Annotated in this window: 447 protein-coding genes, 2 tRNA genes, 1 other RNA gene, 1 pseudogene and 1 riboswitch (2 of these 452 running past the window's edge); of the genes and pseudogenes, 277 read left to right on the top strand and 174 right to left on the bottom strand. The window is 71.0% G+C overall.

Features of this window, described 5'->3' with window-relative positions; translation table 11 throughout:
- Positions 1-732, bottom strand: partial view of a sensor histidine kinase gene (locus tag FCL41_RS02075; RefSeq protein ID WP_137064194.1) — the start only. It extends 924 nt beyond the left edge of the window; only the first 732 of its 1656 coding nucleotides appear in the window; it begins with the start codon at positions 730-732; its stop codon lies beyond the left edge, outside the window.
- A gap of 151 nt (positions 733-883) precedes the next feature.
- On the opposite strand from FCL41_RS02075, the gene metX reads away from it, so the two are divergent.
- The 5 genes from metX to FCL41_RS02100 all read left to right on the top strand — a co-directional run bounded on the left by metX (position 884) and on the right by FCL41_RS02100 (position 5850).
- Positions 884-1996: a homoserine O-acetyltransferase MetX gene (gene metX, locus FCL41_RS02080; RefSeq protein ID WP_137064193.1), complete on the top strand. Its 1113-nt coding sequence runs from the start codon at positions 884-886 to the stop codon at positions 1994-1996.
- A gap of 170 nt (positions 1997-2166) precedes the next feature.
- Positions 2167-3594 carry a glycerophosphodiester phosphodiesterase gene (locus FCL41_RS02085; protein WP_137064192.1) on the top strand — a complete coding sequence of 476 codons (1428 nt, stop codon included), beginning with the start codon at positions 2167-2169 and terminating at the stop codon, positions 3592-3594.
- A 175-nt stretch (positions 3595-3769) separates the two neighbouring features.
- The gene (locus FCL41_RS02090; protein ID WP_137064191.1) at positions 3770-4054 is read left to right on the top strand and encodes a hypothetical protein; all 285 of its coding nucleotides are present in this window, start codon (positions 3770-3772) and stop codon (positions 4052-4054) included.
- Positions 4051-5349: an alpha/beta hydrolase gene (locus FCL41_RS02095; protein WP_137064190.1), complete on the top strand. Its 1299-nt coding sequence runs from the start codon at positions 4051-4053 to the stop codon at positions 5347-5349. Before FCL41_RS02090 ends, FCL41_RS02095 begins: the two co-directional genes overlap by 4 nt.
- A 57-nt stretch (positions 5350-5406) precedes the next feature.
- Positions 5407-5850 carry a VanZ family protein gene (locus tag FCL41_RS02100; RefSeq protein WP_170970122.1) on the top strand — a complete coding sequence of 148 codons (444 nt, stop codon included), beginning with the start codon at positions 5407-5409 and terminating at the stop codon, positions 5848-5850.
- Here FCL41_RS02100 and FCL41_RS02105 read toward each other — a convergent pair whose 3' ends face one another.
- Entirely contained in the window at positions 5851-6378 is a 528-nt protein-coding gene (locus FCL41_RS02105; RefSeq protein ID WP_137064188.1) for a hypothetical protein, read from the bottom strand. It abuts the gene before it with no gap.
- Positions 6379-6845: 467 nt separating this feature from the next.
- Here FCL41_RS02105 and FCL41_RS02110 point away from each other — a divergent pair, with 467 nt between their 5' ends.
- From FCL41_RS02110 to FCL41_RS02155, 10 genes are read left to right on the top strand one after another with little or no spacing between them, the layout of a single operon-like run.
- A complete protein-coding gene (locus FCL41_RS02110; protein ID WP_137064187.1) occupies positions 6846-7997 on the top strand; it encodes a polysaccharide biosynthesis protein in 1152 nt (383 codons plus the stop codon).
- A 2-nt stretch (positions 7998-7999) separates the two neighbouring features.
- On the top strand, positions 8000-9151 hold the full coding sequence (locus tag FCL41_RS02115; RefSeq protein ID WP_137064186.1) for a DegT/DnrJ/EryC1/StrS family aminotransferase: 1152 nt from the start codon (positions 8000-8002) through the stop codon (positions 9149-9151).
- A complete protein-coding gene (locus FCL41_RS02120; RefSeq protein ID WP_137064185.1) occupies positions 9151-9741 on the top strand; it encodes a sugar transferase in 591 nt (196 codons plus the stop codon). The genes FCL41_RS02115 and FCL41_RS02120 overlap by 1 nt, the downstream gene beginning before the upstream one ends.
- 2 nt (positions 9742-9743) lie before the next feature.
- Entirely contained in the window at positions 9744-10976 is a 1233-nt protein-coding gene (locus FCL41_RS02125; protein WP_137064184.1) for a glycosyltransferase family 4 protein, read from the top strand.
- A gap of 49 nt (positions 10977-11025) precedes the next feature.
- Positions 11026-11595: a GNAT family N-acetyltransferase gene (locus tag FCL41_RS02130; RefSeq protein ID WP_217496786.1), complete on the top strand. Its 570-nt coding sequence runs from the start codon at positions 11026-11028 to the stop codon at positions 11593-11595.
- Positions 11585-12718, top strand: a complete 1134-nt coding sequence (locus FCL41_RS02135) for a polysaccharide biosynthesis C-terminal domain-containing protein (RefSeq protein WP_137064183.1) — start codon at positions 11585-11587, stop codon at positions 12716-12718. The genes FCL41_RS02130 and FCL41_RS02135 overlap by 11 nt, the downstream gene beginning before the upstream one ends.
- Entirely contained in the window at positions 12715-13839 is a 1125-nt protein-coding gene (wecB, locus tag FCL41_RS02140; RefSeq protein ID WP_137064182.1) for a non-hydrolyzing UDP-N-acetylglucosamine 2-epimerase, read from the top strand. The genes FCL41_RS02135 and wecB overlap by 4 nt, the downstream gene beginning before the upstream one ends.
- Positions 13815-15152, top strand: a complete 1338-nt coding sequence (locus FCL41_RS02145) for a lipopolysaccharide biosynthesis protein (protein WP_137064181.1) — start codon at positions 13815-13817, stop codon at positions 15150-15152. The genes wecB and FCL41_RS02145 overlap by 25 nt, the downstream gene beginning before the upstream one ends.
- A complete protein-coding gene (locus FCL41_RS02150; RefSeq protein ID WP_137064180.1) occupies positions 15145-16413 on the top strand; it encodes a glycosyltransferase family protein in 1269 nt (422 codons plus the stop codon). Before FCL41_RS02145 ends, FCL41_RS02150 begins: the two co-directional genes overlap by 8 nt.
- Positions 16410-17627, top strand: a complete 1218-nt coding sequence (locus FCL41_RS02155) for a glycosyltransferase (RefSeq protein WP_137064179.1) — start codon at positions 16410-16412, stop codon at positions 17625-17627. Before FCL41_RS02150 ends, FCL41_RS02155 begins: the two co-directional genes overlap by 4 nt.
- On the opposite strand, the gene FCL41_RS16920 is transcribed toward FCL41_RS02155, so the two are convergent.
- Positions 17621-18802, bottom strand: a complete 1182-nt coding sequence (locus FCL41_RS16920) for an O-antigen ligase family protein (RefSeq protein ID WP_170970121.1) — start codon at positions 18800-18802, stop codon at positions 17621-17623. The genes FCL41_RS02155 and FCL41_RS16920 overlap by 7 nt on opposite strands.
- A 127-nt stretch (positions 18803-18929) precedes the next feature.
- Positions 18930-19175, bottom strand: coding sequence for an elongation factor 1-alpha C-terminal domain-related protein (locus FCL41_RS02165; protein ID WP_239021730.1), 246 nt, complete (start codon positions 19173-19175; stop codon positions 18930-18932).
- A 105-nt stretch (positions 19176-19280) separates the two neighbouring features.
- Here FCL41_RS02165 and FCL41_RS02170 point away from each other — a divergent pair, with 105 nt between their 5' ends.
- Positions 19281-20279, top strand: coding sequence for a GmrSD restriction endonuclease domain-containing protein (locus FCL41_RS02170; protein WP_137064177.1), 999 nt, complete (start codon positions 19281-19283; stop codon positions 20277-20279).
- 63 nt (positions 20280-20342) lie between these two features.
- On the opposite strand, the gene FCL41_RS02175 is transcribed toward FCL41_RS02170, so the two are convergent.
- From FCL41_RS02175 to cysC, 4 genes are all read right to left on the bottom strand, one after another.
- A complete protein-coding gene (locus FCL41_RS02175; RefSeq protein WP_420846584.1) occupies positions 20343-21623 on the bottom strand; it encodes a sulfate adenylyltransferase subunit 1 in 1281 nt (426 codons plus the stop codon).
- 41 nt (positions 21624-21664) lie between these two features.
- Entirely contained in the window at positions 21665-22579 is a 915-nt protein-coding gene (gene cysD / locus FCL41_RS02180; protein ID WP_137064175.1) for a sulfate adenylyltransferase subunit CysD, read from the bottom strand.
- An 88-nt stretch (positions 22580-22667) separates the two neighbouring features.
- Entirely contained in the window at positions 22668-23753 is a 1086-nt protein-coding gene (locus FCL41_RS02185; RefSeq protein WP_170970120.1) for a sulfite exporter TauE/SafE family protein, read from the bottom strand.
- A 6-nt stretch (positions 23754-23759) separates the two neighbouring features.
- Positions 23760-25637 carry an adenylyl-sulfate kinase gene (gene cysC / locus FCL41_RS02190; protein WP_239021731.1) on the bottom strand — a complete coding sequence of 626 codons (1878 nt, stop codon included), beginning with the start codon at positions 25635-25637 and terminating at the stop codon, positions 23760-23762.
- A 172-nt stretch (positions 25638-25809) separates the two neighbouring features.
- Between cysC and FCL41_RS02195 the strand changes: the two genes are divergently transcribed.
- The 6 genes from FCL41_RS02195 (at position 25810) to FCL41_RS02220 (ending at position 31542) form a co-directional block, all read left to right on the top strand.
- Positions 25810-26346, top strand: a complete 537-nt coding sequence (locus FCL41_RS02195; RefSeq protein ID WP_137064173.1) for a helix-turn-helix domain-containing protein — start codon at positions 25810-25812, stop codon at positions 26344-26346.
- A 61-nt stretch (positions 26347-26407) separates the two neighbouring features.
- Positions 26408-27412 carry a hypothetical protein gene (locus FCL41_RS02200; RefSeq protein ID WP_137064172.1) on the top strand — a complete coding sequence of 335 codons (1005 nt, stop codon included), beginning with the start codon at positions 26408-26410 and terminating at the stop codon, positions 27410-27412.
- A gap of 95 nt (positions 27413-27507) precedes the next feature.
- Positions 27508-27792 (top strand): DUF2516 family protein, encoded by a 285-nt coding sequence (locus tag FCL41_RS02205; protein ID WP_137064171.1) that lies wholly within the window; start codon positions 27508-27510, stop codon positions 27790-27792.
- A gap of 190 nt (positions 27793-27982) precedes the next feature.
- Positions 27983-29740, top strand: a complete 1758-nt coding sequence (locus FCL41_RS02210; protein ID WP_239021732.1) for a nucleoside-diphosphate sugar epimerase/dehydratase — start codon at positions 27983-27985, stop codon at positions 29738-29740.
- A gap of 164 nt (positions 29741-29904) precedes the next feature.
- A complete protein-coding gene (locus FCL41_RS02215; RefSeq protein ID WP_137064169.1) occupies positions 29905-30276 on the top strand; it encodes a phosphomannose isomerase type II C-terminal cupin domain in 372 nt (123 codons plus the stop codon).
- A 114-nt stretch (positions 30277-30390) separates the two neighbouring features.
- On the top strand, positions 30391-31542 hold the full coding sequence (locus FCL41_RS02220) for a glycosyltransferase family 4 protein (protein ID WP_137064168.1): 1152 nt from the start codon (positions 30391-30393) through the stop codon (positions 31540-31542).
- Positions 31543-31554: 12 nt separating this feature from the next.
- Here FCL41_RS02220 and FCL41_RS02225 read toward each other — a convergent pair whose 3' ends face one another.
- From FCL41_RS02225 to FCL41_RS02240, 4 genes are all read right to left on the bottom strand, one after another.
- Positions 31555-32952, bottom strand: coding sequence for a sugar nucleotide-binding protein (locus FCL41_RS02225; RefSeq protein ID WP_137064167.1), 1398 nt, complete (start codon positions 32950-32952; stop codon positions 31555-31557).
- A 7-nt stretch (positions 32953-32959) separates the two neighbouring features.
- Positions 32960-33973 (bottom strand): dTDP-glucose 4,6-dehydratase, encoded by a 1014-nt coding sequence (gene rfbB, locus FCL41_RS02230; RefSeq protein WP_137064166.1) that lies wholly within the window; start codon positions 33971-33973, stop codon positions 32960-32962.
- Positions 33974-34045: 72 nt separating this feature from the next.
- Complete coding sequence (locus tag FCL41_RS02235) at positions 34046-34849, bottom strand: hypothetical protein (RefSeq protein WP_137064165.1); 804 nt, start codon at positions 34847-34849, stop codon at positions 34046-34048.
- 159 nt (positions 34850-35008) lie between these two features.
- Positions 35009-36880 (bottom strand): DUF4012 domain-containing protein, encoded by a 1872-nt coding sequence (locus tag FCL41_RS02240; protein WP_170970119.1) that lies wholly within the window; start codon positions 36878-36880, stop codon positions 35009-35011.
- A 73-nt stretch (positions 36881-36953) separates the two neighbouring features.
- Between FCL41_RS02240 and rfbA the strand changes: the two genes are divergently transcribed.
- Genes rfbA through FCL41_RS02255 form a run of 3 tightly spaced genes read left to right on the top strand, consistent with a single transcriptional unit; the run spans position 36954 to position 39034 of the window.
- Positions 36954-37820, top strand: coding sequence for a glucose-1-phosphate thymidylyltransferase RfbA (rfbA, locus tag FCL41_RS02245; RefSeq protein ID WP_137064163.1), 867 nt, complete (start codon positions 36954-36956; stop codon positions 37818-37820).
- A gap of 30 nt (positions 37821-37850) precedes the next feature.
- The gene (locus FCL41_RS02250) at positions 37851-38423 is read left to right on the top strand and encodes an RNA polymerase sigma factor (protein WP_137064162.1); all 573 of its coding nucleotides are present in this window, start codon (positions 37851-37853) and stop codon (positions 38421-38423) included.
- The gene (locus FCL41_RS02255) at positions 38420-39034 is read left to right on the top strand and encodes a hypothetical protein (RefSeq protein ID WP_137064161.1); all 615 of its coding nucleotides are present in this window, start codon (positions 38420-38422) and stop codon (positions 39032-39034) included. Before FCL41_RS02250 ends, FCL41_RS02255 begins: the two co-directional genes overlap by 4 nt.
- Positions 39035-39064: 30 nt before the next feature.
- Here the strand turns inward: FCL41_RS02255 and FCL41_RS02260 are convergent, their stop codons facing one another.
- Positions 39065-40024 carry a GDP-mannose 4,6-dehydratase gene (locus tag FCL41_RS02260; protein ID WP_170970118.1) on the bottom strand — a complete coding sequence of 320 codons (960 nt, stop codon included), beginning with the start codon at positions 40022-40024 and terminating at the stop codon, positions 39065-39067.
- Positions 40021-41025: a GDP-mannose 4,6-dehydratase gene (gene gmd / locus FCL41_RS02265; protein WP_137064160.1), complete on the bottom strand. Its 1005-nt coding sequence runs from the start codon at positions 41023-41025 to the stop codon at positions 40021-40023. Before gmd ends, FCL41_RS02260 begins: the two co-directional genes overlap by 4 nt.
- A 55-nt stretch (positions 41026-41080) precedes the next feature.
- Between gmd and galE the strand changes: the two genes are divergently transcribed.
- The 4 genes from galE to FCL41_RS02285 all read left to right on the top strand — a co-directional run bounded on the left by galE (position 41081) and on the right by FCL41_RS02285 (position 44866).
- A complete protein-coding gene (galE, locus tag FCL41_RS02270; RefSeq protein WP_137064159.1) occupies positions 41081-42103 on the top strand; it encodes a UDP-glucose 4-epimerase GalE in 1023 nt (340 codons plus the stop codon).
- A gap of 192 nt (positions 42104-42295) precedes the next feature.
- A complete protein-coding gene (locus FCL41_RS02275) occupies positions 42296-43156 on the top strand; it encodes a hypothetical protein (RefSeq protein WP_137064158.1) in 861 nt (286 codons plus the stop codon).
- A 292-nt stretch (positions 43157-43448) separates the two neighbouring features.
- The gene (locus FCL41_RS02280; protein ID WP_137064157.1) at positions 43449-44051 is read left to right on the top strand and encodes a hypothetical protein; all 603 of its coding nucleotides are present in this window, start codon (positions 43449-43451) and stop codon (positions 44049-44051) included.
- A gap of 44 nt (positions 44052-44095) precedes the next feature.
- Complete coding sequence (locus tag FCL41_RS02285; RefSeq protein ID WP_137064156.1) at positions 44096-44866, top strand: enoyl-CoA hydratase-related protein; 771 nt, start codon at positions 44096-44098, stop codon at positions 44864-44866.
- Between the two features lie 46 nt (positions 44867-44912).
- Here the strand turns inward: FCL41_RS02285 and FCL41_RS02290 are convergent, their stop codons facing one another.
- Complete coding sequence (locus tag FCL41_RS02290; protein ID WP_137064155.1) at positions 44913-45350, bottom strand: universal stress protein; 438 nt, start codon at positions 45348-45350, stop codon at positions 44913-44915.
- Positions 45351-45555: 205 nt separating this feature from the next.
- On the opposite strand from FCL41_RS02290, the gene FCL41_RS02295 reads away from it, so the two are divergent.
- The 5 genes from FCL41_RS02295 to FCL41_RS02315 all read left to right on the top strand — a co-directional run bounded on the left by FCL41_RS02295 (position 45556) and on the right by FCL41_RS02315 (position 50886).
- Positions 45556-46038, top strand: a complete 483-nt coding sequence (locus FCL41_RS02295; protein WP_170970117.1) for a pyridoxamine 5'-phosphate oxidase family protein — start codon at positions 45556-45558, stop codon at positions 46036-46038.
- Positions 46039-46180: 142 nt separating this feature from the next.
- The gene (locus FCL41_RS02300; RefSeq protein WP_137064153.1) at positions 46181-47215 is read left to right on the top strand and encodes an ABC transporter substrate-binding protein; all 1035 of its coding nucleotides are present in this window, start codon (positions 46181-46183) and stop codon (positions 47213-47215) included.
- Between the two features lie 90 nt (positions 47216-47305).
- The gene (locus FCL41_RS02305; protein WP_212723029.1) at positions 47306-48484 is read left to right on the top strand and encodes an ABC transporter ATP-binding protein; all 1179 of its coding nucleotides are present in this window, start codon (positions 47306-47308) and stop codon (positions 48482-48484) included.
- Between the two features lie 13 nt (positions 48485-48497).
- On the top strand, positions 48498-50249 hold the full coding sequence (locus FCL41_RS02310) for an ABC transporter permease (RefSeq protein WP_137064152.1): 1752 nt from the start codon (positions 48498-48500) through the stop codon (positions 50247-50249).
- A gap of 82 nt (positions 50250-50331) precedes the next feature.
- On the top strand, positions 50332-50886 hold the full coding sequence (locus FCL41_RS02315) for a nuclear transport factor 2 family protein (protein WP_137064151.1): 555 nt from the start codon (positions 50332-50334) through the stop codon (positions 50884-50886).
- A gap of 6 nt (positions 50887-50892) precedes the next feature.
- Here the strand turns inward: FCL41_RS02315 and FCL41_RS02320 are convergent, their stop codons facing one another.
- From FCL41_RS02320 to FCL41_RS02330, 3 genes are all read right to left on the bottom strand, one after another.
- Positions 50893-51600 (bottom strand): GntR family transcriptional regulator, encoded by a 708-nt coding sequence (locus FCL41_RS02320; RefSeq protein ID WP_137064150.1) that lies wholly within the window; start codon positions 51598-51600, stop codon positions 50893-50895.
- 115 nt (positions 51601-51715) lie between these two features.
- The gene (locus tag FCL41_RS02325) at positions 51716-52657 is read right to left on the bottom strand and encodes a MaoC/PaaZ C-terminal domain-containing protein (protein WP_137064149.1); all 942 of its coding nucleotides are present in this window, start codon (positions 52655-52657) and stop codon (positions 51716-51718) included.
- Between the two features lie 10 nt (positions 52658-52667).
- Entirely contained in the window at positions 52668-53855 is a 1188-nt protein-coding gene (locus FCL41_RS02330; protein ID WP_137064148.1) for a CaiB/BaiF CoA transferase family protein, read from the bottom strand.
- A gap of 109 nt (positions 53856-53964) precedes the next feature.
- On the opposite strand from FCL41_RS02330, the gene FCL41_RS02335 reads away from it, so the two are divergent.
- The 9 genes from FCL41_RS02335 (at position 53965) to FCL41_RS02375 (ending at position 64157) form a co-directional block, all read left to right on the top strand.
- Entirely contained in the window at positions 53965-55272 is a 1308-nt protein-coding gene (locus tag FCL41_RS02335) for an MFS transporter (protein ID WP_137064147.1), read from the top strand.
- 63 nt (positions 55273-55335) lie between these two features.
- Entirely contained in the window at positions 55336-56223 is an 888-nt protein-coding gene (locus FCL41_RS02340) for an HpcH/HpaI aldolase/citrate lyase family protein (protein ID WP_137064146.1), read from the top strand.
- Positions 56224-56293: 70 nt separating this feature from the next.
- Entirely contained in the window at positions 56294-56788 is a 495-nt protein-coding gene (locus FCL41_RS02345) for a MaoC family dehydratase (RefSeq protein ID WP_137064145.1), read from the top strand.
- A 52-nt stretch (positions 56789-56840) separates the two neighbouring features.
- On the top strand, positions 56841-58793 hold the full coding sequence (locus FCL41_RS02350) for an AMP-binding protein (RefSeq protein WP_137064144.1): 1953 nt from the start codon (positions 56841-56843) through the stop codon (positions 58791-58793).
- Complete coding sequence (locus FCL41_RS02355) at positions 58790-59944, top strand: acyl-CoA dehydrogenase family protein (protein ID WP_137064143.1); 1155 nt, start codon at positions 58790-58792, stop codon at positions 59942-59944. The genes FCL41_RS02350 and FCL41_RS02355 overlap by 4 nt, the downstream gene beginning before the upstream one ends.
- A 10-nt stretch (positions 59945-59954) precedes the next feature.
- Positions 59955-60719, top strand: coding sequence for a 3-oxoacyl-ACP reductase FabG (fabG, locus tag FCL41_RS02360; protein WP_137064142.1), 765 nt, complete (start codon positions 59955-59957; stop codon positions 60717-60719).
- A 105-nt stretch (positions 60720-60824) separates the two neighbouring features.
- On the top strand, positions 60825-62036 hold the full coding sequence (locus FCL41_RS02365; RefSeq protein ID WP_137064141.1) for an acetyl-CoA C-acetyltransferase: 1212 nt from the start codon (positions 60825-60827) through the stop codon (positions 62034-62036).
- Positions 62037-62115: 79 nt separating this feature from the next.
- The gene (locus FCL41_RS02370) at positions 62116-63243 is read left to right on the top strand and encodes a CaiB/BaiF CoA transferase family protein (RefSeq protein WP_137064140.1); all 1128 of its coding nucleotides are present in this window, start codon (positions 62116-62118) and stop codon (positions 63241-63243) included.
- 35 nt (positions 63244-63278) lie between these two features.
- On the top strand, positions 63279-64157 hold the full coding sequence (locus FCL41_RS02375; RefSeq protein WP_212723028.1) for a TIGR03620 family F420-dependent LLM class oxidoreductase: 879 nt from the start codon (positions 63279-63281) through the stop codon (positions 64155-64157).
- 30 nt (positions 64158-64187) lie between these two features.
- Here FCL41_RS02375 and FCL41_RS02380 read toward each other — a convergent pair whose 3' ends face one another.
- Together FCL41_RS02380 and FCL41_RS02385 are read right to left on the bottom strand one after the other, a co-directional pair.
- A complete protein-coding gene (locus FCL41_RS02380; protein WP_170970116.1) occupies positions 64188-65420 on the bottom strand; it encodes an MFS transporter in 1233 nt (410 codons plus the stop codon).
- Positions 65417-66307 carry an acyl-CoA thioesterase gene (locus tag FCL41_RS02385; protein WP_137064138.1) on the bottom strand — a complete coding sequence of 297 codons (891 nt, stop codon included), beginning with the start codon at positions 66305-66307 and terminating at the stop codon, positions 65417-65419. Before FCL41_RS02385 ends, FCL41_RS02380 begins: the two co-directional genes overlap by 4 nt.
- A gap of 190 nt (positions 66308-66497) precedes the next feature.
- Here FCL41_RS02385 and FCL41_RS02390 point away from each other — a divergent pair, with 190 nt between their 5' ends.
- From FCL41_RS02390 to FCL41_RS02420, 7 genes are read left to right on the top strand one after another with little or no spacing between them, the layout of a single operon-like run.
- Positions 66498-67535, top strand: coding sequence for an extracellular solute-binding protein (locus FCL41_RS02390; RefSeq protein WP_170970115.1), 1038 nt, complete (start codon positions 66498-66500; stop codon positions 67533-67535).
- Positions 67532-68968: an MmgE/PrpD family protein gene (locus tag FCL41_RS02395; RefSeq protein WP_170970114.1), complete on the top strand. Its 1437-nt coding sequence runs from the start codon at positions 67532-67534 to the stop codon at positions 68966-68968. The genes FCL41_RS02390 and FCL41_RS02395 overlap by 4 nt, the downstream gene beginning before the upstream one ends.
- Entirely contained in the window at positions 68965-69786 is an 822-nt protein-coding gene (locus tag FCL41_RS02400) for an SDR family NAD(P)-dependent oxidoreductase (protein WP_137064135.1), read from the top strand. The genes FCL41_RS02395 and FCL41_RS02400 overlap by 4 nt, the downstream gene beginning before the upstream one ends.
- Positions 69787-69829: 43 nt before the next feature.
- Positions 69830-71254 carry an MmgE/PrpD family protein gene (locus FCL41_RS02405; RefSeq protein ID WP_137064134.1) on the top strand — a complete coding sequence of 475 codons (1425 nt, stop codon included), beginning with the start codon at positions 69830-69832 and terminating at the stop codon, positions 71252-71254.
- Entirely contained in the window at positions 71251-71826 is a 576-nt protein-coding gene (locus tag FCL41_RS02410) for a nuclear transport factor 2 family protein (protein ID WP_212723027.1), read from the top strand. Before FCL41_RS02405 ends, FCL41_RS02410 begins: the two co-directional genes overlap by 4 nt.
- Complete coding sequence (locus FCL41_RS02415) at positions 71823-72608, top strand: SDR family NAD(P)-dependent oxidoreductase (RefSeq protein WP_137064133.1); 786 nt, start codon at positions 71823-71825, stop codon at positions 72606-72608. The genes FCL41_RS02410 and FCL41_RS02415 overlap by 4 nt, the downstream gene beginning before the upstream one ends.
- Positions 72609-72643: 35 nt before the next feature.
- Complete coding sequence (locus tag FCL41_RS02420) at positions 72644-74071, top strand: MmgE/PrpD family protein (protein WP_137064132.1); 1428 nt, start codon at positions 72644-72646, stop codon at positions 74069-74071.
- 35 nt (positions 74072-74106) lie between these two features.
- On the opposite strand, the gene FCL41_RS02425 is transcribed toward FCL41_RS02420, so the two are convergent.
- The 4 genes from FCL41_RS02425 to FCL41_RS17215 all read right to left on the bottom strand — a co-directional run bounded on the left by FCL41_RS02425 (position 74107) and on the right by FCL41_RS17215 (position 77183).
- Complete coding sequence (locus tag FCL41_RS02425; protein WP_170970113.1) at positions 74107-74931, bottom strand: SDR family NAD(P)-dependent oxidoreductase; 825 nt, start codon at positions 74929-74931, stop codon at positions 74107-74109.
- 14 nt (positions 74932-74945) lie between these two features.
- On the bottom strand, positions 74946-75632 hold the full coding sequence (locus FCL41_RS02430; RefSeq protein WP_170970112.1) for an SDR family NAD(P)-dependent oxidoreductase: 687 nt from the start codon (positions 75630-75632) through the stop codon (positions 74946-74948).
- Complete coding sequence (locus FCL41_RS02435) at positions 75629-76687, bottom strand: ABC transporter substrate-binding protein (protein ID WP_137064129.1); 1059 nt, start codon at positions 76685-76687, stop codon at positions 75629-75631. Before FCL41_RS02435 ends, FCL41_RS02430 begins: the two co-directional genes overlap by 4 nt.
- A gap of 151 nt (positions 76688-76838) precedes the next feature.
- The gene (locus tag FCL41_RS17215; RefSeq protein WP_217496787.1) at positions 76839-77183 is read right to left on the bottom strand and encodes a hotdog family protein; all 345 of its coding nucleotides are present in this window, start codon (positions 77181-77183) and stop codon (positions 76839-76841) included.
- A gap of 157 nt (positions 77184-77340) precedes the next feature.
- On the opposite strand from FCL41_RS17215, the gene FCL41_RS17220 reads away from it, so the two are divergent.
- Positions 77341-77802: a hypothetical protein gene (locus FCL41_RS17220; RefSeq protein WP_217496788.1), complete on the top strand. Its 462-nt coding sequence runs from the start codon at positions 77341-77343 to the stop codon at positions 77800-77802.
- Positions 77803-77831: 29 nt separating this feature from the next.
- Here FCL41_RS17220 and FCL41_RS02445 read toward each other — a convergent pair whose 3' ends face one another.
- Complete coding sequence (locus tag FCL41_RS02445; protein WP_137064127.1) at positions 77832-79070, bottom strand: CoA transferase; 1239 nt, start codon at positions 79068-79070, stop codon at positions 77832-77834.
- Between the two features lie 114 nt (positions 79071-79184).
- On the opposite strand from FCL41_RS02445, the gene FCL41_RS02450 reads away from it, so the two are divergent.
- Together FCL41_RS02450 and FCL41_RS02455 are read left to right on the top strand one after the other, a co-directional pair.
- Entirely contained in the window at positions 79185-79988 is an 804-nt protein-coding gene (locus FCL41_RS02450) for an enoyl-CoA hydratase/isomerase family protein (protein ID WP_212723026.1), read from the top strand.
- A complete protein-coding gene (locus FCL41_RS02455) occupies positions 79985-81391 on the top strand; it encodes an acetate--CoA ligase family protein (protein WP_137064125.1) in 1407 nt (468 codons plus the stop codon). Before FCL41_RS02450 ends, FCL41_RS02455 begins: the two co-directional genes overlap by 4 nt.
- Positions 81392-81471: 80 nt before the next feature.
- Here FCL41_RS02455 and FCL41_RS02460 read toward each other — a convergent pair whose 3' ends face one another.
- The 4 genes from FCL41_RS02460 to FCL41_RS02475 form a co-directional block, all read right to left on the bottom strand.
- On the bottom strand, positions 81472-81963 hold the full coding sequence (locus tag FCL41_RS02460) for a thioesterase family protein (protein WP_137064124.1): 492 nt from the start codon (positions 81961-81963) through the stop codon (positions 81472-81474).
- A 17-nt stretch (positions 81964-81980) separates the two neighbouring features.
- Positions 81981-82892: an LLM class flavin-dependent oxidoreductase gene (locus FCL41_RS02465; protein ID WP_170970111.1), complete on the bottom strand. Its 912-nt coding sequence runs from the start codon at positions 82890-82892 to the stop codon at positions 81981-81983.
- Positions 82893-83050: 158 nt separating this feature from the next.
- Positions 83051-83395 (bottom strand): DUF202 domain-containing protein, encoded by a 345-nt coding sequence (locus FCL41_RS02470; protein WP_137064122.1) that lies wholly within the window; start codon positions 83393-83395, stop codon positions 83051-83053.
- Positions 83386-83748 (bottom strand): YidH family protein, encoded by a 363-nt coding sequence (locus FCL41_RS02475; protein WP_137064121.1) that lies wholly within the window; start codon positions 83746-83748, stop codon positions 83386-83388. Before FCL41_RS02475 ends, FCL41_RS02470 begins: the two co-directional genes overlap by 10 nt.
- A gap of 75 nt (positions 83749-83823) precedes the next feature.
- Between FCL41_RS02475 and FCL41_RS02480 the strand changes: the two genes are divergently transcribed.
- The 4 genes from FCL41_RS02480 to FCL41_RS02495 are packed head-to-tail and all read left to right on the top strand — an operon-like array spanning position 83824 to position 86883.
- On the top strand, positions 83824-84744 hold the full coding sequence (locus FCL41_RS02480) for a glucosyl-3-phosphoglycerate synthase (RefSeq protein WP_137064120.1): 921 nt from the start codon (positions 83824-83826) through the stop codon (positions 84742-84744).
- A gap of 41 nt (positions 84745-84785) precedes the next feature.
- A complete protein-coding gene (folP, locus tag FCL41_RS02485) occupies positions 84786-85649 on the top strand; it encodes a dihydropteroate synthase (RefSeq protein ID WP_239021733.1) in 864 nt (287 codons plus the stop codon).
- The gene (locus FCL41_RS02490; RefSeq protein WP_239021734.1) at positions 85646-86194 is read left to right on the top strand and encodes a class III extradiol ring-cleavage dioxygenase family protein; all 549 of its coding nucleotides are present in this window, start codon (positions 85646-85648) and stop codon (positions 86192-86194) included. Before folP ends, FCL41_RS02490 begins: the two co-directional genes overlap by 4 nt.
- On the top strand, positions 86176-86883 hold the full coding sequence (locus FCL41_RS02495) for a dihydrofolate reductase family protein (protein ID WP_137064119.1): 708 nt from the start codon (positions 86176-86178) through the stop codon (positions 86881-86883). The genes FCL41_RS02490 and FCL41_RS02495 overlap by 19 nt, the downstream gene beginning before the upstream one ends.
- A 24-nt stretch (positions 86884-86907) precedes the next feature.
- On the opposite strand, the gene FCL41_RS16925 is transcribed toward FCL41_RS02495, so the two are convergent.
- A complete protein-coding gene (locus tag FCL41_RS16925; RefSeq protein WP_212723025.1) occupies positions 86908-88824 on the bottom strand; it encodes a hypothetical protein in 1917 nt (638 codons plus the stop codon).
- Between the two features lie 246 nt (positions 88825-89070).
- Between FCL41_RS16925 and FCL41_RS02510 the strand changes: the two genes are divergently transcribed.
- The 4 genes from FCL41_RS02510 to FCL41_RS02525 all read left to right on the top strand — a co-directional run bounded on the left by FCL41_RS02510 (position 89071) and on the right by FCL41_RS02525 (position 93043).
- Positions 89071-90060, top strand: a complete 990-nt coding sequence (locus tag FCL41_RS02510; protein WP_212723024.1) for a putative F420-0 ABC transporter substrate-binding protein — start codon at positions 89071-89073, stop codon at positions 90058-90060.
- Positions 90061-90064: 4 nt separating this feature from the next.
- Complete coding sequence (locus FCL41_RS02515; RefSeq protein WP_137064117.1) at positions 90065-91141, top strand: putative F420-0 ABC transporter permease subunit; 1077 nt, start codon at positions 90065-90067, stop codon at positions 91139-91141.
- The gene (locus tag FCL41_RS02520; RefSeq protein ID WP_137064116.1) at positions 91138-91968 is read left to right on the top strand and encodes an ABC transporter ATP-binding protein; all 831 of its coding nucleotides are present in this window, start codon (positions 91138-91140) and stop codon (positions 91966-91968) included. Before FCL41_RS02515 ends, FCL41_RS02520 begins: the two co-directional genes overlap by 4 nt.
- A gap of 85 nt (positions 91969-92053) precedes the next feature.
- On the top strand, positions 92054-93043 hold the full coding sequence (locus tag FCL41_RS02525; RefSeq protein ID WP_137064115.1) for a TIGR03557 family F420-dependent LLM class oxidoreductase: 990 nt from the start codon (positions 92054-92056) through the stop codon (positions 93041-93043).
- A gap of 17 nt (positions 93044-93060) precedes the next feature.
- On the opposite strand, the gene icmF is transcribed toward FCL41_RS02525, so the two are convergent.
- Together icmF and FCL41_RS02535 are read right to left on the bottom strand one after the other, a co-directional pair.
- The gene (icmF, locus tag FCL41_RS02530; protein WP_137064114.1) at positions 93061-96324 is read right to left on the bottom strand and encodes a fused isobutyryl-CoA mutase/GTPase IcmF; all 3264 of its coding nucleotides are present in this window, start codon (positions 96322-96324) and stop codon (positions 93061-93063) included.
- 81 nt (positions 96325-96405) lie between these two features.
- The gene (locus FCL41_RS02535) at positions 96406-96951 is read right to left on the bottom strand and encodes a MarR family winged helix-turn-helix transcriptional regulator (protein ID WP_137064113.1); all 546 of its coding nucleotides are present in this window, start codon (positions 96949-96951) and stop codon (positions 96406-96408) included.
- A gap of 19 nt (positions 96952-96970) precedes the next feature.
- Here FCL41_RS02535 and FCL41_RS02540 point away from each other — a divergent pair, with 19 nt between their 5' ends.
- Complete coding sequence (locus FCL41_RS02540; protein WP_239021735.1) at positions 96971-97684, top strand: rhomboid family intramembrane serine protease; 714 nt, start codon at positions 96971-96973, stop codon at positions 97682-97684.
- 6 nt (positions 97685-97690) lie between these two features.
- Here the strand turns inward: FCL41_RS02540 and FCL41_RS02545 are convergent, their stop codons facing one another.
- Positions 97691-98362, bottom strand: coding sequence for a TetR/AcrR family transcriptional regulator (locus tag FCL41_RS02545; RefSeq protein ID WP_137064112.1), 672 nt, complete (start codon positions 98360-98362; stop codon positions 97691-97693).
- 151 nt (positions 98363-98513) lie between these two features.
- Between FCL41_RS02545 and FCL41_RS02550 the strand changes: the two genes are divergently transcribed.
- The 4 genes from FCL41_RS02550 to FCL41_RS02565 all read left to right on the top strand — a co-directional run bounded on the left by FCL41_RS02550 (position 98514) and on the right by FCL41_RS02565 (position 102657).
- On the top strand, positions 98514-99359 hold the full coding sequence (locus FCL41_RS02550) for a 3-hydroxybutyryl-CoA dehydrogenase (RefSeq protein ID WP_137064111.1): 846 nt from the start codon (positions 98514-98516) through the stop codon (positions 99357-99359).
- A gap of 67 nt (positions 99360-99426) precedes the next feature.
- Positions 99427-100116, top strand: a complete 690-nt coding sequence (locus FCL41_RS02555; protein WP_239021736.1) for a nitroreductase — start codon at positions 99427-99429, stop codon at positions 100114-100116.
- Between the two features lie 118 nt (positions 100117-100234).
- Positions 100235-101413 carry a thiolase family protein gene (locus FCL41_RS02560; protein WP_137064109.1) on the top strand — a complete coding sequence of 393 codons (1179 nt, stop codon included), beginning with the start codon at positions 100235-100237 and terminating at the stop codon, positions 101411-101413.
- Between the two features lie 128 nt (positions 101414-101541).
- Positions 101542-102657 (top strand): winged helix DNA-binding domain-containing protein, encoded by a 1116-nt coding sequence (locus FCL41_RS02565; protein WP_137064108.1) that lies wholly within the window; start codon positions 101542-101544, stop codon positions 102655-102657.
- Between the two features lie 13 nt (positions 102658-102670).
- On the opposite strand, the gene FCL41_RS17225 is transcribed toward FCL41_RS02565, so the two are convergent.
- A complete protein-coding gene (locus FCL41_RS17225) occupies positions 102671-103288 on the bottom strand; it encodes a TetR/AcrR family transcriptional regulator (protein WP_212723023.1) in 618 nt (205 codons plus the stop codon).
- A gap of 283 nt (positions 103289-103571) precedes the next feature.
- Between FCL41_RS17225 and FCL41_RS16930 the strand changes: the two genes are divergently transcribed.
- A complete protein-coding gene (locus FCL41_RS16930; RefSeq protein ID WP_175422337.1) occupies positions 103572-105596 on the top strand; it encodes a collagen binding domain-containing protein in 2025 nt (674 codons plus the stop codon).
- 51 nt (positions 105597-105647) lie between these two features.
- On the opposite strand, the gene FCL41_RS02580 is transcribed toward FCL41_RS16930, so the two are convergent.
- The 4 genes from FCL41_RS02580 to FCL41_RS02595 are packed head-to-tail and all read right to left on the bottom strand — an operon-like array spanning position 105648 to position 109190.
- A complete protein-coding gene (locus tag FCL41_RS02580) occupies positions 105648-106337 on the bottom strand; it encodes an ABC transporter ATP-binding protein (RefSeq protein WP_137064107.1) in 690 nt (229 codons plus the stop codon).
- Positions 106337-107242 carry an ATP-binding cassette domain-containing protein gene (locus FCL41_RS02585; protein ID WP_239021737.1) on the bottom strand — a complete coding sequence of 302 codons (906 nt, stop codon included), beginning with the start codon at positions 107240-107242 and terminating at the stop codon, positions 106337-106339. The genes FCL41_RS02580 and FCL41_RS02585 overlap by 1 nt, the downstream gene beginning before the upstream one ends.
- Positions 107239-108105: an ABC transporter permease gene (locus FCL41_RS02590; RefSeq protein WP_137064106.1), complete on the bottom strand. Its 867-nt coding sequence runs from the start codon at positions 108103-108105 to the stop codon at positions 107239-107241. Before FCL41_RS02590 ends, FCL41_RS02585 begins: the two co-directional genes overlap by 4 nt.
- Positions 108102-109190, bottom strand: a complete 1089-nt coding sequence (locus FCL41_RS02595; protein ID WP_239021738.1) for an ABC transporter permease — start codon at positions 109188-109190, stop codon at positions 108102-108104. Before FCL41_RS02595 ends, FCL41_RS02590 begins: the two co-directional genes overlap by 4 nt.
- 984 nt (positions 109191-110174) lie before the next feature.
- Here FCL41_RS02595 and FCL41_RS02600 point away from each other — a divergent pair.
- On the top strand, positions 110175-111074 hold the full coding sequence (locus FCL41_RS02600) for a MerR family transcriptional regulator (RefSeq protein ID WP_170970110.1): 900 nt from the start codon (positions 110175-110177) through the stop codon (positions 111072-111074).
- Positions 111075-111142: 68 nt separating this feature from the next.
- Here the strand turns inward: FCL41_RS02600 and FCL41_RS02605 are convergent, their stop codons facing one another.
- Together FCL41_RS02605 and FCL41_RS02610 are read right to left on the bottom strand one after the other, a co-directional pair.
- Positions 111143-111901, bottom strand: a complete 759-nt coding sequence (locus tag FCL41_RS02605) for an SDR family NAD(P)-dependent oxidoreductase (RefSeq protein WP_137064104.1) — start codon at positions 111899-111901, stop codon at positions 111143-111145.
- A 101-nt stretch (positions 111902-112002) separates the two neighbouring features.
- On the bottom strand, positions 112003-113175 hold the full coding sequence (locus FCL41_RS02610; RefSeq protein WP_137064103.1) for an acyl-CoA dehydrogenase family protein: 1173 nt from the start codon (positions 113173-113175) through the stop codon (positions 112003-112005).
- A 254-nt stretch (positions 113176-113429) separates the two neighbouring features.
- Between FCL41_RS02610 and npdG the strand changes: the two genes are divergently transcribed.
- From npdG to FCL41_RS02635, 5 genes are all read left to right on the top strand, one after another.
- Positions 113430-114095 (top strand): NADPH-dependent F420 reductase, encoded by a 666-nt coding sequence (gene npdG / locus FCL41_RS02615; RefSeq protein ID WP_137064102.1) that lies wholly within the window; start codon positions 113430-113432, stop codon positions 114093-114095.
- A 254-nt stretch (positions 114096-114349) separates the two neighbouring features.
- Positions 114350-115000 carry a hypothetical protein gene (locus FCL41_RS02620; protein ID WP_137064101.1) on the top strand — a complete coding sequence of 217 codons (651 nt, stop codon included), beginning with the start codon at positions 114350-114352 and terminating at the stop codon, positions 114998-115000.
- A 40-nt stretch (positions 115001-115040) separates the two neighbouring features.
- Positions 115041-115385 (top strand): DUF2200 domain-containing protein, encoded by a 345-nt coding sequence (locus tag FCL41_RS02625; protein ID WP_137064100.1) that lies wholly within the window; start codon positions 115041-115043, stop codon positions 115383-115385.
- Positions 115386-115429: 44 nt separating this feature from the next.
- Positions 115430-116176 carry an SDR family NAD(P)-dependent oxidoreductase gene (locus tag FCL41_RS02630; protein WP_137064099.1) on the top strand — a complete coding sequence of 249 codons (747 nt, stop codon included), beginning with the start codon at positions 115430-115432 and terminating at the stop codon, positions 116174-116176.
- A gap of 103 nt (positions 116177-116279) precedes the next feature.
- Complete coding sequence (locus FCL41_RS02635; protein ID WP_137064098.1) at positions 116280-116657, top strand: hypothetical protein; 378 nt, start codon at positions 116280-116282, stop codon at positions 116655-116657.
- Positions 116658-116679: 22 nt separating this feature from the next.
- On the opposite strand, the gene FCL41_RS02640 is transcribed toward FCL41_RS02635, so the two are convergent.
- Together FCL41_RS02640 and FCL41_RS02645 are read right to left on the bottom strand one after the other, a co-directional pair.
- On the bottom strand, positions 116680-117258 hold the full coding sequence (locus tag FCL41_RS02640) for a mycothiol transferase (RefSeq protein ID WP_137064097.1): 579 nt from the start codon (positions 117256-117258) through the stop codon (positions 116680-116682).
- A gap of 55 nt (positions 117259-117313) precedes the next feature.
- On the bottom strand, positions 117314-117598 hold the full coding sequence (locus FCL41_RS02645) for a hypothetical protein (RefSeq protein ID WP_137064096.1): 285 nt from the start codon (positions 117596-117598) through the stop codon (positions 117314-117316).
- Between the two features lie 98 nt (positions 117599-117696).
- Here FCL41_RS02645 and FCL41_RS02650 point away from each other — a divergent pair, with 98 nt between their 5' ends.
- From FCL41_RS02650 to FCL41_RS02660, 3 genes are all read left to right on the top strand, one after another.
- Complete coding sequence (locus tag FCL41_RS02650; protein ID WP_137064095.1) at positions 117697-119919, top strand: carbon starvation CstA family protein; 2223 nt, start codon at positions 117697-117699, stop codon at positions 119917-119919.
- A gap of 35 nt (positions 119920-119954) precedes the next feature.
- Positions 119955-120143, top strand: a complete 189-nt coding sequence (locus tag FCL41_RS02655; protein WP_137064094.1) for a CstA-like transporter-associated (seleno)protein — start codon at positions 119955-119957, stop codon at positions 120141-120143.
- Positions 120144-120208: 65 nt separating this feature from the next.
- A complete protein-coding gene (locus tag FCL41_RS02660) occupies positions 120209-120613 on the top strand; it encodes a VOC family protein (protein WP_137064093.1) in 405 nt (134 codons plus the stop codon).
- A gap of 16 nt (positions 120614-120629) precedes the next feature.
- Here the strand turns inward: FCL41_RS02660 and FCL41_RS02665 are convergent, their stop codons facing one another.
- Entirely contained in the window at positions 120630-121232 is a 603-nt protein-coding gene (locus FCL41_RS02665) for a TetR/AcrR family transcriptional regulator (RefSeq protein ID WP_137064092.1), read from the bottom strand.
- Positions 121233-121335: 103 nt separating this feature from the next.
- Here FCL41_RS02665 and FCL41_RS02670 point away from each other — a divergent pair, with 103 nt between their 5' ends.
- The 7 genes from FCL41_RS02670 (at position 121336) to FCL41_RS02700 (ending at position 126571) form a co-directional block, all read left to right on the top strand.
- Positions 121336-121887: an NAD(P)H-dependent oxidoreductase gene (locus FCL41_RS02670; RefSeq protein ID WP_137064091.1), complete on the top strand. Its 552-nt coding sequence runs from the start codon at positions 121336-121338 to the stop codon at positions 121885-121887.
- Positions 121888-122007: 120 nt separating this feature from the next.
- The gene (locus tag FCL41_RS02675; RefSeq protein ID WP_137064090.1) at positions 122008-123066 is read left to right on the top strand and encodes a hypothetical protein; all 1059 of its coding nucleotides are present in this window, start codon (positions 122008-122010) and stop codon (positions 123064-123066) included.
- A 115-nt stretch (positions 123067-123181) separates the two neighbouring features.
- The gene (locus tag FCL41_RS02680) at positions 123182-123802 is read left to right on the top strand and encodes a class I SAM-dependent methyltransferase (RefSeq protein ID WP_137064089.1); all 621 of its coding nucleotides are present in this window, start codon (positions 123182-123184) and stop codon (positions 123800-123802) included.
- A gap of 52 nt (positions 123803-123854) precedes the next feature.
- Complete coding sequence (locus FCL41_RS02685; protein ID WP_137064088.1) at positions 123855-124142, top strand: DUF1905 domain-containing protein; 288 nt, start codon at positions 123855-123857, stop codon at positions 124140-124142.
- An 81-nt stretch (positions 124143-124223) separates the two neighbouring features.
- Positions 124224-124700, top strand: a complete 477-nt coding sequence (locus tag FCL41_RS02690) for a hypothetical protein (RefSeq protein WP_137064087.1) — start codon at positions 124224-124226, stop codon at positions 124698-124700.
- Between the two features lie 211 nt (positions 124701-124911).
- Entirely contained in the window at positions 124912-125205 is a 294-nt protein-coding gene (locus tag FCL41_RS02695) for a hypothetical protein (RefSeq protein WP_137064086.1), read from the top strand.
- Between the two features lie 73 nt (positions 125206-125278).
- Positions 125279-126571: an HNH endonuclease signature motif containing protein gene (locus FCL41_RS02700; RefSeq protein ID WP_138868046.1), complete on the top strand. Its 1293-nt coding sequence runs from the start codon at positions 125279-125281 to the stop codon at positions 126569-126571.
- Positions 126572-126617: 46 nt separating this feature from the next.
- Here FCL41_RS02700 and FCL41_RS02705 read toward each other — a convergent pair whose 3' ends face one another.
- Both FCL41_RS02705 and FCL41_RS02710 read right to left on the bottom strand, forming a co-directional pair.
- Positions 126618-127067 carry a hemerythrin domain-containing protein gene (locus tag FCL41_RS02705; RefSeq protein WP_212723226.1) on the bottom strand — a complete coding sequence of 150 codons (450 nt, stop codon included), beginning with the start codon at positions 127065-127067 and terminating at the stop codon, positions 126618-126620.
- Positions 127068-127275: 208 nt separating this feature from the next.
- On the bottom strand, positions 127276-127524 hold the full coding sequence (locus tag FCL41_RS02710; protein ID WP_137067490.1) for a DUF4287 domain-containing protein: 249 nt from the start codon (positions 127522-127524) through the stop codon (positions 127276-127278).
- A 146-nt stretch (positions 127525-127670) separates the two neighbouring features.
- Here FCL41_RS02710 and FCL41_RS02715 point away from each other — a divergent pair, with 146 nt between their 5' ends.
- The gene (locus FCL41_RS02715; RefSeq protein WP_137067489.1) at positions 127671-128015 is read left to right on the top strand and encodes a hypothetical protein; all 345 of its coding nucleotides are present in this window, start codon (positions 127671-127673) and stop codon (positions 128013-128015) included.
- Between the two features lie 71 nt (positions 128016-128086).
- Here the strand turns inward: FCL41_RS02715 and typA are convergent, their stop codons facing one another.
- Entirely contained in the window at positions 128087-129979 is a 1893-nt protein-coding gene (typA, locus tag FCL41_RS02720; protein ID WP_137067488.1) for a translational GTPase TypA, read from the bottom strand.
- Positions 129980-130167: 188 nt separating this feature from the next.
- Between typA and FCL41_RS02725 the strand changes: the two genes are divergently transcribed.
- Positions 130168-130680, top strand: a complete 513-nt coding sequence (locus FCL41_RS02725) for a ferritin (protein ID WP_137067487.1) — start codon at positions 130168-130170, stop codon at positions 130678-130680.
- Positions 130681-130683: 3 nt separating this feature from the next.
- Positions 130684-131631, top strand: a complete 948-nt coding sequence (locus FCL41_RS02730; RefSeq protein ID WP_217496789.1) for an MBL fold metallo-hydrolase — start codon at positions 130684-130686, stop codon at positions 131629-131631.
- A 21-nt stretch (positions 131632-131652) separates the two neighbouring features.
- On the opposite strand, the gene FCL41_RS02735 is transcribed toward FCL41_RS02730, so the two are convergent.
- From FCL41_RS02735 to FCL41_RS02750, 4 genes are all read right to left on the bottom strand, one after another.
- The gene (locus FCL41_RS02735) at positions 131653-132342 is read right to left on the bottom strand and encodes an aspartate/glutamate racemase family protein (protein WP_137067485.1); all 690 of its coding nucleotides are present in this window, start codon (positions 132340-132342) and stop codon (positions 131653-131655) included.
- A gap of 126 nt (positions 132343-132468) precedes the next feature.
- The gene (locus tag FCL41_RS02740; RefSeq protein WP_239021740.1) at positions 132469-132762 is read right to left on the bottom strand and encodes a winged helix-turn-helix domain-containing protein; all 294 of its coding nucleotides are present in this window, start codon (positions 132760-132762) and stop codon (positions 132469-132471) included.
- Entirely contained in the window at positions 132759-133229 is a 471-nt protein-coding gene (locus FCL41_RS02745) for a hypothetical protein (RefSeq protein WP_137067483.1), read from the bottom strand. The genes FCL41_RS02740 and FCL41_RS02745 overlap by 4 nt, the downstream gene beginning before the upstream one ends.
- 104 nt (positions 133230-133333) lie before the next feature.
- Positions 133334-134131, bottom strand: a complete 798-nt coding sequence (locus FCL41_RS02750) for an SDR family oxidoreductase (RefSeq protein ID WP_137067482.1) — start codon at positions 134129-134131, stop codon at positions 133334-133336.
- 40 nt (positions 134132-134171) lie between these two features.
- Between FCL41_RS02750 and FCL41_RS02755 the strand changes: the two genes are divergently transcribed.
- The 4 genes from FCL41_RS02755 to FCL41_RS02770 all read left to right on the top strand — a co-directional run bounded on the left by FCL41_RS02755 (position 134172) and on the right by FCL41_RS02770 (position 137520).
- Positions 134172-135125 carry a ribonuclease HI family protein gene (locus tag FCL41_RS02755; protein WP_137067481.1) on the top strand — a complete coding sequence of 318 codons (954 nt, stop codon included), beginning with the start codon at positions 134172-134174 and terminating at the stop codon, positions 135123-135125.
- Positions 135126-135254: 129 nt separating this feature from the next.
- On the top strand, positions 135255-135635 hold the full coding sequence (locus tag FCL41_RS02760; RefSeq protein WP_137067480.1) for a hypothetical protein: 381 nt from the start codon (positions 135255-135257) through the stop codon (positions 135633-135635).
- A gap of 110 nt (positions 135636-135745) precedes the next feature.
- Complete coding sequence (mshA, locus tag FCL41_RS02765; RefSeq protein ID WP_137067479.1) at positions 135746-136984, top strand: D-inositol-3-phosphate glycosyltransferase; 1239 nt, start codon at positions 135746-135748, stop codon at positions 136982-136984.
- On the top strand, positions 136981-137520 hold the full coding sequence (locus FCL41_RS02770) for a type III secretion system chaperone family protein (protein WP_137067478.1): 540 nt from the start codon (positions 136981-136983) through the stop codon (positions 137518-137520). Before mshA ends, FCL41_RS02770 begins: the two co-directional genes overlap by 4 nt.
- 27 nt (positions 137521-137547) lie before the next feature.
- Here the strand turns inward: FCL41_RS02770 and FCL41_RS02775 are convergent, their stop codons facing one another.
- The 3 genes from FCL41_RS02775 to FCL41_RS02785 form a co-directional block, all read right to left on the bottom strand.
- Positions 137548-138459 (bottom strand): DMT family transporter, encoded by a 912-nt coding sequence (locus FCL41_RS02775; protein WP_137067477.1) that lies wholly within the window; start codon positions 138457-138459, stop codon positions 137548-137550.
- Between the two features lie 65 nt (positions 138460-138524).
- A complete protein-coding gene (locus FCL41_RS02780) occupies positions 138525-139202 on the bottom strand; it encodes a response regulator transcription factor (RefSeq protein ID WP_137067476.1) in 678 nt (225 codons plus the stop codon).
- On the bottom strand, positions 139199-140386 hold the full coding sequence (locus tag FCL41_RS02785) for a sensor histidine kinase (RefSeq protein ID WP_137067475.1): 1188 nt from the start codon (positions 140384-140386) through the stop codon (positions 139199-139201). The genes FCL41_RS02780 and FCL41_RS02785 overlap by 4 nt, the downstream gene beginning before the upstream one ends.
- Positions 140387-140507: 121 nt before the next feature.
- On the opposite strand from FCL41_RS02785, the gene phoU reads away from it, so the two are divergent.
- Positions 140508-141158 (top strand): phosphate signaling complex protein PhoU, encoded by a 651-nt coding sequence (phoU, locus tag FCL41_RS02790; protein WP_137067474.1) that lies wholly within the window; start codon positions 140508-140510, stop codon positions 141156-141158.
- Between the two features lie 75 nt (positions 141159-141233).
- Here phoU and FCL41_RS02795 read toward each other — a convergent pair whose 3' ends face one another.
- Together FCL41_RS02795 and FCL41_RS02800 are read right to left on the bottom strand one after the other, a co-directional pair.
- The gene (locus FCL41_RS02795; RefSeq protein WP_137067473.1) at positions 141234-141977 is read right to left on the bottom strand and encodes a phosphoglyceromutase; all 744 of its coding nucleotides are present in this window, start codon (positions 141975-141977) and stop codon (positions 141234-141236) included.
- Positions 141977-142507, bottom strand: a complete 531-nt coding sequence (locus FCL41_RS02800) for a hypothetical protein (RefSeq protein WP_137067472.1) — start codon at positions 142505-142507, stop codon at positions 141977-141979. The genes FCL41_RS02795 and FCL41_RS02800 overlap by 1 nt, the downstream gene beginning before the upstream one ends.
- Before the next feature lie 369 nt (positions 142508-142876).
- Here FCL41_RS02800 and FCL41_RS02805 point away from each other — a divergent pair, with 369 nt between their 5' ends.
- Both FCL41_RS02805 and FCL41_RS02810 read left to right on the top strand, forming a co-directional pair.
- Positions 142877-143362 carry a CarD family transcriptional regulator gene (locus FCL41_RS02805; RefSeq protein ID WP_137067471.1) on the top strand — a complete coding sequence of 162 codons (486 nt, stop codon included), beginning with the start codon at positions 142877-142879 and terminating at the stop codon, positions 143360-143362.
- Between the two features lie 124 nt (positions 143363-143486).
- Positions 143487-144077, top strand: coding sequence for a 2-C-methyl-D-erythritol 4-phosphate cytidylyltransferase (locus FCL41_RS02810; RefSeq protein WP_137067470.1), 591 nt, complete (start codon positions 143487-143489; stop codon positions 144075-144077).
- A 43-nt stretch (positions 144078-144120) separates the two neighbouring features.
- On the opposite strand, the gene FCL41_RS02815 is transcribed toward FCL41_RS02810, so the two are convergent.
- On the bottom strand, positions 144121-144888 hold the full coding sequence (locus FCL41_RS02815) for an IspD/TarI family cytidylyltransferase (RefSeq protein WP_239021741.1): 768 nt from the start codon (positions 144886-144888) through the stop codon (positions 144121-144123).
- 115 nt (positions 144889-145003) lie between these two features.
- Between FCL41_RS02815 and nirD the strand changes: the two genes are divergently transcribed.
- Entirely contained in the window at positions 145004-145441 is a 438-nt protein-coding gene (gene nirD, locus FCL41_RS02820; protein WP_137067469.1) for a nitrite reductase small subunit NirD, read from the top strand.
- Here the strand turns inward: nirD and ispF are convergent.
- The gene (gene ispF / locus FCL41_RS02825) at positions 145362-145799 is read right to left on the bottom strand and encodes a 2-C-methyl-D-erythritol 2,4-cyclodiphosphate synthase (protein WP_239021900.1); all 438 of its coding nucleotides are present in this window, start codon (positions 145797-145799) and stop codon (positions 145362-145364) included. The two genes, nirD and ispF, sit on opposite strands and share 80 nt — an antisense overlap.
- A 122-nt stretch (positions 145800-145921) precedes the next feature.
- Between ispF and FCL41_RS02830 the strand changes: the two genes are divergently transcribed.
- From FCL41_RS02830 to FCL41_RS02840, 3 genes are all read left to right on the top strand, one after another.
- Complete coding sequence (locus FCL41_RS02830) at positions 145922-147490, top strand: molybdopterin-dependent oxidoreductase (RefSeq protein ID WP_137067467.1); 1569 nt, start codon at positions 145922-145924, stop codon at positions 147488-147490.
- A gap of 204 nt (positions 147491-147694) precedes the next feature.
- Positions 147695-150394 (top strand): glycoside hydrolase family 3 C-terminal domain-containing protein, encoded by a 2700-nt coding sequence (locus FCL41_RS02835; protein WP_137067466.1) that lies wholly within the window; start codon positions 147695-147697, stop codon positions 150392-150394.
- A 24-nt stretch (positions 150395-150418) separates the two neighbouring features.
- The gene (locus FCL41_RS02840; protein WP_137067465.1) at positions 150419-151888 is read left to right on the top strand and encodes a right-handed parallel beta-helix repeat-containing protein; all 1470 of its coding nucleotides are present in this window, start codon (positions 150419-150421) and stop codon (positions 151886-151888) included.
- Between the two features lie 19 nt (positions 151889-151907).
- On the opposite strand, the gene FCL41_RS02845 is transcribed toward FCL41_RS02840, so the two are convergent.
- On the bottom strand, positions 151908-153149 hold the full coding sequence (locus FCL41_RS02845) for a peptidase C39 family protein (RefSeq protein ID WP_137067464.1): 1242 nt from the start codon (positions 153147-153149) through the stop codon (positions 151908-151910).
- Positions 153150-153264: 115 nt separating this feature from the next.
- Here FCL41_RS02845 and cysS point away from each other — a divergent pair, with 115 nt between their 5' ends.
- The 4 genes from cysS to FCL41_RS02865 all read left to right on the top strand — a co-directional run bounded on the left by cysS (position 153265) and on the right by FCL41_RS02865 (position 158504).
- Positions 153265-154692, top strand: coding sequence for a cysteine--tRNA ligase (gene cysS, locus FCL41_RS02850; protein WP_137067463.1), 1428 nt, complete (start codon positions 153265-153267; stop codon positions 154690-154692).
- 33 nt (positions 154693-154725) lie between these two features.
- Complete coding sequence (rlmB, locus tag FCL41_RS02855; RefSeq protein WP_137067462.1) at positions 154726-155682, top strand: 23S rRNA (guanosine(2251)-2'-O)-methyltransferase RlmB; 957 nt, start codon at positions 154726-154728, stop codon at positions 155680-155682.
- Positions 155683-155687: 5 nt separating this feature from the next.
- Positions 155688-157220: a metallophosphoesterase gene (locus FCL41_RS02860; protein ID WP_239021742.1), complete on the top strand. Its 1533-nt coding sequence runs from the start codon at positions 155688-155690 to the stop codon at positions 157218-157220.
- A gap of 132 nt (positions 157221-157352) precedes the next feature.
- On the top strand, positions 157353-158504 hold the full coding sequence (locus FCL41_RS02865; protein ID WP_137067461.1) for a calcium-binding protein: 1152 nt from the start codon (positions 157353-157355) through the stop codon (positions 158502-158504).
- Here FCL41_RS02865 and FCL41_RS02870 read toward each other — a convergent pair.
- On the bottom strand, positions 158498-159073 hold the full coding sequence (locus FCL41_RS02870) for a mismatch-specific DNA-glycosylase (protein WP_137067460.1): 576 nt from the start codon (positions 159071-159073) through the stop codon (positions 158498-158500). The genes FCL41_RS02865 and FCL41_RS02870 overlap by 7 nt on opposite strands.
- 57 nt (positions 159074-159130) lie before the next feature.
- Here FCL41_RS02870 and FCL41_RS02875 point away from each other — a divergent pair, with 57 nt between their 5' ends.
- Together FCL41_RS02875 and FCL41_RS02880 are read left to right on the top strand one after the other, a co-directional pair.
- Positions 159131-159646 carry a hypothetical protein gene (locus FCL41_RS02875; RefSeq protein WP_137067459.1) on the top strand — a complete coding sequence of 172 codons (516 nt, stop codon included), beginning with the start codon at positions 159131-159133 and terminating at the stop codon, positions 159644-159646.
- Between the two features lie 10 nt (positions 159647-159656).
- Positions 159657-160823, top strand: a complete 1167-nt coding sequence (locus FCL41_RS02880; protein WP_137067458.1) for a site-specific DNA-methyltransferase — start codon at positions 159657-159659, stop codon at positions 160821-160823.
- Positions 160824-160836: 13 nt separating this feature from the next.
- Here the strand turns inward: FCL41_RS02880 and FCL41_RS02885 are convergent, their stop codons facing one another.
- On the bottom strand, positions 160837-161970 hold the full coding sequence (locus FCL41_RS02885) for a glutamate--cysteine ligase (protein WP_137067457.1): 1134 nt from the start codon (positions 161968-161970) through the stop codon (positions 160837-160839).
- Positions 161971-162057: 87 nt separating this feature from the next.
- On the opposite strand from FCL41_RS02885, the gene FCL41_RS02890 reads away from it, so the two are divergent.
- Positions 162058-163440: a threonine/serine exporter family protein gene (locus tag FCL41_RS02890; protein WP_239021743.1), complete on the top strand. Its 1383-nt coding sequence runs from the start codon at positions 162058-162060 to the stop codon at positions 163438-163440.
- 53 nt (positions 163441-163493) lie between these two features.
- Here FCL41_RS02890 and FCL41_RS02895 read toward each other — a convergent pair whose 3' ends face one another.
- Entirely contained in the window at positions 163494-164321 is an 828-nt protein-coding gene (locus FCL41_RS02895) for an SDR family NAD(P)-dependent oxidoreductase (protein ID WP_137067455.1), read from the bottom strand.
- A gap of 107 nt (positions 164322-164428) precedes the next feature.
- Between FCL41_RS02895 and FCL41_RS02900 the strand changes: the two genes are divergently transcribed.
- Together FCL41_RS02900 and hrpA are read left to right on the top strand one after the other, a co-directional pair.
- A complete protein-coding gene (locus FCL41_RS02900; protein WP_137067454.1) occupies positions 164429-164899 on the top strand; it encodes a pyridoxamine 5'-phosphate oxidase family protein in 471 nt (156 codons plus the stop codon).
- Between the two features lie 53 nt (positions 164900-164952).
- On the top strand, positions 164953-168834 hold the full coding sequence (gene hrpA / locus FCL41_RS02905; protein ID WP_137067453.1) for an ATP-dependent RNA helicase HrpA: 3882 nt from the start codon (positions 164953-164955) through the stop codon (positions 168832-168834).
- Positions 168835-168853: 19 nt separating this feature from the next.
- On the opposite strand, the gene FCL41_RS02910 is transcribed toward hrpA, so the two are convergent.
- Both FCL41_RS02910 and FCL41_RS02915 read right to left on the bottom strand, forming a co-directional pair.
- On the bottom strand, positions 168854-169360 hold the full coding sequence (locus tag FCL41_RS02910) for a hypothetical protein (RefSeq protein WP_137067452.1): 507 nt from the start codon (positions 169358-169360) through the stop codon (positions 168854-168856).
- Between the two features lie 43 nt (positions 169361-169403).
- A complete protein-coding gene (locus FCL41_RS02915) occupies positions 169404-170702 on the bottom strand; it encodes an HNH endonuclease signature motif containing protein (RefSeq protein ID WP_137067451.1) in 1299 nt (432 codons plus the stop codon).
- A gap of 148 nt (positions 170703-170850) precedes the next feature.
- Here FCL41_RS02915 and FCL41_RS02920 point away from each other — a divergent pair, with 148 nt between their 5' ends.
- The 3 genes from FCL41_RS02920 to FCL41_RS02930 all read left to right on the top strand — a co-directional run bounded on the left by FCL41_RS02920 (position 170851) and on the right by FCL41_RS02930 (position 173626).
- Positions 170851-171459 carry a hypothetical protein gene (locus tag FCL41_RS02920; RefSeq protein ID WP_137067450.1) on the top strand — a complete coding sequence of 203 codons (609 nt, stop codon included), beginning with the start codon at positions 170851-170853 and terminating at the stop codon, positions 171457-171459.
- A 201-nt stretch (positions 171460-171660) separates the two neighbouring features.
- Positions 171661-172140 carry a type II toxin-antitoxin system PemK/MazF family toxin gene (locus FCL41_RS02925; protein WP_239021744.1) on the top strand — a complete coding sequence of 160 codons (480 nt, stop codon included), beginning with the start codon at positions 171661-171663 and terminating at the stop codon, positions 172138-172140.
- A 112-nt stretch (positions 172141-172252) separates the two neighbouring features.
- Positions 172253-173626 (top strand): ABC transporter substrate-binding protein, encoded by a 1374-nt coding sequence (locus FCL41_RS02930; RefSeq protein WP_137067449.1) that lies wholly within the window; start codon positions 172253-172255, stop codon positions 173624-173626.
- A gap of 37 nt (positions 173627-173663) precedes the next feature.
- Here the strand turns inward: FCL41_RS02930 and FCL41_RS02935 are convergent, their stop codons facing one another.
- A complete protein-coding gene (locus FCL41_RS02935; RefSeq protein ID WP_137067448.1) occupies positions 173664-175010 on the bottom strand; it encodes an HRDC domain-containing protein in 1347 nt (448 codons plus the stop codon).
- Positions 175007-175633: a DUF3000 domain-containing protein gene (locus tag FCL41_RS02940; RefSeq protein ID WP_137067447.1), complete on the bottom strand. Its 627-nt coding sequence runs from the start codon at positions 175631-175633 to the stop codon at positions 175007-175009. The genes FCL41_RS02935 and FCL41_RS02940 overlap by 4 nt, the downstream gene beginning before the upstream one ends.
- Positions 175634-175702: 69 nt before the next feature.
- On the opposite strand from FCL41_RS02940, the gene hemE reads away from it, so the two are divergent.
- Positions 175703-176743 carry a uroporphyrinogen decarboxylase gene (gene hemE, locus FCL41_RS02945; protein WP_137067446.1) on the top strand — a complete coding sequence of 347 codons (1041 nt, stop codon included), beginning with the start codon at positions 175703-175705 and terminating at the stop codon, positions 176741-176743.
- On the opposite strand, the gene FCL41_RS02950 is transcribed toward hemE, so the two are convergent.
- The gene (locus tag FCL41_RS02950; RefSeq protein ID WP_137067445.1) at positions 176728-177672 is read right to left on the bottom strand and encodes a LysR family transcriptional regulator; all 945 of its coding nucleotides are present in this window, start codon (positions 177670-177672) and stop codon (positions 176728-176730) included. The genes hemE and FCL41_RS02950 overlap by 16 nt on opposite strands.
- Positions 177673-177887: 215 nt before the next feature.
- On the opposite strand from FCL41_RS02950, the gene sfnG reads away from it, so the two are divergent.
- The 8 genes from sfnG to FCL41_RS02990 all read left to right on the top strand — a co-directional run bounded on the left by sfnG (position 177888) and on the right by FCL41_RS02990 (position 185252).
- The gene (sfnG, locus tag FCL41_RS02955) at positions 177888-178994 is read left to right on the top strand and encodes a dimethylsulfone monooxygenase SfnG (protein ID WP_137067444.1); all 1107 of its coding nucleotides are present in this window, start codon (positions 177888-177890) and stop codon (positions 178992-178994) included.
- Entirely contained in the window at positions 178991-180205 is a 1215-nt protein-coding gene (locus tag FCL41_RS02960) for an SfnB family sulfur acquisition oxidoreductase (protein WP_239021745.1), read from the top strand. Before sfnG ends, FCL41_RS02960 begins: the two co-directional genes overlap by 4 nt.
- 19 nt (positions 180206-180224) lie before the next feature.
- Positions 180225-181382, top strand: a complete 1158-nt coding sequence (locus tag FCL41_RS02965; protein ID WP_137067443.1) for an LLM class flavin-dependent oxidoreductase — start codon at positions 180225-180227, stop codon at positions 181380-181382.
- Positions 181383-181487: 105 nt separating this feature from the next.
- Positions 181488-182012 carry an NADPH-dependent FMN reductase gene (locus tag FCL41_RS02970; protein WP_137067442.1) on the top strand — a complete coding sequence of 175 codons (525 nt, stop codon included), beginning with the start codon at positions 181488-181490 and terminating at the stop codon, positions 182010-182012.
- 62 nt (positions 182013-182074) lie between these two features.
- Positions 182075-182629, top strand: coding sequence for a flavin reductase family protein (locus tag FCL41_RS02975; RefSeq protein WP_137067441.1), 555 nt, complete (start codon positions 182075-182077; stop codon positions 182627-182629).
- 50 nt (positions 182630-182679) lie between these two features.
- Positions 182680-184056, top strand: a complete 1377-nt coding sequence (hemG, locus tag FCL41_RS02980) for a protoporphyrinogen oxidase (protein ID WP_137067440.1) — start codon at positions 182680-182682, stop codon at positions 184054-184056.
- Positions 184057-184098: 42 nt separating this feature from the next.
- The gene (gene hemQ, locus FCL41_RS02985) at positions 184099-184812 is read left to right on the top strand and encodes a hydrogen peroxide-dependent heme synthase (protein WP_137067439.1); all 714 of its coding nucleotides are present in this window, start codon (positions 184099-184101) and stop codon (positions 184810-184812) included.
- A complete protein-coding gene (locus FCL41_RS02990) occupies positions 184812-185252 on the top strand; it encodes an SRPBCC family protein (protein WP_137067438.1) in 441 nt (146 codons plus the stop codon). Before hemQ ends, FCL41_RS02990 begins: the two co-directional genes overlap by 1 nt.
- Here the strand turns inward: FCL41_RS02990 and msrB are convergent.
- A complete protein-coding gene (gene msrB, locus FCL41_RS02995) occupies positions 185230-185628 on the bottom strand; it encodes a peptide-methionine (R)-S-oxide reductase MsrB (RefSeq protein ID WP_137067437.1) in 399 nt (132 codons plus the stop codon). The genes FCL41_RS02990 and msrB overlap by 23 nt on opposite strands.
- 88 nt (positions 185629-185716) lie before the next feature.
- Between msrB and FCL41_RS03000 the strand changes: the two genes are divergently transcribed.
- The 5 genes from FCL41_RS03000 (at position 185717) to FCL41_RS03020 (ending at position 190041) form a co-directional block, all read left to right on the top strand.
- Positions 185717-186796, top strand: coding sequence for a DNA polymerase domain-containing protein (locus FCL41_RS03000; RefSeq protein ID WP_137067436.1), 1080 nt, complete (start codon positions 185717-185719; stop codon positions 186794-186796).
- A 109-nt stretch (positions 186797-186905) separates the two neighbouring features.
- The gene (locus FCL41_RS03005) at positions 186906-187460 is read left to right on the top strand and encodes a hypothetical protein (RefSeq protein WP_137067435.1); all 555 of its coding nucleotides are present in this window, start codon (positions 186906-186908) and stop codon (positions 187458-187460) included.
- 148 nt (positions 187461-187608) lie between these two features.
- Entirely contained in the window at positions 187609-188040 is a 432-nt protein-coding gene (locus tag FCL41_RS03010; protein WP_137067434.1) for an FAD synthase family protein, read from the top strand.
- Positions 188037-189695 (top strand): class I SAM-dependent methyltransferase, encoded by a 1659-nt coding sequence (locus FCL41_RS03015; RefSeq protein ID WP_137067433.1) that lies wholly within the window; start codon positions 188037-188039, stop codon positions 189693-189695. The genes FCL41_RS03010 and FCL41_RS03015 overlap by 4 nt, the downstream gene beginning before the upstream one ends.
- Before the next feature lie 79 nt (positions 189696-189774).
- Positions 189775-190041 (top strand): DUF6752 domain-containing protein, encoded by a 267-nt coding sequence (locus FCL41_RS03020; protein WP_137067432.1) that lies wholly within the window; start codon positions 189775-189777, stop codon positions 190039-190041.
- A gap of 56 nt (positions 190042-190097) precedes the next feature.
- Here the strand turns inward: FCL41_RS03020 and FCL41_RS03025 are convergent, their stop codons facing one another.
- The 3 genes from FCL41_RS03025 to FCL41_RS03035 are packed head-to-tail and all read right to left on the bottom strand — an operon-like array spanning position 190098 to position 194556.
- Positions 190098-192869, bottom strand: a complete 2772-nt coding sequence (locus FCL41_RS03025) for a stealth conserved region 3 domain-containing protein (protein ID WP_137067431.1) — start codon at positions 192867-192869, stop codon at positions 190098-190100.
- A 4-nt stretch (positions 192870-192873) separates the two neighbouring features.
- Entirely contained in the window at positions 192874-193425 is a 552-nt protein-coding gene (locus tag FCL41_RS03030) for a hypothetical protein (RefSeq protein WP_137067430.1), read from the bottom strand.
- A 12-nt stretch (positions 193426-193437) separates the two neighbouring features.
- Positions 193438-194556 (bottom strand): ATP-dependent DNA ligase, encoded by a 1119-nt coding sequence (locus FCL41_RS03035; protein ID WP_137067429.1) that lies wholly within the window; start codon positions 194554-194556, stop codon positions 193438-193440.
- A 189-nt stretch (positions 194557-194745) separates the two neighbouring features.
- On the opposite strand from FCL41_RS03035, the gene FCL41_RS03040 reads away from it, so the two are divergent.
- Both FCL41_RS03040 and FCL41_RS03045 read left to right on the top strand, forming a co-directional pair.
- The gene (locus tag FCL41_RS03040) at positions 194746-195861 is read left to right on the top strand and encodes a sulfotransferase family protein (protein WP_137067428.1); all 1116 of its coding nucleotides are present in this window, start codon (positions 194746-194748) and stop codon (positions 195859-195861) included.
- Positions 195862-195890: 29 nt separating this feature from the next.
- A tRNA-Gln gene (locus FCL41_RS03045) sits at positions 195891-195969 on the top strand.
- A gap of 83 nt (positions 195970-196052) precedes the next feature.
- Here FCL41_RS03045 and FCL41_RS03050 read toward each other — a convergent pair.
- Positions 196053-197144: an ABC transporter ATP-binding protein gene (locus FCL41_RS03050; RefSeq protein WP_137067427.1), complete on the bottom strand. Its 1092-nt coding sequence runs from the start codon at positions 197142-197144 to the stop codon at positions 196053-196055.
- 242 nt (positions 197145-197386) lie between these two features.
- Between FCL41_RS03050 and FCL41_RS03055 the strand changes: the two genes are divergently transcribed.
- From FCL41_RS03055 to FCL41_RS03085, 7 genes are all read left to right on the top strand, one after another.
- Positions 197387-198655, top strand: coding sequence for an ABC transporter substrate-binding protein (locus FCL41_RS03055; RefSeq protein WP_239021746.1), 1269 nt, complete (start codon positions 197387-197389; stop codon positions 198653-198655).
- 10 nt (positions 198656-198665) lie between these two features.
- Positions 198666-199676, top strand: a complete 1011-nt coding sequence (locus tag FCL41_RS03060; RefSeq protein WP_137067426.1) for a carbohydrate ABC transporter permease — start codon at positions 198666-198668, stop codon at positions 199674-199676.
- A complete protein-coding gene (locus FCL41_RS03065) occupies positions 199673-200491 on the top strand; it encodes a carbohydrate ABC transporter permease (RefSeq protein WP_137067425.1) in 819 nt (272 codons plus the stop codon). Before FCL41_RS03060 ends, FCL41_RS03065 begins: the two co-directional genes overlap by 4 nt.
- Positions 200488-201963, top strand: coding sequence for a glycoside hydrolase family 1 protein (locus tag FCL41_RS03070; RefSeq protein WP_137067424.1), 1476 nt, complete (start codon positions 200488-200490; stop codon positions 201961-201963). The genes FCL41_RS03065 and FCL41_RS03070 overlap by 4 nt, the downstream gene beginning before the upstream one ends.
- Positions 201964-202021: 58 nt before the next feature.
- Positions 202022-203059: a LacI family DNA-binding transcriptional regulator gene (locus FCL41_RS03075; RefSeq protein WP_212723224.1), complete on the top strand. Its 1038-nt coding sequence runs from the start codon at positions 202022-202024 to the stop codon at positions 203057-203059.
- Positions 203060-203128: 69 nt separating this feature from the next.
- Positions 203129-204592: a bifunctional UDP-N-acetylglucosamine diphosphorylase/glucosamine-1-phosphate N-acetyltransferase GlmU gene (glmU, locus tag FCL41_RS03080; protein WP_137067423.1), complete on the top strand. Its 1464-nt coding sequence runs from the start codon at positions 203129-203131 to the stop codon at positions 204590-204592.
- Positions 204593-204734: 142 nt separating this feature from the next.
- Complete coding sequence (locus tag FCL41_RS03085; RefSeq protein ID WP_275403753.1) at positions 204735-205715, top strand: ribose-phosphate diphosphokinase; 981 nt, start codon at positions 204735-204737, stop codon at positions 205713-205715.
- Between the two features lie 67 nt (positions 205716-205782).
- On the opposite strand, the gene FCL41_RS03090 is transcribed toward FCL41_RS03085, so the two are convergent.
- Positions 205783-206367, bottom strand: a complete 585-nt coding sequence (locus tag FCL41_RS03090) for a TetR/AcrR family transcriptional regulator (RefSeq protein ID WP_137067422.1) — start codon at positions 206365-206367, stop codon at positions 205783-205785.
- 4 nt (positions 206368-206371) lie between these two features.
- Positions 206372-208471, bottom strand: a complete 2100-nt coding sequence (locus FCL41_RS03095) for a neutral/alkaline ceramidase (RefSeq protein WP_212723223.1) — start codon at positions 208469-208471, stop codon at positions 206372-206374.
- Between the two features lie 333 nt (positions 208472-208804).
- Here FCL41_RS03095 and FCL41_RS03100 point away from each other — a divergent pair, with 333 nt between their 5' ends.
- The 3 genes from FCL41_RS03100 (at position 208805) to FCL41_RS17350 (ending at position 211744) form a co-directional block, all read left to right on the top strand.
- Complete coding sequence (locus FCL41_RS03100) at positions 208805-209431, top strand: 50S ribosomal protein L25/general stress protein Ctc (protein ID WP_137067420.1); 627 nt, start codon at positions 208805-208807, stop codon at positions 209429-209431.
- A gap of 133 nt (positions 209432-209564) precedes the next feature.
- Positions 209565-210155 (top strand): aminoacyl-tRNA hydrolase, encoded by a 591-nt coding sequence (pth, locus tag FCL41_RS03105; protein WP_137067419.1) that lies wholly within the window; start codon positions 209565-209567, stop codon positions 210153-210155.
- 302 nt (positions 210156-210457) lie between these two features.
- Positions 210458-211744, top strand: a complete 1287-nt coding sequence (locus FCL41_RS17350) for a sugar transferase (RefSeq protein ID WP_137067418.1) — start codon at positions 210458-210460, stop codon at positions 211742-211744.
- 101 nt (positions 211745-211845) lie between these two features.
- On the opposite strand, the gene FCL41_RS03115 is transcribed toward FCL41_RS17350, so the two are convergent.
- Entirely contained in the window at positions 211846-212775 is a 930-nt protein-coding gene (locus FCL41_RS03115) for a glycosyltransferase family 2 protein (RefSeq protein ID WP_137067417.1), read from the bottom strand.
- Positions 212776-212947: 172 nt separating this feature from the next.
- On the opposite strand from FCL41_RS03115, the gene FCL41_RS03120 reads away from it, so the two are divergent.
- Positions 212948-214558 carry a hypothetical protein gene (locus tag FCL41_RS03120; protein ID WP_137067416.1) on the top strand — a complete coding sequence of 537 codons (1611 nt, stop codon included), beginning with the start codon at positions 212948-212950 and terminating at the stop codon, positions 214556-214558.
- Here the strand turns inward: FCL41_RS03120 and FCL41_RS03125 are convergent.
- Complete coding sequence (locus FCL41_RS03125) at positions 214511-215155, bottom strand: hypothetical protein (RefSeq protein WP_137067415.1); 645 nt, start codon at positions 215153-215155, stop codon at positions 214511-214513. The genes FCL41_RS03120 and FCL41_RS03125 overlap by 48 nt on opposite strands.
- A 446-nt stretch (positions 215156-215601) precedes the next feature.
- On the opposite strand from FCL41_RS03125, the gene FCL41_RS17605 reads away from it, so the two are divergent.
- From FCL41_RS17605 to FCL41_RS03140, 3 genes are read left to right on the top strand one after another with little or no spacing between them, the layout of a single operon-like run.
- A complete protein-coding gene (locus tag FCL41_RS17605) occupies positions 215602-219564 on the top strand; it encodes a PKD domain-containing protein (protein ID WP_138868047.1) in 3963 nt (1320 codons plus the stop codon).
- Positions 219565-219619: 55 nt separating this feature from the next.
- A complete protein-coding gene (locus FCL41_RS03135; RefSeq protein WP_137067413.1) occupies positions 219620-220267 on the top strand; it encodes an acyltransferase in 648 nt (215 codons plus the stop codon).
- A complete protein-coding gene (locus tag FCL41_RS03140; protein WP_170970364.1) occupies positions 220260-221000 on the top strand; it encodes a class I SAM-dependent methyltransferase in 741 nt (246 codons plus the stop codon). The genes FCL41_RS03135 and FCL41_RS03140 overlap by 8 nt, the downstream gene beginning before the upstream one ends.
- Before the next feature lie 17 nt (positions 221001-221017).
- Here FCL41_RS03140 and FCL41_RS03145 read toward each other — a convergent pair whose 3' ends face one another.
- Positions 221018-222559, bottom strand: a complete 1542-nt coding sequence (locus tag FCL41_RS03145) for an oligosaccharide flippase family protein (RefSeq protein ID WP_338088684.1) — start codon at positions 222557-222559, stop codon at positions 221018-221020.
- A gap of 76 nt (positions 222560-222635) precedes the next feature.
- On the opposite strand from FCL41_RS03145, the gene FCL41_RS03150 reads away from it, so the two are divergent.
- Positions 222636-223973: an O-antigen ligase family protein gene (locus FCL41_RS03150; RefSeq protein ID WP_137067410.1), complete on the top strand. Its 1338-nt coding sequence runs from the start codon at positions 222636-222638 to the stop codon at positions 223971-223973.
- Here FCL41_RS03150 and FCL41_RS03155 read toward each other — a convergent pair.
- The 3 genes from FCL41_RS03155 to FCL41_RS03165 form a co-directional block, all read right to left on the bottom strand.
- A complete protein-coding gene (locus tag FCL41_RS03155; RefSeq protein ID WP_137067409.1) occupies positions 223904-224806 on the bottom strand; it encodes a sulfotransferase domain-containing protein in 903 nt (300 codons plus the stop codon). The two genes, FCL41_RS03150 and FCL41_RS03155, sit on opposite strands and share 70 nt — an antisense overlap.
- A gap of 9 nt (positions 224807-224815) precedes the next feature.
- Entirely contained in the window at positions 224816-226096 is a 1281-nt protein-coding gene (locus tag FCL41_RS03160; RefSeq protein WP_137067408.1) for a hypothetical protein, read from the bottom strand.
- 108 nt (positions 226097-226204) lie between these two features.
- Positions 226205-227836: a glycoside hydrolase family 16 protein gene (locus FCL41_RS03165; RefSeq protein WP_137067407.1), complete on the bottom strand. Its 1632-nt coding sequence runs from the start codon at positions 227834-227836 to the stop codon at positions 226205-226207.
- Between the two features lie 446 nt (positions 227837-228282).
- On the opposite strand from FCL41_RS03165, the gene FCL41_RS03170 reads away from it, so the two are divergent.
- Entirely contained in the window at positions 228283-229068 is a 786-nt protein-coding gene (locus tag FCL41_RS03170) for a 3'(2'),5'-bisphosphate nucleotidase CysQ (RefSeq protein WP_239021747.1), read from the top strand.
- Between the two features lie 191 nt (positions 229069-229259).
- Here the strand turns inward: FCL41_RS03170 and FCL41_RS03175 are convergent, their stop codons facing one another.
- A complete protein-coding gene (locus FCL41_RS03175) occupies positions 229260-229925 on the bottom strand; it encodes a hypothetical protein (RefSeq protein ID WP_137067405.1) in 666 nt (221 codons plus the stop codon).
- Between the two features lie 235 nt (positions 229926-230160).
- Between FCL41_RS03175 and mfd the strand changes: the two genes are divergently transcribed.
- The 12 genes from mfd (at position 230161) to FCL41_RS03235 (ending at position 241830) form a co-directional block, all read left to right on the top strand.
- Positions 230161-233754, top strand: coding sequence for a transcription-repair coupling factor (gene mfd / locus FCL41_RS03180; RefSeq protein WP_212723222.1), 3594 nt, complete (start codon positions 230161-230163; stop codon positions 233752-233754).
- A gap of 11 nt (positions 233755-233765) precedes the next feature.
- Positions 233766-234491 carry a hypothetical protein gene (locus FCL41_RS03185; protein ID WP_137067404.1) on the top strand — a complete coding sequence of 242 codons (726 nt, stop codon included), beginning with the start codon at positions 233766-233768 and terminating at the stop codon, positions 234489-234491.
- A gap of 18 nt (positions 234492-234509) precedes the next feature.
- On the top strand, positions 234510-235163 hold the full coding sequence (locus FCL41_RS03190) for a MazG nucleotide pyrophosphohydrolase domain-containing protein (RefSeq protein ID WP_212723221.1): 654 nt from the start codon (positions 234510-234512) through the stop codon (positions 235161-235163).
- Between the two features lie 168 nt (positions 235164-235331).
- Positions 235332-236609 carry a phosphopyruvate hydratase gene (gene eno / locus FCL41_RS03195; protein WP_137067403.1) on the top strand — a complete coding sequence of 426 codons (1278 nt, stop codon included), beginning with the start codon at positions 235332-235334 and terminating at the stop codon, positions 236607-236609.
- A 105-nt stretch (positions 236610-236714) separates the two neighbouring features.
- A complete protein-coding gene (locus tag FCL41_RS03200) occupies positions 236715-237278 on the top strand; it encodes an FtsB family cell division protein (protein ID WP_239021748.1) in 564 nt (187 codons plus the stop codon).
- Positions 237275-237802: a DUF501 domain-containing protein gene (locus FCL41_RS03205; RefSeq protein ID WP_137067401.1), complete on the top strand. Its 528-nt coding sequence runs from the start codon at positions 237275-237277 to the stop codon at positions 237800-237802. Before FCL41_RS03200 ends, FCL41_RS03205 begins: the two co-directional genes overlap by 4 nt.
- On the top strand, positions 237799-238734 hold the full coding sequence (locus tag FCL41_RS03210; RefSeq protein ID WP_138868048.1) for a Ppx/GppA phosphatase family protein: 936 nt from the start codon (positions 237799-237801) through the stop codon (positions 238732-238734). The genes FCL41_RS03205 and FCL41_RS03210 overlap by 4 nt, the downstream gene beginning before the upstream one ends.
- Before the next feature lie 74 nt (positions 238735-238808).
- Entirely contained in the window at positions 238809-239645 is an 837-nt protein-coding gene (locus FCL41_RS03215) for a uracil-DNA glycosylase (RefSeq protein ID WP_137067399.1), read from the top strand.
- Between the two features lie 65 nt (positions 239646-239710).
- Positions 239711-240634 (top strand): EamA family transporter, encoded by a 924-nt coding sequence (locus tag FCL41_RS03220; protein WP_137067398.1) that lies wholly within the window; start codon positions 239711-239713, stop codon positions 240632-240634.
- Positions 240635-240644: 10 nt separating this feature from the next.
- A complete protein-coding gene (locus FCL41_RS03225) occupies positions 240645-241175 on the top strand; it encodes a glycine cleavage system transcriptional repressor (RefSeq protein WP_137067397.1) in 531 nt (176 codons plus the stop codon).
- Positions 241172-241735: a peptide deformylase gene (gene def / locus FCL41_RS03230; protein WP_137067396.1), complete on the top strand. Its 564-nt coding sequence runs from the start codon at positions 241172-241174 to the stop codon at positions 241733-241735. Before FCL41_RS03225 ends, def begins: the two co-directional genes overlap by 4 nt.
- Before the next feature lie 21 nt (positions 241736-241756).
- Positions 241757-241830 (top strand) — tRNA-Leu (locus FCL41_RS03235).
- A 17-nt stretch (positions 241831-241847) separates the two neighbouring features.
- On the opposite strand, the gene FCL41_RS03240 is transcribed toward FCL41_RS03235, so the two are convergent.
- On the bottom strand, positions 241848-242822 hold the full coding sequence (locus FCL41_RS03240) for a zinc-binding dehydrogenase (RefSeq protein ID WP_137067395.1): 975 nt from the start codon (positions 242820-242822) through the stop codon (positions 241848-241850).
- Between the two features lie 84 nt (positions 242823-242906).
- On the opposite strand from FCL41_RS03240, the gene FCL41_RS03245 reads away from it, so the two are divergent.
- Entirely contained in the window at positions 242907-244376 is a 1470-nt protein-coding gene (locus tag FCL41_RS03245) for a hypothetical protein (RefSeq protein WP_137067394.1), read from the top strand.
- A gap of 132 nt (positions 244377-244508) precedes the next feature.
- Positions 244509-245363, top strand: a complete 855-nt coding sequence (locus FCL41_RS03250) for a Bax inhibitor-1/YccA family protein (RefSeq protein ID WP_137067393.1) — start codon at positions 244509-244511, stop codon at positions 245361-245363.
- Positions 245364-245454: 91 nt separating this feature from the next.
- On the opposite strand, the gene FCL41_RS03255 is transcribed toward FCL41_RS03250, so the two are convergent.
- The gene (locus FCL41_RS03255; protein WP_137067392.1) at positions 245455-246462 is read right to left on the bottom strand and encodes an SGNH/GDSL hydrolase family protein; all 1008 of its coding nucleotides are present in this window, start codon (positions 246460-246462) and stop codon (positions 245455-245457) included.
- Positions 246463-246518: 56 nt separating this feature from the next.
- Between FCL41_RS03255 and FCL41_RS03260 the strand changes: the two genes are divergently transcribed.
- From FCL41_RS03260 to FCL41_RS03270, 3 genes are read left to right on the top strand one after another with little or no spacing between them, the layout of a single operon-like run.
- Entirely contained in the window at positions 246519-247943 is a 1425-nt protein-coding gene (locus FCL41_RS03260; protein ID WP_137067391.1) for a cystathionine beta-synthase, read from the top strand.
- Positions 247944-247959: 16 nt separating this feature from the next.
- Positions 247960-248739: a sulfite exporter TauE/SafE family protein gene (locus FCL41_RS03265; protein WP_137067390.1), complete on the top strand. Its 780-nt coding sequence runs from the start codon at positions 247960-247962 to the stop codon at positions 248737-248739.
- The gene (locus tag FCL41_RS03270) at positions 248739-249380 is read left to right on the top strand and encodes a YigZ family protein (protein WP_137067389.1); all 642 of its coding nucleotides are present in this window, start codon (positions 248739-248741) and stop codon (positions 249378-249380) included. The genes FCL41_RS03265 and FCL41_RS03270 overlap by 1 nt, the downstream gene beginning before the upstream one ends.
- On the opposite strand, the gene FCL41_RS03275 is transcribed toward FCL41_RS03270, so the two are convergent.
- Positions 249370-249798 carry a YchJ family protein gene (locus tag FCL41_RS03275; RefSeq protein WP_239021749.1) on the bottom strand — a complete coding sequence of 143 codons (429 nt, stop codon included), beginning with the start codon at positions 249796-249798 and terminating at the stop codon, positions 249370-249372. The genes FCL41_RS03270 and FCL41_RS03275 overlap by 11 nt on opposite strands.
- A gap of 74 nt (positions 249799-249872) precedes the next feature.
- Here FCL41_RS03275 and FCL41_RS03280 point away from each other — a divergent pair, with 74 nt between their 5' ends.
- The 4 genes from FCL41_RS03280 (at position 249873) to FCL41_RS03295 (ending at position 255255) form a co-directional block, all read left to right on the top strand.
- Positions 249873-251273, top strand: coding sequence for a magnesium chelatase ATPase subunit I (locus FCL41_RS03280; RefSeq protein ID WP_239021750.1), 1401 nt, complete (start codon positions 249873-249875; stop codon positions 251271-251273).
- 12 nt (positions 251274-251285) lie between these two features.
- On the top strand, positions 251286-251756 hold the full coding sequence (locus tag FCL41_RS03285; protein ID WP_137067388.1) for a GNAT family N-acetyltransferase: 471 nt from the start codon (positions 251286-251288) through the stop codon (positions 251754-251756).
- Positions 251753-253777, top strand: coding sequence for a vWA domain-containing protein (locus FCL41_RS03290; protein ID WP_137067387.1), 2025 nt, complete (start codon positions 251753-251755; stop codon positions 253775-253777). The genes FCL41_RS03285 and FCL41_RS03290 overlap by 4 nt, the downstream gene beginning before the upstream one ends.
- Before the next feature lie 83 nt (positions 253778-253860).
- Entirely contained in the window at positions 253861-255255 is a 1395-nt protein-coding gene (locus FCL41_RS03295; RefSeq protein WP_175422338.1) for a carboxypeptidase-like regulatory domain-containing protein, read from the top strand.
- Here FCL41_RS03295 and FCL41_RS03300 read toward each other — a convergent pair.
- From FCL41_RS03300 to msrA, 3 genes are all read right to left on the bottom strand, one after another.
- Complete coding sequence (locus FCL41_RS03300; protein WP_137067385.1) at positions 255227-255676, bottom strand: hypothetical protein; 450 nt, start codon at positions 255674-255676, stop codon at positions 255227-255229. The two genes, FCL41_RS03295 and FCL41_RS03300, sit on opposite strands and share 29 nt — an antisense overlap.
- Positions 255677-255874: 198 nt before the next feature.
- Positions 255875-256186: a hypothetical protein gene (locus tag FCL41_RS03305; RefSeq protein WP_137067384.1), complete on the bottom strand. Its 312-nt coding sequence runs from the start codon at positions 256184-256186 to the stop codon at positions 255875-255877.
- Between the two features lie 88 nt (positions 256187-256274).
- The gene (gene msrA, locus FCL41_RS03310; RefSeq protein ID WP_137067383.1) at positions 256275-256919 is read right to left on the bottom strand and encodes a peptide-methionine (S)-S-oxide reductase MsrA; all 645 of its coding nucleotides are present in this window, start codon (positions 256917-256919) and stop codon (positions 256275-256277) included.
- An 89-nt stretch (positions 256920-257008) separates the two neighbouring features.
- Between msrA and FCL41_RS03315 the strand changes: the two genes are divergently transcribed.
- Genes FCL41_RS03315 through ilvA form a run of 3 tightly spaced genes read left to right on the top strand, consistent with a single transcriptional unit; the run spans position 257009 to position 260786 of the window.
- A complete protein-coding gene (locus tag FCL41_RS03315) occupies positions 257009-258169 on the top strand; it encodes a cystathionine gamma-synthase (protein WP_137067382.1) in 1161 nt (386 codons plus the stop codon).
- A gap of 29 nt (positions 258170-258198) precedes the next feature.
- Complete coding sequence (locus tag FCL41_RS03320; protein ID WP_239021751.1) at positions 258199-259575, top strand: AI-2E family transporter; 1377 nt, start codon at positions 258199-258201, stop codon at positions 259573-259575.
- Entirely contained in the window at positions 259572-260786 is a 1215-nt protein-coding gene (ilvA, locus tag FCL41_RS03325) for a threonine ammonia-lyase (RefSeq protein WP_137067381.1), read from the top strand. The genes FCL41_RS03320 and ilvA overlap by 4 nt, the downstream gene beginning before the upstream one ends.
- Before the next feature lie 77 nt (positions 260787-260863).
- On the opposite strand, the gene greA is transcribed toward ilvA, so the two are convergent.
- Together greA and FCL41_RS03335 are read right to left on the bottom strand one after the other, a co-directional pair.
- Positions 260864-261355, bottom strand: a complete 492-nt coding sequence (gene greA, locus FCL41_RS03330) for a transcription elongation factor GreA (RefSeq protein ID WP_137067380.1) — start codon at positions 261353-261355, stop codon at positions 260864-260866.
- Between the two features lie 144 nt (positions 261356-261499).
- Complete coding sequence (locus FCL41_RS03335) at positions 261500-261895, bottom strand: DUF4307 domain-containing protein (protein WP_170970363.1); 396 nt, start codon at positions 261893-261895, stop codon at positions 261500-261502.
- A gap of 57 nt (positions 261896-261952) precedes the next feature.
- On the opposite strand from FCL41_RS03335, the gene mca reads away from it, so the two are divergent.
- The 3 genes from mca to FCL41_RS03350 are packed head-to-tail and all read left to right on the top strand — an operon-like array spanning position 261953 to position 263489.
- A complete protein-coding gene (mca, locus tag FCL41_RS03340; protein WP_137067378.1) occupies positions 261953-262837 on the top strand; it encodes a mycothiol conjugate amidase Mca in 885 nt (294 codons plus the stop codon).
- 12 nt (positions 262838-262849) lie between these two features.
- Complete coding sequence (locus FCL41_RS03345; protein WP_137067377.1) at positions 262850-263173, top strand: hypothetical protein; 324 nt, start codon at positions 262850-262852, stop codon at positions 263171-263173.
- Positions 263174-263219: 46 nt separating this feature from the next.
- On the top strand, positions 263220-263489 hold the full coding sequence (locus FCL41_RS03350; RefSeq protein ID WP_239021752.1) for a GlsB/YeaQ/YmgE family stress response membrane protein: 270 nt from the start codon (positions 263220-263222) through the stop codon (positions 263487-263489).
- A gap of 475 nt (positions 263490-263964) precedes the next feature.
- Here the strand turns inward: FCL41_RS03350 and trhA are convergent, their stop codons facing one another.
- Positions 263965-264690, bottom strand: a complete 726-nt coding sequence (gene trhA, locus FCL41_RS03355; RefSeq protein WP_170970362.1) for a PAQR family membrane homeostasis protein TrhA — start codon at positions 264688-264690, stop codon at positions 263965-263967.
- 94 nt (positions 264691-264784) lie between these two features.
- Here trhA and FCL41_RS03360 point away from each other — a divergent pair, with 94 nt between their 5' ends.
- Positions 264785-265561: an isoprenyl transferase gene (locus FCL41_RS03360; RefSeq protein ID WP_137067376.1), complete on the top strand. Its 777-nt coding sequence runs from the start codon at positions 264785-264787 to the stop codon at positions 265559-265561.
- Positions 265562-265839: 278 nt separating this feature from the next.
- The gene (locus tag FCL41_RS03365; RefSeq protein WP_137067375.1) at positions 265840-267189 is read left to right on the top strand and encodes a PhoH family protein; all 1350 of its coding nucleotides are present in this window, start codon (positions 265840-265842) and stop codon (positions 267187-267189) included.
- A gap of 86 nt (positions 267190-267275) precedes the next feature.
- Here FCL41_RS03365 and FCL41_RS03370 read toward each other — a convergent pair whose 3' ends face one another.
- The gene (locus tag FCL41_RS03370) at positions 267276-267695 is read right to left on the bottom strand and encodes a universal stress protein (protein ID WP_137067374.1); all 420 of its coding nucleotides are present in this window, start codon (positions 267693-267695) and stop codon (positions 267276-267278) included.
- Between the two features lie 272 nt (positions 267696-267967).
- Between FCL41_RS03370 and FCL41_RS16935 the strand changes: the two genes are divergently transcribed.
- The gene (locus FCL41_RS16935; protein WP_175422339.1) at positions 267968-268615 is read left to right on the top strand and encodes an aggregation-promoting factor C-terminal-like domain-containing protein; all 648 of its coding nucleotides are present in this window, start codon (positions 267968-267970) and stop codon (positions 268613-268615) included.
- An 82-nt stretch (positions 268616-268697) separates the two neighbouring features.
- Here FCL41_RS16935 and FCL41_RS03380 read toward each other — a convergent pair whose 3' ends face one another.
- Complete coding sequence (locus tag FCL41_RS03380; RefSeq protein ID WP_137067373.1) at positions 268698-271223, bottom strand: MMPL family transporter; 2526 nt, start codon at positions 271221-271223, stop codon at positions 268698-268700.
- Between the two features lie 92 nt (positions 271224-271315).
- Between FCL41_RS03380 and FCL41_RS03385 the strand changes: the two genes are divergently transcribed.
- A complete protein-coding gene (locus tag FCL41_RS03385) occupies positions 271316-271909 on the top strand; it encodes a TetR/AcrR family transcriptional regulator (protein ID WP_137067372.1) in 594 nt (197 codons plus the stop codon).
- A 6-nt stretch (positions 271910-271915) separates the two neighbouring features.
- On the opposite strand, the gene FCL41_RS03390 is transcribed toward FCL41_RS03385, so the two are convergent.
- From FCL41_RS03390 to FCL41_RS03400, 3 genes are all read right to left on the bottom strand, one after another.
- Positions 271916-273349: an acyl-CoA synthetase gene (locus FCL41_RS03390; RefSeq protein WP_137067371.1), complete on the bottom strand. Its 1434-nt coding sequence runs from the start codon at positions 273347-273349 to the stop codon at positions 271916-271918.
- A 48-nt stretch (positions 273350-273397) separates the two neighbouring features.
- Positions 273398-274789, bottom strand: coding sequence for a class II fumarate hydratase (locus FCL41_RS03395; RefSeq protein ID WP_137067370.1), 1392 nt, complete (start codon positions 274787-274789; stop codon positions 273398-273400).
- A gap of 104 nt (positions 274790-274893) precedes the next feature.
- Entirely contained in the window at positions 274894-275307 is a 414-nt protein-coding gene (locus tag FCL41_RS03400; RefSeq protein ID WP_137067369.1) for a hypothetical protein, read from the bottom strand.
- Positions 275308-275462: 155 nt separating this feature from the next.
- Here FCL41_RS03400 and FCL41_RS03405 point away from each other — a divergent pair, with 155 nt between their 5' ends.
- From FCL41_RS03405 to FCL41_RS03415, 3 genes are all read left to right on the top strand, one after another.
- Complete coding sequence (locus tag FCL41_RS03405) at positions 275463-275999, top strand: NADPH-dependent FMN reductase (protein WP_137067368.1); 537 nt, start codon at positions 275463-275465, stop codon at positions 275997-275999.
- Between the two features lie 101 nt (positions 276000-276100).
- On the top strand, positions 276101-276640 hold the full coding sequence (locus FCL41_RS03410) for a type 1 glutamine amidotransferase domain-containing protein (RefSeq protein ID WP_137067367.1): 540 nt from the start codon (positions 276101-276103) through the stop codon (positions 276638-276640).
- A 2-nt stretch (positions 276641-276642) separates the two neighbouring features.
- Complete coding sequence (locus FCL41_RS03415; protein ID WP_137067502.1) at positions 276643-277467, top strand: alpha/beta fold hydrolase; 825 nt, start codon at positions 276643-276645, stop codon at positions 277465-277467.
- 54 nt (positions 277468-277521) lie between these two features.
- Here FCL41_RS03415 and FCL41_RS03420 read toward each other — a convergent pair whose 3' ends face one another.
- From FCL41_RS03420 to FCL41_RS03430, 3 genes are all read right to left on the bottom strand, one after another.
- Positions 277522-278856 (bottom strand): HNH endonuclease signature motif containing protein, encoded by a 1335-nt coding sequence (locus FCL41_RS03420; protein ID WP_137067366.1) that lies wholly within the window; start codon positions 278854-278856, stop codon positions 277522-277524.
- A gap of 63 nt (positions 278857-278919) precedes the next feature.
- Complete coding sequence (locus FCL41_RS03425) at positions 278920-279603, bottom strand: GNAT family N-acetyltransferase (protein WP_137067365.1); 684 nt, start codon at positions 279601-279603, stop codon at positions 278920-278922.
- Between the two features lie 36 nt (positions 279604-279639).
- Positions 279640-281343, bottom strand: coding sequence for a fumarate hydratase (locus FCL41_RS03430; protein ID WP_239021753.1), 1704 nt, complete (start codon positions 281341-281343; stop codon positions 279640-279642).
- Positions 281344-281446: 103 nt separating this feature from the next.
- Positions 281447-281556: riboswitch (TPP riboswitch) on the top strand.
- A 41-nt stretch (positions 281557-281597) separates the two neighbouring features.
- Between FCL41_RS03430 and FCL41_RS03435 the strand changes: the two genes are divergently transcribed.
- Genes FCL41_RS03435 through FCL41_RS03465 form a run of 7 tightly spaced genes read left to right on the top strand, consistent with a single transcriptional unit; the run spans position 281598 to position 286671 of the window.
- A complete protein-coding gene (locus tag FCL41_RS03435) occupies positions 281598-282200 on the top strand; it encodes a thiamine phosphate synthase (protein WP_212723218.1) in 603 nt (200 codons plus the stop codon).
- 14 nt (positions 282201-282214) lie between these two features.
- The gene (gene thiO, locus FCL41_RS03440) at positions 282215-283267 is read left to right on the top strand and encodes a glycine oxidase ThiO (RefSeq protein WP_170970361.1); all 1053 of its coding nucleotides are present in this window, start codon (positions 282215-282217) and stop codon (positions 283265-283267) included.
- Positions 283264-283458, top strand: a complete 195-nt coding sequence (thiS, locus tag FCL41_RS03445) for a sulfur carrier protein ThiS (protein WP_137067362.1) — start codon at positions 283264-283266, stop codon at positions 283456-283458. The genes thiO and thiS overlap by 4 nt, the downstream gene beginning before the upstream one ends.
- Positions 283455-284228, top strand: a complete 774-nt coding sequence (locus tag FCL41_RS03450) for a thiazole synthase (RefSeq protein WP_137067360.1) — start codon at positions 283455-283457, stop codon at positions 284226-284228. The genes thiS and FCL41_RS03450 overlap by 4 nt, the downstream gene beginning before the upstream one ends.
- Entirely contained in the window at positions 284225-284830 is a 606-nt protein-coding gene (locus FCL41_RS03455) for a thiamine phosphate synthase (RefSeq protein ID WP_137067358.1), read from the top strand. Before FCL41_RS03450 ends, FCL41_RS03455 begins: the two co-directional genes overlap by 4 nt.
- On the top strand, positions 284827-285666 hold the full coding sequence (gene thiD, locus FCL41_RS03460) for a bifunctional hydroxymethylpyrimidine kinase/phosphomethylpyrimidine kinase (protein ID WP_137067356.1): 840 nt from the start codon (positions 284827-284829) through the stop codon (positions 285664-285666). Before FCL41_RS03455 ends, thiD begins: the two co-directional genes overlap by 4 nt.
- Before the next feature lie 9 nt (positions 285667-285675).
- On the top strand, positions 285676-286671 hold the full coding sequence (locus FCL41_RS03465; RefSeq protein ID WP_137067355.1) for an aldo/keto reductase: 996 nt from the start codon (positions 285676-285678) through the stop codon (positions 286669-286671).
- Between the two features lie 28 nt (positions 286672-286699).
- Here FCL41_RS03465 and FCL41_RS03470 read toward each other — a convergent pair whose 3' ends face one another.
- A complete protein-coding gene (locus FCL41_RS03470; RefSeq protein ID WP_137067353.1) occupies positions 286700-287122 on the bottom strand; it encodes a PLD nuclease N-terminal domain-containing protein in 423 nt (140 codons plus the stop codon).
- A 123-nt stretch (positions 287123-287245) separates the two neighbouring features.
- On the opposite strand from FCL41_RS03470, the gene FCL41_RS03475 reads away from it, so the two are divergent.
- Positions 287246-287905 (top strand): DUF1707 SHOCT-like domain-containing protein, encoded by a 660-nt coding sequence (locus tag FCL41_RS03475; RefSeq protein ID WP_137067351.1) that lies wholly within the window; start codon positions 287246-287248, stop codon positions 287903-287905.
- A gap of 64 nt (positions 287906-287969) precedes the next feature.
- Here the strand turns inward: FCL41_RS03475 and FCL41_RS03480 are convergent, their stop codons facing one another.
- The 5 genes from FCL41_RS03480 to glpX all read right to left on the bottom strand — a co-directional run bounded on the left by FCL41_RS03480 (position 287970) and on the right by glpX (position 293957).
- Complete coding sequence (locus FCL41_RS03480) at positions 287970-289283, bottom strand: ABC transporter ATP-binding protein (protein WP_137067349.1); 1314 nt, start codon at positions 289281-289283, stop codon at positions 287970-287972.
- Between the two features lie 4 nt (positions 289284-289287).
- Entirely contained in the window at positions 289288-290127 is an 840-nt protein-coding gene (locus tag FCL41_RS03485; RefSeq protein WP_137067347.1) for a carbohydrate ABC transporter permease, read from the bottom strand.
- 1 nt (position 290128) lies between these two features.
- Positions 290129-291046, bottom strand: a complete 918-nt coding sequence (locus FCL41_RS03490; RefSeq protein WP_239021754.1) for a carbohydrate ABC transporter permease — start codon at positions 291044-291046, stop codon at positions 290129-290131.
- On the bottom strand, positions 291043-292311 hold the full coding sequence (locus FCL41_RS03495; protein ID WP_170970360.1) for an extracellular solute-binding protein: 1269 nt from the start codon (positions 292309-292311) through the stop codon (positions 291043-291045). Before FCL41_RS03495 ends, FCL41_RS03490 begins: the two co-directional genes overlap by 4 nt.
- Positions 292312-292934: 623 nt before the next feature.
- Complete coding sequence (glpX, locus tag FCL41_RS03500; protein WP_212723217.1) at positions 292935-293957, bottom strand: class II fructose-bisphosphatase; 1023 nt, start codon at positions 293955-293957, stop codon at positions 292935-292937.
- Positions 293958-294092: 135 nt separating this feature from the next.
- Between glpX and FCL41_RS03505 the strand changes: the two genes are divergently transcribed.
- Positions 294093-294692, top strand: coding sequence for a DUF4245 domain-containing protein (locus FCL41_RS03505; RefSeq protein ID WP_170970359.1), 600 nt, complete (start codon positions 294093-294095; stop codon positions 294690-294692).
- Positions 294693-294726: 34 nt separating this feature from the next.
- Here the strand turns inward: FCL41_RS03505 and FCL41_RS03510 are convergent, their stop codons facing one another.
- Both FCL41_RS03510 and xseA read right to left on the bottom strand, forming a co-directional pair.
- Complete coding sequence (locus tag FCL41_RS03510) at positions 294727-294957, bottom strand: exodeoxyribonuclease VII small subunit (RefSeq protein ID WP_137067339.1); 231 nt, start codon at positions 294955-294957, stop codon at positions 294727-294729.
- Positions 294950-296212, bottom strand: a complete 1263-nt coding sequence (gene xseA, locus FCL41_RS03515; RefSeq protein ID WP_137067337.1) for an exodeoxyribonuclease VII large subunit — start codon at positions 296210-296212, stop codon at positions 294950-294952. The genes FCL41_RS03510 and xseA overlap by 8 nt, the downstream gene beginning before the upstream one ends.
- Before the next feature lie 62 nt (positions 296213-296274).
- On the opposite strand from xseA, the gene FCL41_RS03520 reads away from it, so the two are divergent.
- The 3 genes from FCL41_RS03520 to FCL41_RS03530 are packed head-to-tail and all read left to right on the top strand — an operon-like array spanning position 296275 to position 298792.
- Positions 296275-297135: a putative protein N(5)-glutamine methyltransferase gene (locus FCL41_RS03520; protein ID WP_170970358.1), complete on the top strand. Its 861-nt coding sequence runs from the start codon at positions 296275-296277 to the stop codon at positions 297133-297135.
- Positions 297132-298172: a 4-hydroxy-3-methylbut-2-enyl diphosphate reductase gene (locus FCL41_RS03525; RefSeq protein ID WP_137067335.1), complete on the top strand. Its 1041-nt coding sequence runs from the start codon at positions 297132-297134 to the stop codon at positions 298170-298172. The genes FCL41_RS03520 and FCL41_RS03525 overlap by 4 nt, the downstream gene beginning before the upstream one ends.
- Positions 298172-298792, top strand: coding sequence for an L-threonylcarbamoyladenylate synthase (locus FCL41_RS03530; RefSeq protein WP_137067333.1), 621 nt, complete (start codon positions 298172-298174; stop codon positions 298790-298792). The genes FCL41_RS03525 and FCL41_RS03530 overlap by 1 nt, the downstream gene beginning before the upstream one ends.
- A 3-nt stretch (positions 298793-298795) precedes the next feature.
- Here FCL41_RS03530 and FCL41_RS03535 read toward each other — a convergent pair whose 3' ends face one another.
- From FCL41_RS03535 to FCL41_RS03545, 3 genes are read right to left on the bottom strand one after another with little or no spacing between them, the layout of a single operon-like run.
- Entirely contained in the window at positions 298796-299206 is a 411-nt protein-coding gene (locus FCL41_RS03535) for a DUF6542 domain-containing protein (protein WP_137067331.1), read from the bottom strand.
- Positions 299207-299226: 20 nt separating this feature from the next.
- A complete protein-coding gene (locus FCL41_RS03540) occupies positions 299227-300441 on the bottom strand; it encodes a DNA recombination protein RmuC (RefSeq protein WP_137067329.1) in 1215 nt (404 codons plus the stop codon).
- Between the two features lie 45 nt (positions 300442-300486).
- Positions 300487-301278 carry an exodeoxyribonuclease III gene (locus FCL41_RS03545; protein ID WP_137067327.1) on the bottom strand — a complete coding sequence of 264 codons (792 nt, stop codon included), beginning with the start codon at positions 301276-301278 and terminating at the stop codon, positions 300487-300489.
- 131 nt (positions 301279-301409) lie between these two features.
- Between FCL41_RS03545 and FCL41_RS03550 the strand changes: the two genes are divergently transcribed.
- Entirely contained in the window at positions 301410-302270 is an 861-nt protein-coding gene (locus tag FCL41_RS03550) for a hypothetical protein (RefSeq protein WP_137067326.1), read from the top strand.
- On the opposite strand, the gene FCL41_RS03555 is transcribed toward FCL41_RS03550, so the two are convergent.
- Together FCL41_RS03555 and FCL41_RS03560 are read right to left on the bottom strand one after the other, a co-directional pair.
- Positions 302260-303852, bottom strand: coding sequence for a PH domain-containing protein (locus FCL41_RS03555; RefSeq protein ID WP_137067324.1), 1593 nt, complete (start codon positions 303850-303852; stop codon positions 302260-302262). The genes FCL41_RS03550 and FCL41_RS03555 overlap by 11 nt on opposite strands.
- Positions 303853-303908: 56 nt before the next feature.
- Positions 303909-304445: a PH domain-containing protein gene (locus FCL41_RS03560; RefSeq protein WP_239021755.1), complete on the bottom strand. Its 537-nt coding sequence runs from the start codon at positions 304443-304445 to the stop codon at positions 303909-303911.
- A gap of 190 nt (positions 304446-304635) precedes the next feature.
- On the opposite strand from FCL41_RS03560, the gene FCL41_RS03565 reads away from it, so the two are divergent.
- Positions 304636-305517 (top strand): M57 family metalloprotease, encoded by an 882-nt coding sequence (locus FCL41_RS03565; protein WP_137067322.1) that lies wholly within the window; start codon positions 304636-304638, stop codon positions 305515-305517.
- Between the two features lie 83 nt (positions 305518-305600).
- Entirely contained in the window at positions 305601-306674 is a 1074-nt protein-coding gene (gene ychF / locus FCL41_RS03570) for a redox-regulated ATPase YchF (RefSeq protein ID WP_137067320.1), read from the top strand.
- Between the two features lie 708 nt (positions 306675-307382).
- Here the strand turns inward: ychF and FCL41_RS03580 are convergent.
- Positions 307383-307751 carry a cupin domain-containing protein gene (locus FCL41_RS03580; RefSeq protein ID WP_137067318.1) on the bottom strand — a complete coding sequence of 123 codons (369 nt, stop codon included), beginning with the start codon at positions 307749-307751 and terminating at the stop codon, positions 307383-307385.
- A gap of 490 nt (positions 307752-308241) precedes the next feature.
- On the opposite strand from FCL41_RS03580, the gene FCL41_RS03585 reads away from it, so the two are divergent.
- From FCL41_RS03585 to FCL41_RS03600, 6 genes and pseudogenes are all read left to right on the top strand, one after another.
- Positions 308242-309684 carry an ApeA N-terminal domain 1-containing protein gene (locus FCL41_RS03585; protein ID WP_239021845.1) on the top strand — a complete coding sequence of 481 codons (1443 nt, stop codon included), beginning with the start codon at positions 308242-308244 and terminating at the stop codon, positions 309682-309684.
- A pseudogene (locus FCL41_RS17750) lies at positions 309641-309856 on the top strand (YqeB family protein); the annotation flags it as partial. The gene FCL41_RS03585 and the pseudogene FCL41_RS17750, both read left to right, overlap by 44 nt.
- Positions 309831-310013 (top strand): YqeB family protein, encoded by a 183-nt coding sequence (locus tag FCL41_RS17755; RefSeq protein ID WP_420846562.1) that lies wholly within the window; start codon positions 309831-309833, stop codon positions 310011-310013. The pseudogene FCL41_RS17750 and the gene FCL41_RS17755, both read left to right, overlap by 26 nt.
- Before the next feature lie 219 nt (positions 310014-310232).
- Positions 310233-310586 carry a DUF1801 domain-containing protein gene (locus tag FCL41_RS03590; RefSeq protein WP_137067315.1) on the top strand — a complete coding sequence of 118 codons (354 nt, stop codon included), beginning with the start codon at positions 310233-310235 and terminating at the stop codon, positions 310584-310586.
- A 145-nt stretch (positions 310587-310731) separates the two neighbouring features.
- A complete protein-coding gene (locus tag FCL41_RS03595) occupies positions 310732-311259 on the top strand; it encodes a SigE family RNA polymerase sigma factor (RefSeq protein ID WP_137067314.1) in 528 nt (175 codons plus the stop codon).
- On the top strand, positions 311256-312110 hold the full coding sequence (locus tag FCL41_RS03600) for a hypothetical protein (protein ID WP_137067313.1): 855 nt from the start codon (positions 311256-311258) through the stop codon (positions 312108-312110). Before FCL41_RS03595 ends, FCL41_RS03600 begins: the two co-directional genes overlap by 4 nt.
- Here FCL41_RS03600 and FCL41_RS03605 read toward each other — a convergent pair.
- Positions 312091-312873 carry an alpha/beta fold hydrolase gene (locus tag FCL41_RS03605; RefSeq protein WP_137067312.1) on the bottom strand — a complete coding sequence of 261 codons (783 nt, stop codon included), beginning with the start codon at positions 312871-312873 and terminating at the stop codon, positions 312091-312093. The two genes, FCL41_RS03600 and FCL41_RS03605, sit on opposite strands and share 20 nt — an antisense overlap.
- An 83-nt stretch (positions 312874-312956) precedes the next feature.
- On the opposite strand from FCL41_RS03605, the gene FCL41_RS03610 reads away from it, so the two are divergent.
- The 3 genes from FCL41_RS03610 to FCL41_RS03620 all read left to right on the top strand — a co-directional run bounded on the left by FCL41_RS03610 (position 312957) and on the right by FCL41_RS03620 (position 315424).
- Positions 312957-313511 carry a GNAT family N-acetyltransferase gene (locus tag FCL41_RS03610; RefSeq protein WP_239021846.1) on the top strand — a complete coding sequence of 185 codons (555 nt, stop codon included), beginning with the start codon at positions 312957-312959 and terminating at the stop codon, positions 313509-313511.
- 65 nt (positions 313512-313576) lie between these two features.
- The gene (locus FCL41_RS03615; protein WP_137067310.1) at positions 313577-314596 is read left to right on the top strand and encodes a zinc-dependent alcohol dehydrogenase family protein; all 1020 of its coding nucleotides are present in this window, start codon (positions 313577-313579) and stop codon (positions 314594-314596) included.
- Positions 314597-314638: 42 nt separating this feature from the next.
- Positions 314639-315424: an MBL fold metallo-hydrolase gene (locus tag FCL41_RS03620; protein ID WP_137067309.1), complete on the top strand. Its 786-nt coding sequence runs from the start codon at positions 314639-314641 to the stop codon at positions 315422-315424.
- Between the two features lie 21 nt (positions 315425-315445).
- Here the strand turns inward: FCL41_RS03620 and FCL41_RS03625 are convergent, their stop codons facing one another.
- Positions 315446-317509, bottom strand: a complete 2064-nt coding sequence (locus FCL41_RS03625; RefSeq protein ID WP_170970356.1) for a phage holin family protein — start codon at positions 317507-317509, stop codon at positions 315446-315448.
- 180 nt (positions 317510-317689) lie between these two features.
- Here FCL41_RS03625 and FCL41_RS03630 point away from each other — a divergent pair, with 180 nt between their 5' ends.
- Positions 317690-318232, top strand: coding sequence for a TOPRIM nucleotidyl transferase/hydrolase domain-containing protein (locus FCL41_RS03630; RefSeq protein WP_137067307.1), 543 nt, complete (start codon positions 317690-317692; stop codon positions 318230-318232).
- A gap of 14 nt (positions 318233-318246) precedes the next feature.
- Here the strand turns inward: FCL41_RS03630 and FCL41_RS03635 are convergent, their stop codons facing one another.
- Genes FCL41_RS03635 through arsM form a run of 3 tightly spaced genes read right to left on the bottom strand, consistent with a single transcriptional unit; the run spans position 318247 to position 320605 of the window.
- On the bottom strand, positions 318247-318720 hold the full coding sequence (locus FCL41_RS03635; protein ID WP_137067306.1) for an arsenate-mycothiol transferase ArsC: 474 nt from the start codon (positions 318718-318720) through the stop codon (positions 318247-318249).
- Positions 318717-319796: an ACR3 family arsenite efflux transporter gene (gene arsB, locus FCL41_RS03640; protein WP_137067305.1), complete on the bottom strand. Its 1080-nt coding sequence runs from the start codon at positions 319794-319796 to the stop codon at positions 318717-318719. Before arsB ends, FCL41_RS03635 begins: the two co-directional genes overlap by 4 nt.
- The gene (arsM, locus tag FCL41_RS03645) at positions 319793-320605 is read right to left on the bottom strand and encodes an arsenite methyltransferase (protein ID WP_137067304.1); all 813 of its coding nucleotides are present in this window, start codon (positions 320603-320605) and stop codon (positions 319793-319795) included. Before arsM ends, arsB begins: the two co-directional genes overlap by 4 nt.
- Before the next feature lie 88 nt (positions 320606-320693).
- Between arsM and FCL41_RS03650 the strand changes: the two genes are divergently transcribed.
- Positions 320694-321038: an ArsR/SmtB family transcription factor gene (locus tag FCL41_RS03650; RefSeq protein WP_137067303.1), complete on the top strand. Its 345-nt coding sequence runs from the start codon at positions 320694-320696 to the stop codon at positions 321036-321038.
- Positions 321039-321071: 33 nt separating this feature from the next.
- On the opposite strand, the gene FCL41_RS03655 is transcribed toward FCL41_RS03650, so the two are convergent.
- Genes FCL41_RS03655 through FCL41_RS03670 form a run of 4 tightly spaced genes read right to left on the bottom strand, consistent with a single transcriptional unit; the run spans position 321072 to position 324611 of the window.
- Entirely contained in the window at positions 321072-322814 is a 1743-nt protein-coding gene (locus tag FCL41_RS03655; protein ID WP_239021756.1) for a phytoene desaturase family protein, read from the bottom strand.
- 58 nt (positions 322815-322872) lie between these two features.
- A complete protein-coding gene (locus FCL41_RS03660; protein WP_137067302.1) occupies positions 322873-323508 on the bottom strand; it encodes a TetR/AcrR family transcriptional regulator in 636 nt (211 codons plus the stop codon).
- Complete coding sequence (locus FCL41_RS03665) at positions 323498-324073, bottom strand: 1-acyl-sn-glycerol-3-phosphate acyltransferase (RefSeq protein ID WP_137067301.1); 576 nt, start codon at positions 324071-324073, stop codon at positions 323498-323500. The genes FCL41_RS03660 and FCL41_RS03665 overlap by 11 nt, the downstream gene beginning before the upstream one ends.
- Positions 324074-324104: 31 nt before the next feature.
- A complete protein-coding gene (locus FCL41_RS03670; RefSeq protein ID WP_212723216.1) occupies positions 324105-324611 on the bottom strand; it encodes a flavin reductase family protein in 507 nt (168 codons plus the stop codon).
- A gap of 58 nt (positions 324612-324669) precedes the next feature.
- On the opposite strand from FCL41_RS03670, the gene FCL41_RS03675 reads away from it, so the two are divergent.
- Positions 324670-325251: a GNAT family N-acetyltransferase gene (locus FCL41_RS03675; RefSeq protein WP_137067299.1), complete on the top strand. Its 582-nt coding sequence runs from the start codon at positions 324670-324672 to the stop codon at positions 325249-325251.
- Between the two features lie 16 nt (positions 325252-325267).
- Here the strand turns inward: FCL41_RS03675 and FCL41_RS03680 are convergent, their stop codons facing one another.
- A complete protein-coding gene (locus tag FCL41_RS03680) occupies positions 325268-325729 on the bottom strand; it encodes a hypothetical protein (RefSeq protein ID WP_137067298.1) in 462 nt (153 codons plus the stop codon).
- A 40-nt stretch (positions 325730-325769) separates the two neighbouring features.
- Positions 325770-326822 carry an FUSC family protein gene (locus FCL41_RS03685; protein WP_137067297.1) on the bottom strand — a complete coding sequence of 351 codons (1053 nt, stop codon included), beginning with the start codon at positions 326820-326822 and terminating at the stop codon, positions 325770-325772.
- Between the two features lie 69 nt (positions 326823-326891).
- Here FCL41_RS03685 and FCL41_RS03690 point away from each other — a divergent pair, with 69 nt between their 5' ends.
- Together FCL41_RS03690 and FCL41_RS03695 are read left to right on the top strand one after the other, a co-directional pair.
- Positions 326892-327746 (top strand): hypothetical protein, encoded by an 855-nt coding sequence (locus FCL41_RS03690; RefSeq protein WP_137067296.1) that lies wholly within the window; start codon positions 326892-326894, stop codon positions 327744-327746.
- A gap of 108 nt (positions 327747-327854) precedes the next feature.
- On the top strand, positions 327855-329123 hold the full coding sequence (locus FCL41_RS03695; RefSeq protein WP_137067295.1) for an arginine deiminase: 1269 nt from the start codon (positions 327855-327857) through the stop codon (positions 329121-329123).
- A gap of 170 nt (positions 329124-329293) precedes the next feature.
- Here the strand turns inward: FCL41_RS03695 and FCL41_RS03700 are convergent, their stop codons facing one another.
- The 4 genes from FCL41_RS03700 to FCL41_RS03715 all read right to left on the bottom strand — a co-directional run bounded on the left by FCL41_RS03700 (position 329294) and on the right by FCL41_RS03715 (position 334539).
- Positions 329294-331429 (bottom strand): DEAD/DEAH box helicase, encoded by a 2136-nt coding sequence (locus tag FCL41_RS03700; protein WP_137067294.1) that lies wholly within the window; start codon positions 331427-331429, stop codon positions 329294-329296.
- A gap of 346 nt (positions 331430-331775) precedes the next feature.
- The gene (locus FCL41_RS03705) at positions 331776-332768 is read right to left on the bottom strand and encodes a nucleotidyltransferase family protein (protein WP_137067293.1); all 993 of its coding nucleotides are present in this window, start codon (positions 332766-332768) and stop codon (positions 331776-331778) included.
- A complete protein-coding gene (locus FCL41_RS03710) occupies positions 332768-333040 on the bottom strand; it encodes a PqqD family protein (RefSeq protein WP_137067292.1) in 273 nt (90 codons plus the stop codon). The genes FCL41_RS03705 and FCL41_RS03710 overlap by 1 nt, the downstream gene beginning before the upstream one ends.
- 8 nt (positions 333041-333048) lie before the next feature.
- On the bottom strand, positions 333049-334539 hold the full coding sequence (locus FCL41_RS03715; RefSeq protein ID WP_170970355.1) for a tyrosine-protein kinase domain-containing protein: 1491 nt from the start codon (positions 334537-334539) through the stop codon (positions 333049-333051).
- A 101-nt stretch (positions 334540-334640) separates the two neighbouring features.
- On the opposite strand from FCL41_RS03715, the gene FCL41_RS03720 reads away from it, so the two are divergent.
- Together FCL41_RS03720 and FCL41_RS03725 are read left to right on the top strand one after the other, a co-directional pair.
- Positions 334641-335543: a P-loop NTPase and SpoVK domain-containing protein gene (locus tag FCL41_RS03720; RefSeq protein ID WP_137067290.1), complete on the top strand. Its 903-nt coding sequence runs from the start codon at positions 334641-334643 to the stop codon at positions 335541-335543.
- Positions 335540-335827, top strand: coding sequence for a hypothetical protein (locus tag FCL41_RS03725; RefSeq protein ID WP_137067289.1), 288 nt, complete (start codon positions 335540-335542; stop codon positions 335825-335827). Before FCL41_RS03720 ends, FCL41_RS03725 begins: the two co-directional genes overlap by 4 nt.
- 15 nt (positions 335828-335842) lie before the next feature.
- Here the strand turns inward: FCL41_RS03725 and FCL41_RS03730 are convergent, their stop codons facing one another.
- A complete protein-coding gene (locus tag FCL41_RS03730) occupies positions 335843-336943 on the bottom strand; it encodes a hypothetical protein (RefSeq protein WP_137067288.1) in 1101 nt (366 codons plus the stop codon).
- A gap of 77 nt (positions 336944-337020) precedes the next feature.
- Between FCL41_RS03730 and FCL41_RS03735 the strand changes: the two genes are divergently transcribed.
- Genes FCL41_RS03735 through FCL41_RS03750 form a run of 4 tightly spaced genes read left to right on the top strand, consistent with a single transcriptional unit; the run spans position 337021 to position 340390 of the window.
- Positions 337021-337341 carry a hypothetical protein gene (locus FCL41_RS03735; protein WP_239021757.1) on the top strand — a complete coding sequence of 107 codons (321 nt, stop codon included), beginning with the start codon at positions 337021-337023 and terminating at the stop codon, positions 337339-337341.
- Complete coding sequence (mshB, locus tag FCL41_RS03740; protein WP_137067286.1) at positions 337338-338261, top strand: N-acetyl-1-D-myo-inositol-2-amino-2-deoxy-alpha-D-glucopyranoside deacetylase; 924 nt, start codon at positions 337338-337340, stop codon at positions 338259-338261. The genes FCL41_RS03735 and mshB overlap by 4 nt, the downstream gene beginning before the upstream one ends.
- Positions 338262-338266: 5 nt before the next feature.
- Entirely contained in the window at positions 338267-338599 is a 333-nt protein-coding gene (locus tag FCL41_RS03745) for a hypothetical protein (protein WP_137067285.1), read from the top strand.
- Between the two features lie 36 nt (positions 338600-338635).
- The gene (locus FCL41_RS03750; RefSeq protein WP_137067284.1) at positions 338636-340390 is read left to right on the top strand and encodes a VanW family protein; all 1755 of its coding nucleotides are present in this window, start codon (positions 338636-338638) and stop codon (positions 340388-340390) included.
- 34 nt (positions 340391-340424) lie between these two features.
- Here the strand turns inward: FCL41_RS03750 and FCL41_RS03755 are convergent, their stop codons facing one another.
- Positions 340425-341411, bottom strand: coding sequence for a GNAT family N-acetyltransferase (locus FCL41_RS03755; RefSeq protein WP_137067283.1), 987 nt, complete (start codon positions 341409-341411; stop codon positions 340425-340427).
- A gap of 57 nt (positions 341412-341468) precedes the next feature.
- Here FCL41_RS03755 and fdxA point away from each other — a divergent pair, with 57 nt between their 5' ends.
- Complete coding sequence (gene fdxA, locus FCL41_RS03760) at positions 341469-341792, top strand: ferredoxin (protein WP_137067282.1); 324 nt, start codon at positions 341469-341471, stop codon at positions 341790-341792.
- A 5-nt stretch (positions 341793-341797) separates the two neighbouring features.
- Positions 341798-342928 (top strand): succinyldiaminopimelate transaminase, encoded by a 1131-nt coding sequence (gene dapC, locus FCL41_RS03765; RefSeq protein WP_239021758.1) that lies wholly within the window; start codon positions 341798-341800, stop codon positions 342926-342928.
- 49 nt (positions 342929-342977) lie between these two features.
- Here dapC and FCL41_RS03770 read toward each other — a convergent pair whose 3' ends face one another.
- From FCL41_RS03770 to dapD, 6 genes are all read right to left on the bottom strand, one after another.
- Positions 342978-343787 carry an iron ABC transporter ATP-binding protein gene (locus FCL41_RS03770; RefSeq protein WP_212723215.1) on the bottom strand — a complete coding sequence of 270 codons (810 nt, stop codon included), beginning with the start codon at positions 343785-343787 and terminating at the stop codon, positions 342978-342980.
- Positions 343784-344809 carry an iron chelate uptake ABC transporter family permease subunit gene (locus tag FCL41_RS03775; protein WP_137067281.1) on the bottom strand — a complete coding sequence of 342 codons (1026 nt, stop codon included), beginning with the start codon at positions 344807-344809 and terminating at the stop codon, positions 343784-343786. Before FCL41_RS03775 ends, FCL41_RS03770 begins: the two co-directional genes overlap by 4 nt.
- On the bottom strand, positions 344799-345770 hold the full coding sequence (locus FCL41_RS03780) for an ABC transporter permease (RefSeq protein WP_137067280.1): 972 nt from the start codon (positions 345768-345770) through the stop codon (positions 344799-344801). Before FCL41_RS03780 ends, FCL41_RS03775 begins: the two co-directional genes overlap by 11 nt.
- Before the next feature lie 2 nt (positions 345771-345772).
- Entirely contained in the window at positions 345773-346732 is a 960-nt protein-coding gene (locus tag FCL41_RS03785) for a siderophore ABC transporter substrate-binding protein (protein ID WP_212723214.1), read from the bottom strand.
- A gap of 107 nt (positions 346733-346839) precedes the next feature.
- Entirely contained in the window at positions 346840-347814 is a 975-nt protein-coding gene (locus FCL41_RS03790) for a VldE C-terminal domain-containing protein (RefSeq protein WP_137067279.1), read from the bottom strand.
- Between the two features lie 3 nt (positions 347815-347817).
- On the bottom strand, positions 347818-348756 hold the full coding sequence (dapD, locus tag FCL41_RS03795; protein ID WP_137067278.1) for a 2,3,4,5-tetrahydropyridine-2,6-dicarboxylate N-succinyltransferase: 939 nt from the start codon (positions 348754-348756) through the stop codon (positions 347818-347820).
- A 37-nt stretch (positions 348757-348793) separates the two neighbouring features.
- On the opposite strand from dapD, the gene FCL41_RS03800 reads away from it, so the two are divergent.
- The 3 genes from FCL41_RS03800 to FCL41_RS03810 all read left to right on the top strand — a co-directional run bounded on the left by FCL41_RS03800 (position 348794) and on the right by FCL41_RS03810 (position 351013).
- A complete protein-coding gene (locus FCL41_RS03800; protein ID WP_137067277.1) occupies positions 348794-349189 on the top strand; it encodes a hypothetical protein in 396 nt (131 codons plus the stop codon).
- Positions 349186-349638 carry a hypothetical protein gene (locus FCL41_RS03805; RefSeq protein WP_239021759.1) on the top strand — a complete coding sequence of 151 codons (453 nt, stop codon included), beginning with the start codon at positions 349186-349188 and terminating at the stop codon, positions 349636-349638. Before FCL41_RS03800 ends, FCL41_RS03805 begins: the two co-directional genes overlap by 4 nt.
- A 79-nt stretch (positions 349639-349717) precedes the next feature.
- On the top strand, positions 349718-351013 hold the full coding sequence (locus tag FCL41_RS03810) for an HNH endonuclease signature motif containing protein (RefSeq protein WP_138868049.1): 1296 nt from the start codon (positions 349718-349720) through the stop codon (positions 351011-351013).
- 23 nt (positions 351014-351036) lie between these two features.
- Here FCL41_RS03810 and FCL41_RS03815 read toward each other — a convergent pair whose 3' ends face one another.
- Entirely contained in the window at positions 351037-351570 is a 534-nt protein-coding gene (locus tag FCL41_RS03815) for a DinB family protein (RefSeq protein ID WP_212723149.1), read from the bottom strand.
- Between the two features lie 81 nt (positions 351571-351651).
- Positions 351652-352188 carry a DinB family protein gene (locus FCL41_RS03820; protein WP_137066090.1) on the bottom strand — a complete coding sequence of 179 codons (537 nt, stop codon included), beginning with the start codon at positions 352186-352188 and terminating at the stop codon, positions 351652-351654.
- A gap of 329 nt (positions 352189-352517) precedes the next feature.
- On the opposite strand from FCL41_RS03820, the gene ileS reads away from it, so the two are divergent.
- From ileS to FCL41_RS03840, 4 genes are read left to right on the top strand one after another with little or no spacing between them, the layout of a single operon-like run.
- Positions 352518-355838 carry an isoleucine--tRNA ligase gene (ileS, locus tag FCL41_RS03825; protein ID WP_137066091.1) on the top strand — a complete coding sequence of 1107 codons (3321 nt, stop codon included), beginning with the start codon at positions 352518-352520 and terminating at the stop codon, positions 355836-355838.
- A gap of 3 nt (positions 355839-355841) precedes the next feature.
- Entirely contained in the window at positions 355842-357185 is a 1344-nt protein-coding gene (locus FCL41_RS03830; RefSeq protein WP_137066092.1) for a hypothetical protein, read from the top strand.
- Complete coding sequence (locus FCL41_RS03835) at positions 357182-357901, top strand: hypothetical protein (RefSeq protein WP_137066093.1); 720 nt, start codon at positions 357182-357184, stop codon at positions 357899-357901. The genes FCL41_RS03830 and FCL41_RS03835 overlap by 4 nt, the downstream gene beginning before the upstream one ends.
- A complete protein-coding gene (locus FCL41_RS03840) occupies positions 357898-359172 on the top strand; it encodes a hypothetical protein (protein ID WP_137066094.1) in 1275 nt (424 codons plus the stop codon). Before FCL41_RS03835 ends, FCL41_RS03840 begins: the two co-directional genes overlap by 4 nt.
- On the opposite strand, the gene FCL41_RS03845 is transcribed toward FCL41_RS03840, so the two are convergent.
- On the bottom strand, positions 359139-359366 hold the full coding sequence (locus FCL41_RS03845) for a hypothetical protein (protein ID WP_170970267.1): 228 nt from the start codon (positions 359364-359366) through the stop codon (positions 359139-359141). The two genes, FCL41_RS03840 and FCL41_RS03845, sit on opposite strands and share 34 nt — an antisense overlap.
- A 96-nt stretch (positions 359367-359462) precedes the next feature.
- Between FCL41_RS03845 and dapE the strand changes: the two genes are divergently transcribed.
- The 4 genes from dapE (at position 359463) to FCL41_RS03870 (ending at position 362171) form a co-directional block, all read left to right on the top strand.
- On the top strand, positions 359463-360545 hold the full coding sequence (gene dapE / locus FCL41_RS03855) for a succinyl-diaminopimelate desuccinylase (RefSeq protein ID WP_137066096.1): 1083 nt from the start codon (positions 359463-359465) through the stop codon (positions 360543-360545).
- Entirely contained in the window at positions 360542-361303 is a 762-nt protein-coding gene (locus FCL41_RS03860; RefSeq protein ID WP_137066097.1) for an LOG family protein, read from the top strand. Before dapE ends, FCL41_RS03860 begins: the two co-directional genes overlap by 4 nt.
- A gap of 31 nt (positions 361304-361334) precedes the next feature.
- Positions 361335-361661 carry a DivIVA domain-containing protein gene (locus tag FCL41_RS03865; protein ID WP_137066098.1) on the top strand — a complete coding sequence of 109 codons (327 nt, stop codon included), beginning with the start codon at positions 361335-361337 and terminating at the stop codon, positions 361659-361661.
- An 87-nt stretch (positions 361662-361748) separates the two neighbouring features.
- Positions 361749-362171, top strand: a complete 423-nt coding sequence (locus tag FCL41_RS03870; RefSeq protein WP_137066099.1) for a hypothetical protein — start codon at positions 361749-361751, stop codon at positions 362169-362171.
- 20 nt (positions 362172-362191) lie between these two features.
- On the opposite strand, the gene FCL41_RS03875 is transcribed toward FCL41_RS03870, so the two are convergent.
- Entirely contained in the window at positions 362192-362971 is a 780-nt protein-coding gene (locus FCL41_RS03875; RefSeq protein WP_137066100.1) for a PaaX family transcriptional regulator, read from the bottom strand.
- A 157-nt stretch (positions 362972-363128) separates the two neighbouring features.
- Here FCL41_RS03875 and FCL41_RS03880 point away from each other — a divergent pair, with 157 nt between their 5' ends.
- The 3 genes from FCL41_RS03880 to FCL41_RS03890 are packed head-to-tail and all read left to right on the top strand — an operon-like array spanning position 363129 to position 365211.
- A complete protein-coding gene (locus FCL41_RS03880; protein ID WP_121138412.1) occupies positions 363129-363296 on the top strand; it encodes a DUF3117 domain-containing protein in 168 nt (55 codons plus the stop codon).
- A 2-nt stretch (positions 363297-363298) separates the two neighbouring features.
- On the top strand, positions 363299-364876 hold the full coding sequence (locus tag FCL41_RS03885; RefSeq protein ID WP_239021760.1) for a leucyl aminopeptidase: 1578 nt from the start codon (positions 363299-363301) through the stop codon (positions 364874-364876).
- A complete protein-coding gene (locus FCL41_RS03890; RefSeq protein WP_137066101.1) occupies positions 364873-365211 on the top strand; it encodes a hypothetical protein in 339 nt (112 codons plus the stop codon). The genes FCL41_RS03885 and FCL41_RS03890 overlap by 4 nt, the downstream gene beginning before the upstream one ends.
- A 49-nt stretch (positions 365212-365260) precedes the next feature.
- On the opposite strand, the gene FCL41_RS03895 is transcribed toward FCL41_RS03890, so the two are convergent.
- Positions 365261-365809: an O-methyltransferase gene (locus FCL41_RS03895; protein WP_425325791.1), complete on the bottom strand. Its 549-nt coding sequence runs from the start codon at positions 365807-365809 to the stop codon at positions 365261-365263.
- A 426-nt stretch (positions 365810-366235) separates the two neighbouring features.
- On the opposite strand from FCL41_RS03895, the gene sigE reads away from it, so the two are divergent.
- From sigE to FCL41_RS03910, 3 genes are read left to right on the top strand one after another with little or no spacing between them, the layout of a single operon-like run.
- Positions 366236-366826 (top strand): RNA polymerase sigma factor SigE, encoded by a 591-nt coding sequence (gene sigE / locus FCL41_RS03900; RefSeq protein ID WP_239021761.1) that lies wholly within the window; start codon positions 366236-366238, stop codon positions 366824-366826.
- The gene (locus tag FCL41_RS03905; protein WP_137066104.1) at positions 366823-367377 is read left to right on the top strand and encodes a zf-HC2 domain-containing protein; all 555 of its coding nucleotides are present in this window, start codon (positions 366823-366825) and stop codon (positions 367375-367377) included. Before sigE ends, FCL41_RS03905 begins: the two co-directional genes overlap by 4 nt.
- A complete protein-coding gene (locus FCL41_RS03910) occupies positions 367374-368813 on the top strand; it encodes a S1C family serine protease (RefSeq protein ID WP_137066105.1) in 1440 nt (479 codons plus the stop codon). Before FCL41_RS03905 ends, FCL41_RS03910 begins: the two co-directional genes overlap by 4 nt.
- A 27-nt stretch (positions 368814-368840) precedes the next feature.
- On the opposite strand, the gene FCL41_RS03915 is transcribed toward FCL41_RS03910, so the two are convergent.
- Positions 368841-369089 (bottom strand): helix-turn-helix domain-containing protein, encoded by a 249-nt coding sequence (locus tag FCL41_RS03915; RefSeq protein WP_137066106.1) that lies wholly within the window; start codon positions 369087-369089, stop codon positions 368841-368843.
- Between the two features lie 99 nt (positions 369090-369188).
- On the opposite strand from FCL41_RS03915, the gene FCL41_RS03920 reads away from it, so the two are divergent.
- Positions 369189-369839, top strand: a complete 651-nt coding sequence (locus tag FCL41_RS03920; RefSeq protein ID WP_137066107.1) for a hypothetical protein — start codon at positions 369189-369191, stop codon at positions 369837-369839.
- Position 369840: 1 nt separating this feature from the next.
- Complete coding sequence (locus tag FCL41_RS03925) at positions 369841-371115, top strand: CpaE/TadZ family protein (RefSeq protein ID WP_137066108.1); 1275 nt, start codon at positions 369841-369843, stop codon at positions 371113-371115.
- Here the strand turns inward: FCL41_RS03925 and FCL41_RS03930 are convergent.
- Positions 371078-372400 (bottom strand): hypothetical protein, encoded by a 1323-nt coding sequence (locus tag FCL41_RS03930; protein WP_137066109.1) that lies wholly within the window; start codon positions 372398-372400, stop codon positions 371078-371080. The genes FCL41_RS03925 and FCL41_RS03930 overlap by 38 nt on opposite strands.
- A 1-nt stretch (position 372401) precedes the next feature.
- Entirely contained in the window at positions 372402-372812 is a 411-nt protein-coding gene (locus tag FCL41_RS16940; protein ID WP_175422340.1) for a hypothetical protein, read from the bottom strand.
- Between the two features lie 58 nt (positions 372813-372870).
- Between FCL41_RS16940 and FCL41_RS03940 the strand changes: the two genes are divergently transcribed.
- Complete coding sequence (locus tag FCL41_RS03940; protein ID WP_239021762.1) at positions 372871-374415, top strand: WS/DGAT/MGAT family O-acyltransferase; 1545 nt, start codon at positions 372871-372873, stop codon at positions 374413-374415.
- On the top strand, positions 374412-374777 hold the full coding sequence (locus FCL41_RS03945) for a DUF6912 family protein (RefSeq protein ID WP_137066110.1): 366 nt from the start codon (positions 374412-374414) through the stop codon (positions 374775-374777). Before FCL41_RS03940 ends, FCL41_RS03945 begins: the two co-directional genes overlap by 4 nt.
- A 9-nt stretch (positions 374778-374786) precedes the next feature.
- Here FCL41_RS03945 and FCL41_RS03950 read toward each other — a convergent pair whose 3' ends face one another.
- Positions 374787-375269 carry a DUF2505 domain-containing protein gene (locus FCL41_RS03950; protein WP_137066111.1) on the bottom strand — a complete coding sequence of 161 codons (483 nt, stop codon included), beginning with the start codon at positions 375267-375269 and terminating at the stop codon, positions 374787-374789.
- A gap of 69 nt (positions 375270-375338) precedes the next feature.
- Here FCL41_RS03950 and FCL41_RS03955 point away from each other — a divergent pair, with 69 nt between their 5' ends.
- Positions 375339-380183 carry an NAD-glutamate dehydrogenase gene (locus tag FCL41_RS03955; protein ID WP_239021763.1) on the top strand — a complete coding sequence of 1615 codons (4845 nt, stop codon included), beginning with the start codon at positions 375339-375341 and terminating at the stop codon, positions 380181-380183.
- A 67-nt stretch (positions 380184-380250) separates the two neighbouring features.
- Here the strand turns inward: FCL41_RS03955 and ku are convergent, their stop codons facing one another.
- Complete coding sequence (ku, locus tag FCL41_RS03960; RefSeq protein WP_137066113.1) at positions 380251-381246, bottom strand: non-homologous end joining protein Ku; 996 nt, start codon at positions 381244-381246, stop codon at positions 380251-380253.
- A 97-nt stretch (positions 381247-381343) separates the two neighbouring features.
- On the opposite strand from ku, the gene ligD (FCL41_RS03965) reads away from it, so the two are divergent.
- Both ligD (FCL41_RS03965) and ligD (FCL41_RS03970) read left to right on the top strand, forming a co-directional pair.
- The gene (gene ligD / locus FCL41_RS03965) at positions 381344-382285 is read left to right on the top strand and encodes a non-homologous end-joining DNA ligase (protein ID WP_137066114.1); all 942 of its coding nucleotides are present in this window, start codon (positions 381344-381346) and stop codon (positions 382283-382285) included.
- A complete protein-coding gene (gene ligD / locus FCL41_RS03970) occupies positions 382278-383219 on the top strand; it encodes a non-homologous end-joining DNA ligase (protein WP_137066115.1) in 942 nt (313 codons plus the stop codon). The genes ligD (FCL41_RS03965) and ligD (FCL41_RS03970) overlap by 8 nt, the downstream gene beginning before the upstream one ends.
- Here the strand turns inward: ligD (FCL41_RS03970) and FCL41_RS03975 are convergent.
- Genes FCL41_RS03975 through FCL41_RS03985 form a run of 3 tightly spaced genes read right to left on the bottom strand, consistent with a single transcriptional unit; the run spans position 383158 to position 384976 of the window.
- Positions 383158-383799: a glycosyltransferase gene (locus FCL41_RS03975; RefSeq protein ID WP_137066116.1), complete on the bottom strand. Its 642-nt coding sequence runs from the start codon at positions 383797-383799 to the stop codon at positions 383158-383160. The two genes, ligD (FCL41_RS03970) and FCL41_RS03975, sit on opposite strands and share 62 nt — an antisense overlap.
- A gap of 2 nt (positions 383800-383801) precedes the next feature.
- On the bottom strand, positions 383802-384302 hold the full coding sequence (locus FCL41_RS03980; protein ID WP_239021764.1) for a glycosyltransferase family protein: 501 nt from the start codon (positions 384300-384302) through the stop codon (positions 383802-383804).
- 20 nt (positions 384303-384322) lie between these two features.
- Entirely contained in the window at positions 384323-384976 is a 654-nt protein-coding gene (locus FCL41_RS03985; protein WP_239021765.1) for a response regulator, read from the bottom strand.
- A 459-nt stretch (positions 384977-385435) separates the two neighbouring features.
- Here FCL41_RS03985 and FCL41_RS03990 point away from each other — a divergent pair, with 459 nt between their 5' ends.
- The 8 genes from FCL41_RS03990 to FCL41_RS04025 all read left to right on the top strand — a co-directional run bounded on the left by FCL41_RS03990 (position 385436) and on the right by FCL41_RS04025 (position 390925).
- Positions 385436-386110 (top strand): response regulator transcription factor, encoded by a 675-nt coding sequence (locus FCL41_RS03990; protein ID WP_137066118.1) that lies wholly within the window; start codon positions 385436-385438, stop codon positions 386108-386110.
- A gap of 138 nt (positions 386111-386248) precedes the next feature.
- Positions 386249-387526 carry a TadA family conjugal transfer-associated ATPase gene (locus tag FCL41_RS03995; RefSeq protein ID WP_137066119.1) on the top strand — a complete coding sequence of 426 codons (1278 nt, stop codon included), beginning with the start codon at positions 386249-386251 and terminating at the stop codon, positions 387524-387526.
- The gene (locus FCL41_RS04000; protein ID WP_137066120.1) at positions 387526-388377 is read left to right on the top strand and encodes a type II secretion system F family protein; all 852 of its coding nucleotides are present in this window, start codon (positions 387526-387528) and stop codon (positions 388375-388377) included. The genes FCL41_RS03995 and FCL41_RS04000 overlap by 1 nt, the downstream gene beginning before the upstream one ends.
- Positions 388374-389342, top strand: coding sequence for a type II secretion system F family protein (locus FCL41_RS04005; RefSeq protein WP_137066121.1), 969 nt, complete (start codon positions 388374-388376; stop codon positions 389340-389342). The genes FCL41_RS04000 and FCL41_RS04005 overlap by 4 nt, the downstream gene beginning before the upstream one ends.
- 63 nt (positions 389343-389405) lie before the next feature.
- Entirely contained in the window at positions 389406-389627 is a 222-nt protein-coding gene (locus FCL41_RS04010) for a hypothetical protein (RefSeq protein WP_137066122.1), read from the top strand.
- Position 389628: 1 nt separating this feature from the next.
- Positions 389629-390036, top strand: coding sequence for a TadE/TadG family type IV pilus assembly protein (locus FCL41_RS04015; protein WP_239021766.1), 408 nt, complete (start codon positions 389629-389631; stop codon positions 390034-390036).
- Complete coding sequence (locus FCL41_RS04020) at positions 390033-390473, top strand: hypothetical protein (protein WP_137066123.1); 441 nt, start codon at positions 390033-390035, stop codon at positions 390471-390473. The genes FCL41_RS04015 and FCL41_RS04020 overlap by 4 nt, the downstream gene beginning before the upstream one ends.
- Entirely contained in the window at positions 390470-390925 is a 456-nt protein-coding gene (locus FCL41_RS04025; protein ID WP_239021767.1) for a pilus assembly protein TadG-related protein, read from the top strand. The genes FCL41_RS04020 and FCL41_RS04025 overlap by 4 nt, the downstream gene beginning before the upstream one ends.
- Positions 390926-390941: 16 nt before the next feature.
- Here the strand turns inward: FCL41_RS04025 and FCL41_RS04030 are convergent, their stop codons facing one another.
- From FCL41_RS04030 to FCL41_RS16945, 4 genes are all read right to left on the bottom strand, one after another.
- Entirely contained in the window at positions 390942-391889 is a 948-nt protein-coding gene (locus FCL41_RS04030; protein WP_137066124.1) for a hypothetical protein, read from the bottom strand.
- Positions 391886-392422 (bottom strand): RNA polymerase sigma factor, encoded by a 537-nt coding sequence (locus FCL41_RS04035; RefSeq protein WP_137066125.1) that lies wholly within the window; start codon positions 392420-392422, stop codon positions 391886-391888. The genes FCL41_RS04030 and FCL41_RS04035 overlap by 4 nt, the downstream gene beginning before the upstream one ends.
- Positions 392423-392586: 164 nt before the next feature.
- The gene (locus FCL41_RS04040; protein WP_137066126.1) at positions 392587-393009 is read right to left on the bottom strand and encodes a hypothetical protein; all 423 of its coding nucleotides are present in this window, start codon (positions 393007-393009) and stop codon (positions 392587-392589) included.
- Positions 393010-393069: 60 nt separating this feature from the next.
- Positions 393070-393216 (bottom strand): hypothetical protein, encoded by a 147-nt coding sequence (locus tag FCL41_RS16945; RefSeq protein ID WP_170970269.1) that lies wholly within the window; start codon positions 393214-393216, stop codon positions 393070-393072.
- A gap of 123 nt (positions 393217-393339) precedes the next feature.
- Here FCL41_RS16945 and FCL41_RS16950 point away from each other — a divergent pair, with 123 nt between their 5' ends.
- From FCL41_RS16950 to FCL41_RS04070, 6 genes are all read left to right on the top strand, one after another.
- Complete coding sequence (locus FCL41_RS16950) at positions 393340-393564, top strand: hypothetical protein (RefSeq protein ID WP_170970270.1); 225 nt, start codon at positions 393340-393342, stop codon at positions 393562-393564.
- A gap of 29 nt (positions 393565-393593) precedes the next feature.
- A complete protein-coding gene (locus FCL41_RS04050) occupies positions 393594-394364 on the top strand; it encodes a hemerythrin domain-containing protein (RefSeq protein WP_137066127.1) in 771 nt (256 codons plus the stop codon).
- The gene (locus FCL41_RS04055) at positions 394361-395155 is read left to right on the top strand and encodes an MBL fold metallo-hydrolase (RefSeq protein WP_137066128.1); all 795 of its coding nucleotides are present in this window, start codon (positions 394361-394363) and stop codon (positions 395153-395155) included. Before FCL41_RS04050 ends, FCL41_RS04055 begins: the two co-directional genes overlap by 4 nt.
- Before the next feature lie 112 nt (positions 395156-395267).
- Positions 395268-396404, top strand: coding sequence for a zinc-dependent alcohol dehydrogenase (locus FCL41_RS04060; protein ID WP_239021849.1), 1137 nt, complete (start codon positions 395268-395270; stop codon positions 396402-396404).
- Between the two features lie 9 nt (positions 396405-396413).
- Positions 396414-396884 (top strand): hypothetical protein, encoded by a 471-nt coding sequence (locus FCL41_RS04065; RefSeq protein WP_137066130.1) that lies wholly within the window; start codon positions 396414-396416, stop codon positions 396882-396884.
- Positions 396871-397338: an SRPBCC family protein gene (locus tag FCL41_RS04070; protein WP_137066131.1), complete on the top strand. Its 468-nt coding sequence runs from the start codon at positions 396871-396873 to the stop codon at positions 397336-397338. Before FCL41_RS04065 ends, FCL41_RS04070 begins: the two co-directional genes overlap by 14 nt.
- A 41-nt stretch (positions 397339-397379) precedes the next feature.
- Here FCL41_RS04070 and FCL41_RS04075 read toward each other — a convergent pair whose 3' ends face one another.
- Positions 397380-398975 carry a phytoene desaturase family protein gene (locus tag FCL41_RS04075; protein ID WP_137066132.1) on the bottom strand — a complete coding sequence of 532 codons (1596 nt, stop codon included), beginning with the start codon at positions 398973-398975 and terminating at the stop codon, positions 397380-397382.
- A gap of 48 nt (positions 398976-399023) precedes the next feature.
- Positions 399024-399314 carry a DUF4235 domain-containing protein gene (locus tag FCL41_RS04080; protein WP_137066133.1) on the bottom strand — a complete coding sequence of 97 codons (291 nt, stop codon included), beginning with the start codon at positions 399312-399314 and terminating at the stop codon, positions 399024-399026.
- Between the two features lie 190 nt (positions 399315-399504).
- Here FCL41_RS04080 and FCL41_RS04085 point away from each other — a divergent pair, with 190 nt between their 5' ends.
- A complete protein-coding gene (locus tag FCL41_RS04085) occupies positions 399505-401370 on the top strand; it encodes a hypothetical protein (RefSeq protein WP_137066134.1) in 1866 nt (621 codons plus the stop codon).
- Positions 401371-401459: 89 nt separating this feature from the next.
- Here FCL41_RS04085 and fahA read toward each other — a convergent pair whose 3' ends face one another.
- The 10 genes from fahA to FCL41_RS04135 form a co-directional block, all read right to left on the bottom strand.
- A complete protein-coding gene (fahA, locus tag FCL41_RS04090; RefSeq protein ID WP_137066135.1) occupies positions 401460-402647 on the bottom strand; it encodes a fumarylacetoacetase in 1188 nt (395 codons plus the stop codon).
- Complete coding sequence (locus FCL41_RS04095) at positions 402644-403558, bottom strand: hypothetical protein (protein WP_212723152.1); 915 nt, start codon at positions 403556-403558, stop codon at positions 402644-402646. The genes fahA and FCL41_RS04095 overlap by 4 nt, the downstream gene beginning before the upstream one ends.
- Positions 403555-404763, bottom strand: coding sequence for a homogentisate 1,2-dioxygenase (locus FCL41_RS04100; protein ID WP_137066136.1), 1209 nt, complete (start codon positions 404761-404763; stop codon positions 403555-403557). The genes FCL41_RS04095 and FCL41_RS04100 overlap by 4 nt, the downstream gene beginning before the upstream one ends.
- Before the next feature lie 32 nt (positions 404764-404795).
- Positions 404796-406754, bottom strand: coding sequence for an FAD-dependent monooxygenase (locus tag FCL41_RS04105; protein ID WP_137066137.1), 1959 nt, complete (start codon positions 406752-406754; stop codon positions 404796-404798).
- 1 nt (position 406755) lies between these two features.
- Entirely contained in the window at positions 406756-408144 is a 1389-nt protein-coding gene (locus FCL41_RS04110) for an MFS transporter (protein WP_137066138.1), read from the bottom strand.
- A 94-nt stretch (positions 408145-408238) separates the two neighbouring features.
- Entirely contained in the window at positions 408239-409189 is a 951-nt protein-coding gene (locus tag FCL41_RS04115; protein ID WP_137066139.1) for a LysR substrate-binding domain-containing protein, read from the bottom strand.
- A gap of 31 nt (positions 409190-409220) precedes the next feature.
- Positions 409221-410024 (bottom strand): ABC transporter ATP-binding protein, encoded by an 804-nt coding sequence (locus FCL41_RS04120; protein WP_137066140.1) that lies wholly within the window; start codon positions 410022-410024, stop codon positions 409221-409223.
- On the bottom strand, positions 410017-411108 hold the full coding sequence (locus tag FCL41_RS04125) for a taurine ABC transporter substrate-binding protein (protein ID WP_137066141.1): 1092 nt from the start codon (positions 411106-411108) through the stop codon (positions 410017-410019). The genes FCL41_RS04120 and FCL41_RS04125 overlap by 8 nt, the downstream gene beginning before the upstream one ends.
- Positions 411109-411142: 34 nt before the next feature.
- Entirely contained in the window at positions 411143-412042 is a 900-nt protein-coding gene (locus FCL41_RS04130) for an ABC transporter permease (RefSeq protein WP_137066142.1), read from the bottom strand.
- Positions 412043-412188: 146 nt separating this feature from the next.
- On the bottom strand, positions 412189-413454 hold the full coding sequence (locus tag FCL41_RS04135; RefSeq protein ID WP_137066143.1) for a CaiB/BaiF CoA transferase family protein: 1266 nt from the start codon (positions 413452-413454) through the stop codon (positions 412189-412191).
- A gap of 93 nt (positions 413455-413547) precedes the next feature.
- On the opposite strand from FCL41_RS04135, the gene FCL41_RS04140 reads away from it, so the two are divergent.
- Both FCL41_RS04140 and prfB read left to right on the top strand, forming a co-directional pair.
- Positions 413548-414009 (top strand): CAP domain-containing protein, encoded by a 462-nt coding sequence (locus FCL41_RS04140; RefSeq protein ID WP_137066144.1) that lies wholly within the window; start codon positions 413548-413550, stop codon positions 414007-414009.
- 72 nt (positions 414010-414081) lie between these two features.
- Positions 414082-415200, top strand: a complete 1119-nt coding sequence (gene prfB / locus FCL41_RS04145; RefSeq protein ID WP_137066145.1) for a peptide chain release factor 2 — start codon at positions 414082-414084, stop codon at positions 415198-415200.
- Between the two features lie 103 nt (positions 415201-415303).
- Here the strand turns inward: prfB and FCL41_RS04150 are convergent, their stop codons facing one another.
- On the bottom strand, positions 415304-418282 hold the full coding sequence (locus tag FCL41_RS04150) for a zinc-dependent metalloprotease family protein (protein ID WP_137066146.1): 2979 nt from the start codon (positions 418280-418282) through the stop codon (positions 415304-415306).
- A 136-nt stretch (positions 418283-418418) separates the two neighbouring features.
- Here FCL41_RS04150 and ftsE point away from each other — a divergent pair, with 136 nt between their 5' ends.
- The 9 genes from ftsE (at position 418419) to FCL41_RS04195 (ending at position 425014) form a co-directional block, all read left to right on the top strand.
- Positions 418419-419108, top strand: a complete 690-nt coding sequence (ftsE, locus tag FCL41_RS04155) for a cell division ATP-binding protein FtsE (protein ID WP_137066839.1) — start codon at positions 418419-418421, stop codon at positions 419106-419108.
- Between the two features lie 76 nt (positions 419109-419184).
- Positions 419185-420096: a permease-like cell division protein FtsX gene (ftsX, locus tag FCL41_RS04160; RefSeq protein WP_137066147.1), complete on the top strand. Its 912-nt coding sequence runs from the start codon at positions 419185-419187 to the stop codon at positions 420094-420096.
- 56 nt (positions 420097-420152) lie between these two features.
- Positions 420153-421442: a peptidoglycan DD-metalloendopeptidase family protein gene (locus FCL41_RS04165; RefSeq protein WP_137066148.1), complete on the top strand. Its 1290-nt coding sequence runs from the start codon at positions 420153-420155 to the stop codon at positions 421440-421442.
- Positions 421443-421496: 54 nt separating this feature from the next.
- A complete protein-coding gene (gene smpB, locus FCL41_RS04170; RefSeq protein WP_137066149.1) occupies positions 421497-421976 on the top strand; it encodes an SsrA-binding protein SmpB in 480 nt (159 codons plus the stop codon).
- Positions 421977-421979: 3 nt separating this feature from the next.
- On the top strand, positions 421980-422900 hold the full coding sequence (locus FCL41_RS04175) for an amidohydrolase family protein (protein ID WP_239021768.1): 921 nt from the start codon (positions 421980-421982) through the stop codon (positions 422898-422900).
- Positions 422901-422973: 73 nt separating this feature from the next.
- The gene (locus FCL41_RS04180; RefSeq protein ID WP_170970271.1) at positions 422974-423468 is read left to right on the top strand and encodes a thioesterase family protein; all 495 of its coding nucleotides are present in this window, start codon (positions 422974-422976) and stop codon (positions 423466-423468) included.
- A gap of 124 nt (positions 423469-423592) precedes the next feature.
- Positions 423593-423963: a transfer-messenger RNA gene (gene ssrA / locus FCL41_RS04185) on the top strand.
- A gap of 388 nt (positions 423964-424351) precedes the next feature.
- The gene (locus tag FCL41_RS04190) at positions 424352-424675 is read left to right on the top strand and encodes a hypothetical protein (RefSeq protein ID WP_137066151.1); all 324 of its coding nucleotides are present in this window, start codon (positions 424352-424354) and stop codon (positions 424673-424675) included.
- 111 nt (positions 424676-424786) lie between these two features.
- Positions 424787-425014, top strand: coding sequence for a hypothetical protein (locus tag FCL41_RS04195; protein WP_137066152.1), 228 nt, complete (start codon positions 424787-424789; stop codon positions 425012-425014).
- Positions 425015-425099: 85 nt separating this feature from the next.
- Here the strand turns inward: FCL41_RS04195 and FCL41_RS04200 are convergent, their stop codons facing one another.
- A complete protein-coding gene (locus FCL41_RS04200) occupies positions 425100-425987 on the bottom strand; it encodes a mechanosensitive ion channel family protein (RefSeq protein ID WP_239021769.1) in 888 nt (295 codons plus the stop codon).
- 120 nt (positions 425988-426107) lie between these two features.
- Between FCL41_RS04200 and FCL41_RS04205 the strand changes: the two genes are divergently transcribed.
- The 3 genes from FCL41_RS04205 (at position 426108) to FCL41_RS04215 (ending at position 428124) form a co-directional block, all read left to right on the top strand.
- Positions 426108-426524 (top strand): organic hydroperoxide resistance protein, encoded by a 417-nt coding sequence (locus FCL41_RS04205; protein WP_137066153.1) that lies wholly within the window; start codon positions 426108-426110, stop codon positions 426522-426524.
- A gap of 35 nt (positions 426525-426559) precedes the next feature.
- The gene (locus FCL41_RS04210) at positions 426560-427594 is read left to right on the top strand and encodes a YihY/virulence factor BrkB family protein (protein ID WP_137066154.1); all 1035 of its coding nucleotides are present in this window, start codon (positions 426560-426562) and stop codon (positions 427592-427594) included.
- Between the two features lie 143 nt (positions 427595-427737).
- A complete protein-coding gene (locus FCL41_RS04215) occupies positions 427738-428124 on the top strand; it encodes a hypothetical protein (protein WP_137066155.1) in 387 nt (128 codons plus the stop codon).
- Between the two features lie 105 nt (positions 428125-428229).
- Here the strand turns inward: FCL41_RS04215 and FCL41_RS04220 are convergent, their stop codons facing one another.
- The gene (locus FCL41_RS04220; protein ID WP_137066156.1) at positions 428230-431307 is read right to left on the bottom strand and encodes an efflux RND transporter permease subunit; all 3078 of its coding nucleotides are present in this window, start codon (positions 431305-431307) and stop codon (positions 428230-428232) included.
- Between the two features lie 140 nt (positions 431308-431447).
- Here FCL41_RS04220 and FCL41_RS04225 point away from each other — a divergent pair, with 140 nt between their 5' ends.
- The 3 genes from FCL41_RS04225 to FCL41_RS04235 all read left to right on the top strand — a co-directional run bounded on the left by FCL41_RS04225 (position 431448) and on the right by FCL41_RS04235 (position 434932).
- Entirely contained in the window at positions 431448-432863 is a 1416-nt protein-coding gene (locus tag FCL41_RS04225) for a M15 family metallopeptidase (protein ID WP_137066157.1), read from the top strand.
- 150 nt (positions 432864-433013) lie between these two features.
- Positions 433014-433772 (top strand): SDR family NAD(P)-dependent oxidoreductase, encoded by a 759-nt coding sequence (locus tag FCL41_RS04230; protein ID WP_137066158.1) that lies wholly within the window; start codon positions 433014-433016, stop codon positions 433770-433772.
- Positions 433773-433939: 167 nt separating this feature from the next.
- Complete coding sequence (locus tag FCL41_RS04235) at positions 433940-434932, top strand: DUF3048 domain-containing protein (RefSeq protein WP_170970272.1); 993 nt, start codon at positions 433940-433942, stop codon at positions 434930-434932.
- A gap of 84 nt (positions 434933-435016) precedes the next feature.
- Here the strand turns inward: FCL41_RS04235 and FCL41_RS04240 are convergent, their stop codons facing one another.
- Positions 435017-435685: a TetR/AcrR family transcriptional regulator gene (locus FCL41_RS04240; RefSeq protein ID WP_137066159.1), complete on the bottom strand. Its 669-nt coding sequence runs from the start codon at positions 435683-435685 to the stop codon at positions 435017-435019.
- A 162-nt stretch (positions 435686-435847) separates the two neighbouring features.
- On the opposite strand from FCL41_RS04240, the gene FCL41_RS04245 reads away from it, so the two are divergent.
- The 6 genes from FCL41_RS04245 to FCL41_RS04270 all read left to right on the top strand — a co-directional run bounded on the left by FCL41_RS04245 (position 435848) and on the right by FCL41_RS04270 (position 440480).
- Positions 435848-436366 carry a hypothetical protein gene (locus FCL41_RS04245; protein ID WP_137066160.1) on the top strand — a complete coding sequence of 173 codons (519 nt, stop codon included), beginning with the start codon at positions 435848-435850 and terminating at the stop codon, positions 436364-436366.
- Between the two features lie 202 nt (positions 436367-436568).
- A complete protein-coding gene (locus tag FCL41_RS04250) occupies positions 436569-437156 on the top strand; it encodes a YqgE/AlgH family protein (RefSeq protein ID WP_137066161.1) in 588 nt (195 codons plus the stop codon).
- Between the two features lie 51 nt (positions 437157-437207).
- Complete coding sequence (locus FCL41_RS04255) at positions 437208-437498, top strand: DUF3039 domain-containing protein (protein ID WP_137066162.1); 291 nt, start codon at positions 437208-437210, stop codon at positions 437496-437498.
- A 23-nt stretch (positions 437499-437521) separates the two neighbouring features.
- Positions 437522-439306 carry a DEAD/DEAH box helicase gene (locus tag FCL41_RS04260; protein WP_275403755.1) on the top strand — a complete coding sequence of 595 codons (1785 nt, stop codon included), beginning with the start codon at positions 437522-437524 and terminating at the stop codon, positions 439304-439306.
- A 38-nt stretch (positions 439307-439344) separates the two neighbouring features.
- On the top strand, positions 439345-439785 hold the full coding sequence (locus tag FCL41_RS04265) for a PaaI family thioesterase (protein ID WP_137066164.1): 441 nt from the start codon (positions 439345-439347) through the stop codon (positions 439783-439785).
- Between the two features lie 53 nt (positions 439786-439838).
- The gene (locus tag FCL41_RS04270) at positions 439839-440480 is read left to right on the top strand and encodes an IclR family transcriptional regulator (RefSeq protein ID WP_137066165.1); all 642 of its coding nucleotides are present in this window, start codon (positions 439839-439841) and stop codon (positions 440478-440480) included.
- A 43-nt stretch (positions 440481-440523) separates the two neighbouring features.
- Here the strand turns inward: FCL41_RS04270 and FCL41_RS04275 are convergent, their stop codons facing one another.
- The gene (locus FCL41_RS04275) at positions 440524-440988 is read right to left on the bottom strand and encodes an Lrp/AsnC family transcriptional regulator (protein ID WP_137066166.1); all 465 of its coding nucleotides are present in this window, start codon (positions 440986-440988) and stop codon (positions 440524-440526) included.
- Between the two features lie 82 nt (positions 440989-441070).
- Here FCL41_RS04275 and hppD point away from each other — a divergent pair, with 82 nt between their 5' ends.
- On the top strand, positions 441071-442303 hold the full coding sequence (hppD, locus tag FCL41_RS04280) for a 4-hydroxyphenylpyruvate dioxygenase (protein ID WP_239021770.1): 1233 nt from the start codon (positions 441071-441073) through the stop codon (positions 442301-442303).
- 45 nt (positions 442304-442348) lie between these two features.
- On the top strand, positions 442349-442885 hold the full coding sequence (locus FCL41_RS04285; RefSeq protein WP_239021771.1) for a DUF1697 domain-containing protein: 537 nt from the start codon (positions 442349-442351) through the stop codon (positions 442883-442885).
- A gap of 10 nt (positions 442886-442895) precedes the next feature.
- Here FCL41_RS04285 and FCL41_RS04290 read toward each other — a convergent pair whose 3' ends face one another.
- Positions 442896-443495: a LysE/ArgO family amino acid transporter gene (locus FCL41_RS04290; RefSeq protein WP_137066168.1), complete on the bottom strand. Its 600-nt coding sequence runs from the start codon at positions 443493-443495 to the stop codon at positions 442896-442898.
- Between the two features lie 72 nt (positions 443496-443567).
- Between FCL41_RS04290 and FCL41_RS04295 the strand changes: the two genes are divergently transcribed.
- Positions 443568-444488, top strand: a complete 921-nt coding sequence (locus FCL41_RS04295; RefSeq protein ID WP_239021772.1) for a LysR family transcriptional regulator ArgP — start codon at positions 443568-443570, stop codon at positions 444486-444488.
- 33 nt (positions 444489-444521) lie between these two features.
- Here FCL41_RS04295 and FCL41_RS04300 read toward each other — a convergent pair whose 3' ends face one another.
- The 5 genes from FCL41_RS04300 to FCL41_RS04320 all read right to left on the bottom strand — a co-directional run.
- A complete protein-coding gene (locus FCL41_RS04300) occupies positions 444522-445286 on the bottom strand; it encodes an amino acid ABC transporter ATP-binding protein (RefSeq protein ID WP_137066169.1) in 765 nt (254 codons plus the stop codon).
- 5 nt (positions 445287-445291) lie between these two features.
- A complete protein-coding gene (locus FCL41_RS04305) occupies positions 445292-446098 on the bottom strand; it encodes an amino acid ABC transporter permease (protein WP_239021773.1) in 807 nt (268 codons plus the stop codon).
- A 38-nt stretch (positions 446099-446136) separates the two neighbouring features.
- Positions 446137-446925 (bottom strand): ABC transporter substrate-binding protein, encoded by a 789-nt coding sequence (locus FCL41_RS04310; RefSeq protein WP_137066170.1) that lies wholly within the window; start codon positions 446923-446925, stop codon positions 446137-446139.
- A 73-nt stretch (positions 446926-446998) separates the two neighbouring features.
- Entirely contained in the window at positions 446999-447778 is a 780-nt protein-coding gene (locus tag FCL41_RS04315; RefSeq protein WP_239021774.1) for an enoyl-CoA hydratase, read from the bottom strand.
- On the bottom strand, positions 447762-448006 hold the 3' portion of the coding sequence (locus FCL41_RS04320) for an isochorismatase family protein (protein WP_275403778.1). Its footprint extends 340 nt past the window's final position; the window shows 245 of its 585 coding nt (coding positions 341-585); its start codon lies beyond the right edge, outside the window; it ends in the stop codon at positions 447762-447764. Before FCL41_RS04320 ends, FCL41_RS04315 begins: the two co-directional genes overlap by 17 nt.

Below are 448006 nucleotides of genomic sequence, written 5' to 3' on the forward strand. Positions count from 1 at the left end.
CGGCTCGGCCGTGCCGTCGCTCCGGATCCCGGCCCGGGCGGCCAGAGCGCGGGCGTCGGGGTTGTCCCAGATCTGCTCGCCGGCGTCGTCGTAGGCGACGATCGTGACCTGCACGGTGTCGAGCAGGGTCTTCATGAGCAGGAGCTGGTCCTCGGAGGCCTCCAGCGTGGCGCGGAGCCGGTCTGCCTGCTCGGTGAGCCGTTGCTCGCGCCTCTCGCGTTCGAGGGCGAGCTGGAGTCCGCCGAAGAGCAGGCCGAGGCCCAGGAGCACCAGGGGCACGTACTGCACCCACAGGGGTTCGCCCTGGCCCGGGACGACGCCGCCTGAGTAGAGCATCTGCAGGACCGCGAGCAGGCCGACGAAGGCGAGGAGCGCGCCCGTGGTGCCGAACTCGAAGGCGAGCCACAGCAGCGGCAGCGTCACCACCAGGGCGGCCGTCGGCGCCACCGGCACGATCTCGGTGCCCATCCACAGCAGGGCCGCCAACGACAGGACCGGGAGGAGGGGCCGCCACCGCTGCGACAGGCGTCCGGTGTGCACCAGCCACTTGACGCTCGCCACGGCCGTCAGGACCACCAGGCCGAGCGCGGTCGGCCACCCCTCGGCGTCCGGGCCGTCGACGACCAGGATGCTGGCGGTGACCAGGACCGAGACGACCAAGGTGGAGACCGGCCACACCATGCTGGTGGGTCGGTCGGCGTGTCGACGGGGGACCTGGGACGGGCCGCTCACCGTGGTTCGCAGGGTCAGCACCTCCTGGCAAGCGTCATTCCGGGCCACCAGTGTGTCGTGCGCCACCTCGGTGTTCAACGGTCTGCCGCCACCTGTCCACGCCCGCCCCCTCGCGGGCAGTGCGCTGGGGCGGGCGTGGGATCATGGAGCGGTGACTGGCCCCCTTGACTACGTCGAGACGCAGCGGGTCGTCCTCTTCTCCGAGGGCGATCCGTTGCGTCTGCGTGGCGGCGGTCGCCTCGACCACGTCGAGGTGGCGTACGAGACCTACGGCGAGCTGTCGCCCGAGCGCGACAACGTCGTCTTCGTCTGCCACGCGCTGACGGGCCACGCGCACGCCGCCGGGCTGCACCTTGGAGCCAAGAAGCGCGGTTGGTGGGACAACATCATCGGTCCGGGCAAGCCGCTCGACACCGACCGGTTCTTCGTCGTCGCGCCCAACATCCTGGGCGGCTGCTCGGGCACCACCGGGCCGCTGTCGCTCAACCCGGCGACCGGCGAGCCCTACTACCTCGACTTCCCGATGCTGCACATGAGCGACCTCGTCGCGGTGCACCGCAAGCTCATGCGCCACCTCGGCGTGGAGCGTGTGTACGCCGGTGTCGGCGGCTCGCTGGGCGGCATGCAGATCCTGCAGTGGGCCATCGACGCCCCCGACGAGATCGAGAAGGCCGTGCTCGTCGCGGCCTCGTCGCGGCTGAGCACCGAGAACATCGCCTTCTCCTCGGTCGCCCGCACGGCGATCATGAGCGACCCCGAGTTCCACGGCGGTCGCTACGTCGAGCACGACACAGTCCCGCGGCTGGGGCAGAAGGTCGCCCGCATGATGGCCCACATCACCTACGTCTCCGACCAGTCGCTCGACACGAAGTTCGGCCACCGTCGCGACACCGTCGGTGACGAGATGAGGATGGAGCCCGACTTCGCCGTCGAGCACTACCTCCAGCACCAGGGCGACGTCTTCCTCGACCGGTTCGACGCGCTCAGCTACCTCTACCTGACGCGACTGCTCGACTACTTCGACCCGTTCGCCGACCCGTGGACGGCCGAGCGCCTGGCTGCCGCGCGTACGCAGTTCCAGGTGACGTCGTTCGACTCCGACTGGCGCTTCGACACCCGCCAGTCGCTGCGCATGGTCGAGCAGCTGGAGGCCTGTGGGGCGAAGGTCGACTTCGCCGAGATCGCCTCACCCTTCGGCCACGACTCGTTCCTGCTGCAGCCGCCCGGCTACCACGAGCGGGTCGCAGCCTTCCTCAAGGACTGATCCAGCCCGAGGGGACGGCAACGTCGCCTGGTGCATTCGCGTCCGGGGAGGCCCGGCAGTTGGCACAATCGCGCCTGTTGCGTCCCCCGATCCTGGAGTGTGTTGTGTCGTCTCGTCGTGCATCCCGTCGTGTGGTGGGTGCTGGTCTGGCCCTCGGTCTCCTGGCCCCTGTGGCTGCTCTCTCCCCGACGCACGCGGCGGAGGCGTCCTCCGCGCGCGCGAGCAAGCCGTTGACCGCGTCGGTCGCTGCAGCGGTCGCCGGCGAGCGCGTCACGTTCACGGCGAAGCGGCCGACCGCCAAGAAGTTCCGCACGCTGAAGGCCAAGCAGCAGCGCAAGGCGACCATCGTCCTGCAGCGCCGTGACGGCACGGCGTGGCGTGCGGTCGGGCGTACGAAGCTCGGCGCGAAGAAGAAGGTGTCCTTCACCTCCGCCGTGCCGACCAAGGCCAAGGGCAGCGTGCGCTACCGCGTCCGCGCGGTGGTGGGGAAGAAGACGTACGCCGCCGGCTCCCTCAACCTCAGGGTCGTCACCCAGCAGCTCCCGGCGCGTCCGGGCAGCGTCGACGCCGACGTCGCCACGACGTACGCCGGCACGCTGACGCCGGTGCGCGCCGGGCGTCAGGTCACCGTCGAGCGCCACGTCGACGGCGCATGGACGACGGTCGCGACGACGTCGGCGAAGAAGGCTGACGTCGCCCTGGCCGTGGCGGCCGCTCGTTACCCGGCGTGGTACCGCGTGCGGGCCGCTGCGTTCAACGGCATCCCCACGGTCGTCACGGCTCCGGTCCGCACCGGCCTGAGCCGCACTCCCCTCGAGATCGCGCACCGCGCGGGCGCGGCCCTCGGCCCCGAGCAGACGCTCGGCGCCATGGAGGCGGCGTTGACTGCCGGTGCGACCGCGATGGAGATCGACGTCCAGCTGACGAAGGACGGCGTGCCCGTCATCGTGCACGACCAGACGTTCGAGCGTACGACCAACGTCGCGACCGTCTTCCCCGGTCGCCAGGGCGAGCCCGTCGGCGCCTTCACCTGGGCAGAGGTGCAGCAGCTCGACGCGGGCAGCTGGGCCGGCGCGCAGTGGGTCGGCGAGGGCATCCCGAGCCTCGACGAGTGGTTGACCGCGATGGATGGTCGGGCCCACCTGGTGCTCGAGGTGAAGTTCCACCCGCTCAACACCGGGACGCCCGAGGAGGTGGAGGCGATGCGTGCCCTGCTCGACCGCGAGCTCGCCGACGGCAAGCTGGGCGCACTCAAGGCTGCCGGCAAGCTGACGGTGTCGTCGTTCAACCACGCCTTCCTCAAGCCGTTCGCCCAGGCGCACACCGACGTGCCGGTGGGGGCCCTGACGGTCTTCCCGCCGAGCGCCACGCAGCTGGCGGAGTGGGCGACCTGGGCCGAGCAGATCCACGGGCAGTACCTGCTGACCACGTGGGACATCACTGCCGCAGCGCGGGCCGCCGGTCTGACCACGAGCGTGTGGACGCTCGCCACGGCCAGCGACTACCGCACCGCGCTCGCGTCGGGGGCCGAGGGCCTGATCACCGACAAGCCCGGTCTGCTCGCTGACGTGCTGAACCCGCCGGCGCCCACGAGCTGACAGCCGCCAGCGGCACCACGCACGTTCGACGACGCTCCCTCGGCCCATGGCCGGGGGAGCGTCGTCATGCCGGGAGAAGTCCTCACCCCTTGCCGGGGGCGTGGGGCTGGGGAAACGCGGACCGTCGCGAGGTGGCGGTTCGGCAGGCTCGTGTCCACGTCGGAGGGAGCAGGCAGTGGGCGATGGGGAGCGGTTCGAGCTGTGGGAGCGGGCGATGGTCGACGTCGCGGCTCAGTGGGACCACCTGGCGCGGGTGCTGGGGGAGTCGCGGCGTGAGGCGGACGCTTGGCCGGAACCGTTGTCGGGGCTGGGCGCGGAGGTCGGTGACGACCTGGCCGCGTGGGAGGGCGCGGCGACTCGCTGGGCCAGCGGCATGCGCGGGCTGGTCGACGACGTGGCAGGGGTGGAGGCTGACGTCGTGGCCGACCTGGCGCGTCTGGCTCGCAGGGTGTGGCCGTGACCGAGCTGAGCGCTGCGACGTTGACTCACCGACTCTCCGACGCCGGACGGGAGCTGGGGGCCGCGGCGGTCCGGTTCGAGGAGTTCGCGCAGGAGGCTGAGCAACGCTGGGCACCGGGAGTGTGGCGCGGAGCGGCCCGGGAGGCGTACGCGGCCCAGGTCGCTGCGGCGTCGGCCGCCACGCGACGGGCTGCCCAACGATGGCGACGGGTTGCCGCCGACCTGCTGACGCTGGCGCAGTGGCTGGCGTCGGGGGACGTCGACGTCGAGGAGGCGCTGGCGTGGGTCGCGGCTCTGACCACTGGAGGGTCTTTGTCGACAAAGCGCCAGGAGTTGGACGTGGTCGCGGATCGCGACGTGGCGCACCGGGTGGCGGTCGAGCTCGACGTGGCGGCGGGCCGGACCCGGCACCGCGACGCGCGGCTGGACCCCGACGAGGAGAGCGTGTGGCGCAACGCCCGGGCGGTCGACCGGATGCTCCACCGCACGCCGGGGGCGACGTTGTGGACCTACGACCCCGAGGTCTTCGACGGCGACGGCGCGGTCGTCGTGGGCGTGGGCGACGTGCGGGGAGCCGACCACCAGGTGGTGCTGGCGCCGGGCGTGGGCACGGACGTGAGCGACGTGGGCGCCCAGGTGCGGCGGGTGGAGGCGGTCGTCGACGCAGCGCAGGAGCACGGGGAGACGGCCGGGTGGTTCTGGTTGGGCTACGACGCGCCGGATGCGGTGGCGGACCCGGCGGCCCGCACCGAGGTGCGTGCCGAGCGGGGAGGTGAGTCCTTCGCGCGGGACGTGGCGAGCCTGCGCGACGCCTCCCCCGGCGCGCGGTGGACGGCGCTCGGCCACAGCTACGGGGCGACGACGGTGTCGTACGCCGGCACGCGTGGCGACCTCGACGTCGATGCGCTGGTGCTGGTGGGAGCACCCGGGGCGGGGGAGGCGGAGAGGGTGGGCGACCTGGGGGTGGGGGAGGTCTACGTGGGGCGTGACAGCCGCGACCTCGTGGCCACCCTCGGTGACGAGGGCTGGGTCGGCAAGGGCGGCGTCGGCCTGGGCGTCGACCCGGCGTCGGAGGAGTTCGGTGCGATCCGCTTCCGCGCGGAGCGTCCCGACCGCGGATGGGCCCCGGGAGTGGGCGAGGCTCACTCGGGCTACTTCACGCCGGGCCACGAGGCGCTCGACAGCATCGGTGCGGTGGTGGCCGGCCGCCCCGACCTCGTGCAGGTGGCCGAACGCGCTACCGACCCCTGGTGGAGGCGACCCCGCGATCCGGAGTGGAGTCGTGACGTGGAGTGAGGGGGGCGGGCGCAGCGGTCGTCGTACGCCTTGGGCGGAACAGGCACAATCGACCCGGTGCAGACCTCCCTGACCACGTACGCGCGCATCGCGCTCGCCGTCTACGTCCTCGCGCTGGCCGTGGTCCTCTTCCAGCCGACGCCGGAGATCGCCTCCGGCACGGTGCTGGGCGTCGACGACCTGCTGGTGCGCTTCGGCTTCCCGGAGGCGTGGGTCGCGCCAGGACGCGTGGAGTTCGTGCTCAACGCCTTGATGTTCGCGCCCGTGCCCTTCCTGGGCGCCTGGGTCTTCCCGGGGCTCCGGTGGACCGACTGGGTGGCCTACACCTTCCTGGCCTCGTCGGCGGTTGAGCTGACGCAGGGGGTCCTGCTCAGTGCCCGCAGCGCGCAGTTCGTCGACATCGTGGCCAACACCCTCGGTGGGGTCATCGGTGCGGGAGTGATCGCGATCGTCGTCGCACTGTTGCCCGGCGCCGCCTGGCTGCCGCGCCAGCGGACTTGATCAGCTGACGAACTTCGGCGCCGCAGAGGCCGAGACCTGCTTCATGTTGCTCGCGCTGGCCGTGACCGTGATGGGAGGCAGGGCCGACGGCAGGGTGCCCAGCAGGTCCGTGTCGAAGGAGACGTGCGCGGTGGCCTCCCCAGCGAGCTGGGTGGTGGCGGTGAACGTGTACGTGTAGACCCCGCCGGTGACCCCGGCCAAGGGGGTCGTCCAGCCTGCTGCGCCTCCGTTGATCACGAGCGGGGTCGGGGCGGCCGTCGAGTAGGCGCTGGGCAGCCCGACGACGATCTGCAGCCCTGAGGTGGCGAAGCCGTTGGGATTCATGACGGCGAGGGTGCCGTGGAAGTGCTTCGTCGTCCCGACCGTGGTGATCTCGGCGGTGGGGACGGTGGAGTACGTCAGGGCCCGCGTCGCGGAGGCGGCGTACGCCGGTGCCGCGGCCGCGACGGCGATGGTCGGCACGCTCCACGCCGAGGCGGCTAGAAGGGTGCGACGGGTGGGTCGCGCGACGGTGGTGCGTTGGTGCATGGACCTGTCCTCCGGGGTGAGGCCACGATGGCCGGATGTGCTGGTGCGTGCCCGAGATGACCCTTCTAGGACAGCAAGAGCGGGAGGTGGTCGTGCGGGAGATCCAGAAGGCAGAGGGCTTGGGGGCCGAAGATCCCCAATTAGGGGTACACGGTGAACCGCAAAATGTGGTGCCGCTCACGGGTGCGCGAGAGGTCGTCTAGACCGCACGCGTTGACACGGCGGCGCCGGGGTATTCCTGCCGGCAACTGTCGTCCTGGTGTGGGTTACTGGTCGCCCCAGTGAGCAGGATCACTCCACTTCCCCGGAGGTCTCGATGAATCAAGTGAACGACGCCTGGCAGCCCCTGCCCATCGACGTTGCGGAGTGGATGGGCCTCGGTGATCCCTTCGGGAGGCAGGGCCATATGACGCACGTGCCGAGCGCGCGAGGGTGGCGTGCTCGGCTTCGAGCCGTTCCTCAGATGAATGAGTTCAGCCAGCTGGACTGGACCAGTCCCTCGGGAGGAGGAAAGTAGGACGCGGCCGGATGTGCCCCGGCGCGGGCACCTAGACTGCCCCCGGCATCTGCCGTCAAGGGGAAGAGCAGGAACCGTGCACTCACTTACCGCTGCGAACGACGCGACCGTCCTGGTGACGGGAGGGACCGGGTCATTCGGGTCGACGATGATCCGACAGCTCCTCACCTCTGACGTCCGGGAGATCCGCGTCTTCAGCCGTGACGAGCTGAAGCAGGACGACATGCGTCGCCACCTCAGCGACCCGCGTGTCCGCTTCTACATCGGTGACGTCCGTGACTACGGCAGCGTCGACCGTGCCACCCGCGGCGTCGACTTCGTCTTCCACGCGGCCGCCCTCAAGCAGGTGCCGAGCTGCGAGTTCTTCCCGCTCGAGGCGGTCAAGACCAACATCCTCGGCTCCTCCAACGTGATCGAGGCGAGCAACGCCAACGGCGTACGCTCCCTCGTCTGCCTGGGCACCGACAAGGCCGCCTATCCCGTCAACGCGATGGGCATGAGCAAGGCCATGATGGAGAAGGTCGCCCAGGCCTTCGCGCGCAACAACCCCACGGCGGTGACCACGGTCTCGACCGTGCGCTACGGCAACGTGATGGCGTCGCGTGGATCGGTCATCCCGCTCTTCGTCGAGCAGTTGAAGGCGGGCAAGCCGCTCACCCTCACCGACCCCGACATGACGCGCTTCCTGATGTCGCTCGACGAGGCGGTCCAGCTGGTCGACCACGCCTTCGAGCACGCCCAGCCGGGCGACCTCTTCATCCGCAAGGCGCCGGCCTCCACGGTCGAGGTGCTGGCCCGCGCCGTCGGCAAGGCCATGGGCGTCGAGCCCAAGCTCGAGGTCATCGGCACTCGCCACGGCGAGAAGCTGTACGAGACGCTGGCGACCCGTGAGGAGCTCGCCCGCTCGGAGGACCAGGGCGACTACTTCCGCGTCTCGGTCGACGCCCGTGACCTCAACTACGGCCAGTTCTTCGACGAGGGTGACGAGCAGGAGTCCACGATGGACGACTACCACTCGCACAACACCGAGCGACTGGACGTGGACCAGGTGGTCGACGTACTCATGGCACTCCCGGCGTTCCGGACCCTGATCGGCGTCTGAGCGTGAATGATGCCCCGTTGCCCTTCGCGCTACCCGACGTCGGCGAGGACGAGGTTCAGGCCGTAGCGACGGCCATCCGGTCGGGCTGGCTCTCCTCGGGACCCGAGGTGAAGGGCTTCGAAGGGGACTTCGCGCAGCTGTGCGGCGAGGGTGTCCACGCCATCTCGGTCAACTCCGCCACTGCCGGGCTCCACCTGGCGCTGGAGGCCACCGGCATCCGCCCGGGTGACGAGGTCCTGGTGCCGACCTGGACCTTCACCGCGACCGCTGAGGTCGTGCGCTACCTGGGCGCCGAGCCGATCCTGGTGGACGTCGACCCGCAGACCCTCAACATCGACCTCGAGGCGGCCGAGGCTCTCGTCACCCCGCGCACCAGGGCGATCATGCCGGTTCACTTCGCGGGACTCCCGGTCTCACCGAGCGCTCTGCGTGACTTCGCCGGACGGCACGCACTCAAGGTGGTGGAGGACGCGGCCCACGCGCTGCCTGCAGCAGCCGAGGGTGAGCTGGTCGGCAGCGGCGTCTCCGACGCGACGGTCTTCAGCTTCTACGCGACCAAGACCATCACCACCGGTGAAGGTGGCATGGTCGTGACGCGCTCGGCCGAGCTCGCGGAGCGGGTCCGCATCATGCGCCTGCACGGGATCAGCCGCGACGCCTTCGACCGCTACCGCTCGACCAAGCCGTCCTGGCAGTACGACGTGGTCGCGCCCGGCTACAAGTACAACCTGACCGACCCTGCGGCCGCGATGGGCCGCGTCCAGCTGCCGCGAGCGCGACAGATGCGTGACCGACGTGCGGAGATCGCGCGGACGTACGACGAGGCCTTCGGCGGGCTGGACCTGCAGCTCCCCGCGCCCGGCGACGAGGACACGCTCCACGCCTGGCACCTCTACGTCCTGCGCCTCCCCGCGGGTCAGGACCGCAACCTCTTCATCGAGGATCTCGCTGCTCGCGGCATCGGCACCAGCGTCCACTTCATCCCGCTGCACCTGCAGCCGTACTGGCGAGACCGCGCAGGGCTCCGCCCTGAGCAGTACCCGGTCGCCAGCGGGGAGTTCGAGCGGGTCGTGTCGTTGCCCGCCTTCTCGAGCATGACCGACGAGCAGGTCGAACGGGTGATCACGGCAGTGAAGGGCAACCGGGGGCAGTGATGGCCAAGCGAGCGGTGGACGTGTTCGCTGCCGGGCTGGGGGTTGCGGTCACCAGTCCTCTCATGCTCCTTGCTGCCGTCGCGGTGAAGCTGACCTCCCCGGGGCCGGTGATCTTTCGCCAGACCCGGGTGGGCCGCGGCGGTGACACGTTCGAGATCCTGAAGTTCCGGACCATGCGTGCCGGTGCTCCCGGGGCCCAGGTCACGGCCGGTCACGATCCGCGGATCACGCAGGTGGGTGCGTGGCTGCGCTCGACGAAGGTTGACGAGCTTCCACAGCTGATCAACGTGCTGCGAGGCGACATGAGCCTGGTGGGCCCGCGCCCCGAAGTCCCTCGCTACGTGGCCGAGTGGCCCGTTGAGCAGCGGCACCAGATCCTCTCGGTGCGGCCGGGTATCACTGATCCGGCCTCCATCGAGTTCCGTCGAGAGGCCGAGGAGCTGGCGGGCGTGGACGACCCCGAGGCCCACTACGTGAGCGTCATCCTGCCGCGCAAGGTCGAGCTCTACTGCGACTACGTCGCCACCCAGAGCTTCGTCGGTGACCTCAAGATCCTGTTGCGCACGCTGCGCACGGTGGCTGGTGACTGACGATGAAGATCGGACTGCTCACGCAGTGGTACGGGCCTGAGCCCGGGCCGGCCGCGCTCCCCGAGAGCCTTGCCGTCGAGCTGGCCGCGCGTGGTCACGAGGTCCAGGTGGTCACGGGCTTTCCGAACTACCCGGTGGGCAAGGTCTTCGACGGCTACCAACAGTCGCGGCGCCTGGACGAGGAGCGCCACGGCGTCCAGGTACGTCGAGTGGCCCTGTATCCGAGCCACGACGACTCCGTCGTGCAACGGGGGCTCAACTACGGCAGCTTCGCCGCCTCGGCACTGGTGTCAGGGATGGATGCTCTCAGGGACGTCGACGCCCTGTGGGTCAACTACTCGCCGGTGACGATCAGCCTGCCGATGTTCGCCCTCCAGCGACGGACCAAGGTCCCGACCGTGGTCCACGTGCTCGACCTGTGGCCCGACACCGTCACCGCCAGCGGCCTGGGCGGTGGGCTGGGGTCCGCCCTCGAGAAGCCCCTGCACTCGCTCTGCAACCGCATGTACGCCTCCGCCCACCGAGTGGCGTACATCTCGCCGGGCGTCGGCGAGATTCTGGCCCAGCGTGGTGTCTCCCGCGACAAGCTGGCCTACGCGCCCATGTGGGCCGACGAATCGATCCACCAGCGCGCCTGCTCGCCCGACCAGCGGGGCCACGGACTCGGTCAGGACACGATCGCTTTGGTGTACGCCGGCACGCTCGGTGGTGCCCAGGACCTCGACACCTTGGTGCGTGCCTGCGGCCGGGTCACGGACCTCGACCTCCGCTGCCTCATCGCAGGCTCGGGGACGGAGGAGGAACGCCTCAGGCGTCTGGCCGACGAGGTGGGGGCATCCAACGTCTCGTTCCTCGGCCGGATCGGCATGGAGGAGATGAAGGACCTGAACGCCGACTCCGACGTCCACTACGTCGGCCTGAACGACCACCCTCTGGCCCACATCACGATGCCCAGCAAGATCCAGGCCATCCTGGCGGCGGGTCGCCCGATCGTCGGCGCCCTGGGCGGTGACGCGGCGGCAGCGGTCCGTGACTCGGGGGGACGAACGGTGACTTCTGGCGACGTCGACGGGCTCGTGACCGAGCTGCGCGCGATGGTGGCTGACGGACGCCAGGAACTGGTCCGTCTCCAGCAGGAGGCGCACGCCTACTACGAGCAGACCTTCAGTTTCGCTGGTGGAGTTGATCGAGTGGAAGCACTTCTGACGGCGGCGGCAGGGAGCAGGCGTGGCTGAGTCGATGATCCGGAGGCTCGAGGCCGGGGACGTGCCAGCGTGCGCGTCCTTGCACCAGCGTGCGTTTCCCTCGTTCTTCCTGAGCCAGCTCGGGCCCCGCTTCCTGCGGGAGTTCTACCGAGGGTTCCTGGGCGATCCCGAGGCAGTGGCGCTCGTGGCGGAGGACGGATCGGGAGGCATCGCTGGGGTCGTCGTCGGCACCCACGCGCCCGCGGGGTTCTTCTCGCGGCTGCTCAAGCGCAGGTTCGTCGGCTTCGCGCTGGCGTCGCTGCTCGCCGTCGTCCGTCGTCCGTCGAGCTTGCCGAGGTTGCTGCGAGCCGTGTCGTACCGCGGCCAGGTGCCGATCGAGGTCCGCGGAGCCCTGCTGAGCTCGATCTGCGTCGACCCCGACGGCCAGGGCTCCGGATTTGGCACCCAGCTCATCCGGGCGTTCGAGCGTGAGGTCGACCGGCAGTCGGGGCACGCCTACCTCGTGACGGACCGCTCCGACAACGAGGCGGCCAACGCGTTCTACCAGCGCAACGGCTGGACCTTGGCGGGCGCCTACACCACGGCTGAGGGCCGGGCCATGAACTGCTACACCTACACGACATCGGAGGACTCGACCCATGACCGCTGATTCGAAGCGGATCGCGATCACCGGAGGCTTCGGCTTCCTCGGCTGGCACACCGCCTGCCGGTTGCGAGCCCTGCACCAGGTCGAGCCGGTCCGGCTCGGGCGCGAGGACTTCGCCGATCCGGCGCTCCTGGCCGCCAAGCTGGCCGACGTCGACGCGGTGATCCACATCGCCGGCGTCAACCGTGCCGACTCCGACGCGGCCGTGGAGCAGGGCAACATCGACCTGGCCACGACCCTGTCGGCGGCTCTGCGCGAGATCGCTCGGCCGGTCGACGTGGTCTTCGCCAACTCGATCCAGGCCCAGCTCGACAACCCTTACGGCCGCGGCAAGGCTGAGGCCGCCCGGATCGTGAAGGAGGCCGCGGTCGAGCTCGGTGGCCACTTCGCCGACCTTCTGCTGCCGAACCTGTTCGGAGAGCACGGACGCCCTGGCTACAACTCCTTCGTGGCGACCTTCGCCCACGAGGTCGCCGCTGGGCGTACGCCCTCGGTCACCGGCGACCGCGAGATCGAGCTCCTGCACGCCCAGGACGCTGCGGCCGCTCTCATCGAGGCGCTGGGCAGCGACGTCTGCGAGGTGGTGCCGGCCGAGGCGATCGCGATCAGCGAGGTGCTGCGGTTCTTCCTCGAGACCCACGAGCTCTACGCGACCCGTGGTGAGGTGCCCGACATCTCGACGCCGATGCGTCGCAACCTCTTCAACACCTACCGCGCGGCGGCTTTCCCCGACATGTGGCCGGTCTCGCCGCAGGTGCACGGAGACAACCGTGGCGACCTGTACGAGACCGTCCGCGCCCACGGCGGCACGGGCATGGCGTTCATGTCGACGACCCTGCCGGGCCAGAAGCGCGGCGAGCACTACCACCTGCACAAGGTGGAGCGCTTCTTCGTGGTGAAGGGCGAGGCGGAGATCGAGCTGCGTCGCCTGCTGCACGACGACGTGGTGTCCTTCCGCCTCAGCGGCGACAAGCCGTCGTTCGTCGACATGCCCGCTCTGTGGGTGCACAACATCCGTAACGTGGGGGACTCCGAGTTGATCACCATGTTCTGGGCGGACCAGCTGCTCGACATGGACAACCCGGACCAGTTCCCCGAGACGATTGCCCAGGAGGCAACCGCATGAAGGTCATGACCGTGGTCGGGACCCGTCCCGAGATCATCCGCCTGGCGGCTGTGATCAAGCGACTCGACAACACTCCGGGGATCGAGCACGTCCTCGTCCACACCGGGCAGAACTACGACTACTCACTCAACCAGGTCTTCTTCGACGACCTGGGTCTGCGCGCCCCCGACCACTACATGGGGGTCGACACCTCCAGCCTCGGTGCGGTCCTCGGCGGTGTGCTGATCGGCACCGAGAAGGTGCTCGTGGAGGAGAAGCCGGACGCGATGCTCGTGCTCGGGGACACCAACTCCTGCGTGGCCACGGTGATGGGCAAGCGCATGCGCATCCCCACGTACCACATGGAGGCCGGCAACCGGTGCTTCGACGAGAACGTGCCGGAGGAGACCAACCGGCGCCTCGTCGACCACGTGGCCGACTTCAACCTGGCCTACACCGAGCACGCGCGCCGCAACCTGCTGAACGAGGGCCTGCACCCGCGTCGCATCCTGGTGACCGGCTCGCCGATGCGTGAGGTGCTGGAGGAGTTCCGCGACCAGATCTACGCCTCCGACATCCTCGACCGCCTCGAACTCACCGCGGGCGACTACTTCCTGGTGAGCGCTCACCGTGAGGAGAACGTCGACCTCCCGGAGCGTCTGCAGCAGCTGCTCGAGTGCCTCGTCGCGGTGCACGAGAAGTACGGCAAGCGCGTCGTCGTCTCCACCCACCCGCGCACGCGCAAGCGCCTCGAGGCCCTCAACAGCGGTCTTGACCTTTCCGGCATCGACTTCCTGGAGCCCTTCGGCTTCCACGACTACAACAAGCTGCAGATCGAGGCCGCCTGCGTGCTGTCCGACTCGGGCACCATCTCGGAGGAGTCCTCGATCCTGGGCTTCCCGGCGATCACCCTGCGCGACTCGATCGAGCGTCCCGAGGCCCTCGACTCCGGCTCGATCATCATGACCGGTCTGAACGTGGACGACGTCGTGCGCGGAGTCGGCATCGCCATCGCCGACGGTCCCGTCACTTCGTCGCACCCGGCCGGGTACGAGATCAACGACACCAGCAACCGCGTCGTCCGCTTCATCTCGTCGACGGCTGGAAGGCACCACCAGTGGGCCGGCATTCGAGCCGACTGAACTCGGAGCAGAGCGCCCGCAACCGATTGCTGAAGGCGGGCCTGGTCGCTTCATTGGTCAACGGGGCCACGGCGCTCGCCGTGCCGCTGCTCTCCTTGCCCATCCTGCTGGACGTGATGGGCAAGGAGGCCTACGGCCTGTGGGTGACCGTCACCACGGTGACGGCCATCGTGGCCGTGTTCGACCTCGGTGTCGGGAATGCGGCGCTGACCCAACTCGCCTCGACGTCGGATGCCAAGGAGCGTCTGCGCATCATCAAGGCAATGTACGCACTGGCCGCCTGCATCGCCCTGGTGATGCTGGTCGGCTGGGCGTTCGTGTCCCTGACAATCGACGTCACCGCCGCGCTGGGCGCCGACGAGGTCCCCAGAGCAGGCACCTTCACGCACATCGCAATGCTCTCCGCAATCTGCGCGATGCCAGCGAGCCTGATCTACAAGGTCCAGGTAGGACTTGGGCATCAGGTTTCCTCGTACCTGACGCAAGCCGGGGCGATCGGGCTCTTCCTGGTCGTCCTCCTGGTCCTGCACTTCAGCGGCGCAGGAAGCGTCGAGGTCGCAGTCGCAGTGGTGTGGGTGCCAGTGGGTGTCGCGTTGGTCTACACGCTGTTGACCCTCGACCTCCGGGCGCTCGGCAGCGCAAACCTTGCGGGGGGGCCGGGGGACGGCCGTCGCTCGCCCGTCCGGCGGCACCTGCGCATGGGACTTCCCATCTTCGCGGTCACCCTGCTCATGCTTGCCGCGACGAGTTTTGATCCGATGCTCGTCGGGACCACGCTCGGCTACGACCAGGTCCCTGACTACTCCGTCCCGTTCAGAGTGTTCTCAGCCATCAGTGCGATTGCCGTGATGCTCTCGGGACCGCTCTGGGCACTCAATGCTTCCGCCCTGGCCCGTGGCGACGTGGCCTGGGTCAGGCAGAAGGCGCGCGCCGTCTCCGTGGGGGTGGGGCTGGTCGTGGCGGTGATGGCTGGGGTGTGCGTCGCCATCGGCGAACCGCTGATCCGCGTGTGGCTGGCCGGTGGCGTGGACTACGACCCGCGCGTGTGGGCCCTGCTGGCGTTCACCGTCACGCTCCAAGCAGCGGGCGGTCCGTGGTTCATGGTGCAGAACTCTGTCGCCAGGATGCGGGTCCAGCTGTTCGCCTACGGCGCGCTCTGCCTGCTCATTCCGGCCAAGTACCTGGCCCTCCAGCAGTGGGGGATCATGGGTCTCGTGTCCCTTGGCCTCCTCGCCCAGCTCTGTCTGCTCACCCCCGCCGCCCTGTGGGGGGCCAAGCGGGTGCTCCGCGAACGGGAGAATCACCATGTCTGACCTGCCCCGCCTCCTCCACGTCGGTTACAGGCCCATCGGCAATCCCGACAACACTGGGCTCACGTTGGCCAGCATGTTCGAGTCCTGGCCGGACTCCCACCTGCTCCAGGTCTTTTCGAAGGACGCTTCCGGGCCGTCCGTTCGGCGCGGCGGATACGAGCTGCCTTCCACGACCTACCCGCTGGAGCACTGGGGGCGGAGGGTTCTCGGGGCTGACGTGAGGGGAGTCGCCGACGGGATGAACAGCTCGGTGGCGCGGACCGGGCGGGTGCCTCTGAAGACCCGCATCAAGTTGGTGGCGATGGTGCTCAACGACATCGCCCCCGTGGTCCTGCCGAAGGACCTCGACGACGTGGTCGCCGAGTACCGTCCCGAAGTGCTGCACTCGCTCCTCGGGTCGGTGCGGGAGATGAGCGTGGCGCTGGCCATCGCGAAGCGGTACGACCTACCGATCCTTCCGCACTACATGGATGACTGGCCGGTGAACCTGCACCAGGCCTCGCCGTTCCGCGGGATCGCCCGCCGCCGGGTCGAGCGGACTCACCGAGCCATCCTCGAGCGTTCACCTGTGGGTCTCGGCATCGGTTTCAAGATGGCCGAGGAGTTCACCTCGCGGTACGGACGTCCCTTCACGCCGGTCGGCAACTCCGTCCCCGCCGACGACCTGCTGGGCGCGACCGGCAGCGTGGCCCACGAGCGTGGAGTGATGCGCTACGTCGGTGGTCTGCACCTGGGCAGGGACCGCGTGGTCAGCGTGGTGGCCGAGGAGTTGGCGCGCCACGAGAACACGGCCGGTTGGTCCATCGAGATCTTCAGGCCGGGACACTCAGCCGCCGCGGCGGCGACCCTCGCCGCCCGGCACGGCAACGTCATCGACCGCGGGGAGGTCGAGGCGGCCAAGGTCGCTGACGTGCTCCAGACGGCGAGCTGTCTGCTGTTCATCGAGAGCGAGGACGAGGGGGTCGTCCCCTTCACCCGCTACTCCGTGTCCACGAAGGTCCCCGAGTACGTGGCGAGTCGTCGGCCGGTGGTGTGTGTGGGTCCGGTGGAGCAAGGAAGCATCGAGGCGTTCGCGCGCTCGACGCGTTCCGTTGCCCTGCAGCTCCGGCAGCCTGACTGGGAGGGCTTGGTCCGGTTCCTGGGCACAGTCGACGATCCGATGCCCCCCGATGTCGGACCCCGGGTCCTGGAGGAGTTCTCCCGCGAAGCGACCCACCGGCGCTTGGCCGCAGCGGCGCGAGCAGCGAGGGACGCGCGGTGAAGGTCCTGCATCTTGGCTTCGTCACGCCGGACGCGTTGTTCGAGCAGGTGCTGCGCAACGACCGCCGCATGCCGGTCCAGACGCAGCGGTTCGGCTGGAACTTCCTGGGCGCCCTCACCGCGGCCGGGATGGAGGTGGACGCCGTGACGGTGGTGCCGGCCTCGGACTTTCCGCTCAACCGGCAGCTCGTCTTCCGGCGGCAGCCGTTCGACCAGAACGGGGTCAGTGGCGCCGCAGTCGGCTTCGTCAACGTCCTGGGAGTCAAGCACTGGAGCCGACACCGGGTGATGCTCGGGGAGGTGATGCGCCGCTATCGCGATCCGGAGGTCACCCGACCTGACGTCGTGGTGGTGCACGGCGTCAACTCCGCTCTGCTTGCACTGACGAACCGGGTGGCCACTCACTTCGGCATCCCGAGCGTCGTGCTCATGACCGATCCGCCGCACGGAGTCGGTGCCCGTGACGAGCAGCCCCGGTCGGCGCTGCGTCGCGTGGACTTCCGGCGCGTGATGAACCAGCTCGATCGCTTTTCCGCGGGAATCTGCCTGACGGAGCAGCTCGGGTCTGCCTTCCTTCCTGGGAGGCCGGTCCTGGTGATGGAGGGCATCGCTGACGTCGCCGAGACGGACGCAGATGCTGCGTCCCCGGTGGGGGCATCCCCCGTGGTGCTCTATGCCGGTGGCGTCGAGGAGGCGTACGGACTCGGCGCCCTGCTGGAGGCTGTCGAGCGCTCCCAGGGCGAGTGGACGCTGGAGGTGTGCGGACGCGGGAGCTACCTCGACCAGGTGCTGAGGGCCGCTGAACGCTCTCCGCGAGTCGTGTACAGGGGAGTCCTCGGACAGGCTGAGCTGCACGAGGCCTACCGCGCGGCGGCGATCCTCGTGAACCCGCGTCCCGACAGGGGATTCACACGCTTCTCCTTCCCGTCGAAGGTCCTCGAGTACATGACGCACGGAGGCACAGTGGCCAGCACCCGGTTGCCGGGAATCCCCGAGGAGTACTGGGACCACCTCCACCCACTGCCGGTGGACGGTGAGGGCATGGCCGTGGCTCTCGATCGCCTGGCGGAGAGCGACTTCTCCGCAGAGGTAGTGGCAGCGAGGCGCGCTGAGCTCAGGGACTTCTTGCGCCGCGGGAAGTCCCTGCCGGCGCAAGGTGACCGGATTGCGGAGTTCTTCACGTCCTTGACCGCGACGCCGTCAAGGACTCAGTAGCGGCGACGACGAACGCTGGAGACGCGTTCGTCAGCGGTCGGTACGTGCTCTTCCTCCTGCCTCTCCGAGGGGAATGCGCGTCCTCCGGGCCCAAGCGTGGTCATGAAGCCGACCACCGCCCACAGCGTGGGGGAAGGGTGCCAGTAGCCGCTCAGGAGGATGACGGTCAGGAGGAGCGTCCCGGCAACCATGGAGAGACGGATCCGGCTGCTGTTCCCCTGGAGCGCGCGGAGCGAAAGGACGATGAGTGCGGTCCAGATGCTGACGCCGATCAGGCCGAGATCCACGGTGATGTCGAGGAGCGCGTTGTGGAACGAGATCCCGTTGTTGATGTCCAGCGAGGCTCCGGGGCCCTTGCCGAAGATGGGCGATTCCCGGATGCTGGCCAGCGCGCGTGGCCACATCTCGAGGCGCCCGTTCAAGGTGCCGTCCTCACGGTCCGAGACGGCGAGTCGACCCTGGATCAGTCGCTCCAACAATCCTGCGGAGAGTCCCACGCTGGCCAGCAACACAAGGGCAGCGAACAGCCGCAGGCGCAGTTTGGTGGCCTTGCCCCCGAAGAGGCGCACGAGCGGGATGAGTGCCGCCATGCCGACGGTGGCGATGAGGCCGCCACGCGTGCCGGGGGGGAGCACACCGAAGTAGAAGAGCGCAGCGCCCATGGCGAACGTCACGCACTTGACGAACTTGCCCCGGGACTGGTCATCGATCACGACGGCGAGCAGGACGAAGCAGGCGGAGGCGACGGAGTAGGCGACGTGGTTGGAGTTGAGTCCCTCGAAGGTGTAACGAAGCGTGTCAGACGCGAGCTCAAGTTGGCTGATGGGACGGTCCCCCACCTGAGGCACGAGGTTGAGGGCCATGTACGCGCAGCCGAGCACCAGACCGCCGCCCACCACGTTCGCCGATCGACGTGAGTCGACGGAGAGGCGGATCGCGGTGAAGATGAGCGCACCTGCGACCAGGTCCCGGAACAGGTCTCCCGAGGCGTCCGTGGGCTCGGTGAAGAAGCTGCCCACCAACAACCAGGTGATGAATGCTGCTGCCAGGCCGTCGAGTCGATCCAGCTTCTTGCCTTGCGCCAGCTGGAACAGGATGACCGCGACCGCGACGAACGCGCCGGTTCGCGAGGCGTGGCCGGGGGCGAACGCAGCCAAGGCGAAGACGGCGCTCATGATCCAAGCCGTCACCGAAACGCGGTCTCGCACCGTTCCTGAACTGGTCTCCATGGTGTCCTTGCAGTCGTATGGGCCTCACCTACCCGACAGAGGCCGAGCCGTAGGCGTGCTCGCGCGGGTGAGCCTAGCCCGCGCCCTTGATCATCCCCGCGCCGACGGTCACGCCGGTCGCCTCGTCGATCGAGATGAAGGAACCGGTGGGGCGGTTCTTCGAGTACTCGTCGACCAGCAGTGGCACGGTGGTGCGCAGCTGGATGCACCCGATCGCCTTGAGGCCGAGCTCCTTGGTCTCCTGGTCGCGGTGGGGGGTCTTGATGTTCAGACGATGCTGGGGGAAGGCTGCCGGCTTCGGCGAACCGTGGGTGCCCACGGCGTACGAAACCTAGGATCGTGAGCAGAGCTCGGGCTCTGACCTCGTTCGCCCCCTGCTGCTCAGCAGAGGAGGAGCGGCCCGCCGCCGTCACTGGAGACCCGAATGAAATCACCGTTGCGCGCCGTCGCTGCGCTCACGCTGCTCCTGACCTTCGGCGGCTGCGACCTCGATGAGTCGGCCCCTGTGGCTGAGGTGGAGGTCGCAGACCCTGGCGTGACCCAGCCCGAGTCGGACGAACCGGAGCCGGCCGACACCGAGGCTGTCGGCCCCACGCCCACCGCGGCGGCACTCGGGGACGCCGCGACTGTCCTCGCCGCGCTGCCGGTCAAGGGGCGTGCCCCCATGACCGGCTATGACCGAGCCATGTTCGGCCAGGCGTGGATGGACGCCGACCGCAACGGATGCGACACCCGCAACGACATGCTGGCCGCCCACCTCACCGAGATCCGCCTCGAGTCCAACGGGTGCGTGGTCACCTCCGGCGTGCTCGCCGACTCCTACACCGCGACCGTCGTCGACTTCGTGAAGGGCCACGGCGCCCTCGTCGACATCGACCACATCGTCTCCCTGGGCAACTCGTGGGCCACCGGGGCGAGCTTCTGGTCGATGCAGCAACGCGCAGCGCTCGCCAACGACCCGCTCAACCTCCTGCCCGTCGACGCGTCCGCCAACCGACAGAAGGGCGACGGTGACGCCGCCACCTGGCTGCCGCCCAGCAAGTCCTACCGGTGCGAGTACGTCGCCCGCCAGGTCACCGTCAAGCAGAAGTACGGCCTGTGGGTCACCCCGCCCGAGGCCGCCGCGATGCAGCGCATCCTCGTCGCCTGCCCCGGCGAACCCCTCGCCGAGGACCTCGCACAGCTGCCCACCGCCACCGACCAGCGTGTCCCCGAGCCGACCCCGACACGCACACCCGCCCCGGCGCCCGCGCCCGAGCCCGCGCCCGCGCCCGCGCCCGCGCCCGCGCCTGAGGCTCCGGCCCCCGTCTACTTCGCCAACTGCACCGCAGCCCGTGCTGCGGGCGCCGCCCCCGTCCGCGTCGGTGACCCCGGCTACGGGCGACACCTCGACCGCGACGGTGACGGGGTCGGCTGCGAGTGAGACACAGACAAGGCCCCGGCGACCGTGACGGTCCCCGGGGCCTCGCTGCGCAGCGTACGAGCCTCAGCCAGCGCTGTTGATCATGCCGGCGCCGACTGTCACGCCGGTCGCCTCGTCGATCAGGATGAAGGAGCCGGTGGTGCGGTTCTTCGAGTACTCGTCGACCAGCAGCGGCACCGTGGTGCGCAGCTGGATGCGGCCGATCTCGTTGAGACCGAGCTCCTTGGTCTCCTGGTCGCGGTGCAGGGTGTTGATGTCCAGGCGGTACTGGATGTCCTTCACCAGGGCGCGACCGTTGCGGGTGGTGTGCTTGATGGCGAGCTTCTGGCGCGGACGCAGCGGCTCGTTGGTCATCCAGCAGACCATCGCGTCGATGTCCTGGCTCGGCGTCGGGGCGTTGTTGACGCGGGCGATCATGTCGCCACGGCTCACGTCGACGTCGTCCTCGAGGCGCACGGTGACCGACATGGGCGGGAAGGCCTGGTCGACCTCCTTGTCGAAGAGGTCGATGCCGGCGATCCTCGAGGTCATGCCGCTGGGCAGCACGATGACCTCGTCGCCCTTCTTCAGCACGCCACCGGCGACCTGGCCCGCGTAGCCGCGGTAGTCGTGGAACTCGTCCGACTTCGGCCGTACGACGTACTGCACGGGGAAGCGGACGTCGACCAGGTCGCGGTCGCTCGCGACGTGCACGTGCTCGAGGTGGTGCATGAGGGTCGGGCCCTCGTACCACGGAGTGTTCTCCGAGCGGTTGACGACGTTGTCGCCCTGGAGCGCCGAGATCGGGATGACCTCGAGGTCAGGGATGTTGAGCTTCGTCGCGAACTGGGTGAACTCGGCGTGGATCTTGTTGTAGATCTCCTCGTCCCAGTCGACCAGGTCCATCTTGTTGATCGCCAGCACCAGGTGGGGCACCCGCAGCAGGCTCAGCAGCACGGCGTGACGGCGCGACTGCTCGGTGAGGCCGTTGCGGGCGTCGACCAGCACCAGGCCCAGGTCGGCGGTCGAGGCGCCGGTCACCATGTTGCGCGTGTACTGGATGTGGCCGGGGGTGTCGGCGATGATGAACTTGCGCTGCGGGGTCGCGAAGTAGCGGTAGGCCACGTCGATCGTGATGCCCTGCTCGCGCTCCGAGCGCAGACCGTCGGTCAGCAGCGAGAGGTCGACGTAGTCGTCGCCGCGCGCCTCGGAGGTGTTCTCGATCGCCTCGAGCTGGTCGGCGAAGATCGACTTGGAGTCGAAGAGCAGGCGACCGATGAGGGTCGACTTGCCGTCGTCGACCGAGCCGGCGGTCGCGAACCGCAGGAGGTCCATCTGAGGCTTCTCAGTGGCGATCACCGGCATGTCGTCGGCGGTGATCTCGGGGCTGGTCTCAGCGGTGGCCATCAGAAGTAGCCTTCCTTCTTGCGGTCTTCCATGGCTGCTTCGGAGAAGCGGTCGTCACCGCGGGTCGCTCCGCGCTCGGTCAGTCGGGCGACCGAGATCTCCTCGATGATCTCGTCGAGGGTGCTGGCCGTCGACTCCACGCAACCGGTGAGCGTGATGTCGCCACAGGTGCGGAAGCGGACCGTACGCTCGGTCACGACCTCGCCCTCACGCAGCGGGTTGAGCGGGGTCTCGCTCATCAGCATGCCGTCGCGCTCGAAGACGCGGCGCTGGTGGGCGAAGTAGATCTGGGGGATCTCGATCTCCTCGCGGCGGATGTAGTCCCAGATGTCCAGCTCGGTCCAGTTGGAGATCGGGAAGATGCGCATGTGCTCGCCGGCGTGCAGGCGGCCGTTGTAGAGGCTCCACAGCTCGGGGCGCTGCATTTTCGGGTCCCACTGGCCGAACTCGTCGCGGTGGGAGTAGACGCGCTCCTTGGCGCGGGCCTTCTCCTCGTCGCGACGGCCACCACCGAAGGCGGCGGTGAAGCCGTTCTCCTCGATGGCGTTGAGCAGCGTCGGGGTCTGCAGGCGGTTGCGCGAGGTCTTGCCGTCGTCGACGACGATGCCGCGGGCGATCGCGTCGTCGATGGAGGCCACCACGAGCTTGACGCCGAGGCGCTGGACCCAGCGGTCGCGGGTCTCGCCCACCTCGTCGAAGTCGAGCCCGTTGTCGATCTGGAGGATCGGGAAGGGGATCTTGGCAGGGTAGAAGGCCTTCTCCGCCAGGCGGAGCATGACGATGGAGTCCTTGCCACCGGAGAACATCAGGACCGGCTTCTCGAACTCGGCGGCGACCTCACGGAAAATGTGGATCGACTCCGCCTCGAGCTGGTCCAGCTGACTCAGCTGGTAGTCGGCGTGCGTCTGGGTCATGGTGATTCTTCGGGACCTCTCCTTGGGACAGCAGCGGCCATCGTAGCCTTGCTGCTGGATCGAGCTGAAACGCGTCTTGGCGCGGCGGCTACGTGTGGTTGCGCGCGTCACTTCCGCCGTCGGGCTGACCGTCGTGGGACCGGGGGACGTGGCCAGCGCCGCGACCCTCCAGCACCTCGGGGTGGAAGTCGGGGACGTCCAGCTCCTCCACGGTCGGTGTGCCGAACATCGGCAGGCCCACCGTGCGGCGGACCACACCCCACACCAGCGGCACCACGACGACCATCGCGAGGCCGACGTAGGCGACCAGCATCGGGTTGGTCTCGTCGGCTCCGGCGCCCAGCGGGCCCCAGCCGGCCTTGTCGAGCAGCGCGACGCCGGACATGGTCAGCACCACCACGATGGCGCGTCGGATGAACGACTGACGGATGCGCGGAGCCAGCTTGGCGCCGAGGATCGTGCCCGGCACCGAGCCCAGGATCAACGGGATCGTGATGCCGAAGTCGAGGCCGTGGATCGCGATGTTGGAGATGGCCGCGGCGAGCACGAGCGGGACGGCCTGCACCAGGTCGGTGCCGACCAGCTTCACGGCGCTGAGCCCGGGGTAGAGCATCAGCAGGCAGATCATGATGACCGACCCCGAGCCGACGCTGGTGATGCCCACGAGCAGGCCGCCGGCGACACCCACGAGGAACGTGGGCAGCGGGCGGATGACTGGGTTGTCGTCGCTCACGAAGGTGCCACGACGCACCCGCAGCAGGTTGAGGTAGAGACGCCCGGCGTAGGTCGCGGCTGCGAGGAGCAGCGCGAAGCCGATGCAGAGCTTGAGGGTCTTGTCGAGGTGCTCGGGCGACTCGGTGAACCAGGAGACCAGGTAGGGCCCGAGCAGCGCCGTGGGCACCGAGCCCAGGATCAGCCACTTGGCCAGCTGCATGTTGGGGGAGCCCTCGCGCTTGTGCACGATGGCGCCGCCCGTCTTGTAGACCGCGGCGGCGGTGAGGTCGGCGGTGACCACCGTGGCGGTGTCACCGACGCCCAGGAAGATCAGGGCAGGCGTCATGAGGGCGCCGCCACCCATGCCGGTGAGGCCGACGACGACGCCGACCACGAAGCCGGCGATCATCACGGAGAAGAACGACCAGGTGAGCCAGTCGAGCAGGGTGAGAGCTTCCATCGGTCCTCAGTCCCGGGTCAGCGGCGGCAGGCCCGCCTGGAGAAGGGTGGTGATGCGTGCGGCCGCGACCTGCGCCCGCTCGCGTCCGCGCCGGTAGGGGTCGGAGATGTCGTGCTCCGGCGTGCTCGGCACACGGTACTGCCCGGCCCACTCGATGAGGTGGCGCCCGCCGAGGTCGCTGCCCTGGACCGTCTCGGTCCACTGGGCCAGCGTGAAGATCTTGCGGAACGCCTGCGGGTGACGCTCCGTGAGGAAGTCGGCGTGGCTGGTCTCCGCGGTGAGGACCAGGTCGGCGGCCTCGATCACCTCCGCGGTCACCGGGTGGCTGGCGAAGCGCCGGTTCTGGACGTCCTCGGGGAGGAACTCCGCGATGACGGGGTCCATGGAGCGCCCCTGCTTGGCCTCCGTGCCGGTCGAGGCGAACTCCAACGCGTTGCCCACGATCGACTGCGCGGTCATCTCCATGAAGGGGGAGCGGCAGACGTTGGCGGTGCACACGAAGAGGACGGTGAGCCGTCCGGCGCCGCGGGAGCCGCCCCGGTGGGAGGCGGCACGCTGCGGGCGCGCGAGGGCCGACGGCGCCTCGGTGGCGACGGGTGCCGTCGCGGCCGGGGCAGCGGGGGTCGAGGGTGCGGCGGCCATCCTGACGGGCTCGACGCGCGAGGGGTTGTCCGACGTACGCACGTCGAGGAGGCCGCTCTCGGCGAGCGCCTGCACGACGTCGTCGAGCGCGTCCTCGATGGAGCGGCCCGTGGTGTCGACGACGACGCTGGCGTCGGTGGGGGCCTCGTAGGGCGAGGAGATGCCGGTGAACTCGGGGATCTCGCCGCGCCGTGCCTTGGCGTAGAGGCCCTTGCGGTCACGGCGCTCGCACTCCTCGACCGGCGTGGCCACGTGGACGAGGAAGAAGGCCCCGCCCGCGGACTCGACCATCTCGCGCACCTCGGCACGGGTCTGGGCGAAGGGGGCGATCGGGCTGCAGACCGCGAGGCCGCCGTGGCGGGCGATCTCGGCCGCGACCCAGCCGATGCGACGGATGTTGGTCTCGCGGTCGGCCTTGCTGAAGGTGAGGCCGGCGGAGAGGTTGCGGCGCACGACGTCGCCGTCGAGGGAGGTGACGGTGCGCCTGCCCTGCTCCAGGACGCGGTCCATGAGGGCGCGGGCGAGGGTGGACTTGCCGCTGCCCGAGAGTCCGGTGAAGAAGAGCACGAGCCCCTGGTCGGCCGGGGCAGGGCGGTCCTGGCGGACCACCTCGGCGACCTCAGCGGGGAAGTCGGTCAGGGTGGGCTCCACCGCGCGGGGCGGGAGCGGCCAGACCGGGTCGCCGTTGGCGTACGTCGTCACGACCCGCTCGCGCAGCCGTGCGTCGGCGGCCGCGTCGCCGTGGGCGGCGAGGGGCACCGCGACCACGACGGCGTCGGGCAGCACCTTCGCCGCCGCGACCGTGGCGCGCACCAGCGCGACGGGGGAGAGGCGCGGGGTGCCGACGCCGGTGAGGGCCAGCAGGACGACCGCGCCGCGGTGGCGCAGGCGGTTGAGCTCGTCGGTGGTCAGGGCGTCGTCGACCGGGATCCAGCTGCGGCCCGGGTAGGAGGAGCGCGCCTGGGCGGGAGTCAGGTGCAGGCGGCGGAAGGGGCCGTACTGCGCGTGGCTCAGGGAGGTCAGGGAGCCGTCGGCCTCCACGCGTGCCAGGGGCAGCCCCTCCGGGTCGACCAGCTCCACCGCGCGGCCACGCAGCTCCTCGGGGAGGTCGAGGGTGACGAGCGCATCAGGGTCGCGCGGGTCGTCGAAACGGGTACGCGGCGCCAGTGCGCCACTCAGCAGGAGCTCGAGGTCGTCGAGCTCCCGCGGCGAGGGGCAGTGCTGCGGAAGAGTTGGGGACACGGGCGCCATCATCGCAAGGTCGAGCAACTTGGTGGAGCAAGACCTCGGGGTTGGACACGTCGGAAGGTGTTTGGACACACCGGGAGGCGGTGTGGACACACCGGGGAGGCGGGTGAGGCGGCTCACTCGCAGGGTGCTTGCAATTGTTAGCAAGAGTTAGCAGGATGAAGGCATGAGCCCCAAGCGCCCCGTCGCGGACAAGCCGGAGAAGACCTCCGTGCTGGGCAAGACCGCCAAGACGGCCAAGGCTGGGGTCGCCGCGGGCAAGGCCGGAGTCGCGGTCGGAGCCGTGGCCGGTGCGCAGGTCGGTGCCGGAGTGGGCAAGGTCGGTGACTTCCTCCGGGAGCAACGCCTCGCCTCTCGCCTCTCGCTCCGTCAGGTCGCCGACCTGGCCGGCGTCTCCAACCCCTACCTCAGCCAGATCGAGCGCGGGTTGCGCAAGCCGTCGGCGGAGGTGCTCCAGCAGCTCGCCAAGGCCCTGCGCATCTCCGCGGAGCAGCTCTACGTGCAGGCCGGCCTGATCACCCCTGACAGCCCGGCCGCCACCCGGACCAGCGTCGAGGCCGCCGTCCTCGCCGACCACCGACTCACTCCCAGCCAGCGCACGACGCTGCTGGAGATCCACGCCTCGTTCGTCGCCCTCAACGGCACCGGCGAAGAGACGGACCCCGAGCAGGGGCCCGAGTCCGAGGCCACCACCGGCGACTGATCGCCACCCACTCGTACGACCCGCTGGAGGGGCGGGAAGTCACCCAAGGAGAGGAACCATCATGGCCACCACGACCAAGATCGACGTCAAGGCCGTCCGCGACGAGGCAGGCCGCGTGTTCTACGCCGGCGTGGGCGTCAACGACCTGGCTGTCGCCACCGTGCTCGACACCGTCAACGACGTGACCAAGAAGGCCTCCCAGCGCCTCGGCGGCGTCCAGAGTGACCTCGAGAACCGTGTCGAGGCAGCGAGGAAGATCGACCTCGCTCCCAAGGCGCTCTACGCCCAGGCCAAGGGACTCGTCGGCCAGGGGATCGGCACCGTCACGAGCCAGTACGAGGAGCTCGCCAAGCGCGGCGAGGACGTCGTCGGCCGCATCCGCCTGCAGGACCGGGTCGCCGGCGCGACCAGCCGGGTCACCGCGGCCACCGGGTCCGTGACCGGTCGGGTGGAGAAGGTCTCCGAGATCGTCACCGGGCGCGTCGATCGCGTCTCCGACACCGTCTCCGACGCCGTCGAGATGCTCGCCGAGTCGGTCAACGAGACCGTCGCCCCCGTGCGCAAGATCGTCAGCCGCAAGGCCAGCGAGATGCAGGAGACCCTCGAGCTCGTCGCGGACGACCTGGCGACCAACGTCTCCGAGGGCGCCGACGAGGTGGCGGCCGCCGTCGCGAACCCGCCGAAGCCCGAGAAGGTCAAGAAGCCTGCGGAGAAGAAGGCCCCGGTGGCGAAGAAGGCGCCCGTCGCCAAGCCGGCCAAGGCTGCCAAGCCCGCCAAGGCCGCCAAGGCCGCCAAGCCTGCTCCGGCCGCCAAGGCGACTCCTGCCAAGGCCGCTCCGGCCAAGCCTGCCTCGGCTACCAAGGCCGCTCCGGCCAAGCCTGCCTCGGCTACCAAGGCCGCCCCGGTCAAGCCGGCTCCCGCGAAGGCCACCCCGGTCACCCCGACCGCCGCCCCCGCTCCGGCGGCCAAGGCCTCAGGTGCGGCTGCCAAGAAGGCTCCTGCGAAGAAGGCCCCGGCGGCGAAGAAGGCCCCGGCCACGCCTTCCGCCCCGAAGTCCGACTCCTGAGTCACCCCCGCACCACCCGCGAAGCCCCCGGCGCGCCGCCGGGGGCTTCGTGCGTCTGCGTACGGTGGCCGCTGGTCGGTCAGTAGGCTGGCGGCGTGGACATCTTCAGCCTCCAGAGCAACGTGCTCTTCGTCGGCTTCCTCATCGTGCTCTGCCTGAAGGGCTTCGCCTTCGTCGCCGCGATGACCTTCCCGGCTCCCGCCTACGAGGCGGCCTCCAAGTTCACCAAGGTGGGATGGGGTCTGATCCTCGGCCTCGGGCTCGCCGCGCAGCTGATCCTGTGGAGCCCCATCGGCATCATCAACATCCTCTTCCTGGTCGCCGCCTGCGTCTTCCTGGTCGACGTACGCCCGGCGTTGCGCAGCATCACTCGCCGCTGAGCGGCTCGCCCGTTCTGGACCGGTCCAGAACGGGATCGTGTCCAAAACTTTTGGACCCTCTCCACCTTCTCCTCCAACCGTGAGAGGATGCTCCGCGTGCCGGGCTGCCCCACGCGGCCCCTGACCGTTGGGGAGTGAGACTCCAGTGACTGACTGGATGTCGAGATTGCAGCGTCACCGAACGCTGGTGGTGACGACGTTCGACGTGATCGTCTGGGTCGCCTCGTTCCTGGTCTGGACCGTCGTCCGCCTGGAGGGCGAGGTCACCGACGGATACTTCGGCGCCGCGCTGATGCTGGGTGTGACCGCTGCCGCCCTGCACCTCATCCTCGGCTCCCCCGTGAGGCTGCACCAGGGGCGCTCCAAGCTGGCCAGCCTGGAGGAGGCCATCCGGCTCACGCTCGTCACCGTGAGCGTGGCCGCCCTGGTCTTCGTGGCCAACTTCAGCGGGCTGTGGGTCCCGCGCTCGATCCCTGCCGGGGCCGGCCTGCTCACCGTCATCGTCTGCCTCTTCGGGCGGGCGGCGTGGCGCCGGGTGAAGGAGATGCAGCGCGAGCGCGAGCAGCGCGAAGGCACCACCCGCGTCCTGCTCATCGGTGCCGGAGAGTCGGCCTACGACCTCGTCGTCTCGATGCTGCGTGACCCTGCCAAGGTCTGGCGGCCGGTCGGCATGCTCGACGACGACCCGGCCAAGCGCCACTACCGCGTGCGCGGCGTGCAGGTGCTCGGCACAACGGATCAGATCGCCGAGATCGCCGCCGCGACCGAGGTCGACACCATCGTGATCGCCATCCCCAGCGCGGATGCCGAGACGATCGCTCGCTTCAACCTCGCCGGCGTCGAGGCCGGGCTCAAGGTCAAGGTGCTCCCGGCGCCGACCGAGAACCTCGGCGAGCACGTCGGCATCCGCGACCTGCGCGACATCGACCTGCACGACGTCCTGGGGCGCAACCAGCTCGACACCGACATCGAGTCGATCGCCGACTACATTGCCGGCAAGCGCGTCCTGGTCACCGGAGCCGGTGGCTCGATCGGCTCCGAGCTCTGCCGCCAGATCCACCGCTTCAAGCCGGCCGACCTGATGATGCTCGACCGGGACGAGTCCGCGCTGCACTCGGTGCAGCTGTCGATCCACGGACGGGCGCTGCTCGACTCCGACGACGTGATCCTCAACGACATCCGCGACATCGACGCCCTGCGCGAGATCTTCCACGACCGGCGTCCCGAGGTGGTCTTCCACGCGGCCGCGTTGAAGCACCTGCCGATGCTGGAGCAGTTCCCCGCCGAGGCGGTGAAGACCAACGTGCTCGGCACCCGCAACGTGCTGCAGGTTTCCCGCGAGGTCGGCGTCGAGCGCTTCGTCAACATCTCCACGGACAAGGCTGCCAACCCGGCCAGCGTGCTGGGCTACTCCAAGCGCGTGGCTGAGATGATCACCGCCGAGGTGGCCCAGCGGGCCCTCGCCGAGGGCGGCGGCGCCTACCTCTCGGTGCGCTTCGGCAACGTCCTCGGCAGCCGCGGCAGCGTGCTCACCGCGTTTGCCTCCCAGATCGCCGCCGGCGGTCCGGTGACGGTGACCGACCCCGAGGTGACCCGCTACTTCATGACGATCGTCGAGGCCTGCCAGCTCGTCGTCCAGGCGGCCGCGATCGGCGAGCCGGGCGAGGCGCTCGTGCTCGACATGGGAGAGCCGATCAAGATCCTCGACGTCGCCAAGCAGCTCATCGACCAGTCCGGCCGGCCGATCCGCATCGAGTTCACCGGGCTGCGTGAGGGCGAGAAGATGCACGAGGAGCTCTTCGGTGACGACGAGCCCACCGACCAGCGCCCCCGCCACCAGGCCGTCTCGCACGTGCCGGTGCCCGGGGTCGACGACGCGGTGATCGACTCCCTCCCGCTGACGGGCCCGCGCCGCAAGATCATCGACGAGCTCGCCTCGCTCTGCTGACCAGCTCCGCTGACCCACGCGGCTGGCTCGGCTGCCCTGAGCGGACCGAGTGCCCTCTCCCGTCGTCGTGCCCGATAGGGCAGGATGCATCTCACTGACGGGCCGGTAACAGAGAGTTACGCTGTGGGAGTCCGCCTTCGGGGGCGCAGGTAGAGGGAGCAGAAATGGCACTGGAGTCCGAGCAGCGACCGTGGGGTTCCTGGCATGTCATCGACGACGGCAAGGGCTACAAGGTCAAGCGCATCCACGTCGACCCGGGCCAGCGCCTCTCCTACCAGACACACGCCCACCGCTCCGAGCACTGGGTCGTCATCTTCGGCATGGCCACCTGCGTCGTCGACGGCGAGACGATCGTGGTCGGGCCCGGCCAGTCCGTCGATGTGAGCGTCGGCGCGGCCCACCGGATCTCCAACATGCACTCCGAAGAGCTCGTGATCATCGAGGTGCAGCACGGCGCCTACACCGGTGAGGACGACATCTGCCGGCTCGAGGACGACTACGGGCGCGAGGAGGAGGCGGCGCACGCCGCTCACTGAGTCGCCGCCGCTCGCAGCGAGGCTGACCAGAGGACGAGACCCCCTGCCGCCTTCGCGCCCCGGCGCAGCGTGGTGGGGCAGACTGCTTCCTTGATCCGGGGGAAGGGGAGTGACATGCGAGTCGAACGGGTGCTGGTCCTCGTCGCGCACTTCCCACCCGCCTTTCTCGGTGGTGGCCCGATCCGCACGCTCGACGCCTTCGTGCGAGCTGCACCCGGGGACGTGTCGGTCGACGTCCTGACCAGCGACCGGGACCTCCACCAGTCCGTGCAGCTGAGGGTCGCGAGCGACCAGTGGATCGAGAGCGAGCACGGCCGGATCAAGTACGCGAGCGTGGGCAGCCTGTCCGGCTTCCTGCGCACCCTGCTGGGCACCAGCAGGCCGCGCCCCGACGTCGTCTATGTCAACAGCTTCTTCCACCCCCTCTTCTCGATCCTGCCGTGGCTGCTGCTGCGGCTCGGGTGCTGGCGCGGAGCGACGTTCCTCCTCGCCCCGCGCGGCGAGTTCGGCCATGAGGCGCTGGCGATCAAGACCACCAAGAAGATGGCGGTCATCCGGCTCTTCAAGCTCCTGCGCCTGCCCCGGCGGGTGGTGTGGCACGCCTCCACCGAGGCCGAGGCGGTCAGCATCCGCCGCGTGATGGGCGAGGACGCTCGCATCGTCGTGCGCCGCGACGACACCGACCTGCCCGACACCGCCCGCGCGGTCGTGGCCCGCGAGCCGGGTCCGTTCCGGCTCGTGCACCTCGGGCGGCTCGTCCCGATCAAGGGCCTCGACGTCCTGCTCGTGGCGCTGCGGGAGGTGAACTCGCCGGTGGTCCTGGACGTCTACGGTCCCTTCGAGGACCCCGGCCACGTGGACCTCTGTCGCAGCCTCGCCACGCGTCTCCCGCCCCACGTCCGGGTCAACGTCGCCGGACCGGTGCGGCCCGAGGAGGTCGAGGGGGTGCTGGCCGCCGCCGACCTGATGGCGATGCCGACCCGGCAGGAGAGCTTCGGGCACGTGATCGCCGAGGCGCTGTCGGCCTCCTGCCCGGTGATGATCCCCGACACCACGCCGTGGACCGACGTCCTGCGCGCCGGTGGTGGCGTCGTGGTGGAGGATCGCGAGCCCACGACGTGGACCCGCGCCCTCGACGACTACCTGGCTGCTGGCCCGGACGCCTGGACCGAACGACGGCAGCTCGCGGGAGCGGCCTACGACAAGTGGGTCGTGGAGTCCGCCGACGCCCACGTGGTCGAGAAGCTGCGGGCTCTGACCCGCTGATCAGGCCGCTGATCAGGCCAGGTGGCGGCGCAGCGCCGTCGCCGCGTCCTCACTGACGAAACCGGTCTCCGCCAGCCGCGACAGGTCCAGCACGCTGCGCGCAGGGCGCGGGGCGACGTCGGTCCGGTCACCGACGTACGCCTCGGTGGTGGTGGGCGAGACGCGCTCGGGGTCGGCGCCGACGAGCGAGAAGACGTCGCGGGCGACCTCGTGCCAGGACTGCACAGGGCCGCTGTTGGTGACGTTGTAGGGGCCCCACGGCGCCCCGCTCTCCAGCAGGTGGCGGGTGGCACGAGTCAGCTCGCCGGTGAAGGTGAGCCGGCCGAGCTGGTCGTCGACCACACTCGGGTCGACCCCCTGCTCGGCGAGCCGGCGCATGGTGGCGACGAAGTTGCTGCCCTCACCGATGACCCACGACGTACGGATGACGTAGTGGTGCGGCGCCGCGGCGACGGCCAGGTCACCGGCTGCCTTGGACTGGCCGTACACGCCCAGCGGGGAGAGCGGGGACTCCTCGGTGTAGCCGTAGGTCGGGGACTCAAGGCCGTCGAAGACGTAGTCGGTCGAGAAGTGCACGAGGGTGAAGCCGTGCTCGCGAGCGAGCGCTGCGAGCCGGGCAGGCGCCGCGGCGTTCGTTGCCCAGGCGGCCCTGCGGCCCTCCGGCGTCTCGGCCGCGTCGACCGCCGTGAAGGCGGCCGCGTTGAGGACCACGTCGTGGGCCCGCCAGTCCCACGACTCGACGGCGTCCTCGTCGGTGAGGTCGAGCTCTTCACGCGTCACCACGTGGGCGTCGTCGAACTCCGCCGCCAGGGCCCGCCCCAGCTGGCCGCCACCGCCGATCACCAGCGGACGCTGTCGCGGGATGGCGGTCGTGGGGTCGAGGCGCGGGTTGTGGCGGTCCTTCTCGGAGATCTCCGACTCGGCCAGGGGGATCGGCCAGACGATCGCCACCGTCGGGTCGTCGAGGGCCAACGCCGGGTAGGTCAGCCCCTCACGCCAGTGCTGGTTGACCAGGTAGGTGTAGGCGGTCCCGTCGACCAGGGTCTGGTAGGAGTTGCCGACGCCCCGCGGCACGAAGACAGCCACGCTGGGGTCCATCTCGAGGGTGAAGGTCGCACCGAACGACGCACCGGCGCGCATGTCGACCCACGCCGCGAAGATCCGGCCGGTGGCCAGCGAGATGAACTTGTCCCACGGCTCGGTGTGGATGCCCCGCGTGACCCCGCGGTCGGTGTTGAAGGAGACGTTGTTCTGCACCGGGCCGAAGTCGGGCAGCCCGGCGGCGAGCATCTTCTCGCGCTGCCAGTTCTCCTTGAAGAAGCCGCGGGCGTCGGCGCGCAGGTCGAGCCGGACGACGAGGAGGCCCGGGATCGGCGTGGTCTCGACGCGGGGGAGCGCTCCGTTGCTCATCGGGCAGTCAGTGTCCCTTCACGGCGTACGCCGCCTCGGTCACGGCCTTGGCCGGTCGCCACCACGCCTCGTTGGCGCGGTACCAGTCCACGGTACGTGCCAGACCCTCGGCGAAGTCGGCGTAGCGCGGGGACCAGCCCAGCTCGGTGCGCAGCTTGGTGGAGTCGATCGCGTAGCGCAGGTCGTGGCCGGCGCGGTCGGTGACGTGGACGAAGTCGTCGGCGGGGCGGCCGAAGGCCTCCAGCAGCATGCGCACCACCGTGAGGTTGTCGTGCTCGCCGTCGGCGCCGATCAGGTAGGTCTCCCCGATCCGGCCGGCGGTGAGGATCCGCCAGACTGCGGCGGAGTGGTCGTCGGCGTGGATCCAGTCGCGGACGTTGGCGCCGCTGCCGTACAGGCGCGGCTGACGGCCGTCGATCAGCTCGGTGACCTGGCGCGGGATGAACTTCTCCACGTGCTGCCACGGGCCGTAGTTGTTGGAGCAGTTGGAGAGCGTCGCCTGCACGCCGAAGCTGCGCACCCACGCGCGTACGAGGTGGTCCGAGGCAGCCTTCGAGGCCGAGTAGGGGCTCGAGGGGTTGTACGCCGTCGACTCGGTGAAGCGCTCGGGGTCGTCCAGGCTGGGGTCGACCAGGGGGAGGTCGCCGTAGACCTCGTCGGTCGAGACGTGGTGGAAGCGGGTGTCGTGGCGACGTACGGCCTCGAGCAGCGTGAACGTGCCGACGATGTTGGTCTGCACGAAGGGGCTCGGGTCGTGCAACGAGTTGTCGTTGTGGGACTCCGCGGCGAAGTGGACGACCGCGTCGTGCCCGGCGACCAGCGGGTCGACCGTCGCCGCGTCGGTGATGTCTCCCACGACCAGCGTCACCCGGTCGCTCGGCAGCGCGTCGATCGCCTCCCGGCTGGAGGCGTAGGTGAGCTTGTCGAGGACCGTCACCGCCACGTCGGTCTCGCGCACGAGGTGGTGCACGAAGTTGGATCCGATGAAGCCGGCGCCGCCGGTGACAAGAACTCGCTCCATGAGGTCGGAGTCTAGGGCGAGGTGGCCGGGCCCGGATCCGCGGTCACGCTCCGTCCCACTGGCGGCGTCGTCCTACCGCTGGAGGCGGGACAGGAGCGGGATGAGCGCAGCGTTCTCCCGGTCCATGAGGGTGACGGCGTCGCCGGCCGACTCCGCTGTCCAGTCGCCGTACTGACTGCTGCCGTAGAGGACGTCGTCGACGACCGCGAACTGGTACAGCACGCCGAACGGGTCCGACTCCCCGCTCGCGGTGTACGCGAAGGTGAACGTCCCGGCTCCGGCGCGGGCGTTCGCCTTGTCGATCGACTCGAAGACCTCCGCGGTGAAGGCGACCTTGTCGGTGTACGAGTCGTTGAAGACGGCGCAGCTCGCGACCGCGTCACGCAGTGCTCGGAGGGTTGCCTGCGCGGCGTCGGCGCTCTCGTAGCCCAGGATCTGACGGGTGCGACTGACCTCGCCGAGGCCTCCGACGCGAGTGCTCAGCTGGTCCTGGAACCCGGACCTGTACAGCACCCCCCAACGGCAGTGGCCCTCCGGCATCTGGATGCCGGCGCCGCGGAGACTGGGGCCGTCGATGAAGGCCTGGCCGTAGGTCTTCGCCCACCCCCGGTCGAGCGGGAACAGCCCGAACGGGATCGGGTCAGCGGCCCCGGACGGCTCCGTCGAGGGCGGCTCCTCGACCGTCGAGGACGGCTCCGCGACCGGCGAGGACGGCTCCGCGACCGGCGTGGGCTCACCGACGGGCTGCGTGTCCCGCGTGCTGGCGGCCGAGGTGGGGGCGGCGTCCTCCTCGTCCCACGCCTGCATCCCCAGCGGGATCGTGATCGCGGCGATCACACCCAGTGCGGCGAGGAGCAGGAGCAGCTTGCGAGTCATGGTGGTACTCGTTCCCTCGGCGGCACGGCGGCACGGCGTCGCGCGCCAGCATGACATGCTCCGTCAGGTCACCGCGTCCTTGAGCGGCCGTCCGGCGCGCCGCGCGACCTCCCGAGCGGCGAACCCGTAGAGCCGCGTCGCCGCGAGGTCACTGGCTGGTCACTGGCTGGCGCGCAACGTCCATGACGAGACGCCCGACAGGGGCGCCAGCTTGCGGCGGGCGGTGCCCTTGACGGACTCCCAGCCCTCGGGGAGGTCGGTGGCCGTGAAGCCGGGTGGCCACCGCACGGTGACCTTGACGTTCTCCGGGCGCACGGTCGGGTGCGGGTCGACGTCGAGGCGGTAGGTCAGCGTCCCGTTCTTGAGCACCGCCGCGTTCGGCACCTCGTACGTCAGTCGCAGCCCTGCCGCCGTCCCCGCGGTGAGCCTCACGTCCTGGGTCACGAACGGACGACCGAAGTAGTCGTCGTCGCTGACCTCGACCGCCTCGACTCCCGCCGGGGTGGAGCTGATGGCCTCCACCAGCTCGGCCTCCTTGGGGAGCAAGGCGGCGAGGCGGACCTCGAGCGTCGGGTCGGTGTAGGCGTGCATCTCGCCCGGCATCGAGGCGGGCCCGAGGTTGTCGAGCGTGACCTCCAGTGTGACGCGCGCCGAGCCGTCGCCGCGGAGCTTCACGTCGGAAGTGAGCGTCTTCTGCTGGAAGTAGTCGGCCTTCGAACCGACGAGGTTCTGGGTGAAGACGCCGACGTAGTCGCCGTCGGTGTCGGAGAGGTCGCCGTCGAAGCCCAGCCGCGCCATCGCCTCCTGGGCATCGTCGTCGCGCAGGTAGAGGGCCAGGTGGCGGCCCTTCGCGGAGTCGTTGAGGGCGAGCATCGTGCCGACGAAGTCGACGCCCGAAAAGATCCGGTCCATGAACGCCGGGATCAGCGCCTTGTTGAGCCGCTTGCGCTTCCGCTGCTCTTCAAGGCTGAAGCGGGCGTAGTCGCCGGAGGTGAGCTGGACGAGGTTGGCGGAGGTGACGGTGCCGACCTCCTCCACCTCGAGCGGACCCGTCACGTCGAGCAGGCGCGCCAGCGCCTGGACGTCGAGTGCGATCACGCCGTCGGGCTCCATGCGCGTCAGGATCTCCCATGCGCGCAGGGTCTCCTCGCCCGCCACCGGCCACGACGGGGCGATGTTGGCGTGGGTGATGCGGCGGGCGCCGTCGGTGGCGAAGGTGTTGCCCTCGACCGGCTCCCAGTGGAACTGCTTGAAGAGCGGGGGCGCGGTCACGACGTCGCGGACCCGGCCGCGGACCAGCGTCCCGGAGTCGAGGTCGACGTGGGAGAAGGTGAGCATCGATCCGCCGGAGAACTTCATCTCGGCCGGGTTCATCAGCGCGACCACGTAGGTGCGCTTGCCGTCCTTGCCGAGCATGTCGGGCATCTGGCCGAGCAGCGGCTCGATCCGGTTGAAGCCAGCCACCGCCGGATCGACCTTGCGCAGCGCGGAGTCACGGGCCTCGGCGGTGGTCGCACCGACGAGGGAGTTGGTGCCGTCGACCTCGTGGAGGTGGTCCTGCGCCGAACGCAGGCGGTCGCCGATCTGCTCCATGCTGACCACGGCCCGTTCGAGGACCTCGAGATCGACGCTGCCGCGGTCGAGCAGCTTCGAGTCCTCACCCGAGACCTCAGGGTAGAGCTCCTCCGCCACCTCCAGCGCCGACGTCATGTCGTCCATCGCGCTGGCCAGGTGGCGTACGTCGCGCACTCCGGAGCCGACGCCCGGCATGAGGCCCCAGAACCAGCCGCTGGGGCCGTTGGTCACCGCGGTGACATCGTCGACGTGGGCACGCGCCTTCGCCAGGTGCTTCCAGCCCTGGTCGGGTTGGCTCTCCCCCAGGGCGGTGACTGACTTGGTCAGCTCGTCCTGGGCAGCGCTCGCGTCTGCGGGCACTCCACGCAGGGGAAGCGCCAGGAGGCCGAGGACGACGAGCAGGAACCCGAGCACCCCCAGCGAGAACATCAGCCAGTGGCGTCGTACGTAACTCACCGCGCCAATGGTGCCAGAGTGACGGGGGCACTTGTGCAACGTTGGCAAAGGTCGACCCCCTAGGGTTGCGCCCATGCGTGGGATCGTCCTGGCCGGAGGCACCGGAAGTCGACTGCACCCGATCACCCTCGGGGTCAGCAAGCAGCTGCTCCCGGTCTACGACAAGCCGATGATCTACTACCCGCTCTCGACGCTCATGCTGGCCGGAGTGCGAGAGGTTCTCGTCATCACCACGCCCCACGACGCCGAGGCCTTCCAGCGTCTGCTCGGCGACGGGTCGCAGTTCGGCATCGAGATCACCTTCGCCGTGCAGCCCAGCCCCGACGGGCTCGCGCAGGCCTTCGTGATCGGCGCCGACCACGTCGGCGACGACTCGGTCGCGCTCGTGCTGGGCGACAACATCTTCTACGGCACCGGGCTCGGCACCCAGCTGCGCCGCTTCGACGGCATCGACGGAGCGGCGGTCTTCGGCTACCAGGTCGCCGACCCGACGGCGTACGGCGTCGTGGAGTTCGACGCCGACGGCCGGGCGATCTCGCTCGAGGAGAAGCCCACCCACCCGCGCAGCCCGTACGCCGTGCCCGGCCTCTACTTCTACGGCAACGACGTGGTCTCGTACGCCCGCGAGCTCAGCCCGAGCGCGCGCGGCGAGCTGGAGATCACCGACCTCAACCGCCGCTACCTCGAGGAGGGCCGCCTGCAGGTCGAGGTGCTGCCGCGCGGCACCGCCTGGCTCGACACCGGCACCTTCGACTCGCTCAACGACGCCAGCAACTTCGTGCGCACCATCGAGGGCCGCCAGGGCTTCAAGATCGGGGCGCCCGAGGAGGTCGCCTGGCGGATGGGCTTCATCGACGACGCCGGGTTGGCGAAGCGCGCCGAACCGCTGCGCAAGTCCGGCTACGGTGACTACCTCCTGGGACTTCTGGGCGAGGCGTAACGCAACACCTGCCTGCGGCGAAGTAGGGGCATGGAGACAAACACCGCGCCGACACGGATCGGCACCGACCCGCAGGCCTTCGAGGTGTTCTACCGAGAACACCTGGCGTACGTCAGCCGCTACGTCGCCCTGCGGACCACCGACCCGCACACGGCAGCCGACCTGACCGCAGAGATCTTCTCCCGCGTCATCGTGGCCGCGAGTGGCTACCGGCGCAGCAGCGGACCCCCGCGGGCCTGGCTCACCGGGATCGCCCGCAACGTGATCAGCGACCACGCGCGGTCGGCGGCGCGGGAGAGCGCAGCGTACGGCCGGCTGCAGGGCAGACGCCTGCTCGACGAGGACGCCACCGAGCGCCTCGTCGAGCGGATCAGCGACCACGCCCGCGGCCGTGAGCTCCTGGCCCGGGTGGCCTCACTGCCCGAGGGACAGCGCGCCCTGGTCGAGCTGGTCGCCGTCGACGAGCTGCCGCTCACCGAGGCCGCGAAGGTCCTCGGGATCAGCGCGGGCAACGCCCGCATCCGCTGGCACCGCGCCCGCCGCGCCCTGCGCGACGCCGTGCCTGCCCCCATCCCTGCTCCCGCCCTGGAGGCGACGTCATGACCACCGAGACCCGACGCGACAACCAGCCCCTCGACTCCTTCGAGTCCTCCCTGCTCACCGAGCTCCAGGCCCAGGTGGCGCTCAACGAGGCCGCCGCACCGGCGCGCAAGCGTCGCGGACGTACGGTCCTCGGCGTCAGCCTCGGCGGGTTGGTCGCCGCCGGCGTCACCGCGTTGGGGGTCTCCTCGCTCACGGCCAGCCCTGCCTGGTCGGTGAGCGAGAGCAACGGCGAGCTGACGGTGAAGGTCAACCGCCTCGACGGGGCGGAGAACCTGGAGCGGGAGCTCGCCAAGCACGGGGTGAAGGCTGACATCCACTTCCTCCAGCCCGGGATGAAGTGCCAGGACGACCGCTACACCGAGGACACGTCGGCGAAGGGACGGCAGCTCTCGATCGGAGGAGAGGAGTTCCAGGTGAAGCTCGACTCAGGCGTCGTGGGCAAGGGTCAGACCTTCGTGCTCTGGGCCTCCGTGCAGCAGTACGAGAACGGTGCCCGCTCCTCGGTCGACTTCGGGGTCGCCGACGGTCCGGTGGCGCCGTGCAACCCCAGCTCCGACAGCCACTGGGACGAGCCGATCGATCCCGACATGGGGGCGCCGGTCGCCGACTGAGTCGTCAGCCTGAGTCGTCAGCCTGAGTCGTCAGCCCAGGTCGGCGGCCACCATCGCCGCCACCACCTGCTCGAACGTGCGCGTCGGTGCCCATCCCAGGGCCCGGCGCGCACGGCTGGCGTCACCCACCAGCTCGGTCGCGTCGGCCGGGCGGAAGAAGTCGGGGTCGACGCGGACGTACTGCTCCCAGTCGTCGACGCCGGCGGCGGTGAAGGCCGCGGCCACGAAGTCGCGCACCGAGTGGCTCACGCCGGTGGCGATCACGTAGTCGCCGGGAGCCTCCGCTCGGCCGGCGCGCACCATCGCGTCGGCGTAGTCGGGCGCCCAGCCCCAGTCGCGGCGGGCGTCCAGGTTGCCCAGGGCCAGGTCGTCGGCCTCGCCGCGAGCGATCGCGGCCGCGGCCATGGTGATCTTGCGGGTCACGAAGGTGGCCGGACGCCGCGGCGACTCGTGGTTGTAGAGGATGAGGCTGCTCGCGTGCAGCCCGCGGGCGCGGGCCTCGGCGACTGCGCGGTGGGCCGTCGCCTTGGCCACGCCGTAGGGGTTGGTCGGCGCGAGCAGCGTCGACTCGTCCTGCGGGCTGACCGTGGGGGAGCCGAAGAGCTCGGCGCTGGAGGCCTGCACGAACCGGACCTCGTGACCGTTGTCGGCCATCTCCTCGACCGTCTCGAGCAGGGCCATCGCCGCCTCGGCGTTGACCGCGTAGGAGAGCTCGGGCTCCGACCAGCTCTGGGCCACCGAGCTCATCGCCGCCAGGTTGACCACCAGGTCGGGGCCGAGGTCGTTGAGCAGGGCGCGGGTCGACTCGGGGTCGGTGACGTCGCCGACGTGCAGCGTCGCGCCCTCGGGGACGTACGTGGTGGCGTCGTCGCGGCGTACGAGGCCGTGGACCTCGACGCCGTCGGCGAGCAGCTGCTCGGCCAGGTAGGAGCCGTCCTGCCCGGCGACCCCGGTGATGAGCGCCCGGCCACCCGAGGCTGACGCGCTCACTTCCAGCCGGCCTTCAGCGCGTCGAGGTCGGCGTCGACCATCATCCGCACCAACGTCTCGAAGTCGACCTTCGGCTCCCAGCCGAGCACCTGCTTGGCCTTGGATGCGTCGCCGACCAGGGTGTCGACCTCGGCGGGACGCAGGAACTTCGGGTCCTGGCGGACGTACTTCTCCCAGTCGCTGACGCCGACCTGGTCGAAGGCGATCGTCACCAGGTCGCGGATCGAGTGGCTCACGCCGGTGGCGATCACGTAGTCGTCGGGCTCGTCCTGCTGGAGCATCAACCACATCGCCTCGACGTAGTCGCCGGCGTAGCCCCAGTCGCGGCGCGCGTCGAGGTTGCCGAGCACCAGCTCGTCGGCCAGGCCGAGGTGGATCTTGGCGACCGTCTTGGCGACCTTGCGGGTCACGAACTCCTCGCCCCGGCGCGGAGACTCGTGGTTGAAGAGGATGCCGGAGCTCGCGTGCATCCCGTAGGACTCGCGGTAGTTGATGGTCATGTAGTGGCCGAAGACCTTGCTCACCCCGTAGGGGCTGCGCGGCCACAGCAGCGTCGACTCGCGCTGCGGGGTCTCCTGCACCTTGCCGAACATCTCCGAGCTCGACGCCTGGTAGAAGCGCACCCCGCCCAGGTCGTCACCGGCGTACAGGCGCAACGCCTCGAGCATCGTCAGCACGCCCTTGGCGGTCACGTCGGACGTGAGCGCGGCGTTCTCCCAGGAGTACGCGACGAACGAGATCGCGCCCAGGTTGTAGACCTCGTCGGGCTGCGAGACCGACAGTGCCCGCATCAGGCTCGACATGTCGGTCAGGTCGCCGTTGTGCAGGCGTACGTCGGGCACCAGCTCCTCGACCAGCTCGCGGCGCGGGTTGTTCTGTCCGCGGATGATGCCGTGCACCTCGTAGCCCTTGGACAGCAGCAGCTCGGCCAGGTAGAGGCCGTCCTGGCCGGTGATCCCGGTGATGAGGGCACGGGGCGGGGTGGAGGACGAGCGAGGCATGGGCGCAAGTGTGGCAGGCGACGAGGGGTGGTCGACGACAAGTAGGGTCGGGCGCATGAAGATCCTGGTCACCGGCGGTGCCGGCTACATCGGCTCCCACACCGTGCTCACGCTCCTCGAGCAGGGCCACGAGGTCGAGGTCGTCGACAACTTCGACAACTCCTCGCCCGAGTCGATCCGCCGCGTCGAGCAGCTGACCGGACGGTCGGTCGTGCTCCACGAGATGGACCTGCGCGAGGAGGAGCGGCTCACCGCGCTCTTCGCCGAGGGCGGCTACGACGCGGTGATCCACTTCGCCGGGCTGAAGGCCGTGGGGGAGTCGGTCGAGAAGCCGACCCTCTACTACGGGACCAACCTCGAGTCGACGCTGTCGCTGCTGCGGGCGATGACCGCCAGCGCCACCCGCACGATCGTCTTCTCCTCCTCGGCCACCGTCTACGGCGACCAGGCGCCGGTGCCCAACGTGGAGACGTACGAGCCGTTGGTCGCCACCAACCCGTACGGCCAGACCAAGGTGATGATCGAGCGGATCCTGACCGACCTCGCCGCCTCCGACGACGCGTGGCGCGTCGGCCTGCTGCGCTACTACAACCCCGTCGGCGCGCACCCGTCCGGCCAGATCGGCGAGGACCCGCAGGGCATCCCCAACAACCTCACCCCCTTCATCTCGCAGGTGGCCGTGGGTCTGCGTGAGCACCTCACCGTCTACGGCGACGACTACGACACCCCCGACGGCACCGGCCACCGCGACTACATCCACGTGATGGACCTGGCCGAGGGCCACGTCGCCGCGCTCGACCACCTGGCCGCGACGCCCGGCATCGGGGCGCGGGCCTGGAACCTCGGCACCGGCACGTCGAGCTCCGTGCTCGAGGTGGTGGCCGCGTTCGAGCGCGCCAGCGGCGTGGAGATCAAGCGCGTCGTCGGTCCGCGCCGCGGGGGAGACCTCACCTACTCCTACTCGGACCCGTCGCGTGCGGAGTCCGAGCTCGGCTGGAGAGCCACGCGGACCCTCGACGAGATGATGGCCGACCTGTGGCGGTGGCAGTCGCAGAACCCGCGGGGGTACCGCGGCTGATGGTGGTGGTGGGCTCCGCTCCGGGAGGAAACTCCTTCGGGGGCGTGAGTTCCTCGACAGCGAAGGAGATTCCCCGGTTCTGGCGAGGCACCCACGCTGGGAAACCGCCGGCAACGCCCCAGCTGCCTTCCGGGCCGAGGAGGCTGTGCACGACGGCGTACGTGGTTCGTCTGGAACCGCCACGCTGCGGCCATGGACGTGGTCGAGGCATTGCGGCAGCTCGGAGGCGTTGTCGTGTACGAGGAGCTGGCCGGCGTGTGCACGGAATGGCAGATCAGACGGGCTGTCACCGACGGCCGGATCGTCCGACTGCGCCGGAACCGGTACGCCTTGGTGGACACCGATGTCCACGTCGCGGCAGCAGTTGCCGCGGGAGGGGTCGTGTCGCATCTCAGTGCGGCGACCACTTGGAACTGGAAGTTGAAGCACGAGCCGGCCAGGCCTTGGGTGACGCTGCCCCGGAGCCGTCGTCGGCCGGTCGCCAACCTCGAGATTCGGTGGGCAGACATACCGGATGCCGACATCACACGTCATGTCACTCGACCAGCAAGGACGGTCGTCGACTGCGCGAAAGCGTTGCCGTTCGACGAAGCACTCGCCGTCGCTGACTCCGCGCTGCGCAGCGGGGTGGTGGACCGCCGTCAGTTGGTGGCTGCACTGAGACGCAGTAGCCGGAACCGTCGTTCGAAAGCGTCGGAGGTCATCGAGGCTGCCGATCCGCGGGCGGCCAACCCCTTCGAGTCGGTCGTGCGCGCGCTCGCCCGGGACGTGCCCGGGCTCCGCGTGGTCCCACAGGTGCAGATCCAGCGAGTGGGTCGGGTCGACCTGTGTGACGAAGAGCTGGGCATCGTGATCGAAGCGGAGTCGCATGAGTTCCACAGCAGCCCGGCTGGGCTGCGCAAGGACGTGAACCGCTACACCGAGTGTGCGCGCCAGGGGTTGGTGGTCGTCCGGTTCGTGTGGGGCCAGGCCATGAACCGCCCCGAGGAGGTGCGCGACGCCTTGAATGACGTGGTCATCAGGCGGCGCCGCGAGCTCGGGCTTGCCGCGTAACCCCCCCGGCTCACGACTCGGAAGGCGGTTGCCGGCGTCGCCTCCGCTTCTTGAGCGTGGCTGCGTCTCTCCCCCGGAGGAGTTTCCTGCGGAGACGTGGAGGGCGGAGGGGGAGAACCGGAGCCAGCGGTGCCAGCGGTGCCGAAGGAGTTTCCTGCGGAAGCGCGAGCTACGACCGCGCCTAGCCCTACCCAGAATGCGGTAGTCCAGCATCCGACCGGCATTGAGAGCCGGATCACACATCCCTACTGTGTGGTAACCGCAGCCCTCGAGCCCCATGACTGGACCCGCCATGACCCGTGCAGACGACTCCGCAAGACCTTTCACTCCCAGCCGTCGCGGCGTCCTGCGCACCGCGGCCTGGAGTGCCCCTGCGATCACCCTCGCCGCCGCCACGCCCGCCTTCGCAGGCTCGGGCAACGGCTCCGGGCAGGTCGCCTTCACGTCGTCGCTCTTCTGGCGCCCGGAAGGGGCGGAGATTCCTTCTGGGCAGGAGCTCTACTGGGGGCTCATTCCCGCCGGGTCGGTCCTCTGGGTCACGCAGCTCACCAACTCGGGGACGACGGCGGTGCCGAACGTCCAGCTCAACCTCGCGGTGCCGGCGGACGCCACGACCAACAAGGAGTTCACGGTCCTCGACGTCAGCCCCAAGGTCGCGGTGACGCCGGCCGTCTTCGCCACGACCCAGCGTCCGGCCAGTGGCCAGGCCATCGTCACCCTCCCGCAGCTGCCGGCCGGCGCACCGCACGTCGTCACCACGGCGATCAGGCCGCCCGACTCGGTCCGCAAGGGCTCGGCGACCTCGTGGTCGCTCACCATCACGCCTCCAGGCGCAGCCTCGACTGTCTCCGTGCCGATCACGACCTACGCGCAGTTCCTGGCTTCCGCCACGTGACGCCCCGTCGTCGGCGCAGGCACCGGAAGTTCTAGGCTGACGCTGTGAGCGACTCCGAACTTCTCGTGACCAGCGCCGACGGCGTCGTCACCGTCGTCTTCAACCGTCCGCAGCGCCACAACGCCTTCACCAAGGCGATGTACGCCGAGATGCGCGCCCTCTTCGAGGACCTCGCCACGCGCCCCGACGTACGCGTCGTGGTGCTGCGGGGCGCCGGCGGGCGCGCCTTCGCCGCGGGCAACGACATCGGTGACTTCCTCGACGAGGACGACGCCTCGGCGTACGAGGAGTGGATCGGTGAGATGCTCGCCGCGCTCTTCGACCTGCCCCAGGTCACCATCGCCGCGATCGACGGCGTCTGCGTCGGCGGCGGCCTCGCGGTGGCCACCCACTGCGACATCCGCATCGCCACGCCGGAGTCGCGCTTCGGCTATCCGATCGCCAAGACGCTGGGCAACGCGCTCTCCGCGCCGGTGCTCTACCGCTGCGCCGCCGCCTTCGGCGAGGGCGTGACGCGCACGATGCTGCTGACCGGGCGCCTCGTCGACGCCGAGCGGGCCTACGACGTCGGCGCCCTCACCGAGGTCACCGAGGATCTCAACGCCTCCATCGACGCACTCGTCGGTGAGATCACCTTCGCGTCGGCGACGACCCAGCGGGCCTCCAAGCGCCAGCTCAACGCGCAGGTGCGCGCCAACGAGGTGCAGCCCGACTTCGATCGCCCGATGCTGGGAGACGTCTACTCCGGACCCGACTTCAAGGAGGGCGTGCGCGCCTTCCTGGCGAAGGAGAAGCCGTCGTTCGGACGCGGCTGACTCCTTGGCACGTCGGCACCCACCTCCCGGCGGGCGTCGCTGTGACTCAGCGCTGGTGCGTGTAGGCCACGTAGACGTCGCACGTCGCGTGCGCGGCCACGTCGCGCGCCACGCTGCCCAGCAGGCGACCGGGCCCCTGGACCCGACGGTTGCCCACCACGATCAGGTCGGCGTCGAGCCGTTCGGCTGCCTTGACCAAGGCCTCGCCGGGCTTTCCCTCGGAGGGGGCGGAGGTGATGGTGATCGCGGGGAAGTCGCGGCGCAGCTCCGAGACGGTGCTGTCCGCGGTGCGCTCGGCATCCTTCACGGTGGTGAAGACGATCTCCTCCTCCCCGCTGGAGAAGGTGTCCGCCTTGTACTTCCCGTATGCCGACAGGACGTGGAGACGTCCTCCGTAGGCCTGCGTCAGCTCGGCGGCGGTGCGGGCAGCTGCTGCGGCGGTCTCGCTGCCGTCGACCCCGGTGATCACGATCTTCTGGCTCATGGAACTCTCCTTCGTCAAGGCGTGATCCTACCTGCGAAACGGGACAACTCTCCATCACATATCAAGCACGATGTGGTTGGCATCCAGCACGAAACTGACGGTGTTCCGATTTCTCGGTGACGTGGACCACATGAACCCCTTGCGCCGGGAACGAACTTCCGCACATAATGCACGAAACGTGATGCATGACGCGGAGGTGCGAGAAGTGATCGACCTGGGTGAGACCACCATGACGGCGGAGGAGATCGACGCCTACCTGAGGCAGGAGGGCCGCTTCGCAGCCGTCGGCACCGTCCGCAAGGACGGGTCGCCCTTCGTCGTCCCCCTCGGCTACTACTACGACGGCGACCACCTCTACCTCTCCAGCACCCCTGACCGGGGACTGGTGAAACGACTGCGTCGCGATCCTCGCGTCTCGGTCAGCATCTTCGACCACGAGGCGATCCACGGCTACGTGCTGGTCAACGCCGTGGCCGAGGAGATCGAGGACCCCGACGACCACTACAGCCTCGCGATGCACCACCGCTACCCGAAGCCCGGGGTCGACGGCCCCGAGCACGACCGGATCTGGCTCTCCGAGGGTCGCGTGGTCTTCAGGATCCCCACCGCCGACGCCTTCGGCATGGACCAGCGCAAGGCCACCTCGGTCCACGCCCTCGCCATGCCGGACAAGCCTCCGAGCGCCTGACCTCTCGCGCGCACCTCGGCGCCGGCCCGAGCCCAGAGCCACGCCCAGTCCAGGCGCACCCAGCACGCCCCTCAGCAGCAAGCCCGCAGCAACACCACCAGCCCGGACCCCCAGTCCTCCCTTGCACACCCCTAGGAGCACCATGAAGAACCATCGCCTGAAGGCCGGACTCAGCGCCCTCGCGCTGCTTGCCATGACCGGCCTGGCCGCCTGCGGCGGCAGCGAGGACGCGGCCACCCTCGTCGACGGCCCCTGGGAGGACGTGGTCGCGGCCGCCGAGGACGAGGGACGCGTGAACCTCTACAGCGTCGCCCCGCCCATCCAGAACGACGCCCTGGTCGAGGCCTTCAAGAAGGCCCACCCCGGCATCGAGGTCTCGGTGACCCGAGGTGCCGGTGAGCTGCCCGGTCGCGTCGAGCAGGAGATCCGCTCGAAGAGCGACGGTGCCGACGTCTTCATCTACACCGACCCCGACCTGTTCGGCGACCTCTCCGACGACCTGCTCGAGGTCGACGGCCCGCACGTCGACGGCTGGGCCGACGACTTCTGGGCCGTCGAGGACAAGGCGATCATCCCGACCAAGTACCCGTGGACGATGTTCGTCTGGAACACCAAGACCTTCCCGCAGGGCTTCAAGACCTGGGACGACCTGCTCAAGCCGGAGGTGAAGGGCAAGCTCGCGACCCGCAGCGACCTCACCACCTCGATGGCGGCCACGTACGACTTCATGGAGAAGGAGCTGGGCGAGGAGTTCATGTCCGACCTGGGCGACCAGCGTCCGAAGTTCTACACCTCCGCCGTCCCGATGGGGCAGGCCGTCGCCAGTGGCGAAGCCGGCGTCACCATGATCTCCACCCCCTCGATCGTGGCTGACCTGAAGGCGCAGAAGGCGCCCGTCGAGTTCGGCTTTCCCGAGCCCGGCTTCTCGATCATGTGGGGCGCCGCCGCGCTGGAGACCTCCAAGCGCCCCAACGCCGCACGTGTCTTCCTCGACTTCGTGATGTCGGAGGAGGGCCAGGAGGCCATCAACGGCGACGGCTTCGGCGCCTCCGGCCGCGAGGACGTCAAGGGCGCGCTCGACCTGAGCGAGGGCTGGACCTTCTTCGACTCCGCGCCCTACACGCCCGAGGTCATGAACGATTCCCAGGCCAAGTTCGACAAGTACTTCCGGGACTGACGTCCCCACCCCCGATCCGCGGCCCCGTCCCCTCGCGCACCAAGAACCGCGCGTGCGTCGGGCGCCGCTCCTACAGCCAGGAGGCCCCCCGTGAGTCAAGTGATGGACCGAGACGCCAACCCGGCGCAGCAGGCGCCGGCCGGCAACGGCCCCGCCCAGGTGAAGATCAGCAACCTCAACAAGACGTTCCACCGCGGCAAGGAGGCGGTGCACGTCCTGCGCGACATCAGCCTGGAGATCGCCCAGGGCGAGCTGCTCGTCCTGCTCGGTCCGAGTGGTTGTGGCAAGACCACGCTCCTGCGCTGCCTCGTCGGCCTGGAGAAGCCCGGTCAGGGACGCGTCGAGCTCGGTGACACCACCGTCGTCGACGCCGACGCCCGCGTCTTCGTGCAGCCCAACAAGCGTGACGTGGCCATGGTCTTCCAGAACTACGCGCTCTGGCCGCACATGAAGGTGGCCGCCAACGTGGCCTACCCGCTCAAGGCGCGCAAGATGAAGGACGAGCTCAAGAACGGTCGCGTCCACGAGGTCCTCCAGGTGGTCCAGTGCGACCACCTCGCCGACCGTTATCCGCCGGAGCTCAGCGGTGGGCAGCAGCAGCGCATCTCCCTGGCCCGCGCCCTGGCGCCGCGTCCGGCGCTGCTCCTGCTCGACGAGCCCTTGTCGAACCTCGACGCCCTGCTCCGCATCGAGCTCCGCGCCCAGCTGCGCCTGCTCCACCGCGAGCTCGGCTTCACCGGCGTCTACGTCACCCACGACCAGGAGGAGGCGCTCGCCCTGGGCACCCGGGTCGCGGTCATGAAGGAGGGGCAGTTCGAGCAGATCGGCCCGCCGGCCGAGGTCTACAGCTTCCCCGCAACCGAGTACGTCGCGGACTTCCTCGGCGCTCGCAACCGCCTCGAGCTGCACACCGAGGGCGACGGCCGCGCGACCGTGGCCGGCGTGCCGCTCGAGGGCTTCGTACGCCCCGGCCTGGGTGGACGGTTCGCCCTGCGACTGCGTGACGCCGACCCCGTCCTGCGGGTTGCGGGCACCCCCGGCGACGAGGACCGGCACTGGATCACCGGTGCCGAGCTCATCGAGGTCCTCCCGGCCGGCGACCACGCCGAGCACGTCGTGCGCCTGGGTGACCAGACGCTCTTCGTGGACGTGCCGGCCACCCGAGGCGTCTTCGAGCCGGGGGCGAAGGTCGACATCGGCCTCGCCACCGACAGCGTCCTCTGCTACGACGCCGACGGTCGCCTGGTGCGCGACTGGGCCGCGATCTGACGTAGGAGCGACCATGACCAAGACACTCGACAAGCCCGTGGCCGAGGCCACGCGCCCGGAGCCGACCCCGTCGGCCCGCACCCGGCGTCGCCTCATCCCCGGTGGGGAGGGCCACCAGCTCCTGTGGGTGCTGCTGGCCGTCGCCGTCGGAGTGGCCGTTCTGCTGCCGATCATCCCGCTCCAGATCCGTGCCTGGGAGAACGACGCCGACGGCATGCGCCGGCTCACCGACTTCCACGGCATCGGGGAGGTCTTCCGCACCACGCTGATGCTCGGTGTCGGAGGCCTCGTCGTCGGCCTCACGATGGGCACGATCCTCGCCCTGTGCGCCTACTCGATGACGCCGGGGCTGCGCCGCTGGCTCGAGTTCACCCCGGTGCTGCCGATGATCATCCCGTCGGTGGCCCACGTGGTGGGCTTCGTCTTCCTCTTCTCCCCGGAGAACGGCTACGTCAACTCGTTCCTGCGGTGGACGCCCTTCTTCGGCGGCGACAGCGGCCCGATCAACGTCTACACGCTGCCGTGGATCATCTTCTACACCGGCACCCACCTGGCGGCGTTCGTCTACATGTTCGTCTACACCGGCCTGCGCAACCTGGGCTCCGACTACGGCCTCGCAGCCCGGGTCAACGGCGCCGGCGGTGCTCGCGCCCTCTTCACGATCACCCTGCCGCTGCTGCGTCCGAGCTTCGTCTACGCCGGCGTCGTCGTGCTGCTGCTCTCCCTGGGCCAGTTCACCGGTCCGCTCATCCTGGGGCGGCGTGAGGGCGTCGACGTCATCACCACCGAGATGTACGAGCTCTCCGCGGAGTACCCGGTCGACTACGCCCTCGCCTCGGCGCTGGGCACCCCGCTGATCATCCTGGCGATCGTGCTGGTCATCGCCCAGAAGAAGATGCTCGGCAACCAGGCCCGTTTCGTGGGCCAGGGCACCGCGACCGTCGACAACCGCATGCTCAGCCCCGTGGTGAGCGGCATCAGCGCGGCCATCGTGGGGGCGTACGTCTTCGTCGCCGCGATCCTGCCGCTGCTGGCCATCGGCTTCGTCGCCTTCTCGCCCTACTGGAGCGGCTCGCTCGACTTCAGCGCGATGACGTCGGTCAACCTCTCCGCGGTCATCGAGGACGAGCAGGTGCGCCAGTCGATCGTGACGACGCTGGTCGTCTCGGTGCTGGGTGTGCTGCTGGTGCTGCCCGTGGGCATGCTCATCTCGCTGGGCATCTACAACCGCGACAAGCTGTGGAGGCCGCTGCCCACGGTCCTCGACGTGCTGGCCAACCTGCCGCTCACCGTCCCGGCCGCCCTGCTCGGCTTCGGCTTCCTCTTCGCCTTCTCGAGCGACTGGATCGGGATCTACGGCACGCAGTTCAGCCTGATCCTCGCCTACATGACGATCATGATCCCCTACTCCGTGCGCTACCAGCTCTCGACGCTGGTCTCGCTCGGGAAGCAGACGATGGAGGCCTCGCAGGTGAGCGGCGCGCACCCGGTGCGGACGTTCTTCCAGATCATCCTCCCGCTCTCGCGCACCGGCATCGCCACCTCGGCGGCGGTCATGTTCGTCCTGCTGACGCACGAGTTCGGCGTCTCGCTGCTGCTGCGGGCGCCCGACGTGAGCGTGATGTCGGTCGTGCTCTACGACCAGTACAACGGCGGCTCCTACCCCAAGGTCGCCGTGATCGCCCTGCTGATGACGGTGCTGACCGCCATCGGCGTGATCGTGGCGATGATCTTCGGTGGCCGCAAGGCGCTGGAGAAGTTCTGACCCACCGAGGTCACCCGACCGACGAGGCCGTGTCCCCAGCCCGGGGCGCGGCCTCGTCGCCCTTTCCCGCAGGAGGACGTGCATGGACGTGACACCCGACCGGTGGCAGAGCTTGCTCGACCGCCAGGCCATCTGGGACGCCCTGATGCGCTACACCCGCGGGGTGGACCGGCTTGACGCCGAGCTGATCCGCTCCGCCTTCTGGCCGGACGCCCACGACTCGCACGGCCAGATGGACGGCGACGTCGAGCAGTTCATCGAGACCTGGATGCCCACCCAGGCGCGCCGCGAGGCGTGCCAGCACGCGGTGCACAACCACCACGTCGAGCTCGACGGCACGGGCGAGCACCGTGGTGCGCACGCGGAGACGTACTTCCAGGTCGCGATCCGCAACGCGGGCAGCGACACCCTCGAGCTGGTGGGCGGGCGCTACCTCGACCACTGGACGCACCGGGCGGGGGAGTGGCGGATCCAGACGCGGCTGGTCGTGCTCGACTGGCAGTGCGTCACCGACGCCAGCCGGATGGACCGGCGGCTGTCGATGTCGCACCGGGGTTCGCGGGACGCCCAGGACCCGTCGTACGAACGCCCGGTGCGGCCGCGGAGGCCGCCCCGGGCGTCTGGGCCGAAGGACTGAGTCGGCTCAGGAGGCGTCGGAGTCGGCGTCGTCCCAGACGCCGCGCTCCGTCAGGGTGGCGATCAGCTGGTCGCCACCCTTGAGGATGTGCTTCTCCATCAACGAGCGGGCCTTGCGGGAGTCGCCGGCACGCAGCGCCTCGAGCAGCAGCGGGTGGTCGTCCTGGGTCTCGCCGACCTGACCCTCGATGTTGGCGTAGAAGCGGTTGGGCAGGTGGCGCACGACCGAGCCGAGCAGCAGGGCCAGACGGTGGGAGTCGGCGGCGAGGTTGATCTCGCGGTGGAACTGGTGGCCGAGATCCGCGATCGCCTCGGCGTCGCGGTCGTCGACCGCCTTGGTGTAGAGCTCGTTGATCTCCTCCAGGCGTGTGAGCGTCTCGGGCGAGATGCGCTTGGCGGCCCGGGCGGCGAGCTCGCCGCCGAGCTGGGCCTGGGCCCAGAAGAGGTCGCGCACGTCCTCCTGGCTGAAGGGGGCGACCACGAAGCCGCGGCGCGGAGCGAGCTTGACGAAGCCCTGGCTGCGCAGCGAGAGCAGGCCCTCGCGCACGGGGGTGTTGCTGACGCCCACGGCCTCGGAGATGGGTTCGATGCGGAGGAACTCGCCGGGCTTGACCTGGCCGGAGATGATGAGCTCGCGGACGTAGGCGGCGACCTCCTCGGGGAGCTGCTGCCGCTTGGGCGATCGGGCGGACGCCCCGCCGATGCTGCGAGCCATGATCTGCCTCCTTCACGAAGATATCTGATGCATTTTATGATTGCTGATGATCCAGACTGCCGTACTGCTCCGGGTTTCGCCAGCACTATCCGCTGGCTTGTCCCCATGATCTGGCTCACGGACCAGGTCGGTCGACCTGCGCCGCGCCGAGGAAGACCGCGGTGCCGTCCCCCCGGCGGGTCTCGACGGTGAGGTCGACCCAGGGAGACACCTCGTCGTCGAGGCGCGCGAGGCCCACCGTGCAGTCGAGCCGGTCGTCGACCAGCACGGGGGCGGCGAAGCGTCCCCCGAAGCGTCGGACGCGGTGGTGCCCGACCAGCGCGGTCAGGTGGGACGCCGTCAGGCCCATCGTGAGCATCCCGTGCGCGAGCACCCGAGGGTGCCCCGCGCGGAGGGCGACGGTGTCGTCGACGTGGACCAGGTTGACGTCGCCGGTGACGCCGGCGTAGCGCGCCACGTCGGCACGGGTGAGCACCGGGGTCAGGCACGCGGTGTGGGCGTCACCGACGCCCCACCCCCACAGGTCGCGGGCGCCGGGGCGGAGGGCCGGGTGCTCGCGCTGCTCGGTGGGCGGCGGTGTGGCGGGCTCGTGTCGCGGGGGAGCGGGGCTGGCGGCGGGCGGGCCGGCGGCGGGCGGGCCGCGGCGTACGCCGACCTTCCGGCTGCGCACGAGCACCTCCCCGTGGTCGTCGACGAAGTCGGTGACGAGCTCTGCGAACTCCAGCGCCCCGGAGCGACCCTCGCGGTGCCACGTCCGTCCGGCCTCGGTGCGCACGCTCAGGGTCGTGCCCATCGGCACGGGCCGCAGGAGCTCGAAGTGCTGCTCGGCGTGGAGCTGCCCGGTCGAGCCGCCCACCGGCGTCGGCGCCCCGCCGGGCCAGGCACGCAGCTCGTCGGCGTCGTCGAAGTGCTCGGCCATGGCCCGGGTCCAGGTGAGGGGGAGCGTCGCGGCCTGGCCCGGGGCGGTCGCCAGGGCGTCGCGGGCAGCGGCCTCGTCGCCCACGGCCCGGGCCAGCAGGTGGACCAGTCCAGGCTCGACGGGCAACCGCGACGGCACGATCCCGCCCTCAGGCGTGGACGGGATCGCGGGGAAGGGCCAGGACTCCCCGGTCGACGAGGTCGCGCACCCGGTCGGCGGGGTAGACCTCGCAGGCCACGTCGACGGAGTGCTCGCCCACCCGCGGCGCCTCGGGGTGGCGGTGCGGCCGCTCGGAGTCGAAGCGCCACGGCACGCGGGTGAGCGCCAGCCCGTCCTGCTCCGGCTCGTACAGGCCGAGCGCCTCGACCTGCGGGTGGCGTCGGAAACCGTCGACGTCGAGCACGGGGGCGAAGGGCACGTCGTGCGCGATCAGCAGCTGCTCCCACTCGGCGGCGGGGCGCCGGGCGAACTCGGCCTCGAGGATCGGCTCGAGCTCGAAGTAGTGGGTCTCACGGTCGGCGAACCGGGCGAACCGCCGGTCCTCGAGCAGGGCCGGACGTCCGAGCGCGGCGACCAGCGACTCCCAGAACTTCTGCGAGGAGCTGAGGTGCAGCACGATGAACTCGCCGCTGCTGGTGCGCAGGCAGAAGTTCTGTGCCTGTGGGTGACGGCTCTGACGCGTGGGCGCCCGGCCGGAGTCGAAGAACTGCGTCATCGCGTCGATGGTCAACGTCGACACGGCCTCGCTGATGGAGGTCTCCACGTGCCGGCCGCCGCCGTGGTGGGCACGGCCCACCAGGGCGGCCAGGATCCCGGTGGCGGTGGAGAGGCCGGTGATGAGGTCGGCCAGGCAGGTGCCGGTGAGTCGGGCGTCGCCGGCGTTGCTCAGCGTGGAGACCAGGCCCCCGAACGCCTGGCCGATCATGTCGTACGCCGGACGTGCGGCCATATCGCCGCTGCTCCCGAAGCCGGTCACCGAGGTGTAGACGAGGTCGGGACGCAGAGCGGTCAGGTCAGCGCGGCCCAGCCCGAGGGCGTCCATCTTGCCGGGGCGCAGGTTCTCCAGGACCACGTCGGCGGTCGGCACCAGGGCCTTGACCAGCGCGATGCCCTCGGCGGTCTTGAGGTCCACGGCGACGCTGCGCTTGCCGGAGTTGTACTGCCGGAAGTAGAAGCTGTCGGCGTCGGCACCGCGACGGAAGTCGTCGCCCCCGCCCGGCCGCTCGATCTTGATCACGTCGGCGCCCAGCGAGCACAGGAAGGACGTGGCGTAGGGGCCGGAGATGTATCCGCCGAACTCAAGGACCCGGATCCCGGCGAGGGGCTTGTGCTGCATGTCGACCTCTTCCGTGTGAGCGTTGTCACGCATTGTATATCTCGCATTTCCCCTTGGGAACCCTAGGGGAGACAGATCGAGCATCAAGAATAATGCGTGATATATCAAGATGGTGACCTCTGCCAAGGACGACTCCACCGCTGTCCGTGACGACCGTGCCGGCCCGCGCAACACGTGGCGGCTGGTGACGGACCCCCAGTTCGGAGGCGTCTTCTGGGGCAAGTTCTTCTCGTTCGCCGGGGTCACCGTCCACACGTTGGTGATCAGCGTGCTGGCCTACCAGGCCACCGGATCGACCACTGCGGTGGCGGTGGCCAACACCGCTCTCTACGCGCCGCAGTTCCTGCTGGGGCCGTGGAGCGGTGCGGTCTCGGACCGGGGGTGGGCCGTCGTCCAGATCGTCGTCGGCCGCGCGACGTGCGGCGGCGGGGTCGCGGCGCTGGCCCTGTGGCTGGCCTTTGCGGAGCAGTCGGAGGGGTGGGCCGAGGTCGGCGTCATCTCCGTGACCGCCTTCGTGGCGGGCGTGGGTCTGGCGATCGGCTCGGCGGCGATGAACTCGCTCGTGCCGCAGCTGGTCACCCGCGACGAGATGCCGCTGGCGATGACCCTCAACACCGCGCCGCTCACCGTCGCCCGGGTCGCCGGGCCGGTGCTCGGCGCCTGGGTGCTGGCCGCCTTCGGCCCGGTCGCGGCCCTCTGGGTCGCGGCAGGGGGCCACTTCGTCTTCGCCGCCGCCGTCGCCCTGGCGCGCCCTGACGCGGGGCCCAAGCTGCCGCGTACGCCCCAGGGGTCGGTGCGGGTCGCGTGGCGGTACGTCCGGCGCGAGGACCGGGTGCTCCTGCGGTTGCTGGGTGGCGTGGCCCTCGTGGGCTTCGCCTCCGAGCCGGCCTTCGTGCTCGCGCCCTCCTACGCCGACGAGCTGGGTGGCGGCACCGTGGAGGTGGGCCTGCTGAGCGCCAGCTTCGGCCTCGGCGCCGCTCTCGGCATGGTGCTGGGCGGCCTGGCTGCGGGGCGCGTCGCGCAGTCCCGCGCCTCGGCGGCGGGCCTGGTGCTGCTTGCCGTGGCCGCCGCAGGCTGTGCTGCAGCACCCGGGTTCGCGGCGGCCCACGTCGCCTTCGCCGTCTGCGGCGTCGGCTTCACGGTCGCCATGGGTGCGCTCAGCACCCTCGTGCAGCTGCGGGTGCCGCCACAGCTGCGCGGCCGCGTGATGGCGCTGTGGATCCTCGGCCTGGTGGGGGTGCGCCCCTTCGTCTCCGGCCTGGTGGGCGTCGTGGCCGACGCGTGGTCGCCGCGCGTCGCCTTCGCGGTGGTGGCGGTGCTCGCGGCCTTCGGTCCGGTGTGGCTGCGCCCGAGCCGCTTGGAGGCTCGGGCGGGGGAGGGCCCCGCCGCGGACAAGCCTCCAAAAAATAATGCATGATGCATGGACTCACGTAGTCCGCATAATATATTGTGCGTAGTCAGTCATCAGGAGGTAGACAGCATGAAGCCAGTACGTTCACTCCTCTTCGTCCCGGGCCACCGCGGCACGTGGGTGGAGAAGGCCATCGCCAAGGGTGTCGACGGCGTGATCCTCGACCTGGAGGACGCAGTCCCGGCCGATCTCAAGGAGGAGGCCCGCGCGGAGGTCGCTCGCTCCATCACCCGCCTCAAGGAGAACGGCGCGGAGATCTCGGTCTACGTCCGCCTCAACCCGCTGGACACCGGTCTGACCGGCGACGACATCGAGGCCGTGGCCATCCCCGGTCTCACCGGCTTCTCGCTGCCGAAGCTCATGGGCCGCGACGACATCGTCAAGTACGACGCCCTCGTCACCCACTTCGAGGCGAAGAACGGCGTCGAGCCCGGCTCCATCGAGTTCATCGCCAACCTCGAGACCGCGGAGTCCTACGCGGCGTGCGAGGAGATCGCCGTGGCCTCGCCGCGCATCGCCACTCTCTTCGCCGGCACCGCCCGCGACGCCGACGTCTCCCGCTCGCTCGGCTTCACCTTCACCCCCGGCGGCCAGGAGACCCTCTTCCTGCGCAGCAAGGCCGTGCTCGCCTGCCGCGCCGCCGGTCTGGACTTCCCGCTGGTGGGCGTGTGGCAGGACCTCGAGGACACCGAGGGCGCCGCGAACTTCTCCCGGATGAACCGCGAGCTCGGCTTCCGCGGCCAGGTGCTCATCCACCCCTCGCACATCGAGGTCGCCAACGAGGTCTTCAGCCCGTCGAAGTTCGAGGTCGACTTCTACACCGACATGATCGCCGCCTTCGACGAGGCGGTCGCCGGTGGCGCCGCCGCCGTCGTCTTCGAGGGCATGCACATCGACTACGCCCACATCAAGACCGCGCGCGAGGTGCTCGCGTACGCGAAGAACTTCCAGAACTGACCTCGCAGCCCCCGCACCACCCCAGGACTGACACCGCGCACCCCAGGCGCGACCGACGAAAGGACACCCCATGCCCGGTCTGTACTACGAAGAGCTCGAGCCCGGCCTGGTCATCGAGCACCAGACCCGCCGCACCGTCACCGAGGCCGACAACATGACGTTCTGCGCCATGACCCTCAACCTCGCGCCGCTGCACATCGACGCCGAGTACGCCAAGGACTCGATCTACGGCCAGCAGATCGTCAACAGCCTCTACACCCTCGGCCTGGTCACCGGCATCTCGATGCAGGACACCACCCAGGGCACCACGATGGGCAACCTCGGCTTCTCCGACGTGCAGTTCCCCAAGCCGCTCTTCCACGGCGACACCGTGCGCGTGCGCACCGAGATCGTCGACCGCCGCGAGTCCAAGAGCCGCCCCAACGCCGGCATCGTCACCTTCCGCCACTACGGCATCAAGCAGAACGGCGACATCGTCTGCGACTGCACCCGCGCGGGCTTCATGTTCAAGAAGTCCTCGCTCGAGGAGACCGCCGAGCCGGCCGCCGTGCCGACCAACGGCTGACCTGCCCGACCCCCAGCCCACCACCACACAGATCGAGCGAGAGGAGCACCCGATGCGAGGCCCCGGCCTGTTCGCCGCCCCTGACGCACCCGCCTGGGTGCCGGGCCCCGAGCACCTCGACCGCAGCCGCCTGCTCCGGGCGGCACGACGGTGGGGCCACGACGACGTCGCGTCGCTGCACGCCGCCTCCGTCGACGACCCCGAGTGGTTCTGGCGGGCGGTCGTCGAGGACCTGCGGATCGACTTCCGTGAGCCCTTCGACACCGTCGTGGACGCCAGCGCGGGACATCCCCTGCCGCGCTGGTTCACCGGAGGACGGCTCAACGCTGCCGACCTCTGCGTCCACCGCCACGCCACCGACCCGGCCGTGGCCGACAAGCCGGCCGTGGTCTTCGAGGGCGACGGGGGTGAGCAGCGCCGGCTGACCTACCGCGAGCTGGACGGCGAGGTGCGTCGCTTCGCGGCCAACCTGGCGGCCCGAGGCGTACGCCGTGGCGACCGCGTGGTGCTCTTCCTCCCGGTCGTGCCCGAGGCGGTGGTGGCCTTCCTGGCCTGCGCCGCCCTGGGAGCAGTCTCCGTGCCGGCCTTCACCGGCTACGGTCCCGAGGCGCTGGCCACCCGCCTGCGTGAGTCGGGAGCCACGGTCCTCGTCACCGCCGACGGCACCACCCGTCGCGGCAGGCCGGTGCCTCTCAAGGCCACCGCCGACGAAGCACTGGCCGACGTGGACACCGTGACCCTCTGCGTCGTCGTCGCCCACTCCGGCGGCGACGTGCCCATGGTCGAGGGCCGCGACCTCTACTGGCACGACCTCGACCCGACCCCCACGCCGGTCGAGACCGTGGCGGTGGAGAGCAACGACCCGCTCACCATCATCTACACCTCCGGCACCACCGGCGCCCCGAAGGGGATCGTCCACTCCCACGCCGGCTTCTCGGTGAAGGCGGCCGTCGACTTCGCCTACGGCTTCGACCTCGACGCCGACGACACGATCGCCTGGATCGCCGACATGGGCTGGATGCTCGGGCCGCTGCTCATCATGGGCGGCCTGCAGCTCGGCGCCACGATCGTGCTCGTCGAGGGGCTGCCGCACCACCCCACCCCGCAGCGCCTGTGGCGGATCGCCGAGACCCACGGCGTGACCTTCCAGGGCATCGCGCCCACCGCGGCGCGACTGCTCATGAACGAAGGCGCGGAGCCGGAGCACGACATCTCCGCCATCCGCTCCTTCGCCTCCACGGGAGAGGCGTGGGACGCCCCGACCTGGCAGTGGCTCTTCGAGCGGGTCGGCGGGACCACTCGCCCGATCGTCAACTACTCCGGCGGCACCGAGACGGGCGGCGGCATCCTGGTCAGCTATCCGTTCCTGCCCGCCGCGGCCGCCGGCTTCAACGGCCCGCTGCCCGGGATGGACGTCGCGGTGCTCGACCAGCAGGGTCGCTCGGTCGTCGGCGAGGTCGGCGAGCTCTCGGTGCTCAACACCTGGCCGGGCATGACCCACGCCTTCTGGGGTGACACCGAGCGCTACCTCGAGACCTACTGGCAGCGGTTCCCCGACACCTGGGTCCACGGCGACCTGGCCGAGGTGCAGGCCGACGGGACCTGGCGCCTGCACGGTCGCTCCGACGACACGATCAAGGTCTCCGGCCGTCGGGTCGGACCCTCCGAGATCGAGGCGGCACTGCTGCGCGACCCGCGCGTGCTCGAGGCCGCGGTGATCGGGGTGCCCGACGAGATGCGCGGCCAGCGCGTCGTCGCCTTCGCCGTCGTACGCCCCGAGGCCGACCTCGACGACGTACGGGCCTCGGCGGTGCACCACGTCGGCAAGTCGTTCGCGCCGACGCTGCACGTCGTACGCAGCCTGCCCAAGACCAAGAACGGAAAGATCATGCGCCGCGCCATCAGGGCCCGGCACCTCGGCGAACCCGCCGGGGACCTCTCGTCACTCGAACCGACGACCCCCCTCGAAGACATCCCCACCCAGCAGGAAGCAGGAGCCCGATGACCGACGCAGCAGACCTGGATCTGATCCGCAAGCACACCCGTGAGATCGCCAGCAAGTTCGACCTCGAGTACTGGCGCCAGAAGGACAAGGACCACGAGTACCCGTGGGAGTTCGTCAAGGCGTTCGCGGACGGCGGCTGGCTCGGCGCGATGATCCCCGAGGAGTACGGCGGCATCGGCCTGGGCCTGCGCGAGTCGGCGGTGATGCTCCACGAGATCGGCTACGCCGGCGGCACCGGTGGGGCCTCGGCCATCCACTTCTACATCTTCCCGCCCGGCCCGGTGATCCGGCACGGCTCCGAGGAGATGAAGAAGAAGTACCTGCCCCAGATCGCCAAGGGCGAGCTGCTGATGGCCTTCGGCGTCACCGAGCCCGATGCCGGCGTCGACACCTCGCGCATCACGACCAAGGCCGAGCGCGTCGGCGACAAGTGGGTCGTCAACGGCAAGAAGGTGTGGATCACCAACGCGCAGAACGCGCACCGCATCCTCCTCCTGGCGCGCACCTCCCCGCGCGACCCGGAGAAGCCGTTCGCCGGCATGACCCTCTTCTTCACCGACCTCGACCGTGAGCGCATCACGGTGCGCGAGATCGAGAAGCTCGGGCGCTCCTGCATCGACTCCAACGAGCTCTTCATCGACAACCTGGAGATCTCCGACGAGGACGTCGTCGGCGAGGTCGGCAAGGGCTTCTACTACCTGCTCGACGGTCTCAACCCCGAGCGCATCTGCGTCGCCATGGAGCAGATCGGCCTCGGCCGCAAGGCCCTCGACATCGCCGTCCAGTACGCCAAGGACCGCGTCATCTTCGACCGCCCGATCGGTCAGAACCAGGCCGTCGCCCACCCGCTGGCCGACTCCTGGATCCGCTTGCAGGCCGCCGAGCAGATCGCGATGAAGGCCGCCGAGCTCTTCGACCTCGAGGAGGACTGCGGCGCCGAGGCCAACTCCGCCAAGTTCCTGGGCGCCGAGGCCGGCTTCGAGGCCTGCGACCGCGCCATGCAGACCCTCGGTGGCTACTCGTACGCGAAGGAGTACCACGTGGAGCGTCTGTGGCGTGAGTCCCGCCTGCTCAAGATCGCCCCGATCTCCCAGGCGATGGTGCTGAACTACGTGAGCGACAAGATCCTCGGCCTCCCGAAGTCGTACTGAGGTCGCGACGATGAGTGCAGCAGAGCAGACGTCCCGGCTCCTCGACGGCAAGGTCGCGATCGTGACCGGAGCCGCCCAGGGGATCGGGCTGGCGATCGCCGACACCTTCCTGACGCACGGCGCCAGCGTCGTGGTGGTCGACGTCGACCAGGCGAAGATCGACGTCGTGACCGCGGAGCGCCGCGCAGCCGGTCTCCCGGTCGCCGGAGTCCGCTGCGACGTCACCAACGAGGTCGAGCAGGAGAAGCTGGTCCAGCAGACCCTGTCCACGTTCGGTCGGATCGACATCCTGGTCAACAACGCCGGCATCACCCGCGACAAGTACATGGCCAAGATGAGCGTGGCCGACTTCGAGTCCGTGCTCGACGTGAGCCTGAAGGGTGCCTGGCTCGGCACCCGTGCGGTCTCGGGGGTCTTCCGCGAGCAGAAGTCGGGCGCCGTCATCAACATGTCGTCGCTGTCGGGCAAGATCGGCAACCCCGGCCAGACCAACTACAGCGCCGCCAAGGCCGGCCTGATCGGCCTGACCAAGGCCTCGGCCAAGGAGCTCGGCCCCTCCGGGGTGCGGGTCAACGCGGTGCAGCCCGGACTGGTGCGCACCGAGATGACCTTGTCGATGAAGCCCGAGATCTTCGCCTCCAAGGAGGCCGAGGTGCCCATGGGGCGCGCCGGTGAACCCGACGAGGTCGCCACGGCGGTCCTCTTCCTGGCCTCCGACCTGGCGTCGTACGTCAACGGCGCCGTCCTCGAGGTCACCGGCGGACGAGGCATCTGAGCCGTGGTGCCGGCGCGGACGAGGAACGTCCGCGCCGGGCACCAGTCCCACTCCCAGCCCTCTGCGTCCTGGACGCGGCAACGAGAAGCACAAGAAGGTAGTGACATGCGTGAGGCAGTGATCTGCGAACCCGTGCGGACGCCCGTGGGCAAGTACGGCGGCGTCTTCAAGGACGTACCGGCCGCCGAGCTCGGCGCCGGCGTGCTGACCGGGCTCGTCGAGCGGACCGGTCTCGACCCCGAGAAGGTCGACGACGTCATCTTCGGCCAGTGCTACCCCAACGGCGAGGCGCCGGCCATCGGCCGCGTCGCCGCCCTGGACGCCGGCTTCCCGATCACCGTGCCGGGCCTCCAGATCGACCGTCGCTGCGGTTCGGCGCTGCAGGCCGTGCTCGACGCAGCGATGCGCGTGCAGACCGGGGCCTGCGACACCGTCATCGCCGGTGGGGCCGAGTCGATGAGTCAGGCCGAGCACTACACCCTGGGCGGCCGCTTCGGCTACCGCGGCGACTCCACGCCGACGTGGGACCGGATCGCCCGCGGCCGGATCACCTCCGGTGGCAAGCACTACCCGGTCGAGGGCGGCATGCTCGAGACCGCGGAGAACCTGCGTCGCGAGTACGGGATCACCCGCGAGGCGCAGGACCTCCTCGCCTTCACCTCCCACCAGCGTGCCGTCGCCGCCCAGCGGGACGGGCGCTTCGCGGAGGAGATCGTGCCGGTCACCGTGCGGGGTCGTCGCGGCGAGAACGTCGTCGACACCGACGAGCACCCGCGCCCCGACGTGACGCTGGAGTCGCTGGCGGCGCTCCGGCCCGTACGTCTGAAGCTCGACCCCGAGTCGACAGTCACCGCCGGCAACGCCAGCGGCCAGAACGACGGTGCTGCTGCCTGCATCGTCACCACGGTGGAGAACGCCGAGAAGCTGGGCCTGCGCCCGCTCGCCCGCATCGTCACGTGGGCCGCGGCCGGGGTCGAGCCCCACCGCATGGGCATCGGCCCGGTGCCCTCGACCGAGAAGGCGCTGGCCCGCACCGGCCTGACCCTGGCCGACATGGACCTCATCGAGCTCAACGAGGCCTTCGCCGCCCAGGCTCTGGCCTGCACGACCGCCCTGGGCCTGGGCGAGGCCGACCTCGAACGCGTCAACGTCAACGGATCCGGCATCTCGCTGGGCCACCCCGTCGGCGCGACCGGCGTCCGCATCCTCACCACGATGCTGCGCGAGCTCGACCGCCGCGAGGGCCGCTACGCCCTCGAGACCATGTGCATCGGCGGCGGACAGGGCCTCACCGCCGTGTTCGAGCGCCTGGCCTGACCGCCACCGAGACCAGCCACCACCACCGCGGCCGGCCGGCAACACCGGCCACCGACAGCAGGGGAACGAGGAGACGTCGATGGGACCGTTGCGTGACGTGCGGGTCGTGGTGCTGGCCGGGATGGGCCCGGTGCCCTTCGCCAGCATGCTGCTGGCCGACCTGGGGGCGGACGTCGTCCGGGTCACCCGCCCGCCGAGGCGCAGCGCCCGGCTGCTCGCCCAGGCTGCTGCGCTCGGTGCGGAGCACGACCTGGTCAACCGCGGCGTACGCTCCGTGGCCGTCGACCTCAAGTCGCCCGAGGGCATCGCGTCGGTGCTCGACCTGGCGTCGCGTGCGGACGTCTTCGTCGAGGGCTTCCGCCCCGGCGTCGTCGAACGGCTGGGGCTCGGTCCCGACGCCCTGCAGGAGCGCAACCCCGCCCTCGTCGTGGCCCGGCTGACCGGCTATGGCCAGGACGGTCCGCTGGCCCGGGCCGCCGGGCACGACATCAACTACGTGGCGCAGAGCGGCGCGCTGCACGCCCTGGGGAGGCCGGGCCAGGCGCCCATGCCCCCGATCAACCTCCTCGGCGACTACGCCGGGGGCGGTGCGATGGCGGCGCTGGGCGTCGTCTCCGCCGTGCTGGCCGCCCGGAGCACCGGGCGCGGCGACGTCGTCGACGCCTCCATGCTCGACGGTGTCGCGACGCTCACGACCAAGATCCAGGGGCTGCGCGCCGCCGGACTGCACAGTGACGAGCCAGGCACCAACTACCTCGACGGCGACGCCCCCTTCTACGGGACGTACGCCTGTGCCGACGGCCGGTTCCTCGCCGTCGGGGCACTGGAGGCCGACTTCTACGCGGAGTTCGTGCAGCGCCTCGGCGTCGACCTCACCGACTGGCCCGCCCAGGACGACACGAGCCAGTGGCCCCGTCTGCGCGAGCTGATCGGCGCCGCCGTCGCGCGCAGGACGTTGGCCGAGTGGACCGAGGTCTACGAGGGCACCGACGCCTGCGTCACCCCGGTGCTGACCTTCGACGAGGCCGCCTCCCATCCCCACAACGCGGCCCGCCAGCTCTACACCGAGGTCGACGGCGCCCTGCACCCCGCGCCGGCGCCGCGCTTCGCCGTGCACGGCACACGACCCCCCTCGACCCCGTCGGCCCAGCCTGAGCCGGACGTGGCCACCGTGCTGGAGCTGTGGCCGGAGCGGTTCGTCACGTGACCCCGGCCGTGCCGCCCCACACCATGGGACTGGCCATGCGACTGGGCCGTGTCGGCCTCTGGACCAACCAGCTCAACGGACTCGGCGCCGCCGAGCAGCGCGACGTGCTCCAGGAGGTGGAGGGACTCGGCTTCGGCACCCTGTGGAGCGGCGAGTCCGCGACCGGACGTGAGGCCTTCACCCACTCGGCGCTGGCGCTCGCCGCCACCGAGAGGCTGGTCGTCGCCACCGGTGTCGCCTCCATCTGGGCGCGTGACGCCTCGGCGACCGCGTCGGCGCAACGGGTGCTGGCCGAGACCTTCCCGGGCCGCTTCCTGCTCGGCCTCGGTGTCAGCCACGGTGCCCTGGTCGGGGCGCGAGGGCACACGTACGACAAGCCCCTCACCGCGATGCGCGAGCACCTCCGGGCGATGGACGCACACCCCACCGGCGACCTGCCGCCGCTCACGGTGCCCGCACCACGGGTCCTGGGCGCGCTGGGGCCGGCGATGCTGGAGCTGGCCCGCGACCTGGCCGACGGGGCGCACCCCTTCCTGGTGCCGCCCGAGCACACCGCCCTCGCTCGTGACCTGCTCGGTCCCGGCAAGTTGCTGGCACCGCACCAGGCCGTGGTGCTGCACGACGAGGTCGAGGTCGCGCGGGCGATTGCCCGCACCGACCTGAAGGGGCGGCTCCGACTGCCGAACTACCGCCGCAGCCTGGCCCGGTTCGGGTTCACCGAGGGCGACTTCGGTGGTGGTGGGAGCGACGCCCTCGTCGAGCGGATGTACGTCTGTGGTGACGAGGCTGCGGTGGCGGCCCGCGTCGCCGAGCACCTCGAGGCAGGCGCCGACCATGTCGCCCTGCACCTGCTCGACGGCCAGCGCGCCGTGCCGCCACTGGCAGGGTGGCGTCGCCTCGCCGCGCTGGTCTGACTCGGGGCCGACCCGGGAGAGCGGCTGTCGTCAGGCCGTTTCCCTGCGCAGGCTGGCGCGCAGCCCGACGACGATGATGAAGGCGGCCCCCACGGCGGTCGCGGCCGCCGCGAGCCACGCGGTGCGGAAGTCGAAGAGCTCGACCAGGAAGCCGAACCCGAGGGGCCCCAGGAGGGCGCCGACGTAGGTGCCGAGCTGGACGTACGACGTGGCGCGGGCGAGCTGGCGCGGGTGCAGGGTCAGGGTTGCCTGCTGCAGGAGCCCGGGCCAGGCCCAGCCGATCCCGAAGGTGAGCAGGGTGGCTGCGGCCAGGACGCCCGTGCCGCTGCCGAGGCCGAGCCCGACCATGCCCACCGCGCAGATCAGCAGCATGGTGGCGGCCGAGTGGAGCTGGAACGAGGGGCTGGGGATCCGGTCCGCGACCAGGCCGGTGCTGATCCGCGCGGCGACGCCGATCCACGCGCTGACGCCCAGCAGCAGCGCTGCCGACCCCGGGGTGGCGCCCCCCGCGATCAGGCCCTCCACGAGGAAGGGGGAGAGGGTTGCGCACGCAGTCGCGGCGAGCAGGCCTCCCAGGGAGAGGACGCGCAGGGCGGCGATTCCCGTCCGCAGGTCCTGCCGGGTGCCGCTGGGCGGTGGCAACGGGCCGGTACGCGCGACCAGCGCCGAGGCGGCGAGCACCAGCAGGCAGACGCCGGCGCCGACGGCGGCCACACCCCGCCACTCGACGTCGGAGTGGGCGACCACCCAGGCGCCGCACGCGGTGAGCGCTGCCGAGGCCGGGACCGCCGAGACGCGCAGGCCGAAGGCCAGGCCCCGGCGGTGCGGTGGAACGGTCAGCGCGATCAGCATGTTGGCCGCCGGGGTCGCCAGTCCGTTCGCGATGCCGCCCGTGGCCACCATCGCCACGAGTGACACCTTGGTGCCGAGGACGGCCGGCAGCGCCAGTGCGACGCCGCCGAGCACGAGCCCCCACCGGACCGTGGTGGTCGGGCTGAGCCGCCCGGCCAGAGGCATCGCCGCCTGGGTGAAGAGCGATGAGAGCAGGTAGAAGAGCGCGACGAGGGCCCCGATCTCGCCCGCGCGCAGGCCGAAGTCGCCCTGGATGTCGAAGGCCAGTGCTCCGGGCACCAGGACGGACAGGGACAGGGCTGTGGCGACGGCGGCGGGGAAGAGGAGCACCCCCGCGCCGCGCAGCCGTCCGCCTCCGCTGGGGGCAGCCGGTGGTGCGTCCACCTCTGGCGCGGTGCGGGAGTCGGTCACGAAGCGTCGGCCTCGTCGCCGAGCAGACGCTTCCTGAGGTCGCCGCGCGGACGGATCAGCCCTTCCTGGGCGTACGACGCGACGTGGCGCCCGTCCTGGAAGACCTCGGCGCGGCTGAACCCACGTGCCCCTCCCGCCCAGGGTGAGGTCTGGTCGACCAGGAACCACTCGTCGGCGCGTACGTCCTCGTGCAGCCAGACGGTGTGGTTGAGCGTGGCTCGGGGGAGCTCGGGGGCGCCGACCAGGATGCCGTGCGGGACCAGCGAGGCGTTGACCAGAGTCAGGTCGCTCAGGTAGGTGAGCACCTGGTGGTGCAGGACCGGGTCGTCGGGCAGGGTCCGGCGCACCTTCATCCACACCTGCTGGCGGCCGGGGCCCGTGGGATCGGGGGAGTCCAGCAGCGCGTCGACGTAGCGGACGTCCACCCCTGGCCACTCGCGGCGCCACGGTGCGTCATCGAGCTCGCTGTGGTCCCGGATCACGTCGGCCAGCGAGGGCAGGTCGTCCGGCGGTGGCGCGGGCGGGGCAGCAGGTGAGTGGGCAAGGCCGGGCTCCGGCACCTGGAAGGAGGCGGTGGCGCGCAGCAGCTCGCGGCTGTCCTGCGACGCCACGACCGAACGCACGCTGAACGACCGTCCGTCGCGGAGCTTCTCCACGTCGTAGTGCAGGGCGTCGACGTGGTTGCCGGGGTGGAAGAACGTGCCCTGCACGGCGTGCGCCCGACGGTCGAGGTCGACGGTCCGGGTCATCGCCACCAGGGCCTGGGCCAGCAGCTGCCCCCCGTAGACCTTGTCGAGCATGGAGGCAGGTGGTTGTCCTCCCACGAGGTGGCCCGGCCACGGGCAGTCGAGGTCGAGCAGGGCGAGCAACTCGTCATGGTCCGGCACGAAATCTCCTCTTTGCGCGCTTCATATATCCAGCACCATACGTCTTCAATGCGTTCATGGCATGAGTGGAGGGCGGCCCGTCCCGGCTCCGGGGCGTCTTGAACGGACGCATCGAGCCCCTTGTTCAACATCACATTTAATGTATGATCCACGAAATGTTATGACGTAGATCACCCCTTGGAGGCCCCCCGTGAAGATCCCTCGCAGCGCCCGCAAGCCCCTCGTCGCCGCCCTCTCCGGAGTGCTCCTGGCCGCTTCGCTGTCGGCGTGCGGAGGAGGCGACCCCAAGGCTGAGCTCGTCGACGGCGACTGGGACGAGATCGTCGCCGCCGCCGAGGAGGAGGGCCGCGTGGTCTTCTACAACGGCAGCACCCAGCAGCAGGGCGACCGCCTGGTCAAGGCGTTCAACAAGGCCTACCCCGACATCAAGGTCACTGCGGAGCGTGGCGGCGCCGACATCATCGCCCGCGTCGAGGCCCAGATCTCCTCCGACACCACGGGGGCCGACGTCTTCCTCCTGGGCGACGAGGAGTGGTGGGTCGGCCACGACGAGGACGTGCTGCCCGTCGAGGGCCCCGGCACGGAGGATCTCGAGGGCGATGCGTGGATGGTGGAGGACAAGGTTGCCTCCGTCTTCGGCGCCCCCTACTCGGTCTTCGTGTGGAACACCGACACCTTCTCCGAGGGCTTCGACTCCTACGACGACTTCCTCGACCCGCGGACCAAGGGCAAGGTCGGCTTCCGCGGCGACGCCAGCAAGTCGGCCGCCGGCTTCCTCGACTTCATGGAGTCGGAGGTTGACCCCGACTGGCTGCGCAAGTTCGGCCAGCTCGAGCCGAAGCTCTACCCCTCCGTGGTGCCCGCCACCGAGGCAGTCGCCGCCGGTGAGGTCGGGGCCACTCCCACCGCCCAGCTGCCCCACGTGCTCGGGCTGATCGACGCCGGAGCCCCGCTGGACTACTTCGTGCCCGAGAAGGGCTACGCCTTCGACTACGGGATCGGCGCGCTGGCCAACGCCGGAAACCCCAACGCCGCCGTCGTCTTCGCCGACTTCGCCTCCTCGCCCGAGGGCCAGGCGGCGCTGGCCGGTGACGACTACGCGATCTCCTCCCGCCCCGACACCAAGGGCGCCATCAACGGCGAGGGCTGGACCATGCTCGAGGCCACCAAGTTCACCCCCGACGTGATCGCGAAGTGGAACCGCACGATCGACGAGCAGCTGAAGTGACCTCGGCGCCGGTGCTCGGGGCCCTGGCGGCGTTCGCCGCCGGGGCTCCCCCCGTGGCCGTCCCCGTCTCCGTGCGGGAGGAGGCGGCCCGGGTCGTGCTCGACTCGATCGGATGCGCCCTCGCCGCCGTCGAGACCCCCGCAGGGCGCATCGCCCGCAGCTACGCCGACGTGCTGGCCGGGCCGGTCCGCGACACCACCGTCATCGGTGTCGGACGCAGCTCGCTGCACGGGGCGGCGTACGCCAACTGCGAGCTGGTCGCCGCGCTCGACATGGCGCCGATCAACCAGCCGGGCCACGTCGCGCCGTACGTCGTCGCGACGGCTCTGGCTGTCGCCGAGAGGGGGGACCGCGCCCTGGCCGAGACCGTCGACGCGGTCGCCGTCGGCCTCGAGGTCGCCCAGAGGTTCGCCAGCGCGATGGACACCAACCGCGCCGTGGTCGACGACCGGCCCGTGCTCTCACCCGTCATGGGCTTCGCCAGCTCGATCTTCGCCGCCGCTGCCGCCGGGACCCGGCTGCGCGACGCCGACCAGACGCTCACCGCCGACGTGCTGGGCATCGCCGCCGCCACCTCGCCCGTCAACTCGCTGCGCTCCTGGCAGCTGCACACCCACAGCACCTCGGTGAAGTACGGGCTGGGCGGGGGACTGGTGCAGGCGGCCCTGCACGCCGTCCTCGCCGCCGAGCTCGGCCACCGCGGCGACCGGATGATCCTCGACGACGCCACCCACGGCTACCCGGCCTTCATCGGCACCCGCCGCTGGGAGCCGGAGCAGATCACCCGCGGCCTCGGGCAGCAGTGGACCTTCCCGGCCGGCACCCACCTCAAGCCCTACCCGCACTGCCGGGTCACCCACGGCGTCTTCGACGCCCTGGCCGCCCTCGTCGAGAGGGAGGACCTGACGCCCGGCGAGATCGAGTCGATCACTGCCCACGGCGAGGCGTGGGCGACCGGGGTGCCGACCTACATGAACGACGAGATCCGACTGCCGGTCGACGCCCAGTTCAGCTTCCGCCACGGCATCTCCGTCGTCGCCCACCGCGTGCCGCCGGGCAAGGCCTGGCAGGACCCCGCAGTCGTGCACGACCCCTCGGTGACCGCCCTGATGGAGCGCATCGAGTGGCGCGCCCACGAGGGGTGGGCCGACGCCTACGCCGCGCACCCCTCCGCGCGCCCGGCGCGCGTCGAGGTGGTGGCACGTGGCACCACCTTCGTGGAGGAGCGCGACTTCCCGCGCGGCAGCCCCTCGCCCGACCCGGCGACCACCTTCACCACCGACGAGGTGGTCGCGAAGTTCCGCCACAACGCCGCCGGGGTGGTGACCGCCGACTCCGTCGACCGGGTCGTCACCGCCCTGACCGGCCGGCTCTCCACCGTCACCGTGCGTGACCTGATGGCCGACCTCGACCCCACCGGGAGGACCTCGTGACCCGTCCAGCAGACCAGCCCACCGGTCGCGTCCACGGCAAGGTCGCCGTGGTCGTGGGCGCCGGCCAGACCCCGGGCGCCGCGCTCGGCAACGGTCGCGCCACCGCCCTGCTCCTCGCTCGCGAGGGTGCTCGGGTGGTGGCGGTCGACGCCCACGAGGCCAGTGCGCAGGAGACGGCCGACCTCGTCGCGGCCGAGGGAGGCGAAGCCATCGCGGTGAAGGCCGACGTCACCGACGAGGGCCAGGTGCAGGCAGCGATCATGGCCGCCGTCGAGCAGTGGGGCCGGCTCGACGTCCTGCACAACAACGTGGGGGTGAGCTTCGCCGTCGGCGACGCCCCCACGACCGAGATCACCCCGGAGGCGTTCAGCCGGGTCCTCGACATCAACCTGCGCGGCATGGTCCTGGCCTCCAAGCACGCACTGCCGCTGATGCAGGCGCAGGGCGAGGGCGTCATCACCAACGTCTCCTCGGTCGCCGCCGTCGCCCCCCACCCGACCGTCGCCTACAAGACCTCCAAGGCGGGCGTCCTCGCCCTCACCGACCACCTCGCCCACACCCACGGCCCCGACGGGGTCCGGGTCAACGCCCTGCTGCCCGGGCTCATCGACACCCCGATGGGCGTCGAGCGCAAGGTCGGCGGGTGCACCACCCGTGACGACGTCGTGGAGGAGCGGCGGCGTCGGTCGCCGCTGCAACGCACCGGCACCGCGTGGGACGTCGCCCACGCCGCCCTCTTCCTCGCCAGCGACGAGGCGCGCTTCATCACCGGCGCCCACCTCACCGTCGACGGCGGCCTCCGTCTGGCGGCCGGCTGAGACCCGGCCCCGGACCATCCACCGAGCAACGAAGGAGCACATGATGAGCAGGACCCTGGTCGAGCAGCTGGCCGACTTCGCCGCCTCGACGACCGTGGAGACGTTGCCGGCGGAGGTGGTGGAGGACTCCAAGCGCGTCCTCCTCGACTCCCTGGGCTGCGCGGTCGTCGGTCTCGAGGTGCCCAAGGGCAGCATCGGCGTGGAGATGGGCCGCGTCATGGGCGGTCCGACGGGGGAGGCCACGGTCTTCGGCACCGCGCACCGCACCAGCCCCTACGGCGCCGCCTTCGCGAACGCGGAGACGATCAACGCCCTGGACTTCGACACCGTCCTGCCGCCCGGCCACGTCGCGCCGTACGTCCTTCCGGGCGTCCTCGCGGTGGCCGAGGCCGACGGGGCCACCGGTCGCTCGCTGACCGCGGCGATCGCGGTCTCCCACGAGATCTCCTACCGCTTCGGCCGCTCGATGGACTACCTGCGCACGCCGGCGGGCGAGAAGATGGAGATCCCCGCCGTGCTGGGGTTCACCGCCACCGTCTTCGGGGCTGCCGCCGCCGTCGCGATGGTGCAGGGCCAGGGCGCGGAGGGGCTCGCCGACACCCTCGGCATCGCCGGTGCCGTGACCCCGGTGAACTCCTACCGGACGTGGATGGAGAACGTTCCGAACTCGACGATCAAGTACTCGATGCCCGGACCCGTCACCCAGGCCGGCCTCAACGCCGCGTACGCCGCCCAGCTCGGCCACACCGGCGACCGGATGATGCTCGACGACGCGGAGTTCGGCTACGCCCGCTTCATCGGCACGAAGCGCTGGGAGCCCGCGCACCTGGTCGACGGGCTGGGCGAGGTCTGGGGCTTCCCGGGAGCGCACAGCTACAAGCCCTACCCACACTGCCGCGTGGGCCACACGCCCCTCGACGCGCTGCGCGACCTGGTGCGTGAGCATGACCTGGCCCCGCACGAGATCGACGCCATCCGCTGCTGGGGCGAGGCCTGGGTGGAGCGTCCGGTGTGGCTGCTCAATGACGTCCAGCACCCGCACGAGGCGCAGTTCAGCATCGCCCACGGCCTGGCCGTCGGCGCCCACATGATCGAGCCCGGTCCCGCGTGGCAGAGCCCCGAGACGCTGCGGGACCCGTCGGTGCTGGCGCTCATGGAGAAGGTCACCTTCGCGCCGCACCCCGACTACGTCGACGCTCTCACCAGCAACCCCTCGAGCCGACCCACCCGGATCGAGGTCGACGCCCGCGGGGAGACCTTCTCCGCCGACCGCACCGTGCCCAAGGGCAGCCCCTCCGACGACCCGCAGGTGCGCATGACCACCGAGGAGGTCATCGAGAAGTTCCGCACCAACTGCGCCGGGCGTCTCGCCCCGGCCTCCGTCGATGCGTTGGTCGAGGGAATCATGCACCTCGAGGAGGTCGACGACGTCCGTGGCCTGCTGCGTCACGGGGGGACGTCGGCGTGAGCGACGTGCTCACCCCTGACGTGGTGGCACGGGTGCAGGAGCTGCTCGACAAGGAGGAGATCCGGCAGGTGATGTACGCCTACGCGCGCGGCACCGACCGGTGCCAGGCCGACCTCGTTCGCGACGCCTACCACCCGGACGCCTGGGACGACCACGGCAACTTCTCCGGAGGACGCGAGCACGTGGTCGAGACCATCATGTCGCGTGGAGCGACGGCGCCGGTCTCCATGCACCACCTCGGCAACGTCCTGATCGAGCTGCTCGGCGACACCGCCCACGTCGAGACCTACTTCGTGGCGCACCAGGTCCTGGAGCGGGACGGACGCAGCTTCACCCGCATGCGGGCGGGCCGCTACCTCGACCTCTTCGAGCGCCGGGACGGGCGCTGGCGCATCGCCCACCGCCGCGTCGTCGACGACTGGAGCAGGCTCGACGAAGTGGTGGCCACCGCCCCGAGCGTCACCGACGACTGCGCCAGGAGCACGCGCGGCACCGACGACCCGTCGTTCGCCCTGAGCGACTTCACCCACGTCTTCCGCCCCACCACCCCCCACCCCCAGGAGTCACCGTGAACCACCCCGCACAGTCCCTCTTCGACGTCTCGGGCAAGGTCGTCGTCGTCACCGGAGGCAGCCGTGGCATCGGCCGCGGCATCGCCGAGGGCTTCGTCCGCGCCGGCGCCAAGGTCTACATCTGCTCGCGCAAGGCCGAGGAGTGCGAGAAGACCGCCGCCGAGCTCTCCGCCTTCGGGGAGTGCCACGGCTTCGCGGCCAACCTCGGCAACGTCGAGGGCGCCCGCGCGTTCGCCGCCACGCTGGCCGAGCGCGAGTCGCAGGTCGACGTACTGGTCAACAACGCCGGCAACATCTGGGTCGAGACCCTCGCCGACTACCCCGAGTCGGGCTGGGACAAGGTCTACGACCTCAACGTGAAGGGCGTCTTCTTCCTGGTGCAGGCGATGATGCCGCTCCTCGAGGCCTCCGCGACCCACGAGGACCCGGCGCGGATCATCACCATCGGGTCGATCGACGCCTTCCACGTGCCCGAGCACGAGACCTACGCCTACTCCTCCTCGAAGGCGGCGGTGCACATGCTCACCCGGCACCTGGCGCTCAAGCTGGCCGACAAGCACATGACCGCCAACGTCATCGCGCCCGGCCGCTACCGCAGCCAGATGCTGGAGAACGCGATCGAGCTCGAGGGTGCCGACGAGATGCTCGCTCCCATCCCGCTCAAGCGGTTCGCCGAGGGGCCGGACCTCGCCGGCGCGGCGATCTACCTCGCCTCACGGGCCGGGTCGTTCGTGACCGGGGCGATGCTGCCGGTCGACGGCGGCCACGCCACCACCCTCTGACCCTCTGCCCCGACACGCAGCCCAGGAGCCGCCCTGTGTCCACGCACATCCAGAAGTTCGCGGAGTTCGCCCACCGCAGTGCGTCGGCGCAGCTGCCCGACGAGGTGGTGGAGGAGTCGAAGCGGATCATCCTCGACACCGTCGGGTGTGCCCTCGCGGCGACGGACAACCCGGCTGGCGTGGCGGGCGTCGAGTACGCGCGCGTGCTCGGCGGCGAACGCGACGAGGCGAGCATCATCGGTGTGCCCATGCGTACGTCCGTGCACGGCGCGGCCTTCGCCAACGCGGAGCTGATGAACGCGTTGGACTTCGACCCCGTCTCCCTGCCCGGTCACGTAGCGCCGTACGTGGTCCCGGTGGCGCTGGCGTTGGGCGAGACGCACCGGTCGTCCGGGGCCATGGCGGTCAACGCGGTGGCCGTGTGCCACGAGATGTCCCACCGGTTGGCCGGGGCGATGGACCGCAACCGCGACGTCAAGGACGGGCGTGCGCAGACCGCGGAGGTGCTCGGCTACGCCAGCACCGTCTTCGGCATCACCGCGACGGCGGCCATGATGAAGGAGATGTCGTCCGAGCGCATCGCCGACGCCCTCGGCATCGCCGGTGCCACCTCGCCGGTCAACGGGCACCGCGCCTGGCTGATGCACGCGCCCAGCACCACCATCAAGAACAGCCTGATGCCGGGGGGCGTGGCGATGACCGCGATGACCGCGGCCTGGATGGCGGAGCTGGGGCACCGGGGTGACCCGTTGCTCCTGGACGACGCCGAGTTCGGCTATCCGCGGTTCATCGGCACCAGCCGCTGGGAGCCCTCGGAGCTGACGACGGGCCTGGGCGCGCAGTGGCGCTTCCGGGCGGGGTCGCAGTTCAAGCCCTACCCGCACTGCCGGGTGCCGCACGCCCTCTTCGACGCCCTCATCGAGGTGGTGCGTGACAACGGGCTCGCACCTGAGGAGATCGAGTCGATCACGGCGTGGGGAGAGGAGTGGGCCGGGCAGTTCCCGACCTTCATGGCCGATCACATGGATCGCACCTTCGACGCACAGTTCACGTTCGTCCACGGACTCGCGATCGCGGCACACCTCGTCCCGCCGGGCCGCCAGTGGCACGACCCCGCGGTGGTGGAGAGCCGCTCCGTCCTGGAGCTCAAGGACCGCATCGTCTGGAAGAACCACCCCGGGTGGGCCGAGGCGGTCTCGAAGGACCCGTCGGCGCGTCCGTCCCGGGTGGAGGTGGTGGCGCGCGGCACGACGTTCGTGGGTGAGCGCACGCATGCCCGGGGCAGCACGTCGGCGGACCCGGCCACGCAGCTGACGACGGAGGAGCTGGTCACCAAGTTCCGCCACAACGCCGCGGGCGTGATCAGCGACCACGCCACCGACGCGGTGGTGGAGGCCCTGCTCCACCTGGAGGAGGTCGACGACCTGCGACCGGTGATGGACCTGCTCCGTCCCACCGACTGACCCGGGAGCTCTCGCGTCCCGGGGCAGCTCTTGGGTCAGGTCTGGGGGCGAGTCACCGTGTATCCCGAGTAGAGCGCGTGCGCGCCGCCGTCGACCTCGGCGACCAGGCCGGAGACGTACGCCGCGTCGTCGGAGTTGAGGAAGAGCGCCATCGCCGCCTGCTCCTCGGGGAGCCCGGAGCGTCGCAGCGGGACGACCGCCTCACGCGCCGCCCAGTACTCGGGGTTGGTGCGCTTCAGCTTCTGGCTCATGCCCGTCTCGGTGAGCCCGGGACAGATGGCGTTGACCCGTACGCCGAGTGGTCCCCACTCGACCGCGAGGGCGCGGGTGATGCCCACGACGGCGTGCTTGGAGGCGACGTAACCAAGTCGTCCCGGCAGGCCGTGGGTGCCCGCGACCGAGGCGGTGTTGAGGATCGCCCCACCGCCCTGGTCGACCATGACCCGGCCTGCGGCGACGGCGAGCCGCCGCACGGCGTCGACGTTGATCGCCATGACCCGGCTCCACTCCTCCTCGCCGATCTCCAGGGCCGGGGTGGCCGACCCGACGCCGGCATGGTTGAAGAGTGCGTCGAGGCGACCGTGCCCGGCGGCGGTCGCGGCCTCGACCAGGGTCGCGGCCGTCTCGGGGACCGCCACGTCGGCGACGACGCCGGTGAGTCGTTCGGCGCTGCCGACCCGGGTGGCCCACTCGCCCAACGCGGCCAGGGCGTCGGGCGCCACGTCGTTGGCCACGACGGTGGCGCCCTCGGTGAGCAGTCCCTCGGTGATGGCCCGGCCGATGCCGGAGCCGGCGCCGGTCACGACGGCGACCTTGCCGGCGTACCGGCCGGTGGGTCGGGGGCTCTCGTGCTGGGTCACAGGTGTCCTCGTCATCAGTTGAGCAGGAAGCCGCCGTCGACGGGGAGCAGCACCCCGGTGACGTAGTCGGCGGCGTCGGACAGGAGGTAGGAGATGGCTTCGGTGATGTCGGCGGGCTCTCCGAGCCGGCGGCGGGGGATCCGCTTGACCAGTGCCTCCTCCTGGCCCTCGTCGATCCGGTCCTGGATCATCGGTGTCCGGATCGCGCCGGGGGCGACCGCGTTGACCCGGATGCCGTGCCGTGCCAGCTCGAGCGCAGCAGCCCGGGTGAGCATCGCGACGCCTGCCTTGGAGGCGCAGTAGTGGGGCTGCCCGGCGACCGGGGTCTCGGAGTTGACCGAGGCGACGTGGACGATGCTGCCGCCGCGACCCGCCTCGACCAGCGCGCGGCCCACGGCCTGGGTGCCCAGGAAGGCGCCGGTGAGGTTGACCGCGACGGTGCGGTCCCACTGCTCGGGCGTCAGGTCCAGCAGCCGGGCGCGCTCGCGGATGCCCGCAGCGTTGACCAGGCCGTCGAAGGGCCCGTGCTCGGCGACCACCTGCGTCCAGGCACCTGCCTCGGTGACGTCGAGCTCCACGACCCCGTCGCCGGGGCGACGGTCGCTGCGGACGACCTCCCAGCCACGCTCAGCCAGCGTCGCGGCTGCGTGGGCGCCGATCCCGGAGGCGGCGCCGGTGACCAGGACGCGACGGGCACTCACTTGAAGTACCCGTCGAACTTGCGGTTCCACTCGGCCAGGACCTCGGGGCGGGTGAACTTCTCGGTGTCGAGCATCGCGTAGTCCTCCAAGTCGAGCGCTCCGTCGACGCCGTCGCGGCCTGCGCCGCCCTGGCCGTCACCGTTGTAGGCGGCCTGGCCCTCCTCCGACATCACGAAGTCGATGAAGACCCGTCCCGCGTGGGGGCGCTTCGCCTCGCTGAAGGCGGCGGCGCCGTGGGTGTAGGCGAAGCCGGGCTCGGCGAAGGTGAAGTCGATGGGAGCACCGTTGGACTGCAGCTCGGCAATGGTGGCGGGCACGCCCAGGTTGGCGACGCCGATCTCACCCGAGCCCACGGCCTGCATCAGCGGCACGCCGGAGGGGTAGAACTTCGGGTCCTGGTCGGCGATCCCCTCGAGGTAGTCGGTGCCGAGCTCGGTCTCGAGGTGCTCCAGGTAGCCGGCCACCGACGGGGAGACCTCGGAGCGGGTGCCCAGCTTGCCCTTGACCGACGGGTCGAGCAGGTCGTCGTACGTCGTGAAGCCGTCGGGGAACTTGTCGGTGTTCCACACGATCATGCTCCACGGCAGGGCGGTGACCTGGATGGCCTTGTCGGGCACGGCCCACCAGTCCTCCTTCCAGCCCTCGACGCTCGGTCCCTCGACGGGAGTGAGGTCGTCGGCGTGCTCGACGAACCAGTTGGGGTCGCTGTACATCAGCACGTCGGCGCCGTCGGAGCCGCTGTTGAGCTGCGCCGAGACCCGCTCGGGCAGCTCGGTGGCGCCCCGGGTGATCGAGAGCTTGATGCCGGGGTACTTCTCCTTGAACGCCTCGGTCAGGCGCTTGTTCTGCTGCTCCGAGGCTGCGTTGTAGACGTTCACACGGCCTTCCTCGTACGCCGCCTCCACGACGGCGTCCCACTCGGCGTCGCCGGTGGTCGGCGGCTTCGCGTCGGATGCGTCGTCCCCGCCGCAGGCGGCGGTCGTGACGAGGGCGAGCGCTGTCGTCGCCAGGGCCAGGCGACGGACGAGCGGGTGGGTCCGGGAGAGCGGGGACATGATGTGCCTTCCTGCAACGAACGAGTATCGTGCACGATATGTGATGGACGGCACATTGGGAAGGCATGCGGTCACCAATTTTCGGGGTGACGCAGGACGGGCCCCGGCATGCGCCGGGGCCCGTCGGGGGTTGCGTGGGACGTGCTGCGCGTCAGCGCAGGACGACGACCGGACGCCAGTCGAGGACGTCGCGGTCCTCGTCGCGACCGCGGGCCTTGACCAGCACGCGCAGGTCGGCGACGCGGAGGCCGGAGACCTCGCGTACGCCCTCCACCTGGATCCGCGAGACCAGGGTGTCGCCCTCGCGCACCGGCCCGGTGTGGTCGCAGCCGTGCCAGCCGGCCACCGTCAGCAGCTGCGGCAGGGTGCGGGTCACCTGCGCCAGGGCCAGCCCGATCGTGTGGCCGCCGTAGACCAGCCGTCCGGCGGGCTGGCTGTACTCGTCGTGGTGCACGTGCGCCAGGTTGAGGCTCAGTCGCACCCAGCTCGGGGGCACTGGTGACCACGTCGCCGGCGCGCAGGTCCCACAGCGCCCCGGGGACGACGTCGGGGCCGGTCGGCGGGCGGAAGCGGTCGAGGTCCCACTCAGCGGCAAGGCTGGCGACGAACGGGTCGGTGGCCGGGGGAGTGCCGATCGAGGAGAGGTCGTCGGCGTGGCCGGTCTGCGCGTCCGGTGCGCTGAGCGGCAGCATCGCGCAGCGCCAGAAGTCGAGGACCAGGCGCTCCTCCTGGTCGTGCGTGGTGATGCGCAGCGCCGCCAGGCCGGTCGGGCGGCTGGAGTTCTGCTTGAGGCCCACGACTTCGGTGCGGGTGCGCAGGGTGTCGCCGATGGACGGCAGCCGGTGGAAGGCCAGCCCGCGGTAGAAGAGGTTGGCCACCACGCGTCGCGTGACCGCGGTCGACTGGCCGATGGCCAGGTCGGTGACGAATCCCGGGTCGGCCACGGGGCGCCCGGCCACCGCCAGCGCCATGTGCTCGTCGAGGCCGAGCTGCAAGCGGCTGCCGACGATCGACTGGTGCACGGCGGCGCGGCCGCCGGTCAGGGTGATCGAGGGTGCGTCGAAGAGGTCTCCGACGGCGAGGTCGTCGAAGTACGGGCCTTCCACGAGGTGTGACATGGGGGTCCTTCCGGGAGAGGGGGAGGTCAGGAGCCGGCGACGAGGCCGCGGTCGTGGAGCCGGCCGAGCTCGGCGTCGGAGAGGCCGAGCAGCTCCGAGAGGACCTGGTCGGTGTCCTGGCCGAAGCGCGGGGCCGGCCGGGGGTCGGTCCATGCGTCGTCGAGGCGCAGCGGCAGGCGGGCCGAGGTCATGGTGCCGATGCCCGGCTGCTCGACGTCGGTCACCACGCTGCGCTCGGGGTCCGCGGCCAGCAGCGCCACTGTCTCGGTCATCGGGCGGTAGCGGCTCCACAGCACGTGGGCGTCGTCCAGCTCCTGGGTGACCTGGTCGACGGTGCGGGCGGCGAACCACGGGCGCATCACGGCCGCGATCGTCTCGCGCATCCGGAAGCGGTCGGTCTCCAGGGACAGGTCGACCTCGGCGGCCTCCTCCAGTGCGGTGAAGACGCGCTCGGTGCCGGTCACGCTGACCAGGTTGCGCCACTGGCGCACCGTCAGCGCCACCACCATCACGCGGTGGCCGTCGCAGGTGGCGAAGTCGGTGCCGAAGGCCCCGAAGAGGTGGTTGCCGTGACGCGGCCGGTCACCCTGCTCGACCGCCTCGGCCAGCCATCCCATCGACGCGACCCCGGCGAGGGCGACGTCGGCGAGGGCGAGGGAGACGTACGTCCCCTCCCCGGTGCGGTCACGCTTGCGCAGCGCTGCGAGGAGGCCGGTGACCGCCGTCATGCCGGTGAGCAGGTCCCACGCGGGCACCACGTGGTTGACGGGGTCGGCCGACCCGGCCGGTCCGGTCATCTGGGGCACGCCGATCTCGGCGTTGACGGTGTAGTCCACCGCGGGCCGACCGTCGTTGTAGCCCTGGATGTGCACCTGGATGGCGTCGGCGCGGCGTGCGGTGAGGGCTTCGTGGGTGAGCCAGGGGCGACCCACCAGGTTGTCCACGACGAGTCCGCCGTCGGGGCCGGGGAGGGTGGCCAGTGCCATCACGATCTCGCGGCCCTCCTCGGAGCGCAGGTCGACGGCGACCGAGCGCTTGCCGCGGTTGAGCGACGACCAGAAGAGGCTCTGACCGGTGCGTTCGGAGAGGGGCCAGCGGTTGATGTCGGCGGGTCCGCCGAGGGGGTCGACCTTGACCACGTCGGCACCGAGCATCCCGAGGGTGAGGCAGCCGGAGGGGCCCGCCACGAAGCTGGAGCACTCGAGCACGCGGAGCCCGGAGAGCGGTCGGTCCTGTCGCGCGGAGGGGCTGGTGAGGTGCGTCATACTCAGATATAATACACAATGCTTGATATGTGGAACTCGCCTGCGAGCCACGGACCCCGTCAGTTCCACCCCCCAGACCCTGCTGAGCCCAGCGCCGACGAAAGGACAGACCTCGTGATCGAGAAGTACCAGGAGCAGTTCTCGCGACTGAAGTTCGAGAGCAACCAGCCCGGAGTCCTCGAGGTCATCTTCAGTGGCCCGAACCTCAACGCGGTCGACGAGGCGACGCACTCCGAGATCCCCGCCGTCTGGCCGGTGATCGACTCCGATCCGGAGGTGCGAGCGGTGATCGTGCGTGGTGAGGGCAAGGCGTTCTCGGCCGGCGGTGACTTCGGGCTGATCGACAAGCAGATCGAGGACTACGAGTTCCGGATGCGGATCATGCGCGAGTCCAAGGAGCTCTTCTACAACCTGGTCAACTGCTCGAAGCCGATCATCTCCGCGATCCACGGGCCGGCGGTGGGCGCCGGTCTGGTGGTCGCCCTGATGGCCGACATCTCGATCGCGGCCCACGACGCGCGGATCATCGACGGCCACACCCGCCTCGGCGTCGCCGCCGGTGACCACGCCGTCGTGTGGGCGCTCTTCTGTGGCATCCCGAAGGCCAAGTACCTGCTGCTGACCTGCAAGGAGATCTCCGGCCAGGCCGCCGAGCAGGCGGGTCTGGTGTCGCTGTCGGTGCCGAAGGAGGAGCTCCTCGACACCGCCCGTGAGGTGGCGGGCGGTCTGGCCGAGGGCGCCCAGGAGGCGATCCGGTGGACGAAGTACTCGCTCAACGAGTGGTACCGCCAGAACAGCGCGATCTTCGACGTGGGCCTGGGCCTGGAGTTCATGGGCTTCGGTGGCCCGGACGTGGTCGAGGGTGTGGCCTCGCACCGTGAGCGCCGCAAGCCGGTCTTCACCGGGGTGCCCCAGTGAGCGCAGCGGCGGCGGAGCGCGCCGACGTGCGCAGCGTTGCCGACCTCTACCTCGAGCCGCGCAGCATCGTCGTGCTCGGCGCCTCCTCCGACCCGGCCAAGCTCTCGGGCCGCCCGCTCGACTACCTGAAGAGGTTCGGCTACGCCGGCGACCTGTACGCGGTGAACCCCCGCCGAGACACCGTGCAGGGAGTGCCTGCCTACCCGTCCGTGGCCGACGTGCCCGGACCGGTCGACCTGGCCGTCGTCGTGGTGCCCGCCGACAAGGTCCCCGACGCCATCGAGGAGTGCGCGGCAGCGGGGGTACGCGCCGCCACGATCTTCGCCTCCGGCTTCTCCGAGGCCCCCGACGGCGTGGGCGTCGAGGCCCAGGAGCGCATCGCCAGGGCTGTCGCGAGCAGCGACATCCGGGTGCTCGGGCCCAACTGCCTGGGCTCGTTCTCCCTGCCGCAGAAGGCGTTCGCGACCTTCTCGACGGCCTTCGACGTGCCCGGTGAGATCCCGGACTCGCCGATCGCGCTCGTCTCCCAGAGCGGCGCCGTGGGCACCTTCACCTACAGCACCATGACCTCCCTGGGCCTGGGGGTGCGCCACTTCGTCAACACCGGCAACGAGGTCGACGTCTCTGTCGTCGAGGTGCTCGACGCGCTGGTCGACCGCGACGACGTCGACCTGCTGCTGGGCCACCTCGAAGGATTCGCCGACCCGATCGCCCTCGACCGACTCTGTGCCCGGGCGCGGGCGGCCGGCAAGCCGCTCGTGCTGCTCAAGGCGGGACGTACGTCGGCGGGCGACCGCGCCATCGGCGCGCACACCGGCAGCACCGGCGGCGACGACGCCAAGTTCAACGCGATCCTCGAGGCGCACGGGGCGCTGCGGGCCCGCAGCATGGAGGAGATGGCCGACCTGGCCCAGCTGCTGGTCACCGGCCGTCGCGCCGGCGGTCCGCGGCTCAGCATCGTCACCCAGAGTGGCGGTGCCGGCGCCCTGACCACCGACGTCGCGGTCGACCTGGGTCTGGTCGTCGAGCCGATGGCCGACGCTTCGCGGGCCGAGGTGGCGGCGCTGCTGCCCTTCTTCGCCTCCACGGCCAACCCGCTGGACCTCACCGGCGCCTTGATCAACGACCCGTCGATCCTGGACCGGACGCTCGAGATCACGCTGGCCAGCGACGAGACCGACGTGCTGCTGGTCGTGCTGGGCAACTCGGACGCCGCGGCCAAGGAGCTGGTGGAGATCTGCGTGAAGCACCATGACGCGACCACGAAGCCCTTCGTCGTCGCCTGGACCGGCGGCACCGGCCAGGCGCGCGCGGACCTGCTCGCCGCGGGGGTGCCGACCTACGCCGAGCCCGTGCGCGCCACGGAGGCGGTGGCCCGGTTGGTCGCGCTCAGTCGCGACTGAGCCGCGACTGAGCCGCGTCGACGTCGGAGGGCGCCGGCCCAGCACCTGCTGGTCCGGCGCCCTCCTGCTCGCTCGGGGTGTCAGCGACGCAGTGACAGGCGGGGCTCCAGGGTCCAGCCCAGCGCCTCGCCCTCGGCGATGCGCGCGTCGATCGCTTGCGTCAGGTCGTCAGGCATCGGCGTCGAGCGCCGCGTCTCCTGGTCGACGTGCACCGTGACCACCTCCAGGACCGTCGCCAGCCGCCCCTTGGTCTCGTCGACGAGGAACGCGGCGCCGTGGACCGTCTTCGCGGTGCGGTCGAGGAAGCGGACCCGCACGGAGAACTCGTCGCCGAGGCGGAGCTCCCCCAGGTAGCGGATGTTGTGCTCGGCGGCGAACGTCCCCATCCGCCGCTCGGTCACGTAGGCCTCGTCGACACCCACCTCGGCGAGCGCGCTGCGTACGGCCCTGATCTGGGCGGTGATGAAGTGGGCTGCGTTCATGTGCCCGTTGAGGTCGAGGTCATCGGCGGTGACCGTGCGGGCGCCGTACGCCGGCAGGGCGCACAGCTGGTCGAAGCGGGGGAGGGCCATGGGTGTCGTCCTCGCCGTCACAGCCAGCTGCGCGCGGCGACCCGGTCGAGGGTCTCCTTCGCGTCCGTCAGGCTCCTGGTCTCGTACGGCATCTCCAGGACCGCCTCGTGGAAGCCGAGCTCGCCGTAGGCGGCGAGGCTGTCCTTGTCGATCGCACCGTTGGCCGGGTCCGGACCCGACCCGGGCTTCACCACGAGCCTCAGCTCGGAGAAGTCGCGCTCGGCCTCGTCGCAGGCGGCCCGCAGTCGGACGAGGTGCCGCTCCAGGTCCTCGACGCTCTGCTTGGCGGGCAACCAGCCGTCGCAGTCACGGGCGACGATCTTGAGGGCGAGGGGGCTGAAGCCACCCCAGAGGAACTCGACGGGCGCAGGCGCGGTGGGGAGCATGGAGAAGGTCAGGTCGACGTCCTCGTCGTCGGCGCCGCGCACGGTGTAGTCGTACGAGCCCCTGCTCAACAGCTCCTTGATCTGGGCGATGTCGCGACGTGCGCGGGTGCCGCGCTTCTCGAAGGTGGCCCCCACCGCGTCGTACTCCTCGCGCAACCACCCGGTGCCCACCCCCAGCGAGAAGGGGCGACGGGTCAACCACGACATCGAGGCGAGCTGCTTGGCGACGAGGGTGGGGTTGCGCAGGGTGAGGATCAGGATGCTCGTGCCGAAGCGCGCCTCGGGCAGCTGGGCGGCGAGCCAGGTGAGGTGGATGAAGGGGTCGGTCCACGGGGTGTCGGAACGGAACCCCGCCTTGCCGTCGCCGGTGTGGGGGTAGGGAGAGCTGGTGGTCTCCGGCAGCACGACGTGGTCACCGACCCAGAAGGAGCTGTAGCCCAGGTCGAGGGCGTGCCGGCAGAGATCCACCTGGTCCTGCGGAGTGAGGTCCTCGGTGGGGAGGGGGAGGCGGACGCCGACGGGGACGGGGGAAGGCGTGCTCACGAAAACTCCTACAGTCGCGGATGATGTTTCGTGCACGATATGTGAGCGCGGAGCCCGCGAGCCAGTGGTGAACCACCCGTCGGACTGCCCCTTCGGGCAGGGGGCAGTCCAGATCCTCCGGGGAGTGGCACGGTCGGTCCCACCCGCATTCCCCCTCGTCACTGCAGCATGTGGTGCACCTCGACGGCCGCGACGAGCGCGACCGAGGCGGCCAGGACGAAGACCGGCCCGCCGGGGGTCGTCTCGATCCCTTCCCGGTCCTCGTCGTAGCGCCGCCACCCCTCGCCCAGCACCCACGCCGCCACCAGCATGATCAGGCCCAGCGGCAGCAGGGCGTAGACGCCGGCGGTCGACCAGCTGTGCCGTGCACTCGCCGCTCCCACGGCGACCAGGGCCATCGTGGTGCGCTGCCAGCCCATCAGGTCTCGGTTCTCCGAGCCTCCGGGGTCGAGGGGGTCGGGCACGCCGGGCGAGCGCTCTCCCGGCGACTCGCTCACAGCCACGCCACGACCATCAGCGCGGCGATCCCGCCGATGGCCAGCATGAAGACCATCCCGAAGCCGAGGCTCGGGATGGAGCGGTTGAGGCGCATGGCTCGTTCGGTGGCACCCCAGCGCACCCAGGAGACGACGGCGCAGAGCAGGCCGAGGGTCACGAGCCCGACCGCGACCGCGGTCTGCGTGACGCGGGGGATCGACAGGTCGACGACGTCGAGCGCGATCCCGGCGGCGAGGAACGACAGCGCGGTGCGGACCCAGCTGAGGAAGGTCCGCTCGTTGCCGAGGCTCGACTGGTAGGGCGGGTCCTGCCCGTCGCGGTAGACCCAGCCGGGCCAGGGGGTGCGTTTGGTTGCCATGACCCAGTGTGCCCACACCGGTGCCGTCTGTCGCCACCCTCGCAGGGGGCCGTCAGGCCCCGTAGGCTGACCGGCGTGAGCGAGCCGGGCGTCGTCGAGGGGTGGGACGCACGGACGTACGCCTGGCGCGACTGGTCGCTCGACGACCTGCGGGCCGCGAAGGGGCGTACGACGGTCAGCCTGGTGGTGCCGGCCCGCAACGAGGAGGCCACCGTCGGAGCCGTGGTCGCCCGGTGCCGCGAGGTGCTGCTGGAGACGGCGGACCTGGTCGACGAGATCGTGGTCATCGACTCCGACTCCACCGACGGCACCTACGCGGTCGCGGCCGACGCGGGCGCCACCGTGCACCGGGCCGCCGAGATCCGCCCCGACCTGGGCAGCCACCGCGGCAAGGGCGAGGCGATGTGGAAGTCGCAGTTCGTCACGCGCGGCGACCTGACCGTCTTCATGGACGCCGACCTGCTCGACTGGGACACGCACTTCGTGCCCGGCCTGCTCGGCCCGTTGCTCACCGACCCGCAGGTGCAGCTGGTCAAGGGGTTCTACGAGCGCCCCGGTGCCGAGGGGCCGTACGAGGGCGGCCGCGTCACCGAGCTGGTCGCGCGCCCGCTGGTCGCCCTGCTCTTCCCGCCGTTGGCGGGCCTCGTCCAGCCGCTGGCGGGGGAGTGGGCCGTGCGCCGCGAGCACTTCGCACGGCTCTCGGTGCCCACCGGGTACGCGGTGGAGCTCGCCGCCCTCGTCGACACCTGGCGTACGCGTGGGGTCGACGCGATCGCGCAGGTCGACCTCGGTCGCCGCAGCCACAGCCACCAGCCGCTGCTCGACCTCGGTGCGATGGCCACCCAGATCCTCACGGCGGCCTGGGCGCGCTCGACGCACAGCCACCACGCCGACGCGGTGGCCCTGACGCAGTTCCTCCCCGGTGCCGACGGGGTCGCTGCCCACGTGGTCGAGGTGCCCGTGGTCGAGCGACCTCCCGCCGCGGGCTGTCCGTAGGGCGCTGCGAGGCCGTGGACACCCTCCCCTAGGGTCAGGGTGTGAGCCTGAGACTGCGTGATCACGTCTTCGCCGACGACCAGCCGCTGATGATGGCGATCGTCAACCGCACACCGGACTCGTTCTACGACAAGGGTGCGACGTGGGCCGAGGACGCCGCCTTCGACCGGGTCGCGCTGGTCGTGGAGCAGGGCGCCGAGATCGTCGACATCGGCGGCATCAAGGCCGCCCCCGGTGAGGAGATCGGCGTCGCCGAGGAGAAGGCCCGGGTCGTCGACTTCGTCGCCCGGGTGCGGGAGACCCACCCCGGCCTGGTCATCTCCGTCGACACCTGGCGCGCCGAGGTGGCCGACGCCGTCTGCGCTGCTGGCGCCGACGTCATCAACGACGCCTGGGGCGGGGCAGACCCCGAGCTGGTCGACGTGGCTGCGAAGCACGGTGCCGCGATCATCTGCACCCACACCGGCGGCGTACGGGTGCGGACCCGACCGCACCGCATCGAGTACGAGGACGTGGTCGCCTCCGCCGTCGCCGACACCACGGCGTACGCCGAGCGCGCGCTCGCCGCGGGGGTCGACCGCGAGTCGATCGTCATCGACCCCGCCCACGACTTCGGCAAGAACACCTTCCACTCCCTGGAGGTCACCCGGCGCCTGGGCGAGATGGTCGACACCGGCTGGCCCGTGCTGGTCTCGCTCAGCAACAAGGACTTCGTCGGTGAGACGCTCGACAAGCCGGTCGGCGAGCGGCTGACCGGGACCCTGGCGGCCACCAGCGTCTGCGCGCTGGCCGGCGCGCGGATCTACCGGGTGCACGAAGTGGTCGCCACCCGTGAGACGGTGGACATGGTGTGGAGCATCGCCGGACGCAGGCGTCCGGCACGAGCGATCCGGGGGCTGGCATGAGCGTCGAGATGATGCGTGAGGTCGGGCTCGAGGCGATGCCCGGCACGGGCCGCCGCATCGTGGTCGTGCCGCCGGTGCCCGCGCTCCTCGAGGAGTACGCCTCCCTCGAGGATCCCGTGGCCGACCTGCGCAGTGCCTGCACGGCCGCCGTCGCGTGGCTCGACCGCCGGGTGCGGATCGTCGCGGCCGACGACCTGGGGCGACGGGTGGGTGAGTCACTGACCCACCGGCCCTCCGACGACGACGCGGTCGACCTGCTGGTGCTGGCCAACGGCACGGCCTGTCGCTCCGAGAAGGCCCCCGGCCACCTCGACCCTCGAGCTGCCGACTTCGACGCCCACCTGGGCGAGCTGTTGGCGACCGGTGACGTGGCTGGGCTGGCCCACGTCGACAACGACCTGGCGGAGTCACTGCTCACGTCGGGCCTGGAAGTGTTCCGCACCCTGGAGGCCGAGGCCATCGAGGTGCAGAGCGTCGAGATCGACCATGCCGAGGACCCCTTCGGCGTCATGTACTGGGTGGTGAGGTGGCAGTGCGCGTCCTGATGAGCAACAACGTCGCGGCAGGTCCCGACGAGATCGACGACCAGGCGCTGGCTCGCGCCTACGACGCGCCGACCGCCGCCGACGGCCTGTGGGTGCGCGTCAACATGGTCTCCAGCGTCGACGGCTCGGCGCAGGGAGAGGACGGCGTCACCGCCACCATCAACAACGCCCCCGACAAGCGGGTCTTCCATGCCCTGCGTTCGTACGCCGACGTGGTCGTCGTGGGGGCCGGCACCGCCCGCGCCGAGAACTACGGTCCGGCCGGCAAGCCGTTGGTCGTGGTCTCGCGCAAGGGCGAGATCAACGAACGACTGCTGGAGGCGCCGCGGGGTGAGGTCATCCTCGCCACCGTCGGGCACGCCCCTGGCCTTCCGGCCGCCCGTGAGGCGCTGGGCGACGAGAACGTGATGATCCTCGGCAGCTATGCGATGGACTTCGGCGCGCTGCGACGAGAGCTTGGCGCGCGCGGGTGGACCCACGTCCTCGGTGAGGGTGGTCCACACGTGCTGCACGACCTGCTCACCGTCGGGGTCGTGGACGAGCTCTGCCTCACGATCGTGCCCCGCATCGTCGGTGGCGACCACCTCCGCATCGTCCAGGGGCACCAGCCGCTCGACGTCGCCCTCGACCCCGTGCTGCTCCTCGAGGAGGAAGGCACCCTGATCGGGCGCTGGCTCGTCAAGGGCTGAGCGGCCCGCGGGCCAGAAGGAGATTCAGTCGACGGCGACGAGGCTGCTGCCGAGCACCCGCGGCGTGGTGGCGGCCGGGAAGTCGACGATCGTGGTCAGCCGGTGGGGCGACGGCGCCATCACGACGTGGCGCATCACGACGAGGTGGCCGCCGGCGACCTCCACCAGGCGTACGCGCGGGACGTCCACGGGGGACACCACCCAGATCGCCGAGGACGAGACGCCGGAGTCGAGCAGTCGGGTGCGGGCGCGCGTCGTGCGGCGGTCCAGGTCGAGGCCGGCGGTCGCGCCACTCGACCAGTACGTGCTGACCTGGTCGGCGTACTCCTCGGCACGCTCCTGCAGGATCGTGTTGGCCGGGATGGCGCGCTCGACGGTCTCCGGGAGGTCGCCACGCAACCGGACCTTGGCCTCGCCACGCCACTGAGCGCTGAAGCTGGCGCGGCTCATCACCCGGACGCGGTTGGGTGCCTCGGTGCCGACCAGCGTCCACATCGGATAGGCGGCGAACTCCGGGGCGTACGCATGCGTCGCGGTGGGCATGACGGCGCGCGCCTCGTTCAGGGTCATGCCCGTGCGGGTGCCGGTGACGTCACCCTCGGTCCGGGGGGCGGGACCTGGCACAGCGCAGGAGGTGAGCGTGAGCAGCACCATGACGACGACGATCTTGCGCAGACCCCACGACCGTTCGGGCGTGGAGCGGGTCACCAGCCTCGCCACCCTGACGGGCCTGGAGGCGGAGGACGGCTCCGGCGCGGCCGTCGGCTCTGACACGGGGGCCGGGGCTGGAACTGGTTCGGGGGCAGGCACCGGTTCGGGTGCGGGCACGGGCTCGGGCTCGGGCACGGGCTGCGGGGCCGGGACCGGCTCGGGGGCGGGCACGGGCTCGGGTTCGGGCACGGGCTCGGGTTCGGGCACGGGCGCGGGGGCTGGAACAGGCTCGGGTCGGTGGATCGGCGTGGGCTCGGGGACGGGCTCCGCGTGCTGCAGGAGCTTGAGGCGCGCTTGCATCGGCATCGGCATGGCTCCCTCGCGCAGTGCCGTGACCGGGGCGCTCACGGGAGCGGACATCGAGGGCGCGGACAGCGAGGGACCGGACAGCGAGGGACCGGACAGCGAGGGACCGGCCGGGAGCGAGCTGGCCAGCAGGGGAGCGGGCGCGAGGTGAACGGACCGGAGGGAAGTGGCCTGCACGGTGTCGGGCGGTGGGTCGGCCACGACGCGCTCCGGGACGATCCGGAGCGGTGGGCGCGTCGTACGCGGTTCGCCGGGATGTCTCGGCAGGCCGGAAGCACCGGGGGAGTCGCGGACGTCGGCCTCGTCGGCCTCGGGGTCACGCTTCCCGCCTCGACGTTGCGCGAGCCTGCCCCACCCCCACGACGCCAGGATCAGCAGCACGCCGACGACGGCGACCGCGACCTGCGTGACGAAGGCGCCGCCGACGTGGGCGCCGATCGCGACCGTCACCCGGGCGTCGCCGCGCTGCGGCACGGCGACGACGTCGATCGGGCGACCGTCGAGCTCGACGACCAGCTCGGCGTCCTCCTCGCCGCTGGTCTGCTGCTCCCAGCCGACGAGGGTGGCCGGACGCAGGGTCTTGCGGGTCGCCCGTGGTCCGTTGGTGACGACACCACCGACGTTGCCGATCGCCAGCCGGGTGACCTCGAAGTAGCGCTTGCCGCGGAGCAGGCTCTCGGTGTCGACCCGGTGGCTGCTGCCGAGGAAGACGCCGCCCTCCGCGCTGGCCCGCACGAGCAGGTCGATGTTGACGAACTGGGTGATCTCAGGATGGGTCCGCACTGCCACGCCGGCGGCGCGCTCGGGGACCACCTTCTCGCCGATCATGATCGTGTCGTCCGGGCCCACGTACACCGCGGCCGCGGAGCCGAAGGCGACGAAGAGCAGTCCGACGCAGACCAGGAGCACGCGCAGGCCACCCACAGGTCCCTCCCTACTTCGACAGTGGCGACCCGAGTCGCCCCCGGCAACGTAGCCGATTCCGGCCACCGCGGCAGCCATATCCGACGGGGCACCAGACCGAGGGGCGGTTCGGTCTGTAGGATCCTCGACGCGTGGTCCCTCGGCCGTCATGGCCGAGTGCATCGATCCCGGACTGGGGCGAAGGACCTTCTGCGGCGACTGGCCGTGGATGTCTTGCCCTGCCCCCGTCCACCCTCTGGAGGATCCGTGCCCCGCCCCCGTTCCGGGCTCCTTGCCCTTCTCCTGACCAGCGCCCTGCTCGCCGGTTGCTCGTCCGACCCCGCGACCGACCCCGTCGCGGCCACGGACGACGACTTCCCGGTCACCGTCAGCAACTGTGGCGTCGACGTCACCGTTGCCTCGCCACCCCAGCGCATCGTCACCATCAAGTCCACGACGACCGAGCTGGTCCTGGCCCTCGGCCTCGGCGACCGTCTGGTCGGCACCGCCTTCCTCGACGGACCGATCCGCGAGGACCTCGCCGACGCCGAGACCGTGGCCGGGCTGGAGCGGATCTCCGACGAGGCGCCGAGCCAGGAGGCCGTCCTCGAGCGGGAGCCCGACCTGGTCTTCGCCGGGTGGGAGTCCAACCTCGCTGCCGACACCGCCGGCGAGCGCGACACCCTCGCCAAGCTGGGCGTGGCCTCGTACGTTGCCCCCTCGGCCTGCCAGAGCGCCGAGGCGCCCGAGCAGATGACCTACGACCTGCTCTTCGACGACTTCACCGAAGCCGGTCGTCTGCTCGGCGCCAGCGAGGCCGCCGAGGACCTGGTCGAGCGCCAGCGGGCTGCCCTCGAGGAGGTGGGCCGCGTCCCCCGCGGTACCACGGCGGTGTGGTGGTCCTCGGGCGTCGACACCCCCTTCGTGGGTGGCGGCACCGGTGCGCCGCAGATGGTGATGGAGCGGGTCGGCCTCACCAACGTCGCCGGCGACGTCGACAAGACGTGGACCTCGCTGGGCTGGGAGGCGATCGTCGACGCCGACCCCGACGTCATCGTCCTGGTGGACGCGGCCTGGAACACCGCCGCCCAGAAGATCGAGGACCTGGAGTCCAACCCGGCCACCGCGGCGATGACGGCGGTCAGGGAGAAGCGCTACCTGACGATCCCGTTCCCGGCCGCCGAGGCCGGGATCCGTTCCGTCGGCGCGGCCGCCGACCTCGTCGCCCAGGCAGGCGACCTGGGTCTGGTGGAGTGACCTGATGCCCCTGCTGAGCCCCGCTCCCTCACGGGCGTCATCCCCTCCGGTCGTCCGCAGGACCGACCACGATGACGCCCGCTTCTGGGTGCTGTGGGTGCCGCTGCTGCTGGGGGCGCTGCTCGCCTCGGTCGCGGTGGCGGTGACCATCGGCGCCGCCGACCTCACGGTCGCCGAGGTGTGGCAGGTCGTCGGGGCCAAGGTCGGGCTCGTCGACTCCGACGTCAGCCTGATCCGCACCGGCATCGTGTGGGAGCTGCGCCTGCCGCGGGTGCTCACCGCCGCTGCGGTCGGCGGGGGCCTGGCCCTGGCCGGCGCGGTCATGCAGGCGCTGACCCGCAACCCGCTCGCCGACCCCTACCTGCTGGGCCTCTCCTCGGGCGCCTCGACCGGCGCGGTGCTGGTCCTGCTGCTCGGGGTCGCCGCTGCGCTGCCGGTCGCGGCCTTCGCAGGCGCCCTGGCCGCGCTGGTGGTGACCCTGCTGCTCGCCCGCAGCCTCGGCGAGATCACCCCGAGCCGCACCGTGCTGGCCGGACTGGCGGTCTCGTCGTTCGCCGGTGCCCTCACCTCCCTGCTGATCTTCTGGAACGCGCGCGGAGACTCCTTCCGCCAGGTCCTCAACTGGATCCTCGGCTCGCTCGCCGGCGCCGACTGGGGTGCGGTCGCGCTGACCTGGACCGTGCTCGTGGTCGTCGGCCTCCCGCTGGCCCGGCACGGTCGCGTCCTGGACGCCTTCGCCTTCGGCGACACCGCGGCCGCCGCGCTCGGGGTCGACGTCGGGCGTACGCGCTGGGTGCTGCTGGTCGCCACCGCCCTGCTCACCGGCGCGATGGTGGCGGTGAGTGGCTCGATCGGCTTCGTCGGCCTGGTCCTCCCCAACGCCGTGCGCCTGGTCGTCGGCTTCGACCACCGCCGGCTGCTGCCGCTCTCGGTGCTCTGCGGCGCGATCTTCATGGTCTGGGTCGACACCGCCGCCCGCACGCTCTTCGACCCGCGCGAGATCCCGGTCGGCATCATCACCGTGCTTGTCGGGGCTCCCGTCTTCGTGCTGGTCCTGCTGCGCCACCGGGGCCGGGCATGAGCCGCGAGCTCAGCGTCTCCGGGCTCTCGCGCCGCGTCGGTGACGCGGTGCTGCTCGACGACGCCGCCTTCACCGTGCCGGCCGGCCAGGTCGTGGCGCTCGTCGGACCCAACGGTGCCGGCAAGTCGAGCCTGCTGCGCGCCATGACCGGGGTCGCTGACCGCGGGGCCGCCACCGGGTCGGTCGTGCTCGCCGGGGTCGACCTGCTGGGGCTGAAGCGCCGCGAACGCGCCCGGCGGATGGCGCTGGTCGAGCAGGAGCTGCGCGCCGAGTTCAGCCTGACCGTGCGCCAGGTCGTCGGCCTGGGACGGATCCCGCACGAGTCCGGCTGGGCCGTCGCCTCGGCCGACCCCGGGCTGGTCGACGCGGCCATGGCGCGTGCCGGCGTGGCCGACTGGGGCGACCGCCTGCTCTCCAGCCTCTCGGGCGGTGAGCAGCAACGCGTCCAGCTGGCGCGGGCCCTGGCCCAGGAGCCGGAGCTGCTGCTGCTCGACGAGCCGACCAACCACCTCGACGTGCGCGCCCAGATGGACACCCTCGGCCTGTTGCGCGAGGTGGCCGCGACGGGGGTGAGCGTCGTCGCTGCGCTGCACGACCTCAACCTCGCCGCTGCCTACTGCGACCACGTCGTGGTGCTGGCCGGCGGCCGGGTGCGCGCGGTGGGCGACGTACGTCGGGTGCTGACCGCCGAGCTGGTCGAGGAGACGTACGGCGTCGGGGCCGACGTGATGACGCACCCCCGGACCGGTCGCCCCCTGATCGCCTTCTCGCCCTCGGGCGCCACCACGCCCCGGGCGCAGGGGAGTCAGGCCAGCTCGCCCGCGTGAGGTCGGAGGGCTGAGCCGGAACTGCCGTCCTGACGGCCGGTCGCGTCGCCCTAGACTCCCCACACACAGCAACGAGGAGGTCGTCGTGGGTCGCGTGGGTTACGTGGTGCCGGTCGACGCGGTGACTCCGCGCGACGCCGTCAACCTTGCCCGGATGGCCGAGCAGGCCGGCTTCTCCGGCGTGATGGCTTCCGACATCTTCCAGCCGTGGCTGCCGAGCCTGGGGCAGGCCCCGAACGTCTGGCCGCTGCTCGGTGCGTTGGCCGAGCACGTCACGGGTGACTTCGGCGCCGGCATGGTGGCCGCCGGCGGGCGCCAGCACCCCGCTGCGATCGCCCAGGCTGCCGCCACGCTGGGCTCCCTGCACCCCGGGCGCCACTGGCTCTCGTTGGCTGGGGGTGAGGCGCTGCACGAGCACGTGACCGGTGGCTACTGGCCGGAGGCGCCCGAGCGGATCGCCCGGCTCTTCGAGGCGGTTGACCTGATCAAGCGGCTCTTCGCCGGGTCGCTCGCGGGGCGCGACGTCCGCTACGAGGGCGAGCGGTTCCAGCTGGAGTCGGCCCGCCTGTGGACCATGCCCGAGCGGGCTCCTGCCGTGCTGGTCGCCACCTCCGGCCCGGTCACCGCGCGCCGTGCCGGACGCCAGGCCGACGGCCTGCTGGCCGTCGCCGTGCAGCCCGCGCAGGCCGCGCAGGTGCTCGAGCGGTTCCGCGAGGGTGCCCGCGAGGTCGGCAAGGACGCCTCCACCATGCCGGCCTGGCTCCACCTCAACGTGAGCTGGGCGGCCACCGACGCCGAGGCTGCGGCTGGCGTCGTCGAGCGCTACCCGATGGCGGCCATGCGCTTCGCCCGCGGTGACCTGCGCTCCCCGCACGTGGTCGAGCAGATCGCCCGGCTCGTCCGCCCCGAGGACTTCCCGGGCCGGCTCCCCGTGAGCGCCGACCCGGCCGTCCACCTCGCCGAGATCAAGGCCTACCTCGACCTCGGCTTCGACCGGGTCTTCGTGCACCACGTCGGCGTCAACCAGGTGGCGTTCCTGGAGACGTTCGGGCGCGACGTGCTGCCCTACGTCTGAGCCGCAGCGTCTGAGCCTCACACGCCGCGCCGGTACTCCCCGCCCACCTCGAAGAACGCCTGGGTGACCTGACCCAGCGTGCAGACCCTGGCCGCGTCCATCAGCACGGCGAAGACGTTCCCGTCGCCGGTGGCCGCCTCCTTCAGCCGTGCCAGGGCAGCCTCGGACTCCTCGGCGTGGGCCTCGCGGAAGCGGCGTACGCGGTCCAGCTGCGACTCCTTCTCGGTCTCGGTCGCGCGCGCCAGCTCGACCGGGCCCGGCCCGCCACCGCCGTCGGGCGGCAGGAAGGTGTTGACCCCGACGAGCGGCAGCGACCCGTCGTGCTTGCGGTGCTCGTAGAGCATCGACTCGTCCTGGATCCGACCCCGCTGGTAGCCGGTCTCCATCGCGCCGAGCACCCCGCCGCGCTCGCTGATCGCGTCGAACTCGGCGAGCACCGCCGCCTCGACGAGGTCGGTGAGCTCCTCGACGACGTACGAGCCCTGGAGCGGGTTCTCGTTCATCGCCAGCCCCCACTCGCGGTTGATGACGAGCTGGATGGCCATCGCCCGGCGCACCGACTCCGTGCTCGGCGTCGTCACCGCCTCGTCGTAGGCGTTGGTGTGCAGGCTGTTGGCGTTGTCGTAGACGGCCGTCAGCGCCTGCAACGTCGTGCGGATGTCGTTGAAGGCCATCTCCTGGGCGTGCAGCGAGCGTCCGGACGTCTGCACGTGGTACTTCAGCTTCTGGCTGCGCTCGCTCGCGCCGTACTTCTCCTTCATCGCGATCGCCCAGATGCGCCGGGCGACCCGACCGAGCACCGTGTACTCGGGGTCCATGCCGGAGGAGAAGAAGAACGACAGGTTCGGGGCGAAGTCGTCGATCGCCATGCCCCGCGCGAGGTAGGCCTCGACGTAGGTGAACCCGTTGGCGAGGGTGAACGCGAGCTGGCTGATGGGGTTCGCCCCGGCCTCGGCGATGTGGTAGCCGGAGATCGAGACCGAGTAGAAGTTGCGCACCTCGTGCTCGATGAACCACTCCTGGATGTCGGCCATCATCCGCAGGCTGAACTCGGTCGAGAAGAGGCAGGTGTTCTGACCCTGGTCCTCCTTGAGGATGTCGGCCTGGACCGTCCCGCGGACCTGTGCGAGGGCGTACGCCGCCAGCTCCGACCGCTCGGCGGCGTCGGGCGCGCGCCCCTCGCGCTCGCGGAACCGCTCCACCTGCTGGTCGATCGCGGTGTTGAGGAAGAAGGCGAGCATCGTCGGCGCCGGCCCGTTGATGGTCATCGAGACCGAGGTCGTGGGGTCGACCAGGTCGAAGCCGTCGTAGAGCGCCTTCATGTCCTCCAGCGTCGCGACCGAGACGCCCGAGGTGCCGACCTTGCCGTAGACGTCGGGGCGCGGATCGGGGTCGCGGCCGTAGAGCGTGACCGAGTCGAACGCCGTGGAGAGCCGGGTGGCCTCGCCGTCACCGGCGAGCAGCTTGAAGCGCCGGTTGGTCCGGAAGGGGTCGCCCTCGCCGGCGAACATCCGGGTCGGGTCCTCGCCCTCGCGCTTGAACTCGAAGACGCCGGCCGTGAAGGGGTGGTGCCCCGGCAGGTTCTCCCGGCGCCAGTAGCGGACCAGGTCGCCGTGGTCGGTCGTACGCGGCAGGCTGACCCGCCGCACCGCACTGCCCGAGAGCGACTCGCGCACCAGCCGGGTGCGGATCTCGCGGTCGCGCACCCGCACCACGCGCTCGTCGCCGGAGTAGGAGGCGACCACGTCCGGCCACTCCTCGATCTGGTGGCGCAGCGCAGTCGGGAGGGCCTCACGGGCGGCCGCGGCGAGGTCGGCGACCTCCTTCTGCGCGGGGCCGTCGAGCTCGGCGGCCACCGCCTCGAGCCGCTGCGCACGACGCGCTGCCTCGGCGAGCGTCTCGGTCTCGGCGTGGTGGGCGCGTACGGTCTGCGCGACCTCGGCCAGGTGGCGCACCCGGTCACCCGGCACGACCTGCCGCAGCCGCGACGAGTGGCGTACGTCGACCCGCGGCAGCGCGCCCTCGCGCAGGTCGAGCCCGTGCCCGGCGAGCAGGGGGCGCAGGTGCTGGTGGAGCGCCGTCACGCCGTCGTCGTCGAACGTGGCGGCGCTGGTGCCGAAGACCGGCATCTCTTCGGGAGGGACGCCGAAGGCCTCGCGGTTGCGCACGAGCTGGCGGGCCACGTCGCGCAGCGCGTCGGCGGCCCCGCGGCGCTCGAACTTGTTGATGGCGACGACGTCGGCGAAGTCGAGCATGTCGATCTTCTCGAGCTGGGAGGCGGCGCCGAACTCGGGCGTCATCACGTAGAGCGAGGTGTCGACGAAGGGCACGATCGCCGCGTCGCCCTGCCCGATGCCCGGGGTCTCGACGATCACCAGGTCGGCCCCTGACGCCTTGAGCACCGTGATCACGTCGGCCAGGTGCTCGGGCACCTCGTGGGAGCCGCGGGTGGCCAGCGAGCGGAAGAAGACCCGCCGTTGACCGTCGACCGCCGGCCCGAGGGCGTTGCACCGGATCCGGTCGCCCAACAGCGCCCCACCCCCGCGGCGGCGCGTGGGGTCGACCGCAACCACGGCGATCCGTAGCCGGTCGCCCTGGTCGCGGCGGAAGCGGCGTACGAGCTCGTCGGTGAGGCTCGACTTGCCCGAGCCGCCGGTGCCGGTGATCCCCAGGACGGGGACCCGGCGCGTGTCGGCCGCCTCCCGCAGGGACGCCAGGTCGGCGGCGGGGAGCTGGCCGGTCTCGGCGCCGGTGAGGGCCCGCGCCACGGCGGCGCGGTCGCCGGCGAGCACCTGCGTGACCTCGGCCGGGGCGAGGGCCCACGGGTCGACGTCGCAGTCGGCGACGACGGTGTTGACCATGCCGACCAGCCCGAGGCGCTGGCCGTCGGCGGGGGAGAAGATGCGTACGCCGCGTTCGGCGAGCAGGGCGATCTCCTCGGGCACGATCACCCCACCACCCCCGCCGACCACCTTCACGTGGCCAGCGCCGGCGGCGCGCAGCTGCTCGACGAGGTAGTTGAAGTACTCGACGTGACCGCCCTGGTAGGAGGAGACGGCGACTCCTTGGGCGTCCTCCTCGAGGGCGGCGGCCACGACCTCGTCGACGGAGCGGTTGTGGCCGAGGTGGACGACCTCGCAGCCCTGGGCCTGGAAGATCCGCCGCATGATGTTGATCGAGGCGTCGTGACCGTCGAAGAGGCTGGACGAGGTGACGAGTCGCACCGGGTGCTGCGGCACGTGCAGCCCGAGGGCCGGGGCGGTCGGGGTGGGGCTGGCCATGGGTGCTCCGAGAAGTGTGGATGTCCTAGTAAGTGAATAGTAGGACGTCCAAGCAATTTGCGGAAGGGGTGCCGCCCCGCGCTACTGGGTCGCGGAGGGTGCCACGTCGTCACCGGCAGCGCGGCGCAACGCCCCGAGGAGCGCGGTCAGCTGCGCGGTCTCCTCGGGGCTGATCCCGGGGGAGGCGAAGACCTCGGCGTTGAGTCGCTGCGTGGCCTGCTCGATCACCTCGCGCCCCGTCTCGGTGATCGAGGCGAGCACCACGCGTCCGTCGTGGGCGCCGCGCTCGCGGGTGGCGTACCCCTGCTTGACCAGGCGCGCGACCGCGCTGGTGACGCTGGTCGGGTGCACCTGGAGCAGGGACCCCAACCGCGTCATCGGCATCGCACCGTCGCGGGTGAAGGAGAGCAGGCGCAGCACCTCGTAGCGCGCGAAGCTCAGGTCGAGCGGACGGAGCACCGTGTCGATCCGTTCCATCACGAGCTGGTGCGCCCGGACCAGTGAGGTGACCAGCTCCATCCCGTCGGCGGCCTCGGCCCAGCCGTGAGCCTCCCACTGGCGGCGAGCCTCGGTGATCGGGTCGCGGCGGTTCGTTGGGCGAGGGTCGCTGGACCGTGCGGCGGGCATGGGGGAAGGGTAGCGATCGGTGCGGCGTCCCGAGCTGCCGCTGGCGCGGGCTGGCTCGCGCGCTCCCGGCGAGTCGTACGCGGCGGGCGCGAGGTGGGCCCGCCCCCGTACGGTGGGGAGCGTGAGCGGCTACTACGACCTCGAGCCCCGCCGCCGTGAGCGCCCGCGCTGGCAGGTGGCAGCGCTCTGCAGCGGCGGCTTCGTCGGGGTGCTGTGGCTGCTCGAGTTCCTCGACCACCTGATGGCCAACCGGCTCGACGCCTCCGGCATCCAGCCCGGCAGCACGGATGGGCTGATGGGCGTCCTCTTCGCGCCCCTGCTCCACGGGGGCTACGGCCATCTGATGGCGAACACCGGGCCACTGCTGGTGCTGGGTTTCCTGGTGGCGTTGGCCGGCATCTCGAAGTGGATCGCCGTCACGGTCACGGTCTGGCTCGTCGGTGGGGTCGGCACCTGGCTGACCGGCGGCCTCGGCACCCTGCACATCGGAGCCTCCGGGCTCGTCTTCGGCTGGCTGGTCTACCTGGTCGTGCGCGGCTTCGTGAGCCGCAACCCGTGGCAGATCGCGCTGGGCGTGGTGATCTTCCTCGTCTACGGATCGATCCTGTGGGGCGTCATCCCGGGCACGCCGGGCGTCTCCTGGCAGGGCCACCTCTTCGGCGCCCTCGGCGGCGCGCTGGCCGCCGTGGCGCTCGATCGCCCGCCGCGACGACGGGCGTTCGAGGTCTACTGAGCCTCGTCAACCGGCGACGCGGCGCAACGACGTGAGGAGCTCCTCCAGGGTCGCGATGCTTCGGCGCGCCGACTCGACCAGGGCGCGGTCGACGGTCGCCGCTCCGCCCGGCGCGGCCGTGGCATCGCTCCCCGCCCGTAGCGGTTCGGTCGCCCGGGCCAGGGCCCGGGCGAACTCCGCCGTCGGTGTCTCGGTGTCGCCGCGCAGCCACCGTCGCAGCACGACGTTGTGGGCCGTGATCACCGCGTTGGCCACCAGTTCCGCCTCGAGCTCGGCGTCCGGTCCCTCGCCCAGCTCGGCGCTGATCGCGGCCAGGAAGGAGCGCTGGTAGGCCCGGTGGCCGGCGGTCTCGCGGCTGCGGATCGCGGGCACGTTGCCCGAGAGCCGGTAGCGCACCCGCGCCCGCTCGCCCTCGGCCAGGTAGTGGTCGAGGACCACGCGTGCCGCCTCGGTGACGCGTACGTCGAGGGGGTCAGTCTCGGCGAGCCGCTCCTCGACCTGCCCCAAGAGGCCCGAGTGGTCGGGGAGGACCGCGTCCTCCTTCGCGCGGAAGTGGCGGAAGAACGTCGTACGCCCGACTCCCGCGCGCTCGACGACGTCGTCGACGGTGGTCTCCTCGAATCCCTGCTCGTCGAAGAGCGAGAAGGCGGCGTCGACGATGCGGGCGCGGGTGGACATGGCGGTAGGACCGTCCTTGGGTCGAGGCGTGGCGGGGCTGTGGGCGGAGCTGTGGCTCGGGGCCCAGCGTAGGGGGCCGAGATTTCAGTTACCGGCCGGTACTGAGTACCGTTTCCCACGGTACTCAGTTCCAACGTCGGAAGGCAAGCGCATGCAGAAGGTCGGAGTCGTCGGTGGCGGCTTGATGGGGTCGGGCATCGCCGAGGTCAGCGCACGCGCAGGTCTCGACGTGATCGTGGTCGAGTCGAGCGCCGCTGCAGCGGAAGCCGCGAAGGGCCGCATGACGAAGTCCCTCGAGCGCGCCGAGAGCAAGGGCAAGATCGACTCGGCCGCCGACGTGCTCGCCAAGGTGCGCTTCGAGACCGACCTCGCCGTCATGGCCGACCGTGAGCTCGTGATCGAGGCGATCATCGAGGACGAGGAGATCAAGACCCAGCTCTTCCGTGACCTCGACAAGATCGTCGAGAGCCCCGACGCGATCCTCGCCTCCAACACCTCCTCGATCCCGATCATGAAGCTGGGCGTCGTCACCTCGCGCCCCGAGAAGGTCATCGGGATCCACTTCTTCAACCCGGTGCCCGTGCTCAAGCTCGTCGAGCTCGTGCCGTCGATCGTCACCGACCCGGACGTCACCGAGCAGGCCCGCGCCTTCGTCGAGGGCCAGCTCGGCAAGCAGGCCATCGACTGCCAGGACCGCGCCGGCTTCGTCGTCAACTCGCTCCTCATCCCGTTCGTCCTCTCGGCGATCCGGATGTTCGAGTCGGGCTTCGCCTCCGCCGAGGACATCGACCGCGGCATGGTGCTGGGTGCCGCCCACCCGCAGGGCCCGCTCGCCCTGGCCGACCTGATCGGTCTGGACACCACGAAGGCCGTCGCGGAGTCGCTGTACGCCGAGTTCAAGGAGCCCCTCTACTCGGCTCCGCCGCTGCTCAACCGCATGGTCGACGCCGGCCTGCTCGGCCGCAAGACCGGCCGCGGGTTCTACACGTACAACTGATCCACCGGCCCTCGGAACGGGGCCACGGTGGGGAGGCGGGTGTGGGGGCATGGTCCAGACTGGGGCCGTGCCCCCCACTGCTTCCACCACGCTCACCGACCTGCTCGCCCACCGTCACAGCGCCCGCGCCTTCACCGACCGTGAGGTCCCGCGGGAGGTCATCGACGACGTGCTCGCCAAGGCCCAGCGCTCGCCGTCGTGGTGCAACACCCAGCCGTGGCAGGTGCACGTGCTCTCCGGCGGGGCCCGGGACCGCTTCTCGAAGGCGCTCGTGGAGTCGGCGCTGGGGCAGGGGCAGGACGGGGAGCAGGGCTACGACCTGGGCACGCCCACCTACACCGGCGTGCACGCCGAGCGTCGCCGCGAGTCCGGCTACGCGCTCTACGCCGCGCTCGGGATCGAGCGCAGCGACCGCGAGGCGCGGTTCCTGCAGTCCGCCAAGAACCTGGACTTCTTCGGCGCCCCCCACGTCCTGGTGCTGACCACCGACGCCGAGCTGGGGACGTACGGCGCCGTCGACGCCGGCGGCTGGCTCACCGTCCTGATGTTGCTGCTCGCTGAGGCCGGCGTCGGGTCGATCGCCCAGGGGGCCATCGCGATGTACTCCGACGTGGTGCGTGACTTCCTCGACCTCGGGGAGGACCGCCGCGTCGTCTGCGCGGTCTCCTTCGGCTATGAGGACGCCGAGGACCCCGTCAACGCCTTCCGCACCTCGCGCGCGCCGATGGGTGAGGTCGTGCACCACCTCACCGACTGAGCGCCGGGCCACGCGTGCTGGCCGGGGGTGTGACTGGACCCACCCGTGACACCTCTCCTCCTGCGTGGCGCCTCGCTGTAACGTCACTGTGCTGTCCGCCGACCCCAAGGAGCCCTGCATGTCCACCGACCGCATCGTCGTCGTCGACGGAGCCCGTACGCCGACCGGCAGCTTCGGCGGCGTCTTCAAGGACGTCCCCGGCTTCGAACTCGGTGCCGCCGCCACGGTCGAGGCACTGCGGCGCTCCGGAGTGGAGGGCTCCGACATCTCGGAGGTCGTCACCGGCTGCATCGGTCAGGTCGGCCCTGACGCCTACAACGCGCGGCGGGTCGCCATCGCCGCCGGACTGCCCGAGAGCGTGCCTGCCTTCACCGTCAACCGCCTCTGCGGCTCCGGCCTCCAGGCGATCTGGTCGGCCGCGCAGCAGATGCGCTGGAACGACCTCGACTTCACCGTGGCGGGCGGCAACGAGTCGATGTCGCGGATGCCGTTCTACGACTTCGGTGCCCGCAACGGCTACCGGCTGGGTGACCGTGGGCTCCAGGACGGCACCGTCCTGATGCTCACGGACCCGTTCAGCGGCATCCACATGGGCGTCACCGCCGAGAACGTCGCGGACAAGTACGGCGTCTCGCGCGCCGAGCAGGACGAGTTCGCCGCCGAGTCGCAGCGTCGCGCCGCCTCCGTCGAGGCGAAGGCTGCCTTCGCCGACGAGATCGTGCCCGTCGAGGTGAAGGGCCGCAAGCCGTTCACCGTCGAGGTCGACGAGCACCCCAAGCCCCAGACGACGGTCGAGACGCTCGCCGGCCTGCGCCCGGCCTTCCGCAAGGACGGCTCGGTCACCGCGGGCAACGCCTCGGGCATCAACGACGGCGCGGCCGCCGTCGTCCTGGCGCGTGAGTCGGCCGCCGCCGAGCGCGGACTGACGCCGCTGGTCGCCCTCGAGGCCGTCACCACCTTCGCGATGGACCCGGCGCTGATGGGCTACGCCCCCTGCGGTGCGATCAGTCAGCTGCTGGAGAAGGCCGGTCTCAAGGCGTCCGACGTCGACACGGTCGAGCTCAACGAGGCGTTCGCCTCGCAGGCCGTGGCGGTACGCCGCGACATGGGCTTCACGCCGGAGCAGGTCAACCCCTACGGCGGGGCCATCGCGCTGGGCCACCCGGTCGGCGCGACCGGTGCGATCCTCACCGTCCGCCTCGCCAAGGACATGGTGCGCCGTGACCTGGAGACGGGCATCGTGACCATGTGCATCGGTGGCGGCCAGGCGCTGGCGGCGCTCTTCCGCCGGGTCTGATTCCGCCCGGGCGACCGGCGCGCTGCACCGTCCGCACCCCAACAACGCGGCCCCTTCGAGTCACCTGGTGACCCCAAGGGGCCGCGTTGTGGTCGTCCTCGGCCCCCGTCCGTCGCCATACTGACCCCATGCCCGACCCCACGCTCGGACGCCTGCGCCTGGTCGCGCAGGGTCTGGTGACGCGCCCGTACGCCCGTCCCGTCGACGCCGTTGCCGCCTCGGTCGCGATGCAGGGACAGGACCTGCCCGGCGTGCTCGCCTCGGCCGCGCTGCGTACGACCTCGGGCCGGGTCGCGGACGTCGTCGCCGACCTCGACGCCGGCCGGCTCGTGCGCGGCTATCCCATGCGCGGCACCGTCTTCCTCCAGTCGGCGGACGACGTCACCTGGACGACCGAGCTCTGCGCCGCCCCCTCGTTGCGGGCGGCCGCCGCCCGCCGCCGCCAGCTGGAGCTGACCGACGCCGACCTCGACCGGGCCCGCGAGGTGTCGCTGGCCTTCCTCGCCGACGGCCCCCGTTCGCGGGCGGACCTCTTCGCGCGCTGGGACGCCGCCGGGCTCTCGCCGACCGGTGGTCGCGGCTACCACGCCCTCTTCGTGCTGCTGGGGGAGGTGACGCTGGTCTACGGCCCCTGGAACGGGACCGACCAAGACGTGGCGATCGCCCGGGAATGGCTGCCCGCCGGCGGGACCCTGGAGGCGCGCTTCAACTCCGACCGGGTGGCCGCCACCGCCGAGATGCTGCGCCGCTACCTGACCAGCCACGGCCCGGCGACGATCCGGGACTTCGCGTGGTGGACCAAGCTGGGACTCAAGGAGATCCGGGCCGCCCTGCCGTTGGTCGAGACCGACCTGGAGAGCGACGCTGCGAGCGATGCTGCGAGCGACGTCGCGAGTGCCACCGGTGAGCCGCGCTACTGGCGACCCGGACTGCTGGAGGAGGCCGCCGCGCTGGGACGTACGACCGCGGCCCCGCTGCTGCTGCCGGGCTTCGACGAGTGGGTCCTCGGCTATGCCGACCGTCTCTTCGCGATGACCGACGACGAGCACGCCGCGCTGGTGCCGGGCAACAACGGCGTCTTCAAGAAGTCGGTGGTCCGCAATGGACGGGTCGTCGGGACGTGGACCCGCAGCGGCCGGGCCGGTCAGCGCCGGCTCGAGCTGACGGAGTTCGCGCCCCACTCGCCACGCCAGCGGGCAACGTTGGAGCGGCTCTTCGCCGGCTATCCCTGGGTGAGCGCCTGACGGCGCTCGGTGGTCAGCTGCGCGCGGTCGCGACCGCCGCCATCTGGCGGCGGACGACGACGAACGTCTCCGGCTCGATGGTGACCTCGCCGTCGACCTCGCGGGCGTGCCGCTGGACCTCGTCGCCGAGGGCGATCGAGAGGCCGACGGTGAGGCGAGCCTCCGCGGCCCGGTCCGCCTCCGCCAGCTTGGCGTCCTCCGGGTGGGCCTCGAGCCACTTCTCGATCACCCTGACCAGCCCTTCGCGGCTCTCGTGGCTCGCCCAGGAGACGGCACTGGTCGTCCCCGGCTCCCGCAGGAAGAGCGCCAGCCGGCGCTGCGTGACGGTGTCCTCCGTCTGGCCGCGCACCGACTCCATGACGACCAGGGACGCACCCAGTACGAGGTCGTCGGAGTGCTCACCGAGGATCCGCCCGGTCAGGTCGGGGTCGTAGTCGAGCGGCGAGCCGAAGATCGCCTCCTCGAGCGAGGCGAAGTAGTTGAAGAACGTGCTGCGGGAGACCATCGCCTGCTCGCAGATCCGATCGACCGTGACGGCGCGGACACCCTCCTCGTAGGCGATGTCGACCGCCGCGCGCTCCATGGCGCGCCGCGACGCGCGCATCTTGCGCTCCCGGAGCCCTTCCGACATCTCTTCCCTTTCGCGAGATCGACCCTTGACCCTAGCAGCGGCCCCCTGGGTGACGCTGCCGTTGGGGCCGATTGCACGCCTGCGCACAGGAGCTCGTGGCCGCCGCCTCCTGGCCGCGGCGTGTGCTCGGCCTGGCGCCGTGCATGCACGACGCTTCGGCGCGCGCGATCGAGGAGAAACATCGGCGTTCCGCCCCCGACTGCTCTTCAACTCGGTAGAATATTAGATTGAAACCAAGGTTCGATCTAATTCATCCCAATGGATGGCCCCCGAAAGGCCCCGCATGCCCAGAGTGCTCGCCCGTTCATCCTTGGCGTCCCGCCACCCACTGCCCCGGGCTCGTGCCGCGTTCCCGCGCCGTCGGGCCCGCCTTGCCCTCCTCTCGGCAGCGGCGCTGGTCCTGGCAGCGGTGCCGCTGGCCGTCAACGCCGCCCCGGCCACGCAGCGCGTGGAGTTCGAGGTGAGCATCGGCGACGGCATCGATGCCGCCGCGCCGCTCGCCGGCGTCGAGGTGACCGTGCGCAAGACCTGGGAAGAGGAGCAGCCCGCCCTGGCGCGAGGCCTCACCGGTGCTGACGGCACCGTCACGCTGGAGGTGGCCGGGGAGCCCGCGGTGTACGTCGCCGACGCGGAGTGGCTCGGTGCCGCGGGAGACCTCGACCCCACGTGGGCGCGCGCGGAGTTCTTCTCCGAGCGCGACGGCGACCCCGTCGAGATCATGCTCTGGGGAAGCCACGGCTCGGTCTCGGGGACGATCGATGCCACCGTTGACGGCCAGGCCGGGCCCGACCTGGGTGGCGCGAACCTCGAGGTCACCAGCGGGGGAGTGACGGTGCAGCAGGTCGCCCTTGCCGCGGACGGGTCGTTCACCAGCACGGCGCTCCCGACGAGCTCTGAGGCGGACTACGGCGTGACCCTCGTGGCACCGGACGGCTACGAGCTCGCCGCCGAGCAGCCCGAGGCCAACGACGCCTTCGCCCTGCCGCAGAGCGACGGGGGACCCGCCTCGGTGGTCATCGACCGCCGCTTCGCCCTGGTGCCGACGCCGACGCCGACGCCGACGCCGACGCCGACTCCGACTCCGACCCCTACGCCGACCCCCACGTCGACGCCGACCCCCACGTCCACGCCGACCCCCACGTCCACGCCGACCCCGACGTCCACGCCGACCCCGACGTCCACGCCGACCCCTACACGTACGCCGACCCCGACGCCGACCCCGACGCCGACCCCGACGTCCACGCCGACCCCTACACGTACGCCGACCCCGACGTCCACGCCGACCCCCACGCCGACCCCGACGTCGACGCCGACCCCCACGACGCCGAGCGCTACCGCGTCCTCGACGCCCAGCGCCGGCGGCTATGTCTACATCCAGATGGGGACCGGCCGGATCCGTGTCGGTTCCGTGCTCACCGACACGGAGGATCCTGACGTCGCAGAGGTGATCGACGCCATCCTTCGGACCATGGCGGCCGTCCGGGGTGAGAACCAGGCACTTATCAACAAGTTGGGGCAGGTGATCGGCCTCGCCCAGCAACCCGTCGGTGGCGACGACCTCGGCGCGGGTGACGCGTCCGCGCCGATCGTCGGCGGACTTCCGGGTGTCTCCGTCGACTCGACCGCGATGGTGGGCTTCGACCTGGCCGCGCTCACCGAGGCCCTCCTGGCGGCCCTGGGCGACGACGACGACGTGACCCCCGAGCAGCGGGAGCGCCTGAAGAAGGCGATCGGGGCCGTGCAGCGGGGGAACCGGGCGCTCGAAGAGCTCCAGTCGGGCGGCAGCCAGACGGACCGCGGCCAGGGGTCCGATGACGCGCGGGAGCGTCGTGCGGACCTCGAGGCCGCCCAGGAGCGACTGCGAGAGGCCGCCCAGGAGCGACAGCGAGAGGCCGCCGAGCGTTTCCGGCGTGCCATGGAGGACAACCCGTCCGTGAGGGACGGGGCGATGGAGGACCTGCTGCGGCAGGCGCGCCAGTCGGGCAGCGTCAACGCCGTCATGCACTCCACCCCTGTGGCGCTCGGCAGCGTGGAGGTCGAGGACGGTGTCGTGAAGGGGGAGCTGGACCTGACCGGCGTCCCGGAGGGGGAGCACCGGTTGATCCTCGACTTCGCCGACGCCGGGGTGACCGTCGTCCACGACGTCACCGTCGAGTCCCCGGACGCGCCCGCGGCCGCCGACGCCTCTTCCGGGGCGGACGAGGACGGGGTCGGCAACCCCGCCCTGCTCGTCGTGATCGGGCTGCTGGTGCTCGGCGTCGCGGTCGGCGTGGGGGTCGTCGTGCTGCGGCGTGCGCGGGTCGCCTGAGCGGCAGCGCTCAGCAGGGCGTCTTTGAGCAGGGCGTCTTTGAGCAGGGCGTCATACGGTCGGTGCCTTCTGCGGCGCCGACCGTATGACGTCGCCGAGGGTCGCGAAGTCGAGCACCTCGTCGGCCACCTGCTCGAGCAGGGCCCGGTCGTGGGAGACGGCCAGCACCCCCAGCCCGGTCTCGGCGACCTCGTGGTCGAGGCGGTGCCACAGCACCGTCTGGGTGATGGCGTCCAGGCTGGCGGAGATCTCGTCGGCGACCAGGTACTTCGGCCCGGTCAGCAGGGCGCGCGCCAGGTTGACCCGCTGCAGCTCACCGCCGGAGACCTCGTGGGGGTAGCGGTCGAGCCAGGTGGGGGAGACCAGCCCGTGGTGGGCGTCCCACTCCGCCTCGACCCGGGCGCTCACCTGCGCCGCTGCTTCCCGACGGCTGCCGGGCAGCGCCTCGGCGAGCACGTCGCGGATCCGCCACCGCGGGTTCATCGCCCGCTCCGGGTGCTGCAGCACCAGCTGGACGGGACTCGGGCCGGCGTACGACGCCAACGGACGCCCGTCGACGGTCACCGTGCCGGAGGCCGGCGTACGCAACCCCGCGGCGACCGCGGCGAGCGTCGACTTGCCGGATCCGCTGGGCCCCTGCAGCCCGAGGACCCGTCCGGGGCGGAGCTGCAACGAGTGTCCGTGGAGCACCCACGGGGAGCGCCGCGAGTAGCGGTACGACAGGTCGTCGGCGACGAGCATCAGGCACCCACCGCGTCGAACGAACCGCCGGACCCGGCAAGCATCCCCGCGCCCACCCGCGTGTGGTCGTCGGGCATCCGGAACCCGTTGGCGGGCAGGGCCAGCCACAGCGCGCGGGTGTAGGGGTGGGCGAGCAGCTGTCCCGACCCGCTGAAGGCGGAGGCCGGGGCCTCGTCGAGGGTCCGGCCGCGGTCGACGACGACGACGCGGTCGGCCACGACCAGCGCCGCGGAGATCTCGTGGGTGATCAGCAGGACGCCGCGGCCGTCGTCGGCCATGCCGCGCAGCCGCTGGAGCACCGCCGTGACGCTCTCCGGCGCGAGGCCGGGCGTCGGCTCGTCGGCGATCACCAGGGCCGGGTCGCCCATGAGGGCGATGGCGGTCAGCACCCGGCGACCCATGCCGCCGGAGAGCTGGTGGGGGTGCAGGCGCAGCACGGAGGCGTCGAGCCCTTGGCGGGCCAGCGCGTCGGTGGCGACCTGTCGGGTGGCTGGGCGCGGGACCCCGGCCAGGCGGGCCGCCCGCCGCAGCTGTGCGCCGACGCTGGCGGTCGGGTCGAGGTGGGAGAGTGCCTGCGGCAGCAGGGCGACCTCTCGCCCGGCCAGGCGACAGCGCGCCGCGACGTCGACGTCCTCGCCCCGCCAGGCGATGCGGCCCTGCTCCGTGGCGTTGGGCGGCAGGAGCCCCAGGACGGCGTGGCCCAGCAGGCTCTTGCCCGCGCCCGAGGCGCCGACGAGGGCGACGACCTCACCGGCGCGGACGTCCAACGACATGTCCACGACGGCCTGCACCTCGCGTCGGCGCAGGCCCCGTTCGTACTGGGTGAAGGAGACCGCCAGGTGGCTGACCTCGAGGAGGGGCGCCGGGTCCGGAGCGGTGACGGTGGCGGGGCGGGGTCTGGTCACAGCTGGGCACTCCTCGGGTCGACGAGCAGGCGGAGGTCCTCACCGATCCGGTCGATCAGCTTGACGATGACCAGGAGGGCGAGGCCGGGCAGCGCCGCGAGCCACCAGTGGCCGGCGGAGAGGGAACGCATCGAGTCCGACAGCAGGATCCCGATGGCGGGCTGGCCGGGGTCGATGCCCAGACCCAGGAACGACAGCGCCGCCTCGTGCAGGATCGCGTGGGGAAACATCAGCACGACGCCCACCGAGAAGTGGGGGACCAGGTGCGGAGCCAGGTGGTGGCGTGCCACGTGGGTGCGGCTGTGTCCGAGGGACCGGGAGAGGGCCACGTAGTCGGCCCCGGTGGTCTCGCGCGCCTTCGACACCAGGACGCGCGTCAGGCGCGGCCAGTGCGTCAGGCCGACGGCCAGGATCACCGCCTGGGTCCCGCCGCCGAGCGCGAAGGCGAGCAGGATCAGCAGCACCAGGTGGGGCAGGGCGAGGAAGAGGTCGACGAGCCAGTTGACGGCGGCGGAGGCCCACCGGCCACCGACGGTCGCGACGAGCGCCAGGACGAGCGCGATCGCTCCGGACATCAGGGCGGCGACGGTGCCGACGACGAGGCTCAGGCGCAGGCCGACGAGCGTGCGCCGGAAGAGGTCGCGGCCATAGGCGTCGGTGCCGAACAGGTGGTCGAGCGACGGCGGTTGGTGGCGCTGCGCGAGGTCGGTCACCGCTGCCGGGCCGGTCGCGAGCGTGCCTGCGACGGCGACCGCGACGACGACGAGCAGGGCGAGCGCCAGGCTCACGGTCGTACGCGTGCGGCGGTCGCGCCAGCGCGGGCCGGCGGTCGCGAGGGGCGGGGCATGCGTGGTGGTGCTCACCTGACCCCCTCCCTCGCGTGCGGGGCGACGGCGCGGTGCGTCAGGTCGCCGAGGGAGTTGCCGAGGAAGACCAGCAGCGCGGTGAAGAGGGCGACGCCCATGAGAAGGGGGACGTCCTGACGCAGGGCGGCGGTCGTGGTGGCCTGCCCCAGCCCGGGATAGGTGAAGACCTGCTCGGCCAGCACCGCCCCGCCGATCAGCTCGCCGATCGAGGCGAACTGCAGCATGAGCGCGGGGCCGGCAGCGTTGCGTGCCACCCGGTGCAGCACCAGCCCCGTCCCCTTCTCCCCCTGTGAGCGGGCGAAGGTGACGTGGTCGCTGGACAGGACCTCGATGGTCGACTGGCGGGTGTGGAGCATGACTGGCGAGATGCCGATGACGCTGAGCGTCAGCGCCGGGAGCGCGAGGTGGTGCAGGCGCTCGAGCAGGGTGACCTCACCGGGCAGTGAGCCGATGGGGGCAGCGCAGCAGACCGGGGCCCACTGCAGCTGGACGGCGAAGACGTAGAGCAGCAGGAGGCCGATCCAGAAGGTCGGTGCGGAGGCAAGGGTGTAGGCCCACCAGGAGAGCACGCGGTCGAGCGGTCGGCCGTGGTGGACACCGGCGACGAGGCCCATGACGAAGCCGAGGACCCCGGAGAAGACCCAGGCCAGCGCCAGGAGCGCGAGGCTGGCGACGAAACGGTCGGCGATGACGTCGACCACCGGCTCACCGAAGACGACCGACGTGCCGAGGTCGCCCTGCACGACCTGGCCGGCCCAGGCGCCGAGCCGTTGCAACGGCGGGTCGTCCAGCCCCCATCGCTCGGCGATCTGGTCGCGCTGCTCGGCGCTGATGACCGCGGTGTCGGCGCCGACGTAGGCCTCGATCGGGTCGACCGGCGAGGCGGTCATCAGGACGAAGGTGCCCACTGCGACGGCCACCAGCAGGCTGACCAGACGGAAGAACCGTCCCGCCAGGGTGCCGAGGAGTCGGTGTCGGCCCGACCGCGACGCGTCCGTCGGCCCCGGCCCGGCGACGGGATCGGTCCCGAGGGGCTGGTCCGGGTGCGTGTCGACGGCGTCGGTCCTTGGGAGCAGGCTCACGAATCCCACCGCCGGACGGGCGGTCGTGACGCCCGGGGCGTACGGCGGTGGGACATGGGACTCCTTGTTGCCAACGATTGGCAATAAGAGTACGACCCGTGTGCCGCAGACGTGCGATGGGGAGGAGATATTGCTACATCACGCACCGAAAACCCTGTTCCGGAACCGCGCCGGGGACCCGTGCGCCGATCACCCAAGGGCGACGCTGACCTGAAGGGAGGGAGGGATGGCCAGCGTCGCCCGCTCAAGGGGTGAGCCGGAGGCGCACTCCTCGAGTGTGCCCCGCTGGCTGGTCCCGGGTCAGGGGTCGAAAGCCCCTGATTCGCAGCTTTCCTTCGCGACTCTTCCCTGTCGTCGTGCCGGCGCGGGGGTCGCGGCGAGCGTGCTCGCGTGGCCGCCCCGAGCGGCCCCTGCGGCCCCCCGCGTCGGCGCGGCAGCACGTGGCTGCCGCCTCCGCCGCCGTCGCGGCGAAGCTGAAGGCGTCGTTCGGCGCCGTGAGTCCCGAGGAGCCCCGCCCGACGCCGCCGCAGACCTGGGGGTGCGGCACGGCGGCGTCGGACGAAGCATCCTCGGGCTCCCCTGTGGCCCGAGGGCTGGTGGCTGTGGGGGCAGCACCTGGCTCGCGGTCGATGGGCGGAAGGGGTTCATGGTCCGGCCCCCCCGGCAGCGATGGCTGCCGACGGGGTCGGGGGTTCAGTGGCCTGCCGATCAACTTCTTCGAACGTACAGTCTTTGTCAAAGGTATGTCAAAGGTTATGTACAGTGTTTTTGTGGCCCCTCCCCACGGGGACGGGGCACGTCATGGGCGGACTGCAAGACTCACCGCAGCCTCATGGCTCGAACGATGTGCTCCGGGGCTGGAGGTGGGTCAGAATTGGGACCGTTCCGCGGCCCTTGGACGGGTCGGGACGGGCACGACGAGCAGGACCACAGGCACGACGAGCAGGGAGGGCTGCGCGCGGCGACCGGCTGGGCAGGCAACGCATGTACACGATCAAGCACGCCTCCGAGATGCTCGGGGTCAATGTCGCCACGCTGCGCGCGTGGGAGCGGCGCTACGGCATCGGCGCGCCCCACCGCACCGACGCCGGCTACCGCTTGTACGACGACGAGGCGTTGCGGGCGCTCAGCACCATGAACGCCTTCGTCCAGGAGGGGATGGCGCCGCGCCAGGCCGCCGAGGAGACGCGGCGTCGTCTGGCGGGCGAGGCGCCGGCCGACGGGTCGCTGGCTCCCGGCGTCAGCGAGGCAGGGCGCCTCAGTGGCACCGCCGAGGAGGCGACCGAACGACTGCTGGTCGCCGCCGAGCGGCTCGACGTCGCTGCGGTCTCCCGGCTCCTCGACGAGCGGTTCGCGATGGCTGGCCCCGAGGCCGTTGTGGACGACTGGCTGCTGCCCGCCATGCGCGCGCTCGGCCTGGCCTGGGCGTCGGGACGGGTGACCGTGGCTGGTGAGCACATGGTCGCGCACGCCGTCGTGCGGAAGCTGTCGGCAGCGTACGAGGCCGCTGGGGCGGAGGGCTCCGGGCCGCGCATCGTGGTGGGCCTGCCGCCGAAGAACCGTCATGAGATCGGCCTGCTCGGCTTCGCCGTGGCGGCGCGTCGGGCCGGCCTCGCCACCACCTACGTGGGCGCCGATCTTCCCGTCGCGGACTGGCTCGCCGCCGTCGAGGCACGCAGCCCGGTTGCGGTCGTGCTGGCCGCCAGCATGACCCGTGACCTCGGGCACCTCGGTGCCGTGGTCGACGCGCTGGGTGCGGCCCACCCCGACCTCCTCGTCGCCGTCGGCGGGGCGCTCCAGGACCGTGCGCCGGAGTCGTGCCTGCGGCTGGGCCACCGCGTCGGCGACGCCGCCCGCGAGCTCGCCGGCCGTCTCTCCGGCTAGTTCCGTGGGTGACCGGTCGTCGCGCCCCGCTGGGTCAGCAAGGGCGCGACGTAGGCGTCAACCCAGCGTCAGCGCGGCGACATGCGCAGGGCGCCGTCCATCCGCACGACCTCACCGTTGAGGTAGTCGTGGTCGATCAGCGACAGCGCGAGCTGGGCGTACTCCTCGGGGCGCCCGAGGCGCTGGGGGAAGGGGACCCCCGCGGCCAGCGACGCGCGGAACTCCTCCGAGACGGTGGCCAGCATCGGGGTCTCGATGATGCCGGGCGCGATCGTCAGGACGCGGATGCCGTACTGCGCGAGGTCGCGGGCGGCGGGGAGGTTGAGGCCGACGATGCCGCCCTTGGAGGCGGAGTAGGCGGCTTGGCCGACCTGCCCGTCGTAGGCGGCGATCGAGGCGGTGTTGATGATGACGCCGCGCTGGCCGTGCTCGAGCGCCTCGGTGGCGGCGACCTTCTCCGCAGCCAGGGTCATCACGTTGAAGGAGCCGATGAGGTTGACCTGCACGATCTTGGCGAAGAGCGCCAGGTCGTGGGGGCCCTTGCGGCTGAGGATGCGCGCCGACGGGCCGATGCCCGCGCAGTTGACGACCGTACGCAGCGGCACTCCCGCGCCGGCGGCGGCGTCGACCGCGCCCTGGACCTGCTCGGGGTCGGTCACGTCGACGCCGACGTAGGAGACGCCCTCGACGACCGGGGCGTTCTCGATCGCGGCCGGGAGGTCGAACGCGAAGACCGTCGCGCCTCGCTCGGCGAGGGCGGCGGCGGTCGCGGCGCCGAGGCCGGAGGCTCCGCCGGTGACGATCGCGGCGGTGTCATGGACCTGCATGGTGGTTCCTTCTTCTGTCGGGCTGCCGGGAGTTCCCCGGCGCGAGCTGCCGGGGTGTGCCGGCGTGAACGGTGTGGCTTGGGAGGCGTACGTCGTGGGGCTCAGGCCCCCGGGCCGGTGATCGCGCCGCCCGGCGAGCGGTCGAGGGAGCGGCTGATCACCATGCGCTGGATCTGGTTGGTGCCCTCGAAGATCTGCATGACCTTGGCCTCGCGCATGTAGCGCTCGACGGGGAAGTCCCGGGTGTAGCCGGCGCCGCCGAAGACCTGCACGGCGTCGGTGGTCACCTTCATCGCGCTGTCGGTGGCGGTCATCTTGGCGATGCTCGCCTCGCGGCTGAAGTCGAGGCCGGCGTCCTTGAGGCGTGCCGCGTGCAACGTCATGGCCCGGGCCGTCTGGACCGCGGCCTCCATGTCGGCCAGCACGAAGGCGAGGCCCTGGTGGTCGATGATCCGCTGGCCGAAGGTCTCGCGCTCCTGGGCGTAGGCGACCGCCTGGTCGAGGGCTCCCTGGGCGAGGCCCGTGGCCACCGCCGCGATCCCGAGGCGACCTGAGTCGAGGCCCGCCAGCGCGATGCGCAGGCCCTCGCCCTCGGCGCCGAGCCGGCGCTCGACGGGCACGCGTACGTCGGTGAGGACCATGGTGGCCGTGGTCGAGCCGGTCAGCCCCATCTTCTTCTCGGGGTGGTCGGCGCGCAGGCCGGGGGCGTCGGCTGGCACCAGGAAGCAGGAGATGTCGTTGCGCCCGTCGCCGGTGCGGGCCATCACCTTGTAGAAGTCGGCCTCGCCGCCGTGCGTGGTCCACGCCTTCGCCCCGTTGAGGACGTACTCGTCGCCCTCGCGCCGGGCGGTGGTCCGCATCGCGGCGGGGTCGGAGCCGGCGTGCGCCTCGGAGAGGCAGTAGGCGCCGAGCAGCTCGCCGCCCAGCATGTCGGGCAGCCAGCGCTGCTTCTGCTCGTCGGTGCCGAAGGTGGCCAGTCCGAAGCAGGACAGCGCGTGCACGCTGACGCCCACGCCGACCGACGACCAGACGGAGCCGATCTCCTCCAGCACCTGGAGGTAGACCTCGTACGGCTGCCCGCCGCCGCCGAGCTCCTCGGGGTAGGGCAGTCCGAGCACCCCCATGGCGCCGAGGGTGCGGAAGATGTCGCGCGGGAAGGTCTCGGTGGCCTCCGCCTGCGCGGAGCGGGGGAGCAGCTCCTGGGTCGCGACCTGGCGTACGAGCGCGAGCAGGTCGCGGGCCTCCTCGGTGGGAAGGATCCGGCGTGCGGGCATGGCGTCTCCTGGGCGTGGTGTGTCAGTCAGGCGCCGACCGACCGGGCCACTGTAACGACAGCCCTCAGCGGGTCTGCGGCCTCCCACGAGGCCCGGGGGAGGGGGTCCCCGTCGTACGCCTGTCCCGAGCCGGTGCGAGCGTGGAATGCTGGGGCGCAGCTCCGTGTACCCTTTTGTCAGACGTTTTGTCCGGCGGGGAGCTCCGCGGGGCACCTACCCGTCGGACCTCCCGACGCGAGCGACAGGAGACACCCGTGAGCGACCTGACCGGCAAGACCATCGCCGTCCTCGGAGGCACCGGACCGCAGGGGCGTGGCCTCGCCCGGCGTTTCGCCACGGCCGGACTGAGCGTGGTCATCGGCTCGCGTGGGGCGGAGAAGGCCGAGCAGGTCGCCGCCGAGCTGGCGCAGGCCACCGGTGGCGCGGTCACGGGTGCCGCCAACGCCGACGCCGCAGCGGCGGGCGACGTCGTGCTGGTCGTCGTGCCGTGGGACGGCCACAAGGAGCTGCTCACCGACCTCAAGCCCGCCCTGGCCGGCAAGATCGTCGTCGACTGCGTCAACCCGCTGGGCTTCGACAAGCAGGGCCCCTTCGCGCTGCAGGTCGAGGAGGGCTCGGCGACGCAGCAGGCTGCCGCGATCCTCACCGACTCCACCGTGGTCGGCGCGTTCCACAACGTCAGTGCCGTCCTGCTGGAGGACCCCGAGGTCGAGACGATCGAGTGCGACGTCCTGGTGCTGGGTGACGAGCGCGAGGCCACCGACCTGGTGCAGGCGCTCGCCGACTCCATCCCCGGCATGCGGGGCGTCTACGGCGGCCGCCGTCGCAACGCCCACCAGGTCGAGGCCTTCACGGCCAACCTCATCGCGATGAACCGTCGCTACAAGGCCCACGCCGGCCTGCGGATCACCGACATCTGAGGAGTGAGCCGGAGGTACGCGGAGCGAAGCGAGGCGTGCCGGAGGCGAGCCCCGCAAGATGTCGGCTTGGGCAGAGACATCTGAGGAGTGAGCCGGAGGTACGCGGAGCGAAGCGAGGCGTGCCGGAGGCGAGCCCCGCAAGATGTCGGCTTGGGCAGAGACATCTGAGGCGAGCCCCGCAGGAGGTCGGTCAACGGGCACTGACATCTGAGGAACTCTCGCCCCGAGCGCCGCTGGCCACTAGGTTGGCGCTCGTGCGCAACGAATGGTTGGCAGTCTCGGCAGCGGCCCTGGTCATCGGCGCCACCGCGCTCTTCTTCGGAAGCCACCTGGCGCCGCGTCCCACCGGCGACGGACACATCATGCGACTGGTCCACGAGGACCCGTACGCGTGGACGACCTCTGCCGTCGTGCTGATGGTGGCCAGCATGGGGTTCCTCTTCGGCATCTCCAGCCTGACCTCCCTGATCCGTGGCCGCGGCGTCGTGCTCGGTCTGGTGGGGGTCTTCACGATCGCGTTCGCCGCCGTCGTGCTGGCCGGGTTCGCGATGCAGCTGGTGCTGATGCGTGGCCTGAGCGTGGAGGGCGGCGTGACCGGCGAGCAGATGGCGGCCGCGATGCGCGACCCGCTGCAGCAGGGGATGCTGAAGGTCGGCTTCGGGGCCTTCTACGTCGGTGAGATTGCGCTCGCCTGGGCCTTCGTGCGGTCCGGTACCACGCCCCGCTGGGTTCCCGCCCTCTTCCTCCTGCACGTCCTCGCGGTGGTCGTCGCCGTCGTCGGAAAGGTGGGCTTCCTCGAGGACCTGCCGTCGATCCTCATGGTCGCGGCCTTCGTGGGAGCGGCGATCTGCGCCAACCGGGACGACGTCTCGGTGCAGCGCTCCCCGCGTACGCCGGTGGGCTGACGCCCTGCGTCCGTCGTCGCCGTCCGCTAACGTCGGCGCCATGGGGCACCGCATCTTCACCACGGCCTTCTCCTCCGTCTACCCGCACTACGTGACGAAGGTCGAGAGGAAGGGCCGCACGGTCGCCGAGCTGCACGAGGTGATCGAGTGGCTGACCGGATTCGACGACGCCGCGCTGGCCGAGCACCTGGCTACCGGGACCACGTTCGAGCAGTTCTTCGCGGCCGCTGACCTCAACCCTCACGCCGAGCTCATCACCGGCAGCATCTGCGGGGTGAAGATCACCGAGATCGAGGACCCGTTGATGAAGCGGATCCGGTTCCTCGACAAGCTGGTCGACGAGCTGGCCCAGGGCCGACCGATGGATAAGGTGCTCCGGGGCTGAGACCCCGTGCGCGGCTGCCCGACCGGTCTGCTGCACTTCTCCCCATGGATCTGGGACTTCTGGGCGCCGGCGCGCTCGTGACCGGCGGCAACCGCGGCATCGGCCGGGCGACGGCAGCCGCCCTCACGCAGGAGGGCGCGCACGTGGTGCTCCTCGGCCGTGACGAGGCTTCGCTGGCGCAGGCCGTCGAGGAGACGGGGGCCGTGGGCCACGTCGTCGCCGACACCACCGACGACGCGACGGTGCGGGCTGCCGTGGCCGCTGCGGTGCAGAGGCTGGGCCGTCTCGACGTGGTCGTCAACTGCGCCGCCCCCCGGGCGGTGTCCGGTGCACCGACAGGCCTGGAGGAGCTGGACGAGGCCGACGTGCTCACCCACGTCGACACCAAGGTGCTCGGCTACCTCCGGGTGGTCCGCGCCGCCGCCCCCCACCTACGCGAGCGTGGGGGACAGGTCGTCAACATCTCCGGCACCAACGCGCGCGTCACCGGCAACGTGGGCGGCTCGATCCGCAACATCGGCGTCGTCGCGCTGACGAAGAATCTGGCCGACGAGCTCGGGCCCGACGGCGTGAGCGTCGTCTGCGTGCACCCGGGCCTGACCGTCACCGAGCGCAACGCCGGCGACGCCGCGTACGCGGAGCAGGCCGCCGCCTCGAACGCCCTGGGCGTGGCGCAGACCGCGGCCGACGTGGCGGCCCTGGTCACCTTCCTGGCCTCCCCGCTGGGTCGCGTGGCCAACGGCGCGGTGGTGACGGCCGACGGCGGCCGGCCAGGACACATCTGGGCCTGACTTCTGCTGTCCGGCTTCTGAGTGACCCGACTTCCGCGATTCTGCCCACGAGCGAGGACGCTCCGGCGTAGCGTCGTGAGTACCACTCGACACAGGAGTCACCATGCGTTACCTCGACCTGCCGGAGCCGACGCGACTGTCGCTGCTGCGCGGATTCGTGGAGCGTTCGTGGCACGCCCCCGGCCTCACTGCTGAGGAGTCGGCGATGATCCACGCGCGCATCTCCGAGCCGCAGGCCTACGAGGACGGTCTCCGTCTTCGTGCGGTGGTCGACGCGATCAACAGCGCCGTCGACTTCGACGCGCTCAACGCGGCCGAGCGCGCCTACGACGACGTGGCCACCGAGCTCAACCAGCGGTACGGCGACGGCGTCGTGGCGCTGAGCACCGGCGCCGAGGAGCTCGGCATCCGGGGCTTCCGGGGCCAGGGCTTCGAGACCCGCTCCAGCGTGCTCGTCGGCGAGGAGCTCGTCGCGAGCTGAGGCAGCAGCCCTCTCAGCCCTCTCAGGCCCCGGCGCCCACGGGGCGCCAGTCGTCGGGCGGGTCCTCGCCCACGCGACCGTCCACCGCCTCGCGCAGCAGGTCGGCGTGGCCGGTGTGGCGTCCGTACTCCTCGACCAGGTCACAGACCAGGCGCCGCAGGCTCGCATGCTGGCCGCTTTCGTTCTCCTCGGCCGTCAGCTGGTCGAGGCCGCCGTCGTCGATCGCGGCACGCAGCCGGGTGCGCGACGCAGTGACGGACTCGTCGTAGAGCGCGTACAGCTCCGCGGGGGAGTCTTCCCCGGCAGACCTCAGGTCCCAGTCGGGGGTGGACTCCCAGTCGGCCGTGTTCCACGGTGGGCCCGGATCGCCGCGGAACGCCTTCCACGTGAACTGGATGGCCTCCACCGCGGCGAGGTGCTTCAGCAGGCCGCCGAGCGTGAGGCTCGAGGCGCCGACCGTGGCGGAGAGTCCCGCTGCGTCGAGCCCGTCGGCCTTCCACCGGAAAGTCCATCTGAGCCGGTCCAGCATGCCGAGCAGGTGCTCCACCTCGCTGCCGGCCAGCGGTGGCTCCCAGGGCGGGGTCGGTGAGTCGGGACTCATGTTTCTCACGGTAGGCCGGGCGCGCGGGGTCGCACCAGTGCCAGTTCTCGGTAGCTCAGGCGTTGTCGAGCGACGTCGGGACCCGGTCCCGCAGCCAGGTGGTCGTGCCCGGCGCCAGGCCCTTGAGCTTCGGCCGCTCGAGCACGGGCGAGACGATGAGCGCCGCGTCCTCGTCCTCCAACGACCACTTCAGGCCGTGGTAGACCCGCGACAGCGACTCCGTGCTCTCGACCAGGATCAGGCCCGGCCCGGCGGCACGGAGCTCCGTCCACGGTCCCTCGAGCCCCGCGACGTCGGCCTCGGGGGGCGGGTCGGACGTCCAAGCGAGGAAGACGGTCATGCCGACATCTTGCCGGGAAGACCCTTGCGGGGCCGCACCTCCCGGTCGAAGATCGGGGGACCGCCCGCCTGCCCGCGGGGTCTCTCGGAGGAGGACGCATGTCGCACCACGTCACCACCTCACCGCCACCCACTCCGGAACGTCGTCGGGCCTCGCCGGTCTCGATCGCGGTCTGGGTGGCGGTTGCCCTCGTCGGCGCCGTCTGCTGGACCGTGCTGGCACTCCAGCGCGGCGAGGAGGTCTCCGCGCTGTGGATCCTCTTCGCGGCCCTGGCGTCGTACGCCATCGCGTACCGCTTCTACGCCCGCTGGATCGCGCGGCGCGTGCTGGAGGTCGACGCGACCCGCGCGACCCCGGCCGAACGCCTGGAGAACGGCCGCGACTTCGACGTCACCGACCGCCGGGTGCTCTTCGGCCACCACTTCGCCGCGATCGCCGGCGCCGGTCCGCTGGTGGGCCCCGTGCTCGCCGCGCAGATGGGCTACCTGCCCGGCACGATCTGGATCATCGTCGGCGTCATCTTCGCCGGGGCCGTGCAGGACATGGTGGTGCTCTTCTTCTCCATGCGCCGCGACGGCAAGAGCCTGGGTCAGATGGTGCGCGAGGAGATCGGCGTCGTCGGCGGCATCGCCGCCCTGATCGCCGTCTTCGCGATCATGATCATCATCCTGGCGGTGCTGGCCCTCGTCGTGGTCAACGCGTTGGCCGAGTCGCCGTGGGGTGTCTTCTCGATCGGGCTCACCATCCCGATCGCCCTCTTCATGGGCTTCTACCTGCGGGTGCTGCGGCCGGGCCGGGTCATGGAGGTCACCGCGATCGGCGTGGTGCTGCTGCTGCTCGCGATCATCGGCGGTGGCTACGTCGACGACTGGGGCTGGGCCGACGCGCTGACCCTCTCGAAGGAGCAGCTGACGCTCGGCCTGGTGATCTACGGGTTCATCGCCTCGATCCTTCCGGTCTGGATGCTGCTCACCCCGCGCGACTACCTGTCGACCTTCATGAAGGTGGGGGTGATCGTGCTGCTCGCGGTGGGCCTCGTGCTCGCCGCGCCGACCCTGCAGAACGAGGCGGTCAGCTCCTTCGCGATCGACGGCGACGGCCCGGTCTTCGCGGGCAAGCTCTTCCCGTTCGTCTTCATCACGATCGCCTGCGGGGCACTGTCCGGCTTCCACGCCCTGATCTCGTCGGGCACGACGCCGAAGATGGTCGCCAAGGAGCCCCAGGTGGTGATGATCGGCTACGGAGGCATGCTCATGGAGTCGTTCGTCGCCATCTCCGCGCTGATCGCGGCCAGCGTCATCGACCCCGGCCTCTACTTCGCGATCAACTCGCCCGCCGGGGCCACCGGCCTCGACGCTGGCACCGCCTCGGAGTTCGTCGCGAGCCTGGGCTTCACCATCAGCCCGGCTGACCTGCAGGCGGCCGCCGCATCGGTGGAGGAGGGGACGCTGATCTCGCGCACCGGTGGCGCACCGACCCTGGCCTTCGGCATGTCCCAGGTCTTCACCGAGGCGTTCGGGGGCGGCCTGGCGGCGTTCTGGTACCACTTCGCGATCATGTTCGAGGCGCTCTTCATCCTCACCGCCGTCGACGCCGGCACCCGCGTGGGCCGCTTCATGCTGCAGGACACGATCGGCAACGTCTGGCCGAAGTACGGCGACCTCGCCTGGCTCCCGGCCTCGTGGTCGGCGAGCGCGGTGGTGGTCGGCCTCTGGGGCTACATGCTCTACGTCGGGGTGACCGACCCGCTGGGCGGCATCAACCAGCTCTTCCCGCTCTTCGGCATCGCCAACCAGCTGCTCGCGGCCATCGCGCTGACGCTCTGCGTGACCCTGCTGATCAAGCACGGCAAGGCGAAGTACGCGTGGGTGCCGGGTGTCGGACTGGTTTGGGACCTCATCGTCACGATGACGGCGAGCTGGCAGAAGGTCTTCTCCGACAACCCGGCGATCGGCTACTTCGCCCAGCGCAGCCGTTACGCCGACGCCCAAGAGGCCGGTGACCTGCTCGCCCCCGCGACCGACCAGGGGCAGATGGACCAGATCATCTTCAACTCCACCCTCAACGGAACCCTCCAGGCGCTGTTCGCGATCCTCGTGGTCATCGTCGTGCTCAACGCCCTGTGGATCTGGGTCAAGGGGGTACGGGCCGGTGGCCTGCCCACCACGGAGGTACCGAAGGTCGAGTCGCGGATCGTGGCTCCGGCGGACTTCTTCGCGACCGCGGAGGAGAAGGCGGAGCTGGCCCGCTGGCAGGCCGAGCAGCGGGAGCTGCGCGACGCCGACCGGGGCGCGAAGAGCGGGAGCGGGGCCGAGCGGTGAGTGGGGGCGAGGGCGGGGGCGGGCAGCGTACTCCTGTGCTCGACCGCGTACGCCGCACCGGGCGCGGGCTGTGGTGGTACCTGCGCCAGGCCACGGGGGAGGCGAAGTGGGACGACTACCTCGCCCGGTGCCGGGCCGAGGGTCGAGAACCGATGTCACGCCGGGAGTTCGAGCGGCACCGCGACCAGCACCGGGAGGAGTCCGCGCGCCACAGCTGTTGCTGACGTCGCAGCGTGGGACCACCGACGTAGGGGTTTCGTGCCGGCAGGCCGAGCCCTAGCGTGCAGGCATGACCTCCTACGTCTCGCACACCTCGTTCGACTGTGCCAACGCCTACGCTCTCTCGCAGTGGTGGCAGCAGATGCTCGGCTACGTCGACGACAGGGAGGATCCCAGCGCCCCGGGTGACGAGGAGTGCTCGATCCACGACCCCGAGACCGGGCACACCCTCTGGTTCCTGGAGGTCCCTGAGTCCAAGCAGGTCAAGAACCGTCTCCACCTCGACCTGCGCCCGCGCGAGCGCACCCAGGACGCCGAGGTGGAGTGGGCGCTGGGCATCGGGGCGACGCAGGTGGCCGACCTGCGCGGGGAGTACGGCCCCGGCACGGGATGGGTCGTGCTGGCCGACCCGGAGGGCAACGAGTTCTGCATCCTGCGCAGTGAGCACGAGGTGCGCGAGGTCGAGGGCGAGTGACGCTGCCCCGCGCGGCTCAGTCGCGCACGATGCGCCGGACGAGGTCGATCCAGCCGGCCTTGATCCGCTCGACGGTGAAGCCGTCGCGGCGGGTCTGCTGCTCGAGCACGTGCACCTCGAAGGGGGCCATCAGCGCGGTCGCGAGCAGCGGGAGGTCGCCGCGCACGCCCAGCTGTTCCAGCAGGTGCCGCAGATGGCTGACGGCGAAGACGTACGGCGGCTGCGAGCGTCCGCTGGGGCCGCCGGTCGCGTGACGGATCAGGTCGAGGTTGGCCAGCGTCGTCTCGAGCCGTGAGGGGCCGAAGGCGAGCAGCCGCTCCATCGGGTCGGCGTCGGGGCCCAACGGGGGTGGGCCGAAGAGGATCGCCGCCTGCCACGCCGACTCGGAGTGGTCGAGGAGTGCGGCCATCAGGCCCTGACGTGAGTCGAAGCGACGAAAGACCGTGCCCTTGCCGACGCCGGCCTCCGCGGCGACCGCGTCCATGGTGACCGCGTCGATGCCGTCGCGGGCGATGAGCCGCTGCGCCGCCTCGAGGATCGCCACCCGGTTGCGGGCCGCGTCGCTGCGCTCGACCGGGCGTCCGCCGAGGATCGGCAGCAGGGGGCGGTCGTCGGTCACGCGGCCACTCTACGGAGAAGTGGCCGCGGCACTGCGGGGAATACAACCGGACTGCGGTCCGTTTATCCCTCGACCGCTCCACCCGATCTGAGGAGAAACCCCCATGTCCACCTCCCGTGTCGCCGTACTCGTCGGCAGCCTTCGCGCCGACTCCCTCAACCGCAAGCTCGCCCAGAAGCTGCAGGACCAGGCGCCGGAGGGCGTCACCGTCGAGATCGTCGAGGGGCTGGAGTCCCTGCCGTTCTACAACGAGGACATCGACGGCGACTCCGTCCCCGAGGCCGCCGCTCACGTACGTCGTCAGGTCGAGGCCGCCGACCGCGTCCTCGCCGTGACGCCCGAGTACAACGGCACGATGCCTGCCGTGCTCAACAACGCCATCGACTGGCTCTCGCGTCCCTACGGCCAGGGCGCCCTGGTCGCCAAGCCCTTCGCCGTCGTCGGCACCACCCCCACGCCCTTCGGTGGCCAGTGGGCCCACGCCGACACCGCGCGCTCCGCCGGCATCGCCGGGGCAGTCGTCCTCGAGGACGCCACCGTGTCGCAGACCGGCATCGACGTCGACGTGCTGGGCGACCCCGAGGTCTTCGGTCGCCTCGAGGCCGCGCTGGTGAAGCTGGTCGAGCACGAGGTCGCTCCCTCGCCGGTGGCCTGAGCCACGACGTCGCGGGGGCCTGCTCCCAGACCCACTGGATCGCCCTCCCTCGCCGGGTCGCGCGGGAGGGCGACCTCGGGCCTGGGGGACATGTGGGCAGACGTTGCTAGCCTGCTGGAGATGCCCCATTCCGGATCCGACGACCCTGCCCTGCCCCACGACCGAGCCGCCGCCTCCTCGGGCGAACCCACCTACTGGGACCGGCTTGCCGCTGAGCTCCAGCGCCTGCGGCAGTCAGTCGGAAGCCCGTCGTACGCCGAGATCGCCCAGCGCATCACTCAGCGCCGGGTCGAGGCCGGGGTGCGGCTCGAGGCTGCGCGAGTGGCCCGGACGACCGTCTACGACGCCTTCCGGACGGGCCGCAAGCGGATGGACCTGGGCCTGCACCGCGAGATCGCGGCGGCGTTGGGCGCGACCACCGACGAGGTGGAGGAGTGGATGCGGCGAGCCCGTCATCCCCACACGCAGGACGAGGCCTCCGGACACTCCTCGAGCCAGACGTCGTCCGAGCCCCAGGTGCGAGAGCGGCGCGCTGAGCCCGAGCAGCGTGAGGAGAGCGAGGAGCGTGAGGAGAGCGAGGAGCTCGCCCCGACGACGGTGCTCCTGGTGATGATCGGTTGCGTGCTGCTCAACACGTTGGGCCGCGACCTCGTCACCATCCTCCACCTCCCGCTCTACCTCGACATGGTGGGCACGGCGGTCGCGGCCTTCACGCTGGGCGTGTGGCGGGGAGTGGCCGTCGCCGTGATCAGCAACCTGATCGGGGTCGCCGCCACTGGGCCGTCCTCGGTCGCCTTCGCGGCCGTCAACGCAGCCGGGGCGGTGGTGTGGGGCCTCGGAGCGCGGCGCCTGGCGATGGCCCGCACCCTGCCTCGGTTCCTGGGGCTCAACCTGCTCACGGCGCTGGCGTGCTCACTCGTCGCAGTGCCGATCCTGCTGGTGCGTTTCGCCGGGTCGGTCAGCCACGGGCAGGACGTGCTGACCGAGCGGTTGGTGACGCTGACCGATCAGTTCGCCTTCTCGGTCAGCGCCGCCAACCTCCTGACGTCGACGGGCGACAAGCTGCTCAGCGGCTTCATCGCTCTCGTCATCGTCTCGGCGCTGCCCCGCCCCCTACGGCGGGGCAGCGGTCTGGTGCTGGCCGACCCAGGCTCCACGTCCCCGGCGCGCGGAGCCTGACCCACCCAGGGCCTCGACCCAGACACACCAAGTCAAGGCGAGTTCGACGACCTTTTTTGCCCGTCCGGAGCACTCCGGACATTTCCCGGACACGGCCGGGGGTGAGGATGGGGTCATGAACGACAACTCCCGCCCGCGTCCACGCTGGTTCACCGAGACCAAGGACGGCCACTCGCAGTGGTACGTCGACCGTTTCCGCACGCTGGCCGCCGAGGGCGCCGACCTGCTGGGTGAGGCACGCTTCGTCGACGCGCTGGTCGAGCGCGGGTCGCGGATCCTCGACGCGGGGTGTGGGGCGGGTCGGATGGCCGGTGCGCTGGACGCGATGGGCCACACCGTCTGGGGACTCGACGCTGACCCGGTGCTCATCGAGGCCGCCGAGGCCGACCACCCCGGACCGACCTACGGGGTCGTCGACCTGAGCGAGCTGACCCTGGACGACGTGGGCGGCGAGCCGGTCGACCTGGTCGTCTGCGCTGGCAACGTCATGGTCTTCGTCGCTCCCGGCACGGAGCGTCAGGTGCTCGAGAACCTGTGCGCGGTCGTACGCCCCGGCGGACGCGTGGTCATCGGCTTCCGTCGCGACGAGGCCTACCCGTATCTGCAGTACGACGCCGACCTCGCCGCCCTGGCCGACGCCGGGGTGGCGCGAGTCGAACACCGCTTCGCGACGTGGCACATGGACCCGTTCACCGACGAGTCGGACTTCGCGGTGACCGTGCTGCGGGTCTCCTGAGCCCTCGTTCTCAACCCTCGACCGGGGCTCCGGGGCGTGCGAGTCTGGCGCGATGGACTTCGGTTTCGAGGGTGAGCTGGTGGAGTGGCGCGGACCGGCGCCCTACTACTTCGTCGACATCCCCGCGGAGCTGAGCGACGACATCAAGGCGGCCGCGAGCGGCGTGGAGTACTGGGGCCAGATTCCGGTCATGGCGCAGATCGACGACACGGAGTTCACCACCGCGCTCTTCCCGCGGGAGGGCCGCTACCTGCTGCCGGTCAAGGACGCCGTACGCACGCCCCTCGGCCTCGTCGTGGGCGAGGTGCTCGCGGTGGAGATGTCCGTGGGGCGGCGCTGAGGTTGAGGCAGTCCTCCTCGGGCTCGCGGGATGAGTAGGTGTGCGGATGCCCAGCGCACGGCGATCGCGCAGACTGACGCCGTGACCCACGACATCGCCGCCCCCACGCCCGCCTCTGACACGACTCCCTCCTCCCTCCGCCCGAGGTCCCGCGGCCTCCGGTCCGTGGCGCTCGCCGCAGGGGTTCTCGCCCTGGTCGCCGCCGCGGCCTGGTTCGCCTGGCTGGGCTGGGACCGGGAGTACTACGTGGTCGACGGGGAACAGCAGGGTCCCTACCGCGCGTGGCAGGTCGTCGGATGCGGCCTCACCATCGTCGTCGCCTCCGTCCTCGCTCAGTGGTGGACCCGCAGCGGCTGGGCGATCCCCTTGCTGGCCGCCGCCGCGACCGTCGGCTTCGCGATCCCCTGGGGCGTGGACGCGGCGATGACCGACGACAGCGGACTCTTCGTGGTCGGCCTGATCTTCCTCGTGGTGGGTGCGGGCGCCGGACTGACGGTGCTGCTGGCCGTGACGTACGCCGTCCAGCGCGCCACGGGTTCTCTCGCGCGTCGCAGCTGAGGGCAGATCCGGGAGTCCGGCCCCGGGAGTACGCCCGCGAACCGCTCAGGAGGGCGGAGAGTTCTCGGTTCCTCTGCGGGGTCCTGGCGCGCCGCCTAGCGTGAGCGGGGTGTCGGGGGATTCCATGCAGCTGTTGACGTGTCCACTCTGTCGCGGCGACGTCCGCGTCGGCTCCTCGGGGTGCCTCACCTGCAGCCTCACCATGGCTGACGTGGCTCGCCACCAGAGGCTCGCTGGGAGACGTTCCTTCGCGCGCTCGGCCGGGATGCGCCTGACGGGCCTGCTGCTGTACTCGGCCGCGGTGTTCTGGACCTGGTGGCAGCTGCGCGACGCGATGGTCTTCGTGGTTCCCGCTGCGGTGGGCGGCGGGTTGCTCCACGTGTGGCGAGGTCGTCCGTGGCTGGGGCTCGTCGTCTTCTGGCTCATGGTCGTGCTTCTGCCCATCCTGGTCGTGCCGGCCCTGGGTACAGGTTTCTGGGCGGACTTCCGTCAGGGCTGGGAGTGACGTCCCTACTTCTGGCGATGCTGGTCGAACACCTGTTCGAATAGGTTGGTCTCATCCACTCGGGAGGTGACCCATGCAGACCAGCCAGCACTCGTTGACCACACTGGTGGGTCTGCTGCGCGAGCAGGTGAAGTCGGTGGCCGACCTCAATCCGGTCTTCATGCCGACCGTCGACAAGGTCGACGTGCTGGGTGAGCTGGTGGCGCTGGAGTCGCAGGTGGCTGCGCTTCGGCTGCGCGTGATGGCCTCGGCTGGCGACGTGGCGGTGGAGTCCGGTGATCGCTCTGTGGCTGCGTGGCTCTCGCGGACGCAGCGCCTGCGCCGCAGTGACTGCGTCGCCGACGGCCGTCTTGCCGAGGCGCTGGACCGAGACCTGCCGGTGCTGTCGACGGCGCTGCGTGAGGCACGGGTCAACCTGGCCCAGGCGCGCGTGATTGCTGCCGCGGTGGGGGAGCTGCCTGACCGCGTCGGGGCCGAGGTGATCGCGAAGGCTGAGGCCGAGCTCGTACGTCTGGCTGCCGACCACGACCCCAAGGACCTGACGGTGCTGGGCCGGCGAATCCTGCAGATCGTCGACCCGGAACGGTTCGAGGACGAAGAGCGTCGACGCCTCCAGGGCGCGGAGCGGCAGGCGGCCCTGCGGCAGCGCTTGCGTTTGCGGGCGGTCGGTGACGGGCTCACCCGGATCTCCGGAGTGCTCCCGGACGCGGTGGCGGCGCGGTTGGCGACCTACCTGCACGCGTTCACCAACCCGCGGCTGGCCGAAGGCGCGGTCCGTGGCTCGGCCGACGACGCGGGAACGGCCGAGGGTGAGGAGCGTGGGTTCGGGCAGGCGGTGAACCGCCCGCGGCGCCTGGCCGAAGCGTTCGGTCAGCTCCTGGAGACCCTCGACCCGAAGCGACTGCCGATCCACGGTGGCGACGCGACGAACGTGACCGTCACGATCTCCCTGGACGCGCTGCGCGACGGTCTTGGAGTCGCGACGCTGGACAACGGCGTGCCCGGTGACGGGTTCGAGGCGATCACGGCTGCCCACGCGCGGCGTCTGGCGTGCAACGCCCGGATCATCCCAGCCGTCCTGGGCTCCGACTCCGAGGTGCTCGACCTGGGGCGTGCCTCCCGGCTCTTCACCAAGGCCCAGCGCCGAGCGCTGCTCCTGCGCGACAGGACCTGTCGGGCGGAAGGGTGCGACATCCCCGGGACCTGGTCTGAGGCCCACCACCTCAGGCCATGGCAGGGTGGCGGCGAAACGGATCTCCACAACGCGGTGCTGCTCTGCAGCCACCATCACCACCGCGTGCATGATCCCGGCTACGACCACCGGCGACTGGCCAGCGGCGACCTACGGTTCCACCGCAGGTCTTAGGGGCAGCGCCGATCCACTGTCGGGTTGGTCCCTCCCCAGCTGCCGCTCAGAGGGGTCCGTACGCCTCACTCACCTCTGCCTCGAGCTCCAACGTCTCCAGCACGGTGAGCAGCTGGCGCTCCTCGTAGCGGAAGTGTGACTCCATGATGGCCGCCAACCCTTCGAGGTGTTGGTGCAGGGCCGCCGGCCCTTCAGCCCTGTCGACCGCCGTCTGGAGCCCGCTGAGCAGGTGGTTGATCATCGAGTGGTCCTGCTCGAGGTGGCGCACGGTCTCGACCAGCTCAGGGTGCTGCGCCATGATCGCGGGGAAGAGGGTGCGGTCCTCGCCCTCGTGGTGCCCCGACAGCGCCGCGCAGAACCCGCGGCAGAAGAGCAGCAGGTCACGGGTGGCGACCGTGACGCTGCCACCGCTGTGGGCACCGTCAGCGACGGCGTCCGCCACGGCGTCGCGCGTCACTTCCAAGGCTTGTCGCAAGCGGTCGTGGACCTGCCTCATCTCGCGGCTCCAGGCCACGAAACGGGACCCGTCCTGCCGCAACTCCCCCTCAGCCACGTGAGGACGAAGGGAACGATCGACGCATCGTCGTGCTCCTTCGGTTCGGCGCCTCCATGCCTGACACGGACTGTCACCGGCACGCGACGCTGCCAGGAGCCTAGCGGCACCGGGTTGCTGCCAGGAGCCTAGCGGCGCCGGGTTGAGAAGTTCAGCCGGTGAGCTTGGCCTTCACGTAGGCCACGATCGCGTTGGCGTGACCGTGCCCCAGGCCGTGGTCGTCCTTCAACCAGGTCACGACCTCCATGTGGGGGTGGTGGTCGAGGCGGTCGGCGGCCAGGTCGAGCCACGCCTGCACCGGGCGTCCGTAGGCCTTCTCGATGCTCGGGAAGTACGACGCGGGCCCCTTCGGCTTCTCGCCGTCGGCGATGACGGGGGCCAGCACGCGGTGTTCGGTCATGCCATCACCGTAACGACACCTGGGCGTGGTCGGGAGCCCGAAGGCCTGTGGAAGACGAGCACGGACGAGGCCCTGATTCCCCTAGCGTCGCTGTCACGGAGACCCCGGCTCGGGACGAGGTCCGGGGCGAGAGACGAGGGAGACCGATGATGCGTCGGATCATGCGTGGGACGGCAGCGGCAGCACTGGTGGCAGTGCTGGGAACGACGGCGGTCGGTTGCTCCAGCGGCAAGCCGTCGAAGGGGGAGTTCCGCGACGCCATGGTGACCAACGCCAAGTCGGCGGGTTTCCTCACCGAGAACGGTGGCGACGAGCTCGATTGCATGGCGGACGAGTCCTACGACGACCTGTCGGACGAGATGCTGCGAGCCACGGTGGAGGAGGACTCCGACCACGAGCCGTCGGAGGCTGACAGGAAGGTCATCGCAGACGCCTCCAAGCTCTGCGCCGACCGGGCGATGGGCGCCGACGCGGAGCCTCTGGCGCCCTGACTCACCCCTGACGTACGACGAGGGCCCGCCCCCGCGAGTGCGGTGACGGGCCCTCGTACGAGGCAGGCAGATCAGCTCTTGGCGGCCTTGCGGGCGCGCGACGCGGTCTTGGCGCGCTCGCCGGCGTTCAGGACGACCTTGCGGATGCGGACGTGGTCGGGGGTGACCTCGACGCACTCGTCCTCGCGGCAGAACTCGAGCGACTGCTCCAGCGAGAGCTTCTTCGCCGGGATCAGCTTCTCGAAGTTGTCGCTCGTGGCCGAGCGGATGTTCGTCTGCTGCTTCTCCTTGGTGATGTTGACGTCCATGTCGTCGGCACGCGAGTTCTCGCCGACGATCATGCCCTCGTACACCTCGGTGGTGGGCTCCAGGAACATCGTGCCGCGCTCCTGCAGCGAGGTCATCGCGTACGCAGTGGCCGCACCCGCGCGGTCAGCGACCAGCGAGCCCGAGTTGCGCGAGCGGATCTCGCCAGCCCACGGGCCGTACTCCTCGAAGACGTGGGCAGCCATGCCGGTGCCGCGCGTGATGGTCATGAACTCGGTGCGGAAGCCGATCAGGCCACGGGCCGGGACGACGAACTCCATGCGGATCCAGCCGGTGCCGTGGTTGGTCATGCCCTCCATGCGGCCCTTGCGGTTGGCGAGGAGCTCGGTGATCGCGCCGAGGTACTCCTCGGGGGCGTCGATCGTGAGGCGCTCGATCGGCTCGTGGAGCTTGCCGTTGATCTCCTTGGTGACCACCTGCGGCTTGCCGACGGTGAGCTCGTAGCCCTCGCGGCGCATCTGCTCGACCAGGATGGCCAGCGCGAGCTCGCCTCGGCCCTGGACCTCCCAGGCGTCGGGACGCTCGGTCGGGAGGACGCGCAGCGACACGTTGCCGACGAGCTCGGCGTCGAGGCGGTCCTTGACCAGGCGCGCGGTCACCTTGGTGCCCTTGGTCTTGCCGGCCAGCGGGGAGGTGTTGGTGCCGATGGTCATCGAGATCGCGGGCTCGTCGACGGTGATCAGCGGCAGGGCCACCGGGTTCTCCGCGTCGGCCAGCGTCTCGCCGATCATGATGTCCGGGATGCCCGCGATGGCGACGATGTCGCCGGGGCCCGCCGTGGTGCCGGGGACGCGGTCGAGGCCCTCGGTCACCAGCAGCTCGGTGATCTTGACGTTCTTGACGGTGCCGTCGCTCTTCATCCAGGCCACGGTCTGACCCTTGTTGAGGGTGCCCTGGTGGATGCGCATGAGCGCGAGGCGGCCGAGGAACGGCGAGGAGTCCAGGTTGGTGACGTGGGCCTGGAGCGGGGCGCCCTCGGTGTAGGTCGGCGCCGGGATCGTCTCGAGGATCGTCTTGAACAGCGGCTCGAGGCTGTCGCCCTCGGGAAGGGTCGCGTTCTCGGGCTTCTCGAGCGAGGCGATGCCGGCCTTGCCGGAGGCGTACACGACGGGGAAGTCGAGCGCCTCGGAGGAGTGGCTGTCGTCGAGGAGGTCCATGAAGAGCTCGTACGTCTCGTCGACGACCTCGTCGATGCGGGCGTCGCCGCGGTCGACCTTGTTGACCACCAGGACGACCGGCATGTCGGCGTTGAGCGCCTTGCGCAGCACGAAGCGGGTCTGGGGGAGGGGGCCTTCGGAGGCGTCCACCAGCAGGACGATGCCGTCGACCATCGACAGGCCGCGCTCGACCTCGCCACCGAAGTCGGCGTGGCCGGGGGTGTCGATGATGTTGATCGTCATGCCCTCAGGCGCGCTGGGCCCGTGGTAGCGGACGGCCGTGTTCTTCGCGAGGATGGTGATGCCCTTCTCGCGCTCCAGGTCGCCGGAGTCCATGACGCGCTCGGCCACGTTCTCGGCCTCCCGCTCCGTGAAGGCGCCGGCCTGGCGGAGCATGGCATCGACGAGCGTGGTCTTGCCGTGGTCGACGTGGGCGACGATGGCGACGTTGCGCAGGTCGTTCCTGCGGAGGTCAGTCATGAGGTCGTGAGATCACTTCCGTTGTGGAGGGGTCCGGGCCAGCACCCCGTCGGGGCCGCCGGCGTCGGCGCACCACTCAGGCAGACCTGGGGCACACGTCCGGACGCGTAACCGTCATAGTCTACGGCCTACTGAGGCAAGGTTTTCCTTCCGTGCGCGTGTGCTACGTCTCGCCTAGGCTTTGCGGCATGAAGCTGACCCAGACTCTCGAAGACGCATTCAACGCCCAGATCACCCTGGAGTTCCACGCGTCGCTGGTCTACCGCCAGCTCGCCATCGAGATGGAGCTGCACGACCTTCCCGGCATGGCCGGCTGGCTGCGGGCCCAGGCGGACGAGGAGATCGTGCACGCCAACAAGTTCATCGACCACGTCGCCGCCCGCGACAACCACCCGAGCATCGGCTCGCTCGGCGCCCCGCAGGTGGACGCTGCGTCCGTGCGCGAGCTCTTCGAGGCCGCGCTGGCCCACGAGCAGAAGGTCTCGGAGTCGATCCGCGGGCTCTACCGCCTGGCCGAGTCGGAGGGCGACCTCGACAGCCGACCCCTGCTCAACTGGTTCATCGAGGAGCAGGTCGAGGAGGAGGCCACCGTCCGCGAGATCATCGGGCGCCTCCAGATGATCAACGACGACGGCCCCGGCCTCCTGCGCCTCGACGCCGAGCTGGCTTCCCGTCAGTCCGGCGGCACCGAGGCGGTCTGAGGCGTGCGGGCCAGGCTCGGCCGGCCGGACCTGGCCCGGTGGGCCCACCTGGCCGACGTCCCGGTCGCCGAGTCTGACTCGCCCCTGCGGGTGGCCTGGCTGGGGGTCAGCACGATCCACGTCGCCGACGGACGGTCGGCGCTGCTCACCGACGGGTTCTTCACCCGCCCGAGCCTGCTGAAGGTCGGCCTCGGCAGCTTCGCCCCCGACCCGGCCCGGATCGACGAGGCCCTGCTGCTCGCCGACATCGACCGCCTCGACGCGGTGCTGCCGGTGCACACCCACTACGACCACGTCATGGACTCCGCGACGGTCGCGATGCGTACGGGGGCTGTCGTCGTCGGCGGCTCCTCCGCCGCCCAGGTCGCCCGCGGCCACGGTGTGCCCGAGTCGCGCATCGTCGCCGCGACGCCGGGCGAGCCGCTGCGGCTGGGCGCCTTCGAGGTGACCCTCGTCGAGGGCAGCCACTGCCCACCGGACCGCTATCCCGGACGGATCGAGGCGCCCGTGCCACGACGGGCGGGCGTACGCGCGTACCGCTGCGGCGAGGCCTGGTCGACGCTCGTGCGGCACCTCCCGAGCGGGCGTCGGATGCTCATCCAGGGCAGCGCCGGCTGCGTGCCCGGGGCGCTGGAGGGCCACCGCGCGGAGGTGGCCTATCTGGGCGTGGGGCAGCTCGGCATCCAGGACGAGGCATACACCCAGACCTACTGGGACGAGACCGTCGGGCGCGTCGGCGCGAAGCGCGTGGTCGTCGTGCACCACGACGACTTCTTCTCACCGCTCACGGCGCCGATGCGGGCGCTGCCGTACGCCGGTGACGACCTCGGCGTTGACGATGGAGCGCCTCGGTCGCTACGCCGAGCGCGACGGCGTACGCCTCTCGTTCCCCACGCTGTGGCAGCGCAGCGACCCCTGGGCCTGATTCCTGGGCCTGATCCCTGGACCTGAGCTGCGGCAGTCAGGTGGCCGTCAGGCGAGCGCGCGGTCGAGCGCGGCCTTGACGTGCAGGGACGTCGAGGCGAAGACCGGGATCTCCACGTCGGACTGCTTGACCAGCAGCTCGAGCTCGGTGCACCCGAGGATCACGCCACCGACCCCGGCGTCCCACAGGGACTCGATGATCGCGATGACCTCGCGGCGCGAGGCGTCGTTGACCTTCCCGTGGACCAGCTCGTCGTAGATGATCCGGTCGAGGACGTCCTGCTGCTCCTCGGTGGGCACCCGGACGACCAGGCCGTGGGAGGCGATGCGGTCGGTGAAGAAGGTGCGCGAGGTCGAGAACTTCGTGCCGATCAGGCCGACCGACTCGAGTCGGTGCGCCTTGGCGGCCTCGGCGACCACGTCGGCCAGGTGCAGCACCGGCACGGAGACCGATGCCTGGACCTGCTCGGCGACCCGGTGGAAGGCGGTGGTGCACATGACGATGAACTCGGCGCCCGCACGCTCGACCGCCTGCGCGGCGCGGGAGAGGATGGCGGCCACACCGTCCCAGTCCTCGGCCTGCTGCAGCGCGGTGACCTCGGCGAAGTCGACCGACGCCATCACGCTCTTGGCCGAGGCCAACCCGCCGACACGCTCGGTGACGCCCTCGTTGAGCAGCTGGTAGTAGACGGAGCTGGATTCCCAGCTCATGCCGCCGATGAGTCCGATGATCTGCACGGCGACAGTCTGACAGGCGACGTCACGTCGTGGGGCGCTGGCCCCGGCGAGTCTCACCGCGAGCCGGGGCCCCGTCTCCCGGCCCCGTCTCCCGGCCCCGGCTCCCGGCCCCGTCTCCCGGCCGAGTCAGGTGCCGATCATCGCGCGCAGCGCCGCGACGTGTCCGCGATAGGCCTGGCGGCCGCTCCTCGTGAACGCGACCCACGTGCGTGTGCGGCGCTCGACCAGACCCTTGGAGACCTTGACGTAACCGGCGTCCTCCAAGGCCTTGACCTGCTTGCTCAGGACGGAGTCGGAGACCCCGAGGCTGTCGCGCAGCAGCGCGAACTCGGCCTGGTCGACCGTGTCGAGCGCGGCGCAGATCTGCAGTCGGTGCGGGGCGTGGACGAGGGCGTCGAACCGTGCCTCGGGTGCACTCACGACGTCTCCTCCGCCGGCTCCTCCGGGGTCAGGCTGCGGACCCATGCGGCGTCCCAGCGCGGCCCGACGACCGGCACGACCAGGAGGATCACGAGGGCGCCGACGACGCTGACGACGAGACTCTGGGTGAGCAGGGCCGCTGCCAGTGCGGCGACCATGACGCCGATGATCAGCCAGGCCATCCATGCGCCCTTCTCGCGCAGCGTGGCCATGGTCCAGGTGCCCGTGTGCCGGGAGTAGGACCGGACGGCCCAGGCCAGGGGGAGGATCGCGACGAGGGTCATGAAGAACCTGGTGCGACTGTCCAGGGGCTGCGCGAGGCAGAGGATCGCCGCTGCTGCGGCGACCTTCGTGTAGTAGTGCGGCGGGCTCCCGACCCGCGCCGCAACCTGGTGACGGGTGGTGCCGATCGCCTCGAGGGCGCGGGCAGCCTCGGCTGCGTCGACGTCGTGACGCTTCTCGTCCATGGATGTCTCCTCTGAGGGGTCCGCAGGTGCGGACGACTTTCCGTTGCGGAAAGTACACCACAGACTTTCCTGAATGGAAAGCGATTTCCGTTCAGGAAACTCCGTCAGTCCTGGGTGACGCGGTGCACCTTGTGGTTGGCGGCCTGGGCGCGCGGGCGCACGACGAGCTCGTCGATGTTGACGTGGGCCGGGAGGGAGGCGATCCACCGCACCGTCTCGGCGATGTCCTCGGCGACCAACGGGTCGGGGACGCCCTCGTAGACCGCGTCGGCCGCGGACTGGTCGCCGCCGTAGCGAACCAGCGAGAACTCGGGCGTGTGCACCATCCCGGGGGCGACCTCGGAGATGCGGACCGGCTCACCGCACAGCTCCAGACGCAGGGTCTGGGTCACCGCCTTGGCGCCGTGCTTGGCGGCGATGTAGCCCGCACCGTTCTCGTACACCACGCGACCGGCCACCGAGCCGATCGTCACGAGGAGTGCGTCGCCGCTGGCGCGCAACGCCGGGAGCAGCGCCTGGGTGACGCGCAGCAGGCCCACGACGTTGACGTCGAACATCTGCTGCCACTGCTCGGGGTCGGCCGACTCGACGGGGTCGTTGCCGAAGGCGCCACCGGCGTTGTTGACCAGCACGTGCACCACCGGGCCGCAGGCCTCGGCGAGCGCGGCGACGGAGTCGGCGTCGGTGACGTCGCACGTCACGGCCGTGCCTCCGATCTCGGCGGCGACCTGCGTGATCCGCTCCGCCCGGCGTGCGGCACACACCACGTGGAAGCCGTCACCGGCGAGGGCCCGGGCGGTCGCGGCGCCGATGCCGCTGCCGGCCCCGGTCACGACGGCGACGCGCTGACCGGACTCGACGACGCTGGACGGGACCGAGGTGGGGACGTTCGCAGGGGTCATGCGCGGCATTCTCCCACCAGCGATGGCAGGATCGACGCCCGTGACGATCATTGCGGCAGCAGACGGCTCAGCACTCGGCAACCCCGGACCGGCGGGGTGGGCGTGGTACGTCGACCCCACCCACTGGGCGTCGGGCGGCTGGCCCCACGGCACCAACAACATGGGCGAGCTGATGGCGGTGCTCGACCTGCTCCAGCAGACCGCCCACCTGGACGAGCCCCTGCACGTGATCTGCGACAGCAACTACGTCATCAACTCGATCACCAAGTGGATGGCCGGGTGGAAGCGCAAGGGCTGGAAGAAGGGTGACGGCAAGCCCGTCATGAACGTCGACCTGATGAAGGCGCTCGACGCCGCCATGCAGGGGCGCGAGGTCACCTTCGAGTGGGTCAAGGGCCACTCCGGCCACCCGCTCAACGAGGAGGCCGACGCCCTGGCCAACGCGGCGGCCGTGGCCCACAAGGAGGGGCGCACCCCCGAGGCCGGCCCCGGCTACCCCGATGCCGCCACTGACCACCCGGACGCCTCCGTCGGCCAGGTGGAGATCGAGGAGGACCTGTTCTCCCTGGCCGGGGAGGTCGTCGAGACCGTGACCGGCAGCTCGGGCCTCGCGGGTGGCGCGCCGGAGGACGCCGACCCGGACTCGGACGCAGGCGTCGACGCGGTCGAGGAGGTGCTGGCGTACGAACGTGCCCTGCTCTCCGACGAGGTCCGCAACGACCCGGTGAGCCTCGCGGCCCACCTGCACGCCGACTGGAGCCTGGTTGGCGACTCCGGGCGGGTCTGGAGCCGTCAGGACTGGCTCGAGCGTGTCTCGGCCGCCGGTCCGGTCGAGATGGAGGTGCTGCGGGCCGAGCAGGTGGACGACCACACCGTCCTGCTCGTGTGGCGCGGCCACGACGCCTCGGGGAGCGCCGTCCACAGCACCTGGTGGGTGCGCCCGGGCCGTCGGTGGGTGCAACGTTTCCACCACGTGTCGCACACCTCTGGTTAGAGTGAGTGACCCCCTCACGACCGAGACGTGGGGGAGACCGACGCGGCACGGCCCGCGCGGGGGCGGAGGGGCCCCCACGCGATGGTGCTCCCGCGGCCGTGCGCCGGTGCACGAGTGGAGGGAAGGACCATGACAGTTCGGCAGTTGGGTGGGGCGCTGGGCGCCCTGGGTGGTCTGGTGTGGATCCTGCGCTGGGTGGTCTCGCCCGGTGACGGGGCGGCAGACCTCATGAGATGGGCCGGGCTCGCGCTCGTGCTCCTGGGCCTCGTCTGCATCGGACTGACCCTGGTCAAGGGGTCGGCCCTGTGGCTCGACGCGATCGTCGGCTTCGCCGCACCCGCGCTCTTCTGGGCGGTCTACGAGGTGCTGCGTGGCGAGCTGGGCAACGCCTTCATCCTGCACGGCGTGCTGGGTGTGGTCTGCCTGCTCGTGGGCGCCCTGACCTGGGTGCGTGGGCGGCTGGTCTACGACGAGTACGAGGACGACCACGAGGACGAGGTGCACGTCTGACGCCTCGCGCGCGACTCCTTCGGTGCGCTGGGGAAGAATGGGAGGCCGGCCCCGGTTGATCCCGGTGAACCCCTGACCGGACGGAAGGACGTGGCGTGCACCGTGTCGCGATGATCAGCCTGCACACCTCGCCCCTGGACCAACCCGGGACCGGGGACGCCGGCGGGATGAACGTCTACGTCATCGAGCTCGCCCGCCGCCTCGCCCGCCAGGGCGTCGCGGTCGACATCTTCACCCGCGCCACCTCCTCGCGCCTGCCGGCCGTCGTCGAGGCAGGCGACGGGATCCTGGTGCGCCACGTCGCCGCCGGTCCCTTCGAGGGCCTCGACAAGCACGAGCTGCCGGGCCAGCTCTGCACCTTTGCCCGCGAGGTGCTGCGCGCCGAGGTGCTGCACCCCGTTGGCCACTACGACGTCGTCCACTCCCACTACTGGCTCTCGGGACAGGTCGGGGCGCTGGCACGCGACCGCTGGAACGTGCCGCTGGTCCACTCCATGCACACCATGGCGAAGGTCAAGAACGCCGCGCTCGCGCTCGGTGACAACCCCGAGCCGGCAGCCCGCGTGATCGGCGAGGAGCAGGTGGTCCAGGCGGCCGACCGGCTGATCGCCAACACCGCGCTCGAGGCCGACCAGCTCGTCAGCCTCTACGGCGCCGAGCCCGACCGCATCGACGTCGTGCCGCCGGGCGTCGACCTCCGCGTCTTCAGCCGCCGCGACCAGGCCGGCGTACGCCGTGAGCTCGGCCTCCCCGAGGACGCGGCGGTGCTGCTCTTCGCCGGACGTATCCAGCCGCTCAAGGCCCCGGACGTGCTGCTGCGCGCCGTGGCCGTGCTCCTCGAGCGTGACCCCTCGCTGCGGTCGCGGATCGTGGTGCCGGTGGTCGGCGGGCCGTCGGGCAGCGGACGCGACCACCCCGAGTCTCTCGCGGTCCTGGCCAGCGCGCTGGGCCTCGACGACGTCGTGCGGTTCGTCCCCCCGGTCAACCAGGTCGAGCTCGCCCGCTGGTACTCCGCAGCGACGCTCGTGGCGGTGCCCTCCCACAACGAGTCCTTCGGGCTGGTCGCGGTGGAGGCGCAGGCCTGCGGCACTCCTGTCGTGGCGGCTGCCGTCGGTGGCCTCACGACGGTCGTGCGTGACGGTGTGAGCGGCCTGCTGGTCGACACCCACGAGCCGGGTGACTGGGCCGAGGCCCTGCGTCGGATCGTCGTCGACGACTCGCTGCGTGCCCGCCTCGCCGCTGGTGCGGTCGAGCAGGCGTCGAGGTTTGCGTGGGAGCGGACCGCGGAACTCACCCTGCAGTCCTACGAGCGGGCCCGCTCGACGATGCGTATGGAGGTTTCCCTGTGACGGACGAGCTCGACGCCCCCCGGGCGGACCTCGACGAGGCTGCCGCGCAGGTCGTGCGTGAGCACCTGGCCGCCTCCGGCATCGACTACGACGAGGAGAAGCCCGGCGTCTTCTCCTTCGCCCTGCCGGGGGAACGCAAGCTGCAGACGCCCGTGCGCCTGGACGTCGGACCGCACGCGCTGGGTGTGCACGCCTTCGTGTGCCGCAACCCCGACGAGAACCACGCCCGGGTCTACCGCTGGCTGCTGGAGCGCAACCTGCGGATGTACGCCGTGGCGTTCGCCGTCGACGCCGACGGCGACATCTACCTCGACGCCCGGCTGCCGTTGTCGTCGGTGACCTCCGACGACCTCGACCGGTTGCTCGGCTCCGTCCTGACCTACGCCGACGAGTCCTTCAACCCGTTGCTCGAGCTCGGCTTCGCCACGTCGATCCGCAAGGAGTGGGAGTGGCGCCGGGCGAACAACCAGCCCACGGCCAACCTGGAGGCGTTCCGAGGGTGGCTGGAGTCGGGGGAGACGCCCCAGCCCCAGTGACTGCGTAGCCTTCAGTAGCGCAGTGACTCAGCGCGTCGCTGCGTCGGGCTCGGGCTCGAGTTGTGCGGCAGCCCGCGGCGTACGCCGTGCCAGCAGCACCCCGGCGATGCAGAGCGCGCCGCCGACGAAGGTCAGCGCCGCGGGGACCTCGTCGAGGAGCAACCACGCCATCAGCGCGGTCAGGAACGGCACCAGGAAGGTCGACTGGGAGAAGGGTCCGGCGTCGGCGTGCGAGAGCGCGTAGGCCCAGCAGACGAAGGCGACCGCGGAGGGGAAGATCCCCAGGTAGACGATCCAGCCCCACGTGTCAGCCGACGCGGAGCCCAGTTCGCGGACCGTCGGCACCAGCCACGGGAGGCAGACCGCCCACCCGACCAGGGCGTACCAGAACGTCAGCTGGAGCGCCCTCAACCCCGAGAGCAGCCGCTTCTGGGTGAGCACGCCGATCGCGAACGAGAGTGCGGCCACCACGGCCAGGAGCACCCCGACCACGTCGCCCTCGGGCGTGCTCGAGGAGGCGTACGCGATCAGCACGACACCACCGAAGCCGGTGGCCATCCCGAGCAGCAGCCAGCCCGTGAGGCGCTCGCCCAGCAGGATGGTCGCCAGCAGCCCCACGATGATCGGCCCGACCTGCACCACCAGTGCGGAGGTGGCGGCGTCGATCCGTCCCCCGGCCTCGTTGAGCGCGAGGTTGTAGAGCCCGAACCAGGTCGCGCCGCCCAGCGCCACGAGCGGCCACTCGGCGCGGGTGGGCAGGCGTCCGGGCCGCCCGCGCAGCAGCACGAGCAGGGTCAGCAGCATGACCGTGAGCCGGGCGAGTGCCAGCGGACCCGGCGAGATCGTCCCGCCCAGGTGGCGGATGCCGACGAAGGCGCTGGCCCACAGCAGCAGGGTGGTGACGGCGGCGGCGAGCGGGAGCCAGGGGCGGGAGTCCACCCGAGCAGGTTAGGCGCACCCGACCGGCCGGCCAACCGGATTTGTCGCCCCGGTGCCTGGCTGCCTCAGAGGTCGAGCTTGTAGCCCAGCCCTCGTACGGTGACGAGGTACTGCGGCTGGCCCGGGTCGGGCTCGAGCTTGGCGCGCAGCCGCTTCACGTGCACGTCGAGGGTCTTGGTGTCGCCGACGTAGTCGGAGCCCCAGACCCGGTCGATCAGCTGGCCGCGGGTCAGCACCCGGCCGGGGTTGCGCAGGAACATCTCGAGGAGCTCGAACTCCTTGAGCGGGAACCTCTGCGCCTCGCCGTTGATGGTCACCACGTGGCGCTCGACGTCCATCCGGACCGGACCGGCCTCCAGGGTGTCCGGCACCACCTCGGGCTCCTGCCCGCGGCGCAGCACGGCCCGGATGCGGGCGACCAGCTCGCGAGGCGAGTAGGGCTTGGTGACGTAGTCGTCCGCGCCAAGCTCGAGCCCGACCACCTTGTCGACCTCGTCGTCCTTGGCGCTCACCATGATCACCGGGACGCTCGAGGTGGCCCGGATCTGTCGGCACACCTCCGTGCCCGGCACGCCCGGCAGCATCAGGTCGAGCAGCACGATGTCGGCCCCGTTGCGGGCGAACTCGGCCAGGGCCTCGGTGCCGGTGGCCGCGATCGCCACCTCATAACCCTCCTTGCGGAGCATGTAGGCCAGGGCGTCGCTGTAGCTCTCTTCGTCCTCGACGACGAGTACGCGCGTCATGCGATCGTGCCTTCCTGCTGGTCCCCGGTGGCCCGGGTGTCTTGGGTGGTGGTGAGGTGGCTGGTCTGCGGAGTGTGGCGCGGAAGCACCAGCGTGAACGTGGATCCCTGCCCCGGGACCGACCAGACCCGTACGTCCCCGCCGTGCGTGGCGGCGACGTGCTTGACGATGGAGAGGCCCAGGCCGGTGCCGCCGGTCGAACGGTGACGCGCCGGGTCGACCCGGTAGAACCGCTCGAAGATGCGCTCGATCTCGTCGCTGGGGATGCCGATGCCCTGGTCGACCACCGAGATCTCGACGGTGCGCTCCAGGCCCTTGGTCTCCACCACGACGGAGGTGTTCTCGCCCGAGTAGGCCACCGCGTTGGAGACGAGGTTGGTGACGGCTGCCGAGACCAGGCGCGGGTCGCCGCTCACCGAGAGGCCGGTGTCACCGCGTACGACCACGGAGATGCTGCGGCGGCTGGCGTCGAGGGCCGAGGTGTCGACCGCCTCGGCCACGACCTGGTCGATGCGCACCTCGCTGCGGGAGTCGACGAGGTCGACGGCCTGGAGGCGGGAGAGCTCGATGACCTGCTGGACGAGCTCGGTGAGCCGGTCGGACTCGATGCGCATGCGGCTGGCGAAGCGACGCACGGCCTCGGGGTCCTCGGCAGCGTCCTCGACCGCCTCCGCCAGGATCTTGATCGCACCGACGGGTGTCTTGAGCTCGTGGCTGACGTTGGCGACGAAGTCGCGGCGCACCGCCTCGACGCGCCACTCGCGCGTGCGGTCCTCCAGCAGGGCGAGGACGAGGCGTGAGCCCAGCGGCGCCACGCGGGCGTTGACCATGATCGGCGGCGCGAGCTCGCGCTCCAGCGTCATCTCGCTCTCGCGGATCTGGCCGTCACGGCGCACCTGGCGGACGAGCTCGGCGAGCTCGGCGATGACCAGCTCGTTGCCGCGGACCAGGCCCAGGGCGTACGCCGGCGCGGAGGCCTTGAGCACCTTGTCGTGCTCGTCGACCACGACGCCGGAGCTGCGCAGGGTGGAGAGGACCGTCGCCACCCCGGCCGGCAGGACCGGCGTCTCCACCTCGGGAGGGCGGCGCTGGAGCCGGTCGCTGACGTGCCACGCCATGACGCCGACTGCGCCGACGACGACGCCGGTGAGCGCAGCCAGCGATGCCTGCAGGGTGGGGTCCACACTCGTGATCGTACGTGGCCCCTCAGGGGGCCGCGGGACGAGGAGACGCAGGTCAGACAGTGTTCACCGGGCGTTCATCCCAGATTGCCGGGAGGTCATCTGGGATGGCTAGCCTGCCGACATGCGCAAGGCATTCCACGACGAGCTCGAGACCGTCTACTCCGACCTCTCCGCCATCTGCGGCCAGGTCAAGGTGTCGGTCGAACGAGCCACCCAGGCCCTCCTGACCGGCGACGCCGCCCTCGCCGAGCAGGTCATCTCCGCCGACGCCGAGATCGACCACCAACGCGAGCTGGTGGAGGAACACGCCTTCGCCCTGCTCTCCCTCCAGGCGCCGGTGGCCGGCGACCTGCGGATGGTGGTCGCGGCGCTGAGGATGGTCAGCGAGCTGGAGCGGATGGGGGACCTGTCGGTCCACGTCGCCAAGATCGCGCGGCTGCGGGTGCCGGAGGTGGCCGTCCCGGTCGACGTACGCCCGACGGTCGCCCGGATGGCACAGATCGCCGAGTACATGGTCGACAAGGTCGTCCGCATCATCGCCGACCGCGACTCCGCTGGCCCCGAGGAGCTGCACGCGCAGGAGGAGGAGATGGACCGGCTGCGCCGCTCGCTCTTCACCGCCATGCTCGGGGACGACTGGCCCCACGGCGTCGAGGCGGCCGTGGACCTCGCGCTGCTCGGCCGCTACTACGAGCGGATCGCCGACCACGCGCTCTCCGTCGCCAACCGCATCGTCTTCGTCGTCACCGGTGAGGCTGCCGTCGCCCACTGAGGCCGCCTGCGCCGGAAAAGACCCGGGGGCCGTACGCACGTGCGTACGGCCCCCGGGTCGTCGAGCTGCGTGGGGTCAGCGACCCTGGTTCGCAACGGCGGCGGCAGCGGCTGCCGCGGCCTCGGGGTCGAGGTACTCGCCACCGCGGACGAGGGGCTTGAGGTCCTCGTCGAGGCGGTAGACCAGCGGCATCCCGGTGGGGATGTTGAGGCCGGCGATGTCGTCGTCGCTGATGCCGTCGAGGTGCTTGACGATGGCGCGCAGCGAGTTGCCGTGGGCCGCGATGAGCACGGTCCTGCCCGACTTCAGGTCGGGCACGATCTCGCCGTCGTAGTAGGGCAGGAGGCGCGCGATGACGTCCTTGAGGCACTCGGTGCGGGGGAGCTCGTCGCCGAGGTCGGCGTAGCGGGGGTCACCGACCTGGGAGAACTCGTCGTCGTCGGCCAGCGGCGGCGGCGGGACGTCGAAGGAGCGACGCCACGTCATGAACTGCTCCTCGCCGAACTCGGCCAGGGTCTGCTTCTTGTCCTTGCCCTGGAGGGCGCCGTAGTGGCGCTCGTTGAGGCGCCAGCTGCGCTTCACCGGGATCCAGTGGCGGTCGCACGCGTCGAGGGCGATCGCGGCCGTGTTGATGGCGCGACGCTGCAGCGAGGTGTGCACGATGTCGGGAAGGAGGTCGGCCTCCTTGAGCAGCTCGCCGCCGCGCACGGCCTCGGCGCGACCCTTCTCGGTGAGGGCCACGTCGACCCAGCCGGTGAAGAGGTTCTTGGCGTTCCACTCGCTCTCGCCGTGGCGGAGCAGGACAAGTGTGTAGGACATCAGTGACCGCCCTCGTGCTCCTGGTCGTTGCCCGTCTTGCAGCGCTCGTCGCCGTTCGGGAGGCCGTTGATCCGGGCGTAGGGACCGCAGTTGTCCACGACCGGCACCTCGAGGGCGGAGGACTCGCCGTTGGAGAACTCCACGGTGACCTCCACGAAGTCGCCCGCCTCCAAGCCACCGCTCACGCGGATGGGGGTGGCGCCGTCGGCCAGGTTGTAGAAGCCCAGCGGCTGCAGCTCGATCTCCTTGAACTCGGCGACCTCGAGGTCGTCGCTGGCGGAGGCGCCGGTGACGGAGAGGCTCTCGTCCTTGGAGTTGTTGGAGAACGACGCGACGAAGACGCCGCGGTCGGGACCGGCGGCGACGACCACGCCCCCGAGCACGTCGATCGTGGCCTCGCGGTTGTTGGCTCCGACCCCCGGCGTGTAGTCGCGGTCGGTGGCGAGGTCGAAGCCACACGAGGAGAGCACGGGCGCGAGGACGAGTGCGATGGAGGCGAGCGCAGTCGTACGGCGAGAGGGCTTCTGCATGGCCCACAGCGTAGCGAATGGGCGGCCCGTCGCGCCTCCCGGGCCAGTTTGCCGTGCATCGCGCCCTGCGCTGCCTGCCCCGTCCGCGCGACGGGGCCCGTGGGTTTGTGAAGGACCCTGCATGGGTATTCACCACTGGGCGGACTGCGTCACCCCTCGTGTCACTCGGTGTGACAGGTGAGGTGGCACCAGCAGTGACTCGGTGGCCGCGACGACACCCTGCGGCGCTGCCGGCGAGGCGTCAGGGCACATTCCCATACCTCTGTCAAGAGGAGATTTGGGAGCCAATGTGCCCCTGACCTGCGAAAACGTCATTTCCCGGAGTGATGTGACGTGTTACACTTCGGGCCGGAAAGGGGAACTGAATACATGACTTACACCGTCGGCGAAACGGTCGTCTACCCGAACCATGGGGCTGCAGTCATCGAGGACATCGAGGTGCGGACGATCAAGGGGGAAGACCGGCAGTACCTCGTCCTGAGGATCGTGGCGCAGCAGGACCTGGTGGTCCGTGTCCCGTCCAACAACCTCGACCTCGTCGGCGTGCGCGACGTCGTCGACCAGGCGGGCCTGGACCGTGTCTTCGACATCCTGCGGGCCTCCCAGGTGGAGGAGCCCACGAACTGGTCGCGTCGCTACAAGGCCAACTTGGAGAAGCTGCACAGCGGCGACGTCATGAAGTGCTCCGAGGTCGTGCGTGACCTCTGGCGCCGTGAGCGTGACCGCGGGCTCTCGGCCGGCGAGAAGCGGATGCTGGCGAAGGCTCGCCAGATCCTGGTCTCCGAGCTGGCGCTGGCCGAGAAGACCAACGAGGACAAGGCCGAGGCCATCCTCGAAGAGGTGCTCGCCTCCTGACCCGTTCGACCTGCGTCAGTGCGATCGTCGAGGCCTCCGCGGACCACGCGGGGGCCTCGACGGCGCTCGAGGGTCACCCACGGGTGCAGGGCGCTACGAGAGGCAGGCATACGGTGGAGCCGCGATGAACGAGAACTCCCAGGACCAGAACTTCCACGCGCCCGTCGACCTCGAGGACCTGCAGCCCTTGGGCCTGCTCCTCGACGAGGAGCGTGGGTCCCTGCCGTACGCACTCATCCACGGCGAGGCCCTCGTGGCCTGTGCCGCCTGGGCGTTGGGCGAGTCGGGGGTGCAGCCGGTGGACACCGGCACCACCTGGGAGGAGATCGCCCTGAGCGGCGAGCCGGTCGTGCTCCACGACCCGCTCTGCCCGATGACCCCGGCCGACTTCATCGCCGCCTGCGTCCTGCGCGCGGCGACCGAGGACGTCGTCGTGGTGGCGGTCCGTCCGGTCACCGACACGGTCAAGACCGTCTCCGACGGCGCGGTGGGGGAGACCGTCGACCGCGAGGACCTGCGCGCGCTGGCCTCCCCGGTGGTCCTGCCCGCCTCCGTCGTCGCCGCGTTGCCGGACCTGCCCAGCGTCCACTTCGACCAGCTCGTCCCGGCCCTGCGCGAGCACTTCACGGTCGAGCTCGTCCCGGCGCCCGTGCAGGCCCGCCGGGTGGCGAACCTCGACGACGTCGCGCTGCTGGAAGCCCTGACCCAGCGCTGATCCTGTTGGCGCAGCGCTGATCCTGTTGACCCAGCGCTGACGATCAGCGAGAGTGCCGCAGCAGGTGGTCGGCGAGGGCGACGTCCTCGGGGAAGGTGACCTTGAGGTTGCGCGCCGTCGACGGCACCGCCGCGATGCGTACGTCCTCGGCCCACCGCTCCACGCAGCTCGCCGTGTCGGTGCCCTCGAAGCCCTCGCGGTCGGCGCGGTCGTAGGCCGTCAGGAGCAGTCCGGCCCGGAACGCCTGCGGCGTCTGCACCCCGGCCAGGTCGGCCGGTGCGGGGCGGGCGTCGGCTGTGACCAGCCCGGTCGCCGGCGCCACCGGGATCGCCCCGCCGTGCTCGGCGGCGGCCGTGATGGTGGCTGAGAAGAGCTCGCGGCTCGCGAGCGGTCGGGCGCCGTCGTGGATGGCGACGACCTCGATCTCGCCGGCGGCGACCCAGGGGGTGAGCGTCCGCAGCGCGGCGTGCTCGGAGGCGTGACGGGTGGCGCCGCCGGTGACCAGGGCGACCTCGGGAGTGCCCGACTCCGCCGGGTCGGGGGGCAGGTGCGGCACCAGGGCGTCGGTCACCAGCGACTCCTCGCCCGGGCGCGCGACGACGACCACGCGGCGTACGCCCGGGGTCGCCAGGGCGGTGCGCACCGAGTGCGCCAGGACCGGAGCGTCGACGAGAGGCAGCAGCACCTTGTTGACCGGCGCACCGTCGACCGTCGCGCCGACCCGTGAGCCGGAGCCCGCGGCCAGGATGACGACGGCGCTGGCCACGACGGTGCTGGGCACGGGCGAGTCGGCTGTGACAGGGCTGCTCATGGCGGCAAGGCTAACCGCGGGGAGGGCGCCGCTCGGTTTTCACTCCTGAAACATGAGTGGACACTGCCTGCAACGTCTCCTGCCTAGTCTCGGCCGTCCTGACGGAAGGGGACGGATGACCGACGAGACCTGGCGGGCGGTGTGCGACGTCGAGGCCATCGAGATCGATCGCGGGGTGGCTGCCCTGGTGCACGGGCAGGCGATCGCCATCTTCCGCACGGCGATGGACGCCGTCTACGCAATCGCCAACCAGGACCCGTTCTCCAAGGCCTCCGTGCTGGCGCGGGGCATCCTGGGACGCCGCGGCGGACTCGACTTCATCGCCTCCCCGGTGAGCCGTCACTCGTTCGACCTGGCGACCGGGCAGTGTCGTGAGGACCCCTCCATCCAGGTCGCCGTCTACGACGTGCGCGTGGTGGAAGGAGTCGTCGAGGTGGGGGCGCGCCGGGAGCGCGTGCCCGCCGAGCGCCCGGTCAGGCGCTCTCGCCGGAAGCCGCCGGCCCCACGACCAGAGCTGTCGCGATGGCCGCCACGCCCTCGCCGCGGCCCGTGAGCCCCAGGCCGTCGGTGGTGGTGGCGGTGACCGTGACCGGGGCTCCGGCGGCGGCGCTGAGGGCGGCGGCCGCCTCCTCGCGACGCGGCCCCAGCCGCGGCCTGTTGCCGATCACCTGAACGGCCACGTTGCCGATCTCGAAGCCGGCCGCCCGCAGCCTGCGCGCGGTCTCGGCGAGGAGCGCGCTGCCGGCGGCGCCGGCCCACTCGGGGGCCGAGGTGCCGAAGTTGCTGCCCAGGTCGCCGAGCCCGGCGGCTGAGAAGAGCGCGTCGCACGCAGCGTGGGCGGCGACGTCGGCGTCGGAGTGACCCTCGAGCCCCATCGTCTCCTCGGGCCAGTGCAGTCCGGCCAGGTGCATCGGCTCACCCTCCACCAGCCGGTGCACGTCGGTGCCGATCCCGACGCGCGGAAGGAGGGGCGGGAGGGCGGCGGCGTGGTGGTGGGTCACGGCACGATCATGCCTGAGGAAGAATCACCCCCATGACCTCGACGCGAAGCTGGGCACTGGCCGGTGTGGTCACCGGTGCCACGGGCGTGGCAGCGAGCCAGATGGTCGCCTCCCTCCTCTCCGCGCGGGAGTCGCCGCTGGTCGCGGTGGCCGAGGGAGTCGTCCGGGCCACGCCCGGTCCGCTGGCCTCCCAGGCGATCGACGTGCTGGGCTCGGCGGCCAAGCCGTTGCTGGTCGGCGTCATCGTCGTCGCTCTGCTCGTGCTCTTCGCGTTGGCGGGGTGGCTGTGGCCGCGCCGCACCTGGGCCTCGGTGCTGGTGTGGCTGGGGCTGGGGGCGACCGGGATGGTGGCCGTCGCGCTGCGCAACGGCACGGCTGCCGCCGAGGTCCTGCCGATCGTCGTCGGGGTGACGGTCTGGCTGGTCGCGCTCCAGGTCTTCGCGGTCGTGCTCGGGCGGGACTCCGCCGTCGCGGCAGGCCCGTCAGACCCCTCAGAACCCTCAGTCGCGTCAGCCGGCCCGGCGGCCGGTCGTCGCGGATTTCTCGCCACCGTCGCCGCCGTCGGGCTGCTGGGTGCGTGCTCCGGGGTCACCGCCCAGCTCCTGGAGCGTCGCAAGGCTGCGGTGCTCGACCGCCGGCGGCTGCTGCGCATCCCGGGGGTGACGCAGCGTACGACCCCGGCGCGGGCGCGCATCGGGGTCCCGGGCGTCACGCCGTGGCGCACCGCCAACGATGACTTCTACCGGATCCACACGGCTCTCGCCGTGCCGGCGATCGACCCGGCCGAGTGGCGCCTGCGGATCCACGGCATGGTCGAGCGGGAGATCGAGCTGAGCTTCGACCAGCTCATCGCCCGCAACATCCAGGAGTCGTGGGTGACGCTCAACTGCGTCTCCAACGAGGTGGGCGGGTCGCTGATCGGCAACGCCTGGTGGAGCGGCGTGATGACCCGAGACCTGCTCCGTGAGGCAGGACCGCTGCCCGGGGCGGACGCGGTGCTGCAGACCTCCGACGACGGCTGGACCTGCTCGACCCCGTTGGAGGCGATGACCGACGACCGGGGAGCGATGATCGCGGTCGCCATGAACGGCGAGCCGTTGCCCCTGGAGCACGGCTTCCCCGCCCGCACCCTGGTGCCGGGGCTCTACGGCTACACGTCGGCCTGCAAGTGGGTGGTCGACCTCGAGGTGACCCGCTTCTCCGACGTGGAGGCCTACTGGACGGCCCGGGGGTGGGCCGAGCAGGCGCCCGTACGCCTGGCCTCACGCATCGACGTACCGCGCCCGGGTGCCGAGGTCGCGTCGGGGCGGGTCACCGTGGCCGGCGTCGCCTGGCACCAGACCATCGGGATCGCCGAGGTCCAGGTCTCGGTCGACGGGGGTGCCTGGACGCCCGGGCGGATCGCCTCGCCCAGCACGGACAGCACGTGGGTGCAGTGGGCCGCCGACGTCAAGGTCGACGCCGGGGACCACGTCGTCCGCGTGCGAGCGGTCGACCGGGCCGGTGAGGTGCAGACCGGGGTCGAGCGTGACCCGCTGCCCAACGGGGCGTCGGGCTGGCACGAGGTCAGCTTCACCGCCGTCGACGAGGACCCGATCTGACCTCGGGTGTCGCCTCGCCCTCGGGGGCCTTGTCGACCCCGCTTTTGACCGTCCACGACCCTGCTTGCCCGAATTTTTATGGGTTCGCCTGTGGTGTGGCGCGCTGCGCCCCAGTGGCCGTCCGGTCCGCCGCGGCCGCCTTGATGAGGCCTTTCGAAAGGCGCATGCTGGGTGATCCACATCACACAAGGATCGGGCCTACTCATGAAGAGGACAATCGTCAGTGCGCTCACCGCACTCGCCTTGACGGCCACGACGCTCGGGGTGGCCGTCAGCACGCAGCAGGCTGCCGCAGCGCAGGAAGACCTGCCGTGGATGAACACCGAGCTCCCAGCGGCACAGCGGACCGAGCTCCTGCTGGACGCGATGACCCTGAACCAGAAGCTCGAACAGATCTTCAACCGCCCCGTCTACAACGAGGATCTCGACGACGGGGACCAGGACAACGGCGTCGGTTGTGACTTCACCCTGATCGGCCGCCACATCGAGGGAATTCCCGCGCTGAAGATCCCCGACTTCCGGATGGCCAACGGCGGGACCGGCATCCGGGGTGGCGACTGCCTGCCGGAGCCGACCGCGACCGCGCTGCCCGCCCAGATCTCCTCGGCGGCGACGTTCGACCGCAGCATGAACCTGCGCTGGGGTCAGGTGCTCGACGTCGAGCTCAAGGCGTGGGCGCACCAGGTGCTCTGGGGACCGGTCATGAACTTGATCCGCACGCCCTACGGCGGGCGCAACAACGAGTTCTTCAGCGAGGACCCGTACCTGACGGGCGCCCTCGGGTCGCAGATCATCCGCGGCATCCAGCAGCGCCGCGTGAGCCAGGCGACGGCCAAGCACTTCGTCGCCAACGACAGCGAGTTCCAGTTCGAGCGGTGGACCGCGGCCATCCGGGTCCCCTCACGGGCGATGAACGAGCTCTACCTGCTGCCATTCGAGATGGCCGTCAAGGACGCCGACGTCTCGTCGGTGATGTGCGCCTACGGGCAGGTGAACTTCACCTACAACTGCGAGAGCAAGGCTCTGCTGCGCAAGACGCTGCGTGAGAAGTGGGGCTTCGACGGCTACGTCTTCTCCGACCGGCGCGCTGCACAGAGCACGGTGCCCTCGATCCTCGCCGGCACCGACGTCGAGGTCGACGAGGCGCCGGAGTGGTACGCGCCCGACCTCGTCAAGGCCGCGATCAGGAACGGCGAGATCACCGAGGCCGACATCGACGACATGCTGCGCGAGCGCTACACCAAGATGTTCGAGTTCGGCGACTTCGACGACCCGGACACGGAGTTCACCTGGGACCAGCTCGAGGACGAGATGGTCCAGGGCGGCACCCATGCCCAGGTCGCCAAGAATGCGGCGGCGGACAGTCTCGTGCTGCTGCGCAACAACCGCAGGATCCTGCCGCTCAACGCCGGGGCGATCGACTCGGTGGCGCTGATCGGCGCCCAGTGGTTCGCCGGCGAGGCGACCCTGCCGCCCCGCAGCGGTGACCGGAACAACAACGTGTCAGTCAACGCGCCGTTCGAGGTCACTCCGAAGCAGGGCCTCGAGAACGTCCTGCGACAGCTCGGGTCCGACGCCACCGTCACCTACAACAACGGCAGCAACATCAACAGCGCCGTCGCGCTGGCCCGAAGGTCCGACGTGACCATCATGATGCTCGGCGACGTCGCACGAGAGACGTGGGACAAGAACAGCAACTGGCAGGACGAGAACCCCAGCGGCAACGCCTCCGGCGCCGCGAACGAGGTTCCTGACCTGGATCTGCCCACGGTGAGGGGAACCAACCAGCAGGAGCTGGCCCCGGCCATCCTCGACGCCGTCCCGAACACGGTCACGGTGATGAAGACCCAGGGACAGGTGAACATGCCGTGGATCGACAAGGTCGACACCATGGTGGAGGCGTGGTACCCCGGCGAGGAGGACGGCAACGTCGTGGCCGAGGCGCTGTTCGGCGTCAACAACTTCTCCGGCAAGCTGCCGGTGACCTGGGGGAAGACCGACCGGGAGGCCGCGTACGCGAGCCAGGAGCAGTACCCGGGGTACAAGGAGGACACCGGGTCGCCCGGTGGCATCGGGCGCGACCCCATCCCGGGGGAGCCGCAGCGGGTCGTCCGCTACACCGAGGGGCTGAAGATGGGCTACCGCTGGTACCAGGCGACCGGCACCGAGCCACTCTTCCCGTTCGGCTACGGGCAGTCGTACACGACCTTCGGCTACAGCAACCTCGCGGTGGCCCCGGTCCGCAAGAACCAGCGGGACACCGGTCTGCGGGTCAGCTACACCGTGACCAACACCGGCAAGGTCGCCGGCAAGGAGGCCTCGCAGGTCTACCTGAGGCTGCCCCGTGAGGCCCGCGAGAACTTCAACCGCCTGGTCGGGTTCGAGAAGGTCAACCTCGCGCCCGGCGAGAGCAAGCGCGTCTCGGTGGTGCTGGACGCCAACGCCTCCAACCACCCGCTCTCGTACTTCGTGCCTGAGGACCCTGACGACCTCAGGAAGTGGGCGGACGGAGAGTGGACGACGCCGAAGGGCAACTTCGGGGTCTACGTCGGCGGATCCTCCGAGAGCCTCCCACTGCGACAGACGGTGGCGGTGGACATCGGCAAGGTGACCAAGACGAAGTCGCGGATCCTGAAGCCGACCGTGCGCCCGCGGCCGGTCACCACGAAGAGCCGGGCCCGCATCAGCTTCCGGGTCCTCTCGGGCGGGAAGGCAGCCAACGGCAAGGTCCTGATCAGGGATCGCGGCGCCGTGGTCGGACGCGCCACCCTCAACAGCAAGGGCCGTGCGACCGTGCGGATCAAGCGGCTCACGGCCGGCACCCACCGGCTCCGCCTCGTCTACACCGGTACGGCGCTCAAGGAGCGCGCCACCAGGACCCTGGTGATCAGGGTGCGGAGGTAGCCCTCGTCGAGGTCTAGCCTCGACATGGCAGTCCTGAGACGGTGCGGGATCGTCGTCTGGCTGCTGGCGGTCACGCTGACCGCCTGCACCGGCGACGATCCTGCGGCCCCGGGGTCCACTCCCGAGGAGACGGCCATCGGTCGTCGGGCCGTGCCCCCCGCCGGGCTGGTCGACGCCGACGGGAGACGTGTCGAGGTCCCTGTGCCGACCGGTCCGACCGGGAGGACCTTCGACGTCATGAACCTCGGTGCCGATCCGGAGCCTGGCACCGGGGATGACGCTCCCGCCATCCGGGAGGCGTTGGCCACGGCGGAGGCGGGGGACGAGGTGGTCCTCCCTGCGGGGGTCTACGACCTGAGATCGGCCGACCCCGACGACGAGAGCGCGAATCTGCTGCTCGCCGACGGCGTGCTCCTGCGCGGCGCGGGCAGCGGTGCCACGGTGCTCCGCTCGTCGTTCGACGGGGAGGACGACAGTGCAGTGGTGCGTGGGGAAGGCGTCGAGGGCGCCTCGGTCCGCGGCCTCACCGTCACCTCGGAGTACGAGGGCCGCCTCGGCACCGATCCGGACGAGAAGGGGCCCGGCGGAGGGCCGATGTACGGGGTCCAGATCGGTGAGGATGACGGGGAGGGCAGTCGGCGGGTGCTCGTCGATGACGTGTCCGTGGAGCTGTTCCAGCGCCACGGCATCACGGTGAAGGCCAGCCGGGAGGTCACCGTGACCGGCTGTCGCGTCGCCGACGCCACCACCGTCGGTCCCGGCGGGTCGGGCTACGGCATCGTGGTCGAGGGCAAGTCCGATCAGCGCGATCCCGACGCCGGAAACGACTCGCGGCACAACGTGGTCGTGGACAACCACCTCGACGGCACGCACCTGCGCCACGGCGTCCTGCTGCAGTTCCCCACCCACAACAACCTGATCGCCGACAACGTCGTCGAGGGCGGCGTCCGGGACGCCATTGACCTCCACGGCGAGGGCGAGTACCTCAACGAGATCAGGGGCAACACGGTCACCGGGGTCGATGCCGCCGCCGTTGCGCTGGGCAACCCGGGGGGAGAGAAGAACGAGCACGACGCGAGCGGTGAAGGGAACTGGATCCATGACAACCGACTGGTCGGCAACGACCAGGGCGTGCTCGTCATCCTCGGCACCCCCGACACCGTCATCGAGGACAACGAGGTCGTCGGGCGCTCCGGCTCGGCCGTGGGCATCGAGCTGCGCAATGCGCCCGGCACGGTCGTGGGTGACAACACGATCTCGGGCGCCACCGAGGGCTTCTGGGGCATTCTCGTGGCCGAGGACGACGGCTCGGAGGGGCGCGGCGCCGGCGTCGCCAGCGACGTGCTCATCGCAGGCAACCTGGTGACCGGGCGTGCGAACGGCATCACCGTCGAGGCAGGCACCGGCATCACGGTGGAGGACAACACCGTTGAGGTGCAGGGGGTGCCGTGGCGAGTCTCCGAAGGGGCCGAGGTCGACGGCGTCCCACCGTGACCCGCGCCGACCCCCAGCCTCAGTCCTGCAGCACGTAGGTGAGGCCACCTGACTTCGTCAGCCAGGCCTTCTCGAACTGCGCACGGTCGTAGGTCCGGCGTACGCCTGCGTTGGTGCTCGCGGCCGGGTCGTTGACCACCACGTCGCCCTTGGCGGTGAAGCCGACCAGGACCATCAGGTGGCCCGCCGTCGAGGAGATGGGGGCGCCGCGCAGGCCACCCTTGGCGAACGCGACCGAGACGATGAGGGGCGTGCCGGCCTTGATGTGCGACTCCGCCGCGCGCAGGTCGGCGAGGCGGGTGACGAAGGTGCGGCGCAGGTGGCTGCCGGCGTGGGCGGTGTTGAAGGCCCAGTTGCCGGTGCCGCGGTAGCCGTGGTCGTAGGTCTGTCGTGCGGTCCAGTCGACGATGCCGTCGGCGTGGCCGCTCCCCTTGAAGGCGTGGCCGGCGGCCGGGTTGGCCTGGTAGTACTCCAGCACCATCGCGGTGGAGGTGGGGGAGCACCACGCCTCGCCGCCGTTGCCCCACTCGGGGTGGTGGCCGCGGTGGGTCATCTGCGAGTAGCGCGGCACGTCCAGCACGGTGCCGGCGACCTTGCCCGGCACCGACGTGGAGGTGCGGGCGACGACCTTGCTGGTCATGGCGCCGACCCGGGTGACCTGCGGGCGGGCCGGGGCGCCCTTGCGCCGCATCAGCACGACCTTCACCTGCCACCCGGTGGCACCGGCGCTGGAGGTGGTCCTCACGGTGTCGACGGACACCCGGGCGAGGTCGTCGGGCTGCGCGCCGAGGCTGGTGCGCTTGAAGAAGGTGTTGTCCTTGGTCCAGCGGGCCACGGTGTCCCAGCTGCCGGTGGTGGTGCGGGAACCGGCCCTCGTGCGCAGGCGCACCTGCACCTCGACGAGGCTGCGACCGGGCGTCCTGGCCTGCCACGACGGGATGAGCTCGGTGAAGGCGAACTTCTCGTCCACCCACGGCGAGGTCCAGGTGCCGACGTCGTACGTCTTGCCGGCGACCGTGCGTCGAGCCTTGGGGTGGCGCAGGCGCACGGCGTCGCCGGAGATCACCGCACCCGAGCGGCTGCCCTTCGCGAAGTCGGACGCCAGGTCGAAGGAGGTGTGACGCACCTGGGTGGTCGCGTTCTTCTTCGCCGCCGCCGTCGCGCTCGGGCCGGTGGCGCTGGAGATGGCCAACGTGGCGCCGAGGGCGCAGGCCAGCAACGCGGCAAGGGACTTCCGGGGGGTTCGCAGCAGAGGACGCACCTCACGACCATAAGTCACAGGCGCCACAGGAGTCACACGATTGCGGGGCGGGCCACGGTCGTACGCCTGCGCGACGATGCGTGCAGCGGCCCGGGGCCCCTCTAGACTCGCGTGCGTGAGCCTGCGCATCTACGACACCGCGACCCGAGAGGTCCGTGACTTCGTCCCCCTCGTCGAGGGCAAGGTCGGTCTGTACGTCTGTGGCCTCACCGTCCAGAGCGAGCCCCACGTGGGCCACGTGCGCTCCGGGGTGAACTTCGACGTCCTGCAGCGCTGGCTGCGCGTGCTCGGCTACGACGTCACGTTCATCCGCAACACCACCGACATCGACGACAAGATCCTCGCCAAGGCGGCCGAGCAGGGACGCCCCTGGTACAACCTCGCCTACACGATGCATCGCGAGCTGACCCGGGCGTACGCCTCGCTCAACGTCGCGCCGCCGACCTACGAGCCGGCCGCGACCGGCCACGTGCCCGAGATGGTCGAGCTCATCGAGACGCTGATCGAGCGTGGCCACGCCTACCCGGCCGCCGACGGCTCGGGCGACGTCTACTTCGACGTGCGGTCCTTCGCCGACTACGGCGCGCTGACCCGTCAGAAGGTCGAGGACATGGAGGCGGCCCCCGACGCCGACCCCCGCGGCAAGCGCGACCCGCGCGACTTCGCCCTGTGGAAGGGCTGGAAGTCGCAGTCGGAGCCGCGTACGGCGTCGTGGCCCTCGCCCTGGGGACGTGGGCGTCCCGGCTGGCACATCGAGTGCTCGGCGATGGCGGCGAAGTACCTCGGCGACGCCTTCGACATCCACGGCGGCGGCATGGACCTGCGCTTCCCGCACCACGAGAACGAGCAGGCCCAGTCGCGCGCGGCGGGGCAGGCCTTCGCCTCCTACTGGATGCACAACGCCTGGATCACCACGGCCGGCGAGAAGATGAGCAAGTCGCTCGGCAACTCGCTCACGATTCCGGCGGTCCTGAAGAAGTACCGCGGGATCGAGCTGCGCTACTACCTGGTGCAGGCCCACTACCGCAGCCACGTCGAGTTCTCCTTCGAGGCGCTGGACGAGGCCGTCACCGGCTTCGGCCGCATCGAGTCGTTCCTCGAGCGCGTCGGTGAGGTCGAGGACGCAGGCCCCGGCGCCACGCTCGCCGACCTCCCGGACGCCTTCGTCGCCGCGATGAACGACGACCTCGGCACCCCGGCGGCCGTCGCGGTCATCCACGACACCGTCCGGGCCGGCAACAAGGCGCTCGCTGACGCCGACGCTGCGTCGGCGCAGCGCGCGGCCAAGGAGGTGCTGGCGATGCTCGACGTCTTCGGCCTCCACCCCGCCGACGAGGCGTGGGCGCAGGGCACCGGCGGCGACACCGACCGTCTCACCGAGGCGGTCGACGCCCTGGTCGCCGGCCTGCTCGAGCAGCGCCAGCAGGCCCGGGCCGACAAGGACTTCGCCGCCGCCGACGCGATCCGCGACCGGATCAAGGCGGCTGGCATCGAGATCGAGGACACCCCGCAGGGACCGCGTTGGTCGCTGGGGCAGTCCTGACGCACTGAACCTCCCGAATCGAACGAGGACTCCATGGCAGGCAACTCCAACCGCAAGGGCGCGATCCGCAAGCAGAAGAAGGGCGCGAGCGTCGGCACCGGCGGTCACGTGCGCCGTTCGCTGGAGGGCAAGGGCCCCACGCCCAAGGCCTCCGAGCGCCCGTACCACAAGCAGTACAAGATCAAGCAGAAGCAGGAGAAGGTGGCGGCGACCAAGCCCCGCCGCGCTCCCAAGACCACCGAGGCCGAGTGGGCCGCCGGACGCAACTCCGTCGTCGAGGTGCTGCGCGCCGCGATCCCGGTGACCGCGATCTACGTGGCCGAGGGCGCCGAGCGCGACGGCCGCCTGCGGGAGGCCTTCAAGCTGGCTGCCGAGCAGGGGCTCACCATGCTCGAGGTCACCCGCGGCGAGATGGACCGGATGACCGGCGGCGCCGTGCACCAGGGCCTCGCGGCGCGGCTGCCGGCGTACGAGTACGCCCACGCCGACGACCTGCTCGAGCGCGCCACCGCCAACGACGAGGTGCCGCTGGTCGTGGCCCTCGACTCGATCACCGACCCGCGCAACCTCGGTGCCGTGATCCGCTCCGCCGCAGGCTTCGGCGCCCACGGCGTCCTCATCCCGGAACGTCGTGCCGCTGGCATGACCGCCTCGGCGTGGAAGACGTCGGCCGGTGCCGCTGCCCGCATCCCGGTCGCCCAGACGGTCAACCTCGTCCGCCAGCTCAAGGCCTACAAGGCCGCGGGCTGCATGGTGGTCGGTCTGGACGCCGAGGGCGACGTCACGCTGCCCGAGCTCTGCTCCCCCGACGGCCTGGCCACCGGGCCACTGGTCGTGGTGGTGGGCTCGGAGGGCAAGGGCCTCTCGCGACTGGTGACCGAGACCTGCGACCAGATCGTCTCGATCCCGATGGTCAACGACCTGGAGTCGCTCAACGCCGGTGTCGCCGCCTCGGTGACGCTGTACGCCATCTCGCAGGCCCGCGGCTGAGGTTCGTGCTCGTCCGTCCCTCGAGGCCCCGCGTGGTGCGGTGGGCGGTGCTGCTCACCGTGTGGCTGGTCACGGCCCTGGTCGTCGGGTCGGTGCTCTTCCTCAACTCCAGCCGCACGGTCCCGGTGGCCGGCCACGACGCCGTGGTGAGCCCCACGCTGAGCAGCCACGCGGTCTTCGAGACCGGTCCGGTGCTGCCCGACGTCCGCTTCGACCTGCCCGGACGCCTCGGCGTGACGATCGTGCTGGGCAAGACCGAGGCCGAGTCGACCGAGGAGCTCTTCGCCCGTTACGCCCTCATCGCCTCCAACGTCGAGCCCCAGGTCGCGACGGTCCGTGACGCGATGGTCGAGCTGGCGCTGGCGTCCGCCCTGCGCGGGATCGCCGCGGGTTCCCTGCCGGTCATCCTCTACCTGCTGCTGGGACCGGCGGGGCGTCGTGACGTGTGGGAGGAGCTGCGGAGGCTGCGGCCCCGCCCGCTGCTCGCCGTCGCCCTGGTCGTCGCCGCGGTCGTCGCGCTGTGGCAGCCGTGGCGCAGCGAGGAGCCGGAGGTCGCGCGGAGTCGCTCGTGGATGTCGGTGCAGGAGTTCCTCGGTGAAGGGATCCCGGTGCCCGAGCAGGCGAAGGGCATCGAGCTGAGTGCCGACAGCACCGCCGCCGGTACGCAGCGCCTCATCGGGAGCGCGCTCGACACCTACGCCAAGTCTCAGGACTTCTACGACGCCGCCGTCGAGTCGGCCGCCGACCTCGACCTGCGTGAGCCGCGCGACGACGAGACCGTGGTGCTCCTGGTCTCCGACCGCCACGACAACGTCGGCATGGACCGGGTGGCCCGGGCGGTCGCCGACCGTGCGGGCGCCACCGGCGTCTTCGGGGGCGGCGACGACACCTCCACCGGCAAGGCATGGGAGGCGTTCTCCCTCGACTCGCTGGACAAGACGTTCCGTGGCATGGACCGCTGGTTCGTCACGGGCAACCATGACCACGGCTCCTTCGTGGGCGACTACCTCGCCGACAAGGGCTGGGAGAAGCTCGACGGCGAGGTCGTCGAGGGGCCCGGCGGCGGGACCCTGCTGGGCTTCCCCGACCCGCGCAGCAGCGGCCTCGGGAGCTGGCGCGACGAGAAGGGCATCTCCTTCGGCGAGGCCGCCGAGAAGGTGGCCGACGTCGCCTGCGAGTCCCAGGAGGCGGGGGAGCGGGTCAACACGATCCTCGTCCACGACGCCAACCTGGGCGAGGTGGCGCTCGAGCGGGGCTGCGCCGACCTGGTGCTCGGAGGGCACACGCACGTGCCGTCGGGACCGACGCCCTTCGATGGGGAGGCCGGCCAGCTGGGCTACTCGTACACGAACGGCACGACGGGTGGTGCGGCGTACGCCATTGCCGTGGGCAGCAAGCCGCGACGCGACGCGAGCCTCACCCTGGTGACCTACGACGGAGCGGGGCGGCCGGCAGGGATCCAGCTCGTCACGCTGCTCACCGACGGGCGGTTCCGGGTCGAGCCGTACGACCGGCTCGCCCTCCCGCAAGGAGTCTGACTCCGGCGGCCCGTTGCTGCCGTCGTCTGGCGAGTGGCCCACATTTCTTTCCTGAAGTGGGATACGGGTCCCCAAAATTGGGGAGACTAGCCCTTGTCCCTGCACTCGCAGCCCTGTCGGGAGGCACCCCCCATGCGACGCATTCTTCTCCTCCTCGTCATCGCCTCGATGACGGTGTTCCATGCCGGTCCGTCCTACGCGATGCGCAAGGCGACCAACGGCGATGACGTGATCCGTGGCAACAACAAGGCCAACGAGGTCCGCGCCTTCGGCGGCAACGACCGCGTCAGCGTCCTCGGCGGACGTGACCTCGTCTTCGCCGGCGCCGGGAACGACTCGGTCTGGGGCGGTCGCGGCAATGACCGCCTCCACCTCGGCGACGGCGCCGACCGTGGCTACGGTGACGCCGGCAACGACCTGGTCCTGGGCCAGGGTGGTGCCGACCAGCTCTGGGGTGGTTCGGGGCGCGACGCCCTGCACGGTGGCCCGGGCCAGGACAGGATCTACGGAGGGCCCGGCGACGACAACATCCGGTTCGGCGGCATCCGGGGCCTGACCGGGAACGAGGGCGACGACGTCATCTTCGGCCAGGGAGGCAACGACTTCATCCTCGGCGGCGCCGGCAACGACACGGCCTACGGCGGCGCGGACAACGACACCTTCTACCTGGGTGTCGGCGACGACCTCGCCCACGGTGACGACGGCAACGACGACCTCTACGGAGACGCCGGCGCGGACGAGCTGCACGGGGACGCCGGCAGGGACATCATCTTCGGTGGCGCCGGTGACGACCTGATCCTCGGAGGCGACGGCGACGACAACCGTCGTCGCGCCGGCAAGCCCGACGAGCCGGGCGGCCTCTACGGGAGCGAGGGCAACGACCGCGTCTACGGCGACAACGGCAACGACCACGTCTCCGGTGGCGCCGGCCACGACCAGGTCTACGGCGGCCCCGGCGACGACGAGCTCGACGGTGACATGGGCAACGACCTCCTGGTCGACGGCCCCGGCGACGACGACAACATCACCGGCGACGAAGGTGACGACACCTTCTACATGGGTCCGGGTCGTGACCAGGTCTACGGTGAGGAGGGCGACGACGTCATCTACGTCCACAACGACGGCGACCCCGACCGCATCCACTGCAACGAGGGCTACGACCGGGTCTACTTCGTGGGCTCCCGTGACCCCAAGGACGGCATCCAGCTCTACGGCGGGACGATCGACTGCGAGGTCGTCATGGTGATCCCGCTCTCGGCCGCCCCGAGCGACTGGCCCTACTGAGCGGGCAGGAGCCCTGCGGCGCGAGCCGCAGCCGCGTACTCCTCGGCCAGGCTGGCCACCGTGTGGTGGGCGTTGAGCCCGGACGGGTTCGGCACCACCCAGAGCTCGGCGTCGCCCAGAGGTTCGGGCTGGGGGCCGGTGACGGCCTTGGGCCGTCCGAACGCCTGGCGGTAGGCCGTGATCCCGGCGACCGCGACGACCTTCGGGCGCACCCGCTCCACGAGGCCGGTGAGGGCCTTGCCGCCCTCGCGCAGCTCGTCGCGGGTGAGCTCGTCCGCGCGTGCGGTCGCGCGTCGTACGAGGTTGGTGATGCCGATGCCGCGGGCCCGCAGCGCGTCGCGGTCCTCCGGCGTCATGCCGGCGGAGGGGTCGATGCGCCGGTCGACGATGCCGGCCAGCTGCAGCGCCGGGTAGAAGCGGTTGACCGGGTGGGCGAAGTGCGTCTGCGTGGCGGCGGTCCACAACCCCGGGTTGATGCCCACGAAGAGCAGGCGTACGTCGTCGCCCAGGAGGTCGGGCACCTCGGTGTCGCGGTAGGACTCCAGCTCGGCGCGGGTGAATCGGGCCATGGCGTGAGCGTAGTGACCCTCGGGGAACCGGCGTCGGACGGCTATCGTCAGACCACCATGACCACGACGCAGACCCGACCGACGCGCCGCCCCGAGCGCGCGACCCGCCTCGCCACCCTCCTGGTGGCCGCCCTTGCGCTCGGTCCTGCGCTCGCTGCCTGCGGGAGCGAGACCGACGACGGGCCGGCGGCGAGGCCGAGCGCCACGCCGACGCCGACCACCACGCCGACCACCGACGGTCCGGTCACCTTCACCGAGGTCGCCACCTTCACCGACACCAGGATCCGGGCCGACGAGACCGGGAAGCTGGAGCCGCTGAGCACCTCCGACGACGTGAGCGCGTGGCTGCAGCCGCTCAACGCCCCGGCGCCCCTCGTGCAGGAGGTCCAGGAGGAGGTCGAGCGACAGGACGACGAGCTCCACGGCACGGTCCTCTGGGTCGGCTGCGACGAGCCGGAGTCGTACTCCGTCGTGCGCACCGGCGGTGAGCTCGAGGTGCGGGTGAGTCCGCCCAAGCAGGAATCCCAGTGCGTGGCGCCGATGACCTGGCTCGCCCTGGTCTCCGTCAACTGACGGGGCCGACATGGGCGTCTGGAACACGTTCGTCGAGGGTGACAACCTCGCGGTGATGACGGGGTGGGAGCCGGGCTCCTTCGACGTCGTGTGCAGCGACCCTCCCTACAACACCGGCTCGCTCTTCTCGTACGCCGACGACTTCCGCGGCCCCGACGGCGGGCGGGCCGGGCGGCACGCGGCGTGGGTCGACTTCATGCGGCCCCGGCTCGAGGCGATGCGCGACCTGCTGGCCCCCTCCGGAGCGGTCTTCCTGAGCATCGACGACAACGAGCAGGCCCGGCTGCGGCTGCTGATGGACGAGGTCTTCGGCGAGCAGAACTTCCTCGCCCAGGTCGTCGTCAACCTCAACGCCAAGGGGCGCCAGCTCGGGGCCGGCTTCGCGACCAACCACGAGTACCTGCTCGTCTATGCCCGGAACGCCCGCGAGTGCGTGCTCGACGCACGTACGACCGACACGGTCGACCCGGACGACTTCCCGCACGCCACCGACGACGGGCGCGCGTTCCGGTACCTGCCGCTGCGCAACACCAACAAGAAGTTCAACCCGGTGACCACGCCCACGATGCACTTCCCGCTCTGGGGCGACCCGGTCAGCGGACGGGTCGCCACCGCGCCCTTCGCGGGGGCCCACGAGATCGTCCCCGTCTTCGGCGACGGACGGCCGGCGGTGTGGCGGTGGTCGCGACCGCTGGTCGACGCGCGCCCCGACGACCTGGCCTGCCGGGAGATCCGTGGGAAGCGAGGGCCACGCGTCGACGTCTTCCAGCGCGACTGGCTGGAGGCGCCCGGTGGGCGCCGCAAGAAGCTGCGGACCATCTGGCTCGCCGAGGAGGTCGGCTCGACCGACACCGCGGTCGCGGAGCTGAAGAGCGTCGTCGGCCACGTCTTCGAGTCACCCAAGCCGACCGGGCTGGCGCGGCGCATCCTGCGGACCATGCCGTCGGACGCACGGGTGCTCGACCCGTTCGCCGGCAGCGGGACCACCGGACACGCGGTGGCGCTGCTCAACGTGGAGGACGGTGGCTCGCGGAGCTGCGTCTCGATCAACGTCGCCGAACCCGTACGCCCGGGCTCCAACGCCGCCCTCGCCGGACTGGCCACCGTCGCGGACATCACCCGGGCCCGGCTGCGGGCCGTGGCCGAGCAGGTCGGCGGCGGTCTCGAGGAGCGCTGAGCCCGTCAGCGACTCAGCGACTCAGTGACTCGCGCAGCTCGTCGACCACCGAGCCGACCACGGCGACGAGGTCGCCCCCGTTCGACTCCGCGACCCGGCGCTGGCGCTGGTAGCTGGCGCCCGAGCGGACGATCTCCTCGACGCTGCGCAGCGCGTCGGTGCAGTCGAGTCGCGCCGCGACCGGCTCCAGTCGCTCGAGCGTGTCCATGAGGTCGTCGGTGACGAGGCGCTCCCGGCTGTCGGAGTCGAGGATGACGATGGCGTCGAGGCCGTAGCGCGCGGCCCGCCACTTGTTCTCCTGGACGTGCCACGGCTGCATGGTGCCCACCTCCTCGCCGGCTGCCAGGCGGGTGTCGAGGTCGACGACCAGGCACTGCACGAGGGCGGCGATCGCTGCGAGCTCCTCGACGGTCGAGACCCCGTCGCAGACCCGGGTCTCGACGGTGCCGAGGTGGGGCGCGGGGCGGATGTCCCAGCGGATCTCGTTGAGGTCGTCGATGACGCCGGTGGTGAGCTGGTCGTCGGCGAACGACTCGAACTGCTCCCAGGTCTCGAACTGGAAGGGCAGCCCCGCCGTGGGCAGCTGCTGGAACATCAGCGCGCGGTTGGACGCGTAGCCGGTGTCGGTGCCGCCCCAGATGGGGGAGGAGGCGGAGAGGGCGAGCAGGTGCGGGTAGTGGTTGAGCAGACCGTTGAGGACGCCCATCACGCGCTTGCCCTCGGGGAGGCCGACGTGCACGTGCACGCCCCAGATGAGCATCTGCCGGCCCCAGTACTGGGTGCGGTTGATGAGCTCGGCGTAGCGGTGCCCGCGGGTGAGCTCCTGCGCGGTCCAGTCGGCGAAGGGGTGCGCACCCCCGCCGTAGAGGTCGAGGCCCAGGGAGTCGGCGACCGGCAGCAGGGCGCGCAACGACGTACGCAGGTCGTCGGCCGCCTCGTCGACGGTGTCGCAGATGCCGGTCACGACCTCGACGGTGTTGCGCAGCAGCTCTCGGTGCAGGCGGTCCGGGTGGGGGAGCTCTGGCTGGGCAGCCGCGAAGAACTCGCGCGCGCAGTTGGCCAGGTCGCGGGAGGTGCGGTCGACGAGGGCGAGCTCCCACTCCACGCCCAGGGTCGGGCGGGGGGACGGGGTGAAGTCGATGCGCACCGGACCACCTTAGGGCCGGTGCGGGCACTCGACCCAGCACGGTGACCCCTCTCCACACCGAGCACGGCAAGTGGCACCATGGCGCAGGTGTCTCAGTCAGCCGAAGTGGACGTGAAGGAACTCAACCTCGCGATCGACCTGTGCCTGCGCATCGGGGAGATGCTGCTCTCCAACGGCGCAGGCGCCGCGGACGTGACCACGACGATGAGGGCGGTCGCCCAGCACCTCGGGCTGCGTCGGCACAGTGACATCGACGTCACCTTCACCCAGGTCTCGATGAGCTACACGTACGACCCCTCCGAGCCCACGCTGGTGATGATCCGGCAGGTCCCCCAACGGACCATCGACTACGACGACCTGACCAACGTCGACCACCTCGTGCGCGACCTGCTCGCCGGCGAGCTCGACCTCTACCTGGCCCGGACGCGGATGGCCACGATCGTCTCGGTCGCGCCTCCGGTCCCACGCTGGATGGTCACCGTCGCCACCGGCGTCACCTGCGCCTCGGTCGGCCTCTTCCTCGGCGGCAACGTGTGGGTGGTCCTCATCGCCTTCGTGGCGGCGATGGCCATCGACCGTGCCCAGCTGGTCCTGGCTCGCCAGCGGCTCCCGTTCTTCTACCTCCAGGTGGTCGGCGGCATCATCGCCAGCCTGATGGCGGTGGCGGTGGCCGCCACCCCGCTCGACGTCGACCCCTCCCTGGTCGTCACCGCCAACATCGTCATGATGCTCGCCGGGGTCGGGTTCATGGGTGCCCTCCAGGACGCCCTCTCGGGGTTCTACCTCACGGGCACCGCCCGCATCACCGAGGCGATCATGGCCACCGTCGGCATCGTCGCCGGGGTGAGTGGCGGGCTCTCGTTCGGCGCCATGGTGGGCCTCGACATCGGCACCTACGAACCGGGCCGCTCGGGCTGGCAGGGCCTCGGGGTGCTCGTCATCGGGTCGGCGCTCTGCTCGGCTGCGTTCGCGTTCTCCGTGTACGCCCCCCGTCGGGCCCTGGTCCCCATCGCCCTGGTCGGCGGTGCGGCGTCGGCCATCTACCGCCTCATGGTGCAGGCCGGGCTGGACCGCCCGTCGGCCGCCGCGGTGGCCGCCTTCGTCATCGGTGTCGTCAGCTACTCGGTCGCCGGACGGGTGCGGATCCCTCCGCTGGTCGTCGTCGTCCCGGCGATCGTCCCGCTGCTGCCGGGCCTCACGATCTACCGCGGACTGTCGCTGCTCCTCGACGGCGGGCCGTCGACCTCGCTCGGCCTGCTGGCGATGGTCACGGCCGCCTCGGTCGCGCTGGCGCTTGCCGCCGGCGTCATCCTCGGCGAGTTCGTCGCGCAACCCGTCAAGAGGGAGGCGAGACGCCTGGAGCAGCGCCTGGCCGGCCCCCGGCTGGTGGGCGTCTCCCGCGCCCGCTCCCGTGCCAGCGAGCGCGAGCGGCGGCGCCGCAAGGGGCCGCGTACCGAGGCCGAGACCTGAGGCGTGTGAGCCTCGGCCCGTGAGTGTCAGCCCGCGGTGTCAGCCCGCGAGTGTCACCGCGCGTCGAACCGCTTGCTCAGCCGGGCGGCGACGTCCTGGTAGCGGGCTCCCACGAGCGTGGCGAGCGCGTGCACGACGTGGGCGTCCGCCCCGACCAGCACTCGTGGCCTGCCGGCGAGCATCCCGCGCAGGATGACCCGGGCCGCCTCGTCGGGAGTGGTGCGGGCCAGCTGCTCGTCGAACTTGCGGGCCAGCTCGGCCTGGTCCTCGCCCGCCGCCGCACGCCCGTTGCGGGCGATCCCGGTCTTGACCCCGCCGGGGTGCACGACCGTCACCTGCACCGGGTGACCGGCGACCAGCATCTCCTCGCGCAGTGACTCGCTCAGTCCGCGCACGGCGTACTTCGAGGCGTTGTAGAGGCTCTGCGTCGGCATCGAGATGAGCCCGAAGAGCGAGGAGACGTTGACCAGGTGCCCGTCGCCGGAGGCGATCAGGTGGGGCAGGAACGCCTTCGAGCCGTGCACCACACCCCAGAAGTTGATCGCCATGATCCACTCCATGTCCTTGACCTCGAGGTCGACGAAGGGGCCCGAGAGCGAGACGCCGGCGTTGTTGATGACCGCGTCGACCCCGCCGAAGTGGCCGGCCACCCGGTCCGCCCACGCGTCCACCGCGGCGCCCTCGGCGACGTCGACGACCTCGGTGTGGACGGCCGTCGCGCCGACCTGCCGCGCCATCAGCGCCGTCTCCGCCAGGCCCGCGGCGTCGATGTCGCCGAGGGCCAGCCGCGCCCCTGACTGGCCGCAGCGCAGCGCCAGCGCCCGGCCGATGCCCGATCCCGCACCGGTGATGACGACGACCTTGCCGCGCAGACTCCTCATGCCTCGCGACAGTAGCGCTCCCGGACGAGGCTGGCGACGGCTCCGCCGCGACGTGGGACCGCGACGTGGGACCGCGACGTGGGACCGCGACGTGGGACCATGGGCAGATGCAGACGAACGGCAGTGACGACGGCACCCGGTCGGTGGTGGAGCTCACGCGTGCGGAGTGCCGCGAGCTGCTGCTCACCCAGGCCGTCGGCCGGGTGGCCTTCCAGGGGGCGGACGGCCCACGCATCGTCCCGGTCAACTTCCGCGTGCGCGACGGCGTGATCGAGTTCCGCACCACGTCCTACTCCGAGCTGGCGACGTACGCCCCCGGCACACCGGTCGCCTTCGAGGTCGACGCCCTGGACCCCGAGCACCGCGCCGGGTGGAGCGTCGTGGTGACCGGCCCGTGCGAACGGGTGCTGGAGGAGTTCGGCGCCGTCCTCGAGATGCCCTCGGAACCCGCCAACGTCACGTGGGCCGAGGGACGCCGCCCGATGCTGCTGCGCCTCGAGGTCGAGACCCTGAGCGGCAGGCGCGTCGGCCACGGCGACGTCGGCCTGGCGGAGTGGCACCACCCCGACGCCCGGTGAAGCCGGTCAACGGTTCGGGGTCGGCGTCGAGCAGCAGGCAGAATGGACGCACGATGTCCGCGCCCACCGAACCCACGCTCGCGATCACCTATCCCGAGCACCTGCCGGTCTCGCAGCGACGCGACGACATCGCGGCAGCGATCCGCGACCACCAGGTCGTGATCGTGGCCGGGGAGACCGGCTCCGGCAAGACGACCCAGCTGCCCAAGATCTGCCTCGAGCTGGGGCGCGGTCGTCGCCGCGGACGCGGGGACAAGGCGTCCGGTGGCCTGATCGGCCACACCCAGCCGCGGCGCATCGCCGCCCGCTCGGTGGCCGAGCGGATCAGCGAGGAGCTGGCCGCCGACGGCATCGGGACCGGCCTCGGCGACGTGGTCGGCTACCAGGTGCGCTTCACCGACCAGACCTCGCGCTCGTCGCGGGTCAAGCTGATGACCGACGGCATCCTGCTGGCCGAGCTCCAGCGCGACCGGATGCTGCGCAGGTACGACACGATCATCATCGACGAGGCCCACGAGCGCAGCCTCAACATCGACTTCCTGCTCGGCTACCTGCGCCGCCTGCTGCCGAAGCGTCCTGACCTCAAGCTGATCGTCACGTCCGCCACCATCGACGTCGAGCGCTTCGCGCAGCACTTCGCCGAGCGCGACGGCACCCCCGCACCGATCATCGAGGTCTCCGGGCGGACGTACCCCGTCGAGGTCCGCTACCGGCCGCTGATGGAGCTCGGTTCGACCGACGAGGAGGGGGAGACGGTCGTCCGCGACCAGACCGAGGCCATCGTCGACGCCGTCCGTGAGCTCTCGACCGAGGGCCCCGGCGACGTGCTCGTCTTCCTCCCCGGCGAGCGGGAGATCCGCGACACCGCCGACGCCTTCGACGCGCTCAAGTCCGACCGGCTGGAGATCGTGCCGCTCTACTCGCGGCTCTCCGCCGCCGAGCAGCACCGGGTCTTCTCCTCCCACCCCGCCTCCGTGCGCCGCGTGGTGCTGGCGACCAACGTCGCCGAGACCTCGCTGACCGTGCCGGGCATCAAGTACGTGGTCGACACCGGCGTGGCCCGCATCTCCCGCTACTCGGTGCGCACCAAGGTGCAGCGCCTGCCCATCGAGCCGATCAGCCAGGCCAGCGCCAACCAGCGCTCGGGGCGGTGCGGGCGCGTCAGCGAGGGCATCGCGATCCGCCTCTACTCGGAAGAGGACTTCGAGGGCCGCCCGGAGTTCACCGACCCGGAGATCCTGCGCACCAACCTGGCCAGCGTCATCCTCCAGATGACGTCGCTGGGGCTGGGTGACATTGCCCGCTTCCCGTTCGTCGAGCCCCCGGACAAGCGCAACGTCTCCGCCGGCGTCCAGCTCCTGGAGGAGCTGGGGGCCTTCTCCACCAAGACCAGTGACCAGAAGCGCCTGACCAAGCTCGGTCAGCGGCTGGCCCGCCTGCCGATCGACCCACGGTTGGGCCGGATGATCCTCGAGGCCGAGCAGATGGGCTGCGTGCGTGACGTCATCGTCATCGCCGCCGCGCTCTCGCTCCAGGACCCGCGCGAGCGCCCGGCCGACGCGCAGGCGCAGGCCGACCAGCTGCACGCCCGCTTCAAGGACAAGACGTCCGACTTCCTGACCTGGCTCAACCTGTGGCAGTACGTGAAGCAGCAGCAGCGCGACCTGTCGTCGTCGGCCTTCCGGCGGATGTGCAAGCGCGAGTACCTCAACTACCTGCGGATGCGCGAGTGGCAGGACTTCGAGTCGCAGCTGCGCCAGGTCTGCAAGGAGATGAAGGTCGACCTCGGCCAGGCCCGCGGGCGCCGCGACGTCAACGAGGAGGGCGAGGGCGGCGCAGCGTACGACGCCGACGGCATCCACCAGGCCCTGCTCGCGGGGCTGCTCTCCCACATCGGGGCTCTCGAGGAACGGGAGCGTCCCCGCCCTGGCGCCAAGCCGACGGAGCGGCGGCAGATGCGGGAGTACCTCGGCGCCCGCGGGTCGCGCTTCGCCATCTTCCCGGGCAGTGCCCTCAAGGGCGCCAACCCGCCCTTCGTGATGGCCGGTGAGCTCGTCGAGACCTCGCGGCTGTGGGCGAGGCAGAATGCCGCCATCAAGCCCGAGTGGGCCGAGCGCCTCGGCTCCCACCTCGTGAAGCGCTCCTTCTCCGAACCCGCGTGGTCGAAGAAGCGGGCTGCGGTGATGGCGAAGGAGAAGGTGACGCTCTACGGCGTGACCCTGGTCTCCGACCGCGCGGTCAACTACGGCTCGATCGACCCTGAGGTCGCCCGCGAGCTCTTCATCCGCCACGCCCTGGTGCAGGGCGAGTGGGACGAGCTCACCTCCGGGCGTCACAAGTTCTTCACGAAGAACAGCCAGCTCCTGGCCGAGGCCGAGGAGCTGGAGCACCGGGCGCGGCGGCGCGACATCGTCGTCGACGAGCACACCCTCTTCGACTTCTACGACCAGCGCATCCCGGCGGACATCGTCTCCGGCGCGCACTTCGAGCGGTGGTGGAAGCAGGAGCGGCGGGTGCACGGCAACCTCCTGACCTTCAGCCTCGACATGCTCACCCACGACACCGCCGAGGAGGTCGCGGCCAGCGACTTCCCGACCCAGTGGCACGGCGAGTCGCTGACCTTCCCGATCAGCTACCACTTCGAGCCGGGGGCGGCCGACGACGGCCTCACCATCGAGGTGCCGGTGGCGACCCTCAACCAGGTCGAGGCCGACGACTTCTCGTGGCTGGTGCCGGGGTTGCGCGAGGAGCTGGTGGTCAACCTCATCCGTACGCTCCCCAAGCAGCTGCGGGTCTCGTTCGTGCCGGCGCCCAACACGGCCAAGGCCTTCCTGGCTGCCGTGCCGCCGGGGGAGGAGCCGCTGCTGGACTCCCTGGAGCGCTTCCTGCGCGCGACGACCGGCGTGCACGTGCCGCGCGAGGCGTGGGACCTCGACAAGTTGCCGGCCCACCTGCGACCCACCTTCAAGGTCGTCGGCGACAACGGCAAGGTCGCCGCGGCCGGCAAGGACCTGGACGCCCTCAAGGCACCGCTGCGGCCCACGTTCGCGGCGGCGATGGCCGAGGTCGCCCAGGACACCGGCGTCACGGCGACGGGCCAGACGACGTGGACCTTCGGCACCATCGAGACCTCCTTCACCCAGCGGCGCGCCGGCCACGAGGTGCGCGGCTACCCGGCGCTCACCGACGAGGGCGCCACCGTGGGCCTGGGCGTCTTCGGATCGTCCGACGAGGCTGCGGCGCGGCACCGGCTCGGCGTACGCCGCCTCCTGCTGCTCGCGCTGCCCAGCGCCGAGCTCCTCCTCGACGGCCTCTCCAACCTCGAGAAGCTGGCCCTGGCGTCGTCGCCCTACCCGACCGTGCAGGAGATGGTGGAGGACCTGCGCGCCGCCGTCGTCGGTGACGTCGTCGACGCGCGACCCGCGGTGCGCGACCAGGCGGCGTACGACGCCCTGCTCGCCGTCGCCCGCACGGAGCTGCAGCGCATGCTGCCGAGCGCCTTCGCCGACCTCGCCAAGGTGCTGGCCGCCTGGCGCGAGACCGAGAAGGCGTTGTCGGGACGGGCGGACCTGTACACGCTGCCGGCGCTGACCGACATGAGGGCGCAGCTGGAGCGACTGGTGCACCGTGGCTTCCTCGGCGAGGCCGGGGCCGCACAGCTGCGTCACTACCCGCGCTACCTCGCGGCGATCGTCGAGCGGCGCGAGAAGCTGGCCGGGCAGGTGGCCCGGGACCGCCAGCTCATGGACCAGGTCGCCGATCTCCAGGAGTCGTGGCTCCACCAGATGGCGGCGCTGCCCCAGGGCCGTCCGCCCACCGCCCACCTGCGTGAGGCGCGCTGGATGCTGGAGGAGTACCGGGTGCAGCTGTGGGCGCAGCACCTCGGCACCGCGATGAAGGTGAGCGACCAGAGGATCCGCAAGGCCCTGGGCTGATCCTGCCGCGGGCCCGGACTCAGGCTCGGGCGAGCGGCTCGACAGCGGCAGCGCGGACGGCGTCGGCGAAGGAGGGGTGGGTGCGGACGATGACCAGGTCCTGGTCGCGGTTCACGTGCACCCCGACGGAGTTGCGCAGGGAGTTGGCCACACCGAAGACGACCGCGCCCGTCAGGATCACGAGGCCGACACCTGCCAGCACTCCGGAGCGGCCGTCGTTGGCCGCCACGGCGCCGGCCAGAAAGCCACCGCCGGTCAGGCCCGCGGCCCAGGCCGCCCACCGCCGCCTGTTCCAGTGGTCGTAGGCCGCGTGCGTGAACGGAACCTTGAGCTCGTACCGCCGCATGGTCAGCATGGTGGCCAGCAGGTATCCGAACACCGAGAACACGAGCAACACCGTGATCCACAGGGGCGTGGTGGTGCCGCGCAGCGTCACGGTCTCGTTGGTCGGGCGCCCGGTCTTGACGCAGGTGTCGAGGTCGACGACCACCTTCTCGGCAGCCCAGGGCAAGGTCACGTCAGCCATGCCCCAACGGTAGGGAACAACGTGCACCACGTCTGGTGCTCGGCTAAGTCCGTCGGTGGAACCGTAGGTCGCCGTTGGCCATCCGGCTCATGTCGTAGCCGGGGTCGTGGGATCGGTGGTGATGGTGGGAGCACAGGAGCGCCGCGTTGGACAGGTCGGTGGCGCCGCCGTGTGACCACGGCACGAGGTGGTGCGCCTCGGACCAGGTGCCGGGGATGTCGCATCCCTCGGCTCGGCAGGTGGTGTCCCGCAGGGCGAGGGCCCGGCGTTGGGCCTTGGTGAAGAGTCGGGCGGCTCTGCCGACGTCGAGGACCTCGCCGTCGGTGCCGAGGACCGCTGGGATGATCTGGGCCGTGCAGGCCAGGCGCCTCGCCTGCGCGGCGGTGATCGTGGCGTGGCCGTCGCCGGGGGTGGCGTTGTCGATGGTGGCCACGCCGAGGTCGCGGGTGAGGGTCTCGAACGGGATCGTGACCATGAGGTGGGTGGCGTCGCCGCCGTGGATGGGCAGTCGTGTGGGGTCGAGGGTCTCCAGCAGCTGACCGAAGGCTTCGGCCATCCGGCGGGGGTGGGACCCCTGCATGCCGAAGCCGGTCTGCTCGTCGGTGTCGTGGCCGGTGTCGTGGCCGGTGTCGTCCTGAGCGGCGTTGCTGCGGACCGCACCGTCGCTCAACCTCGGATTCGTGAAGGCGTGCAGGTAGGTCGCCAACCTCGCGGCCGTGGCATCCGGGACGATCGCGCTGATCCGAGTCGTCCCATCGCCCAGGGCCCGGATCCGCAGGCGCTGCCGCTCGGCCGCGCGCTTCTCGGCCTCAGCGAGCCGGCGGGCTTCTTCCTCCTCGAACCGGTCGGGGTCGACGACCTCGAGGATCCGTCGGCCGAGCTTGACCAGGGCGCTCGGGTCGTGATCGGCAGCGAGCGCGACGAGCCTCACCTCGGCTGCCTCGATCACGTCGGCACCGACTCGGGAGGGCAGCTCCTCCACGGCGGCAGCAATGACCCGCGCCTGCGCGATCGACACGTGCCCTTCGCGCACCGCGCGGGCCAGTACCGCGCGCTCTCGGTCCAAGGCGACTGCCAGCCGCAGGTCGGCTGCGGCGTCGCCGCGCCGCGTACGCGTGTGGAACGCCAGCCAGGCCGCAGCGTCCCGGAACCCCTCCGCGCCGGCCACGTCGCCCGCAGAGGCCAGCACGCGCAACCGCAGCTCCGCGGCGCGGCTCTCGAGGACGACCAGGTCGCGCAGCACCGCTGCCTTGTCGCCGGTGGGCATGAAGGTGGGGTTGACGTCGGCGACCGACTTCAGCGCCTCGCTGATCGTGCCGGTCAGCTCGCTCAACGGATGCATGCCGCCACCTCTCTCCACCTCATGTCAGCCCACGTGGAGCCGTCCCGTGCTTCCATTCTTGCTCGAACACATGTTCGAACAACAGTCCTGAAATCAGGTATCCGAGGTCTCGCCACGACAGTCAGGCGCCCCGCGTACCGTGGGACGCATGAGCGATCCCCGCCCTGAGGCACGCCGCCACCACCGCCCGGTGGTGCGGACCGACGCCTTCTTCGAGGAGATGACCGGCAGCGACCCCGCACAGGTGCGCGAGGCCGGCGAGCTGGCAGCCACGATGCTCGTGCGCGGCGTACGCCGAGAGGGCGACGAGGTGCTGATCGACCGGGTGGTCCGCCTGGCTGAGACCGAGGGGCTGGAAGTGCTCGCCGACATCTGGTCCGGCTCTCCGAGCGACTCCCTCGCCGGGACGCTGTGGCGGCTCTACCTCCTGACCACCTGGGTGAAGACCAACCCGCACCGGGTCGCCGAGGAGTTCCGTGCCGGTCGCGGCACCGCGCAGGCCGCCGGGGTCGTGTCCGGCATCGCTGATCCGCCAGGCCCCGAGCAGGTGCTCGCGATGATCGACGAGGTGCTCCACGGCATCGTGCGCGGTGACTTCGTCGACGTCCTGCACCGGGCCGCAGCCTTCTCGCACGTGGTCGCCACCGGCCGAGCTCACCTGGGCCACGCCAGCCACGACGAGACCGTGCGCATGCTCCAGCTGGCCGAGCAGCTCGAGGCCGCGTCGCGCCTCGAGGCGCAGGGCGCCCTGGTCTGAGCCCTCGTCGTCGCCGGGGTGAGAACCATCTCGTCCGCGGGGGTCGCCGCCGTCCCCGGACCGGCATAGACTCTTCTCGTGCACCGGGCCGCTGAAGCCCCGGGTCCCAAAATTAGCCGCTACGAGCGGCCACGCGCCGAGAGGTGCTCTCGGCCCGGTGCACACCCTCCGCCTCCTCTGGCAGCCCTCTAGGCTCGCGGCATGGGTCGTCTCAGTTCCGCCGTCAGCCGCCTCCTCGGACGTACGTCGTCCACCCCGCGCGGCGTTGCCGATCTCCGACCCGCCGCGCCCGGCGGCCCCGTCGTGCAGTACGCCGTCGAGGTCGACGGCGAGCCCGATCCCGGCGAGGTGGTGTGGGGCTGGGTGCCCTACGAGGACGACCCGTCGCAGGGCAAGGACCGGCCGGTCCTGCTCCTGGCCCACCACGACTCGGTGTGGTTCGGGCTCATGCTGAGCAGCCAGGACCACTCGCGCGACCCCGCTCGGGAGGCCCGGCACGGGCGTCACTGGATGGACGTCGGCAGCGGTGCGTGGGACAGTCAGGGCCGTCCGAGTGAGGTGCGTCTCGACCGTCTGCTCCGGCTCGACGGGGCCTCGATCCGGCGCGAGGGCGCCGCGCTCCCGAAGCCGGTCTTCGACCGCGTCGTGGCCAGGGCTCGGCAGTTCCACGACCTCGGCTGAGCGGGGCACGCCGTCGGGCCGACGGTCACCCCGGTGTCGGTAGGCTGACCCGGCGACACACCCGCACGTCCTCGACGTGCGCCCTTGGCATGAGAGAGAAGATCCCCGCCCCATGACGACCCGCCGACCCGCCCTGGCCCTGGCCTCGCTCCTCACCTTTGCTCTCACGGCGACTGCCTGCACGAGCGACGGGGACCCCGGCGACGGGCCCTCCGCCACCCCCTCCCCGACGGTGCGTGCCGAGCCGGACCACCTCACCTTCGGCGTCTTCGGCACCGAGGCCGAGATGGTCGCCTGGGACGAGACGCTGCGCGACTTCAACGAGGGCAACAGGTCCACCCGGGCGAGCCTGGTCGAGTGGACCTCGCAGGAGGCGGCCCGCAGTGCGCTGGCCAGCGGTGACCCCGAGCAGGTGCCTGACGTCTTCCTGATGGCGCGTTCCGACCTGCGCCTGGCGATGGACGAGAAGCTGACCCGCCCCGTCAGCGAGCTGCTCGACGAACGAGGCGTCGACTTCGGCGACAAGTTCTCGCGCGACGCGGTCGAGTCGTTCAGCCTCGACGGCGACCTGCAGTGCATGGCCTACTCGATCTCGCCGATGGTGATCTACCTCAACGAGAAGCTCATCAACTTCGAGGTGATGACGGAGCGCGGCCTCGACGTCTCCTCGCGCTGGGACCGCTGGCGGATGCCCCAGTTCGCGGAGGCGGCCCGCTTCGGCACCCGGCCCGTACGCGGCGTCTCCGGCGTCCACATCGACGCCTCGGTCGAAGGGCTCGCCCCCTTCATCCTCTCCGCCGGCGGCTCGCTCTTCGACGACGCCAAGAACCCCACCTCCCTCGCCTTCTCCTCGGAGGAGACCCGGGACGCGCTGGCGGAGGCGCTGCCCGTGCTGCGCGACGCGAGCATCACCCTGCCCGAGGACAAGATCGCCAAGCGGTCTCCGCTGGAGTGGTTCAAGCGCGGCAAGCTCGCCATGATGGCTGGCCAGCGCGGCCTCGTGCCCGAGCTGCGCGAGCAGGAGGGCCTCGAGTTCAACGTGATGCCGATGCCCTACCTCGGCTCCGCCGCCACCGTCGGCGACGTCGACGGCCTCTGCATCTCGGCCAAGACCGAGCACCCCGGACAGGCGGCCGACCTGATCGCCCACCTGATCGGCGACGAAGCCACCGTCAAGGTGACGGAGGCCGGCGCGATCGTCCCGGCCAACCTGACCGTGGCCGCCTCCGACGCCTTCCTCCAGAAGGGCCAGATGCCGGAGCGTTCGCGAGTCTTCAACTCGGCCATCCGTGGCATCGAGTTCCAGCCGCTGGTGCCGTCGTGGGAGGCGCTGGAGAAGGCCGTACGCCCCTACGTGCGCCAGCTCCTGCTCGACCCGGGCGAGATCGACCTCGAGGCGATCACCGAGCAGATCGACGAGGCCTCACGCACGGTGCTGAGCCCCGAGGACGTCGAGCCGAGCGAGAGCCCCAGCCCGAAGGACTGAGCCGGCCAGGCCGTCAGGGCCCGGCCCGGCCGGGCCGTCAGGCCTCGGTCGACTCGTCGTCCGGCCCGTCGGGGACGACCGGCGGCTCCTGGTCGGCGAGCACCGTCGCCTCGACGAGTGCGTCGAGGACGAGGTCGACCTGCCAGCGCCGCGCGCCGTAGCCGCTGAGCTGCCGGCGCAGCTGCTGCGCCAGCAGCTGCGGGTCGCGGGTAGCGGGCGGCGTCCACATCGCGCGGCGTACGTGGTCGGGCGTGATCAGGTTCTCGACCGGCAGGTGGTGCTCGGCGGCAATGGAGAGCGTCGCGTCGCGGGCCACCTTGTAGCGGCGGTCGGCGACCGGGTCGCGGTCGGCCCACGCCTTGACGGGCGGGGGGCCGTCGCCCCGCAGGGTGCGCGGGGGCAGCTCCTCCTCCGGGATCTGCATCGCTGTCGCGATCGCGTCCATCCAGCGGTTGGCGTAGCGCTCGGCGCCGCGTCCGTTGAAGCCGCGGGTGGCCAGCAGGGCGTTGCGGTTGGCCGGCATCGCGGCCGCCGCGGCGACCAGCGCGGCGTCGGGGACCACCCGGCCGGGCGTCACGTCGCGGGTGCGGGCGATCTCGTCACGCGTCTCCCACAGGGCCCGGGCCACCGCGAGGGCACGGCGTCCGCGCAACTTGTGCAGGCCCGCCGTACGCCGCCACGCGTCGACCCGGACGGTGGGCTGGAAGTCCAGCAGGTGCGTGAACTCCTGCTGGGCCCACTCCCACTTGCCGGCCTTCACGAGCTCGGACTGCATGTGGTCGCGCAGCTCGGCGAGCACCTCGACGTCGAGGGCGGCGTACTCCAGCCACGGAGTCGGCAGCGGACGCTTCGACCAGTCGGCGGCGGAGTGCTCCTTGCGCATCCGCAGGCCCACGACCTCCTCGACCAGGGTGGCGAGGCCGACCCGGGGCATGCCGAGCAGGCGACCGGCGAGCTCGGTGTCGAAGATCGTGGTGGGCTCCAGGCCGACCTCGCGCAGGCACGGCAGGTCCTGGGTCGCCGCGTGCAGGATCCACTCGGCGTCGCCCATGGCCTCGGCCAGCGTCGGCAGGTCGGAGTTGAAGGCGATGGGGTCGATCAGCCACGTGCCGGAGTCGCCGCGCCGCAGCTGGATCAGGTAGGCCCGCTGCGAGTAGCGGTAGCCGGAGGCGCGCTCGGCGTCCAGGGCGATGGGGCCGGTGGCCGCCGCCAGGGCAGCGCAGGCCTCCTCCAGGCGCGAGGGGGTGTCGACGACGTCCGGGATGCCGCCGCTCAGCGTGAGCAGGGGTACGGGGGGCGGGGGAGGGGCGGTCTCGCCCTCGGTCTCCTCGCCCGTCGGGACCGGCTCCGTCGGCTCGGTGCCTGTCGCGTCGTCAGAAGTCATGGGGTCGTGTTGCTCCGCTGTCCACGTCGTTGGGGGAAGGCGGCGACGCCTTCGGGCACCGGCGGGAGGCCGACTGCCGTACAGAGAAGTTCACCCCATGCCTCGACGTGGGCGCGCAGCGAGGTCTGGTCCTCGTCGATGTCAGGGGTCCAGGAGGCGCGGATCTCGAGCTGTGCCGTCGTCGGCTCGTCGACCATCCCGCCGAAGGCCTCGGTGGCCACGCGGGTGACGGTGCCGGAGGCGGCACGCCACGTCGCTCCGTGAGCTGTGAGGGCGTCGGTCAGCCAGGTCCAGCCGACCTCTCCGAGGAGCGGGTCGATGGCGAGCTCGGGGTCGATCTCGGCACGGGAGTAGGCGACGAGCCGGAAGGTGCCCTGCCAGGTGTCGTTGCCCTGCGGGTCGTGCAGCAGGATCAGGCGGCCGGTGCCGACCTCGTCCTCCTCGACCTCGACGTCGGCGGTGATCGCCGTGGCCCACGGTGCGATGCGCTGCGGGGCGGGCATCTCCTCGACGGCGACCTCGACGCGCATCGTCGCCGCCCGCACCTGGTCCAGCGCCCTGAGGAACGCGGCAGGGGGTTCCTCCGCCCCGTGCCCACGGCGGGTCTCCGAGTACGCGACCATGGCCTCACGCTAAGTCACGCCCGCTCCAGCGATGTGCCAACACGCCGCCTGACCTGCGATGATCGCGAGGTGAGCCCGTCCCCCGCCGCCGCTGACAGTGTCCTCCTCGCCGCCGCGCGCGGAGAGGCGGTGAGCCACACGCCGGTCTGGTACATGCGTCAGGCGGGCCGCTCGCTGCCCGAGTACCTCAAGGTGCGCGAAGGCGTCGGCATGCTCGAGTCGTGCATGGACCCTGACCTCGTCGTCGAGATCACCATGCAGCCCGTCCGCCGCTACGGCGTCGACGCGGCGATCTTCTTCTCCGACATCGTGCTGCCGCTCAAGGCGGTCGGCGTCGACCTCGACATCAAGGCGGGCGTCGGCCCGGTCGTCGCCGAGCCGGTGCGCACCCTCGCCGACGTCGAGAGGATCCCCGACCTCACCCCCGACCACGTCCCCTTCATCACCCAGGCCGTGCAGGGCCTCGTCGGTGAGCTCGGCGCCACTCCGCTGATCGGCTTCGCCGGAGCGCCCTTCACCGTCGCGTCCTACCTCGTCGAGGGCGGTCCCTCGAAGGACCACGCGAAGACCAAGGCCATGATGCTCGGCGCCCCCGAGGTGTGGGACGCGTTGATGCGCAAGATCGCCCAGATCGCCTCGGCCTACCTCAAGGTGCAGGTCGACGCCGGCGCTTCTGCGGTCCAGCTCTTCGACTCGTGGGCGGGCGCGCTGACCCCGCAGGACTACGCCGAGCACGTCATGCCGCACTCCTCGCGCGTGCTGGCCGAGGCCGGCGAGCTGGGCGTGCCGCGCATCCACTTCGGCGTCGGCACCACCAACCTGCTCTCCCTGATGGGCGAGGCCGGCGCCGACGTCGTCGGTGTCGACTGGCGTACGCCGCTCGAGCGCGGCATCGAGCTCGTCGGCGACCGCGCCGTGCAGGGCAACCTCGACCCCACGCTGGTCTTCGCTCCGACCGACGTGATGCTGGCGCGCGCCGGCCAGGTGATCGAGGCCGGACGGGCCGCCAGGGGCCACATCTTCAACCTCGGCCACGGCGTCATCCCCAGCACCGACCCCGACCAGCTGAAGAGGCTGACGGAGTTCGTGCAGTCCTACCCGTTGGGCTGAGTCGACGCGGGCTGTGACGCCTGGGTCGTCGCTCGGGCGCCCCTGCTGGCCTCGGCCTGCAGGCAGAGCACGAGGTCGCGCACCGGCGCGGACAGCTGGTGGTGGCGGTGCTGCAGCACCAGGCGTACGGCCGTGCGGTCGCCCCGCAGCGGCCGCGTGGTGACCAGCCCCGCGGTGTGCAGCGGGTCGCCCACGACGCTGAAGTCGGGCAGCAGGGTGATGCCCAGGCCGTCGGCGACCATGAGCTTGCCGAGGTCGGCCCCGTCGGTGCTGTGCGCCTGCTGGGGCAGGTCGCTGCCGAAGAGGCGGTTGGCCACCCGGTGCATCAGGTAGCCGCTGCGCATCAGGATGAACCGCTCGGTCCGCAGCTGGTCGGCGGTGAGCGCGTCGTGCTGCGTGAGTGCGTGGCTGGGCGGGAGCACGGCGACAGGGCGGCCGTGGAGCAGCACCGTCGAGGTGAGGTCCGTCGGTACCGCGTCGTCGGCGAGCAGGTTGACCAGGCCGAGGTCGAGGCCGCCGTCGAGGAGGCCGCCGTGGATCTCGTGCTGCTGCAGCGGCAGCACCTCGACGCTGGTCTCGGGCTGGTGGGCGCGGAGCGCCTTGATCGCCGGCACCAGCACGGTCGAGGTGGCTCCGTTGACGGTGCCGATGCGCAGCACCCTGCCGGTGACACCCTGGTCGCCAGCCGCCGTACGCAGCCGGTCCACCGACTCCAGGACGTCGACCATGTGCGGCAGCAGCTCGCGCCCGGCACGGCTGATCCGGCTGCCGGTGCGGCGGCGGTCGAGCAGGGGCAGCCCGAGCTCGCGCTCGAGCTTGCCGACGGCCTCGCTGAGGGCGGGCTGGGAGACGTGCAGGTGCTCGCTGGCCTTGCGCAAGGACCCGTAGCGGGTCACGGCGACGACGTACTCGAGCTGTTCGAGACGCACGAGGCTCCTCCTGGGGCTGGGTGGGTGGCGGGGTGAGAGGTAGGGCCTGTCGCCCGCCAGTCGGAATCTGGCGCTGGACGAGTGGTCCCGCCTTGCGCCTCCAGTAAGTCTAGTGTTTTGATTGACATACGCGATACAACATTGCGTGATTCACCCACACGCGGTGGCGCTCGGCGTCGACCTGCCGCGTCGACCCCCCTCCGGAGGCTTCCCGCATGACCAGCACCGAGCGCCCGCCGCTCCAGTTCGCCTACTGGGTCCCCAACGTCAGTGGTGGCCTGGTCGTCAGCAACGTCGAGCAGCGCACCGACTGGAGCTACGACTACAACGTGAAGCTCGCCCGGACGGCGGAGGCGAACGGTTTCGACTACGCGCTGACCCAGGTCCGCTACCTCGCGTCGTACAGCGCTGCGGACCAGCACGAGTCGACCTCCTTCTCGCTGGCCCTGCTGGCCGCCACCGAGCGCCTGAAGGTGATCGCCGCGGTCCATCCCGGCATGTGGCAGCCCGGCGTGCTGGCCAAGTTCCTCACCACCGCCGACCACATCTCCGGCGGTCGCGCCGCCGTCAACGTCGTCAGTGGCTGGCTCAAGAACGAGTTCACCCAGCTGGGCGAGCCGTGGCTCGAGCACGGCGAGCGCTACCGTCGTGCCGAGGAGTTCATCCAGTACCTGCGGGCGATCTGGACCTCGGACTCCGCCGAGTTCAACGGCGACTTCTACCGTCTCCACGACTTCAACATGCGGCCCAAGCCGCTCGACCTGCCCGGCCGCTCGCACCCGGAGGTCTTCATGGGGGGCAACTCCACCGCCGCTCGGGGCATGGGCGGCCGCGTGGCCGACTGGTACTTCATGAACGGCAGCAGCCCCGAGGGTGCCCAGGAGCAGATCGACGAGGTCAGCGCCCACGCGGCGGCCGCCGGTCGCGCCGTGAAGTTCGGCATCAACGGCTTCATGATCGCCCGCGACACCGAGGCCGAGGCCCACCAGGTGCTGCAGGACATCATCGACGGCGCCGACCGCGAGGCCGTCGAGAGCTTCGGCGACGCCGTCAAGCAGGCCGGGGCCTCCACGGCCGACAAGAAGGGCATGTGGGCCGACGCCACCTTCGACGACATGGTCCAGTACAACGAGGGCTTCCGCACCGGCCTGGTCGGTACGCCCGAGCAGGTCGCGCGCCGCCTGCTGGAGTACCGCCGCCGCGGCGTCGACCTGATGCTCTGCGGCTTCCTGCACTTCCAGGAGGAGGTCGAGTACTTCGGCCGCGAGGTGCTCCCGGTCTACCGCGAGCTCGAGGCCAGCGAGCTGGCGGTGGCCTCGTGACGCAGCAGCTCACCGTGACCGAGGGCAGGGTCCCGGTCCTGGACCCGGCGTCCGCCCGCGCCGAGGCTGCGCGCCTGCGTGACCGGTTCGCCGAGGGCGCCTCCGAGCGCGACGCCCAGCGGATCCTGCCCCACGAGCAGGTGCGTGAGCTGGCAGCCTCCGGCCTGCTGGCCATCACCGTGCCGGCGGCCCACGGCGGTGCGGACCTGCCGGTCGAGGTCGTGGCGGACGTGATCCGGCTGATCTCACAGGGCGACCCCAACCTGGGTCAGATCCCGCAGAGCCACTTCGCCTACGTCAACTCGCTGCGGCTGTCGGCCGCGCCCGCGCAGCAGGCGTTCTTCTTCGGCGAGGTGCTCGCCGGGAAGATGTTCGGCAACGCCCAGTCCGAGCTCGGCACCAAGCACGTGCGCGACTACCGCGCCACGCTGCTGCCGGCGGGCGAGGGGGAGTGGGTGCTCAACGCCGACAAGGGCTACTGCACCGGAGCGCTCTTCGCCGACTGGATCCCGGTCCTGGCCCACCTCGACGTCGACGGCCCCCTGCACGTGGCCTGGGTCGAGCGACACACCGAGGGTGTCACCGTCGTCGACGACTGGGACGGCGTCGGCCAGCGCACGACGGCGAGTGGCGGCGTACGCCTGGTCGACGTCACCGTGACCGAGGACCTGCTCACCCCGTTCCACGCGACCTTCGACGGCCGTCCGCAGACCTACGGTTCCTTCGCCCAGACACTGCACGCTGCCATCGACGCGGGCATCGCCCGCGCCGCGGTGACCGAGGCGGCTGCCTTCGTCACGACCACGTCGCGCCCCTATCCCGACGCGGGCGTCGATCGCCACGCCGACGACCCGCTGGTCGTGCACGCGTTCGGCGAGCTCGAGGTGGCCGTACGCGGTGCCGAGGCCCTGCTGGCCGAGGCTGCGCGCGCCGTCGACCGGGCCAACGCCGACCTGACCGCCGAGACGGCAGGAGCGGCCAGCCTCGCCCTGGCGGCGGCACGCGCCGCGACCACCCGGGCGAGCGTGGAGGCAGCCAGCCGGCTCTTCGAGCTGGCGGGCACCCGCTCCGCCCTGGGGCGGCTCAACCTTGACCGCCACTGGCGCAACGCCCGCACCCACACCCTGCACGACCCGGCGGCCTGGAAGATCCAGCACCTGGGCCGTCACGTGCTCGACGGGGTCCTGCCCCCGAGCCACGGACAGATCTGACCCCGAGGAGACAACACAGATGAGCAAGCTGAAGTTCCACTGGTTCCTGCCGACCAACGGTGGCGACAGCCGAGACGTGGTCGGCGGCGGCCACGGCGTCGACGTCACGGCGTCCACGCGTCCGGCCACCGTTCCCTACCTCGGGCAGATTGCCCGCTCCGCCGAGCAGCTCGGCTTCGAGGCCGCCCTCACGCCGACCGGTGCGTGGTGCGAGGACGCCTGGGTCAGCACGGCGATGATCAGCAGCCTCTCGGAGCGACTGAAGTTCCTGGTCGCCTTCCGTCCCGGCCTGGTCGCCCCGTTCCTCGGCGCCCAGATGGGCGGCACCTTCCAGAACCTCTCCGGTGGACGGCTCGCCGTCAACGTGGTGGTCGGCGGCGAGGACCACGAGCAGCGGATGTTCGGCGACTTCTCCACCAAGGAGGAGCGCTACGAGTCGGCCGGCGAGTTCCTCCACATCGTCCGCGCCCTCTGGGCGGGCGAGACGGTCAACTTCACCGGCCAGCACCACTCCGTCGAGAACGCGACGCTCCACCAGATTCCCTCGCCGGTGCCGGCGATCTACTTCGGCGGCTCCTCGCCCGCCGCCGGTGACGTGGCCGCGAAGTACGCCGACGTCTACCTGACCTGGGGCGAGCCGCCGGCCGCCGTCAGGGAGAAGGTCGAGTGGATCAAGCGCCTGGCCGCCGAGCAGGGCCGCGAGCTCACCTACGGCGTGCGCCTGCACTCGATCGCCCGCGACACCTCCGAGGAGGCGTGGGCCGTGGCGAACCGGATGCTCGACGGCATCTCCGAGGAGCAGATCGCCACGATCCAGGCGGGTCTGGCGCGTAGCGCCTCGGTCGGCCAGCAGAAGATGCTCGAGCTCAACAAGGGCTCGAAGGAGCACCTCGAGGTCCACCCCCACCTGTGGGCGGGCATCGGCCTGGTGCGCGGTGGTGCCGGCACCGCGATGGTCGGCTCGCACTCGGAGATCGCCGACCTGGTCGAGCAGTACGTCGACGCGGGCATCACCGAGTTCGTCATGTCGGGCTACCCGCACCTGGAGGAGTCCTACCACTTCGGTGAGGGCGTCCTGCCCGAGCTGACCCGCCGCGGCCTGTGGGAGCACCCGGCTCCGACCGGACCGGTCCGCGCCTCGGTGCCGTTCGGCGGGGTGCCGGTCGCCGCCTCCTGAGCGCTCGGCCCGGCCGTCCACGTCGTGGTCGGTGGGCGCGCCGGGCCGCGAAGTCCAGTTATTCACTATAGATTGACCACAAAAGTGGCCTACCGAAGGATCTCCATGAGCTCTCCTCGCACCGTCGTCCTCGTGGGCAACCCCAAGCCCGCCTCCCGCACGCTCGACGCCGCCCTGCTGGTGGCGCGCGAGCTCGACGGCGAGCCCGACCTGGTCGTCGACCTGGCGACCTGGGGCCCGCGCCTCCTCGACTGGTCGGACGCCGAGGTCGCCGAGCTGGTCGCCCAGGTCAGCGCCGCCCGGCTGCTGGTCGTCGCCAGCCCGACCTACAAGGCCTCGTACACGGGTCTGCTCAAGCTCTTCCTCGACCGGATCGCCGGTGGCGGGCTCGTCGGCACCGTGGCGGTGCCGCTCATGCTGTCGGCGGCCCCCGGCCACGCGATGGCGGCCGAGACCCACCTCCGGCCCGTGCTCACCGAGCTCGGTGCCACCGTCCCCGGCGCGGCGCTCAGCGTGGTCGACACGTCCTACGACGACCCCGCGGCGTACGAGGCGTGGCTGACCACCACCCGCCCCGTCGTCACCGCCCTGCTCGACCAGTCCGACGCACCCACCCCCGTGGCCGGCTGACGCCGCGCCCCGCGAGAGGAACCCCCATGACACAGGCACAGGCACAGACCAGGACCACCGACATGACCGACCCACGCGCGCTGCGCGACGCGTACGGCACCTTCCCCTCCGGCGTGGTGGCCGTGGCCGCGCGCGTCGGCGGCCAGCTGATCGGCCTCGCCGCCAGCTCGTTCACCTCGATCAGCGTCGAGCCCCCGCTCGTCTCCTTCTCGATCGCCAGGACGTCGAAGACCTGGCCCGCGTTGCGCGCGGCGAAGGAGATCGGCATCAGCGTGCTGGCCGACCACCACGACGCGCTCTGCCGCCAGCTGGCCGGACCGGCGGAGTCGCGCTTCGAGGACCTCGGGCTCCACACGTCCGCCGCGGGTGCCGTGCTGCTCGACGAGGCCGTCAGCACCTTCACCACCACCCTGCACTCCGAGCTCGAGGCGGGCGACCACCTCATCGTGCTGCTCGAGGTGTCGGCAGCAGAGTCGTCCGGGGACCGTGAGCCGTTGGTCTTCCACCGCAGCGGCTTCCAGCGCCTGCACCGCGACGACCTGGACCCGGCGGCCCTGTCGGGCCGCCTCAACGGTGAGCCTGTCGAGAATGAGGGCGAGGGCGCGGACGCCGCCTGACGGGGACCGCGGCCGTGACGTTCTCCCGGCCGTCTGGCACATTGGACGGCATGGCTCTCCCAGCTGCAGGCGACCCCGTCGTCGTGGTCGGAGGCGGCCTCGCAGGGCTCGCCGCCGCCCGACGTCTTGCCGAGTTCGGGCACGACGTCCTCGTGCTCGAGGCGACTGATCGCCTCGGCGGCAAGCTGCGCTGCGCCGAGGTTGCCGGCGTGACCGTCGACGTCGGAGCGGAGGCGATGCTCAACCGCCGTCCCGAGGGCGTGGCGCTGGCCCACGCCGTCGGGCTCGAGCTGGAGCATCCGGCCGTCGCCACCTCCCGGATCTGGACCCGCGGTGCCCTGCGACCGCTGCCGCGCTCACTGATGGGCGTCCCGCTCGACCTGGAGAACCTGGAGGCCTCCGGCGTCCTCAGCCAGGCGGGTCTGGAGCGGGTGCGGCGCGAACCGTCGCTGCCGGCGACCGTCATCACCGACGACGTCTCGGTCGGTGACCTCGTGGCCGCACGCTTCGGCGAGGAGGTCGTCGACCAGCTGGTCGAGCCTCTCCTCGGTGGCGTCTACGCCGGCGATGCCCGCCGGCTCTCCGCGCGCGCCTGCGTCCCCCAGCTCGTCGCCTTCGCCGAGCGTGGCTCGCTGCTCGACCAGGCCGGCACGATCCCGACCACCTACGACGTCCCGGTCTTCGCCGGCATCGCCGGTGGCATGGGCACCTGGCCCGCACGGCTCGCCGACGCGACCGGTGTCACCGTCCGTACGGGGACGACCGTGCGCGAGCTGCGACGCAGCCCCACGGGCTGGTCGCTGGCCGTGGGGCCGACGACGACTCCGGAGGTCATCGAGGCCAGCGCGGTCGTGGTGGCCACCCCGGCCGCCCCGGCCGCCCGTCTGCTCAGCGAGGTCGCTCCGAGGGCCAGCGCGGCGCTCGCCGGGATGGAGTACGCCTCCACGGCCGTGGTGACCTTCGCCTTCGGGGTCGACGACGTCGCCGAGCTCGACCGCCTGTCCGCCTCCGGGTTCCTCGTGCCCCCGAACGAGGGCCGGAGGATCAAGGCCTCGACCTTCTCCTTCGCCAAGTGGGAGTGGGTGCGCAGCGCCGGGGCGGCCGCCGGCGTCGCCCACCTGCGTACGTCGTTGGGTCGCCACGGCGACGAGTTGGCGTTGCAGGCGACCGACGACGAGCTCGTCGCCTGGTCCCTGGCCGACCTTGCCGACGCCACCGGCCTGCGCGCGGCCCCCGTCGACGTGCACGTGCAGCGCTGGGGCGGTGGACTGCCGCAGTACGCCCTGGGCCACGTCGACATGGTGGCCGACCTGCGCGCCAGCCTGCCGCCCGGGCTCCAGGTCGCCGGGGCTGCGTACGACGGCGTCGGGATCGCGTCCGTCATCGGTTCCGCGCACGTGGCCGCCTCCGGCCTGCTGGGCTCCTGAGCGCTGCGCCGCAGCCAACCGGGCGACCTGCACAATGGCACCATGAGCGAGCAGTCCACCCAGTCCAACGCCTCCCGCATCAACGAGCTCAACGAGGCGATCCGCTACACGATGTGGTCGGTCTTCAAGCTGCGTGACGTCCTGGGCGACGCCGACCGTCCCGCCGAGGCCGCCGAGGTCGAGGCCCTCTTCGAGACCCTGGCGGGCGAGGACGTGAAGGTCCGCGGCGTCTACGACGTCTCCGGGCTGCGCGCCGACGCCGACGTGATGGTCTGGTGGCACGCCGAGGACTCGGTGCAGCTCCAGTCGGCCTACAACCGGCTGCGTCGCACCGCCTTCGGCCGCCGCCTCGAGCCGGTCTGGTCGCAGATGGCGCTGCACCGCCCGGCCGAGTTCAACCGCAGCCACATCCCCGCCTTCCTCGCCGACGAGACCCCGCGCAAGCACATCTGCGTCTACCCGTTCGTGCGCTCGTACGAGTGGTACCTGCTGGAGGACGCCGAGCGGCGTCGGATGCTCGCCGAGCACGGCAAGATGGCGCGCGGCTACGCCGACGTGCGGGCCAACACGGTCGCCTCGTTCGCGCTGGGTGACTACGAGTGGATGCTCGCCTTCGAGGCCGACGAGCTCTACCGCATCGTCGACCTGATGCGTCACCTGCGCGCCTCCGACGCCCGCCGCCACGTGCGCGAGGAGGTGCCGTTCTACACCGGTGCCCGCGTCGAGGTCAGCGAGCTGCTCGAGCTGCTGCCCTGATGGCCGGCGGCGCCGTCGACTTCGCGGTGCCGCCCGAGGCGGCGTACGACTTCCTCGTCGACCCCACCCGTCGCCCGGAGTGGCAGTCGTCGTTGCGCGCCGTCGAGCTGGTCGACGGGTGGACGCCCGGCGATCCGGTGGTCGCGGGGCTGCGCTGGCGGGACGTCACGTGGCCCGGGGTGCGGCCGTTGATGACGCTGACGCGGGCCGACCGGCCGCAGGCCTGGGCCGAGTCGGGGGAGTGGGGTGCCTTCTCCGCCGAGCTGGTGCTGACCTTCGTGCCGGCGCGTCCGGGATGTTGCGTGGTCGCCGACTTCGAGGTGCGCGCCGACGGCGTGCTGCGCCCGCTCGGGGCGGTGCTCACCACGCTGGCGACCGGGCCCGTGCTGGCGGACCTGCGCCGTGCGGCGCGGCTGCTCAGTCCTTCGGGTGCAGCTTGATGCTGAGCGAGTTGATGCAGTAGCGGTCTCCGGTCGGGGTGCCGTAGCCGTCGGGGAAGACGTGGCCCAGGTGCGAACCGCAGCTGGCGCAGCGGACCTCGACCCGCTTCATGCCGAAGGACGTGTCCTCGATGTACTCGATCGTGTCGGTCACCGGCTGGTAGAAGCTCGGCCATCCGCACCCGGAGTGGAACTTGGTGTCGGAGGTGAAGAGCTCCGCGTCGCAGGCGCGGCACGAGTAGGTGCCGGTCGTGTCGGTCTGGTCGTACTCACCGGTGAAGGCGCGCTCGGTGCCGGCCTCGCGGAGCACGTGGTACTCCTCGGGGGTCAGCTGCTCGCGCCACTCCGCGTCCGTCTTCTGCACCTGGTAAGCCATGGCCCCAGCCTACGAGGGGCGGGGAAGCCGGAGGATTGGCCGCGCCGAAGTCCCGGATGCGCCCTCGAGTTGCCTCTAGCGTGGGCGCATGGCGAAGAGCACCGAGGCATACGTGCAGGCAGGCGAGCGCGAGGTGCGGGTCTCCTCGCCCGAGCGGGTCATCTACGAGGCGACGGAGACCACGCCCGAGGTCACGAAGGTGATGGTGGCGCAGTACTTCGCCGACGTCGAGGACGGGTTGATGCGCGCCCTGCGGGAGCGACCCACCGCCATGGAACGCTGGCCGTCGGGCTGGCGCGAGGGCATGCAGCTCGCCACCGGACCCCAGGACAAGGACGCCGACGGCTTCTACCAGAAGCGCGTGCCGCGCGGGGCTCCCGACTACCTCGAGACGGCGCGGATCACCTTCCCGTCGGGCCGCACCGCCGACGAGATGTGCCCCACCGAGATCGCGGTCCCGGTCTGGGCCGCCCACATGGGCACCCTCACCTTCCACCCGTGGCCCGTGCGCCGCGACGACGTCGACCACCCCGACGAGCTCCGCATCGACCTCGACCCGCAGCCCGGCACCGACTTCCGCGACGTCGTACGCGTGGCGCTGGCGGCCAACGACCTGCTCGCCGACCTCGGCATGACCGGCTTCGTGAAGACCTCGGGCAACCGCGGTCTCCACGTCTTCGTGCGCATCGAGCCCCGGTGGGAGTTCGCCGAGGTGCGCCACGCCGCCATCGCCTTCGGGCGCGAGCTGGAGAAGCGTGACGACGGCGTCACCACGGCCTGGTGGAAGGAGGAGCGCGGTGAGCGGATCTTCGTCGACTTCAACCAGAACACGCGCGACCGCACCATCGCGTCGGCGTACTCCTTGCGGCCACGTCCCGGGGCTCCGGTCTCGATGCCACTGGCGTGGGACGAGCTGGACGACGTCACGACCGCAGGGGCGTTCAACCTCTTCACCGTGCCGGAGCGGCTGGCTGGGAGGGGGGACGCGTGGGCGGCGATCGACGAGAGCGCCCACTCCCTGGAGCCGTTGCTGGAGAAGTGGGCCGAGCACCCGGTCGAGCTCAACTTCCCGCCCGACCATCCCAAGGTGCCCGGTGAGCCGCCGCGCGTGCAGCCCTCCAAGAAGGTCGCCTCCCACTGGGACGCCGAGGGCAACCGCGTCGAGTGAGCCGCCGCGGCGACATGCCGGCGAGTTTCCCGAATTGCCCGGCGGCTGCGGAGGTCGAGACGTACCGTGTGGGAAATCTGCTCGTAACACAACCGTGGGGGACGGTCGCATGGGCGATAGACGCACTGCCGACGGACGCAGGCACCGGCGCGGGGGAGCGGCCCTGATCCTGGCGACGCTCTTGGCGGTCACGGCGTCATGCGGAGACGACGAGGGTGGCGGAGCGGCTGCCGAGGAGTCTTCGGGCTCCACCGTGAAGGTCTACATGGTCGACGGCGACGGCAAGCTCATCGCCGTGGAGAAGAAGGTCGACGGCGCCGACCAGATGCGGCCCCAGGGGAAGGCGCTGGCCGCCGTCAAGCTCCTGGTGTCGACCACGGCCACGGACGACCCGATGAGCCACTGGGGTGGCCGATGTGCCGCCGGCGCGAAGGTCGAGTCCCTGGAGCAGGAGGGGAACGTCATCAGCGTGCGGGTCAACGGCCCTGCCGGCGTCATGTGCCCGCGCAGCGGCACCGCCCTCACGCAGCAGCGCCAGCAGCTGGCCTGGACGGTCGTCGAGAACATGCAGGCCAGTCCCGGCACGGCCGTGCGGCTCTACGGCCCCAACCGCGGGCTGATGTGGCAGGACGTCGTGGCCAACGAGGACGTCCTGGCCAAGTGAGTGGCCCGGTCGCCCGAGGCCTACCTCGGGGGTGACCTGACGCTGCGCGGTCCCTGACGCGCACGTCGTCGGGGGCCCGGTGCCTCTGCTCAAAGCAAAGTCAAGTAAGTTAGTAGTGTTACTTGACTGTTGTTCGGAGGAGAGCGTCATGGGTCCTGTCATCGGCTACGTCCCGGGGGTGTTCGACCTGTTCCACGTCGGCCACCTCACCATGCTGCGCCAGGCGCGTGAGCACTGCGACGTCCTCGTGGCCGGTGTGGTCTCCGACGAGGTCTGCCTGGTCGGCAAGGGAATCCAGCCGACCGTGCCTGAGACGGAGCGCGCAGAGATCGTCGAAGCCATCGGCATCGTCGACGCCGTCTATGTCGAGAGGCACCTCGACAAGTCCGAGGCCTGGCGTCAGGTCGGCTTCAAGCGCATCTTCAAGGGCGACGACTGGCAGGGCACTCCGAAGGGCGACGCCCTCGAGCACCAGATGCTCGGCATGGGGGTCCAGGTCGTCTACTTCCCCTACACCGTGCACACGTCCAGCACCGCCCTGCGTCGCAAGCTCGGCGTCACCGGCGAGCGTGCCTCGTGAGCGCGGAGCTCGCCGAGCGTCGCCCGACCCTGCGCCCAGTCCTGCCCCCGGTCCGGCCCCAGTTCGCGCCGACCGTCGCCACCGGCGTACGCGTGGACGACGTCGGCGTGCTGGTGCCCGGGACCCCGGGCCCGTTGGTCCTGCGCGTCGACGGCTCGTACGTCTGGTCCTTCACCCCGGTGCGAGACGGGCGTCCCGAGCGCGACGGCCTGCTCGTCGCGTGGCCCGGTGTGCTGCGCCCCTACCTCCGAGGTCGCGCCCGCATCACCGTGAGCGACGTCAGCGGCGAGACCGTGCTGCACGACGCCGACGTCGTGCTGGGTGGCAGTGACAGGCCGGTGGCGATCTTCGACGGCCAGGGCCACCCGCTGTGCGTCGACAAGGTCGGTCACCTGACGCGCTCGTTCGCCGACACCGCCCTCGAGGTCCGCGAGGAGATCCTCGCGGGCACCCAGCGCGCGCTGAGCGACCTGCGTGCGGGAGCCGGTGTGGAGGCCTACCTCAACTACGGCGCGCTGCTGGGCGCGGTGCGCGACGGCGCGATGATCGCGCACGACTCCGACACCGACGTCTGCTACGTCTCGCCGCACGACTCGCCTGCCGACGTCATCGCCGAGTCCTACCGCGTCGAGCGCGAGATGCGGGCCCGCGGCTGGAACCTGCTGCGCATGTCGGGCGGCGACATCAAGCTGCTGCTGCCGCTCAGCGACGGCCGCAACTGTCACATCGACGTCTTCGTCGCGTTCTGGGTCGAGGGCACCTTCTACCAGCTAGGCAACCGCTCGGGACACCTCGACCGCACCGCGGTGCTGCCGCTCTCGACCATCGAGCTCCACGGTCGCGAGTTTCCCGCGCCGGCCGATCCGGAGGCGATGCTCGCGTTCATCTACGGCCCCGGGTGGCGGGTGCCCGACCCCTCGTTCACCTACGCCGACCCGCGGGCGGGCGTACGCCGCCTCGACGGTTGGCTGCGCGGCTTCCGCACGCACATGGGCGGGTGGGCGCAGTTCCACGACGGTCCGGGTCGCCAGGCCCGTCTCAGGCGGAGCCCTTTTGCCGTCTGGGTACGTCGCCAGGTCGGTGCCGGCGACCCGATCGCCGAGATCGGTGCGGGGGCCGGGCGCGACGCGCTCTTCTACGGGCGCAAGGGCCACCCGGTCAGGGCCTACGACTACTCCAGGATCGCCCGGTCCCGCGCCCGGGCGTCGATCCGACGCCAGGGAGTCGAGGCACGCGTCGAGAAGCTGATCCTCGGGGAGCTGCGGACGGTGCTGCTCACGGGCGCCGAGCTCGCCCGCGACCCGCACCACCTCACCGCCCGGCTGCTGCTCGGAGCCCTCGAGCCGCACGAGCGCGACAACTTCTGGCGCCTGGCGCGGATGTCCCTGCGCGGCAGTGACAAGTCACTCTTCGTCGAGTTCAGCGCCCGGGTGCCCGGCGTGGTCCCGGGTGACGCCGAGGACCGCGAGTCGCTGGGCACCCCCGGTCCCGGCCACCTCGTGCATCGGCTCTCGCCGCGCACGGTACGACGCGAGGTCGAGGCCGCCGGCGGCGTCGTCGAGCTCGTCGAGATCGCGCCCGGCCTCGACGTCACCGAGGCCGAGGACCCCGCCGTCTGCCGGATGCGGATCACCTTCCCGACCCGCCGCGCCTGACGGCTGGCCCGCCGCGCCTGACGGCTGGCCCGCCGTGCCTGACGGCCCACTTCACCCCCCTTCCCGAGAGGACCCCCGCATGACCATCGCACCATCCCGCCCGCTCGCCCAGAAGGCCGCCGGCCGCCTCGTCTGGGCCAGGGAGAAGGCCCGTCGGGTGCGTGAGCAGCGCCTCGGGCTCCTCGCCCGCCTGGCCGCGCTCGAGGCCGAGGTGCAGGAGAGCCGTCACCTCAACCGCCGGATCGCCGAGCTCGCCGACGTGGTCGGCGAGCTCCTGGTGCCGTTGCACGCCCGCGACGAGGAGCGGGTCGCCGAGGTGCTGGAGGCCTACCGCCGCAGCATCTGAGCGGCGCCGCTCCGGTCACTGCTCCGGGTCACTTCTCCTAGGTCACTTCTCCCAGGTCACTTCTCCCAGGGAGCGGCGACCGGGAAGTAGCGCTCCATCGCCTCGGTGAGCATGTCCGTCACCGCGTCCTGGTCGAACGCCGAGTGGTGGTTGTCGGCGATGCAGAAGAAGTCGAGGTCGCGACGCCGCAGGGACCGCAGCTGCCCCTGCACGTTCTGGTGGCCCAGGTCGATGTAGGCGTGCTCGGCGGTCGCGGGGAACGCCGTCCCGGTGATCAGTCCGTAGTGCTGGGCGAACGACGACAGCAGTGACAGGTCCGTCTCCGAGCGGAAGGGGGCGTACGTCGTCGCCCTCGTCTCGGCGGGGAACCGCGCCTCGATCTCGTCGAGCACCGAGCGCCGCATCGGCTGGGGGCTGTGGGCCATCGTGTGGGTCAGCGCCACCCCGAAGGTGTCGACCAGCAGCCGCTGGTTGTTCCAGGCGGCGTGCAGGTAGGCCAGGTCGCCGGAACCCGGCAGGCCGACCGGTCGCAGCGCCTCGAAGGCGGCGAAGGCTCCGGCGGGTGAGAAGAAGAGCTCGGGACGCAGCGGACGACCCAGCACCACGTCGTCGTTGACGTAGACGAAGTGCTCGGCGAGGCCGGGCACGTGGTGCAGCCGCGACTCGATGGCGTGCGACGAGAACGTGGGCAGGGCGTCGGCCGGGAAGATGTCGCGGTGGTCGACCATGACGATCTTCTCGTGGCTGGTGTCGAGCCAGCTCGGCGTCTGGCCGGCGGTCACCAGGTGGATACGGCGCACCCAGGGGGCGAAGAGGTGCAGGCTCCGCATCGACCAGCGCAGCTCGTCGCGGCTGCGGTAGCGCGCCGCGCCGCTCGACGACTCGGTGGTCGCCGCGCCGGTGCGTCCGGTGAGCCGCTCCTCGCGCGCCGCCTGCCAAGCCGGGTCGTCGCCGTCGACCCACGTGTAGACGACGTCGACCTCCATGGTGGCGTCGTGCACCGTGGGCAGCAGGGTCAGCGCGATGGCACGCACGGGCACCCCCCACACCTCGGCGTCGACCGTCTCGGTCCCGGCCGGGATGACGGGGCCGTAACGGAACGGGCCGGGCGCGATCAGCGCCCCGGAGGCGTCCGGCTGCCAGAACTCGATGCGTACGCCCTGACCGGCGAGCAGGCCGTGGTGACCGCCGCGTCCGGGCCAGGGCTCCAGGTGCACGGCCCCCGTGCCGGTGCGGGCCAGCACCTCGGCCATCGCCTCGACGGTGCCGCGGCGCTCGGGCCACTCGTTCTGCTCGGGCTCGAGCAGGCTCAACCAGGCCGGGGGAGCGGAGGCGACGAGCGCGGCGAGGAAGTCGGCGCGACGTTCGGCGGGGACCACCACCACTGCGGTCGGGTCCGAGCCGTGCGGGGGGACCACGCACCACGTCGCGTCACCTGCCGCGGCCCGGACCGCGCGGACCGCGTGCTCCAGGGCCGTACGTCGGGCCTCGACGGGGGTCACGCCGGCGGCCGAGTCGCCGACGGCCAGCTTGCCGAGCGGGCCGACCGTACGTCCGTGCAGCACCTTGCGCGGGGCCAACGGGTCGCGGCGTCGCCGCACCGCGCGGTGGAAGACCTCGACCCACTCCTCGGCCAGGGCGTCGGCCGACCACTGCTGGGCGGCCAGGCGGGCGGCGGCGCCCATCCCGCGGCGCAGGTCGTCGTCGGTGGCGAGGCGGCGCATCGCCGCGGCCAGCCCCTCGCGCGACTCCGGCGGCACCAGGAAGCCGTCGACGCCGTGGGTGACGATCTCGCGGGGCCCGGCGGGCACGTCGTAGCTGACCACGGGCACGCCGGCAGCCATCGCCTCCTGGAGCACGAGGCCGAACCCCTCGGCGCGGGAGGTCAGCAGGGCGACGCTGGAGCGGGCCCACTCGCCGGGCATGTCGTCGGTCGATCCCGGGAGCTCGACGGAGTCGGCGAGCCCACGGCGTCGCGCGCTGCCCTCGAGGAACTCACGCCGGGGACCCTCGCCCCAGATCCGCAGGCGCCATCCCGGGAGGTCGTCGGCGACCAGCGCGAAGGCGTCGATCATCTGCTCGAAGCGCTTCTCGACCGAGAGGCGGCCGGCGGCGACGAAGACCTTCTCCGTCAGGCTGGCGCGCGGCGGAGCCTCGGGCGGCAGCGGGTTGGGCATCACCACCATGTCGGGGGCGGCGCCGCGCAGCTGGGCGGCGAGCCAGTCGTTCATCGATCCGGTCAGCGAGGCGACGACGTCGGCGCGGGGCGCGAAGGTCAGCAGCGCGTCCAGGTCGTACACCCGGGTCGAGGAGGCCCGGTGCTCCTGGTGCACCACCGCGATGTCGGGGCTCGCCAGCTGGACCACGGCGGCGAGCAGCTCGGGGATGGTGGTGACCACCACGTCGGCGTCGAGGCGGGGCAGGTACTCCTGCAGGACCGCGTCGGTGAGGGCGTTGTAGGTGGCGTCCCACCGGCGGGGGATGAGCGTGGCCTCGCGCCCGGCCAGGGTGAGGGCGTCCTCGGCCGAGGCGACGCCGCGACGCAGGGGCCGTGGGGCGTCGGGGTCCTGCGTGTCGAGCAGGTGGGTGACCTCGATGCGCTCGTCGAGGGCGAAGTGCGGCGTCGGGGCCGTGCGGAGCACCGACAGCACGCTCACCTGGTGGCCCTCGGGCAGGGCGGCCAGCGCGTTGGCCTGGGTGATGACGGAGCGCTCCGTGCCGGCGCCGCCGTCGATGGTGTGGACGACGAAGCAGATCCTGAGCCGCTTCGGCCCGCGGTCACGCAGCTGGCCGGCGACGCTGCGCAGCCGCCCGGAGAGTGAGCTCACCCGGTCACAGTCCTGTGGCGCCGGAGGTGACCTCGTACTCGATGAGGTGGAGCACCGGGACGCCCAGCTTGCGGCGGGCGCGCGAGGTCCAGTCGACGTGGAAGAACTCCGAGACCAGGTGCGGGCTGGTGAGCACGATGGCCTCGCGGGCGTCGACCTGCTTGGTCACCGAGCCCAGGGCGTCGACGGGGTCGGTGTCGAGCACCATGCCGCGAGCGGTGGCACCAGCCGCCCGCAGCGCCGCCAGGCTGCGGTTGAGCTCGTCGGCGGCCGCCTCCTCGCTCTCCTCGCGCAGCTGCTCGAGGTCGAGGTCGTTGACGACGGCCGGGGCGGCCAGCATCTCGCCGGCGCCCAGCGAGCCGAGGGCGGCCTCGACGCGGGCCGAGGCGTCCTCGAGCGGGATGAGCACGTGGTAGACGACCTCGTCGGCGATCTGGTCGTGGAGTCCGAAGATCTTGGTGGCGTCGGCAGCACTGACCTCGTGCTCGGCCAGGATCACCACGTCGTAGGTGCCGATGCCGTCGTCGATCGGGTCGTTGCTGTTCTGCTCGGTCATGACGGGGCTCCCTCAGTCGTCGGTGCCAAGAATCCTAGCGAGGTCGTATCGCACCGGTTCGTCCAGTTGGTCATAACCGCACGACGTCGGGTCGCGGTCCGGGCGCCAGCGCTGGAACTGGGCGGTGTGACGGAAGCGGCGACCCTCCATGTGGTCGTACTTGACCTCGAGGACGCGTTCGGGCCGCAGGGGGGTGAAGGCAAGGTCCTTGCCCGCGCTCCACCGGCTCTGGGTGCCGGGGACGCGGTCGGGGTTGGCGATCGCCCACTGCCCCCACGGGTGCTCGGACATGTCGCAGACCAGGTCGGCCAGCTCGTCCATGAGCTCGGCACGGCGGGCGGCGGTGAAGCTCGCCGCGACGCCCACGTGGTGGAGCTGCAGCTCACCGTCGACCTCGGCGTACAGGCCCAGCAGCATGCTGCCGAGCAGGGGCCTCTCGGGGGTGGAGGTCTTGTGCTCGCGGTAGCCGGCGAGCACCACGTCGGCGGTGCGGACGTGCTTGACCTTCACCATCGTGCGCTTGTTGGGCGCGTACGGGGCGTCGAGCGGCTTGGCCACGACGCCGTCGAGCCCCGCGCCCTCGAACTGCGTGAACCACGCGGTCGCCTCGCCGACGTCGGCAGTGGTGCGGGTGAGGTGGCAGTGCCCGCCGAGCATCGACCCGTCGCCGCCGAGGTGGCCCAACGCCTCCTCGAGGGCGGCGCGGCGCTCGACGAAGGGGCGCTCGAGGTAGGAGTCGTCGCCCAGGGCGAGGAGGTCGAAGGCGACGAACCCGGCCGGTGTGGTCTCCGACAGCATCGTGACCCGCGACTTCGCCGGGTGGATGCGCTCCGACAGGGCGTCGAAGTCGAGCCGCTGGGTGCCGTCGTCGCCCGGCAGGGCCACGAAGAGCTCGCCGTCGAGGACCACCCGCTCGGGAAGGTCGCGCAGCACCGCCTCGACGACCTCGGGAAAGTAGCGCGTCAACGGCTTGGTGTTGCGGCTGGTCAGCTCGACCTCGTCGCCGTCGCGGAAGACGAGGCAGCGGAAGCCGTCCCACTTCGGCTCGAAGCTCATGCCGCCGGCCGAGGGCACCTGGGGGGCCGAGGTGGCGAGCATCGGGAGCAGCGGCGGCATCACGGGAAGGTCCACGTCTGCGAATCTAGCGCCGAATCGGCGGGGGTAGGGTGGACCACTTCGTGGCGTGTCAGCGGTGCCCCCCCGCTCTGCCGCGTTCCGCCTGCACCGCCGTCCCTGAGGTCCCACGTGCCCCACCCCGTACCGTCCGTTCCTTCGCACACCGATCCCCGCGAGCCCGGCCCGAGTGGCTCAGGACGGCCGGTGACGCTCGTGCTGGTCTCCGGCTCGGGACGCAGCGGTACGAGCTCGCTCTCGGGCAGTCTGGCGCGGCTCGGGATGCATGTGCCGGAGCCGCAGGTGCCGCCGTCGCCCACCAACCCGCGGGGGTTCTACGAGCCGCAGTGGGTCCTCAGCTTCCACAAGGGCCACCTGCGCGAGGCGATGGTCTTCAACATCGACAGCCGCCCCGAGGCGCCCGGGATCGTGGCCGACCTCGTCGCCAGCGGTGAGCCGCACGCACAGCTGCGGGAGTGGCTGGCCACCCAGCTCGACCACCCGATGATCGTCGTCAAGGACCCGCACGCGTTCTGGTTCGCCGAGGTGTGGCGCGACGTCTGCGCCGAGCTGGGCGTGACCCTCAAGTGGTTGACGGCCCTGCGCCACCCCGCCGAGGTCGTCGGGTCGCGCGACATCGCCTACCGCCAGGGCACGCCCGACGACGTCCGGCACGCCAAGGAGATCTCCAACGTCGCCGGATGGGTCCACGCGACGCTGCTGACCGAGAAGGCCGGTCGGGCTGCGGCGGCACGCGACGGCCGCTCGTTCATCCGCTACCACGACCTGCTCGACGACTGGCGCTCCGCGTTGCGCACCGTCGAGCAGCAGCTGCGCCTCACGCTCGAGGCCGACCTGACCAGCGCCGAGGCGCACCCCGTCGACGACTTCATCACCCCGTCGATGCGCAAGTCGCAGCTGACCTGGGCCGACCTCTCCACCCCCGAGTGGTTGCGTGACATGGCCCAGGAGGTCTGGGAGCTGCTCGATCGTCTGGTCGACGAGCCTGCCGACGAGGCGACGCTGGCGCGGCTCGACGAGATCCACGTCGACTACGACGCGCGATACGCGGAGGCCGCGGCGGTGACCTTCGACCTCACCGAGGCCGCGCGGCGGGCGCGGGGACGCGCCGTACGCACGGAGATGCGCGAGCGCCTCGCCGCGGTCCGCGCCGACCTGCGTCCAGCGCGTGCCGAGTTGCGCCAGGCTCGCGCCGACCTGCGCCAGGCGCGCACCGAGCTGCTGTACGCCCGTGGCCGCGAGGGCAGTCCGCTGGCCCTTCCCGGGTGGATCGGACGCAAGGTGCGCTCGCTGCTCCACTAGAGTGCTGCGCGGTGGGCTCGCCCCACCGTTCCCCGGTTGGTCTGCCGGCAGGGCCCGCCTGACTTTGAATCAGGACAAGCGACGTAGGTTCGACTCCTACCCGGGGAGCCGAGGTGTCGACGGTCCCTTCGTCATCGGAGGATCGCAGTCATCAGGCGACCGAGAACCTCCGATGTCGCAGCAGCGCCGTCTCAGGCGCTGAGCCGCTCCCCGCTCGCCGTGTCGAAGACCGAGACCTGGCCCGGGGTCGGCACGAGCCGCACCGTCTCCCCCTTCGCGAGCTTCATCCGTCCGGGGATGCGGGCCACGACCTGGTGCAGCACGGTCTCCGCGCCGGCCGCTGCCGGTGTCGCGTAGAGGTAGGCGTCGGCCCCGAGCTCCTCGCTCACCGTCACGGTCACGGGGTAGCCGACCTCGCCGTCGGTGGCCAGGCGCCAGTCCTCGGGGCGTACGCCGATGGTCACCTCGCCCTCGGCGCGAGCGATCGCCTCGCGCTCCACCGCGAACTCGAAGCCGTCGACCTCGACGCCGCCAAGGGTGGGCCGGCCCTCCAGCAGGTTCATCGCGGGTGAGCCGATGAAACCGGCGACGAAGAGGTTCGCCGGCCGGTCGTAGAGCGCGAGTGGGGTGTCGACCTGCTGGAGCACGCCGTCCTTCATCACCGCGACCCGGTCGCCCATGGTCATGGCCTCGACCTGGTCGTGGGTCACGTAGACGGTCGTGGTGCCGAGACGCTGCTGCAACGCGGCGATCTGGGTGCGGGTGGCCACCCGCAGCTTGGCGTCGAGGTTGGAGAGTGGCTCGTCCATGCAGAAGACGCGGGGCTGGCGCACGATGGCGCGCCCCATCGCGACGCGCTGGCGCTGCCCGCCGGAGAGTGAGCGGGGCTTGCGGTCGAGGTGCTCGGTGAGGTCGAGCATCGCCGCGGCCTCGGCCACGCGCAGTCGCCGCTCCGCCTTGGGGACGCCCGCCAGCTTGAGTGCGAACGCCATGTTGTCGCCGACGGTCATGTGCGGATAGAGCGCATAGCTCTGGAAGACCATGGCGATGTCGCGGTCCTTGGGGGGCACGTCGTTGACGACCACCCCGTCGATGCGCACCTCGCCGGAGGTGACCTCCTCGAGCCCGGCGAGCATCCGCAACGAGGTCGACTTGCCGCACCCGGAGGGACCGACGAGCACCATGAACTCGCCGTCGCCGACGTCGAGGCTGAAGTCGTCGACGGCGGCTCGCTCGCTGCCGGGATAGACCCGCTCCGCGTGGTCGAAGGTCACTGTTGCCATGGGCTGTCGCCTCGGTTCTGGTAGCGCTTCCATGCGCACGGGGGCGCTGTGACGGCTGTGGGACTTCGCATACTCGCAGGCCGCACCCGCGATTGGCAAGGAGTCCTTGACACATATTGTGATGCCTGTCACGGTGATGGGGTAGAAATGGTGGAAGCGCTCCCACACCGTTCACCCCTCCGGGTCCACGACGAGTGCCTCCGCGTCAGTGGCCCGTCCGGGCCCGAGCCCAGGGAGAGAACGTGCGTACGAGAAGAACCCGCGGTGCGCTGCTGCGCCCCGTCGCCATCGTCACCACCACGGCGCTGCTGGCCCTCGTGGCCGGCTGCGCCTCGGACGACTCGTCCGACGACGGGACGGTGAAGCTGACCATCGGCACCTTCAACGAGTTCGGCTACGAGGAGCTCATCAAGGAGTGGAACGCCGACAACCCCGACATCCAGGTCACCCAGAAGAAGGTCGGCACCTGGGACGACGCCAAGGAGAACCTCTTCACCAAGCTCGCCAGCAACTCCGGCCTCAGCGACATCGAGGCCATCGAGGGCGACGCGATGCCGGCGATCCTGACTGAGTCCGACGCCTTCGTCGACCTCAGCGACCCCGAGCTCGACGGTCGCTGGCTCGAGTGGAAGGCCGAGGCCGCCACCAACTCCGACGGCCAGATGATCGGCTATCCGACCGACGCCGGGCCCGAGGGCATGTGCTACCGCGCCGACCTCCTCAAGAAGGCCGGCCTGCCGACCGACCGCGCCGCGGTGGCCAAGCGCTGGAACACCTGGGAGGACTACTTCGCCGACGGCAAGAAGTTCGTGGCCGCCGTCGACGGCACCGCCTGGTACGACTCCAGCCAGGGCACGTCGCAGGCGATGCTCAACCAGGTCGAGAACCCCTTCGAGACCGACGACAACACCATCGACGTGGAGAACCCCGAGCTGCGCCAGGTCTGGGAGGCGGTCACCGGCAACGTCGACCTCTCCACCCGGCTCTCGCAGTGGGGCGACGACTGGGTCGCCTCCTTCCAGAACGACGGCTTCGCCACGATGGCCTGCCCGGGCTGGATGCTGGGCGTCATCGAGGGCAACGCCGAGGGCGTCAAGGGATGGGACTTCGCCGACGTCTTCCCGGGCGGTGGCGGCAACTGGGGCGGCTCGTTCCTGACCGTCCCGGCCCAGAGCGACCACCCCGAGGAGGCGAAGGAGTTCGCCGCGTGGATCACCGCGCCCGAGCAGCAGGCCCGCGCCTTCGAGGCGATCGGCGCCTTCCCGAGCCAGGTCGACGCGCTGGACGCCCCCGAGGTGCTGCAGGCGTCCAACACGTTCTTCAACGACGCGCCGATCGGGGAGATCCTCTCCAACCGCGCCGAGGCGGTCACCGTGCAGCCCTACAAGGGCCCGAAGTACTCCGACATCCTCCAGGCCTTCCAGGCGGCGGTGACCAGGGTCGACGACGGCTCCTCCACCCCGGAGCAGTCGTGGAAGACCTTCGTCGCCGACGTCGAGCGACTGGGCTGAGCCAGCGCCGATGACCGTGCAGCAGCCGACGACCACCCACCGGGGTGCGGGCGCGACGGGGGAGAACCCCGTACGCCCCGCCCCGGCGGGTGGGCGGCCGCGACGTACGTGGCGCCAGCGCCTCTCGCTGTGGGACGCGAAGTACTCCGGCTACCTCTACGTCTCGCCCTTCTTCGTCGTCTTCGCCATGGTCGGGCTCTTCCCGCTGGCCTACACCGCCTACGTCTCCCTCTTCGAGTGGAGCCTGATCGGCGGCAAGGGCGAGTTCGTCGGCCTGGGCAACTACCGCGAGGTCCTCGACAACCCCTACTTCGCGAAGTCGCTGGTCAACACGTTCAGCATCTTCCTGCTCTCGTCGATCCCCCAGGTCCTCATCGCGCTGGCGCTGGCCGGGCTGCTCAACACCTCGTTGCGCGGGCGCACCTTCTGGCGGATGAGCATCCTGGTGCCGTTCGTGGTCTCGCCGGTCGCGGTGGCGATCATCTTCGGCAACCTCTTCGGCGACCGCTACGGGATGGTCAACGAGATGCTGGGCCTCGTCGGGATCGACCCGATCAGCTGGCACGTCGACCGCTTCGCCAGCCACGTCGCGATCGCCAGCATGGTCAACTGGCGCTGGACCGGCTACAACGCGCTGATCCTGCTGGCCGCGATGCAGGCCGTGCCCAAGGAGCTCTACGAGTCGGCCGCCCTCGACGGCGCCGGCCGGGTCCGGCAGTTCCTCTCGGTGACCGTGCCCATGATCAAGCCGACCGTCGTCTTCGTCGTGGTGACCTCCACGATCGGTGGCCTGCAGATCTTCGCGGAGCCGCGCCTCTTCGACGAGACGATGGGCCGCAACGGTGGCAGCGACCGCCAGTTCAGCACGATGACGATGCTGGTCTACGACTTCGGCTGGCGGTTGCGTGACCTGGGCTCGGCGTCGGCGACGGCGTGGATGCTCTTCCTGGTGATCGTCGCCGTCGCGGTGCTCAACTTCGTCCTCACCCGTCGTCTGGCCGGACCTGGAGGCTCACGATGAACCGCCGCCCGGGCTTCCTGACCTACGGCCTGCTGGCCGCCTTCGTGCTGGGCTCGACCTTCCCGCTCTACTGGTCGTTCCTGTCGGGGTCGCGTACGCAGGCCGAGATGTCCGGCAGCAACCCGCCGTTGCTGCCCGGGGGGCACTTCCTCGACAACGCCTCCAGGGTCCTCGACACCGTGCCCTTCTGGAAGGCGATGGGCAACAGCCTGCTCGTGTCGTCGGTGACGGCGACCTCGGTGGTCTTCTTCTGCACCCTGACCGGCTTCGCGTTCGCGAAGTTCAGCTTCCGGGGCCGCACCCCGTTGCTCGTCTTCGTCATCGCCACGATGGCGGTGCCCACCCAGCTCGGGGTGGTGCCGCTCTTCATCCTGATGGCCCAGCTCGGCTGGGCCGGCACGACCTGGTCGGTGATGGTGCCCTGGCTGGTGACGGCCTTCGGGGTCTTCTTCATGCGGCAGTACCTCGTCGACGCGGTGCCCGACGAGCTGGTCGAGGCCTCCCGCATGGACGGCTGCTCGACCTTCCGCACCTTCCTCAGCGTGGGACTGCCGGCGGCACGCCCGGCGGCGGCGATCCTGTGGCTCTTCACCTTCATGCAGGTGTGGACCGACTTCTTCTGGCCGCTGATCGCGCTCAACTCCGACAACCCGACGATCCAGATCGCCCTCAACCAGCTGCAGAGCGGGTACTTCAAGGACTACAGCCTCGTGCTCGCCGGCACGACGCTGGCCAGCATCCCGCTCCTCGTCCTGTTCGCCTTCACCGGACGCCAGTTCGTGTCCGGCATCATGCAAGGAGCGGTCAAGGGATGACCTCCACCCAACGCGCCACCCAGCACCTCACCCCGTCCTCCACCCAGCCCCGGAACCTGCGTGACAGGGCCCGGCCCCGAGAGCTCCCCGACGGGTTCTGGCTCGGGTCGGCCACCGCGTCGTACCAGATCGAGGGCGCCGTGGACGCCGACGGACGGACACCGTCGATCTGGGACAGGTTCTGCCGGGTGCCGGGCGCGATCGCGCACGGTGACACCGGCGACGTGGCCTGCGACCACTACCGGCGCGTGCCCACCGACGTGGCCCTCATGCACGAGCTGGGCCTGGACTCCTACCGCTTCTCCGTGGCCTGGCCCCGGGTGCGTCCCGACGGGGGAGCGGTCAACCAGGCCGGCCTCGACTTCTACCGCCGGCTCGTCGACGAGCTCCTCGACCACGGGATCCATCCCTGGGTCACGCTCTACCACTGGGACCTGCCCCAGGCGCTGGAGGACGCGGGCGGATGGCTGAACCGCGACACCGCCCACCGCTTCGTCGACTACGCGCTCGCGACCTACGACGCCATCGGCGACCGGGTGCCGGTGTGGACGACGCTCAACGAGCCGTGGTGCTCGGCGTTCCTGGGATACACCTCCGGCGAGCACGCGCCCGGTCGGCAGGAGGGCGCCGCCGGCCTCGTCGCCGCCCACCACCTGATGCTCGCCCACGGCCAGGCCACCGAGGCGTTGCGGGCCACCGGTACGAGCTCGCAGCTGGGCGTCACCCTCAACTTCACCGTCGCCGACCCAGCCGACCCCGACTCGGCCGCCGACGTCGACGCCGCCCGACGCATCGACGGACTGCACAACCGCCTCTTCCTCGAGCCGCTGCTGCGCGGGGCCTACCCGAGCGACGTGCTGGCCGACACCGAGGCGCTCACGTTCGGGGGGCGGGGGTGGCAGGAGGTCATCCGCGAGGGCGACCTGGTGGCGATCCACCAGGAGGTCGACGTGCTGGGCGTGAACTACTACCAGGGCGAAGCCGTGACCGGGACCCCCACCGGCGACGGCGGCGGTCCACACCCCGGCCCCGGTGGGCGCCCGGTGTTCAGCGCCTTCCCGGGGTGCGAGTCGATCTCGACGGTCGACCGGGGGCTGCCCACCACCGACATGGGCTGGACCGTGCAGCCCGAGGGCCTGACCCGGCTGCTCGTCCGCCTGCAGCAGTACGGCCTCCCGCTCCACGTCACGGAGAACGGCGCGGCGTACGACGACGACGTGGTCGAGGGCCGGGTGCACGACCGCGAACGCACCGCCTACCTAGAGGCCCACCTCGGGGCGGTGCTCGACGCCGTCGACGCGGGAGCGGACGTACGCGGCTTCTTCTACTGGTCGCTCCTCGACAACTTCGAGTGGGCGCACGGCTACCGACGCCGCTTCGGGATGGTGCACGTCGACTACGCGACGCAGGTGCGTACGCCCAAGGACAGCGCGCTGCGCTACGCCGAGATCGCTCGCTCCCGGAAGCTGTGATGAGCCGGGTGATGAGCAGGGCCGGTCGGCGCGTGCCCGGTGTCGTAACGTGAGCCGCGTGAGGAGCGCCCCCGAGTCCGCCGACACCCGGGGTGCGGTCACGTTGGACCAGGTGGCGAGTGCGGCGGGGGTCTCCCGGGCCACGGCGTCGAGGGCGATCAACGGCGGCAACCGGGTCAGTCCCGCGGCGCGGACCGCGGTCGAGACGGCCGTACGCGACCTCGGCTACCGCCCCAACCTCGCGGCCCGCACCCTGGTCACCCGACGCACCGACTCGATCGCCGTCGTCGTGCCGGAGCCCGACGAGCGCGTCTTCGCCGACCCCTTCTTCGCCCGGACCCTGAGCCCGGTCAACAGGGTGCTCGCCGAGCGCGACCTGCAGCTGGTGCTGCTGCTCGCTCGACCGGGCCAGGACGACGACCGTCTGCTGCGCTACCTGGGCCGCAGCCACGTCGACGGCGTGCTGGTGGTCTCGCACCACCGTTCCGACGGACTCTCCGACCGGCTCGCCGCCCTGCACATCCACGCCGCCTTCGTGGGCCGTCCGTGGACCTGCGCCGACAAGCTCTCGTTCGTCGACACCGACAACGTCGAGGGGGGCAGGCTGGCCGCCCAGGCGCTGCTCGAGCGGGGCTGCACCCGGATCGGCACCGTGGCGGGACCCGCCGACATGACCGCGAGCCTCGACCGTCTCGCCGGGTGGCGGGAGGCGACGGCCGCGGCGGGCCTGGAGCTGGACGCCGTCGCCCAGGGCGACTTCACCGAGGAAGGGGGAGCGCGGGCGACCGCTGCCCTCCTGGAGAGCCACCCCGACCTGGACGGCCTCTTCGTGGCCTCCGACCTGATGGCCGCCGGAGCGCTGAAGGTGCTCGCGCAGTCCGGGCGCCGGGTGCCCGAGGACGTGGCCGTGGTCGGCTACGACGACCTCGGGGTCGCCGAGCGGACGTCGCCGCCGCTGACCACCGTCTCCAACCCGATCGGCGAGCTGGCGACCCGGGCCACCCGGATGCTGCTGGAGTCGGTGTCGGGCGGGGAGCCGGCCACCCCCATGCGGTTGATCGTCACCCCCACGCTGGTGCATCGCCAGAGCGCCTGACGGGTCCAGGCCCGTTCCGTGGTGGTGACCGTGGTCACGGGTGTCGGCGGTCGGCACTACCCTGAATTCATGGAGAACCTCACCGTCATCGTCCTCGCTGCCGGCGGCGGCACCCGCATGAAGTCGAAGACCATGAAGGTGCTCCACCCAGTCGCTGGGCGCAGCATGATCGGTCACGTGCTCCGTGCCGTGCAGGCCGTCGAGCCCGAGCGCATCGTCGTGGTCGTGGGCAACCAGCGCGAGCAGGTCGGCCCCCACATCACCTCGCTGGTCCCCGACGCGCTGCTCGCCGTCCAGGAGACCCAGGACGGCACGGGCGACGCGGTCCGCGTCGCCCTCGACGCAGCCGCTGCTGCCGGGCCGGTCACCGGCACGGTCCTGGTCTCGGCCGGCGACACCCCGCTGCTGCGCGGCGAGAGCCTGCGCGAGTTCGCCGCCGACCACGCCGCCTCCGGACGCGCCGTCTCCATCCTCACCGGTCGGGTGCGCAACCCGTTCGGCTACGGGCGCATCGTCCGCGACGCCGACGGCAGTGTCCTGGCCATCGTCGAGGAGAAGGACGCCTCCGCCGCGGAGCGCGAGATCGACGAGATCAACTCCGGCATCCTCGCCTTCGACGCCGACTTCCTGCGCAGCGCGCTCCCGCGCCTGTCCAACGACAACGCCAACGGCGAGTACTACCTCACCGACACCGTCAAGATCGCCCGCGAGGACGGCCTGACCGTGGGTGGCCACCTGATCGATGACGTGACGGAGACCGAGGGCGCCAACGACCGCGCCCAGCTCGCCGAGCTGGGCCGCCAGATGAATGCCCGCATCGTCACCGCGTGGATGAAGGAGGGCGTCACCGTGATGGACCCCGCCACCACGTGGATCGAGGACGACGTCGTTCTCGAGCGTGACGTCACGATCCTGCCGAACACCCAGCTGCTGGGCGCCACCGTCGTGCGCGAGGACGCGGTCATCGGCCCCGACACCTCGCTCAAGGACTGCGAGGTGGGGGTCGGCGCCCGCGTGCTGCGTACGCACGCCGAGCTCGCCGTCGTCGGCGAGAGCGCCACCGTCGGCCCGTTCTCCTACCTGCGCCCGGGCACCCAGGTGGGCCGGTCCGGCAAGGTCGGGGCGTTCGTCGAGGCGAAGAACGCGGTCCTGGGCGACGGCGCCAAGGTGCCGCACCTCTCCTACGTCGGAGACGCGACGATCGGGGAGGGCACCAACATCGGTGCCGGCACGATCTTCGCCAACTACGACGGCGTCAACAAGCACCACACCGTGGTCGGCGCGCACGCCCGCACCGGCTCCAACAACACCTTCATCGCGCCCGTGACCATCGGCGACGGTGCCGCGACCGGCGGCGGCACGGTGGTCCGCGAGGACGTCCCGCCGGGTGCGTTGGCAGTGCCGGGAGCCAAGCAGCGCGTCATCGAGGACTGGGTGCTGGAGCGCCGTCGGGGCACGAAGCAGGCCGACGCCGCCTCCCGTGCCCACCAGGTCACGGGCGAGGTCACGGGCGACTCCGACGGCAGCGAGTGATGCTGCTCGGGTGTGGTGTGCGCGACTCCGGGCGTCCACGCCACGAACCCCGTGTTGGGCGTGGGGCTGGGAGTGGTTCACAATCGGATGAGCAGGGCCATCCCGGCCCGTTCCTGCGCCCCCAGCCGAGGAGCTGTCCGAAGTGAGCGGAATGAAGCGGACCCCCCAGAAGAACTTGATGGTCTTCAGTGGTCGGGCCCACCCGGAACTCGCAACGGAGATCGGTGATCTCCTCGGCAGCGGTCTGGTCCCGCAGTCGGCCTACGCGTTCGCCAACGGCGAGCTCTACGTCCGCTTCGAGGAGTCCGTGCGCGGCTGCGACGCCTTCGTGATCCAGTCCCACACCGCTCCGATCAACGAGTGGCTGATGGAGCACCTGATCATGGTGGACGCCCTCAAGCGCGCCTCCGCCAAGCGGATCACCGTGGTGATGCCGTTCTACGGCTACAGCCGCCAGGACAAGAAGCACCGCGGTCGTGAGCCGATCTCGGCCCGCCTCGTCGCCGACCTCTTCAAGACGGCCGGCGCCGACCGCCTGATCACGGTCGACCTGCACGCCGACCAGATCCAGGGCTTCTTCGACGGCCCCGTCGACCACCTGATGGCGCTGCCGATCCTGGCCGACTACGTCAAGGAGAAGTACGGCGCCAAGCAGCTCGCCGTCGTCTCCCCGGACGCGGGCCGGATCAAGGTCGCCGAGCGCTGGTCGGCCCGCCTCGGTGGCGCGCCGCTGGCCTTCATCCACAAGACCCGCCGCATCGACCGCCCCAACGAGGTGGCTGCCAACCGCGTCGTGGGTGACGTCGAGGGCCGCATCTGCGTGCTCACCGACGACATGATCGACACCGGTGGCACCATCGTGAAGGCCGCGGAGGCCTGCATGGAGGCGGGCGCCGCCGGAGTGGTCATCGCGGCGACGCACGCGATCCTGTCCGACCCGGCGGTCGACCGCCTGAAGAACTCGCCCGCCGTCGAGGTCATCGTCACCAACACGCTGCCGATCGACGCCGACAAGCAGTTCGACAACCTGACGACCCTCTCGATCGCGCCGCTCATCTCGCGGGCGATCCGTGAGGTCTTCGAGGACGGCTCGGTCACGTCGATGTTCGAGGGCCACGCCTGACCCCATCTCGTCACGAGAGGAGCCCCCGACGCCACGGCGTCGGGGGCTCCTTCCGTCTGGTCGAGACTCAGGCCAGCATCGCGTTGACGTGCGACGAGACGGTGTCGAGGACCGCCAGCGCCTGGGCGTCGTCGCGGCGGACGAGCCAGTCCAGGGTGAGGCCGTCGATGACGACCGCCAGGTAGCGCGCCACCACCGCCGGTGCCACGTCCTGCCGCGCGTCGGGCAAGCTGGTGAGCAGGTGCTCGGCGATCACCCCGGCGTAGTGCTCGTACTGCACCTTGGCCACCTCCGCGAGCTCCGCGTGGCGCAGGCAGTACTGGGTCACCTCGTAGGTCAGCAGGTGCTGCGCCGGATGGGCCGTCACGTGGTCCCAGTAGGCCATGAGGCTGGCCCGGACCGGGTCGGCGTCGCCCTGGGTGGTGCGCAGCGCCTCGCGCGCCAGCGCGGCGGAGCGGTCGACGATCGTCCGGACGACCTCCTCGAACAGGTCCCGCTTCGAGCCGAAGCAGTAGTGGAAGACGCTCAGCGAGGCGCCCGCCTCGGCGACGATGGCACGTGTGGTCGCGCGCGGCACGCCGTCACGCGTCATGACCTCGATCGCTGCGTCCACCAGCTGGGCGCGGCGATCCTCGACGGACATGCGAACCATCGGTTCACCGTACCGCGAAGGTCGGGGAGGTGCCGTCGATGGAGCGGACGGTGCCCAGCAGCGACCGGGCGTCACCGAAGTAGCGGATCCGGTAGGAGCCGGCCGGCGTGCCACGAGGCACGTCCCAGGTGATGGTGATGCGTGAGGCGCTGATCCCGTCGCGCTTCCACCTGAACTTCGTCTCCCAGTCGCCGTCGTCGGCGACCCGCTGCCACGTGGAGCCGACCTTCCGCTCGACGGTGAGGAAGGTGCTGCCATGGCGCAGGTTGTTGTTGGGGTGGGCGCCGGAGAACTCGACCGAGACGGTGTCGCCCACGGCGTACGCAGCCGCAGGTGCGGTGAGCACGGCGCCGAACTGCTTGAACAGGTGCGGGTCGTCGACCACCACCTTGCCCTGGAGCGAGGCGATCTGGCCGGCGGAGCGGTCGCGCTCCTTGGCCCCGAGCGGGGGAGTGGTGCCGGCCTTCATGTGGGCGGCCAGGCCGTGCACGGTCTGCACGAAGGCGGGCAGCTCGTAGCGGCCGAAGAGCGTGCTGGCGCCCTCGTACTCGCCGGCGTCGTACTCCTCGGGCGTGGTCACGTAGTGGGCGTAGGCGTTGGTGTAGCCCTGCACCAGGACCTGGTCGAGGCCCACGCCCATCACCTCGGCCACCGCGCGGCGCAGCCGCAGGCCGGAGACGACGGTGACCTCGGCGGGCATGCCCACGACGTAGAGGTCGCCGACCCGGACCAGCTGCACGGGCAGCTTCTGCTGGACCAGGTCGAGGGCACCGACCGGGAGCAGCACCTCCTTGGGTGACTGGCAGGCCTTGAGCGCGGGGGAGGCGGTGTAGAGGGCGTCGGCGATGAGCTTCACCACCGGGTTGCCGCCGTCCTTGCCCTCCTTGAAGATCGGCAGCCCGCCACCGCCGTCCTCGGTGCTGCCGGCCGCGAAGGCCGCACCGAAGGCGGCCGGGCAGGTGCGGTGCGCCTGCCCGTCAGGGGTGAACTGGCCGTCGACGAGCACGTCGGAGAGGTCGACGTGCACCAGCCGGGAGTCGACGCCGCCGGTGAGGGAGCGCGTGGGTGAGGTGAGCGAGCGCTGCGCGGCGCCGACCATGCGGGAGCCGATGATCCGGGTGTTCTCGAACTGGTCGTCGGTCGGCCCCGTGCCGGGGCGCAGCTCGAGGTTGGGGGACATGTCGCCGGAGTTGGTCTGGGCGAAGGAGGCGACGAAGTCGGGGTCGTGACTCTCGTCGAGGTAGTCGACTCCCTCGTGCTCGTGCTCCCACAGGTAGCCGGCGTAGCCCTTGTTGTCAGGGCTGACGAGGCGGTTGTCGGTGCTCATCGAGGTCGCGTGCACGGCGAACCAGTTGATGACCCCGTCGACCTTGCCGTCGCGCACGACCTGGAGGGTCGTCGAGGCCGTGTCGGTGCCGCCGGCGGAGAAGTGCGCGCGGTCGGCGGCGGGGTTGCGGTCGTACGCCCGTTTCGAGCGGTTGGCGCTCGCGTCCGCGAGCTGGGTGGTCGCCACGCGCAGGTCGGCCGGGGCGAGGTCGGCCTCGGCCCGCTCGGCAGCGGCGACGATCCCGGAGACGGTCGCGCGGAAGGTCTTGTCGTGGAAGCCGAGCGTGGTGATGTTGTAGAGGTTGTGGTGGCTGAAGCCACCCGGGCCGGCGTGCGTGTGCGTCGCGGTCAGCATCACGTTGGCCTCGCCGTAGGTCTCCCCGAACCGGGCTGCCAGGCGCGCGAGCACCTCGTCGCGGACGCTCTGGAAGATCATCCCGACGTCGGCGTTGACGTGCAGGATCCGTCGGCCCGTGGTGCGGTCGACGATCACGAAGGCGCGGGCGCGCTGGCGCATGTGCAGGCCGGTGGAGGTCTGGGCAAGGTCGGCGTAGCCCATCATCCCGGCCTCGGCGGTCTCGCCGGTGACGTCGGCGATGCCGCGGCCGACCAGGTAGGGCTGGGCGGTGGCGGCGCTGGCCGCGTTGGCGGCAGCGGGCGAGCCCCGCTCGGCGGAGGCGACCGGGCCGGTCGCGGCGAGGGCGAGGACCAGCCCGCCGACGACGGCGGCCGCAGTGGTGCGTACGGGGCGGGGACGGGGCGCGAAGCGAGGGCTCACGGGGGACTCCTGGGTCGACGTACGCCTCACTCTGAGGCGTGGATCACATCCGTGGCAAGAGTCTGGGACAAATGACCTGATCATTGGACGCACCCGGCCGGGGCGCCCTCCTGGCCGCACGGCGCCGCACGATTTCGATTCCGGGGGGACCCACCCCTAGACTGCTGGGGTTGCCCCGGCGAGGGAGTTCGACTCCGTGATCGACGTGGCAGGTTCGCGACGCCGTGCCTGACCATGTCATGCGCGGCGTTTCTCGTCTCCGGGGACACCCACCAGACCGGCCGCGGACCTCGCGGTCACGCTGCGAGAGCTGCCCCCACACAGGAGACTGACATGTCCGCTGAGAAGCTGAAGGCCGAGAAGCGCACCGAGTTCGGCAAGGGCGCCGCCCGCCGTCTGCGTGCCGCTGGCCAGATCCCCGCCGTCGTCTACGGCCACGGCAACGACCCGCTCCACCTGGCCCTGCCCGGCCACGCCACGATGATGGCCCTGCGCCACGGTGGCGCCAACGCCCTGCTCGACGTCGACATCGACGGCGACCACCAGCTGGTGCTGGCCAAGGAGGTCCAGGTCGACCCGATCCGTCGCGTCATCGAGCACGTCGACCTGATCGTCGTCGTCCGTGGCGAGAAGGTCACCGTCGAGGTGCCCGTCCTGGTCGTCGGTGAGCCCGGCCCCGACTCCCTCGTGGTCACCGACTCCTCGACCATCCAGGTCGAGGCCGAGGCCACCCACCTGCCCGAGCAGATCGAGGTCAGCGTCGAGGGCGTCACCGCCGGCACGCAGATCCTCGCCTCCGACATCGAGCTGCCGAAGGGCGTCACCCTCGCCGGCGACGGTGACGTGCTGATCGTCAACGTCGTCGCGCAGGCCACCGCTGCGGCCCACGAGGCCGAGCTGGCCGAGTCGCCCGCCGGCCAGGCCGAGGCCGCTGCCGCCGAGGAGAACCCGGCCGAGTGATCCTCGGGCGCGACCGTCACGGTCCGCCCACCCGCCACGGCGCCGCAGGAGATGTTCCTGCGGCGCCGTTGCCGTTCCCGGCCCAGGCGTCCCCGTGGCTCCGGCGGGAGACGACGTGGTCGATACTGGGCCCATGAGTTCTGAGGTGTGGCTGGTCGTCGGCCTGGGCAACCCCGGACCCGAGTACGCGGGTCACCGGCACAACGTCGGCTACATGGTCAACGACGTGCTGGCCGAGCGGATGGGATCGGGGTTCCGCGCCCACAAGACCGGTCGTGCCGACGTCGTCGAGGGCCGGCTCGGTGCCCCCGGGACGCCCGGGCCGCGGGTCGTGCTGGTGCGGCCCAAGAGCTACATGAACACCACCGGTGGTCCGGTCTCCGCCGTCGCGAAGTTCTACGGCGTCGAGCCCGACCACGTCATCGCGATCCACGACGAGCTCGACATCGCCTTCGGCACGCTGCGACTCAAGAAGGGCGGCGGCGACAACGGCCACAACGGTCTGCGCTCGATGCGCGCGTCGCTGGGCACCGGTGACTTCTACCGCGTACGCGCCGGCATCGGCCGCCCGCCCGGTCGTCAGGACGTCGCTGACTTCGTGCTGTCGAACTACTCCACGGCTGAGCGCAAGGAGCTCCCGATCCAGCTCGTGGAGGCCGCCGACGCGGTCGAGAGCCTCATCACCGAAGGCCTCGAGAAGGCCCAGTCCCGGTTCAATTCCTGAGCTTTACCCGATATGGATGAGCGCTCCCGGGGCACTCACCCAATATCGGGCATGTGGCCCGATTCACTCCCCTCCTAGGGTCGGGTAACAGCAGCAGGTCGTGCCGCGTTTGGCGGCGTTGGCACGACACATGGGGGCATGGGGGAATAGCAGTGAGCGTTCGTGAAGCGACAGCGCCTACTCCGACGAGGGCGACGGGTGCGGCCCAACGGGTCGAGGCGAAGAGCCACCGGTCTCACGCACCGAGGCGTGGCGGTGGTCGGCGACATCTCTCGTTCGAGACGGTTGCGTCAGTCCTGGCCATGGCGCTGGTCGCCCTCCTGGTGTCGGCGTCCGCCGACGTCGTGCTGGGGGTGATCGCCTGCTCGCTGGTCGTCCGCTTCTGGTCGGGGCCCACCGACCTCGTGCGACCGGGCCTCCCGCGCCTGAGCCGTGTGCTGCACGACGCAGGGGCGCCGTTCTTCCTGGCCGCAGCGATGGTGACCGTCGGGCTCTGGGGTCGGCCCGAGCTGGTCGCCTCGGCCTGGATCGCCCTGGCCGGCATGGGCGTCACCGCCCTTGCCGTTCTGGCCCGGCACCTCGTCCCGACGCCCCAGCGGGTCGTCGTGGTCGGCTCGGCCGTCGACGTGGCGGAAGCCGCGACGCGATGGGCCGGCAGCCGTGAGGTCACCGTGGTCGGCGGCCTCGTCATCGACGCCGCGGAGCTCGGCGTGGCGCGCCCGAGCACCAGCCTGGTCAAGGGATTCCTCGACCTCTCGAAGGAGATCGACGCCGACGAGCTCATCGGGACCGACCCCGACATGGTTCTCGTCGTGCCGGGGCCGGGCATCGACCCTGAGTGCCTCCGCCGCATCGGGTGGGCGTTGGAGGGCACGCGCACGGCGCTGGCCGTGCAGTCCCAGCTCGACGGCATTGCACCGCACCGCGTCGAGCACACCTCGTACGCGGGGGCGACGATCATGCGCATCAGCTCGAGCCGCCCGGCTGCCCTCCCGCTGGCCCTCAAGGGCGCGCTGGACCGCCTCGTCGGAGCGGTGCTCCTCCTGCTGGCCGGACCGCTCCTGGGGGTTCTGGTCATGGCGATCCGCATCACCTCCGACGGCCCTGGCATCTTCCGGCAGGTGCGCGTGGGCAAGGACGGCTCGCTCTTCGTGATGTACAAGCTGCGCACCATGGCGACGACTGCCGAGGCCGACAAGGCGGCCCTGATGGCCGCCAACGAGGGCAGCGGTGTGCTCTTCAAGATGAGCGACGACCCGCGGGTCACCCCGCTCGGCCGAGTGCTGCGCAGGTTCTCGGTCGACGAGCTGCCGCAGCTGGTCAACGTCATCAAGGGCGAGATGTCCTTGGTCGGCCCACGACCGGCCCTGCCGGAGGAGGTTGCGCAGTACTCCTCGCTCGAGCGTCGCCGCCTGGCCTCCAAGCCCGGCCTCACCGGGTTGTGGCAGGTCTCGGGGCGCTCCGACCTCACCTGGGAGGAGTCGGTCCGGCTCGACAACCACTACACCGAGAACTGGCGCCTCACCGACGACGTCACGATCCTCGCTCGCACCGTCAACGCGGTGCTCGGCTCCCGCGGAGCCTACTGACCAGATCTGGCCCTGGTCCGGCCCAGATCCGTTGCTGCAAGGCCGGTGTCCCGCACGGGGCACCGGCCTTGTGGTGTGCAGCGGCGCTGGGGCGGCCTCGCTCAGACGCCGCGGCCGAATCGGTGGAGCGTGTCGAGCACCCGGCCGGGGGAGACCACCCCCGTGGCGACCAGCAGCGCGACGTAGGCGCGCCACTGGAGCGGATCCTGGCGCAGCGCCCGCCCGGCCCATCGACGGGCCGCGCGACGGTCCGGCCGCCCGGCCTCGCCGAAGGCGATCTGGCCGTAGACGCGGCCCACGCCCTTGCGGTCGGCCCCGATCTCGGGATGCTGCTCGAGCATCCAGTGCAGCGAGGAGATCTTGGTGTCCCAGGTGCGGGTGAAGAAGGAGGCAGCCCCCCACATCACGACGACCAGCGGTTCGTCGACGTGCACGATGTCGCCGAGCTTCACCGAGCGCAGCAGGATGTCCCAGTCCTCGTTCTGGCTGCCCGGGACCTGCTCGTCCACCAGGCCGATGCGGTGGATCAGGGCGTCGCGGTCGAAGAGCAGCGCCGAGGAGTGCAGCATCGCCATCCGCGAGTGGGTGAGGTGCGACAACGTCACCCGGTCGGTGCCGGCCAGGCGCGGGGTGCGTTCGCCGTCGTAGTCGACCTCCATCGCGGTGGTGACCAGGTCGGGCGCACGACCGGTGCGTCGCAGCTCCTCGGCGTGGGCCTCGAGCTGGCGCCGCAGCTTGGCGGGCTTCCACCAGTCGTCGTCGTCGCAGAACGCGACGAACGCGCCGCCCGAGGACAGGATGCCGGAGTTGCGGGCGCCGGCGAGGCCGGGCGTACGCGTGTTGCCCACGATCCGCACCGACCGTCCCGGGGCCGTACGCAGCAGCGACTCGTCGGGCGCGGACTGGTCGAAGACCACCACGACCTCGATCGGCCCGGGGTGGTCCTGGGCGAAGACCGAGTCGATCGCCCTGCGCACCAGCTCGGGACGTTCCCGGGTCGGGATGACCACCGAGACCAATGGCGCTTCCATCGCCGCTCCTCCCATGCCGTGGCGGACCCCGTCCCCCCGGGGCCGGACGTGCGACTCGACCGTGTGGTCGATCCCCGCACCGTCGCGCGCTGGCTGCTTATCATAAGGGCGGCGGAGAGGTCCCGGCCGGGATCTCAATCCGCATCACCGGGGGGATTCCGTGGAAAACACCGTGTCGAGCAGCTCGTCGGTGGACCTGTCCTACTACGGTTCCGTCCTGCGGCGCCGGTGGAAGCTGGTCCTCCTGGGAATCCTCGTCGGGGTCGGTGCCGCGTTCGCGGTGCTCGCGGTGCAGCCCGAGCGGGCGACCTCCTGGGTGGAGGTCGACGTCAACCCCATCGCCGACAACGCGTTCAGCAGCTCCCGCCCTGCCTCGGACCTGCTCGTCCCTGAGACCGAGCAGGCGATGGCGCGTTCCACACGGGTGGTCGACAACGTCGTGGCGGCGGTCGGAGGAGACCTCACGGCCACGGAGGTGAGGGCCAACATGGTGGCCACGCTCCTGGCCGACAGCACCGTGCTCCGCATCGACTACACGGCGGCGACGGCACGCGAGGCCGCGGACGGCGCCCTGCTGGTGGCCCAGGAGTACCTCGACTACCGCTCCTCGGTGGCGCAGGAGCGCATCGACCAAGCAGCCGAGCAGCTCGGGCAGCGCCGTCGTACGCTCGACGGCGAGCTGCGCGAGGCGAACCAGCAGTACGCCAGGGCTGCGCCGGGAAGCCCTGCGCGGGCTGCTGCGGACGCCCGTCGCCAGTCGATCAGTGGCGACCTGACCTCTGTCAACAGCCAGGTCAACCAGCTCCGGGCGATCAGCACCAGTGGCGGCACGATCATCAGCCAGCCCGACCCGGAGCGCGCGGTGCTCAGCCCCAACCGAGGCATGACGGTGGTCAGCGGCGTCCTGGGCGGGCTGCTCCTCGGGCTGGTGCTGCCCTTCGTCGGGAACGTCTTCGACCGACGGGTCCGCGGCACGCACGACGTGACCCGCTCCGGTGCCGGCCCGGTGGTCGCGACGCTGGAGGACCCGACCGCGACCGTGCCTGCGGAGCTGGACGAGGCGGACCAGCTGCGCGCGCTGCGCGAGCGGTTGCTGGCCGCAGGGGCGTCGAGCCAGGCGGTCGTGGCCGTCACCGACCTGGGTACGCGCACCGGAGGTCCCACCGACGTCGCGGCCAACCTGGCCGTCGCCTTCGCCGACGCAGGCAAGGAGACGACCTTGGTCCTGGCGGGTTATCCGACCGTGTCGTTCGCCCAGGTCGTGGAGGCCCTCGACCTGGTCGAGACGGGCTACGGCCACCACTCGCGGTACTTCCACAGCAGGCTCGTCGACTCTCTGACGGTCGTCGTCCCGGCACCGCGCGCCGCACGCGTCTCGGACGCCGACATGGTCGCGACGCTCCTCCTCAAGGCCCGAAGGAGTGCCGTGACGGTCGTCGGAGTCCCTGCGGGGGGAGGTCAGTCCGTCCGGCTCACGGCGGCCCGACTCGCTGACCACGTGGTGCTGGCGGTCGCGGCGGCGTCGACGAAGCTCGAGGAGCTCTCCGGAGTCGTGACCGAGTTCCGGGCCGTGGGAGCGGTCGTTCACGGCACCGTCCTCGTGCCCGCCAGTCGTGTGCTCCAAGGAGATCCCTCCGTGGTGCCGCCCGCCCCGGTGGAGGAGGAGCCGAAGGACGAGGACGGGCACGACGGGACCGACGAGGAGAAGGAGCCAGGCCCGCAGGCGGCCCCTCCCTCAGCAGTTGGGGCGGACGGCGGGCCGGTAGGCGTCGACCGCCCATGAGTCGCCCTCACGCACCAGCGTGAGGATGTTGCGGGTCCGGGGGCGAGGCGGACGGCTGTTGGGCACCTCGCCGCCGTTGGCGTCGAGGACCCTGACCGACGAGTTGTCGACGCAGGCGCGGACGACGACCTGGTCCGGGTCTCTCGTCGCGCTGACGACGTCCTGGCGGACCACGACGGGGCGCCCGTCGATGCGCCAGCCGTTGACCTGGTACTCGGCGGCCGTGTTGAGCATCTCCTCCAGCGCAGCCCCCGTCACGCCGGGCAGCGGTGCGGTCGACTCCACGTCGGTGCCGTCCGGCTGACCGAGCACCTTGCCGAAGGTGTCGAAGAAGGTGTCGCTGCCCTTCTCGACGGCTGCGAGCGTGACGTCCGGGAGGTCGGCAGGGGACACGGACGTACCCGGGGCGGCAGGCTCGGAGGGCGGTGCGGGTGAACCGTCCACTGCCGCGGAGGTCGTCGTGCCCGGACCGTCGGTCGCGGGACGCGGCGAGTCGGAGCACCCGACCGCGGTCACGAGCAGGGCCAGGGCGAGCGCCCCGGTGACCGCTCGAACGCCGCCGGGCCGGCCGCTGCGGGCCGGGTCGTGGACATCCATGCGAAACCCCCTCCAGAGAACGAACCTGTCGGGACGACCGGTTCGGACATTGCTGGTCATGCTAGGGCCACCGCGGCCCCTCCGGAGGGCTCGGGGCCACGCTGCGGACGCCGATTCCGGAGGGCTTCCCGCGGACCTACCGAATACTCGGGAAAACGGACTGCATCCCGTCTACACGCCCGAACGCGCCCATAGCATCGCCAGCGTCCCGTCAGGGGACTTGGCCCGGCGAATGTCAGCCTCGCCGGGCAGCGCTCAACCGGGGGTCAAGTGTCTGTTGTCAGGCGTGCCGTTGCCACTGCCGTCTCCATCGCCGTCGGCGGTGGGGACATCAGCGCTCCACAACGTGCGGCCTGCGTTCGAAGGACCTTCCGGGTCGACCCGCCGAGGCGGCCGGGAAGAGCAGGCGTGGGCAGACCTGGGTCGACGAGAAAGAGGAACGGAAGATGAGTCCACGACTGAAGCGCATGGTGGTCGCCATGTCGCTCACGGCCCTGGTGGCCGTACCGGGAGCAGCGCTCGCCGCCCCCGTGGCACATGCCGGGACGGTTGCTGCCGGCGCGCCGGCACCCGCCGAGGTGATCGGCGACGCGCCCGGGACCGCAGCCGCCTCCTGCTTCGAGGTCAAGCAGCTCCGTCCCTCGGCGCCCGACGGCGTCTACTGGCTCTACACGTCGCGCCTCACCCAGCCGATGCAGTTCTTCTGCGACCAGACCACCGACGGTGGCGGCTGGGTGCTCGTGGGCAAGGGGCGCGAGACGTGGAAGCAGGACCACTCCGGCCAGAACGGTGTCGCGGCGGACGGCAACACGACAGCCGCGATCCGCACCCCGGGACCCGGAAGCTCCCTCAACGTCGCCGTGCAGCTCGACGTGCCCACGGTGGACGGACTCCTGGACGGGGCCCCCGTCAGCTCCCTCTCCAGCGGCAACTCCGGCGACGGGGTCCGGCTGCGCCGGGCCCTCGACAGTGACGGCCTCCTGTGGCAGGAGGTGCGGACCCGCTACCGCAGCATGAGTGGCTGGTCGTGGAGCATCCTGGGGGCTGAGCACCCGCTCAGCGGCTCCACCATCGGAGGGCTCTCCTTCAGCAACGGCACCAACACCAACTACGGCACCAGCCAGCTCCACAACCGCGTGACCACCACGGGTGGCTCCGGCCGTGGATGGCGCTACGGGTTCCGCTACGGGAGCATGGTGACCGGTCAGAACAACTCGACCACACACCTGTGGGCGCCCACGAACGGTGGGGGCAACGCGGCCCCCTACACGCAGGTCTACCTGCGCCCCCGGGTCCTGTCGTCCTCCTTCCAGGCTGTCGGTGACAGCGGCACGCCCGCACGGGAGAAGCCGCGGTCGCTGCGTGACACCGCCGACGTGATGCCGTGGGGTGTCTCCGGCACCCGGGGCAGCACCTCGTCGGAGTTCAACAAGGAGGTCCAGGCCTTCGCCGAGGCTGACGGCGTGATGTATGTCGGCGGCAACTTCCGTTACGTCCAGCGGGACAACGGTGGCACCGGGCGCGTGGAGCAGTCGTTCCTCGCAGCGTTCGACAAGTCGACAGGGGAGTGGATCAGCTCGTTCCGGCCCCAGCTCAACGAGCAGGTCCACTCGCTCGCGGTCCTGCCCGACGGGACCGTCGTCGCCGGCGGTGCCTTCAGCCAGGCCAACGGCAGGGCGGAGACTGCCCTGGTCGCCCTCGACCCGGTCTCCGGCGCGACGCGGCCCGACTGGAACGTCCGGGTGGAGAACCGGGTCACCGGCAGCCCGCTGCGCATCATGACGCTCGACTACCGCGACGGACACCTCTACCTCGGCGGTGGACTGACCCACCTCGCCGGTGGGAGCGCGCCCACCACCTACCGCTACGCGAAGAACGCGGCGCGCATCTCCGTCCCCGGCTACACCCCCAGCAACGGGTGGAACCCTGACTTCAACGGCACGGTCTTCGACCTGTCGCCGTCCGCCTCCGCGTCGAAGCTCTACTCCGCGGGATTCTTCACCACGGCGGTCGGTGAGACAGCGACCAACGCGGCCGTCGTGTCGACGGGAACGACCGCCACCCTCCTCTCGAGCGGATGGAACCCCGTGTGGGCCGCTCCGAAGAGCTACCAGATGACGATCGTCGAGGGCGACGCCAACCGCTTCTACTCCGGTGGCTCCGAACACCTCGTCTTCGGATTCGACCAGACGACCTACGCCCGCACCAGCGGGACCATCTCGAAGAGCTTCGGCGGCGACACCCAGTCGTCCGACAGGTCCGACGACGGCCTGCTCTTCTTCGGGAGCCACGCCAACGAGTTCATCTACAACAACGCCTTCTCGTGGCCCAACCTCACCAGCGGCTGGAACCGTGCCGACAACGTCAAGTGGCTCGGCGTGTGGGACGCCTCCACCGGCGACTACGTCCCGGACTTCAGCCCCACGCTCAACATGCGTGCCGGCAGTGGCATCTGGGCGGTCGAGGTCGACTCGACCGGCAAGGTGTGGGCGGGCGGAGACGTGACGTCGGTCGGCACCCCCAACGGCGTGAGGTGGTCCGGCGGATTCGCCCGCTTCCCACGCAGCGACTCCACGGCTCCGGGAGCTCCCGGCAACCTGCGGCGTACCGCCAGCACGGCGAGCACGGTGACGCTGGGCTGGAACGCTGCCCCCGGTGGTCCGGCGAGGTACCAGGTCCTCCGTGACGACCGGGTCGTCGCCGTCACCAACGGCACCCAGACCTCCCTCGTGGTCCCCCGGGGCGACTCAGGACGGTTCTTCGTGCGGGCGGTCGACGCGGCCGGCAACGTGGGCGCCTCGACCTCCGTGCTGAACCTTGACGACCTGCCGGTGAACCAGGCGCCGTCGGCGACCTTCACCAGCGGCGTCGAGGGCCTGACCGTCTCTCTCGACGCTGCCGGATCGACGGACCCGGACGGTTCGATCGTCTCCTACGAGTGGGACTTCGGCGACGGATCGACAGGTTCGGGGAGCACGGCGTCGCACACCTACACAGCCGCCGGCGACCACACGGTGCGCCTCACCGTGACCGACGACGCCGGCGCCACCGGGGTCACGCAACGGACCGTCAGGGTCGCCGAGCCCTCCACCGTCACCACCGAGGTGGTGTCGTTGGGGTCGGAGTGGAAGTGGCGTTATGAGGCGGATGCTCCGGCGGCGGACTGGAGGAGTGATCCGCAGCGGTCGGCTGGGTGGTCGAGCGGTGTGGGGACGTTGGGGTGGGGGACGACGCCGTTGGGGACGAAGATCGATGATGCGTTCCCGACGACGAGCTCGCGGCCGTTGACGGCGTACTTCACCCAGCGGGTGGAGATCGACGATGCCTCGAGGGTCACTGAGCTGGTGCTGGACTCGTGGGCGGATGACGGTGCGGTGTTCTACGTCAACGGCACGGAGGTGGCGCGTCGGAACATGCCGACGGGCACGGTGGGGCACGGGACGTACGCGGTGGCGGCGCGGCAGACGGCGGCGGCGAAGGCTGATCCGGTGCGGGTGTCGGTGCCGGTGGGTCTGTTGCGGGACGGGGTGAACCTGGTCGCGGTGGAGACCCACCTGAACTTCCGGGGCACGCCCAACGTCTCCTTCGACATGTCGATCACCAAGACCGTGGAGAACCGTCCGGCGAACCTGACTCCGACGGCGGTGTTCGACGCCGACTCCGCCGACCTCGTCGCGCGGTTCGACGCCAGCGGTTCCACGGACCCGGACGGTTCGATCGTCTCCTACGAGTGGGACTTCGGCGACGGCACGACTGGTTCCGGGGTCACGGCCTCGCACGCCTACGCCGCCCCCGGTGTCTGGACCGTGACGCTCACCGTCACCGACGCTGGGGGCAAGACCGCCTCCGCGTCGCTCCCGGTCACCGTCGGCTCCCTGCCGACCGTCACCGAGGTGGTGTCGTTGGGGTCGGAGTGGAAGTGGCGTTATGAGGCGGATGCTCCGGCGGCGGACTGGAGGAGTGATCCGCAGCGGTCGGCTGGGTGGTCGAGCGGTGTGGGGACGTTGGGGTGGGGGACGACGCCGTTGGGGACGAAGATCGATGATGCGTTCCCGACGACGAGCTCGCGGCCGTTGACGGCGTACTTCACCCAGCGGGTGGAGATCGAGGATGCCTCGAGGGTCACTGAGCTGGTGCTGGACTCGTGGGCGGATGACGGTGCGGTGTTCTACGTGAACGGCACGGAGGTGGCGCGTCGGAACATGCCGACGGGCACGGTGGGGCACGGGACGTACGCGGTGGCGGCGCGGCAGACGGCGGCGGCGAAGGCTGATCCGGTGCGGGTGTCGGTGCCGGTGGGTCTGTTGCGGGACGGGGTGAACCTGGTCGCGGTGGAGACCCACCTGAACTTCCGGGGCACGCCCAACGTCTCCTTCGACATGGTCGCGACGCTGACCACCAACGAGTGAGCACCGAACGCCCGAGAACAGGTAGAGCGGGAGGACAGGTGAGGGGAGTGCGGGGATGAGGGAGCTGCGGGGGCCGCGAAGGATCGCGGCCGAGTCAGTCTTCGCCCTCCGTCGCGCCTGGTACCGCGTGCGGTTCCCGGGGCTGACGGTCGGCAAGGACGTGCGGTTCGTCGGACGGATCCGGGTGCGGGGAGGCACGAAGGTCGTCCTCGGCGACCGCGTGAGGGTCCGGAAGCTCGTCCGGATCAACGGCGGTGGCGTGGTCCACGTCGGCCCCGACACGCTCCTCAACGGATGTTGGATCATGGCGTCCACCTCGGTGGAGATCGGAGCCAGGTCCTTGGTGTCGGACGCCGGGATCCTCGACACCGACTACCACAACCTGGACCCCGAGCGGCGGCACGATCCGCCGACCGACCGCACCCGGGCACCGGTCGTGCTTGGCGAGAACGTCTGGCTCGGGTCGGCCTCGATGGTCCTGAAGGGGTCCACCATCGGGCGGGACAGCGTCGTCGCCGCCGGCGCCGTCGTCCGGGGCGAGGTGCCCCCTCGGGTGGTCGTCTCGGGCAACCCGGCCACCGTGGTGAAGAAGTTCGCCGACGGGCCGGTGACCCACCGTGCCGAGCCACACGCCAATGAGCCACAGCCCAGCGAGCCACACAGGACCGATGCACCCGACACGAAGGATGGAACCCATGGATGACCGCCAGCAGCTGGAGAACTACTTCGCGACGGTGGACGAGGCCCAGCTCCGGTTGAAGGCGACCAAGCCCTCCGACAGCCGTCTGCGCGTGGCCGCCAAGCGGTTGGTCCCGATGGATCGACGCAGCCAGGCGCGGATGGCGGTCACCAACGCCGTCCGTCCGCTCGAACGTCGCAAGGCCGCCCGGATCGAGGCCACCACCCCGCGCCTGCGTCTCCACCTGGGGTCTGGCGGAGAGCACAAGGAGGGCTGGATCAACGTCGACTGCGTCGGCGACCCGGTCGAGCTCGCCTGGAACCTGGCGCACGGCATCCCCTTCGGTGACGCCTCAGCCGAGGCGATCTTCCACGAGCACCTCTTCGAGCACATCCCGCTGCGCGCTGGCGTGGGCCTGATGGACGAGTGCTTCCGTGTGCTGAAGCCCGGAGGGATCCTCCGGGTGGGCGTGCCCGACGCCGGAGCACTGATCCGTTCCTACGTGGGTGACGGGGAGTACGTCGACGCCCTGCACCCCGGACGCCCGACCGGGCTGATCGCCGTGCAGGAGCTCTTCTACTGGCACGAGCACGTCACCATGTTCGACGACGAGACGTTGGCCATGGTCTTCCGTGCCGGAGGCTTCCCCGACCCGGTACGCCGCAAGTACGGCGACACGGACCTCGAGTGGGTGCCCGACACCGACACCCGTGCCTCGCAGACGCTCTACATGGAGGCGCGCAAGCCGCTCGGCTGAGCTCGGACCTGCGTCGGTCAGGCCCGCGCCCGAAGCTGGTCGAGTCGCAGGTGCTTGCGGTCGGCGACCAGGTACGACCCGAAGGCGAGTCCGCCGACGGCGATGCCGACGACCAGCGACGTCGTGGTCGCGCCCAAGGAGGCCACGACGGCCAGCTGGGGGGCCGCGACGCAGGCGGCCAGGGCCAGGAGCACGCGCAGCACCGGGCGCCAGGGCAGTCGTACCCCGGTGGTGCGATGCACCTGGACCGAGGCCAGCACCGTGTCGAGCAGCATGCTGGCCACCCACGCCACGGCGGCACCCTCGATGCCCCAGTGCGGCACGAGCGCGACGTTGGCGGTGACGTTCACCGCCACCACGACGGTCTTGTTGACCATCACCAGCCCTGCCCGGCCGGTCATGACCAGGAGCGTCTGGACGTTGCCGGCCCCGACCAGGACCAGGGCGCCCACGCACAGCAGCGCCATTGACAGGCGGGCGTCCCCGAAGTCGCCCCCCAGCCAGCCCAGGACGACGGGGGAGAAGATCGCCAGGGTGAGGTAGACGGGTCCCCCCAGGACCAGGGCCCACCCCGCCGTGGCGGAGTAGAGCTCGGTCAACGTCCGACGGTCGTCCTGGGCCACCAGAGCGCTGAACCGGGGTCCCACGGCGATGCGCAGGGCCGTCACGACGATGAAGCCGGCGAAGACGAAGCGCGCGGCTGCGCCGTACATCCCCGCGGCCGCAGCGCCGGCGAGGGCGCCCACGATGAGCACGTCGGCCCAGATCAGCGTCTGGTCCAGCCCGTTGGAGACGGTCCGAGGCGTGGCGAAGGCCAGGATGCGGCGGACGAGAGCACGTGGAGGCAGCGCGCCCGCGCCGCGCCGTGAACGGCGTCGTGCCACGACCGCGAGGACCACGCTCGCGACAGCGGCACCCGCTGCCCAGGGCACCGACCAGGCCAGCACGACCGCGACCGTGCCCGTCCCGAGGGCGCCGACGGCCAGCAGCACGATCCGCAGGGAGGGGACGAGGGTCCGGTCGATCAGGGCGAACGGATAGACGGTGCCCAGGGCGCGCGTGCCGGCGACCGCGATGGTCAGGAGGACTGCTGCGACCAGGAAGGGGGCCGCCACGTCGACCGCCTCCCGCACCGGCGACGAGCTCGACGCCCCCGCGGCGAGCCACCGGCTCACCGCGTACCACCCCAGGACGAGCAGGCAGGACCAGGCGAGCCCGATGACGAGGAGGGTCGCCAGGGCCGGTCTGACGAGGTCGGGCTCCTGGAGCCGGAGGCGGGGGACGAGCCAGATGGCCGTGGTGTCGAGGCCGAGCGAGCCGATGCTCAACGCGATGGTGAAGATCGCGACGACCTGCAGCACCACGCCGGCACCCTCCACACCCAGCGTGCGGCCCAGCATGATGACGAAGGCGAAGCCCAGCAGGGCACTCAGCGCGGAACCGACGAGGACGACGGCAGCACCCCGTGCAGCGCGCCCCAGTTCTGCGTTCGGGGTTTCTCCAGCGGTGTCTTCAACGGTCGTGATGGCGGCGTCCCTCCCATGTCGTGACCCGTTCAGTGAGTCATCCCCGCGCGCCGTGGCCGCTGCCTATAGTACAAGCGCAAGCACCCCCTGCCCCGACTTCGAGGTCCCTGTGAGCACTGTGGCGTCCCCGCGATCCGGTGGTGGGACGCCGCGGGCACGGCCCTTGCCGGCCTGGCCGTTCGTCGCTCTCTTCGCGCCCTTCCTCGTGTGGTGGGCACTCGGCATCTCCGACTCGGTGTGGATCCTCGCAGCCCTGGTCATGGCCTACCACCTCTTCTCCCACGGCGGCGTCCGCGCGCCACGGGGCTTCGGCATCTGGCTGCTCCTGATGGCCTGGATCACCGTCTCGACGCTGCGGGTCACCGCCGCCGACGACCTCATCGGTGCGGTCTACCGCCTCGCGCTCTACTACTCGCTGACCGTGCTCTTCCTGTACGTCTACAACGCGCGTACGACCTTGACGGTGCAGCGGGTGACCGGCGTGCTGACCCTCTGGTTCGTCACCCTGGTGATCGGTGGCTACCTCGGGATCCTCTTCCCGGCGGTCGAGTTCGCCACGCCGATGAGCCGGGTGGTGCCCGGAGGGTTGCTCGACAACCCGATGATCCGCGACATGGTGGTGAAGGGGTTCTCGGAGTTCGACGACGGCTACTTCCAGCTCGAACCCCGCCCCAACGTCCCGTTCCTCTACACCAACAACTGGGGCAACGTGTACTCGTTGCTGCTGCCGGTCGTGGCTGTCCACATGTTCTCCCTGCGGGGGAGCCCACGCTTCTGGCCGGTGGCACTCCTCTTCCCGATCTCGGCCGTCCCCGCGCTCCTCACCCTCAACCGCGGCATGTTCATCGGGATCGGCGTGACCTTGGTCTACGTCGCCGTCCGGCTGGCCCTGCAACGACGGTTCATGGCCATCCTGGGCGTGATGGGGCTGGGGTTGCTGGCGCTGGTGCTCTACAACGTGCTCCCGATCGCCGAGCGCCTGGACAACCGTCTGCCGCCCGAGGGCAACAGCACGACCACCCGGCTCAGCCTCTACGAGCAGGCACTGGGGTTGGTCCCCGGCTCGCCGATCTTCGGCTACGGAGGCCCGCAGCCACCGGCCAACCCCTTTGAGGCGCCGGTCGGCACCCAGGGCTACATCTGGATGCTGCTGGTCTCGTTCGGCCCGATGGCCGTGCTGCTCTTCATCAGCTTCTTCGCGGTGGCGATCCTCAAGGTGGCCGGTCGTCCCGACCGGCTGGGCATCGCGTTCAGTGCCGTGCTCGTCGTGGGCCTGGTCGAACACCTCTACTACGGACTGCTGCCCAACGGACTCGCCGTGATGCTGCCGGTGGCAGCGCTCGTCTTCAGGGACGAGGTCTCCGGTGCTCCACCGGGTCAGGGGGAGCCGGTCCAGTTGAGCGACCGGCCCAACGCGGACTCCAGGGCAGCGTTGCGAGGGGCGTAGAAGGCAGCCAGCTCGGCGCGGACGCGGTCGTCGTCGATCGCTGACGGGGCGATGCCGTTGAAGGCCGAGGTGTCGGGCAGCAGGTGGCGCGGCAGCTCGAGGAAGTCGCAGACGGTGTCGAAGGTGCCCTGCACGTCGGCGTACAGGTCCTCGCTGCGCAGGACCAGCAGCTGGTCGCGGGGGAAGACCGACCACCAGTTCTCCAGCGAGGGCAGGTAGATCCCGCGGGACCGGTAGGTGTACCAGTCGTGTGCCTCGCTGTAGTAGCCGCGGTCCGAGGCCATCCGTTCTGCCTCACCCTCGAGGCGGTCCGCCTCGGCGGCCAGCGCGTCGGTGAAGCTGAGCGGCTCCACGCCGTTCTTGCGGCGCTCGTGGTAGTGCGACCACGCCCGCTCCACCGGGTCGCGCAGCAGCGCGATCGCCTTCACCTGCGGCGCCACGGCGTGGACCTCGGGCGCGACCCGGTGGTCCCACAGGTAGTAGGGGGACGCCTCGCCGCTCACCGGTCGGTAGCCGAGACGCCGACGGCTCAGCTCGCGATGGGCCTCGGTGTGGAAGTGGGACCGGTACCAGTCAGGGCCGCGGTGCAGCTCCTTGAAGAAGTAGTCGGTGCTCTTCTTGCCCCTGCTCTGGGGGAAGAGCCCTCGCACGCCCGGGTGCATCAGCAGGTAGTTGAAGAGCGACGTGGTGCCTCCGCGCTTCGTGCCGATGATCAGGAAGTCGGGCGCCGGGCGTTGCGCGACCGTCGCTCGGGCGTAGGCCCGGGTGGTCACGTTCGCCCCGTCCTTGAGCCAGCGCGGCGAGCGGTCCTTCAACGCGGAGAGGGCTGCCATGGAGGGATCCTAGGGGTTGGTGACGGTGTCGCGGAGGAGTCGACCAGCGGCGGCGAGGATGGCGTCGAGCTGCTCCCGCAGCATCCACTCCTCCTGCCACCCGCCCTCGCCCAATGCATGGGCCAGCACGCGTTCGGCCAACGCGGCCGCGTAGACGGCCAGGACGGTCGACCGGTCCGACGGCGCGATGCCGAGGGCTCGGAGCATCGGTGTCGCGTCGTCCAGCGCCCTCATCACGGTGGCCGCCTCCCAGCGCTCGCCGTGCTGCTCCTGACGTGCCCCCACGGCCCAGTGCAGGGAGTCCAGACCGGCCGGCGCCTCCCGCTCGCTGGTCTCCCAGTCCCAGACCCACAGGGTGCCGTCGTCGTCCCGGGCGCAGTTCCACGGCACGAAGTCCCCGTGCCAGCGGGCGGCCACGGGCAGGTGGCTGGGCGAGGCCAGGGCTTCGCGCAGCAGCGCCCGGGCGGTGGCCACCGACGCGTCGCCCGGATGGGCGGAGGCGAGGGAGTCGAGTCGCCCCGCCAGGGCACGGCACGTCCCCGTGGTCGCGGCGGTGCTGCGGCCGACCACCGGGAAGAGGTCATGCACCTCGACAGGGCTCGGGGGGCGCCGGCGCACTCCGGCCCCACGGACGTCCGGGGGCAGGGGAGCCGCCACGACGGCGGGCTGCCCGTAGTAGTCCTCCTCGGTGCGCAGAGCGGGGACGCGCGTGACCCGGAGCTGTCCTGCCAGGTCACGCAGGGCCGCGGCCTCACGGCGTACACCCTCGGCGGAGAGGGGCTCCCACGCGAACTTGGCCAGGCCCCGCGGGGCTCCCCGGCGGTCCAACAGCTGGAGGGTCGCCTTGCGGTTGGTGTTGAGGTTGACCCTCCAGGTCGCGGTGAGGTCGGGTTCGCCGAGGCGGTCCCGTAGCAGGGTCATGGGGGTGAGGGGAGTCCGACCGAGATCGGCACGAGCCTGCAGCAGGACGCGCTGGGAGACCAGGGGCAGTCCTGCCCAAGCTCCCGCAGTGAGTGCCGTACGCCGCGCGTGCGCCGCGGCCGGCAGCAGCGCACGGTAGTTGCCGACCGCGCGGGCCCCGAGGGCACGTGGGCCGTCGGGCACCAGAAGTCTGGCCCGGGAGAGTGAGGGGATGGCTCGGTAGCCCTCCAGCGTGCGCCACCCGTTGCCCGGGTCGTGGTGGCGGGCGACCACGACCTCACCGGTGGCCAGTGCGGGCGCCCACAGCTGCTCGACGACTGCTTCCAGACCCTCCCCGGCAGCGCTCCCCGCGGGCGCGTTCACTGGCATCTCGGTCCCCTCCCAGGCACCCCTCCGACGCACGGAGCCGTGCTCGGCGCTCACAGTAGCGCCGAACACGGCTCCTCGGCGGCCGGACCGCCTGGTGACCGGTGGTCGTCAGGACCGGGGCACCCAGGTCCTGACGTAGTCGACCTCCATGGCCGTCTTGTCGGGCGACCAGTCGGTGGTGGAGTCAGGCAGTCCGCCCCACTGGCCACCCAGCTGGAGGTTGATCCGCAGGTTCCAACGGTCGCCCACGTCGTAGTAGGCGCTGTACCAGCTCGGGTTGGCGTTGGTGTACTCGGCGGTCTTGACGCAGTCGACCCACATCACGATCTTCCCGGGGGTCTTCTCCATCGTGTAGGTGTGCCACCCGGTCGCGGAACCGGGGAGCTCGGAGAACCGCTTCGAGCGCACCGACTGCTTGTGGGTCGAGCCGTACTCGGTGTGGATGGTGTGGTGGACCGAGGCCCTGCCCGCCTGCGCGTCGCGTCCGTAGGTCTCGACGAGGTCGATCTCACCCGCCTTGCCGTCGACGGGTCGGAGCCAGAGCGGAGCGGCCCACATGCCCTGCTCCAGCGGCACCTTGGCGCGGACCTCCGCGCGGAAGTACGAGGGCAGGGTGTACTTGCCGATCGTCTCGACGTAGCCCGAGGTGAAGTTGCGACTGCGGTAGGTCTCCTTCCTGGCCTGGATCCGGAGGCGCCCGTTGGTGACGCTCACGTTGCGGGATCGCAGGTAGGAGTCCTCGTTGGAGGCGTAGGTGTCGTTCTTGACGTTCCAGACGTTCGGGTCCAGCCCGGTGAACTCCTCGGTCAGGTCCGGGGTCCAGCTGCTCGAGGGTGTGCAGCCCGACGTCGGGGGCGCCGCAGCCGAGCTCGGGGCGGGCATCGCGATCCGGAGCACCGGGCTCTTGACGCCCTCACTGCCGAGCAGGACCCCGGTGCCGGCCCTGTTGACCTCGAGGGACTCGCCGAGTGAGCGCTTCGGGAGGTTGACCACGGACGGGGTGTCGGTGAAGGAGGAGTAGACGAACGCCTGCGTGTAGCTGCCCAGGATGATCGTCTTGCCGTCAGGGGAGAACGAGCCGGCAGTGATGTTGGCCGGCGCGTCCGCGATACGGGTCAACTTGTTGGGCGACGAGTTCGACAGCTTGGCCGGGGCGGCGTAGACGCCTGCACCCTGTTGCGCCTTCGTCACGATGTAGAGGCGGCCCGTCCTCGGGTGCACGAGGATGGACTCGGCGTCGTGCGCCCGGTCGGGGTAGGTGAAGTTGAACCGGGTCGACGTGACCTTGACGGTCCTGCCCTTGCGGGGGATCTTGCGGGGCTCGGTGAATCGGTAGACCTGGACTGCGCTGCGCCGACGGGCGTTGTCACCCACGTCGCCGACCCAGATCCTGTGGCCAGGCCCTGACGAGATGTCTTCCCAGTCGCGGGCCCTGGCGCCTCCGAGGCGGACGACGGCCCGTGTCCGGCCCTTCTTGTTGACGGCGAAGACCCGGTTCGTGTCGCCGCTGTCGTTGTGGGTCCAGAGCATGGGCCGCGGGTACGTGCTCCGGGCGAGACCGCTCGACTCGACGATCTTCCGGTCGCTGAGCCTGCGCTCCACCTGGTGGGAGACAGCGCTCCCCGACGGGCCGTTGGCGGTGTGGGGAGAGGCGGTGGTGGGCGCGGTGGCGCCCATGGTCATGGCGGATCCAGCGAGAAGCGTCAGCCCGAGTCCGCGGAGAGCAGTGCTCTTGAGCACGTGCGATCCCTTTCTGTGTGCTGGCGGCCATCGCGCAGAGGGCGCGGACGACTACCTCCGGAACGCATGCCTCGTGTCTGGCACGCGGAGCAGGGCGATGGGCAGCCCCTGTGATGGCGCGAGGACGAAGTCGTCCGTCGTTGGCGGCCCGCTCCGTCGGCGATTCGCCGCTTGGGGCCGTGGAGCCTTCTTCGGCTCTCGATGACGCCGGGGTACCAGCCGGCTTGTACCTACTTGTACCCACGACGGTAGGTGACAAACCCCCTTTGCGCCATCCCCGAAATACCTGATGATGGGTATTGAATCGGGGGGCGGTCTCTGCTGGAGGAAGAACGCGTGATATCGGGTCGTTCGTCCCGGGGAGCATGACCCGATCAGGTCATGCTCGCGCGGCCGCGCGACCGAGTCCCGTCGAGGCGCCTTCGGCGCTGGGTAGGCTGCGTCGCGTGAGCACTGAAACCCCCGGAAGCCGGATCCCCGCCGTTGCCCGTTCCGACGACCACGCGTTCGCGGTGTGGGTGGCCGAGCAGGCGGGCCGGCGACTGCTCGAGGTGCGGGAGCAGGGGCTGGAGGGCAAGGCCCTCAAGGACGCCGGTGACGCCGCGGCCCAGGAGGTCATCGCCGCGCTGCTCGCCGAGCACCGGCCCGACGACCGCGTCCTCTCCGAGGAGGCCATCGACGACAAGGCCCGCCTCGAGGCTGACCGCGTGTGGATCATCGACCCGCTCGACGGCACGCGTGAATACTCCGAGCCGCCGCGGGACGACTGGGCCGTGCACGTGGCGCTGTGGGAGAAGGGCGAGCTCACCGTCGGCGCGGTCGCCCAGCCCGCGCTGGGGGAGACCTTCAACACCGGCATCCCGTCGGTGGTGCCGCCGCGTACGTCCGCCCGCCCGCGCATCGCCGTCTCGCGCTCGCGCCCGCCGGCCTTCGTCGAGGCCCTGGCCGCCGAGCTCGACGCCGAGCTGGTGCCGATGGGCAGCGCCGGCGTCAAGGTGATGAGCGTGGTCCGCGACGTCGCGGACGCCTACGTGCACGCCGGCGGCCAGTACGAGTGGGACAACGCCGCGCCCGTGGCCGTGGCCCGCGCCGCCGGCCTCTTCTGCTCGCGCGTCGACGGCTCCGAGCTCGTCTACAACAAGGACGACGTGCAGCTGCCCGACCTCATCGTCTGCCGACCCGAGCTGGCCGAGTCGATCGTCGACTTCGTGCGCCGCCACGGCACCGACTGACGACCCAGGACATGCAGAACGCCCCGCCCGGCTGAGCCGGACGGGGCGTTCGTCATGAAGGGGTGCAGCTCGACGCGCCCCCCACCCGGAGGCGGGGGGCGCGTCACTGAAGAGGGATGACCTCGATCAGCGGGTGGTGAGGATCCGGCCGGCCTGGGTGCCTGTGTGTCGCCCGGGCCGGATGCTCGGGATCAGTACCTGATCGTGGAGCCCTCTGCCACGCGCTGGGCGTACGCCTTGTTGCCCGGGACGATGAAGCGGAAGTAGGTGCGCTTGCGCTTGGCGGGGAGCGTCACCGAGAAGCGGCTCTTCTTGTTGGTCTTCAGCGTGCGGAACTTCTTCCACTTCTTGCCGACCTTCTTCTGGATGACGATCTTCTGCTTCGCGTACTTCGGGGAGACCTTGCCGTTGATCTTGGTTCCCTTGGGGTTCTTGATCGTGAGCTTGCGGGCCACCTTGATGGTCAGCGCCTTCGAGTTGCTGGCGGAGTAGCTGTCGTAGGAGCTCGCGCCGCCCTTGTAGATCACGCGGTAGGTCGTGTTCTTGCTGGGCACGACGTCGGAGAAGCTGATGAAGCCGCTCGCCTTGACGGTGCGGATCGTCTTGTAGGCGGCGCCGGCGACGCTGGCCTGCAGGTCGACGTCGCCGTAGAAGACCGACCCGCCGTCCGGCGTCTTCACCGACGCCTGGAGGTAGGGCTTGTAGCTCCCCTTGTACTCGATCAGGGTGCGCGAGGCACCGATCTCGGTGACGGTGGTGTAGGAGGCGGCGTGAGCCGGTGCGCCTGCCAGGGCAACGGGGGCAAGGCCGAGGAGGGCGGCCGAGACGAGCCCGGCAATGGTGCGGTGAAGTCGCATGGAACGAAGAACCTTTCGAGATGGGCACGGGCCGAGCTGAAACGGCCGAGGGCGTCATACCCCATCGTCTCGTTCTCCAACCGCGCGCGCAGGCTCTTGGCCAAGGTGGTCCAGACCTTTTCCCGCCGATGCTGGGTGGGGCGTGGTGCGTAGACTCGACGGGTCACCCCTCCCGTTCCACGAGAGGGGTCAGTCTGCGTGCCCGACGCACGCGGAGGCTTCGAGAGGAAAGCGTGTGACCACCCCCCTTCTTCGTCCCCTCACCGACCTGCCGAGCCCGCTCGTACGGTTCTCCGAGCGGCTGCTGGGCGACTCCGTGCTCGGCCGGGCGACGGAGGCCGCGAGCAGCACGCGCACGCTCGACCTCACCGGCCCCGCCTCGGTGCGTCCCTTCGTGGTGCACGGCCTCGCCCTGGCCGGGCGCACGGTGCTCGCCGTCACCGCCACGTTGCGGGAGGCCGAGGACCTGGTCGCCGAGCTCAGCGACCTGATCGACCCGAGCGAGGTCGCGCTCTACCCCAGCTGGGAGACCCTCCCGCACGAGCGGCTCAGCCCTCGCAGCGACACGGTCGGTCGCCGACTGGCCGTGCTGCGTCGACTGCGCCACCCCGGTCGCGACGCCACCAACGGGCCCCTGCGCGTCGTGGTCGCCCCCATCCGTTCCGTGCTCCAGCCCCAGGTCAAGGGCCTCGCCGACATCGAGCCGGTCGAGCTGGCCACCGGTGAGACCCGGGTGCTGGAGGAGGTCGTCGCCGGACTGGCCGCTGCGGCCTACACGCGCGTCGACATGGTCGAGAAGCGCGGCGAGTTCGCCGTACGAGGTGGCCTCGTCGACGTCTTCCCGCCGACCGAGGAGCACCCGCTGCGCGTGGAGTTCTTCGGCGACGAGGTCGACGAGATCCGCACCTTCTCGGTCGCCGACCAGCGAACCATGGACAAGGTCACCCGGCTCTGGGCCCCGCCGTGCCGCGAGCTGCTGCTCACCGACGAGGTTCGCACCCGCGCCGCAGCGCTCGGTGAGGCCCACCCGCAGCTGCTGGAGATCACCGACAAGATCGCCAACGGCATGCCCGCCGAGGGCATGGAGTCGCTGGCCCCGGTCCTGGTCGACGACATGGAGCTCCTGGTCGACCTGATGCCGCCCGAGACCACGGTGCTGGTGCTCGACCCCGAGCGGGCCCGCACCCGCGCCCACGACCTGGTCGCCACCAGCGAGGAGTTCCTCGGGGCCTCCTGGGCGGCAGCGGCCAGCGGCGGCACCGCGCCCATCGACCTCGGCGCGGCCTCCTACCGCGAGGTCGGCGAGGTGCGCGAGCACTGCCTGGACCTCGGCCTGGCCTGGTGGTCGGTCAGCCCCTTCGGCATCGACGACGAGGGGCAGGTGACCGACGTCGACGCCCTCGCCGGCGCCGTCGAGTCGCACAGCCTCGGCATGACGCCCGCCGAGCAGTACCGAGGCGACTTCGAGTGGGCGGTGCGCGACCTGCGGCGCTGGCTGGACGAGTCGTACGCCGTCACCACCGTGCACGCCGGCCACGGCACGGCCCAGCGGATGATGGAGCTGCTGCGCGAGCACGACATCGCGGCGGCGCTGGTGCAGGAGGGCGAGCCCGCTGGCCCCGGTGTCGTCACCGTCACCGTGGGGCGCGTCGGCCACGGCCTCCTCGACCCCGCCACCCGCAGCGTGCTGGTCACCGGTGACGACCTCACCGGCCAGAAGACCTCGACGCGCGACATGCGCAAGATGCCAGCCCGGCGCAAGAAGCAGATCGACCCCCTCGAGCTCAAGGCCGGCGACTTCGTCGTGCACGAGAAGCACGGCGTCGGCAAGTTCATCGAGATGAAGCAGCGTGAGGTGCAGGGCGCGACGCGCGAGTACCTCGTCCTGGAGTACGGCGCCTCCAAGCGCGGCGCGCCGCCGGACCGGCTCTACGTGCCGGCCGACACGCTCGACCAGGTGACCCGCTACGTCGGCGGTGAGCAGCCCAGCCTCGACCGCCTCGGTGGCGCCGACTGGACGAACCGCAAGAACAAGGCGCGCAAGGCCGTCCGGGAGATCGCCGCCGAGCTGATCAAGCTGTACGCAGCGCGCCAGGCGACGCAGGGCTACGCGTACGGCCCCGACACCCCGTGGCAGCGCGAGCTGGAGGACGCGTTCCCCTTCGCCGAGACGCCCGACCAGCTCACCACGGTCGAGGAGGTCAAGGCGGACATGCGCCGGACCATGCCGATGGACCGCCTGATCTGTGGAGACGTCGGCTACGGCAAGACCGAGATCGCCGTGCGGGCCGCCTTCAAGGCGGTGCAGGAGGGCAAGCAGGTCGCCGTCCTCGTGCCGACGACCCTGCTCGTGACCCAGCACCTGTCCACCTTCACCGAGCGCATGAGCGGCTTCCCGGTCGTGCTCAAGGGCCTGAGCCGCTTCCAGAGCGACAAGGAGGCGAAGGAGATCATGGCAGGGATGGCCGACGGCACCGTCGACGTCGTCGTGGGCACCCACCGCCTCCTCAACCCCGACGTCCGCTTCAAGGACCTCGGCCTGATCATCGTCGACGAGGAGCAGCGCTTCGGCGTCGAGCACAAGGAGGCGATGAAGCGCCTGCGGACCAGCGTCGACGTGCTCTCCATGAGCGCCACGCCGATCCCGCGCACGCTGGAGATGGCGATCACCGGCATCCGTGAGATGTCGACGATCACCACGCCGCCCGAGGAGCGCCACCCGGTGCTCACCTACGTCGGTGCCTACGAGGACCGGCAGGTGATCGCGGCGGTGCGGCGCGAGCTGCTGCGCGACGGGCAGGTCTTCTACATCCACAACCGGGTGCAGTCGATCGAGAAGGCCGCCGGCAAGATCCGCGAGCTCGTGCCCGAGGCGCGGGTGGCAGTGGCCCACGGCCAGATGAACGAGAAGCAGCTCGAGCAGGTGATGCTCGACTTCTGGGAGAAGAAGTTCGACGTCCTGGTCTGCACGACCCTGGTCGAGTCGGGCCTCGACGTCTCCAACGCCAACACGATGATCATCGAGCGGGCCGACACCCTCGGCCTGAGCCAGCTGCACCAGCTGCGTGGCCGCGTCGGCCGCTCGCGCGAGCGGGCGTACGCCTACTTCCTCTACCCGAGCGAGAAGCCGCTCACCGAGACCGCCCACGAGCGGCTCGCGACCCTGGCGCAGCACTCCGACCTCGGCGGAGGCATGGCGATCGCGATGAAGGACCTCGAGATCCGCGGCGCCGGCAACCTGCTCGGCGGGCAGCAGTCGGGTCACATCGCCGACGTCGGCTTCGACCTGTACGTCCGCCTCGTCGGCGAGGCGGTGGCGGACTTCCGCGGCGAGGAGACCGACGAGCTCGACGAGGTGCGGATCGACCTGCCGGTCGACGCCCACATCCCGCACGACTACGTCTCCTCCGAGCGCCTGCGCCTGGAGATGTACAAGCGGCTCTCGGAGGTGCGCAGCGACGCCGACGTCGACGAGATCCGCTCCGAGCTGGTCGACCGCTACGGCACTCCGCCCGACGTGGTCGAGTCGCTGCTGGTGGTCGCCCGCCTGCGGGCCCGGGCCCGGGCGGCCGGCCTCACCGACATCGTCGTGATGGGCAAGAACGTGCGGTTCGCGCCGGTGAAGTCATTGCCCGACTCCCGGGTGGTGCGCCTGCAGCGCATGTACCCCAAGGCGAAGGTCCACAGCCAGGCCGAGGCCCTGCTCGTCCCCCGTCCGCTCGGGTCGGCGAAGGGGAGTGGTGTCGTGCTGCTTGAATGGGCCCGCGGTGTGATCGATCACATCATCGACCCGCCTGCCGCGCCGCCCGCCACCTCGTCAGCACCGTAGGAGAGACAACCGTGACCCAGCCCCGCGTTCGTCGTCCGCTCGTCCCCGGCCTCGCTGTCGTGGCGATGATGGCTGTCCTCACCGGCTGCAGTGACGGCGCAGTGACCACGACGGGCACCGCTCCAGGGGCGGCAGCCCAGGTGGGTGACGTCACGATCACCCAGTCGAAGGTCGACCGCACCGCTCGGGCGATCTGTGACGACCTCGAGCCGCAGCTGGCCGAGGAGGGCCCTGTGGCCCTCATCCAGGTCAAGCAGTACGCGCTCAACCTGCTGACCGCCCGCGCCCAGGCCGAGCAGATCGCCGACGAGTACGACGTGAAGCCCGACCCGGCGGTCACCCGCGACCTGGCCCAGTGGAAGACGCAGGCCGAGCGGGTGCCCGAGGACCTGCGCGACGACTTCGCCACCGCCATGAACACCGAGGCGCTGCTCTCCTCCGTGCTCACCGAAGCCGGCGCCAAGGCGCTCGCCGACGACGGCGTGAGCAACCCGTCGCAGGAGGAGGTCCAGCAGGCCGGGTCCGAGATCTTCGCGACGTGGGCTGACAACGCCGACGTCAAGATCGACCCGCGCTACGAAGCCGCTGTCCGTGAGGGAGTCCTGCAGCCCACGCGTACGTCGCTCTCGGTGCCTGCGAGCAAGCGCGCGGTGCAGGCGTGGGCCCAGGTCAACGACCGCGAGAACGCCTCGCCCGAGTACGTCGACAGCCTGCCCACGTCGCAGCGGTGCGGCTGATCGGGACGAGCCCTCGCCGTGGACGCTGAGCAGCCGCCCCTCGTTGCGTTCGCCGACCTCATGCGCCACCTGCGCACGGCGTGCGCCTGGAAGGCGGAGCAGACCCACGCCAGCCTGACCCGGCACCTCCTCGAGGAGACGTACGAGACCCTCGAGGCGATCGAGCTGGGCGAGGCGACGGGGGAGTGGGCCCACCTGCGCGAGGAGCTCGGCGACCTGCTGCTCCAGGTCTACTTCCACGCGGTGGTGGCCGAGGAGAAGGGCGAGTTCACGCTCGACGAAGTGGTGCAGGGCATCCACGACAAGATGGTGCGCCGCAACCCCCACGTCTTCGGGCCGCAGGCCGGCCAGGCGCTGACCCCGGACCAGATCAACGACCTCTGGCAGGAGGCCAAGGCCCGGGAGAAGGCTGACGTCGGCGAGGCAGCGCCGACCGTGCCGTCGGGGCCCGAGCTGGCAGCGGGTCTCCCGCCGGGTCTTCCCGCCCTGCTGTGGGCCGACAAGGTCGCCGACCGGGCGGAGCGCGCCGGGCAGCCGCTCACCGTCGACCCGGACGACGCAGGCGACTCCGCGCCGCTGGGCGACCGTCTCCTCGCCCTGGTCCTGGAGGCCCGGGCCGCCGGGATTGACCCGGAGCAGGCGCTGCGCGACGCGGTACGCACGCGGCTCTGAGCCCAGGTCCTGCGGCGGCTCGGCGACGGTTCCGGCACCCACTCCGCCACGCCCGCCGTCAGGGGCGAGAGGCGTACGCCGACCACCCGGTGACGGTCGTCACGCCGGCGGGTCGGGCTCCGGTTAGGCTTGTCCTGCTCAGCCCACAACCCTGTAGGAGCAGTCACCATGGCAGCCATCGAAGCAGTCGGCGCACGCGAGATCCTCGACTCGCGCGGCAACCCCACCGTCGAGGTGGAGATCCTCCTCGAGGACGGCTCCTTCGGCCGTGCCGCCGTCCCGTCCGGAGCCTCCACCGGCGCCTTCGAGGCCATGGAGCTGCGCGACGGCACCTCCCGCTACCTCGGCAAGGGTGTGGGCAAGGCCGTCGAGGCCGTCATCTCCGAGATCGGCCCGGCCATCGAGGGCCTCGAGGCCGACGACCAGCGCCTGGTCGACGAGACGATGATCGCCCTGGACGGCACCCCCAACAAGTCCAAGCTGGGCGCCAACGCCATCCTCGGCGCCTCGCTGGCCACCGCCCGCGCCGCCGCCGAGTCGGCCGGCCTGCCGCTCTTCCGCTACGTCGGCGGCCCCAACGCGCACCTGCTGCCCGTCCCGATGATGAACATCCTCAACGGCGGTGCCCACGCGGACACCAACGTCGACATCCAGGAGTTCATGATCGCGCCGATCGGCGCCGCCACCTTCGGCGAGGCGCTCCAGCAGGGCGTCGAGGTCTACCACTCGCTCAAGTCGGTGCTGAAGAAGCAGGGCCTGGCCACCGCCGTCGGTGACGAGGGTGGCTTCGCCCCCAACCTGTCGTCCAACCGCGCCGCGCTGGACCTCATCTCCACGGCCATCGAGTCCGCCGGTCTCAAGGTCGGCACCGACATCGCGCTGGCGCTCGACGTCGCCGCGAGCGAGTTCTTCACCGACGGCGCCTACACCTTCGAGGGTCAGCAGAAGTCGGCCGCCGAGATGAGCGCCTACTACGCCGAGCTCGTCGCCGCCTACCCGATCGTCTCGATCGAGGACCCGCTCGACGAGGAGGACTGGGAGGGCTGGAAGACCCTGACCGACCAGATCGGCGCCCAGACCCAGCTCGTCGGCGACGACCTCTTCGTCACCAACGTCGAGCGCCTGCAGCGCGGCATCGCCGGTGGCCAGGCCAACGCCATGCTGGTGAAGGTCAACCAGATCGGTTCGCTCACCGAGTCGCTCGACGCCGTCGACCTCGCGCACCGCGCCGGCTACCGCAACATGATGTCGCACCGCTCCGGCGAGACCGAGGACACCACGATCGCCGACCTCGCCGTCGCCACCAACTGCGGCCAGATCAAGACCGGTGCCCCGGCCCGCTCCGAGCGCGTTGCCAAGTACAACCAGCTCCTGCGCATCGAGGACCACCTCGGCGACGCCGCGCGCTACGCCGGTGCGGCCGCGTTCCCGCGTTTCAAGGGCTGATCGGGGGACAATCGTCTCCTGATGACGCAACGACGTACGTCCCCCACTCCCGGGGGTAGCCGGCGACCCGGCCAGCGGGGTGCATCCCCGCGGGCACGGGTCGCCGTGTCGTCTCGCGGCGAGTCCGCCAGCGAGTCCACCGGCAGCGGTCCCGGGCGCAGCTCCGCCGCGGCTCGCGGACCGCGTACGGTGGCCAGCCGGCCGCCGCAGCCGCCGGGCACCCGCTTCACCAGCCGGGCGGCGATCCTGCTGCTCGTGGTGCTGGTCCTCGGCGTCTCGTACGCCTCCTCCCTGCGCGCCTACCTCGACCAGCGCGCCACGATCGAGAGCACGAAGGCCGAGATCGCGCAGTCGGAGAAGGCGATCGCCGAGCTGGAGCGCGAGAAGCGCCGCTGGTCCGACGACGCCTACGTGAAGGCCCAGGCCCGCCAGCACCTCGGCTACCTGATGCCGGGCGAGACCGGCTACCAGGTGCTCGACGAGAACGGGGAGCCGCTCGACAGCGTCGCGGCGCTCGCCGATCCCGACGAGGTCATCAAGGAGGAGCCGGTGGCGTGGTGGGAGACTGTGTGGACCTCGGTCGAGCTGGCGGGCAACCCGCCCCCGGCCCGGCCCACCGCCCCGAAGGTCATCGACGGCGTGAAGAAGAACGAGCAGGAGAAGCAGTGATCGAGCAGGCCGACGTCGAGGCGATCGAGCAACAGCTGGGCCGTACGCCCCGCGGGATCGCCGAGGTGGGCCACCGCTGCCCCTGCGGCAACCCCGACGTGGTGACCACCGAGCCGCGTCTGCCAGGAGGCACGCCGTTCCCCACGACCTACTACCTGACGTGCCCCAAGGCCGCCTCGAAGATCGGGACGCTGGAGGGGAGTGGCCTGATGAAGGAGATGCAGGAGCGCCTGGGCGCCGACCCGGAGCTGGCGGCCGCCTACCGGCGGGCCCACGAGCGCTACCTCGCGGCGCGGGCCGAGATCGGCGCCGCGGCCGGGCTCGACGTGCCCGAGATCGAGGGGATCTCCGCCGGCGGCATGCCCGACCGCGTGAAGTGCCTGCACGTGCTCGCCGGCCAGTCGCTGGCCCAGGGACGTGGCGTCAACCCGCTGGGCGACGAGGTCCTCGACCTGCTGGGCGAGTGGTGGGCCGACGGCCCCTGCGTCGGGTCGTGTGACGCCGACGCTCCCGCCCAGGAGTGACGCGGTGGCGACCATCGCCCGCCATCGACTGCGGCACCAACACGATCAAGCTGCTGATCGGCGACCTGCCGCAGGTGGCCGTGCGCCAGACCCGCATGGTCCGCCTGGGTCAGGGCGTCGACGCCACCGGCGAGCTGCACCCGGACGCCCTGGAGCGCGCCTTCGCGGCGCTCGACGAGTACGCGGTGCTCATCGCCGAGCACGGGGTCACTCCCGACCGCATCCGCTTCTGCGCCACCTCCGCGACCCGGGACGCCTCCAACGCAGCGGTCTTCGCGGAGGGCGTCCAGGCCCGGCTCGGTGTCCGTCCCGAGGTCATCCCGGGGGCGGAGGAGGCGCAGCTGGCCTACTCCGGCGCCATCCGCGGGCTGGCCGGCGAGGTCGCCCACCCCGTGCTGGTCATCGACATCGGTGGCGGCTCCACCGAGCTGATCCTCGGCGACGCCGACGGCCCGGTGGCCGCGCACTCGGCCGACATCGGCTCGGTGCGTCTGGCTGAGCGTCACCTGCACTCCGACCCGTCCGCGCCGGACGAGGTCGCCGCCTGCGTGGCCGACATCGAGGCGGCCCTCGACGCTGCCGAGGCAGCCGGCGTCGACATCTCCGCGGCCACCACCGTGGTCGGCATCGCGGGCACCTGCACCACGATCGCAGCGGGCGTGCTGATGCTTCCGGCGTACGACGCCGACGCGGTCGACCACGCCGTCCTCCCGGTGGCCTCCGCGCGGGAGTTCTGCGCCGACCTGGTGGCCGCCACGACGGCCGAGCGGCGGGCGCTGCCCTTCATGCACCCGGGTCGCGCCGACGTGATCGACGCCGGCGCGCTGATCATGGACCGGATCCTGGCGCGGGTGAGCGTGGACACCTGGACGGTGTCGGAGGCGGACATCCTCGAGGGAATTGCCTGGTCGGTCCACCGACGAGTGGGTTGAGTCGGTCCACCGACGAGTGGGTTGAGTCGGTCCACCGACGAGTGGGCTGACGCCGTCCGGGGCAGGGTGGTGGGGTGAGCGTCCCGTTGCCGCACCCCCTCACGGGTGAACTCTTCGAGTCGCCGGTCCCGCCGGGCACCGGGTGGCCGGAGGATCCTGCGTCGGCCGACACGCCGGTCGCCCGTTCGGCCGAGGACGTACGCCGCCTGGCCGCGACGGCTGGCCTGGCCGAGGTCGAGGCACAGGTGAGCGTCTGCGCCGCCTGCCCGCGGCTCGTCGCGTGGCGCGAGACGGTGGCGCAGGAGAAGCGGACGTCCTTCGCCGACCAGCCCTACTGGGGGCGGCCGATCCCGGGCTGGGGCGACCCGGAGGCGCGGATCCTCATCGTGGGTCTGGCGCCCGCCGCCAACGGCGGCAACCGGACCGGGCGGGTCTTCACCGGCGACCCGAGTGGCGACTGGCTCTTCGCCAGCCTGCACCGGGTGGGCCTGGCGGCGCAGGCGACGTCGGTGCATGCCGGCGACGGTCAGCGCCTGGCGGGAGCGCGGATGGTGGCGCGGGTGCGGTGCGCGCCGCCGCAGAACAAGCCGACGCCGGCAGAGCGCGACGCCTGTGCACCGTGGATCGACCGGGAGATCGCCCTGCTGCGTCCCACGGTGCGGGTCGTCGTGGCGCTCGGGGCCTACGGATGGGGTGGTGCTCTCGACGCCCTGGCGGGAGGCGGGGTGTCGCTGCCGAGGCCGCGCCCCAGCTTCGGTCACGGACACGAGGTCGAGCTGGACGGCATCACCCTGATCGGTTGCTTCCATCCCTCGCCACACAACACCTTCACGCGCCGGCTGACCCCGCAGATGACCGACGAGGTGTTCCTCCGGGCCCGCGAGCTGGCCGGGATCCCCGCAGAGACATGAGGGGCCGGGGTGAACATCGCGAAAAGGATGGACGCACTGGTTCCTCGGGGATGAGCATGTGACCCATGCCCCTGAAGGACTCACTGCTCGCCGTCCTCGTGGCCATCATCTGGGGCGTCAACTTCGTCGTCATCGAGCGTGGGCTCGAGGACGTCCCGCCGTTGCTCTTCCTGACGATGCGGTTCGTCCTGGTCGCACTGCCGGCGATCTTCCTCGTCGCCCGCCCACCGGTGCCGTGGCCACTCGTGGTCCAGGTCGGCCTCTTCATGAGCCTGGGCCAGTTCGGGCTGCTCTACACCGCGATCGCCCTGGGCATGCCGCCCGGCCTGGCCTCGCTCGTCCTCCAGGCACAGGTCGTGCTGACCGTGGTCTTCGCCGCGGTCCGCCTGCACGAACGACCGAGCGGGCGCCAGCTCGTGGGCGTCATCCTCGGCGCAGTGGGCCTGGGGGTGGTGGCGCTGGGGCGCAGTGCGGCGACGCCCGGCCTGGCCCTCCTCCTGACGCTGGCGGCGGCGACCTCCTGGGCGTGCGGCAACGTGGTCGCGCGCCGGGTCGGGCCGAGCTCGGGCCTGTCGATGACGGTGTGGTCGGCGCTCGTGGTGCCGGTGCCGTTGTTCGGACTGAGCCTGCTCGTCGAGGGCCCGCACGAGGTCGCCGCCGCGCTGACCCACCTGTCCTGGGAGGCGCTGGCCTCGACGGCCTACACCGCCGTACTGGCCTCGTGGGTCGGCTACGGCCTGTGGAACTCCCTGCTCGGCCGGCACCGCGCCTCGGCCGTGGTGCCCTTCACCCTCCTGGTCCCTCCGGTCGGGATGACGGCTGCCTGGCTGGTCAAGGGCGAGGTGCCCAACGCTGCCGAGGCGGTCGGAGGCGCGTTGCTCCTGGCGGGCGTCGCGGCGGTCGCGCTCGGGGGTGGCGGTCGTACGAGGGCCACGCCCGGCGCGGCGTCGAATGCGGGTCCTGCGCACCGGACCGCGGGTGTCGGGTGAGAATGGGGCCATGACTGACGCAGGGACACTCCACGCCATCACCGTCCTGGGGCACGACCGACCCGGGATCATCGCCTGGACGACCGACCGCCTCGCAGCGCTCGGGTTGAACCTCGAGGACTCCTCGATGACGCTCCTGCGCGGCCACTTCGCGATGACGCTGGTCTGCGCCGGCGCGGTCTCGGGCGACGAGATCGCCGCTGCGCTGGCGCCCCTCGCCGCCGACGGCACCCTGACCGTCACGGTCGGCGAGGTCCCGCGCGAGGAGCTGCCCGCCGCCGCCGGCACCCAGTGGGTGCTGACCGTGCACGGCGGTGACCGCCCCGGGATCGTCTCCTCCGTCGTCGGCGTCGTCGCCGGCGTGGGGGGCAACATCACCGACCTCACCACGCGCCTCGCGGGCGAGCTCTACCTGGTGGTCGCCGAGGTCTCCCTGCCCGAGGGCGTGGACGGCGTCGCCCTGGAGGCCGACATCAAGGCCGCGGCGAGCGAGCTCGGCGTGGGGGCGACCCTGCGCGCCGTGGAGGCAGACGAGCTGTGAGCGCCACGATCAACGAGCGTGTCGCCGCCTGGACGGAGGACGAGCTCGGGGTGACCGGCCGCGTCCTCGAGGTCGTCACGGCGCCGGCGCCGGTGCTCTCCACCGACGGCGCGACGGTCGACCCGACCGACCCCGAGATCGTCCAGCTGGCCGCTGACCTGGTCGCGACCATGAGGGTCTCGCCCGGCTGCGTCGGTCTTGCCGCCCCGCAGGTCGGCGTGGGCGTCAAGGTCTTCTGCGTCGACGTCTCGCAGCATCCCAAGGCGCGTACGCACCACGGCACGTACGTCCTCTGCAACGCCGAGGTCGTCGAGTCGAGCCGCAACGAGAAGGCCCGCGAGGGCTGCATGAGCGTGCCCGACCTCACCGGTGACGTGAAGCGCGCCAGCCGCCTCCTCGTGCGCGGACAGCTGCCGGTGACGGGCGAGTGGGTCGAGATCCGCACCGACGCCTTCGAGGCGCGCTGCCTGCAGCACGAGATGGACCACTGCGACGGCTACCTGTTCCTCGACCGGGTCGCCGGGGCCCACGCGATCTACCAGCGCCAGACGTATCTGTGATGCTGTGCGCGTGATCGCGTAGCCCCCGTGTCCCAATCGGCAGAGGAAGCCGTCTTAAAAACGGTTCAGTGTGGGTTCGAGTCCCACCGGGGGCACCCAGTGGCGGGTCCCGTCAGGGGCGCAGCAGCACCTTGCCGCGTCGACCCGGGCGGGCGTTGGCCGCCGCGGCCTGGTCGATCTGGTCGAGGCCGAAGACCGCTTCCGCGGTGAGGCGCAGCGTCCCGTCGGCGATCCGCGTCATCACCTCGGTGAAGCCGGCCTCGCGCTCCTGGCGCGTCATGGTGCCCATGAGCTTGGTCAACCAGAAGCCGCGCACCGTCTTGCCCTGGAAGAGCAGGTCGGCGACGTTCAGCTCCACGGTGAGTGCGTCCATGGCGCCGAAGACGACGAGCTCGCCCCCGGGCGCCAGCAGGCTGAAGACCTGCCGCGAGGCGGGGCCGCCGACGGAGTCGACGCCGGCCCTGATCGGGGCTCCGCCGGTCACCTCGGCGACCTGCGTACGCCAGTCGTCGGCGTCGGTGGCCACCACTCGGTCGATTCCGGCGGCGGCCAGCTCGTCGACCGCCGCGCCACGGCGTACGAGCCCGAGGACGTTGAGGCCACGGGCCCGGGCGATCATCGCGACGTAGCGCCCGACCGTCCCGTTGGCAGCGTTCTGGACGAGCCAGTCGCCCTCGGAGAGGCCGAGGGAGTTGAGGAGCGTGACGGCGCTGAAGGGCATGGCGAAGAGCTGGGCCGCTGCCTCGTCGGGCAGGTCGTCGGAGACCGGGATCAGGCCCGTGGCCGGGGCGATGAACCGTTCGGCCCAGGTGCCGACCGCGGAGGCGGCGACGCGCTGGCCGACCTCGACCGAGGTGACCCCCTCGCCGAGCGCCTCGACGATGCCCACGGCCTCGCTGCCCGCCCGGGCGGGCAGGTTCGGGCGGATGCCGTAGAGACCGGCGGCGGTGAGCAGGTCGTGGTTGTGCACGGCGGCCATGAGGGTGCGGACGCGGACCTCTCCGGGGCCGGGTTCGGGCAGCGGCACCTCCTCCACGGTGAGGACCTGGCCGGGGTCGCCGAACGAGTGCTGGACGAGTGCGCGCATGTCGTGGAGTGTGGCAGCCGCGTCAAGGCGCACTCCCCAAATTCAAGGGTGTGAGCGACCCCCACCCCTGACTACCGTTGGCGGATGGGTGGATCGGGTCGCGGGAGCGGGATGCGTACGGGCGCGGGGATGCAGCGGCTGGTGGGCGTGGCGGTGCTCGTGCTCGCATCCTTGGTGGCGGCGAGCCCCAGCTCTTCGACGAGCGGGGCCGACCGGGCCGCGGCGATCGAGCCGTGGCCCGGCGGCCAGGCCGCCCGGGCCGTCGACGTGCAGGAAGAGCTGGGCACCGACGTGAGCGGGCTGTCCTACCGCACGGGGGCCACCGCCGCGGCTGACGTGCTGTGGGGGGTGGGCGACCGGGCGGGCCTGATCCACCGCCTGGTCCAGCGCTCGGGCAGGTGGCGTCCGGACACGGCTGACTCGTGGGGCGAGGGCAAGACGTTCACGTTCCCCGACGGCAGGCGTCCCGACGCGGAGGGACTGGTGGTGCAGGGCTCCGTCGCCTGGGTCTCCACCGAGCGCGACGACACCGGCGTCTCACGCCTCAGCATCCTGAGGGTTCCGCTCTCCGGCACGGGGGCCACCTTGGGCCCGACCCGCGAGTGGAGCCTCAAGGACGACTTCCCACCCCTGGGGGCCAACGCCGGCCTGGAGTCCCTCGACTTCGTGCCGAACTCCTTCTTGGTCGCTCATGGCTTCGTCGACGAGGCCAGGGGAGCGGTCTACGCCCCGTCGGCCCATCCCGGTCAGGTGGGCGACGGCGTCTTCTTCGTCGCCGCGGAGTCCGCGGTGACCAAGGGTGAGGTCCGGGGCTACGTGCTCAAGGACGACGGCACCGCGGTGCGGGTGGCGACGATCACCAATCCGCTTGGCCACGTCCGTGCCCTCGACTTCGACGCCTCCACCGGGCGGCTGTGGATCGTCTGCGACGACGACTGCGACGGGCGGATCACCACCGCCCAGATCCGTGGCGGCAGGTTCGTCGCATCGACCGTGTACGCCCGCCCGACCGCGCTCCCCAACCGCAACAACGAGGGGTTCACGGTCGCCCCGGCGTCGCGCTGCGCCAACGGGTCGCGGCCCGTCTTCTGGAGCAACGACTCCAACAACGCCGGCCACGCGATCTGGGCCGGCACGTTGCCGTGCTCCTCGACCGAGGAGAAGGTCGTGCCCACGCTCGCCGTGAAGGCGCCACGGGTGCAGGCCGGTCGCAAGGCCGTCGTCACGGTGAGGGCCACAGCGTCCTCCGGCGGCGTCGTACGAGGGAGGGTCGCCGTCGACGTCGGTCGCCGTTCGCGCACCGCCCAGCTCTCGCAGGGCGTCGCACGGGTGTCCTTCGGCACGTTCCGCCGACCGGGGCTGCGCAAGGTCAAGGTCTCCTACGCGGGCAGCTCGGTCCACGCGGCGAAGGTGACGACCTCCAGGCTCCGGGTCACCCGGGCCCGGGTCACCCGAGCCTCCACCCGGCCCGCTCTCCCCGGTCCGGCAGCGGTCTACCGAGGTTCGGCGACGACCACCCCGGCGCGCTCGGTCGTCAGCGTCCGGGTCGGCTGAGGCGCAAACTGACGGCAACTGGCGGGAACACCCACACGCGGCCGGGCGTTGTACTCCACGTCACCCGTAGAGTTCACGACAGCGAGCGGGGTCAGCCAGACCACGTCCGAGGCCTCCAAGGAGAGACCAGCCATGCGTAGCAACAACCCGGTGTTCAACCGGTCCGAGGCGTTCAACGGATCGAGCGCCCGGACCCAGTCCCCCTACGGCCAGAGCCCTTACGGCCAGGCCGACCCCTACGGCCAGTACGGCGACCCGTCCCAGTGGGGCACCGGCGCGCCGACCCAGCAGGCACCCGTCGCCCGGATGACCATCGACAGCGTGGTGCAGAAGACCGGCATCACGCTCGCCGTCGTCATCGTCACCGCGATGGCGACGTGGCTGTGGGCTGGCGACGCCTCGACGTGGAGCGCCGAGAAGGTCGGCCAGATCGAGATGGCGGCGATGGCCGGCTGCGGTCTCGCCTTCGTGCTCTCCCTGGTGAACTCGTTCAAGCGCGTGGTCAGCCCCGCTCTGGTGCTGGCCTTCGCGGCGGCCGAGGGTGTGGCCCTCGGCGCGATCAGCGTCTTCTTCGAGAACATGTTCCCGGGCATCGTGACCAACGCGGTGCTCGGCACGATGGCTGCCTTCGCCGGCACCCTGGCCGCCTACAAGTTCTTCGACATCAAGCTGAGCGACAAGTTCAAGCGCGGCGTCATGGCCGTGGTGCTTGGCATGGTGGGCCTGAGCGTGCTCTCCCTCGTGCTGAGCTTTGCTGGCATCGACATGGGCCTCTTCGGCGGTGGCCCGATCGGCTTCATCTTCGCTGTGCTCGGCCTGGTCATGGGTGTCTTCATGCTGCTGATGGACTTCGACTTCGTCGAGCAGGGCGTCGCCGCCGGCATCGAGGAGCGCAACTCCTGGACCGCCGCATTCGCGATGACCGTCTCGCTGGTCTGGATCTACACCAACCTGCTGCGCCTCCTGGCCTTCTTCCAGGACGACTGAGCGACGCCTCGCGGCACTTCGTACACCCTCAGGACCCCGCCCCGACCTCGGTCGGCGCGGGGTTCCTGCGTTGGTCAGGTTCCAGCGTTGGTCAGGGCACGTCGACCGGCGAAGGGGTCTCGGCCTCGGGAGTGTGGGGGTGGCGGCGGTGACGCAGCTCGACCCAGCGTCCGCGGCTGGTGCGACGGCTGCTGGTCAGGTCGAGCGGGTCCAGCTCGGTACCGGCCCGGTCGGCGGCCTCCACGGCGGCGGCCGCGGTCTGACGTACGCCCTCGCCGCGCTGCGCCGTCGGCAGGAGCTCGTCGGGCTCGACCAGGCCCAGGGCGACCAGCGTCGTCGGCAGCAGCACGTCGGCGCAGGCGTGGTAGCCCTCGGGGGAGGGGTGGAACTTGTCGGGGCCGAAGAGCTCGGCGGGCTCGGCGGCGAACTCAGGACCCAGGATGTCGCCCAGCGACACGGTGCGGGCGCCCTCGTTGAGCGCCACGATCGCCTGGGCGGCGGCGAGACGACGCGACCAGTGACGGGCGAGCTGACGCAACGGCGGGAGGATCGGGCGGATGGTGCCGAGGTCGGGGCACGTCCCGACGACCACCTCGACGCCGGCGTGGCGCAGGCGGTGGACGGCCTCACCCAGGTGACGCACCGAGGCGGCCGGGCGCACCATGTGGGTGACGTCGTTGGGCCCCACCAGGATCATCGCGACGTCGCAGCGTGCCTCGAGGACCCGGTCGACCTGGGTCCGCAGGTCGGACGACTGGGCACCGATCACGGGGTAGGAGCGCAGGTGGACCCGACGGTTGGCCGCGGCCGCCATGCCGGAGGCCCAGTAGGCGCCCGGGGTGTGCTCCACCTGGTCGACGCCGTAGCCGAGCGCCGAGGAGTCACCCAGCAGGGCGACCTCCAGCGGGGGGCCGGGGCGTCCGCGGCCGTAGTAGCCGGTGGCGTCGAAGACGGGCTTGGTCGCGCGTCCGATCATCTTGCGAGCTGCCAGCGCCTCCGCGACCAGGATGCCGTAGAGCGCGGCGCTGACGAGGGAGAGGCCGCGGCCCCCGTAGGCGGCTGCAGCGGCCAGTCGACGTGCTGCGGACGCTTTGCTCACGGGGGCCAGTCTACGGAGTTCACGCTTGCGACCTTGCCCCGGCTAGATTGACGCTCATGCAGTACGTGAACTCGCTCCTGGACCTCATCGGCAACACTCCTCTCCTGAAGTTGTCGACCTCGCTGGCCCCCGAGCTGCAGGTCGAGAAGTACGGCGAGCCGAAGGGGCCGCTGCTCCTGGCGAAGGTCGAGTACCTCAACCCGGGCGGCTCCGTGAAGGACCGCATCGCCACCCGCATGATCGAGGCCGCCGAGGCCTCCGGCGAGCTCCAGCCGGGCGGCACGATCGTCGAGCCCACCTCCGGCAACACCGGCGTCGGCCTGGCGATGGTGGCCCAGGAGAAGGGCTACAAGTGCATCTTCGTCTGCCCTGACAAGGTCAGCGAGGACAAGCGCAACGTGCTGCGGGCGTACGGCGCCGAGGTCGTGGTCTGCCCGACCGCGGTGGCGCCGGAGCACCCCGACTCCTACTACAACGTCTCCGACCGCCTGGCCTCGCAGCCCGGCGCCTGGAAGCCCAACCAGTACGCCAACCCGAACAACCCGCGCTCGCACTACGAGACCACCGGTCCCGAGATCTGGGCGCAGACGGAAGGGAAGATCACCCACTTCGTCGCGGGTGTCGGCACTGGCGGCACCATCTCGGGCATCGGCCGCTACCTCAAGGAGCAGGCTGCCAAGGAGGGTCGTGACGTCCAGGTGATCGGCGCGGACCCGGCCGGCTCGGTCTACTCGGGTGGCGACGGCCGCCCCTACCTCGTCGAGGGCGTCGGTGAGGACTTCTGGCCCGAGACCTACGACAAGAACGTCGCCGACCGCATCATCGAGGTCTCCGACGCCGACTCGTTCGCCTTCACCCGCCGCCTGGCCCGCGAGGAGGCGCTGCTCGTCGGCGGCTCGTCCGGCATGGCGGCCTTCGCCGCGAAGAAGCTCGCCGTCGAGCTCGCCGAGGAGGGTCGCGACGACGCCGTCATCGTCGTCCTGCTGCCCGACTCGGGCCGTGGCTACCTGACGAAGGTCTTCAACGACCAGTGGCTGGGCCAGTACGGCTTCGCCACCGAGACCAACGCCGACGCCGAGGTCACCGTCGGCCAGGTCCTGCGCGGCAAGAAGGACGCGCTGCCCGACCTGGTCCACACCCACCCGGGCGAGACGATCGCCGAGGCGATCCACATCCTCCAGGAGTACGGCGTCTCCCAGATGCCCGTCGTGCGCGCCGAGCCCCCGGTCGTCGCGGCCGAGGTCGCCGGCTCGGTCTCCGAGCGCGACCTGCTCGACGCCCTCTTCACCGGCAAGGCCAAGCTGACCGACGCCGTCGAGCAGCACATGTCCTCCCCGCTGCCCTCGATCGGCGCCAGCGAACCGGTCCAGGACGCGGTGCACCTGCTCGAGACGGCCGACGCGGTCCTGGTCCACGAGGACGGTGCTCCGGTCGGCGTCGTCACCCGTCACGACCTGCTGGCCAACCTGGCCAAGGGCTGAGCGGCCGCCGCCCACGGTGGAGATCTCGTACGAGGTCCTCGCGGCGCTGCTCGTGGCAGCGCTCGCTGCGGGCTTCGTCGACGCCGTGGTCGGCGGCGGCGGGCTGATCCAGCTGCCCGCCCTGCTGCTCGGCCTGCCGGCCGCGTCCCCGGTGCAGATCCTGGCGACCAACAAGCTGGCCTCCATCTGCGGGACCACGGTGGCCGCGGCGACGTACGCCCGACGGGTGCGGCCCGACCCACGCACGTTCCTGCCCCTCATGCTGGCCGCCTTCGGCGGATCCGCGATGGGGGCCGGAGTCGCCGCGATGATCCCCAAGGCGGCCTTCGAGCCGATCGTGCTGGTCGTGCTGGTCCTCGTCGGGGCGTACGTCGTGGCGAAGCCGACCCTGGGCAGCACGACCGCGCTGCGCTTCGCGGGCCACCACCACACGCTGGGCGCCCTCGCCATCGGCCTGGTCGTCGGGTTCTACGACGGAGCGATGGGACCGGGGACCGGGTCGTTCCTCGTGATGGGCCTGGTCGGGGTGCTCGGCTACAACTTCCTCGAGGCCTCGGCCAAGGCTCGCCTGGCCAACTGGGCGACCAACCTGGCCGCCATCCTGGTCTTCGCCAGCCACGACGCCGTGCTGTGGGGGATCGGCTTCGCGATGGGCGCCACCAACATGGTCGGCGGCTACCTCGGGGCCAGGGTCGCGATCGGACGCGGCGCCGGGTTCGTCCGGATCTTCTTCATCGTCGTGGTCTCCGGGTTCGTGGTCCGCATCGGCGGCGGCCTGCTCGGGTGGTGGGGCTGATGGCAGCGCCGACCCGCTACCTCACGATCGCGCGGGACGGCGAGGTCGAGATCGAGGTGAGGCGCAGCCGCTTCCTCTGCACCCTGCGCCGGGTGGAGACCGAGGAGGCGGCCCGCGCCGTGGTGGAGGAGAAGCGTCGCGCCCACTGGGACGCCCGGCACCACTGCTCGGCCTTCGTGCTCGGAGCCGACGCCATGGTCCAGCGCTCCAACGACGACGGCGAACCGGCCGGCACCGCCGGCGCCCCGATGCTGGAGGTGCTGCGGGGAGCGGGTGGCGAGGGCGTCAGCGACGTCGTCGCGGTGGTGACCCGGTGGTTCGGCGGGATCCTGCTCGGTGCGGGGGGACTGGTCCGCGCCTACGGCGACGCCGTCCAGGCCGGGCTCGCCGAGGTCAGGACGCTGGAGCGACGCCTCCAGCAGGAGTGGAGCCTGGTCCTCGACCACGGCGAGGCGGGCCGGGTCGAGAGCGACCTGCGCTCGCGGGGCGTGCAGGTCCTCGACACGACGTACGACGCCCGCGTGACGCTGCTGCTCGGCACCGAGGACGGCGAGGCGCTGGGGGTCCAGGTCGCCGAGCTGACCGCCGGTCGGGGTGAGCTCACACGCGCCGGGGAGCGCTGGGTCGACCTCAGGGCGTGAGTGGTGCCCCGTCGACGTCGTTGTCGACGTCGCCGTCGACGTAGAGCCACCGACCGGCGCGGCGGGCGAAGCGGCTGCGCTCGTGCATCCGACCCTCCTGCCCCTCCGCGGTGCGCCACGTCGCCACGAACTCGACCTCGCCGGTCTCGTCGCCGGGCCCGCCGTCGGCGGTGTCGAGGATCTCCAGGCCGGTCCACGTGGTGGTCGGGTCGCTGCGCACGTCGTCGGGACGGGTGCGAGGGTGCCACGTGGTGAAGACCCAGTCGTCGAGACCCAGCGCGAAGGCTGAGTAGCGCGAGCGCATCAGCTCCTCCGCCGTGGCGGGACGTTCGCTGCCGCGGTGGAACCGGCCGCAGCAGGCGTCGTACGTCGCTCGCTCGGCGTCACTTCCGCCGCAGGGGCACTCGGGTTGCAGCACCGGTCGAGCCTATCGGCCGGGCGTGGGACGTAGGGGCTCTGGGGTTGGCTGGGCCGACGGGCTAGGTTGTGGGTGTGACGAGCATCGCAACGCAGGCCCCGTCCCCCCGCACCGTCGGAGAGCTCCGGGAGTCCGGCCACGAGCACACCACCCTGCGCGACGAGCTGCGCACCAACCTGCTCGCGCAGCTGCGCGACGGCGTCGACCCGTGGCCCGGACTGCACGGCTTCGGCGACACGGTGATCCCGCAGGTGGAGCGCGCCATCCTCGCCGGCCACGACATCGTCCTGCTCGGCGAGCGTGGGCAGGGCAAGACGCGCCTGCTGCGCAGCCTGGTGGACCTGCTCGACGAGTGGAGCCCTGTGATCGCCGGGTCGGAGCTGGGCGAGCACCCCTACGACCCGATCACTCCGCAGTGGATCACCGCTGCCCGGGCCCAGGGCGACGCGCTGCCGATCGAGTGGGTGCACCGCTCCGAGCGCTACGCGGAGAAGCTCGCCACCCCCGACACCTCGGTGGCCGACCTGATCGGTGACGTCGACCCGATGAAGGTGGCCGAGGGGCGTCACCTCGGTGACCCCGAGACCATCGCCTTCGGGCTCGTGCCGCGCAGCCACCGCGGCATCGTCGCCATCAACGAGCTGCCCGACCTGGCCGAGCGGATCCAGGTGTCGATGCTCAACGTGATGGAGGAGCGCGACGTCCAGATCCGCGGTTACCTGCTGCGCCTCCCGCTCGACGTGCTGGTGGTCGCCAGCGCCAACCCCGAGGACTACACCAACCGCGGCCGCATCATCTCCCCGCTCAAGGACCGCTTCGGGGCCGAGATCCGCACCCACTACCCCGTCGCGCTGGCCGACGAGCTCGCCGTGATCCGGCAGGAGGCCGGGCTCGTCGCCGAGGTGCCGGAGGTCCTGCTCGAGGTGCTGGCCCGCTTCACCCGTGCCCTGCGTGACTCCTCCGCCGTCGACCAGCGCTCCGGCGTCAGCGCCCGCTTCACCATCGCGGGAGCCGAGACCGTGGCCGCGGCGGCCCTGCACCGGGCGACCCGCCAGGGGGAGGACGAGGCCGTGGCCCGGCTGGTCGACCTGGACGCGGCCGTCTCCGTGCTGCGCGGCAAGGTCGAGTTCGAGACGGGCGAGGAAGGTCGCGAGAGCGAGATCCTCACCCACCTGCTGCGCACCGCCGTCGCGTCGACCGTGCGCGAGCACCTGGCCGGGGTCGACCTCGGGCTGCTGGTCGAGGCGATCGAGGACGGTGCCACCGTGGCCACGGGCGCGCAGATGACGGCCCGCGACTTCCTCGCGGGCCTGCCCCGGTTGGGGGAGTCGGAGGTCTACGACGAGGTCGCCGCCCGGGTCGGGGCCAGCACGCCCGGCGAGATTGCCGGTGCCGTCGAGCTCGCCCTCGAGGGCCTCTACCTGGCCCGTCGGATCGGCAAGGACTCTGCAGGGGCTGAGACGGTCTATGGCTGAGAAGGGACACGCATGCACGTCGAGCTGAGGGAGGCGCTTCCCGGGGACGCCAAGGAGATCCGGGCGCTGGTCGAGGTGGTGCTGCCTGCGACGTACGACCCGATCGACCCGCGCTACGCCGCCCGCGAGCTGGAGCGCTGGGAGGTCGAGGACATCCCGGCCACGCTCGAGGACGGCGTCTTCGTGGTGGGCGAGGTCAACGGGCGGATCATTGGCCTGGTCTCGGCCACCATCGACGACCGCGACCGGTTCGTGATGAGCACGCTGCACGTGCACCCCGACTTCCAGGGCCAGCGCGTCGGCACCCGGCTCCTCAACGAGGTGGTCGACCTGGTCGACGACCGGGCGCTCTGGACCCGCTACCCCGAGGGCGACGACAACGCCGCCGCCTTCTGCCAGCGCAACGGGTTCGGCGTGGCCGAGGTCGTCGACGACCCGCCGTTCCCGCGGCAGGTCTGGGCCAGGCTGGACCGGGACAGATGAGCAAGTACGAGCGGTACGCCGGCGGCGACCCGCTCGCGCCGCCGGTCGACCTGGCCGAGGCGCTCAGCGCCATCGGCGAGGACGTGATGGCCGGGGCGTCGCCGGAGCGGGCGCTCTCGGAGTACCTGCGTCGCGGACCCCAGGACCAGCAAGGGCTCGACGAGCTCGCCGCGCAGGTCGCTCGCAAGCGCCGTGAGCTGCTCACCGAGCACCGGCTCGACGGCACCCTCGACGACGTACGACGCCTGCTCGACGAGGCCGTGCTGGCCGAGCGGGGACAGCTGGCGCGCGACGTCGCGATGGACGACGGTGACCGGGCCTTCCGGGAGATGCGGCTCGACGGCCTCCCGCCGTCGACGGCGTCGGCGGTGACCGAGCTGTCGAGCTACGAGTGGGCGAGCTCCGAGGCGCGCGCGAAGTACGACGAGATCAAGGACCTGCTCGGTCGCGAGATGCTCGACCAGCGGTTCGCCGGCATGAAGGAGGCGCTGGAGGGCGCGACCGAGGAGGACCGCGAGCGCATCAACGAGATGCTCACCGACCTCAACGCGTTGCTCGCCGCGCACGCCCGCGGGGAGGACACGAGCAGCCAGTGCGCCGACTTCATGGAGAAGCACGGGGAGTTCTTCCCCGAGCAGCCGCGCAACGTCGATGAGCTGCTGGACGCCCTGGCCGAGCGCAGCGCCGCGGCCCAGCGGATGCTCAACTCCATGTCGCCCGAGCAGCGCGACGAGCTCATGCAGCTCTCCGCGCAGGCGTTCGGGTCGCCCGAGCTCGCCGACCAGCTCGCGCAGATGGACGAGCACCTCCGGTCGCTGCGGCCCGGCGAGGACTGGAACGGGTCCGAGCGGTTCTCCGGCGACGAGGGCCTCGGCCTGGGCGACGGGACGGGCGTGCTTCAGGACGTCGCCGACCTGGAGGCGCTCGCCGAGCAGCTGGCCCAGTCCTACGCCGGTGCCCGGATGGACGACGTCGACCTCGACGCGCTGGCCCGCCAGCTGGGCGACGACGCTGCGGTGCAGGCGCGCGCGCTGGCCGACCTGGAGAAGGCCCTGCGCGAGTCCGGCTACCTCGAGCGTGGATCCACGGGTGACCTGCGGTTGAGTCCGCGGGCCATGCGCCAGCTCGGCAAGTCGCTGCTGCGCGACGTGGCCACGCAGCTGTCGGGCCGCCAGGGGCAGCGCGACGTACGCCGCAGCGGCGCCGCGGGTGACCTCACCGGGTCGGCGCGGAGCTGGGAGTTCGGCGACACCGAGCCCTGGGACGTGACCCGCACCCTCACCAACGCCATCCGCCGCACCGTGGGGGAGGGGGAGTCCCCTGCCGCCGGCGTACGGATCGACGTCGACGACATCGAGATCGCCGAGACCGAGGCGCGGACGCAGGCGGCGGTGGCGCTGCTCGTGGACACCAGCTTCTCGATGGCGATGGACGGGCGCTGGGTGCCGATGAAGCGCACGGCCCTGGCGCTGCACCAGCTCATCCGCACCCGCTTCCGCAACGACCACCTGCAGCTGGTCGGTTTCGGGCGCTACGCCCGCACCATGGAGATCGAGGAGCTCACCGCCCTCGACGCGCGCTGGGACAAGGGCACGAACCTCCACCACGGCCTGCTCCTGGCCAACCGCCACTTCCGCCGACACCCCGGCGCCCAGCCCGTCCTGCTGGTGGTGACCGACGGCGAGCCGACCTCGCACCTGGAGGCCGACGGGCAGGTCTGGTTCGACTACCCGCCGCACCCCGTCACCCTGGCCAAGACGGTGCGCGAGCTCGACAACGTACGTCGCCTCGGCGCGCAGACGACCTTCTTCCGTCTCGGCGAGGATCCCGGGCTCGCGCGCTTCATCGAGTCGATGGCGCGCCGGGTGGACGGGCGGATGGTCTCGCCCGAGCTCGACGACCTGGGGGCCGCGGTGGTGGGGTCCTACCTCGGTTCCCGGTCCAGTGGCCGCCAGACAAGAGGCTTCGGCGACTTCGGCGGCTGGGGCGGCTGGGGCGGACGTGGTGACTGGGTCGGATGAGGCGCCTCTAGGGTCTCGCGTTCGGGAGTGGTCTACGCCACACTGACCTGATGGGAAGAGGGTCTCCTAGGGACCAGCGCCCGGTGCGTCAGCGCGTACGCCGGGCACTGCAGGAGAGTGGACCGTTGCTGGGCGGGCTGGCGCTGATCGCTGCCGTCGGTGCGGGCTTCGCGTGGGGGCAGCCGCCCGAAGCGCGGGGCCTGCCGACCACGGCGGACGTACCCACTGCCGTGCCCGAACGTCCTACCGGGACCGTGCGTGGCGTCGTCCACGACGTCGACGGTGCGCCGGCGGCGGGTGTCGTCGTCGAGGTGGTGACCGGGCCCTTCGTCTCGCGGGCGGCCCGCCCCAGCGCGACCAGCAGCGTCCTTCTCGGGCCGACCTGGAGCGACACGACGGACGCCGACGGGACGTACGAGATCCCGGAGGTCGACGCCGGACCGCACCGGCTCGTCGTGTCGCCGGACGGCGGCCTCTGGGCCACCTGGTGGTTCGGAGGGGCGGCGACCGTCGACCTGGCCCGCGACTTCCGGGTCGATGCGCAGCAGGACGTGGTGCTCGACCTCGACGTGCTGCCGGCTGCCAGCATCCGCGGGACGGTGGCCGAGCCCGGCCCCGCGGTCCGCAGTGCCACGGCAGGCGAGTCCGGCGACGTGGCGGCGGCCACCGAGGTGGTCCTCGAACGACGCACGGGACGCGGGTGGACCACCGTCTCCCGGTCGGCGGTCGCCAGGTCCGGGGAGTACGAGGTCGACGGCCTGCTCCCGGGGGACTACCGCGTGCTCGCCGACAGCCCTCGCAGCGGGATCACCTACGCGCCGTCGGCGGCCTCCCCGGCTGAGGCCCAGCTGCACCCCGTCGCCGTGGGGGAGTCGGTGGACGTCGACGTCGAGGTGCCCCCGCCAGCGACGGTCACCGGTCGGTTGACCACCTCGGCCGGGACCCCGTTGCCCGGCCGGGAGATCGGCTTCAGCGCGGGGTGGGTCGTGGTGGATCCGCGGTTCCCCCCGATCGCCGACCAGCGACGAACTGTGCGCACCGACGCGTCCGGCCACTTCGCCGTACGCCTCGGGACCGGGGAGTGGAGCGCCCACACCGATCCGCGGTGCGTGGGCACCGGGACGTCGAGGCTCGACGTGGTCGCCGGCCGTGACGGCACGTGGGCCCTCGTCGACGACGCCGTCGCGACGCTCTCGGGGCGTGTGGTCCGCCCCGACGGCACCCCACGGTCGGGAGTGCGAGTGTCGCTGGGCAACTCGCGGGCAGCGTGCGGCCAGAGCGCGACGACGGACAAGCGGGGGCGGTGGAGGATCGCCCGGGTGCCGCCCGGCCCGACCCTGGTCGAGTACGTCGTCGACACGCCCCGCGGGACGCAGTTCCGCTCCTATCACCCCGGCGTCAGGAAGCCCGCGGACTCCAGCCGGATCGACGTCGCGCTCGGGGCGAGGGTCACCGGTCTGAGGGCGACGGTGCGGTGACCGGGGTGGTGACCGGGGTGGTCGCGACACCGGCCGCGAGACCGAAGCCGAGGACGGCGGCGGGTGCGGCGAGCGCGGCGTACGGCTTGAGCCAGGGGAACACCCGGTAGTACGGCTCGAAGCCACCCACGAGCATCCACACCGCGAAGAGGCACAGCGCGACGGCGTTGACCATCGTGAGCGCCAGCGCCCAGCCGGCAGCGGGGCGGACCAGTGCCGCGATCCCGGTGGGCACCACCCACAGCGAGGCCATCAGGTAGGGGGCGATGAGGAGGAAGAAGATGCCGAAGGCGCCCCCCGGCTCGATCTCGTGCTCCGGCGCCACGGTGACCATCGGCGAGAGGTAGCGGGCCACGGCGACGCCCAGCCAGCCGAGGAGGGTGATCAGGGCCGCGACGAGGGCGGTGGAGGTGCGGAGCATGGGCAGGAGTCTCGTCGGCGTGACGCCTCGGCGGGTGGGGATCATGTCGCCGTCACGTGAAGGTTCTGCGCAGGTCCCCGCAGGTCGTTCACACCGGGGCCCTGCGCAAGGCCCTGTGCTGGGCCACCACAGCCGTCACGAGGCAACTCGTGCCGTGTCAACGCCCTACGCCGGGATGGTGGTCAGCCGGGTGGCTCTTCAACCGATGGTGGCTCCGGCACAGCGTCGCCAGGTAAGGCGGTCCACCTGGGCGCGCCCGGTCTTCTCGATGAACGGCGCCACCTGCTGGTCGATCCACGCCACACCTTCGGCCGGCAGCGCCGGGCAGGCGTGGATGGTGGCCTCCGCGACCTGGAAGACCGCCGCGTCGGAACCGTCAGGCAAGGCGGGGTGGGCGACCGCGCATGCGTACGCGATCAACAGCGTGTCCGCCTCCGCGCGACGCACCGCAGCCGCGTTGGCACGGGCCAACGCGACCAGGTCGCCGGGGGTCGTCACGTCTTCGAACATGTGTTCGAATCCAGCGGTTCCCGCGGTCGAGCGACACCCCTCTGTTTCTCCTGTGGAGGAGAGCGGAACCGAGCGGCACCTGGCTCTTTCAGGCGGTCTCGGGGAAGGCGATCCCGGTCTTGGCGTGGCAGCGGTAGCCGTTGGGGTTCTTCGCCAGGTACTGCTGGTGCGGGTCCTCGGCGTAGTAGTACTCACCGGCGGGGGCGATCTCCGTGGTGACCTCGGGGAAGCCCCGGCGCTGCAGCTCCTCGGCGTACGCCCGGGTGAGCTCGCGCGCGACCTCCTCCTGCTCGGGGGTGGTCGTGTAGATCGCGGAGCGGTACTGGGTGCCGACGTCGTTGCCCTGACGCATGCCCTGCGTGGGGTCGTGGATCTCGAAGAAGCGCTTCACCAGCTCGGCGTACGGGACGACCTTCGGGTCGAAGACCACGCGGACCGCCTCGGTGTGGCCGGTCATGCCCGAGCACACCTCCTCGTACGTCGGGTTCGGCGTCGTGCCGCCGGCGTAGCCCACCGACGTCGACCAGACGCCGGGCACCTGCCAGTAGAACTCCTCGGCTCCCCAGAAGCAGCCGAGCCCGAAGACGGCGACCTCGAGGCCCTCGGGCACCTCGTCGCTCACCACCGGCGTCCCGAGGACCACGTGCTGGCCCAGGGTCCAAGGGCGCGACGGGCGACCCGGCAGCGCCTGGTCGGGCGTGGGGACGGAGGACTTGAGGCGGCCGAAGAGCACGGGAGACTCCACACGATGGGGGTTGGATGAGGTGTTCGCCCAACGTAACGCTTTGATGGTCGTGAGACTTCCCGCGTAGGCTCGCTCGCGTGACTGAGCAGCAGTGGGACTCCGCCGGATTCGAGACCAGGGCCATCCACGCCGGCTACGAGCCGGACGAGATGAGCGGCGCGGTCATCCCGCCGATCTACGCCACCAGCACCTACAAGCAGGACGGTGTCGGCGGCCTGCGCGGCGGCTACGAGTACAGCCGCTCGGCCAACCCGACGCGTACGGCGCTCGAGGGCGCGCTGGCCGCGGTCGAGGGCGGCGCCCACGGCTTCGCCTTCGCCTCCGGCCTCGCCGCCGAGGACACCATCATCCGCGCGCTGTGCCGCCCCGGCGACCACGTCGTGCTGCCCAACGACGCCTACGGCGGCACGTTCCGCCTCTTCGACAAGGTCGCGAAGGTCTGGGGCCTGGACCACACGCCCGCCGTCGTGGCCGACCCCGAGGCCGTGCGCGCTGCGATCGAGCCGGGCCGTACGAAGCTCGTCTGGGTCGAGACGCCCACCAACCCGCTGCTCAACGTCGCCGACATCGAGGCGCTGGCCGCCGTCGCCCACGAGGGCGGGGCCCTGCTGGTCGTCGACAACACGTTCGCCTCGCCCTACCTCCAGCAGCCGCTGGCGCTGGGCGCGGACATCGTCGTGCACTCGACCACGAAGTACGTCGGTGGCCACTCCGACGTCGTGGGCGGCGCCATCGTCGTCAACGACCCCGAGATCGCCGAGAAGATCGGCTTCCACCAGAACTCCATGGGCGCCGTCGCCGGCCCCTTCGACTGCTTCCTGACCCACCGCGGCCTCAAGACCCTCGCGGTCCGCATGGAGCGCCACTGCGACAACGCCGAGAAGATCGTGGAGTTCCTCGCCGCCCACCCGGCCGTCGCCGAGGTCATCTACCCCGGTCTTGAGGCGCACCCCGGCCACGAGGTCGCCAAGCGGCAGATGAAGCGCTTCGGCGGGATCATCTCCTTCCGGGTGGCAGCCGGCGAGCAGGCCGCCCTCGACGTCTGCGCCAAGGCGGAGGTCTTCACCCTCGGGGAGTCCCTGGGTGGCGTCGAGTCGCTGATCGAGCACCCCGGCCGGATGACCCACGCCAGCGTCGCGGGCACCGAGCTCGAGGTCCCCGCCGACCTCATCCGCCTCTCCGTCGGCATCGAGACCGTCGAGGACCTGATCGCCGACCTCGGGCGCGCGCTCGGCTGATCCTGCGCCGGTCTCGGTAACCTGACCCGGTGACCAACGACGAGGGACGCGACCAGTCTGATCACGCAGGATCAGGGCCCGTTCAGGACGGCGCGGGGGAGCGGCTCGCGGAGCGCCTGACGCAGCAGCTCGCCCAGCAGTGGGCGCACCTGCGTGCCGAGCGCCGGGCCGAGGCGTCGGTGGCGCCGGTGAGGTCGGGCTCCTCGAACTTCTCGCGCGCCCAGGTGCCCTGGGGACTCGACCTCGCTGCGGCCTGGTCGTGGCGCTTCCTGGTCATCGTCGCCGCGGGCTACGTGATCCTGTGGACGATCAACCGGTTCGCCCTCATCGCCTTCCCGCTGGCCGTCGCGCTGCTGCTGGCCGCCCTCGTCTCGCCGATGGTGCGTGCCGCCCGCAACGTGGGCGTGCCCCGTGGTCTGGGCTCGATCTTCGGCGTGCTCCTCACCGTCGGGGTGGTGGGCATGCTGCTCACCTTTGCCGGGCAGCAGGTCGTCAACGGCACCAAGGAGCTCGCCGGCGAGGTCGTCAAGGGACTCGAGAAGATCCGCGCCTGGTTGCGCGACGGACCACTCAACGCCTCCGACAGCCAGATCAACGACTACATCGGCCAGGTTCAGGCGGCCATCACCGAGTGGTCCAAGTCGGGCGCGCTGAGCCAGGCGGCCGACCTCGGCACGGCCATCGGCAACGTGACGGCCGGGTTCTTCATCGTCCTCTTCGCCATGTACTTCTTCCTCGCCGACGGCGAACGCATCTGGACCTGGATCGTGCGCCTCGCCCCGCGCGCCGCGCGCCAGCACGTGGACTCCTCGGGCCGGGTCGCCTGGGTCTCGCTCACCCAGTTCGTCCGGGCCACGGTCATCGTCGCCCTCGTCGACTCCGTGGGCGTCATGCTCGTGGCGTGGTGGCTCGACGTGCCGCTCGTCCTGGCCCTCGGCGTGCTGGTCTTCCTGGGTGCCTTCGTGCCGATGATCGGCGCCACCGTGGCCGGTGCCGTGGCCGTGCTGGTGGCGCTCGTCGACCAGGGCCCGCTGACCGCGCTCTTCATGCTGATCGGCGTGATCGTGGTCCAGCAGATCGAGGGCAACGTGCTCCAGCCCTTCCTGATGGGCCGCTTCGTCTCCGTGCACCCGCTCGGCGTGATCGTCGCCATCGCCGCGGGCCTCCTCACCGCCGGCGTCGCCGGTGCCTTGGTGGCGGTGCCGCTGGTCGCCGCGATCAACGCCGTGGTCGTGCACCTGGCGGGGAAGGCCGAGGCCGACGAGATCGCGGTGACCGACGCCGAGGAGGAGCTCCTCGAACCGGACGAACCTGATCCCGGAGAGTCGGGACCACGCGCGTCGGGACCAGATGCCCCGGCGCCCACGGCACCCGAACCGGCCGCTCCCGCCGAGGAGACGCGATGAGCGAGCTCCACCTGCCCGGCATCGACGACGTACACCGTGCCGCCGAGACCTTGCGCGGCGTGGCCGTGCGTACGCCGATGGAGGAGTCGCGCTGGCTCTCCAGCATCGCCGGCGGCCCGGTGCACCTGAAGTGCGAGAACCTCCAGCGCACCGGCTCCTTCAAGGCGCGCGGTGCCTATGTCCGCATGGCGGGCCTGTCGCCCGAGGAGCGCGAGCGCGGCGTGGTCGCCGCGTCGGCCGGCAACCACGCCCAGGGCGTGGCGCTGGCGGCGCAGCGGCTGGGCATCGCCGCCCGCGTCTACATGCCCGAGGGGGCGCCGATCCCCAAGGAGCGGGCGACCAGGGGCTACGGCGCCGAGGTGGTCTTCGAGGGCAGTCGGCTCGAGGAGGCGCTCGCTGCCGCCCGGGACTACGCCGAGGAGACCGGCGCGATCCTGATCCATCCCTTCGACCACCCCGACGTCGTCGCGGGCCAGGGCACCTGCGGACTGGAGATCCTCGAGCAGGTGCCGCAGGTGCGCACCGTCCTCGTGCCGACCGGCGGAGGCGGGTTGCTCGCGGGCGTCGCGCTCGCGGTCAAGGCGCTGCGTCCCGACGTACGCGTCATCGGCGTGCAGGCAGCCGGTGCCGCGGCCTACCCGTACTCGCTCGCCTCCGGCCGCCCGGTCGCGCTGGAGCAGATGCAGACCATGGCCGACGGGATCGCCGTCGGACTGCCCGGCGAGGTGACCTTCTCCCTCGTACGCGACCTGGTCGACGACGTGTGGACCGTGGGGGAGGAGTCGCTCTCCCGTGCCCTGCTCGCGCTCGTCGAGCGGGCCAAGATGGTGGTGGAGCCCGCAGGAGCGGCCGCTGTTGCCGCGCTCCTCGACGACCCCGGTCGGGTGGAGACGCCAGCGGTGGCGGTGCTGTCGGGCGGCAACATCGATCCCCTGCTGCTCGGGAAGGTGATCCGCCACGGACTCGCGGCTGCGGGCCGCTACCTCTACCTGCGCGTGTGCATCAACGACCGCCCCGGAGGGCTGGCCCGCCTGCTCGCCGAGATCGGCGAGGTGGGCGGCAACGTGCTGGAGGTGACCCACGAGCGGATGTCGCCGACCCTGGCGTTCGACGAGGTGGAGGTGCGGGTGCAGCTCGAGACGCGCAGTGCCGAGCACGCCGCCGAGGTCCTGGCCCGGCTGCGGGAGCGCGGCCACCGCATCCAGGAATGACGAACGGCGCCCGGGTGACCCGGACGCCGTTCGTGGTGGTGCGTGGTGCGCGAGCCGTGGGACTCAGCCAGTGAGACTCAGCCGGTGAACGGCACGGCGCCGGTGATCTCGATGTTGATCTTCTTGCCGTTCGGCGCCTCGTAGGAGACCTTGTCGCCCACCTTGTGGCCGCTGATGGCTGCGCCGAGGGCGGACTGCGGGGAGTAGACCGTCAGGCCTTCCTCCTCGATCTCGCGGGCGCCGAGGAGGAACGTCTCCTCGTCGTCGAAGTCGGTGAACTTGACGGTGACCTGCATGCCCGGCTCGACGACGCCGTCGTCGGGCGGGGTCTCCCCGACCTCCGCGCGGCGCAGCATGTCCTCGAGCTGACGGATGCGGGCCTCCTGCTTGCCCTGCTCGTCACGAGCGGCGTGGTAGCCGCTGTTCTCCTTCAGGTCGCCTTCGTCACGAGCCGCGCTGATGCGGTCGATGATCTCCTGGCGCTTCGGGCCCTTGAGGTCGTCGAGCTCAGCCTGCAGCTTGTCGTGGGCCTCCTGGGTCAACCAGATGGTGCCTGCGCTCTGGGTCATGGATTCACTCCTGTGTGGACAAAAGCAAAACCCGCCGGGCTCGTCGTGAGTGTCACGACCACTTCCCTGGGAGCCCTGCGGGTCGGATGTTCCGACCACTGTAGCAACAGGGGGCACGTCCGGGGGCCGTGACCAGCAGGGTGGTCAGCGCCAGCGGGTCTGACCCTCGGCGCGGCAGCCGACCATCTCGACGCTGGTGGCCTCGCGCTCGGTGCGCACCGTGACCGTCTGGACGCCGTCGGTGCCGGTGAAGGCGAGCTCGCCGACGACGGACTTGTCCACCGAGATGGCCCGGACCACGCACTCGGCCTCGTCGACGTCGTCGAGCTGCACCTGCACCCGTACGTCGACGGCGTGCTTGTCGATGACGTCGTAGCCCACGACCTGCGACTCGGCGGCGGGGGCGCCGTGGAAGAAGGCGGCCCAGGCGACCCAGGCCAGGAAGACGACGCCCAGGGCGACGCTGGCGGCGATGGTGGCCTGACGGCGGATCGGGGAGGAGGCGCCGTAGCGCGCATCGAGCTCAGCCTGGTTGGTCACGCACCAAGGGTGCCATCGGCGAGCAACTGCCACGCCCCCGCGCCTAGACTCGGGTCCATGTCCGCAGGTCCCCGCGCTGGCTTCCGCCTCATGCACGTGCACGCCCACCCCGACGACGAGTCGAGCAAGGGGGCTGCCTCCACGGCGATGTACGTCGCCCAGGGCGTCGACGTCCACGTCGTGACCTGCACCGGGGGTGAGCGCGGCTCGATCCTGAATCCCAAGATGGACCGGCCCGACATCGCCGCGAACATCACCGAGGTGCGCCGCCAGGAGATGGAGCGGGCGCGCGACATCCTCGGCGTACGCCAGGACTGGCTCGGTTTCGTCGACTCCGGGTGGCCCGAGGGCGACCCGAAGCCTCCGCTGCCCGAGGGCTGCTTCGGGCTGATGGACCCCGCCGTCGCGGCGGAGCCGCTGGTCCGGCTGATCCGGGAGTTCCGTCCGCACGTCGTCACGACGTACGACGAGAACGGTGGCTATCCGCACCCCGACCACATCATGTGCCACAAGGTGGCCGTCGAGGCGTTCCACGCCGCCGGCGACCCGGAGCGCTACCCGGGCACGGGGGAGCCGTGGCAGCCGCTGAAGCTCTACTACCAGCACAGCATGAACCGTCCGCGCACCCAGGCGCTGCACGACGCGATGCTCGCGCACGGCCTCGAGTCGCCCTACGGGGAGCGGCTGCAGAAGTGGACGCCGGACCCGGCCTTCGACGCGCGCATCACGACCCGGGTGGAGTGCTCCGACTGGTTCGGCGTGCGCGACCAGGCGCTGCTCGCCCACGCGACCCAGATCGACCCCGACGGCTTCTGGTTCTGGGTGCCGCGCGAGCTCCAGCAGGAGGTCTGGCCGACGGAGGACTTCGAGCTGGTCGTGAGCCACGTCGCCAGCGAGCTGCCCGAGGACGACCTCTTCGCCGGGATCCAGCCGGGCGCCTGACACACTGGGAGCATGTCCGACCTCTTCAGTGCCGATCTCCTCACCTCCCTCGTCACGCTGGCCCAGGACGCGCCTCGTCCGGTGCCGGAGGACGACGAGGTCAAGGCTGGTTACGTGGCCCTCTTCCTGTGGCTCGGCATGTGCGTCGCCGTCGCGCTGCTGGGCTGGAGCCTGATCCGCCAGATCCGCAGGACTTCAGCCGCCAAGGACGCCGGTGTCTACGGCGACCCGGTCGAGGGTGGGACGACGCGCCGCGAGGACGATGTCACCGCCGATGTCACCGCCGGGGCCATCGCCGACGAGACGCCCTCGGAGGACGCCGCGTCCGAACGTTGACCCGATCGGATGTGTGAACCTCCCGGGGTGGGGGTAGGGACTGTCCATGATCTGGGACATTGTTGGTTTTCTCGTGTTCGGCCTCGTCGTCGGGGCCGTGGCTCGGCTCATCAAGCCGGGCAAGCAAGACCTGAGCTGGTTGGCCACCTTGGGTCTCGGTGTCGTCGGTTCCCTGGTGGGTGGCCTGATCGCCTCCATCATCGGCTCCGGTGACATCTTCGAACTGAACATCCTCGGCGCGATCATCGCGATCGTGGTCGCGATCGCCCTGGTGGGCACCGCAGAGGCGATGTCGGGCAAGAGTCGCACCTCCTGAGTCAAGTCCGCGCGCGTCCCTGACGCGCACCCCGCAAGGCGCTCGAAAGCCGTGAGGCACGTCACCCGACGTGCCTCACGGCTTTTTTTGTCTCCGGGCTTTCCGCGTGCCATAATTCCGTTTGTTGAATCTCGTAGGTGAGCCGCTCCAGCAGCGGGCTCCCTGCTCCTTGAACCGGGGTGCAGTCGGCGATCCCCCCATGCGCCGACTGCACCCCTTCCAGCATTTCTGGCCAAGATTGTCGCGCCTGTGCTGATGACCCAGGCCCGATGATGGTCCGGTGCTCGTGAGGCCAGCACGCCGGCCACAGCCCCCTGCGCGGGCTCACGGCACGGCACCGGCGCACAGCGCAGCACCGGCGCACAGCGCAGCACCGCCGCGCCGAGGGCGGGCGGTGCTCAGGTGCACCTGGTGGCCGGCGCCTGACGATTCGGCGCGAGACGGTTCGGTGCGCGGAGGATCGGTGCGCGGAGGATCAGTGCGCGGCGGCCGAGTACGTGGCCAACGTCACGCCGACGTAGTGGGCCAGGAAGGCCAGGACCGTGAGGGTGTGGAAGACCTCGTGGAAGCCGAACCACCGCGGCGAGGGGTTCGGTCGCTTCACTCCGTAGACCACCGCGCCGATCGTGTAGAGGGCCCCGCCGAGGACCACCAGGACCATCACCGCGATGCCGACATCGCGCCCGTACTGCATGGCGCCGTCGACGAAGCCGCCGAAGAAGAAGACGGGAGCCCAGCCCAGTGCGAGGTAGATCGGCGCCGAGACCCACCTGGGGTGGTCGACCCACCACAGCTGCATCGCCACGCCCAGCAGTGCGCCGGTCCAGACGATGACGAGCATCAACCACCGGTCGGTGCCCTCGAGCAGCAGCACAGCGAACGGCGTACAGGTGCCGGCGATCAGCAGGAAGATGTTGGAGTGGTCGAACCGCTGGAGGAACTTCTGGGCCCTCGGCGACCACCTGCCTCGGTGGTAGATGGCCGAGACGGTGAAGACGAGCAACGCCGTCAACGCGAAGACGGCCGTGGCGATCCGCGTCTTGGCGTCGGGAGACAGAGCGACGAGGGCGACGCCGGCGGCCAGCGCCACCGGCGCGGTGCCGGCGTGAAGCCAGCCACGCAGGTGGGGCTTGACCTCGGCCAGCGTCTCCTCGACGCGGTCGTGGAGATGGTCCATGCGCACCCGGAGCGAGTCGTTCATGGGTACAACCTACGTGCCGGTACGTCGTGAGATCCACAGGTCGAGACCGGGATCTCTCCTGAGACGCCGATCCGGGATCGGTAGAGTCGGGGGCATGGCCAAGTGGAAGGACGCCGTGCGTCGCGTGCTGTACCCGGCGTACGAGTCGCGAGTGGTGAAGGGGCTTCCCGCGGGCCGCATCCCCAAGCACGTGGGCGTCATGCTCGACGGCAACCGCAGGTGGGCCAAGGCCGTCGGGGCCGACGCCGCGAGCGGTTATCGCGCCGGGGCCGACAACATCCAGCCCTTCCTGGGCTGGTGCGAGGAGGTCGGCGTCGAGGTCGTCACGTTGTGGCTGCTGTCGACCGACAACCTCAACCGCCCGCCCGAGCAGCTCGCCGGCCTGCTGACCGTGATCGAGGGCGCGGTCGAGTCCCTGGCCGCCACCGGCCGCTGGCGCGTCCACCCCGTGGGAGCCCTCGACCTGCTGCCGGCCGAGACCGCCGAGAAGCTCAAGGCTGCCGACGAGGCCACCCGTGACGTCGACGGACTGCTGGTCAACATCGCCGTCGGCTACGGCGGTCGTCGTGAGATCGCGGACGCCGTCAGGTCGCTCCTGCTCGACCAGAACTCCAAGGGCGCCACGCTGGAGCAGCTCGCCGAGACGATCGACGTCGAGCACATCGCGGAGCACCTCTACACCAAGGGGCAGCCTGACCCCGACCTGGTGATCCGCACCTCCGGCGAGCAACGGATCGGCGGCTTCCTGCTCTGGCAGAGCACCCACAGCGAGTTCTACTTCTGCGAGGCGCTGTGGCCCGACTTCCGCCGCGTCGACTTCCTGCGCGCGATCCGGGCGTACGCCGAGCGCGAGCGCCGCTTCGGCACCTGAGGGGTCGAGGGCGACCTCGGCCCGTCACACAGTGGTGACGCACTGTTGACGTGCGCGTTGCGGCGTGTCTCCCCACGGGCGGTGCCCGGCGGTCGTACGTTCCGAAGCATCGGCAGGTGGGGAAGCCGGCTGATGCCAGGAGGCCCGCTCGTGAGCACTCACGACTTCGCAGGACGCAGCGTGGAGGTCGGCGCTCGCCGCCCTCTGCCCGTGTCCGGGAGGGGTCGGCACTCCGGCCCCAGGGTTTCGTCCTGGCCCGACATGAACTAGGGCCGGGCGTGAGTGCGCGTGCGTCCTGCGAGGTGAATCCAGTGGCCGCGACCTCTCCTGACACGCGTCGTACCTATGTCCTCGACACCAGCGTCCTGCTGGCCGATCCGGGGGCCATCCGCCGCTTCGCCGAGCACGAGGTCGTGCTCCCCGTCGTGGTCATCACCGAGCTCGAGGGCAAACGCCACCATCCCGAGCTCGGTTACTTCGCCCGCAGCGCGCTGCGGATGCTCGACGAGCTGCGCGTCGTCAACGGTCGTCTCGACGAGCCGGTTCCGGTGGGCGACGAGGGGGGAACCCTGCGGGTCGAGCTCAACCACACCGACGCGACGTCGCTGCCCTCGGGCTTCCGGCTGGGCGACAACGACACCCGCATCCTGGCGGTCGCCCGCAACCTCGCCGACGAGGGCGCCGACGTCACCCTGGTGTCGAAGGACCTGCCGCTGCGGATCAAGGCCTCGGCCGTGGGCCTGGACGCACAGGAGTACCGCGCCGAGGCGGTGAGCGCCTCCGAGACGGGCTGGACCGGCATGCAGGAGCTCGTCGTCCCGGCCGCCGCGGTGGACGAGCTGTACGAGGACGGGGTGCTCGACCTCGACGCGGCGCGCCAGATGCCCTGCCACACCGGGCTGGTGATGGTCTCCGACCGCGGCACGGCGCTCGGGCGCGTGGGCCCGGACAAGCAGGTCCACCTGGTCAAGGGCGACTCCGACGCCTTCGGCGTGCACGGTCGTTCGGCCGAGCAGCGGGTCGCGCTGGAGCTGCTCCTCGACCCCGACATCGGGATCGTGTCGCTGGGCGGGCGAGCGGGCACCGGCAAGTCGGCGATGGCCCTGTGCGCCGGTCTGGAGGCGGTGATGGAGCGGCGTCAGCACAAGAAGGTCGTGGTCTTCCGGCCGCTCTTCGCCGTCGGCGGGCAGGAGTTGGGCTACCTCCCGGGCAGCGAGAACGAGAAGATGGCGCCATGGGGCCAGGCGGTCTTCGACACCCTCGGAGCGCTCGTCTCGCCCCACGTGGTCGACGAGGTCGTGCACCGCGGGATGCTCGAGGTGCTGCCGCTGACCCACATCCGGGGGCGTTCGCTGCACGATGCGTTCGTGATCGTCGACGAGGCGCAGTCGTTGGAGCGCAACGTGCTGCTGACGGTGCTCTCACGCATCGGGGCCAACTCGAAGGTCGTGCTCACCCACGACGTCGCGCAGCGCGACAACCTGCGGGTGGGGCGTCACGACGGTGTGGTCGCGGTGGTGGAGAAGCTCAAGGGCCACCCGCTCTTCGCCCACGTCACGCTCACCCGGTCGGAGCGCTCACCGATCGCGGCCCTGGTGACCGAGATGCTGGAGAACGTCTCGCTCTGACCTGCAGAGAGCCGACAGCACCCCCGGAGCCCGGCTCCGGGGGTGCTGCGACGTACGGCGCTGGGTGCGCTCAGTCGTGGGTGCGCTCAGTCGTGGGTGTGCGCGATGTAGACGTCGCAGGGAGCCTTGGCGGCGACCTCGCTGGCGAGGCTGCCCAGCAGTCGCCCGAGCCCCTTCACGCGCTTGTTGCCGACGACGATCAGGGCCGCGTCGAGCGTCTCGGCCAGGGTCACCAGGGTCTCGGCCGGCTTGTGTCCGGCGACGCCCTGGCCGACGACGCTGAGTCGGGGGAACTCGCGCTGCAACGTGGCGGCGGAGTCGGCGGCGATGCGGTCTGCCGCCAGGGAGGGCTCGAATCCGGGCTGGCTGGCCCCTCGGCTGGAGGGGTCGAAGACGGAGACGACGTGCAGGGTCGCGCCGAGGGCGGAGGCGATGCGCGCGGCGGTGGCAGCGGCTTCCTGGGCGGGGACGGAGCCGTCGACACCGGTGATGATGCTCTGGGTCATGTCGTTCCTCATCTGGTGCGGGCGCTGGGGTGGTGCGCCGGGACGACCGTAGCCGCGACAGTGTGTTCAGTCATGCAGATCCGGCCGAGGCGTGACAGTTGTGACCAAAGTGGTGCTTGGGGAAGGAGTGAAGAACTTTTTCTGTGACGGGCGTCCCACAATTTGCCGTTCGGTTTGCACGCCTCCCGGGCTCCGTGCATGGTTGCTGTGGTCACGACGCGCCGAGCGGGTCGGGACGGGTCAGCAGTCAGCCGCCAACCCCCGTGAGAGCTGTGTCGAAAACCGAGAAGTACGCCCCCAAGCACCGCGCCCCTGGCAAGCACAAGGCCAAGCGCGACCCGTGGAAGACCCTGCGGTCGACCGGTGTCATCACCGGTGTTGCGGTCGCCGCGACGGCGGGCGTCGTCGGCGTCGGACTTCTGGGCGACGACGAGGGTCCCGTGCCGTCGAGCACCAGCCTCACCGCCGCCGTGGACCCGGCCGCCACGACCGCCCACCTCGCCGACCGCGACGCGGCGGTGACGCGCTCGGACCGCCGCGAGGCCACCGACCCGGCCAAGGCTGCCGCCCTCTCCAACGACGCCGGTGTGGTGACCACCCACTCGCGACAGATCTCCACCGCCGACCCGCGTGGCCTCGCCCGCGTGGTCATGGGCGAGTTCGGCTTCTCCGACTCCCAGTTCGGCTGCCTCGACTCGCTGTGGACCCGCGAGTCCAACTGGCGGTGGAACGCGGACAACCCGAACTCATCGGCGTACGGCATCCCGCAGGCGCTGCCCGGCTCCAAGATGTCGTCGGCCGGTGCCGACTGGGAGACCAACCCGGAGACCCAGATCCGCTGGGGCCTGAGCTACATCGCCGGTCGCTACGGCACCCCCTGCGCCGCCTGGGGCCACTCCGAGCGCGTCGGCTGGTACTGACCCGCCGCCTGACGTCGTACGACGTCACCCCGGACGCACGACGCGCCCCCACTCGACCGAGTGGGGGCGCGTTGCACGTGGGTCAGGCTCCGGCAGGCTCCTCGTGCTCCATCGCCGGGCCGGGGTGGTTGCGCTCCAGCGCCGCACCTTCGACGTCGACGTTGGGGACGATCCGGTCGAGCCACTTCGGCATCCACCAGGCCTTGTCGCCGAGCAGGTGCATGACGCCGGGGATGACCAGCATGCGGATGACGAAGGCGTCGACCAGCACGCCGAAGGCCAGCGCGAAGCCGATCGAGCGGATCATCGCGTCGTGGCTGAAGACGAAGCCGGCGAAGACCGAGATCATGATGATCGCCGCTGCCGTGACCACGACCCGGCCGGCCTTGAAGCCGCGCTGGACCGCCACCCGTGACGGCGCGTCGTGGACGTACGCCTCACGCATGCCGGAGACCAGGAAGAGCTGGTAGTCCATGGCCAGACCGAAGAGGATGCCGATCACGATCACCGGCAGGAAGCTCAGGATCGGCCCAGGGGCGTGGATGCCGAAGAGGTCGGCGAGCCAACCCCACTGGAAGATCGCGGTGAGCGCCCCGAAGGTCGCGAAGAGTGAGAGCACGAAACCGAGCGCCGCGGTCAGCGGGACCAGGATCGAGCGGAACGCCAGCACCATGATCACCAGCGACAGCCCGACGACGAGGGCCAGGTAGCCCGGCAGGGAGTCGCTGAGCTGCTCGGAGACGTCGATGTTGCCGCTGGCGTTGCCGGCGACGCCGATCTCGATGCCGGTGCCGAACTTCCAGCCCATGCCGCGCAGCTCGTGGACGAGCTGCTCGGTGGCCACGCTGTTGGGTCCCTCCGAGGGCACGACCTGGAAGGCCACCAGCTCACGGGAGTCGGAGACGCCGATCGGGGCGACGGCGTCCACGTCGTCGAGCTCGCGCAGGGCAGTGCCGACCTCGGCCTGGGCCTCCATGCCCTCGGCGTCGGTGTCGAGGGTGCGACGCATGTCGGCGACGACCAGGAGGGGAGCGTTCATGCCCGCGCCGAACTTCTCCTCGGTCACGGTGTGGGCGCGGTAGGCGCTGGAGTCCTCGGGCTGGCTGGAGCCGTCGGGCAGGCCCAGGCGCATGTCCAGGGCGGGGATCGCCAGCACCACCAGCACGCCGATCCCGACCAGCGACTGGAGCACGGCGCGCGAGGTGCGCATCGGCTTCGTGCCGGTCGTGCTGTGGCTCAGCGGCACGATCGTGCCGCGCTGGCGCTTGGGCAGGACGCGGTGACCGGTCAGGGACAGCAACGCCGGGGTCATGGTGACGGCGATCAGCACGGCCACGACCACGCAGATGGCACCGACGGTGCCCATCAGGCCGAGGAAGCCGATGCCGGTGATGTTGAGGGCCGCCAGCGCAGTGACGACCGTGGCGCCTGCGAAGACGACGGCGTTGCCCGAGGTGCCGTTGGCCAGGCCGATGGACTCGTGCAGGTCCATGCCGCCGCGCATCTGGGTCTTGTGGCGGTTGATGATGAAGAGCGAGTAGTCGATGCCGACGGCCAGGCCCAGCATGAGGCCGAGCACCGGGGTCACCGACATCATGTCGACGGTGCCGCTCAGCGCCATCGAGCCGGCGACGCCGACTCCCACACCGAGCAGGGCGTTGATCAGGGGGAGGCCAGCGCCGACGAACGTACCGAGCATGATGAAGAGGGTCAGCGCTGCCACCGCGAGGCCGACCGCCTCACCGGGGCCGAAGACCTCCGGGATCGCCTGCACCATGTCGTTGGAGAGCTCGATGTCGACGCCCTCGATGTCGGCGTCGGTGAAGAGCTCGGCGACGTCGGCCTTCTCGTCGACGTCGACCTCGATGACCGGCTTGTCGAACATCACGGTGCCCAGCGCCGTGGTCTCGTCCTCGGAGACCTGGCGCACCTCGGCGGCCATCTCGGTCACCGCGGTCGAGTCCTCGATCAGGTCGCGGTTGGCCTCGAGCTCCTCACGGCCCTTCTCCAGCTTCGCGGCGCCCGCGTCGAGCTCGTCGCGCGCGGCGTCGAGCTGCGCCTGCTGGGCGTCGAGCTGGGCAAGCTGCGCGGCCGGGGCGCCGGAGGCCTCCAGCGCCGCCCGGGCGCCGTCGAGCTGGGCCTGGCCGCTCTCCAGCCGCTGGCGTCCTGCCTCCAGCTCCTTCTCGCCCTTCGCGAGCTCCTTCTCGCCCGCCTCCAGCTTCTTGCGGCCGTCGGCCAGCTCCTCGAGTCCCTTCTCCACGGCCTCCTCGGTGGCGAAGGGATCGACCGTCTCGCGTACGCCCGGCATCTCGCCGGCGCGCTCGAGCAGGTCGGAGATCTCCTGACGCTGGGCCTGCGTCAGGGGGGAGTCGTTGTCGGTGGTGAAGGCGACGACGGCCGCGCCGCCGCTCGCCGCGGGGAACTCCTCGGCCAGGGTGTCGGCGACCTCGGAGGTCGGGGTGCCGGGGATCGTCACCGTGGAGGTCAGCGTCCCGCCGAAAGTCAGGAACGCGCCGACGGCCAGCGCGAGCGCGAGCAGCCACGCCACGATGACGAGCCAGGCGCGGCGGGCGGAGAACCGCCCGAGTCGGTAGAGGAGTTCAGCCATGGCAGGAGGGTCGCCTTTGGTTCGGGAGGGGGCAGAGCGGAACGAGCAGATGATACGCAACGTCTCGTCTCGTTAAGAGTACTATCGGGGTCATGACAGCCGGAGTCTCCTCGAGCGCCCACCGGAACGGTCCGGTGCGCAGTGACGACGCTCGTCGCGCCATCCTGATGGCGACCGCCGAGCAGTTCATGGCCAAGGGGTACGAGCGTCTCACCATCCAGGGAATCGCCACCGCGGCGAAGGTGGGCAAGCAGACGATCTACCGCTGGTGGGGCGGCAAGGCCGACCTGGTCGCCGAGTGCCTGGTCGAGGGCGTCCTGTGGGACTCCGGGATGGTGGTGGGTGACACCGGTGACGTCGTGCAGGACGTCGCGACCTGGCTCCGCCTGCTGCTCGACGTCGACCAGTCCGGAGCCGGGGAGTCCCTCCGGTCGCTGCTGGGAGCCGCAGCCGGCGACGAGTCGTTGGCCCGGCACCTCGACGACCTGATGCGTGGGCAGCTCGAGGGGGGCATCACCCGCCGCCTCAGGCTCGCGCACGAGCGTGGTGAGCTGGCCGACCAGGTCGACGTCGCGCTCACCACCGAGCTGCTGCTCGGTCTGGTCATGGTGCGCACCCTGGCGCGGCGCCCTTCCAGGACCGAGGAGCTCGAGGGGCTCGTGCGCCTCCTCCTCGACCAGCGCTGAGGCGGCTCAGCCGAGCAGGCGCTTCTTCTGCACCTTGCCCATCTCGTTGCGGGGAAGGTTGGCCACGAAGCGGAACTCGCGCGGCCGCTTGTGGAGCGACAGCTCCTCGCCCACGAAGCGGCTCAGCGCCTCGGACAGGTCGGCCGCGGCCGCGGAGTCGGCCGGCGCGTGACTGGGGCGTGCGACGACGTACGCGACGATGCGCTGCCCCAGGTCGGCGTCGGGCTCACCGACCACGGCGACCTCGGCGACCGCGGGGTGACCGAGCAGGATCGACTCGATCTCGCCGGCGCCGATGCGGTAGCCCGCCGACTTGATCAGGTCGACGGACTCACGACCCACGATGCGGATGCACCCGTCGGGGGCGATGACGGCGACGTCACCGGTGACGAACCACCCGTCGTCGGTCCAGGACTCCGCGGTGGCCTCGGGACGGTTGAGGTAGCCGGAGAAGAGGGTGGCACCGCGGACCTCGAGCCGTCCGACGGTCGCGCCGTCATGGGCGACCTCGTGGCCGTCCTCGCCGCGCAGCCGGGCCTCGACCCCGGCGACCGGGACCCCGACCCACCCTGCCCGGCGTACGCCGTCGGCTCGGGTGGCGACGGTGATCAGGGTCTCGCTCATGCCGTAGCGCTCGACCACCTCGTGGCCGGTGAGCTCCTTGAGCCGGTCGAAGACCGGGACCGGCAGCGCGGCACTCCCCGACACCAGCAGCCGCGCGGTGCGCAGGGCCGCCGCGTCGTCGGGGGAGTCGGCGACGCGCGACCAGATGGTCGGCACGGCGAAGAACATGGTCGCCCCCGCGCGGGCAGCGTCCGCGTACGCCGCGGGGGTGCCCCGGCCGGTGTGGACCAGGGAGCCGCCCAGACGGAGCGGCCCGAGGACGCCCAGGACCAGGCCGTGGACGTGGAAGAGGGGAAGGCCGTGGGCGAGCACGTCGTCGGCCGTCCACGCCCACGCGTCGGCGAGGGCGTCGAGCCCGGCCGTCACGGCACGGTGGGACTGCAGGACGCCCTTGGGGAGGCCGGTGGTGCCGGAGGTGTACATGACGAAGGCAATCGCGTCGTCGTCCACGGGGTCCAGCACCACGTCGGCACGGGCGCCGACGTTGACCCGGACCCGGGGCAGCGGGGCGTCACCCGGCACCTCGTCCGGGGTCTGTCCGAGCCAGGCGTCGGGGGCGGAGTCGGCAAGGATGTGGGCCAGCTCGGCCGCGCCCGAGTCCGGTGGCACGGGCACCACCTCGACACCGGCCAGGAGGGCGCCCGTGATCGCGACGACCGTCTCCAGCGTCGGGGTCGCGAGCACGGCGACGCGGGTGTGGTCCTCGAGGTCGTCGGCGACGGCCGAGGCCGCCGCGAGGAGGGCGGGGTGGCTCAACCGCCGCCCGGCCACCTCGACGAAACGGGCGGGGTCAGCAGCGAGCAGGCCGGTCAGCATGGGTCGAGGATAGGTCGGCGCCTGCGTGGAGGGCGGCCGAGGGACTGCTCAGGGGTGCGTCATCGACTCCACGTCGAGGGCGGCGTCCATCTGTTCCTCGGTGAGCTCTCCCCGCTCCACGAAGCCCATCGCCAGGACGGTGTCGCGGATGGTGGCCCCCTCAGCCAGTGCGGTCTTGGCCACCTTGGCCGCCGCCTCGTAGCCGATGTACTTGTTGAGCGGGGTGACCACCGACGGCGACGACTCGGCGTAGCGGCGCATCCGCTCCGTGTCGGCCGTGATGCCGTCGACGCAGCGCTCGGCGAGCAGGGCCGAGGAGGTGGCGAGGATGCGCACCGACTCCAGCACGTTGCAGGAGATCACCGGCATCATCACGTTGAGCTCGAAGTTGCCGGCGGCTCCGCCCCAGGCGACGGCTGCGTCGTTGCCGACGACCTGGGCGCAGACCATCAGGGTCGCCTCGGGCAGCACCGGGTTGACCTTGCCCGGCATGATGCTCGACCCGGGCTGGAGGTCGGGCAGGTGGATCTCGGCGAGGCCGGTCGTGGGGCCCGACGACATCCAGCGCAGGTCGTTGCAGATCTTCGTCAGGCCGACGGCGTACGTCCGCAGGACGCCCGAGAGCTCCACGAGCGAGTCGCGGGTGCCCTGCGCCTCGAAGTGGTTGCGGGTCTCGGTGAAGGGCTGGCCGGTCAGTGCGGAGAGCACCTCGATGACGCGGGAGGCGAAGCCCGGCGGGGTGTTGATGCCGGTGCCGACCGCGGTGCCGCCGAGCGGGAGCTCACGGACCCGGGGGAGCACCGACTCGAGGCGTTCGGCCGCCAGGCGCACGGTGGCGGCGTAGCCGCCGAACTCCTGTCCGAGCATGACCGGCGTGGCGTCCATGAGGTGGGTGCGCCCCGACTTCACCACGCCCGCGAACTCCTCGGCCTTGGCCTCGAGCGAGGTGGCGAGGACGTCGAGCGCGGGCAGCAGGTCCTCGACGACGGCGAGGGTGGCCGCGACGTGGATCGAGGTGGGGAAGGTGTCGTTGGAGGACTGCGAGGCGTTCACGTGGTCGTTGGGGTGGACCTCGACGCCGTGAGCGGTCGCCAGCGAGGCGATCACCTCGTTGGTGTTCATGTTGGAGCTGGTGCCGGACCCGGTCTGGAAGACGTCCAGCGGGAAGTGGTCGAGGTGCTCGCCGGCGGCGATGGTGGCAGCGGCGGCCTCGATCGCGGCGGCGCGCTCTGCGGAGATCACCTCGAGCTCGCCGTTGACGCGTGCGGCGGCCTGCTTGACCAGTCCGAGGGCCCGGACGTGGCGTGGCTCGAGGCGCGTCCCGGAGATGGGGAAGTTGTCGATCGCGCGTTGGGTCTGGGCGCGCCAGAGGGCGTCGGCGGGCACCTGGACCTCGCCCATGGAGTCGTGCTCGGTACGGAACTGGTCTCCGGTGCTCATGAACCGACCGTACCGCTGCGCGCGCGGTCGCACGAGGTGCCTCGAACGCCCAGGACCCCCCGCGACGTGAGGACGGCCCGTCCGTGGGAGCCCTCGGTGGGCCGTCAGCCGGCCATCACGGCGACGCCGGCCAGCGCCGAGCGCACGGCTTGGGCGGACGCCTCCGCGTCGTCGTCCACGGCCGGGGTGGTGACCAACGTCAGGTGCAGCTGGAAGGCGGAGTGGCGTCGCCAGGTCTCGCTCGCCAGCGGTCCCATCAGGACCGTGACCTGGAGGTCTGGCAGGCGTTCGACCACCTCGGGAAGCGCCTCGGCCACGGCGTCCGCGTTCGTCGGGCTGACGCGGAGCAGCACGGTGGACTCGTCCAGCCCTGCCGCGCTGCGCAGGGCATCGAGACGGCGGCCGAGCGGGGAGTCGATGGCGACGGCGACGCTGGCGTCCGTCGCGTCCGTCGCGTCCGCCTCCTCCGCGAGCAGCAGGACACGGGCGCGGGTGGGAGAGGCAGCGACGGGGAGCACCCGCACAGGCTAGACGGGGGAGCCGTGCGTGGCGTGGTTTCGTGCCGACCTGCGGCTCAACCGTCCGCGGGCCCCGGGTCGAGGCAGCGGCCGGGGTGGGGTTGCGACATGCCTGAGGGGGCAGCAGGCTCGGACTCCGCGACCAAGGAGTCCTCATGAAGATCGCCGTCATCGTCGGCAGCACCCGTCCCCAGCGCCGTGGGAGCGGGGTGGGCGCGTGGATCATGACGCAGGCCCAGGAGCATCCGGGGGCGGAGTTCACCCTGCTCGAGGTGGCCGACTTCGACCTCACCGCCACCTACGAGCAGCGCACGGACAAGTCGTACGAGGAGCCGACGACCCAACGCTGGAGCGACGTGGTCGACGCGTTCGACGGCTACGTCTTCGTCACGCCCGAGTACAACCACGGCCTGCCGGCACCCTTCAAGAACGCGGTCGACCTGCTCTACGCCGAGTGGTCGGGCAAGGCGGTCGCCCTCGTCGGCTACGGCACCCTCGGAGCGGCGCGATCCGTCGAGCAGTGGCGCGGCGTGGTGGCCAACCTCGGCCTCGTCGGCGTGGGGCAGGCCGTGCACCTGCAGACGGCCGAGGACTTCGACGGCGACGAGCTGAGGCCGCCGGCCAGGCGCGTCGACGACACGGCGTCGGTGCTCCGTCAGCTGCTCGCGCTGACCGCGAAGCTGCGCAGCTGAGACCCGACCGGGCGGTGTCGGGCGGTGGCCGATGAGGTTTGAAGCCCGGTGCCTCGTCGGTAGACGTGGTGGAGAGCAACCCCACGACGAAGGAGCACCCCATGGCAGAAGCACGCAAGGTCGCATTCCTCACCGCCTCGGAGGGCGTCGAGCGCGTCGAGCTGACCGAACCGTGGGCGGCGGTTGAAGGGGCGGGGCACACCGCTGAGCTGCTGTCGCCCGACGGGGGCACGGTCAAGCTCTTCAACCACCTCGACGCCGCGGAGGAGAAGAGCGCTGACGGCAAGGTGGCTGAGGCGTCCGTCCAGGACTACGACGCCCTGGTCCTGCCGGGTGGCGTCGCCAACCCCGACGCGCTGCGGATGGACTCCGACGCGGTCGCCTTCGTCCGCGACTTCGTGGCGAGCGGCAAGCCCGTCGCCGCCATCTGCCACGCCGCGTGGACGCTGGTGGAGGCCGACCAGGTGCGCGGCAAGCGCGTCGCCTCGTGGCCCAGCCTGCAGACCGACATCCGTAATGCGGGTGGCGAGTGGGTGGACGAGGAGGTCGTCGTCGACGGCAACCTGATCAGCAGCCGCAACCCCGACGACCTTCCCGCCTTCAACCGCGAGTTGCTCTCCGCCTTGGGTGATCAAGCGTGACGATGGTGAAGGTGACCTCGCACGGCACCGAGCTCCACGTCGATGACCTCTGGGGCGACCGTCGCCCGATCGTGCTGGTGCACGGCTGGCCGCTGTCGGGCGAGTCGTGGCGGCACCAGGTTGCCGCCTTCCACGCGGCCGGGCACCGGGTCGTCACCTACGACCGACGAGGCTTCGGACGCAGCGGGGTCGCAGCCGACGGGGCGTACGACTACGACGTCCTGACCGACGACCTCGAGGAGATCCTGCACTCTCTCGACCTCAGCAACGCGGTGCTGGTCGGCTTCTCGATGGGTGGGGGAGAGGTCATACGCCTGGCGACGCGCGCGTCGGGGCGGCTCTCCGGCATCGTGCTCGCGTCGGCCGTGCCGCCCTACCTGCTCTCGACGGACGACAACCCTGACGGCCCGCTCCCGGAGAAGCAGGCCGCGGCGATGAAGTCTGGTCTGGACGAGGACAGGGACGCGTTCCTCTGCGGTTTCGTCCGTGACTTCTTCCGCGCCGGCGGCGACATCGCGGTCAGTGAGGCGGAGGCGGAGGCGGCCCTGGGCCTGGCCCTGCAGTGCGACCAGGACGCGGCGTTGGCCTGCATCGACTCCTTCGCCCGCACCGACTTCCGCAACGACGTTGCCGCCGTACGCCTGCCCACCCTCGTGGTGCACGGCGACTCCGACGGCATCGTCCCCTTCGAGGGGTCGGGCCAGCGGACCCACGAGGCGATCGAGGGCAGCCAGTCCGTGGTGATCGAGGGCGGGCCGCACGGCGTGAACGTGTCGCACCCTGAGGAGTTCAACCGGGCTGTGCTGGGGTTCGTGAGCTCGCTGTAGACGCGCGCCGATGCCCCCGCCCGATGGTGAACGGGGCGGGGGATCGGCGCGGGGTCAATGTCGCGCGAGCTCGGGAGTCAGGTCGGTGGTGCCGTCGCGGTCGCGTCGGAATCGTTGGCCGTGCGGGCTGGTCCATTCGAAGACGCCGTTGGCGGGGGACTCCAACCGCCAGCCGGTGTGGGTCTTGAGCCGGTGGTGGCCTCGGCAGAGCGTCGCAAGATTGTCTGTGGTCGTCGGCCCTGGTTGTGGTCGGCCTTCGGCCGTGGCGTCGTGTTCGAACGGGACCACGTGGTCGACGTCGCAACGGCGACTCGGGCGGGTGCAGTGGGGGAAGACGCAGGTTTCGTCACGCAGTTGGACCTGGCGGCGGAGCCGATCAGTCGGTTCATACCGTGCGGTCGACAGTGACTCGTTCAGGTCGACCACCGGCAGGATCCGGACGTCGGTGTGGCTGGTGTTCACCCAGCGCCGGACCTGCTCCAGCAGGATGAGTCGCTGACGGTTCTCCAGGTGTCCGGTGGCGGAGAAGGAGAGCGACTCGTCGGGCTCCACCGCAGCGGTGAAGTGCAGGTGGAGGTCGACCCGGCGGGCGGTGGTCCGCTCGACGACGTCATCCAAGGCAGCTGCACCGGCGAGGTCGAGTGCGGTCTGGTGCCGCGCGAGCTCGCCCAGGGCGAGGGAGCGGCGTACGTCAAGGGATTCCTCGGAGCCGCCAGCCTTGAGTCCGGCGGCACCGGCAGCGACGGCCTGTTCGAGGTCCAACGCATCGGCGATGTCCAGCTCGGCCTCGACGCGCATGGTCTGCGTGAACGCCCCGGCCTCGGTGTCGATGCGCACGTGGCGGGGGTCGGGCTGCTCGGTGTCGTCGTCCTCGGTGGCGAGCCCGTAGAGCTTCATCGCCCGCTCAATGAGCCGGTCGATCTGGGCCCGCCCGGTCTTGTCGATGAACGGCGCCACCTGCTGGTCGATCCACGCCACACCCTCGGCCGGCAGTGCGGGGCAGGCGTGGATGGTGGCCTCCGCGACCAGCCGGGCCCGCCACACTGGCACCTCGCCGGCGGTGACGCGTGCCCACAGCCGGGGCAGCCGGTGGGCCAGCTCCAGGGCGTGGCCAATCAGCTTCTTCGCTGCGTCAGTCGAGAGCCCGAGCGCACCACCGAGCTCGGGGACCGCGTACTCGTCCACCTCCGGTGTCCCCTCACCCGAGATCGCTTCGATGCCGAACTGAGAGTGGAAGGCGGCAGCGTCCGAGCCGTCGGCCTTGGCCGGGTGGGCGACCGCCCATTCGTACGCGATCAACAGCGTGTCCGCCTCCGCACGACGCACCGCAGCCGCGTTGGCACGGGCCAACGCGACCAGGTCGCCGGGGGTCGTCACATCTTCGAACATGTGTTCGATTCTAGGGGTCTAGGCCTTGGACCGCCACCCCTCGTGTCGCCCTGTGGACGAGAATCAGCAGTCGGCCAGACGACGCCGCTGGCGCCCCGCCTCGTCGAAGTTCTCCGGCGCCAGCCAGCGCTCGTGACGCTCCCGAATCTCGGGCCACTCGCCGTCGAGCATCGCGAACCACTCGGTGTCCCGGCTCTCGCCCTTGACGACCATGTGCTGGCGGAAGGTGCCCTCGAAGGTGAAGCCGAGCCGCAGCGCTGCCTGCCGGGACGCCTCGTTGCGGCTGTCGCACTTCCACTCCACGCGGCGGTAGCCCAGGTCGTCGAAGAGGTGGCGCAGCACCAGGTGGACAGCCTCGGTCGACCCGGGCGTCCGTTGCAGACGCTGGCCCCACAGGACGCCGGAGAGCTCGACGACGCCGTTGGTGGGGGAGCACGGGAAGCAAGCGAAGAAGCCGACTGGTCCCGCGTCGGGGGCGACGACCGCGTACGCCGCACCCGGCGCCGGGTTGAGCAGCGGCATCCCGACGGCCTCGGCGAACTCCTCCAGCGAAGCCGGCATCGCCACCATGCGGTAGCGCCACGACTCCGCCTGGTCGCCGCTGCAGGTCGCGGCGTACAGCGCGCCGACGTGCGAGCTGGAAAAGGGCTCGAGTCCCACGTGACGCCCGGGCAGCACGGACTGCCCGGGACGCTCGCGAGGGGACCAGCCGGAGAACGACGCGGAGCTCGGAGCTGAGGTGGTCATGGCGCCAACCTAGGGCGGGGAGGACCCGCCGACCAGTCACTTCTCGAGCGACCGGACCCGGATCCCGGAGACGGGCACGGTCACGGCGCCCGAGGGGTCCGTGAAGAAGTCGTTGCCCTTGTCGTCGACCACGATGAAGGCAGGGAAGTCCTCGACCTCGATCTTCCAGACGGCCTCCATGCCGAGCTCGGGGTACTCGATGACCTCCTGGCTCCTGATGCAGTCCTGGGCCAGACGGGCGGCCGGGCCGCCGATGGAGCCGAGGTAGAAGCCGCCGTGGCTGCCGCAGGCGTCGGTGACCTGCTTGGAGCGGTTGCCCTTCGCGAGCATCACCATCGAGCCGCCGGCAGCCTGGAACTGCTCGACGTACGAGTCCATGCGACCGGCAGTCGTCGGGCCGAACGAGCCCGACGCCATGCCCTCGGGGGTCTTGGCGGGGCCGGCGTAGTAGACCGGGTGGTTCTTCAGGTACTCCGGCATCGGCTCGCCCGCGTCGAGGCGCTCCTTGATCTTGGCGTGCGCGATGTCGCGGGCCACGACCAGCGGTCCGGTCAGTGAGAGGCGCGTCTTCACCGGGTGCTTGCTGAGCTCGGCGAGGATGTCGGCCATCGGCTGGTTGAGGTCGATCTTCACGACCTCGCCACCGGCGATCTCCTCGGCCATCCCCGCGTCGGGCATGTACTGCGCCGGGTCGGTCTCGAGCTGCTCGAGGAAGACGCCCTCGGGCGTGATCTTGCCGAGCGCCTGGCGGTCGGCCGAGCAGGAGACCGCGATGGCGACGGGGCACGAGGCGCCGTGGCGGGGCAGGCGTACGACCCGCACGTCGTGGCAGAAGTACTTGCCGCCGAACTGGGCGCCGATGCCGAACGACTGGGTCAGCTCGAAGACCTGCTGCTCCAGGGTGGTGTCGCGGAAGGCGTGGGCGCCCATCGAGCCTTCGGTCGGGAGGTCGTCGAGGTAGTGCGCGGAGGCGTACTTCGCGGTCTTCAGCGCGTACTCCGCCGACGTGCCGCCGATGACCACGGCGAGGTGGTAGGGCGGGCAGGCGGCGGTGCCGAGGGAGCGGATCTTCTCGTCGAGGAACTTCAGCATCGACGCCTCGTTGAGGATCGCCTTCGTCTCCTGGAAGAGGAACGACTTGTTGGCCGAGCCGCCACCCTTCGCCATGAAGAGGAACTTGTACTCCGGCTTGCCGGAGGTCTGCGGGGTCGAGTAGATCTCGATCTGCGCCGGCAGGTTGGTGCCGGTGTTCTTCTCCTCGTACGTCGTGATCGGCGCGAGCTGGGAGTAGCGCAGGTTGAGCTGCGTGTACGCGTCGTAGACGCCGCGGCTGATCGCCTCGCCGTCGTCGACGCCCGTGATGACGCCCTCGGACTTCTTGCCCATGACGATCGCGGTGCCGGTGTCCTGGCACATCGGCAGCACGCCACCGGCGGAGATGTTGACGTTCTTGAGCAGGTCGAGCGCGACGAAGCGGTCGTTGCCGGACGCCTCGGGGTCGTCGATGATCTTGCGCAGCTGCTTGAGGTGGCCCGGACGCAGGTAGTGGGAGATGTCGTGCATCGCCTCACGGGTGAGCCGCTGGATCGCCTCCGGCTCCACCTTCATGAAGGTCTGGCCGTCGACCTCGAAGGTCGAGACACCCTCGGTGGTCACCAGTCGGTAGGGCGTCTGCTCCTCACCGTTGGATCCGTGGGTCGGGAGGAGGTCGGAGTAGCGGAATTCAGGCCCAGTGCTCACGACCGGCGAGTGTACGCGCGACCGTGGCATCCGTTGGTCGCGGCCCGACGTGGCTCTGGACACGTCGCTCTGGACACGTCCCGGGGGCTGGGCTACGTTCGATGACGTCCACCACGGGAGCCTGCGGCAGCGGGCTGAGAGGGAGCTGAGCCGCTCCGACCGTCGAACCTGATCCGGGTCATGCCGGCGAAGGAAGCGTTCAGGAGTCCCCGATGCCTTCAGTGTCATCATCGTCTTCAGCGTCATCGTCATCCGTGTCCTTGGCGGTCGTTCCCCGTCTCTTCTGCCTGGTCGCCCCCACCGACGACCTCGCCCTGCTGCCCGCCCTGGCCGAGGTCGGTGTCGACGGGTTCCAGGTTCGCGCCAAGCAGGCGACCGACCGCGAGGTGCTGGCGCTGACCCGTCTGGTGATCGGGGCGGTGCGTCCGTTCGGGGCGATGGTCGTCGTCGACGACCGGGTCGACCTGGCCCTGGCCGCGGGTGCCGACGGAGTCCACCTCGGCGCCGACGACCTGCCGGTGGCCCTGGCCCGGCGCATCGCCCCCGACCTCGTCGTCGGTGCCACCTGTCGCACCCCGGCCGACGTGCGGCGTGCGGCCGCCGACGGGGCGTCGTACGCGGGCTTCGGCCCCGTCTGGGCGACCAGCAGCAAGTCCGGCCTCCCCGCGCCCCTCGGGCCGGCTTCCCTGACCCGGGCCACGGGGCCTCTGCCCCTGGTGGCCATCGGCGGCGTCGAGGCGGGGCGTGCCGGCGAAGCAGTGGCGGCGGGAGCGCACGGGGTCGCGGTGATCGGGGCCGTCTGGGGCGCGCGAGATCCGGTGGCGTCCGCGAAGGAGCTCGTGGCAGCGGTGGGGTGACGAGGGTGACCCGGGTGGGCACAGGCGGTGGGCGCGTCACCGTGCTGGGCGCCGGCATCATCGGACTCTGCGTGGCCGACGAGCTCGTCCGTCGAGGGCTGGAGGTGTTGGTCCTCGACCCCACGCCCGGGCAGGGAGCGTCCTGGGCCGCGGCGGGGATGCTGTCCCCCGCCGCGGAGAGCTGGTACGGCGAGACCGACCTCCTCGAGACCGGTCGTCGGTCGGCCCGCCTGTGGCCGCCGCTGGCCGCGCGCCTGGGAGTGGAGGTGCACACGCGCGGCACGCTCCTGGTCGGCCACGACGCCGGCGACCTGCAGGGCGTGGAGCGCCACGCCGCGCTGCTCACGGCCGCCGGGGAGGCCGTGCATCCGTTGGGGCGACGAGAGCTGCGCAGCGTCGAACCAGGGCTGGGCCGCGTCGCCGGCGGCGTGCTGCTGCGGGAGGAGTGGGCCGTCGACCCGCGGCGGGCCGTTGCGGCGCTGGCCGCGCGGCTGGGCGACGTGGTGGTGCGGCGCGCTGGCGCGCTCGCACCGCTCGCGGAGGAGGCGCGGGCCCGTGGTGACGTCGTCGTGGTCGCCACCGGCGCCACGTTGCCCGAACCGTTCGGACACCTCGTACGCGGCGTGCGCGGGGAGACGATCCGGGTGCGCTGCGACGACCCGCCGGTCCACGTGGTCCGTGGGCTGGTGCGGGGCCGGGCCGTCTACCTGGTGCCGCGCGCCGACGGCGAGGTCGTCGTCGGCGCGACCAGCGGGGAGCACGACGGACCGCCCGTGGCCACCGTCGGAGGTGTCGCAGAGCTGCTCGAGCCGGCCCGGACCCTGCTGCCCGGCCTCGACCGCGCGACCTGGTTGGAGGTCGTGGCCCGGGACCGCCCGGGCACGGCCGACAACCGTCCGCTGGTGGGACCCACCCACCTGCCCGGGGTCCTGCTGGCGGCCGGCCACTTCCGGCACGGTGTCCTCCTGGCGCCGCTCACCGCCCTGGTCATCGCCGACCACATCGAGCACGGGACGGGCCTGTCGGCCTGGGATCCCCGACGTCTGGACGAGAGGAAGACAGCATGATCGAGCTCAACGGCCGGCCCACGCCGGCAGCGGACCGCACCCTGGAGGAGGCGCTGGCCTCCCTCGACCTCCCGCCCACCGGATGCGCGGTGGCGGTGAACGGTGAGGTGGTGCCACGTTCCGAGCACGCCGTCCACCGGTTGCGCGACGGTGACGTCGTCGAGGTCGTGACGGCGGTGCAGGGCGGATGAACGCGTCCGACACGTTGGTCGTCGCCGGCGAGACCCTGGACTCACGGCTCTGGCTCGGTACCGGTGGCCTGCCCCGCCTCTCCCTGCTCGAGCCGGTCCTGGAGGCGGCCCGCCCGGGACTGGTCACGGTGAGCCTGCGGCGTACGTCGGGAGCCGGCGCCGGAGGGCTGCTGGCGACCCTGCGCGAGCTGGGCGTTCGGCTGCTCCCCAACACCGCCGGCTGCCTGGGTGCGCGTGAGGCCGTGCTCACCGCCGAGCTGGCCCGCGAGGCCCTGGAGACCGACTGGGTCAAGCTCGAGGTGATCGGGGACGAGGTGTCGCTCCTGCCCGACGCGGTCGAGCTGCTGGAGGCGGCCGAGACGCTCGTCGCCCGCGGCTTCACGGTCCTGCCGTACGCGCCCGCCGACCCGGTCCTGGCCCGGCGGCTGGCCGACGCCGGGTGCGCGGCCGTCATGCCGCTGGGCTCGCCCATCGGCTCCGGCCAGGGTGTGCTCGACCCGTGGGCGCTCGAGGCGGTGGTCGCGGCCGTCGACCTCCCGGTGGTGCTCGACGCGGGCGTCGGCACGGCGTCGGACGCCGCGCTGGCCATGGAGCTGGGGTGCTCGGCGGTGCTGGCGGCTTCGGCGGTGACCCGGGCCGACGACCCGGTGACGATGGCCGCGGCGCTCAGGTCCGCGGTCGAGGCCGGACGGGCGGCGAGACGGGCCGGCCGCATCGAGCGGCGCATGGTGGCCCGGGCCTCGAGCCCTCTCCACGGGCGGGTCGGATGAACCCCGCCACCCGCTCGCTCGCCGCCCGCCTGCCGCGGCTGGTGGTGCTCACCGACCGTACGCAGCTGCCGGCGCGCCGCTGCCTGGTGGAGACGATCATCGAGTGCCGTCGCGCCGGCCTCGGGGCGGTGGTGGTGCGCGAGCACGACCTCGAGGCCTACGCACGGCGAGCCCTCGTCGCCCAGCTCGCCCAGGTCCCGGGTCTGTGGGTGATCTCCTCGCGCCTGCCCGACCCGGCTGCCCACGGCCTGCACCTGGCTTCCCACCAGCCCCCGCCGCGACCGTGGTCGGGTCGCGCGCGCCGGTGGGGGCGTTCGTGCCACTCGCGCTCGGAGGTGGCACGCGCCGCGGCGGAGGGCGCCGCCTGGGCGACGCTCTCGCCCTTCGCGGCCACCCGCAGCAAGCCCGGCTACGGCCCCGCCCTGCCCGCCGACGCGTGGGCGGAGCACGACATCCCGGTCCTGGCGCTCGGCGGGCTGACTCCCGACAACGCGGCCCGGGCACGGGAGGCCGGGGCGTACGGCGTGGCGGTGATGGGCGAGGTGATGCGGGCCGACCGTCCCGGCGACGTCGTGGACCAGCTCCTGGAGGCCGTGCGATGACCACACCGCCGGTGGTGCTGACGATCGCTGGCACCGACTCGGGAGGTGCGGCCGGCATCGCGGCCGACGTCGCCACCATCGGACACCTCGGCGCCCACGCCGCCTGCGTGGTCACGGCCGTGACGGCCCAGGACACGCTGGGGGTCCGGGTCGTCCACCCGGTGCCGGTGGAGGTGGTGGCAGCCCAGCTCGACGCCGTCCTCGAGGACCTCCCGGTGGCGGCGGTCAAGACCGGGATGCTCGGCTCGCCCGAGGTCGTCGAGCTCGTGGCCCGACGGGTGCGGGCGGCGGGGGTCCCGGTGGTCGTGGACCCGGTCCTGGTCGCCACCAGCGGGGCGGTGCTGGGCGACGAGGCCGTGGTGCGTGCCTACCTGGCTCACCTGCTGCCGCTGGCGACCGTGTGCACGCCGAACCTCGACGAGGCCCGGGTCCTGTGCGGACGACGCAGCGGCACGGCACGCGACCTGGCGTCGCAGCTCACGGCGTACGGGCCCGCCGCGCTGGTCACCGGCGGCGATGACGGTCGGGACTGGTTGGCCGTTCCTGGACACCGACCGGTCGAGGTCGCCCACCCGAGCGTGGCCACCACCAACGACCACGGCACGGGCTGCACCCACAGCAGCGCCCTGGCGACCCACCTCGCCCACGGACTGGCGCTGGGGGAGGCGGCGGGGCTGGCTGCGGCGTACGTCGTCGACCAGCTGGTGGCCGGCAGCGGCTGGCACCTGGGCCGCGGTCGGGGACCGGTCGCCCACACCGTCGCCCCGGGAATCGTGCCGGTCCCACGAGCTGGAGGTCTGGGCCAGAGCTGCCCCGGAGCACGGTACGGACCGTAGGGTTCCGCCATGCGCTACTCACGACTCGGCACCACCGGACTCGAGGTCTCCGCGATCACGCTCGGCTGCATGAGCTGGGGCGACCGCTCGCGCGGCTGGCACCCGTGGATCCTCGACGAGGAGCAGGCGCGACCGCTGATCACGGCGGCCTGGGAGGCGGGCGTCAACGTCTTCGACACGGCCAACGTGTATGCCGGTGGCTCCAGTGAGGAGGTCACCGGCCGCATCCTCAAGGAGATCGCGCCCCGTGAGGAGGTCGTCATCGCGACCAAGGTGCACGGTCGCATGCGTCCCGGACCCAACGGTGCGGGCCTGTCCCGCCGGGCGATCATGACCGAGATCGACGCGTCGTTGACGCGGCTGGGTGTCGACCACGTCGACCTCTACCAGATCCACCGGTGGGACGACGAGACGCCGATCGAGGAGACGATGGAGGCGCTGCACGACGTGGTGAAGGCCGGCAAGGCCCGCTACCTCGGGGCGTCGTCGATGTTTGCCTGGCAGTTCGCGAAGGCGCAGCACGTCGCCGAGTCGCACGGCTGGACGAAGTTCGTCTCCATGCAGAACCACTACAACCTGCTCTACCGCGAGGAGGAGCGGGAGATGCTGCCCCTCTGCGCCGACCAGGGCGTGGGCGTGCTGCCGTGGAGCCCTCTCGCACGTGGGCGCCTGACCCGCCCGTGGGGTGAGGAGACGACGCGCTCCGAGGGGGACGCGTGGGGCCGTGACCTCTACCCCGACTCCGACCGGGTGATCGTGGAGAAGGTCGCCGAGGTGGCCGAACGCCGTGGCGTCTCGCGGGCCCAGGTCGCGCTGGCCTGGCTGATGGCGCAGCCCCAGGTGACCTCACCGATCGTCGGCGTGACGAAGCCGCACCACCTCACCGACGCCGTCGCCGCGGTCGACCTCGAGCTCACCGCCGAGGAGGTCGAGGAGCTGGGTGCGGCCTACGAGCCGCACCGGATCGCCGGTCACGGACCGGCCACGGTGCACGCCTCCCGCTGACCTCCGCGTACGCAGAGGTCAGCACGGATCAGGAGGGTTCGGAGGCTTCGCCGCTCTCCTTGCGCCGCTGGCGCTCCTTGCGGGCCGCCTCCTCGGCGGCCTCGTCGGCACGGCGCTTCGCCTCGTAGTCACGGCGCTGCTGCTCGGCCCGCTCCCGGATCTGGCGCAGGAAGGCGTCGTCATCGCGCTCATCGGTCGCTGCGGCGCGCCCGGGGCGGTCGTACTCCGGGAAGTGGGGCGTCGCGCGCTCCCCGGGGCGGGGCCGCTCGGCCTGTGGCTGCCCGGCCACCAGCCAGGCGATGGAACCGACCACCGGGAAGAAGAGGATCAGCAGGATCCACGCCACCTTCGGCAGGTGGCGGATGTCGGAGTCGCGACTCGTGATCGCCTGCACCAGGCAGAAGATGCTGAGCACCAACGGCAGCACGTAGAAGATGACGATCCTGAGCACGGGTACTCCGTTCCTCACCAGGGCCCCACGCCCTGGTCGTGGAGGTCAGCCTAGGGGCAGCGGCGCGCCCGCGCCGGGAGAATCCGCGCGGGCCACCGCTCGCGAGATCGGTAGGCTCACCCCATGGACCACCCACAGGGCGACCCTTCCCAGCTGCGCATCTCCGACGCCGACCGCCACAAGGTCGCCGACGTCCTGCGCGACGCCGCCGCTGAGGGGCGTATCGACCTCGAGGAGCTCGACGAACGGTTGGAGGCGACGTACGCGGCGAAGGTCTATGCCGACCTGGTCCCGATCACTCTCGACCTTCCGGGCGCGAGCCTGTCGGCCCTGCCCGCCCCGGGTGCCGCGGGCGCCCTCCAGGTCCCGGGCGGACCGGGTGGGGTGGAGCTCCCCGTCTACACCTCGTCGCTGGCCATGATGTCGGGGGTCGACCGGAAGGGGATGTGGCGCGTCCCTGACCAGGTCACGGCCTTCTCGCTGATGGGGGCTGTCACGCTCGACCTGCGTGAGGCGGTCTTCACCGCGCGCGACACGGTCATCTACGCCAACACCGTGATGGGGTCGGTCGACATCTACGTCAACGCCAACACCCACGTCATCGTCGAGGGGCACGGAGTCATGGGTGCCTTCGAGCAGTCGCGCGACAAGGTCCCTCCGACGTACGGGCCCCAGTCGCCGGTGGTCCGGGTCAAGGGCATCGCCCTGATGGGTGCGGTCACGGTCACCCGCAAGCGCATGCCGGGGCAGCCCGGTCCCCTCAAGAAGATGCTGGGCCACTGAGCGGCAGCTGAGCCCTTCATTCGGTCCTGGGCCCTCGGGCGCGCCAGGGGCAGGCGTCAGCCCGTCAGCTGCCGTCGCCCCCTTCCGCCCGGTGCGAGCCGTTCGTCCCGTCGCCCTGGGGGGCTCCGTCGGGGCCGTTGTCTCCGTCTCCGTCGGCCATGTGCTCGGCGTGCGCCTGCTTCTCGGGGTTCTCCATGCCGGGGATCTCGCCCGCGTGCTCGGCGTCGACGGTGAGGTTCTCGCCGGTCGCGGGGTCGAAGAGGTGCATCTTGGACGCGTTGACCCAGATCTGCGCCTCGTCGCCGTCGGAGATGCGGCTCGCGCCGTCGAGTGAGATGACCATCTGGGTCCGCAGCGACTCGCCGTCGAGGTCCTTCTCCAGCTCCGCCAGGTGCTCGCGGACCGTCGGCGGGGCCTCGAACGGCACGTAGGCGTAGGCCTGGTTGCCGAGCCACTCGACGACGTCGACGGTGGCCGAGAAGACCGATCCCTCGCTCACCTTGTCACCGACCACATTGGCGTCCTCGAAGTGCTCGGGGCGGATGCCGGCGATCAGCAGCCCCTTGCCCTGGACCTTGTCGGCCTTGTCCTGCGGGATCTGCACGTCGCCGAACGGCAGCTTGACGGTGGTGCCCTCGACCTCGGCGGGCAGGAAGTTCATGGGCGGCGAGCCGATGAAGCCGGCCACGAAGAGGTTGCCCGGGTTCTCGTACAACTCGCGTGGGGAGGCGAGCTGCTGGAGCACGCCACGCTTGAGCACCGCGACCCGGTCGCCGAGCGTCATGGCCTCGGTCTGGTCGTGGGTGACGTAGATGGTGGTGATGCCCAGACGCTTCTGCAGGCGGGCGATCTCGGTGCGCATCTGACCACGGAGCTTCGCGTCGAGGTTCGACAGGGGCTCGTCGAAGAGGAACGCGTCCGCGTCGCGGACGATGGCGCGACCCATCGCGACGCGCTGGCGCTGGCCGCCGGAGAGGTTGCCGGGCTTGCGGTCGAGGTGCTCGTCGAGCTCGAGGGTCGCGGAGGCCTGACGCACCTTGCGGTCGACCTCCTCGTCCTTCTCGCCGGCGAGGCGGAGCGGGAAGGCGATGTTCTCGTAGACCGACAGGTGAGGGTAGAGGGCGTAGTTCTGGAAGACCATCGCCAGGTTGCGGTCGCGGGGAGCGAGGTCGTTGACCCGGCGGTCGCCGATGATCATGTCGCCGGAGGTGATGTCCTCCAGGCCCACGACCATGCGCAGCAGCGTCGACTTCCCGCAGCCGGACGGCCCGACGAGGATCATGAACTCGCCGTCGGCGACGTCGATGCTCACGTCGTTGACGGCCGGGAAGCCGTCGCCGTAGCGCTTGACGATGTTCTTCATCGAGATGGCAGCCATCGGATCAACCCTTCACTGCGCCGGAGGTCAGACCGGCGACGATCTTGCGCTGGAACAACAGGACGATGATGACGATCGGGACCGTGGAGACCACCGCGCCCGCCGCGAGCAGCGACGCGGGGCGGTTGAACGGGTCGGACCCTACGAAGAACGAGAGCGCCGCGGGGATCGGGCGAGCGGCCTCGGTCGAGGTGAGCGAGATGCCGAAGACGAAGTCGTTCCAGGCGAAGAAGAACGTCAGGATCGCGGCGGTGAAGACGCCTGGCGCAGCGAGCGGGACGATCACCTTGCGGAACGCCTGCCATGCCGTGGCGCCGTCGACCTGGGCGGCCTGCTCCATCTCCCACGGGATCTCGCGGAAGAAGGCCGACAGGGTCCAGATGGCCAACGGAAGCGTGAAGGACATGTAGGGGATGATCAGCCCCGGCCAGGTGTCGTACAGGCCGATGGCTCGCCACATGTCGAAGAGCGGGCCGACGAGGGAGACGACGGGGAACATCGCGATCACCAGGGCGGTGGTGAGCACGAAGCGCTTGCCCTTGAACTCGAGGCGGGCGATGGCGTACGCAGCGAGCGTCGCGATGATCACGGAGAGCAGGGTGGCGATGAGCGAGATGCCGATCGAGTTGATGATCGCTCGGCGGAACTGCTCGTTGTCGATCACCGAGGAGTAGTTCTCCCACCCGGCGAAGCCGGAGTCGGAGGGGAGGAAGCCGGGACTGCCCGCCTCCACCGACTTCTGGGTCTTGAAGCTCAACGAGATGATCCACGCCACCGGCAGCAGGCACCAGAACAGGATCAGCAGGGCGCCGAGCACGACGCCGACCTTCTGCATGGGCTTCATCTCATCCCTCCCGACGGGCCGCGGCGAGGTCGACGCGGAAGACCTTGACGATGACGAAGGCGACCACCAGCACCGACAGGAAGAGCAGCACCGAGAGCGCCGACCCCATCCCGAGTTGGAACTGCTCGATGACTTGTCGATAGGTGAGGAAGGAGACCGACTCGGTGCCCTGGGCGCCGGCGGTCATCACGAAGATGTTGTCGAAGATGCGGTAGGCGTCGAGCGCACGGAAGAGCACCGCGACCATGATCGCCGAACGCATGTTGGGCAGGATCACCTTCCACAGCCGCTGCCACCACGAGGCCCCGTCGACCTTGGCCGCCTCGATCATGTCCTCCGACACCTGGGCGAGACCGGCGAGCAGGAGCAGGGACATGAACGGCGTGGTCTTCCAGATCTCCGAGACCATGATCGCCGCCATCGCCGAGCCGTACTGACCGAACCAGTTGAAGTCGGCGCCCACGAGCGGCAGCCAGTCGTTGACGAAGCCGTTGTTGTTGGAGAAGGCGAACTGCCAGGCGAAGCCGGAGACCACGGTGATGATGCCGTAGGGGATCAGGATCGAGGTCCGGATGACGCCGCGGGCAAAGATGATCCGGTGCATCACCATGGCGAAGATGAAGCCGATCACGAGCTCGACGGCCACCGTCACCACCATGATGAAGACGGTGTTGAGGGTGGTGGACCAGAAGAGTGAGTCGGTCAGCGCGGTGGTGTAGTTGCGCAGGCCCACGAAGGACCGGTCGTCGGGCGCGGTGAGGCTGTAGTCGTACACGCTCAACCAGAGCGCGCGCAGCATCGGGAACGCGGTCACGATGAGCATCAGGATGATGGCCGGAGCGACGAGGAGGCGGCCGAGCTTGTTCTCCGCGACCGTCCGGTCACTCTGGTCGACGCGTGGGGCGACGTAGGTGCTCACAGCAACCTCTTTCCTGCGAGGACGTCGCTGAGGAACTTCGCCGACTCCTCGGGGGTTTTGTCCGGCTCGACGGACGACGGCGGGTGCCAGACCGACTGCACGGCACTCGAGATCTGGCTGTAGTAGGGGCTCTGGGGCCGCGGCCCGGCGGCGTCGATCGACTCACGGAAGAGGGCCAGCAGGTCCTCGGGGAAGGCGTCGGTCAACGCCTTGGACTCGTAGACCGACCCGCGGGAGGGGAAGAGTCCGGCCTCCACCGCAAGCGCCTCCTGCGCGTCGCTGTTGGTGACGCAGAGTGCGGCCTCCTGGGCCATCTCGGTGTGCTTGCTGTAGGCGCCGACCCCGACCTGGATCCCGCCGATGGGTGGGCGAGACTCCTCGCCCTCGACCGTGGCGGGCCAGCGGGCCCAACCGAGGTCCTTGGTCGCGCCCTTCACGAGGTCGCCGTTGGCCTCCGCGTCGACCTGGTTCTTGTAGACGAAGGTCCAGTTGACGTTGAACGATCCCGGGCCGGGGTTGGCCTTGCTCTCGAGCAGTCCGGCGAGGCTGGTGCCTTCGTTGGAGACCGAGAGGTCGGCCTGGGCGGCCTTCGAGTCGGCGAGCTGCTTGATGATCGTCGCGGCGTCACGGCCGGCGTCGGAGTCGATCTCGATCTTGGCGTCGCGACCGGCCTCGGTGTCGGTGACGATGTTGCCGCCGGCTCCCATGATCATGGAGTTGATCCAGACGACGTAGCCCTCGTACTTGTTGCCCTGGACGCCGACCTTGCCGCCGTTGTCGGCCGCCCCGTCGATGATCTGCTTCCAGGTGACGGGCTTGCTCATGTCGAGGCCTGCAGCCTCGGCGAGGGACTTGCGGTACCAGAGCACCTGGGTGTTGGACCACTGCGGCACCACCACGACCTGACCGTCCCACGTGGCGGTGGCGGCAGCGCCCGCGAGGACGTCCTCGCCCAGGGCCTGGCTCGAGAGGTCGTCGACGAAGGGCTCGAGCCAGCCGGCGCTCGCGAACTCCGGGACGAAGATGGGGTCGAGGTTCATCAGGTCGGTGGACGAGTCCTTGGCCGCGAGGCGTCGGGCGAGCTGCGTACGCTGCTCCGTCGCGTTGTTGGGCAGGAGCTGCACCGCGATGGAGTAGTCGTCGGTGGAGCAGTTCTTGGCGATCTTGTCGACCGTCTCCTGGGCATCCGGGTTGATGTACCAGTTGAGCGTGACCTTGCCGCCGCCGTCGGACCCGCAGGCCGTCAGGACGGACGAGCCGATCATGAGCGCAGCAACAGCCAGACCTGCACGACGAAGCCGCGATGGTCCGGGACGTGGGCGAAACCGTGGCGATCGCATGACCCTCCTTGATGTGGTCTCCATCACATGTAGTCCCTGCGGGTCACTTGCCGCAACCCCTGAGGGCCATGAGTTGTGTGGGACAACGTGCTTCCTCGGTGGTTGTCGGCGGGATGGCACCACCCCTGCTCGGTGCGATGTCGACTCGTCCAGGGCAACGGTCCGTCGCGCCGACTCCGTGCCTGCGGCCGGTGCTTGCGTGGCTGTGCTCGTGGGCCACTCACCTGCCCACGCCTCAGGCGGCGCAAACCCCGCCGGGCAGGGCGGTCGGGCACGTCTCCAGCTGCCGCAGGGGTCACGTCCGGGGCGGAGCTGGCTCACCGAGGGGGGCAGAAGTGCCACGCCACGGGAGTCACCGCCATCCGCTCGCTCCAGGGCAGCGCTACAGGGCTGCGTACGCGTCAGGCAGGCAAGGGCCGACGTCCGGGGTCGCGCTGGTCACCACGCCGATGACGACCGCTTCTCCTTGCTGCACTGTCTGAAGAAGAAGTGACGCTCGCTGACGCAGCGCTGGTCAGTGAGCCGCGTGGCTCACTGACCAGCGTGACTCACTGGGAGAAGTTGATCGCGGAGAACTTCTTCATCTTGCCGAGCTGGTGCTCGGAGATCACCTGGCGGATCGTGCCGCTGCGCGAGCGCATGACCAGCGAGTGGGTGGTCGCGGCGCCGTTGGCCTTGTAGCGGACGCCCTTCATCAGCTCGCCGTCGCTGATGCCGGTGGCGACGAAGAAGCAGTCGTCGCCGGTGACCAGGTCGTCGGTCGAGAGGACGAAGTCGGGGTCGAGGTTGTGGCCGGCGTCGATGGCCCGCTGGCGCTCCTCGTCGTCGGTGGGCCACAGGCGGCCCTGGATCACGCCGCCGATGGCCTTCATCGCGCAGGCCGCGATGATGCCCTCGGGGGTGCCGCCGATGCCGAGCATGAGGTCGACGCCGGTGTCGGGACGGGCCGCCATGATGGCGCCGGCCACGTCGCCGTCGGAGATGAACTTGATGCGGGCGCCGGTGGAGCGGATCTGGGCGACCATCTCCTCGTGGCGCGGGCGGTCGAGGATGACGACGGTGACGTCCTCGGGGCGGGTGCCCTTGGCGCGGGCCACGGCTCGGATGTTCTCCGGCACGGGGTTGCGGATGTCGACGACGTGGGCGGCCTCGGGGCCGGTGACGAGCTTCTCCATGTAGAAGACGGCCGACGGGTCGTACATCGCGCCGCGCGGGGCGACGGCCATGACGGCGACGGCGTTGTTCATGCCCTTCGCGGTCAGGGTGGTCCCGTCGATCGGGTCGACCGCGACGTCGACGTCGGGGCCCGTGCCGTCGCCGACCTGCTCGCCGTTGAAGAGCATGGGCGCGTCGTCCTTCTCGCCCTCACCGATCACGACGGTGCCGTTCATGGCGACCGAGGAGATCATCACGCGCATCGCGTTGACGGCGACACCGTCCGCTCCGTTCTTGTCGCCGCGTCCGACCCAGCGGCCCGCGGCGAGCGCGGCGGCCTCGGTGACGCGCACCAGCTCCATGGCCAGGTTGCGGTCGGGCGGGGTGGGCGAGACGGAGGAGTCGACGGTCGTCATGGGCGGCATCGTATCGGGCGCGAGCTGCCTTTCCGCGCCAGGACGCGAGGCGTGAACGAGGTCCGGCTCACAGGCGTCCCGTGGCGCGGGGAGGGGAACGCTGTCCGGGAGGGGTCACCTGCGAGGATGGGCGGCGTGAGTCAGAGTCCCGGGCGCTACCAGACCTCCATGGCAGGCATGGTCGGCGCGATGATCGTCCTGATCGGCTGCGTGCTGGCGTTCGTCGCCTTCCGAGAGACGAGCCGCGAGGTTCCCCAGGTGGAGCCCGAGGCGATCGCCTGGCAGGACGCCGTGACCGCCCTTGCCAACGAGGGCTACGCGATCATCGCGCCCAACGGCCTCCCGGACGGGTGGATCGCCACCAACATCCGCTCCCGTCCGGGCGACCCGCCGGTCCTCGAGCTCAGCATGCTCACCGACGAGGAGAAGTTCGTCGGCTACCGGCAGGACGACGAGCGCCTCGAGGACATGCTGGAGACCTACGTCGACAAGAAGGCTCGCCCCGGCGAGCCGGTCGAGGTGACCGGCGGCGACTTCGCCGGCGAGTGGGAGACCTGGTCGGACGAGGGCGGCGACCATGCCCTGGTGCGTGACCTGGGCGACCAGCGCCTCATGGTCTACGGGTCGGCGCCGACGGAGGACCTGGTCGAGCTCGCCTCCCGGCTGACCGTGGCCGAGTCGTCGCGTCCGGCGGCCCAGGTGTCGGGCTCGCCCACGCCTGCGCCCCAGGACTGAGCCGGCCCAGGACTGAACCCGGCCCAGCTCCGACTCAGTCGTCGGAGCCGGCCTCCGAGCTGCCGTCGATCGCGTCGTCGAGACGCTGGCGGGCCCCGTTGAGCCAGGCCTGGCAGGCGGTCGCGAGAGCCTCTCCGCGCTCCCACAGGGCCAAGGACTGCTCGAGCGTCGTCCCACCCTGCTCCAAGGTGCGCACGACCTCGATCAGCTCCTCGCGAGCCTCCTCGTAGGAGAGGTCCTGCGGGTCGGTCGCGGTCTCACTCATCGTCGTCTCCTGACGCGTCGGTGCCGGTGAGGGCGGGATCTGGTTCGGTACGCGTGGCCTCCGCGTGCACCCGGCCGTCGGCCAGTCGGACGGTCATCGCAGCCCCTGCGGGCAAGGCCTCGATCGAGGTGACCACGTGACCGTCGACGTCCTGGACGACGGCGTAGCCCCGCTGCAGGGTGGCCAGCGGCGAGAGCGCCCGGGCGCGGGCGCGGTGGTGGTCGACGTCGTCGGCGGCCCGGTCGAGCCGGTGCGAGAGCGTACGGCGGGCGCGGTCGCGCAGGGCGGCGACCTCGTCGGCGCGGGCGTCCAGGAGCGTACGCGGGTCGGCCAGGGCGGGGCGGGAGCGCAGCGCGTCGAGGGTGGCCTGCTCGCGCTCGACGAAGGCGCGGACCAGGGAGCGGACCCGGCCGTGGGCCCAGAGCACGCCGTTGAGCTCCTCAGCCATGTCGGGCACGACCAGCTTGGCCGCGTCGGTCGGGGTGGAGGCGCGCACGTCGGCCACCAGGTCGAGCAGGGGCTGGTCGGGCTCGTGGCCGATGGCGGAGACCACGGGCGTACGCATCGAGTGGACCTGGCGGATCAGCCCCTCGTCGCTGAAGGGCAGCAGGTCCTCCACCGAGCCGCCGCCGCGCGCCACGACGATGACGTCGACCGCGGGGTTGGCCTCGAGTCGCTGGAGCGCGGCGATGACCGTGGCTGCCGAGCTCTGACCTTGCATCGTGGCGTGGGCGACCTCGAAGCGGACGGCGGGCCAACGGCGTCGTGCGTTGTCCAGGACGTCGCGCTCGGCGGCTGACTTCGGTGCGGTGACCAGGCCGACGCAGTCGGGCAGGAAGGGGAGCTGGCGCTTGAGCTCGGGGGCGAAGAGTCCTTCGGCCGCGAGCAGCTGGCGGCGCCGCTCCAGGCGGGCGAGCAGCTCGCCGAGACCGACCATGCGGATGTCGCGGGCGACCAGGGAAAGCGTGCCGCGGTTGGCGTAGTAGCTCGGCTTGGCGTGCATCACCACGCTCGCGCCCTCCACCAGCGGCGGGTTGAGGGAGTCGAAGAGGCTGCGCGCACAGGTCACGTTGACCGAGATGTCGGCGTGGGAGTCGCGCAGCGTCATGAAGACCGTCTGCAGGCCGGGGCGGCGGCTGACCTGGGTGACCTGGCCCTCGACCCACACGGCGCCGAGGCGGTCGATCCAGCCCGAGAGCGCGTTGGCGATCGACCGGACCGGGGCCGGCTGCTCCAACGACGTCTCGAGTGCCACGCGGCGAGCCTAGTGGCGCGGCACAGCGTGACCCGACAGGCCCGACGCGTGAGGATGGTCGGGTGACGTCCGGGGCACGCGCAGGAGGAGCCGGGGCAGACACGGAGGCTGCACTGGTCGCGCGGCTGCGCGCCGCCGGCTGCGTCTTCGCCGAGGAGGAGGCGGCGGTGCTGACCGGGGCCGCCGCCGACGCGGCCCACCTGGAGACGCTGGTCGCCCGACGAGTCGCGGGGGAGCCCCTGGAGCTGGTGGTGGGGCAGGTCGAGTTCGCGGGTCTGCGGCTGCGGGTGGGACCGGGGGTCTTCGTGCCACGGCAGCGGACCACGGCGATGGTGGACGAGGCCGTGGCCCTGCTGACCGACGTCGTCCGCCCGCGGGTGGTCGACGTGTGCTGCGGGGTGGGGGCGGTGGGGTGTGCGGTCGTACGTCGCCTCGCGCACGCCGACCTGGCCATGGGCGACGTCGACCCCGCGGCCGTTCGGCTGGCCGCGAGCAACCTGGAGGCCCTCGGAGCGCCGACGGGGTGGCGGCAGCGCCTCGTCCGGGTGGGGGACCTCTTCGCTGCGGCTCCCGACGAGTGGCGCGGCACGGTGGACGTCTGCACGGCCAACGCGCCGTACGTCCCGACGCACGCCGTCGCGCTCATGCCGAGGGATTCGCGTGACCACGAGCCACTCACGGCCGTGGACGGCGGGGAGGACGGGCTCGCGGTGCACCGGCGTCTGGCTGCTGAGGCTCCGGGGTGGTTGAGGCCCGGTGGGCACCTGGTCGTGGAGGTGGGTGAGAGCCAGGTCGAGACCGTCTCGAGGGTCCTGTCGGAGCACGCTCTGTCGGCCCGTGCGGTGTGGCCGGACGACGAGGGACCGGTCGTGGTGGTCGCGACCATGACCTTCGACCCCGCGCCTCCTAGACTCAGGGCATGACCACCGACCTCGGCATCCCCCCGGTCCTCGACCCCGCCGACGCCAAGAGCGTCCTGCTGGCTGCGCCGCGCGGCTACTGCGCCGGCGTCGACCGGGCCGTGATCACCGTCGAGAAGGCGCTCGACCTCTACGGCGCCCCGGTCTACGTGCGCAAGGAGATCGTGCACAACAAGCACGTGGTCGCCACGCTCCAGGACCGCGGCGCGATCTTCGTCGAGGAGCTCGACGAGGTCCCGGCCGGCGCGACCGTCGTCTTCTCCGCCCACGGAGTTTCCCCGGCGGTGCACGCCGAGGCCGCCGAGCGGAGCCTGAAGACGATCGACGCAACCTGCCCACTCGTGACGAAGGTCCACCACGAGGCCAAGCGGTTCGCCGCCGACGACTACGACATCCTCCTGATCGGCCACGCCGGTCACGAGGAGGTCGAGGGCACGGCCGGTGAGGCGCCCGAGCACATCCAGCTCGTCGAGTCGCCGGCCGACGTCGCCGGCATCGAGGTCCGTGACCCGGCGAAGGTGGCCTGGCTCTCCCAGACCACCCTGTCGGTGGACGAGACCATGGCGACGGTGCGTGCGATCCGCGAGAAGTTCCCGCTGCTGCTCGACCCGCCCAGCGACGACATCTGCTACGCCACCCAGAACCGCCAGCTCGCGGTGAAGGAGATCGCCCAGGACGCCGACCTGGTGATCGTGGTCGGCTCGCGCAACTCCTCCAACTCGGTCCGCCTCGTCGAGGTCGCGCTGGAGGCGGGGGCGAAGGCCTCCTACCTGGTCGACTACGCCCACGAGATCGACGAGGCCTGGCTCGAGGGCGTCACGAACGTCTCCGTGACCTCCGGTGCTTCGGTGCCCGAGGAGCTGGTCGAGGGCGTGCTGGCCTTCCTCGCCGAGCGTGGCTACCCCGACGCGCGGGCCGTGCAGTCGGCGGAGGAGTCGCTGATCTTCGCCCTGCCGCCGGAGCTGCGCCGCGACATCCGCGCCGCGCAGCAGGCGGCCCAGGTCGCTGCGAACGAGTCGGCTGGTCAGGAGACCCGCTGATGGCCCGCTACCTCGACGTCCACCCGGACAATCCGCAGGCGCGCACGATCGGGCAGGTCGTCCAGGCGTTGCGCGACGACGCGCTCATCGCCTACCCGACCGACTCGGGCTACGCGCTGGGCTGCCAGCTCGGCAACCGCGACGGCCGCGACCGGATCCTCAAGATCCGTGACCTCGACGAGCGGCACCACTTCACGCTGATGTGCTCCGACTTCGCCCAGCTCGGCCAGTTCGTGCACCTCGACAACTCGGCGTTCCGGGCCATCAAGGCGGCGACGCCGGGTCCCTACACGTTCATCCTCCCGGCGACCTCCGAGGTGCCCAAGCGGTTGATGCACCCGAAGAAGCGCACCGTCGGCGTCCGCATCACCGACCACCCCGTCGTGTGCGCCCTGCTCGCCGAGCTGGGCGAGCCGCTGCTCACGAGCACCTTGATCCTGCCGGGGGAGGAAGAGGCCCGCACGATGGGGTGGGAGATCAAGGAAGAGCTCGACCACCAGGTCGACATCGTCATCGAGGCCGGCGAGGTGGATGCCCGTCCGACGACCGTCGTGGACTGGTCCGAGGGCTACCCCGTGGTGCTGCGCGAGGGTGCCGGAGACCCGACCCGGTTCGAGTGAGCCTCAGCCGTCGTCGGAGGAGAGGACTCCCCGGCGCCGGCCCTCGAGCGTGATCAGGGCGAGTGCCCATCCGGCCACCAGCGCCACACTGTGGGTGGTGAGACCGGTGACGACGGTCTGCACGACCCCGTCGTCGGCGCGGGCGACCCCCTGCGGGGCCACGAGCCCGAGCAGGATCAGGACCGTCACCAGCAGCAGCGGGGGCAGCATGGCGCCCAACGCGAGGGACGTCTGCTCCACGCGGATGGCCAGCAGCAGGCAGATGGTGATGAAGCACAGGTCGAAGAAGAGGCTGAGGTGACCGCTCAGCAGGTAGTCGACCGCCACTGCGCTGAGCACCAGCGCGAACCCGAGGGCCACCACCTGGCGCCCGGGTTCGGTTCCGTACAGCCACGACGGCTGGTCTGGGGTCACGGGCCAAAAATAGGCCACGGTCACTCTCCGGCGACACGCCGCGCCGGGATTGGTCCGTTCGCGCTCTGTTCCACCTCTCGCGCAGCACGGGCCAGATCGACGTCCAAGGGGTCCGGATCGTTGTTGTCGAGGCGGTCGTCCTCGGTGAACTCAGGCGCCGCGAGCAGGCGCGGCGCGGTCTCCACCTGGGTGACCTCGGCGAGGCCCTCCTGGACGACGCCGAGGTCGCTGAACTTGCGGGCGGTCACCAGCACGCGACCCTCGAGCGACCCGACCGCACTGTTGTAGGACTGCACGGCGGAGGTCAGGCTCCGGCCGACCTTGGAGAAGTGGGTGCCCATCGTCGCCAGCCGCTCGTGGAGTTCGCGGCCCAGGCGCTGCACCTCGGCCACCTGTGCCGCCACGGTCTCGTGGCGCCAGCCGTGCGCCACCGTGCGCAGCAGTGCGATCAGCGTGGTGGGAGTGGCGAGCACGACGTTGCGGGCCGCGGCGTACTCCAGGAGGTCGCGCTGGGTGTCCAGCGCCACGGAGAGGAACGCCTCGGCCGGGACGAACATGACCACGAAGTCGGGGGTCTCGGTGAGCGCCTTCCAGTAGGCCTTCGCGCCGAGCTGGTCGACGTGCGTACGCACCTGACGCGCGTGCCGGACGAGGTGCTCGCCGCGACGGGCGTCGTCGTCCGCTGCGGCCGCGTCCAGGAACGCGTCGAGCGGCACCTTGGAGTCGACGACGACCTGACGCCCGCCGGCCAGGTTGACCACCAGGTCGGGACGCTGGACGCCGTCGTCGAGGCGGACCTGCTCGGAGAAGTCACAGTGGTCGACCATCCCGGCCAGCTCGACGGCGCGCCGCAGGTGCATCTCGCCCCACTGCCCCCGCACCTGCGGCTTGCGCAGGGCGGTGGCCAGCGAGGCGGTCTCGCGCCGCAGCGTCTCGGTGGTCGAGCGCATCGACTGGACCTGGGCGTTGAACTCGCCCTGCCACGTCGCGCGGTCGTGGTCGATGAGGCGCAGGTGCTCGGCCAGCCGGTCGAGACCCTCCTTGACCACGGCCTGGTCGCCGGAGCGTGCTTCGAGCACGGCGTCGGACTGGGCCCGCAGCTCCGCGCGCAGCGCCTCGGCCTCCTCGCCGCCTGCGGGCGAGTGGGCGCGCGCCCAGAGCCAACCGATCAGGCCTCCCAGGGCGAGACCCAGGAGGAGGCCGACCAGCAGCGTCACCAGCGTGGAGATGTCCATGGGCCGATCATGGCCCCGGGCACCGACAGTTCTGCGGAACCTCGCTCAGAGGTCGACGTCGGCGATCACCGGCGCGTGGTCGCTGGGCGTTCCCTCGCCGATCGCGGGGTTGCGCTCGTCGACGTCGATGAAGGCGTGGGTCACCTTCGCGGCGACCGAGGGGGAGCCGAGGATGAAGTCGATGCGCAGGCCGCGGTTGCGCTCGAAGCGCTGGCGGTAGTAGTCCCAGTAGGTGTAGACGTCCGGGCCGGGGGCGTGCGGGCGTACGACGTCGACGTAGCCGTCCTCGAGGAACGCGTTGAACGCCGCGCGCTCCGGCGGGGTCACGTGGGTGGAGTTGCGGAACTGCTTCGGGTCGAACACGTCCTCGTCGGTGGGGCACACGTTCCAGTCGCCGACCAGCACGGTGTCCTCGGTGAGCCACGGCTGGGCCTGCTCGCGCAGCCGGGCGAGCCAGTCGAGCTTGTAGACGTAGTGCGGGTCGTCGGGCTTGCGGCCGTTGGGCACGTAGAGCGACCAGATCCGCAGGCCACCGCAGACCGCACCGATGGCACGAGCCTCCTGGGCGGCGGGCTCACCGAAGCCGGGCATCGTGTCGAAGCCGACCTGCACGTCCTCCAGACCGACTCGGCTGATCAGGGCGACGCCGTTCCACTGGCTGAAGCCCGCTGCGGCGACCTCGTAGCCGCGCGACTCCAGGCCCATCAGAGGCAGCTGCTCGACCTTCGCCTTCGTCTCCTGCACTGCCAGGACGTCGATGTCATGACGGTCGAGGAAGGCCTCGACGCGGTCGATACGGGTCCGGATGGAGTTGACGTTCCAGGTCGCGATGCGCACCCGTGGAGTGTAGGTGAGCGCCCTCGGCCACCGGAGATGAGTAGGTGCCCCCATGCGTGCCCGCGCCGCCGTCGCGAGGGTGGGTGGAGCGCACCGTCCGGGTGCGCAGCGCAGCGACAGGTGGAGTGGCGATGATCCTTGATGACCTGCTCGGTACGTCCGGCCGCGAGGCGTTGCTCAGCGGCGACGAACGAACGCTGCTGACGGCGACGCGCGGCGCTGCTGTCCTGGGCGCGACGCTCGTCGTGCCGGGCGCCGTCATCCTGGTGCTGGTCCCGCTGCTCACTGGAAGTCTCTCGGTGGACGCGGGTGCAGGGGGTGCTGGACTCGTCGTCGGTGGAGGACTGTGGGTGCTGACCCAAGGACTCGTCGCACGCTGGATCCAGGGCCGGGACTCCGGAACGCTGCTGCTGGCCGCCGGATGTGTGGGCCCCGCCGCGGTGGCGGGGTTCGTCGGGGTCGGGGTGACCGCGGGCGTCACCTGGTCCCAGGTGCTCGCCTTCGGGGCACTCCTCACGACGCTCGTCCAGGCGGTGCTGGTCTGGCGCATGGGTCCTGAGTGGCATGGCATCGCCGACCCCGGTGGTCGCCCGGGGGCAGCCGAACTCCTGTACAGCGTGGCCCAGGTCGCGGTGGCGTTGGGCCTCCTGGTCGGCGTCTCTTCTGCGTGGGGCTTGGTCCACTACACGGCCCACCTGGACGAAGACTGGAACTTGCTCGGTGCCTGGATGGCGGGAGGGCTCGTGCTGGTGGCGGTCCTGTGGACGCTGCCGCACGCCGTCCTGCTCCTGTGGACCGGTGGAGGCTGGGGGACACGGCGCGGGATCGTGGTGGTTCTGGGCGCTGTCCCGGTGGTGGCGGTGGCCCTGTTCGCCGCGACCGTCGTGGTGCCTTGGTGGGTGCTGGGGTTCGGGTTGGTCGCGGTCATCGCCGTGCTCGAGGTCGTGCTCGGGGCGAAGCTCTGGAGTGAGCGGGCCTCGGTCAGTCGGTGAGGAACGGGCGTACGAACGTCGGCGTCGCCGATGCCGCCAGGCGTACAGCCTTCTCCTCGGGCACGTCCTCCAGCGTCACGTGCTCGTCGCCGGCGGCGGTCGTGGCGACCAGCGTCACGAGCCCGAGGCGGCGCTGGAAGATGTTCTGCTGCACGGCCCAGCCGATGATGCCGTCGATCTCCAGGACCGTACGCCGTCGCGCGGTGACGCCGTGGCCGGCGACCAGGTGGTCGTCGGTCAGGGCGTGGCCGAGGTGGGCGTAGGCGAGCTCGGCGAGCACGACGGCGATCGGGATCCAGACCAGGGCCGGGGCGAGGAACCACCACAGCGGGGCGCTGGTGTCGTTGAGGGGAAGGATGACCTGGTGGATGCCCACGCCGATCGCGGCGAGGAAGAGGGTCGTCCACTGCTGGGCCACGTGGCGTCGCCGGCGGGCCGCGGGTCCGTGCTGGGTGAGCAGCACCCGCATGGGGTGTTGGTCTCCGAGCACCTGGCCGGCGACGCGCTCGGCCACCGGAGTGGGGCACTGCGGGAGGATCTTGGTCGTGCCGCCCTCGCCGACGCCGGTCGCCAAGGTGGCCAGCTCGGCACCGTTGACGACGCGCATCAGCAGCGGCTCGATGATCTCGATCCCGCGCACGCGCTTCTCCTCGACGCTGATCGATCGAGTCGAGAGAAGGCCCGCGGACATGTGCAGGGAGCCGTGGCTGCGGGTCAAGGTGAGGCCGAACCACTGCACGACGTAGCCGGCGATCGAGATGAGGAGCCAGAGCACGACGCCGCCGATCACGGCCGCGACGACGAGGACGGCGACCCCGAACGCGAGCAGCGACTCCTTGGTCCGTTCGACGTCGCTCGGGTCGATGTCGACCTCGAAGTCGCTGGCGAACTGCCCCAGGAAGCCGATGGCTGCGGCGACGATCGCCAGCCGCGCCACGTTGAACGGGGCGAAGCGGACCCAGCTCCACCGGAAGTGGGCCAGCTCCTCGGCCGGCTCGTCCGGGGAGTCCGGGACTTCGGTGGGGACGCCTGCCTCGGCAGGGGCTGTCTCGTCGGCGTGCTCCGGGAGGGGCCCTGCGCTGGTCGCGGCTGCGCCGCGCTGGGTGAGCAGAAGGCGACGCAGCTCCTCGGCGCGCTCGGTGGTGACCGCGTCCAGCACGATCCGTTCGTTGTCGACGCCGGTGCCGATCTGCACCTTGCGCATGCCCAGGACGCGGTGCAGCACGGTGGCCTCGAGGTCGACACTGCGTACGCGGTCGAGCGGTGCCGTCTGGGTCGACCTGTTCAGGACCCCGTGTCGGAACTGCAGCTGTGACTCGGTGATCCGGTAGCGCGTCGTGAACCACGGGATGAGGCCGAGGAGCGCGGCGAACGCCGCGACGACGGGGACGCCCACGACGACCCAGATCCCGCCGAAGTTCGAGGCGCCGAGCGCAACGGCGATGAGGGGCACGATCGCCTGGCGCAGCGCAGCGATGGGGTCGAGCAGGAGCTTGCGCTTGTCGAGGCGCAGCCAACCGTCGTCGTCGGAGATGGTCACCCACGGGGAGGGAGACGTCGCCGTGGGCAGGGTGGGAGCCATCGGCCGGGGCGTCGGGGGAGTGTCTGTGGGAGAGGAGGGCGGGGTGAAGTCGTCGCTCACGTCGCGTCGCCCTCGGTGGCCGCGGTGATGGTGGTCAGGGTCGCGACGAGCTCGCGGGCCTCGTCGGCGTCGAGGCCGACGATGTCGACGCTGCCGGCCGAGGAGGCAGTGGTGACGGTGATCGAGGCGAGGTTGAACAGGCGCATGATCGCGCCCTGCTCGGAGTCGACGGTCTGCACCCGGTTGAGGGGCGCGATCCGCGACTCGAGGTTGATCCACCCGTCGCGGGTGTGGATCGCGATGTCGTTGACCTCCCAGCGGTGCACGCGGTAGCGGATGGTCGGCATCGCGGCCACCTCGACGATGCTGGCCAGCACGATGACCACGACGATCGCCGTGGCCCACCAGGGGCGCGCGGGCACGAGGAAGTAGACGGCGAAGGTGATGGCCAGGACGATCACGGCGCCGATCGCCGCGCTCGTACGCCAGTAGGCCACCGCCCGCGGACACACGCGGTTGGCCGGCTCGCGCAGGGAGTCGTGGACGGTGCGCGGGGCGTCGTGCTCAGGCTGGATCGAGGCGTCGTTCGTCACGTCGGAGAGACTGCCACATGCGGCCGACGACGACTCGGCAAGAGCCTCGCTCGCGGTCCTTCCCGGCACATTCTGAGCAGCACGATGCGAGTCGTTGCAACGCACGAAAGCGCAACTCCGAAGTCTGGTGCCACGAGGCGGCGCGGAGTTTCACTCGAATTCCCATCGTCGTTCCGCAGAGGAAGAAACCATGCACTTCCGAAGGATCACCGCCACCGTCGCGGCCACCGCCGCCGCAGGGGCCATGGCACTGGCCGCCACCCCGGCCCTCTCCGCTTCCAAGGGCTTCGCCGCCGAGGACAAGGCAGCCCCGTCGTTCAAGAAGTACGTGAAGCAGGTGCACCGCGACGCCGACGGGCAGTTCATCGTCAACGGCGACGAGCCGATCGCGGGACGCCGCGCGCTCAAGTCGTACTACTTCTCGATGACCGGCAAGAAGCTCAGGGCGCAGCGCACCAACGCGCAGACGACGAAGCGTGCGCTCGTAGGGACCCGCGACCAGGGCCTCATCATCAACCGCTACGGAGGCCGCGACGACAAGTGGTCGGCGACCACCGCGCGCAACCTGACGTACTGCGTCAGCACCCGCTTCGGCACGCGCCAGTCGACCATCATCAACGCGATGGCCAACGGTGCGGCGATCTGGGAGGGCGCCTCCTCGGGCGTCAACTTCGTCTACGTCTCGTCGCAGAACGCCAACTGCACCACGAGGAACACCAGCGTGGTCTTCTCGGTGGAGCCGACGACCACGTCGTCCTACATCGCTCGCGCGTTCTTCCCGAGCAGCTCCAAGAGCTCGCGCAACATCTTGGTGAACGCCACGTCGCTGGTGAACTCCGGCTCGTGGACGCCGGCCAACATCATGGCGCACGAGCTCGGCCACACCCTCGGCTTCCGCCACGAGCACACGCGGCCCGAGGCGGGCACCTGCTTCGAGGACAACAACTGGCGGGCGCTGACCCCGTACGACAACCGTTCGATCATGCACTACCCCCAGTGCAACGGGGGGTCGAGCAACCTGACGTTCTCGTCGTACGACCGCACCGGAGTGCGTGCCGTCTACGGCAGCTGACCGACGTCAACGCACACCGCACCAGGGCCCATGCGGGCCTGTGATTTAGAGGGCCACGGTCGCCGGACCTAGACTCGGCGACCGTGGCCCTCACCATCGGAATCGTCGGACTTCCCAACGCTGGCAAGTCGACCCTCTTCAACGCCCTGACCAAGAACGACGTGCTCGCGGCGAACTACCCGTTCGCGACGATCGAGCCCAACGTCGGCGTCGTCGGCGTGCCGGACGAACGTCTCGCCAAGCTGGCCGAGATCTTCGGGTCGGAGAAGATCCTCCCGGCCACGGTCGAGTTCGTCGACATCGCCGGCATCGTCCGCGGCGCCTCGCAGGGTGAGGGACTGGGCAACAAGTTCCTCTCCCACATCCGCGAGTCAGCCGCGATCTGCCAGGTGACCCGCGTCTTCCGCGACGAGGACGTCACCCACGTCGACGGTGAGGTCAACCCGGGCAACGACATCTCCACGATCCAGACCGAGCTGATCCTGGCCGACCTGGAGACCGTCGAGAAGTCGGTCATGCGCCTCGAGAAGGAGTCGCGCAAGAACAAGGAGCTCGTCGCCAACCTCGAGGCCGCCAAGGCTGCCCAGGAGGCGCTCGAGGCCGGTACGCCGATCATCGCGACCGACATCGACCGCTCGCTGCTGCGTGAGCTCTCGCTGCTCACCGCGAAGCCCTTCATCTACGTCTTCAACTGCGACGCCGACGAGCTGCACGACGAGGAGCTCAAGGCGAAGATGCGCGAGCTGGTCGCTCCCGCCGAGGCGATCTTCCTCGACGCCAAGTTCGAGTCCGAGCTGATCGAGCTCGACGACGAGGAGGCGGCCGAGTTCCTGGCCGAGGCCGGCGTCACCGAGCCCGGCCTCGAGATCCTGGCCCGCGTCGGCTTCGACACCCTCGGCCTGCAGACCTACCTGACGGCTGGTCCGAAGGAGACCCGCGCCTGGACGATCAAGAAGGGCGCCACCGCTCCCGAGGCCGCCGGCGTGATCCACACGGACTTCCAGAAGGGCTTCATCAAGGCCGAGATCGTCTCCTTCGACGACCTCGTCGCCGCGGGCACCATGGCCAAGGCCAAGGAAGCCGGCAAGGTCCGCATGGAGGGCAAGGACTACGTGATGGCTGACGGTGACGTGGTGGAGTTCCGCTTCAACGTCTGATTCGGCGCGTTTGCGCAGGTCAGAGGGGAGCGCGCCCCTGCCGGTCCGCACAGAGTCCGCAAGAAGTTCTCGCCGGAGGTGCCCAGGCGGGCGTGTTGCCGGCCCAATAGCGGCGGCGAGTCTCGAGTGGCGGTTTTGCGGGAAGGTTCGCGTGCATACCTCCCGTCGCGTCGACCCGTCGAACTTGCCGCTGATGGAGAACGGTCGATCATCGGTCGCGCCTGCCCACGTGCGACTGAGCAATCTTCTAGGCTCGGCACTACCAACGTGAGGCCGATCACGATCGCTGGATCAATCCACGTGAGGTTAGGAGGGGGATCCAGTTGGTTGGTCACGACCCGTACGACCTCATTGGGAGGCTCCGCGGCCACTTGTCGGCGCCCGATGCTCCGTTGTCCTTCCTAATGGGTGCTGGCACCTCAAGCGCGGTGAATGTTGCGCCGGTGCCTGCCGGCGGTGGGGCTCGCCCATACACGCCGCTCATCCCGGCGATTGCCGGGCTGACCGAGCAGGTGAGGAAGATGTGCGTCGATGCGGACCCGCGGTTCGAGGGCACGCGACAGTCCACGTCCCCGGACGAGTCGACCGGACGGCAGGCGCAGCACCCCGGGAATCATCGGGTCCCACGTCCGAGTCACGGACCGCAGCCTATTGCGACCAGCCGGGCGGACCCGTCCCGCAGACGATCGGTAATCGAAACGCTTCGACCTATGCCAGTGAGTCGTCGTATGCGGCTGTAAGAGTGCCACCAGCGCTTCCGGTATTCACTACGCCGACGGGTTCGATGAGCACGGCGTGGACCTCGCCGTCAGCGATTGGGCAGTGCTCAACGCCGCGCGGAACGACGAACATCTGGCCAGGACGAAGAGTGACGTCGCCATCGCGCAGTTGGATGGTCAACTCGCCGTCGATCACGAGAAACAGCTCGTCAGTGTCGTCATGGGTGTGCCACACGAACTCGCCCTTGAGCTTTACGACCTTGACCTCGTAGTCGTTCAACCGCGCCACCACCTTCGGCGACCAATGCTCGGAGAACGACAAGAACTTCCCAGCGAGGTCTATGGGTACGTTGGTCATGGGCAAGTTTGACACACACCAGGTCGGTCAGGCTCGGTCCTAAGCGGATCGGCTTGCGGAGCAGGGACACACCGAGCGCGGCGCGGTCCGCAAGTAGTCCGCAAGAAGTCCAGCTGATACCGATCCTCGCCAACGACCACCAACGCTCTGGCGCACGCATAAGCGCAGGGCAGGCCGTGTTCTCCGACTCCGACCAACGATGACCACCAACAGCCGAAACCCCGCGTGATCGTTCCGCTTCAACGTGTGAATCGCGCTTTCACAGGACAGGGGGCGACCCGGTCTGCGGGGAGTGTGTATCCCTCATATCGGGCACAAGACGCAACTGCGGGACGGACTCCGGCGAATACGTCTGAGGGTCAAGACCCCACCTCTCCCAACTGGTATCGGCCCACGCGGAGTGCCGGACTGTGAGGATCGATCCGTGGTGTCGACTCGCCGCGGTGAATCGCCGCCCTGTGGCTATGGCTGCAGCGTAGTGTCGTCCTCCATGCGGACCTGCGACTCTCATCGCATTACAGGTTGGTGGTTCCTTCCACACGCACCCGAGTTGCGCGCCCCGGGTGTCTTGACTTGGACTCCGAGCACCGGCGCGGAATTGGAACTCATCGGGGGACTGCAGGGAGGCGACCACCGGACGATGGGCGTCCCTATCGATCAAGCCGATCCGTCTGTTCTTTTGGCCAACGGGGGCACGGTCTACGGCGAGACCGCTACCGGTAAGCGGGTCACGCTCTGGGATGCCGAACGCTACAAGTACGCGGCAGACGGCGGTGGTCGGACGCAGGAGGAGTTCTGGCATTCTCCATGGGTCTGCATTGGGGCTCATCTCTTGTCCGCCGACGAAAGATCCCTGACAGGCGTTCGGATCGCTGTGGACGATCTCTACTATCTCACCGGTGACGGGCGTTTCTGTGCGCCGCAGTGGGCCCAGATCGAGGGTGTTGATCGGCCAGGCGAACAGCAGCAAGACGGGACATCCGTGTTCCCGTACATCATCCCTGTCATCGGCGGTCTCAAAGCCGACGTCGCTGTTGGGTCGACCTCTTCCGCTACCTACAGCGTGTACACCACCGCGTCGCGTCCCTGGCGCAGCAACGCGACCGAGGCCATGCCTGACCTGAAGCTCGAGCTCATGACCAATCGCACGCGCTCCGGTCCAAGCATCACCTTGAAGGTTGATGCATGGGCACGGATCGGCCCCCTCTCCTCCCCGGCCAGCGCTCGGGACCTCCTGCAGGAGACCCACCCGCTGCTTGCGTTAATGGCTCTCACGACCTTCGCGAAGGCTGGCGTGGCGTCCTTGGAGGCGACGTCAACCGTGGGCGAGGAAATCTCGCTGTTGTGTCATCTGGGACACCCTGGAAGGCCCGAATCGAGGGCGACGAGGGGGCTCGTCTTTGCATTCCACGATGTGAGCCTCGAGTCGTTCATGGTCACGTGGGATCGGCTTGGCGAAGGACCGCAAGCACGCTACGCGCGGAACATGACTATCGGGCTAATCGGGCATTCGCCCACCATGGTCGAGGAACACATTGCTCAAGTCCTGGGTGCTGCGGAGGGTTTTCACCGTTGGTGTTTGCAAGGGGGGAATAACCCGACGCTGCAGGAACGACTAATCGACCTGCATGACCGCCTTCCCGGGCAGATCCAGGCCCTGATTGGGCTAGACGAGGTAAAGGACAAGTGGGCCGACTGGGCTGTCTGGGCACGAAACAACGTTGACCATGGCGGCGCGAAGAATCACCGAGACGTAGCGGACTTCTACCACCTCAAGGTGATCGCCGACTCCGTGCGGTTAGTTACATATCTCGCCGCCCTACAGGAGTTCGACGTTCCCGGTGAGGTCATCATAGAGGCACTCCGCAATCACCCCAGGCTGAGCGTCCTTGCGAAGAGGACAGCAGAAATCGCGAACCTGCCGGCGCTGTGACGAGCTGCTCAGCTCTTTCGACAACGCCTGGTTGGTCTGGGGGCGCCCGCTCCTGGGCCTCGGCGCGGGAATGGCGCTGGCTGGGTGGACCCTCTTCGACTCGCCGGTCCTGCACATCAGCAGCGGGGGGATCAAGGTCCAGCGTCGTGGCGAGGTCCAACGGGTCATCGACCGCAGCAAGGTGTGCGATCTACCGCCGTGGGGGCACATTCGTGATCGAGACGGACGGCGGCCGCACGCTGTTCGAGGGCGACATCGAGGGTGACCGCGACGAGATCCGTGACGCCTTCGTCTCCCAGGGCTATCCGTGGGAGGGCGCACGCGAGTGAGCGCGAGCCGCCAGCGAGATATCCGTAGGCGCCTGCGGCTCGCACTGGCTACTCTGGTGCCGGTGGCTCACACCACCGACAGCACTTCCAGGTGAAGACCACCTGAATCATCGCGGAGAGGCCTGAGCACTTCAGGACACGTCCGGGGTGGGGTGCGGCGCACCAATGCGCCGACTTCATCCAGCCGATGCTCGACATCGGCCGACGAGAGGACCTGACATGTCTTCGAAGGACGAGAAGAACCTCGCCCAGGTGATCGACAAGATCGCGACGATGGACGAGCCGCAACGGTCGACGATGCAGCGTGTGCACGACATCATCGTGTCCGTCGCCCCCGACCTGAAGCCGCGGATCTGGTACGGAATGCCCGCCTATGCACTGTCGGCGAGCACGCCAGCGCTGGTGACGCTGCGCAATGACGAACGTCTGAACCTCGCCCTCACGGAAAAGGTTGAGCTCCGGCCAGCCGGGGGCGCGGACGGTGCGCTGATGCCGGCTGCCTGGTACTTCGAGACCGTGGACGAGGACACCGAGAAGCGGATCGCCGAGATCGTGCGCGCCGTGGTCTCCTGACGCCCGTCCCGCACCTGCAAGACTCCCGGTCACCCCGGTGGCCGGGAGTCTTCGCGTGGGCCGGTGCCTCGGGCCGAAACTCGTGACGAGACGTCCCAACCTTTCGCGCCCCAGTTTCCGTTGATCGGGTGAAAGGGAGGTGGACGTGTCACGAGACGACGAGTTCGGCGCGTACGTCGCAGCGCGGCGACCGCACCTGTACCGCAGCGCGTGGTTGCTCTGCGGCGACCAGCACCGCGCCGAGGACCTCGTCCAGGACGCGCTGACGAAGCTGTACCTGGCGTGGCCGCGCGTGCACCGCATGGCGAACGTCGAGGCGTACGTACGTCGAATGCTGGTCAACGGGCACATCGACGAGTCGCGCCGGCCGTGGCGCCGGGAGCACACGACGTACGAGCTCCCGGACGCCCCGGCAGCGCAGCCGCCCGGCGAGGAGGCCGACGAGCTCTGGACGGCGCTGCGTGCGCTCCCGCCGGGACAACGGCGCGTGGTCGTCCTGCGTCACTACTGGGGCCTGTCGGTCGAGGAGACCGCCGGCGACCTCAACGTCAGCGTCGGCACCGTGAAGAGCCAGACGTCCGCCGCCCTCACGGCCCTGCGCCGTGCGCTCCTGACCGAACCCGCGTCCGCCGTCACCTCGATGACCGCCACCACCCAGGGAGATGCCCGATGATCGACCACGACCAGCTCACCGCCCGGCTCCACGACCTGGGCCAACGGGCTCCGCTGCCGGCTGCCGACCCGGACCTGGACCTTCGTCGGGGCCGCGCCGCGCGTCGCCGCCGCTTGGCCCGCCGTGTTGCCGGGACCGCGACGGCGTTCGTGGTGGTGGGGGTGGCCGCGACGCAGCTTCCAGTCTTCGAGGTGTCGGGCGAGCCCGGCGGTAGCGCCCTGGCTCCCGCGTCGGAGCCTTCCGCGACGCAGCGCCAGACCCCCACCCCGGCACCGATGACGTGCGGCGACCTCGCGGCCATGGCTCGGCAGACCCCTGCTCAGCCCACCCAGACCCCGGCCCAGAAGGCGGCGCTCGCTGCCTACCGGCAGGCCGCCGCTGCGATCCTCGATCCGTCCGGCCAGCACTTCGACCACGCTGAGATCCGTCAGGGGAACGGCATCCAGTCCAAGACCTGGTGTGATCCGGTGACCGACGAGTACAGGGCGATGGCGCTCGGCACCAAGATCGGCTGGAGGGAGGGCGGGGCTCTCGGCGTGGTGCAGATCGAGGTCGTCTCTCCCCAGGACGAGGAAGGGCCACAGGCGCTTTTCCTCCACGACGGCTGGACCGCCTACGACGGTGAGCTGCCTGAGGGCGCCGCCCGAGCACGGGTGACCAGCTTCAGCGAGTCGGGAGGTGGCCACGCGGTGGTCGTCGACCGGATCGACGGGCTCGTCGTGGCAGTCGAGGCCAGCGGCGTCTTCGGCAACAACGCAGCCCCCGGAGCTGCGGCCGTCACCCGTCTGCCCGCGGTGGAACGGCTCCTGACGCTCGCGGCCAGCTCGCGGCTCACGCTTCCCCAGGGCTGACGCCCTGTGGGCGGCACGACTCTGCGATGAGCTCGGCGCACGCCTGGGGGTCGTCGATCATCGGCACGTGGCCGGTGCCGGGCAGGACGACGTGCCGGGCGCCGGGCACGATCCGCCGGGCGACGTCGCCGTTGACCTGCTGCGAGAAGATCCGGTCGTGCTCCGGCCACGCGAGCGTGATGGGGCACGGCGGCGGGTCCAGGGGCGCGATCGCCTCGGTCGTGGACAGGAGGTCCAACCCCGCGGTGCACCCCAGCAGGTCGGTCGCGGCCACGCTGGCAGCCTGCGGAGTGAGCCGGTCGCCGCGCACGGCGATGTCGCGCATGCTGAGACGTCGTACGAGGCCGGAGCGCATCGCCAGCGGCGCCACGGGTGCGCTGACCAGGGTCAGGCGTCGTACGAAGTGCAGGCGAGCACGTGACGCCTCCTGGTCGGAGGAGCCCGGGGTCCAGAACCCGGCGGGCGACAGTGCGCACACCGACCGCGCCCGACCTCGTCGGGCCAGCTCGATCCCCATCCACCCGCCGAGGCTGTTGCCGGCCACGTGCACGGTGTCGAGACCCAGGTCGTCGAGGTGCCGCTCGGCGTGGTCGGTCAGCCGAGAGACCGTCGCGCGCCCCTCCAGCAATGGGCCACCACGGTGACCCGCGGCCGTGGGGGTCAGCACCTCGAACTGCTCCGCCAGCAGCGGCGCGACCTCCGACCATGCGTTGGCGGACATCATCACTCCGTGCAGGAGCAGCAACGGTGGGTGTTCAGGCATGGCAGGTCCTCCCGTCTGTGGCAGTGGAAGCACCCTCTCCTTCATTGCTTCGCCCCGCAACCGGACCTACCGTGACTTGGGTGATGGTCCGAGACGCCACCGAGCGCGACTGGCCCGCGATCTATCCGTTCTTCAACGAGATCGTGGCCCAGGGACACTCGTTCGCCTACCCCGAGGACCTGACCGCCGAGCAGGCCCGCGGCTGGTGGATGGAGCCACCTCCGGGGCGCACCGTCGTGGCGACGGAGGGCCCGACAGTGCTCGGCAGCGCGAAGATGGGTCCGAACCGGCCGGGCCGCGGAGCCCACGTGGCCACGGCCAGCTTCATGGTCGATCCCCAGCACTCCCGCCGCGGTGTCGGCCGGGCTCTCGGCGAGCACGTCATCGACTGGGCGCGCACCAACGGCTACCGGAGCATCCAGTTCAATGCCGTCGTCGAGCTGAACGAGGCCGCGGTCCGCCTGTGGTCGTCGCTGGGGTTCCTGGTGCTCACCACGGTCCCTGAGGCCTTCGACCATGCCGACTACGGGCTGGTGGGGCTGCACGTGATGTACCTCGACCTCGGGGGCGACGACCCTGCCGACGCGGCTCCGGAGACTCCGACATCGGGCGTGGGCCGGGGTTCCGGGTCGCCCTGAAAGAGCGTTTACTCGATCACGTGGCGCCCGCCACGACGGGAGACCCCCACGAGGAGCTGGTCACCATGCGGCAAGTCGTCATGCACGCGCCCCGAGACGTACGGGTCGAGGAACGACCGGAGCCGACGATCGTCGAGCCCACGGACGCGATCATCCGCCTCACGGCGACCTGCATCTGCGGCAGTGACCTGTGGCCCTACCGCGGCGCCGACGAGGTGCAGGACGCGGTCATGGGGCACGAGTACGTGGGCGTCGTCGAGGAGGTCGGCTCCGAGGTCCGCGACGTGAAGGTGGGCGACTTCGTGGTCGGCTCGTTCTGGGCGTCCGACAACACGTGCGAGATCTGCCGCGCCGGCTACCAGGCGTACTGCGTGAACAGGGTCCCGATGGGGATGCTCGGGACGCAGGCCGAGCGGGCGCGCATCCCCCTGGCCGACGGCACCCTGGTCGCCACCCCCGGGATGCCGGACGCCGACCTCCTGCCCTCCTTCATGGCTGCCTCCGACGTGCTCGGCACGGGCTGGTTCGCGGCGGTGGCCGCCGAGGCGGGCCCGGGCAAGACCGTGGCAGTGGTCGGCGACGGTGCCGTGGGACTCCTCGCCGTCCTGGCCGCGAAGGAGCTCGGCGCGGAGCGCATCATCGCCTTCAGCCGGCACGCGGACCGCCAGGCCCTGGCACGTGAGTTCGGCGCCACCGACATCGTGGAGGAGCGCGGCGACGAAGGCGTCGCGCGCATCAAGGAGATGACCGGTGGTCTGGGCGCGCACTCGGTCGTGGAGGCCGTCGGTACGCAGGAGTCGATGATGCAGGCAATCCACTCCACCCGACCGGGTGGCCACGCGGGCTTCGTCGGTGTCTCCCACGACGTCGCCATCCCCGGTGGGGAGCTCTTCATGGCCGGCGTCCACCTCCATGGCGGACCCGCGCCCGTGCGCCGCTTCCTCCCTGACCTGGTCCAGCGCATCTGGGACCGCGAGATCGATCCCGGCAAGGTCTTCGACCTCACCCTGCCTCTCGGGGACGCCGCGGAGGGGTATCGCGCGATGGACCAGCGCGAGGCGATCAAGGTGCTGCTCACGGTGTGAGCGAGCCAGCAGCACGGGCGAGGAGAGCGGGGCAACGGGTCCATGGGCATTGACCTGACGTGGCTGGGCCACTCGACGGTGGTCGTGGACATCGACGGCGTACGTCTGGTCACCGACCCGCTCGTACGTCGTCACAACGGCATCCTGAGACGCCACGGCGACCAGCCGGCCCAGGAGTCGTGGAGGGCTGCAGACGCCGTGCTGCTCTCCCACCTGCACCACGACCACGCCGAGGTGGCCTCCCTGCGCGAGTTTGCGGGGGTCCCCGTGCTCACCGCGCCGGAGAACGCGGTCTGGGTGCGGCGCAAGGGCCTGGACGGGCGCGGCCTCGGCGAGGGCGAGTGGTTCCCGCTGGGGGCTGCCGGGGTCGAGGTCCGACTCGTGCGCGCGGTCCATGGTGCGCGGCCGATGCCGCACCGCCCCAACGCAGCCAACGGACACCTCGTACGCGGCCCGTCCGGGGTCGTGTGGTTGGCGGGGGACACCGAGCTCCACGACGAGATGGGTGATCTGCCGCGCCTCGCCGGGCGACCCGTCGACGTCGCCGTGGTGCCCGTGGGCGGCTGGGGACCGCGCCTGTCGCCCGGTCACATGGGCCCTGAGGAGGCAGCGGTCGCGTGTCGTCTCACGGGCGCCCGACACGCAGTGCCGGTGCACTGGAACACCCTGCACCTGCCGGGGGGAGACCGGGTGCCGGCGGGGTGGCTGCACCTGGCGGGGCCGCGGTTCCGCGAGGCCGTCGCCCGGGAGGCCCCGCGGTGCGACGCGGTGCAGCTCGAGCCCGGCGCCACGTTCCACCTGCCGGATGCGCCCGGCGAGGCCGGGTGAGGGCGCTGGGCCGGGGCGGGGTCAGGGCGGGGTCAGGGCGGGGGGGAGGTGCGTGCGGTGCCCGAGCCCGGTCAGGATGGCGACGAGGTGACGGTGCAGCTCGTCGCCGCCCATGACCGTCTCCGAGGGGGAGAACAGCTGCCGCGGGGCGAACACGAAGGCACGGTCCTGCCACCCCCCGAGGCCGCCGTGGCACCCGACCAACGGCTCGAACGCCGCCACGTCCATCGTGCGTGGGTCGTACAGGCTGTTGACGTAGAGCTCGGGTGCCCGTGACATGCGGGTGGCAGCGGCGAGCATGGCGGGCGCGTGGTCGCCGAGGTGGCGCAGGGGATCGATGCCCTCGACGACGCCCGTCGTCAGGTCACGACGCCCGTGCTCCCCGATCGCGACCGGACCCCGGGAGCTCAGGGCGCTCACGAACCCGATTCCGGGATGGGCGACCAACCCGGGGACGAGGTCGGGCCACCGTTGTTCGACCTCCTCGAGGAGGAGACGTTCGCCGCCGGGGACGTAGACGACGCCGACGTTGCCGCTGGCCAGGACCACCAGCTCGCCGTCGTTGGCGGAGTCGGACGCCTGCAACTTCCTGTCGACGCGCTCCGACGCGGCCCTCTGCATCCCGACGGGCGTGTGGCCACCCTCCAGGTCGCCGAGCACCGAGTCGACCCGGCCCCATCCCTCGATGCTGCCCTCGTGGCCCGTGATGGAGGAACGCGTCAGTGACCGGCACAGGTCGCTGAGGGAGAGTCCGTAGCGGGAGGTGAAGGGTTCCCCCTGTGACTGGCCGTGGTCGCTGAGGACCACGAAGTGGTAGGTCCGCGGGGCGCGCTCGCCGACCTTCTCCAGGATGTTCATGACCTGGTCGAGTCCTGTGAGCGTGGAGAGCGACTCGATGCGGGTGGCGCCTGCGTGGTGCGCGACCTCGTCGTAGTCGACGTAGTCGATGTAGATCGAGCGCGTGCCGCGCATCATCTCCTCGCTCGCCACGGTGGTGTTGAGGTCGCGCAGCAGGCCGTTGCTGAACGCCCTCAGCGCGGCGAACGTCCAGGACCGGTGGACCCTTGGCCGTACGTCCAACCTCCGCTGCCTGGCGGCCTGGACACGTTCGCGAACCAGCTCCACCAACGCGCGGACCATGCTGCGCACCAGGCCGGCGGGGTGCACCATGAAGCGCGCGAAGACTTCACGGGTGCGCCGGGAGCCGCGGGTGAGCTCCACCCGGCTCATCGTCATGGAAGCGCGCGGGGCGTCGCCGGTGAAGAGGTTGGAGATCGAGGCGCCGTCGTCGGCGAGCAGGCCGTGCCCGGTGCTGGCCCGCGACTCGATGATCACGGCGTCGCCGGGGTGGTTGGCGACGAGTACGCGGCCGAGGTCGCGGTCGTACCAGCGGAACGCCGGTACGCCGTCGGCGCTGCCGTGCAGGATGGCCTGCTGGCTGGCCGGCGTCGTGCATGGCATCTGCACGATCCAGTCGTGGAGGGCATGGCTCGACTGGTCGACCCAGCTGCGCAGCGTGGGCATCGAGCCCCCCTGCAGGGCCCACTGCATCACCTCGAAGGAGACCCCGTCGAGCTGGACGAAGACGACGCCGTCGACCTCCGGGTCGTCGATGCTGCCGGGCTTGAGCCGCAGCAGGCTCGCCGAGAAGGACTCGTCGGTGCCTGCGGTCAACACGGCCAGCAGGAGGGTGGCGAGCGCGGAGGTGAGCCAGGCGGCCGCGACGGTCCACCAGAAGGAGGAGAACGCGGCGCCGGGCACGAGCACCAGCGCCAGCTGCATCAGGAGGGCCTGGCCGAAGAGTGCGGCGAGCGCGACCGCGATCCAGCCGATGGCCGCTGCCAGGCTGACCAGGATCGGCCGGACGATCATGCCCAGCAGTCCCGTGACGCCGGACGCGATGAAGAGGGGCCACCACGACGTGTAGGTGAAGTCGCTCAGCAGCTCTGCCGCCAGGAGCCAGGCCACGAACGTCAGTCCCCATGCCAGCAACAGCCGGACGAGGTCCGCGACGACCAACCGGCCGGGGGCGGTCCGTCCGAGGCCGGCTGGCCGGCGGGGGTCCGCCGTCGCGGGAGAGCTCACCTCGACCCTCCGTTCGCGCCTGGGACGGTGGCACCGGGCCATGTGAGGTGGGCCACGCAGTTCGACTGTAGACGTAGACCCCCGCCCTGTCGTCCCTCGTGCTCGGGCACGTCCCGCCGTGGAGTGCGGCGGGGTCACCCTGGCGTACGCGCGTGCCGATGCTCGCGGGAGAATCCTCGCGTGCCCAAGCCCATCACCATCCTCGTCGAGGGCGAGTCCGACAAGGCCGCCGTCGTCGCCCTCGCTCCTCGTCTCGGTGTCGACCTCGCGGCCGAGGACATCACCGTCACCGTCATCGGGGGAGCCGGCAACTTCGGCCGTGCGATCCCCGAGGCCGTCAGGCTCGGTCACCGCGTGGGCGGCCTCTACGACGAGGCCGAGGAGCGCTTCGTCGCGGACGCGCTCAACCGCCAGGTGGGGGAGGACCTGACCCGGCAGGGGTTCTTCGCCTGCCGCCCTGACCTGGAGCTGGAGCTGGTGCGCTCGATCGGCGCCGTCGAGATGGCGCCCCTGTTCGAGGCCAACGGCGACCTGAAGACCTTCCGCAACTTCCAGGACCAGCCGAAGTACCGCGACGCGGACGTGCTCGAGCAGCTGCGCCGCTTCATCGGCGCCAACGGGGCCCGCAAGGCGAAGTACGCCGCCGTGATGGCCGAGGCCGTGGACTTCGGCGCCGTCCCCGAGCCCCTCGAGGGCCTGGTCAACTGGATCTGGAGCGCCTGAGCTTCCTGCATCCGTCAGGCGTGCGACTGGCTCGAGCTCGGAGCCACGAGGCTCGGCTCGAGCTCCAGGTCGGGCACGAGCTCGAGCAGGAGCTCGCGCACGCGGGCGTCGAGGTCGGCGACGATGCGGCGTACGGTCGCCTCGTCCTGACCGCCCGGATCGTCGACGGGCCAGTCGCGGTAGGTGACGCCGGGGACGTAGGGGCAGGTCTCCCCGCAGCCGAGGGTGATCGCCAGGTCGCTGGCCGCGATCATCGCGCGCGTCAGGTCCTTCGGGTGCTCGCGCGAGGTGTCGAGGCCGAGCGCCTGCAGGGCGTCGGCCACCTCGGGGTGGATGTGGTCGCCCGGCTGCGTGCCGGCGGAGACGGCGACGACGCGGCCCTGGGCGTAGTGCTCGGTGAGCAGGCGGGCGGCGACGGAGCGTCCGCCGTTGCGTACGCAGGCGAAGACGACCTGCGCGACGTGGGCCTCGGGCGTCGGGCTGGTCACGGAGTCGCTCCTCGGGTGTCGGGGAAGAAGCGACGGGCCCAGAGGCTGACGTAGACGAGGCCGACCAGTACGGGCACCTCGATGAGCGGCCCCACGACTCCGGCGAGGGCCTGTCCGCTGGTGACGCCGAAGACCGCGATCGCGACCGCGATGGCCAGCTCGAAGTTGTTGCCGGCGGCGGTGAAGGCGACGGTCGTGGAGCGGGCGTAGCCCAGCCCGACTCGGCGCGCGAGCAGCAGCGACCCGGCCCACATGAGCGCGAAGTAGACGACCAGCGGCAGCGCGATGCGAGCGACGTCCAGTGGTTGGCGGGTGATGGTCTCGCCCTGGATGGCGAAGAGGACCACGATCGTGAAGAGCAGTCCGTAGAGCGCCCACGGCCCGATGCGCGGCAGGAAGCGGGCCTCGTACCAGTCGCGGCCGCGTCGGGCCTCGCCGATGCGGCGGGTGAGGTAGCCCGCCACGAGCGGGACGCCCAGGAAGACGACGACGCTCCACGCGATCAGCCACGGGGAGACGTCGAGCCCGGTGGTGGAGAGACCGAGCCAGCCGGGCAGCAGGTCGAGGTAGAACCAGCCCAGCAGCGCGAAGGCCAGGACCTGGAAGACGGAGTTGACCGCGACGAGGACGGCGGCAGCCTCGCGGTCGCCGCAGGCCAGGTCGTTCCAGATGATCACCATGGCGATGCAGCGCGCCAGCCCGACGATGATCAGGCCGGTGCGGTACTCGGGCAGGTCGGGCAGGAAGATCCAGGCGAGCGCGAACATCAGCGCCGGGCCGACGACCCAGTTGAGCACCAGCGAGAGCGCCATCATCCGGCGGTCGCGGGCGACGTGGCCGACCTCGTCGTAACGGACCTTCGCGAGCACCGGATACATCATCACCAGCAGCCCGAGGGCGATGGGCAGTGAGATCGACCCGACCGTGACCGCGTCGAGGGCGTCGGCGATGCCGGGCACCCAGCGCCCCACGAGCAGGCCGGCGACCATCGCCAGCCCGATCCAGGCCGGGAGGTAGCGGTCGAGGGTCGAGAGCTGGTGCGCGACCGGCGCCTCGGACGTCGCGGTGCCGCTCACGCGGTCGGCTTCGTGGCGCGGACGATCGCCCCGTGCATCCCCGGCGCGGCCTCGTGGGTGAACTCGACCTCGGCGTCGACGAAGCCGACCGCGGCCAGCCCCTCGAGGTACTCGGCGCGGGACAGGGCCCCCGCGATGCACCCCACGTACGAGCCGCGCTCGGCCCGCTCTGCGGGGGTGAGGTGGTCCTCGGCGACGACGTCGGAGACACCGATCCGGCCACCGGGGGTCAGCACCCGGAACATCTCCGAGAGCACCTTCGGCTTGTCGGCCGACAGGTTGATCACGCAGTTGGAGATGACGACGTCGACCGACGCGTCGGGCAGCGGGACGTCCTCGATGGTGCCCTTGACGAACTCCACGTTGCTCGCGCCGGCTGCCGCCGCGTTGGCGCGGGCCAGGTCCAACATCTCGTCGGTCATGTCGACCCCGTAGGCGAACCCGGTCTCCCCGACCCGGCGGGCGGAGAGGAGGACGTCGATGCCGCCGCCGGAGCCCAGGTCCAGGACACGTTCGCCCGGACGCAGGTCGGCGACGGCCGTGGGGTTGCCGCAGCCCAGGCTGGCAGCGACCGCCTCGGCAGGAAGGCCCTCCTGGTCGTCGCTCCCGTAGAGCGCAGCGCCGAACGAGTCGTCGACGACGGCGTCGCCGCTGCAGCACGAGGCGCCGGGGCTGTCGACGACCTGCAGTGCGTCGTTGACCTCGGCGTTGCTGGAGCCGCGCGTGACGGCGACGGCGGCCTCGGCGTAGCGGGCCCGGACCTGCTCGCGTACGTCGGCGGCGGGGCTGGTGTCGTGCTCGGTGCTCATGGTGGTGCTCCTCGTCATCGGTCTTCCTCGACAGATCGAGGTTCGTCGATTCATCGACGTTTGTCAATGTGTCTGGCAGACTCGGGGCATGGCTACGCCCATTTCCCTGCCCCTCGCCGACGGCGAGTGCTGCGCCACCGTGACCGGTGGGGCCCTCGACGCCGACGAGGCTGCTCAGCTGGCGCGACAGTTCAAGGCGCTCGGGGACCCCACCCGCGTACGCCTGCTGTCGCTGATCGCTGCCCAGCCCGAGCGGGAGGCCTGCATCTGCGACCTCACCGACCCCGTCGGACTGGCGCAGGCGACGGTCTCGCACCACATGAAGCAGCTGGTGGACGCCGGTCTCGTCGTCCGCGAGCAGCGTGGGCGCTGGGCCTTCTACCGCGTCGTGGAGAGCACGCTCGCGCAGCTCAGCGAGGCGCTCAAGCCCTAGGGTGGCAGCCCGGTCGGGCGTCCGGGCCTGACGTCAGGCGGTCGCCGTCGGACGCCGCCGCACCGCCCTCCGGATGACTGAGCCGGGCTTGGAGGCCAGCAGCGGGTCCCAGTCCTCGGTGATCTCCGTCAGGCGTGACTCGTCGACGAAGACCGCCCCGTCCCTGACCTCCTGCTCGAGGTCCCGGCCCAGGATCGTGCCGGCGGTCTTCATGCCGCCCCAGATCGTGGCGTTGATGCCGAACATGTGCTCGGTGCTCGCGCCACCCAGGAAGAGGCCCGGGATGTGGGTCGTGACCTTCGGACGGAACGGGCCGAGGTTCTTGAGCAGCGGGGCGATGCCGTAGCAGGAGCCGTCGGAGGTCAGGGTGAACCGTTCCTGGGTCATCGGGGTGGACGCCTCGCAGAAGACCATCCGCTCGCGCAGGTCGGGGATCATCAAGGAGGCCGTGTCGAGCACGCGCTCGGTCAGCTCCTCCTTGAGCGCCCGGTACTTCTCGTCGCGCCCGTAGTCGGCACCCTCCATCGGGTCACCGTCGACGTTCCAGAACGCGTGCTCCTTCGGCGCCCAGCTCACCAGCTCGAGCGTCGAGTAGCCGGGCGGCGCCGAGTGCGTGCCGTCGGGATCCTTCGCCGTGGGGCAGCTGATGCCGACGGGCATCTGCTCGGGGCAGCGCCCCGCCTCCACCTCGCGGTAGTAGCCGTCGACGTCGTTGTTGGGCCAGACCCAGGCCAGCGGGGGAGTGTCGCGCTCACGCAGGTCGACGTCGAGGGCGACGTAGACGGCGAACATGGGCTGCGTCATCTCGAGGTCCTTGAGCCGTCGGCGCAGCCGTCGCGTGAGGTGCTCGTCGCCGACCAGCTCGGTCCAGGTCTTCTTGTAGTCACCCGCCGCGACGACGACGTCGGAGCGCAGCTCCTCCCCGCCGCGCAGGCGGACGCCCACCGCACGGCCGTCCTCGATGAGGATCCGCTCGACGCGCGACTTGGTGCGTACGGTGCCGCCGTACGACTGGACCACGTCAGTCAGGTGCGCGCCGATCACCTGTCCGCCCCCGCGCGGGTAGTAGGCGCCGGCCTGGAGGTAGTGGTGGAGCAGGCCGCCGTGCATCACGGCAGGCGTGCGGTAGGGGGGCCACGTGTAGTCGCCGTTCTCGGCGAGGATGACGGCCTGCGCGTCGGCGCTGAGGCCGCACGCGTCCATGAGGGTGGTGATCGGGCGGAGTCCCCAGCGCAGCAGCATCCACAGCTTGCGGCGCGGCTCCTCGCCGGCCGAGATGATCCGCAGGATGCGCACGCAACGGCGCAGGCCCGCCTCCTCCTCCGGGAAGGCGGCAACCAGTCGCTCGAGGTAGGTGTCCCAGCCCGTCGGCGTCTCGACCGTCGTGCCGGGGATCATGATCCGGCAGTGACCGTCGGGGTTCTGGCGCAGCCACTTGATCCGCTCGGTCAGCGACAGGCCGGACAGGGCGGTCTGCATCCGGCCGCCCGGGCCGCACTCGCCGACGTAGTGGGTGCCGACGTCGAACTCGAACTTGTTGCCCGCGCGGCGGAAGACCTGGGTGCTGCCGCCGACCACCTGGTTGGCCTCCAGCACCAGCACCCGCTTGCCGTTGGCGGCGAGGTAGGCGGCGGTGGTGAGTCCGCCGGGGCCGGCGCCGACCACGATCGCGTCCCAGGTCTCGGGCGCCGCCTCGGGGCCAGTCCTGGTCCCCGCCTCGGGGCTGGGCGGGGGTGTCTGGGCCTGCGTCGTCATGGAGATCCGTTCGGTGGTCATCTGGAGTCGGACTCCAGTTAACTCGGTCGGACGCCTTCACGCCAAGGAACACCGCCGGTCAGGTGGCCGGAGATTCCACGATCAACCCTTCCAGCAGGGTCAGGCCCGCCTCGATGACGGCCAGCTCGACCCGCTCAGGAGGGAGCTCGAGACCGTCGCGGCGCAAGGCAAGGGCGGCCACCCCGTTCCACGAGCCGAACAGGAAGTACGACAGCAGCTCAGGGTCGACGGGGCGGATCGCGCCGCTGGCCACGGCGTCCCGGATGCTGCTCTCGAACTCGCGCCGCAGCTCGCTGAACCGCTCGACGACGTCGTGCTCCACCGGCGTCCGCGGTCCGCGCTCGCCGGTGACCGTCAGGTACTTGACGACCACGGGGTGGTCCAGCAGCAACCGGAGGTAGGCGGCGCCGACGCCGGCGAACCGGTCCAGAGGCGGCACGTCCGCCGCGTACGCGGTGCGGAGCGCGTCGGTGGCCAGGCTCAGGACCCGTTCGGTGACGGCGGCCAGGAGCCCGTCCTTGGTGCCGAAGTGCACGTAGATCGAGGCGGGCGAGACGCCGGCGCGTGCCGCGACGTCCTCGATCCGGATCTCCTCCGCGGCGCGTTGGGAGAGGAGGAGCTCGGCGGCGTCGAGGGCCAGCGCGCGGGTGCGCTCCCGGCGCCGCGAGCCGCGGGCGGCCGCCTCAGCCGACACGGTCCTCGTTGGCCAGCCGGGGCTCCACGCGCCTGTCGGGGTGGTAGCCGGCCTTGTCGGCGTAGAACGCCCGGATCCGGTCCATGTCGGCGGCCACGTCGCCGGTCAGCTCGAGGGTGATGCCGAGACCGGAGGTCTTCGTGGTGCGGTCGACGTAGCCGAGGGTCACGGGCATCCCGGTCTCGCGGGCGATCCGGTAGAAGCCCGACTTCCAGTGCGTGTGGCCGCTGCGGGTGCCGTCGGGGGTGACGACGAGTCCGAAGACCTCGCCCTCGCGGATGCGCTCGATCACGCCCTCGACGACGCCGCGGGGGTTCTTGCGGTCGACCGGGATCCCGCCGAGGGCCCGCATGACGGGACCACGCCAGCCGGCGAAGAGGCTGTGCTTGCCCATCCAGCGGATGTCCATGTCGAGGCTCCAGGCGATCCCGAGCATCAGCAGGAAGTCGAAGTTGGACGTGTGCGGCGCACCGATCAGGACGGTGGGGCGGTCGGGGGCGGGCTCGGTGACCAGCTTCCACCCGCTCAGCGTCCAGAAGGCACGGGCGACGAGACGACGGATCATGGCCACAACCTAGGCCATCGGGGCCGCTGGCTCAGGGGGAGACCGCCCGCTCCTCGGCGGCGTGACCGGGATCCAGGTGGTCGGCCTGCGACAGGCGCAGCGGGGTGAAGGGGCCGTCGGCCTCGGCCGCGCGCACCCGGGTGGTGATGCAGACGTGGTCACCACCCTCGTCGAGCACCGCGACCCGGTCGAGCAGGATCTGTCGAGGGCAGTCGCGGATCATGGGCACGCCGTGCTCGTCCAGGTCGACGTCGAGGCCGTCGAACTTGTCGACGTCCTCACCCGACTGCGTCCCGAAGCGCTCCGCCAGGGCGAGGTCGTGCTCGGCGAGGAAGTGCACCGCGAAGTGCCCGGACCGCAGGCTCGTGCGGTAGGTGTGGTTGGCCTTCGACAGCCAGAAGGAGTAGCCCTCCGCGTCGATGCTCGACTGGGAGTGGAAGCCGACCACGCAGCCAGCCAGGGTCCCCTCCGCGGCCGTCGTGACGACGACGAGCGGCGGGTCGAGCGAGGCCATCAGGGTGTCGAAAGGAGCGTCCACCTCTCCACCGTAGCCCTCGGGCCCGCAGACGTGGCGGTGCCGTGCTTGGCTTGCGCCCATGACCACCGCGACGCCCGTCTGGGAGACCCACCCCGTCACGCCCGACCGCTTCGACGACATGGGTGACGTGATCAACCCGAACCGGCGCGAGAACCACTGCTGGTGCCTCTCGCACCGGTGCACGGCCGGCGAGATCGCCGAGCTGGGGGAGACCCGCGAGGACGCGATGCGGGCCCTCACCGAGCGCGAGCCGCAGGGCGTCGTGACCTACCGCGACGGCGTCCCGGTCGGGTGGTGCAGCATCGGCCCGCGCTCCCACATCAGCCGCCTGACCACGTCGAAGCTCATCCGCCCCCTGGACGACCTCGACGTCTGGAGCATCATCTGCGTCGTCGTACGCAGCGGCCACCGACGTCAGGGCGTCACCGCTGCGATGCTCGAGGGTGCGGTCGCGTACGCCGCCTCCCAGGGCGCGCCGGCCGTGGAGGCCTATCCGGTCGACCCCGAGGGGCGCATGGACCTGACCATGGCCTTCGTCGGCACCAGGTCGATGTTCGAGCGAGCCGGCTTCGAGGTCGTCGGCACCACCGACGCCGTGGCCAGCAGGATGCCGCGACTCATCATGCGGCGCCTGCTCTGAGCCGCCTCGGCGTGGGTCAGCCGTGGCCCTGGTCGAAGATCCGCCAGGGCCCGTCGTCGCTGCTGCGCGTCAGCCGGTAGCCCCACGTCATCGATCCGTCGCCGAGCGAACCGTCGCCTCGCAGGGCCCGCATCTCCAGGTCGAAGCGGACGGGCACGCTGACCACCTCGTCGGTGGCTGGTCGACCCGACCAGGCAGGGTCCTCGGACCGGGGTGACTCGATCGCGGGGTTGCTCAGCGACGCCACGTCGGCGCACCACGTGGAGTCCTGCGAGGTGCCGGCCTCGCGCAACGCGACCGCGGTGTCGCAGTCACCCGCGTCCAGTGCGTCGAGGTAGGCCGCAACCACCTCCCCAGGGGTGGCGTCGTCGGCAGGCAGGGCGACCTCGCGGTCCTGGTGTGGCGCCGCCAGCCACCAGGCGGCGACACCCCCTGCGGCGACCAGCGCGAGCGCCAGGGCGACCCACCACTTGTTCATGGGGGTCACTGTCGCAGACTTTGTCGGCTCGCGGGACGCGTCAGGCGCTCGCCGGCGCGCCGACGGGTCGGCGCGTCACCCACCCGAGCCCGACCCCGACGGCCACGCCGAGGAGCGTCTCCACGCCACGGTCCACCAGCAGCTCGCGCACGGAGGTGGGGGCGACCAGGTGCACCATGAGCAGAGCCAGCGGGGTCACCACGAGCAGCGCCAAGGCGTAGTTGCGCCCGATCAACAGCTCGGCTGCACCCTGGAGCGCGACCACCACGCCGATCAGCGCCAGCACCGGCAGGTGCAGGCTCAGCAGCCCAGCCGCCACCAGGAGCCCGCCGAACGTGCCGAGGAGGCGCTGCACGCCGCGGGTCACCTGCTGCGACCAGTCGCGGGCCACCAGTGGCACGACCGCCGCGACCATGGCCCAGTACGGGTGCCCGATGCCGAGCGGACCGCTCAGCGCGGTGGCGGCCGAACCGGCGACCAGGCAGCTGAGGGCGCAGCGTACGACGTGACGTCGGGCGACCGAGGCCCAGTCGCTGCTGCGCGGTGGAGCGGTCGCGACGCCGGCCCCGCGCCGGCCCCGCCACCAGCCGCCCGCCCCGCCCACCAGGACGGCGAAGGCGGCCGTGGCCGCCGACACCAGCAGGGCCGGCAGCAGGTCGGCCGCGGTCGAGGGGATCGAGGCGCAGGCGCCGAAGGCGAAGACCAGGAAGAGGGGGCCGGGCGGGTGCCAGCCCTGGGCGTCCGAGGCGTAGGAGCCGACGGCGGCCACCAAGGTCGCGCCCGGGACGGCCAGCCACGCGCGTTCGTCGGAGAGACCGACGGCGGTGCCGCTGACGACGGCGGCCACGAACATCACCCCCAGGGTGACCTGCAGCCGCCACCGGTGGGCCGCGACGTCGTGACGGCCGTACAGCGCGACGAAGGCGCCGAACGCGGCGTAGATCGACCACTCCATGCGACCCGAGGCCCACAGGAGCAGCAGGGGGACGGCCAGCGAGAGTGACGCCCGCAGGGCCACGCGGTGGGCCCCGGCGTGCGGTCCCAGGCGGACCACCTGCCTGCGCCACGACGTCGGGGACGGAGGAGCTGTCACCTCTTCATGATCCTCCAGCGAGCGTGGGGTGGTCGCGCGGGGGAGGACCTACCTGTCATCGTGTGAGGCATGGCTCGTGGACTCGTCTCACTGCTCCTGCTCCTCGCCGGGATGGCGATGACCCTCGTCGCGATCCCGTCGGCCTGGATCGACCGTGACCTCCTGGACAACGACCGTTACACCGACGCCGTCGCCCCGCTCATCCACGAGCCGGTGGTGCAGGAGCAGGTCGCCCGCGCCCTCACCACCCCGATCAGCGAGCGCCTCGATCTGTCGCCCGTGCTCGAGCGTCTGCTCCAGGACGCGACGGAGAAGGTCGTGGCCACCGAGGCGTTCGTCCCGGTCTGGACCGACGCCGTACGCCTGTCGCACCAGTCGGCCGTGGAGGGCCTGCGCGACGAGGGGAAGGGCGTCAACTTCGTCAAGGACGGGGTCGTGGTCGACCGCAAGGCCCTGGTCGAGGCTCTGCGGCCCCGGCTGGCGGAGGCGGGACTGCCGTTCGCCGACCAGATCCCCGCCGGAGAAGGAACCATCGTCCTGGCCAGGGGACCCGACGTGGACCGCGCGGTCACGATCGCCCGCGTGGCCGACCGGTGGGCGCCGGAGATGGCGGTCGCGGCCGTGGTGCTCCTGCTGCTCAGCGTGCTCGTCGCGCGCCGACGCGGCCTGGCGTTGACGGTGGCCGGACTCGGCGTGCTGGCGGTCGCCGGCCTGTGGTGGTGGGGGATCGGGTCGGACCGCAACGGCCTGCTGTCGGCGGCCGGTGACGAGCCCGTCACGACGACCCACCTGCTGTGGGACGCGCTGTCCGCGTCCTTGCGCGACCTCGTACGCGGCGTCGCCGTGGCCGGCGGTGTGACGACTGGCCTCGGCCTGGTCGTGGCGTTGCTGGGCGCCGTGGGAGGTCGACGCCGCCCCGCGTGATCGAGGCGTGGTCGAGCAGGCGGGTGAGTGCAGGACGTGTGACTCACCAGCCATGGGAGAACATGAGGACGTGACGTCGGGGCGCCCGCCCCGGCACGGGAGGCGTTGATGGGTGCGGTGTCCGAGGTCCCTGACCGATCCGAGGAGCTGGGCGTCCACTCGGAGGTGGGCCGCCTGCGCACCGTTCTGGTCTGCGCCCCCGGTCGGGCCCACTCGCGCCTGACGCCCTCCAACTGCGACGACCTGCTCTTCGACGACGTCCTGTGGGTGGAGAAGGCCCGCGCCGACCACGACGACTTCGTCGCCAGCATGACCTCGCGGGGCATCGAGGTGCTGGAGCTCCTCGACCTGCTCACCGAGACCGTGGCCATCCCCGAGGCCCGTGACTGGGTGCTCGGCCAGCAGGTGCACCCGCACCGGGTCGGCGTCGAGCTGGTCGACGACGTGCGCGCCTACCTCGAGGAGCTCAGCCCGAACGAGCTGGCGCAGACCCTGATGGGGGGCCTCAGCACCCACGAGTTCCCGGGCGCCGGCAGCGCCGACCTGATGCGGCTGGTCCGTGACTCCTCCGGGGTGGCCGAGTACCTCCTGCCGCCGCTGCCGAACCTGCTCTACACCCGAGACACCACGTGCTGGGTCTACGGCGGGGTCACCCTCAACCCGCTCTTCTGGGCGGCGCGGACCGAGGAGACGGTGCTGACGGCTGCCGTCTACCGCCACCACCCGCGCTTCGCGGGGCGGGTGACGGAGTGGTGGGGCGATCCCACCGCCAACTGGGAGCTGGCCACGGTGGAGGGGGGTGACGTGATGCCGATCGGCAACCGCACCGTCCTGGTCGGGCTCTCCGAGCGCACCTCGCGCCAGGGCATCAGCTCACTCGCGACCGCGCTCTTCGCCCGCGGGGCGGCTGACCGGGTCATCGTGGCTGCGCTGCCGCGGATGCGGGCGACCATGCACCTCGACACGGTGCTGACCTTCGCCGACCGCGACTGCGTGCTGCTGCACCCCGACACCATGGACGAGGTCCGCACCTTCTCCCTGCGCCCCGGCCCGCGCGGTGGGCTCGACGTGCGGGCGGAGGAGAAGCCCCTGACCGAGGTGATCGCCGAGGCGCTCGGCCTGCCGCGGATGCGGGTCGTGGAGACCGGTGGCAACGACTACGTCCGTGAGCGCACCCAGTGGGACTCCGGGGCCAACATCGTCGCCCTGGAGCCGGGGGTGGTGATGGCGTACGACCGCAACACCCACACCAACGCGCTGCTGCGCGCCGAAGGCATCGAGGTCATCGAGATCGTCGGCTCCGAGCTGGGCCGGGGTCGCGGCGGCGGCCACTGCATGACCTGCCCGATCGCCCGGGACGGTGTCGACTTGTCGTGACGCACGACGGTGTCGACCTGTCGTGACGCACGACGGTGTCGACCTGTCGTGACGCACGACGGTGTCGACCTGTCGTGACGCACGACGGTGTCGACCTGTCGTGACGCACGACGGTGCGGACACCGAGCGAGGGTGCCCGCACCGTTCGGGCGTACGAGGTGACGAGCGCCTCAGCGCTGGCGCTGGGCCAGCGCCCCGGTGAGCAGGGCCACCATCGCCTCGATCTGGATGTCGGCCGAGGCGGTGACCTCCTCCTCCGAACCGTCGAGCGCGCGGGCAGCCAGGCCAGCCTTGGAGTCGATGAGCTCGGCGATCCGGGTGTCGATCGTCTGGGCGGCGATGATGCGCCACGCGGTGACGGGCATGTCCTGACCGATCCGGTGGACGCGGTCGATCGCCTGGGTCTGCTCGGCGTCGGTCCAGGAGAGCTCGGCCAGCACCACGTTGGAGGAGACCTGGAGGTTCAGGCCGACTCCTGCGGCGGTCAGCGAGCAGACGACGACCTCGACGTCGGGGTCGTTGACGAACGCGTCGATGTTCTTCTCGCGCACCGACGGCGTCTGGTTGCCGCGGATCGACGCATAGCCGATGCCACGGTCGGCGAAGACCTTCTCGCAGGTGTCCATGACGTCGACGTGCTTGGCGAAGACCACGACCTTGCCGACGCTGCGTGCCAGCTGGGCGGCGTAGTCGGCGGCCAGGGGTGCCTTGGCGGTGCCGATCCGGCGGATCATCGTGAAGACGTTCTCGCCGGAGTTGTCGTCGCTCGTCTCGTCGCGCTCCCACTCCGCGACCCGGCGCACCAGCTCGTCGTCGATGCCCGAGGACTGGTTCTCCGGGGCGCGGGCGGACATGACGCGGTCGTAGCGCTCCACCAGACGGCGTGCCAGCTCGCGCTCCGCGGCCCGGATCGAGCGCCCTGCCTCGTCGTCGAGCTCGACGGGGATGTCGGCGATACGACGCGCGGGGATGTCGGCGGCGACGTCGACCTTGCGGCGACGCACGATGCCCATCTCGATCACGGCGCGCCGTGCGGCCGGGTAGAACGCCTTGTCCTCGGGCGTGAAGCCGGTCTCCTCGAGGCGGGCCATCAGCTCGGGCAGCGGCTTCTTCTCGTCGATCCAGCCGAGGAACTGCCAGATCGAGGTGAAGTCCTCGATGTCGTTGATCAGGGGGGTGCCGGTGAGGGCCATCATCAACGGGCGCACGGTGCGCTGGCGGATCCGGTCGGCGATCTCCAGCACGTGCTGGGAGCGCTGCGACTTGCGGTTCTTGATGAAGTGGGCCTCGTCGACCACCATGCTCTTGAACCCGAGGTCGCCGAGCCAGCCGACGTGGCGGTCGAGCACCTCGTAGTTGACGATCACGATGTCGGCGAAGCCGTTGATGTCGTGGCCGTCGCCGTGGATGACGGTGGCGGTGTGGCGCGGCACCCACCGCTGGGCCTCGCGGGCCCAGTTGGTCTTGACCACGTTGGGCACGACGCAGAGCATCGGGAAGGCGTCGGCGGCCTGGGCGGCGAGGAGCGCCTGGGCGGTCTTGCCCAGACCCGGCTCGTCGGCCAGGAGGAAGGTGCGGTGCCCCGCCTGGACGGAGGCGACCAGCTTGGCCTGGTGGAGCATCATCTGCTGGCCGTCACGGGTGGTGAGGCTCGTGGGCTCCGGCATGTCGAGCACGGCCGGGGAGCCGTTGCCGATCTCGAAGGCGCGCAGCAGGGGGCCGATCAGCTCCCACGTCGAGAGGCGATGCGTCTTGGGCTCGATGCGCCGGGCGGCGGACTCGAAGTCAGGGCGCTGGAAGGGGTTGGCGAGCTGGCGCGAGACAACCGACTGGGGTACGACGCGACGCTCGCGGCCGGGCACGTCCACGGTCGGCTGGTCAGGCTCCGACTCGTCGACGAACTCGAGGCCGGCGGCCTCGACCATCTTGCGCTTCATGGTGCGCGCGGCCTCGCTGATCTCGGCGCCCTCGTCGAGGAGCATCAGCAGGGTGGTGTCACGGGCGGCCGTCTTGGCCAGGATGGTGGCGACGCCGTCGAGGCGCTTGAACTGCTCGGCCTTCGTGGCCTCCGTGGCCTCCGCGTCCTCCTTGATCCGGGCGCGCTCCTCGCGGACGAGGAGAGCCACGACCTGGAAGCGGGTGCGGGCGTGGGGAGAAACCTTGCCTCGCTGGGCCTCGTTCTCGATCTCGCGCACGGCGCGGGCGAGGATCGGGATGATGCCCTCGTTGTCGAGGTGACGGGTCTTGCGAGCGCGACGGCCGCCGCGGTTGCCACCGCGAGATGCCGTCTTGTTCTGGCCGGACAAGCAGTTCCTCCATGAGAGTGCCGTGACGGTGTCGGGGGGACACGGCGCCAGGGCTTGGTCAGGCACGGGCGGGCTCAGGCGTCGAGGCGGGCTCGTGACCTCGCTCGAGGGTTCGCCTCGGGTTGAGGCCCACCTCCGGGAGAGCAGCGCGAGCGACGTTTCCCTCGGCGCCACTGGCGTCTCGAGGACGTCAGGTGGGGCGCCAGCCGCGGCTGTGCTGCGTACAGCGTATCGCTTTTGACCTGACCCGTCGGCATTGCCCACATGCTGCGTCGCCGCGTCGCCGCGTCGCCGCGTCGTCGCCGGCGTGAAGGGGCAACCGCCGCCGGGGCCGGTCTCACCAGGTTCAGCGCGTACGCCGTCGCGTCCATTCCCGGCGCAGCATGCCGGGCACTGCGACGGCGATGCGGCGCCAGCGCTGCACGCGCAGCTTCCACAACGGGGTGGTCGTGGTCTGGTCGCCGTGGAAGGCCTGCAACTCGTCGTCGTTGAGCATCAAGGCGTGCCACACGAAGGCGGGCCACTGGCGAGGGCGGAGCGAGCGGAAGCGGTGGAGGTAGGCCATGCGCGGGTCGCTCGTGGTGGCGATGCGCCAGTGGTCGATCCGCGCGGCCTCGGACGGGTGGGTGGGGTCGGGAGGCGTGAGCCCGAGGCGCTCCAGGAAGGGCGCGAGCGTCAGGGCGGCGCCGGTGGCCCGGGCGCAGGCGAGGAGGTCCTCCCCGGCGGGACCCGCGAAGAGGGGGGTGGCCCGCTCGACGAGGGCTTCGAGCGCGGCGGAGTTCTCGGGCCGCCAGGGGGCGCGCAGGTGGTGGAGCGCGGCGATGGCGGCACTGCCGGCCAGGTCGGTGGCCATCACCTCGCGGCCGGCCTGCTCGATGGGGTGGCGCCGGCGCCACAGCTCCTCGAAGACCTCCGCCGGGGGCGCGAGGAAGCCGGGGTAGTAGGTGTGGGCGTCGATGCCCATCGGCCAGTGGTCGTTGAGCAGGTCGACCGAGTGGAACTCCAGGAGCTTCGGGGTGGTCGTCTCCGGGGTCCTGCGCCAGCCGGCGCGCTCCATCCCGGCGACGAAGTCGTCCACGTCGTCGGGATGCATCAGCACGTCGATGTCGGCCGACACCCGGGGAGCCCGCAGGCCGTGGGTGGTGAGCGAGATCCCCTTGATGGCGAGCACCCGGGTGCCGGTGCGCCGGGCGACGTCGGCAGTGAGCGCGTACAGCAGCTCCATCGCCTCGGCGCCGGTGACGCGCTCCGTGGCCGCCGCGGGGGCTGCCCCCACCGTGGCGACGTCCGCTGGGCCGTCCGCCAGCTCGCGGTCCAGGTCGTGGTCCTGCGCACCCATCACGCCACCTCCTGGAGGAGCCCTTCGCGCAGCAACGTGGCCACGAAGGCGGAGACGTCGTCAGCCACCTCGTCGACCGGGGCCCCGAAGGCCTCGGCGACCTCCTGGGTCACGTCGGCGAGCGAGCGCCGTCCGTCCACCGCAGCCCAGATCTCCGCTGCCGGACCGGTGAGGATCCGAGGGGGGTGGGCGGCGTCGTCCAGGTCGAGCAGGACGACGCGCGCCGCGTCACCGACGTGGAGCACCGAGGTCCTGCGGGCGAGCGCCGTCATGGGTGACGTCACTTGCGAGCGAGGCGACGCTTGGGCTGCTGCTCGCGACGGGCGGCCTTGGTGACCGCCTTCGACTCCTTCTTCTCGCTGCGCGAGGCGTAGCCGCCGTAACCTCCGTAGGAGCCGTAGCCGCCGTAGGACCCGTAGCCGAGGACCTTCCGCTTCTGCGGCACCCGGTTGACGATGACGCCGAGGGTCTTGGCGTCGACGCGCTCGAGGTGCTCCAACGCGCTCTCGAGGTGGTGGTCCTTGGTCTTGCCCGTCGAGATCACGATGAGCGCACCGTCGGTGCGGGCCGCGAGGATCGCCCCGTCGGTGACCGGGAGCAGCGGGGGAGCGTCGATGACGACGATGGCATCCTGCGACAGTCGCGCGAGCAGGTTGCGCATCGCCTGCGAGCCGAGCAGCTCGCTGGGGTTGGGAGGCACCGGGCCGGCGGCGAGCACGCGGAGGCCGTCGTGGCCGGGGATGCGCTGCAGGGCATCCTCGATGCCGATCTTGCCAGTGAGCACGTCGGTGAGGCCGACGCCCTCGACGAGGCCGAGGCTGGACGCGACCATCGGGCGACGCAGGTCGCCGTCGACGAGGATGACGGGCTGGCCGGAGCGCTCGATGGCCGCCACCAGGTTGGCGGAGACCGTCGACTTGCCGTCACCGGGCATCGGGCTGGAGACGACGATGACGCGCGGCGGGTTGTCGACGTCCATGTAGGTGAGGTTGGTCCGGAGCTTGCGGAAGGCCTCCGAGGCAGGGCCCTGGCCGAAGATCCGGGCGTCTGCGTCGACGGCGAGCTGTGTACGACCGGAGTCGCCGCGGTTGAGCAGGTCAGTGACCGGGATCTGGCCCACGACGCTGACCGAGAACCTCTCCTCGATCTCACGCTTGCTCATCAGGCGGCGGTCGAAGGTGCCGCGCAGCACGGCGTAGCCGAAGCCGAGCAGCAGTCCGACGAGCAGAGAGAGCGCCAGGTTGCGGACAGGGTCGGGGGAGATCGGCGCGCTCGGCAGGTCGGCAGCCTCGACCGGCATGATGCGCAGCGGAGCGGTGCCCTTGCCCTGGGGGTTCTGGATCTCCTCGACCGTGTCGGCGAGGGCGGCGACCCACGCGTCGGCCAGCTCGACCGCGAGCTCGGGCGTGCCAGCGCGAGCGGTGATCTGGATGAGCACGGTGTCGGGCGGCTGGATCGCCTCGATGCTGCCGACCAGGGACCCGGGGGACTCCTCGAGCCCGAGGTCGTCGATCACGCGCTCGGCGACGGCGCGGCTACGCGCGATCTGGAGGAAGGAGGTGGCCTTCGACTTGGCGAGGCTGTCGTTGACCGAGGCCAGCGAGGTGTTGTCGTCGGTCTCGGACGTGGTCACGAACCCGTTGGCGTTGGCCGCGTAGACGGGGGACCGGGTGGCGGTCCATCCAGCCCCCATGACCACGCACACCACGGCGATCGCCAGCACGCCGCGCCAGTGGTTGCGCAACAGCCGTACGTAGTCCTTCAACTCCACGGATGAACCCCTCGATCGGAAACGCGTCGGTCGCAGTGTACGGGGGGAGTCGGGGCTGAGGGTCTCCACCGCCCGAACCGGGCACCCCTACACTGCCCGGCATGGTGGATAACTCGAGCGAGGCCGAGACCGCGTCCGTCGCCCTGCATCTGATGGGGGTGGTCGTCGAGGTGCGCCCCACGGGCACCCGCTCGGCGGAGCTGCGCACCGACCTCCTCCGCGCCTGGGAGCGTTGCCTCCCCGGCCGACCCGGCGTCGTCGCCACGGCGGACGCCACCCTCGAGGTCTGCCTCGACGACGACCCGGAGGTGGCGGCGCAGGCGCGCGGGCGCGGCGCCGTCGCCGGCACTGACCTCTTCGTCGTGATGGACGAGGTCAGCAGCCAGCTCACCCAGGTGGCCCTCGAGCAGGTCGTCGGGAAGAAGTGGCTGCTCCACGCCTGCGCCCTCGCCGACACCACCACCGGGCGCACCGTGGTGCTGGTCGCCCCGTCGGGCACCGGCAAGACGACCGCGGCGCGCACCCTGGGCCGTACGTTGGGCTACCTCACCGACGAGACCGCGGTGATCGGCCTGGACGGCTCGATCGTCCCCTTCGCCAAGCCGCTCTCCCTCCTGGTCGACGGCAGGCGCCCCAAGCGCCAGGTGTCACCGGCCGAGGCAGGCCTCGTGGCGGCTCCGTCCGAGTGCACGGTGGTCGCGGTCGCGCTGCTCCAGCGCGAGTCGGAGCCGACCGAGGTGCGGGTCGAGGACGTGCCCATGGTCGAGGGGTTGGCGCGGCTCGCCGAGCAGACCTCCTCCCTCCACCTGCTCGAACGCCCGCTGCACACCGTCGCCGACCTGCTGCGCGAGCGCGGGGGACTGCGGCGCCTCGTCTACTCGGAGGCCGAGGACCTGGTCCCGGTCATCAGCGGGTGGCTGCGAGACCCCGATGCTGCGACCGACCCTGAGGCCGCCGGCGCCGCCGCGGCGTCCCAGCCCGTCCTGGAAGGGATCCAGCCGTGACGACGACTGCCCGCGTGCGCCGGCTCCCGGTGATCGACGAGTACGTGGAGGACGGCCGCAGCGCGGTCCTCGTCGAGGGCCACGCCCTGACGCTCTCGGAGATCGCCACCTACGTCCTCTCGTGCCTGGGCGAGGAGTGGAGCGCGTACGACGCCCTCGTCGCCACGGTGGAGGCGGAGGTCGGTGCCCCCGCAGAGGGAAGCACGAGTGAGGCGCTGGAGCAGGTGCTGCGTGACCTGGCCGGGCACCGCCTGGTCGAGCTCGACGACTCGCCGGTGGGCTGACGCGCCCAGCAGCACTCAGTCGAACCAGGAACGGCGCATCGAGTAGATCCACCGCGTACGCGGCCACTCGGAGACCGACCACAGGGTGTCGGTCTCGGGCCAGTAGGAGAGGTCCTCGGGGCCCATGGGCGTGGCGAATCGGTGACGCCGCAGGCGCCCGGGCTGACCGGTGAAGATGGTGCCGGGCGACGGGCCCCGCGAGACGCTGATGTGGTGGCGGCCACGGGCGATCACGGCACCCTGCATCTGGACCGTCCCGGCCTCGTGGAGCACCGGACGCGACAGCCCCGACTCGTCCGTCTGGGGCAGCCACGTCTCCGCGTCGAGGTCGAACTGCGCGAGACGGGTGCTCTGGTCGTTGCGCCCGTACTCACCGGCCAGGAGTCCCGGCGGCTGCGTGGAACGGTCGAGAGAGAGGAACGAGTAGCGCAGGGGCACGTTCCCCTCGTCGGAGTAGGCCCGGTGCGCGAACCGGACCGGCAGTACGTAGTGGTGGCCGAACGAGGAGACCCTGCCGCCACTCTCCTCGTCGAAGACCCCGATCTCGTCCGGATGGGCGTTGTCGTCGGCCACCCGCATCAGGTCCCCCACGTGGCAGGAGACGAAGCCACGGGCGGTGGCGGCGACGTGGAACCAGGGGCCGGCCCACACGACTCCGCCGGCGTGGATGCGGACGGGGCGCAGCTCGAGCCGTCCCTCGGCGTCGACGACGGGCTCGACCAGCAGCACGTGGCGGTAGCGCAGGGTGTCGAGGTCGAGGAAGGTCAGGCGCGAGCCGCGGCCCACCCCGGCCTCGGCCTTGGCGTACCAGGTCGTCACCACGACGCGACGTCCCTCGACCGTGCCGGTGGGGTCGGCGTCGGCCGAGGTGGTGACGCCCTGCGGCCACCAGACCCGGTCGGCCTGGTCGTGGCGGTCGAACGCGATGGCCCGCTGGACCGCACGCCCGGCCAGACGCCCTCTCAGAGAGGGGGTGGCGGTGAACTTGAGGTCGTCGAGGAGGGCGCCGAGGGTGGTCCTGCCCCCCAGACGCTCGGCCAGCAGGTCGATCTGCACACCGTGCTCCTCGGAGCGTTCGAGGTGCACACCCACGGTCCCCCCGCCCGGCTGCTCCACCCGTCCTCCTCGCCGTCGTGACTGCCTGACGCGACCCACGCTAGCGAGGCGTGGGTGGGCAGGGGGAGGATAGGAGGGTGAGGGCGATCTTCTTCGACGAGGACGACGCGCGGGCCGTGGAGGCCCGGTTGCTGCGCGACGGCTACACCGCCGACCTGGTGCGAGAGCGCCTCTCCGGCGAGGACGACGACGAGGACCACCCGTGGGCGGTCGTGAGCGACGCCCCGGAGTTCGTGCTCGACCTGCTCACCGACGAGTTCGACGGCTGGCTCGACCCGGAGGAGCCCGACGTGGCCCCGCCCCCGGTCCTGCCCCCGCTGGAGCTTCCCCGAGCCCCGCGACGGGTCAAGCGTCCGGACCTGCTGGGCGACGAGCGCGGGACTAGGCTCGATCCATGACCTCCCAGCCGACCTCGCTGCCCGAGCAGCGGATCCTGCTCGTGCACGCCCACCCCGACGACGAGGCGATCGGCAACGGCGCCACGATGGCGAAGTACGTCGCCGAGGGACGCCACGTCACCCTGGTCACCTGCACCGCGGGGGAGCAGGGCGAGATCCTGGTCCCCGAGCTGGAGCACCTGGCCGCCGACCGCGACGACGCGCTCGGCCCGGTCCGCCGCGAGGAGCTGGCGGCCGCGATGGCCGAGCTCGGGGTGACCGACCACCGCTTCCTCGGCGGCTTCGGCACCTACCGGGACTCCGGCATGAAGTGGCACCCCGAGGGCCACGCGGTGCCCGCCGACGAGATCCACGACAACGCCTTCTGGCGTGCCGACCTCACCGAGGCGGCCGACCACCTCGTCGCCGTGATCCGCGAGGTGCGCCCGCAGGTCCTGGTCACCTACGACCAGTTCGGTGGCTACGGCCACCCCGACCACATCCAGGCGCACCGCGTCGCGACGTACGCCGTCGCCCTGGCCGCCGTGCCGTCCTACCGCCGTGACCTCGGCGAGGCCCACGACGTGGCGAAGGTCTACTGGACCGCCATGTCGGAGTCGCGGATGCGCGACGGCCTGCGTCGGCTGCGGGCCGCCGGTGACGAGACCACCTTCGAGGGCATGGACCCCGAGGGCCCGATGCTGATGGCCTCGCCCGACGAGGACCTCGCCGCTGCCGTCGACGCCCAGGCCTTCATCGAGCAGAAGATGGCCTCGATGCGCGCCCACTCCACCCAGATCACCGTCGACGGGCCGTTCTTCGCCCTCTCCAACAACGTGGGCTCCCAGGCCTTCGGCATCGAGTACTACCGCCTGGCCAAGGGGACGCTGGGCCCGGTGGGGCCCGAGGGTCTGGAGACCGACCTCTTCGCGGGTCTGTGACCGGGGTGGCCCGTGCCGGCGCTGCTCTCCTGCTCGCGGCGGCAGGCGCCCTGACGGCGCTCGCCGGCGTGATGCTGCACGGGCGTTGGTGGGGCCTGGCCCTGGCCGCCGCCGTCACGGTCTACGCCGCGTGGTCGCTCCCGGCTGCGTGGTGGGCACGGTTCCCGTTCGTCCTCGGGTGGGTGCTGCTCACGCTGGTGGTGCTGACCGGACGCCCCGAGGGCGACTTCCTGGTGGCCTCCACGCTCCAGGGCTATCTCTTCCTCGGCATCGGCGCCGTGCTGGCGTTCGTGGCTGCGCTGGGTCTGCGACGCGCCCGCGCCGTGGTGGACGCCTAGCCGTCCGGGTTGGTCCGGCCCTCCTACACTCACAGGGTGTTTGCTTCGAAGTCCGACCCCGTCTCGACCTCCGCCCCTGTCGAGGACTCCGAGGAGAAGGCTGGCGGCCGTGTGGTCGTCGGGCTGCTCCTCGGCATCGTCCTCCTCGTCGGAGGTGCCTACGTGGTCGCCCACCAGGTCACCGGTGGCAAGGTGCCCCGCGGTACGACGGTGGCGGGCGTCGCCATCGGCGGCAGCTCCGCCGAGGAGGCCGAGCAGCGCCTGCGTGACGGCCTCGAGGACCGCGTGGACCAGCCCCTCGAGCTGGTCGTCGGCGACGAGAAGCGCTCGGTCACACCCGCGGAGGCCGGGCTCTCGGTCGACTACGCGGGGTCGATCGAGGCGGCCGGCGGCGGCAGCTCGTGGGCGCCGGAGCGGCTGTGGACGTACTTCACCGGTGGACACGACCTCGACGCGAAGGTCGACCTCGACGAGGCGGCGTTCGACGGCCTGCTCGACGAGCTCGGTGAGGAGTACGGCAACCTGCCCGTGGAGGGCGCGGTGACCTTCGTCGACGGCCGGATCCGCACCACTGATCCCGAGCCTGGTCAGGCGATCGACGCCGAGGTCGCCCGCAAGGCCTTCCTGACCGCCTACCTCGGGCCCTCCCAGGAAGTGGAGCTGGAGCTCGAGCAGCAGCAGCCGGAGATCGACGAGGCCGACGTCGCGGCGGCGCTCAACGACTTCGCCAACGCGGCCGTCTCGGAGCCCGTCGAGCTGGTCTTCGACGAGACCACCGTGCGGCTCTCGCCCCGCGACTACTCCAAGGCGATCGCCCTGGAGACGGTCGACGGCGTCTTGCAGCCGAAGCTGCGCCCCAAGCAGCTCAAGGCGGTCCTCGCGGACGCACTCGCCGGCGACGGCGGCCCGGTGGAGGCCACGGTCGCCCTGAAGAACGGCAAACCCGTCGTGGTTCCCGACGAGCCCGGCGTGGCCTTCGAGCAGAAGGAGGTCAACGACCTCTTCCTCGACCTGGTGGCGGCCGAGCCCGACAAGCGTCGCGCCACGGTGGAGGCCGAGGTCGCCCGCTCCGACTTCCGCACGGACGACGCCGAGGCGCTGAACATCAAGGAGGTGGTCGCTGACGTGACCACCCAGTTCCCCTACGCCGAGTACCGCAACATCAACATCGGCCGGGCTGCGGAGCTCATCAACGGCACCGTGCTCAAGCCCGGTGAGACGTTCTCGATGAACGACACGGTGGGTGAGCGCACCCGCGAGAATGGGTTCACCGAGGGCTTCATGATCGCCGACGGCGTCTTCAAGGAAGACCTGGGCGGCGGAGTCTCGCAGATGGCGACCACCCTCTTCAACGGCGCCTTCTTCGCCGGTCTCGAGGACGTCGAGCACAAGCCGCACTCCTTCTACATCAGCCGCTACCCGGTGGGTCGCGAGGCGACCGTCGCCTGGGGCTCGGTCGACCTGCGCTTCAAGAACGACACCGACCACGGCGTCCTCATCGAGGCGAAGGTGACCCCGGCGACCCCGTCGAGCCAGGGTGTCGTGCGCGTACGCATGTGGTCGACGAAGGTGTGGGACATCAAGGCCGTCACCGGTGACCGCTACAACTTCACCCCGCCCAAGACCCGCACCATGACGACCTCCAGCTGCGTGCCCAACAGCGGCTACGGCGGCTTCGAGATCAACGTGAAGCGCGTCTTCCGCAAGGCCGGCGAGAGCAAGGTCGTGCGGACGGAGAACTTCCACACCACGTACACGCCCTCCGACACGGTCGTCTGCAAGAAGCCCTGACCGCGGTGGCCGTCGGGACCGTGCCGGACCTGCCTCAGCAGGTGCGGTAGCGGTAGGCGTGGTGGGTGCTGAAGCCCGTCACGCTCCAGAACTGCACCGCGGCGACGTTCGTCGCGCTCACCTGGACCTGGGCGGTCGTCGCGCCGTGCGAGGAGGCCCAGTCCAGCGCGTCGGCCACCAGCCGGCCCGCCAGTCCGCCGCGCCGCTGCGCCTCGGCGACCCAGAGGTCGTGCAGGGTGACCACGTCGCCATCGAGGTGGGCCCGGACGCTCGCATGCTCGCCCAGGCGGGCGACCGCGCGGGCCACGCCGGCACCGGTGGCTGCCTCCTCGGCGAGGTCGACCTCCTCGCCGTCCGCGCCGCGCCCGGGACGCAGGGAACGTACGACCCGGGAGGGGGCGGCCACCTGGACGAGCACCTCGCCGACCGGGTCGAGCCCCCAGCCCAGGGCGGCCAGCTCGCGGTCGACGGCGTCGTCCACGACGACCGTGGCGAGCGCCGCCTGCCCGCGCTCCTCGTAGAAGGCGCGCACGACCTCGGCCGCCGCCGCCACCGGGACGCCGGGGTCGCCCATCGCCAGCGCGGAGTTGGCCCGGCGCAGGAGACGTCCCTGCGGGTGCTGGGCGTCCGGCACCCGTCCGGCCGCCCGCAGCACCCACTCGCCGAGCTGTCGGCGCTCGGTGCCCGGCCAGGCGTCGGCGCGCAGGTGCAGCTCGCGAGGCGGGCGACGCAGCCGCACCGAGGGGCGCGGGGGGACCGGCTTGCCGGAGACGATGTCGGCCAGGTGGATCGTGACGAGGGTGCCGTCGGCGGTGCGGAGCTCGCAGAGACCCCGGCCCCAGGAGAGGCATTCCCCGAGGGTGTCGGTCATCGCCGGACCGCCGGTGGGGCCGGTCTCGCCGGGCAGGATGCGGCGCACCACCACCCGCTGTCCGACCACGTGCGGTCCCAGCCCGTGTCGGCCGGCCGAGGGGCCCTCGGGCATGGGGGAGACTTGGGGGGTGTCGGGAGAAACGGCCACCTCCGGATACTAGGCTTCACCCATCTGCTGTGAGCATTGCGAACCCGAGGAGGAACGGTGACCTACGTCATCGCCCAGCCGTGTGTCGACGTCAAGGACCGCGCGTGCGTCGACGAGTGCCCCGTCGACTGCATCTACGAGGGCAAGCGCATGCTGTACATCCACCCGGACGAGTGCGTTGACTGTGGTGCCTGTGAGCCGGTCTGCCCGGTGGAGGCCATCTTCTACGAGGACGACACCCCCGAGGAGTGGAAGGACTACTACGACGCCAACGTCAACTTCTTCGACGACCTCGGCTCGCCCGGTGGCGCGGCCAAGATGGGTGAGATCGACAAGGACCACCCGATGATCGCCGCACTGCCCCCGCAGAACCAGGCCTGAACCGCGTGCCGACCCACGTGCGCAGCGCGGTCTCGGCCACGCTGCCGGACTTCCCGTGGGACAAGCTCACCGAGCACGCTGCTCGGGCGCGCACCCACGCCGGCGGCATCGTCGACCTCTCCGTCGGGACGCCGGTCGACCCGACGCCCCAGCTCGCCCAGCAGGCGCTGTGCGACGCGGCTGACTCGCCGGGCTACCCGGTGACCATCGGCCGGGTGGAGACCCGTCAGGCGATCGTCGACTGGCTCGGGCGCACCTGCGGCGTGCAGGGGATCGGCCTCGACGGCGTCCTTCCGGTGATCGGCTCCAAGGAGCTGATCGGCGCACTGCCGCTGCACCTGGGTCTGGGCGCGGGCGACCTCATCGTCCAGCCGGCGCTGGCCTACCCGACGTACGAGGTCGGTGCCGCACTCGTGGGCGCGGAGATCATCGCGACCGACAGCCTCACCGCGATCGGGCCGCGTACGCCCGCCCTGCTGTGGCTCAACAGCCCCTCCAACCCGACCGGCAGGGTGCTGCCCGTCGACCACCTCAAGAAGGTCGTCGACTGGTGCCGCGAGCGCGGCGTGCTGCTGGTCTCCGACGAGTGCTACATCGAGTGCGCCTGGGACGAGGACAACCTGCCCGTCTCGGTGCTGCACCCCGACGTCTGCGGTGACAGCCACGAGGGCATCCTGACCGTCCACTCGCTGTCGAAGCGCTCCAACCTGGCGGGCTACCGCGCCGCCTTCGTCGCTGGCGACCCCACGGTCGTGGCCGAGCTGCTCGCGGTCCGCAAGAACCTGGGCCTGCAGATGCCCGACCCGCAGCAGAAGGTGATGGCCGCCGTGCTGGGCGACGACGCCCACGTCGTCGAGCAGCACGCCCGCTACGCGGCGCGTCGCCGCGACCTGAAGGCCGCCCTCGAGGGCGCGGGCTTCACCGTGGAGCACAGCGAGGCCAGCCTCTACCTGTGGACGACGCGCGAGGGCGAGGAGACCAGCTGCTGGGACCTCGTCGAGTGGTTCAGCGAGCGCGGCATCCTCGTGGCGCCGGGCGACTTCTACGGGGCCGCCGGACGCCGCCACGTGCGGGTCGCCTTCACCGCCACCGACGAACGGGTCACCGCGGCCGTCGAGCGCCTGCGCGCCTCCTGAGCTCCACCTCCGGGCGTCCCGGGGCGCCCTCGTCAGCAACTGGCCGGCGTCAGCAGTAGTAGGTGGCGATGCGCTGCCCACCGAGCTCGTGGACGGCCACGGGAAGCCCGTAGATGCTGCCGAGCAGGTCGGGCTGGATGATCTCGTCGGGGGTGCCGCTCGCGACCACCCGGCCTTGCGTCATCGCCACGATCGTGTCGGCGTAGCAGGACGCCACGTTGATGTCGTGGACGACCACCACGATCGTGCGGCCCAGCTCGCGGGCGGCGTCACGCAGGCGGCCCATCATCGCCACGCCGTGGCGGAGGTCGAGGTTGTTGAGCGGCTCGTCGAGCAGCACGACGTCGGCGTTCTGGCAGAGCACCATGGCGACGAAGGCGCGCTGACGCTGTCCACCCGAGAGCTGGTCGAGGAAGCGGTCGGCCAGGTCGCCCAGGTCGAGGTAGTCCAGTGCCCGCTCCACGTGGGCGAGGTCGTCGGCGGTGGGACGGCCCTTGGAGTGCGGGTAGCGACCGAAGGCCACGAGGTCGCGCACCGTGAGCCGGATGTCGAGCCGGTTCTCCTGGCGCAGCACCGCGAGCCGACGGGCGAGCACGTCGCCGCGCGTCGTGGCGACGTCCAGGCCTGCGACCTCGACCCGGCCCTCGTCCGCGCCCAGGAGCCGCCCCATGATCGACAGCAGCGTCGACTTTCCGGCTCCGTTGGGACCGATGAGCGCCGTCACCCCTCCGGTGGGCAGGTCGAGGCGTACGTCGTCGACGACGACGGTGTGCCCGTAGCGCTTGGTCACTCCCTGCACGCTCACCACGCTCTCGGGCGTCCCGGTGGTCGTGCCGTGCAGGTCCAAGGTCTCGGTCATGCGAGGTTCCTCCGGGCTCGGTGGATGAGGAGGGCGATAAAGGTGAGTCCGCCGACGAGCTCGATGACCACCGAGAGGGTCGTGGTGACCTCCAGCAGGCGTTCGAGCACGAACTGTCCGCCGACGAGGCAGACGACGGCGGCGAGCCCCGCCATCGGCAGCACCACGGCGTGGCGGTGGGTGCCGGCGAGCTGGTAGGCGAGGTGGGCGACCAGCAGGCCGAAGAACGTGATGGGTCCGACCAGCGCGGTGGAGACCGAGACGAGCACGGCGACCAGCGCCAGGACCTTGGTCGTCTCGCGACGATGGTCGAGGCCGAGGTTGGTGGCGGTCTCGGCGCCGAGCGCCAGCACGTCGTAGACGTGCAGCCGGCGCACCACGAGGGCGGTGGCCACGGTGACCACGGCGGCGGTCATCCACACCAGGTCCTCGTCGACGGTGGTGAACGAGGCGAACATCAGGTCCTGGAGCACCTGGAACTCGCTCGGGTCGATGAGACGCTGGAGGAAGGAGGTGATGCTGCGGAAGAGGGTCGCGAACACCATGCCGACCAGGATCAGCACGTGCAGCCCGTGGCGCCCGGACGTGAAGAGCCAACGGAAGAGCGTCAGCGCGAAGCCGACCATGAGGAGGGTCTCGGCGAGGAACTGCACCCGCGGGTCGACCTCACGCAGCGCCTGGGAGGAGAAGGCGAAGACCACCACGGTCTGGAGCAGCAGGAAGAGAGCGTCGAACCCCATGAGTGAGGGCGTGAGGATGCGGTTCCCGGTGACGGTCTGGAAGAGCACCGTCGACAGCGAGATGGCCCAGCCGACCAGGATCAGCGCGGCGAGGCGGCGCAGGCGCAGCGGGACGACGAGCTCGGCGTAGCCGTGGGTGTCGGCGAGCAGGAAGCCTGCGACGACGGCCAGGGCCACGGCGGCGCCGACCGTGAGGCGCGCGGTGGGGGAGGACGTACGCCGGCTCCGTGGCTGGGTCGCACCAGCCGACGGAGGGGGAGTGGTGAGGGTCTCAGGACGCATCGGGGCTCCTGCGGAGCAGCAGGTACAGGAAGAACGCCGCGCCGAGCACGCCCATCACGGTGCCGACGGGGATCTCGTAGGGGTGCCGGACGAGGCGACCGACGATGTCGCACACGAGCACCAGTCCGGACCCCAGGATGGCGACCCACGGCAGGCCGCGGCGGGCGTTGTCGCCGACCAACGCACTCACCACGTTGGGCACGACCAGACCCAGGAACGGGATCATGCCCACGGTGACCACGACGACGGCGCTGACCACGGAGATGATGCCCAGCCCGACCGCCATCACCTTGCGGTGGTCCAGCCCGACGTTGGTCGAGAAGGTCTCACCCATGCCGGCGACGGTGAACCGGTCGGCGGCGAAGAAGGCGATCGCGACGAGGACCGCGGCCACCCAGAGCAGCTCGTAGCGCCCCCGAAGGATGCCCGAGAAGTCGCCGGTCATCCAGCTGTTGAGGGTCTGCAGCAGGTCGTTGTGGAAGGCGAGGAAGGTGGTGGCGGCCGCGATGACGCCGCCGAGCATCAGGCCGACGAGGGGCACCAGGATCGTCTCCTGGACGGGCATCATCCGTACGACGGCCAGGAACAGCCAGGTGCCGACGAGGGCGAAGAGCGCGGCGGTCCCCATCTTCGCCAGCAGTGGAGCGCCGGGGGCGAGCAGCGTCACCACGACCAGGCCGAGGCCGGCCGCCTCGGTGGTGCCCACGGTGGAGGGCTCGACGAACCGGTTGCGGACCAGCAGCTGCAGCAGGAGGCCGCAGACGGCCAGGGCGGCTCCGGAGAGGACGAGGGCGAGCGTGCGCGGGAGGCGCGAGCTCGACACGATCTCCCAGCTGAGGTCGGCAACGCCGATCGAGAGGCTGATCGCTGCCAGCACCACCAGCCCCACGACGCCCCCGACCATCCCGACGGCGCGGAGGGCCGGCGGGGTGGTCGGGGCGACGGGGGCGGTGGTCGTCATGGTCAGGAGAGGCTCTGCTCGACCTCGTCGATGAGGGTGTCCATGCTGGTCAGGCCGCCCACGACGATGTACCAGGCCTCGGCGTCGACGTAGGTGACCTTCTCCTGCTTCCAGGCCTTGGTGCCGCGCACCAGTGCGTTGTCGAGGATCTCCTCGGCCGACTTGCCTTCCTCGCCGATGGCGGCGTCACGATCGACCACGTAGAGCAGGTCGGGGTCGGTCTTCTTCACGAACTCGAACGAGATGGCCTCACCGTGGCGGGTCTCCTGGTCGCCGAGCTCGCCGGTCGCGGCCTCGACGCCGAGGTCCTCGTGCAGGAATCCGAAGCGGGAGCCGACGGAGTACGCCGTCACCTCGCCGCCGCTCGTCAGCAGGACCAGCCCCCTGCCGGCGCCGTCCGCCTGCTCGCGCACAGCCTCGACGCGCTTCTCCTGGCCGGCGATGATCTCGTCGACCTCGTCGGACTTCTCGAAGATCTTGGCGAGCTCGCGGGCGTTGGCACGGGCGCTCTCGAAGTAGGAGCTCTCGTCGACCGACATGTCGAGCACCGGGACGCCGTCGAAGGCGTCCTCGAGGGTGTCGTGCATCTCGGAGGAACGACCGCCCACGATGATCAGGTCGGGCTCGGTGCGCGGGATCGCCTCGAGGTCGGGCTCGAAGAGGTCACCGACGCCGACGTAGTCGTCGCCGGCGTACTTGTCCAGGTAGGACGGGGTCGCGCCACCCTTGGCGACACCGGTGACCGCGTCGACGCCGAGGGTGTCGAGGGTGTCGAGGACGCCCATGTCGAAGACCACGACGCTGTCCGGGTTCAGGGGCACCTCCTCCTGGCCGCGCGAGTCGGTGACGGTGACGGTCGGGCCGGAGTCGGCGGCGTCGGAGTCGTCCGAGCCGCAAGCGGCGAGGGACAGGGCGAGGGCGGACGTGACGGCCACGGTGGCCAGGGCCTTGGGGGTACGCACGGGTTCAACACCTTCCGAGAGTGATTAGGTAAGGCTAACCTAATGGAACCGTCACGGGCGTGCGCGAGGGGGTCCGCCGGGCGGAGGAGGTCCGGCCCCGGCGAGCGTCAGGCGTGCACGTCGACGTGCACGTGGTCGCGGTGCTCGAGGATCTGCCGGTCGCCGCGGGAGGTGCGCGGCACCCGGTAGTCGCGCCACCCGTCGCCCGAGCGTCGGCCGGAGTGCCAGATCCGGTCGTCGAAGATGACGGTGGCGATGCCGAGCCGGTCGGCCATCGCGACGAGGTAGTGGGCCATGGCCCAGCCCCGGCGCTTGTTCTCGTCGTTGACCGGGCGGAAGAAGATGTCGACCGCGCGTCCGGAGTAGTGCGCCGAGCCCTTCATGTGGCCAGAGCTCACGCCCCGCGGCTCGAAGCCACCCAGGGACTGCGGGCCGAAGACGGAGACGAGCTCCTCGCGCACCACGTCGGCCCGCTCGGTGAGCCCGTTGGGCTTCAGGTCGGCGGACGCGGTCTCGGGGTTGCCGTCGATCGTGCAGTGGAAGGCGGCCCGGGAGTGGCCACGCAGGGCCGAGGCCAGCACCCGCGCGTCGGCCTCGTGGTCGGCGTACGCGTCGGGGAAGGCCGAGCGCTGCACCTTCTGCGCGGCGACGGTGACCTCCATGTCGCGGTAGCCGTGGACCTTCACCAGGGCGTCGTAGAAGGCGTTGATGGAGTAGACGGGGTCCATCACCTCCTCCTCGCTGCCCCACCCCATCGAGGGACGCTGCTGGAAGAGGCCCAAGGAGTCGCGGTCGCCGTGGGCGATGTTGATGATCTTCGACTCCTGGTAGGCCGTCGCCAAGGCGATGGTGACGGCCCGCGCGGGCAGGCCGCGCGACTCGGCGACGGCCGCGATGAGGGCGGCGTTCTCCGCCTGCTCGACGCTGACGGTGACGCGCTCACCGTCGACCTCGGCGACGCACTCCTCGGGGGTGAGGAACGGGCGTACGCCGCGGTCGACGGCCAGCCAGACGCCCGCGACGACGGCAGCGACCAGGACCAGGGTCAGCAGGACTCCGGCGGCTCGCCGTGCTCGAGCCACGCGTCAGTTGGCGTGGAGGGCAGCGTTGAGCTCGATGCCCTGACCGGTGCGGGCCACCGCCTCGACGGCGCCGGTGAGCGAGTTGCGGCGGAAGAGCACGTTGTCGGCGCCGGAGAGGTCGGCGGCCTTCACCACGCGGGTCGCGCCGTCTGCGGTGACGGTGACCTTGGTGCCGGCGGTGACGTAGCAGCCGGCCTCCACGACGCAGTCGTCGCCGAGCGAGATGCCGATGCCGGCGTTGGCGCCGAGCAGGCAGCGTTCACCGATGGAGATGACCTCCTTGCCGCCACCCGAGAGGGTGCCCATGACCGAGGCGCCTCCGCCGATGTCCGAGCCGTCACCCACGACGACGCCAGCCGAGATGCGGCCCTCGACCATCGAGGCGCCCAGCGTGCCGGCGTTGAAGTTGACGAAGCCCTCGTGCATGACGGTGGTGCCGGAGGCGAGGTGGGCGCCGAGGCGGACCCGGTCGGCGTCGGCGATGCGGACGCCCGAGGGGACGACGTAGTCGACCATGCGGGGGAACTTGTCGACGCCGTGGACGGAGACGTGGTGGCCGGCCGCCTTGAGGCGGGCCCGGGTGATCTCGAAGCCGTCGACGGCGCACGGGCCGGCCGAGGTCCACACGACGTTGGCCAGCAGGCCGAAGATGCCGTCCAGCGAGATTGAGTGCGGCGTGACCAGGCGGGCCGAGAGCAGGTGCAGACGCAGCCAGACGTCCTGCGTGGTGGTCGGGGCGGCCGAGAGGTCGGCGATCGTCACGAGCTCGACGCTGGTCCGCACGCGGCGGACCTGGTCGGAGCCAACCATCGCCTCCAGCACGGAGGGGGCCGGGCTGCCGTCGTGGATGCCCAGCGCGGGGGCCGGGAACCACGCATCGAGCACGGCGTTGGACGTGTCACGGGTGACGAGGGCGTAGCCCCAAGCAGCAGTCAGACTCACGGGCGTCACTCTACGGGGGCCCCGATATCCTCACGACGTGTATCCACCGCTCACCTACGCCGTCGCAGCCTTCCTCGGCCTCGTGGCCGTCCTGGCGCTCGTCGCGCTCAAGCAGCCGGCCCTCGAACCGTTCGCCCGTCAGGGGATGAGGGCTGCCCACGGGGCCACGGCCGTCGTGGTCGCCCTGGACGCGATCCTGCTCCTGCAGGGTCACGAGGTCGGCAACATGGTGACCCACGTCGGCTACATGGTGGCCTCGCTCGGGCTTCCGGTGATCCTGCTCGGCTCGCGCGCCGAGGTCGACGAGGACGGCAACGCAGTCCTCGACGAGGAAGGCAACCCGGTCGCCTCGCCGCCGCCCCACCTGGCGGTGGTCGCCATCTGCGCGGTCGCGATGCTCGTGCTGGTCCTCCGACTCCAGTTCACGCTGTGAGCGCCGCTCCCACGCCGTCCGCTGCCGGGGCCGGACGGGCGAAGCCGCCGGCGCGCCGCCGGGCGATGGGCCAGGTGCTCATCGCCGCGTACGCCGTCTTCGCCGTCTCTGCCGGCGCCCGGGCCTTCTCGCAGATCGTCACGCAGTTCGAGGTGGCACCGGTCGCCTACCTGCTGTCGGTGCTGGCCGCGCTGGTCTACCTCGTCGCGACGCTCGCGTTCCGCAAGCCGGGGCGTACGTGGTTCCGGGTCGCGCTGGCCGCGTGCCTCTTCGAGCTGGTCGGGGTGCTCGGCGTGGGGTTGTGGACGACCCTCCACCCGGAGCTCTTCGCCGACGCCACTGTGTGGTCGCACTTCGGGTCCGGCTACGGCTACGTCCCGCTGGTGCTGCCGTTCGTCGGGCTCGCGTGGCTCAAGCATGTGGAGCCGGAGACGCGGCCGAGGGCCTGACCCGAGTCCCCGATTCGGGCGATGAAACTCGAACGGGTGTTCGAATAGCGTTGGCGTCACGACCTCGGAGGTGACCGCCATGAAGCTCAGCGACAGGCATCCGTTGATGACCGTGGTGGGGCTGATGCGCGAGCAGGTGAAGTCGGTGGCCGACGTGAACCCGGTCTTCATGCCGACCGTCGACAAGGTCGACGTGCTGGGTGAGCTCGTGGCGCTGGAGTCGCAGGTGGCTGAGCTGCGGTTGCGGGTCATGGCCTCGGCTGGTGACGTGGCGGCGGAGTCAGGGGATCGCTCTGTGGCTGCGTGGCTCTCGCGGACGCAGCGTCTGCGCCGCAGTGACTGCGTCGCCGACGGCCGCCTTGCCGAGGCGCTGGACCGGGACCTGCCGGTGTTGGCGACGGCGCTGCGTGAGGCGCGGGTGAACTTGGCGCAGGCGCGCGTGATTGCTGCCGCGGTGGGGGAGTTGCCTGACCGCGTCGGGGCCGAGGTGATCGCGAAGGCTGAGGCCGAGCTCGTACGTCTGGCTGCCGACCACGACCCCAAGGACCTGACGGTGCTGGGCCGGCGAATCCTGCAGATCGTCGACCCGGAACGGTTCGAGGACGAAGAGCGTCGACGCCTCCAGGGCGCGGAGCGGCAGGCGGCCCTGCGGCAGCGCTTGCGTTTGCGGGCGGTCGGTGACGGGCTCACCCGGATCTCCGGAGTGCTCCCGGACGCGGTGGCGGCGCGGTTGGCGACCTACCTGCACGCGTTCACCAACCCGCGGTTGGCCGACGGGGCGGTCCGTGGCTCGGCCGACGACGCGGGAACGGCCGAGGGTGAGGAGCGTGGGTTCGGGCAGGCGGTGAACCGCCCGCGGCGCCTGGCCGAAGCGTTCGGTCAGCTCCTGGAGACACTCGACCCGAAGCGACTGCCGATCCACGGTGGTGACGCGACGAACGTGACCGTCACGATCTCCCTGGACGCGCTTCGCGACGGTCTTGGAGTCGCGACGCTGGACAACGGCGTGCCCGGTGACGGGTTCGAGGCGATCACGGCTGCCCACGCGCGGCGTCTGGCGTGCAACGCCCGGATCATCCCAGCCGTCCTGGGCTCCGACTCCGAGGTGCTCGACCTGGGGCGGGCCTCCCGGCTCTTCACCAAGGCCCAGCGCCGAGCGCTGATCCTGCGCGACAGGACCTGTCGTGCGGAAGGGTGCGACATCCCCGGGACCTGGTCTGAGGCCCACCACCTCAGGCCATGGCAGGGTGGCGGAGAAACGGATCTCCACAACGCGGTGCTGCTCTGCAGCCACCATCACCACCGCGTGCATGATCCCGGCTACGACCACCGGCGGCTTCCCAGGGGCGACCTACGGTTCCACCGCAGGCGGTGAGACACGTGCGCAAGCCCGGGTGCTCACTGCCCCGTACGCCCGTCGAGGCACTCGCGCAGCAGGTCGACGTGGCCCATGTGCCGGGCGTACTCCTCGACCATGTGCACGGCCAGGTCGCGGGCGGTGACCCCGCCGCCGCCGGTGTCGAACTCGTCGCCGAGCCGCGACTCCTCGAGCCCTTCCCAGAGGGTCCGGGCGTGGTCGACCTCGCGGCGCCACGTCGCCCAAGCAGCCTCGACCGCCTCGTCGGTGGGGCTCACGTCGGCGAAGCCACCGTCGCCGTCCTCGTAGAGGCGCGGGGTCGTCGGGGCGCCGCCCAGCACGCAGCGGAACCAGCGGTGCTCGACCCGGGCGAGGTGCTGCACCATGCCCAGGAGGGAGAGGTCGCTCGGCGGGACCGCGCGGGTCGCCATCTGGGCCGCGTCCAACCCTTCACACTTCATCTCCAGCGTCATCCGGTAGGCCTCGAGGTACTGGCCGAGGGTCGCCTTCTCGCCGTGGGCCGGCGGGAGCTGTTCGCGGGGGTCGGTCGCAGGGTCGGTCCACATGTCACTCATGGGCACCACCCGACCACGGTCAGGCTGGCGGCGCAACGGTGTTGCCGCGGCAATGCCCCGGGCAACGGTCCGGTCGGCGCGTCACCGCCCCGTACGTCCGTCGAGGCACTCGCGCAGCAGGTCGACGTGGCCCATGTGGCGGGCGTACTCCTCGACCATGTGCACCGCCATGTCCCGCACGCTGACCGTCCCGCCCTGACCATCGGGCAAGCCGACGATGAGCTCGGCCTCCGGCCAGTCGTCCCAGACGCGGCGCGCGTGCTCGACCTCGGTGCGCCAGGTGAGCCAGGCGGCGTCCACCCCCTCCTCGGTCGGCGAGATGTCGCTGAAGCCGCCGGTGCCGTCCTCGTAGAGACGCTGGCCTCCCGCGTCGCCGCCGAGGGTCAGCCTGAACCAGCGGTGCTCCACGCGTGCCATGTGCTGCACCATCCCGAGCAGCGAGAGGTCCGAGGGCGGCACGGACCGTGTCCCCATCTGCTCCGGCGTCAGGTCCTCGCACTTGAGCCGCAACGTCAACCGGTGGTGCTCGAGGGAGGTGGTGAGCGTCCCCTTCTCCCCGACGCCGAACGAGAGCTGCGTGCGGGGGTCGTCGTGGGGGAGGAGCCACATCTCGGTCATGCCGCCAGCGCACCACACCCGCTGCGCGCCGACAAGGGGCACGAGGGCCGAACGGCGGGAGCCGGGAACGGGTGTGACGCGATCGAGTTGGCGACGTGGGCGAGACGGTGCGTACGATGGGCACAGGCGTCTGAGCCGTCATCAGCGGCGAGCCTTTCGGAAGAACAGGTCTCCCACGCCGGGGAGTGCCCCACTAGAACCGGACGGGTCCGGCCCGACACAGCCGACGAACGAGTGGTCCCGCGCCCAGCGGGGCAATCGAGGTGGTACCGCGGCATCCGTCGTCCTCGTGTGAGATCCCCACGACCCGACGTACGCAGGAGCCCCTCATGGCCTACCCCAAGGTCTCGCACACCGGCCAGAACGACGTCCCCTCGAGCCCGCGCTTTCCCGCGATCGAGGAGTCGGTGCTGGCCTACTGGAAGGCGGACGGCACCTTCGAGGCGTCCCTGGCGCAGCGCGACGGCGGCCCCCACGGGGAGGACGAGTTCGTCTTCTACGACGGCCCGCCCTTCGCCAACGGCCTGCCGCACTACGGCCACCTGCTCACCGGCTACGTGAAGGACATCGTCCCGCGCTACCAGACGATGCGCGGCAAGCGCGTCGAGCGCCGCTTCGGCTGGGACACCCACGGCCTGCCTGCCGAGCTCGAGGCCATGCGTCAGGGCGGCATCAAGACCACCGACGAGATCGTCGAGATGGGCATCGACAAGTTCAACGACGCCTGCCGCGCCTCGGTGCTGAAGTACGCCGACGAGTGGCAGACCTACGTCACCCGCCAGGCCCGCTGGGTCGACTTCGACAACGACTACAAGACCATGAACCCCGAGTTCATGGAGTCGGTCATCTGGGCCTTCAAGCAGCTGCACGAGAAGGGCTGGATCTACGAGGGCTTCCGCGTCCTGCCCTACTGCTGGAAGGACGAGACGCCGCTCTCCAACCACGAGCTGCGCATGGACGACGACGTCTACAAGATGCGCCAGGACCCGGCGGTCACGGTCGGCTTCACGCTGACCGACCGCGGCGACGACCCCGTGCTCGACGGCGCGAAGATCCTCGTCTGGACCACCACGCCGTGGACGCTGCCCTCCAACCTCGCGGTGATGGTCGGCTCGGAGATCGACTACGTGGTCGTCGAGGCACCGGTGCCGGGCACCGAGGAGAAGGCGCGCTACGTGCTCGCCGAGGCCCTGCTCGGCAAGTACGCCCGCGAGCTGGCTGACGCCGACGCCGCTGAGGGGGAAAGCGGCTTCACCGTGCTGGCGACCTACAAGGGTGCCGACCTCGTGGGCCGCACCTACACGCCGCCCTTCTCCTACTACCTGGGCCACGAGAACGCCTTCCGCGTGGTCGCCGCCGACGACGCGGTGACCACCACCGACGGAACCGGAGTCGTGCACACCGCCGGCGCCTTCGGTGAGGTCGACAAGGAGGTCACCGACCGCGAGGGCATCGAGGCCGTCATGCCGGTCGGCAAGGACGGCACCTTCACCCACCCGGTCGACGAGTACGCCGGGATGCTGGTCTTCGACGCCAACCCGCACGTCATCGACCACCTCAAGGCCGCCACCCGGGGCGAGTCCGAGCGTGGTGCGGTCACGCCCGGCACGGTCCTGCTGCGTCGTGAGTCCTACGAGCACTCCTACCCGCACTGCTGGCGCTGCCGCGAGCCCTTGATCTACAAGGGCGTCTCGTCGTGGTTCGTCGAGGTGACCGCCTTCAAGGACCAGATGCTCGCCAACAACGAGCTCATCAACTGGGTGCCCGACCACATCAAGCACGGCCAGTTCGGCAAGTGGCTGGAGAACGCCCGCGACTGGTCGATCACCCGCAACCGCTTCTGGGGCTCCCCGGTGCCGGTGTGGAAGTCGGACAACCCGGAGTACCCGCGCCTCGACGTCTACGGCTCCTTCGCCGAGATCGAGCGCGACTTCGGCCGGTTGCCGCTGAACGCCGACGGCGAGCCCGACCTGCACCGCCCCTGGGTCGACGACCTGACCCGGCCCAACCCGGACGACCCGACCGGCAAGAGCACCATGCGCCGCGTCACCGACGTGCTCGACGTCTGGTTCGACTCGGGTTCGATGTCGTTCGCCCAGAACCACTACCCGTTCGAGAACGCGGACTGGTTCGACGGCACCGCCGACAAGAAGGGCCACTTCCCGGGCGACTTCATCGTCGAGTACATCGGCCAGACCCGCGGCTGGTTCTACACGCTGCACATCCTGGCCACCGGCATCTTCGGCAAGCCCGCCTTCAAGAACTGCATCAGCCACGGCATCGTGCTCGGCTCCGACGGCCAGAAGATGAGCAAGTCGCTGCGCAACTACCCCGACGTCTCGGAGGTCTTCGACCGCGACGGCGCCGACGCGATGCGCTGGTTCCTGATGTCGAGCCCGATCCTGCGCGGCGGCAACCTGGTCGTCACCGAGGGCGGCATCCGCGACTCGGTGCGCCAGGTGCTGATCCCGCTGTGGAACACCTGGTACTTCTTCCAGATGTACGCCAACGCGGCTGGCTACGAGGCGAAGAAGCGGTCGGACGCGGAGCAGTCCACGCACCCGATGGACCGCTACCTGCTCGCCAAGACGGCGGAGTTCGTCGCGACCTCGACCGCGCAGCACGACGCGTACGACATCGCGGGCGCCTGCGAGTCGATGCGCACCTTCCTCGACGTGCTGACGAACTGGTACGTCCGTCGCTCGCGCGAGCGCTTCTGGGCCCAGGGCGTCACCGACGGCGACGTGGCGCCCGAGACCGCGGACGCGTTCGACACGCTCTACACGGTGCTGGAGACGGTGCTGCGCGTGGCCGCGCCGCTGCTGCCGCTGGTCAGCGAGGAGATCTGGCGCGGCCTGACCGGTGGCCGTTCGGTGCACCTCACCGACTGGCCCACGCCCGAGGAGCTGCCGCAGGACCACGCGCTGGTGGCCCAGATGGACCTCGTCCGCGACATCTGCTCGGCCGGCTCGGCGCTCCGCAAGGGTGCCAACCTCCGCAACCGCCTGCCGCTCAGCGGCCTGACCGTGGTCGCCGAGGGCGCCTCCGTCACCGGGTTCGAGGACCTCGTCGCCGACGAGCTCAACCTCAAGTCCGTGCGCGTCGTGGCGCCCGGGTCACCGGAGGCAGCGGCGTACGCCGTGGAGCAGAAGCTCACCGTCAACGCGCGCGCCGCTGGGCCGCGCCTGGGCAAGGACGTCCAGCTCGCGATCAAGGGCTCCAAGACCGGCGACTGGTCGGTCGGTGCCGACGGCACCGTGACCTCGGGCGGGCTCGCGCTCGTCGAGGGTGAGTACACCCTGGAGACCGTGGCCGGCGCCGGCGACGGCAGCACCGTGACGGGGATGCTCCCGGGCGGCGGCTTCGTGGTGCTCGACACCGTGGTGACGCCCGAGCTTGCGGCCGAGGGCATCGCCCGCGACGTGGTCCGTGCCGTGCAGCAGGCCCGCAAGGACGCGGGGCTCCAGGTCTCCGACCGGATCGCGCTCACGCTCGACGGCGACGACGCGGTGCGCGAGGCCGTCACCACCCACGAGGCGCTGATCGCCGGCGAGGTGCAGGCCACCTCGTACGCGGTGGACACCGTCGTGGCCGACGCGGTCGCCGTGGGCGACGGCAACGAGGCGCGCTTCACGCTGTCCAAGGCCTGAGAGGTGCTGGCCGCCGACTCCGGTGACCTCGACCGCCTGGCCGACGCCCTGCGCGTCGACCAGGTGGTCGTCGACCGTGCGATGGGGTCGGGGGAGGCGCAGGAGTCCCACGACCGGCTGGTCGAGCTGGTGCGAGAGGTGCCCTTCCCGGTCTACGTCGCGCTGGTGGAGATGCCCGACGGCGTCGCCGGGAGCCGTGGTGGCGCGGCCAACGAGGCGTTGGCCACGCTGCTGCACCGCCGCATCGGCGGCGAGGGGCTGTACGTGGTGCACAGCGACCAGGGCGGTCCCAGCGTCACTGCCTTCGGGCTGGGTGTCTCGTCCTCGCGCGTCTACCTCTCAGACGCCGCCAACCGGGACCTGCTCCGGGACGCTGCGGGTGACGACGCCTGGGTCCCTGCGGTCGTCCTGGCCGAGGGCACGGTGCGCGCCGCGGCAGAGCTGGTCGAGGTGGCAGGCCGCGACGACGTGGTCGGTCAGGACCCGCCCACGCTGGAACCCTCCGACGTGGAGGAGCTCGCCGAGCGTGCCGTGGCTCTGGACGAGCGGGCGAGGTGGCGACCGGGCGCTCCGGTCACGTCCGCGACCACGACCGGGCCCTCCGTCCTCGCACCCACCGTCGTGGGGGTGCTCGCGGGCGCGGCGGTCGCGTTGTTCCTGGGACAGACGCTGCGCGGGTGGCCCGGCGCGAGTGCCGGACGCAGCTCCGGTCGCACCTCGGGTCGCACCGCCTCGGCGCGCCGCCGCGAGAAGGGGAGGCCCGCACGACGCCCAGTCGCACGAGTCACCCCACGAGGCACCCCACGAGCCGCCCCACGTGTCGACCTCCGTGTCGAGGCCGCGGCTGCCGAGACTGCCCTGGGGGCGTTCGTACGCCGCCTCGAGCGCGCTGCGGGCGACACGTCGTTGGACCCCGAGCTCCACGCCAGTGCCCTGACCGCCCGCGAGGCAGCCGAGCGCTACGTCGGCTCGCGTGCGGAGCTCGACGTCGTCGGGCTCCGGGTCCTGGTGCATGCCGGCGAACGCGACCTGACCCGGGCCCGTGGCCGCCGCCGGGAGGTCTACCGCGCCTGCTTCTTCCAGCCCCGCCACGGCGAGGCGACGTCGGCCGCCGGTTGGCAGCTGGGCCAGGCGGAGGTGCGGGTGCCGTGCTGCCGTCGGTGTGCCGCCGACGTGGCCGACGGCCATGAGCCCGAGACGCTGACGGTCTCCCGGTGGGGACGTCGTGTCCCGTACTACACGCGTGACGACGTCTGGGCGCGGACCGGCTTCGGCGCCCTCACCGACACGCTGGCCCGCGACGTGCTGATGGCCCGCGACGTGCTGGCGGATGGAGGCCGGTCGTGAGCGGGTCGGTCGTGCAGCGGCGCGGGTGGTGGATCGGGAGCGCGGCCGGTGTGGTCGTCGCCGTCGGCGTCGTCGCGGGCTCGTACGTCCAGCAGCAGGCCGAGGCGGACCCGTACGCCACGTCCGGGGGCCTGCACCGGACCACGACCCGCGACGTCCCCCCGCCGGTCGACACCGTCCGCGCCCTGCTGGAGCAGGACAGTCCGTTGGCGGTGCACCCCGACCTGGTCGACACCGTGGATCCCGAGGCGCTGCGTCAGGCGCGCGAGGTGCTCGAGGAGGCCGGCCAGTCACCCGTACGCCGGGTGGCCTACGTGCCGTGGGACACCAGCGTGCACTCCGGCTTCACGCCCTCGGGTGCGATGGCGCAGTGGATGGACGGGGTCGGCGAGGACGGCCACTACGTGATGGTCTTCCAGGGCGGCTCGTTCCTCACCGGGGCCATCGGCCTCGACGACCAGTACCTCAGGTCCGGTGCCGAAGGGCAGCCCGGTCCGGCCCTGCTGCGCGTGGCCACGGAGGTGGCGCAGTGGCCCGCGGCGTCCCGTGACGGAGCCAGCGACGCCGACGAGGCCGGCGATGACGGGGAGCTGCCGCTCCTGGGCGAGCTGGCCCTCGGGACGCTGGCCGGGGGCGTGCTGGCGACGCTCACGGTGCTGCCGGCGTTCTGGGGCGTGAGGAGCAGGCGCAAGCACCGACGGACGAGGGAGGGATGAGCGTGCTGGGACGAAAGACGCGCATCGACGACGAGGACCTGGCCGAGATCGTGGAGCAGATGGGCGGGGACGGGGTCTGGGTCCACCCGTCCTTCGCCCGCGCCCACCAGGTCACCGCCCGCGACGAGGCCCGCCTGGAGCGGCTCGTGGCCGAGACCGACTCCATGCAGCTGCGGATCGTCCTGGTCGACGTCGACTTCAGTGACGACCGGTTCCAGGGCGACTTCACCTCCCTCAGCGCCTGGGTCCACGACGACCTGGGGGGTGACGCCGTCTACCTCGGGGCCGAGGGCGGCGGGGGGCGGTTGGTGGCCGAGGAGTTCGGTGACGCCCCCGAGGACCTCTTCTACGCCGCGGACATCGCCGCCCAGGAGCATCCGGACGACGTCGTGGCCCAGGTGGAGCGGACCGTCGAGCTGGCCGAGAGCGGCGAGGACCTCTACGAGCAGTGGTCCGAGCTGCGCGAGGAGTCCGCACCGTCGTCCTCGTTCCTCGACGAGGGGTTCGGGAGGACGCAGGCCGGTGACGGGCCCCCCTGGGGCGGGATCGTGACGGTGACCGTGGTGCTGGTGGCGGCCGTCGGGGCCTGGGTCTGGAGACGCGGTGTGCGCAGAGGTGGTGCCGGCACCTGGCGTGGGGCTGGCCGTCGGTCAGGGCGTCCCTTCACCTTGCCGCCCGCGGTGCTGCGTACGGTCCGGGCGGCCGAGGACCGGCGGTGGCGCCAGGTCACCGAGGCCGAGGTGCTCGCGCTCGGTGAGGCCCTGGGCGCCCAGAGCCCGGTGCCGGGCCGGGAGGCCACGTGGCGACAGGCGCTCGACCACTACGACGCCGCGCGCTCGGTCCTGGACCGTGTCGGCTCCCCGGCGGACGTCGTGGGCGCGCTGGTGCTCGCGCGTCGCGGCGACTCGGCGCGCCGTGCGGCGCTGGCCGGCGGGCGCGGGCGTGAGGCCTGGCGCCCGCCCCTCACCTGCTACTTCAACCCGCTGCACACGGGGACCGTGCGCACGGTCACCTGGCAGGACGGGCGACGCTCGGTCGACGTGCCGGCGTGCGCGGCGTGCGCGCCGCAGGTGACGCAGGGTCGAGAGCCCGAGGACGCCCTGGACTTCGTCGACCAGGGGTCGGCCACGCACTACTACCGACTCGACATCGGCGCGTGGAGCGAGACCGGCTACGGCGCGCTCGAGCCCGACCTGATCGGTGCGCTGCGGCAGGGCCGGCGGCGCCGGCGCAGGCGTCACGCCCCGGGATCAGGGCGGCGACCGAAGTAGGCCTCCTCGATCCGGTGCCGCTGGTCGCGCAGCACCGCGGCGTCGTCGACCAGCTGCACCCGGCCCTGACGCAGTAGCGCCGCGGCAGCGCACGGGTTCGAACCCGGGGCGCCGCGCCCCGACGGTGCTGCCTGGGAGGTGTCCACCCTGGTGGCGGCCGACGCCTCGGCCTTCCCGACCGCGTCGGGGGTCAACCCGATGGTCTCCGTGCCTCGATCGCCCACATGAATGCGAGTCGGTTGGCGGCCCGGCTCGCCTGATCCCGTGGTGTGGCCTGATTGGATGACCCCATGGCTGCACTCGACCTGACCACTGACGTCGTCACGCTGACCGAACAGCTCGTCAACATCCCTTCGGTCAGCCACGAGGAGGCGGAGATCGCCGACGCTGTCGAGGTCGCGCTGAGGGCGCTGCCGCACCTCGAGGTCACGCGACGCGGCCACACGCTCGTCGCGCGCACCCACCTCGGTCGCGCCGAACGGGTCATCATCGCGGGCCACCTCGACACCGTGCCGGTCAACGACAACATGCCGGCGCGGCGCGAGGGCGACGTCCTGCACGGGCTCGGGACCTGCGACATGAAGGGTGGCGACGCCGTCATCCTGAAGCTCGCCGCCACCCTGCCCGAGCCCAACCGCGACCTGACCCTCGTCCTCTACGACGCCGAGGAGGTCGCCAGCATCCACAACGGCCTGCGCAAGCTCACCGAGACCGACCCCGACCTGCTCGCCGCCGACTTCGCCATCCTCATGGAGCCCTCCAACGCGGGCGTCGAGGCCGGGTGCCAGGGCACCCTGCGGGTGGAGGTGCGTACGCACGGGGAGCGCGCCCACTCGGCGCGCAGCTGGCGCGGGGTCAACGCGATCCACGGCGCCGGCGAGATCCTCGATCGACTCCGGGCCTACGAGGCCCGACGTCCGGTGATCGACGGGTTGGAGTACCACGAGGGACTCAACGCCGTCGCGATCAGCGGTGGCGTGGCCGGCAACGTGGTCCCCGACGAGTGCGTGGTCACGGTCAACTTCCGCTTCGCCCCCGACCGCTCCGAGGACGACGCGGTGGCGTTCGTCCGCGACTTCTTCGACGGCTTCGACCTGACGGTCACCGACCTGGCACCGGGAGCCCTGCCCGGCCTGGAGCGGCCCGCCGCGCGCGCCTTCGTCGACGCCGTGGGCGGTACCGTCAACCCGAAGTTCGGATGGACCGACGTTGCGCGTTTCAGCACCCTGGGGGTGCCCGCGGTGAACTACGGTCCCGGTGACCCGCTCTACGCCCACAAGCAGGACGAGCACGTGCGGGTCCAGGAGATCGTGGACTGCGAGACCACGCTCCGCGCCTGGTTGACCGGCTCAGGAGAGGTGGCCCCCGCATGATGGACAAGTTCCGTGGCCCGATGCGGCTGCGACGCAGCCAGGTGGACTACATCACCCACGACCAGCGTCTGCTCGACTCGCGTGGCCCCTCCGACTGGGTGCACACCGATCCATGGCGTGTGATGCGCATCCAGGCGGAGTTCATCGAGGGATTCGGTTCCCTCGCCGACCTCGGACCCGCCATCTCCGTCTTCGGGTCTGCCCGCACGCCGAACGACCACCCCGACTTCGCGCAGGGCGAGGCGCTCGGGCGCAAGCTCGCCGAGGCAGGTTTCGCGGTGATCACCGGCGGCGGGCCGGGTGCCATGGAGGCCGCCAACAAGGGCGCCAGCGAGGCGGGCGGGGTCTCGGTCGGCCTCGGGATCGAGCTGCCCTTCGAAGCCGGGCTCAACCCCTGGGTCGACAAGGGCATCAACTTCCGTTACTTCTTCGCCCGCAAGACGATGTTCATCAAGTACTCCCAGGGCTATGTCGTGCTGCCCGGCGGCGTCGGGACCCTTGACGAGCTCTTCGAGGCGATCACGCTCGTGCAGACCGGCAAGATCACCTCCTTCCCGATCGTGCTCTTCGGCAGCGAGTACTGGGGCGGCCTGGTGGACTGGATCAGGGACACCGTGCTCGCCCGGGGCATGATCGGCTCCGGCGACCTCGACCTGTTCCACCTCACCGACGACGTCGACGAGACGGTCGAGCTCATGCTGAAGGCGCGCGCCGAGCGCGCAGCACGCCCCGCCGAACGGCGCGGGCAGTGGGACTGAGCGGAGCTGACATGGAGAACGGGAGCAGCCGATGATGTGGGTCTTCGCCATCCTCATGGTCCTGGTGCTGGGCGTGGTGGCCGCGGTGGCCGCTGGCCGGGTCGGCTTCCTGCCGCCCACCGAGACGCGGCTGGGCGCGGAGCCCCCGAGCGGTCCGCTGTCGCCGGACGACCTGCGCGGCGTACGTTTCACGCTCGCCCTGCGCGGCTACCGGATGGACGAGGTGGACGCCCTGCTCGACCGGGTGGCCGCCCAGTGGGAGGCGCAGGCCGAGGCCCCGGCGCAGCCCGGACGCCGCCGCGGCGAGCCAGCCGTGCCGCCGGTGACCGGCCCGGACCATCGGGCGGACCCGAGCTGAGCAGGTCCGCCCGCAGCGTCCGAGCATGAGGCCGAGCATGCGGCCGAGCATGGCGCCGCGACCGTCACGTGGTGCAGACTGCGGCCTGTGTCACCTGAAATCATCGTCTGGGTCCTGAGCTTCCTCGGCGCGGTCGTCGTGGTGCTCACCCGCGTGCGCCTGGGCAAGGAGCAGGAGGACGGCACCAAGGCCGTCAGCCGCACCGTCCTGGCCGTGCACACGAGCGTGGGCGCCCTGGCCGTCGTCGTGTGGACGGCGTTCATCGTCTTCCCCGAGTCGAGCCCCTTCGGTGGCGACCTCGTCGGTCTCCTCGGGCTGGCGCTGTGGTGGGTGACCGTCTTCGCCGGCCTGGGCCTCCTGCTGCGTTGGCTGCCGTCGCGTGGCCGGCACACCAGCTCGGTCGACGAGGACGAGTGGGCCGAGGGCCCCGGGTTGTCGATGCTGGCCCACCTCGGGCTCCTGCTCGGGGTGCTGGTCTTCACGTGGGCCTTCGCCACCAGCACGGTGTGACCCGCGGGGCGTCGTACGCCTCAGTCGAGCGCGCGCGCCACGAACCGCGCGGCCCCCTCGCGCAGCCGGTCGGCCTCGGCGGTGAAGTAGGCCGCCGCCTCGTGCCCGGGCCAGTCCTCGGGCAGTAGTTCGGCCGGCAGGCCCGGGTCGGAGAAGAGGAACATCCGCCACTCGTGCACGAGGTGGAAGCGGGCCGCGAAGGCCGCCTCGTCCTCGTCCTCGTGGGTGGAGAGGTGGCTCTTCACCTTCTCGGCGACGTGCGTCAGCCACTCCACGTACGACGTGGCCAGGGCGTCGAGGTCCCAGGCACGCAGCGGTGCGTCCGCGGGACCGAACTCGCTCACCGTCGCCCGGACCGCGCTGGCCCCGCAGCGGCTCAGCACGTCGTCGAGCTCGGTGTGGCGCCACGGGCTCACCCATACGTCGCTGCGCAGCTCGGCGTGGCCGAGCCAGCCGAGCTCCCGGGCCAGCCGTCCCCGCGCTCCGCGTCCGGGCGGGGGAGTGACCGCGATGAGCTGCCACGTGCCGTCCCAGGCGCGAGTCGACGTGGGGTAGACGCGGGCGGCCGCCTGCTCGTAGCGCGTCTCGGCGCGGGCGGTCGCGGCGTACCCCCGCCCCTTGGGCAGGGTCACGGGTTCGAGCCACCCCTGGGTGACCATCCGGGAGACCGCGGTACGCACCGCAGGGGCCGCGATCCCGACGGGCGCGAGCAGGCGTACGAGGGCGGCGACCGTCGTACGGCGGCCGTGGTCCGGCAACAGGTCGCCGTACACGTCGAAGATCGCGGAGCGCGCGTGCATGGGCCGCAGTCTCGCAGGACTGGACGCGCCGCGCTGGCGTTGGGGCAGGTTGCGACGGACCTGTGGTGCCCGTCACTCGACGGATAGGGGATAATAGGCCAACGGCATTTCCCTGCGGCGACACGGCCGCGCGACAACAGGAAGCAGAGGTACGCTCATGGCGGCCATGAAGCCGAGGACTGGCGACGGACCCTTGGAGGTCACCAAGGAAGGACGCGGCATCGTGATGCGCGTACCTCTCGAAGGTGGGGGACGTCTGGTTGTCGAGCTCAACGCCGAAGAGGCAGCCGCCCTCGGTGACGCCCTCAAGGACGTTGTCGGCTGACTGTGGCCACCCACCTGATGCCCTCGCTCCCGGCCCAGGTCTCGCCGCCCGAGTTCGCCATCAGCGCGAACCTGCCGCACGAGATCAATGGCGTCGAGGTCCTTGCGCTGCCGGTTCTTCCGGCGCCTGACGAGGACTCCTCGGTCGTGCTCGGTCCCGGCGCCGAGGAGGCTGCCGAGGCGTTGGGCATCGACCTGCTCGCGGTCCTGGAGACCACTGGTGCGACGGGTCGCACCGGGGAGGTGACCCGGGTCCCGGTCGTGGAGGGTGAGCTCGCGCTGGTCCTGCTGGTCGGGGTCGGCCAGCAGACGGCCACCGACTTCCGGCGGGCGGGCGCGGCGCTGGCCCGGGCGGTCAAGGACCGCGCCAGCGTCGCCAGCAGCATCAGTGCGATCGCCGAGGACGACGGCTTCGAGGCCTTCGTGGTGGGCACCATGCTCGGCTCGTTCGGATTCCACTGGCGCTCCGCCGGCCCCAAGGAACGCCCCGTGCGTCAGGTCGTGCTGGCCGGCGTCGCCGACGCCGACGCGCTGCGCCCGGCCCTGGCCACGGCGTTGGCGATCGGTGGGGCGGGCTGGCGCGCGCGGATGCTCGCGACGGTGCCCTCCAACGTGAAGAACCCCGCCTGGCTGGCGGACCAGGCCGTCGAGGTCGCCGGACTCTCAGGTCTCGAGGTCAAGGTCTGGGACGAGGACGACCTGGCCGAGCAGGGCTTCGGTGGCCTGCTCGCCGTGGGTCGCGCCTCGACCACGCCGCCGCGCCTCGTCCAGCTGGAGTACTCGCCCGTCTCCGACAGCCCGGAGGAGCTCCCGCGCCTGGTCCTGGTGGGCAAGGGCATCACCTTCGACACCGGCGGCCTCAGCATCAAGCCGGCCGAGGGCATGGTCAACATGAAGCGCGACATGACCGGTGCTGCCGTCGTGCTCGCCACCATGGCAGCGCTCTCCGACGTCGGGTGCCCCGTGCGGGTCACGGGGCTGCTCGCGATCGCGGAGAACGCCGTGGGCGGCGACGCCATGCGGCCCGGCGACGTGATCCGCCACTTCGGCGGACGCACGTCGGAGGTCAACAACACCGACGCCGAGGGCCGACTCGTGCTGGCCGACGCGATGGCGTACGCCGTCGCCGAGCTCGCCCCTGACGTCCTGGTCGACGTGGCCACCCTGACCGGCGCGATGAAGGTCGCGCTCGGGGTCCAGACCGGTGGTTTCTTCGCCAACGACCAGGCCCTGGCCGACAAGGTGTCCGCGGCGGGTGACGCTGCCGGCGAGCCGGTCTGGCGGATGCCGCTCGTGGCCGACTACGAGGAGAAGATCGCCTCCAAGGTGGCCGACGGTGACAACGCCGCCGGTGGCGCCGGGGCGATCACCGCCGCACTCTTCCTCCAGCACTTCGCCGGAGACGTCCCGTGGGCGCACCTCGACATCGCCTCGGTCGGTGACTCCGCCTCCGACCGCCACGAGTGGACGGCCGGCCCGACCGGCTTCGGCGCCCGGCTGCTCCTGCAGTGGCTGCGCAGCGAGGCGCCGCTCGACGACATCGCCCGTGACAGGGCTGCTCGCGACAGGGCTGCTCGATGAGGGGCCTGAGCGTGCGCTGGTCGCTCGCCGACGCCCCCGCCGGCGCCGCCCAGGAGCTGCGTGACTACGTCGCCGACGCCTCCCACGCCCGCTTCTCGGGGATGACAGGACTGCGCTTCAAGACGTGGCGCATGCGCGAGGGCGAGTGGTTCGAGGGGACGTACGTCTTCGTGAGCGACGAGGCCCGGGCCGAGTTCGAGGCGGGTTTCCGTCCGAACGCCGGCGAAGCACCGGTCTCGAAGATCGCCGGGAGTGGCCCGGTGCTCATCGAGCCCTTCGAGGTCGTCGCGATCGCCGAGGGCTGGGACGGGTTCGCCTCGTCCCCCCGCGGCTGAGCCGTAGGGGCCACAGGGGCCGCAGGGCAACGCGTGAGAAGGCGGCGCCTCAGGCGTCGCCGGCCCACTCCTTCTTGGCGACCAGCAGGCCGTCGCCCACCGGAAGCAGCACCGGCACGAGGTTGTCGTTCTCGGCCACCAGTCGGCTGAGCTCGCGGATCGAGGACGTCTCCGGGTCCCGCTGCGAGGGGTCGGCCACGCGGTCGTGCCACAGGGCGTTGTCGAACGCCACCACCCCACCGGGGCGCAGCAGGCGCAACGCCTCGGCGAGGTAGGCGGAGTACTCCCGCTTGTCGCCGTCGCAGAAGACCAGGTCGTAGTGGCCGTCGGTCAGTCGGGGGAGGACGTCGAGGGCAGAGCCGCTGATCGTGCGGGCGCGCTGCGACGGGATGCCGGCCTCGTTGAAGGTCTCCTTGGCGAGGCGCTGGTGCTCGGCCTCGATGTCGACCGTGGTCAGGACGCCGTCGGGGCGCATGCCACGCAGCATCCACAGGCCGGAGACGCCGGTGCCGGTGCCGATCTCGACGACCGTACGGGCCTCGAGCACGGCGGTGAGGAAGCGCAGGGCCGCGCCCGTCCCCGAGCTGATCGGCGTCACGCCCACCTCGTCCGCCCGGGCACGGGCGGCCAGCAGGACCTCGTCCTCGGTGATGAACTGCTCGGAGTAGTTCCAGCTCGCGGGCTTCAGCGGAGCGGTGATGATGGCCTCCTCGGTGGGGGCCGCCTGCCGAGGCGGCCGGACGCACTCGTCGCCTCGCTGGCGACATGCCTGTGGACTCTATCGCGAAAGGATCGCCGCGGACGTCGGGCGTGGGTCCGCGTGAAGAATCCGATCCTTCCGGACTCTCACCCCGATTCAGCCTCGAAACTCGGGGAACACTGGCACGGTGTCGTTCGTTGGGGTCAGGGAGAAGTTCTTGAGCGCCTCACAGGTACCTCTCAGTCCAGCGGCTTAGCCTCGATGCACGATCAGGAGATCGACGTGTTCGGACGTTCGCCCCGCACGCCTCGACAGGAGGGGACCATGGAGCCAGAAGTGGCCGAGAGCGTCCCGACGTGGGACGAGATCGTCACCAGGCACTCCCAGCGCGTCTTCCGTCTGGCCTACCGACTGACCGGCAACCGGCACGACGCCGAGGACCTCACCCAGGAGGTCTTCGTCCGCGTCTTCCGCAAGCTCGACACCTACACGCCCGGCACCTTCGAGGGCTGGTTGCACCGGGTGACCACGAACCTCTTCCTCGACCAGGCCCGCCGCAAGCAGCGCATCCGCTTCGACGCGCTCTCGGACGAGCGGGCAGGTCGCCTCAGCTCCTCCGACCCCGACCCCGAGTCGGCCATGGCGGCGCAGACCTTCGACGACGACGTCGAGCGGGCGCTCGCCACGCTGCCGCCGGACTTCCGCGCGGCCGTCGTGCTCTGCGACGTCGAGGGCCTGACGTACGAGGAGATCGCCGAGATCATGGACGCCAAGCTCGGCACGGTGCGCTCGCGCATCCACCGTGGCCGCGCCATGCTGCGTACGGCTCTGGCCCACCGCGCGCCCACCGACGGACGGCAGCGCTACGCCGGCCCGGCCACGGGTGTGCTCCCCGCGCTGAGGGGTGCCCAGTGATCGGCGGGCACCTCGGCACCAAGGTGAGTGCCCTGCTCGACGGGCACCTGTCGCCGGCCGAGGAGGAGCGCGCGTGGGAGCACGTCCACTCCTGCCACCCCTGCCGTGACGCCGTCGAGCGTGAGGGGTGGGTCAAGACCCGGCTCTCCCAGCTCGGTCCGTGCCCGAGCGCGTCGCGGGACTTCTCGGCGGCCCTGCGCGAGAGCCTGGTGGGCCCGGAGCTGACGGCCACCGCTGCGACCTACCCCGACGAGCTGCCCGAGATGGCTTCCGCCGGAGCCGGTGCCCTGCGTGCGCGCCACCTCGCGGCGCTGAGCGGCAGTGCGATCGGCATGGCGGTGCTGGGCGTCGTGGCCCTGGGTGCGGCGCCAGCCAACGCCCCGTCACTCGACCGCCGCGCGCCGACGACCAGCATCGTGCCGCCCTCCTCGTCGCCGACCGTTCGCCCGGTCTCCACCCCCGCGGCCAGGCCCACGGCGACTCCCACTTCGCCGGCCACGTCGACGTCCTCTGTGCGCCATTACGTGCTTCACGACACAATGGCCCCGTGAGCCACGACCCCACCGCCTCGAACGAGCCCACGTCCCCGTCGTACGAGCAGCAGCCTGCTGCTGACCCGCGCCCGGACGGAGGCTCCGAGGAGTCCCCCGCCACGACGCCTGACCAGGCCCCCGCGCCGATGCCTGAGCAGGCGGACGCCACGACGTACGAGCCGGTCGCGGCGACGACGCCTGAGTCGCCGTCGTCCGGGGACGAACCCACGCTTCCGCTCCCGCCGTACGTCGCGCCGGCGACCTCGCCCTTCGCCCCGGAGCAGGGCGTCGTTGGGGCGCCGGGTCCTGCCCAGGGGCCGTTCGGACCCCCGACCGGCTTCCCGCCCGCCGCCCCCGTGGGCGGCCGCGCCCGTCGCCCGGCCGTGCCGGGGTGGACCTGGCCCGCCATGGCTGCGACTGCGCTCGTCCTCGGCCTCCTCGGGGGAGTGCTCGGGGCCGGGATCCAGGAGCGGATCGACACCTCCAACCTCGGTCTCGGGGCCACGAGCACCCGCACCGCCCCGCCGTTGGGCGAGGACAACGACTCCATCGCGGCAGTGGCCAACGAGCTGCTGCCCAGCACCGTGCAGGTGCTCGCCACGGGCACCGCCGCCGCGGGCACCGGGTCGGGCTTCGTGCTCGACAGCGCCGGGCACGTGGTCACCAACAACCACGTCGTGGCCGGTGCCACCGGGAACGGCACCGTCGAGGTCGTCGACTCCAGCGGGAGTGTCTACGACGCCGAGGTCATCGGGCGCAGCAGCGTCTACGACCTGGCTGTGCTGAAGGTGGAGGGGGCCAAGGGCTTGCGCCCCGCCAGCCTCGGCTCCTCCGACGACCTGCTGGTGGGCGACGAGGTCGTCGCCTTCGGTGCCCCGCTGGGTCTCAGCCAGACGGTGACCGCCGGCATCGTCAGCGCCAAGAACCGTCCTGTCACCACCGGCGCGTCGAACGACGAGTCGTCCTTCATCAACGCCGTGCAGACCGACGCCGCGATCAACCCGGGCAACTCCGGCGGCCCGCTGGTCGACCTGCAGGGGCGTGTGGTCGGCGTCAACACCGCCATCGCCACCACCGGCGGCGTGGTGGCCGAGGCGGGCAACATCGGCGTCGGCTTCGCCATCCCGATCGAGCAGGTCAAGGTCACCGCCGACCAGATCCTCCGCACCGGCAAGGCCCGCTACCCGGTGATCGGCGCCCGGGTCGACACGAGCAAGAACAACAAGCTCGTGGGCGCCGTGATCGACGAGGTGCTGGCCAACTCGCCCGCCCAGAGCGCCGGGCTCGAGGACCGCGACCTCGTCCTGGCCGTCGACGGCGTGCGCGTGACCGACGGCATCTCGCTCATCGTGCGGATCCGGACGTTCCAGCCCGGTGACGAGGTGGAGTTCACGGTCCGTCGCGACGACCAGGAGCGCACCCTCACCATCACCCTCGGCTCCGAGGTCGGCTGACCGCGCGCCGCGGCGGTCAGGTCTGCGTCACAGCTCGGAGGCGCGCCCTGCCTCGGCCTCCACGAACGGGTGGTCGTCCACGAACGCCTTGGTCTCGGTGTACATCTTCTCGATGAACGACTCGAGCTGGGTCGACTCGACGCGCCACTGGCCGCGTCCGCCGATCTTGATCGCGGGCAGCTCGCCTCGACGGACGAGTGCATACACCTGCGCGCTGGACGTGTTGAGGACCTCTGCCACGTCGGCCAACGTGAGGAATCGGGATGTGGCGCTCATTACTCCATCGTGCCACTGAATCGAGCAACCACAAGGGGTGAATCCGGCGGCTGTGGACAACCCCCGCCGCAAACGGTCGGACCCGCCAAGATGTGGGTCGTGAAGATGGGCCTCGGACAGACAGAGATCAAGCCGGCCGTGCGCGGCAGCTCGCCGGGCTGGCGTGACGCGCGCCTGTGGACCGGGCTCGCCCTGATGGTGTGCTCGGTCGTCGTGGGCGCCAAGGTCGTGGGCTCGGCCGACGACTCCGTCGCCGCGTGGGCGCTGCGTGCCGACATGGCGCCCGGTGACGTGGTCACCCCGGCCGACCTGGTGACCACGCGCGTGCGCTTCGAGGACGCGGAGGGAGCCGCGCGCTACTTCACCGTCGACGACACGCTGCCGGCGCAGCGCCACCTCGTACGCGCCGTGGGTGCCGGCGAGCTGCTGCCGCGCTCGGGCCTGGGCGAGAGCGACCCGGACACCTCGCGGGTGTCGGTGTCGGTGCCCAGCACCCAGCTTCCGCCCGACGTCGAGGCAGGCAGTCGGGTCGACCTGTGGGTCGCGCCGCAGAGCGCGGGTGACCGCGGCCGCGCCAGTCTCGCGGTGCGCGACGTCGTCGTGCTGGAGGCGCCCGGCGTCTCGGCGGAGCTGGTCGGCGCCGGTGGGGAGCGTCAGGTGGTGCTGGCCGTCCCCGACGACGGGACGGTCCTGGCCGAGGTGCTCACGGCCAGCGGCACCGGCCGGCTCATGATCGTCGGTCGGGGCTGACGTGCGGTGCGTCCTCGTCCTCGCCTCGGGGGCCGCGTGGGAGTCCGAGGCGCTCGACCGGCTGCGGGAGAGCGCAGGCATCGTGGTGCTCAAGCGGTGCGTCGACGTCGACGACCTGCTCGCCAGCGCCGCGACGCAGCAGGCCGACGTGGCCGTGGTCTCCTCGGACGCCCCTGGCCTGGACGGCTCCACGGTGCAGACCCTGCGCCGTCACGGCGTCGGGGTCGTCGCCGTGACGGGAGCCCACCTGCGTGAGGATGCGGAGTCCCGCCTGGCTCGCGCGGGCATCCTGGCCACCGTGCCCGACACCGAGGTGACCTCCTTGCCGGCCACCCTGCTCGCGCTCGCCGACGCACAGGTCACGGTGCCCGCGCCCCGCGCAGGCACCCTGGCCACCGTGCCCGAGCAGCCGGACGCCGAGGCCCCGACGGGCCCCGTCCAGCCTGGTCGGGTCATCGTCGTCTGGGGTCCGGTCGGCGCCCCGGGAAGGACGACCACAGCCACGGCCATCGCGAGTGAGCTCGCCGCCCGTGGCCGCGCCACCCTGCTGGTCGACGCCGACCCCCACGCCAGCGTCGCGCAGCACCTGGGCGTGCAGGACCAGGTCTCGGGCCTGCTCTCGGCTGCCCGCACCCCCTCGCCGGTGCAGGCCGAGCGTCTGGCCTCCGCGGCGCGCGCCGTGGGTGACCACCTGGCGGTCCTCACCGGTCTTCCGCGCCCCGAGCGTCAGGTGGAGATGCGCGACGGCGTCCTCGGCGAGATCGTGACCGAGCTGGCGCTGACCTGCGACGTGGTCGTCGACACCGGCTCCGAGCTGCTCGGGCCGCACGCCCTGCGCGACGGTGCCGCGGGCATGACCCTCGAGGCGCTCGAGGTGGCCGACGAGGTGGTGGTCGTGGGCGCGGCCGACCCGGTGGGTCTGGCCCGCCTGGCCCGGGGCCTGGTGCAGCTGCGGGAGACGTGGGGCGAGACGCCGGTCCGGGTGGTGGTCAACCGGATGCGTTCCTCGCTCGGCTGGTCGCGCTCCGACGTGGCGTCGATGGTGGAGGGTTTCGCCTCGGTCTCGTCGCTGCACTTCCTCCCCGACGACCGAGCCGCCGTCGACCGCGCGCTGGTCGCCGCCCGCAGCGTGGCGCAGGAGGAGGGCAGTGCGCTGGCAGGCGGCGTACGCGAGCTCGTCGACGCCCTGCATCCCGAGACCTGCCGCGTGACGACGAAGGCCGCGGGCTGGCCGCGGTTCAGGAGGCGAACAGCAGGAACAACCCGCCAGCCGTGAAGGCGACCATCGCCATGAGCAGCGACAGCTGCCCCGTGACCTGGTGCTGACGCGGGAGCAGGGTCATGGCCCGGTCGTGCGAGGCCACCGCGCCGAGCACGTGACCGGTGACGACCGCGACCACCTTCATCACGGCCAGCGCCGTGGCCTGGTAGGCGATCGAGTGGTCGACCGCCCAGCCACCGGTGCCGAACCAGTCGTCGCCACGGGAGAGCGGGTCACTCATCTGGATCACCGTGGTCTGGCCGAGCACGACCAGGTAGGAGAAGTAGTGGGCGGTCATGTAGCCCACCACGATCGGCATCATCGCGTGGGCGTAACGCCTCGGCAGGTCGACACGTCGGACTCCGGCGGAGACCCCGGTTGCCATCGTGCCGAAGGTCAGGATCGCTCCTGCGAGCAGGACGAAGGCAGCGAGGGCCAGGTTGTTGAGCAGGGTCTGGTCGACGTCGTTGCCCTGGAGGAACTGCACCCACGCCGGTGACTCGCGGAAGGAGTCGTACGCCGTGCTGCCCAGCAGGACCGCCATCACCGCGGCCAGGCCCGGGCTGGGCCGGGTCGAGGCGAGGTTGCGCAGGGGCGAGACGAGCACGAGCCGTCCGTCGTCGCGGCGACCCCAGACCGACAGCTTGGCCAGCAACGAGGAGTAGACCTCGAAGGGGTCGGCGGCGGCGAGGAAGCGGTTGCCGAAGACCAGGGCGCCGAGGACCATGACGACGGCGTAGACGGTGAGCCACAGCCTCAGCGTGCCGAGCGCGGTCTGTGACGGCGAGACGAGCTCGAGCCAGACGAAGGCGTAGAGGCCGACGGCCGCGAGCCACACCCCGAGCTGGGCGGGGAAGGCGTACAGCCCGGTCTCGGGGTCGGTGCGCAGCACGGTCGAGAGGACGCGGTTGATCGCGCGGAAGGGGCTGAACGCCTTCCACACCGGACCGAGCAGGAGGCTGGCCGGGACGATGCCCACCCACAGCAGGACGTAGACCATGCCGAAGGCGGGATTGGTCTCCAGGTCCTGGCCCGCGACCAGCGCCAGCCCGAGGTAGGCCACGACCAGGAGGCCGACGACGCCCAGCACCGCGCGGAAGACCGGTGAGTCGACCACCGACTGGAGTCGGGGCAGGGGGAGCGAGCGGTCCATCGACTCGAAGCGAGGGCTGCGCCACGCGACGGCGAGGACGATGAAGGAGATGATGAGCGCGGCGACGGCCCCCACGACCGCGAACTCCGCGGGAATGGGTAGGTCCTTCGCGCCGCCCAGGCCGTGGGCGGAGTACGTACCGTCCACGTCAGCGGACTTCGAGCTGGAGGACGACCACGTCAGGGTCGTGGAGCTCCACCTCGGCGACCCCCGGCTGCTCCAGGGTGGCCTCGAACTCGGTCGTGCCCTCCGAGAACTCCCACTCCTGCTCGGGGTTGGTGTGCACGTGCAGCTCGCCGGCACGGTCGGCCTTGATCGTGACCGTGAACGGCTCCCCGGCGGAGACCTCGACACGCTCACCCAGGGGGGAGACCTCGTCGTCGGTGATCGTGATGGCGATCGGTTCGGGGGAGGGGGAGTCGCTGGAGTCCCCGTCGTCCCCGTCGTCCGCACAGCCGGCCAGGGACAGGGCCGCGACCAGGGCCAGGGCGCTGAGTCGCGCGGCCGTTCGAGTGGCGGGACGAGTGGTGGTTCGGGCTCCAGCCACGCGGGCAGACATCTGGGCGTTGCTCCTCCGGTCGGGATCTTTCTGCCAGAATCCCATGAAAGGCAAGCGCATGGACGGAAGGGCAGACATGAAGGAGCGGCTGCGGCCGCGAGACCTGGCCTTTCTGGCCACGGATTCGCCCACGACCCCCATGCACAACGCGACCCTCGAGGTCTTCGAGGGCGGGAGCGGGTTCGACCACGCCCGGGCCCTGGCGCTGGTCGAGGACCGCATCTCCTACGTGCCGCGCTACCGCCAACGGCTCCAGTACGTGCCCGGCCAGCTCGCGAACCCGGTGTGGGTCGACGACACCGAGTTCGACCTGACCTACCACGTGCGTCGCTCGGCCCTGCCGCGTCCGGGCACCATGGACCAGCTGCGCGAGCTGACCGCGCGCATCGTCTCCCGCCCGCTCGACCGCAGCCGCCCGCTGTGGGAGGTCTACGTGATCGAGGGGCTCGAGAAGGGCCGGATCGCGATCCTGTCGAAGTCCCACCAGATCCTCGTGGACGGCGTCGAGACCGTCGACATCGGTCAGGTGGTCCTGGACGTCGACCCCGACCAGGGGCCCCTCGGCCTCGACGAGGAGTGGCGCCCCCGGCGTACGCCCACGCCGACGTCGTTGATCCTCGGCGCCATCACTGACAACCTTGAGTCCCCCCGCACCCTCGTCCAGACCGTACGCAGCGGCGCGGGCGCCGTCACTCGGCGTGCCGAGTCCGTGGTGACGCGCGTCGGGCAGGTGGCCGGCGTCCTCTCCGCGCGCCGCCCCGCGGTGGTCTCGCCGGTCAACGGCGAGCTGTCGCAGCAGCGGCGCATCGTCACGGTGGCCACCGACCTGGCCGACTACCGCACGATCCGCCGGGCGCACCAGACCACCGTCAACGACGTGGTCCTCGCCACCGTCACCGGCGCCCTGCGCGGGTGGCTGATGACGCGCGACGAGGCCCTCTACGGGATCAGGAAGCTCAAGGCGATCGTGCCGATGTCGGTCATCGACGACGAGCTCGAGGCCACCTCGCTCGGCACCCAGGTCATCGGTCACGAGGTCAACCTGCCGGTCGGCGAGGTCAGTCCGGTGGTCCGCCTGCTCCAGGTGAGCTACAGCTTCAACGGCCACCGTGAGACGGGCCGCGCGGTCGGTGCCCAGCGTCTGACCGGGATCGCGGGCTTCGCCCCGACGACCTTCCACGCCCTGGGCTCCCGGGTGGCGGCCCGCGAGCTGCGGCGCGGCTTCCACGTGTCGGTGACCAACGTGCCGGGCCCGCAGTTCCCCCTCTACGCGGCTGGCGCGCAGATGCTGGAGACCTATCCGATCCACCCCCTGCTGCCGGGCCACGCGCTCTCCATCGGGGTGACCTCCTACGACGGCCAGGTCTTCTACGGCATCACTGCCGACCGCAACCTGGTGCCCGACGCCGACATCCTGGGCCAGTGCGTGCTCGAGACGTTGGAGGAGCTCAAGGACACCGCCACGGACGTACGCCCCCGGGCGCCGCGCGGTCGCAAGAAGGTCGCCCAGAAGCCGCAGAAGAAGACGCAGCAGAAGACGCAGAAGAAGGCGGCAGCGCCCCGGGACACCTCGTCCGGCACGAAGAAGACGGAGAAGAAGTGAGCGTCCGGGTCTACCTGCCCACCACCCGCGCCGGCCTGGCGGCCCTCGTGACCGGCGACGGCTGGCAGGAGCGCCGGGTGAGCGAGGGCGCCGAGCCCGTCATCGCCGCGGGGGACTCGGAGGACGAGGAGTACTCGGCCCTGATGACCGCCGCCGATGCCTCCACCGCGCTCTACGACGTCACCGGTGAGCCGGGACGTCGGCGCGTGGTCGTGGTCGCCGAGGTGGCCTCGGCGGACGCCCCGGTGACGCGCGACGACGTCGCCTCGGTGCACCTCGACACCGAGGACCGCACCCCGGACGCGGACCCCGACGACGACCTGGCGTGGTTCGCCCCCGAGGAGCTCACCCACCTGCTCTGACGCGCAGGCTCAGCCGGCGAGGTAGGTGACGCCGACCTCGTGCTCGGTGCGCAGCGCTGCCTTGAGCAGGTCGACGACGACGCCTTCGAGCTTGCCGCCGACGAGCGGGATCGAGACGGTCACCGTCAGGTCCACGGTCTCGATCGTGCGGGCGCCGTCCTCGCGCAGGGAGACGGTGCCGCTGATCTGGCCGGGCTTCCCCGGGATCCCGACCGTGTAGTCGCCGGACGTGAGGTCGCGCCAGTTCTCGCGGTGGACGATGGTGATCTCGTCACCGACGACCTTGGTGGCCACCGACGGCACCCCGGTCACGGCCTGGACACGCTCGACCTGGACGTCGGCAGCGTCGCCCTCGGCCGCGACGGTGACGTCGTGGCTGATGACCCGCTGGCGCTCGCAGACCTTCACCCGGAAGGCGGGGTCCCGCAGCATCGCGGCCACCTCGGCCGGCGGGGCGTCGTAGGTCAGCTCGTGCTGGAGTCGCTTGCTCATGGGGCCATCATGACGGGTCGTCGGCCCGAGGTGTTGCCGCGTCCAAGGTCCCCACCTAGGGTCGGGGGCGTGTCCAGCACCAGCACGGAGGCAGACAAGACAGCAGCGCTCTCGCAGGCGGCCGACAAGGCCGGGCGAGGGGCTCTTGCTGACGGAGCGATGGTGTCGGCGTACTTCCGCCACGTCCCGCCCGAAGACGTCCTCGCTCGCGAGGACCGGCTGGTCGAGGTGGTGCTCAGCCACCACGACCTGGCCCTGGTGCGTCCGGAGGGCCGCGCCAAGGTGCGGCTGGGTGACTTCGGGGACCGCACGGCCGTCGAGGTGGTCACCGACGACATGCCCTTCCTGGTCGACTCGGTGACGATGGAGCTGACCCGCCAACGACGCCCGATCCACCTCGTGGTGCACCCCCGGTGGTCGGTGCGCCGCGACGCGGTCGGCCACCTGCTCGAGCTCGCCCCGATCGACGACTCGGCGCCCGACGACGAGGGGGTGCGCACCGAGTCCTGGATCCGGGTCGAGGTCGACCGGGTGGCCGACGAGGACGACGGCGCCGCGCTGGTCGAGGGCCTCGAGCGGGTGCTGCGCGACGTGCGCGAGGCCGTCGAGGACTGGCCTCGGATGCGCGCCACCGCCCGAGCGCTGGCCGACGGACTCGCCGACGCCCCCGCCGACGTCGCGCGCGAGGCGATCGGCCCGGCCCGCGACCTGCTGGAGTGGCTGGCCGACGACCACTTCACGTTCCTGGGGTGCCGCGAGTACAGGCTGGAGACCCGGCAGGGCGACTCCGGGGACGAGCTCTACCTGCGGGCCGTGCCCGGTTCGGGACTGGGCATCCTGCGCGACGACCCCGACCTCTCCGTCGAGCCTCCCGCGCTCAGCGAGGCGGGCGAGCGCGCCGCGCGCATGCGTACGCCCCTGGTGCTCACCAAGGCGAACTCGCGGGCCACGGTCCACCGCCGTGCCTACCTCGACTACGTGGGCGTACGCCTCTTCGCCGAGGACGGCTCCGTCGCCGGGGAGCACCGGTTCCTGGGACTGCTGTCGTCGGGGGCCTACACCGAGTCGATCCTGCGGATCCCGGTCCTGCGCGAGCGGGCCGAGGCCGTCCTCGCGGCCGTCGGCTTCGACGCCCACTCCCACGCGGGCAAGGAGGTCATCGACATCCTGGAGAACTATCCGCGCGACGAGCTCTTCCACACCGACGTCGACGACCTCGTGCCGGTGGTGCGGAGCCTGCTGTACGCCGGCCAGCGGCGCCGGTTGGCGGCCTTCGGTCGCCGCGACCCGTTCGGGCGCTTCGTCTCGATCCTCGTGCACCTGCCGCGCGACCGCTACAGCACCGTCGTGCGGGAGCGGTTCGCCGACATCCTGCGCGCCGAGCTGGGAGGCGACGACGTCGAGTTCTCCGCCCGCGTCGACGAGTCGCCGACGGCTCGGGTCCACTTCGTCCTGCACCCCCCGCGCGGGCAGCAGATCGGGCCGTTCGACCCGGTCGTCATCGAGGAGAAGCTGGTCCAGGCGTCGCGGTCGTGGCGCGACGACTTCGTCGCCGAGGCCAGCGGCCCCCTGCAGGACCCCCGCGAGCTGCGTACGTGGGCCGAGTCGTTCCCGGAGGGCTACAAGGAGCGCTTCACCGCGAAGACCGCCGTGGCCGACATGGAGCGGTTGCGCGCCCTGGCGGACGCCGCCACCGAGTCGCGACCCAACGGCTTCGACCTCGCCCTGACCGAGGAGACCGGGGGCGACACCAGCACCGAGCGCGCCCGGCTGAAGGTCTACCGGGTGGGGGAGGCGATCTCGCTCTCGCGCGTGCTGCCGCTGATCTCCTCGCTCGGGGTGGAGGTCGTCGACGAGCGGCCGTACCGGCTGGAGGGGCTCGGAACACCGACCTACGTCTACGAGTTCGACCTGCGCCACTCGGGTCCGTTGCCCCACTCCGACCCCGACCTGGTCGTCGACGCGCTGCGGGCGACCTGGCGCGGCGACAACGAGGTCGACGGACTCAACGCCCTGGTGCTGGACGCGGGGCTGACCTGGCGTCAGGTCGGGTGGCTGCGTGCCTACGCGAAGTACATGCGCCAGGGCAACAGCCCCTTCGGCCAGGCGTCGATCACCGCCGCGCTGCGGGCCAACGTCGACATCACCCGGATGCTGGTGGAGCTCTTCGAGGTCCGCTTCGACCCGGCGTACGACTGGACGGCCGAGGAGCGCGACCAGCGTGAGGCCGAGGTGCGCGAGCGGCTCAGCGAGGCCCTGGACGCCGTGGTCAGCCTGGACCACGACCGCATCATGCGCTCCTACCTCGCCCACCTGTCCGCGACCCTGCGCACCAACGCCTTCCGCACCGACGAGCACGGCGAGCGGCGTTCGTACCTCTCGCTCAAGCTCGACCCCGGGCAGATCCCCGGGCTGCCGGAGCCGCGCCCGGCCTTCGAGATCTTCGTGCACTCGCCCCGCGTCGAAGGCGTGCACCTGCGCTTCGGCTCGGTCGCCCGCGGCGGCCTGCGCTGGTCGGACCGACGCGACGACTTCCGTACCGAGGTGCTGGGCCTGGTCAAGGCGCAGATGGTGAAGAACACCGTCATCGTGCCGGTCGGCGCCAAGGGTGGGTTCTTCGCGAAGCAGCTGCCCCGACATGTCCGACCGGGAGGCCCCTGGCTGGAGGAGGGGAAGGCGAGCTACCGCACGTTCATCCGCGGCCTGCTCGACGTCACCGACAACCTCCTCGACGGCGAGGTCGTACCAGCCGAGGGGGTGGTGCGCCACGACGGCGACGACTACTACCTCGTGGTCGCCGCCGACAAGGGCACCGCGAGCTTCTCCGACATCGCCAACGCCCTGGCCATCGAGCGGGGCTTCTGGCTGGGGGACGCGTTCGCCTCGGGCGGCTCGGTCGGCTACGACCACAAGGCGATGGGCATCACCGCGCGTGGTGCGTGGGTCTCGGTGCAGCGCCACTTCCGCGAACGCGGCATCGACTGCCAGACGCAGGAGTTCACCTGCGTCGGCATCGGGGACATGTCCGGTGACGTCTTCGGCAACGGCATGCTCCGTTCCCCGACGACGCGGCTGGTGGCCGCCTTCGACCACCGCGACGTCTTCATCGACCCGCACCCCGACCCGGAAGCGTCGTACGCCGAGCGCCAGCGCCTCTTCGACCTCCCGCGCTCCAGCTGGCAGGACTACGACCGGTCGCTGATCTCCGAGGGTGGAGGCGTCTTCAGCCGGTCGGCGAAGTCGATCCGGGTCACCGAGCAGATGCGTGAGGTGCTGGGCCTCGACGCGGCGGTCACCTCCCTGACGCCGACCGACCTCATCCGTGCCGTGCTCACCGCGCCCGTCGACCTGTTGTGGAACGGGGGTGTCGGCACCTACGTGAAGGCGTCGACCGAGACGCACGCCGACGTCGGCGACAAGAGCAACGACGCGCTGCGCGTCGACGGGCGTGACCTGCGGGCCGCCTGCGTCGGCGAGGGCGGCAACCTGGGCTTCACCCAGGCCGGCCGCGTCGAGTACGCCCGTGAGGCGGGCGGCGCGATCAACACCGACTTCATCGACAACTCCGCCGGCGTCGACACCTCCGACCACGAGGTCAACATCAAGATCCTGCTCGACCGGGTCGTCGCCACGGGTGCCCTGGACGCCGAGCACCGCAACACCCTGCTCGCCTCGATGACCGACGAGGTCGGCGAGCTGGTCCTGCGGGACAACTACATGCAGAACCTCGCGCTCTCCAACGCCGCCTCCACCGCGCCGCAGATGCTGCACGTGCACGAGGACTGGATGAGGACGTTGACGGCGCGTGGGGTGCTCAACCGCGAGCTGGAAGGGCTCCCCTCCACCAAGGAGGTCAAGCGCCGACTCGAGGCGGGCGAGGGGCTGAGCGGTCCCGAGCTGGCGGTGCTGCTGTCGTGGACCAAGATCGTGCTGGCCGACGAGCTGCTGGCCTCCGACCTGCCCGACGATCCCTACCTGCGCAGCGACCTGATCGGCTACTTCCCGTCCGCGATGCGTCAGGACTACCGCGCGCAGATGATGGAGCACCCGCTGCGCCGGGAGATCGTCACCACGCAGGTGGTCAACGACCTCGTCAACGGTGCCGGACTGACCTACTGGATGCGGCTGGCCTCCGAGACCGGCCAGTCGGCCGCCGAGCTCACGAGGGCCAACTTCGTCGCGCGCGAGATCTTCGGCTCCGAAGCCCTGGGGTTCGAGGTCGCCGCCCTCGACAACCGGTTGCCTGCCTCGGCCCAGACCCGGATGCGGATCGAGATGCGCACGCTCGTCGAGCGCGCCTCCCGCTGGCTGGTCGGTCACTACGACCCGCCGATCGACAGCGAAGGGCTCGTCGACGGTCTGAGCGTTCCGGTGCAGCGGCTGATGGCGGCGCTCCCCGGCCTCCTCGACGGCCGGGAGCGCCACGCCTTCGAGGAGCGCCGCGCGACGCTGACGGCGCAGGGCGTCGATCCGGCGCTGGCGACCCGGGTGGCGGTGCTGCCCTCGGCGTACGCCCTCCTCGGCGTCGTGGAGACCGCGCGCCGCGAGGAGCTGGACCCCGAGGCGGTGGCGCGCGTCCACTTCGCCCTGGGCGAGCGCCTGGCGCTGCCGGTGCTGGTGCGCGCCGTGGTGGCGTTGCCGCGGGTGGACCGCTGGCAGGCCATGGCCCGCGCAGCGCTGCGTGACGACCTCTACTCGGTGCACGCCCGCCTGACGAGCGAGGTGCTGGCCGTCGGCGGTCACGATCCCGGGGCACCGGCCGAGGAGCTCGTCGAGGCGTGGGCGGACCAGCGTGGGGAGCGGGTGGCCACGGCGGCCGACACGCTCGAGGAGATCGTCGGTGACGGCGAGGCCGACCTGGCCCGGATGTCGGTGGGGCTGCGCGTGGTGCGGAGCCTGCTCGACAACAGCTGACCACCGGGAGAGGCGGGACGACAGGCCGGCGTAGCGGCCCAGCCAGGGCAGCCCAGCGTGGACGGCCTCAGCTGGCCTTCTTGACCTGCTTCTTCGCGGTGGTCTTCTTCGCTGCCGCCTTCTTGGCGGTCTTCTTGGCCGTGGTCTTGGCCGCGGTGGTCTTCGAGGCGGTCTTCCTCGCGGCGGTCTTCTTCGCGGACGAGCCCGTCGCCTTCCTCGGCTTCTCGGCGGCCTCGGCCTCCGACGCAGCCTCCTCCACCTCGGCCGGAGCCTCCTCGCCGCGCGCCTGCTTGGCGGCGGCGACCGACTTCTGCAGCGCAGCGAGCAGGTCGACCACCTCGCCGGAGCTCTTCGTGCTGGTCTCGGTGCGCTTCACCTCGCCGCCCTCGATCTTGGCCTTCACCAGGGCCTCGACGGCGTCGGCGTAGTCGTCCTCGAACTCGGACGCGTCGAAGTCGCCGGCCAGGGTCTCCACGAGCATCCGGGCCATCTTCACCTCGGAGTCCTTGACCTCGTCGATCTCCACCGAGAAGTCGGGCACCCGGATCTCGTCGGGCCACATCATCGTCTGGAGCACGATCACGTCGCCGCTGTCGCTGGGCCGCACGCGCAGCACGGCCACCGAGCTGCGCTGGCGCAGCGCGACGGTGACCACGGCCATCCGGTCCGACTCGAGCAGTGCCTCGCGGAGCAGGGCGTACGCCTTGGCGCCGCTGGCGTCGGGCTCGAGGTAGTACGACTTCTCGAAGAGCATGGGGTCGATCTGGTCGCTGGGCACGAACTTCTCCACCGAGATCTCGCGCGACGAGGTGAGGGGGAGCTCCTTGAAGTCGTCGTCGGTGAGCACGACCATCTCGCCGTCCTCGGTCTCGTAGCCCTTGGCGATCTCCGAGTAGGGGACCTCCTCGCCGTCGATCGAGCAGACGCGCTGGTACTTGATCCGTCCGCCGTCGGCCTCGTGCACCTGGCGGAAGGAGACGTCGTGCGACTCGGTGGCCGAGTAGAGCTTCACCGGCACGTTGACCAGGCCGAACGAGACCGAGCCCTTCCAGATGGCGCGCATGACGATCCTCCGTTCGCCCGGCGTCGTCCAGGCGTTCCCCTCGACAGTGTGAGAAGGCCAGTATCACCCACTCTGCCCATCGGGGAAGATGGTCGACATGCGTCCGATGCTCGCCACCCGTGGAGACCACGTGCCCACCGGGCCCGACTGGGTCCACGAGGTGAAGTGGGACGGGATGCGCGTGATCGTCGAGGTCACCGGGGGCCGCGCGCGGCTCACGAGTCGCAACGGCAACGACGTGACGTCGACCTTCCCCGAGCTCAGCACGCTCGCGCTCCCCGACCTCGTGCTCGACGGCGAGGTGGTCGCCTTCACCGACGGCCGCCCCGACTTCGGCGCGCTGGCGACCCGGCTCCAGCGCAGCGGCCGCGGCGCCCGGATGCGGGCCGAGGTGGTGCCGGTGACGCTGCTGGTCTTCGACCTGCTCCGCTTGGGGGAGCAGGACCTGCGCGGACTGCCCCTGTCGGAGCGGCGCGAGCTGCTCGACTCCCTGCACCTGGGCGACGACCAGGTGCAGGTGCCCCCGACGTACGACGACGGGCAGATGTTGCTGGAGGCCACCCGTGCGCAGGAGCTGGAGGGCATCGTCTCCAAGCGGCTGGCCTCGCGCTACGAGGAGGGCGTACGCAGCCGCAGCTGGCTCAAGTTCGCCCATCGCTCGCGGACGTCCTGGGTGGTCGGAGGGTGGCGCCACGAGACCGGGTCGCCGGCGCGGATCGGGGCGGTGCTGGTGGGGGAGCCGACCGCGGACGGCTTCCGCTACCGCGGTCGGGTCGGGTCGGGCATCACCGGACGGACCGGCGTCGCCCTCAAGGAGCTGCTGGTGGCCCGTGCCGCCGACGCCTCCCCGTTCGACGAGGAGCTGCCGCGCGCCGACGCGCTGGGCACGCACTGGGTACGTCCCGAGGTCGTGGTCGACGTGGAGTCGTTGGGCTTCTCGGCCAACGGCCGCCTGCGACAGCCGTCCTTCCGCGGCGTGCGCGTCGACCTGACGCCGGCCGACCTGCTCACCCAGTCGAGGGAGGCGGACGATGCCTGAGAAGGCGGAGAAGTTCGAGAAGTCCGAGGTGCAGGTCGAGGTCGAGGGCCGCCGGCTCACCATCAACAACCTCGACAAGGTGCTCTATCCCGGCACGGGCACGACCAAGGGCGAGGTGCTGCACTACTACGCGGCCATTGCCCCGGTGATGCTGCCGCACCTGGCCGGGCGGTGCGTCACCCGGATCAGGTGGCCGCACGGCGTCGGCGACTCCAGCTTCTTCGAGAAGAACGTGCCCCCCGGAACGCCCGCGTGGGTGCGGACGGCCGAGGTCCCCACCACCGGCTCGCGCAGCGGTCAGGGCAGTGGTGTCATCCGCTTCCCGGTCGTCGACGACGTCGCCACCCTGACGTGGTTGGCCAACCTGGCGGCCCTGGAGCTCCACGTGCACCAGTGGCGGGTGGACGACGACGACCAGCCGCTGCCGCCTGACCGGCTGGTCATCGACCTCGACCCCGGCGAGCCCGCGACGCTGCACGAGTGCGCCCAGGTGGCGCTGCTGGTGCGGGAGGCGCTGAGCGAGCGGGGTCTGGAGTGCACGCCGGTGACGAGCGGCTCGAAGGGGTTGCACCTGTACGCCGGGCTCGAGGGCGTCACGATCGACGACGTGGTGCCCGACAGCGACCTGGTGACGGTCTTCGCGAAGGAGGTCGCCGAGGAGCTCCAGTCCTCCCACGGCCACCTGGTCACCGCGACGATGACGAAGTCGCGGCGCGGGGGGAAGGTCTTCCTGGACTGGTCGCAGAACGCCGCGTCCAAGACGACGGTGGCGCCCTACTCCCTGCGCGGGCGTGAGCGACCGACGGTGGCCACGCCGCTGACCTGGGACGAGGTCGCGGGGGTGGCCGAGGACCCGCTCTCGCTCGACCAGTTCACTGCCGAGGAGGTTCTGGCCCGGGTCGCCGAGCGGGGCGACCTGCTGGGGGTGGACTGACCCTCCGCCCGGCGAGCGCCAGACGGGCCAGCAGTCCGACGCGAGGGGCGCTCAGGGCCCCCTCGACCAGGGTGGCGAACCGCTCGACGGTCTCGTCGGGGGTCACTGCGTCGGCGGTGGTCGGACGCCCTTCGTGGCGGGTGGCGGCGACCGCGAGACGCAGGTCGTCGAGGGAGCGTACGAGGCGGATCGTGCCGTCGGCGGCCAGCCGGGCGGTGAAGTCGATCTGGTGCCCGTCGACGTGCTCACCGAGGGCGGGGTCGCGGGGAGCCACGATCGGGACGTGCCGGGAGGTGCGAGCCTCTTGGATCAGGCTCGGGCCGCCGTGGGTGATCACGACGTCGGCGTGGGCAAGCAGGTCGTCGAGCTCGCGGACCCCGAGCATGCGGGTCCCGGTGAGGTTGGCCGGGAGGTCGGCGGACGCGACGTCGGGCCAGCGGGTGAAGCCGTGCTGCACGAACCAGCGCTGGCCGTCTTCCGCGGCGAGCGTGGCGGCCCACTCGACGAGACGGTCGTAGGGGTGGTGGTCGGTGCCGAGGAGCACGGCGACCTGGGCGTGCTGCCCGGGTGACTCGGCCACGGTCACCACACCTTCCCCAGCAGCACGGAGCCCCGGTAGAAGCGCTGCTGCTCGGGCCACTGCACGCAGAAGAGGTCGGTGACCGGGCGGCAGAGCCGGCCCGTCAGGGTGGGTGAGTCGACGCGGTCGATCACCTCGAGGTAGACGGTGCGCGCCTGCGGACCGGCGAAGCGACGCAGCCAGAAGAAGGGGACCGCTGCCCCCGCGCCGGTCGAGACGATCACGTCGGGAGACTCGCGTCGCAGCAGATGCAGGGCGAGCCGTGCGTTGCGGAGGAGGTTGACGACGTTGCGGGTCGTGGGGGAGTGGGCGAAGGTCACGCGCTCCCCCTCGAGCTTGCTGACCGCGTCCTCGGTGTCGAAGGTGACCCAGTGGCGCTCGTGCTCCGACCACCACGGCGCCAGGCTGATGAGCTGGGTGAGGTGGCCGCCGGACGAGCAGACCAGCAGGATCTTCAGGTTCTTCGCGGTGACCTCGGCGCGGAGGGGCGAGGACGAGGGCACGGGCGGCGGCACCTGTGCGGTCAGTTCTTGGAGTGGGGCGGGTTCCAGCCAGCGTTGTGGGCCAAGCCCACGGCGCCGATCTGCGAGCTGACCTCCAGCTTGGCGAGGATCGACTTCACCTGTGTGCGCACGGTGGCCTCGGAGACGACGGAGGCCTCCGCGATCTGACGCACCTGGCGGCCGTTCATCAGCTGGCCCAGCACCTCGGCCTCGCGGGCGGTGAGGCGGTTGAGCCTGTCGAGCAGGTCGGCGACCTGGGCGCGCTCCTCCTGCCAGTGGCGTACGAGGTCCTCGCGCTCCTCCAGCGTCATGACCGGGCGGCCCTCGCCGATGAGCCGGATGGTCGCCAGGATCTCGTTGAGCGGTGCCGTCTTCTCCATGACCTTGCGCGCCCCGAGGCGGATGCACTGTCCCCACCGGGCACGGTCGTTGGAGCCGGTCAGCACCACGACGGCGGTGCCAGCGCGGGCGACGGGCTCGATGAGCCGGCTGCCGTCGGCGTTGCCGAGGTCGAGGTCGAGGAGGAGCACGTGCGGCTGGTGCTTCATCACCGCCGGCAACAGGGTGGTCGCGCTGTGGAGGTCGTCGGGCAGCGGGACCCTTCGTACCTCGTGCCCCTTGAGCTCCAGAGCGATCTGCAGTGACTCCGCGAAGAGCGTGTGATCCTCGATCACACACACGCGTGATGCGCCCCTCATGCCCCATGTCCTCCTGCATCCAGCTGACGTCTGTCGGTTTTCGATGCCACAGAACCTGCCGTTCGTGGTGTGTGGCAGAGCGTCAGCGCCCTCATGCTAGTGCTGAAGCCCCCAAATGTGGGGGCGAACTCACGCCCGGTCGGATCGGAGCAAGCGCCCGTCACCACCCCAGTCCTCCCCCCAGTTGTGCCGTGGAACGCGGGTGGCACGCGGGAGTCCCCGCGTGGACAGTACGGGGGAGCGTGCGGTGGCTTGCGCTGGTCTCATCCACAAGATGACCAATTCTGGGTAAATGTGTTCCGGGGCGACACGAGTTATCCCGACACCCACGCGCGTCCGACGACGGGATGCCAATCTTGTGCAGGTGGCCACCCGTGGCGGCGGAGCCCACGGACACGACGAGGGGCGTGAGTCATGGTGCAGGACGGGTCTCCCGTGCAGGGGGAAAGCCCACGCGTCGCTGTGCTCGCGGAGGGAAAGATCGTCGGCGAGACGATCGTGCTCGCCCTGGAGGCGCACAGCCTGGAGGTCACCGACTTCCCCTACCCGCGCTCGCGGGTCGAGCTGCTCGAGACCCGCCGCGCGATCAGCTCCGCCGGGGCCAAGGTCGGCATCGTGGTCGCCGAGATCGACGACGTTGCGCAGTGGCGTGGCGTGATGTCGGTGATCGAGACGATCCCGCTGCGGTGGGTCCTGGTCACCGGCTCCTCCAACCCGCCCCGGTGGGGCGGTCTGCTCGCCGCGGGCTGCCAGGGCATCGTCTCGATGACCGAGGGGCTGGAGAGGCTTGCCAGCGCCGTACGCGCCGTCGCCCGCGGCGCCCCGGGCATGGACCCCGAGGTGCGGGCCAGGGCGCTCGAGGCGTGGGAGCGGCTGGGCCCCGCCCGTCGTGACCTGATCAAGCGCATCGCGGGGTTGTCGCCCCGTGAGTGGCAGGTCCTGGGGATGCTCAACGAAGGGCAGTCGATCACCACGATCGCCGACGCCGGCGGCGTCAGCGAGGGCACCGTGCGCAGCCAGGTCCGTGCCATCCGTCAGAAGCTCAACGTGAAGTCGCAGCTCGCGGCGGTCGCGGCCTACCAGGAGGCCGTGGAGTTCGGCCGGACCTGAGGTCGGCCACCCAATAGTGGGTAACTCGCGCCCTGTGGTGCGAGTTGTCCACAGATACGCCGTTCGGCGGACGCGGGCAGGGTGCGTCTTCGTTAGCGTCCCGAGGGCCCTCCAGGACCTCTCGGGACAGGACCCTCCATGACCACGACCCCGGTCACGTCGCGCGGCGCCATCGGCGCCCTCGACGCGGCGTTGCGTGACGCCGTACGCCGTGAGGGTGTCGACCCGCAGCGCGAGTCCGACGTCGTACGCCGCCTCGCCCGCCAGGTCGTACGCGACCACGACGACCGCTCGCTGAGCGGCGCGGGCGTCCCGGTCGAGGACCCGGTGGCGGTGGTCGAGGAGCTGGTCGCAGGGGTGGCCGGCTTCGGCCCGTTGCAGGCGTTGCTGGACGACCCGGACGTCGAGGAGATCTGGATCAACGACCCCAGTCGGGTCTTCGTCGCCCGGCACGGCCGCCACGAGCTGACCGACGTGTTGCTCGACAAGGCGCAGGTCGACGAGCTGGTGGAGCGCATGCTCAAGTCGAGCGGGCGACGGCTGGACCTGAGCCGTCCCTTCGTCGACGCGATGCTGCCGGGCGGGCACAGGTTGCACGTCGTGCTCGAGGGGATCAGCCGTGGCTTCTCGGCCGTCAACATCCGCAAGTTCCGCCTGCAGGCCGCGCGGCTCTCGGAGCTGGTCGAGCTGGGCAGCCTGACGCCGGAGGCCGCCGCGTTCCTGAGCGCCTCGGTCCGTGCCGGTCTCAACGTCCTGGTCGCTGGCGGCACGCAGGCCGGCAAGACGACGCTCCTGAACTGCCTCGCGGCGGCGATCCCCGGTGGCGAGCGGGTGATCAGCGCCGAGGAGGTCTTCGAGCTGAAGTTCCCCCACCCCGACTGGGTGCCGATGCAGACCCGGCAGTCCGGGTTGGAGGGCACGGGCGAGATCAAGCTGCGAGAGCTGGTCAAGGAGGCGCTGCGCATGCGTCCCTCGCGGGTGCTGGTGGGGGAGGTCCGTGCGGAGGAGTGCCTCGACCTGCTGCTCGCCCTCAACTCCGGGTTGCCGGGCATGTGCACGCTCCACGCCAACAGCGCCCGCGAGGCGCTCACCAAGATGTGCATGCTGCCGCTGCTCGCCGGGGAGAACATCTCCGCCAAGTTCGTGGTGCCGACGGTGGCGAACGCCGTGGACCTCGTCGTGCACCTCACCCTGGACGTCCACGGCAAGCGTCTGGTGTCCGAGGTCGTGGCCGTGCCGGGGCGCGTCGAGGACGACGTCATCGAGGTCGAGCCGATCTTCGAACGACGCGACGAAGGGCTGGTCTGGGTCGGCGGGGTCCCGCCTCGTCCCGAGCGCTACCGGCGCATCGGGGTCGACGTGCACGCTCTGCTCAACGGCGCCCACGCCGGGCGCAGGCCGGCGGGGGTCGGCTGATGGGGGCGCTCGTCGGTCTCGGCTTCGGGCTGGGCGCCCTGTTGGTCTGGGCGTCCTTCGCGCTGCCGCGTGCCGCGCGTACGGACGACACCCCCGGTCGGGCTGCTTCCTTGCTGGCGCGCGCCGGGATGGGCAGTGTGTCGGTCAGCAGCCTCACCGGGCTCTCCATCGCCCTGGGCGCGGTGGCCTTCCTGGTGGTGCAGGTGGTCTCGCAGACGCTCCCGGTCGCCCTGGTCTTCGGCCTCATCGCCTCCGCCGCCCCCACGGCTGCCGTCCAGCGCCGGGCGCGGGTGCGACAGCAGGAGTTCGCGCAGGTCTGGCCCGAGGCCGTCGACAACCTGGCCTCGGCCGTCCGCGCCGGTCTCTCCCTGCCCGACGCACTGATCAGCCTGTCCCGCAACGGCCCGGTGCCGCTGCGTGACGCGTTCACCCAGTTCGGCATCGACTACCACGTCAGCGGTCGCTTCGGGGAGTCGCTCGACCGGCTGAAGGAACGTCTGGCCGACCCGGTGGGCGACCGCATGGTCGAAGGCCTGCGGGTGGCGCGGGAGGTCGGAGGGGGAGACCTCGGTCGGCTCCTGCGCAACCTCTCGCACTACCTGCGCGAGGAGGCCCGGACCCGCTCCGAGCTGGAGGCTCGTCAGGCGTGGACGGTCAACGGGGCCAGGCTCGCGGTCTCCGCGCCCTGGGTCGTGCTGTTGATCATGTCCTTCCAGTCCGACGTGATCACCCGCTACTCGTCCGCCACCGGGGTGCTGGTGCTCGGCGTGGGTGCTGCGGCCTGCCTCGCGGCGTACTCCCTGATGACCCGCATCGGTCGTCTTCCGGTCGAGCGAAGGATCCTGGCATGACGCCCGCGACGGCCGGGGCTCTCGTCGGCGCCCTGGGCGGCGTGGGCCTGCTCCTCGTCGTTGCCCGGGTCGTGGCGATCCGGCGTACGTCGCTCGACCTGCGCGTGCTGCCCTGGGTCCAGGACCTGCCGCGCCTGGACCACGCCGCCGGTCCCGTCCGCCGTCTGGTTGCGCCGTCACCTGACCTCCCCACGGCCTCACCCCTGGCCGCGGCGTCGGGCTTGCTGGCGCCCGCGCTGCGCCGGGCGGCCGATGCCGTCGACGGCGTGCTCGGCGGAGGTGTGTCGGTCCAGCGTCGTCTGCAGCGCGCCGGACTGGAGACGACGGTCCAGGAGTTCCGGGTCGAGCAGGTCATCTGGGGGCTGGTGGCGTTCGCCATGATCGCCGCTTGGCGGGTGGTGGCAGCGCTCGGCGGTGACACCCGGGTCGTCCCCGCGCTCCTGCTCTGCGGGTGCGCCTTCGTCGGTGGAGTCATCGCCCGGGACCAGCGCCTGAGCAGCCAGGCGACGACGCGGGACCGGGCGATCCTGGCGGAGTTCCCGGTGCTGGCCGAGCTGCTGGCCCTGGCCGTGGCCTCGGGCGAGGGGCCGGTCGCGGCCCTGGACCGGGTCGTGGCGCGCAGCACCGGTGAGCTGTCGCAGGACCTGGGCCGGGTGCTGGCCGAGATCCGCACCGGCGAACCGGTCGTGGTGGCCTTCGACCGACTCTCGCGCACCACGGGCGTCCCGATGGTGGCCCAGTTCTCGCAAGGTCTTTCCATCGCCCTCGAGCGCGGCACCCCGCTCGCCGACGTGCTGCACGCACAGGCGGGCGACGTACGCGAGGCCGGGCGCCGAGCGCTCATCGAGTCGGCCGCGCGGCGCGAGGTCTTCATGCTCGTGCCCGTCGTCTTCCTGGTGCTGCCGATCGTCATCCTCTTCGCCCTCTATCCGGGGCTGGTCGGCCTGCGGATCACCACGCCCTGACTCAACCCATCTCTCTCACCATCCGCCCACACGTCGCACCACCCACACCATCTCGGAGGAACCATGCAGATCCCGCGTCTCGACCACGTCCACCGCGTTGACCTCGCGGTGCGCGTCACCGCCCACCTTCTCGGCCTCCACGACCGCCGCGACGAGCGCGGTGACGTCCCGGGCTGGGTGATGATCACCGTGATGACCGTCGGCCTGGTCGCCGGACTCCAGCTCTTCATCGGTCCCGAGCTCGAGTCGATGCTGCGCGCGGCGCTCGGCAAGGTCACCAACTGACGTGGCGCGGTTCCGGGAGCGTGGCGAGCACGGGTCGGCCGTCGTCGACTTCGTGCTCGTGATGGTGCTCCTGGTGCCGCTCGTGCTGGGCGTCATGCAGCTGGCCCTCGTGCTGCACGTGCGCAACACGGTCGCGCTCGCCGCCTCCGAGGGTGCTCGTCACGCGGCGGCGTGGGAGTCCACCCCCGAGGACGGGTTGGCCCGCACGCGTGACCAGTGGGACGGAGCCGTGGCCCAGCGGTTCGTGAAGGCGACCCGCATCGAGGTGAGCGAGTTCGCGGGGGCACCTGCCTACCGCGTCGAGATCGACGTGGCGGTGCCAGCGCTCGGCCTCGGCGGGCCGGCGGTGTCGTTCACGGTCTCCGGCAACGCGGTGATCGAACCCGATCCCACGGGAGCGGTGCCGTGAGACGTCGCGACGAAAGCGGCAGCGGGATCGTCGAGTTCATCTGGCTCGGGATCCTGCTCATCGTCCCGCTGGTGTGGGTCATCCTCTCGGTCTTCGAGGTCCAGCGCGGCGCCTTCGCCGTGAGCGCGGCCGCGCGGGCGGCGGGACGGGCGTACGTCCTCGCCCCCGACGAGGCCACCGCCCGTGCCCGTGCGACCGAGGCGGCGCGACAGACCCTCAAGGACCAGGGCGGTCCCGACATGCCACTCGACGTCGAGGTCGACTGCAGCCTCGGCGCCGGCCGGTGCCTGGCTGGTACGTCCGTGGTCACCGTGACGATCAGCTCCGGTGTCACCTTGCCGATGGTGCCGGAGATCTTCCGCCGGGGGCGGACGGACTTCGACCTGCAGGCACGGCACCGGGTGCCGATCGGGCAGTACGTCGAGGGCGCCCCGTGAGCGGCAAGAGGAACAGGGCCCGCCGCGACGAGCGGGGCTCGGTGACCCCGATGATCATCGGTTTCGCCGCCGTCCTGCTCGTCCTGGTCGCGGTAGTCGTTGATGCTTCGGCTGCCTACCTCCAGCGGCAGGGGCTGACGACCATCGCCGACGGCGCCGCCCTCCAGGGTGCCGACCTGGGGTCGGTGAGCGCCTACACCGACGGCATCCCCGAGGGACGCCTGTCGCAGAGCGCGGAGCAGGTGCACGCCGCGGTGGGGGAGCACCTCGCCGCGGTCGGGGCGTACGACACCTATCCGGGTCTGACCCACGGTGTCGACGTCGATGCTGCCGCCGGAGTCGTCACCGTGACGCTGCGTGCGCCACTGGACCTGCCGCTCGCGGTGCCCGGGGTCGAGGACGACCCGGTGATCGTGGCGAGAGGCCGGGCCGCGGTGACGGTGCAGCGCTGAGTCAGCCTTGGGTGGTTCACCTCTCGTCGGCCGGTGGCGCGTGCCCGTCGTTGTACACCCGGCCGTCGTCCTTGTGGGCCGCGAAGTCGCGGAGCACGTCGGCGGGGATCTCCTCGACCACCTCGACCAGGGTGGTCTCAAGTTCGTAGGTCCCCCCGAGGTCGGAGTCGTACTCGGAGATGGTGCGTGCGGTCTCGCGGTCGATCACCATGCTCTCGGTGGAGATGAGGTCGAACCAGTAGCGGTTGAAGCTGACCTCGATGGCCTCGCGCCCGCGGACGGTGACGTCCTTGGTCTCGACGCCGTCGACATCGGCGAGCACCTCGAGCGCGGCGGCGAGGGTCTTCGGCGGTAGCAGGTTGGAGTACACCCAGTCGGTGATGGCGACGAAGATGGCTTCCTCGTGCGAGTTGGAGCCTGACACGGTGCGGTCGAGGTGGGCGCGGAGGTCGGATGCGCTGTCGGGCAGCTCCGCAGCAAGCTCGGGGCTGTGCCCATCGTTCTTGGGGAGCACCATGTAGTCCGTCCAACCGGCTGAGGGTCGGGTGTCGATGACCCAGACGACGCCGTCCCACCGCACCCACTGTTCGCGGTGGGTGTCGAGCGTGCGCCCGTCGCCGAAGAGGCGGCTGTTGCGCTGGAGGGCCTCGGTCTTCACGTGCAGGAAGGTCCCGGGAGTGATTGCGGGCCCATCGGAGTTGGCGGCGACCATCGCGAGCTCGGTCAGGTCAGCGCGGGCGGCGCTCCCGTCCGACCCCGCGAGAACGGGGACGATCACGACGCCAGCGATGGTGGCTGCGACCGCCGCGAGGACGCGACGACGTCTGTGGGGCGGACGCGCTCGTGGGGTCGTTTCGCGAGCGACGTCAGCCTTGATGCGCTCGAGTACGTCGGCTGGGAGGCGGGAGTCCAGAGCGGCCTGGGTCGGGCGGGCTGCTTCGAGCCGATCGAGGAGGTCGGTCATGGTGTCACTCCGATGCGGTGGCGGGCCCCGGCGACGGGCACGGGGACGAGGTGAAGGGTGAGGCGCTGCCGCGCGCGGTGCAGGCGTACGGCGAGCGTGCGACGTGAGATGCCGAGGGCGGCGCCTGCCTGTTCCGGCGTGAGTCCGTCCCAGGCGACGAGTAGGAGCAGGTCGCGGTCGGACTCCGAGAGGTGGGCGAGGGCGGACAGGCATGCGTCGCGTTCGGCGAAGATGGTCTCGGGCGAATCCGATGTGTCCGCGCACCAGTAGGTGCGGACCGCCTCGCGCCAGTACCTGTCGTAGCTGGCGTCGCGGCGGCGTTGGTTGGCCGCGATCTTGCGCACGGTGCCGACGAGCCAGGCGTACGCCTCGCCGGCGTCGTCGGGGAAATCGTGTTGTCGGCGAACGGCGACCACGAAGGCCTCGGACACCAGGTCCTCGGCAAGCTCAGGCGGGCCGTACCTGCGGGCGTAGGCGAACAGTCGGGCAGCGTGCGACTCGAACACCGCGCCCACCCGATCGTCGCTCGTCATCTCTTTCACACCTATGTCATGTCGCGAGGGCTCGCGGGATTACAGCGAACCATGGCGGCGACCGGTCGCCAGGCCAATCCGGCACGAAAGGCCCCGCGCATGCAGCATGGGTCGACATCCCCGGTACGGTGCCAAGACTCACGACCTCTGCGACAGGGACACACTCAGCAGGGCTGGGCAGGCAGCGGCCCGAGCTCGGCGGCGGTGGCCCACTTTTCGTAGATGTCGTAGATGCAGCCCACGAAGTAGGCCACCATCTCGCCGGCGCGTTCGGCGTCGACCACTTCGCTGATCGGCACGCACATGGTGACGCCTCGCGGAGTCTTGCGCAGCCGCGAACGCGCAGGCTCGTCGCGCACCTCGAGCAGGAGGAAAGGCCCCTCCGGCACGCCGATGTGCTCGATTACCCAGTCCCGCCACTTCGGGACCACGAGAAACCGCTCCCAGGCGTCGTCGAGCCCGTCGAGGTGTTCGGAAGTTGCCCTGAGCGAGAGCCAGGCGGAATTGATGGCCGACCCGAGCTCGTACTGCTGCCTCAGCGTCGGCTCGCGCTTCTCTGGTTCCGACCTGCTCGGTTCTTGGGTCATGCGGCGACACTATCGGCGGCGAAGCCGGCTGAGCTGACCGTGCGATCTCCTGGGAAGGAACTACTCAGCCACCACGGCGTACTCCAGGTCACCCGCGGCGTCCGCCTCCTCGCCCACGCTGACGAGCAGCGCGAGACTCGCCCCGATGGCGGCGACCGTGATCCAGCGACGTAGCTGCTGCCTGCCCCATGACGTGTCCCCTCGCATGCGGACGATCCTCCCCAGCGCGGCACGGCGGCAACCAGAGTCGCCCTACTCAGATCGTCGGTGCTGCATCACCACGGCCGCGATGGGGTACAGCACTTCTTCCGACGACACGAGGAGAGCACCATGAGCGAGACCCCGGGCCACGCCAGCGACGAGAGCCTCGTCGACGACAGCCCCGCCGAGACCAGCGCGCAGATGGGCGCGGTCACCGGTGACCAGGACACCGATCCCGGCTCGACGCCCTCGGGTGCAGCCGCCGACGACGAGGGGCATGACGACCAGGACTCAGGTCCAGCCTCGGCGCCCGCCGGTGCGGCAGACCCTGACGCCGACGACGACCAGGTGTGAACCTCCACCCGGTGGGGGAGGCATCAGCCATGACGACGCCGGCAGAGACCACGCCCGGAGGCCGCTTCAGCATCGTGGCCCTCCAGAAGCGCGACCACGAACGACTCGAGGAGCTGCTCGACGAGCTCGCGTCCGCCCCCGACGCCACGGCGCGCTCTCGTACGCTCGGCCAGATCGCCCGCCTCGTCTTCCCGCACGCCTTCGCCGAGGAGTCGTTGCTGTGGCCCGTGGTGCGCCGCACCGTCCCCTTCGGGGAGGCGCTGACCTCAGGGGTGGAGCAGGAGCACCAGGAGGTCAACGAGCTCTGGCGCCGCCTTGAGACCCTGCACCACCCTGACGACCTCGACGAGGACCACCAGGCGCTGCTCGCCCGGCTCGCCGAGGTGCTGCGCGAGGACGTACGTGACGAGGAGGACCGGATCCTTCCGCGGCTGGAGGAGACGCTGAGCCCCGCCCAGCTGCGCATGATCGGCGTGGGGTGGGAGGTGCTGCGGCGCACCGCCCCCAGCCGTCCGCACCCGGTCGTCTCGCGCCGCCCACCCGGCAACGTGCTGGCGGCGGTGCCGCTGACGGTGCTCGACCGCAGTCGTGACGTGCTCGACGAGGTCAGCCTGCGCAGCTCCCGCCTCGCGGGCGTGTGCCGGGGCGCCAGCGCCCGGCTGGGCGAGGTGGCCGCCCGCGTCGAGCGGATCGGCGTCCTGCGCGAGGGTGAGACCGTCGAGACACGGCGTACGCCTGGCACGGGCCGGATCCGCTTCGTCGGGGGCGCTCCGGACAAGACCCCGCCGGGGCCGGTGTGAGCGGCGGCGACACCATCACCTTCATCGGCACGGCGACCACGGTCCTGCGGCTCGGCTCCTTCACGCTGCTCACCGACCCCAACTTCCTGCACCGGGGCCAGCGCGCCTACCTCGGCAAGGGGCTGTGGTCGCGGCGGCTGACCGAACCCGCCCTCCAACCCGCCGCCCTGCCACCGCTCGACGCCGTCGTGCTCTCGCACCTGCACGGGGACCACTTCGACCGGATCGCCCGTCGCGAGCTCGACCGCACCCCACCCGTGCTCACCACTCCTCCGGCCGCGCGCAAGCTGCGGAAGTGGGGGTTCGACGCCCGGGGCCTCGGCACCTGGCAGCGCCACACGTTGACCAAGGGCGACGAGACGCTCACCGTCGAGTCCCTGCCCGGCATCCATGCCCGCGGCGTGATGGGCGCCCTGCTGCCGCCCGTGATGGGCTCGCTCCTCGAGCACAGCGTGGGCGGCGCGGTACGTCAGCGCGTCTACCTCAGCGGTGACACCCTGACCGGCAGCCATCTCGACGAGATCGCACGGATCCACCCCCAGATCGACACCGCGGTGGTCCACCTCGGCGGCACGCGGGTGCTGCTGCACACGGTCACCATGGACGCCGCCCAGGGAGTCGACTTCCTGCGCCGCGTGAGCTCTGAGCGGACCGTGCCGGTGCACCACGACGACTACGGCGTCTTCCGCTCGCCGCTGTCGGACTTCCTCGCCCTGGCACGCCGCGAAGGTCTCGCGGAGGGGATCCAGCCCGTCGAGCGCGGGCAGACGGTCTCCATCGACCCGGTGTGACTGGCTCGCGGTGACTGGCCCGGTGTGAAGGGCGCCCAGATGGGTACGGGAGCCCCACGCACACCCGCGCGGCGCCGAGCCGCCCTCAGGTGAGGAGCTACGAGTGAAGGCCATGGTCTACCGCGGTCCCTACAAGATCGCCGTGGAGGAGAAGGACCGCCCCGCCGTCGAGCACCCCAACGACGCGATCGTGCGGGTCGAGCGGGCTGCCATCTGCGGCTCCGACCTGCACCTCTACCACGGGATGATGCCGGACACCCGGGTCGGGACGACCTTCGGCCACGAGTTCATCGGGGTCGTCGACGAGGTCGGCCCGTCGGTGGAGCACCTGCAGCCCGGCGACCGGGTGATGGTGCCCTTCAACGTCTTCTGCGGCACCTGCTACTTCTGCGCCAAGGGCCTCTACTCCAACTGCCACAACGTCAACCCCAACGCGACGGCGGTCGGCGGCATCTACGGCTACTCCCACACCGCCGGTGGCTATGACGGCGGCCAGGCCGAGTACGTCCGCGTCCCCTTCGCCGACGTGGGGCCCACCCTCATCCCCGAGTGGATGAGCGACGACGACGCCCTGATGTGCACCGACGCACTGCCGACGGGCTACTTCGGTGCCCAGCTCGGCGACATCGGCCTCGGCGACGTCGTGGTGGTCTTCGGCGCCGGGCCGGTGGGTCTCTTCGCGGCCCGTTCCGCGTGGCTGATGGGGGCCGGTCGCGTCATCGTCGTCGACCAGGTGGAGGAGCGCCTCGCGATGGCCGAGCAGTTCGCCTTCGCCGAGACCGTCCACTTCAAGCAGGTCAAGGACGTCGTCGTCCACCTGAAGAAGATCACCGACCACCTCGGTGCCGACGTGGTCATCGACGCGGTGGGTGCGGAGGCCGACGGCAACCGCTGGCAGCACTTCACCTCCACCAAGCTCAAGCTCCAGGGTGGGTCGCCGATCGCGCTCAACTGGGCGATCGACGCGGTCCGCAAGGGAGGCACCGTCTCGGTGGTGGGGGCGTACGGCCCGGTGTTCAGCGCCGTGAAGTTCGGCGACGCGGTCAACAAGGGGCTCACGCTGCGGATGAACCAGTGTCCGGTGAAGCGGCAGTGGCCGCGGCTCTTCGAGCACATCCGCAACGGCCACCTCACGCCGAGCGACATCATCACGCACCGCATCCCCCTCGAGCACGTCGCCGAGGGCTACCACCTCTTCTCGTCCAAGCTCGACGGGTGCATCAAACCCGTCCTCGTCCCCAACGCCTGAGGAGGGACCATGCCTGACCAGGACCAGACGCCCTACGTCTCCGCCGCGCGCCCCCAGCGCTTCTCGCCCGACGAGCTGCGCGCCCGCATCCCCGGGTGGGGCGCCGACCTCGACCCGGCGGTCCGCCCGTCAGTGCCACGCGAGCTGAGCGACGGCGTCCCCGCCCACGCCCACTGGCGCCTGCCCGAGCAGCAGCCCGAGCTCGAGCGGCGCGAGCGCTCCATCGAGCACGCCCGACTCACCCCGGTCTTCGGCACCGCCGCCCCGCTGCGGGGGCTCTCGGGTCGCGTGCGCCGACTGGCGTACGCCCGCTACAGCGAGGCCCGCGCACCCCACTGGCTGCTGCTCATCGCCGCCGACCGCATCGAGGTGGTCGAGCAGCGCGCGCTCGCCCTCGCCGGCCGCGGGACCGCCCGACCCGTGCGGGCGCCTGAACCTGATGCACCCACCCAACGAGGAGAAGCACATGAGCGCCAGTGACGAGTCAGCCGTCCGGATCAGTCGCGACGTCGAAGCCCCCGCCTCGGCGGTGTGGGACGTGCTCGCCGACGGCTGGTTCTTCCCGATGTGGGTGGTGGGCGCGGCCCGGATGCGTGACGTCGACCCCGACTGGCCCGCCGTCGGTTCCCGGCTGCACCACTCCGTGGGCAACTGGCCGTTCCTCCTCGACGACAAGACCGAGGTGCTCGAGGTCGACCCGCCCCACCTCATGCGCCTCAAGACCCACGGCTGGCCCGTGGGTGCGGCCGAGGTGATCCTCGAGGTCGAGGAGGTGGACGAGCGCCACTCGCGCATCCACATCCGTGAGGACGCCGTCGAGGGACCGGGATCCCTGATCCCCAAGCCGGCGCGACAGCTGGTCATCGGTCCCCGCAACCGCGAGACGCTGCGTCGCCTCGGCCTGCTCGTCGAGGGACGCTTCAAGGGCCACTGAGCGACAGCGCGTTCGCTGGCCCGGCGTTGGTCAGGGAGAGGTCAGGAGGGCAGCAGCCGCGACCAGGCCGTGCGCAGCAGCCGGCGGCGTACAGCCTTCTCGGCGCCGAGCGCTGCCCGCGCCGCGTTCCACCCGCAGGCACCGTGCACGCCACCGCCCGGGTGTGCCGACGCACCAGCCAGGAAGAGGCCGACGACCGGGGTCTCGGGGCGGCCCAGGCCGTTGGCCGGCCGGAAGACCAGCTGCTGGTGCAGGTGGGCGGTGCCGGCGTTGATCGCACCGTCGACCAGGTTGCTGTTGGCGGCCTGCAGGTCAGCCGGCCGCTGCACGTGCTCGGCGATCACCCGCTCGGCGAAGCCGGGCGCGGCCTCCTCGATGACGCGGCGCATCCCCTCTGCCGTCGCCTCCAGACCCACCTCGTCGCGGGCGAGGCTGTGGGAGAGGTGGCTGTAGGCCCACACGCTCTCGGTGCCGGCGGGGGAGCGGGAGGGGTCGGCCGTCGTCATCTGCCCGAGCAGCACGAAGGGCTCGCGCGAGACGCGTCCGGTCGCCATGGCCGCGCTGTGGTCGATGAAGCCGTGGCGCCCGACGCCGAGGTGCACGGTGCCGGCGCCGACCGCTTCCGGGGAGCGCCACGGGATCGGCCCGTCCAGCGCCCAGTTGAGCTTGAGGGTGGGGTGGTCCCACTGGAAGCGGGAAAGGGCCCGGACGTACGCCTCGGGCAGGTGCTCGTCGCCCACGAGACGGTTGAAGAGCGTCGGGGCGTCGACGTCGGCGAGCACGGCCCTGCGTGCCCCGATCCGCTCACCGCTGGTCAGGCGTACGCCGACCGCCCGGCCCCCGCTCACCTCCACGGCCTCGACGCGAGCGCCCGTACGCACCGTCCCCCCGGCCGCGGTGAAACGTCGTTCCATCGCGTCGGCGAGCGACTGCGCACCGCCGCGGGGGGTGGGGAAGCCGACGTCCTGGCCGAGCATGCACAGCAGCCAGCCGAAGAGTCCGCTGCCGGCGGCGTCGGGCGGCAGGTCGGAGTGCATGGCGTTGCCGGTCAGCAGGGCCCGTGGGCCCTCGCCGACGAACCGCTCCTCCCCGAGGCGGGTCACGGGCAGCAGCGCCAGCCGGGTGAACTCCAGCAGGCCGTCGGTGCCGAGGCGGCGGGCGAGCGTCGTGCCGGCCTTGACCGGAGGGATCGGCGTGAAGAGTGCGTCCAGCAGCGGGTCGCGCACCTCCTGCCACTGCTCGACCATCTCGAGCCAGGCGTCCCCGTCTCCGGGCGCCTGCTCCTCGAGCACGGCCGCGGTCGCCTCGGGCGTCCGCTCGATGGGGGTGGCGCTGCCGTCGGGAAAGACGTGTGTGACCACGCGGGGCGCCTGTTCCCAGGCGAGGCCGTGGCGCTCGAGGTGCAGGTCCTGGATGACCGGTGAGGCAGCCGCGAGCGGGTAGAAGGCGCTGAAGAGGTCGTTGCGGAAGCCCGGGGCGGTGACCTCGGCCGTGCGCACCGCGCCCCCGACGGTGTCGTTGGCCTCCACGAGCACGACGTCCCATCCGGCGTCGGCCAGGGCGTTGGCGGCGACCAGCCCGTTGGGTCCAGCCCCCACCACGACGGCGTCGGCACTGCTCGTGGGGCTGGGCGTCATGGGCGCTCTCCTCTGTCGCTGGCGTGCAGGGCCTGTCGCTGCGCGGGATCAGTCGCCCGGCCACTCACCTGTCCAGCGCTCGAAGACACGGGCGCCGCCACGGTTGATGAGGGCTCGGACGACCGTGAAGATCGCGCCCTGCACCGCGGCGGCCATGATGATCTTCGGGAGATGGTACTCGGACTGCAGCGGCGTGGGCGGGTCCTCGGAGGCAGGGTCGACGGCCGACCAGACGCGCTGGAAGATCTGGGCGGCGATGACGCCACCGAGCATGGAGGCGACCAGGCCCCACGGTCGGTAGAGGATCTTGGCCGACTTGCTGGTGCGCTTCTCCGTCATGGGGGGGCTCCTTACTGGTGGGTTCCTGCCGTGGCGACGCTGCAGGCGCTGCCGCCCGGGGCGCGGACGAAGTGGTCTCTTCGGCGTTCCCCCGATCGCGCGAAGTCATGCCTGCGGGCCCGGCCCCTCGCAGGGGGCGCGCTCCGGGCGTACGGTGGACGGACCGCTGACGTCGTCCTCGGGAGTGGCCATGAGTGAAGCGAGCGCGCCGACGTCGGCTGCGGAGCGCGGTGGCTCCGCCAGGAAGAGGCGCGAGAAGCCGGAGCACCGGCGCTCCCGGCCCGGCGGAAGCCCGGTGCTGCTGATCCTCGGGCTGGTCGTGGTGGTGCCCTCGGTGATGGTGGCCGATCACTTCGGCAGCGGTCCCGCCGGGATCATCGGTGGCCTGGTCGGTCTCTTCTCCCTCGTCGCCCTCATGGGCGGGTCGCTGCGTGCCGACCTGCGGGTGGCGGCCGTGCTGGCGCCCTTGCTGGTCGTCGCGGCGGTGGCTCCCCGGCTGCTCGCCCAGGACTCGCGCCCCGCCGCGATCGGCCTGGTCGTGCTGCTGGGCTTCGTGGCGGCACTGCTCCCGGGGCTGGGCCCACGCTTCGCCAACACCGGGCTCGGGCTGGGGATGACCACCCTCTACGCCTATGCCTACGCCACCCACGGGACCGCGGACGACCAGCAGGTCGTGGCCGCCGCCGTCTCGGGCGTCGTGGTCGCCCTCCTCGTACGGGTGCTCTTCGGCATCGCCGACGCCTCCAAGCCCACGCGTGAGCAGGTGGCCCAGGCGCTCGAGGCGGAGGACACGGAGGCGACCGTGGCCGCGTTCGACGCGTGGCTCAGCGACGGACGGCCACGATGGTTGGCGACCGTCCTGGGAGAGGGGTCGCGGTTCCGGGTGGCGCTGCGGCGGGCGCAGCTGGACGCGGCCACCCCCAGCGCGGAGCCGACGATGACGGCGCTCCGGGCCCGCTGTGCCGCCCTGGCTGACCAGGTCCGTGCCAAGCGCCCGCCGTCGGACGCCACCCCCGACGTACCGGTGGCCCCCGTGCCGCCCGACGCTCCGGCGGCGCTCCGGGAGGCTTCCGCTTCCCTGGACACCGTCGAGAAGGCCGTGCGGGAGCGAGACACCACGGCTGTGGTGCTGGACCGCGGCACCCGCCGGGCGCTGCGCGACGCAGTGATGCACCCCTCGGCCCGGTTGCGCTCGGTGCGGATGCGCCACGCCGTGCGTACGGCGTTCGGGCTTCTGGTGATGCTCCTGGTCACGGCGCCCCTCGACCCCTCGGACCCCCTGGTGGTCACGGTGCTGATGGCGACGTTCAGCATCCTGCAGGCCAGCTGGCGCGACACGCTGGCCAAGGCGCGCACGAAGGTCGTCGGGGTGGTCGTCGGGGCGGCCGCGGTGGCGGTGATCCTGCTGGCCGCACCGTCGAGCTGGCTGATGCCGATCTCGGCCCTCTCCCTGGCCCTGGGGCTGTGGTACGTCGTGACCCGGCCCGCGCTGGGCGGCGCCTTCATGGTCATGGTGAGCGTGGGCTTCAACTCGGTGACCCGCGACCTCGATGCCACCGAACTGCTGGTGCAGTACACCGCCCTCACGGCCTGCGCCGTGGTGGTGGGGCTGGTGCTGGGCTTCGTGGTGGTGCCGGCCTTCCGCCCGGCAGCGTTGCGTCAGCGCATCCAGTCGGCCACCGAGGCGACGGCGGAGGCGTTGCGGGCGGCTGCGGACGGCGCGAGTCCCACCACGCCCGAGGTCGTCGCGCTGCACCGTGACGCGACCCAGAAGCAGGGCGAGCTCGTGCCCGACCACGACAAGCTCGACGACCGCCAGCTCGCCGAGCTCGACCGGTTGCGCGAAGGGCTGCGCGACCTCACGACGATCGCCGACACCGCCTCGCTCGATCGGGCGGCGCTGGTGGGTGCCGTCGAGCTGCTGAGCAGCGACGGGGAACGAGGTCCCTTCGAGGTGCCCGCCTCCGACGGGCTGACGTCGACCATGTGGGACCTGGCCGAGCAGTCGGTCGCCGCGGAGCGCTACCTCCTGCGGACGTTGCCCTCCCGCAGCTGAGGCTCGAAGACGCAAGAACGGTCGGCCTGCGCTGCGTGGGCAGCGCGGACCGACCGTCCGGAAGGGGTGGTGCTGGGCTCAGGTAGGGCTCAGCGCGCGGGGAGGATGCGTCCCGTGCACTCGCCGAAGCCGATGCGGCCGCCGTTGGCGCCCGGGGCGGTGGCAGTGAGGGTGACCTGGTCGCCGTCCTCCAGGAACGTCCGCTCCTCGCCGTTGACCTGGACCGGCTCCTTGCCGCCCCAGGTGAGCTCGATGAAGGCACCGCGCTGGTTCTTCTCCGGGCCGGAGATGGTGCCGGACGCGTAGACGTCACCGGTGCGGGTGGGAGCGCCGTTGACCGTGGTGTGGGCGAGCATCTGGGCCGGCGACCAGTACATCGCGGCGTACGGCGGCCGGGTCACGGTCTCGCCGTTCCAGACCACCTCGAGGTCGACGTCGAGGCCCCAGGGCTGGCGCATCTGGAGGTACGGCAGCACCTCGGGCTCCTGGTCGGGGACGCTGACCTTCGCCTCCTGCAGGGCGAGCAGCGGGACCACCCAGGGCGAGATCGTCGAGGCGAACGACTTGCCGAGGTTGGGACCCAGCGGCACGTACTCCCAGGCCTGGATGTCGCGGGCGGACCAGTCGTTGAAGAGCACGACGCCGAAGATGTGCTGCTCCGCGTCCTCCGCCGCGATCGAGGAGCCCATCGCGTTGCCGGTGCCGACGATGAAGCCGAGCTCGGCCTCGATGTCGAGGCGGGTGGAGGGGCCGAAGACGGGCTTCTCGTCCGCAGGGCCCTTGCGCTGGCCCTGAGGCCGGACGATGCCGGTGCCGGAGACCACGATGGAGGCCGAGCGGCCGTGGTAGCCCACGGGCAGGTGCTTCCAGTTCGGCATCAACGGGTCGGGGTTGTCGGGGCGGAAGAGCCGGCCGAGGTTGGAGGCGTGGTGCTCGGAGGCGTAGAAGTCGACGTAGTCGGACACCTCGACCGGGAGGTGCAGCGTCACGTCGTCGAGCCGGTGCAGGGCATCCTGGGGCACCTCGCCGCGCAGCGCCTCGCGGATCGCCGCGCGCACCTCCACCCAGCGCGCGTGCCCCTGGGCCATGAACGGGTTGAGCGTCGGCGCGGCGAAGACGTCGTTGTCGCCCTCGGTGCCGAGCAGCAGCCCCAGGTCGATGACGTGGTCGTGGAGGCGGACCGCGACGCGGGGGGCGGAGCCGTCGACGCTGTAGACGCCGTAGGGAAGGTTGTCGAGGCCGAAGAGCGAGTCCTCGATGATGGGCAGGGTGGTCATGCGTGCTGTCCTTCGGTGGTCGGGGCCGGTGCCGTGACCGGCGCCAGGTCGAGCGTGGGGAGGCCGAGGTCGGCCATCTCGTCGCGGGGCTCGAGGATCGAGCAGGTGCCGAAGCTGCGGAAGGCGGCCCGGACCTCCTCGCTGCGGGCGGCCGCGTCGCGTACGCGGGCGGTCACCGCTCCGGGGTCACGCTCGGCGAGGGTCGCCACCACGGCGTCGGTGTCGGCGCCGCGCTGGGCGGCGTCGACCGCGGCCAGAAGGTTGAGGAATCCGTGCTGCTCGAAGCCGGTGGCCGGGTCGGTGTTGCGCAGCGCGTGGTGCAGTCCAGCGGTGGCCTTGAAGGGCACCCCCGCCTCCACGAGCAGCCGCACGGCCTCGGCGAGCTCGCGCTCGTCGGGGTAGAGGTCCGCGCGGACCCCGCCCGTGCGCAGCTTGGCCCGGTAGGAAGTGCCGGCCAGCGCCGCGACGAGCGCCGGGCGGCGCTCGTCGCGGGGCAGCTCGACGAAGAGCTCGATGTCGTCTCGACCAGCCAGTGCCTCGGTCAGCACCGGGACGACCTCCTCGGGGTCGACGTCCGCGGGCACCACGACCTCGAGGGCGACGACCAGGACGCCTGGGATGGCGTCGGCCGCAGCGAGGACCTCGGCCACCTGGGTGGGCGCAGGCACGGTCACGGCGACCTCGAACCGCTCGTGGGGCTCCACCAGGTCGGCGAGCCGCGGGAGGGCGGCGGCGGAGACGATGAACGGCCCGACCAGGCCGGCGTGCTCGCTGGCGAGGTGGTCACGGTGGGCCGGCACCGCCTGCTCCAGCGCGAGGTTGCCGGGCGGAAAGATCGCCGCGTCGTCGCAGAGGCCGGTGAGCAGGCCGCGTACGTCGGTCTCGGTGCCGTGACTGGAGCTGGGCGTCACTGGGGACCCCCCGACCACGAGTACGTGTAGACCCCGTCGTCGGTCTCCCGGCCGGCCTCACCGAGGTCGAGCGGACGGAACGTGTCGACCATGACCGCGAGCTCGTCGAAGAACTCCGCGCCGATCGAGCGCTCGTACGCCCCGGGCTGCGGCCCGTGCGGGTGGCCGCCCGGGTGCAGGCTGATCGAGCCCTGCCCGATGCCCGATCCCTTGCGCGCCTCGTAGTCGCCACCCACGTAGAACATGACCTCGTCGGAGTCCACGTTGGAGTGGTAGTAGGGCACCGGGATGGCCAACGGGTGGTAGTCGACCTTGCGCGGCACGAAGTTGCAGATCACGAAGTTGTGGCCCTCGAAGACCTGGTGCGCCGGCGGTGGCTGGTGCACCCGGCCGGTGATCGGCTCGTAGTCGGAGATGTTGAAGGCGTAGGGGTAGAGGCAGCCGTCCCAGCCCACCACGTCGAAGGGGTGGTGGGGCAGGGTGTGCACCGACCCCGCGATGCCCGACGGACCGGGGCCACGGTGCTTGATGAAGACGTCGATGTTCTCGCCCTCGACCACGCGCGGCGCCGACGGGCCGCGCAGGTCACGCTCGCAGTAGGGCGCGTGCTCGAGGAGCTGGCCGTACTTCGACAGGAAGCGCTTCGGGGGACCGATGTGGGAGTTGGCCTCGATCACGTAGATCCGCGCCGAGCCCTTCGGGACCACCCGGAACGTCGTCGCGCGCGGCACGATCACGTAGTCGCCCTGGCCGGCGGTGATGTCGCCGAAGACGGTCTCGACGACCGCCTCGCCGTCCTCGAAGTAGAGGCACTCGTCGCCGATCGCGTTGCGGTAGTAGGTGCTCGTCTCGGTCGCCACCACGTAGGAGAGGCGTACGTCGGCGTTCCCGAGCAGCAGACGGCGCCCGGTGACCGCGTCCACGCCCTCGGTCGACGTGCCCTCGCCGTCGGCGTCCGGGAAGAGCGCGTGGGTCGAGAGGTGGATCGGACGCAGCGGGTGGTTGGGGGTCAGCGACAGGTCGCCGATCTCCCACTCGCGCACGGCGGCCACGGCCGAGGGGATGTGGACGTGGTAGAGCAGTGAGGAGTCGGAGGAGAAGCCCTCCTCGCCCATCAGCTCCTCGAAGTAGAGGGTGCCTTCGGGGGAGCGGTGCTGGGTGTGGCGCTTCGGCGGGATGGTGCCGGCGGAGCGGTAGAAAGCCATCGAACTCTTCTTTCGTCGATTCTCTGGTGGGGTCAGCGGACCGAGTGCGCCACGGCCACGGCCTCGGCGAATCCGGACTCTCCGACGCTGTTGCCCAGCAGCAGCGCCAGTCGGGTCAGGAATCCGTCGCGGTCGTCGGCGGCCACGGAGTTCAGGCCGTCGGAGAGGGCCAGCCAGATCGCCTCGCGGGCGGCCTCGGCCGGGTCCTGCTCCGGAGCCTGCTCGCAGGCTGCCTCCGCGACCACTGTGGCACCGGCCCGGTCAGCCGTCGAGGGCTCAGCCGTCGAGAGGTGGGCCGTCTGGCCCGTGGCCAGCGCGTCGAGCACGGGGTGCAGGTCGGTGGCCTGACCGCGGGCGAGCAGCAGTCCGTCGGGGCGGACCACGAAGAGCTCCCCGGGGCGGGCGCCCCAGGCGTGGGCGACCTCGGCGGCGGCGTCGTCGAGGACGACCTCTGCCGTCGTTGCGGCGCCGAGCGTGGTGGGGGCCGAGTCGAGCACGAGGGTGACGTACTCCCACTCACGCTGGACCGACAGGGCGGTACGCAGCTCGCGGGCGGCGGCGAGCGACTCGGCGTCGAGGCCGAACCCGTACAGCCCGAAACCGGTGCTGCGTACGTCGTTGAGCGAGCTCTGCTTGCCGTCGCGCAGGCGGACCCGGCGGTCCTGCACCGGGTCGCCGGGCTGGAGCCCGGAGGCGGGCGCGACGAGCGGCACCGTGAGCGGCGAGGTCCGCGCGTGGGTGGCACTCGACTGACGCGGGTTGATCAGGTGGCTGAACTCGCCGCGCTCGGTCGCCAGGGCGAGCACCGCGTCGCGGGTCGTACGGTGGCCGTAGCTGCCCGGCGTCATGACGAGCGTCGACTTGCCCGCGTTGGCGATGTTCTGCTCCCACGCGTCGTGACGCTCGTGGGAGTAGGTCGCCAGGAGCGCGGCGTCGGCGGTGCCGTGGATGACCGAGGCGAGCATCCAGACCAGCGTCTCGGCGTCCTCCATGCCGGAGTTGAGGCCGCGGACGCCGAAGATCGGCACCAGGTGGGCGGCGTCGCCGGTGAAGACCACGCGGTCGTGGAGGAAGCTGTCCAGCGCCAGCGCGCGCGCCTTGTAGAAGCCGTGCCACTCCAGGCGCCACGGCCGCTCGTCGCCGAGCCAGGCGAGGTGGGCGGCGATCCGCTCCCGGATGCGCTCCTCGCGGGTCTCCTCCTCGGCGTCGTCGTCGGGGGCGAGCTGGTAGTCGATGCGCCAGATGTCGTGCGGCTGCTGGTGCATGATCACCGTCGAGCCGGGGTTGCTCGGCGGGTCGAACCAGACCATCCGCTCGGCGGGCAGGTCGGACTGCCAGTGGATGTCGGCGATCACGTAGCGGCCCTCGTAGGACTGTCCCTGCAGCCGCAGGCCGAGGGCGTCACGCACCGCGCTGCGCCCACCGTCGGCGGCGACGAGCCACTGCGTACGCAGCGTGGTGTCGCCGGTGGAGGAGGTGACCTGCACCTCGACCGTGCCGTCGCCGAGCTGGGTGACGCCAGCGACCGCCGCGCCCCAGCAGAGCTGGATCCGGGGGTTCGCCACGATCGCCTCGACCATGACCTGCTCGAACTCCGACTGGGAGACGTTGACCATCGGGCCGCGCACGGTGTGGGCCTCGTTGGGCATGGCGAAGCGCATGACCTCGCGGTCGCGGTAGAAGCTGCGGCCGCCCTCCCACTCCAGGGCGAGGTCGGTGATCGCTTCACCGAAGCCCAGGCGGTCGGCGACCTCCAGGCTGTGGCGGCTGATGCAGATGGCGCGGCTGCCGAAGGAGACCTTGGTCGCCGCCTCGAGCACCACGACCTCGATGCCGCGCTGGGCCAGACCGAGTGCGACCGCCATGCCCACGGGGCCGGCGCCGGCCACGACGACCGGGAGGGTGCTGGAGGTCAGGCCTTCCAGCGGCGTCGCCGGGTGCTCCGTCGGCTGGAAGTAGGGGGAGTCGGGCAGGGGGGCGTACGTCGTCATCTCAGCGCACCTCCTCGGTCGCGGCGGGGGTGGCGGTGGGGGTGGTGTCGGCCAGGTCCAGACGGGGACGGCGCAGCAGCACCACCGTGCAGGTCAGGCTGACCAGGCACAGGCCCACGAAGTAGACGGTGATCGCGGCCGAGGTCTCGTAGTGGGCGTAGAGGGCCGTGGCCACGAAGGGGGCGATGCCGCCACCGAGGATGGCGCCGACCTGGTAGCCCAGGGTCGCGCCGCTGTAGCGGATGTGCGCGGGGAAGAGCTCGGCGAAGAGGGCCGACTGCGGGCCGACGGTGTAGCCGAGCACGTAGGCCAGGCCGAGCATGGCCGCCAGCATCACGGGGATCGAGGCGGTGTCGATCAGGGCGAAGAAGACCGTGGCGCAGACCAGCAGGGCCACGGCGCCGGTGACGTAGACGCGACGCCGTCCGACGATGTCGGAGCGGTAGGCCGAGACGCCCATGCCCAGCATCCACAGCGGGCAGGCAGCGATCAGCAGGGCCAGCATCGTGCCGCGGGAGAAGCCGAGCTCGGTGGTGCCGTAGTTGAGCACGTAGACCATGAAGACGTAGGCGATGCCGTTGGTGGCGATGAAGGTGCCGCCGGCCAGCAGCACGGAGCGCCAGTTCTTGGTGATGACCTCCATCAGCGGCATCTTCGCGAGGGCGTCCTGCTCCTCGACGGCAGCGAAGGCGGGAGACTCCATGACGCCCAGGCGGATCCACATGGCGACCGCGACCAGGGTGGCCGAGAGCAGGAACGGGATGCGCCAGCCCCACTCGAGGAAGGCCTCGTTGCTCATCAGCTGGCTGCAGATGAGGAAGACGACGTTGGCGAGGATGACGCCGGCGGGGACGCCCATCTGGGGAGCGGCTCCGTAGAGGCCGGCCTTGCCCTTGGGGGCGTGCTCGGTGGCCATCAGCACGGCGCCGCCCCACTCGCCGCCCACGCCGATGCCCTGCACGAAGCGGAGCAGGACGAGCAGGATCGGGGCCCAGACGCCGATGGTGTCGTAGGTGGGCAGCAGGCCGATGCCGACGGTGGCCGCGCCCATGAGCAGGAGCGAGAAGACCAGCATCGACTTGCGGCCGGTCCGGTCGCCGAAGTGGCCCATGATCGCGCCACCGAAGGGGCGGGCCACGAAGCCGACGGCCAGCGTGGCGAACGCGGCCAGGGTGCCGGCCAGCTCGTTGTCGCTGGGGAAGAATTGGGGGCCGAGGACGAGCGCCGCGGCGGTGCCGTAGATGAAGAAGTCATACCACTCGATGGCGGTGCCGACGAAGCTGCTGGCCACGGCGCGGCCAGCGCCGGTGGGGGCGGCGCGGTGGCCGGGGGTGCCCTCGCCGCCGGCCGGGCTGCCGGCGTGGGCGGGGGGAGCGACTGTGGTCGTCATGGGTGGGTCTCCTCTGGGGGTCTCGGCCGGGGCCGTGGGACCAGAGTCGGCCACGTCACAATGTTTGAAAAGCAGAGGATGTCGACCAGCAACCTCAGAATTTCGGTGGTACTGGCCGCTTCTCCTGCGCGGGCTTGTTGAGCGCCTCGGTGATGAAGGTGCGCGTCGCCCGGCTGAGCAGCGATCCCGGGTGCCAGACCAGGTCGACGGCGACCTCGGGCAGCACCGGCGCGACGATCTCCTTCACGACCACGGGGTGGCCCTCGTACGTCGTGTCGCTGCTGGGTCGCTGGAGCAGGAGCGTCCACCCCAGTCCGCGGCCGACGAAGGAGCGAGCGGTCTCGTAGGTCCGCGCCCGGTAGGCCACCCGAGGAGTGAAGCCCGCCCTGGCACAGCAGTCGTGGGCGTGGCTGCCGCTCGGCGGGGCGTCGAGCAGGACCATCGGGTCCTTGCGCAGGTGGGAGAGGTCGACGGGCCCGGCGTCCTCGGCGAGCCGGTGCGTGGCGGGCAGCACGACCCGCGGACGCAGGTGGGCCAGGGTGGCCGTGCGCCACGACGGTGCGAGGTCCAGGTCGTACATGATGGCGAGGTCGAGGTCGCCGGCCTCGAGGCGCGAGGTCAGCTGGTCCTGGGTGAGCTCGTGCACCTCCAGGTGCGCCTCGGGGTGGCGTCGCGCGAAGTCGGAGACGAGCTGCGGCAGCACGGTCGGCGCCAACGAGGGGTAGCAGCCCAGCCGCACCAGCCCGGAGACTCCGCGTTCGTCACCTCGGGCATCGGCCTCCAGCTCGGAGGCCTGGTGCAGCAGGTAGCGAGCCCGGGGCAGCACCAGCTCGCCGCTGGCGGTGAGGCTGACGCCCTTGGCCTTGCGACGGTGCAGGAGCTGGGTCTGCAGGTGGCGCTCCAGGTCGGTGACGGAGGCGGAGAGCGCCGAGGGGGAGAGGTGCAGCCGCTCGGCGGCGCCGCTGATCGTGCCTGCCTCGGCGACGGCCACGAAGGCGGCGAGCTGGTTCATCGTGAACGCCGGGACACCCTCTGCTCTGGCCACGCCCCCGACGGTAGCCGCCGAGGCCACGAACTCAGGCGGTGGCGGGCAGATGGATCGCTGCCCGCACCTCCTCGAGCAGCTCCCGGTAGGCGGGAAGTGCCCGGATCTCCTCCGGTGCCACCTTGACGCCGTCCGCCGCTCCGCCCTGGGTGAAGACCGCGCTGCGGTCGAGCACGATGCGCCCCGGACGGGGGCTCATCACCAGCACGCGCGAGCCGAGGAAGACCGCCTCGTCGACGCTGTGGGTGATGAAGAGGATCGTGCGGCCGGTGGCGCGCCAGATCTCCAGCAGCTCGTTCTGCAGCCGCTCACGGGTCAGTGCGTCCAGGGCCCCGAACGGCTCGTCCATCAGCACGATGTCGGACTCGTTGGCCAGCACCCGCGCGATCTGGCAGCGCTGCTGCATGCCGCCGGAGAGCTCGTACGGGCGGTGGTCGCCGAAGGCCTCCAGCCCGACGAGCTCGAGGTAACGGTCGGCGACCTCGCGGCGCGCTGCCTTGCCGACGCCGCGCAGCTTGGGCCCGAGCTCGACGTTGCGGCGCACGCTGAGCCAGGGGAAGAGCGTGGGCTGCTGGAAGACGACGCCGCGCTCGGCGCCGGGGCCCCGGACGGGCCGGTCGCCCACGGAGACCGACCCTTCGCTCGGCGCCATGAAGCCGGCCACGAGGCGCAGCAACGTCGTCTTTCCGCAGCCGGACGGACCCGCGAGCGTGACGAACTCGCCCGGCTCGAGGGTCAGGTCGACCCGCTCGAGCGCGCCGACGGCGGCACCACCCACGGTGAAGTGGTGCCGCACGCCGGCGAGCTCGACGCGCGCGGTGTGGTTCTCAGCCATTGGCCACGGAGGAGGCGGGCTCGGCGTTGACCCGCGAGACGTAGTCGGCCTTCGGTGAGACCTTCTCGATCTCGCCCTGCTCGAGCAGGAAGCCCGCCGCGGTGAAGAGGTCGGAGGCGAGCTTGCCGCCCAGGTAGTCCGGACCTGCCTGCTCCTCGGCGGTGAGGAAGACCAGGCCGGCGAACTGCTTCTCGGCCTCGCCCGGGTCGATGCCCAGCACGACGCCCACCGACTCGGCCGCGGTGGCCGGGTCGTCCTTGATCAGGCGTACGGCGTGGTCCTGCGCCTGCGCCCACGTGGCGAGGAACTCCGGGTTCTCGGTCGCGAACGCGGTCGTGACGGTGCCGACGTCGAAGGTCGGCCAGCCCTTCTCCGCGGTGTCCTTGGACGAGAGGATCCGGGTGCCGCCGTCGGAGAGCAGCTGCGACTGGACCGGGTCCCAGACCCAGACGCCGTCGATCTCGTCGCCCTGCCACGCGGCGGGCATGTTGTCGGGCTCGAGGTTGATGACCTTGACGTCCTTGGTGGCGTCGAGGCCGGCCTCCGAGATCGCCTGCAGCAGGGAGTAGTGGGCGGTGGAGGCGAACGGCACGCCGATGGTGCGTCCCTCCAGGTCGGCGACCTCCTCGATGGCCTCGTCCTTGACGATGAGTGACTCGGCATCACCGATGACGTCGTGGACCCAGATGGTCTGGATGTCGACGTCGTCGACGGTCGGAGACGAGGCGGAGCGTGCCGCGGGGGAGGAGCCCATCAGGCCGAGGTCGACCTGGTCACCGCCGTACCACTCGATCACCTGGCCGCCGGAGGACGCCTGCACCCAGGTGATCTCGGCGTTGGGGAGGCAGGCCTCCAGGAGGCCGAGGTCCTTCACGACGACGTCGGCGTTGGGGATGGCCTGCCAGGCGATGCGGGCCTTGGCGGTCACGGACTCGTCGGCCTCCCACGGGCACTCGGCCACGGCGGCCGACGCCCCTTCCTTCTTGTCGTCGTCGCTGCCGCACGCGGCCAGGCCCAGGGCGAGCGTGGCGGCGAGGAGCGCGGTGGCGCCCCTGCTGAGGCGGGGGGCGATGCGTGTCTTCATGCTGGTGGTGCTCCCTTCACGCGCCGAGGCGCGCTCACGCCTTGCCCCGCCAGGGGACAAGGACCTTTTCGAGTGACTTCAACCCGAGGTCGATGAGGATCGCCGCGACACCGATGACGATGATGCAGGCGATCACGAGCGGGCTCTGGAGCTTCTGGCCCGACAGGTAGGCCAGGCCACCGATGCCCGGGATGCCGTTGGCGATCTCCGCCGCCACGACGGTGGTCCAGGCGAAGCCCGTGGCGACGCGGATGCCGGTGAGCACCTCGGGCAGCGTCGCGGGCAGGACCACGGAGGTCAGCGCCTGGCGTCGGCTCGCGCCGAGCGAGCGCACCGCGTTGACCTGGTCCTCCTTGACGCTGCGGACGCCGGAGATGGTCGCCATCGCGATCGGCGGGAAGGCCGCGAGCAGCAGGAGCCAGATCTTGGAGGTGTCGCCGATGCCGAACCAGACCATCAGCAGGCCGATGTAGGCCAGCGGCGGCAGCGAGCGCAGGAAGTGGAGGTAGGGCTCCAGCAGGGTGCCCAGCCAGGTGGTGGCCATGAGCAGGCCGGCCGGGATGCCGATGGCGATGGCGAGCCCGACGCCGATCGCGATGCGCCGCAGGCTGGCGAGCAGGTGCTCCCACAGGTAGTGGTTCTGCGCGCCGCGCACCATGCGGTCCGACCCCTCGGTGATCGGGTGGTCGGTGTTGGCCCGCACGAAGGCCTCCCACACCGCGCCGGGGCCGGGCAGGTAGAGCGGGCGGACGAGCCCGGCGCTCGTGACCGCCCACCAGATGAGCATCAGGACCGAGAACGAGGTGAGGTGCAGGGCGGCGCGGCGCAGGCCGGCCCGGCGGCGCGATTTGGCGGGCGTACGCCGACGCTCACCCTGCGCGGGTGGGCGCTCGGGTGCCGCGGCACGTGGTGCGGTGGCATGGGTCGACGACATCGTCCGGTGCTCCTGCTGACGGGGGCATGGCAGTGCTGTGGGGCAGCGGACGAATTAAAGCACAGTATCTCGGTCGACTTTCACCACAAATGGTCTTCGTCCCATTCGTGCCGTCCGTCGGGGGCAGTCGGCAGGCGTGCGCGGGGTCAGCGCCCGGTCGCCTCGGCCACCGCCTCGGGCGACCAGCCCAAGAGCTCGCCGAGGACGTACGCGTTGTGCTCGCCGAGGTCGGGTCCGACGTGGCGCACCGAGATCGAGCGCTCACCGAGGACGGGCACGACGCCGGGGAAGGCGACGTCCCGGACGTCGCCGTCGACCTGGACGGGCAGCGTCTGCACCATGTCGCGGGCCAGGAACTGCTCGTCGACCATGATGTCGGAGGCCGTCATGATCGGTCCGGCCGGGACGCCTGCCTCCTCGAGGACTTCGAGCGCCTCCTCGCGCGTACGCCCCTTCGTCCAGGCGCCGATCGCGTCGTCGAGCTCGTCGCGGCGGTCCCAGCGGCCCTTGTTGTTGACCAGGGCGGGGTCCTCGGCCAGGTCGTCGCGACCGATGGCGCGCATGAACCGCGGGAAGAGGTTGTCGGCGTTGCCGGAGATCACCACGTCGCCGTCGGCGCAGGGGTAGGCGTTGGACGGGGCGATCCCCTCCATCCGCCCGCCGGTGCGCACGCGCGTCACGCCGTAGGCGGAGACGTCCGGCACCAGCGACTCCATCATCGAGAAGATCGCCTCGTGCAGCGCCACGTCGACGTGCTGCTGCGCCGGCGAGGGGCCCGTGCCTCCGGCGCCACGGGCCCGCTCGCGCTGGTGGAGCTGCATGACGATCCCGAAGGCGGCGTAGAGGCCCGCGATCGAGTCGCCGATGGAGACACCGACGCGCGACGGCGGACGGTCGGCCTCGCCGACCAGCTCGCGCAGCCCGCCGTACGCCTCCGCGACGGCCGCGAAGCCCGGGCGGGCGGCCATCGGCCCGGTCTGGCCGAAGGCGGAGATCCGGGCCACCACGAGCTCGGGGTTGAGCTCCTCGAGCGTGGCCGCGTCGAGTCCCCACCGGTCGAGCGTGCCGGGGCGGAAGTTCTCCACCAGCACGTCGCAGGTGGTGATCAGCTCCTTGGCCGCGCGCAGGCCGGCCTCGGAGCGCAGGTCGAGCTCCACGGAGAGCTTGTTGCGGTTGAGGGTGCGGTAGAGCATCGAGGTCTCGCCGGCGAAGAGGCGCCAGTTGCGCAGCTCGTCGCCGGTGCGCGGGCGCTCGACCTTGATCACCTCTGCGCCGAAGTCGGCGAGCATCCGGGTCGCGGTCGGGGCGGCGATGAAGTTGCCGAGCTCGAGCACCCGAATCCCGCTGAGCGGGAGGGAGGAGGGGGCGGGGCTGGCGGGCTGGTGACCCGAGTGGGGGGAGGCGTCGCTCATGGGGGCGGACTCTAGTGCGAGGGGTCGCGCTCGCGCAGAGGAGTGCGTAGGGTCGACGACTTGCCTTTCCGCCATCCGTCTCGGAGACCCCACGTGAAGCGAATCGCCCCCATGGTCGTAGCCCTCCTCACCACACTCGTGCTGGTGCTCATCGCGACCCCGGCCCCGGCGCAGGCGGCCACGGCCGCGCAGCGCTACGGAACCGCCGCGGAGAAGGCCACCAACGCGGCCCGGGCGAAGCACGACCGGGTGAAGCTCAAGGGCAACAAGTGCTTGCGCAAGTACGCCCGCATCCAGGCCACCAAGATGGCCCGCAAGGGCGACATCTGGCACCAGGACCTCAACGTCATCGCGCGCAAGTGCAAGATGTCATGGGTCGGTGAAAACGTCGCCATGGGCTTTCCCACGGGCAAGGCCGCGGTCAACAAGGGCTGGATGAAGTCGAAGGGGCACCGACGGAACATCCTGCGCAAGCAGTTCCGGCTCGGTGTCGTCGTCGCCCGCAAGGACTCGGACGGTCATTGGTACGCCGCCCAGGTCTTCGGGCGTCGCTGAGCGTGGCGACGCGCCCGGCCACGCTGGACGGCTGGTTCGACTGCTGGTGGTGCGGGCCGTAGGCTGGCCGGCGTGGCTGGTACCGACTTCGACGTAGAGATCAAGCAACTCCGGGCGACGATGAAGACCATCGGCCAGGTCCTCGACCTGGACGCGATGCGCATCGAGATCGCCGAGCTCGAGGACCAGGTCGGTTCACCCGACCTGTGGGACGACCAGGCGAACGCCCAGCGGGTGACCGGCCGCCTCTCCCAGCTCAACGGTGAGCTCGAGCGCTTCACCGGCCTCGAGGGACGCATCGACGACCTCGAGATCATGGTCGAGCTCGCCACCGACGAGGCCGACGCCGAGTCGCTCGCCGATGCCCAGGCCGAGCTCGACCGGATCAAGAAGTCGGTCGAGACGCTCGAGGTCCGCACCCTGCTCTCCGGTGAGTACGACGCCCGCGAGGCCCTGATCAGCATCCGTGCCGGCGCCGGTGGCGTCGACGCCGCCGACTTCGCGCAGACCCTGCAGCGCATGTACGTGCGCTGGGCCGAGCAGCACGGCTACCCGGTCGAGATCTACGAGACCTCGTACGCGGAGGAGGCCGGCATCAAGTCGACGACCTTTGCGGTCAAGGCGCCCTACGCCTACGGCACCCTCTCGGTCGAGGCCGGCACCCACCGCCTCGTGCGCATCAGCCCCTTCGACAACCAGGGCCGTCGTCAGACCAGCTTCGCCGCGGTCGAGGTCGTCCCGGTGCTGGAGCAGACCGACGAGATCGACATCCCCGACGAGGAGATCCGCGTCGACGTCTACCGCTCCGGTGGTCCCGGTGGCCAGTCGGTCAACACCACCGACTCCGCCGTGCGCCTGACCCACATCCCCACCGGCACCGTGGTCAGCTGCCAGAACGAGAAGTCGCAGCTGCAGAACAAGGCCTCCGCGATGGTCGTCCTCAAGGCCAAGCTCCTGGCGCTGAAGAAGGCCGAGGAGAAGGCCCACCTCGACGAGATGCGCGGCGACGTGCAGGCGTCGTGGGGCGACCAGATGCGCAACTACGTGCTCAACCCGTACCAGATCGTCAAGGACCTGCGCACCGGTTACGAGGCCGGCAACCCCCAGGCTGTCTTCGACGGTGACCTGGACCCGTTCCTCGAGGCCGGCATCCGGTGGCGCCGCGGCGCCGAGAAGGCCGAGGCCAACTGACCTCCGGCGGTCCGGTCCTGACGACACGGACCGCCGACGACAAGAGCCGCTGGGCGCCTCGGCGCCCAGCGGCTCTTGCGTTGCCGGGTGTTCCCCGGTGGGGTCAGCGTGGCTTGACGGGCCTGGTCCATCCGGAGAGGGCGGACCATCCGGCGCTGTTGCGGGCCTGGACGCGGACCTTCCAGCGTCCGGTGCCCAGGCGGACCTCCCGGGTGAGGGCCCGTCCGGTGACCACGACGGTGCGCGGCTTACCGATCACCTTGCCGCGGGCGTTCACCTTGCGCAGGACGATGCGGTAGCCGTTCACCACGTCGCTGCCGCTTGCCCGCGGCGCGCGCCAGCGCACGACGACCGTCCTCTTCCCGCCCTTGCGGCCCCGCGCGGCCGAGACGTGGGTCGGTGCACCGGGGGCGGTCTTCGTCTCCGGTGTCGGCGTGGGCGTCGGCGTCGGCGTCGGCGTCGGTGTGGGAGTCGGGTCCGGCGTGGGAGTCGGCGTTGGCGTGGGAGTGGGAGTCGGGTCCGGCGTGGGAGTCGGTGTCGGCGTCGGCGTGGGAGTCGGCGTCGGCGTGGGAGTGGGAGTCGGGTCCGGCGTGGGAGTCGGCGTCGGTGTCGGCGTGGGTGTGGGAGTCGGCGTCGGGTCCGGCGTGGGCGTGGGCGTCGGGTCCGGCGTGGGTGTGGGAGTCGGGTCCGGCGTGGGAGTCGGCGTCGGTGTCGGCGTGGGTGTGGGCGTGGGCGTGGGCGTCGGCGTCGGCGTCGGGGGCTCCACGGTGACCGTGGCCGTCGCATCCGGGCTCGTGCCCGCCGCGTGCCGTGCCCGGACGGCGACGGTGTGCGTCCCCGCAGGCAGTCCGGCGAACCGGTGGCTGAACGTGGAGGCGGTGAGCGGAACCCATGCCGCGTCGCCGACGCGCACCTCGTACGCCGCGAGCAGGCCGCCGTCGTCGGCGGGCGAGCCCCACGTCAGGTCGACCGCGGCGCCGTCGACTGTCGTGGCCACGGCGGTCGGGCTGGACGGGGCCACCGGGGTGTAGCGCACGGTGAAGGACTTCGTGGCGCCCGTGCCGGCGGCGTTGAGCAGGGTGACCCGTGCCTGGCTCCCCTCCGGGAAGCTGGAGGTCGGGAAGGCGATGTTGGCTCCCAGCGCGATCGGCTGGAAGCTGTACCAGCGGCCGTCCCTGAGGAACTCCACCTTCGTCTGGACCCCTGTCGCCTCGGTGTCGGGCGACAGCACGACCCGCAGCTTCGCGGCCGTGTCGCTCACCCTGGTCATCGCGACGTGGAGCGGCATGCGGGGGACGACGATCGAGCGCGTCGAGCTGGCCGCAGAGGTCCCGGCGGTGTTGACGGCCCGCACGGTCACGGTGACCGGGGTGTCCGGGGCGGTCTTCAGGGCGTACGTCCTGGCCTGCGCGCCGAGGCGCACCTCGGGCCGGTTGTCGACGGAGACGAGGTAGGCGGTGACGGGAGCACCGCCGCTGACCTGCGGGGGCTCCCAGGCCACGGTGGTGCTGCCGGACGGCGTGGTGAAGGCGCTCAGTGCCGTTGGGGCGCCGGGCGCGGTCGTCTCGACGTCACAACCCACCACGTCGAGGGTGTAGGGCCCGACGGCGTAGGAGGGGGAGTAGGTCCACGAGGCGCCGCCGTCACGGCGGACGCCGTCGCTGCGCACGCGGAGGTAGTGGGTGGTGCCGTCCAGGGCGTGGGTGAGGGACGCGTCGACACCGGCGTTGCGGTCAGGCGTACCGGTGGTCGTGGTCGGGTTGTCCTCGGCGACGACGGTCCCGTCGGCGTCGAGCAGTGCCAGGGAGAGGTCGAGGTTGGGCGTGACGCCACTGGTGAGGGCCCGCGCGGTCAGGTCGGTGCAGCCCTCCAGCCGGTAGAAGTCCGCGTCCTCGCCGGAGGTGACGACGCCGGTGTCGTGGCCTCCCTCCGACAGCGGTCGGGCAGAGGCGAGGTCGGTGCCCGGCTCGTCCCGGAGCAGCGGGAGGCCGTGCTGGGTGGCGGCCAGGTCGCGCTCGCTCTCGGCCCAGAAGCTCGCCGGCCGGGGGGTGCCGTAGTCCATCAGGCGGAAGTGGAGGTCGCTGGAGTCAGCTCCCTGGGCGGCGTAGGCGGTGCTCCTCTGGTCGAACGAGTGGTGCAGTCCGACGTTGTGCCCCACCTCGTGGGAGACGGTCCAGGCGAGGGTGTCTGCGGAGGCTCCGGGCAGCTTCCCGGTGAAGACGAGCGCGGGGGTGTTCTGGTAGCGCGAGCCGGTCGAGTTGAAGGTGCCGACGTACGCCAGCCCGACGGTCCCGCCGGGCGAGCTGCTGCCGGTCGCCGCCACGGCCAGGGCAGGGCTGTCGCTGAGCAGGGCTCGTGCGCCGAACTCCTGGTCAGCGGTGCTCGAGCGGTGGAGGGCTTCTGCGCCGGGGTCCCGGAGGGTGACGTTGACGTCGAAGACGGCGAAGTCCTCGGCGACGCGCTGCCAGACCTGCTGCAGCAGGACCCTCTCGGGGTCGGAGAAGTCGGGTCCGTCCCCGGCCGGGTCCCACCCCCGGTGGAAGCCCGAGGATCCGGGGTAGGTCGAGGCCCACGCGCTGTCGGTGAGGTCGTGGCCGTCGACGTCGAGGTAGATGGTGCGTGCGGCCCCCGGGCGGCTGCTCAGGGTGAAGGTCTCCGACAGGGGTGCCACCGGGCCGAGTCCGTCGCCGGTCGTCGTCGCCCCGACAGCGCCCACCTCGCCGCGCTGGGCGCTGTGGTCGTGGCTGGGGTGGTCGCCAAGGTGCCCGCCGAAGTCCTCCTTGGCGTAGAGCATGCCGCTCTGGTCGAGCCACAGGGTGTCGTCGCTGCGCAGCGACGTGCGCAGCTGCCGCGCCGTCACTCCGTTGCGGGCAGCTGCCTCGGCGAGGTCGGGGCCGAGCTCCTGCACCGCCTCGCGGCCCTGTGCCGGGGCGTCCAGCAGGGGAGCCTGGGCGGGCCCAGGCGAGTCCGAGGCGGCCGGACGTGGCGCAGGGGAGGGCTGGTCGGTCCGGAACGCTGCGGTGCCGAGCCCGAGAAGGAGGGCGAGGGGGACGACGAGGAGGCGACGTGTAGGGGGATGCACCGGAGAAGTTTAGACACGGTTCAACGTTCACCGCAGTGGAACGGCCGTGCTGCTGTCGTGTCCTCGCTCGTACACCCGGCCCGACGCGCGGCGAACGTCCCGGCGAGTTCCCACCGCTCGGCTAGTGTCGATGCACGTGATTCGTTTCGAGAAGGTCACCAAGTCCTACCCGGGCCACCCCCAACCTGCCCTCGACCAGGTGTCGGTCGAGATCGAGAAGGGCGAGTTCGTCTTCCTCGTCGGCTCCTCCGGCTCGGGCAAGTCGACGTTCCTGCGCCTGGTGCTGCGCGAGTACCGCCCCACGTCCGGGCGTGTCTACGTCGCCGGCAAGGAGATCAACCGGCTCGCCAACTGGAAGGTCCCGAAGCTGCGTCGCGACATCGGCGCCGTCTTCCAGGACTTCCGCCTGCTTCCCAACAAGACGGTCAGCGAGAACGTCGCCTTCGCGATGCAGGTCACCGGCCGCTCGCGCCAGGACATCAACAAGCTGGTCCCCGAGACCCTCGAGCTGGTCGGGCTGGAGGGCAAGGCCGACCGCATGCCCGACGAGCTCTCCGGCGGTGAGCAGCAGCGCGTCGCCGTCGCGCGGGCGTTCGTCAACCGGCCGATGATCCTCATCGCCGACGAGCCCACCGGCAACCTCGACCCGACCACGTCCGTCGGCATCATGAAGCTCCTGGACCGGATCAACCGGACCGGCACCACCGTGGTGATGGCCACCCACGACGCCGGCATCGTCGACCAGATGCGCAAGCGCGTCATCGAGCTGGAGCACGGACGTACGGTCCGCGACCAGGCCCAGGGTGTCTACGGCACCCAGAGCTGACCCGCACGACCCGACCTGCCCCACCGCCCGACCTGATTGCTCGCCCACCCGCGTGGGCACACGAGAGGTTCCATCCATGCAGCTGCGTTACGTCTTCTCCGAGCTCGGCCAAGGACTGCGCCGCAACCTGTCCATGCACGTCGCCGTGGTGCTGACGCTCTTCGTCTCGCTGACCCTGGTGGGCTTGGGCGTCCTGCTCAACCAGCAGGCCAACAAGGCGGCCGACCACTGGGGCTCGCAGCTCCAGATCACGGTCTGGCTGTGCAAGGCCAACGACTCCAACGCCGCGTGCACCGGTGAGGTCACCGACGCCCAGCGTGACGCCGTGGTCGAGGTCGTCAAGGAGAACCCCGAGGTCGCCGACTACCACCTGGAGTCGAAGGAGGAGGCGTTCGAGAAGGTCAAGGAGCTGGTCGGTCCCGAGCGCTTCGAGGGCCCGAACCCCGCCGCCACCGCCGAGGACATGCCCGAGTCGGTCTGGATCGAGCTGAAGGACCCCAACGAGTACGAGGGCATCACGTCCGCGGTGACCGGGCTCGACGGCGTCTCCGGCATCCGTGACATGCGCGAGACCCTCAAGCCGATCTACGGCTCCATCAACGCCCTGCAGTGGGGTGCTCTCGGCATCGCCGGCTTCCTGGTGGTGGCAGCGCTGCTCCTGGTCGGCAACACGATCCGCCTGGCTGCCTTTGCCCGCCGCAAGGAGATCGGCATCATGCGACTGGTCGGTGCGTCCACCGCCTACATCGCCCTGCCCTTCCTCCTGGAGGCGCTGGTCACCGCCCTGGTCGGAGTCGGCCTGGCAGCCGGGGCCCTGGGGGCGTTCATGTGGTTCGGCATCCACGAGCGCGCGGGCGACACGTTGAAGTTCATGCCGTGGATCGGTGGCAGTGAGTACGGCGTGGCCGTGGCGGCCATTGCGATCCTCGGTCCGGTGCTCACCGTGCTCCCGACACTCGTGCTGACGCGCAAATACCTGAAAGTGTGATCCCGCTCGGTTACGGTCGGTGAGTTCTCTTCCCCGAACAGTCGAAGGCCACCTTCGTGCGCAAGAACCACCTGATTTCCCGAGCCGTCGTGCGCCCGCACGACCGACGCCCTATCCGTCGCGTCCTCGCTGCCCTGCTCGTCACCGCCCTCACGGCGGCCGCCCTGGCGGCCCCGAGCGCGAGTGCGGACGACCTCAAGAAGAAGCAGAAGCGCACCAAGCAGCAGATCCAGAGCGCCCAGACCGACCTGCACTCCTCGAGCGCCGCCATGCAGAAGGCGTCAGCGCGCCTGACCGCCGCCCGCAACGAGTTGGCTGGTGCACAGATGGCGCTGGCTGCCGCGGTGGCGAAGGTCACTGCCGCCGAGAAGCGGGACGCCGAGATGCAGCGCGAGCTCGAGGAAGCCGTGGCCGAGCTGGAGCGTGCGCGCAAGGCGCTCGCCGAGGGCCAGCAGAAGATGACGGTCCAGCAGGGCGCCGTGGCTGCCACGATCACCGACTTCTACCAGCAGGGTGACCCCGCCCTCATCGCCTTCGCGAGGCTGATGGGTGCCCAGACCCCCGCTGACCTGACCCGCCAGACCGAGATGCGCGACGCCATCGTCGACCGCGAGGCCCACTCCTACCAGGAGCTGCTGGCCACGAAGGTCCTGCTCGACGTCAACGAGGCCCAGGTCGAGGAGGCCAAGAACGACGTCCAGGCCAAGCGCGAGGCCGCTGCGAAGCACCTCGACGCCATGGAGGTCCTCAGGTCCGAGGCGACCACCGCCCGCAACGCCGTCGCCAAGCGGGTCGCCGAGCGCCGCTCCGCGCAGCAGTCCGCCGCCCGGGCGAAGGCCGCCGACGAGCGTGCGCTGGCCCAGCTCCGCCGGGAGGAGGACCGGATCGCTCGCATGCTGCGCCAGCGGGCCGCCCGCAAGGGGAGCAAGTCGAAGCCGGGTCAGACCGGCGGCGTGCTGTCCTGGCCCGTGCGCAACGCGCGGCTCTCCTCGCCCTACGGCTACCGCCAGCACCCGATCTACGGCTACTGGGGCATGCACGACGGCCAGGACTGGGCCGCTTCGTGCGGCTCGCCGCTGTACGCCACGGCCAGCGGTCGCATCGCGTCGTCGTACTACAGCTCCGTCTACGGCAACCGGCTCGTCCTCGACCACGGGATCCTCTCCGGGGTCGGCGTCGCCAGCGTCTACAACCACGCCACGAAGTACGTCGTGCGCACCGGTCAGCGGGTCAGCCGCGGTCAGGTCATCGGCTACGTCGGCTCGACCGGATGGTCCACGGGCTGCCACCTGCACTTCACGGTGATGGTCAACGGCCGCACGGTCGACCCGCGTCGCTGGCTGTGACCTCGTACTCGGCCCCGGCGCAAAGCCCTTGCCCTCGGTTGAGAGGATGACCCAATGGCCAAGGAGCAGGGCACGAAGCTGATCGCGCAGAACCGCAAGGCGCGCCACGACTACCACATCGAGACGACGTGGGAGGCGGGCATCGTGCTGCAGGGGACCGAGGTCAAGTCGCTGCGCCAAGGGCGTGCCTCGTTGGTCGACGGTTTCGCCGAGATCGACAACGGCGAGGCGTGGTTGCTGCAGGTGCACATCCCCGAGTACTCGCAGGGCACGTGGACCAACCACGCTGCCCGTCGCAAGCGCAAGCTCCTGCTCAACCGCCACGAGATCGAGCGGATCGAGCGCAAGGTGGCCGACAAGGGCTACACGCTCGTCCCGCTGTCGCTCTACTTCAAGGACGGCCGCGCGAAGGTCGAGATCGCCCTCGCGAAGGGCAAGAAGTCGTTCGACAAGCGCCACGCGTTGGCCGAGCGACAGGCCAACCGTGAGAAGGAGCAGGCGGTCCAGCGCCGCCTCAAGGGCCTCAAGGACTGAGTGGTGCCCCGAGTGGTGCCCCGAGTGGTGCCTGAGCCCTCCGCGCTCCACCCGGACGCCGCGGACGTCCGCCGGTGGACCGAACGCCTGGGTCTGCCGGGGCTCTTCGACGTCCACACGCACTTCCTGCCGCCGCGGGTGATCGCGAAGGTCAGGGCCCAGTTCGACCAGGCCGGTCCGCTGATCGGGCGGCCCTGGCCGTTGCGCTACCGCGACACCGACGCCGTGCTCGCCCAGGTGCTGCGTGACTTCGGCGTACGCCACTTCAGCGCCCTGCCCTACGCCCACCGGCCGGGGATGGCCGAGTTCCTCAACGACTGGGCCGCCGGCTTCGCTGCGCGGGAGCCCGAGGCCCTGCACTGCGGCACCTTCTATCCCGAGCCGGGAGCGGCGGCGTACGTCGCGGAGCGGATCGCTGGCGGGTTGGAGCTCTTCAAGGTGCACGTGCAGGTGGGTGCCTTCCACGTCACGGACCCGTTGCTCGACGAGGCGTGGGGCGTGGTGGCCGAGGCCGGTACGCCGGTGGTGCTGCACGCCGGCAGCGGGCCGGTGCCCAACGAGTTCACCGGCCCCGGACCGGTGGCCGAGCTGCTGCGCCGCCACCCGCGGCTGGCGCTGGTGGTCGCGCACATGGGGGCGCCGGAGTACCGGGAGTTCATGGAGCTGGCCGAGACCCACGAGCGCGTGCACCTCGACACGACGATGGCCTTCACCGACTTCTTCAGCGACATGGGTGGCGTCTTCCCGGCCGACCTGCTGCCGCGCCTGGCCGACCTGGGGGCCAAGGTGCTGCTCGGTTCGGACTTTCCGAACATCCCCTATCCCTACGTGCACCAGCTCGAGTCGCTGGAGGCGCTGGGGCTGGGGGAGGAGTGGCTGCGAGCGGTCTGCTGGGACAACGGCGTACGCCTGTTCGCACGCTGACTCGCGGGCTCCCGCGACCCCAGAAGGTGGTCTGCTGACGAGTGCAGGAACGCGTCGTGTCAGAATGCAAGACGTGGTTGCACCGACTTATGACGAGCTCTCCGCCCTTCCTGCCTACTGTGAGCAGGTCGTGCCCCAGGGCTTCGAGGACATCAACGGACATCTGAACATCCGTCACTACGTGGGCATTGCGTCCGAGGGCCTCGACGAGTCGCTCGTCGGTCTCGGCATCCCGATGCAGTGGCCGAACATCGCTGGTCAGGCGGTCTTCACCGCTGAGCACCACATGACCTACCTGCACGAGCTGCGTACGGGCGACTCCCTCTCGGTGCGCGTGCGCCTGCTGGGCCGCTCGGACCGCGCCGTGCACGCCCTCGTCTACCTGGTCGACGAGACCCACCAGCGGGTGAGCTTCGTGATGGAGGAGATCTTCCTCCACATCGACCTCGAGACGCGCAAGACCTCCGACTGGCCGGCCGACGTCGCCGAGCAGCTCGACGCCCAGATCAAGCTGGACGCCGACCTGCCGTTCGCCGCCACGACCTCGGGCGCGATGGCCCTGCGCTGAAGCTCTTGGGCTGAAGGCTCTCGGGCTGACCGGCGTACGCCCCGACTGGGTGCGCGTGGAATAACGGTTCGCGCCCGGTTGCTGGGCCCAGTAGACTGCGACAGCAGTGTTTGAAAACTCAAGAGGGGCTGATCGGTTTCGACTTGGGACGTTAGTTCCAGGGGAAGCGGGTCGAGAAGCCAGCGTTATCTCGTTAACGATCGCTGGAACCTTATAGTTGCCAACGTTAAGCGCAACGACTTCGCTCTCGCTGCCTGAGCAGTGATCGAAGGGTCTGACCGGGCATCCGTCCTCGTCCCGGATCCAGGCCTCATCTAGAGGACTTGCTGCTCACTCTCTGTCAGGAGGGGTGGGTGGGACTTTTTCCTGACTGAGCCCGTCGGTGATGTGTCTGTGCAAGCACCGGGGCCGAGAAAAGCGTCAACACCGACTACACCCGTAGAAGACCTGGATCGGCGCTCGAGGACCGGGGTTCGATTCCCCGCAGCTCCACCAGCACCATTCACCACAGCCCTCTTGTTCATCACGACGAAGACCCCGCCTCGGCGGGGTCTTCGTCGTGGCGCGTCGGCGCGGGGACCACGGACTCGCGGAGGCGCCGTCGCGCCCGAAGTGGTCGACCGCGAACGATCTCTTCGCCGACACGGCCGTCTCGGCATGTGACCGGCATCATGGCGTTCGGCTAAGTTTGACCCGGAAAACCTTCGCAGTGCTCGGCTCGGGGCCGATGAGGCAAAGGGTTGTCCTTCGTCATCTCCCGGGAGTCACGTTGATGGTTGCGGTTGTGGTGTCACTGTTCGTCCTCGCGGCGCTCATCGGCGGGCTGTTCGTCCGCAGGAACCGCCCCCTCTCCTCAGGTGCAGGCTCTGCAGACGGGCTGGACGTGCCAGCCGTCGAGGCTTGGGCAGAGGTCGACGTGCCGGAGGTGCGCGTGGTGAACCGCTCGTCCCGCCCGGTGCACGACGTCCAGGCGTACGTGGCCCTGGGCCGCCGTCGCCCGAAGTGCGTGGGCTGGATCCGGACGCTGCCTCCGACCGGCGACGAGGCCGCCAAGGTGGCGCTCACGGCCGACGGCCGTGAGTCGTGGCAGCGCTGGCAGGGGGCCCAGCGCAGCAGCGGCGACGTGGCGGTCGAGGTCGTCTTCCGCGACGACGCCGGGCGCCAGTGGCGCCGGGACCGCCGCGGAGCCTTGGCCGCCGTCGACTGAGGCGTCGACCTCGCCCGGAGCCCGACTCAAGGATCCTGTGGATCTCCCGGCGTCGGCTCGTCCTCCGGCGCCTGGCCGTCCTGTGGGGCCGGGGTCGCGGTCGGGCTGGGCGTGCTCGTCCCGGGTGACGGGCTCGGTGACGGGGTTGGCGACGGCTCCTCCGAAGGCCGGGGCGCCTGGGTCTCCGTCGGCTCCGGGCGTTCCGTCGACGGTTCCGGGCTGCTCGGCTCCCCGGTGGGAGACGGCTCCCGGGTCTCCTCGGGGTCGGTCGGAGCGCTCTCGCGCGGCCGGTCCACGGGCTCGTTCGACTCCTCCTCCGGCGGGTTCAACAGCAGGTAGGTGACCAGCGCCGCAACGAAGACGAGGCCGAGCACCACGCTCGAGGGGCGCGGCAGCCCGCGGGCGGACCAGGACTCACGGCGGCTCATTGCGGCGCCCCCGTCGGCTCGCCGGTCGCCAGCTGTGCCGAGGTGCGGATGCCCTTGGCCATCAGCTGACGGGTGATCTTCGCGCGCAGGGTGCGGCCGACGACGAACTGCTTGCCGGGCAGGGTCCGGGCCACCACCCGCACGTGGAACTGGTCGAGGTCGATCGACTCCACTCCCATCACGGCCGGCACGTCGAGCAGCAACGAGCGCAACGTCTCGTCCTCGTAGGCCGCCTTGCCCACGTCACGCAGGATGTCGCTGACGTGGTTGACGTCGACGGCGGCCGGGACGGGCACGTCGATCACGGCCCGCGCCCAGCCGCGCGAGAGGTTGGTGGTCTGCACGATCTGTCCGTTGGGGGTGATCACGACCTCGCCCGCGGGCGTACGCACCGTCGTGGTGCGGAGGCTGACCTCCTCCACCGTGCCGATCACCGGGTTGCCCACGCCCATCGCCTCCAGGCGGATGAGGTCGCCGTAGCCGTACTGGCGCTCGGCGAAGAGGAAGAAGCCGGCCAGCAGGTCCTGGACGATCCGCTGCGCGCCGAAGCCGAGGGCGACACCCGCGACGGTGGCCGCCGGCACGATGGCACTCAGGGAGACCCCGAACCGCTGGATGATCATCAGCCCGGCCACCACGTAGATGACCACCACGGTCACCCACGAGAGCAGCTGGACCAGGGCGTGACGGCGCTTGGCGTCCTCGGAGCGTACGAGGTTGTCGTCGTCCGGCTCGTTGTGCTCGATCCGCGTGGTCCACCGGTTCGCCGCCCACGTCACCTGGCGCGCGACGAGGACCGACCCGGTCATCCACAGCACGATCTCCAGTCCCTCGCGGCGGAGCCAGAGGAAGAGGTCGGAGAAGGCAGAGGTCTCCAGGGTCACGCCAGCCACCGTACCCACCGGTGCGTGGGCTGACACGTGCGCCCGGCGTGGGCTGGCCCGGGCCCCCGAGGAGGGGCCTGAGCCCTTCCGTCGGGTGGTGCCGGGTCCTAGGGTCGACACATGAAGCCTCTTTACACCGCCACTGCCGTGTCCACCGGAGAAGGCCGCAACGGCCACGTCGAGACGACCGACGGCCTGCTCGTGGCCGACGTCCGCACCCCCAAGGAGATGGGTGGGTCGGGGGGAGCGACCAACCCCGAGCAGCTCTTCGCCGCCGGCTACGCCGCCTGCTTCCACTCCGCCCTCAAGTCCGTCGCCAAGTCGGAGAACGCCGACACCAGCGAGTCCGAGGTCGTCGCCGACGTCTCGATCGGCGACAACGGCGAGGGCGGGTTCATGCTCGCCGTCGGGCTCGAGGTCACCCTGCCGAAGGCCACCCGTGAGGTGGCCGAGAAGCTCGTCGAGAAGGCGCACCAGGTGTGCCCCTACTCCAACGCGACGCGCGGCAACATCGAGGTCACGCTCACCGTCGCCTGACCTGTTCGCCGCCCCGGTCCCGCTAACCTCCAGAGGTGGACGCAGTCGGGGCGGTGGACGACTTCCAGCGACGCCATGCCGTCGTGGGGTTCCCGCTCGCCGTCGTCTACAAGTACTTCGACGACCAGGGCCCCTACCTCGCCGCGGCGCTGACCTACTACGCGTTCGTCTCGATCTTCCCGCTGATGCTCCTCGGGACGTCGATCCTCGGCCTGGTGCTCCGCGGGGAGCCCGCCTGGCAGGAAGCCATCCTCAGCTCGGTGTTCGCCCAGTTCCCGATCATCGGTGACGAGCTGGGCCGCCCCGAGGGGCTCCAGGGCTCCGTGACCGGCGTCGCGGTCGGCGCGCTCGTCGCCCTCTACGGCTGCCTCGGCCTCGGTCAGGCGTTGCAGAACACCCAGCACGTGGCCTGGTCCGTGCCGCGCAACAGTCGCCCGAACCCGGTGTACGCACGCGTCAAGACGCTGCTCCTGCTGCTGACCGCAGGGTTGGCGGTGCTGACCGTCTCGGTGCTCGCCACCGTCGTCAGCACCACCGACTTCGCGGCGGACACCCTGCCCGGCCTGGTACGCAGCCTGGTGCCGCCGATCACCGTCCTGCTGGTCGGGGCGTTCCTCACGCTGCTCTTCCGCTTCGCGGCCACGGGGCAACACTCGTTCCGGCGGGCGGCGCCCGGCGGCTTCACGCTGGCGCTGATGTGGCAGGGGCTCCAGCTCCTGGGTGCCGGCTACGTCTCCCGGGTGCTGGTGGACACGAGCACGATGGCCCAGACGTTCGGACTCGTCCTGGGTCTGATCGGCTTCCTGTGGATCGGCGCCGTGATGGCGGTGCTGGCGACCGAGATCAACGTGGTGCTCGCGCGCCGACTGTGGCCGCGCGCGTTGCTGACCCCCTTCACCGACAACGTCGAGCTCACGGCGGCCGACCGCCGGGCGTACGCCTCCTACGCCCGGATGCAGCGCCACAAGGGCTTCGAGAAGGTGGCGGTGACCTGGGAGGAGAGGCCTCCGGCCGGCGGCGAGGACGAGTCCCGTGACGTCAGCGAGAGCAGTCACGGCCAGGGCAGCTGAGCCCCGTCTAAGAAAGAGCTCATGGTCGTCTCACGGCCACCTCATGGGGGCTGCCCATGCTCGGGGGCAGGCCCCGGCGACGACACCAAGGACACGGCACCACGCTCGCCGGGACTCCCATCCGCACGACGAGAGGACCCCCCATGTTCACGCTCCGCACCTCAGCCGCCGCCCTCGGCGCCACGGCACTGCTCGCCACCGGACTCGGCACCCTGGCCCTGGCCCCTGCCCATGCGGCTGACCGCGAGTTCCGCTGCGCGGGGGCTGACGTCGAGTTCGACGTGGAGAAGGAGGGTGGTCGCTTCGAGGTCGGGGTCGACATCGATCGTGCCAAGCCCGGCAGCAAGTGGCGGGTGGTCCTGCGCCACGACGGCAAGGTCTTCTACAACAAGGTCCGGCGTGCCGACCGCGAGGGAGACGTCGAGGTTGAGCGCACCCGCCGCAACACCGCAGGCAAGGACGTCTTCAAGGTGACCGTGAAGAAGGTCGGCACCAAGAAGTCCTGCAGCCGCACCATCACCCGTCGCTGACCCGCCACTGCTGACGACCCGGTCGCCCACTCCCCAGGCGGGCGCCGGGAGGAAATGACGACGGCGCCCGCCCCGAGTGGGGACGGGCGCCGACGTACGTCCGCGTCAGGCGGTGGCCGCCTCCGCCTGCTTCGCTGCCTGCTTCTTGCTGCGTCGCTCGGCCCTGCGCTCGCGGCGACGCTCCACCAGCAGGTAGAGCACCGGCACCAGGACCAGCGTCAGCACGGTCGAGGAGAGCAGTCCGCCGATCACCACGATGGCCAGGGGCTGGGAGATGAAGGCGCTGCCGCCGGTCACCCCCAGACCCATCGGGGTCAGGGCCAGGATCGTGGCGAGGGCGGTCATCACGATGGGCCGCAGTCGCTTGCCGCCGCCCTCCGTCAGGGCCTCGACGATCCCGTCGCCAGCGTTGCGCCGCTGGTTGACCAGGTCGATCAGCACGATGGCGTTGGTGACCACCACGCCGATCAGCATCAGCGCTCCGATGAGCGAGGCGACGCCCAGGGGCACGCCCGTCACCACCAGGAGGAGGAGGGCACCGGTCGCGGCGAACGGCACCGAGACGAGCAGGATCAGCGGCTGCACCAGCGAGTTGAAGGTGCCGACCATGACCATGTAGACGATCGCGATGGCCACCACGAGCGCCAGCCCGAGCTGGGCGAACGCCTCGGCCTGGTCCTCGGCCACGCCGCCGATCGTCACGTCCGTGCCCTCGGGCAGGTCGAGGTCGTCGAGCACCGTGGTGATGTCGGCGGTCAGGGTGCGCAGGTCGTCCGACGACGGGTCGGCCGAGATGGTGACCGTGCGGTCACCGTCCTGACGGGTGATCGACGCAGCGACCTTGCGCTCCTCGACCTCGGCCACCTGGCCGAGCGTGCCGCCCGGGCCGACGGGCAGCTGCTCGAGCTGCTTCACCGAGGTGGGCTTCGGGCCGGCCAGCAGGACGACGTCCATCTGCTCGTTGTCGATCGACACCCGGCCCACCGGCGGCTGGAAGAGCGTCTGGGCGAGGAGTCCGCCGATCACCGGCGAGGTGAGGCCGGCCGCCTGGGCCTGCGGACGCGCCGCGACCGAGAGGATGGGCTGGGCGGGGGAGGCGTCCGAGGTGAGCTCGCCGATGCCGTCGACCTTCTCGAGCGCCGACTGGACCTGGTCGGCCGCCTCGAGCAGGTTCTGCTGCTCGGTGGCGGTGACCACGACGTCGATGGCGGAGGAGAAGCCGCCGCCCTGACCGCCGCCGACCTGGATGTCGCCGTCGGCGTCCTCCAGCTTCGTACGCAGCTCGTCGGTGACCTCGGTGGCATCGGCGTCGTCGCTGAGGGTCACCGAGAAGGAGGTGCCCGAGCCGCCCGTGAAGGCGGCCATGAGCGGGTCGCCGCCGACGGTGGTGAGGACGGTCTCGACGCCGTCGACCCCGTCGACGATCTTCTCGACCTCGCGGGCCGCGGCGTCCTGGCGGGCCAGGCTCGCACCGGCCTCGAGCTCCTGGTTGATCGAGAGGGTGTTCTGGCCGGTGTCGCCGAGGAAGTTCGTCTTCAGGTAGGGCGTGAAGGCGAGGCCCACGGTGCCCAGCAGGATCACGAAGGCCATCGTGACCACGAGCCACGGCTTGCGCAGCGACCAGCGCAGGACGGGGTCGTAGGCGCGACGCAGCCAGGTGCGGTCGTCGCTCTCCTCGGCCTTGGCGCGCAGCTCGGCAGCCTCGGCCTCATCCGCCGGCTGCGGCTCCTTGAGGAACCAGTAGGCGAGGACCGGGATGATCGTCAGGGCCACGAGGAGGGAGGCGAGAAGCGCCAGCGAGACGGTGATCGCGAACGGACGGAAGAGCTCTCCGACCTGACCGCCGACCACGCCGATCGGCAGGAAGACCGCCGCCGTCGCGATGGTGGAGGAGGTGATCGCTCCGGCGACCTCGCGGACCGCCGTGACGATCGCCTGGATCTTGCCCTCTCCGTAGGCGAGGTGGCGCTTGATGTTCTCGATCACCACGATGGAGTCGTCGACCACGCGGCCGATCGCGACCGTCAGCGCACCCAAGGTCAAGATGTTGAGGCTGTAGCCGCCGACCCACAGGCCGATGAGGGTGACCAGCAGCGACAGCGGGATCGAGATCGCGGTGACGATGGTGGAGCGCAGTGAGTGCAGGAAGACCAGGATCACGAAGATCGCGAAGATCAGGCCGAGCCCGCCCTCGGTGGTGAGGTCCTCGACGGACTTCTCGATGAAGGGGGCCTGGTCGAAGGCGACCGAGAACTCGGTGCCGTCGCCCATCTTCTCCTCGAGCTCGGGGATCAGCTCGTTGACGGCGTGGGAGATGTCGACGGTGTTGCCGTCGGGGGTCTTGGTGACGGCCAGCGAGAGACTGGGGTCACCGTTGGTGCGGGCGTACGAGGTGGGCGCGGCCTGACCGACCTTGACCTGCGCCAACGTGCCGAGGGGACGCGTCCCCTCGCCGACCTTGACCGGCACCTGCTTGAGCTCGGCCAGCGAGGTGGGCGTCGTGCCGACCTGGACCGAGAGTGCCCGGTCGCCGTCGTCGAGGCTGCCGGCGGGCACCATCTGCGCCGCCTTGAGCGCGTCGGAGACCTGCTGGCCGGTCACGCCCTCGGCCGCGGCCTGCGGCTTGAGGGTGATCTCGACCCGGTTGGTCGGTGCTCCGCTGAGCTGGACCTCGCGCACGCCCTCGATGTCGCTGAACTCGGGGACGGCCACCTGCTCGAGCTCGTCGGCCAGCTCGCTGGGCGAGCGGTCAGAGGTGATCGAGAGCTGCACGATCGGCACCTGGGAGATGTCACCGGCGAAGACGACGGGGTCCACCGATTCCGGCAGGGTCCGCAGCCCGACCATGGCGCTCTCGACCTGCTGCACGGCACGGTCGAGGTCGGTGCCGTAGTCGAGGCTGACCAGCACGGTGGCCGCGCCCGAGGAGGAGGTCGAGCTGACCGAGTCGAGTCCGTCGACCCCGGCGACCGCCTCCTCGATGGGCACGGTGACCTCCTGCTCCACCGCCTCGGGGGAGGCGCCCGCGTAGGGAGCCACCACGCCGACGAGCGGGAACTGGAGGTTGGGGATCAGCTCGAGCTTGAGCGAGCCGAGGGCCACGCCGCCGAAGATGGCGACGATGACTGTGGCAAGGGCGACGAAGGCGCGGTTGCGCAGGGAGAACGAGGCAAGTGAGCCCACGGGTGAGTGCTCCTGAGAGGTGACAAGGCGGGGTTCGCACGGGCACCCGTGCCAGTCGAGGGTAGCCAGCGATTCCCAACCGCGAGGACGAACAGTGGCCGCAACGGGTGACAAATGGATGAAATGGGTACCATCGTGACGTGCGTCATGTCCTGGTCGTCATTCTCGGTACCGTCCTGGCCCTCCTGCCCTTCCCGGCGTACGCAGCCGAAGCCAGTCCTGGGAAGCTCGGGCCCGCCGTCGCGCTCGGCGTCACCAGCACGCCGGCCAGGTCGGGAGAAGCGTCCACCGTGACGCTTGCCCTCACCCCGGCCCCTGGTGCTCCCGAGTCGCTGACCCTTGAGCGCTGGAACGGGACGACCTGGCACCGGGTCACCACGGTGACGACCGACGAGGCCGGCCGGGCCATCGCCGCGGTGACCCTGGCCCGCGACCCGGCCCGCAACCGTCTGCGCGCCACCCTGCCGGGCGATGCCACTCGCCCCGCGGTGGTCACCGAGCACACGCCCACGCTGCGCCGGTGGGGGAGCACCGTCACGCTGCGGGCGCCGAAGAGCGTCGTGGACGAGGGCCGGATCATCCTGAGGCTCGGGTGGAAGGCGGCCAACGCCGAAGCCGTCTCCGGATGGGTCAAGGTCCAGGCCAAGCAGCGCCGTGGGAAGACGTACGCGAAGAAGTGGAGGACGGTGGCGCGCGTGCGCACCGACGCCAAGGGAGTGGCGACGCTGCAGCGAACGCCTCGGTGGGACACGCGGTGGCGAGCCGTGGGTGAGCAGCAGGCCTGGGTGGCCGCGGACACCTCCGGCGTCTCGCGCACGGTCAACCGTCCTCCCGGCCGGCCTGTGGCGCTGCCCCAGGGCGCTCCCCGTCCGCGAGTCACCCTGCCCAGGCCCCGGCGGGCGGTCGGGAAGGGCGCCAACGTGGTGGTCCGCACGATCCCCGACGGGGTGTGGCGCTCGATGGTGGGTCGCTCCTGGCGCAAGGGCTGCCCCGTCGGTCGCTCGGGCCTGCGACTCGTCCAGACCAACTTCTGGGGATTCGACGGCTACCGCTACCGCGGGGAGGTGGTGGTGGCGAAGTCGGTCACCGCCAACTTCGCCGGGGCCTTCCGCGAGATGCACGAGCGACGCATCCCGGTGCGCCAGATGCGCCGCGTCGACCGCTTCGGCTGGTCGAAGAAGCTCGGCGGCGCCGATGACTACCGTTCCATGGCGGCCGACAACACCTCGGTCTTCAACTGCCGAGGGGTGGTCGGCAGCCCGCGCGTGCGCTCGCCGCACTCGTACGGGCGTTCCCTCGACCTCAACCCGTGGGAGAACCCGTACCACGCCCGCGACGGCATCCACCCGAACAGGTGGTGGGCGTCGAGGTCCCACCCGAAGGTGGCCTGGCGCGGCCAGGGTCACGCGGTCGTACGCCTGCTCGCTCGTCATGGCTTCCGGTGGACCTACGGGACCTCCGACGCGCACCACTTCGACGCGGTGGCCGGTGCCGGGGGCCAGGGTCTGCGTGAGCTGCTGAGCTCGCCCGCCTGCGTGGACGACGTCTGCCACTGACCTCCCACGTCCCCTCCTGCGTACGGCTGCCTCCGCGGTGATGGTGGTCTGCTTGACGCGACGCCCGACATCCGGGCGTGGCGTGGACGACGGCCCTAGAGTGTCCGGCGGCGCCGAGGAGAGGCCCCGGCCACACACAGGAGGAAGCAGATGGGTCGTTTCGACGGACGTGTCGCTGTCATCACCGGAGCCGCTCGGGGCATCGGCTTCGGAACCGCCCAGCGGTTCGCGGCCGAGGGTGCCAAGGTCGCGTTGATCGACCTCGACGAGTCGGCCGCGGCCGAGGCGGCGGGCCGCATCGACGGTGAGGCGATCGGCGTCGGGTGCGACGTCTCCGACGCCGCCGCCGTGGAGGCCGCCTTCGAGCGCATCGTCGCCGAGCTCGGCGGGGTGCACATCCTCGTCAACAACGCCGGCATCACCCGGGACAACCTCCTCTTCAAGATGACCGAGGCCGACTGGGACCTGGTCATGAACGTGCACCTCAAGGGCGCCTTCCTCATGACCAAGGCGGCGCAGAAGCACTTCGTCGAGCAGAAGTACGGCAAGGTCGTGAACCTCTCCTCGGTCTCCGCCTACGGCAACCGGGGCCAGGCCAACTACGCCGCTGCCAAGATGGGCGTGCAGGGGTTCACCCGCACCCTCGCGATCGAGCTCGGCCCCTTCGGCGTCAACGTCAACGCGGTCGCACCGGGCTTCATCGCCACCGAGATGACCGACGCCACCGCCGCCCGCCTGGGCCTGGGCGTGGAGGAGTTCCGCGAGCTCAACGCCCAGAACAACCCCGTGCGCCGCGTCGGCCACCCCGAGGACATCGCCGCCGCCGTCGCCTTCCTCTGCAGCGACGAGGCGTCGTACGTCACCGGCCAGACGCTGCTGGTCGACGGCGGCGCCAAGCTCGTCAGCTGACCTGTCCTCGAGACCTGGCCCCGGGCTGTCGGGCGACCACTGTCACCTGTGGTCGAGGGGCGCCTGTCATATTTGTCGAGGGTCACCAGTGGGCGCGTTCTCCCCCGCAGGGGGAGCGACGGGCAGCACACTGGTGCTCACCACGCTTCACGATCGGAGTCACACACGTGCGTTCACGTTCCCTTGGCCTCACCGCCGCCCTGCTCTCTGCGGCCCTTCTCCTCACCGGTTGCGGAGGGGACGAGAAGGAGGAGCCGAAGGCCGAGCCCACCACCGAGCCGGCTGTGCCGGACACCTGGCCGCTGACCGGGGAGGAGCTGCCGGAGGGCGAGAGCGCCGCGCGCAACCACCCGGTGCTCGTCGCCAAGATCGACAACACCTCCAGCGCCAGTCCGCAGGTGGGTCTCGGCAAGGCCGACCTGGTCTTCGAGGAGATGGTCGAGGGCCGGATGACCCGCCTCGCCGCCTTCTTCTACAGCGACCTGCCCAAGGAGGTCGGCCCGGTCCGCTCGATGCGCGGCACCGACATCGACATCGTCTCCCCGGTCGACGGGATCCTGGTCACCTCCGGCGCCGCGCCGATGACCAAGGACCGCCTCGGTCGCGCTGGCGTCAGCTTCATCGAGGAGCAGGCCGAGGGCTTCCGTCGCGACCCCTCCCGCTCGTCGACCTACAGCGTCATGGCCGACCTCAAGGTGCTCGGCAAGTCCAAGAAGGTCGACGACGTCCGCCCCGATGACTACTTCGTCTTCGGCACGCCCGAGGACCTGCCGGAAGGCAAGCCCGCCAAGGCCTTCGACGTCGACTTCGGCAACCACACGACGTCGTGGAGCTTCGCCAACGGCACCTACGCCATCCAGAACAGCCTTGCCGGGCAGGGCGACGAGTTCCCCGCCAGCACCGTCCTGGTGCTGCGGGTGAAGGCGGAGTACGCCGGCTACGAGGACCTGGCCAACAACCGGGTCTACGACAGCAAGTTCAAGGGCAAGGGCAAGGCCCAGCTCTTCCACGGGGGCAAGGTCATCAACGCCACCTGGACCAAGGACGGTGCCAACGGCCAGCTGAAGCTCGAGGCCGACGGTGCCGAGCTGAAGGTCCCGGCTGGTCGTACCTTCGTCGAGCTGCTGCCCCAGGAGGGCAGCGTCACCATCAAGCCCTGACGTACCGACGTCGTACGAAGCCCCCGGTCGCGCCTGCGCGCCGGGGGCTTCGTGCGTCTCCTGGCGTCGAGCTGCGCGTCGCGGTCAGGGCTGGGAGGTCAGGGAGGTCAGGGTGGCGACGGCCGCGTCGAGGGACGGGTGCTGGCTGCTGATCTGGCGCAGCGCCCCGATCAGCAGCCGGAGCGAGGTCTCGACCCTTGCCCTCTCCAGCTCCTCCTCCCGGCTGTTCGCCACGGCGGCGCCGGCCGAGTTCATGGCCCCGAACATGATCCGGCTGAAGGTCTCGAGCAGCTCCTCGGGCAGCTGCCACTCGCCCGCGGTCAGGGTCGCCCGGACCAGCCGGGAGACGGTGGTGAAGGCGGAGCGTTCGTCGGGGCGCACCCCGGACAGGCCGAGGACCACGGGCCCCTCCTCGAGGATGATCCGCCGGTAGCTGGGCTCGCACACGATCTCCAGGAAGGCCTGCATGCCGGCGCTCACGGCCACCCAGGGGTCGTCCTCGACGTCGACCACGGCGTCGATGCGCCGCACCGCGTCGTTCTCCACGTGGTGGTGGACCGCCGCGAAGAGGCCGGGCTTTCCGTCGAAGTGGTGGTAGAGCGCGCCCTTGGTGACGTGGGCCTCGGCCACGATGCTGTCGAGTGAGGTGGCGGCGTAGCCGCGCGTGGTGAAGAGCTCGCGCGCCACGCGCAGGAGATCCTCCTTCGTCGCCGACGGAGGCGTGCGGAGCCGGCCGGAGATCTGGCTGTCCATCCGGCGATCCTAGGGGTGCGCGTCGCCGGCGCCGCACATGTAACCGGGGTCACTCCCCGAGTGTTGGTGTGGGGCTGGAGCGGTGACGTACCCTCGGTATGTCGCTGGGACGCACGGTGTTCCGCGGCCATCACCAGCCCGTCCGCGCGGAAGGAGACGTCCATGACCTGGACCTCGCCCCGACGCGACCTGGTGCTGCAGGACGTCCTCGCCGAGGTCGACCGTCGACTCGACGGCCACCTCCCGATGGACGTCGAGGGAGTCGGCCAGACGTTCCGCGACGAGCAGACGCTGGCCGACGTGCTGCAGGTCCGCTGGCAGGCGGCCCTCGCGGCGCAGGTCGAGCGTGCCCTGGCCGAGGCTCCGGACGATCCCGAGTCGGCCGTCGTGCGCGCCTGGCGTCGTACGGTGCGTGCCCTCCCGGGCGTACGCATGGTGCTCGACGGTGACTGGGAGCGCGCCGAGGGGCAGCGCCGCGTCACCCTGGAGCGTCGTCGCGCGCGCCAGCACCAGTGGCTGGCGCAGCGCGCCGGGTTCGTCGTCACCGACCACCCCGTCGACGAGGCCGCGGTGGAGTTCGGCTCGGCCCTCGAGGCCGAGGGCCGGCGCTACTACCGCCCTGGTCAACGCCCCTCGCCCCCGCCGCTGCTGAAGCGGCTCAAGGCGGTCCTCGCCGCCTGACGGCCCACGCCGTCCCCCGATCAGGCAGCCCCGATCCGGTGCACCGCGGTTTCCCTGCCGCGTCTCCCTCCCTCCCTCCCGCACCGGAGCCGGGGCTGTCTCCATTTCTGCGCACCTGCGTTCGCCGTCCAGCCTTCGCCCTCATGGCTATTTCTCTGGCTCCGGGCTGCCGCGGTGCGCGAGCTTCGGTCATGATGGAGGCATGGCTTCTCGCACCCCTGGAGCGAACGACGTCACCGCGGTGGTCCCCGGTGCTCTGCTGGTCGCCCAGCCGGCGATGGGCGACCCCAACTTCTCCGAGACCGTCGTGCTGGTCCTCGACGTCGACGACGACGGCGCTCTGGGTGTCGTGCTCAACCGTCCGTCGCCGCTGCTGGTGGCCGCGGTCTTCGAGGAGTGGCGGGACCTCGTCGGAGAGCCCGAGGTCCTCTTCCGCGGAGGGCCGGTGGGCACCGACGGCGCGCTGGCGCTCGCCCTGCTGCGTGATCCGGAGCAGGCGCCCCAGGGGTTCCGGCCCGTGCTCGGCCGCCTCGGGGTCCTCGACCTGGAGACCCCGGTGGACCTCGTGCAGCCGGCCCTGGCGCGTCTGCGCATCTTCGCGGGCTACGCCGGGTGGGGCCCGGGGCAGCTCGCCGACGAGGTGGGCGAGGGGGCGTGGTACGTGGTCCCGGCCGAACCCGAGGACGTCTTCTCGCCGGAGTCCGACGACCTCGTGCGTGAGGTCCTGCGGCGCCAGCCCGGCGCGATGGCGTGGCACTCGACACGTCCCGCCGACCCCGACCTGAACTGAGGAGCGCAGGGTGCGGAATGGGTGGGGCAACTGGCCTAGACTGGCTGGACCATGACCCAGTTCGGTTTCCAGCCCTCCGGTTCCACGCTCGAAGATCGCCGCACCGTCCCCGTCGAGGACGGCGACCACGAGCGGTTCTCGCACTACGTCCCGAAGGACAAGCTCACCGAGGCGATGGTGATGGGTACGCCCGTCATCGCGCTGTGCGGCAAGGTCTGGGTGCCCAGCCGGTCGCCGGAGAAGTACCCGGTCTGTCCGGAGTGCAAGGAGATTCGCGACGGCATCAGCCCCGGCGGTGGCTCCGGTGGATCCGGTGGCAACGGCGGGGGCTCCGACGCGTGACGGGCCGGCCTGACGCCGCCCCCGTGACTTCCGCACTTCCTCCGGCCTGGCCGGAGCGTGCGGCATGGGGCACGGCCACGAAGCTGCGCGCCTGGCAGTCGGAGGCGATGAACAAGTACTTCACCGAGAACCCTCGTGACTTCCTCACGGTGGCGACCCCCGGCGCCGGCAAGACGACCTTCGCGCTGACGGTGGCGGCCGAGCTGCTCGCACGCCGCGTGGTCGAGCGCCTCGTGATCGTCGCGCCCACCGACCACCTCAAGACCCAGTGGGCCGAGGCCGCCGGACGGGCCGGCATTCCGCTGGACCCCGCGTACTCGGCGGGCCAGGGCAAGACGTCGAAGGACTACCTCGGCATCGTCGTCACCTACGCCGGTGTCGCCGTCAACCCGCTCGCGATGCGCATCCGGACCGAGCGGTTCAAGACGCTGGTCATCCTCGACGAGGTGCACCACGCGGGTGACGCCCTCTCGTGGGGCGACGGGGTCCGGGAGGCGTTCGACCCGGCCACGCGTCGTCTGGCGCTGACCGGGACGCCCTTCCGGTCCGACATCAACCCGATCCCGTTCGTGACCTACGAGCCCGGCCCCGACGGTGTCCCGCGCTCGCGCGCCGACTACTCCTACGGCTACGGCGAGGCCCTCGCCGACCACGTGGTGCGTCCGGTGCTCTTCATGGCCTACTCCGGCGAGATGACCTGGCGCACGAGTGCGGGCGACGAGGTCGCTGCCCGCCTCGGAGAGCCCCTGACCAAGGACCTGACGCAGCAGGCGCTGCGTACGGCCCTGGACCCCAAGGGAGCATGGATGCCGGCCGTCCTCCAGGCCGCTGACAAGCGACTGGGAGAGGTGCGACGTCACGTCCCCGACGCCGGCGGGCTGGTGATCGCCACCGACCAGGACAGTGCCCGGGCCTACGCCAAGCTGCTGCGCTCCATCACCGGTGAGGCGCCGGTCGTGGTGCTCTCGGACGAAAAGGCGGCGTCGAAGAAGATCGGCGCCTTCACCACCTCCGACGACCGGTGGATGGTCGCCGTCCGGATGGTCTCCGAAGGTGTTGACGTGCCCCGCCTGGCGGTGGGGGTGTGGGCGACCACGACGTCGACCCCGCTCTTCTTCGCCCAGGCCGTCGGACGCTTCGTGCGTGCCCGCAAGCGGGGAGAGACCGCCTCGGTCTTCCTTCCGTCGGTGCCCAACCTGCTCGGCTTCGCCTCCGAGATGGAGGTCCAGCGCGACCACGTGCTCAAGCGGCGGGTGAGCGACGACGGCGACATCTTCGCGGCGGAGAACGACCTGCTGGCCGCCGCCAACGCGAGCGAGTCGGCCTCCTCCGACCTCGACGGCTTCGCCTTCGAGGCGCTCGACTCCAACGCGACCTTCGACCGGGTGCTGTACGACGGCGGAGAGTTCGGCCACGCCGGCGAGGTGCACGTCGGGTCGGAGGAGGAGATGGACTTCCTCGGCATCCCCGGGCTGCTCGAGCCCGACCAGGTGCGCGACCTGCTGCACTCGCGCCAGAGCGAGCGCGCGCAGAAGCAGAAGAAGGACATGGCGTCCAAGGCCCGCGAGGCGATCCGGGCCACCCAGGACGCCGAGAAGCTGACCCAGCACGAGCAGCTCTCGGTGCTGAGGCGCGAGCTCAACGGCCTGGTCGCGGCGTGGTACCACCGCACCGGGCAGGCGCACGGGATCACCCACTCGACGCTGCGCAAGCAGTGCGGCGGGCCGGCAGCAGCTGTCGCGACCGCCGAGCAGCTGACCGAGCGGATCGAGAAGATCCGTGAGTGGGCGATGAAGAAGAGCTCCTGACCTGACGGGTGCTCGCGCCATGGGGCAGGCTGGGCGCCATGCCCAGCGACGACGTCACCCTCGACGGTTATGCCCAGCTCCAGTTCGTGGTCGACGGGATCATCGAGGTGCCCATCGGGACCACCCTCGGCATGGACGGGTTCGACCTCGAGCGCGGCTCCGTCACCGTCTGGCTCACCCCTGACCGGGCGAAGCACTGGAACCCGATCGGGGTCATGCACGGGGGAGTGATCTCGACGCTCCTCGACACCGCGGCCGCCTGCTCGGTGCACTCGACGCTCGCCGAGGGCGAGAACTACACCTCGCTGGACCTCAACGTGAAGTTCCTGCGGGCCGTGACCGAGGAGTCGGGACGCCTGCGGTGCGTCGGCAGCGTGGTGCAGCGCGGGCGGCGTACGGCGCTGGCCGAGGCGCACCTGTACGACGCCTCCGACCGGCTGGTGGCCCAGGCCACGTCGACCTGCATGATCTTCGCCTGAGACGCACACGACTCCACTCCCCAGCGGGGCCGCTGCTCGCTAGATTGACGGCCATGGCGGCGGAGACCTCGCAGACACTGGACCGCGGCATCCGGGCGCTCCGGGTGCTGGCGGACTCGCCGGAGGGCGTCACCGTCACGGACCTGGCCGGACGACTGGAGGTCAACCGCACGGTGGCCTACCGCCTCGTGGCCACGCTCGAGCAGCACGGTCTCGTCCGTCGCAACGACAAGGGCCTGCTCCACCTCGGGATGGGTCTCCTGGCGCTGTCGGGAGCCGTGCAGCCGCTGCTGAGGGACCGCGCCGTGCCTGCCCTGCGTCAGCTCGCGGAGACGGTCGGGTGCACCTCCCACCTCACCATCGCCGACGGCGACGAGGCGGTGGCCCTGGTCGTCGTCGAGCCCTCGTGGACCGACTACCACGTCGCCTACCGGGTGGGCTCGCGCCACCCGGTAGGGCAGGGCGCCGCCGGCAAGGCGATCTGCCTGGTGCGTGAGGGCGACCGGCAGACGCCGTACGCCGCCACGACCTCCGAGCTGCACTCCGGTGCCCACGGCCTCGCGGCCCCGGTACGCGGGGTCCCCGGCCTGGAGGCCTCCGTCGGTGTGGTCACGCTCGGCGGGCCCGTGGACGAGTCGGTCGTCGCCCCCCGCGTCGTGCTCGCGGCCGACGAGGTCGCCCTGCGGTTGCGCTGAGGAGCACCGCGCTTGCGCTGACGAGCACTGCGCCTGCGCTGACTCAGCGCGCCGCCACGTGCGTGGCCAGCGGCAGCACCCGGTGGGGCACCTGCTCCGCGAGGGCGATGACCGTGGTGGAGCGGGAGATGCCGTCGTGCTCCAGGACCTGGTCGATGACGCGTTGCAGGTCGGCGTTCGACCGGGCGACGACGCGGGTCCACATGTCACCGTCGCCGGTGATGGTGTGGGCCTCGATGACCTCGGGGATCTGCGCGAGGTGGGCGCTGACGAGGTGGTGACCGGTGCCCTGGCGGATCTGGAGGGTGAGGAAGGCGGTGACCGGGTGACCGAGCGCCGCCGGCGAGAGGTGCGGGTGCCACCCGGTGATGACACCGCGTTCGGCCAGGCGGTCCAGCCGTGCCTGCACCGTCCCGCGGGCCACCCCGAGCCGGCGAGAGGCCGCCAGGACTCCCACGTGTGGCTCCTCGGTGAAGAGAGTGAGCAGTCTGCTGTCCAGATCGTCCATGTCGCTCCTCCGCGCCGGTCAGGTTGTCCAACGAATCCGTGTGCTGTTGCACACACTGCATCATGGCGCAGAGGGTGTAGTCATGACACCCGAGACGCACACGACGCCCCGTCATCCCATGGAGTCGCTCACCGCGGACGAGCTGCGCGCCGAGCTCACCGTCGAGCAGCTGCGCGAGCTGGTCGGCCTGGTGGAGTACGACGCCTCCACGGACCCGTTCCCCGTCACCGGGATGGACGCGATCTGCTTCGTCGTCGGCAACGCCACGCAGACGGCCGCCTACTACCAGCTCGCCCTCGGGATGGAGCTGGAGGCCTACCGGGGCCCCGAGACGGGTCTGCGCGACGCCAAGGTCTTCGTGCTGCGCTCGGGGTCGGCGCGCTTCGTCTTCGCCGGGGGAGTGTCGCCGGACAGTCCGTTGCTGGAGCACCACCGCAAGCACGGTGACGGCGTCGTCGACCTGGCCCTCGAGGTGCCCGACGTCGACCGGTGCATCGACCATGCGCGTGCGGTGGGTGCCACCATCCTCGACGAGCCGTACGACATCACCGACGAGCACGGCACGGTGCGGATGGCGGCGATCGCGACGTACGGCGAGACCCGGCACACCCTGGTCGACCGCTCGCGCTACGACGGCCCCTACCTGCCCGGCTTCGTGGCGCGCACCTCCACGGTCGCCCGGGGCGAGGGGCACCCGCGCCGGCTGTTCCAGGCGGTCGACCACTGCGTGGGCAACGTCGAGCTCGGCCGCATGGACGAGTGGGTGGAGTTCTACAACAAGGTCCTCGGCTTCACCAACATGGCCGAGTTCATCGGCGACGACATCGCCACCGACTACTCGGCGTTGATGTCCAAGGTGGTCGCCAGCGGCAACCACCGGGTCAAGTTCCCGCTCAACGAGCCGGCGGTGGGCAAGAAGCGCTCGCAGATCGACGAGTACCTGGACTTCTACGCCGGTGCTGGCTGCCAGCACATCGCCCTGGCCACCAGCGACATCCTGCGGACCGTCGACCTGCTGCGCGACAACGGCGTCGAGTTCCTCGACACCCCCGACTCCTACTACGACGATCCCGAGCTGCGCGAGCGGATCGGCCACGTGCGGGTGCCGGTGGAGGAGCTGAAGAAGCGCAAGATCCTGGTCGACCGCGACGAGGACGGCTACCTCCTGCAGATCTTCACCAAGCCGCTGGGGGACCGGCCGACGATCTTCTTCGAGTTCATCGAGCGGCACGGGTCGCTCGGCTTCGGCAAGGGCAACTTCAAGGCGCTCTTCGAGGCCATCGAGCGCGAGCAGGACCTGCGCGGCAACCTCTGACCGGGTCGGGGAGGGTGGCGGTCGGCGCGGGCTAGGTTGGGGCCCGTGCCGACCTACATCGCCTTCCTGAGGGCCATCAACCTGGGCAAGAGCCGCAAGTTCCCGAAGGACGCGATCGCGGGTGCCACCGCGTCGATCGGGGCGCGCGACGTGGCGACCTACATCAACACGGGCAACGTACGCCTGGCCTCGTCGATGCGCTCGCCGGCGAAGGTGGAGGCGGCGCTCGAGGCGGCCTACCTCGCCGACCGCGGCTTCGAGGTGCCGACGATCGTCTTCACGCCCCCGCAGCTGCGCGAGGTGGTGGCGGACTGTGAGGCCCTGCGCGCCGAGTTCGGCGAGCCGGGCACCCACTACGTCACGCTGCTGAAGGCAACGCCGCCGCTCGCGGCCGTGGACGCCGTGCACGCCCTGCAGGCGCCGCACGAGCGGCTTGTGGTGCGGGGACGTGCGCTGCACCTGATGACGGACGGCGGCGTGCAGGGCTCACGCCTCGACAACGCCCGTGAGCTGAAGGACCTGGGCGTCGGCACCGCCCGCACGGTCAACGTGGTGCGTACGCTCGTCGAACGCTGGTGCTGACCAGCCCCGCTCAGTGCGCGAGCAGTGAGACGCCCAGCGCACCCATGACCACGGCGATGCCGCCGTCGAGGAAGCGCCACGAGTTGGGCTTGGCGAAGAGTCCGCGCAGCAGGCGCGAGCCGTAGCCGAGGGCGAAGAACCAGCAGGTGCTGGCCAGCAGCGCACCGGCGAGGAACCACCAGCGGTCGACGCCGAACGAGTTGGCCACGGTGCCGAGCAGGACGATGGCGTCCAGGTAGAAGTGCGGGTTGAGCCAGGTCAGCGCCAGCGCGGTGAGCACGGCCGTACGCATGCTCATGGTCGCGCCGTCCCCGGCCTCCAGCCCGGTGGGACGCCACGCGCGCAGGGCGGCGTGGAGGCCGAAGGCGATCAGGTAGAGACCGCCGATCACCTGGGCGACGGGCAGGGCGGCGGGCCAACGCTGGATCACGGCGCCCAGTCCGGCGACGCCGGCGGTGATGGCGACGACGTCGGAGAGCAGGCAGGTCAGCACGATCGGCAGGACCTGTTCGCCGCGGATCCCCTGACGGAGGACGAAGGCGTTCTGGGCGCCGATGGCGACGATCAGGGCGAGACCGGTGAACAGACCGGTGAAGAGCACGTTGAACACGAGAGAAACGGTACGGCGCCATCAACCCTCAATCCAGCGAAGGATTCTGGGGAATCATTAGAATCTCTTGTTGTGAAAGACCTCACTCAGCTGGACCCCGTCGCCCTGCGCACCCTGGCCACCGCCGTACGTGTCGGCACCTTCGAAGCGGCCGCCCGGGAGCTCCACGTGACCCCCTCGGCGGTGAGCCAGCGCATCAAGGCGTTGGAGACCCGGGTCGGTCGGGTCCTGGTGCACCGGACCAAGCCGTTGGAGGCCACCGACGCGGGTCATGTGCTCGTCCGGCTGGCCGCGCAGACGGAGATGCTGGAGCGCGAGGCCTACGCCGAGCTGGTCGACGACCCCGACGACGACACGGACGCCGGGGCACCGTGGACCAGCGTGCCGCTGGCGGTCAACTCCGACGCGATGTTCGACTGGTTCGTCGAGGCGTTGGTGAGCGTGCGCCAGCGCCACCGCGTCACCTTCGACGTCCTGCGCGAGGACCAGAGTCGCACCACCGAGCGGTTGCGCCGTGGCGAGGTGATGGCGGCGATCACCTCCGACCCGCGACCGGTGCCCGGCTGCAAGGTCGAGCGGATCGGTGCCATGCGCTACCTCGCGGTCGCGACCCCGGCGTACGTCGCCGAGCACCTGCCGGACGGGCCCACGCCCGCCGCGCTCGGGCGGGCGCCGATGGTCGCGTTCGACCGCGACGACACCCTGCAGCACGACTTCCTACGCAAGGTCACGCGGCGCCACCTCGCGCCACCGACGACGCTGATCCCGTCGGTGCACCAGTTCGACCACGCCGTCCACCGCGGACTGGGGTGGGGGATGCTCATGGACTCCGAGACCCGGGAGGACCTCGACGCCGGCCGCCTGGTCGAGATCGTCCCGGGACGCCACGTCGACGTGCCGCTCTACTGGCAGCGCTGGCGCCTGGAGTCGCCGGTGATGGTCGACCTCACCGCCGCCGTGATCGAGCATGCCCGGTCATGGCTGGAGCGGTGAGGCCGGCGTACGGCAACCCAGCGGGAAGTCGGGCTAGAGCACCTTCGACAGGAAGGCCTGCGTACGTTCGTGCTGCGGGTTCGCCAGCACCTCCTCGGGCACGCCCTCCTCGACGATGACGCCGTCGTCCATGAAGACCAGCTTGTCGCCGACCTCGCGGGCGAAGCCCATCTCGTGGGTCACGACCATCATGGTCATGCCCTCGGCGGCGAGCTCGCGCATCACGTCGAGCACGTCGCCGACCAGCTCGGGGTCGAGCGCCGAGGTGGGCTCGTCGAAGAGCATCATGTCGGGGCTCATCGACAGGGCGCGGGCGATGGCCACCCGCTGCTGCTGGCCACCGGAGAGGTGCGCCGGGTAGGCCTCTTCCTTGTCCGAGAGGCCGACCTTCTCGAGCATGGCCCGGGCCGTGGCGAGGGCCTCGGCCTTCGACCGCTTCAGCACCTTGCGCTGGGCGACGACGAGGTTGTCGATCACCGTCATGTGCGGGAAGAGGTTGAACTGCTGGAAGACGATGCCGATGCGCGTACGCACCTTGTCGAGGTCGGTCTCGGGGTCGGTGATGTCGATGCCCTCGACGACCACCTGGCCGGAGTCGGGCTCCTCCAGACGGTTGACGCAGCGCAGCAGGGTCGACTTGCCGGAGCCCGAGGGGCCGATCACGCAGACGACCTCACCCTGGTCGACGTGGAAGTCGATGCCCTTGAGGACCTCGTTCTTGCCGAAGGACTTGTGCAGGTCGCGGATCTCGATCGCGCGCGTCGACCCGGTGGCGGTCGTGGGGGAGGGGGTGCTCACGGGGGTCACCGAGCCTTCTGCTGTCGACGTTCCATCCACGCCACCAGCTGGGTGATCGGGATGGCGATGAGGAGGTAGACGATGGCGACGGCCATCAGGGGGGAGGAGTTCGCGTACGTGGTCAGGCCGTTCTGGCCGAACGCGAGCAGGTCGCGCTCGACGGCCTGCATCCCGATCACGCTGAGGAGCGCGGTGTCCTTGAGCAGCAGCACGAACTCGTTGGTCATCGGCGGGATGACGACCCGGACGGCCTGGGGAAGCACGACCGTGACCATGGTGCGGGGTGCACTCATGCCGAGCGAGCGAGCCGCTTCTGCCTGCCCCTTCGGCACGGCCTGGATGCCCGCCCGCAGGGTCTCGGCCATGTAGGCCGAGCCGACCAGGATCAGCGCCAAGATGCCGCCGGTGGTGTTGCTGCTCAGCCCCAGCCAGCCGATCTCGGGCCAGTTGTAGCCGAACGCGAGCGGCACGCCGAATGCCAGCAGGATGATCACGACCAGGGCGGGGAGCCCACGGAAGGTCTCGATGAAGAGGGTGGCCAACCACCGGTACGGGGCCACGGGTGACATCCGCATCAGCGCCAGCACGAGCGCAAGTGCGAGTGCTCCCGCGAAGGAGAGCGCCGTGTACTTGATCGTGTTCCAGGCGGCGACCAGGATCAGGTCCGGCCAGAGGTCCTTCCAGACGGCTTCGTCGAAGAAGTTCGTGCGGATGGACTCCCAGTCGGCGGTCGTCGCGAGAGCGATGAGCACGACCACGAAGAGGGCGTACATCGCCCCCCTCGTGAGCCGCTGGCGGTTCTTCTTGGTCACCCGTGGTCCCGTCGTCGGTTCGCGTCAGTCGTGCTGCGTCACTTGGCGCTGAAGTAGGAGTCGTAGATCTCCTGGTAGCGGCCGCTCTCACGGATCGCGTCCAGCGCCTCGTTGACCTTCGCGGCCAGCGGGGAGTCCTTCTTCATGGCGAGGCCGTAGGACTCGTCGGTCGCGTACTCCTCGACGATCGTGTAGCCGCCGGCCTTCTCGTGCTCGACGTTGACCGGGAGGTCCTGGAGCAGGGCGTCGACCTGACCACCCTTGAGGGCGGGCCACATCTCACCGTCGGAGGGGAAGATCACGATCTTCGCGCCCGTGGCGTTGTCGTTGGCGTAGCTCTCACCGGTGGTGCCCTTCTGGACACCGACCTTCTTGCCGTCGAGGTCGTCGATGCTCTTGATGTCCGAGCCCTCGGGGACGAGCAGCGACTGCATCGACTCGTAGTACGGGTCGGAGAAGGTGATCTTCTCCTCGCGCTTCTCGGTGATCGTCATCGCGGAGGCACCGAGGTCGCACTTGTTGGTGGCGAACTCGAGGCCACCCTGCAGGGAGTTGAAGTCGGCGTCGCGGACCACGAGCTCGAGGTCGAGGTGGTCGGCCACCTCCTGGACGATGTCGATGTCGTAGCCCTTGAAACCGGTCGGGGAGGACTTGTCGAAGTCCTCGAACGGCGGGTACGGCACGTCGGCGCAGACGGTCAGCTTGCCGTCGGCGATCGTGGTGACGGAGCCGTCGGCGGACTTCGGCTCGTCGTCGGAGTCGGAACCGCAAGCGGCCAGGGACAGGGCCAGCACACCGGCCGCGAGGGGAGTCAGGAAGCGCTTCATGGCGGGGATCCTATGTCGCCCGCGCGCTGACGAAACCTGCCGGTACGTCGGGGAACGCGCGACGGCGCCCCCGTCACTCCCCGCGGAAGACCGCCGCTCGCCGCTCCACGAAGGCGCTCACACCCTCGACGACGTCCTTGGTGCGGGCCAGCAGTGACTGGCCGCGGTGCTCGGTCTCCATCGCCTGCTCCAGGTGGGGGAGGGTGGCCGCGTTGATCGCCTTCTTGGTCGCGGCGAGCGCGAGCGGCGCACCCGCCTCGAGCTTGGCGAGCAGTACCTCGACGACCTCGTCGTAGGTGTCCTCGGTGGTCACGTGAGTGACCAGGCCTGCCAGGTAGGCCTCCGTCGCGTCGAACTTCTCGGCCAGCAACGCCATCCGCATGGCCCGGGCGCGCCCGATGGAGGCGGCCACCGTCGCGGTGGTCGCGCCGTCGGGCATCAGGCCCAGGCGGGTGAAGGAGAGGCTGAACGAGGCCGACGGGTGGGCGACCACGAGGTCACAGGCCAGGGCCAGTGCGCAGCCGAAGCCCGCCGCCGGGCCACTGACCGCGGCCAGCACGGGCTTGTCGAGCGTGGTGATCGCCCGGATCGCGCGGTTGGCCAGCACCATGGCCGAGCCGTCGGCGACCCGCGCGGGGTCCAGCCCGGCGAGGTCGGCCCCGGAGCAGAACGCGCGGCCCTCCCCGGTCAGGTGCACGACGCGTACGGAGTCGTCGGTGACGGCTTCCTCCAGGGCGAGGGCCAGGCCCTCGACCATGGCGGGCGAGGCCGAGTTGAGGCTGTGGGGACGGTCCAGGCGCAGGCGCAGGATCCCGCCCTCGCGGGTCACGGAGAGGTCAGTCAAGGCGGACACCCGCCTCCTCCATCTCGCGCAGCGCGGCGCGGGTCGTCGTCGGTGCGACGCCGGCGCACAGGCTGGTCAGGACCCGGGTCCGGAACCCGGCGCTGACGGCGTCGAGGGCGGTCGCGCGGACGCAGTGGTCGGTCGCGATGCCGCAGACGTCGACGGCGGCGACGTGGTGCGTACGCAGCCACTCGGCCAGCAACGTGCCGTCGTCGCTCTGCCCCTCGAACCCGGAGT

This window comes from Nocardioides jishulii, assembly GCF_006007965.1.
In the GTDB taxonomy this organism is placed as follows: Bacteria; Actinomycetota; Actinomycetes; order Propionibacteriales; family Nocardioidaceae; genus Nocardioides; species Nocardioides jishulii.

Bases quoted from the DNA above. Each gene is read 5' to 3' on its own strand.
- FCL41_RS02105 (WP_137064188.1), bottom strand. From the start codon at position 6,378: ATGCACCAACGCACCACCGTCGCGCGACCCACCCGTCGCACCCTTCTA.
- FCL41_RS02110 (WP_137064187.1), top strand. From the start codon at position 6,846: ATGAGTTCAGCCAGCTGGACTGGACCAGTCCCTCGGGAGGAGGAAAGT.
- FCL41_RS02120 (WP_137064185.1), top strand. From the start codon at position 9,151: ATGGCCAAGCGAGCGGTGGACGTGTTCGCTGCCGGGCTGGGGGTTGCG.
- FCL41_RS02125 (WP_137064184.1), top strand. From the start codon at position 9,744: ATGAAGATCGGACTGCTCACGCAGTGGTACGGGCCTGAGCCCGGGCCG.
- FCL41_RS02135 (WP_137064183.1), top strand. From the start codon at position 11,585: ATGACCGCTGATTCGAAGCGGATCGCGATCACCGGAGGCTTCGGCTTC.
- wecB (WP_137064182.1), top strand. From the start codon at position 12,715: ATGAAGGTCATGACCGTGGTCGGGACCCGTCCCGAGATCATCCGCCTG.
- FCL41_RS02150 (WP_137064180.1), top strand. From the start codon at position 15,145: ATGTCTGACCTGCCCCGCCTCCTCCACGTCGGTTACAGGCCCATCGGC.
- FCL41_RS16920 (WP_170970121.1), bottom strand. From the start codon at position 18,802: ATGAGCGCCGTCTTCGCCTTGGCTGCGTTCGCCCCCGGCCACGCCTCG.
- FCL41_RS02170 (WP_137064177.1), top strand. From the start codon at position 19,281: ATGAAATCACCGTTGCGCGCCGTCGCTGCGCTCACGCTGCTCCTGACC.
- FCL41_RS02175 (WP_420846584.1), bottom strand. From the start codon at position 21,623: ATGCCGGTGATCGCCACTGAGAAGCCTCAGATGGACCTCCTGCGGTTC.
- cysD (WP_137064175.1), bottom strand. From the start codon at position 22,579: ATGACCCAGACGCACGCCGACTACCAGCTGAGTCAGCTGGACCAGCTC.
- FCL41_RS02185 (WP_170970120.1), bottom strand. From the start codon at position 23,753: ATGGAAGCTCTCACCCTGCTCGACTGGCTCACCTGGTCGTTCTTCTCC.
- FCL41_RS02195 (WP_137064173.1), top strand. From the start codon at position 25,810: ATGAGCCCCAAGCGCCCCGTCGCGGACAAGCCGGAGAAGACCTCCGTG.
- FCL41_RS02200 (WP_137064172.1), top strand. From the start codon at position 26,408: ATGGCCACCACGACCAAGATCGACGTCAAGGCCGTCCGCGACGAGGCA.
- FCL41_RS02215 (WP_137064169.1), top strand. From the start codon at position 29,905: ATGGCACTGGAGTCCGAGCAGCGACCGTGGGGTTCCTGGCATGTCATC.
- FCL41_RS02220 (WP_137064168.1), top strand. From the start codon at position 30,391: ATGCGAGTCGAACGGGTGCTGGTCCTCGTCGCGCACTTCCCACCCGCC.
- FCL41_RS02225 (WP_137064167.1), bottom strand. From the start codon at position 32,952: ATGAGCAACGGAGCGCTCCCCCGCGTCGAGACCACGCCGATCCCGGGC.
- rfbB (WP_137064166.1), bottom strand. From the start codon at position 33,973: ATGGAGCGAGTTCTTGTCACCGGCGGCGCCGGCTTCATCGGATCCAAC.
- FCL41_RS02235 (WP_137064165.1), bottom strand. From the start codon at position 34,849: ATGACTCGCAAGCTGCTCCTGCTCCTCGCCGCACTGGGTGTGATCGCC.
- rfbA (WP_137064163.1), top strand. From the start codon at position 36,954: ATGCGTGGGATCGTCCTGGCCGGAGGCACCGGAAGTCGACTGCACCCG.
- FCL41_RS02250 (WP_137064162.1), top strand. From the start codon at position 37,851: ATGGAGACAAACACCGCGCCGACACGGATCGGCACCGACCCGCAGGCC.
- FCL41_RS02255 (WP_137064161.1), top strand. From the start codon at position 38,420: ATGACCACCGAGACCCGACGCGACAACCAGCCCCTCGACTCCTTCGAG.
- gmd (WP_137064160.1), bottom strand. From the start codon at position 41,025: ATGCCTCGCTCGTCCTCCACCCCGCCCCGTGCCCTCATCACCGGGATC.
- galE (WP_137064159.1), top strand. From the start codon at position 41,081: ATGAAGATCCTGGTCACCGGCGGTGCCGGCTACATCGGCTCCCACACC.
- FCL41_RS02275 (WP_137064158.1), top strand. From the start codon at position 42,296: ATGGACGTGGTCGAGGCATTGCGGCAGCTCGGAGGCGTTGTCGTGTAC.
- FCL41_RS02280 (WP_137064157.1), top strand. From the start codon at position 43,449: ATGACCCGTGCAGACGACTCCGCAAGACCTTTCACTCCCAGCCGTCGC.
- FCL41_RS02290 (WP_137064155.1), bottom strand. From the start codon at position 45,350: ATGAGCCAGAAGATCGTGATCACCGGGGTCGACGGCAGCGAGACCGCC.
- FCL41_RS02300 (WP_137064153.1), top strand. From the start codon at position 46,181: ATGAAGAACCATCGCCTGAAGGCCGGACTCAGCGCCCTCGCGCTGCTT.
- FCL41_RS02310 (WP_137064152.1), top strand. From the start codon at position 48,498: ATGACCAAGACACTCGACAAGCCCGTGGCCGAGGCCACGCGCCCGGAG.
- FCL41_RS02315 (WP_137064151.1), top strand. From the start codon at position 50,332: ATGGACGTGACACCCGACCGGTGGCAGAGCTTGCTCGACCGCCAGGCC.
- FCL41_RS02320 (WP_137064150.1), bottom strand. From the start codon at position 51,600: ATGGCTCGCAGCATCGGCGGGGCGTCCGCCCGATCGCCCAAGCGGCAG.
- FCL41_RS02330 (WP_137064148.1), bottom strand. From the start codon at position 53,855: ATGCAGCACAAGCCCCTCGCCGGGATCCGGGTCCTTGAGTTCGGCGGA.
- FCL41_RS02335 (WP_137064147.1), top strand. From the start codon at position 53,965: ATGGTGACCTCTGCCAAGGACGACTCCACCGCTGTCCGTGACGACCGT.
- FCL41_RS02340 (WP_137064146.1), top strand. From the start codon at position 55,336: ATGAAGCCAGTACGTTCACTCCTCTTCGTCCCGGGCCACCGCGGCACG.
- FCL41_RS02345 (WP_137064145.1), top strand. From the start codon at position 56,294: ATGCCCGGTCTGTACTACGAAGAGCTCGAGCCCGGCCTGGTCATCGAG.
- FCL41_RS02350 (WP_137064144.1), top strand. From the start codon at position 56,841: ATGCGAGGCCCCGGCCTGTTCGCCGCCCCTGACGCACCCGCCTGGGTG.
- FCL41_RS02355 (WP_137064143.1), top strand. From the start codon at position 58,790: ATGACCGACGCAGCAGACCTGGATCTGATCCGCAAGCACACCCGTGAG.
- fabG (WP_137064142.1), top strand. From the start codon at position 59,955: ATGAGTGCAGCAGAGCAGACGTCCCGGCTCCTCGACGGCAAGGTCGCG.
- FCL41_RS02365 (WP_137064141.1), top strand. From the start codon at position 60,825: ATGCGTGAGGCAGTGATCTGCGAACCCGTGCGGACGCCCGTGGGCAAG.
- FCL41_RS02370 (WP_137064140.1), top strand. From the start codon at position 62,116: ATGGGACCGTTGCGTGACGTGCGGGTCGTGGTGCTGGCCGGGATGGGC.
- FCL41_RS02375 (WP_212723028.1), top strand. From the start codon at position 63,279: ATGCGACTGGGCCGTGTCGGCCTCTGGACCAACCAGCTCAACGGACTC.
- FCL41_RS02405 (WP_137064134.1), top strand. From the start codon at position 69,830: ATGAGCAGGACCCTGGTCGAGCAGCTGGCCGACTTCGCCGCCTCGACG.
- FCL41_RS02435 (WP_137064129.1), bottom strand. From the start codon at position 76,687: ATGTCCCCGCTCTCCCGGACCCACCCGCTCGTCCGTCGCCTGGCCCTG.
- FCL41_RS02445 (WP_137064127.1), bottom strand. From the start codon at position 79,070: ATGACGCACCTCACCAGCCCCTCCGCGCGACAGGACCGACCGCTCTCC.
- FCL41_RS02460 (WP_137064124.1), bottom strand. From the start codon at position 81,963: ATGGCCCTCCCCCGCTTCGACCAGCTGTGCGCCCTGCCGGCGTACGGC.
- FCL41_RS02475 (WP_137064121.1), bottom strand. From the start codon at position 83,748: ATGGCAACCAAACGCACCCCCTGGCCCGGCTGGGTCTACCGCGACGGG.
- FCL41_RS02490 (WP_239021734.1), top strand. From the start codon at position 85,646: ATGAGCGTCGAGATGATGCGTGAGGTCGGGCTCGAGGCGATGCCCGGC.
- FCL41_RS02515 (WP_137064117.1), top strand. From the start codon at position 90,065: ATGCCCCTGCTGAGCCCCGCTCCCTCACGGGCGTCATCCCCTCCGGTC.
- FCL41_RS02520 (WP_137064116.1), top strand. From the start codon at position 91,138: ATGAGCCGCGAGCTCAGCGTCTCCGGGCTCTCGCGCCGCGTCGGTGAC.
- icmF (WP_137064114.1), bottom strand. From the start codon at position 96,324: ATGGCCAGCCCCACCCCGACCGCCCCGGCCCTCGGGCTGCACGTGCCG.
- FCL41_RS02535 (WP_137064113.1), bottom strand. From the start codon at position 96,951: ATGCCCGCCGCACGGTCCAGCGACCCTCGCCCAACGAACCGCCGCGAC.
- FCL41_RS02545 (WP_137064112.1), bottom strand. From the start codon at position 98,362: ATGTCCACCCGCGCCCGCATCGTCGACGCCGCCTTCTCGCTCTTCGAC.
- FCL41_RS02550 (WP_137064111.1), top strand. From the start codon at position 98,514: ATGCAGAAGGTCGGAGTCGTCGGTGGCGGCTTGATGGGGTCGGGCATC.
- FCL41_RS02560 (WP_137064109.1), top strand. From the start codon at position 100,235: ATGTCCACCGACCGCATCGTCGTCGTCGACGGAGCCCGTACGCCGACC.
- FCL41_RS02565 (WP_137064108.1), top strand. From the start codon at position 101,542: ATGCCCGACCCCACGCTCGGACGCCTGCGCCTGGTCGCGCAGGGTCTG.
- FCL41_RS17225 (WP_212723023.1), bottom strand. From the start codon at position 103,288: ATGTCGGAAGGGCTCCGGGAGCGCAAGATGCGCGCGTCGCGGCGCGCC.
- FCL41_RS16930 (WP_175422337.1), top strand. From the start codon at position 103,572: ATGCCCAGAGTGCTCGCCCGTTCATCCTTGGCGTCCCGCCACCCACTG.
- FCL41_RS02580 (WP_137064107.1), bottom strand. From the start codon at position 106,337: ATGCTCGTCGCCGACGACCTGTCGTACCGCTACTCGCGGCGCTCCCCG.
- FCL41_RS02600 (WP_170970110.1), top strand. From the start codon at position 110,175: ATGTACACGATCAAGCACGCCTCCGAGATGCTCGGGGTCAATGTCGCC.
- FCL41_RS02605 (WP_137064104.1), bottom strand. From the start codon at position 111,901: ATGCAGGTCCATGACACCGCCGCGATCGTCACCGGCGGAGCCTCCGGC.
- FCL41_RS02610 (WP_137064103.1), bottom strand. From the start codon at position 113,175: ATGCCCGCACGCCGGATCCTTCCCACCGAGGAGGCCCGCGACCTGCTC.
- FCL41_RS02625 (WP_137064100.1), top strand. From the start codon at position 115,041: ATGGGGCACCGCATCTTCACCACGGCCTTCTCCTCCGTCTACCCGCAC.
- FCL41_RS02630 (WP_137064099.1), top strand. From the start codon at position 115,430: ATGGATCTGGGACTTCTGGGCGCCGGCGCGCTCGTGACCGGCGGCAAC.
- FCL41_RS02635 (WP_137064098.1), top strand. From the start codon at position 116,280: ATGCGTTACCTCGACCTGCCGGAGCCGACGCGACTGTCGCTGCTGCGC.
- FCL41_RS02640 (WP_137064097.1), bottom strand. From the start codon at position 117,258: ATGAGTCCCGACTCACCGACCCCGCCCTGGGAGCCACCGCTGGCCGGC.
- FCL41_RS02645 (WP_137064096.1), bottom strand. From the start codon at position 117,598: ATGACCGTCTTCCTCGCTTGGACGTCCGACCCGCCCCCCGAGGCCGAC.
- FCL41_RS02650 (WP_137064095.1), top strand. From the start codon at position 117,697: ATGTCGCACCACGTCACCACCTCACCGCCACCCACTCCGGAACGTCGT.
- FCL41_RS02660 (WP_137064093.1), top strand. From the start codon at position 120,209: ATGACCTCCTACGTCTCGCACACCTCGTTCGACTGTGCCAACGCCTAC.
- FCL41_RS02670 (WP_137064091.1), top strand. From the start codon at position 121,336: ATGTCCACCTCCCGTGTCGCCGTACTCGTCGGCAGCCTTCGCGCCGAC.
- FCL41_RS02675 (WP_137064090.1), top strand. From the start codon at position 122,008: ATGCCCCATTCCGGATCCGACGACCCTGCCCTGCCCCACGACCGAGCC.
- FCL41_RS02680 (WP_137064089.1), top strand. From the start codon at position 123,182: ATGAACGACAACTCCCGCCCGCGTCCACGCTGGTTCACCGAGACCAAG.
- FCL41_RS02685 (WP_137064088.1), top strand. From the start codon at position 123,855: ATGGACTTCGGTTTCGAGGGTGAGCTGGTGGAGTGGCGCGGACCGGCG.
- FCL41_RS02700 (WP_138868046.1), top strand. From the start codon at position 125,279: ATGCAGACCAGCCAGCACTCGTTGACCACACTGGTGGGTCTGCTGCGC.
- FCL41_RS02705 (WP_212723226.1), bottom strand. From the start codon at position 127,067: ATGAGGCAGGTCCACGACCGCTTGCGACAAGCCTTGGAAGTGACGCGC.
- FCL41_RS02710 (WP_137067490.1), bottom strand. From the start codon at position 127,524: ATGACCGAACACCGCGTGCTGGCCCCCGTCATCGCCGACGGCGAGAAG.
- FCL41_RS02715 (WP_137067489.1), top strand. From the start codon at position 127,671: ATGATGCGTCGGATCATGCGTGGGACGGCAGCGGCAGCACTGGTGGCA.
- typA (WP_137067488.1), bottom strand. From the start codon at position 129,979: ATGACTGACCTCCGCAGGAACGACCTGCGCAACGTCGCCATCGTCGCC.
- FCL41_RS02725 (WP_137067487.1), top strand. From the start codon at position 130,168: ATGAAGCTGACCCAGACTCTCGAAGACGCATTCAACGCCCAGATCACC.
- FCL41_RS02745 (WP_137067483.1), bottom strand. From the start codon at position 133,229: ATGGACGAGAAGCGTCACGACGTCGACGCAGCCGAGGCTGCCCGCGCC.
- FCL41_RS02750 (WP_137067482.1), bottom strand. From the start codon at position 134,131: ATGACCCCTGCGAACGTCCCCACCTCGGTCCCGTCCAGCGTCGTCGAG.
- FCL41_RS02760 (WP_137067480.1), top strand. From the start codon at position 135,255: ATGACAGTTCGGCAGTTGGGTGGGGCGCTGGGCGCCCTGGGTGGTCTG.
- mshA (WP_137067479.1), top strand. From the start codon at position 135,746: ATGATCAGCCTGCACACCTCGCCCCTGGACCAACCCGGGACCGGGGAC.
- FCL41_RS02780 (WP_137067476.1), bottom strand. From the start codon at position 139,202: ATGACGCGCGTACTCGTCGTCGAGGACGAAGAGAGCTACAGCGACGCC.
- phoU (WP_137067474.1), top strand. From the start codon at position 140,508: ATGCGCAAGGCATTCCACGACGAGCTCGAGACCGTCTACTCCGACCTC.
- FCL41_RS02795 (WP_137067473.1), bottom strand. From the start codon at position 141,977: ATGTCCTACACACTTGTCCTGCTCCGCCACGGCGAGAGCGAGTGGAAC.
- FCL41_RS02800 (WP_137067472.1), bottom strand. From the start codon at position 142,507: ATGCAGAAGCCCTCTCGCCGTACGACTGCGCTCGCCTCCATCGCACTC.
- FCL41_RS02805 (WP_137067471.1), top strand. From the start codon at position 142,877: ATGACTTACACCGTCGGCGAAACGGTCGTCTACCCGAACCATGGGGCT.
- FCL41_RS02810 (WP_137067470.1), top strand. From the start codon at position 143,487: ATGAACGAGAACTCCCAGGACCAGAACTTCCACGCGCCCGTCGACCTC.
- FCL41_RS02815 (WP_239021741.1), bottom strand. From the start codon at position 144,888: ATGAGCAGCCCTGTCACAGCCGACTCGCCCGTGCCCAGCACCGTCGTG.
- nirD (WP_137067469.1), top strand. From the start codon at position 145,004: ATGACCGACGAGACCTGGCGGGCGGTGTGCGACGTCGAGGCCATCGAG.
- ispF (WP_239021900.1), bottom strand. From the start codon at position 145,799: ATGCACCTGGCCGGACTGCACTGGCCCGAGGAGACGATGGGGCTCGAG.
- FCL41_RS02830 (WP_137067467.1), top strand. From the start codon at position 145,922: ATGACCTCGACGCGAAGCTGGGCACTGGCCGGTGTGGTCACCGGTGCC.
- FCL41_RS02835 (WP_137067466.1), top strand. From the start codon at position 147,695: ATGAAGAGGACAATCGTCAGTGCGCTCACCGCACTCGCCTTGACGGCC.
- FCL41_RS02840 (WP_137067465.1), top strand. From the start codon at position 150,419: ATGGCAGTCCTGAGACGGTGCGGGATCGTCGTCTGGCTGCTGGCGGTC.
- rlmB (WP_137067462.1), top strand. From the start codon at position 154,726: ATGGCAGGCAACTCCAACCGCAAGGGCGCGATCCGCAAGCAGAAGAAG.
- FCL41_RS02865 (WP_137067461.1), top strand. From the start codon at position 157,353: ATGCGACGCATTCTTCTCCTCCTCGTCATCGCCTCGATGACGGTGTTC.
- FCL41_RS02870 (WP_137067460.1), bottom strand. From the start codon at position 159,073: ATGGCCCGATTCACCCGCGCCGAGCTGGAGTCCTACCGCGACACCGAG.
- FCL41_RS02875 (WP_137067459.1), top strand. From the start codon at position 159,131: ATGACCACGACGCAGACCCGACCGACGCGCCGCCCCGAGCGCGCGACC.
- FCL41_RS02880 (WP_137067458.1), top strand. From the start codon at position 159,657: ATGGGCGTCTGGAACACGTTCGTCGAGGGTGACAACCTCGCGGTGATG.
- FCL41_RS02895 (WP_137067455.1), bottom strand. From the start codon at position 164,321: ATGAGGAGTCTGCGCGGCAAGGTCGTCGTCATCACCGGTGCGGGATCG.
- FCL41_RS02900 (WP_137067454.1), top strand. From the start codon at position 164,429: ATGCAGACGAACGGCAGTGACGACGGCACCCGGTCGGTGGTGGAGCTC.
- hrpA (WP_137067453.1), top strand. From the start codon at position 164,953: ATGTCCGCGCCCACCGAACCCACGCTCGCGATCACCTATCCCGAGCAC.
- FCL41_RS02910 (WP_137067452.1), bottom strand. From the start codon at position 169,360: ATGGCTGACGTGACCTTGCCCTGGGCTGCCGAGAAGGTGGTCGTCGAC.
- FCL41_RS02915 (WP_137067451.1), bottom strand. From the start codon at position 170,702: ATGCATCCGTTGAGCGAGCTGACCGGCACGATCAGCGAGGCGCTGAAG.
- FCL41_RS02920 (WP_137067450.1), top strand. From the start codon at position 170,851: ATGAGCGATCCCCGCCCTGAGGCACGCCGCCACCACCGCCCGGTGGTG.
- FCL41_RS02925 (WP_239021744.1), top strand. From the start codon at position 171,661: ATGGGTCGTCTCAGTTCCGCCGTCAGCCGCCTCCTCGGACGTACGTCG.
- FCL41_RS02930 (WP_137067449.1), top strand. From the start codon at position 172,253: ATGACGACCCGCCGACCCGCCCTGGCCCTGGCCTCGCTCCTCACCTTT.
- FCL41_RS02935 (WP_137067448.1), bottom strand. From the start codon at position 175,010: ATGACTTCTGACGACGCGACAGGCACCGAGCCGACGGAGCCGGTCCCG.
- FCL41_RS02940 (WP_137067447.1), bottom strand. From the start codon at position 175,633: ATGGTCGCGTACTCGGAGACCCGCCGTGGGCACGGGGCGGAGGAACCC.
- sfnG (WP_137067444.1), top strand. From the start codon at position 177,888: ATGACCAGCACCGAGCGCCCGCCGCTCCAGTTCGCCTACTGGGTCCCC.
- FCL41_RS02965 (WP_137067443.1), top strand. From the start codon at position 180,225: ATGAGCAAGCTGAAGTTCCACTGGTTCCTGCCGACCAACGGTGGCGAC.
- FCL41_RS02970 (WP_137067442.1), top strand. From the start codon at position 181,488: ATGAGCTCTCCTCGCACCGTCGTCCTCGTGGGCAACCCCAAGCCCGCC.
- FCL41_RS02975 (WP_137067441.1), top strand. From the start codon at position 182,075: ATGACCGACCCACGCGCGCTGCGCGACGCGTACGGCACCTTCCCCTCC.
- hemG (WP_137067440.1), top strand. From the start codon at position 182,680: ATGGCTCTCCCAGCTGCAGGCGACCCCGTCGTCGTGGTCGGAGGCGGC.
- hemQ (WP_137067439.1), top strand. From the start codon at position 184,099: ATGAGCGAGCAGTCCACCCAGTCCAACGCCTCCCGCATCAACGAGCTC.
- FCL41_RS02990 (WP_137067438.1), top strand. From the start codon at position 184,812: ATGGCCGGCGGCGCCGTCGACTTCGCGGTGCCGCCCGAGGCGGCGTAC.
- msrB (WP_137067437.1), bottom strand. From the start codon at position 185,628: ATGGCTTACCAGGTGCAGAAGACGGACGCGGAGTGGCGCGAGCAGCTG.
- FCL41_RS03000 (WP_137067436.1), top strand. From the start codon at position 185,717: ATGGCGAAGAGCACCGAGGCATACGTGCAGGCAGGCGAGCGCGAGGTG.
- FCL41_RS03005 (WP_137067435.1), top strand. From the start codon at position 186,906: ATGGGCGATAGACGCACTGCCGACGGACGCAGGCACCGGCGCGGGGGA.
- FCL41_RS03010 (WP_137067434.1), top strand. From the start codon at position 187,609: ATGGGTCCTGTCATCGGCTACGTCCCGGGGGTGTTCGACCTGTTCCAC.
- FCL41_RS03020 (WP_137067432.1), top strand. From the start codon at position 189,775: ATGACCATCGCACCATCCCGCCCGCTCGCCCAGAAGGCCGCCGGCCGC.
- FCL41_RS03030 (WP_137067430.1), bottom strand. From the start codon at position 193,425: ATGACCGAGCAGAACAGCAACGACCCGATCGACGACGGCATCGGCACC.
- FCL41_RS03050 (WP_137067427.1), bottom strand. From the start codon at position 197,144: ATGGCAACAGTGACCTTCGACCACGCGGAGCGGGTCTATCCCGGCAGC.
- FCL41_RS03060 (WP_137067426.1), top strand. From the start codon at position 198,666: ATGACCGTGCAGCAGCCGACGACCACCCACCGGGGTGCGGGCGCGACG.
- FCL41_RS03065 (WP_137067425.1), top strand. From the start codon at position 199,673: ATGAACCGCCGCCCGGGCTTCCTGACCTACGGCCTGCTGGCCGCCTTC.
- FCL41_RS03070 (WP_137067424.1), top strand. From the start codon at position 200,488: ATGACCTCCACCCAACGCGCCACCCAGCACCTCACCCCGTCCTCCACC.
- glmU (WP_137067423.1), top strand. From the start codon at position 203,129: ATGGAGAACCTCACCGTCATCGTCCTCGCTGCCGGCGGCGGCACCCGC.
- FCL41_RS03090 (WP_137067422.1), bottom strand. From the start codon at position 206,367: ATGGTTCGCATGTCCGTCGAGGATCGCCGCGCCCAGCTGGTGGACGCA.
- FCL41_RS03100 (WP_137067420.1), top strand. From the start codon at position 208,805: ATGTCCGCTGAGAAGCTGAAGGCCGAGAAGCGCACCGAGTTCGGCAAG.
- pth (WP_137067419.1), top strand. From the start codon at position 209,565: ATGAGTTCTGAGGTGTGGCTGGTCGTCGGCCTGGGCAACCCCGGACCC.
- FCL41_RS17350 (WP_137067418.1), top strand. From the start codon at position 210,458: ATGGCGCTGGTCGCCCTCCTGGTGTCGGCGTCCGCCGACGTCGTGCTG.
- FCL41_RS03115 (WP_137067417.1), bottom strand. From the start codon at position 212,775: ATGGAAGCGCCATTGGTCTCGGTGGTCATCCCGACCCGGGAACGTCCC.
- FCL41_RS03125 (WP_137067415.1), bottom strand. From the start codon at position 215,155: ATGGATGTCCACGACCCGGCCCGCAGCGGCCGGCCCGGCGGCGTTCGA.
- FCL41_RS17605 (WP_138868047.1), top strand. From the start codon at position 215,602: ATGAGTCCACGACTGAAGCGCATGGTGGTCGCCATGTCGCTCACGGCC.
- FCL41_RS03135 (WP_137067413.1), top strand. From the start codon at position 219,620: ATGAGGGAGCTGCGGGGGCCGCGAAGGATCGCGGCCGAGTCAGTCTTC.
- FCL41_RS03140 (WP_170970364.1), top strand. From the start codon at position 220,260: ATGGATGACCGCCAGCAGCTGGAGAACTACTTCGCGACGGTGGACGAG.
- FCL41_RS03155 (WP_137067409.1), bottom strand. From the start codon at position 224,806: ATGGCAGCCCTCTCCGCGTTGAAGGACCGCTCGCCGCGCTGGCTCAAG.
- FCL41_RS03160 (WP_137067408.1), bottom strand. From the start codon at position 226,096: ATGCCAGTGAACGCGCCCGCGGGGAGCGCTGCCGGGGAGGGTCTGGAA.
- FCL41_RS03175 (WP_137067405.1), bottom strand. From the start codon at position 229,925: ATGCGACTTCACCGCACCATTGCCGGGCTCGTCTCGGCCGCCCTCCTC.
- eno (WP_137067403.1), top strand. From the start codon at position 235,332: ATGGCAGCCATCGAAGCAGTCGGCGCACGCGAGATCCTCGACTCGCGC.
- FCL41_RS03220 (WP_137067398.1), top strand. From the start codon at position 239,711: ATGCCCCTGAAGGACTCACTGCTCGCCGTCCTCGTGGCCATCATCTGG.
- FCL41_RS03225 (WP_137067397.1), top strand. From the start codon at position 240,645: ATGACTGACGCAGGGACACTCCACGCCATCACCGTCCTGGGGCACGAC.
- FCL41_RS03240 (WP_137067395.1), bottom strand. From the start codon at position 242,822: ATGCGCGCACTCGTCCAGCACTCGTTCGGCGACCCCGGCCAGGTCCTC.
- FCL41_RS03245 (WP_137067394.1), top strand. From the start codon at position 242,907: ATGGGTGGATCGGGTCGCGGGAGCGGGATGCGTACGGGCGCGGGGATG.
- FCL41_RS03250 (WP_137067393.1), top strand. From the start codon at position 244,509: ATGCGTAGCAACAACCCGGTGTTCAACCGGTCCGAGGCGTTCAACGGA.
- FCL41_RS03260 (WP_137067391.1), top strand. From the start codon at position 246,519: ATGCAGTACGTGAACTCGCTCCTGGACCTCATCGGCAACACTCCTCTC.
- FCL41_RS03270 (WP_137067389.1), top strand. From the start codon at position 248,739: ATGGCAGCGCCGACCCGCTACCTCACGATCGCGCGGGACGGCGAGGTC.
- FCL41_RS03285 (WP_137067388.1), top strand. From the start codon at position 251,286: ATGCACGTCGAGCTGAGGGAGGCGCTTCCCGGGGACGCCAAGGAGATC.
- FCL41_RS03290 (WP_137067387.1), top strand. From the start codon at position 251,753: ATGAGCAAGTACGAGCGGTACGCCGGCGGCGACCCGCTCGCGCCGCCG.
- FCL41_RS03300 (WP_137067385.1), bottom strand. From the start codon at position 255,676: ATGCTCCGCACCTCCACCGCCCTCGTCGCGGCCCTGATCACCCTCCTC.
- FCL41_RS03305 (WP_137067384.1), bottom strand. From the start codon at position 256,186: ATGTTCGAAGACGTGACGACCCCCGGCGACCTGGTCGCGTTGGCCCGT.
- ilvA (WP_137067381.1), top strand. From the start codon at position 259,572: ATGAGCGAGCTCCACCTGCCCGGCATCGACGACGTACACCGTGCCGCC.
- greA (WP_137067380.1), bottom strand. From the start codon at position 261,355: ATGACCCAGAGCGCAGGCACCATCTGGTTGACCCAGGAGGCCCACGAC.
- mca (WP_137067378.1), top strand. From the start codon at position 261,953: ATGTCCGCAGGTCCCCGCGCTGGCTTCCGCCTCATGCACGTGCACGCC.
- FCL41_RS03345 (WP_137067377.1), top strand. From the start codon at position 262,850: ATGTCCGACCTCTTCAGTGCCGATCTCCTCACCTCCCTCGTCACGCTG.
- FCL41_RS03350 (WP_239021752.1), top strand. From the start codon at position 263,220: ATGATCTGGGACATTGTTGGTTTTCTCGTGTTCGGCCTCGTCGTCGGG.
- trhA (WP_170970362.1), bottom strand. From the start codon at position 264,690: ATGAACGACTCGCTCCGGGTGCGCATGGACCATCTCCACGACCGCGTC.
- FCL41_RS03360 (WP_137067376.1), top strand. From the start codon at position 264,785: ATGGCCAAGTGGAAGGACGCCGTGCGTCGCGTGCTGTACCCGGCGTAC.
- FCL41_RS03370 (WP_137067374.1), bottom strand. From the start codon at position 267,695: ATGACCCAGAGCATCATCACCGGTGTCGACGGCTCCGTCCCCGCCCAG.
- FCL41_RS03380 (WP_137067373.1), bottom strand. From the start codon at position 271,223: ATGGCTGAACTCCTCTACCGACTCGGGCGGTTCTCCGCCCGCCGCGCC.
- FCL41_RS03385 (WP_137067372.1), top strand. From the start codon at position 271,316: ATGACAGCCGGAGTCTCCTCGAGCGCCCACCGGAACGGTCCGGTGCGC.
- FCL41_RS03390 (WP_137067371.1), bottom strand. From the start codon at position 273,349: ATGCTGACCGGCCTGCTCGCTGCTGACCCCGCCCGTTTCGTCGAGGTG.
- FCL41_RS03395 (WP_137067370.1), bottom strand. From the start codon at position 274,789: ATGAGCACCGGAGACCAGTTCCGTACCGAGCACGACTCCATGGGCGAG.
- FCL41_RS03405 (WP_137067368.1), top strand. From the start codon at position 275,463: ATGAAGATCGCCGTCATCGTCGGCAGCACCCGTCCCCAGCGCCGTGGG.
- FCL41_RS03410 (WP_137067367.1), top strand. From the start codon at position 276,101: ATGGCAGAAGCACGCAAGGTCGCATTCCTCACCGCCTCGGAGGGCGTC.
- FCL41_RS03415 (WP_137067502.1), top strand. From the start codon at position 276,643: ATGGTGAAGGTGACCTCGCACGGCACCGAGCTCCACGTCGATGACCTC.
- FCL41_RS03420 (WP_137067366.1), bottom strand. From the start codon at position 278,856: ATGTTCGAAGATGTGACGACCCCCGGCGACCTGGTCGCGTTGGCCCGT.
- FCL41_RS03425 (WP_137067365.1), bottom strand. From the start codon at position 279,603: ATGACCACCTCAGCTCCGAGCTCCGCGTCGTTCTCCGGCTGGTCCCCT.
- thiS (WP_137067362.1), top strand. From the start codon at position 283,264: ATGATCGAGCTCAACGGCCGGCCCACGCCGGCAGCGGACCGCACCCTG.
- FCL41_RS03450 (WP_137067360.1), top strand. From the start codon at position 283,455: ATGAACGCGTCCGACACGTTGGTCGTCGCCGGCGAGACCCTGGACTCA.
- FCL41_RS03455 (WP_137067358.1), top strand. From the start codon at position 284,225: ATGAACCCCGCCACCCGCTCGCTCGCCGCCCGCCTGCCGCGGCTGGTG.
- thiD (WP_137067356.1), top strand. From the start codon at position 284,827: ATGACCACACCGCCGGTGGTGCTGACGATCGCTGGCACCGACTCGGGA.
- FCL41_RS03465 (WP_137067355.1), top strand. From the start codon at position 285,676: ATGCGCTACTCACGACTCGGCACCACCGGACTCGAGGTCTCCGCGATC.
- FCL41_RS03475 (WP_137067351.1), top strand. From the start codon at position 287,246: ATGGACCACCCACAGGGCGACCCTTCCCAGCTGCGCATCTCCGACGCC.
- FCL41_RS03480 (WP_137067349.1), bottom strand. From the start codon at position 289,283: ATGGCTGCCATCTCGATGAAGAACATCGTCAAGCGCTACGGCGACGGC.
- FCL41_RS03485 (WP_137067347.1), bottom strand. From the start codon at position 290,127: ATGAAGCCCATGCAGAAGGTCGGCGTCGTGCTCGGCGCCCTGCTGATC.
- FCL41_RS03495 (WP_170970360.1), bottom strand. From the start codon at position 292,311: ATGATCGGCTCGTCCGTCCTGACGGCCTGCGGGTCCGACGGCGGCGGC.
- glpX (WP_212723217.1), bottom strand. From the start codon at position 293,957: ATGACGACCGTCGACTCCTCCGTCTCGCCCACCCCGCCCGACCGCAAC.
- FCL41_RS03510 (WP_137067339.1), bottom strand. From the start codon at position 294,957: ATGAGTGAGACCGCGACCGACCCGCAGGACCTCTCCTACGAGGAGGCT.
- FCL41_RS03525 (WP_137067335.1), top strand. From the start codon at position 297,132: ATGACCACCGACCTCGGCATCCCCCCGGTCCTCGACCCCGCCGACGCC.
- FCL41_RS03530 (WP_137067333.1), top strand. From the start codon at position 298,172: ATGGCCCGCTACCTCGACGTCCACCCGGACAATCCGCAGGCGCGCACG.
- FCL41_RS03540 (WP_137067329.1), bottom strand. From the start codon at position 300,441: ATGGACATCTCCACGCTGGTGACGCTGCTGGTCGGCCTCCTCCTGGGT.
- FCL41_RS03550 (WP_137067326.1), top strand. From the start codon at position 301,410: ATGATCCTTGATGACCTGCTCGGTACGTCCGGCCGCGAGGCGTTGCTC.
- FCL41_RS03555 (WP_137067324.1), bottom strand. From the start codon at position 303,852: ATGGCTCCCACCCTGCCCACGGCGACGTCTCCCTCCCCGTGGGTGACC.
- FCL41_RS03565 (WP_137067322.1), top strand. From the start codon at position 304,636: ATGCACTTCCGAAGGATCACCGCCACCGTCGCGGCCACCGCCGCCGCA.
- FCL41_RS03580 (WP_137067318.1), bottom strand. From the start codon at position 307,751: ATGACCAACGTACCCATAGACCTCGCTGGGAAGTTCTTGTCGTTCTCC.
- FCL41_RS03585 (WP_239021845.1), top strand. From the start codon at position 308,242: ATGCGGACCTGCGACTCTCATCGCATTACAGGTTGGTGGTTCCTTCCA.
- FCL41_RS03590 (WP_137067315.1), top strand. From the start codon at position 310,233: ATGTCTTCGAAGGACGAGAAGAACCTCGCCCAGGTGATCGACAAGATC.
- FCL41_RS03600 (WP_137067313.1), top strand. From the start codon at position 311,256: ATGATCGACCACGACCAGCTCACCGCCCGGCTCCACGACCTGGGCCAA.
- FCL41_RS03605 (WP_137067312.1), bottom strand. From the start codon at position 312,873: ATGCCTGAACACCCACCGTTGCTGCTCCTGCACGGAGTGATGATGTCC.
- FCL41_RS03610 (WP_239021846.1), top strand. From the start codon at position 312,957: ATGGTCCGAGACGCCACCGAGCGCGACTGGCCCGCGATCTATCCGTTC.
- FCL41_RS03615 (WP_137067310.1), top strand. From the start codon at position 313,577: ATGCGGCAAGTCGTCATGCACGCGCCCCGAGACGTACGGGTCGAGGAA.
- FCL41_RS03620 (WP_137067309.1), top strand. From the start codon at position 314,639: ATGGGCATTGACCTGACGTGGCTGGGCCACTCGACGGTGGTCGTGGAC.
- arsM (WP_137067304.1), bottom strand. From the start codon at position 320,605: ATGAGCACCGAGCACGACACCAGCCCCGCCGCCGACGTACGCGAGCAG.
- FCL41_RS03650 (WP_137067303.1), top strand. From the start codon at position 320,694: ATGGCTACGCCCATTTCCCTGCCCCTCGCCGACGGCGAGTGCTGCGCC.
- FCL41_RS03655 (WP_239021756.1), bottom strand. From the start codon at position 322,814: ATGACCACCGAACGGATCTCCATGACGACGCAGGCCCAGACACCCCCG.
- FCL41_RS03665 (WP_137067301.1), bottom strand. From the start codon at position 324,073: ATGATCCGTCGTCTCGTCGCCCGTGCCTTCTGGACGCTGAGCGGGTGG.
- FCL41_RS03675 (WP_137067299.1), top strand. From the start codon at position 324,670: ATGACCACCGCGACGCCCGTCTGGGAGACCCACCCCGTCACGCCCGAC.
- FCL41_RS03680 (WP_137067298.1), bottom strand. From the start codon at position 325,729: ATGAACAAGTGGTGGGTCGCCCTGGCGCTCGCGCTGGTCGCCGCAGGG.
- FCL41_RS03690 (WP_137067296.1), top strand. From the start codon at position 326,892: ATGGCTCGTGGACTCGTCTCACTGCTCCTGCTCCTCGCCGGGATGGCG.
- FCL41_RS03695 (WP_137067295.1), top strand. From the start codon at position 327,855: ATGGGTGCGGTGTCCGAGGTCCCTGACCGATCCGAGGAGCTGGGCGTC.
- FCL41_RS03705 (WP_137067293.1), bottom strand. From the start codon at position 332,768: ATGGGTGCGCAGGACCACGACCTGGACCGCGAGCTGGCGGACGGCCCA.
- FCL41_RS03710 (WP_137067292.1), bottom strand. From the start codon at position 333,040: ATGACGGCGCTCGCCCGCAGGACCTCGGTGCTCCACGTCGGTGACGCG.
- FCL41_RS03720 (WP_137067290.1), top strand. From the start codon at position 334,641: ATGGTGGATAACTCGAGCGAGGCCGAGACCGCGTCCGTCGCCCTGCAT.
- mshB (WP_137067286.1), top strand. From the start codon at position 337,338: ATGACCTCCCAGCCGACCTCGCTGCCCGAGCAGCGGATCCTGCTCGTG.
- FCL41_RS03770 (WP_212723215.1), bottom strand. From the start codon at position 343,787: ATGACCGAGACCTTGGACCTGCACGGCACGACCACCGGGACGCCCGAG.
- FCL41_RS03775 (WP_137067281.1), bottom strand. From the start codon at position 344,809: ATGCGTCCTGAGACCCTCACCACTCCCCCTCCGTCGGCTGGTGCGACC.
- FCL41_RS03780 (WP_137067280.1), bottom strand. From the start codon at position 345,770: ATGACGACCACCGCCCCCGTCGCCCCGACCACCCCGCCGGCCCTCCGC.
- FCL41_RS03810 (WP_138868049.1), top strand. From the start codon at position 349,718: ATGAAGCTCAGCGACAGGCATCCGTTGATGACCGTGGTGGGGCTGATG.
- FCL41_RS03815 (WP_212723149.1), bottom strand. From the start codon at position 351,570: ATGAGTGACATGTGGACCGACCCTGCGACCGACCCCCGCGAACAGCTC.
- FCL41_RS03820 (WP_137066090.1), bottom strand. From the start codon at position 352,188: ATGACCGAGATGTGGCTCCTCCCCCACGACGACCCCCGCACGCAGCTC.
- ileS (WP_137066091.1), top strand. From the start codon at position 352,518: ATGGCCTACCCCAAGGTCTCGCACACCGGCCAGAACGACGTCCCCTCG.
- FCL41_RS03840 (WP_137066094.1), top strand. From the start codon at position 357,898: ATGAGCGTGCTGGGACGAAAGACGCGCATCGACGACGAGGACCTGGCC.
- dapE (WP_137066096.1), top strand. From the start codon at position 359,463: ATGGCTGCACTCGACCTGACCACTGACGTCGTCACGCTGACCGAACAG.
- FCL41_RS03860 (WP_137066097.1), top strand. From the start codon at position 360,542: ATGATGGACAAGTTCCGTGGCCCGATGCGGCTGCGACGCAGCCAGGTG.
- FCL41_RS03865 (WP_137066098.1), top strand. From the start codon at position 361,335: ATGATGTGGGTCTTCGCCATCCTCATGGTCCTGGTGCTGGGCGTGGTG.
- FCL41_RS03875 (WP_137066100.1), bottom strand. From the start codon at position 362,971: ATGCACGCGCGCTCCGCGATCTTCGACGTGTACGGCGACCTGTTGCCG.
- FCL41_RS03880 (WP_121138412.1), top strand. From the start codon at position 363,129: ATGGCGGCCATGAAGCCGAGGACTGGCGACGGACCCTTGGAGGTCACC.
- FCL41_RS03890 (WP_137066101.1), top strand. From the start codon at position 364,873: ATGAGGGGCCTGAGCGTGCGCTGGTCGCTCGCCGACGCCCCCGCCGGC.
- sigE (WP_239021761.1), top strand. From the start codon at position 366,236: ATGGAGCCAGAAGTGGCCGAGAGCGTCCCGACGTGGGACGAGATCGTC.
- FCL41_RS03915 (WP_137066106.1), bottom strand. From the start codon at position 369,089: ATGAGCGCCACATCCCGATTCCTCACGTTGGCCGACGTGGCAGAGGTC.
- FCL41_RS16940 (WP_175422340.1), bottom strand. From the start codon at position 372,812: ATGTCTGCCCGCGTGGCTGGAGCCCGAACCACCACTCGTCCCGCCACT.
- FCL41_RS03940 (WP_239021762.1), top strand. From the start codon at position 372,871: ATGGACGGAAGGGCAGACATGAAGGAGCGGCTGCGGCCGCGAGACCTG.
- FCL41_RS03950 (WP_137066111.1), bottom strand. From the start codon at position 375,269: ATGAGCAAGCGACTCCAGCACGAGCTGACCTACGACGCCCCGCCGGCC.
- ku (WP_137066113.1), bottom strand. From the start codon at position 381,246: ATGCGCGCCATCTGGAAGGGCTCGGTCTCGTTCGGCCTGGTCAACGTG.
- ligD (WP_137066114.1), top strand. From the start codon at position 381,344: ATGCGTCCGATGCTCGCCACCCGTGGAGACCACGTGCCCACCGGGCCC.
- ligD (WP_137066115.1), top strand. From the start codon at position 382,278: ATGCCTGAGAAGGCGGAGAAGTTCGAGAAGTCCGAGGTGCAGGTCGAG.
- FCL41_RS03995 (WP_137066119.1), top strand. From the start codon at position 386,249: ATGACCACGACCCCGGTCACGTCGCGCGGCGCCATCGGCGCCCTCGAC.
- FCL41_RS04000 (WP_137066120.1), top strand. From the start codon at position 387,526: ATGGGGGCGCTCGTCGGTCTCGGCTTCGGGCTGGGCGCCCTGTTGGTC.
- FCL41_RS04005 (WP_137066121.1), top strand. From the start codon at position 388,374: ATGACGCCCGCGACGGCCGGGGCTCTCGTCGGCGCCCTGGGCGGCGTG.
- FCL41_RS04010 (WP_137066122.1), top strand. From the start codon at position 389,406: ATGCAGATCCCGCGTCTCGACCACGTCCACCGCGTTGACCTCGCGGTG.
- FCL41_RS04030 (WP_137066124.1), bottom strand. From the start codon at position 391,889: ATGACCGACCTCCTCGATCGGCTCGAAGCAGCCCGCCCGACCCAGGCC.
- FCL41_RS04035 (WP_137066125.1), bottom strand. From the start codon at position 392,422: ATGACGAGCGACGATCGGGTGGGCGCGGTGTTCGAGTCGCACGCTGCC.
- FCL41_RS04040 (WP_137066126.1), bottom strand. From the start codon at position 393,009: ATGACCCAAGAACCGAGCAGGTCGGAACCAGAGAAGCGCGAGCCGACG.
- FCL41_RS16945 (WP_170970269.1), bottom strand. From the start codon at position 393,216: ATGCGAGGGGACACGTCATGGGGCAGGCAGCAGCTACGTCGCTGGATC.
- FCL41_RS16950 (WP_170970270.1), top strand. From the start codon at position 393,340: ATGAGCGAGACCCCGGGCCACGCCAGCGACGAGAGCCTCGTCGACGAC.
- FCL41_RS04050 (WP_137066127.1), top strand. From the start codon at position 393,594: ATGACGACGCCGGCAGAGACCACGCCCGGAGGCCGCTTCAGCATCGTG.
- FCL41_RS04060 (WP_239021849.1), top strand. From the start codon at position 395,268: ATGGTCTACCGCGGTCCCTACAAGATCGCCGTGGAGGAGAAGGACCGC.
- FCL41_RS04065 (WP_137066130.1), top strand. From the start codon at position 396,414: ATGCCTGACCAGGACCAGACGCCCTACGTCTCCGCCGCGCGCCCCCAG.
- FCL41_RS04070 (WP_137066131.1), top strand. From the start codon at position 396,871: ATGAGCGCCAGTGACGAGTCAGCCGTCCGGATCAGTCGCGACGTCGAA.
- FCL41_RS04075 (WP_137066132.1), bottom strand. From the start codon at position 398,975: ATGACGCCCAGCCCCACGAGCAGTGCCGACGCCGTCGTGGTGGGGGCT.
- FCL41_RS04080 (WP_137066133.1), bottom strand. From the start codon at position 399,314: ATGACGGAGAAGCGCACCAGCAAGTCGGCCAAGATCCTCTACCGACCG.
- FCL41_RS04085 (WP_137066134.1), top strand. From the start codon at position 399,505: ATGAGTGAAGCGAGCGCGCCGACGTCGGCTGCGGAGCGCGGTGGCTCC.
- fahA (WP_137066135.1), bottom strand. From the start codon at position 402,647: ATGACCACCCTGCCCATCATCGAGGACTCGCTCTTCGGCCTCGACAAC.
- FCL41_RS04100 (WP_137066136.1), bottom strand. From the start codon at position 404,763: ATGGCTTTCTACCGCTCCGCCGGCACCATCCCGCCGAAGCGCCACACC.
- FCL41_RS04105 (WP_137066137.1), bottom strand. From the start codon at position 406,754: ATGACGACGTACGCCCCCCTGCCCGACTCCCCCTACTTCCAGCCGACG.
- FCL41_RS04110 (WP_137066138.1), bottom strand. From the start codon at position 408,144: ATGACGACCACAGTCGCTCCCCCCGCCCACGCCGGCAGCCCGGCCGGC.
- FCL41_RS04120 (WP_137066140.1), bottom strand. From the start codon at position 410,024: ATGGCTGAGAACCACACCGCGCGCGTCGAGCTCGCCGGCGTGCGGCAC.
- FCL41_RS04125 (WP_137066141.1), bottom strand. From the start codon at position 411,108: ATGAAGACACGCATCGCCCCCCGCCTCAGCAGGGGCGCCACCGCGCTC.
- FCL41_RS04130 (WP_137066142.1), bottom strand. From the start codon at position 412,042: ATGTCGTCGACCCATGCCACCGCACCACGTGCCGCGGCACCCGAGCGC.
- FCL41_RS04135 (WP_137066143.1), bottom strand. From the start codon at position 413,454: ATGAGCGACGCCTCCCCCCACTCGGGTCACCAGCCCGCCAGCCCCGCC.
- ftsX (WP_137066147.1), top strand. From the start codon at position 419,185: ATGCAGCTGCGTTACGTCTTCTCCGAGCTCGGCCAAGGACTGCGCCGC.
- smpB (WP_137066149.1), top strand. From the start codon at position 421,497: ATGGCCAAGGAGCAGGGCACGAAGCTGATCGCGCAGAACCGCAAGGCG.
- FCL41_RS04205 (WP_137066153.1), top strand. From the start codon at position 426,108: ATGAAGCCTCTTTACACCGCCACTGCCGTGTCCACCGGAGAAGGCCGC.
- FCL41_RS04215 (WP_137066155.1), top strand. From the start codon at position 427,738: ATGTTCACGCTCCGCACCTCAGCCGCCGCCCTCGGCGCCACGGCACTG.
- FCL41_RS04230 (WP_137066158.1), top strand. From the start codon at position 433,014: ATGGGTCGTTTCGACGGACGTGTCGCTGTCATCACCGGAGCCGCTCGG.
- FCL41_RS04240 (WP_137066159.1), bottom strand. From the start codon at position 435,685: ATGGACAGCCAGATCTCCGGCCGGCTCCGCACGCCTCCGTCGGCGACG.
- FCL41_RS04245 (WP_137066160.1), top strand. From the start codon at position 435,848: ATGACCTGGACCTCGCCCCGACGCGACCTGGTGCTGCAGGACGTCCTC.
- FCL41_RS04250 (WP_137066161.1), top strand. From the start codon at position 436,569: ATGGCTTCTCGCACCCCTGGAGCGAACGACGTCACCGCGGTGGTCCCC.
- FCL41_RS04255 (WP_137066162.1), top strand. From the start codon at position 437,208: ATGACCCAGTTCGGTTTCCAGCCCTCCGGTTCCACGCTCGAAGATCGC.
- FCL41_RS04265 (WP_137066164.1), top strand. From the start codon at position 439,345: ATGCCCAGCGACGACGTCACCCTCGACGGTTATGCCCAGCTCCAGTTC.
- FCL41_RS04270 (WP_137066165.1), top strand. From the start codon at position 439,839: ATGGCGGCGGAGACCTCGCAGACACTGGACCGCGGCATCCGGGCGCTC.
- FCL41_RS04275 (WP_137066166.1), bottom strand. From the start codon at position 440,988: ATGGACGATCTGGACAGCAGACTGCTCACTCTCTTCACCGAGGAGCCA.
- hppD (WP_239021770.1), top strand. From the start codon at position 441,071: ATGACACCCGAGACGCACACGACGCCCCGTCATCCCATGGAGTCGCTC.
- FCL41_RS04310 (WP_137066170.1), bottom strand. From the start codon at position 446,925: ATGAAGCGCTTCCTGACTCCCCTCGCGGCCGGTGTGCTGGCCCTGTCC.